At 61.3% G+C, this 461,373-nt stretch carries 422 protein-coding genes, 1 other RNA gene, 1 pseudogene and 1 riboswitch (1 of these 425 running past the window's edge); of the genes and pseudogenes, 161 read left to right on the top strand and 263 right to left on the bottom strand.

Annotation, left to right across the window (positions count from 1 at the left end; translation table 11 throughout):
* Window positions 1-191: 191 nt before the first annotated feature.
* Complete coding sequence (locus JOE32_RS23550; RefSeq protein WP_002554837.1) at window positions 192-401, top strand: cold-shock protein; 210 nt, start codon at window positions 192-194, stop codon at window positions 399-401.
* Between the two features lie 200 nt (window positions 402-601).
* Here JOE32_RS23550 and rpoS read toward each other — a convergent pair whose 3' ends face one another.
* The 8 genes from rpoS to JOE32_RS23510 all read right to left on the bottom strand — a co-directional run bounded on the left by rpoS (window position 602) and on the right by JOE32_RS23510 (window position 7,803).
* A complete protein-coding gene (gene rpoS / locus JOE32_RS23545) occupies window positions 602-1,606 on the bottom strand; it encodes an RNA polymerase sigma factor RpoS (protein WP_209989590.1) in 1,005 nt (334 codons plus the stop codon).
* Window positions 1,607-1,711: 105 nt separating this feature from the next.
* Window positions 1,712-2,548 (bottom strand): peptidoglycan DD-metalloendopeptidase family protein, encoded by an 837-nt coding sequence (locus JOE32_RS23540; RefSeq protein WP_209989587.1) that lies wholly within the window; start codon window positions 2,546-2,548, stop codon window positions 1,712-1,714.
* A gap of 210 nt (window positions 2,549-2,758) precedes the next feature.
* The gene (locus JOE32_RS23535; protein WP_173670290.1) at window positions 2,759-3,394 is read right to left on the bottom strand and encodes a protein-L-isoaspartate(D-aspartate) O-methyltransferase; all 636 of its coding nucleotides are present in this window, start codon (window positions 3,392-3,394) and stop codon (window positions 2,759-2,761) included.
* A gap of 41 nt (window positions 3,395-3,435) precedes the next feature.
* A complete protein-coding gene (gene surE / locus JOE32_RS23530; protein ID WP_057007803.1) occupies window positions 3,436-4,185 on the bottom strand; it encodes a 5'/3'-nucleotidase SurE in 750 nt (249 codons plus the stop codon).
* Window positions 4,173-5,231: a tRNA pseudouridine(13) synthase TruD gene (gene truD / locus JOE32_RS23525; RefSeq protein WP_209989582.1), complete on the bottom strand. Its 1,059-nt coding sequence runs from the start codon at window positions 5,229-5,231 to the stop codon at window positions 4,173-4,175. Before truD ends, surE begins: the two co-directional genes overlap by 13 nt.
* Entirely contained in the window at window positions 5,228-5,701 is a 474-nt protein-coding gene (gene ispF, locus JOE32_RS23520) for a 2-C-methyl-D-erythritol 2,4-cyclodiphosphate synthase (protein ID WP_209989580.1), read from the bottom strand. Before ispF ends, truD begins: the two co-directional genes overlap by 4 nt.
* Before the next feature lie 54 nt (window positions 5,702-5,755).
* Complete coding sequence (gene fghA / locus JOE32_RS23515) at window positions 5,756-6,601, bottom strand: S-formylglutathione hydrolase (RefSeq protein ID WP_209989577.1); 846 nt, start codon at window positions 6,599-6,601, stop codon at window positions 5,756-5,758.
* Window positions 6,602-6,690: 89 nt separating this feature from the next.
* Complete coding sequence (locus tag JOE32_RS23510; RefSeq protein WP_209989574.1) at window positions 6,691-7,803, bottom strand: S-(hydroxymethyl)glutathione dehydrogenase/class III alcohol dehydrogenase; 1,113 nt, start codon at window positions 7,801-7,803, stop codon at window positions 6,691-6,693.
* A 108-nt stretch (window positions 7,804-7,911) separates the two neighbouring features.
* Between JOE32_RS23510 and JOE32_RS23505 the strand changes: the two genes are divergently transcribed.
* On the top strand, window positions 7,912-8,808 hold the full coding sequence (locus tag JOE32_RS23505; RefSeq protein WP_209989569.1) for a LysR substrate-binding domain-containing protein: 897 nt from the start codon (window positions 7,912-7,914) through the stop codon (window positions 8,806-8,808).
* A gap of 416 nt (window positions 8,809-9,224) precedes the next feature.
* Here the strand turns inward: JOE32_RS23505 and ispD are convergent, their stop codons facing one another.
* The 23 genes from ispD to rpsB all read right to left on the bottom strand — a co-directional run bounded on the left by ispD (window position 9,225) and on the right by rpsB (window position 35,428).
* A complete protein-coding gene (gene ispD / locus JOE32_RS23500; protein ID WP_209989565.1) occupies window positions 9,225-9,932 on the bottom strand; it encodes a 2-C-methyl-D-erythritol 4-phosphate cytidylyltransferase in 708 nt (235 codons plus the stop codon).
* Window positions 9,929-10,207 (bottom strand): cell division protein FtsB, encoded by a 279-nt coding sequence (ftsB, locus tag JOE32_RS23495; RefSeq protein WP_003231201.1) that lies wholly within the window; start codon window positions 10,205-10,207, stop codon window positions 9,929-9,931. The genes ispD and ftsB overlap by 4 nt, the downstream gene beginning before the upstream one ends.
* Before the next feature lie 181 nt (window positions 10,208-10,388).
* Entirely contained in the window at window positions 10,389-11,678 is a 1,290-nt protein-coding gene (eno, locus tag JOE32_RS23490) for a phosphopyruvate hydratase (protein WP_057007796.1), read from the bottom strand.
* Window positions 11,679-11,835: 157 nt separating this feature from the next.
* The gene (gene kdsA, locus JOE32_RS23485; RefSeq protein ID WP_057007795.1) at window positions 11,836-12,681 is read right to left on the bottom strand and encodes a 3-deoxy-8-phosphooctulonate synthase; all 846 of its coding nucleotides are present in this window, start codon (window positions 12,679-12,681) and stop codon (window positions 11,836-11,838) included.
* 5 nt (window positions 12,682-12,686) lie between these two features.
* Window positions 12,687-14,318: a CTP synthase gene (locus JOE32_RS23480; protein WP_056857526.1), complete on the bottom strand. Its 1,632-nt coding sequence runs from the start codon at window positions 14,316-14,318 to the stop codon at window positions 12,687-12,689.
* A 273-nt stretch (window positions 14,319-14,591) separates the two neighbouring features.
* Complete coding sequence (tilS, locus tag JOE32_RS23475) at window positions 14,592-15,902, bottom strand: tRNA lysidine(34) synthetase TilS (protein WP_209989562.1); 1,311 nt, start codon at window positions 15,900-15,902, stop codon at window positions 14,592-14,594.
* A 177-nt stretch (window positions 15,903-16,079) separates the two neighbouring features.
* Window positions 16,080-17,027, bottom strand: a complete 948-nt coding sequence (locus JOE32_RS23470; RefSeq protein ID WP_003172288.1) for an acetyl-CoA carboxylase carboxyltransferase subunit alpha — start codon at window positions 17,025-17,027, stop codon at window positions 16,080-16,082.
* 152 nt (window positions 17,028-17,179) lie between these two features.
* Entirely contained in the window at window positions 17,180-20,701 is a 3,522-nt protein-coding gene (dnaE, locus tag JOE32_RS23465; protein WP_209989559.1) for a DNA polymerase III subunit alpha, read from the bottom strand.
* Between the two features lie 75 nt (window positions 20,702-20,776).
* A complete protein-coding gene (gene rnhB / locus JOE32_RS23460) occupies window positions 20,777-21,409 on the bottom strand; it encodes a ribonuclease HII (RefSeq protein ID WP_209989555.1) in 633 nt (210 codons plus the stop codon).
* The gene (gene lpxB / locus JOE32_RS23455; protein WP_209989552.1) at window positions 21,406-22,545 is read right to left on the bottom strand and encodes a lipid-A-disaccharide synthase; all 1,140 of its coding nucleotides are present in this window, start codon (window positions 22,543-22,545) and stop codon (window positions 21,406-21,408) included. The genes rnhB and lpxB overlap by 4 nt, the downstream gene beginning before the upstream one ends.
* Before the next feature lie 2 nt (window positions 22,546-22,547).
* Window positions 22,548-23,324 carry an acyl-ACP--UDP-N-acetylglucosamine O-acyltransferase gene (gene lpxA / locus JOE32_RS23450; RefSeq protein WP_209989550.1) on the bottom strand — a complete coding sequence of 259 codons (777 nt, stop codon included), beginning with the start codon at window positions 23,322-23,324 and terminating at the stop codon, window positions 22,548-22,550.
* Window positions 23,321-23,761, bottom strand: a complete 441-nt coding sequence (fabZ, locus tag JOE32_RS23445) for a 3-hydroxyacyl-ACP dehydratase FabZ (protein WP_057007789.1) — start codon at window positions 23,759-23,761, stop codon at window positions 23,321-23,323. Before fabZ ends, lpxA begins: the two co-directional genes overlap by 4 nt.
* Window positions 23,762-23,870: 109 nt before the next feature.
* Complete coding sequence (gene lpxD, locus JOE32_RS23440; RefSeq protein ID WP_209989546.1) at window positions 23,871-24,926, bottom strand: UDP-3-O-(3-hydroxymyristoyl)glucosamine N-acyltransferase; 1,056 nt, start codon at window positions 24,924-24,926, stop codon at window positions 23,871-23,873.
* A gap of 3 nt (window positions 24,927-24,929) precedes the next feature.
* Window positions 24,930-25,433: an OmpH family outer membrane protein gene (locus JOE32_RS23435; protein WP_003189173.1), complete on the bottom strand. Its 504-nt coding sequence runs from the start codon at window positions 25,431-25,433 to the stop codon at window positions 24,930-24,932.
* A 45-nt stretch (window positions 25,434-25,478) separates the two neighbouring features.
* A complete protein-coding gene (gene bamA / locus JOE32_RS23430) occupies window positions 25,479-27,866 on the bottom strand; it encodes an outer membrane protein assembly factor BamA (protein ID WP_209989542.1) in 2,388 nt (795 codons plus the stop codon).
* Between the two features lie 74 nt (window positions 27,867-27,940).
* The gene (rseP, locus tag JOE32_RS23425; RefSeq protein WP_209989540.1) at window positions 27,941-29,293 is read right to left on the bottom strand and encodes a sigma E protease regulator RseP; all 1,353 of its coding nucleotides are present in this window, start codon (window positions 29,291-29,293) and stop codon (window positions 27,941-27,943) included.
* A 53-nt stretch (window positions 29,294-29,346) separates the two neighbouring features.
* A complete protein-coding gene (ispC, locus tag JOE32_RS23420; RefSeq protein WP_209989537.1) occupies window positions 29,347-30,537 on the bottom strand; it encodes a 1-deoxy-D-xylulose-5-phosphate reductoisomerase in 1,191 nt (396 codons plus the stop codon).
* Window positions 30,534-31,340: a phosphatidate cytidylyltransferase gene (locus tag JOE32_RS23415; RefSeq protein ID WP_209989534.1), complete on the bottom strand. Its 807-nt coding sequence runs from the start codon at window positions 31,338-31,340 to the stop codon at window positions 30,534-30,536. The genes ispC and JOE32_RS23415 overlap by 4 nt, the downstream gene beginning before the upstream one ends.
* Complete coding sequence (uppS, locus tag JOE32_RS23410; RefSeq protein ID WP_209989532.1) at window positions 31,341-32,096, bottom strand: polyprenyl diphosphate synthase; 756 nt, start codon at window positions 32,094-32,096, stop codon at window positions 31,341-31,343.
* 17 nt (window positions 32,097-32,113) lie between these two features.
* On the bottom strand, window positions 32,114-32,671 hold the full coding sequence (gene frr / locus JOE32_RS23405; protein ID WP_003231233.1) for a ribosome recycling factor: 558 nt from the start codon (window positions 32,669-32,671) through the stop codon (window positions 32,114-32,116).
* Complete coding sequence (gene pyrH, locus JOE32_RS23400) at window positions 32,668-33,411, bottom strand: UMP kinase (protein ID WP_003189161.1); 744 nt, start codon at window positions 33,409-33,411, stop codon at window positions 32,668-32,670. Before pyrH ends, frr begins: the two co-directional genes overlap by 4 nt.
* Before the next feature lie 211 nt (window positions 33,412-33,622).
* Window positions 33,623-34,486 carry a translation elongation factor Ts gene (tsf, locus tag JOE32_RS23395; protein WP_209989530.1) on the bottom strand — a complete coding sequence of 288 codons (864 nt, stop codon included), beginning with the start codon at window positions 34,484-34,486 and terminating at the stop codon, window positions 33,623-33,625.
* 204 nt (window positions 34,487-34,690) lie between these two features.
* Window positions 34,691-35,428, bottom strand: a complete 738-nt coding sequence (gene rpsB, locus JOE32_RS23390) for a 30S ribosomal protein S2 (RefSeq protein ID WP_049709669.1) — start codon at window positions 35,426-35,428, stop codon at window positions 34,691-34,693.
* Window positions 35,429-35,815: 387 nt separating this feature from the next.
* Between rpsB and map the strand changes: the two genes are divergently transcribed.
* The 4 genes from map (at window position 35,816) to JOE32_RS23370 (ending at window position 41,575) form a co-directional block, all read left to right on the top strand.
* Window positions 35,816-36,598 carry a type I methionyl aminopeptidase gene (gene map / locus JOE32_RS23385; protein ID WP_209989528.1) on the top strand — a complete coding sequence of 261 codons (783 nt, stop codon included), beginning with the start codon at window positions 35,816-35,818 and terminating at the stop codon, window positions 36,596-36,598.
* A gap of 60 nt (window positions 36,599-36,658) precedes the next feature.
* Entirely contained in the window at window positions 36,659-39,361 is a 2,703-nt protein-coding gene (locus JOE32_RS23380) for a [protein-PII] uridylyltransferase (RefSeq protein ID WP_209989525.1), read from the top strand.
* A 162-nt stretch (window positions 39,362-39,523) separates the two neighbouring features.
* The gene (gene dapC, locus JOE32_RS23375) at window positions 39,524-40,723 is read left to right on the top strand and encodes a succinyldiaminopimelate transaminase (protein WP_209989522.1); all 1,200 of its coding nucleotides are present in this window, start codon (window positions 39,524-39,526) and stop codon (window positions 40,721-40,723) included.
* 108 nt (window positions 40,724-40,831) lie between these two features.
* A complete protein-coding gene (locus JOE32_RS23370) occupies window positions 40,832-41,575 on the top strand; it encodes a M12 family metallopeptidase (RefSeq protein WP_209989518.1) in 744 nt (247 codons plus the stop codon).
* 9 nt (window positions 41,576-41,584) lie between these two features.
* Here the strand turns inward: JOE32_RS23370 and JOE32_RS23365 are convergent, their stop codons facing one another.
* On the bottom strand, window positions 41,585-43,234 hold the full coding sequence (locus tag JOE32_RS23365; protein ID WP_209989514.1) for a Na+/H+ antiporter: 1,650 nt from the start codon (window positions 43,232-43,234) through the stop codon (window positions 41,585-41,587).
* 185 nt (window positions 43,235-43,419) lie between these two features.
* Here JOE32_RS23365 and JOE32_RS23360 point away from each other — a divergent pair, with 185 nt between their 5' ends.
* The 4 genes from JOE32_RS23360 (at window position 43,420) to JOE32_RS23345 (ending at window position 46,536) form a co-directional block, all read left to right on the top strand.
* Window positions 43,420-43,782, top strand: coding sequence for an ArsC family reductase (locus tag JOE32_RS23360; RefSeq protein WP_209989511.1), 363 nt, complete (start codon window positions 43,420-43,422; stop codon window positions 43,780-43,782).
* Window positions 43,783-43,813: 31 nt separating this feature from the next.
* Window positions 43,814-44,848, top strand: coding sequence for a 2,3,4,5-tetrahydropyridine-2,6-dicarboxylate N-succinyltransferase (gene dapD, locus JOE32_RS23355; RefSeq protein ID WP_209989508.1), 1,035 nt, complete (start codon window positions 43,814-43,816; stop codon window positions 44,846-44,848).
* A 69-nt stretch (window positions 44,849-44,917) separates the two neighbouring features.
* On the top strand, window positions 44,918-46,123 hold the full coding sequence (locus tag JOE32_RS23350) for a cysteine desulfurase (protein WP_209989506.1): 1,206 nt from the start codon (window positions 44,918-44,920) through the stop codon (window positions 46,121-46,123).
* Window positions 46,120-46,536 (top strand): SufE family protein, encoded by a 417-nt coding sequence (locus JOE32_RS23345; protein WP_209989503.1) that lies wholly within the window; start codon window positions 46,120-46,122, stop codon window positions 46,534-46,536. The genes JOE32_RS23350 and JOE32_RS23345 overlap by 4 nt, the downstream gene beginning before the upstream one ends.
* Window positions 46,537-47,321: 785 nt before the next feature.
* On the opposite strand, the gene tcdA is transcribed toward JOE32_RS23345, so the two are convergent.
* Window positions 47,322-48,125 (bottom strand): tRNA cyclic N6-threonylcarbamoyladenosine(37) synthase TcdA, encoded by an 804-nt coding sequence (gene tcdA, locus JOE32_RS23340; protein ID WP_209989500.1) that lies wholly within the window; start codon window positions 48,123-48,125, stop codon window positions 47,322-47,324.
* Window positions 48,126-48,342: 217 nt separating this feature from the next.
* On the opposite strand from tcdA, the gene JOE32_RS23335 reads away from it, so the two are divergent.
* From JOE32_RS23335 to JOE32_RS23320, 4 genes are all read left to right on the top strand, one after another.
* Window positions 48,343-50,934 carry a glycosyltransferase gene (locus tag JOE32_RS23335; protein WP_209989497.1) on the top strand — a complete coding sequence of 864 codons (2,592 nt, stop codon included), beginning with the start codon at window positions 48,343-48,345 and terminating at the stop codon, window positions 50,932-50,934.
* Window positions 50,935-51,190: 256 nt separating this feature from the next.
* Window positions 51,191-52,342 carry a succinyl-diaminopimelate desuccinylase gene (gene dapE / locus JOE32_RS23330; RefSeq protein ID WP_209989494.1) on the top strand — a complete coding sequence of 384 codons (1,152 nt, stop codon included), beginning with the start codon at window positions 51,191-51,193 and terminating at the stop codon, window positions 52,340-52,342.
* Window positions 52,342-53,151: a putative RNA methyltransferase gene (locus JOE32_RS23325; RefSeq protein ID WP_209989491.1), complete on the top strand. Its 810-nt coding sequence runs from the start codon at window positions 52,342-52,344 to the stop codon at window positions 53,149-53,151. The genes dapE and JOE32_RS23325 overlap by 1 nt, the downstream gene beginning before the upstream one ends.
* Before the next feature lie 55 nt (window positions 53,152-53,206).
* Entirely contained in the window at window positions 53,207-53,584 is a 378-nt protein-coding gene (locus JOE32_RS23320) for a hypothetical protein (protein ID WP_209989490.1), read from the top strand.
* A gap of 109 nt (window positions 53,585-53,693) precedes the next feature.
* Here JOE32_RS23320 and JOE32_RS23315 read toward each other — a convergent pair whose 3' ends face one another.
* On the bottom strand, window positions 53,694-53,903 hold the full coding sequence (locus JOE32_RS23315) for a cold-shock protein (protein WP_057007767.1): 210 nt from the start codon (window positions 53,901-53,903) through the stop codon (window positions 53,694-53,696).
* Window positions 53,904-54,086: 183 nt separating this feature from the next.
* On the opposite strand from JOE32_RS23315, the gene plsB reads away from it, so the two are divergent.
* Window positions 54,087-56,600, top strand: a complete 2,514-nt coding sequence (plsB, locus tag JOE32_RS23310) for a glycerol-3-phosphate 1-O-acyltransferase PlsB (RefSeq protein WP_209989485.1) — start codon at window positions 54,087-54,089, stop codon at window positions 56,598-56,600.
* Window positions 56,601-56,628: 28 nt separating this feature from the next.
* Window positions 56,629-57,318, top strand: a complete 690-nt coding sequence (locus tag JOE32_RS23305) for a DUF4197 domain-containing protein (protein ID WP_209989482.1) — start codon at window positions 56,629-56,631, stop codon at window positions 57,316-57,318.
* 83 nt (window positions 57,319-57,401) lie between these two features.
* On the opposite strand, the gene JOE32_RS23300 is transcribed toward JOE32_RS23305, so the two are convergent.
* From JOE32_RS23300 to JOE32_RS23290, 3 genes are all read right to left on the bottom strand, one after another.
* A complete protein-coding gene (locus JOE32_RS23300; protein ID WP_209989480.1) occupies window positions 57,402-57,629 on the bottom strand; it encodes a hypothetical protein in 228 nt (75 codons plus the stop codon).
* 117 nt (window positions 57,630-57,746) lie between these two features.
* The gene (locus JOE32_RS23295; RefSeq protein WP_209989476.1) at window positions 57,747-60,809 is read right to left on the bottom strand and encodes an efflux RND transporter permease subunit; all 3,063 of its coding nucleotides are present in this window, start codon (window positions 60,807-60,809) and stop codon (window positions 57,747-57,749) included.
* A 5-nt stretch (window positions 60,810-60,814) separates the two neighbouring features.
* Complete coding sequence (locus JOE32_RS23290) at window positions 60,815-61,915, bottom strand: efflux RND transporter periplasmic adaptor subunit (protein ID WP_209989474.1); 1,101 nt, start codon at window positions 61,913-61,915, stop codon at window positions 60,815-60,817.
* A gap of 92 nt (window positions 61,916-62,007) precedes the next feature.
* Here JOE32_RS23290 and JOE32_RS23285 point away from each other — a divergent pair, with 92 nt between their 5' ends.
* Window positions 62,008-62,661, top strand: a complete 654-nt coding sequence (locus JOE32_RS23285) for a TetR/AcrR family transcriptional regulator (protein WP_209989471.1) — start codon at window positions 62,008-62,010, stop codon at window positions 62,659-62,661.
* Between the two features lie 56 nt (window positions 62,662-62,717).
* On the opposite strand, the gene JOE32_RS23280 is transcribed toward JOE32_RS23285, so the two are convergent.
* The gene (locus JOE32_RS23280; RefSeq protein WP_209989468.1) at window positions 62,718-63,500 is read right to left on the bottom strand and encodes a class I SAM-dependent methyltransferase; all 783 of its coding nucleotides are present in this window, start codon (window positions 63,498-63,500) and stop codon (window positions 62,718-62,720) included.
* A 96-nt stretch (window positions 63,501-63,596) separates the two neighbouring features.
* Between JOE32_RS23280 and JOE32_RS23275 the strand changes: the two genes are divergently transcribed.
* On the top strand, window positions 63,597-64,217 hold the full coding sequence (locus JOE32_RS23275; RefSeq protein ID WP_209989464.1) for an energy transducer TonB: 621 nt from the start codon (window positions 63,597-63,599) through the stop codon (window positions 64,215-64,217).
* On the opposite strand, the gene JOE32_RS23270 is transcribed toward JOE32_RS23275, so the two are convergent.
* The 7 genes from JOE32_RS23270 to ppc form a co-directional block, all read right to left on the bottom strand.
* Window positions 64,214-64,888, bottom strand: coding sequence for an extensin family protein (locus JOE32_RS23270; RefSeq protein WP_209990714.1), 675 nt, complete (start codon window positions 64,886-64,888; stop codon window positions 64,214-64,216). The genes JOE32_RS23275 and JOE32_RS23270 overlap by 4 nt on opposite strands.
* Window positions 64,889-64,915: 27 nt before the next feature.
* The gene (locus JOE32_RS23265; protein ID WP_209989462.1) at window positions 64,916-65,743 is read right to left on the bottom strand and encodes an isocitrate lyase/phosphoenolpyruvate mutase family protein; all 828 of its coding nucleotides are present in this window, start codon (window positions 65,741-65,743) and stop codon (window positions 64,916-64,918) included.
* Between the two features lie 27 nt (window positions 65,744-65,770).
* Entirely contained in the window at window positions 65,771-66,631 is an 861-nt protein-coding gene (locus JOE32_RS23260) for a DUF72 domain-containing protein (RefSeq protein WP_209989459.1), read from the bottom strand.
* A complete protein-coding gene (locus JOE32_RS23255; RefSeq protein ID WP_209989456.1) occupies window positions 66,631-66,933 on the bottom strand; it encodes a hypothetical protein in 303 nt (100 codons plus the stop codon). The genes JOE32_RS23260 and JOE32_RS23255 overlap by 1 nt, the downstream gene beginning before the upstream one ends.
* Before the next feature lie 375 nt (window positions 66,934-67,308).
* Window positions 67,309-67,992: a tRNA (adenosine(37)-N6)-threonylcarbamoyltransferase complex dimerization subunit type 1 TsaB gene (gene tsaB / locus JOE32_RS23250; RefSeq protein WP_209989454.1), complete on the bottom strand. Its 684-nt coding sequence runs from the start codon at window positions 67,990-67,992 to the stop codon at window positions 67,309-67,311.
* An 87-nt stretch (window positions 67,993-68,079) separates the two neighbouring features.
* A complete protein-coding gene (gene adk / locus JOE32_RS23245) occupies window positions 68,080-68,727 on the bottom strand; it encodes an adenylate kinase (RefSeq protein ID WP_003231293.1) in 648 nt (215 codons plus the stop codon).
* Window positions 68,728-69,007: 280 nt separating this feature from the next.
* On the bottom strand, window positions 69,008-71,635 hold the full coding sequence (gene ppc / locus JOE32_RS23240) for a phosphoenolpyruvate carboxylase (RefSeq protein WP_209989451.1): 2,628 nt from the start codon (window positions 71,633-71,635) through the stop codon (window positions 69,008-69,010).
* A gap of 188 nt (window positions 71,636-71,823) precedes the next feature.
* Here ppc and JOE32_RS23235 point away from each other — a divergent pair, with 188 nt between their 5' ends.
* From JOE32_RS23235 to JOE32_RS23225, 3 genes are all read left to right on the top strand, one after another.
* Window positions 71,824-72,171: a pilin assembly protein gene (locus JOE32_RS23235; RefSeq protein ID WP_209989449.1), complete on the top strand. Its 348-nt coding sequence runs from the start codon at window positions 71,824-71,826 to the stop codon at window positions 72,169-72,171.
* Between the two features lie 269 nt (window positions 72,172-72,440).
* The gene (locus JOE32_RS23230; RefSeq protein ID WP_209989446.1) at window positions 72,441-72,866 is read left to right on the top strand and encodes a DUF4398 domain-containing protein; all 426 of its coding nucleotides are present in this window, start codon (window positions 72,441-72,443) and stop codon (window positions 72,864-72,866) included.
* A gap of 58 nt (window positions 72,867-72,924) precedes the next feature.
* Entirely contained in the window at window positions 72,925-73,710 is a 786-nt protein-coding gene (locus JOE32_RS23225; protein WP_209989443.1) for an OmpA family protein, read from the top strand.
* Between the two features lie 48 nt (window positions 73,711-73,758).
* Here JOE32_RS23225 and JOE32_RS23220 read toward each other — a convergent pair whose 3' ends face one another.
* The 16 genes from JOE32_RS23220 to JOE32_RS23145 all read right to left on the bottom strand — a co-directional run bounded on the left by JOE32_RS23220 (window position 73,759) and on the right by JOE32_RS23145 (window position 90,632).
* Window positions 73,759-74,067, bottom strand: coding sequence for a hypothetical protein (locus JOE32_RS23220; protein WP_209989440.1), 309 nt, complete (start codon window positions 74,065-74,067; stop codon window positions 73,759-73,761).
* A gap of 125 nt (window positions 74,068-74,192) precedes the next feature.
* A complete protein-coding gene (locus JOE32_RS23215; RefSeq protein WP_209989437.1) occupies window positions 74,193-74,519 on the bottom strand; it encodes a hypothetical protein in 327 nt (108 codons plus the stop codon).
* The gene (locus JOE32_RS23210) at window positions 74,516-75,421 is read right to left on the bottom strand and encodes an alpha/beta hydrolase (RefSeq protein ID WP_209989434.1); all 906 of its coding nucleotides are present in this window, start codon (window positions 75,419-75,421) and stop codon (window positions 74,516-74,518) included. Before JOE32_RS23210 ends, JOE32_RS23215 begins: the two co-directional genes overlap by 4 nt.
* A 51-nt stretch (window positions 75,422-75,472) precedes the next feature.
* A complete protein-coding gene (locus JOE32_RS23205; protein ID WP_209989431.1) occupies window positions 75,473-76,750 on the bottom strand; it encodes a flavohemoglobin expression-modulating QEGLA motif protein in 1,278 nt (425 codons plus the stop codon).
* Between the two features lie 21 nt (window positions 76,751-76,771).
* On the bottom strand, window positions 76,772-77,320 hold the full coding sequence (locus tag JOE32_RS23200) for a hypothetical protein (RefSeq protein ID WP_209989430.1): 549 nt from the start codon (window positions 77,318-77,320) through the stop codon (window positions 76,772-76,774).
* A 128-nt stretch (window positions 77,321-77,448) separates the two neighbouring features.
* The gene (locus JOE32_RS23195; RefSeq protein WP_209989427.1) at window positions 77,449-78,165 is read right to left on the bottom strand and encodes a TetR family transcriptional regulator; all 717 of its coding nucleotides are present in this window, start codon (window positions 78,163-78,165) and stop codon (window positions 77,449-77,451) included.
* Between the two features lie 107 nt (window positions 78,166-78,272).
* Window positions 78,273-79,775, bottom strand: coding sequence for a lysine--tRNA ligase (gene lysS / locus JOE32_RS23190; RefSeq protein ID WP_209989424.1), 1,503 nt, complete (start codon window positions 79,773-79,775; stop codon window positions 78,273-78,275).
* Between the two features lie 98 nt (window positions 79,776-79,873).
* Window positions 79,874-80,969, bottom strand: a protein-coding gene (gene prfB, locus JOE32_RS23185) for a peptide chain release factor 2 (RefSeq protein ID WP_139136795.1) whose coding sequence is annotated in 2 segments (ribosomal slippage) — window positions 79,874-80,896 and window positions 80,898-80,969 — 1,095 coding nt in all. Because the reading frame shifts where the segments join, the coding sequence is not laid out codon by codon here.
* A 208-nt stretch (window positions 80,970-81,177) separates the two neighbouring features.
* A complete protein-coding gene (locus JOE32_RS23180) occupies window positions 81,178-82,179 on the bottom strand; it encodes a diguanylate cyclase (RefSeq protein WP_057007744.1) in 1,002 nt (333 codons plus the stop codon).
* 51 nt (window positions 82,180-82,230) lie between these two features.
* The gene (locus JOE32_RS23175; protein WP_209989421.1) at window positions 82,231-83,241 is read right to left on the bottom strand and encodes a chemotaxis response regulator protein-glutamate methylesterase; all 1,011 of its coding nucleotides are present in this window, start codon (window positions 83,239-83,241) and stop codon (window positions 82,231-82,233) included.
* Window positions 83,238-85,529: a hybrid sensor histidine kinase/response regulator gene (locus JOE32_RS23170; protein ID WP_209989418.1), complete on the bottom strand. Its 2,292-nt coding sequence runs from the start codon at window positions 85,527-85,529 to the stop codon at window positions 83,238-83,240. Before JOE32_RS23170 ends, JOE32_RS23175 begins: the two co-directional genes overlap by 4 nt.
* Window positions 85,526-86,224 (bottom strand): chemotaxis protein CheW, encoded by a 699-nt coding sequence (locus tag JOE32_RS23165; RefSeq protein ID WP_209989415.1) that lies wholly within the window; start codon window positions 86,222-86,224, stop codon window positions 85,526-85,528. The genes JOE32_RS23170 and JOE32_RS23165 overlap by 4 nt, the downstream gene beginning before the upstream one ends.
* Entirely contained in the window at window positions 86,221-87,486 is a 1,266-nt protein-coding gene (locus tag JOE32_RS23160; protein WP_209989413.1) for a CheR family methyltransferase, read from the bottom strand. The genes JOE32_RS23165 and JOE32_RS23160 overlap by 4 nt, the downstream gene beginning before the upstream one ends.
* Window positions 87,483-87,995 carry a chemotaxis protein CheW gene (locus JOE32_RS23155; RefSeq protein ID WP_209989410.1) on the bottom strand — a complete coding sequence of 171 codons (513 nt, stop codon included), beginning with the start codon at window positions 87,993-87,995 and terminating at the stop codon, window positions 87,483-87,485. The genes JOE32_RS23160 and JOE32_RS23155 overlap by 4 nt, the downstream gene beginning before the upstream one ends.
* Window positions 87,995-89,617, bottom strand: a complete 1,623-nt coding sequence (locus JOE32_RS23150; RefSeq protein ID WP_209989408.1) for a methyl-accepting chemotaxis protein — start codon at window positions 89,615-89,617, stop codon at window positions 87,995-87,997. The genes JOE32_RS23155 and JOE32_RS23150 overlap by 1 nt, the downstream gene beginning before the upstream one ends.
* 307 nt (window positions 89,618-89,924) lie before the next feature.
* Window positions 89,925-90,632, bottom strand: a complete 708-nt coding sequence (locus JOE32_RS23145; protein WP_209989406.1) for a tellurite resistance TerB family protein — start codon at window positions 90,630-90,632, stop codon at window positions 89,925-89,927.
* 333 nt (window positions 90,633-90,965) lie between these two features.
* Here JOE32_RS23145 and JOE32_RS23140 point away from each other — a divergent pair, with 333 nt between their 5' ends.
* Entirely contained in the window at window positions 90,966-92,591 is a 1,626-nt protein-coding gene (locus JOE32_RS23140; protein WP_209989403.1) for a glucan biosynthesis protein D, read from the top strand.
* Between the two features lie 502 nt (window positions 92,592-93,093).
* Here JOE32_RS23140 and JOE32_RS23135 read toward each other — a convergent pair.
* The 4 genes from JOE32_RS23135 to JOE32_RS23120 form a co-directional block, all read right to left on the bottom strand.
* A complete protein-coding gene (locus JOE32_RS23135) occupies window positions 93,094-93,279 on the bottom strand; it encodes a hypothetical protein (RefSeq protein WP_209989400.1) in 186 nt (61 codons plus the stop codon).
* A gap of 272 nt (window positions 93,280-93,551) precedes the next feature.
* Window positions 93,552-94,658, bottom strand: a complete 1,107-nt coding sequence (locus tag JOE32_RS23130; protein ID WP_209989398.1) for an NADH:flavin oxidoreductase/NADH oxidase — start codon at window positions 94,656-94,658, stop codon at window positions 93,552-93,554.
* A gap of 124 nt (window positions 94,659-94,782) precedes the next feature.
* On the bottom strand, window positions 94,783-96,684 hold the full coding sequence (locus tag JOE32_RS23125) for a potassium transporter Kup (protein WP_209989395.1): 1,902 nt from the start codon (window positions 96,682-96,684) through the stop codon (window positions 94,783-94,785).
* Window positions 96,685-96,777: 93 nt separating this feature from the next.
* Window positions 96,778-97,056, bottom strand: a complete 279-nt coding sequence (locus tag JOE32_RS23120) for a hypothetical protein (protein WP_209989392.1) — start codon at window positions 97,054-97,056, stop codon at window positions 96,778-96,780.
* A gap of 195 nt (window positions 97,057-97,251) precedes the next feature.
* Between JOE32_RS23120 and JOE32_RS23115 the strand changes: the two genes are divergently transcribed.
* The 6 genes from JOE32_RS23115 (at window position 97,252) to tsaA (ending at window position 101,691) form a co-directional block, all read left to right on the top strand.
* Window positions 97,252-97,545: a helix-turn-helix domain-containing protein gene (locus tag JOE32_RS23115; protein WP_209989388.1), complete on the top strand. Its 294-nt coding sequence runs from the start codon at window positions 97,252-97,254 to the stop codon at window positions 97,543-97,545.
* Window positions 97,546-97,762: 217 nt separating this feature from the next.
* Entirely contained in the window at window positions 97,763-99,091 is a 1,329-nt protein-coding gene (gene rimO, locus JOE32_RS23110) for a 30S ribosomal protein S12 methylthiotransferase RimO (RefSeq protein ID WP_209990711.1), read from the top strand.
* Window positions 99,092-99,194: 103 nt separating this feature from the next.
* Entirely contained in the window at window positions 99,195-99,683 is a 489-nt protein-coding gene (locus JOE32_RS23105; protein WP_209989386.1) for a GNAT family N-acetyltransferase, read from the top strand.
* Between the two features lie 67 nt (window positions 99,684-99,750).
* Window positions 99,751-100,461 (top strand): rRNA pseudouridine synthase, encoded by a 711-nt coding sequence (locus tag JOE32_RS23100; protein ID WP_209989384.1) that lies wholly within the window; start codon window positions 99,751-99,753, stop codon window positions 100,459-100,461.
* Between the two features lie 69 nt (window positions 100,462-100,530).
* Window positions 100,531-100,992 (top strand): DUF1456 family protein, encoded by a 462-nt coding sequence (locus JOE32_RS23095; RefSeq protein WP_057007725.1) that lies wholly within the window; start codon window positions 100,531-100,533, stop codon window positions 100,990-100,992.
* A gap of 3 nt (window positions 100,993-100,995) precedes the next feature.
* Window positions 100,996-101,691, top strand: coding sequence for a tRNA (N6-threonylcarbamoyladenosine(37)-N6)-methyltransferase TrmO (tsaA, locus tag JOE32_RS23090; protein ID WP_209989380.1), 696 nt, complete (start codon window positions 100,996-100,998; stop codon window positions 101,689-101,691).
* Between the two features lie 136 nt (window positions 101,692-101,827).
* On the opposite strand, the gene fpr is transcribed toward tsaA, so the two are convergent.
* Entirely contained in the window at window positions 101,828-102,607 is a 780-nt protein-coding gene (fpr, locus tag JOE32_RS23085) for a ferredoxin-NADP reductase (RefSeq protein WP_003231344.1), read from the bottom strand.
* Window positions 102,608-102,732: 125 nt separating this feature from the next.
* On the opposite strand from fpr, the gene JOE32_RS23080 reads away from it, so the two are divergent.
* The gene (locus JOE32_RS23080; RefSeq protein ID WP_003231346.1) at window positions 102,733-103,659 is read left to right on the top strand and encodes a LysR family transcriptional regulator; all 927 of its coding nucleotides are present in this window, start codon (window positions 102,733-102,735) and stop codon (window positions 103,657-103,659) included.
* Window positions 103,660-103,662: 3 nt separating this feature from the next.
* On the opposite strand, the gene JOE32_RS23075 is transcribed toward JOE32_RS23080, so the two are convergent.
* From JOE32_RS23075 to JOE32_RS23065, 3 genes are all read right to left on the bottom strand, one after another.
* On the bottom strand, window positions 103,663-104,025 hold the full coding sequence (locus JOE32_RS23075; RefSeq protein WP_209989377.1) for a diacylglycerol kinase: 363 nt from the start codon (window positions 104,023-104,025) through the stop codon (window positions 103,663-103,665).
* 75 nt (window positions 104,026-104,100) lie between these two features.
* Window positions 104,101-104,751: a response regulator transcription factor ErdR gene (gene erdR / locus JOE32_RS23070; RefSeq protein WP_003231349.1), complete on the bottom strand. Its 651-nt coding sequence runs from the start codon at window positions 104,749-104,751 to the stop codon at window positions 104,101-104,103.
* Window positions 104,752-104,869: 118 nt separating this feature from the next.
* The gene (locus JOE32_RS23065) at window positions 104,870-105,595 is read right to left on the bottom strand and encodes a tRNA-uridine aminocarboxypropyltransferase (RefSeq protein WP_209989374.1); all 726 of its coding nucleotides are present in this window, start codon (window positions 105,593-105,595) and stop codon (window positions 104,870-104,872) included.
* Window positions 105,596-105,774: 179 nt separating this feature from the next.
* On the opposite strand from JOE32_RS23065, the gene JOE32_RS23060 reads away from it, so the two are divergent.
* Complete coding sequence (locus JOE32_RS23060; protein WP_057007719.1) at window positions 105,775-106,215, top strand: PA3611 family quorum-sensing-regulated virulence factor; 441 nt, start codon at window positions 105,775-105,777, stop codon at window positions 106,213-106,215.
* A gap of 209 nt (window positions 106,216-106,424) precedes the next feature.
* Entirely contained in the window at window positions 106,425-107,537 is a 1,113-nt protein-coding gene (locus tag JOE32_RS23055) for a TIGR00730 family Rossman fold protein (protein WP_209989371.1), read from the top strand.
* Between the two features lie 184 nt (window positions 107,538-107,721).
* Here JOE32_RS23055 and JOE32_RS23050 read toward each other — a convergent pair whose 3' ends face one another.
* The 26 genes from JOE32_RS23050 to JOE32_RS22930 all read right to left on the bottom strand — a co-directional run bounded on the left by JOE32_RS23050 (window position 107,722) and on the right by JOE32_RS22930 (window position 125,731).
* On the bottom strand, window positions 107,722-108,597 hold the full coding sequence (locus JOE32_RS23050) for a hypothetical protein (protein WP_209989369.1): 876 nt from the start codon (window positions 108,595-108,597) through the stop codon (window positions 107,722-107,724).
* A gap of 173 nt (window positions 108,598-108,770) precedes the next feature.
* Entirely contained in the window at window positions 108,771-109,238 is a 468-nt protein-coding gene (recX, locus tag JOE32_RS23045) for a recombination regulator RecX (protein WP_012722522.1), read from the bottom strand.
* A gap of 8 nt (window positions 109,239-109,246) precedes the next feature.
* Entirely contained in the window at window positions 109,247-110,305 is a 1,059-nt protein-coding gene (gene recA, locus JOE32_RS23040; RefSeq protein ID WP_003231359.1) for a recombinase RecA, read from the bottom strand.
* Between the two features lie 83 nt (window positions 110,306-110,388).
* Complete coding sequence (locus tag JOE32_RS23035; protein ID WP_209989366.1) at window positions 110,389-110,889, bottom strand: CinA family protein; 501 nt, start codon at window positions 110,887-110,889, stop codon at window positions 110,389-110,391.
* Between the two features lie 81 nt (window positions 110,890-110,970).
* The gene (locus JOE32_RS23030) at window positions 110,971-111,471 is read right to left on the bottom strand and encodes a lysis system i-spanin subunit Rz (protein ID WP_209989363.1); all 501 of its coding nucleotides are present in this window, start codon (window positions 111,469-111,471) and stop codon (window positions 110,971-110,973) included.
* Window positions 111,459-112,016: a glycoside hydrolase family 19 protein gene (locus JOE32_RS23025; RefSeq protein WP_209989360.1), complete on the bottom strand. Its 558-nt coding sequence runs from the start codon at window positions 112,014-112,016 to the stop codon at window positions 111,459-111,461. Before JOE32_RS23025 ends, JOE32_RS23030 begins: the two co-directional genes overlap by 13 nt.
* 20 nt (window positions 112,017-112,036) lie before the next feature.
* Window positions 112,037-113,047: a contractile injection system protein, VgrG/Pvc8 family gene (locus tag JOE32_RS23020; RefSeq protein WP_209989357.1), complete on the bottom strand. Its 1,011-nt coding sequence runs from the start codon at window positions 113,045-113,047 to the stop codon at window positions 112,037-112,039.
* A gap of 9 nt (window positions 113,048-113,056) precedes the next feature.
* Window positions 113,057-113,269, bottom strand: coding sequence for a tail protein X (locus JOE32_RS23015; protein ID WP_209989354.1), 213 nt, complete (start codon window positions 113,267-113,269; stop codon window positions 113,057-113,059).
* A complete protein-coding gene (locus tag JOE32_RS23010; RefSeq protein ID WP_209989351.1) occupies window positions 113,262-113,645 on the bottom strand; it encodes a phage tail protein in 384 nt (127 codons plus the stop codon). The genes JOE32_RS23015 and JOE32_RS23010 overlap by 8 nt, the downstream gene beginning before the upstream one ends.
* On the bottom strand, window positions 113,645-115,435 hold the full coding sequence (locus JOE32_RS23005; RefSeq protein WP_209989348.1) for a phage tail tape measure protein: 1,791 nt from the start codon (window positions 115,433-115,435) through the stop codon (window positions 113,645-113,647). The genes JOE32_RS23010 and JOE32_RS23005 overlap by 1 nt, the downstream gene beginning before the upstream one ends.
* 5 nt (window positions 115,436-115,440) lie before the next feature.
* Window positions 115,441-115,566 carry a hypothetical protein gene (locus JOE32_RS25155; RefSeq protein WP_015371366.1) on the bottom strand — a complete coding sequence of 42 codons (126 nt, stop codon included), beginning with the start codon at window positions 115,564-115,566 and terminating at the stop codon, window positions 115,441-115,443.
* Window positions 115,563-116,135: a phage tail assembly protein gene (locus tag JOE32_RS23000; protein ID WP_209989344.1), complete on the bottom strand. Its 573-nt coding sequence runs from the start codon at window positions 116,133-116,135 to the stop codon at window positions 115,563-115,565. The genes JOE32_RS25155 and JOE32_RS23000 overlap by 4 nt, the downstream gene beginning before the upstream one ends.
* A 182-nt stretch (window positions 116,136-116,317) precedes the next feature.
* Window positions 116,318-116,824, bottom strand: a complete 507-nt coding sequence (locus JOE32_RS22995; protein ID WP_209989341.1) for a phage major tail tube protein — start codon at window positions 116,822-116,824, stop codon at window positions 116,318-116,320.
* Entirely contained in the window at window positions 116,824-117,990 is a 1,167-nt protein-coding gene (locus tag JOE32_RS22990) for a phage tail protein (RefSeq protein ID WP_209989338.1), read from the bottom strand. Before JOE32_RS22990 ends, JOE32_RS22995 begins: the two co-directional genes overlap by 1 nt.
* A gap of 2 nt (window positions 117,991-117,992) precedes the next feature.
* Window positions 117,993-118,166 carry a hypothetical protein gene (locus tag JOE32_RS22985; RefSeq protein WP_169793791.1) on the bottom strand — a complete coding sequence of 58 codons (174 nt, stop codon included), beginning with the start codon at window positions 118,164-118,166 and terminating at the stop codon, window positions 117,993-117,995.
* 85 nt (window positions 118,167-118,251) lie between these two features.
* Window positions 118,252-118,509 carry a tail fiber assembly protein gene (locus tag JOE32_RS22980; RefSeq protein WP_245229099.1) on the bottom strand — a complete coding sequence of 86 codons (258 nt, stop codon included), beginning with the start codon at window positions 118,507-118,509 and terminating at the stop codon, window positions 118,252-118,254.
* 9 nt (window positions 118,510-118,518) lie between these two features.
* The gene (locus JOE32_RS22975; RefSeq protein WP_209989335.1) at window positions 118,519-119,139 is read right to left on the bottom strand and encodes a hypothetical protein; all 621 of its coding nucleotides are present in this window, start codon (window positions 119,137-119,139) and stop codon (window positions 118,519-118,521) included.
* Between the two features lie 25 nt (window positions 119,140-119,164).
* Entirely contained in the window at window positions 119,165-119,698 is a 534-nt protein-coding gene (locus tag JOE32_RS22970; protein WP_209989332.1) for a hypothetical protein, read from the bottom strand.
* Window positions 119,695-120,333: a phage tail protein I gene (locus tag JOE32_RS22965; RefSeq protein WP_209989329.1), complete on the bottom strand. Its 639-nt coding sequence runs from the start codon at window positions 120,331-120,333 to the stop codon at window positions 119,695-119,697. The genes JOE32_RS22970 and JOE32_RS22965 overlap by 4 nt, the downstream gene beginning before the upstream one ends.
* Window positions 120,330-121,325, bottom strand: coding sequence for a baseplate J/gp47 family protein (locus tag JOE32_RS22960; protein ID WP_209989326.1), 996 nt, complete (start codon window positions 121,323-121,325; stop codon window positions 120,330-120,332). Before JOE32_RS22960 ends, JOE32_RS22965 begins: the two co-directional genes overlap by 4 nt.
* Window positions 121,322-121,654, bottom strand: a complete 333-nt coding sequence (locus tag JOE32_RS22955; RefSeq protein WP_015371360.1) for a hypothetical protein — start codon at window positions 121,652-121,654, stop codon at window positions 121,322-121,324. The genes JOE32_RS22960 and JOE32_RS22955 overlap by 4 nt, the downstream gene beginning before the upstream one ends.
* 9 nt (window positions 121,655-121,663) lie before the next feature.
* A complete protein-coding gene (locus tag JOE32_RS22950; RefSeq protein ID WP_209989323.1) occupies window positions 121,664-122,275 on the bottom strand; it encodes a phage baseplate assembly protein V in 612 nt (203 codons plus the stop codon).
* A 3-nt stretch (window positions 122,276-122,278) separates the two neighbouring features.
* Window positions 122,279-122,794, bottom strand: a complete 516-nt coding sequence (locus JOE32_RS22945; protein WP_209989319.1) for a hypothetical protein — start codon at window positions 122,792-122,794, stop codon at window positions 122,279-122,281.
* Window positions 122,795-122,816: 22 nt separating this feature from the next.
* Complete coding sequence (locus JOE32_RS22940) at window positions 122,817-123,155, bottom strand: phage holin family protein (RefSeq protein WP_003231384.1); 339 nt, start codon at window positions 123,153-123,155, stop codon at window positions 122,817-122,819.
* A 588-nt stretch (window positions 123,156-123,743) separates the two neighbouring features.
* Complete coding sequence (locus JOE32_RS22935; RefSeq protein WP_209990705.1) at window positions 123,744-124,478, bottom strand: XRE family transcriptional regulator; 735 nt, start codon at window positions 124,476-124,478, stop codon at window positions 123,744-123,746.
* A gap of 311 nt (window positions 124,479-124,789) precedes the next feature.
* Window positions 124,790-125,731, bottom strand: a complete 942-nt coding sequence (locus tag JOE32_RS22930) for an alpha/beta hydrolase (RefSeq protein ID WP_209989316.1) — start codon at window positions 125,729-125,731, stop codon at window positions 124,790-124,792.
* A gap of 89 nt (window positions 125,732-125,820) precedes the next feature.
* Here JOE32_RS22930 and JOE32_RS22925 point away from each other — a divergent pair, with 89 nt between their 5' ends.
* The 3 genes from JOE32_RS22925 to fdxA all read left to right on the top strand — a co-directional run bounded on the left by JOE32_RS22925 (window position 125,821) and on the right by fdxA (window position 129,643).
* Complete coding sequence (locus JOE32_RS22925) at window positions 125,821-126,408, top strand: ABATE domain-containing protein (protein ID WP_245229098.1); 588 nt, start codon at window positions 125,821-125,823, stop codon at window positions 126,406-126,408.
* A 177-nt stretch (window positions 126,409-126,585) separates the two neighbouring features.
* Window positions 126,586-129,177: a DNA mismatch repair protein MutS gene (gene mutS, locus JOE32_RS22920; RefSeq protein ID WP_209989313.1), complete on the top strand. Its 2,592-nt coding sequence runs from the start codon at window positions 126,586-126,588 to the stop codon at window positions 129,175-129,177.
* A gap of 142 nt (window positions 129,178-129,319) precedes the next feature.
* A complete protein-coding gene (gene fdxA / locus JOE32_RS22915; protein WP_057007697.1) occupies window positions 129,320-129,643 on the top strand; it encodes a ferredoxin FdxA in 324 nt (107 codons plus the stop codon).
* Window positions 129,644-130,145: 502 nt separating this feature from the next.
* Here the strand turns inward: fdxA and apbC are convergent.
* The gene (gene apbC / locus JOE32_RS22910) at window positions 130,146-131,240 is read right to left on the bottom strand and encodes an iron-sulfur cluster carrier protein ApbC (RefSeq protein WP_209989310.1); all 1,095 of its coding nucleotides are present in this window, start codon (window positions 131,238-131,240) and stop codon (window positions 130,146-130,148) included.
* Window positions 131,241-131,412: 172 nt separating this feature from the next.
* On the opposite strand from apbC, the gene metG reads away from it, so the two are divergent.
* From metG to JOE32_RS22890, 4 genes and pseudogenes are all read left to right on the top strand, one after another.
* Entirely contained in the window at window positions 131,413-133,464 is a 2,052-nt protein-coding gene (gene metG / locus JOE32_RS22905) for a methionine--tRNA ligase (RefSeq protein ID WP_209989307.1), read from the top strand.
* Between the two features lie 19 nt (window positions 133,465-133,483).
* Window positions 133,484-134,263, top strand: a pseudogene (rsxB, locus tag JOE32_RS22900) (electron transport complex subunit RsxB); the annotation flags it as partial.
* Between the two features lie 27 nt (window positions 134,264-134,290).
* Complete coding sequence (gene nth / locus JOE32_RS22895) at window positions 134,291-134,929, top strand: endonuclease III (RefSeq protein WP_209989289.1); 639 nt, start codon at window positions 134,291-134,293, stop codon at window positions 134,927-134,929.
* 107 nt (window positions 134,930-135,036) lie between these two features.
* Window positions 135,037-135,219, top strand: a complete 183-nt coding sequence (locus JOE32_RS22890; protein ID WP_209989286.1) for a hypothetical protein — start codon at window positions 135,037-135,039, stop codon at window positions 135,217-135,219.
* A 72-nt stretch (window positions 135,220-135,291) separates the two neighbouring features.
* Here JOE32_RS22890 and JOE32_RS22885 read toward each other — a convergent pair whose 3' ends face one another.
* The 3 genes from JOE32_RS22885 to JOE32_RS22875 form a co-directional block, all read right to left on the bottom strand.
* The gene (locus JOE32_RS22885) at window positions 135,292-135,924 is read right to left on the bottom strand and encodes a response regulator transcription factor (protein WP_003231407.1); all 633 of its coding nucleotides are present in this window, start codon (window positions 135,922-135,924) and stop codon (window positions 135,292-135,294) included.
* A 615-nt stretch (window positions 135,925-136,539) separates the two neighbouring features.
* Window positions 136,540-137,757, bottom strand: a complete 1,218-nt coding sequence (locus JOE32_RS22880; protein WP_209989284.1) for an argininosuccinate synthase — start codon at window positions 137,755-137,757, stop codon at window positions 136,540-136,542.
* 129 nt (window positions 137,758-137,886) lie between these two features.
* Window positions 137,887-138,795, bottom strand: coding sequence for an OmpA family protein (locus tag JOE32_RS22875; protein ID WP_209989281.1), 909 nt, complete (start codon window positions 138,793-138,795; stop codon window positions 137,887-137,889).
* A 156-nt stretch (window positions 138,796-138,951) separates the two neighbouring features.
* On the opposite strand from JOE32_RS22875, the gene pyrC reads away from it, so the two are divergent.
* Window positions 138,952-139,998 carry a dihydroorotase gene (gene pyrC, locus JOE32_RS22870; protein WP_209989279.1) on the top strand — a complete coding sequence of 349 codons (1,047 nt, stop codon included), beginning with the start codon at window positions 138,952-138,954 and terminating at the stop codon, window positions 139,996-139,998.
* Window positions 139,995-140,666, top strand: coding sequence for a ribonuclease T (gene rnt / locus JOE32_RS22865; protein WP_003231417.1), 672 nt, complete (start codon window positions 139,995-139,997; stop codon window positions 140,664-140,666). The genes pyrC and rnt overlap by 4 nt, the downstream gene beginning before the upstream one ends.
* Window positions 140,667-140,764: 98 nt before the next feature.
* On the opposite strand, the gene JOE32_RS22860 is transcribed toward rnt, so the two are convergent.
* Window positions 140,765-141,367, bottom strand: a complete 603-nt coding sequence (locus JOE32_RS22860; protein ID WP_003231418.1) for a peroxiredoxin — start codon at window positions 141,365-141,367, stop codon at window positions 140,765-140,767.
* A gap of 243 nt (window positions 141,368-141,610) precedes the next feature.
* Between JOE32_RS22860 and JOE32_RS22855 the strand changes: the two genes are divergently transcribed.
* Window positions 141,611-141,829, top strand: a complete 219-nt coding sequence (locus tag JOE32_RS22855; RefSeq protein WP_209989275.1) for a bacterioferritin-associated ferredoxin — start codon at window positions 141,611-141,613, stop codon at window positions 141,827-141,829.
* Between the two features lie 201 nt (window positions 141,830-142,030).
* On the top strand, window positions 142,031-142,501 hold the full coding sequence (gene bfr / locus JOE32_RS22850; RefSeq protein WP_003231421.1) for a bacterioferritin: 471 nt from the start codon (window positions 142,031-142,033) through the stop codon (window positions 142,499-142,501).
* A gap of 68 nt (window positions 142,502-142,569) precedes the next feature.
* Here the strand turns inward: bfr and grxD are convergent, their stop codons facing one another.
* Window positions 142,570-142,908 carry a Grx4 family monothiol glutaredoxin gene (gene grxD / locus JOE32_RS22845; RefSeq protein ID WP_057007688.1) on the bottom strand — a complete coding sequence of 113 codons (339 nt, stop codon included), beginning with the start codon at window positions 142,906-142,908 and terminating at the stop codon, window positions 142,570-142,572.
* Window positions 142,909-142,994: 86 nt separating this feature from the next.
* A complete protein-coding gene (locus tag JOE32_RS22840; RefSeq protein ID WP_209989271.1) occupies window positions 142,995-145,103 on the bottom strand; it encodes a molybdopterin oxidoreductase family protein in 2,109 nt (702 codons plus the stop codon).
* A gap of 435 nt (window positions 145,104-145,538) precedes the next feature.
* On the opposite strand from JOE32_RS22840, the gene argF reads away from it, so the two are divergent.
* Both argF and JOE32_RS22830 read left to right on the top strand, forming a co-directional pair.
* Entirely contained in the window at window positions 145,539-146,459 is a 921-nt protein-coding gene (argF, locus tag JOE32_RS22835) for an ornithine carbamoyltransferase (protein WP_209989267.1), read from the top strand.
* Window positions 146,456-147,505, top strand: a complete 1,050-nt coding sequence (locus tag JOE32_RS22830) for an ABC transporter ATP-binding protein (RefSeq protein WP_209989263.1) — start codon at window positions 146,456-146,458, stop codon at window positions 147,503-147,505. Before argF ends, JOE32_RS22830 begins: the two co-directional genes overlap by 4 nt.
* 47 nt (window positions 147,506-147,552) lie before the next feature.
* On the opposite strand, the gene ybaK is transcribed toward JOE32_RS22830, so the two are convergent.
* Entirely contained in the window at window positions 147,553-148,023 is a 471-nt protein-coding gene (gene ybaK, locus JOE32_RS22825) for a Cys-tRNA(Pro) deacylase (protein ID WP_209989260.1), read from the bottom strand.
* Window positions 148,024-148,350: 327 nt separating this feature from the next.
* On the opposite strand from ybaK, the gene JOE32_RS22820 reads away from it, so the two are divergent.
* From JOE32_RS22820 to JOE32_RS22770, 11 genes are all read left to right on the top strand, one after another.
* Window positions 148,351-149,205, top strand: a complete 855-nt coding sequence (locus JOE32_RS22820; protein ID WP_209989257.1) for an MIP/aquaporin family protein — start codon at window positions 148,351-148,353, stop codon at window positions 149,203-149,205.
* A 75-nt stretch (window positions 149,206-149,280) separates the two neighbouring features.
* On the top strand, window positions 149,281-150,786 hold the full coding sequence (glpK, locus tag JOE32_RS22815; protein WP_003231438.1) for a glycerol kinase GlpK: 1,506 nt from the start codon (window positions 149,281-149,283) through the stop codon (window positions 150,784-150,786).
* Window positions 150,787-150,881: 95 nt separating this feature from the next.
* The gene (locus JOE32_RS22810; RefSeq protein ID WP_209989253.1) at window positions 150,882-151,637 is read left to right on the top strand and encodes a DeoR/GlpR family transcriptional regulator; all 756 of its coding nucleotides are present in this window, start codon (window positions 150,882-150,884) and stop codon (window positions 151,635-151,637) included.
* Window positions 151,638-151,924: 287 nt separating this feature from the next.
* Complete coding sequence (gene glpD / locus JOE32_RS22805) at window positions 151,925-153,460, top strand: glycerol-3-phosphate dehydrogenase (RefSeq protein WP_209989250.1); 1,536 nt, start codon at window positions 151,925-151,927, stop codon at window positions 153,458-153,460.
* Between the two features lie 285 nt (window positions 153,461-153,745).
* Window positions 153,746-154,672 carry a glutamate/aspartate ABC transporter substrate-binding protein gene (locus tag JOE32_RS22800; protein WP_209989246.1) on the top strand — a complete coding sequence of 309 codons (927 nt, stop codon included), beginning with the start codon at window positions 153,746-153,748 and terminating at the stop codon, window positions 154,670-154,672.
* Between the two features lie 195 nt (window positions 154,673-154,867).
* Entirely contained in the window at window positions 154,868-155,614 is a 747-nt protein-coding gene (locus tag JOE32_RS22795) for an amino acid ABC transporter permease (protein ID WP_053133475.1), read from the top strand.
* Window positions 155,614-156,285, top strand: coding sequence for an ABC transporter permease subunit (locus JOE32_RS22790; protein ID WP_053133478.1), 672 nt, complete (start codon window positions 155,614-155,616; stop codon window positions 156,283-156,285). The genes JOE32_RS22795 and JOE32_RS22790 overlap by 1 nt, the downstream gene beginning before the upstream one ends.
* Window positions 156,282-157,016 carry an amino acid ABC transporter ATP-binding protein gene (locus JOE32_RS22785; RefSeq protein WP_003208734.1) on the top strand — a complete coding sequence of 245 codons (735 nt, stop codon included), beginning with the start codon at window positions 156,282-156,284 and terminating at the stop codon, window positions 157,014-157,016. The genes JOE32_RS22790 and JOE32_RS22785 overlap by 4 nt, the downstream gene beginning before the upstream one ends.
* A gap of 171 nt (window positions 157,017-157,187) precedes the next feature.
* Window positions 157,188-159,089 (top strand): ATP-binding protein, encoded by a 1,902-nt coding sequence (locus JOE32_RS22780; RefSeq protein WP_209989243.1) that lies wholly within the window; start codon window positions 157,188-157,190, stop codon window positions 159,087-159,089.
* Window positions 159,086-160,423, top strand: a complete 1,338-nt coding sequence (locus tag JOE32_RS22775) for a sigma-54 dependent transcriptional regulator (RefSeq protein ID WP_209989240.1) — start codon at window positions 159,086-159,088, stop codon at window positions 160,421-160,423. The genes JOE32_RS22780 and JOE32_RS22775 overlap by 4 nt, the downstream gene beginning before the upstream one ends.
* Window positions 160,424-160,431: 8 nt before the next feature.
* Window positions 160,432-160,761: a GlpM family protein gene (locus tag JOE32_RS22770; RefSeq protein WP_173670288.1), complete on the top strand. Its 330-nt coding sequence runs from the start codon at window positions 160,432-160,434 to the stop codon at window positions 160,759-160,761.
* A 29-nt stretch (window positions 160,762-160,790) separates the two neighbouring features.
* Here the strand turns inward: JOE32_RS22770 and JOE32_RS22765 are convergent, their stop codons facing one another.
* The 6 genes from JOE32_RS22765 to JOE32_RS22740 form a co-directional block, all read right to left on the bottom strand.
* Complete coding sequence (locus JOE32_RS22765) at window positions 160,791-162,179, bottom strand: sigma-54 dependent transcriptional regulator (protein ID WP_209989236.1); 1,389 nt, start codon at window positions 162,177-162,179, stop codon at window positions 160,791-160,793.
* A complete protein-coding gene (locus tag JOE32_RS22760) occupies window positions 162,169-163,947 on the bottom strand; it encodes a HAMP domain-containing sensor histidine kinase (protein WP_209989229.1) in 1,779 nt (592 codons plus the stop codon). The genes JOE32_RS22765 and JOE32_RS22760 overlap by 11 nt, the downstream gene beginning before the upstream one ends.
* Window positions 163,947-165,071: a GNAT family N-acetyltransferase gene (locus JOE32_RS22755; protein ID WP_209989225.1), complete on the bottom strand. Its 1,125-nt coding sequence runs from the start codon at window positions 165,069-165,071 to the stop codon at window positions 163,947-163,949. The genes JOE32_RS22760 and JOE32_RS22755 overlap by 1 nt, the downstream gene beginning before the upstream one ends.
* A gap of 77 nt (window positions 165,072-165,148) precedes the next feature.
* Complete coding sequence (locus tag JOE32_RS22750; protein ID WP_209989222.1) at window positions 165,149-166,042, bottom strand: alpha/beta fold hydrolase; 894 nt, start codon at window positions 166,040-166,042, stop codon at window positions 165,149-165,151.
* A complete protein-coding gene (locus JOE32_RS22745) occupies window positions 166,039-167,433 on the bottom strand; it encodes an aminotransferase class III-fold pyridoxal phosphate-dependent enzyme (protein WP_209989219.1) in 1,395 nt (464 codons plus the stop codon). Before JOE32_RS22745 ends, JOE32_RS22750 begins: the two co-directional genes overlap by 4 nt.
* Window positions 167,426-168,127: an MtnX-like HAD-IB family phosphatase gene (locus JOE32_RS22740; protein WP_209989216.1), complete on the bottom strand. Its 702-nt coding sequence runs from the start codon at window positions 168,125-168,127 to the stop codon at window positions 167,426-167,428. The genes JOE32_RS22745 and JOE32_RS22740 overlap by 8 nt, the downstream gene beginning before the upstream one ends.
* Window positions 168,128-168,357: 230 nt before the next feature.
* On the opposite strand from JOE32_RS22740, the gene JOE32_RS22735 reads away from it, so the two are divergent.
* On the top strand, window positions 168,358-169,119 hold the full coding sequence (locus tag JOE32_RS22735; RefSeq protein ID WP_209989214.1) for a MipA/OmpV family protein: 762 nt from the start codon (window positions 168,358-168,360) through the stop codon (window positions 169,117-169,119).
* Between the two features lie 15 nt (window positions 169,120-169,134).
* Here JOE32_RS22735 and JOE32_RS22730 read toward each other — a convergent pair whose 3' ends face one another.
* Together JOE32_RS22730 and JOE32_RS22725 are read right to left on the bottom strand one after the other, a co-directional pair.
* Entirely contained in the window at window positions 169,135-169,788 is a 654-nt protein-coding gene (locus tag JOE32_RS22730; RefSeq protein WP_209989211.1) for a DsbA family oxidoreductase, read from the bottom strand.
* Window positions 169,789-169,842: 54 nt separating this feature from the next.
* The gene (locus tag JOE32_RS22725; protein WP_209989207.1) at window positions 169,843-170,862 is read right to left on the bottom strand and encodes an alpha/beta hydrolase; all 1,020 of its coding nucleotides are present in this window, start codon (window positions 170,860-170,862) and stop codon (window positions 169,843-169,845) included.
* 215 nt (window positions 170,863-171,077) lie between these two features.
* Between JOE32_RS22725 and JOE32_RS22720 the strand changes: the two genes are divergently transcribed.
* Together JOE32_RS22720 and metR are read left to right on the top strand one after the other, a co-directional pair.
* Window positions 171,078-176,678 (top strand): DUF6543 domain-containing protein, encoded by a 5,601-nt coding sequence (locus tag JOE32_RS22720; RefSeq protein WP_209989205.1) that lies wholly within the window; start codon window positions 171,078-171,080, stop codon window positions 176,676-176,678.
* An 84-nt stretch (window positions 176,679-176,762) separates the two neighbouring features.
* The gene (metR, locus tag JOE32_RS22715; protein ID WP_209989201.1) at window positions 176,763-177,680 is read left to right on the top strand and encodes a transcriptional regulator MetR; all 918 of its coding nucleotides are present in this window, start codon (window positions 176,763-176,765) and stop codon (window positions 177,678-177,680) included.
* Between the two features lie 130 nt (window positions 177,681-177,810).
* Here the strand turns inward: metR and JOE32_RS22710 are convergent, their stop codons facing one another.
* From JOE32_RS22710 to JOE32_RS22700, 3 genes are all read right to left on the bottom strand, one after another.
* The gene (locus JOE32_RS22710) at window positions 177,811-178,317 is read right to left on the bottom strand and encodes a GNAT family N-acetyltransferase (protein WP_209989198.1); all 507 of its coding nucleotides are present in this window, start codon (window positions 178,315-178,317) and stop codon (window positions 177,811-177,813) included.
* Entirely contained in the window at window positions 178,314-178,721 is a 408-nt protein-coding gene (locus JOE32_RS22705; RefSeq protein ID WP_209989196.1) for an NUDIX domain-containing protein, read from the bottom strand. The genes JOE32_RS22710 and JOE32_RS22705 overlap by 4 nt, the downstream gene beginning before the upstream one ends.
* Before the next feature lie 155 nt (window positions 178,722-178,876).
* Entirely contained in the window at window positions 178,877-180,208 is a 1,332-nt protein-coding gene (locus JOE32_RS22700; RefSeq protein WP_209989193.1) for an HD domain-containing phosphohydrolase, read from the bottom strand.
* A gap of 247 nt (window positions 180,209-180,455) precedes the next feature.
* On the opposite strand from JOE32_RS22700, the gene JOE32_RS22695 reads away from it, so the two are divergent.
* From JOE32_RS22695 to JOE32_RS22680, 4 genes are all read left to right on the top strand, one after another.
* On the top strand, window positions 180,456-181,589 hold the full coding sequence (locus JOE32_RS22695; RefSeq protein ID WP_209989190.1) for an OpgC domain-containing protein: 1,134 nt from the start codon (window positions 180,456-180,458) through the stop codon (window positions 181,587-181,589).
* 62 nt (window positions 181,590-181,651) lie between these two features.
* A complete protein-coding gene (locus JOE32_RS22690; RefSeq protein ID WP_209989187.1) occupies window positions 181,652-188,134 on the top strand; it encodes an NEL-type E3 ubiquitin ligase domain-containing protein in 6,483 nt (2,160 codons plus the stop codon).
* Between the two features lie 73 nt (window positions 188,135-188,207).
* Window positions 188,208-191,288: a transglycosylase domain-containing protein gene (locus tag JOE32_RS22685; RefSeq protein WP_209989181.1), complete on the top strand. Its 3,081-nt coding sequence runs from the start codon at window positions 188,208-188,210 to the stop codon at window positions 191,286-191,288.
* 139 nt (window positions 191,289-191,427) lie between these two features.
* On the top strand, window positions 191,428-196,434 hold the full coding sequence (locus JOE32_RS22680; RefSeq protein WP_209989178.1) for an NEL-type E3 ubiquitin ligase domain-containing protein: 5,007 nt from the start codon (window positions 191,428-191,430) through the stop codon (window positions 196,432-196,434).
* A 700-nt stretch (window positions 196,435-197,134) separates the two neighbouring features.
* Here JOE32_RS22680 and JOE32_RS22675 read toward each other — a convergent pair.
* The 16 genes from JOE32_RS22675 to JOE32_RS22600 form a co-directional block, all read right to left on the bottom strand.
* Window positions 197,135-197,371, bottom strand: a complete 237-nt coding sequence (locus tag JOE32_RS22675) for a DUF2875 family protein (RefSeq protein WP_245229097.1) — start codon at window positions 197,369-197,371, stop codon at window positions 197,135-197,137.
* A gap of 53 nt (window positions 197,372-197,424) precedes the next feature.
* Window positions 197,425-197,694, bottom strand: a complete 270-nt coding sequence (locus tag JOE32_RS22670; protein WP_209989176.1) for a PAAR domain-containing protein — start codon at window positions 197,692-197,694, stop codon at window positions 197,425-197,427.
* A complete protein-coding gene (locus JOE32_RS22665; RefSeq protein WP_209989173.1) occupies window positions 197,691-199,376 on the bottom strand; it encodes a DUF2875 family protein in 1,686 nt (561 codons plus the stop codon). Before JOE32_RS22665 ends, JOE32_RS22670 begins: the two co-directional genes overlap by 4 nt.
* Window positions 199,373-201,388, bottom strand: a complete 2,016-nt coding sequence (locus JOE32_RS22660) for a DUF3274 domain-containing protein (RefSeq protein ID WP_209989170.1) — start codon at window positions 201,386-201,388, stop codon at window positions 199,373-199,375. Before JOE32_RS22660 ends, JOE32_RS22665 begins: the two co-directional genes overlap by 4 nt.
* On the bottom strand, window positions 201,385-201,789 hold the full coding sequence (locus tag JOE32_RS22655; protein ID WP_209989166.1) for a contractile injection system protein, VgrG/Pvc8 family: 405 nt from the start codon (window positions 201,787-201,789) through the stop codon (window positions 201,385-201,387). Before JOE32_RS22655 ends, JOE32_RS22660 begins: the two co-directional genes overlap by 4 nt.
* 386 nt (window positions 201,790-202,175) lie before the next feature.
* Complete coding sequence (locus JOE32_RS22650) at window positions 202,176-202,847, bottom strand: molecular chaperone (protein ID WP_209990699.1); 672 nt, start codon at window positions 202,845-202,847, stop codon at window positions 202,176-202,178.
* 62 nt (window positions 202,848-202,909) lie between these two features.
* Complete coding sequence (locus JOE32_RS22645; protein WP_209989163.1) at window positions 202,910-203,872, bottom strand: fimbrial protein; 963 nt, start codon at window positions 203,870-203,872, stop codon at window positions 202,910-202,912.
* A 91-nt stretch (window positions 203,873-203,963) separates the two neighbouring features.
* Window positions 203,964-204,917, bottom strand: a complete 954-nt coding sequence (locus tag JOE32_RS22640) for a fimbrial protein (protein ID WP_209989160.1) — start codon at window positions 204,915-204,917, stop codon at window positions 203,964-203,966.
* Window positions 204,918-204,959: 42 nt separating this feature from the next.
* Window positions 204,960-205,496 carry a fimbrial protein gene (locus tag JOE32_RS22635; RefSeq protein WP_209989157.1) on the bottom strand — a complete coding sequence of 179 codons (537 nt, stop codon included), beginning with the start codon at window positions 205,494-205,496 and terminating at the stop codon, window positions 204,960-204,962.
* A gap of 10 nt (window positions 205,497-205,506) precedes the next feature.
* Entirely contained in the window at window positions 205,507-205,986 is a 480-nt protein-coding gene (locus JOE32_RS22630; RefSeq protein ID WP_209989154.1) for a fimbrial protein, read from the bottom strand.
* 23 nt (window positions 205,987-206,009) lie between these two features.
* Window positions 206,010-206,504, bottom strand: a complete 495-nt coding sequence (locus JOE32_RS22625; protein ID WP_209989150.1) for a fimbrial protein — start codon at window positions 206,502-206,504, stop codon at window positions 206,010-206,012.
* A 10-nt stretch (window positions 206,505-206,514) separates the two neighbouring features.
* A complete protein-coding gene (locus JOE32_RS22620) occupies window positions 206,515-207,087 on the bottom strand; it encodes a fimbrial protein (protein WP_209989145.1) in 573 nt (190 codons plus the stop codon).
* A gap of 21 nt (window positions 207,088-207,108) precedes the next feature.
* Window positions 207,109-207,864 carry a fimbria/pilus periplasmic chaperone gene (locus tag JOE32_RS22615; protein ID WP_209989142.1) on the bottom strand — a complete coding sequence of 252 codons (756 nt, stop codon included), beginning with the start codon at window positions 207,862-207,864 and terminating at the stop codon, window positions 207,109-207,111.
* Window positions 207,861-210,476 (bottom strand): outer membrane usher protein, encoded by a 2,616-nt coding sequence (locus JOE32_RS22610; protein ID WP_209989140.1) that lies wholly within the window; start codon window positions 210,474-210,476, stop codon window positions 207,861-207,863. Before JOE32_RS22610 ends, JOE32_RS22615 begins: the two co-directional genes overlap by 4 nt.
* 19 nt (window positions 210,477-210,495) lie before the next feature.
* On the bottom strand, window positions 210,496-211,047 hold the full coding sequence (locus tag JOE32_RS22605) for a fimbrial protein (protein WP_209989137.1): 552 nt from the start codon (window positions 211,045-211,047) through the stop codon (window positions 210,496-210,498).
* A 53-nt stretch (window positions 211,048-211,100) separates the two neighbouring features.
* Complete coding sequence (locus JOE32_RS22600) at window positions 211,101-211,619, bottom strand: fimbrial protein (RefSeq protein WP_209989134.1); 519 nt, start codon at window positions 211,617-211,619, stop codon at window positions 211,101-211,103.
* 476 nt (window positions 211,620-212,095) lie between these two features.
* On the opposite strand from JOE32_RS22600, the gene JOE32_RS22595 reads away from it, so the two are divergent.
* On the top strand, window positions 212,096-212,641 hold the full coding sequence (locus tag JOE32_RS22595; RefSeq protein ID WP_209989132.1) for a PadR family transcriptional regulator: 546 nt from the start codon (window positions 212,096-212,098) through the stop codon (window positions 212,639-212,641).
* Entirely contained in the window at window positions 212,638-213,405 is a 768-nt protein-coding gene (locus JOE32_RS22590) for a siderophore-interacting protein (protein ID WP_209989128.1), read from the top strand. The genes JOE32_RS22595 and JOE32_RS22590 overlap by 4 nt, the downstream gene beginning before the upstream one ends.
* Before the next feature lie 321 nt (window positions 213,406-213,726).
* On the opposite strand, the gene JOE32_RS22585 is transcribed toward JOE32_RS22590, so the two are convergent.
* Together JOE32_RS22585 and JOE32_RS22580 are read right to left on the bottom strand one after the other, a co-directional pair.
* A complete protein-coding gene (locus JOE32_RS22585; protein WP_209989125.1) occupies window positions 213,727-214,353 on the bottom strand; it encodes a Pr6Pr family membrane protein in 627 nt (208 codons plus the stop codon).
* A 4-nt stretch (window positions 214,354-214,357) separates the two neighbouring features.
* The gene (locus tag JOE32_RS22580; protein WP_015371321.1) at window positions 214,358-214,591 is read right to left on the bottom strand and encodes a VF530 family protein; all 234 of its coding nucleotides are present in this window, start codon (window positions 214,589-214,591) and stop codon (window positions 214,358-214,360) included.
* Window positions 214,592-214,732: 141 nt separating this feature from the next.
* Here JOE32_RS22580 and JOE32_RS22575 point away from each other — a divergent pair, with 141 nt between their 5' ends.
* Together JOE32_RS22575 and JOE32_RS22570 are read left to right on the top strand one after the other, a co-directional pair.
* On the top strand, window positions 214,733-216,751 hold the full coding sequence (locus JOE32_RS22575) for a TonB-dependent receptor (protein WP_209989120.1): 2,019 nt from the start codon (window positions 214,733-214,735) through the stop codon (window positions 216,749-216,751).
* Between the two features lie 457 nt (window positions 216,752-217,208).
* The gene (locus JOE32_RS22570) at window positions 217,209-219,626 is read left to right on the top strand and encodes a glucose/quinate/shikimate family membrane-bound PQQ-dependent dehydrogenase (protein ID WP_209989117.1); all 2,418 of its coding nucleotides are present in this window, start codon (window positions 217,209-217,211) and stop codon (window positions 219,624-219,626) included.
* A 287-nt stretch (window positions 219,627-219,913) separates the two neighbouring features.
* Here the strand turns inward: JOE32_RS22570 and JOE32_RS22565 are convergent, their stop codons facing one another.
* From JOE32_RS22565 to JOE32_RS22505, 13 genes are all read right to left on the bottom strand, one after another.
* Window positions 219,914-220,333 carry a group 1 truncated hemoglobin gene (locus JOE32_RS22565; protein WP_209989114.1) on the bottom strand — a complete coding sequence of 140 codons (420 nt, stop codon included), beginning with the start codon at window positions 220,331-220,333 and terminating at the stop codon, window positions 219,914-219,916.
* Complete coding sequence (locus tag JOE32_RS22560) at window positions 220,333-221,187, bottom strand: DUF3034 family protein (RefSeq protein WP_209989111.1); 855 nt, start codon at window positions 221,185-221,187, stop codon at window positions 220,333-220,335. Before JOE32_RS22560 ends, JOE32_RS22565 begins: the two co-directional genes overlap by 1 nt.
* Window positions 221,188-221,197: 10 nt before the next feature.
* Window positions 221,198-223,546: an EAL domain-containing protein gene (locus JOE32_RS22555; RefSeq protein ID WP_209989107.1), complete on the bottom strand. Its 2,349-nt coding sequence runs from the start codon at window positions 223,544-223,546 to the stop codon at window positions 221,198-221,200.
* Complete coding sequence (locus tag JOE32_RS22550) at window positions 223,530-224,207, bottom strand: methylamine utilization protein (protein ID WP_209989104.1); 678 nt, start codon at window positions 224,205-224,207, stop codon at window positions 223,530-223,532. The genes JOE32_RS22555 and JOE32_RS22550 overlap by 17 nt, the downstream gene beginning before the upstream one ends.
* A gap of 194 nt (window positions 224,208-224,401) precedes the next feature.
* A complete protein-coding gene (locus tag JOE32_RS22545) occupies window positions 224,402-226,738 on the bottom strand; it encodes a GGDEF domain-containing phosphodiesterase (protein WP_209989100.1) in 2,337 nt (778 codons plus the stop codon).
* A 784-nt stretch (window positions 226,739-227,522) separates the two neighbouring features.
* Window positions 227,523-228,698: an extracellular solute-binding protein gene (locus tag JOE32_RS22540; RefSeq protein WP_209989098.1), complete on the bottom strand. Its 1,176-nt coding sequence runs from the start codon at window positions 228,696-228,698 to the stop codon at window positions 227,523-227,525.
* Complete coding sequence (locus JOE32_RS22535; RefSeq protein ID WP_209989096.1) at window positions 228,695-229,669, bottom strand: GTP-binding protein; 975 nt, start codon at window positions 229,667-229,669, stop codon at window positions 228,695-228,697. Before JOE32_RS22535 ends, JOE32_RS22540 begins: the two co-directional genes overlap by 4 nt.
* Window positions 229,666-229,962 (bottom strand): hypothetical protein, encoded by a 297-nt coding sequence (locus JOE32_RS22530; protein WP_209989093.1) that lies wholly within the window; start codon window positions 229,960-229,962, stop codon window positions 229,666-229,668. The genes JOE32_RS22535 and JOE32_RS22530 overlap by 4 nt, the downstream gene beginning before the upstream one ends.
* A 13-nt stretch (window positions 229,963-229,975) precedes the next feature.
* On the bottom strand, window positions 229,976-230,725 hold the full coding sequence (locus JOE32_RS22525) for an SDR family NAD(P)-dependent oxidoreductase (RefSeq protein WP_209989090.1): 750 nt from the start codon (window positions 230,723-230,725) through the stop codon (window positions 229,976-229,978).
* Between the two features lie 77 nt (window positions 230,726-230,802).
* Window positions 230,803-231,564, bottom strand: coding sequence for an SDR family NAD(P)-dependent oxidoreductase (locus tag JOE32_RS22520; RefSeq protein ID WP_209989087.1), 762 nt, complete (start codon window positions 231,562-231,564; stop codon window positions 230,803-230,805).
* A 10-nt stretch (window positions 231,565-231,574) separates the two neighbouring features.
* On the bottom strand, window positions 231,575-232,915 hold the full coding sequence (locus JOE32_RS22515; RefSeq protein ID WP_209989080.1) for an MFS transporter: 1,341 nt from the start codon (window positions 232,913-232,915) through the stop codon (window positions 231,575-231,577).
* A gap of 27 nt (window positions 232,916-232,942) precedes the next feature.
* Window positions 232,943-233,821 carry a polysaccharide deacetylase gene (locus JOE32_RS22510; protein ID WP_046384579.1) on the bottom strand — a complete coding sequence of 293 codons (879 nt, stop codon included), beginning with the start codon at window positions 233,819-233,821 and terminating at the stop codon, window positions 232,943-232,945.
* 11 nt (window positions 233,822-233,832) lie between these two features.
* Window positions 233,833-235,155 carry an amidase gene (locus tag JOE32_RS22505; protein ID WP_209989076.1) on the bottom strand — a complete coding sequence of 441 codons (1,323 nt, stop codon included), beginning with the start codon at window positions 235,153-235,155 and terminating at the stop codon, window positions 233,833-233,835.
* Between the two features lie 312 nt (window positions 235,156-235,467).
* Here JOE32_RS22505 and JOE32_RS22500 point away from each other — a divergent pair, with 312 nt between their 5' ends.
* The 5 genes from JOE32_RS22500 (at window position 235,468) to cmoB (ending at window position 241,345) form a co-directional block, all read left to right on the top strand.
* Window positions 235,468-236,457 (top strand): GntR family transcriptional regulator, encoded by a 990-nt coding sequence (locus tag JOE32_RS22500; protein WP_209989073.1) that lies wholly within the window; start codon window positions 235,468-235,470, stop codon window positions 236,455-236,457.
* A 109-nt stretch (window positions 236,458-236,566) separates the two neighbouring features.
* Window positions 236,567-238,987 carry an endopeptidase La gene (gene lon / locus JOE32_RS22495; RefSeq protein WP_209989070.1) on the top strand — a complete coding sequence of 807 codons (2,421 nt, stop codon included), beginning with the start codon at window positions 236,567-236,569 and terminating at the stop codon, window positions 238,985-238,987.
* A gap of 190 nt (window positions 238,988-239,177) precedes the next feature.
* On the top strand, window positions 239,178-239,567 hold the full coding sequence (locus JOE32_RS22490) for a protease inhibitor I42 family protein (RefSeq protein ID WP_209989067.1): 390 nt from the start codon (window positions 239,178-239,180) through the stop codon (window positions 239,565-239,567).
* An 81-nt stretch (window positions 239,568-239,648) separates the two neighbouring features.
* On the top strand, window positions 239,649-240,392 hold the full coding sequence (gene cmoA, locus JOE32_RS22485; protein WP_209989065.1) for a carboxy-S-adenosyl-L-methionine synthase CmoA: 744 nt from the start codon (window positions 239,649-239,651) through the stop codon (window positions 240,390-240,392).
* Window positions 240,389-241,345 (top strand): tRNA 5-methoxyuridine(34)/uridine 5-oxyacetic acid(34) synthase CmoB, encoded by a 957-nt coding sequence (cmoB, locus tag JOE32_RS22480; RefSeq protein ID WP_209989062.1) that lies wholly within the window; start codon window positions 240,389-240,391, stop codon window positions 241,343-241,345. Before cmoA ends, cmoB begins: the two co-directional genes overlap by 4 nt.
* A 74-nt stretch (window positions 241,346-241,419) precedes the next feature.
* On the opposite strand, the gene tadA is transcribed toward cmoB, so the two are convergent.
* From tadA to lptF, 10 genes are all read right to left on the bottom strand, one after another.
* Window positions 241,420-241,920 (bottom strand): tRNA adenosine(34) deaminase TadA, encoded by a 501-nt coding sequence (tadA, locus tag JOE32_RS22475; RefSeq protein ID WP_209989060.1) that lies wholly within the window; start codon window positions 241,918-241,920, stop codon window positions 241,420-241,422.
* Window positions 241,920-243,296, bottom strand: a complete 1,377-nt coding sequence (locus JOE32_RS22470; protein WP_209989057.1) for a multicopper oxidase family protein — start codon at window positions 243,294-243,296, stop codon at window positions 241,920-241,922. Before JOE32_RS22470 ends, tadA begins: the two co-directional genes overlap by 1 nt.
* 234 nt (window positions 243,297-243,530) lie before the next feature.
* Entirely contained in the window at window positions 243,531-244,274 is a 744-nt protein-coding gene (gene pdxJ, locus JOE32_RS22465) for a pyridoxine 5'-phosphate synthase (protein ID WP_209989054.1), read from the bottom strand.
* Window positions 244,275-244,325: 51 nt separating this feature from the next.
* A complete protein-coding gene (gene recO, locus JOE32_RS22460; protein ID WP_209989052.1) occupies window positions 244,326-245,015 on the bottom strand; it encodes a DNA repair protein RecO in 690 nt (229 codons plus the stop codon).
* Window positions 245,016-245,233: 218 nt separating this feature from the next.
* On the bottom strand, window positions 245,234-246,136 hold the full coding sequence (era, locus tag JOE32_RS22455; protein ID WP_124422514.1) for a GTPase Era: 903 nt from the start codon (window positions 246,134-246,136) through the stop codon (window positions 245,234-245,236).
* Window positions 246,129-246,818 (bottom strand): ribonuclease III, encoded by a 690-nt coding sequence (rnc, locus tag JOE32_RS22450; protein WP_003188856.1) that lies wholly within the window; start codon window positions 246,816-246,818, stop codon window positions 246,129-246,131. The genes era and rnc overlap by 8 nt, the downstream gene beginning before the upstream one ends.
* A gap of 147 nt (window positions 246,819-246,965) precedes the next feature.
* Window positions 246,966-247,820 (bottom strand): signal peptidase I, encoded by an 855-nt coding sequence (gene lepB / locus JOE32_RS22445; protein ID WP_057006740.1) that lies wholly within the window; start codon window positions 247,818-247,820, stop codon window positions 246,966-246,968.
* A 5-nt stretch (window positions 247,821-247,825) separates the two neighbouring features.
* Entirely contained in the window at window positions 247,826-249,625 is a 1,800-nt protein-coding gene (gene lepA / locus JOE32_RS22440; RefSeq protein WP_057006741.1) for a translation elongation factor 4, read from the bottom strand.
* Window positions 249,626-249,771: 146 nt separating this feature from the next.
* Window positions 249,772-250,851 carry an LPS export ABC transporter permease LptG gene (gene lptG, locus JOE32_RS22435; RefSeq protein ID WP_209989049.1) on the bottom strand — a complete coding sequence of 360 codons (1,080 nt, stop codon included), beginning with the start codon at window positions 250,849-250,851 and terminating at the stop codon, window positions 249,772-249,774.
* Window positions 250,844-251,962, bottom strand: a complete 1,119-nt coding sequence (gene lptF, locus JOE32_RS22430) for an LPS export ABC transporter permease LptF (RefSeq protein ID WP_003234122.1) — start codon at window positions 251,960-251,962, stop codon at window positions 250,844-250,846. Before lptF ends, lptG begins: the two co-directional genes overlap by 8 nt.
* 286 nt (window positions 251,963-252,248) lie before the next feature.
* Between lptF and JOE32_RS22425 the strand changes: the two genes are divergently transcribed.
* The 6 genes from JOE32_RS22425 (at window position 252,249) to rlmF (ending at window position 259,768) form a co-directional block, all read left to right on the top strand.
* A complete protein-coding gene (locus JOE32_RS22425; RefSeq protein ID WP_209989047.1) occupies window positions 252,249-253,739 on the top strand; it encodes a leucyl aminopeptidase in 1,491 nt (496 codons plus the stop codon).
* Between the two features lie 54 nt (window positions 253,740-253,793).
* Complete coding sequence (locus tag JOE32_RS22420) at window positions 253,794-254,222, top strand: DNA polymerase III subunit chi (protein ID WP_209989043.1); 429 nt, start codon at window positions 253,794-253,796, stop codon at window positions 254,220-254,222.
* Between the two features lie 7 nt (window positions 254,223-254,229).
* Entirely contained in the window at window positions 254,230-254,577 is a 348-nt protein-coding gene (locus tag JOE32_RS22415; protein ID WP_057007053.1) for a hypothetical protein, read from the top strand.
* Between the two features lie 210 nt (window positions 254,578-254,787).
* A complete protein-coding gene (locus tag JOE32_RS22410; protein ID WP_209989041.1) occupies window positions 254,788-257,634 on the top strand; it encodes a valine--tRNA ligase in 2,847 nt (948 codons plus the stop codon).
* A gap of 271 nt (window positions 257,635-257,905) precedes the next feature.
* Complete coding sequence (locus tag JOE32_RS22405; RefSeq protein WP_209989039.1) at window positions 257,906-258,601, top strand: DUF3800 domain-containing protein; 696 nt, start codon at window positions 257,906-257,908, stop codon at window positions 258,599-258,601.
* A gap of 150 nt (window positions 258,602-258,751) precedes the next feature.
* Window positions 258,752-259,768, top strand: a complete 1,017-nt coding sequence (gene rlmF / locus JOE32_RS22400; RefSeq protein WP_209989037.1) for a 23S rRNA (adenine(1618)-N(6))-methyltransferase RlmF — start codon at window positions 258,752-258,754, stop codon at window positions 259,766-259,768.
* A gap of 68 nt (window positions 259,769-259,836) precedes the next feature.
* Here rlmF and JOE32_RS22395 read toward each other — a convergent pair whose 3' ends face one another.
* Entirely contained in the window at window positions 259,837-260,118 is a 282-nt protein-coding gene (locus JOE32_RS22395) for an HU family DNA-binding protein (protein ID WP_003188840.1), read from the bottom strand.
* Window positions 260,119-260,515: 397 nt separating this feature from the next.
* Here JOE32_RS22395 and yejK point away from each other — a divergent pair, with 397 nt between their 5' ends.
* Both yejK and JOE32_RS22385 read left to right on the top strand, forming a co-directional pair.
* Window positions 260,516-261,520 carry a nucleoid-associated protein YejK gene (yejK, locus tag JOE32_RS22390; protein ID WP_209989036.1) on the top strand — a complete coding sequence of 335 codons (1,005 nt, stop codon included), beginning with the start codon at window positions 260,516-260,518 and terminating at the stop codon, window positions 261,518-261,520.
* The gene (locus tag JOE32_RS22385; RefSeq protein WP_209989034.1) at window positions 261,520-261,870 is read left to right on the top strand and encodes a glutaredoxin family protein; all 351 of its coding nucleotides are present in this window, start codon (window positions 261,520-261,522) and stop codon (window positions 261,868-261,870) included. Before yejK ends, JOE32_RS22385 begins: the two co-directional genes overlap by 1 nt.
* Before the next feature lie 38 nt (window positions 261,871-261,908).
* Here JOE32_RS22385 and JOE32_RS22380 read toward each other — a convergent pair whose 3' ends face one another.
* From JOE32_RS22380 to JOE32_RS22350, 7 genes are all read right to left on the bottom strand, one after another.
* Complete coding sequence (locus JOE32_RS22380; RefSeq protein WP_209989032.1) at window positions 261,909-263,111, bottom strand: DUF2599 domain-containing protein; 1,203 nt, start codon at window positions 263,109-263,111, stop codon at window positions 261,909-261,911.
* Between the two features lie 60 nt (window positions 263,112-263,171).
* Window positions 263,172-264,416 carry a DUF2599 domain-containing protein gene (locus JOE32_RS22375; protein WP_209989029.1) on the bottom strand — a complete coding sequence of 415 codons (1,245 nt, stop codon included), beginning with the start codon at window positions 264,414-264,416 and terminating at the stop codon, window positions 263,172-263,174.
* Between the two features lie 188 nt (window positions 264,417-264,604).
* Window positions 264,605-265,582 carry a FecR family protein gene (locus tag JOE32_RS22370; protein ID WP_209989027.1) on the bottom strand — a complete coding sequence of 326 codons (978 nt, stop codon included), beginning with the start codon at window positions 265,580-265,582 and terminating at the stop codon, window positions 264,605-264,607.
* Window positions 265,579-266,157 carry an RNA polymerase sigma factor gene (locus JOE32_RS22365; protein ID WP_209989024.1) on the bottom strand — a complete coding sequence of 193 codons (579 nt, stop codon included), beginning with the start codon at window positions 266,155-266,157 and terminating at the stop codon, window positions 265,579-265,581. Before JOE32_RS22365 ends, JOE32_RS22370 begins: the two co-directional genes overlap by 4 nt.
* Window positions 266,158-266,166: 9 nt before the next feature.
* A complete protein-coding gene (locus JOE32_RS22360) occupies window positions 266,167-266,493 on the bottom strand; it encodes a DUF3325 domain-containing protein (protein ID WP_209989020.1) in 327 nt (108 codons plus the stop codon).
* Window position 266,494: 1 nt separating this feature from the next.
* Window positions 266,495-268,069, bottom strand: coding sequence for a PepSY-associated TM helix domain-containing protein (locus JOE32_RS22355; protein ID WP_209989017.1), 1,575 nt, complete (start codon window positions 268,067-268,069; stop codon window positions 266,495-266,497).
* On the bottom strand, window positions 268,066-268,368 hold the full coding sequence (locus tag JOE32_RS22350) for a DUF3649 domain-containing protein (RefSeq protein ID WP_209989015.1): 303 nt from the start codon (window positions 268,366-268,368) through the stop codon (window positions 268,066-268,068). Before JOE32_RS22350 ends, JOE32_RS22355 begins: the two co-directional genes overlap by 4 nt.
* 170 nt (window positions 268,369-268,538) lie before the next feature.
* Between JOE32_RS22350 and JOE32_RS22345 the strand changes: the two genes are divergently transcribed.
* The 3 genes from JOE32_RS22345 (at window position 268,539) to fecA (ending at window position 272,395) form a co-directional block, all read left to right on the top strand.
* The gene (locus JOE32_RS22345; RefSeq protein ID WP_209989011.1) at window positions 268,539-269,027 is read left to right on the top strand and encodes a sigma-70 family RNA polymerase sigma factor; all 489 of its coding nucleotides are present in this window, start codon (window positions 268,539-268,541) and stop codon (window positions 269,025-269,027) included.
* Window positions 269,024-269,965: a FecR domain-containing protein gene (locus JOE32_RS22340; RefSeq protein ID WP_209989008.1), complete on the top strand. Its 942-nt coding sequence runs from the start codon at window positions 269,024-269,026 to the stop codon at window positions 269,963-269,965. The genes JOE32_RS22345 and JOE32_RS22340 overlap by 4 nt, the downstream gene beginning before the upstream one ends.
* A 90-nt stretch (window positions 269,966-270,055) precedes the next feature.
* Window positions 270,056-272,395: a TonB-dependent Fe(3+) dicitrate receptor FecA gene (fecA, locus tag JOE32_RS22335; protein WP_209989005.1), complete on the top strand. Its 2,340-nt coding sequence runs from the start codon at window positions 270,056-270,058 to the stop codon at window positions 272,393-272,395.
* A gap of 63 nt (window positions 272,396-272,458) precedes the next feature.
* Here the strand turns inward: fecA and JOE32_RS22330 are convergent, their stop codons facing one another.
* Window positions 272,459-272,869 carry an HPF/RaiA family ribosome-associated protein gene (locus JOE32_RS22330; protein ID WP_057006756.1) on the bottom strand — a complete coding sequence of 137 codons (411 nt, stop codon included), beginning with the start codon at window positions 272,867-272,869 and terminating at the stop codon, window positions 272,459-272,461.
* Window positions 272,870-273,082: 213 nt separating this feature from the next.
* Window positions 273,083-274,030 (bottom strand): LysR substrate-binding domain-containing protein, encoded by a 948-nt coding sequence (locus JOE32_RS22325; protein ID WP_209989003.1) that lies wholly within the window; start codon window positions 274,028-274,030, stop codon window positions 273,083-273,085.
* 137 nt (window positions 274,031-274,167) lie between these two features.
* On the opposite strand from JOE32_RS22325, the gene JOE32_RS22320 reads away from it, so the two are divergent.
* Window positions 274,168-275,544 (top strand): L-serine ammonia-lyase, encoded by a 1,377-nt coding sequence (locus JOE32_RS22320; RefSeq protein WP_209989000.1) that lies wholly within the window; start codon window positions 274,168-274,170, stop codon window positions 275,542-275,544.
* A 337-nt stretch (window positions 275,545-275,881) separates the two neighbouring features.
* Window positions 275,882-276,199 carry a DUF3509 domain-containing protein gene (locus JOE32_RS22315; protein WP_209988997.1) on the top strand — a complete coding sequence of 106 codons (318 nt, stop codon included), beginning with the start codon at window positions 275,882-275,884 and terminating at the stop codon, window positions 276,197-276,199.
* On the opposite strand, the gene JOE32_RS22310 is transcribed toward JOE32_RS22315, so the two are convergent.
* From JOE32_RS22310 to JOE32_RS22300, 3 genes are all read right to left on the bottom strand, one after another.
* Complete coding sequence (locus JOE32_RS22310) at window positions 276,196-276,684, bottom strand: phosphate-starvation-inducible PsiE family protein (RefSeq protein WP_209988994.1); 489 nt, start codon at window positions 276,682-276,684, stop codon at window positions 276,196-276,198. The two genes, JOE32_RS22315 and JOE32_RS22310, sit on opposite strands and share 4 nt — an antisense overlap.
* 168 nt (window positions 276,685-276,852) lie before the next feature.
* Window positions 276,853-277,122 carry a type II toxin-antitoxin system RelE/ParE family toxin gene (locus JOE32_RS22305; protein ID WP_209988992.1) on the bottom strand — a complete coding sequence of 90 codons (270 nt, stop codon included), beginning with the start codon at window positions 277,120-277,122 and terminating at the stop codon, window positions 276,853-276,855.
* Window positions 277,112-277,300, bottom strand: a complete 189-nt coding sequence (locus JOE32_RS22300; RefSeq protein ID WP_209988990.1) for an antitoxin — start codon at window positions 277,298-277,300, stop codon at window positions 277,112-277,114. The genes JOE32_RS22305 and JOE32_RS22300 overlap by 11 nt, the downstream gene beginning before the upstream one ends.
* 316 nt (window positions 277,301-277,616) lie before the next feature.
* On the opposite strand from JOE32_RS22300, the gene JOE32_RS22295 reads away from it, so the two are divergent.
* Window positions 277,617-277,877: a YebG family protein gene (locus JOE32_RS22295; RefSeq protein WP_003171979.1), complete on the top strand. Its 261-nt coding sequence runs from the start codon at window positions 277,617-277,619 to the stop codon at window positions 277,875-277,877.
* Between the two features lie 53 nt (window positions 277,878-277,930).
* Here the strand turns inward: JOE32_RS22295 and JOE32_RS22290 are convergent, their stop codons facing one another.
* Complete coding sequence (locus tag JOE32_RS22290; protein ID WP_057006761.1) at window positions 277,931-278,950, bottom strand: Glu/Leu/Phe/Val dehydrogenase dimerization domain-containing protein; 1,020 nt, start codon at window positions 278,948-278,950, stop codon at window positions 277,931-277,933.
* Between the two features lie 186 nt (window positions 278,951-279,136).
* Here JOE32_RS22290 and JOE32_RS22285 point away from each other — a divergent pair, with 186 nt between their 5' ends.
* Window positions 279,137-279,940 (top strand): tetratricopeptide repeat protein, encoded by an 804-nt coding sequence (locus tag JOE32_RS22285; RefSeq protein WP_209988988.1) that lies wholly within the window; start codon window positions 279,137-279,139, stop codon window positions 279,938-279,940.
* 258 nt (window positions 279,941-280,198) lie between these two features.
* Here the strand turns inward: JOE32_RS22285 and maiA are convergent, their stop codons facing one another.
* The 3 genes from maiA to hmgA are packed head-to-tail and all read right to left on the bottom strand — an operon-like array spanning window position 280,199 to window position 283,419.
* Window positions 280,199-280,834 (bottom strand): maleylacetoacetate isomerase, encoded by a 636-nt coding sequence (gene maiA / locus JOE32_RS22280; RefSeq protein WP_209988985.1) that lies wholly within the window; start codon window positions 280,832-280,834, stop codon window positions 280,199-280,201.
* Window positions 280,835-280,846: 12 nt separating this feature from the next.
* Window positions 280,847-282,133: a fumarylacetoacetase gene (gene fahA / locus JOE32_RS22275; RefSeq protein ID WP_209988982.1), complete on the bottom strand. Its 1,287-nt coding sequence runs from the start codon at window positions 282,131-282,133 to the stop codon at window positions 280,847-280,849.
* A 2-nt stretch (window positions 282,134-282,135) separates the two neighbouring features.
* On the bottom strand, window positions 282,136-283,419 hold the full coding sequence (gene hmgA, locus JOE32_RS22270; protein ID WP_209988980.1) for a homogentisate 1,2-dioxygenase: 1,284 nt from the start codon (window positions 283,417-283,419) through the stop codon (window positions 282,136-282,138).
* 120 nt (window positions 283,420-283,539) lie between these two features.
* Between hmgA and JOE32_RS22265 the strand changes: the two genes are divergently transcribed.
* Entirely contained in the window at window positions 283,540-284,319 is a 780-nt protein-coding gene (locus tag JOE32_RS22265) for an IclR family transcriptional regulator (protein WP_209988976.1), read from the top strand.
* A 1-nt stretch (window position 284,320) separates the two neighbouring features.
* Here JOE32_RS22265 and dacB read toward each other — a convergent pair whose 3' ends face one another.
* From dacB to JOE32_RS22230, 7 genes are all read right to left on the bottom strand, one after another.
* The gene (gene dacB, locus JOE32_RS22260) at window positions 284,321-285,775 is read right to left on the bottom strand and encodes a D-alanyl-D-alanine carboxypeptidase/D-alanyl-D-alanine-endopeptidase (RefSeq protein ID WP_209988973.1); all 1,455 of its coding nucleotides are present in this window, start codon (window positions 285,773-285,775) and stop codon (window positions 284,321-284,323) included.
* A gap of 268 nt (window positions 285,776-286,043) precedes the next feature.
* On the bottom strand, window positions 286,044-288,458 hold the full coding sequence (locus JOE32_RS22255) for a TonB-dependent receptor (RefSeq protein ID WP_209988971.1): 2,415 nt from the start codon (window positions 288,456-288,458) through the stop codon (window positions 286,044-286,046).
* 110 nt (window positions 288,459-288,568) lie between these two features.
* Complete coding sequence (locus tag JOE32_RS22250; RefSeq protein ID WP_209988968.1) at window positions 288,569-289,498, bottom strand: glutathione S-transferase family protein; 930 nt, start codon at window positions 289,496-289,498, stop codon at window positions 288,569-288,571.
* A gap of 75 nt (window positions 289,499-289,573) precedes the next feature.
* Entirely contained in the window at window positions 289,574-289,849 is a 276-nt protein-coding gene (locus JOE32_RS22245) for a GIY-YIG nuclease family protein (protein WP_209988965.1), read from the bottom strand.
* Window positions 289,850-289,885: 36 nt separating this feature from the next.
* Window positions 289,886-290,356 (bottom strand): nuclear transport factor 2 family protein, encoded by a 471-nt coding sequence (locus JOE32_RS22240; protein WP_209988963.1) that lies wholly within the window; start codon window positions 290,354-290,356, stop codon window positions 289,886-289,888.
* A gap of 72 nt (window positions 290,357-290,428) precedes the next feature.
* Window positions 290,429-291,064 carry a response regulator transcription factor gene (locus JOE32_RS22235; RefSeq protein WP_209988959.1) on the bottom strand — a complete coding sequence of 212 codons (636 nt, stop codon included), beginning with the start codon at window positions 291,062-291,064 and terminating at the stop codon, window positions 290,429-290,431.
* 195 nt (window positions 291,065-291,259) lie between these two features.
* Complete coding sequence (locus JOE32_RS22230) at window positions 291,260-292,078, bottom strand: response regulator (RefSeq protein WP_209988955.1); 819 nt, start codon at window positions 292,076-292,078, stop codon at window positions 291,260-291,262.
* Window positions 292,079-292,435: 357 nt separating this feature from the next.
* Between JOE32_RS22230 and JOE32_RS22225 the strand changes: the two genes are divergently transcribed.
* The 9 genes from JOE32_RS22225 to JOE32_RS22185 all read left to right on the top strand — a co-directional run bounded on the left by JOE32_RS22225 (window position 292,436) and on the right by JOE32_RS22185 (window position 301,076).
* Window positions 292,436-293,065 (top strand): DUF1120 domain-containing protein, encoded by a 630-nt coding sequence (locus tag JOE32_RS22225; protein ID WP_209988952.1) that lies wholly within the window; start codon window positions 292,436-292,438, stop codon window positions 293,063-293,065.
* Between the two features lie 262 nt (window positions 293,066-293,327).
* On the top strand, window positions 293,328-293,939 hold the full coding sequence (locus JOE32_RS22220; RefSeq protein ID WP_209988949.1) for a DUF1120 domain-containing protein: 612 nt from the start codon (window positions 293,328-293,330) through the stop codon (window positions 293,937-293,939).
* Between the two features lie 36 nt (window positions 293,940-293,975).
* On the top strand, window positions 293,976-294,596 hold the full coding sequence (locus tag JOE32_RS22215; RefSeq protein WP_209988946.1) for a DUF1120 domain-containing protein: 621 nt from the start codon (window positions 293,976-293,978) through the stop codon (window positions 294,594-294,596).
* Between the two features lie 77 nt (window positions 294,597-294,673).
* On the top strand, window positions 294,674-295,300 hold the full coding sequence (locus tag JOE32_RS22210; RefSeq protein ID WP_209988943.1) for a DUF1120 domain-containing protein: 627 nt from the start codon (window positions 294,674-294,676) through the stop codon (window positions 295,298-295,300).
* Between the two features lie 2 nt (window positions 295,301-295,302).
* Window positions 295,303-296,049 carry a fimbria/pilus chaperone family protein gene (locus JOE32_RS22205; RefSeq protein ID WP_231423015.1) on the top strand — a complete coding sequence of 249 codons (747 nt, stop codon included), beginning with the start codon at window positions 295,303-295,305 and terminating at the stop codon, window positions 296,047-296,049.
* Between the two features lie 122 nt (window positions 296,050-296,171).
* Window positions 296,172-298,619 carry a fimbria/pilus outer membrane usher protein gene (locus tag JOE32_RS22200; RefSeq protein ID WP_209988940.1) on the top strand — a complete coding sequence of 816 codons (2,448 nt, stop codon included), beginning with the start codon at window positions 296,172-296,174 and terminating at the stop codon, window positions 298,617-298,619.
* A gap of 11 nt (window positions 298,620-298,630) precedes the next feature.
* Window positions 298,631-299,758 carry a DUF1120 domain-containing protein gene (locus tag JOE32_RS22195; protein WP_209988937.1) on the top strand — a complete coding sequence of 376 codons (1,128 nt, stop codon included), beginning with the start codon at window positions 298,631-298,633 and terminating at the stop codon, window positions 299,756-299,758.
* A gap of 10 nt (window positions 299,759-299,768) precedes the next feature.
* A complete protein-coding gene (locus tag JOE32_RS22190; protein ID WP_209988934.1) occupies window positions 299,769-300,413 on the top strand; it encodes a DUF1120 domain-containing protein in 645 nt (214 codons plus the stop codon).
* A gap of 45 nt (window positions 300,414-300,458) precedes the next feature.
* The gene (locus JOE32_RS22185) at window positions 300,459-301,076 is read left to right on the top strand and encodes a DUF1120 domain-containing protein (protein ID WP_209988931.1); all 618 of its coding nucleotides are present in this window, start codon (window positions 300,459-300,461) and stop codon (window positions 301,074-301,076) included.
* 3 nt (window positions 301,077-301,079) lie between these two features.
* Here JOE32_RS22185 and JOE32_RS22180 read toward each other — a convergent pair whose 3' ends face one another.
* Entirely contained in the window at window positions 301,080-302,345 is a 1,266-nt protein-coding gene (locus JOE32_RS22180; RefSeq protein WP_209988928.1) for a CynX/NimT family MFS transporter, read from the bottom strand.
* Window positions 302,335-302,994 (bottom strand): FadR/GntR family transcriptional regulator, encoded by a 660-nt coding sequence (locus tag JOE32_RS22175; protein WP_209988926.1) that lies wholly within the window; start codon window positions 302,992-302,994, stop codon window positions 302,335-302,337. Before JOE32_RS22175 ends, JOE32_RS22180 begins: the two co-directional genes overlap by 11 nt.
* Before the next feature lie 159 nt (window positions 302,995-303,153).
* Here JOE32_RS22175 and JOE32_RS22170 point away from each other — a divergent pair, with 159 nt between their 5' ends.
* Both JOE32_RS22170 and JOE32_RS22165 read left to right on the top strand, forming a co-directional pair.
* Entirely contained in the window at window positions 303,154-303,465 is a 312-nt protein-coding gene (locus JOE32_RS22170; RefSeq protein ID WP_209988923.1) for a type II toxin-antitoxin system MqsR family toxin, read from the top strand.
* Window positions 303,462-303,956, top strand: a complete 495-nt coding sequence (locus JOE32_RS22165; RefSeq protein ID WP_209988921.1) for a type II toxin-antitoxin system MqsA family antitoxin — start codon at window positions 303,462-303,464, stop codon at window positions 303,954-303,956. The genes JOE32_RS22170 and JOE32_RS22165 overlap by 4 nt, the downstream gene beginning before the upstream one ends.
* Window positions 303,957-304,007: 51 nt before the next feature.
* On the opposite strand, the gene JOE32_RS22160 is transcribed toward JOE32_RS22165, so the two are convergent.
* From JOE32_RS22160 to JOE32_RS22145, 4 genes are all read right to left on the bottom strand, one after another.
* On the bottom strand, window positions 304,008-304,772 hold the full coding sequence (locus tag JOE32_RS22160; RefSeq protein WP_065934436.1) for an amino acid ABC transporter ATP-binding protein: 765 nt from the start codon (window positions 304,770-304,772) through the stop codon (window positions 304,008-304,010).
* Window positions 304,773-304,783: 11 nt separating this feature from the next.
* Window positions 304,784-305,881 carry an amino acid ABC transporter permease gene (locus JOE32_RS22155; RefSeq protein WP_057006782.1) on the bottom strand — a complete coding sequence of 366 codons (1,098 nt, stop codon included), beginning with the start codon at window positions 305,879-305,881 and terminating at the stop codon, window positions 304,784-304,786.
* A gap of 10 nt (window positions 305,882-305,891) precedes the next feature.
* Window positions 305,892-307,073: an amino acid ABC transporter permease gene (locus tag JOE32_RS22150; protein ID WP_209988917.1), complete on the bottom strand. Its 1,182-nt coding sequence runs from the start codon at window positions 307,071-307,073 to the stop codon at window positions 305,892-305,894.
* A gap of 72 nt (window positions 307,074-307,145) precedes the next feature.
* On the bottom strand, window positions 307,146-308,177 hold the full coding sequence (locus JOE32_RS22145; RefSeq protein ID WP_053254520.1) for an amino acid ABC transporter substrate-binding protein: 1,032 nt from the start codon (window positions 308,175-308,177) through the stop codon (window positions 307,146-307,148).
* 346 nt (window positions 308,178-308,523) lie between these two features.
* Here JOE32_RS22145 and JOE32_RS22140 point away from each other — a divergent pair, with 346 nt between their 5' ends.
* Both JOE32_RS22140 and rhlB read left to right on the top strand, forming a co-directional pair.
* Complete coding sequence (locus tag JOE32_RS22140) at window positions 308,524-309,180, top strand: alpha/beta hydrolase (protein WP_209988914.1); 657 nt, start codon at window positions 308,524-308,526, stop codon at window positions 309,178-309,180.
* A 95-nt stretch (window positions 309,181-309,275) separates the two neighbouring features.
* The gene (gene rhlB / locus JOE32_RS22135) at window positions 309,276-310,721 is read left to right on the top strand and encodes an ATP-dependent RNA helicase RhlB (RefSeq protein WP_209990694.1); all 1,446 of its coding nucleotides are present in this window, start codon (window positions 309,276-309,278) and stop codon (window positions 310,719-310,721) included.
* Between the two features lie 149 nt (window positions 310,722-310,870).
* Here the strand turns inward: rhlB and moaE are convergent, their stop codons facing one another.
* The 6 genes from moaE to JOE32_RS22105 all read right to left on the bottom strand — a co-directional run bounded on the left by moaE (window position 310,871) and on the right by JOE32_RS22105 (window position 316,363).
* A complete protein-coding gene (gene moaE / locus JOE32_RS22130; RefSeq protein WP_209988911.1) occupies window positions 310,871-311,320 on the bottom strand; it encodes a molybdopterin synthase catalytic subunit MoaE in 450 nt (149 codons plus the stop codon).
* A 2-nt stretch (window positions 311,321-311,322) separates the two neighbouring features.
* A complete protein-coding gene (gene moaD / locus JOE32_RS22125) occupies window positions 311,323-311,565 on the bottom strand; it encodes a molybdopterin converting factor subunit 1 (RefSeq protein WP_209988908.1) in 243 nt (80 codons plus the stop codon).
* A complete protein-coding gene (moaC, locus tag JOE32_RS22120; RefSeq protein ID WP_209988905.1) occupies window positions 311,562-312,035 on the bottom strand; it encodes a cyclic pyranopterin monophosphate synthase MoaC in 474 nt (157 codons plus the stop codon). Before moaC ends, moaD begins: the two co-directional genes overlap by 4 nt.
* 116 nt (window positions 312,036-312,151) lie before the next feature.
* A complete protein-coding gene (locus JOE32_RS22115) occupies window positions 312,152-313,180 on the bottom strand; it encodes a sel1 repeat family protein (RefSeq protein ID WP_209988901.1) in 1,029 nt (342 codons plus the stop codon).
* A gap of 178 nt (window positions 313,181-313,358) precedes the next feature.
* Window positions 313,359-314,387, bottom strand: coding sequence for a DUF6396 domain-containing protein (locus tag JOE32_RS22110; protein ID WP_209988898.1), 1,029 nt, complete (start codon window positions 314,385-314,387; stop codon window positions 313,359-313,361).
* Window positions 314,388-314,389: 2 nt separating this feature from the next.
* On the bottom strand, window positions 314,390-316,363 hold the full coding sequence (locus JOE32_RS22105; RefSeq protein WP_209988895.1) for a phosphatidylserine/phosphatidylglycerophosphate/cardiolipin synthase family protein: 1,974 nt from the start codon (window positions 316,361-316,363) through the stop codon (window positions 314,390-314,392).
* Between the two features lie 494 nt (window positions 316,364-316,857).
* On the opposite strand from JOE32_RS22105, the gene JOE32_RS22100 reads away from it, so the two are divergent.
* On the top strand, window positions 316,858-317,835 hold the full coding sequence (locus JOE32_RS22100) for an IS5 family transposase (RefSeq protein ID WP_209981727.1): 978 nt from the start codon (window positions 316,858-316,860) through the stop codon (window positions 317,833-317,835).
* Between the two features lie 128 nt (window positions 317,836-317,963).
* Here JOE32_RS22100 and JOE32_RS22095 read toward each other — a convergent pair whose 3' ends face one another.
* From JOE32_RS22095 to JOE32_RS22075, 5 genes are all read right to left on the bottom strand, one after another.
* Window positions 317,964-320,426 carry a type VI secretion system Vgr family protein gene (locus JOE32_RS22095; RefSeq protein ID WP_209988892.1) on the bottom strand — a complete coding sequence of 821 codons (2,463 nt, stop codon included), beginning with the start codon at window positions 320,424-320,426 and terminating at the stop codon, window positions 317,964-317,966.
* 46 nt (window positions 320,427-320,472) lie between these two features.
* Window positions 320,473-321,555: a hypothetical protein gene (locus JOE32_RS22090; RefSeq protein WP_209988889.1), complete on the bottom strand. Its 1,083-nt coding sequence runs from the start codon at window positions 321,553-321,555 to the stop codon at window positions 320,473-320,475.
* Between the two features lie 10 nt (window positions 321,556-321,565).
* Window positions 321,566-321,805, bottom strand: coding sequence for a PAAR domain-containing protein (locus JOE32_RS22085; protein WP_245229384.1), 240 nt, complete (start codon window positions 321,803-321,805; stop codon window positions 321,566-321,568).
* A 753-nt stretch (window positions 321,806-322,558) separates the two neighbouring features.
* Window positions 322,559-323,953, bottom strand: a complete 1,395-nt coding sequence (locus JOE32_RS22080; RefSeq protein ID WP_209988883.1) for a PhoH family protein — start codon at window positions 323,951-323,953, stop codon at window positions 322,559-322,561.
* A gap of 347 nt (window positions 323,954-324,300) precedes the next feature.
* On the bottom strand, window positions 324,301-325,425 hold the full coding sequence (locus JOE32_RS22075; RefSeq protein WP_209988879.1) for a polysaccharide deacetylase family protein: 1,125 nt from the start codon (window positions 325,423-325,425) through the stop codon (window positions 324,301-324,303).
* 434 nt (window positions 325,426-325,859) lie between these two features.
* On the opposite strand from JOE32_RS22075, the gene yaaA reads away from it, so the two are divergent.
* From yaaA to JOE32_RS22010, 13 genes are all read left to right on the top strand, one after another.
* On the top strand, window positions 325,860-326,639 hold the full coding sequence (yaaA, locus tag JOE32_RS22070; protein WP_209988876.1) for a peroxide stress protein YaaA: 780 nt from the start codon (window positions 325,860-325,862) through the stop codon (window positions 326,637-326,639).
* A gap of 812 nt (window positions 326,640-327,451) precedes the next feature.
* Complete coding sequence (locus JOE32_RS22065; protein WP_209988873.1) at window positions 327,452-328,768, top strand: nucleotide sugar dehydrogenase; 1,317 nt, start codon at window positions 327,452-327,454, stop codon at window positions 328,766-328,768.
* A 77-nt stretch (window positions 328,769-328,845) separates the two neighbouring features.
* Window positions 328,846-330,327, top strand: coding sequence for a mannuronan synthase (alg8, locus tag JOE32_RS22060; protein ID WP_209988870.1), 1,482 nt, complete (start codon window positions 328,846-328,848; stop codon window positions 330,325-330,327).
* 36 nt (window positions 330,328-330,363) lie between these two features.
* Window positions 330,364-331,530: an alginate biosynthesis protein Alg44 gene (locus JOE32_RS22055; protein ID WP_209988867.1), complete on the top strand. Its 1,167-nt coding sequence runs from the start codon at window positions 330,364-330,366 to the stop codon at window positions 331,528-331,530.
* Between the two features lie 131 nt (window positions 331,531-331,661).
* Window positions 331,662-333,044, top strand: a complete 1,383-nt coding sequence (algK, locus tag JOE32_RS22050; RefSeq protein ID WP_209990691.1) for an alginate biosynthesis TPR repeat lipoprotein AlgK — start codon at window positions 331,662-331,664, stop codon at window positions 333,042-333,044.
* On the top strand, window positions 333,041-334,528 hold the full coding sequence (locus JOE32_RS22045; protein WP_209988848.1) for an alginate export family protein: 1,488 nt from the start codon (window positions 333,041-333,043) through the stop codon (window positions 334,526-334,528). The genes algK and JOE32_RS22045 overlap by 4 nt, the downstream gene beginning before the upstream one ends.
* Window positions 334,528-336,096: a mannuronan 5-epimerase AlgG gene (gene algG / locus JOE32_RS22040; protein ID WP_209988845.1), complete on the top strand. Its 1,569-nt coding sequence runs from the start codon at window positions 334,528-334,530 to the stop codon at window positions 336,094-336,096. The genes JOE32_RS22045 and algG overlap by 1 nt, the downstream gene beginning before the upstream one ends.
* A gap of 11 nt (window positions 336,097-336,107) precedes the next feature.
* Entirely contained in the window at window positions 336,108-337,556 is a 1,449-nt protein-coding gene (locus JOE32_RS22035; RefSeq protein ID WP_209988842.1) for an alginate O-acetyltransferase, read from the top strand.
* 8 nt (window positions 337,557-337,564) lie between these two features.
* Complete coding sequence (locus tag JOE32_RS22030) at window positions 337,565-338,674, top strand: mannuronate-specific alginate lyase (RefSeq protein WP_209988839.1); 1,110 nt, start codon at window positions 337,565-337,567, stop codon at window positions 338,672-338,674.
* A gap of 156 nt (window positions 338,675-338,830) precedes the next feature.
* Complete coding sequence (locus tag JOE32_RS22025; RefSeq protein WP_015371217.1) at window positions 338,831-340,363, top strand: MBOAT family protein; 1,533 nt, start codon at window positions 338,831-338,833, stop codon at window positions 340,361-340,363.
* 11 nt (window positions 340,364-340,374) lie between these two features.
* Window positions 340,375-341,553, top strand: coding sequence for an alginate O-acetyltransferase (locus JOE32_RS22020; RefSeq protein WP_209988835.1), 1,179 nt, complete (start codon window positions 340,375-340,377; stop codon window positions 341,551-341,553).
* Window positions 341,554-341,569: 16 nt separating this feature from the next.
* Window positions 341,570-342,226: an alginate O-acetyltransferase AlgF gene (locus JOE32_RS22015; RefSeq protein ID WP_209988831.1), complete on the top strand. Its 657-nt coding sequence runs from the start codon at window positions 341,570-341,572 to the stop codon at window positions 342,224-342,226.
* 49 nt (window positions 342,227-342,275) lie between these two features.
* Complete coding sequence (locus tag JOE32_RS22010; RefSeq protein ID WP_209988827.1) at window positions 342,276-343,727, top strand: mannose-1-phosphate guanylyltransferase/mannose-6-phosphate isomerase; 1,452 nt, start codon at window positions 342,276-342,278, stop codon at window positions 343,725-343,727.
* Between the two features lie 112 nt (window positions 343,728-343,839).
* Here JOE32_RS22010 and JOE32_RS22005 read toward each other — a convergent pair whose 3' ends face one another.
* Window positions 343,840-346,353: a DUF6543 domain-containing protein gene (locus JOE32_RS22005; RefSeq protein ID WP_209988824.1), complete on the bottom strand. Its 2,514-nt coding sequence runs from the start codon at window positions 346,351-346,353 to the stop codon at window positions 343,840-343,842.
* Window positions 346,354-346,956: 603 nt separating this feature from the next.
* Here JOE32_RS22005 and JOE32_RS22000 point away from each other — a divergent pair.
* From JOE32_RS22000 to JOE32_RS21970, 7 genes are all read left to right on the top strand, one after another.
* The gene (locus tag JOE32_RS22000) at window positions 346,957-347,421 is read left to right on the top strand and encodes a multidrug transporter (RefSeq protein WP_209988821.1); all 465 of its coding nucleotides are present in this window, start codon (window positions 346,957-346,959) and stop codon (window positions 347,419-347,421) included.
* 14 nt (window positions 347,422-347,435) lie between these two features.
* A complete protein-coding gene (locus JOE32_RS21995) occupies window positions 347,436-348,248 on the top strand; it encodes an SDR family oxidoreductase (protein ID WP_209988818.1) in 813 nt (270 codons plus the stop codon).
* Entirely contained in the window at window positions 348,249-348,650 is a 402-nt protein-coding gene (locus JOE32_RS21990; RefSeq protein ID WP_209988815.1) for a DUF4440 domain-containing protein, read from the top strand.
* 232 nt (window positions 348,651-348,882) lie between these two features.
* The gene (locus JOE32_RS21985) at window positions 348,883-350,256 is read left to right on the top strand and encodes a TolC family protein (protein ID WP_245229094.1); all 1,374 of its coding nucleotides are present in this window, start codon (window positions 348,883-348,885) and stop codon (window positions 350,254-350,256) included.
* Window positions 350,256-351,386, top strand: a complete 1,131-nt coding sequence (locus tag JOE32_RS21980; protein ID WP_209988811.1) for an ABC transporter permease — start codon at window positions 350,256-350,258, stop codon at window positions 351,384-351,386. The genes JOE32_RS21985 and JOE32_RS21980 overlap by 1 nt, the downstream gene beginning before the upstream one ends.
* A 7-nt stretch (window positions 351,387-351,393) precedes the next feature.
* On the top strand, window positions 351,394-352,146 hold the full coding sequence (locus tag JOE32_RS21975) for an ABC transporter ATP-binding protein (protein ID WP_209988808.1): 753 nt from the start codon (window positions 351,394-351,396) through the stop codon (window positions 352,144-352,146).
* Complete coding sequence (locus tag JOE32_RS21970; protein ID WP_209988805.1) at window positions 352,143-353,045, top strand: HlyD family efflux transporter periplasmic adaptor subunit; 903 nt, start codon at window positions 352,143-352,145, stop codon at window positions 353,043-353,045. Before JOE32_RS21975 ends, JOE32_RS21970 begins: the two co-directional genes overlap by 4 nt.
* 211 nt (window positions 353,046-353,256) lie before the next feature.
* Here JOE32_RS21970 and JOE32_RS21965 read toward each other — a convergent pair whose 3' ends face one another.
* The 4 genes from JOE32_RS21965 to JOE32_RS21950 are packed head-to-tail and all read right to left on the bottom strand — an operon-like array spanning window position 353,257 to window position 357,907.
* A complete protein-coding gene (locus tag JOE32_RS21965) occupies window positions 353,257-354,117 on the bottom strand; it encodes an HlyD family secretion protein (protein WP_209988802.1) in 861 nt (286 codons plus the stop codon).
* 10 nt (window positions 354,118-354,127) lie between these two features.
* Window positions 354,128-354,328, bottom strand: a complete 201-nt coding sequence (locus JOE32_RS21960) for a DUF1656 domain-containing protein (protein WP_209988799.1) — start codon at window positions 354,326-354,328, stop codon at window positions 354,128-354,130.
* On the bottom strand, window positions 354,318-356,453 hold the full coding sequence (locus tag JOE32_RS21955; protein WP_209988796.1) for an FUSC family protein: 2,136 nt from the start codon (window positions 356,451-356,453) through the stop codon (window positions 354,318-354,320). Before JOE32_RS21955 ends, JOE32_RS21960 begins: the two co-directional genes overlap by 11 nt.
* On the bottom strand, window positions 356,450-357,907 hold the full coding sequence (locus tag JOE32_RS21950) for an efflux transporter outer membrane subunit (protein WP_209988793.1): 1,458 nt from the start codon (window positions 357,905-357,907) through the stop codon (window positions 356,450-356,452). The genes JOE32_RS21955 and JOE32_RS21950 overlap by 4 nt, the downstream gene beginning before the upstream one ends.
* A gap of 181 nt (window positions 357,908-358,088) precedes the next feature.
* Between JOE32_RS21950 and JOE32_RS21945 the strand changes: the two genes are divergently transcribed.
* The 5 genes from JOE32_RS21945 to JOE32_RS21925 all read left to right on the top strand — a co-directional run bounded on the left by JOE32_RS21945 (window position 358,089) and on the right by JOE32_RS21925 (window position 362,693).
* Window positions 358,089-359,057, top strand: a complete 969-nt coding sequence (locus JOE32_RS21945; RefSeq protein ID WP_209988790.1) for a LysR family transcriptional regulator — start codon at window positions 358,089-358,091, stop codon at window positions 359,055-359,057.
* A 284-nt stretch (window positions 359,058-359,341) separates the two neighbouring features.
* Window positions 359,342-360,316 (top strand): D-glycerate dehydrogenase, encoded by a 975-nt coding sequence (locus JOE32_RS21940; RefSeq protein ID WP_209988787.1) that lies wholly within the window; start codon window positions 359,342-359,344, stop codon window positions 360,314-360,316.
* Between the two features lie 136 nt (window positions 360,317-360,452).
* Window positions 360,453-361,355, top strand: coding sequence for a chemotaxis protein (locus tag JOE32_RS21935; RefSeq protein WP_209988784.1), 903 nt, complete (start codon window positions 360,453-360,455; stop codon window positions 361,353-361,355).
* A gap of 3 nt (window positions 361,356-361,358) precedes the next feature.
* Window positions 361,359-361,841, top strand: a complete 483-nt coding sequence (locus JOE32_RS21930) for a GNAT family N-acetyltransferase (RefSeq protein ID WP_209988781.1) — start codon at window positions 361,359-361,361, stop codon at window positions 361,839-361,841.
* A 108-nt stretch (window positions 361,842-361,949) separates the two neighbouring features.
* Window positions 361,950-362,693 carry a YkgJ family cysteine cluster protein gene (locus tag JOE32_RS21925; RefSeq protein WP_209988778.1) on the top strand — a complete coding sequence of 248 codons (744 nt, stop codon included), beginning with the start codon at window positions 361,950-361,952 and terminating at the stop codon, window positions 362,691-362,693.
* 9 nt (window positions 362,694-362,702) lie between these two features.
* On the opposite strand, the gene JOE32_RS21920 is transcribed toward JOE32_RS21925, so the two are convergent.
* From JOE32_RS21920 to JOE32_RS21910, 3 genes are all read right to left on the bottom strand, one after another.
* Window positions 362,703-363,860: a transporter substrate-binding domain-containing protein gene (locus tag JOE32_RS21920; RefSeq protein WP_209988775.1), complete on the bottom strand. Its 1,158-nt coding sequence runs from the start codon at window positions 363,858-363,860 to the stop codon at window positions 362,703-362,705.
* Between the two features lie 201 nt (window positions 363,861-364,061).
* Window positions 364,062-364,889 carry a transporter substrate-binding domain-containing protein gene (locus tag JOE32_RS21915; protein WP_209988772.1) on the bottom strand — a complete coding sequence of 276 codons (828 nt, stop codon included), beginning with the start codon at window positions 364,887-364,889 and terminating at the stop codon, window positions 364,062-364,064.
* Window positions 364,890-365,022: 133 nt separating this feature from the next.
* On the bottom strand, window positions 365,023-365,256 hold the full coding sequence (locus JOE32_RS21910) for a hypothetical protein (RefSeq protein ID WP_209988770.1): 234 nt from the start codon (window positions 365,254-365,256) through the stop codon (window positions 365,023-365,025).
* Between the two features lie 212 nt (window positions 365,257-365,468).
* Here JOE32_RS21910 and JOE32_RS21905 point away from each other — a divergent pair, with 212 nt between their 5' ends.
* From JOE32_RS21905 to JOE32_RS21880, 6 genes are all read left to right on the top strand, one after another.
* A complete protein-coding gene (locus JOE32_RS21905) occupies window positions 365,469-366,635 on the top strand; it encodes an efflux RND transporter periplasmic adaptor subunit (RefSeq protein WP_209988767.1) in 1,167 nt (388 codons plus the stop codon).
* Window positions 366,632-369,718, top strand: coding sequence for a multidrug efflux RND transporter permease subunit (locus JOE32_RS21900; RefSeq protein WP_209988765.1), 3,087 nt, complete (start codon window positions 366,632-366,634; stop codon window positions 369,716-369,718). Before JOE32_RS21905 ends, JOE32_RS21900 begins: the two co-directional genes overlap by 4 nt.
* Before the next feature lie 9 nt (window positions 369,719-369,727).
* Window positions 369,728-370,405, top strand: a complete 678-nt coding sequence (locus tag JOE32_RS21895) for a heavy metal response regulator transcription factor (protein WP_004371973.1) — start codon at window positions 369,728-369,730, stop codon at window positions 370,403-370,405.
* Complete coding sequence (locus JOE32_RS21890; protein WP_209988763.1) at window positions 370,395-371,759, top strand: heavy metal sensor histidine kinase; 1,365 nt, start codon at window positions 370,395-370,397, stop codon at window positions 371,757-371,759. The genes JOE32_RS21895 and JOE32_RS21890 overlap by 11 nt, the downstream gene beginning before the upstream one ends.
* Window positions 371,760-371,865: 106 nt before the next feature.
* Complete coding sequence (locus tag JOE32_RS21885; protein ID WP_209988759.1) at window positions 371,866-373,182, top strand: OprD family porin; 1,317 nt, start codon at window positions 371,866-371,868, stop codon at window positions 373,180-373,182.
* A gap of 87 nt (window positions 373,183-373,269) precedes the next feature.
* Complete coding sequence (locus tag JOE32_RS21880; protein WP_209988758.1) at window positions 373,270-374,766, top strand: sensor domain-containing diguanylate cyclase; 1,497 nt, start codon at window positions 373,270-373,272, stop codon at window positions 374,764-374,766.
* A gap of 43 nt (window positions 374,767-374,809) precedes the next feature.
* Here JOE32_RS21880 and JOE32_RS21875 read toward each other — a convergent pair whose 3' ends face one another.
* The 20 genes from JOE32_RS21875 to rsmI all read right to left on the bottom strand — a co-directional run bounded on the left by JOE32_RS21875 (window position 374,810) and on the right by rsmI (window position 396,544).
* Window positions 374,810-375,820: a hypothetical protein gene (locus tag JOE32_RS21875; protein ID WP_231422987.1), complete on the bottom strand. Its 1,011-nt coding sequence runs from the start codon at window positions 375,818-375,820 to the stop codon at window positions 374,810-374,812.
* 152 nt (window positions 375,821-375,972) lie between these two features.
* Window positions 375,973-376,707: a hypothetical protein gene (locus JOE32_RS21870; RefSeq protein WP_245229093.1), complete on the bottom strand. Its 735-nt coding sequence runs from the start codon at window positions 376,705-376,707 to the stop codon at window positions 375,973-375,975.
* Window positions 376,708-376,966: 259 nt separating this feature from the next.
* On the bottom strand, window positions 376,967-377,878 hold the full coding sequence (lpxC, locus tag JOE32_RS21865; RefSeq protein WP_003171886.1) for a UDP-3-O-acyl-N-acetylglucosamine deacetylase: 912 nt from the start codon (window positions 377,876-377,878) through the stop codon (window positions 376,967-376,969).
* A gap of 112 nt (window positions 377,879-377,990) precedes the next feature.
* Window positions 377,991-379,187 carry a cell division protein FtsZ gene (gene ftsZ, locus JOE32_RS21860; RefSeq protein ID WP_057006829.1) on the bottom strand — a complete coding sequence of 399 codons (1,197 nt, stop codon included), beginning with the start codon at window positions 379,185-379,187 and terminating at the stop codon, window positions 377,991-377,993.
* A 132-nt stretch (window positions 379,188-379,319) separates the two neighbouring features.
* Window positions 379,320-380,582: a cell division protein FtsA gene (ftsA, locus tag JOE32_RS21855; RefSeq protein WP_057006830.1), complete on the bottom strand. Its 1,263-nt coding sequence runs from the start codon at window positions 380,580-380,582 to the stop codon at window positions 379,320-379,322.
* Between the two features lie 15 nt (window positions 380,583-380,597).
* Window positions 380,598-381,467 carry a cell division protein FtsQ/DivIB gene (locus JOE32_RS21850; protein ID WP_004371981.1) on the bottom strand — a complete coding sequence of 290 codons (870 nt, stop codon included), beginning with the start codon at window positions 381,465-381,467 and terminating at the stop codon, window positions 380,598-380,600.
* Between the two features lie 3 nt (window positions 381,468-381,470).
* A complete protein-coding gene (locus JOE32_RS21845) occupies window positions 381,471-382,427 on the bottom strand; it encodes a D-alanine--D-alanine ligase (protein ID WP_209988757.1) in 957 nt (318 codons plus the stop codon).
* Entirely contained in the window at window positions 382,424-383,848 is a 1,425-nt protein-coding gene (murC, locus tag JOE32_RS21840; RefSeq protein WP_209990680.1) for a UDP-N-acetylmuramate--L-alanine ligase, read from the bottom strand. Before murC ends, JOE32_RS21845 begins: the two co-directional genes overlap by 4 nt.
* 13 nt (window positions 383,849-383,861) lie before the next feature.
* On the bottom strand, window positions 383,862-384,932 hold the full coding sequence (gene murG, locus JOE32_RS21835; RefSeq protein WP_209988756.1) for an undecaprenyldiphospho-muramoylpentapeptide beta-N-acetylglucosaminyltransferase: 1,071 nt from the start codon (window positions 384,930-384,932) through the stop codon (window positions 383,862-383,864).
* A complete protein-coding gene (gene ftsW / locus JOE32_RS21830) occupies window positions 384,922-386,133 on the bottom strand; it encodes a putative lipid II flippase FtsW (protein WP_209990683.1) in 1,212 nt (403 codons plus the stop codon). The genes murG and ftsW overlap by 11 nt, the downstream gene beginning before the upstream one ends.
* Before the next feature lie 8 nt (window positions 386,134-386,141).
* Complete coding sequence (gene murD, locus JOE32_RS21825; RefSeq protein ID WP_209988755.1) at window positions 386,142-387,488, bottom strand: UDP-N-acetylmuramoyl-L-alanine--D-glutamate ligase; 1,347 nt, start codon at window positions 387,486-387,488, stop codon at window positions 386,142-386,144.
* A gap of 6 nt (window positions 387,489-387,494) precedes the next feature.
* The gene (gene mraY, locus JOE32_RS21820) at window positions 387,495-388,577 is read right to left on the bottom strand and encodes a phospho-N-acetylmuramoyl-pentapeptide-transferase (protein ID WP_004371987.1); all 1,083 of its coding nucleotides are present in this window, start codon (window positions 388,575-388,577) and stop codon (window positions 387,495-387,497) included.
* Window positions 388,577-389,947, bottom strand: coding sequence for a UDP-N-acetylmuramoyl-tripeptide--D-alanyl-D-alanine ligase (gene murF / locus JOE32_RS21815; RefSeq protein WP_209988753.1), 1,371 nt, complete (start codon window positions 389,945-389,947; stop codon window positions 388,577-388,579). The genes mraY and murF overlap by 1 nt, the downstream gene beginning before the upstream one ends.
* Window positions 389,940-391,403, bottom strand: a complete 1,464-nt coding sequence (locus JOE32_RS21810) for a UDP-N-acetylmuramoyl-L-alanyl-D-glutamate--2,6-diaminopimelate ligase (protein ID WP_209988751.1) — start codon at window positions 391,401-391,403, stop codon at window positions 389,940-389,942. The genes murF and JOE32_RS21810 overlap by 8 nt, the downstream gene beginning before the upstream one ends.
* A complete protein-coding gene (locus JOE32_RS21805) occupies window positions 391,403-393,145 on the bottom strand; it encodes a penicillin-binding protein 2 (protein ID WP_209990678.1) in 1,743 nt (580 codons plus the stop codon). Before JOE32_RS21805 ends, JOE32_RS21810 begins: the two co-directional genes overlap by 1 nt.
* The gene (gene ftsL / locus JOE32_RS21800) at window positions 393,145-393,438 is read right to left on the bottom strand and encodes a cell division protein FtsL (RefSeq protein WP_004371991.1); all 294 of its coding nucleotides are present in this window, start codon (window positions 393,436-393,438) and stop codon (window positions 393,145-393,147) included. The genes JOE32_RS21805 and ftsL overlap by 1 nt, the downstream gene beginning before the upstream one ends.
* Window positions 393,435-394,376, bottom strand: a complete 942-nt coding sequence (rsmH, locus tag JOE32_RS21795; protein WP_209990675.1) for a 16S rRNA (cytosine(1402)-N(4))-methyltransferase RsmH — start codon at window positions 394,374-394,376, stop codon at window positions 393,435-393,437. The genes ftsL and rsmH overlap by 4 nt, the downstream gene beginning before the upstream one ends.
* A gap of 2 nt (window positions 394,377-394,378) precedes the next feature.
* Window positions 394,379-394,834 (bottom strand): division/cell wall cluster transcriptional repressor MraZ, encoded by a 456-nt coding sequence (mraZ, locus tag JOE32_RS21790; protein WP_004371993.1) that lies wholly within the window; start codon window positions 394,832-394,834, stop codon window positions 394,379-394,381.
* Window positions 394,835-395,188: 354 nt separating this feature from the next.
* Window positions 395,189-395,542: RNase P RNA component class A (rnpB, locus tag JOE32_RS21785), an RNA gene on the bottom strand.
* 96 nt (window positions 395,543-395,638) lie between these two features.
* Window positions 395,639-396,544, bottom strand: coding sequence for a 16S rRNA (cytidine(1402)-2'-O)-methyltransferase (gene rsmI, locus JOE32_RS21780; protein ID WP_209990670.1), 906 nt, complete (start codon window positions 396,542-396,544; stop codon window positions 395,639-395,641).
* Window positions 396,545-396,719: 175 nt separating this feature from the next.
* On the opposite strand from rsmI, the gene JOE32_RS21775 reads away from it, so the two are divergent.
* The 4 genes from JOE32_RS21775 (at window position 396,720) to JOE32_RS21760 (ending at window position 400,166) form a co-directional block, all read left to right on the top strand.
* Window positions 396,720-398,531, top strand: coding sequence for a penicillin-binding protein activator (locus JOE32_RS21775; RefSeq protein ID WP_209988749.1), 1,812 nt, complete (start codon window positions 396,720-396,722; stop codon window positions 398,529-398,531).
* Entirely contained in the window at window positions 398,531-398,902 is a 372-nt protein-coding gene (locus JOE32_RS21770; protein WP_209988748.1) for a YraN family protein, read from the top strand. The genes JOE32_RS21775 and JOE32_RS21770 overlap by 1 nt, the downstream gene beginning before the upstream one ends.
* A 92-nt stretch (window positions 398,903-398,994) precedes the next feature.
* The gene (locus JOE32_RS21765; protein WP_007904374.1) at window positions 398,995-399,588 is read left to right on the top strand and encodes a phosphoheptose isomerase; all 594 of its coding nucleotides are present in this window, start codon (window positions 398,995-398,997) and stop codon (window positions 399,586-399,588) included.
* Window positions 399,585-400,166 carry a BON domain-containing protein gene (locus JOE32_RS21760; protein ID WP_004371998.1) on the top strand — a complete coding sequence of 194 codons (582 nt, stop codon included), beginning with the start codon at window positions 399,585-399,587 and terminating at the stop codon, window positions 400,164-400,166. Before JOE32_RS21765 ends, JOE32_RS21760 begins: the two co-directional genes overlap by 4 nt.
* 69 nt (window positions 400,167-400,235) lie before the next feature.
* Here the strand turns inward: JOE32_RS21760 and JOE32_RS21755 are convergent, their stop codons facing one another.
* The 6 genes from JOE32_RS21755 to JOE32_RS21730 form a co-directional block, all read right to left on the bottom strand.
* Window positions 400,236-401,009, bottom strand: coding sequence for an OmpA family protein (locus JOE32_RS21755; RefSeq protein WP_209988747.1), 774 nt, complete (start codon window positions 401,007-401,009; stop codon window positions 400,236-400,238).
* 276 nt (window positions 401,010-401,285) lie between these two features.
* Window positions 401,286-404,015: a LuxR C-terminal-related transcriptional regulator gene (locus JOE32_RS21750; protein ID WP_209988745.1), complete on the bottom strand. Its 2,730-nt coding sequence runs from the start codon at window positions 404,013-404,015 to the stop codon at window positions 401,286-401,288.
* A 223-nt stretch (window positions 404,016-404,238) separates the two neighbouring features.
* The gene (locus JOE32_RS21745) at window positions 404,239-405,603 is read right to left on the bottom strand and encodes a DUF1329 domain-containing protein (protein WP_209988739.1); all 1,365 of its coding nucleotides are present in this window, start codon (window positions 405,601-405,603) and stop codon (window positions 404,239-404,241) included.
* A 44-nt stretch (window positions 405,604-405,647) separates the two neighbouring features.
* A complete protein-coding gene (locus JOE32_RS21740) occupies window positions 405,648-407,507 on the bottom strand; it encodes a DUF1302 domain-containing protein (protein WP_209988735.1) in 1,860 nt (619 codons plus the stop codon).
* Between the two features lie 331 nt (window positions 407,508-407,838).
* On the bottom strand, window positions 407,839-409,521 hold the full coding sequence (locus tag JOE32_RS21735) for a fatty acid--CoA ligase (protein WP_209988733.1): 1,683 nt from the start codon (window positions 409,519-409,521) through the stop codon (window positions 407,839-407,841).
* Window positions 409,522-409,666: 145 nt separating this feature from the next.
* Window positions 409,667-410,299 (bottom strand): LysE family transporter, encoded by a 633-nt coding sequence (locus JOE32_RS21730; RefSeq protein WP_209988730.1) that lies wholly within the window; start codon window positions 410,297-410,299, stop codon window positions 409,667-409,669.
* An 88-nt stretch (window positions 410,300-410,387) separates the two neighbouring features.
* Here JOE32_RS21730 and JOE32_RS21725 point away from each other — a divergent pair, with 88 nt between their 5' ends.
* From JOE32_RS21725 to JOE32_RS21715, 3 genes are all read left to right on the top strand, one after another.
* Window positions 410,388-411,350 carry a 2-hydroxyacid dehydrogenase gene (locus JOE32_RS21725; protein ID WP_209988728.1) on the top strand — a complete coding sequence of 321 codons (963 nt, stop codon included), beginning with the start codon at window positions 410,388-410,390 and terminating at the stop codon, window positions 411,348-411,350.
* 31 nt (window positions 411,351-411,381) lie between these two features.
* Window positions 411,382-412,380: a class I SAM-dependent methyltransferase gene (locus JOE32_RS21720; protein WP_209988725.1), complete on the top strand. Its 999-nt coding sequence runs from the start codon at window positions 411,382-411,384 to the stop codon at window positions 412,378-412,380.
* Between the two features lie 51 nt (window positions 412,381-412,431).
* Window positions 412,432-412,550: riboswitch (yybP-ykoY riboswitch) on the top strand.
* Between the two features lie 88 nt (window positions 412,551-412,638).
* A complete protein-coding gene (locus JOE32_RS21715) occupies window positions 412,639-413,223 on the top strand; it encodes a TMEM165/GDT1 family protein (RefSeq protein ID WP_004372026.1) in 585 nt (194 codons plus the stop codon).
* 121 nt (window positions 413,224-413,344) lie between these two features.
* Here JOE32_RS21715 and JOE32_RS21710 read toward each other — a convergent pair whose 3' ends face one another.
* The 4 genes from JOE32_RS21710 to JOE32_RS21695 all read right to left on the bottom strand — a co-directional run bounded on the left by JOE32_RS21710 (window position 413,345) and on the right by JOE32_RS21695 (window position 415,402).
* Window positions 413,345-414,163 (bottom strand): M48 family metallopeptidase, encoded by an 819-nt coding sequence (locus tag JOE32_RS21710; protein WP_209988721.1) that lies wholly within the window; start codon window positions 414,161-414,163, stop codon window positions 413,345-413,347.
* 126 nt (window positions 414,164-414,289) lie between these two features.
* Window positions 414,290-414,910: an SOS response-associated peptidase gene (locus JOE32_RS21705; protein ID WP_209988718.1), complete on the bottom strand. Its 621-nt coding sequence runs from the start codon at window positions 414,908-414,910 to the stop codon at window positions 414,290-414,292.
* A 37-nt stretch (window positions 414,911-414,947) separates the two neighbouring features.
* Entirely contained in the window at window positions 414,948-415,208 is a 261-nt protein-coding gene (locus JOE32_RS21700; RefSeq protein WP_209988716.1) for a DUF2007 domain-containing protein, read from the bottom strand.
* A gap of 11 nt (window positions 415,209-415,219) precedes the next feature.
* Window positions 415,220-415,402 carry a CPXCG motif-containing cysteine-rich protein gene (locus tag JOE32_RS21695; RefSeq protein WP_209988713.1) on the bottom strand — a complete coding sequence of 61 codons (183 nt, stop codon included), beginning with the start codon at window positions 415,400-415,402 and terminating at the stop codon, window positions 415,220-415,222.
* Between the two features lie 134 nt (window positions 415,403-415,536).
* On the opposite strand from JOE32_RS21695, the gene JOE32_RS21690 reads away from it, so the two are divergent.
* Entirely contained in the window at window positions 415,537-416,700 is a 1,164-nt protein-coding gene (locus tag JOE32_RS21690) for a 1-acyl-sn-glycerol-3-phosphate acyltransferase (protein ID WP_209988710.1), read from the top strand.
* A 31-nt stretch (window positions 416,701-416,731) separates the two neighbouring features.
* Here JOE32_RS21690 and JOE32_RS21685 read toward each other — a convergent pair whose 3' ends face one another.
* Window positions 416,732-416,989, bottom strand: a complete 258-nt coding sequence (locus tag JOE32_RS21685; RefSeq protein WP_209988707.1) for a hypothetical protein — start codon at window positions 416,987-416,989, stop codon at window positions 416,732-416,734.
* A gap of 179 nt (window positions 416,990-417,168) precedes the next feature.
* On the opposite strand from JOE32_RS21685, the gene JOE32_RS21680 reads away from it, so the two are divergent.
* Complete coding sequence (locus tag JOE32_RS21680) at window positions 417,169-417,378, top strand: hypothetical protein (RefSeq protein ID WP_209988705.1); 210 nt, start codon at window positions 417,169-417,171, stop codon at window positions 417,376-417,378.
* 60 nt (window positions 417,379-417,438) lie between these two features.
* On the opposite strand, the gene JOE32_RS21675 is transcribed toward JOE32_RS21680, so the two are convergent.
* Window positions 417,439-418,026, bottom strand: a complete 588-nt coding sequence (locus tag JOE32_RS21675) for a YajG family lipoprotein (RefSeq protein WP_209988702.1) — start codon at window positions 418,024-418,026, stop codon at window positions 417,439-417,441.
* 181 nt (window positions 418,027-418,207) lie between these two features.
* Here JOE32_RS21675 and JOE32_RS21670 point away from each other — a divergent pair, with 181 nt between their 5' ends.
* Entirely contained in the window at window positions 418,208-418,441 is a 234-nt protein-coding gene (locus JOE32_RS21670; RefSeq protein WP_209988699.1) for a hypothetical protein, read from the top strand.
* A gap of 727 nt (window positions 418,442-419,168) precedes the next feature.
* Window positions 419,169-420,677 carry a malate dehydrogenase (quinone) gene (mqo, locus tag JOE32_RS21665; RefSeq protein WP_209988695.1) on the top strand — a complete coding sequence of 503 codons (1,509 nt, stop codon included), beginning with the start codon at window positions 419,169-419,171 and terminating at the stop codon, window positions 420,675-420,677.
* Window positions 420,678-420,733: 56 nt separating this feature from the next.
* Here the strand turns inward: mqo and JOE32_RS21660 are convergent, their stop codons facing one another.
* The 3 genes from JOE32_RS21660 to JOE32_RS21650 form a co-directional block, all read right to left on the bottom strand.
* Window positions 420,734-421,021 (bottom strand): PA4642 family protein, encoded by a 288-nt coding sequence (locus JOE32_RS21660; RefSeq protein ID WP_209988692.1) that lies wholly within the window; start codon window positions 421,019-421,021, stop codon window positions 420,734-420,736.
* A 64-nt stretch (window positions 421,022-421,085) separates the two neighbouring features.
* Window positions 421,086-421,553, bottom strand: a complete 468-nt coding sequence (locus JOE32_RS21655; RefSeq protein WP_209988690.1) for a WbuC family cupin fold metalloprotein — start codon at window positions 421,551-421,553, stop codon at window positions 421,086-421,088.
* A gap of 3 nt (window positions 421,554-421,556) precedes the next feature.
* Window positions 421,557-422,114: a hypoxanthine-guanine phosphoribosyltransferase gene (locus JOE32_RS21650; protein ID WP_209988687.1), complete on the bottom strand. Its 558-nt coding sequence runs from the start codon at window positions 422,112-422,114 to the stop codon at window positions 421,557-421,559.
* A 165-nt stretch (window positions 422,115-422,279) separates the two neighbouring features.
* On the opposite strand from JOE32_RS21650, the gene upp reads away from it, so the two are divergent.
* Together upp and JOE32_RS21640 are read left to right on the top strand one after the other, a co-directional pair.
* Complete coding sequence (gene upp, locus JOE32_RS21645; protein WP_004372055.1) at window positions 422,280-422,918, top strand: uracil phosphoribosyltransferase; 639 nt, start codon at window positions 422,280-422,282, stop codon at window positions 422,916-422,918.
* A gap of 2 nt (window positions 422,919-422,920) precedes the next feature.
* A complete protein-coding gene (locus tag JOE32_RS21640) occupies window positions 422,921-424,195 on the top strand; it encodes a uracil-xanthine permease family protein (RefSeq protein ID WP_004372057.1) in 1,275 nt (424 codons plus the stop codon).
* 125 nt (window positions 424,196-424,320) lie between these two features.
* On the opposite strand, the gene hisC is transcribed toward JOE32_RS21640, so the two are convergent.
* The 10 genes from hisC to JOE32_RS21590 all read right to left on the bottom strand — a co-directional run bounded on the left by hisC (window position 424,321) and on the right by JOE32_RS21590 (window position 432,438).
* Complete coding sequence (gene hisC / locus JOE32_RS21635; RefSeq protein WP_209988684.1) at window positions 424,321-425,373, bottom strand: histidinol-phosphate transaminase; 1,053 nt, start codon at window positions 425,371-425,373, stop codon at window positions 424,321-424,323.
* 3 nt (window positions 425,374-425,376) lie between these two features.
* On the bottom strand, window positions 425,377-426,696 hold the full coding sequence (gene hisD, locus JOE32_RS21630) for a histidinol dehydrogenase (RefSeq protein ID WP_057006862.1): 1,320 nt from the start codon (window positions 426,694-426,696) through the stop codon (window positions 425,377-425,379).
* Between the two features lie 127 nt (window positions 426,697-426,823).
* Window positions 426,824-427,459, bottom strand: coding sequence for an ATP phosphoribosyltransferase (hisG, locus tag JOE32_RS21625; protein ID WP_003188599.1), 636 nt, complete (start codon window positions 427,457-427,459; stop codon window positions 426,824-426,826).
* Between the two features lie 301 nt (window positions 427,460-427,760).
* The gene (murA, locus tag JOE32_RS21620; protein ID WP_209988678.1) at window positions 427,761-429,026 is read right to left on the bottom strand and encodes a UDP-N-acetylglucosamine 1-carboxyvinyltransferase; all 1,266 of its coding nucleotides are present in this window, start codon (window positions 429,024-429,026) and stop codon (window positions 427,761-427,763) included.
* Between the two features lie 23 nt (window positions 429,027-429,049).
* Window positions 429,050-429,289, bottom strand: a complete 240-nt coding sequence (locus tag JOE32_RS21615) for a BolA family protein (protein WP_209988675.1) — start codon at window positions 429,287-429,289, stop codon at window positions 429,050-429,052.
* 114 nt (window positions 429,290-429,403) lie between these two features.
* Complete coding sequence (locus JOE32_RS21610; RefSeq protein WP_209988673.1) at window positions 429,404-429,709, bottom strand: STAS domain-containing protein; 306 nt, start codon at window positions 429,707-429,709, stop codon at window positions 429,404-429,406.
* The gene (locus JOE32_RS21605) at window positions 429,706-430,353 is read right to left on the bottom strand and encodes an ABC transporter substrate-binding protein (protein WP_209988670.1); all 648 of its coding nucleotides are present in this window, start codon (window positions 430,351-430,353) and stop codon (window positions 429,706-429,708) included. The genes JOE32_RS21610 and JOE32_RS21605 overlap by 4 nt, the downstream gene beginning before the upstream one ends.
* Before the next feature lie 11 nt (window positions 430,354-430,364).
* Window positions 430,365-430,832, bottom strand: coding sequence for an outer membrane lipid asymmetry maintenance protein MlaD (mlaD, locus tag JOE32_RS21600; protein ID WP_003171814.1), 468 nt, complete (start codon window positions 430,830-430,832; stop codon window positions 430,365-430,367).
* Window positions 430,832-431,629: a lipid asymmetry maintenance ABC transporter permease subunit MlaE gene (gene mlaE, locus JOE32_RS21595; RefSeq protein WP_005784853.1), complete on the bottom strand. Its 798-nt coding sequence runs from the start codon at window positions 431,627-431,629 to the stop codon at window positions 430,832-430,834. Before mlaE ends, mlaD begins: the two co-directional genes overlap by 1 nt.
* A complete protein-coding gene (locus tag JOE32_RS21590) occupies window positions 431,629-432,438 on the bottom strand; it encodes an ATP-binding cassette domain-containing protein (RefSeq protein ID WP_003216128.1) in 810 nt (269 codons plus the stop codon). Before JOE32_RS21590 ends, mlaE begins: the two co-directional genes overlap by 1 nt.
* 305 nt (window positions 432,439-432,743) lie before the next feature.
* Between JOE32_RS21590 and JOE32_RS21585 the strand changes: the two genes are divergently transcribed.
* The 10 genes from JOE32_RS21585 to JOE32_RS21540 all read left to right on the top strand — a co-directional run bounded on the left by JOE32_RS21585 (window position 432,744) and on the right by JOE32_RS21540 (window position 439,743).
* The gene (locus JOE32_RS21585) at window positions 432,744-433,718 is read left to right on the top strand and encodes a KpsF/GutQ family sugar-phosphate isomerase (protein WP_209988666.1); all 975 of its coding nucleotides are present in this window, start codon (window positions 432,744-432,746) and stop codon (window positions 433,716-433,718) included.
* Window positions 433,719-434,243 (top strand): HAD family hydrolase, encoded by a 525-nt coding sequence (locus tag JOE32_RS21580; RefSeq protein WP_057006865.1) that lies wholly within the window; start codon window positions 433,719-433,721, stop codon window positions 434,241-434,243.
* Between the two features lie 8 nt (window positions 434,244-434,251).
* Complete coding sequence (lptC, locus tag JOE32_RS21575) at window positions 434,252-434,824, top strand: LPS export ABC transporter periplasmic protein LptC (protein ID WP_004372088.1); 573 nt, start codon at window positions 434,252-434,254, stop codon at window positions 434,822-434,824.
* A complete protein-coding gene (gene lptA, locus JOE32_RS21570) occupies window positions 434,811-435,344 on the top strand; it encodes a lipopolysaccharide transport periplasmic protein LptA (protein WP_032870591.1) in 534 nt (177 codons plus the stop codon). The genes lptC and lptA overlap by 14 nt, the downstream gene beginning before the upstream one ends.
* Window positions 435,344-436,069 (top strand): LPS export ABC transporter ATP-binding protein, encoded by a 726-nt coding sequence (gene lptB / locus JOE32_RS21565; RefSeq protein ID WP_004372092.1) that lies wholly within the window; start codon window positions 435,344-435,346, stop codon window positions 436,067-436,069. The genes lptA and lptB overlap by 1 nt, the downstream gene beginning before the upstream one ends.
* A 184-nt stretch (window positions 436,070-436,253) precedes the next feature.
* Window positions 436,254-437,747 (top strand): RNA polymerase factor sigma-54, encoded by a 1,494-nt coding sequence (locus tag JOE32_RS21560; RefSeq protein WP_209988663.1) that lies wholly within the window; start codon window positions 436,254-436,256, stop codon window positions 437,745-437,747.
* A 76-nt stretch (window positions 437,748-437,823) separates the two neighbouring features.
* Entirely contained in the window at window positions 437,824-438,129 is a 306-nt protein-coding gene (raiA, locus tag JOE32_RS21555) for a ribosome-associated translation inhibitor RaiA (RefSeq protein WP_003171804.1), read from the top strand.
* A 9-nt stretch (window positions 438,130-438,138) separates the two neighbouring features.
* The gene (gene ptsN, locus JOE32_RS21550) at window positions 438,139-438,594 is read left to right on the top strand and encodes a PTS IIA-like nitrogen regulatory protein PtsN (RefSeq protein WP_209988660.1); all 456 of its coding nucleotides are present in this window, start codon (window positions 438,139-438,141) and stop codon (window positions 438,592-438,594) included.
* 2 nt (window positions 438,595-438,596) lie between these two features.
* The gene (rapZ, locus tag JOE32_RS21545) at window positions 438,597-439,454 is read left to right on the top strand and encodes an RNase adapter RapZ (RefSeq protein ID WP_209988657.1); all 858 of its coding nucleotides are present in this window, start codon (window positions 438,597-438,599) and stop codon (window positions 439,452-439,454) included.
* 16 nt (window positions 439,455-439,470) lie between these two features.
* A complete protein-coding gene (locus tag JOE32_RS21540; RefSeq protein WP_209988654.1) occupies window positions 439,471-439,743 on the top strand; it encodes an HPr family phosphocarrier protein in 273 nt (90 codons plus the stop codon).
* 25 nt (window positions 439,744-439,768) lie between these two features.
* Here the strand turns inward: JOE32_RS21540 and JOE32_RS21535 are convergent, their stop codons facing one another.
* The 6 genes from JOE32_RS21535 to pmbA form a co-directional block, all read right to left on the bottom strand.
* On the bottom strand, window positions 439,769-440,662 hold the full coding sequence (locus tag JOE32_RS21535) for a ZIP family metal transporter (RefSeq protein WP_209988650.1): 894 nt from the start codon (window positions 440,660-440,662) through the stop codon (window positions 439,769-439,771).
* A 33-nt stretch (window positions 440,663-440,695) separates the two neighbouring features.
* Window positions 440,696-441,307, bottom strand: a complete 612-nt coding sequence (locus JOE32_RS21530) for a superoxide dismutase (RefSeq protein ID WP_209988648.1) — start codon at window positions 441,305-441,307, stop codon at window positions 440,696-440,698.
* A gap of 1 nt (window position 441,308) precedes the next feature.
* On the bottom strand, window positions 441,309-441,737 hold the full coding sequence (locus JOE32_RS21525; protein WP_209988645.1) for a hypothetical protein: 429 nt from the start codon (window positions 441,735-441,737) through the stop codon (window positions 441,309-441,311).
* Between the two features lie 26 nt (window positions 441,738-441,763).
* The gene (locus tag JOE32_RS21520) at window positions 441,764-443,140 is read right to left on the bottom strand and encodes a class II fumarate hydratase (RefSeq protein WP_209988642.1); all 1,377 of its coding nucleotides are present in this window, start codon (window positions 443,138-443,140) and stop codon (window positions 441,764-441,766) included.
* The gene (locus JOE32_RS21515) at window positions 443,133-443,528 is read right to left on the bottom strand and encodes a FagA protein (RefSeq protein WP_209988639.1); all 396 of its coding nucleotides are present in this window, start codon (window positions 443,526-443,528) and stop codon (window positions 443,133-443,135) included. The genes JOE32_RS21520 and JOE32_RS21515 overlap by 8 nt, the downstream gene beginning before the upstream one ends.
* A 150-nt stretch (window positions 443,529-443,678) precedes the next feature.
* The gene (gene pmbA / locus JOE32_RS21510; RefSeq protein ID WP_209988636.1) at window positions 443,679-445,025 is read right to left on the bottom strand and encodes a metalloprotease PmbA; all 1,347 of its coding nucleotides are present in this window, start codon (window positions 445,023-445,025) and stop codon (window positions 443,679-443,681) included.
* Between the two features lie 108 nt (window positions 445,026-445,133).
* On the opposite strand from pmbA, the gene yjgA reads away from it, so the two are divergent.
* On the top strand, window positions 445,134-445,655 hold the full coding sequence (yjgA, locus tag JOE32_RS21505; RefSeq protein WP_004372117.1) for a ribosome biogenesis factor YjgA: 522 nt from the start codon (window positions 445,134-445,136) through the stop codon (window positions 445,653-445,655).
* A 45-nt stretch (window positions 445,656-445,700) separates the two neighbouring features.
* On the opposite strand, the gene tldD is transcribed toward yjgA, so the two are convergent.
* The 8 genes from tldD to mreB all read right to left on the bottom strand — a co-directional run bounded on the left by tldD (window position 445,701) and on the right by mreB (window position 456,879).
* Window positions 445,701-447,143, bottom strand: coding sequence for a metalloprotease TldD (gene tldD / locus JOE32_RS21500; RefSeq protein WP_209988633.1), 1,443 nt, complete (start codon window positions 447,141-447,143; stop codon window positions 445,701-445,703).
* Window positions 447,144-447,159: 16 nt separating this feature from the next.
* Window positions 447,160-448,008 (bottom strand): carbon-nitrogen hydrolase family protein, encoded by an 849-nt coding sequence (locus tag JOE32_RS21495; protein WP_209988630.1) that lies wholly within the window; start codon window positions 448,006-448,008, stop codon window positions 447,160-447,162.
* Window positions 448,009-448,054: 46 nt separating this feature from the next.
* On the bottom strand, window positions 448,055-451,870 hold the full coding sequence (locus JOE32_RS21490; protein WP_209988628.1) for a YhdP family protein: 3,816 nt from the start codon (window positions 451,868-451,870) through the stop codon (window positions 448,055-448,057).
* Between the two features lie 76 nt (window positions 451,871-451,946).
* Complete coding sequence (rng, locus tag JOE32_RS21485) at window positions 451,947-453,404, bottom strand: ribonuclease G (RefSeq protein ID WP_209988625.1); 1,458 nt, start codon at window positions 453,402-453,404, stop codon at window positions 451,947-451,949.
* Between the two features lie 70 nt (window positions 453,405-453,474).
* Entirely contained in the window at window positions 453,475-454,071 is a 597-nt protein-coding gene (locus tag JOE32_RS21480; protein ID WP_209988621.1) for a nucleoside triphosphate pyrophosphatase, read from the bottom strand.
* A 51-nt stretch (window positions 454,072-454,122) separates the two neighbouring features.
* A complete protein-coding gene (mreD, locus tag JOE32_RS21475) occupies window positions 454,123-454,611 on the bottom strand; it encodes a rod shape-determining protein MreD (protein WP_209988618.1) in 489 nt (162 codons plus the stop codon).
* The gene (gene mreC / locus JOE32_RS21470) at window positions 454,611-455,702 is read right to left on the bottom strand and encodes a rod shape-determining protein MreC (RefSeq protein ID WP_209990667.1); all 1,092 of its coding nucleotides are present in this window, start codon (window positions 455,700-455,702) and stop codon (window positions 454,611-454,613) included. Before mreC ends, mreD begins: the two co-directional genes overlap by 1 nt.
* Window positions 455,703-455,841: 139 nt before the next feature.
* On the bottom strand, window positions 455,842-456,879 hold the full coding sequence (gene mreB, locus JOE32_RS21465; RefSeq protein ID WP_002555108.1) for a rod shape-determining protein MreB: 1,038 nt from the start codon (window positions 456,877-456,879) through the stop codon (window positions 455,842-455,844).
* 210 nt (window positions 456,880-457,089) lie between these two features.
* Between mreB and gatC the strand changes: the two genes are divergently transcribed.
* From gatC to JOE32_RS21440, 5 genes are all read left to right on the top strand, one after another.
* The gene (gene gatC / locus JOE32_RS21460; protein WP_057006884.1) at window positions 457,090-457,377 is read left to right on the top strand and encodes an Asp-tRNA(Asn)/Glu-tRNA(Gln) amidotransferase subunit GatC; all 288 of its coding nucleotides are present in this window, start codon (window positions 457,090-457,092) and stop codon (window positions 457,375-457,377) included.
* Between the two features lie 16 nt (window positions 457,378-457,393).
* Window positions 457,394-458,845, top strand: a complete 1,452-nt coding sequence (gatA, locus tag JOE32_RS21455; RefSeq protein WP_209988615.1) for an Asp-tRNA(Asn)/Glu-tRNA(Gln) amidotransferase subunit GatA — start codon at window positions 457,394-457,396, stop codon at window positions 458,843-458,845.
* 10 nt (window positions 458,846-458,855) lie between these two features.
* Window positions 458,856-460,301 carry an Asp-tRNA(Asn)/Glu-tRNA(Gln) amidotransferase subunit GatB gene (gatB, locus tag JOE32_RS21450; protein WP_209988612.1) on the top strand — a complete coding sequence of 482 codons (1,446 nt, stop codon included), beginning with the start codon at window positions 458,856-458,858 and terminating at the stop codon, window positions 460,299-460,301.
* Window positions 460,302-460,494: 193 nt separating this feature from the next.
* Entirely contained in the window at window positions 460,495-460,866 is a 372-nt protein-coding gene (locus tag JOE32_RS21445) for a septal ring lytic transglycosylase RlpA family protein (protein WP_209988609.1), read from the top strand.
* A gap of 58 nt (window positions 460,867-460,924) precedes the next feature.
* On the top strand, window positions 460,925-461,373 hold the start of the coding sequence (locus JOE32_RS21440) for a calcium/sodium antiporter (RefSeq protein WP_209990664.1). The gene runs 598 nt beyond the window's last position; only the first 449 of its 1,047 coding nucleotides appear in the window; its start codon is at window positions 460,925-460,927; the stop codon falls past the right edge of the window.

Raw genomic sequence — 461,373 nt, 5'->3', positions numbered from 1 at the left:
GGAAATACCATTGGCACGTCCCGGAAAAACGGTTAAGGTGGCGTCACTGTGTTGCTTGTGTCACTGAGAATCTCTACACGATATGTTGAATTTCGATCCAACCATCTCCAAGAATTTTTCCTGCTCTTTGCACTCAGTCTCGGCCAGGGCTTTTCCTGAGTCGCAGTTAACTTTGTTCAAGGAGTTACACCATGTCTAATCGCCAAACTGGTACCGTTAAGTGGTTCAACGATGAAAAAGGCTTCGGCTTCATCACTCCACAATCCGGTGACGACCTGTTCGTTCACTTCAAAGCTATCCAATCCGACGGCTTCAAAAGCCTGAAAGAAGGCCAACAGGTTTCTTTCATCGCTACCCGCGGTCAGAAAGGCATGCAAGCTGAAGAAGTTCAAGTTATCTAACTTGTACTGACTCAGTCGAAAAGACCCCGCCCTTAAAAGCGGGGTTTTTTTATGCCCGGAATTTGGCCTTTGCGCCATGGAATGCCGCGCACAAAAATGGGAGGGGGCTTGCTCCCGATAGCGGTGGCACAGTCGCTACAATCGGTGACTGTTTCACTGCAATCGGGAGCAAGCTCCCTCCCACATTTTGTACTGCGTTACTACTGGAACAACGACTCGCTCGACAAGCCATTCTTCTCCAGGATCTCGCGCAAGCGCTTGAGACCCTCCACCTGGATCTGCCGCACCCGCTCGCGCGTCAGGCCGATCTCCAGGCCTACGTCTTCCAGGGTGCTGCTCTCATGGCCACGCAGGCCAAAGCGGCGAATCACCACCTCGCGCTGCTTGTCCGTAAGCTCGGACAGCCACTGGTCAATGCTTTGCGAAAGGTCATCATCCTGCAACAGCTCGCAGGGGTCTGTCGGACGATCATCGGTCAGGGTGTCCAGCAGAGTTTTATCCGAGTCCGGCCCCAGCGAGACATCGACCGAAGACACCCGCTCGTTAAGGCCCAGCATGCGCTTGACCTCCGCGACTGGCTTCTCCAGCAGGTTGGCGATTTCTTCGGGCGAAGGTTCATGATCGAGTTTTTGTGTCAGCTCACGTGCCGCCCGCAGGTAGACGTTGAGCTCTTTGACCACATGGATCGGCAGACGAATTGTACGGGTCTGATTCATGATCGCCCGTTCGATGGTCTGGCGGATCCACCAGGTGGCATAGGTGGAAAACCGAAAGCCTCGCTCAGGGTCGAACTTTTCCACCGCGCGAATCAGGCCGAGGTTGCCCTCCTCGATCAGGTCCAGCAAGGACAGCCCACGATTGACATAACGTCGGGCGATTTTCACCACCAGCCGCAGGTTGCTTTCAATCATGCGTTTGCGCCCGGCCGGATCACCCTTTTGCGACAACCGCGCAAAATGGACTTCTTCTTCGGGGGTCAACAGAGGGGAAAAACCGATTTCATTGAGGTACAGCTGCGTCGCATCAAGCGCCCGCGTGTAGTCAATGTATTTGTGTTGCTTTAATGCGGAAGCGTTCTTGGATTTGGTACGAACTGAAGGTGTTGCAGGTCCCTCATTCGACATCGATTCCATAGCGATATCGGTCTCCATAAGGAGAACCTCATCGTCGATGTCCAACTCCGGCGCTTCTTTACTGAGAGCCATTGTTATAGTCCTTTGGTGAGTTCGACCTCAAGCTCAAGCGGCGCCTTTATCCTTGGCAACGCTGGAGCCTGCTCCTTCTACGTGAGGGAACAGGCTGGTAACACATCAACGACGGGGTAGGAATTGCAGCGGATCGACGGGCTTCCCTTGACGGCGAATCTCAAAATGCAGTTTCACCCGGTCTGTCCCCGTTGACCCCATTTCAGCAATCGTCTGTCCGACCTTGACCTGCTGCCCCTCCCGAACCAACAGCCTGCGGTTGTGACCGTAAGCACTGACGTAGGTGTCACTGTGCTTGATGATGACCAGCTCGCCGTAGCCCCGTAAACCACTCCCGGCGTAAACCACTGTCCCATCAGACGCAGCTAAAACAGGCTGTCCCAAATCCCCGGCGATATCAATGCCTTTATTCAAACTGCCGTTTGAAGAGAATTTTCCAATTAACACGCCGTTTGAAGGCCATCCCCAGCCCTTCGGCGCAGGGCCCGCAGGGGGCAGCGGCGCGGGTGCGGGCCTGTTTGCGACAGTCGGTGCCGCGGTGCCGGCAGGCCGAGTGGTAATAGTGGTCTTGCTTGAGGAGGATGACGAAGAGCCGCTGCTTGTCACCACGGACACGGGCGCGGAACCGCTACGGCCGTCGAAGCGAATCGTCTGTCCCGGATGGATGGTATAGGGCACGGGAATATTGTTGCGAGCTGCGAGTGCCTTGTAGTCCCAACCATAACGAAAGGCGATCGAGAACATCGTATCGCCCTTGCGCACCACATATTGCCCGGTGGTGACCGTAGGTTTCTGCGGCACCGCCTTGGTACGGTCAACGACCCGTGCGCCGCCGCTTGGCGTGCTGGAGCAGGCTGCCAGTAACGAACTCAAGACAAGGCCAAGCACCAGTCGCTGAAAGCTAGTTTTACTCATACGCTGCGCAAGACCTGTGAGACTCACCCGCCGCTCCCTTTAATGGTGGCTGAACATGAATGCCTGTATCAGGCTTGAAAGATGCCGCAAGTATAACTGGGCATTGGCTTTTTACCGGTACACGGCGCAAACGAAAGACTCATCGTGTTGACCACCAACGCTTGATCATCGTGATTCGATAGACCCCGCTGTAAGACACATCCCACGCAACGGAATTCACTGCCCGCCCATAAATGATCAGGCCAGCGGCCCATTGAGCAACGGCACGAAGCGTACCGCCCCAAGCACATGTCGGGAGAAGCCGTCGTCCTCACGGATAATCAGCATCAATTGCTGCACTTCACCAGCCCCCACCGGGATCACCAGGCGTCCACCGGGGGCCAGTTGATCAAGCAATGCCTGCGGGACATCCGTGGCCACAGCCGTAACGATAATGCCGTTATACGGCGCCAATGCTGGCCAGCCTTCCCAGCCATCGCCCCAGCGAAACACCACGTTGCGCAGGTTCAACTCAACCAGGCGCTCCTTGGCACGGTCCTGCAACACCTTGATGCGCTCCACCGAGAACACCCGCTCCACCAACTGCGACAGCACGGCAGTCTGGTAGCCCGAACCGGTGCCGATCTCCAGCACTTTGTCCAGTGGGCCCGCCGCCAGCAACAGCTCGCTCATGCGCGCAACCATGTAAGGCTGGGAAATGGTCTGGTTATGGCCGATCGGCAACGCGGTGTCTTCGTAGGCGCGATGCGCCAGGGCTTCATCGACAAACAGATGGCGAGGCGTGCGCCGAATCACTTCCAGCACTTGGGCGTTTGACAGGCCCTCTTCATACAGGCGCTGGATCAAACGCTCGCGGGTGCGCTGGGAGGTCATCCCGATGCCGCGACGCAGCAGGTCGTCCTGTTCACGAGCCATCAGCGCAGCCCCTCCAGCCAGCCATCGAGACGACTGAAGGCATCACTGAAGGTGCGATCAAATTGCAACGGGGTAATCGAAACATAACCTTGCATCACCGCATGAAAGTCCGTGCCTTCGCCACCGTCTTCGGCATCGCCGGCTGCGGCAATCCAGTAGCCTTCCTTGCCACGCGGATCAACCACCTTCAGCGGTGCCGCTGCGCGGGCCCGATGGCCCAGACGCGTGAGCCGGATACCGCGGATATGGTCGAGGGGCAAGTTGGGAATATTGACGTTGAGCACTGTGCGCGGCGGCAAATCGAGGGAAGCATGCGCCTCGACCAGCTTGCGCGCGAAATGGGCGGCCGTGGGCAGGTTGTCCAGCTGGCGCGACGCCAGAGAGAACGCGAACGAGGTTCGCCCGAGGAAACGCCCTTCAAGCGCCGCGCCGACAGTGCCGGAATACAGCACGTCATCACCCAGGTTGGCGCCGAGGTTGATGCCCGACACGATCAGGTCCGGCTGCGGCTGCAGCAGGCTGTTGATCGCCAGGTGCACGCAATCGGTGGGCGTACCGTTCACGCTGATGAAACCATTGGCGAGGACGTGCGGGTGCAGCGGACGGTCAAGTGTCAGCGAACAGCTGGCACCACTTTTGTCCTGGTCGGGGGCAACCACCACGCACTCGGCGTAATCCGCCAGCGCAGCATGAAGCGCGGCGAGGCCGGGTGCGGTGGCACCGTCATCGTTTGATATCAGAATACGCATGGGCTGTCCGTCTGCCCCACCGGCACCAGATCAACAAGCTCGCGCACCAAGACAGTGGCGAAGCATCCGGCCGGCAGGACGAATTCCAATTGCAGAATGTCAGGCCGGGGATAATGCCACGTCAACCCGCCAATGGGCAGCCGCAGAATGCGACGTTCCTGGCTCATTCCGGCATTCACCAGCCAATCACGCAGGTCAGCTTCGACGGCGGCGACAGATTGCTCCAGCGCAAAGGTAAGACCTTTCGCCGGAGAGTCGCCCTCGCCCCATTGTGGGCCGGTGGGGTGCAGGTCCAGGATCGCCAGGCGCGGGTCGTTGCATTCAGCCTCCCCCGCCGGGAAAAAACTGCGGCTGTCGGTAAATGCCAGCAGGTCGCCGACCTGTGCACGCTGCCAGGAACCGTCCGCCACGCGGGCGGCCAGCACTTTATTGAAGAGGAAACTGCGCGCAGTGGAGAGCAACCGCGAACGCACCGCGCGCTGCTCCGGCAAGGCTTTGCGCGCAGCCCATTCGCGGGCATCCACGACGTTGCCGCCGTTATGACCAAAGCGCTGCGTGCCGAAATAATTGGGAATACCGTGCTGGGCAATCAGTTGCAGGCGCGCGTCGATGGCGGCGGTATCACCGGCCAGTTGCGTCAGGCGCAGGGTAAAGCCATTGGCCGAATGAGCACCGCGCTGCAATTTGCGCTTGTGGCGTTTCATTTCCAGGATCCTGAGGGTGTCGTCTTGCGCACCGCTCATGTCCGGGTCGGCCTTGCCGGGCAGCTGCACGCTGAACCATTGGCGGGTCAACGCCTGGCGATCCTTGAGCCCGGCGTAACTGACCGTGCGCAGCGGCACACCCGCCGCCTTGGCGATGCGCCGGGCCGCCTCTTCGGTATTAAGGCCGCGTTTTTCCACCCACAACCACAGGTGTTCGCCGTCGCCACTCAGTGGAATGTCCAGCACCTCATCGACCTGGAAGTCCTCGGCGGTCGCCTTCAGGACCGCGCTGCCCAGCGCCTCGCCATAAGCCCGCGGGCCCAGCAATTGCAGTTCATTCATGCGCGCAGCAACAAGGCGACAGAGTGCACCGCAATGCCCTCTTCACGACCGGTAAACCCGAGCTTTTCGGTGGTGGTGGCTTTCACGTTCACTTGATCCAGTTCTATTTGCAGGTCGGCGGCGATCAGCGCGCGCATCGATTCGATATGGGGCGCCATTTTCGGAGCCTGGGCCACGATGGTGTTATCGACGTTGCCGACCTTCCAGCCCCTGGCGTGGATGAGTCCGACCACATGGCGCAGCAACACACGACTGTCCGCGCCCTTGAACGTCGGGTCGGTGTCCGGAAAGTGCTTGCCGATATCGCCCAGTGCCGCCGCGCCGAGCAAGGCATCGCTCAAGGCATGCAATACAACATCGCCGTCGGAATGGGCCAGCAACCCGTGGTGATGTGCAATGCGCACGCCGCCCAGGGTGATGAACTCGCCTTCGGCGAAACGGTGCACATCGTAGCCGTGGCCAATACGCATAAAAAAACGCCCCGATTTAATTCAGGGCGTGATTCTACCTACTTTTGCCGCAGATTAACCGAGCAAAGCGCGTCCGTGATGGCGCAAATGATCTTCGATGAAACTGGCAATAAAGAAGTAGCTGTGGTCGTAACCCGGTTGCAGGCGCAGTTGCAGCGGATGGTTGGCCGCCCTGGCCGCCTGCTGCAGGGCTTCGGGCTTGAGCTGCTCGGCGAGGAAATCGTCGCGATCACCCTGGTCCACCAACAACGGCAGCTTTTCCGAGGCCTCGCTGATCAGCACGCAAGCATCCCACTCGCGCCACTTGGCGCGCTCTTCGCCCAGGTAACGGGAGAAGGCTTTCTGGCCCCAGGGGCAATCCATCGGGTTGTTGATCGGCGAAAACGCCGACACCGACAGGTAGCGACCGGGATTGCGCAGTGCACACACCAACGCCCCGTGGCCGCCCATGGAGTGGCCGCTGATGCCGCGTTTGTCCGAAGCCGGGAAATGCGCTTCAACCAACGCCGGCAACTCCTGCACCACGTAGTCATGCATCCGGTAATGCGTGGCCCAGGGTTGCTGGGTGGCATTCAGGTAGAAACCGGCGCCCAGGCCGAAATCCCAGGCATTCTCCGGGTCGTCCGGCACACCCGGCCCACGCGGGCTGGTGTCGGGCGCCACGATGATCAAGCCCAGCTCGGCAGCCATGCGCTGGGCGCCGGCCTTCTGCATGAAGTTCTCGTCGGTGCAGGTCAGGCCGGACAGCCAGTACAGCACCGGCAGCTTGCCACCCTGCTCCGCCTGCGGCGGCAGGTAGACGGCGAAGGTCATGTCGCAATCGAGCACAGCCGAATGATGCTTGTAGCGTTTATGCCAGCCGCCGAAGCTTTTCTGGCAGGACAGGTTTTCCAGACTCATGGGAGTTCTCCCAACTGCAAGCCGCAAGTCTCAAGCGGCAAGCAGGCGTACACCCACTTGCAGCTTGTAGCTTGTAGCTTGCCGCTGCTTCAAAAATGAATGACGGTACGAATGCTCTTGCCTTCATGCATCAGGTCAAACGCTTTGTTGATGTCTTCCAGGCCCATGGTATGGGTGATGAAGGTGTCCAGCGGGATTTCGCCGGTCTGGGCCATTTCCACATAGCTTGGCAATTCGCTGCGCCCGCGCACGCCGCCGAACGCCGAACCGCGCCAGACGCGACCGGTCACCAGTTGGAAGGGGCGCGTGGCGATTTCCTGGCCCGCACCCGCCACACCGATGATCACCGACTCGCCCCAGCCTTTGTGGCAGCACTCGAGGGCAGCGCGCATCAGTTGTACGTTGCCGATGCACTCGAAAGAGAAGTCCACGCCGCCATCGGTCAAGTCGACAATCACGTCCTGGATCGGGCGATCGTAGTCTTTCGGGTTGACGCACTCGGTGGCACCCAGTTGCTTGGCGATTTCGAACTTGGCCGGGTTGATGTCAATGGCAATGATGCGCCCGGCCTTGGCCTTGGCCGCGCCAATGACTGCCGACAAGCCAATGCCGCCCAGGCCGAAAATGGCCACGGTATCGCCTGGCTTGACCTTGGCGGTGTTGAGCACAGCACCGATGCCGGTGGTGACGCCGCAGCCCAGCAGGCAGACTTTTTCCAGCGGCGCTTCTTTAGGAATTTTCGCGACGGAGATTTCCGGCAGCACGGTGTACTCGGAAAAAGTCGACGTGCCCATGTAGTGGAAAATCTGCTGACCCTTGTAGGAAAAACGTGTGGTGCCGTCGGGCATCAGGCCTTTGCCCTGAGTGGAGCGGATGGCCTGGCACAGGTTGGTCTTGCCCGACTTGCAGAATTTGCACTGGCCGCATTCCGGTGTGTACAGCGGGATCACGTGATCGCCCACGGCCACCGACGTCACGCCTTCGCCGATTGCTTCAACCACCGCACCGCCTTCATGGCCGAGGATCGACGGGAAGATGCCTTCCGGGTCGGCGCCCGACAAGGTGTAGGCGTCGGTGTGGCACACGCCGGAGGCGACCACCCGCAACAGCACTTCACCCGCCTTGGGCATGGCGACATCCACTTCAACGATCTCCAGGGGCTTGTTGGCTTCGAAGGCTACGGCGGCGCGGGACTTGATCATCCGGGTTTCTCCAGGGAATTTAAAACTGAGACGGTGAGTGTAAATCAGCGCCCTTTGATTAATAATCCGGACAAAAGCAAAACTTTATTGCTGTACAGGGATAATCAAATGCTGGAGAACCGCTGGGAAGGCATCGATGAGTTCGTGGCGGTGGCCGAGTGCAGCCAGTTCACGGCGGCGGCCGAGCGGCTGGGGGTGTCCTCGTCCCATATCAGCCGGCAAGTGGCGCGCCTGGAAGAGCGCCTGCAAACGCGGTTGCTGTACCGCAGTACGCGCAAGGTGACGCTGACTGAAGCCGGCCAGACCTTCCTGCAGCATTGCCAGCGCCTGCAGGACGGCCGCGAGGAAGCCCTGCGCGCGGTCGGCGATCTGGCCAGCGAACCCAAGGGCATGCTGCGCATGACCTGCGCCGTGGCCTACGGCGAGCGGTTTATCGTGCCGCTGGTGACGCGCTTCATGGCGCTGTATCCGCAGTTACGCGTGGATATCGAACTGAGCAACCGGCAGTTGGACCTGGTACATGAAGGCCTGGACCTGGCGATCCGCCTTGGCCGCCTGCAGGACTCGCGGATGGTCGCCAGCCGCCTGGCGCCACGGCGTATGTATGTGTGCGCGTCGCCGTCCTACCTCGCGCGGTATGGTCGGCCACACAGCTTGTCGGAGTTGAGTCGGCATAACTGCCTGATCGGCAGTTCGGATATCTGGCAACTGGCCCAGGACGGGCGCGAATTTTCCCAACGGGTCCAGGGAAACTGGCGCTGCAACAGTGGGCAGGCGGTGCTGGACGCAGCGTTGCAGGGCGTTGGGTTGTGCCAGTTGCCGGATTACTACGTGCTGGAGCACTTGCACAGTGGCGCGCTGGTGTCGCTGCTTGAGGCGCATCAGCCGCCGAATACGGCGGTGTGGGGGCTGTATCCGCAGCAGCGGCATTTGTCGCCCAAGGTGCGCAAGCTGGTGGATTTTTTGAAGGAGGGGTTGGCGGGGAGGCCGGAGTACAGCCAGTGAGTCTGCGTTGACTACACCGGCCTCATCGCAGGCAAGCCAGCGCTTATCAAACACAAAATAACGTATTGATTTTAAAGCTGAAGTTTCAGGCAGCCACACGCCTGTGGCGAGCGGGCTTGCCCCGCGTTGGGGTGCGAAGCGCCCCCAATCAAGCAAAACGCGGTGTACCTGATACGGCTCAGCGCCTGGTTTTGGGGCTGCTGCGCAGCCCAACGCAGGACAAGCCTGCTCGCCACAGGGAATCTGCGCTTAACTGAACGGCATTGGGGCTTGCCACAGAGGCGCCAGTTTGCTGCGCGACAGCGCTAAGTCGAAGACGTGGCGGAGCCTCCCACAGTTGACCGAGGTGTCTGCAATGACTGCGATCAAGTGTGGAAGCTGGCTTGCCTGCGATGAAGGCGACTCGGTTTAACTGACTATCTACGATTGGCCCACCGCAACCTGAGCCACTCCAGATCTTCCGGCCGAGTCACCTTGATATTGTCCGAACGCCCCTCAATCAATCGCGGCGCCTGCCCTGACCATTCCATGGCCGAGGCTTCATCGGTAATCACCGCATCCGCCACCAGACTGTCAGCCAGGGCACGATGCAAAGCGCCCAGGCGGAACATCTGCGGTGTGTACGCCTGCCAGATCAGGCTGCGATCAACGGTTTCAACCACACGGCCGCGCTTGTCTGCACGCTTGAGCGTGTCGCGCGCCGGCACCGCCAGCAGGCCGCCCACCGGGTCGTCCGCCAGTTCGGCCAATAGCGTGTCGAGGTCGTCGCGGCTCAAATTCGGCCTTGCCGCATCGTGCACCAGCACCCAATCCTCATCGCCGGCCCCCAGGGCATTGAGCTGCAGCAACGCGTTGAGCACCGAGCCCGAGCGCTCCGAGCCGCCGTCCGCACGCTGGATACGCGGGTCGGCAGCACAGGCCAGGCCAGGCCAGTAAGGATCATCAGGAGCAAGACTGACCACCAGGCCCTTGAGCATCGGGTGATCGAGAAAACAGCCGAGGCTGTGTTCGAGAATAGTGCGTCCGCCCAGTTGCAAGTATTGCTTGGGACGGTCCGCAGCCATACGGGCACCAACGCCCGCAGCGGGAATCACGGCCCAGAAGGCCGGCAAACGCTGAGTCATTGGGCCAACTGGTAGAGGGTCTCGCCCTCCTTGACCATGCCCAATTCATGACGAGCCCGTTCTTCAACGGTCTCCGTGCCTTTTTTCAACTCAAGCACTTCGGCATCGAGGACGCGATTGCGCTCCAGCAGGATTTCGTTTTCGGCGTGCTGTGCAGCAATTTGCTCAGTCAGGTCTTTTACCTGCGCAAAGCTGCCATTACCCACCCATAGGCGGTACTGCAGGCCAGCCAGCAACAAGAGCAAGACGAGGAACAACCAATTGGGACTGCGCATCGAATATCGGGTATCCAGTGAAAAAAGACCGCCATGCAAAACTTTTGCAGCAACTGACAGCACGAAGCCTGGAAAAACCAGGCTTGTGCTAGATGGCCAACAGATTAACGTCGAAATTCACTTTGTCGTGAGTTTTCCGACGCAGTCCGTCGACTTTTTTACATTTTTAACCGGTTAACGGTCAGCCGCGAAACTCGCCACGACCGTTGTACTTGGCTTTACCCGCCAGTTGCTCTTCGATACGCAGCAATTGGTTGTACTTGGAAACACGGTCGGAACGGCACAGGGAGCCGGTCTTGATCTGGCCTGCCGAGGTGCCCACGGCCAGGTCGGCAATGGTCGAATCTTCGGTTTCGCCGGAGCGATGGGAGATCACGGCGGTGTAGCCCGCAGCCTTGGCCATCTGGATGGCTTCCAGGGTTTCGGTCAGGGTGCCGATCTGGTTGAACTTGATCAGGATCGAGTTGGCGATCTTCTTGTCGATGCCCTCTTTCAGGATCTTGGTGTTGGTCACGAACAAATCGTCGCCCACCAGTTGGACTTTCTCGCCGATCTTGTCGGTGAGGATCTTCCAGCCGTCCCAGTCGGACTCGTCCAGGCCGTCTTCGATCGAGATGATCGGGTAGCGCTGGGTCAGGCCCTTGAGGTATTCAGCAAAACCTTCGGAGTTGAACACCTGGCCTTCACCGGACAGGTTGTACTTGCCGTCTTCATAGAATTCGCTGGCGGCGCAGTCCAGGGCCAGGGTCACGTCGGTGCCCAGGGTGTAGCCGGCGTTGGCCACGGCTTCGGAGATCACTTTGAGTGCATCTTCGTTGGACGCCAGGTTCGGCGCGAAACCACCTTCGTCACCCACTGCGGTGCTCAGGCCACGGGCTTTGAGCACGGCCTTGAGGTGGTGAAAAATTTCGGTGCCCATGCGCAGGCCTTCGGAGAAGGTCTTGGCGCCAACCGGCTGCACCATGAATTCCTGGATGTCGACGTTGTTATCGGCGTGCTCGCCACCGTTGATGATGTTCATCATCGGCACCGGCATGGAGTACACACCCGGCGTGCCGTTCAGGTTGGCGATGTGGGCGTACAACGGCAGGTCCTGGTCCTGGGCAGCAGCCTTGGCAGCGGCCAGGGATACAGCGAGGATGGCGTTGGCGCCCAGGCTGCCTTTGTTCTCGGTGCCGTCGAGCTGGATCATCGCGTGGTCCAGGGCTTTCTGGTCCAGCGGGTCCTTGCCCAGCAGCAGGTCACGGATCGGGCCATTGATGTTGGCTACCGCCTTGAGTACACCCTTGCCCAGGTAACGGCTCTTGTCGCCATCGCGCAGTTCCAGCGCTTCGCGCGAACCGGTAGAAGCACCGGACGGCGCGCAGGCGCTACCGATGATGCCGTTATCGAGAAGCACGTCGGCTTCGACGGTGGGGTTGCCACGGGAGTCGAGAACTTCACGACCTTTGATGTCGACGATTTTTGCCATTGTTGTGAACACTCCAAAGTTGACGAAAACGACGCAGCTGAAGGAAATCTTTTGACCGACCGCAAGGGTGGAACAACAGGGCAGGCTTGCAGACGACAAGGCTCAGGCACGCATGCCTGAGCATAAAGCGTGGGAAAGTCTACCGGAGAAATGCCGCTTACGCGGTTTCTACCGTCGCAAATCCCTTGACCAGTTCGTCCAGTTGCTTGAGCTGAGCCAGGAACGGCTCCAGCTTGTCCAGGCGCAGGGCGCAGGGGCCGTCGCACTTGGCGTTGTCCGGATCCGGGTGGGCTTCCAGGAACAGGCCCGCCAGCGACTGGCTGATGCCAGCCTTGGCCAGGTCCAGCACCTGGGCACGACGCCCGCCAGCGGAATCGGCGCGACCACCGGGCATTTGCAGTGCGTGGGTGACGTCGAAAAATACCGGGTATTCGAACTGTTTCATGATGCCAAAACCGAGCATGTCCACCACGAGGTTGTTGTAGCCGAAGCTCGAACCGCGCTCGCAGAGAATCAACTGGTCGTTACCTGCTTCGACGCATTTGTTCAGGATGTGTTTCATTTCCTGGGGCGCGAGGAACTGGGCTTTCTTGATATTGATCACGGCGCCGGTCCTGGCCATCGCCACCACCAGGTCGGTCTGGCGCGACAGGAAAGCCGGCAACTGGATGATGTCGCACACCTCGGCGACCACGGCGGCCTGTTCAGGCTCGTGGACGTCGGTGATGATCGGCACGCCGAAGGCTTGCTTGATGTCCTGGAAGATCCGCATGCCTTCTTCAAGGCCCGGGCCGCGATAGGAGGTCACGGACGAGCGGTTGGCCTTGTCGAAGCTGGCCTTGAACACGTAAGGGATACCCAGTTTCTGGGTAACCTTGACGTACTCTTCACAGACCTGCATCGCCATGTCGCGGCTTTCCAGCACGTTCATGCCGCCGAACAGCACCATGGGCTTGTCGTTGGCAATTTCGATATCGCCTACGCGAATGATCTTCTGGGCCATCAGGGTTACGCCTTCTTCTGATGTTGCGTCAGTGCGGCTTTGACGAAACCGCTGAACAATGGATGACCATCGCGCGGTGTCGAGGTGAACTCGGGGTGGAACTGGCATGCCACGAACCATGGATGATCCGGCGCCTCGACCACTTCGACCAGCTTGCCGTCACCGGAACGACCGGAGATTTTCAGGCCGGCCTCTTTGATCTGCGGCAGCAGGTTGTTGTTCACTTCGTAGCGGTGACGGTGACGTTCGACGATCACGTCCTTGCCGTAGCAGTCGTGAACCAGCGAACCCGGCTCCAGCAGGCAGTCCTGTGCGCCAAGGCGCATGGTGCCGCCCAGGTCGGAGGTTTCGGTACGGGTTTCAACGGCGCCGGTGGCGTCTTCCCACTCGGTGATCAAGCCTACGACCGGGTGGCCGCTGGTGTGATCGAACTCGGTGGAGTTGGCGTCTTTCCAGCCCAGCACGTTACGGGCGAACTCGATAACGGCCACTTGCATGCCCAGGCAGATGCCCAGGTACGGCACTTTGTTTTCACGGGCGTATTGAACGGCAGTGATCTTGCCTTCCACGCCACGCAGGCCGAAACCGCCGGGTACGAGGATCGCGTCAACACCTTCGAGCAACGCGGTGCCCTGGTTCTCGATGTCTTCGGAGTCGATGTAGCGCAGGTTGACCTTGGTACGGTTGCTGATACCGGCGTGGCTCATCGCTTCGATCAGCGACTTGTACGCGTCCAGCAGTTCCATGTACTTGCCGACCATGGCGATGGTGACTTCGTGCTCAGGGTTGAGCTTGGCGTCGACTACCGCTTCCCATTCGGAGAGGTCGGCGCTGCCGCACTGCAGGCCGAAGCGCTCGACGACAAAATCATCCAGGCCTTGCGCATGCAGGATGCCCGGGATCTTGTAGATGGTGTCGGCGTCTTCCAGGCCAATCACCGCTCGTTCTTCAACGTTGGTGAATTGCGCGATCTTGCGACGCGAGGAGATGTCGATCGGGTGATCGGAGCGGCAGATCAGTACGTCCGGCTGCAGGCCGATGGAACGCAGTTCCTTGACGGAATGCTGGGTCGGCTTGGTTTTGGTCTCGCCGGCGGTGGCGATGTACGGCACCAGGGTAAGGTGCATCAGCATCGCGCGCTTGGCGCCGATTTCGAAACGCAGCTGACGGATGGCTTCGAGGAACGGCTGGGATTCGATGTCACCCACGGTGCCGCCGATCTCGACCATCGCCACGTCGGCATCGCCTGCACCCTTGATGATGCGGCGCTTGATTTCGTCGGTGATGTGCGGGATCACCTGGATGGTTGCACCCAGGTAGTCACCACGGCGCTCTTTGCGCAGCACGTGCTCGTAGACACGGCCGGTGGTGAAGTTGTTGTTCTGGGTCATGGTCGTGCGGATGAACCGCTCGTAGTGGCCCAGGTCCAGGTCGGTTTCGGCGCCGTCGTGAGTGACGAACACCTCACCGTGCTGGAACGGGCTCATGGTGCCCGGGTCGACGTTGATGTACGGGTCCAGCTTGAGCATGGTGACCTTAAGTCCCCGCGCCTCCAGGATGGCCGCCAATGAAGCGGAGGCAATGCCTTTCCCCAATGAAGAAACAACACCGCCCGTGACGAATATGTAGCGCGTCATGAAAAACCCTAGAAGTCTGCGTTAAAGCGGTCCGAGCCGCCGGGGAAAGCGAAGGAAGGCCGAAGCCCCCGATCACCTGCATTAATCACAGTGCACCTTTCAAAAAAACCGCCGCGTGGTGACAGACCAGCAATGGAACACCGGTACGTTGATCGCTACACATTTTTTGGAATCGCCCAGCAAAGACTGCTTGGTAATCGGCAACTGCTGCGATTCAGGCGAATCCACAGAAGTTGTATCAAGAAGGGAGCGTAGTCTACCGGAAAGGCTCTATCAGCTCAAACCTTGATCGCAGCTCTGTGGCACCCAATGCAATTGCCAGCCACCCGGCGGCATGGCCCATAACCCTGCAAGGCATGGGGCAGCCAACAATCGCTCGCCCTGATACAGCAGCGGCAATCTGCCACGGACGAAGCCCGGCAACCCACTCTCATTAAGCAGACGCTTCAAGTCGCGCCGCCCGCGACCTGGCACTTCGATGATTTCGCCGCCTTGGCGATAACCGATCACCAGCGGACCGTCAGGGGCTTTGCCGATAAATTTCAGCTGACCATTGCCGGGTAACTCTAGTGGGTTTTGCGGATCGGGCCAGCTCACCGACGCATCGGAAAATTCCGACCACGTGGCGGGCAACCACCAGATGCGCTCGCCGCAACGGTGCAATTCGCCGTCCGCCAGGCGCCATATGGGCTGAGCGTCGGCCTTGGCATCGCGCAGGGAATACCAACTGGCCCAGTGGTCGCTGTCGGGTAAACGGGTCAGTGGGTTCAGCCAGTGGCGCAGAGCGTTGCGTTGTCGGGCGTCGGAAAGCTCGCGCAATGGCGCAATGGCCAATGACGGTAGCGGGAGCCACGGAAACGCCGAAGGCTGTTCGCAGGCGTGCAGGTCCGAGACGGCCAACTCGTCGAGCAGGCCCTGGGCTTCGCTCAAGTGCTCGGCGGTGCGGGCCAGGCTTGTTACGGCCTGGGGCCACCGTTCAGTCAACGCCGGGAGCACACGATGGCGCAGGTAATTGCGCGAGAACCGAGGATCGGCGTTCGAGGGGTCTTCGATCCACTTCAATTGGTGCTCATGGGCGTAGGCTTCCAATTCAACACGCGCAGCATCCAGCAACGGCCGCACCAAGTGCCCACTCGCCAACGCGCGACGGGCGGGCATTGCCGCCAACCCGCGCACCCCGGCCCCACGCAGCAGGCGGAACAACAGGGTTTCGGCCTGATCATCGCGATGCTGGCCTGTCAGGATCACCTCCCCTGCCCCGACCAGCTCGGCAAACGCTTGATAACGCGCATCACGCGCGGCGCGCTCAAGGCTTGCGCTTGGCAGGACCTGCACGCGCATCACCCGCAACGGTACGCCCAGGCCGTCACACACTGCCTGACAATGCTCGGGCCAGGCGTCGGACGCCGTTTGCAGGCCGTGGTGGACATGCACAGCACGCAGGGGAGGAGTGTTTGCCAGAGTGGCCAGGAGATGCAGCAGGACGGTGGAATCAAGCCCGCCGGAAAAAGCGACATGCCAGACCGGCGCGTTGCGCCAGGGGGCCAGGGTTTGCAGGAGCTTGGCGGGTAGCGTTGGCTTCATCAAAAATACCGGCGCAGAACTGGAGTACGGTAGCCAAGCATACACAAAGCAAATGTGGGAGCGGGCTTGCTCGCGAAGGCGGTGTGTCAGTCAATGAACATGTCGACTGATATACCGCGTTCGCGAGCAAGCCCGCTCCCACATTAGTACTGCATTGTCTGCCGGATCAGTGCTTGATCAGAGACCGTAGCTCATCAAACGCTCATAACGACGAGCCAGCAGCGCTTCGTTATCCAGCTTCTTGAGCATCGCCAGTTGCGAACCCAATTCAGCACGGATGGTCGCGGCGGCCGCAGCCGGGTCGCGGTGCGCGCCACCCAATGGCTCGGCGATGACCTTGTCGACGATACCCAGGCCCTTGAGGCGATCGGCAGTAATGCCCATGGCTTCCGCGGCGTCCGGCGCCTTTTCGGCGGTTTTCCACAGGATCGAGGCGCAACCTTCCGGCGAGATCACCGCGTAGGTCGAATATTGCAGCATGTTCAGTTGGTCGCACACGCCAATCGCCAGTGCACCGCCGGAGCCACCTTCACCAATCACCGTGGCGATGATCGGGGTTTTCAGGCGGGACATGACGCGCAGGTTCCAGGCAATCGCTTCGCTCTGGTTGCGCTCTTCAGCGTCGATGCCAGGGTAAGCGCCCGGCGTGTCGATGAAGGTCAGGATCGGCATTTTGAAGCGTTCGGCCATTTCCATCAGGCGGCAGGCCTTGCGGTAGCCTTCCGGACGCGGCATGCCGAAGTTGCGGCGCACTTTCTCGCGCACTTCACGGCCTTTCTGGTGACCGATCACCATCACCGGCTGGTCGTCCAGGCGCGCAATGCCGCCCACGATAGCGGCGTCGTCGGAGAAGTGACGGTCGCCATGCAGTTCGTCGAACTCGGTGAAGATGTGCTGGATGTAATCCAGGGTGTACGGACGTCGCGGGTGGCGAGCCAGGCGCGCGATCTGCCAGCTGGTCAGCTTGCCGAAGATGTCTTCGGTGAGCGTGCTGCTCTTGTCTTGCAGGCGAGCGATTTCATCGCCGATGTTCAGCGAATTGTCATTGCCGACCAGGCGCAGTTCTTCGATCTTGGCTTGCAGGTCAGCGATCGGCTGTTCGAAATCAAGAAAATTCGGGTTCATAAGCGTCCGTCTTGGGTCGACGGCCAGGGCATGCCTGGCCAGCCGGTTGTCTGTTCGCGCCCTACCTTAAGGGAGAGGCGCGTCCAGGTCGAGATTAAATGTTTCGTCGAGTTCAGGCGTTTCTCTTGATGAAAAAGAAAACTGCCTGGCCGTCAACGGTATTGGAGGAAGACGTTGTCACGGCCGAACTGGTCACGCAATGCTTGAATCAAGCCATCGGCAGGGTCAATTCGCCAGGTCTCGCCGAATTGCAGCATGGCCTTGGCGTCATTGCCGGTGTACTCCATGGTCACCGGGCAGGCACCACGATGGCGTTTGAGCAGATCCCCCAGCCAGCGTAGCTGGTCGCCCTTGAGCGCTTCGGTTTTCACCTTCAAACGCAGGCTTTCAGCCAGGTTGGTGCGCGCGTCCTCCATGCTCATCACCCGCTTGATGCGCAGGCGCAGGCCGCCGGAGAAGTCGTCGTTGCTGACCTCCCCTTCCACCACCACCATGGCGTCGGTCTGCAACAGCGACTGGGCGGAGTGGAACGCGTCGGCAAACAGCGACGCTTCGATCCGGCCCGAGCGGTCGTCGAGGGTGATGAAGCCCATCTTGTCGCCCTTTTTGTTTTTCATCACGCGCAGCGCGATGATCATGCCGGCCACGGTCTGGGTGTCGCGCGCCGGCTTCAGGTCGATGATGCGCTGGCGGGCGAAACGACGGATCTCGCCTTCGTATTCGTCGATCGGGTGACCGGTGAGGTACAGGCCCAGGGTGTCTTTTTCACCCTTGAGGCGTTCCTTGAGGGTCAGATCCTTGGCCTTGCGGTGGTTGGCGTATACATCCGCATCTTCTTCGACGAACAGCCCGCCAAACAGGTCGGCGTGGCCGCTGTCATGGGTGCGGGCGGTCTGCTCGGCGGCCTTGATCGCCTCTTCCATGGCGGTCAGCAGCACCGCACGATTACGGTCGATATTGGCCTGATACGCCTTGGGCTCATCATGGAAGTAAGGGCCCAGGCGGTCGAGGGCGCCGCTGCGGATCAGGCCGTCCAGGGTGCGCTTGTTGATGCGCTTGAGGTCGACACGCGCGCAGAAATCGAACAGGTCGGTGAACGGCCCATCCTGGCGTGCTTCGGTGATCGCCTCAACCGGGCCTTCGCCCACCCCTTTGATCGCGCCCAGGCCATAGATGATGCGGCCTTCGTCGTTCACCGTGAACTTGAACTCCGAGGCGTTCACGTCCGGCGCGTCGAGGCGCAGCTTCATGGTGCGCACTTCCTCGATCAAGGTCACGACCTTGTCGGTGTTGTGCATGTCCGCCGAGAGTACGGCGGCCATGAACGGCGCCGGGTAGTGAGCCTTGAGCCAGGCGGTCTGGTACGACACCAGCCCGTAGGCGGCGGAGTGGGATTTGTTGAAGCCGTAACCGGCGAATTTTTCCACCAGATCGAAGATGTTACCGGCCAGGTCTGCGTCGATATTGTTGGTCGCGCAACCCTCAATGAAACCGCCGCGCTGCTTGGCCATTTCCTCGGGTTTCTTTTTACCCATGGCGCGACGCAACATGTCCGCGCCGCCAAGGGTGTAGCCGGCCATGACCTGGGCAATCTGCATCACCTGTTCCTGATACAGGATGATGCCGTAGGTCGGTGCCAATACCGGCTTGAGGCCTTCGTACTGGTAGTCGGAGTGCGGGTAGGCCAGCTCGGCGCGGCCGTGCTTGCGGTTGATAAAGTCATCAACCATGCCCGATTGCAGCGGGCCCGGACGGAACAGGGCCACCAGTGCGATCAGGTCTTCCAGGCAGTCGGGCTTGAGCTTTTTGATCAGCTCCTTCATGCCGCGCGACTCGAGCTGGAACACGGCGGTGGTTTCCGCTTTTTGCAGCAACTGGTAAGTCGGCTTGTCGTCCAGCGGAATAAACGCGATATCCAGCGGTGCTTCGTCGACCTTGGCGCGCTCGCGGTTGATGGTCTTGAGCGCCCAGTCGATGATCGTCAGGGTCCGCAGGCCGAGGAAGTCGAACTTCACCAGGCCGGCCGCCTCTACGTCATCCTTGTCGAACTGGGTTACCAGGCCGTCGCCTTCTTCGTCGCAATAAATAGGCGAAAAGTCAGTGAGCTTCGTAGGTGCGATCACCACACCGCCGGCGTGCTTACCGACGTTACGCACCACGCCTTCCAGCTTGCGTGCCATGTCCCAGATTTCGGCAGCTTCTTCATCGACCTTGATGAAGTCGCGCAGGATTTCTTCCTGCTCGTAGGCTTTTTCCAGGGTCATGCCGACTTCGAACGGGATCATCTTCGACAGGCGATCGGCCAGGCCGTAGGACTTGCCCTGCACTCGCGCCACGTCACGGATGACCGCTTTCGCCGCCATGGAACCAAACGTGATGATCTGGCTGACCGCGTTGCGGCCGTACTTTTCGGCCACGTATTCGATTACGCGGTCGCGACCGTCCATGCAGAAGTCGACGTCGAAGTCGGGCATGGAGACCCGTTCCGGGTTCAGGAAGCGTTCGAACAGCAGGTCATATTCCAGCGGGTCGAGGTCGGTGATCTTCTGCACATAAGCCACCAGCGAACCGGCACCCGACCCCCGGCCCGGGCCTACCGGCACGCCGTTGCTTTTGGCCCACTGGATAAAGTCCATTACGATCAGAAAGTAACCGGGGAAACCCATCTGGATGATGATATCCAGCTCGAAATTCAGCCGATCCACATAGACCTGACGCTTGGCCTCGTAGTCCTCGGTGGTGTCCCTGGGCAGCAGCACGCTAAGGCGCTCTTCCAGGCCATCGAACGACACCTTGCGGAAATACTCATCGATGGTCATACCATCGGGAATCGGGAAGTTGGGCAGGAAGTGCTTGCCCAGCTTCACTTCGATATTGCAGCGCTTGGCGATCTCGACGGAGTTTTCCAGGGCCTCGGGGAGGTCGCTGAACAGCTCGGCCATCTCATCGGCGCTTTTGAGGTATTGCTCTTCGCTGTAGTTTTTCGAGCGGCGCGGGTCGTCAAGGGCGCGGCCTTCACCGATGCACACGCGGGTTTCGTGGGCTTCGAAATCTTCCTTCTTGATAAAGCGTACATCGTTGGTCGCCACCAGCGGCGCGCCCAGCTTGTCGGCCAGGGCCACGGCGGCGTGCAGGTGTTCTTCATCGTTGGGGCGGTTGGTGCGCTGCACTTCCAGGTAGAAGCGATCAGGAAAAACCTGCATCCATTCGCGCGCCAGCACTTCGGCTTCCTGGGGATTGCCGCCCAGCAGCGCGATGCCAATCTCACCCTCTTTAGCCGCCGAGAGCATGATCACGCCCTCGCTGGCCTGCGCCACCCATTCGCGCTCGATGATGATCGAACCGTTGCGCTGCCCGTCGATAAAACCACGGGAAATCAGTTCGGTGAGGTTGCGATAACCCACGCCGTTCATCGCCAGCAGGCTGATGCGGCTCAGCGGGTTATCCGGGTCCTTGTTGGACAGCCACAGGTCGACGCCGCAGATCGGCTTGATCCCGGCGCCCATGGCGTTTTTGTAGAACTTGACCAGGGAACACATGTTGTTCTGATCGGTAACCGCTACTGCGGGCATGTTCATGCCCACCAGCGTCTTGACCAACGGCTTGATGCGTACCAGGCCGTCGACCAGCGAGTATTCAGTGTGCAGGCGCAGGTGAACGAATGAAGCCGGCATAGTGATCCTGTCCAAACATGGAAACAACAAGGCCCGGGATTGTACCGGGCCTTGGCAAAAACATCAGCTTTGGGACTAAACCTCGATCAGGCTCGCGCGCAGCTCATAGGCCTGGCGCACCGGGGCGAACGAGCGTCGATGGATCGGGGTGGGCCCCAGCCGGGCCAGCGCTTCCAGATGAACGGGCGTCGGGTAGCCCTTATGCCCCCCCATGCCATAGCCGGGATAGATCAACTCGAACGCAGCCATCTCGCGATCACGGCTGACCTTGGCCAGGATCGAGGCCGCCGCAATCGCCGGTACCTTGCTGTCGCCCTTGACCACCGCTTCGGACGGCATCGCCAGTCTGGGGCAACGGTTGCCGTCGATCATCGCCATTTTCGGCGTGATATGCAGGCCTTCCACCGCGCGCTGCATGGCGAGCATGGTGGCGTGCAGAATGTTCAACCTGTCGATTTCTTCGACCTCGGCGCGGGCGATATGCCAGCTCAGCGCCTTTTCACAGATCTCGTCGTAGAGCTTTTCACGGCGTGCTTCGGTGAGTTTTTTCGAGTCATTCAGGCCCAGGATCGGCCGGTTCGGGTCGAGAATCACGGCGGCCGTCACGACTGCGCCACACAGCGGGCCGCGCCCTACTTCGTCGACACCGGCCACCAACTCGTCGGCGTGCGCAACCAGGCTGAAATCCAGGCCCATTTGCTTGCTCATAAGGCCTCCTGTGTATGACCGATCAAGTTCAACACGGCATCGGCCGCCTGGTTCGAGGCATCCCGGCGCAGGGTGCGGTGGATGTCGTCGAAACCACGGGTCTGCTCTTCGCCGCCGTCGATCAAGGGTAGTAGGGTTTGCGCGAGGGCGGCAGGCGTTGCGTCGTCCTGCAACAGCTCCGGCACCAGCAGACGTTGGGCCAGCAGGTTGGGCAGGGAGATGTAGGGGCTCTTGACCATGCGCTTGAGAATCCAGAACGTCAGCGGCGCCAGGCGATAGGCCACGACCATCGGGCGCTTGTACAGCAAGGCCTCCAGAGTCGCGGTGCCCGAGGCGATGAGCACCGCGTCGCAGGCAGCCAGGGCCAGGTGCGACTGGCCATCGAGCAAGGTCAGCGGCAGGTTGCGCCCGTCGAGCAGCGTCTCGATCTGCGCACGCCGTTGCGGGCTGGCGCAGGGCAGCACGAAGCGAATACCCGGCCTCATGGCCAGCAGGCGCTCGGCGGCGTCAAAAAACAATGCGCCCAGGCGCCCGACTTCGCCACCCCGGCTGCCCGGCATCAGCGCAACCAACGGGCCATCAGGCAATCCGAGCTCGGCACGCGCCGCAGCGCGGTCAGCCTGCAAGGGGATCGCATCGGCCAGCGTATGGCCGACAAACCGTACCGGCACGCCCTGCTCTTGGTAAAACCTGGCCTCGAAGGGCAGCAGGGTGAGCATCAGGTCGCAGCCCTCGCGGATTTTCAGCACGCGCTTCTGCCGCCATGCCCATACGGACGGGCTGACGTAATGCACGGTCTTGATCCCGGCCTGACGCAGCTTGAGCTCGATATTAAGGGTGAAATCCGGCGCGTCGACGCCGATAAAGACGTCGGGCTTTTCTTCGATCAGCGTCTGAATCAGCAGCTTGCGCCGTGCCAGCAGTTCACGCAGACGGCCCAGTACCTCAACCAGTCCCATGACCGACAAGCGTTCCATGGGGAAGTAGGACGTGAGGCCCTCGGCCTGCATGAGAGGCCCACCGACGCCGATGAATTCGACTGCCGGGTGGCGGGCCTTCAGAGCCCGCATCAGGCCTGCGCCCAGAATATCGCCGGAAGCTTCTCCGGCCACCAGCGCGATACGCACAGTGGCCATGATCAGCGGGTGATGCCGCGAGTCGACGCCTGGATCGAGTCACGGAACACCGCGACTTCCGGGAACAGCGTTGCCGGCTCGGTCAATTCAGTCAGCGCCTGTTCAACCGTGAGGCCCTGGCGGTAGACCGTCTTGTAGGCGCGGCGCAAGGCGTGGATGGCGTCATCGCTGAAACCACGGCGGCGCATGCCTTCGAAATTCATGCTGCGGGCTTCGGCCGGGTTGCCGAAGACCGTGACAAATGCCGGTACATCCTTGCCGATGGCGGTGCCCATGCCGGAAAAGCTGTGGGCGCCAATATGGCAATACTGATGCACCAGCGTGAAACCCGACAGGATCGCCCAGTCGTCAACGTGCACATGGCCGGCCAACGCGGTGTTGTTGACCAGGATGCAATGGTTGCCGATGACACTGTCGTGTCCGATATGCGCGTACGCCATCACCAGGTTGTGATCACCCAGCGTGGTTTCGGCACGATCCTGTACGGTGCCACGGTGAATGGTCACGCCTTCACGAATGATGTTGTGATCACCGATTACCAGGCGTGTTTCCTCACCCTTGTACTTCATGTCCGGGGTGTCTTCACCTACCGACGAAAACTGGTAGATGCGATTGTGTTTGCCAATACGGGTCGGCCCCTTGAGGATCACGTGCGGCCCGATGACAGTACCCTCGCCGATTTCCACACCTGCGCCGACGATCGACCAAGGGCCAACCTCTACGCCTGCGGCCAGAACGGCCGACGGATCGATGATTGCGCGAGGGTCAATCAAACTCATAGTTTGCGTTCCGCACAGATGATTTCGGCGGAGCACACCGCCTTGCCATCCACCGAAGCCTGGCACTCGAACTTCCAGATCTGGCGCTTGCAGCTGATGAACCTGGCTTCCAGGATCAACTGGTCACCCGGGGTGACCGGGTTGCGAAAACGCAGCTTGTCGGAACCCACGAAATAGTAAAGCGTGCCGTCGGCAGGCTTGAGGTCGAGCATTTTGAAACCAAGGATACCGGCAGCCTGGGCCATCGCTTCGATGATCAACACGCCTGGCATGATGGGATGCGCAGGAAAGTGACCGTTGAAGAACGGCTCGTTGATGCTGACATTCTTGTAGGCACGAATGCGCTTTTCCTCAATGTTCAGGTCCACTACGCGGTCCACCAGCAGGAACGGGTAACGGTGAGGCAGGTATTCGCGAATCTCGTTGATGTCCATCATTTCGGGGGGAAGCCTGTAATAAATTGGGGGCGGGCGGACTAAAGGCACGCCCCGCTGGCAAATCAAGGAGGCAGTCTAGCGGCTGTGCACACTTGATATGGAAATGGTATCAGCCTTGTGATGAAGCATTACCGTCAGGGGTCACGTCCCCAACACGCTTTTCCAGCTGTTTGAGACGTCGAGCCATGTCGTCGAGCTGCCGCAAGCGTGCTGCACTCTTGCGCCATTCAGCCGAGGGCTGCATGGCGGTACCGGAAGAATAGGAACCGGGCTCGGTAATCGAGTGGGTGACCATGGTCATGCCGGTGATGAAGACGTTGTCGCAAATATCGATGTGCCCCACCAGCCCGACGCCACCGGCGAGCATGCAATGCTTGCCGATTTTGGTACTGCCGGAAATGCCCACGCATGCCGCCATGGCGGTGTGGTCGCCAATCTGCACGTTGTGAGCGATATGGATCTGGTTGTCGAGCTTCACGCCGTTGCCTATGACCGTATCGGCCAAGGCTCCACGATCGACGGCAGTATTCACGCCGATTTCCACGTCATCGCCGATCAATACGCCGCCGACGTGGGCAACCTTGTGCCAAATACCTTTGGAATTGGCAAAACCAAAACCTTCACCACCGATCACAGCGCCCGACTGCAGAACCACCCGCTCACCGATACGCACGTCGTGGTAAAGGGTCACGCGAGGAGCAAGCCAGCCATCGACACCGATTTCACAACGCGCGCCGATAAAGCAATGAGCGCCGACCGTTACACCCGCGCCAATACGTGCGCCGTTCTCGATCACCGCAAAGGCGCCAATGCTGGCCGAGGGATCAACCTGGGCATCATCGGCGATCACCGCAGAAGGATGAATACCAGCGCTGGCCTTGGATTTTGGAGCGAACAGGTGCGACGCCCGGGCAAAAGCCAGGTAAGGGTCAGCCACCACCAGCGCGTCCCCAGTAAACCCTTCGGCATCGACGGCCGTAAGCAACACGGCGCCGGCTTGGCAGTCGACCAGATACTTACGGTATTGGGGCTTCGCCAGGAAGCTCAACTGAGCTGGGCCAGCCTCCTGCAAGGTGGCTAGCCCAGTGATTTCTTTCTCCGGGGAGCCACACAAGGTGGCGCCCAGGAACTCGGCCAACTCGCCGAGCCTGATAGTCGCGGTCATGGCTTACTTCAGCTGGTTCATGCGCTCGATCACCTGACGGGTGATGTCGTATTGAGGTTTGACGTCAATCACGGCGCCGCGCTCGAACACCAGGTCAAAGGCACCTTTCTTGATGACTTCTTCCACAGCGCTGTCCAGTTTCGGCTTGAGCTGCTTGAGCATTTCGCGGTCGGCAACAGCCTTGGCTTCGTTCAGTTCCTTGGACTGGAACTGGTAGTCACGGGCCTTTTGCTTGAATTCAAGCTCCAGGCGCTCGCGCTCGCCCTGCTGCATCTTGTCGCCACCGGCGACCAGACGATCCTGAATGCCCTTGGCGCTGCTTTCCAGAGTCTTGAGCTTGGTCAGTTGCGGACCGAATTTCTTCTCGGCATCCACGGCGTAACGCTTGGCCGCGTCGGATTCGAGCAAGGCCATCTGATAGTTCAGCACGGCGATTTTCATTTCGGCGAAGGCCGGGGTGGTTACCAGCACGGTGGCCAGCAGGACCAATTGAGTCAACTTACGCACGATGTACTCCTACAGAATCCGTTGTCGTTATCTTGGGTCAGACGCTTAGAACGTCTGGCCGAGGGAGAATTGGAAAATCTGGGTTTCAGCGTTATCCGGTTTCTTGATCGGCATGGCCAGAGCAAAGCTCAACGGACCCAGCGCGGTCACCCAGGTGACACCCACACCCACGGAGCTCGCCAGATTGCTGAGGCTCACGTCGTTACACTGGGTATTGGACTTCACGCCGCTCGGGTTGGTGATCTGGTCACACTTGGAATCGAACACGTTACCCACGTCCCAGAAGACCGAAGTACGCAGAGACCGCTGGTCTTTAACGAACGGCAGTGGGAACAGGACTTCCGCGCCACCCTGTATCAGCACGTTACCACCGAACGGCAGTGGGTCGTTGTCCGAGTCCACCTGGGTGCCCTGGTTACCAGTAAACGCCTGACCACGGCTCGGCGTACCACGAGGACCCAAGGTACTGTCCTTGAAGCCACGTACCGAGTTGAAACCACCTGCGTAGTAGTTCTCATAGAACGGCAGGCCATTGGTTGAACCGTAACCGTCGCCATAGCCCAGCTCGGTATGCAGGCGCAGGGTGTAGTTATCGGTCAACGGCTGGAACAACTGGCCGCGGTAATCGAGCTTGAAGAACGACAGGTCGCTGCCCGGCGTGGTGACTTCGGCAGTCAGGCTTTGGGAATGGCCACGGGTCGCCAGTACCCCTTTGTTCAGGGTCGATTCGGACCAACCGGCAGACGCCTTGAAGTTCAGGAACTTGTCGCCTTCACGACGGGTGAAGTCAAAGATCTCATCCACGGTGTAAACACCGGTCTTGATCTCATCCTGCTGCGCGGTGAGGCCGAAGGTCAGACGCGAGGTCTCACTGATCGGATAACCGATGTTGACGCCAGCACCCAGGCTGTCGATCGCGTAGCTTGCCACGTCGACATCGAGGTCTTTGTAGTCGGTGGTGCGGTAGAAGGCGTTGTAACCCAGGCTGACACCGTCAGCCGTCCAGTAGGGGTCGGTATAACCGAAGTTATAGCGGCTCTGGTATTCGCTTCGGGTCAGGCCGATGGACACACGGTTACCGGTACCGAGGAAGTTGTTCTGAGTGATCGAGCCACCGAGGATCAGGCCGGCACTCTGTGCAAAGCCGACGCTGGCGGTGATCGAACCCGAAGCTTGCTCCTCAACGGCGTAGTTCACGTCAACCTGGTCGTCCACACCCGGTACGGCCGGGGTCTCGACGTTGACCTCCTTGAAGAAGCCCAGGCGCTCAAGACGGGTCTTGGACTGGTCGATGAGGTAAGTCGACGCCCAGCCACCTTCCATCTGGCGCATTTCGCGGCGCAGCACTTCGTCGGCGGACTTGGTGTTGCCACGGAAGTTGATGCGGTTGACGTAGGCACGCTTGCCGGGATCGACCACGAAGGTGATGTCCACGGTGTGGTCTTCGTCATGGGGAGTCGGCACACCGTTGACGTTGGCGAAGGTGTAGCCTTCGTTGCCCAGACGACGAGTGATCAGCTCGGACGTGGTGGTCATCAGCTTGCGCGAGAACACCTGGTCTTTCTGCACCAGCAAGAGGGACTTGACCTGGTCTTCAGGGACTTTCAGGTCGCCGCTCAGCTTGACGTCACGAACCTTGTACTTCTCACCTTCATTGACGTTGACGGTGATGTACACATGTTTCTTGTCCGGGGTGATGGACACCTGGGTCGAAGCGATATCCATGTTGATATAGCCACGATCCAGGTAGAAGGAACGCAGGCGTTCCAGGTCACCGGAGAGTTTTTCACGGGCGTACTTGTCATCGTTCTTGAAGAACGACAGCCAGTTGGTGGTCTTGAGCTCGAACAGGCCGACCAGTTCGTCATCATCGAACTTGGTGTTGCCCACCACGTTGATGTGCTGAATGGCGGCCACGGTGCCTTCGTTGATGTTGACCTTGAGGCCCACACGGTTACGCGGCTGCGGCACCACTTCGGTCTCGACCGTGGCCGAGTAACGACCCTGGGCAACGTACTGGCGTTGCAGTTCGTTACGCACACCTTCGAGCGTGGCACGCTGGAAGATCTCGCCCTCGGCCAGGCCCGATTGCTTGAGGCCCTTCATCAGGTCTTCAGTGGAGATCGCCTTGTTGCCTTCGATCTCGATACTGGCGACGGAAGGTCGCTCGACGACGGTGATGACCAGGACGTTACCTTCGCGACCCAGTTGGATGTCTTGAAAGAAACCGGTTTTGAACAGCGCACGAGTGGATTCCACCAGGCGACGATCATCCGCCTGTTCCCCGACGTTCAACGGCAAGGCACCAAAGACGCTACCTGCGGAAACCCGCTGGAGGCCGTTGACGCGAATATCGGAGATAGTGAAGGACTCGGCGTGAACTTCGGCGATCATCAATACGGTGAGAACCGCAGTTAGCAGCAGACGTTTCATGAAGTCCTTTCTTATTCCAACTGGCAATAAACAAACTGCCGCAAAATGCGGCAGATTCGCAATTCAGCGAAGCGTTACAGACGACCCAGATCGTTGACCAGGGCTAACAACATCACCCCGACCACCAAACTGATACCGATCTGTATCCCCCAACCCTGCACCCGATCCGACAAGGGGCGACCACGCACCCACTCGACCAGATAAAACAACAGATGCCCCCCATCCAGTACAGGGATGGGCAACAAATTCAGAACTCCAAGGCTGATACTCAGATAAGCCAGGAAATTCAGGAAATCCGCGACACCCGACTGGGCAGAAGCGCCCGCCACTTTAGCAATGGTTATCGGTCCACTCAAGTTTTTTACCGAGAGCTCGCCGAACAACATTTTCTTGAGGGACTCCAGGGTCAGCACACTCATGGTCCAGGTGCGTTTCGCGCCCTCGCCAATCGCATCCAACGGCCCGAAGCTGACCTCGCGCACCATCGACGGCGGCCACTCCGGGCTTTTCACTCCGGCACCCAGGTAACCCCCGGCCGCCTTGGCTTCGCCACGAACCGACAAGGTCACGGGGACGTCGATTTGCGCGGCATCACGCTCGACTTTCAGCACAATTTTGCTGTCAGGACGTACACGCACCAGATCGACCACTTGCTGCCAGTCATTCAGCGGCTGGCCATCGAGCGCCAGCAGGCGGTCGCCGGTTTTCAGACCTGCGGCCTGGGCCGGGCCTTTCGGATCCAGCTCGGCGAGCACCGGAGGCAACGATGGACGCCACGGCCGGATACCCAGGGATTTGATCGGATCAGGCTCGTCAGCGCCCCTGAGCCAATGGTCCAGCGCCAATGCACGCGGGGTTTCGGCGCTGGAATCCTGCTCGCGCACCACCACATTGACGGTGCCGCTCTCACCCAGGCGGCGCACCAGCTGCAAATTGACCGCACCCCAACCCGTGGTCGGCTCGCCATCAATGGAAACTATCTCTTGCCCCGCCGTCAGACCGGCCTTGGCTGCGATGCTCTGCGCCTCGACCGCGCCAATGACCGGACGCACCTGCTGGCTGCCCAGCATGGCCAATACCCAGAAGAACACCATGGCCAGCAGGAAGTTGGCGATCGGGCCTGCGGCAACAATGGCGATACGCTGACGAACGGTCTTGCGATTGAAGGACTGGTCCAACTGATCAGCCGGCACTTCGCCTTCGCGCTCATCGAGCATCTTGACGTAACCACCCAGCGGGATGGCTGCGATCACGAATTCGGTGCCCTGGCGGTCGTGCCAACGCACCAGCGGCATACCGAAGCCGACGGAAAAGCGCAGCACCTTCACGCCACAACGGCGTGCCACCCAGAAGTGGCCGAATTCGTGGAAGGTAACCAGCACACCCAGAGCAACCAGGGTGCCGACAATCATGTAGAGCGCACTCATCTAATTTCTCCGCATTCCAATCCAGTGCCCGCAGGCTCAAACATGCCCACCGACTAACGCGCGTTGCGGTTCAGCCATTGCTCGGCCAGGGCCCGGGCCTTTGTATCAGCCTCGAACACCGCCGCCAACTCATTCACGGCCACTACCGGCTCAAGGTTCAGGACGTCGTCGATGATACTCGCGATCTGCGGAAAGCGGATGCGCCGTTCGAGAAACGCCGCCACGGCCACTTCATTGGCCGCATTGAGCATCGCCGGGGCGCTATTGCCTGCGTCTGCCGCCTGGCGCGCCAGGCGCAGGCACGGAAAACGCTGCTCGTCCGGCGCTTCGAAGTCCAGGCGGGCAATGGCAAACAAGTCCAGGGGTGCGACCCCCGAATCAATCCGCTCCGGCCACGCCAGGGCATTGGCGATGGGCGTACGCATGTCGGGATTGCCCAACTGCGCCAGCACCGAACCGTCCACATAGTCGACCAGGGAATGAATCACACTTTGCGGGTGGATCACCACCTCGACTTGCTCCGGCCGCGCATCGAACAGCCAGCACGCCTCGATCAGTTCCAGGCCCTTGTTCATCATGCTGGCCGAGTCGACGGAAATCTTGCGGCCCATGGACCAGTTCGGATGGGCGCACGCCTGCTCCGGCGACACATGCTCCAGCTGCGCCAGCGGGGTTTGCCGGAAGGGCCCACCGGAGGCGGTCAACAGAATCCGACGCACGCCCAGCTGATTGAGGCCACGGGCGAAATCACCGGGCATGCACTGGAAAATAGCGTTATGTTCGCTGTCCAGAGGCAGCAGCACGGCGCCGCTCTTGCGCACCGCCTGCATAAAGAGCGCGCCGGACATTACCAGCGCCTCTTTATTGGCCAGCAGAATTTTCTTGCCGGCATCGACTGCAGCCAACGTCGGACGCAGTCCGGCGGCACCGACGATGGCAGCCACCACCGTGTCGACTTCGGCGTCCGCTGACACCTGGCACAACCCCTCCTCGCCCACCAGCACCCGAGTGGCCAGCCCGGCAGCGCGCAGATCATCCTGCAAGCCGCGCGCAGCCGCCGCCTCAGGCACCACGGCAAAGCGCGGCACATGGCGCACGCACAGCGCCAGCAATTCCTTCACACGCGTGAAGCCCGTAAGGGCGAACACCTGATAGCGCTCAGGATGCCGCGCAATCACATCCAGGGTGCTCAGCCCTATCGAACCCGTAGCACCCAGCACCGTTACCTGTTGCGCACGACTCACGAAGCGATCATCCACAACAGCACGGCAAAGATCGGAATGGCAGCGGTGAGACTGTCGATACGGTCCAGCACGCCGCCGTGGCCCGGCAGCAGGTTGCTGCTGTCCTTTATCCCGGCCTGGCGCTTGAACATGCTTTCGGTGAGGTCACCCACCACCGAAATAAACACCACGATCGCTGTGCCCACCAGACCCAGGAGAATTTCCTTCAGTGACCAGTCGCGCACAATCCCGACTACCAGCGTGATCAGCAGCGTCAACGCGAGCCCGCCGTACACGCCCTCCCAGCTTTTACCGGGACTGACGGCCGGAGCGAGCTTGCGCTTGCCGAAGGCACGGCCGGAAAAGTACGCGCCAATGTCCGCCCCCCAGACCAGCACCATCACCGCCAGGATCAATTGGTTACCAATCGGGAAACGCTTGATCTCCACCAGCCCTTGCCAGGCCGGCAGCAGAATCAGCAGGCCGATCACCAATTTGCAGGCAACGCTGGACCAGTGGCCGCTGGTGCGCGGATAAGTCAGCACGAGGAATGTCGCCATCGCCCACCACAGCACCGCCGCACCCAACACCCAGGGCGCGATGTCCGGCAGGATGTACATCAGGAACAGCAGCACCGCCACCACCGCGGCGTAGACCACACGTGGCAGTTGGCTGGTGAAGCCCGCCAGACGCGCCCATTCCCAGGCACCCAGCGTCACGACCAGACCGATAAACAGTGCAAAGCCGGAACCGTCGAGCAGGAAAAACCCGCACAGCGCGATAGGCAGCAGGATGAGTGCCGTGATGATTCGTTGTTTAAGCATTTAAACCCGGGCTCCAGCTTCGATCTGCTCGCTCGTTTTACCGAAGCGACGCTGACGGGAAGCGAAATCAGCCAGCGCATTGCGCATGGCATCGTGTTTGAAGTCCGGCCAGAACAGGTCGGAGAAATACAGCTCGGTATAAGCCAGCTGCCACAACAGGAAATTGCTGATGCGGTGCTCGCCACCGGTGCGAATGCACAAGTCCGGCAACGGCAGATCGCCGGTCACCAGGCAGGTCTGCAACAGTTCGGGCGAGATGTCTTCCGGTTGCAAGTGACCGGCCTGCACTTCTCTGGCCAGTCGCTGCGCAGCCTGGGCGATATCCCACTGACCGCCATAGTTGGCGGCGATCTGCAGCACAAAACGGTCGGCGCCGGCAGTAATCGCCTCGGCTTCGCGCATGGCGGTCTGCAGTTCAGGATGAAAGCGCGAGCGGTCGCCAATAATACGCAGGCTGATCTTGTTGTCATTGAGGCGCTTGGCTTCGCGACGCAGAGCCTTGAAGAACAGGTCCATCAAGGCACTGACTTCGTCGGCCGGGCGCTGCCAGTTCTCACTGGAGAAGGCAAACAGCGTGAGCACCTCGACCTTGGCCTCGGCACACACCTCAATCACTGCCCGTACCGCGTCGACACCCGCTTTATGCCCGGCAACACCCGGCATAAAGCGCTTCTTCGCCCAGCGATTATTCCCATCCATGATGATCGCGACATGGCGCGGCACCACGGAGGGCACAGTCTGCTTGGTCTTTTCCATGAAGGCGTCCTGACCCCTTATACGGCCATCAGGTCCTTTTCTTTCTCGTCGGTAGCCTTGGTGATCTGCGCCTCGGCATCCTTGGTCAGCTTGTCGATATCGGCGACGGCACGACGTTCTTCGTCTTCGCTGATTTCCTTGTCCTTGACCAGCTTCTTCAGGTCACCCAGGGCATCGCGACGGATGTTACGCACGGCAACGCGCGCATCTTCTGCCGCGCTACGCGCCTGCTTGGTGAAGCCCTTGCGGGTCTCTTCGGTCAGCGCCGGCATGGAGATCAGCAGCAACTCGCCCAGGTTGGTCGGGTTGAGGTTCAGGCCGGCGCTCTGGATGGCCTTGTCGACGGCGCCGAGCATATTGCGCTCAAACGCCACGACCTGCAGGGTGCGCGAGTCCTTTACGGTGATGTTGGCCACCTGAGTGATGGAGGTGTCTGCGCCGTAGTACGGCACCATCACGCTGCCCAGAATGCTTGGGTGAGCCTTGCCTGTACGAATCTGACCAAATGCATGGTTCAGGGAGTCCAGGGATTTCTGCATACGCTCTTGAGCGTCTTTCTTGATTTCATTGATCATTGTTGGCCTTCCTCGATCAGAGTCCCTTCCGCGCCGCCGTGTACGATGTTCAGCAGGGCGCCGGGCTTGTTCATGTTAAATACGCGCAGCGGCATTTTGTGGTCGCGGCACAGGCAAATAGCCGTCAGGTCCATCACGCCCAGCTTGCGATCCAGCACTTCATCGTAGGTCAGATGATCGAACTTCTCGGCATGCGGGTCTTTGAATGGGTCTGCGGTGTACACACCGTCCACCTTGGTGGCTTTGAGCACCACGTCGGCATCGATTTCGATGGCACGCAGGCACGCCGCCGAATCGGTGGTGAAGAACGGGTTACCGGTGCCGGCGGCAAAGATCACCACCTCTTTGGAATTGAGATGGCGCATGGCTTTGCGGCGATCATAGTGATCGGTCACGCCCACCATGGAAATAGCCGACATCACGATGGCCGAGATATTGGCTCGCTCCAGCGCGTCACGCATGGCCAGGGCGTTCATCACAGTGGCCAGCATGCCCATGTGGTCACCGGTCACACGGTCCATGCCGGCCGCACTCAGCGCGGCACCGCGAAACAGGTTGCCGCCGCCGATCACGAGGCCGACCTGCACACCAATGCCAACCAACTGGCCGACTTCCAGCGCCATGCGGTCGAGCACTTTGGGATCGATCCCGAACTCTTCCGAGCCCATCAGGGCCTCGCCGCTGAGCTTGAGTAGAATGCGTTTATAGCGAGCCTGATAACCACTGCCCTGCTGAGCCATTGCGAATCTCTCCTGCGGCGTATTTTTTAAAAATTCTTGGCGAGCCGTTTACGGCTTGCGTTCACTCTAGCTGGACGCTGTCACAGCGCCATCGGAACACGGCTTTGTAAGCCAGTTCCGAAGGGAAGCCAAATTAAATCGGCCTGCCCATTTGAAAAGAGGCTGCGCGCGTGAGCGGGCAGCCTCTTTCGGGCGACAGTTGAAACCTGTCTTATTGCTTGGCGGCAGCCAGCTGGGCAGCAACTTCTTCAGCGAAGTTGTCGACCGGCTTCTCGATGCCTTCGCCTACCTTGAAGTAAGTGAAGGAAACGATTTCGGCACCGGCTTTCTTGGCCAGCTCGCCAACCTTGATTTCAGGGTTCTTGACGAACGCCTGCTCAACCAGGCTCGCTTCGGCCAGGAACTTGCTGATACGGCCTTTGACCATGTTCTCAACAATGTTTTCTGGCTTGCCTTTGATTTTTTCTTCGTTCAGCTGCAGGAACACAGCTTTTTCACGCTCGATGGCTTCAGCAGAAACTTCCGAAGGCAGCAGGAACTCAGGGTTGCTGGCCGCTACGTGCATAGCGATGTCCTTGGCCAGCTCAACGCTGCCGCCTTTGAGCACAACGGCAACACCGATCTTGTTACCGTGCAGGTAACCACCGACAACATCACCTTCAACGCGAACCAGGCGACGGATGTTGACGTTTTCGCCAACCTTGCCGACCAGTACCAGGCGATCCGCTTCCTGAGCTTCGATCAGCGGAGCGACGTCAGTCAGTTTGTCGGCGAACGCTTTTTCAACGCTGGCGGCAACAAACGCCTTGAAGTCATCCTGCAGGGCCAGGAAGTCGGTCTGCGAGTTCACTTCCAGCAGCACGGCAGATTTGCCGTCTTCCTTCAGAGCGATCGCGCCTTCAGCGGCCACGTTGCCTGCTTTCTTGGCAGCCTTGATGGCGCCGGAAGCACGCATGTCATCAATGGCTTTTTCGATGTCGCCGTCAGCCTTTTCCAGGGCTTTCTTGCAATCCATCATGCCTTCGCCAGTACGCTCACGCAGTTCTTTAACCAACGCTGCAGTAATTGCTGCCATTTTCAAATTCCTCTTGGATAGGTTTTCAACCATTCCACCCGATCGAACGGGGGATCAATTCTTCCCGAATCACCGTCGCAGGCCGCTGCACGTTACAGTTGCACTGTTGCGCTGCCACAAGTGGGCGCCGACAAACGGTTTCCGAGGGGGCAAAAAGGGGGCCAAGCCCCCTTTTTGCTTACTGAGTCAACGCCAGGGCGTCAATTACTCAGCTGCGGCTACCGGAGCTTCTTCAACGAACTGCTCGGCGCCACCAGCAACGTGGTTGCGACCACGGATAACAGCGTCGGCCATCGAACCCATGTACAGCTGGATAGCGCGGATTGCGTCATCGTTGCCCGGGATGATGTAGTCAACGCCTTCCGGGCTGCTGTTGGTATCGACAACGCCGATAACCGGGATGCCCAGCTTGTTGGCTTCGGTGATCGCGATGCGCTCGTGATCAACGTCGATCACGAACAGTGCGTCAGGCAGGCCGCCCATGTCCTTGATACCACCCAGGGAACGATCGAGCTTTTCCAGATCGCGAGTGCGCATCAGCGCCTCTTTCTTGGTCAGCTTGGCGAAAGTACCGTCTTCGGCTTGCACTTCAAGGTCACGCAGACGCTTGATGGAAGCACGGATGGTTTTGAAGTTGGTCAGCATGCCGCCCAACCAGCGGTGATCGACGTACGGCGAACCGCAACGTGCTGCTTCTTCAGCAACGATCTTGCCGGCGGAACGCTTGGTGCCGACGAACAGAATCTTGTTTTTGCCCTGGGCCAGGCGCTCTACGAAGGTCAGTGCTTCGTTGAACATCGGCAGGGTTTTTTCAAGGTTGATAATGTGAATCTTGTTACGCGCGCCGAAAATGTACTTGCCCATTTTCGGGTTCCAGTAACGGGTCTGGTGACCGAAGTGCACACCGGCCTTCAGCATATCGCGCATGTTGACTTGGGACATGATAGTTCCTTAATAAGTCGGGTTTGGCCTCCACGTATCCCAATGACCAACCAGCGGCATCAAGGCCTCCGGCACCCAGGTCATCGTGTCGACACGTGTGTGGATTTAAGCTCTGCGGGGTATCCCCGGAAAGCGGCGCATTTTATACCACGGCGAAGACGAAAACGGAACTCGAAATCACATCCGGCCTGCGCAACCCGACTGTAACCCTTTGAATAGCGCCAATTTAGCCCCACCTTATAGACAGAAGCGATCATCAGGGGCTCATGATTTGCCGCCCGCGTCTGATAGAATCGCGTTTTTTGCGGCTTGTGCGAATTCTGTAACCTTTTATCGCACGCCCTTGAACCGTATTGATTTCAGCGCGTTGCGCTAGAGAGAGTCCGTATGACCGTTAGTTTGAAAACCGCCGAAGACATCGCCGGCATGCGCATCGCCGGCAAGCTGGCTGCGGATGTGCTGGAAATGATCGCCGAACACGTCAAGCCCGGCGTCACCACCGAAACCCTGAACCAGATCTGCCACGATTACATCGTCAATGTACAGGGCGCCATCCCCGCACCGCTCAACTACAAGGGTTTCCCCAAGTCGATCTGCACCTCGGTCAACCACGTGGTGTGCCATGGCATCCCGGGCGACAAACCGCTGAAGGACGGCGACACCCTGAACATCGACGTCACGGTGATCAAGGACCGCTACTTCGGCGACACCAGCCGCATGTTCCATGTCGGCAACGTGCCGGTCTGGGCCGAACGCCTGTCCCAGGTGACCCAGGAATGCATGTACAAGGCCATCGAGATCGTCAAACCCGGCTGCCGCCTGGGCGACATCGGTGAAGTGATCCAGAAGCACGCCGAAAAGAACGGCTTCTCGGTGGTCCGTGAATTCTGCGGCCACGGCATCGGCACCGTGTTCCATGAAGAGCCGCAGATCCTGCACTACGGCCGTGCCGGCACCGGCATGGAGCTCAAAGCGGGCATGACTTTCACCATCGAACCGATGATCAACCAGGGCAAGGCCGACACCAAGGTGCTGGGCGACGGCTGGACGGCCATCACCAAGGACCGCAAGCTTTCGGCCCAGTGGGAACACACCTTGCTCGTCACCGAGACCGGCTACGAGATCTTCACCCTGCGCGCCGACGACACGATTGCACGCGTCTCGCCATAAGGCTTGCGCTGGTTTTCCCACGTTGCGTGCGACTCAATAGATAGAAAGGAAAGCCGATCGATGCCCCAGGTGGATCCCGAACTCTTCGACCGTGGCCAGTTCCAGGCCGAACTGGCCCTGAAGGCGAGCCCCATCGCCGCGTTCAAGAAGGCCATCCGCCACGCCCGCGAAGTGCTCGATGCGCGCTTTCGCAGCGGTCGGGACATTCGTCGACTGATCGAGGATCGCGCCTGGTTCGTCGACAACATCCTGCAAAAGGCCTGGGAGCAGTTCAGCTGGAGCCGCGAGGCGGATATCGCCCTGGTGGCAGTCGGCGGTTACGGGCGCGGCGAACTGCACCCCTACTCCGACATCGACCTGCTGATCCTGCTGGACAGCGACGACCATGAGATCTTTCGCGATTCCATAGAGCGCTTTCTCACCCTGCTGTGGGATATCGGCCTGGAAGTCGGTCAGAGCGTGCGCTCGGTGGCCGAATGCGCCGAAGAGGCCCGGGCCGACCTGACCGTCATCACCAACCTGATGGAAAGCCGCACCATCGCCGGCCCCGAGCGCCTGCGCCAGCGCATGCTGGAAGTCACCAGCACCGCGCACATGTGGCCGAGCAAGGAGTTCTTCCTGGCCAAGCGCACCGAGCAGAAAGCCCGGCACCACAAGTACAACGACACCGAATACAACCTCGAGCCCAACGTCAAAGGCTCGCCGGGCGGGCTGCGGGATATCCAGACGATTTTGTGGGTAGCGCGGCGCCAGTACGGCACCCTGAACCTGCGCGCCCTGGCCGGCGAAGGCTTCCTGGTCGAAAGCGAAAACGCCCTGCTGGCGTCGTCCCAGGAGTTTTTGTGGAAGGTGCGCTACGCGCTGCACATGCTCGCCGGGCGCTCGGAAGACCGCCTGCTGTTCGACCACCAGCGCTCCATCGCCACCCTGCTCGGCTTCGAGGGCGAAGACGCAAAGACCAGCATCGAAAGCTTCATGCAGCAGTATTACCGGGTGGTGATGAGCATTGCTCAACTCAGCGACCTGATCATCCAGCACTTCGAAGAAGTGATCCTCGCGCCCGAGGATGAGGCGCCGCCGCAGCCCATCAACTCGCGCTTCCAGTTGCACGACGGCTACATCGAGGCGCGCAACGACAACGTGTTCAGCCGCACCCCGTTCGCCATGCTCGAAATCTTCGTGCTGATGGCCCAGCAGCCGGAGATCAAAGGCGTGCGCGCCGACACGATTCGCTTGTTGCGGGAAAACCGTCACCTGATCGATGACGAGTTTCGCAACGACATTCGCAACACCAGCCTGTTTATCGAACTGTTCAAGTGCAGGATCGGCATCCATCGCAACCTGCGGCGGATGAACCGCTACGGCATCCTCGGGCGCTACCTGCCGGAGTTCGGCTTTATCGTCGGGCAGATGCAGCACGACCTGTTCCACATCTACACCGTCGACGCCCACACCCTCAACCTGATCAAGCATCTGCGCAAGTTGCAGTACACCCAGGTGTCGGAGAAGTTTCCGCTGGCCAGCAAGCTCATGGCCAAGCTGCCCAAGCCGGAACTGATCTACCTCGCCGGCCTGTACCACGATATCGGCAAGGGCCGGCATGGCGATCACTCGGAAATCGGCGCGGTCGACGCCGAAGCATTCTGCCAGCGCCACCAGTTGCCGCTGTGGGACAGCCGCCTGATCGTGTGGCTGGTGCAGAACCACCTGGTGATGTCGACCACCGCTCAGCGCAAGGACTTGTCCGACCCGCAGGTGATCCACGACTTCGCGCAGATCGTCGGCGATGAAACCCACCTCGACTACCTGTACGTGCTGACTGTTTCCGACATCAACGCCACCAATCCGACGCTGTGGAATTCCTGGCGCGCCAGCCTGTTGCGCCAGCTGTACACCGAGACCAAGCGCGCCCTGCGCCGCGGCCTGGAAAACCCGGTGGACCGCGAAGAGCAGATCCGTCGCACCCAGAGCGCGGCCCTGGACATTCTGGTGCGCGGCGGCAACGACCCGGACGACGTCGAGCAACTGTGGTCGCAACTGGGCGACGATTACTTCCTGCGTCACACCGCCGGCGATGTGGCCTGGCACACCGACGCGATCCTGCAGCAGCCGGCCGATGGTGGCCCGCTGGTGCTGATCAAGGAAACCACCCAGCGCGAATTCGAGGGCGGCACGCAGATCTTCATCTATGCGCCCGACCAACACGACTTCTTCGCGGTAACCGTGGCGGCCATGGACCAGCTCAACCTGAACATCCATGACGCCCGGGTGATCACTTCCAGCAGCCAGTTCACCCTCGACACCTACATCGTGCTCGACACCGAGGGCGAGTCCATCGGCGACAACCCGGCGCGGGTGAAGAAGATCCGCGATGGCCTGACCGACGCCCTGCGCAACCCGGACGATTACCCGACCATTATCCAGCGCCGGGTGCCGCGCCAGCTCAAGCATTTTGCCTTTGCGCCCCAGGTCACCATCTCCAACGATGCGCAGCGCCCGGTCACCGTACTGGAACTCAGCGCGCCCGACCGCCCCGGCCTGCTGGCGCGCATCGGCGGGATTTTCCTGGAGTTCGATCTGTCACTGCAAAATGCCAAGATTGCAACGCTCGGCGAGCGCGTGGAAGACGTGTTCTTTATTACCGACGCCGACAACCAGCCGCTGTCCGACCCCGAACTGTGCCTGCGCCTGCAGGCGGCGATCGTGCAGCAATTGAGCGTGACCCAGGAGCCCGGCGTTGAGCTGACCCGCCTGACTATTTGAGCCATGCCGGGATTATGTGGGAGGGGTCTTGCTCCCGATAGCAGTGGATCAGATAAAAATCAGCTGACTGACACACCGTAATCGGGAGCAAGCCCCCTCCCACAGTGGATGTTCCCCGGCAACCAGACCGCGTGCCGACAACTGAATTTGACGAGACTTGCAATGAACAACGCCCTGAACCAGCTGCAGCCCTACCCGTTCGAGAAACTGCGCGCGCTGCTCGGCAGCGTCACGCCAAACCCGGACAAGCGCCCGATTGCCCTGTCCATCGGCGAACCCAAGCACACCTCTCCCTCCTTCGTGGCCGAGGCGCTGAGCAACAACCTCGACCAGATGGCGGTGTACCCGACCACCCTGGGCATCCCGGCACTGCGCGAAGCCATTGGTGCCTGGTGCGAACGTCGCTTCAATGTGCCCAAGGGCTGGCTGGACCCGGCGCGCAATATTCTGCCGGTCAACGGCACCCGTGAGGCGCTGTTCGCCTTTACCCAGACCGTGGTCAATCGCAGCGACGATGCGCTGGTGGTGAGCCCGAACCCGTTCTACCAGATCTACGAAGGCGCCGCGTTCCTCGCTGGAGCCAAGCCGCATTACCTGCCGTGCCTGGATCAAAACGGCTTCAACCCGGATTTCGACGCGGTGTCACCGGACATCTGGAAGCGCTGCCAGATCCTCTTCCTGTGCTCCCCAGGCAACCCGACCGGCGCACTCATCCCGGTCGACACCCTGAAAAAACTTATCGCCCTGGCCGACGAGTACGACTTCGTCATCGCCGCCGACGAGTGCTACAGCGAACTCTACTTCGACGAGCACACCCCGCCACCGGGCCTGCTCAGCGCCTGCGTCGAGCTGGGTCGCCAGGATTTCAAGCGCTGCGTGGTGTTCCACAGCCTGTCCAAACGCTCCAACCTGCCGGGCCTGCGTTCCGGGTTCGTGGCGGGCGATGCCGACATCCTCAAGGCCTTCCTGCTGTACCGCACCTACCACGGCTGCGCGATGCCGGTGCAGACCCAACTCGCCAGCATTGCGGCCTGGCAGGATGAGGCCCACGTGCAGGCCAACCGTGATCTGTATCGCGAGAAATTCGACGCGGTGCTGGCCATCCTCAAGCCGGTGCTGGACGTACAACACCCGGACGGAGGCTTTTACCTGTGGCCGAATGTGCAGGGGGACGACGCCGCGTTCTGCCGCGACCTGTTTGTGCAAGAGCATGTGACCGTGGTGCCGGGCTCATACCTGTCGCGGGAAGCGGACGGCGTAAACCCTGGCGCCGGTCGCGTACGCCTGGCGCTGGTGGCACCGCTGGCAGAGTGCGTGGAAGCAGCGGAGCGGATTCGCGATTTCATTCAGCGCGCCCGGTAATCCCTTTCAAATCCCGCGCTGTGCAATGCAGTGCGGGGTCAATTTTCCCTGGGAACCAATTGAACCCTGCCTTCCACTACTCGGTACCTTATTCCGAGCGTAGAAAGCATGAGTTTCCCTATTCAAATATCGACCTTTACTCCTCACCCATCTGACATGCATAGAGAAGCTTCAGCCTCCGAACATGTATCTCGAACCAAAAGAGGCATTGCGGACACGGGTAAGAGATGGCCTGACGGCATTGTTAATATCGCATTGGACCTGAGAGACAACAGAAGTAAGGCACTGGTAATCGACGCACTCAGGGAATGGGCTCATCACACCCCCGCACTGCAGTTCAACGTTGTCGACGGCAAGGAAGGGGACATTCGAATCAGCGATGACGAGGGTTTGCAGGGTAATTGGTCGGAGATCGGTACCGACGCAGAAAACACGCCGTTGGACGAGCCGACGATGCACCTGGACAGGAATGACGACTCGGCAGTCTTTCGCACGACGGCCTTGCATGAAATCGGGCATGCCCTGGGAATGGAGCACGAACACCAACACCCGGCTAACACGATCAACTGGGACAAGGACTACGTCTATAAGTCCATGAGTGACAGCGAAGGCTGGGATGCAGATACGGTTGAGATCAACATGTTTAGTACTCATACCGGACCCGATCTACTCCTGTCCCCCTACGACGACCGATCAATCATGCACTACCACATTAATGTCGGCGAAACTATCGATGGAAAAGCAGTGCCGCCAAACTACTCATTATCCAAGGGAGACCAGGCAATCATTCGCACGCTTTATACGCCCAGCCGCTTTAAAGGCAGCGACGCCAATTCAACTGCCTACCGGTAGACGTTGCAGCTATCCAGGCCTGACTGTCCCCAGATTCGCTTCACTCATATCCAGTTCCGCCAACACCTCCCTCAACACGTCATCACCAATCTGGTGAAGACGGCTCAGGCGGTACAATTCAAGGCGCTGCGCACGCAGGGCCTTGAGGCGCAGCTTGCGTTCAAGCTGGTCCATTTGCAGCGCCAAAGCCTGGGCTTCGGCGGAGTCGTTGAACACTTCCAATTGATGGCGATACTCCGACATCAACCGCGCCCGCAACTCGGTCGCCAGGGCTGCCTTGGCGGCATCCGCAGGGTCCGCTTCGGCGGATTCCTCGGCTTCAAGGGCATGGATCGCCGCCACAGCAGTTTTCTTCCAGGCCTCGCGCACTTCGTTGTGGCGTTTTTCATCCGGGCTCTTTTCGATACCCCGCAACAGCAGGGGCAAGGCAATGCAGGCTGCGACCAGCGACAACAGAATCACCCCGGCCGCGATGAAGATCAGCAGGTCGCGCTCGGGAAAATCCTGACCCGGCGCCAGCAGCAAGGGCACCGACATGACACCGGCCAGGGTCACGGCGCCGCGCACGCCGCCAAAGGTCAACAGCCAGCACGAGCGCGCGGTCGGCACCTGGGTCAGCTCACCTTTCCCACGTATACGTCGAAGCAGGACTGACAGGCGCCAGATGCTTTGCACCCAGATAAAGCGCAACACCACCAGCACCAGGAAGATCGCAATCACGTCCAGACAGCGGTACAACAGGGTTGGCCACACGGTCGGCTCATGGCTGACAACAGCCTTGATGATGTCCGGCAGTTGCAGACCCAACAGTAGAAATATCAGACCGTTGAAGGCGAATTCCAGCAACGACCAGACGCTGCGATTGAGCAGGCGCGTACTGGTCTGGCGCGGCAGCAGGTCAAGCCAACTTTGCATCATGCCCGCCGCCACCGCCGAGAGGATGCCTGACGCGCCCAGGCGCTCGGCCAATACGTACGCGGCAAATGGCAGCAGCAACATGAACACCACGTGGGTGGCCGGATCGTCCCAGCCGCGCGCGATCATCCAGGCGCGCAGACGGCCGACCAGCCAGCTCAACGCCACACCCACTGCCAGGCCGCCCACCGCCACCAACACAAACGTCAGACTGGCGTCTGCGAGGGAAAACACCCCGGTCAACGCCGCCGCCAGGGCGAATTTGAAGGTCACCAGGCCCGACGCGTCATTCATCAGCGCCTCGCCCTGCAGCATGTGCATAAGCGGCTTGGGCAGGCGATTCTGGGAAATGGCCGACACGGCTACCGCGTCCGTTGGTGATAACACCGCCGCCAACGCGAAGGCCGCCGGAAGCGGGATCGCAGGCAACAGCCAATGAATGAAATAGCCCGCGCCCACCACGGTGAACAGCACCAGCCCCACGGCCAGCGTCAGGATCGGTCCGCGCAAGCGCCACAACTCGCGCTTGGGCATGCGCCAGCCATCGGAGAATAACAGCGGCGGCAAAAACAGAAACAGGAACAGCTCCGGGTCCAGCGCCACATGCAGCCCCAGCGTCGGCCAGGCCAGCAATGCGCCGGCGGCAATCTGCACCAGGGGCAACGGCAGGGGGATGACACGTCCGACGAGACGCGAAACGCTGACCAGCATCAGCAGGATAAGCACGGTGTAAGCGGTTTGCATAAAGCGGGGTTCCCGGACAATCGACTTGCAATGACACACATCAGGCAACAATTGGCAGTTGAAGTGCCATATTAGCTGCCTATGCTGCGCTGGCTTGTGCACAAAAGTCCTACAGCACCCAAATCCGCTGGGCATGGCATAATCCGCGATCGTTCGGTTTCATTAGTCCAAAAGGGGGCAATTCCTTGACCGATTCAAGCAAAACGTTGCACCTTTTCGGCATCAAAGCTTGCGACACCATGAAAAAGGCGCGCACCTGGCTCGACGAGCACGGCGTCACCTATCAGTTCCACGATTACAAAACGGCCGGTATCGACCGCGAACATTTGACCCAATGGTGCAATGAGCACGGTTGGCAAGTGGTGTTGAACCGTGCGGGCACCACCTTTCGCAAACTCGAAGACGAACGCAAAGCCGATCTCGATCAGTCGAAAGCCATTGAATTGATGCTCGCACAACCCTCGATGATCAAGCGCCCGGTGCTCGATCTCGGAGACAGAACCCTGATTGGCTTCAAGCCAGAAAGTTATTCGGCGGCCCTCAAGTAGGCCAGCCTTCCATTTTTGTAGAGGTAACAGCATGTCCCATTCCCTGTTCAGCCTGGGCTTCGGCGTTGGCACTCAGAACCGCCAGGGTGCCTGGCTGGAAGTGTTTTACGCACAACCCCTGCTCAACCCGTCGGCCGAAATCGTCGCGGCCATCGCGCCAATCCTCGGTTACACCGAAGGCAACCAGGCCATCACCTTCACCGTGTCCCAGGCTCTGCAACTGGCCGACGCGCTTAAAAGCGTCGACACTGCACAGGCCGCGCTGCTGAGCCGCCTGGCCGAGAGCCACACGCCGCTGGTCGCCACACTGCTCGCCGAAGACGCCGCGCTCACGTCCACGCCCGAGGCGTACCTCAAGCTGCACCTGCTGTCCCACCGCCTGGTCAAGCCCCACGGCCTGAGCCTGGCCGGTGTGTTCCCGCAGTTGCCGAACGTGGCGTGGACCAGCCAGGGCGCGATCGACATCAATGAACTGGCGGAGCGCCAGCTGGAAGCGCGCCTGCGTGGCGATCTGCTGGAAGTGTTCTCGGTGGACAAGTTCCCGAAAATGACCGATTACGTGGTCCCGGCCGGCGTGCGTATCGCCGACGCCGCACGTATCCGTCTGGGCGCGTATGTGGGCGAAGGCACCACGGTGATGCACGAAGGTTTCGTCAACTTCAATGCCGGCACCGAAGGCCCGGGCATGATCGAAGGGCGTGTCTCGGCTGGCGTGTTCGTCGGCAAGGGCTCGGACCTGGGCGGCGGTTGCTCCACCATGGGCACGCTCTCGGGCGGCGGCAATATCGTGATCAAGGTCGGTGAAGGCTGCCTGGTCGGCGCCAACGCCGGTATCGGTATTCCACTGGGCGACCGCAACACCGTGGAATCGGGTCTGTACGTGACCGCCGGCACCAAGGTGGCACTGCTGGACGAGCAGAACCAACTGGTCAAGGTGGTCAAGGCGCGCGAACTGGCCGGCCAGCCTGACCTGCTGTTCCGCCGTAATTCCGAGACCGGTGCCGTGGAGTGCAAAACCCACAAATCGGCCATCGAACTGAACGAAGCGCTGCACGCTCACAACTAAGCAGCCACTCGATGCCACTGGCGGGCCGCGCCCTCGGGGTGCGGTTCGCTTATACGAGTCTTGACCACCATGCTTGTGCCCTCCCCCTGGCGCGCCGATTTCCCGGCCATTGCCACCCTGCAACGGCAGGACCAGACCTATCTGGACAATGCCGCCACCACACAAAAACCCCAGGCCTTGCTGGATGCGATCAGCCATTACTACACCAATGGCGCCGCCAATGTGCACCGTGCCCAGCATCTGCCGGGGGCCCATGCCACCCAGGCGTTCGAAGACAGCCGTCTGAAGGTCGCGCAGTGGCTCAACGCAGGCGACAGCGGGCAAATCGTGTTCACCCATGGCGCCACCTCGGCGCTGAACCTTTTGGCGTATGGCCTTGAGCACTTGTTCAATGCAGGCGATGAGCTGGTCATCAGCGCCCTGGAGCATCACGCCAACCTTTTACCGTGGCAGCAGCTGGCCAAACGCCGCGCGCTGAAACTGGTGGTATTGCCGCTCGATACAGCCGGTGTGATCGACCTCGACGCCGCCGCCGAACTGATTGGCCCGCGTACGCGGCTGCTGGCTGTGAGCCAGTTGTCCAATGTGCTCGGCACCTGGCAACCCCTGCAACACTTGCTGGCACTGGCCCGCGCGCAAGGTGCCCTGAGCGTGGTCGACGGCGCCCAGGGCATTGTGCATGGTCGCCACGACGTGCAAACCCTGGGCTGCGATTTCTATGTATTTTCCAGCCACAAGCTCTACGGCCCGGACGGCGTCGGCGTGCTGTTCGGCCGCAACGAAGCCCTGCATCACCTGCGTCACTGGCAGTTCGGTGGCGAGATGGTGCAGCAGGCCGAGTACCACGCCGCGAGCTTTCGCCCCGCGCCGCTGGGCTTCGAGGCCGGCACGCCGCCGATTGCCGGCGTGATCGGCCTGGGCGCCAGCCTGGACTACCTGAGTTCCCTGGACCCGCACGCCATCGTCGCCCATGAAGCGGCCCTGCATGACTACCTGCTGCGCGGCCTGCAAGCGCGCAACGGCGTGCGCGTACTGGGCGCGCCTCAGGCAGCACTGGCCAGCTTCGTGGTCGAAGGCGCGCACAACGCCGACCTGGCTCACCTGCTGACCGAACAGGGCATCGCCATCCGTGCAGGCCATCACTGTGCGATGCCGTTGCTCAAGGCCATGCAATTGTCCGGGGCGATCCGCGTGTCGCTGGCGCTGTACAACGACTCGGATGACCTGGAGCGATTCTTCGCGGCGCTGGATCAGGCCCTGGATATGTTGCGATGAGCCAATTGCCGGTGGATGCGGTGGCCGCGCTGCAGGCGTTCCAGGCCGTGGGCAACTGGGAGCAGCGCGCGCGGATGCTGATGCAATGGGGCGAACGGCTGCCGATACTGGCGGAGCAAGACAAGGTCGAGGCCAACCTGGTGCAGGGCTGCGAAAGCCTGGTGTGGTTGGTGGGTCGCTTGCAGGACGGGCACTGGCAGTTTACCGCCAGCAGCGAGGCGCGGATGATTCGTGGGTTGGTGGCGCTGTTACTGGCGCGGGTTAATGGGCTTTCTGCGGCTGAGCTGCAGGTGGTGGATTTGCCTGATTGGTTCAATCAACTGGGGTTGTCTCGGCAGTTGTCGCCTTCGCGTAGTAATGGGTTGAATGCGGTTTTGCAGCGTATGCGGGCGTTGAGTTGTATGCAGAGTTGAGGGGGACATAACCGGGGGGACATATCCGTTGCTGCGGTAACGGCTACTTAGGGTTCCGCTTTTACAGCGGGTCACTTTTGGAAAAGAGCCCCAAAAGTAACCAAAAGGGCTCTTGCCCCAACACTCGGTGCCTCGCCTAGGCTCGGCATGCCCTCACTCCGGCTTTGGAGCGTGGGCCGCCGCGATGGGCCATCCTTGGCCCAGCGCGGCTAACCCGGCGTCCTGCCGGGTTACCCACGCTCCAAAGCCTGCGTTCGGCCAGCGTGTTTGACGGGGCGCCACAGATCAAAAGCAAAAGCGCGGCGGCCTTAGAGCCGACCGGGGTTGGCTGCCGAACGCTGTTCAAAATGTGGGAGGGGGCTTGCTCCCGATGGCTGAGTGTCAGTCAGCTTATGTGTAGCTGACCCACTGCCATCGGGAGCAAGCCCCCTCCCACATTTGGATCTCCATTTGTCTGATGGATATCACACTGCTTTTGCTTTGCTTTGCTTTGCTTTTGATCTTGATCTCAAGCGCCCCGTTAACCACGCTGGCCGCACGCAGGCTTGAATCCGTGGGTAACCCGGCAGGACGCCGGGTTAGCCGCACTGGGCCAGGGATGGCCCATTGCGGCGGCCCACGGATTCAAGCCTGCGTGCGGGCACACCGAGCCTGAGCGAGGTGCCGAGTGGTGGGGCAAAGCGTTTTTGGTTACTTTTTGCGCTCTTCAAAAAGTGACCCGCCGTAAGGGCGGAACCCATATCAGTCGTTACCGCAGCAACGGATATGTACACCCTTACACCTGCTTAAGACCTACGCTCCGACGGCCTGCGCCCCCCCGCCACAATCTTATCCACCGCCTTGGTCGCCGCCACCATCCCAAACGTCGCAGTCACCATCATCACCGCACCAAACCCACCCGCGCAGTCCAGCTTCACCCCATCGCCGACAAAACTCTTCTGCAAACAGATGCTGCCATCCGGCTTCGGATAGCGCAGTTGCTCACTGGAAAACACACAAGGCACGCTGTAATGACGCGTCACCGTGCGCGAGAACCCGTAGTCACGACGCAGGGTCGAGCGTACTTTCGAGGCCAGCGGGTCGTTGAACGTGCGGTTCAGGTCGCACACCTGAATCAGCGTCGGATCAATTTGCCCACCCGCGCCGCCGGTGGTGATGATCTGGATCTTGCGGCGCTTGCACCAGGCAATCAGCGCGGCCTTGGCGTTGACCGCGTCGATGCAGTCGATCACGCAGTCGATATTCGGCGTGATGTATTCAGCCATGGTGTCGCGGGTCACGAAATCGGCCACTGCATGCACCGTGCACGCCGGGTTGATGCTGCGCAGGCGCTCGGCCATGACCTCGACCTTGGGTTTGCCCACGGTGCTGTCCAGCGCGTGCAACTGGCGGTTGCTGTTGCTGACGCAGACATCGTCCAGGTCAAACAGCGAAATCTCACCCACCCCGCAACGGGCCATGGCTTCCGCCGCCCAGGAGCCAACGCCGCCGACGCCGACGATCGCCACATGGGCCGCTTTCAAGCGTTCCAGGCCTTCAATGCCATACAAGCGAGCGACGCCTGCAAACCGTGGATCTTCTGTGCTCATGACCATTACCCCAAAAACCGGCGCGCAGTATGGGCTACGCAGCGGCAAGTTTTAAGCAACAACTGACCGGTGAAGAACTTAGTGGGCGTTTCGCTGCCCAAAGTCAGGTTTTTCTCGGCTTGCTGTACGCTCAGGGAAAGGCCGGTGTAGGATGCGCGCCGTTCGGCGTTAGCCGACGCCTCTTTTCGTTCCACACCCTTTGGAACCCGAAATCGCCATGTCATCGCGTAAATTTGGACTCAACCTGGTGGTGGTGCTGGCAATTGCCGCGCTGTTCACCGGTTTCTGGGCGCTGATCAACCGCCCGGTCACCACTCCCAACTGGCCTGAACAGATCTCGGGGTTCTCCTACTCGCCGTTCCAGCAAGGCCAGTACCCGCAGAAAAACCAGTACCCGAGCGACGACCAGATGCGTCGCGATCTCGAAATCATGAGCAAGCTGACGGACAACATCCGTACCTACTCGGTCGACGGCACCCTGGGCGATATCCCCAAGCTGGCCGAAGAGTTCGGCCTGCGCGTGACCCTGGGCATCTGGATCAGCCCGGACCTGGAACGCAACGAGCGTGAAATCCAGCGCGCCATCGAAATCGCCAACAGCTCGCGCAGCGTGGTGCGCGTGGTAGTGGGCAACGAAGCGCTGTTCCGTGAAGAAATCACCCCCGAAGCGCTGATCGTGCTGCTGGACCGGGTGCGCGCCGCGGTGAAAGTGCCGGTGACCACCTCCGAGCAATGGCACATCTGGGAAAAGAACCCGCAACTGGCCAGGCACGTCGACCTGATCGCCGCGCACATCCTGCCGTTCTGGGAATTCATTCCGATGGACAAGGCCGGCCAGTACGTACTCGACCGCGCCCGCGACCTGAAGAAACTGTTCCCGAAAAAACCGCTGCTGCTGTCCGAAGTCGGCTGGCCGAGCAACGGGCGCATGCGTGGCGGCAATGAATCGTCCCCGGCCGACCAGGCGATCTACCTGCGCACACTGGTCAACAAGCTTAATCGCCAGGGCTTTAACTATTTCGTGATCGAGGCGTTCGACCAGCCCTGGAAGGTCAGCGACGAAGGCTCGGCAGGCGCCTACTGGGGCGTGTTCAACGCGGCGCGCCAGCAGAAATTCAACTTTGAAGGGCCGGTGGTCGCGATCCCGCAATGGCGGGTGCTGGCGATCGGCTCGGTGGTGCTGGCCCTGCTCTCGCTGACCCTGCTGATGATCGATGGCTCGGCGCTGCGTCAGCGCGGTCGTACCTTCCTGACCTTTATTGCGTTCTTGTGCGGGTCGGTGCTGGTGTGGATCGGCTACGACTACAGCCAGCAGTACAGCACCTGGTTCAGCCTGACCGTCGGATTCCTGCTGGCACTGGGTGCCATGGGCGTGTTCATCGTATTACTGACCGAGGCCCACGAATTGGCCGAAGCGGTGTGGACGCACAAGCGTCGACGTGAATTCCTGCCGGTGGAAGGTGATTCGGATTACCGCCCGAAAGTATCGATCCATGTGCCGTGCTACAACGAGCCGCCGGAGATGGTCAAACAGACCCTCGACGCCCTGGCCGCCCTCGATTACCCGGACTACGAAGTCCTGATCATCGATAACAACACCAAGGACCCCGCGGTGTGGGAACCGGTGCGCGATTACTGTGAAACCCTCGGCCCGCGCTTCAAGTTTTTCCACGTCTCGCCCCTGGCCGGCTTCAAGGGCGGCGCGCTGAACTACCTGATCCCGCACACCGCCGTGGACGCCGAAGTAATCGCGGTGATCGACTCGGACTACTGCGTGTCGCCCAACTGGCTCAAGCACATGGTGCCGCACTTCGCCGACCCGAAAATCGCCGTGGTGCAATCGCCACAGGATTACCGCGACCAGAACGAAAGCACCTTCAAGAAGCTCTGCTACGCCGAATACAAGGGCTTCTTCCACATTGGCATGGTCACCCGCAACGACCGTGACGCGATCATCCAGCACGGCACCATGACCATGACCCGTCGCTCGGTGCTCGAAGAACTCGGCTGGGCCGACTGGTGCATCTGCGAAGACGCCGAACTGGGCCTGCGGGTATTCGAGAAAGGCCTCTCGGCGGCGTATTACCACGACAGCTACGGCAAGGGCCTGATGCCCGACACCTTCATCGACTTCAAGAAGCAGCGTTTTCGCTGGGCCTATGGCGCGATCCAGATCATCAAGCGCCACACCGCGAGCCTCTTGCGCGGCAAGGGCACCGAGCTGACCCGTGGTCAGCGCTACCACTTCCTCGCGGGCTGGCTGCCGTGGGTGGCGGACGGCATGAACATCTTCTTCACCGTCGGCGCGCTGTTGTGGTCGGCGGCGATGATCATCGTGCCGACGCGGGTCGACCCGCCGTTGCTGATTTTCGCGATTCCGCCGTTGGCGCTGTTCGTGTTCAAGGTGGGCAAGATCATCTTCCTGTACCGCCGCGCCGTCGGCGTGAACCTCAAGGACGCGTTCTGTGCGGCCCTGGCCGGGCTGGCGTTGTCGCACACCATCGCCAAGGCGGTGCTGTATGGCTTTTTCACCACCAGCATTCCGTTCTTCCGTACGCCGAAAAACGCCGATAACCACGGCTTTTGGGTGGCAATTTCCGAAGCGCGCGAAGAGATGTTCATCATGCTGCTGTTGTGGGGCGCGGCGCTGGGGATCTACCTGGTGCAGGGCCTGCCAAGCAATGACATGCGTTTCTGGGTGGTGATGCTGCTGGTGCAGTCGCTGCCGTACGTGGCTGCGCTGATCATGGCGTTCCTGTCGTCACTGCCCAAACCGGCAGCGGCGCCCGAGCCTGTGCCTGCGGCGTAAAAACTTGCGCAATGCACTAAACGGCGGCCTCTGGTCGCCGTTTTGCTATAAGATAACGGCCGTTTTGTTGGATCAGGCAAGCACCGATTGCCTTATGTGGGAGGGGCTTGCTCCCGATGGCTGCAAGTCAGTGACATCATTTTGGCTGACTCACTGCAATCGGGAGCAAGCCCCCTCCCACATTGGATCTGCGCCGTTTCAAGTTCTGTATTCCACATTCGTCCTGCGCCCATTACACGCTTCCCGGAGTTTTCCCATGACGGCCCATGCCGACCTTTCGCCGACCCTTCAACTTGCCATCGACCTGATCCGTCGCCCCTCGGTAACGCCGATCGACGCCGATTGCCAGAAGCTGATGATGCAGCGCCTGGGCGACGCCGGTTTTGCCCTGGAGCCGATGCGCATCGAGGACGTGGACAACTTCTGGGCCACCCACGGCCAGCATGAAGGCCCGGTGCTGTGCTTTGCCGGCCACACCGACGTGGTGCCGACCGGCCCGCTGCAGGCCTGGCAGAACGACCCGTTCGACGCGCTGATCGACGAACACGGCATGCTCTGCGGGCGTGGCGCGGCAGACATGAAAGGCAGCCTGGCGGCCATGCTGGTGGCGGCAGAGCGGTTTGTGCAGGACTACCCGGACCACCGTGGTTCGGTTGCCTTCCTGATCACCAGCGATGAAGAAGGCCCGGCGCACCACGGCACCAAGGCCGTGATCGAACGCCTGGCCGCGCGCAACGAACGCCTGGACTGGTGCATCGTCGGCGAACCGTCGAGCACCACCCAGGTGGGCGACGTGGTCAAGAACGGCCGTCGCGGCTCCCTCGGCGCAACCCTCACCGTACGCGGCGTGCAGGGCCATGTGGCTTACCCGCACCTGGCAAAGAACCCGATTCACCTGGCCGCGCCGGCCCTGGCGGAACTGGCTGCCGAGCACTGGGACGATGGCAACACGTTCTTCCCGCCGACCAGCTTCCAGATCTCCAACCTCAATTCCGGCACCGGCGCCACCAACGTGATCCCCGGCGACCTGACGGCGGTGTTCAACTTCCGCTTCTCCACTGAATCCACCGTGGAAGGCCTGCAACAGCGCGTTGCGCAGATTCTCGACAAGCACGGCCTGGACTGGCACGTGGAGTGGGCGCTGTCCGGCCTGCCGTTTCTGACCGAACCAGGCGCGCTGCTCGATGCGGTATCGGCCAGCATCAAGGCGATTACCGGTCGCGAAACCCAGGCATCGACCAGCGGCGGTACGTCGGACGGACGCTTCATCGCGACCCTCGGCACCCAGGTGGTCGAGTTGGGCCCGGTGAATGCGACGATCCATCAGGTCAACGAACGCATCCTGGCCAGCGACCTTGATGTGCTCACCGAGATCTACTACCAGACCCTGATCAAGTTGCTCGCCTGATGCTCGCCTGCCCCCTCTGCAGCGCCCCGCTCAACCCAGTGGACAACGGCGTGGCGTGCCCGGCCGGGCACCGTTTCGACCGCGCGCGTCAGGGTTACCTGAACCTGCTGCCGGTGCAGCACAAGAACAGCCGCGACCCGGGCGACAACCTGGCGATGGTCGAGGCGCGTCGCGACTTTCTCAACGCCGGCCACTATGCGCCGGTGGCCAGGCGCCTGGCTGAACTGGCCGCCGAACGCGCACCGCAGCGCTGGGTCGACATCGGCTGCGGCGAGGGTTACTACACTGCGCAGATCGCCGAAGCCCTGCCGAATGCCGACGGTTATGCACTGGATATCTCCCGGGAAGCGGTCAAACGCGCGTGCAAGCGCAACCCCGCCGTCACTTGGTTGATCGCCAGCATGGCCCGTGTGCCATTGGCGTCAGACAGTTGCCAGTTCCTCGCCAGCGTGTTCAGCCCGCTGGACTGGGAAGAGGCCAAGCGCCTGCTCAGCCCCGGCGGCGGCCTGATGAAGGTCGGCCCTACCAGCGGCCACCTGATGGAGCTGCGCGAACGCCTGTACGACGAAGTGCGCGAGTACACCGATGACAAGCACCTGGCCCTGGTGCCGGACGGCATGAGCCTGGCACACAGCGAAACTCTCGAGTTCAGCCTGAGCCTGGCCGAGCCCGGGGACCGCGCCAACCTGCTGGCGATGACGCCCCACGGCTGGCGCGCCAGCGCCGAGCGCCGTGCCCGGGTGATCGAAGCGGCCGAGCCGCTGCTGGTCACCGTGTCGATGCGCTACGATTATTTCGTGCTTCAATAACGACTTTTTCAGCACCCGCGAATGGATTTTTAAAATCCCGCAACGAGGAACATCCATGCGCCAACCCGATATCGAGATTTACCTGAAGGACGCCGACGTCGACCACAAGGCCATCGCCGCCTGGCTGGGCGCTGCCCTGGGCGCCTGCTCGGACTGGGTCCAGAAAGGCCAGACCTACAAGTGCACGGCCGGCAACGTGCCCGTCACCTGGCTGCCCAAAGCCGTCGGCAAATGGAACAGCCTGTACCTGGAAAGCGACCAGACTCCCTGGGACGACGACATCGCCTGCGCCCGCGCCGCCTTTGCCGCGCTGAACGTCGAAGTGCGCTGCGCGCCGGGCACGTGGGTCGAGGAGGAAGGTGAGGAAAGCGCCGACACCTGGATTCGCATCAGCGCCGACGGTGAAGAGCAGATCACCTGGAAAACCGCCTGACCGTGTGGGAGGGGGCTTGCTCCCGATAGCGGTGGGTCAGCCAGCTTATGTGTAGCTGACTCACTGCAATCGGGAGCAAGCCCCCTCCCACATGGGTTCATTGGTGGACTTACAGGCCGACCACATCCTCAGCCTGCAAGCCCTTCTCGCCGCTCACCAGGGCGTACTCCACCTGCTGGCCCTCGGCCAACGAGCGGTGGCCTTCACCGCGAATGGCGCGGTAGTGCACGAACACATCCTTGCCATCTTCACGCTGTATAAAGCCATAACCCTTTGCATCGTTGAACCACTTCACATTGCCGGTTTCGCGCGTCGTCATCCGTCTTGCTCCCACATGCATTTTTATTGTTGAGTTGTCCGCATTGAACTGCCGAGTATAAGACAGGCTCAAAAACCATCAACTCAAGTTTACATCGCTGCTTTTTTGCCGATTTTCGGCGAATACGGCACACTACCCACCCGAGCGCCTGCTCGGTTTTTTTCCACTTCAAGCAGCTCGCCTATGACCCGCTCCCCGTTCCGCCGTCTGGTGTTCGGCACCTTGCGCCGACTGTTGTACCTCTGGGTTCGCTCGGAGACGATCAACCAGTCGTCCCTGACCCTCAACCTCGACCGCAGCCGGCCGGTGTTCTATGTCCTGCAATCGCCTTCCCTCACCGAACTGGCCGTGGTCGATGCCGAGTGCACCAAGGCCGGCCTGCCGCGCCCAGTGCTGCCGGTAGCGGTAGGCCCGTTGATGGAAGCTGCTGCGTTCTTCTACCTCACGCCGGAGCCGGACTGGCTGGGCCGCCAGGACAAGCGCGGGGCGCCGCCTACCCTGACGCGGCTGGTCAACACCCTCAGCGAACACGCCGAAGAGAATGCACAAATCATTCCGGTCAGCGTGTTCTGGGGCCAGTCCCCCGAGAGCGAGTCCAGCCCGTGGAAGCTGCTGTTTGCCGACAGCTGGGCTGTCACCGGGCGCCTGCGCCGCCTGTTGAGCATCCTGATCCTGGGCCGCAAGACCCGTGTGCAATTCTCCGCGCCAATCAACCTGCGCGAATTGATCGAGCACAATAAAGGCCACGAACGCACCGTGCGCATGGCCCAGCGCATCCTGCGCGTGCACTTTCGTAACCTGAAGACGGCGGTCATCGGTCCCGACCTGTCCCACCGGCGCAACCTGGTGAAAGGCCTGGTGAACATGCCCCTGGTGCGCCAGGCCATCCTGGATGAGGCCGAACGGGAAAAGATCGCCCCGGAAAAAGCCAAGGCCCTGGCCCTGCGCTACGGCAACGAGATCGCCTCGGACTACACCTACACCGCGATCCGCTTCCTCGAAGTGGTGCTGAGCTGGTTCTGGAACAAGATCTACGACGGCATCAAGGTCAACAATATCGAAGGTGTGCAACAGGTCGCCCAGGGCTACGAGGTGATCTACGTGCCTTGCCACCGCAGCCATATCGACTACCTGCTGCTGTCGTACCTGCTGTTCAAGAACGGCCTGACCCCACCGCACATCGCCGCCGGGATCAACCTGAACATGCCGGTGATCGGCAGCCTGCTGCGCCGTGGCGGTGCGTTTTTCATGCGCCGCACCTTCAAGGGCAACCCGCTGTACACCTCGGTGTTCAACGAATACCTGCACACCCTGTTCACCAAGGGTTTCCCGGTGGAGTATTTCGTTGAAGGCGGGCGTTCGCGCACCGGGCGCATGCTGCAGCCCAAGACCGGCATGCTGGCGATCACCCTGCGCAGCTTCCTGCGCTCTTCGCGCATGCCAATCGTGTTCGTGCCGGTGTACATCGGCTATGAACGCGTGCTCGAAGGCCGCACTTACCTCGGCGAACTGCGCGGCGCGAGCAAGAAGAAAGAGTCGATCTTCGATATTTTCAAAGTGGTCGGCGCGCTCAAGCAGCGCTTTGGCCAGGTCGCGGTCAACTTCGGCGAGCCGATCAAGCTGGCCGAGTTCCTCGACAGCGAGCAGCCGGACTGGCGCTCCCAGGAACTGGGCCCGAACTACAAGCCGGCGTGGCTGCATGAAACCACGCACCGCCTGGGCGAACAGGTGGCGCGCCACCTCAACGAAGCGGCGGCGGTCAACCCGGTGAACCTAGTGGCCCTGGCCTTGCTCTCGACCACACGCCTGGCCCTGGACGAACAGGCCATGGCCCGCCAGCTCGACCTGTACCTGGCGCTGTTGCGCCGCGTGCCCTACTCGCCGCACACCACCTTGCCCGAAGGTGACGGCCTGGCGCTGATCAAGCACGTCAAGGACATGGACCTGCTGTCGGAACAAAGCGATGCCCTGGGCAAGATTCTTTACCTGGACGAGCAGAACGCCGTCCTGATGACCTACTACCGCAACAACGTGCTGCACATCTTCGCCCTGCCGGCGCTGCTGGCGAGCTTCTTCCAGAGCAGCTCGCGCATGAGCCGCGAGCAGATGCTGCGCTACACCCACGCGCTGTACCCGTACCTGCAATCGGAGCTGTTTATCCGCTGGTCCCTGGAAGACCTCGACGCGGTGGTCGACCAATGGCTGCAAGCGTTTGTCGAACAGGGCCTGTTGCGCTTCGAAAACGAGGTGTACTTGCGTCCGGCGCCGAGTTCGCGGCATTTCGTGCTGCTGACATTGCTGTCCAAGAGCATCGCCCAGACCCTGCAACGCTTCTATATGGCAATCTCGCTGCTGCTCAACAGCGGCCAGAGCAGCATCAGCGCCGAAGAGCTGGAAGACCTGTGCACGATCATGGCCCAGCGCCTGTCGATCCTGCATGGCCTCAATGCCCCGGAATTCTTCGACAAGAGCCTTTTCCGACATTTCATCCAGACACTGCTGGAGCAAGATGTGCTGCGCCGCGACGAAGCCGGCAAATTGAGCTATCACGATTTGCTCGGCGAGCTGGCCGAAGGCGCCGCCAAACGCGTATTGCCCGCCGACATTCGCCTGTCGATCCGTCAGGTGGCGCTGCACCGTGTCGATGGCGCGGCCGAAGCGCCGGCCGAACCTGCACAAAGCCACCCGATTGAATGATCAACCTCTGAACATAAGGAAGCCTTTCATGCTCCGTAACACGCTCCGCCTGACTGCCCTGTGTGCCGGCCTGCTGCTCGGTGCCAACGCCATGGCCCTGGACCTTGGCAGCCTGTCCCAGGGCGACGCCAGTGGCGGCCTCAAGGATGCGCTGACCCAGGGCGCGCAGATTGCCGTGAAGCAACTGGGTACCCCCGGCGGTTTCAGCAACAACCCTGAGGTAAAAATCGGCCTGCCGGGCAAGCTCGGTAAAGTCGCCGACAAACTCAAGCTGTTCGGCATGGGTGAACAGGTCACCCAGTTGGAAACCAGCATGAACAAGGCCGCCGAAACCGCCGTGACCCAGGCTCAGCCGATCCTGGTCAACGCCGTGAAAAACATGAGCGTGACCGACGCCAAGGGCATTCTCAGCGGCGGTCAGGACTCGGCCACGCAGTACCTGAACAAGAGCAGCCGCGAGCAGATTCGCGCCAGGTTCCTGCCAATAGTCAAAGCAGCGACCGACAAGGTCGGCGTGGCCCAGCAGTACAACGCCCTGGCCGGCAAGGCGGCGGCTTTTGGCGCGGTGGATGCCAAGAGCGCGAATGTCGAAAGCTACGTGACGGAGCAGGCGCTGGACGGTTTGTTCAAGATGATTGCGCAGCAGGAAGAAACCATTCGCAAGAATCCGGCAGCAGCGGCGACGAGCCTGGCCAGGAAAGTCTTTGGTGCGCTCTGAGCCTGACTGACGCATGAAAAAGCCCTGACAGTGTCAGGGCTTTTTTTTGCTCAACCGAGTGCCGGGCTTGCTTGTCAGCACACTCAGTAACTTATGCGGCCTTGGGACGAGAAATTACCACTTTGAGAAAACGACATGCCCGAGTTTTCGTTGGCATTGTTGTTTTCATTGTTGATCGTGATATTGATGTCCAGCTTGTTACCCTCCCTGTCTTTGCTTTTATCTTTGTCCTGGTCCTGGCCTTGTCCATTCCCCCCTAACATCGAATTCATCATCTGCATCGGCAGCATCATCAGTATTGGCAAGATCATAAATATTCCTTTCTAGCTGAATTCACATCGGAACCCAAAGCGTCGCATTGTGTGTGCGACGGCACCTACCGGTCGGGTAATCCTTGTGTGGTATCCAGAGAGAAATGGTTCCGGAGGCTACGCGTCCTTCCTTACTCGAAACCACGCCGCATACAGCGCCGGCAGGAACAACAGCGTCAACGCCGTCGCCACAATCAGCCCGCCCATGATCGCGACCGCCATCGGCCCGAAGAACACACTGCGCGACAGGGGAATCATCGCCAGCACTGCCGCCAGCGCCGTCAGCACAATCGGACGAAAGCGCCGCACCGTGGCTTCGATGATCGCCTGCCAGGGCGCAAGGCCGGCCTTGATGTCCTGTTCGATCTGATCCACCAGAATCACCGAGTTGCGCATGATCATGCCCGACAGGGCGATGGTGCCGAGCATGGCCACAAAGCCGAAAGGTTGGCGGAATACCAGCAGGAACAGCGTCACGCCGATCAGGCCCAACGGTGCGGTGAGAAACACCATGGCGGTGCGTGAGAAGCTGCGCAGTTGCAGCATCAGCAACGTCAGCACCACCACGATAAACAAGGGCACGCCGGCCTTCACCGAGTTCTGTCCACGGGCGGCATCTTCGACGGTGCCACCCACCTCGAGCAGGTAGCCATCCGGCAACTCGGCGCGCACCTCCGCAAGGGTCGGCAGGATCTGCTGGACCAGGGTCGCTGGCTGTTCCTTGCCGTAGATATCGGCGCGCACCGTCACCGTCGGCAGGCGATTACGGTGCCAGATGATGCCCTCCTCGAAGCCATATTCGAGGGTGGCGATCTGCGACAGCGCCACACTCTTGCCGTTGTCGGTGGGCACCGCCAGGCTGGGCAGCAGCGACAACTGCGTACGCTCCTGGACGGTGCCGCGCAGCAGGATTTCGATCAACTCGTTGTCCTCGCGGTATTGGCTGACGCTGGCGCCGGTCAACGAGCGCTGGAGGAATCGCGACAGGTTCGCGGTGCTCACGCCGAGGGCGCGCGCACGGTCCTGATCGATATTGAGGTAGACGATCTTGCTCGGTTCTTCCCAGTCCAGGTGCACATTGACCACATGGGCGTTTTCGCGAACCCTGGCCGCCACTTTCCGCGCAAGGGCGCGCACTTCGTCGATGTGCTCGCCGGTCACCCGGAACTGCACCGGGTAGCCCACGGGCGGGCCGTTCTCCAGGCGCGTGACGCGGGAACGCAGGTCGGGAAATTGTTCGTTGAGGGTTTCGATCAGCCAGGTGCGCAGGTCTTCGCGCGCCTCAATGGTGCTGGCGAGCACCACCACCTGCGCAAAGCTGGTGGCTGGCAGTTGCTGGTCCAGCGGCAGGTAGAACCGCGGCGAACCGGTGCCCACGTAGGCCACATAGTTATCGACCCCCACATGCTCCTTGAGCAAACCTTCAAGGCGCTTGACCTGGTCGGCAGTGTTGCTCAGGGACGCGCCTTCGGCCAGCTTCAGGTCGACCATCAACTCCAGGCGACCGGAGGCCGGAAAGAACTGCTGCGGCACAAAGCGAAACAACACCACCGAGCCGATAAACAGCAACAGGGTCAGCACGATCACGGTTTTACGTCGGCGTACGCACCATTCCACCACACGTCTGACACGTTGATAGAACGGGGTGCCGTAGGGATCGGGCCCACTGGCGCCATGCTTGGCCGCATGAATCTTCGCCAGGTCCGGCAGAAGTTTTTCCCCCAGGAACGGCACAAACACCACCGCTGCCACCCATGAAGCGAGTAGCGCAATGGTCACTACCTGGAAGATCGAGCGGGTGTATTCGCCGGTACTCGATTGTGCGGTGGCAATCGGCAGGAAGCCTGCTGCCGTGATCAGCGTGCCGGTGAGCATCGGGAAGGCGGTGCTGGTCCAGGCGAAACTGGCGGCCTTGAAGCGGTCGTAGCCCTGCTCCATTTTGATCGCCATCATTTCCACGGCGATGATCGCGTCGTCCACCAGCAGGCCCAGCGCCAGCACCAGGGCGCCGAGGGAGATCTTGTGCAGGCCGATGCCGAGGTAATACATGCTGGCGAAGGTCATGGCCAGCACCAGCGGAATCGCCAGGGCCACCACCATGCCGGTGCGTATTCCCAGGGAGAAGAAACTCACCAGCAGCACAATGGCCAATGCTTCGGCGAGCACCTGGACGAATTCGCCGACACTGGTTTTCACTGCTGCCGGCTGATCCGACACCTTGCGCAGCTCCATCCCGGCCGGAAGGTTCTTTTGCAGCCGTGCGAACTCGCCTTCAAGGGCCTTGCCCAGCACCAAAATGTCGCCACCGTCGCGCATCGCCACGGCCAGGCCGATGGCATCGGCGCCCATGAAGCGCATGCGCGGTGAAGGCGGATCAGTGAAGCCACGCTGAATCTCGGCCACATCGCTGATACGCAGGGTTCGCTCGCCAACGCGAATCGGGAAGTCGCGAATCTGTTCCACGCTTTTGAAGTTGCCCGACACACGCAGTTGCACGCGCTCGGTCGGGGTTTCGAAGAAGCCGGCGGTGGAGACGGCGTTCTGTTCCTGCAACGCCTGCTGCACCGCCGCCAGGGGCAGGCCGAGGGTGGCGAGCTTGAGGTTGGACAGTTCGATCCAGATTTTCTCGTCCTGCAGGCCGAGCAACTCGACCTTGCCCACATCCGCTACGCGCTGCAGTTGGATCTGGATACGGTCGGCGTAGTCCTTGAGCACGGCGTAGTCGAAGCCATCACCGGTCAGCGCGTAGATATTGCCGAAGGTGGTGCCGAACTCGTCATTGAAAAACGGCCCCTGGATATCCGGCGGCAGGGTCTGGCGAATGTCGCTGATCTTCTTGCGCACCTGGTACCACAACTCGGGGATCTGCGCCGAGTGCATGGCGTCGCGGGCAATGAAGGTGACCTGGGATTCTCCAGGCCGGGAGAACGACACGATGCGCTCGTAATCGCCGGTCTCCATGAGTTTTTTCTCGATGCGCTCGGTGACCTGGCGCGAGACTTCCTCGGCCGTGGCGCCTGGCCAGTTGGTCTTGATCACCATGGCCTTGAACGTAAACGGCGGATCCTCGCTTTGCCCCAGCTTGGTATAGGACAACGTACCGACTACTGCCAGCAGGATCATCAGGAACAACACGATCTGGCGATTACGCAACGCCCATGCGGAAAGATTGAAACCCATGGGGACTACTCCTTGGCCGCCAGATTCACCACACGGTTGGCACGATCTACCGGGCGCACCTGCTGGCCTTCGTGGAGCACATGCACGCCGGCGGCAATCACCCAATCCGTGGGGTGCAAACCTTCCAGCACCGGTACGCTGTGTTCACCGAAGGCACCGATACGCACCGGGGTGCGCTCCAGGGTACTGTCCGGGCGCACACGCCACACGTAGGACGCCCCATTCTCCGCACTGAGGGCAGACAGCGGCACCGACAGCGCAATAACGCCATCGGCCTGTATGAATACGCGCGCGCTCTGGCCCAGCACGGCGGGGACTTTGCCGCCCGTGAACGCAACGCGTGCGGCAAAGGTGCGTGATTTGGGATCGGCCGCCGGCGACAGCTCGCGAATATGCCCGGTAAAGCGCTGGTCCGGCTGGTTCCACAGCTCCACCGACACTGGCTGACCGATTTTGAAACGGGCAAAGCCCTGCTCCGGCAGGCTGATCGCCACTTCCCGTTCGCCATCGGTGGCCAGGGTGAACACGGTCTGCCCGGCGGACACCACCTGGCCGACTTCCACCGCGCGCCGGGCCACCACGCCATCCTGCGGCGCGCGCAGCACGGCGTAACCGGCCTGGTTGCCGGCCACGGTGAACTCAGCCTTGATCTGTCTGAGCCGTGCTTCACCTGCCCGGTAGAGGTTTTCGGCGTTGTCGTACTGCGAGCGACTGACCATCTGCCGGTCCATCAGCGTTTTGTAGCGATCCCGCTCGGCGCGCACCAGGTTCAGGTTGGCCTCGGCGGCGGCCACCTGGGCGCGCGCGGCGTCCAGCTGCAGGCGCACATCCTGCGGATCAAGCTCGGCCAGAGGCTGGTTGGCCCTGACCCGCTCGCCCTCCTCCACCCGGCGCTGGCTGACCTTGCCGCCGATGCGAAAGGCCAGGTCCGGTTCATAGCGGGCACGCACCTCACCGGTGTAGCTGTCCATCGCCTGTGCCGAAGGCTGCGGTTGCACCACCATGGCCGGGCGGACGCTGGTTTGGACCGCTTCTTCGTGGCCGCAGGCGGCCAGCAGGAAGACCAGACTGACAGGCAACGCAAGGGGCAGGAAAGTGCTGCGCATGCTGAAGGACCTTTCGCAAATGGAGCGCGGAATAATTATACTGGCCGGTATGTTATTAATACCAAACTCACCAGTCCAGTATTAAAGGTAAAATGTCCTACAATCGCGCCAACACCAATAGCCCTGGGCGTCCCAAGGACATGGCAAAACGCCAGGCAATCCTCGAAGCAGCGAAGGTGCTGTTTTTGAGCAATGGCTACGCCAGCACCAGCATGGACGCCGTGGCCCTTGAGGCCGGCGTGTCGAAACTCACCGTGTACAGCCACTTCACCGACAAGGAAACCTTGTTCACCGCCGCCGTGGTTGCCACCTGCGAGGAACAACTGCCGGTGATGTACTTCGAGCTGCCCGCCGGCATCCCCGTGGAGACGGTGCTGCTGAACATCGCGCGGGGCTTTCATCGGTTGATCAACAGTGAAGAGTCAGTGAACCTGCATCGCCTGATGATGACCACGGGCAATCAGGACGTGAAACTCTCGCAGATCTTCTTCGAGGCGGGCCCGATGCGCATGTTGCAAGGCATGGAGCGTCTGCTGGGCAAGATCGACCAGAGCGGCGCATTGAGCATCGACAAACCGTTTACGGCGGCCGAACACTTCTTCTGCCTGCTCAAGGGCACGGCGAACTTTCGCCTGCTGTATGGCTGCGGCGGGCAGCTGAGTGAGCACGCCGCCGAAGCCCATGTGCAGGATGTGGTGGGGTTGTTCATGCGGGCTTATGGGAGAGGGGCAGCTGTAAGTGGTTAGCTGCAAGCTAAAAGCAACCGTGCTTGCAGCTCGCAGCTTGCAGCTTGCAGCTGCTCTTAAGGCCTAATCGCTTTTTTAGGATAGATGTCATACCGGCTGGACTTGCCATCCAGCGCATGACTGGGCTTGGGCCCGTCAATGCAGGGTGCCTTGCGCGGGCGTTTGACCACCACGCGGTGGCTGGCCAGGGCCAGGGCGGCCGCGAGCAAGGCCGGGGCGTCCGGGTCATCGCCCACCAGAGGCCGGAACAGGCGCATTTCCTTCTTCACCAGCGCCGTTTTCTCACGGTGCGGGAACATCGGGTCGAGGTAGATAACCTGGGGCGGTTCGCCCTGCCAGTTGAGCATCAGGTCGATGGCGTTGCCCTTGAGCAACTGCATGCGCGCGACAATCGGCGCGACTTCAAAATCATCCGCGCCGCGTGCGAGGCCGTCTTCGAGCAAGGCGCCGATCAGCGGCTGGCGCTCGATCAGGCGCATCTCGCAACCCAGGCTTGCCAGCACGAAAGCGTCCTTGCCCAGGCCTGCGGTGGCATCGAGTACCCGTGGCCGTACGCCTTGAGCAATCCCCACCGCCTTGGCGATCATCTGCCCGCTGCCGCCGCCGTATAGCCGCCGATGGGCAGCGCCGCCTTCAACAAAGTCAACACGCACCGGCCCCGGCGCGTCAGGCCCCAGCTGTTGCAGTTGCAGGCCGTGCTCACCCACTTGCAGGGAAAAATCCGCCGCTTCGAGCTGCACCGGCAAGCCGAGCAGCGCCGCCCACTGCTCGGCGCGCGCCTGAAATCCGTCGGCCAAGGCTTCGACACGAATGCGGCTGGCCGCTGGTTGTTCGCTCATCAATCGCTACGCTCAAAAATATTAAGGATCGGCCAATAACGGCCGATAAAACCAACAGTCAGGTATTTTGCCAGAGCTGAGCGTCGACCGAGAAAAATGTCAGACATTCTCCCCTTAACCATCGGTGTACTGCCGACCCACAACCACTACGGACTGCGCAATACTCAAGCGCTGGCCGGGGTGAGTCATGTGTGGCAGGACTTCTTCGCCCGCGCGCTGGCCGAACAGTTAGGCGGGACGGCGGATGCGCAGGCGGCTCAGGCTCCAGCCGTGGCGGACCCGGCGGTTGAGCCCAGCGCCGGCGCCGACGTGCTGTCGCAGATTCTCACCCAGCGCGAATGCAACGTCACCGACACCCCGATCGCCCCGCCTGAACCGCTGTTCTTACCGATTGCCGAATTCGAGACCGACCTGCTGCCACCGGCCGCGACGCCGTTCCCTGAAGAAGAACTCGTCGCTCAACAGCGTCAGCAGAACTTCGAAAGCGGCTGGGTGCGCCCTCTGGTGCTGACCGCCGGCCAGCAGCCACCCGCGCCAGGCCCAGCGCCGCAACCGCGCGCGCTGCACCTGCCGATTGCCGAATTCGAACTGGACCTGCTGCCTGCGCCTGCCGAGCCGTACCCAGCCGAAGCGCTGGTGGCGCAGCAAAAGGCCCTGGACTTCGACGCCTACTGGGCACGCCCGCTGGTGGCGCACAACTTGCGCCTGGCCGCCTAACGACACACCCACCCACGTCCCATGTCCAGGTGGAAATGATTGCGGTGTGCCGCGTTGTAGTCCGGACTCAACACCACGTTGAAATCATCACAGGCGCTGTCGCGCACATGGCGCAGGAATCGCGCACTGTCGCCCTCCCCCGGCCAATCCTTGAGCACACTGATGCGGCGCCCGTCCGCCAGGCGAAAGCCTGCGATATCCACTGCATTGGCCGACGCATGCTGGCTGAGTCGCCCGTCGGCGCGGTTATAGACATTACGGCAGGCGAAGCTGCCCAGGTGATCGACACGCGTCACCGCCTGGCCAAACACGGCCTGGGCGGCCGGTTGCAGGCTGTGGCGTTCGAACAGGGCAAACGCCACCGCCAGCGGGCAACTGGCGAGAAAGCTGCTGCTCAAGGTCACCTGCGCGCCCTGCACGCGCAATACATTGCGCAACGGGCACGCAACATCGGCCGGCGAATCCGCCTGATGGCTGACGCGCAAGCCCGAGGTCTGCAGCACCTGGTCGCACAGGGCGGGGTCATCCTGTAGACGCCCCAGCTTGAAGCGCGTCAACAGGTTGGGCGTGTCGCGCACATCCAGCGGCGCCCAGGGATTCCATTGATTCGGCAAGGGCAGCCAGCCGCGCCAGGCACCCAGTGCGACGGCGCCCGCGAGCAACAACAGCATGGCGGTGACGCTTAGGCCGCGCACCGCTTACTCCTTGAAGAATTGGCTGGCCTGGCTGTAGGACATCGAGCGTTCGGTAAAGGAAAAAGTGCCCAACCCACACACCTCCTGCGCCGCCCGATAAAACTCGCCATACGCCGCCAGCGCCATGGCCGACCCTACGCTGATGCGCTTGACGCCCATGTCGCTCAACTGCGCCACGCTGAGTTTGAGGCCACCGGACATCAACACATTCACCGGCTTGGGGGCGACGGCCTTGACCACCGCCAGCACCTCTTCGGCACTGCGCAGGCCCGGTGCGTAGAGCACGTCGGCACCGGCCTCGGAATAGGCCTGCAGCCGGCGCAGGGTGCCAGGCAAATCCAGGCGACCGTGCAGGAGGTTCTCCGCGCGGGCCGTCAGCATGAACGGGAACGGCAGGCTGCGTGCTGCGGCCACTGCGGCCTCCACACGCTCGACCGACAGGTCAAAGGCGTAGATCGGGTCGGCGGCAATACCTGTGGCATCTTCGATGGAGCCGCCGACAATACCCACAGCCGCGGCCCGCAGGATGGTCCGGGCGCAGCCTTCAGGGGTGTCGCTGAAGCCGTTTTCCAGATCGGCTGCCACCGGCAACGCCGTGGCCTTGGCAATCATCCCGGCGTTGACCAGCGTGTCCTCCAACGACAACGCCCCTTCGGCATCCGGGCGACCCAGGCTGAAGGCATAACCGGCGCTGGTGGTGGCCAGGGCTTCAAAGCCGAGATGGGCAAGCATGATGGCGGAACCCGCGTCCCACGGGTTGGGCATCACGAATGCGCGATCACGGGTGTGCAGGGCCTGGAAGGTTTCGGCGCGAAGGGTTTGGGCATCCATGACTGACTCCTGGCGGGAAAGGGAGCCCTAGAGTAACCCCAGTTGCTCCGCTGCGGGCTCGCGATGCAAGGTCGGCAACGCCGGCAGGCCCGGCAGACGCGCCATCAGTCTGGCGTGAAACCGCAACGCCAGCTGCGCCGCGAGACGGTTGTCGGAGGTGTGCAGGAACACGTACGGCGTGCGGCCTTCTTCAATCCAGACGGCGACCTTTTCCACCCAGGGCGTCAGGAACGGGTCGTTGGCCTCCAGCTCCGGATGGCCGATAAAGCGCACCTGTGGCCATTGCGTCAGCGCTGCCGGGCGCGTTGGCACCTTGGGCTTTTTCGATTGGGCATGCAGCACCGCAGGCGTTGTGGCGGTGCAACTGAACAGCGCGCGCGGATCGAGGCAGATGCGCTCCACGCCACGGTCGCGCAACAGGCGGTTGAGGCTGCGCTCGGCGTCGCCCTTGGCGAAAAACTCCTGATGACGCACCTCGACCGCCAGCGGGCGTTCCAATCCGTCGATAAACCCGGCCAGCTCGCCCAGGCGTTGCGGCGAAAACGTTGCGGGTAATTGCAGCCACAGCGGCGACACACGCTCGCCGAGCGGGCTCATCAGGCCGACGAAACTTTCCGCCGCCGGCAGCTGTTCGCGCAGGTCGGCGCTGTGGCTGATGTCACCGGGGAACTTGGCGGTGAAGCGAAAATCATCCGGCATGATCTCGGCCCAGCGCTGCACCGTGGCGGCCGAGGGTCGAGCATAAAAGGTGGTGTTGCCTTCAACGGCGTTGAAGACCTGTGAATACAGCGCCAGGTAATCGCTGGAGCGCGCATCGACCGGATACAGGTACTCGCGCCAGGCGTTTTCACTCCAGGACGGGCAACCGATGTAGTAAGGCAGACGCATCAGATATGGACGTCGAGACCCAGCACTTCCATATCCCATTCGACAAAACCGGCGGTGGTCAGGTAGCTGGCCAGGGCAGTGGCGACGCTTTTGCTCATGGAGCGGGGGAAGACCATGTCTTGCTGACGGGCCGGCAGGCCGCTGATACGCGCACCTGCGCCACTTTGGGCATGGGCGGGTGCTTCAGCGTGGACTTCGATGAAGTCAGGCGAATCCTCGACGGCATCGTCCACCCGAACGTTCGCCTTACGCGGCTTGCGCTTGATGGGGTAGGACTGTGAGGAAAAGCCGTCTATACGCATGGATGCGAGCTCGCTATCAATGATGGCACTTTACTGGCGCTTTCCGTGGCGCGCAAATGCTCTGGTGATAACTAGAACACATATTTTGAAAAATGTTTCAAAGCAGGGGTAGATTCTGACGATTGGCGCAGAATTTGGAGTCCACGCCCTCTTCAACCGTGCCCTGTGGGGAGCAGGCTTGCCCTAATGCCGTTCAGTTAAGCGCAGATTCCCTGTGGCGAGCAGGCTTGTCCTGCGTTGGCTGCGCAGCAGCCCCAAAGCCAGGCGCTGAGCCGTATCAGGTACACCGCGTTTTGCTCGATTGGGGGCGCTTCGCACCCCAACGCGGGGCAAGCCCGCACGCCACAGGGGCCTGATCACTTGAATTTGAGTGAATCAGAGACCCCGCTCGGCCTTGGTCTGGGCGACTTTATCGCGCAAATAAACCGGGGCGGCCTGATCGGCCGGGATCGCCTCGCCACGCTCGAACGCGAAGCGCGCCAGGGTCAACAGGTCTTCGGCATGGGGCAACAGCGTGGCGTCCTGGCCCACAAGCGGCACATTGATGCGCTCGCCGTACCCCCAACCGGTGCCTGCACCGAACCAGTCACCGCTGGCATCATCAGGCAACCGCGAGGATTCGGGCGACTGCACGGCCTCAACACCCACCAGGCGCATTTCACCCGCCGTCTCGCGGTAGCAGCCCCAATACACTTCGTCCATGCGCGCATCAATCGCTGCCGCTACCTGCGTCGCACCGTGCTCTCGCAGCGCCCGCTGGGCCAGCACGGCGAGGTTGGACACCGGCAACACCGGGCGCTCCAGCGCAAATGCGAGGCCCTGCACCACGCCGATGGCGATACGTACGCCGGTAAACGCGCCAGGGCCGCGGCCGAAGGCGATGGCATCGACGGCAGACAAGGCGATGCCGGCGTCTTCAAGCAGTTGCTTGATCATCGGCAGCAGCTTTTGCGCGTGCAGGCGCGGGATCACCTCGTAGTGGCTGGTTACCTTGCCATCGTGCAGCAAGGCAACGGAGCAAGCTTCGGTCGCGGTGTCCAGGGCCAGCAGGGTGCTCATCGGTGTGGGTATCCAGGTCGGAAAAAAGTGCGCCAGTATAAACAACAACGGCCCGCAAGCGGGCCGTTGTAGACAATCGAGGAGCGATCAGCTCAGTGCCTGCAGCACCTTGGCGGTAATCGCTTCCACGGAACCGACGCCAGGAATATGGCTGTATTTCGGCTTGCCGTGTGCAGCGGACAGTTTCTGATAGAAGTCCACCAGCGGCTTGGTCTGGGAATGGTAGACCGACAGGCGATGGCGCACGGTTTCTTCAGTGTCGTCCTTGCGCTGCACCAGGTCTTCACCGGTGATATCGTCCTTGCCTGCCACTTTTGGTGGGTTGTAGACGATGTGGTAAACGCGGCCCGAGCCTTCGTGAACGCGACGACCGGCGATACGCTGGACGATTTCTTCATCTTCAACCGCGATTTCAACCACGGCATCCAGCTCGACGCCGGCCTTCACCAGGGCTTCAGCCTGGGGAATGGTGCGAGGAAAACCGTCGAACAGGAAACCATTCTTGCAATCGTCCTGGCTGATGCGTTCCTTGACCAGGTTGATGATCAGGTCATCGGAGACCAGCCCGCCGCTGTCCATCACGCTCTTGGCGATCAGGCCCAGTTCGGTACCGGCCTTGACGGCCGCGCGCAGCATGTCGCCGGTGGAGATTTGTGGAATGCCGAATTTTTCAGTGATGAACTTTGCCTGAGTACCTTTACCGGCCCCGGGAGCTCCCAGCAGAATGACGCGCATCGATGTGCTCCTCAATTTTTTATAGAGATGACGCTCGGATTCGCCACGTGGGGCCAATCTCGTAAAAATAGGGTTCGAGGCCGACCAAACGGCCAAAGGCTGATCAAGATACACAGCGGGCCTTAACCACACAAGCCGCCGAAAGTCGCAGTCAATCACGCTGTGCGTGCGCTGCCGGCTGGGTGTGCCTGAGTACGACCCAAGCGCCTGAACAACGACCGCCCTGTTTTGGGCGGTCGCGCTTGTTCAACCGCAAGCCGTTGAGAACACGCAAAAAACCTTAGCCGGTGTTGCGCAAACCGGCGGCAATACCGGCCACGGACACCAGCAGCGCCTGTTCCAGAGGGCTGTCCTGTGCCGCTTCCTGCGCGCGGGAACGGGCCAGCAGTTCGGCCTGCAACAGGTGCAAGGGGTCCAGGTAGGTATTGCGCAGGCGGATGAACTCAAGGGTGTCCGGGCTATGGGCCAGCAGTTGCGACTGCCCCGTCAGGCCCAGTACCACCTCGCACGCCTGCGACAATAGGTCGCGTAAATGCTCGCCCAGGGGTAACAGGTCCGGTTGCACCAGGCGCTCGTCGTACAAACGGGCGATATCGGCGTCGGCCTTGGCCAGCACCATCTCCAGCATATCGATGCGGGTGCGGAAGAACGGCCATTGCTCGCGCATCTGCCCCAGCAGATCGCCCTCACCGCGCGCCAACGCCTTGCTCAACGCCGCTTCCCAGCCCAGCCAGGCGGGCAGCATCAGGCGCGTCTGGGTCCAGCCGAAAATCCACGGAATCGCACGCAGGCTCTCGATGCCGCCGGCACGGCGCTTGGCCGGGCGGCTGCCGAGGGGCAAGCGGCCGAGTTCCTGCTCCGGGGTGGACTGGCGGAAGTACTCGACGAACTGCGGATTTTCCCGCACCACCGCGCGGTAGGCGCTGACGCCGTCGGCCGCCAATTCATCCATCAGATGGCGCCAGGCCGGTTCGGGCGGCGGCGGCGGCAACAGCGTCGCCTCCAGCACGGCGGCCAGATACAGGTTGAGGTTCTGCTCGGCGATATCCGGCAGGCCGAACTTGAAACGGATCATCTCGCCCTGTTCGGTGGTACGGAAACGCCCCGCCACCGAGCCGGGTGGCTGCGACAGGATCGCCGCGTGAGCCGGGCCACCGCCACGTCCCACGGTGCCGCCGCGGCCGTGGAACAACAGCAGTTCCACCTGTTGCTCGCGGCAGATATCCACCAGACGCTCCTGCGCCCGGTATTGCGCCCACGCGGCGGCGGTGGTGCCGGCGTCCTTGGCCGAATCCGAATAGCCGATCATCACTTCCTGCGGGCCATGCAGGCGCGCGCGATAGCCCGGCAAGAGCAGCAGTTGCTCGATCACAGGCCCTGCGTTATCCAGGTCGGCCAGGGTTTCGAACAGCGGCACCACGCGCATCGGCCGTTGCACGCCCGACTCTTTAAGCAGCAATTGCACGGCCAGCACATCCGACGCCGCGCCCGCCATGGAGATGACATACGAACCCAGCGACGCCTCAGGTGCGGCGGCAATTTCCTTACAGGTGTTGAGCACCTCGTCGGTATCGGCCGAAGGCTTGAAATAAGCCGGCAGCAGCGGCCGACGGTTGGCCAGTTCCTGCATCAGAAAGCGGATGCGCGCGTCTTCGTCCCACTCTTCATAGCGACCCAGGCCAAGGTAATCGGTGATCTCGCTCATGGCCGCGCAGTGGCGCGTGGAATCCTGGCGTACATCCAGCCGCACCAGGAACAGGCCGAACGTCACCGCGCGGCGCAGGCAATCGAGCAGCGGACCGTCAGCGATCACGCCCATGCCGCACTCATGCAGCGACTGGTAGCACAGCTGCAGCGGCTCCAGCAGGTCACGGTTGTCCTGCAACACCTGCGCCGGCGCTGGGGTGCTGCTGCTCAGCGCGGAATGTGCCCACTGGCGTGTGGCGCGCAGGCGCTCGCGCAGTTGCTTGAGCACGGCGCGATAAGGCTCCACGCTGTCGCCGACCCTGGCCTGCAATGCGGCGCTGGCCTTTTGCATCGACAGCTCGGCCGCCAATTGATCGACATCGCGCAGGTACAGATCAGCAGCCATCCAGCGCGCCAGCAGCAGGACCTCGCGGGTGACCGGTGCGGTCACGTTGGGGTTGCCATCGCGGTCGCCGCCCATCCACGAGGCAAAACGAATCGGCGCCGCCTCCAGGGGCAGGTGCAGGCCGGTGGCGGCATGCAGGGCCTGATCGGCCTTGCGCAGGTAATTGGGAATGGCGTGCCACAGCGAATGCTCGATCACCGCAAAGCCCCATTTGGCTTCATCCACCGGCGTGGGCCGGGTGCGGCGGATTTCTTCGGTGTGCCAGGCCTCGGCAATCAGGCGTTGCAGGCGCTCGCGGATCTGCTCGCGCTCGGCAGTGGTGAGGTCGCGGTGATCCTGCAGCGCCAGTTGCGCGGCAATCGCGTCGTATTTCTGGATCAGGGTACGCCGGGCCACTTCGGTGGGGTGAGCGGTGAGGACCAGCTCAATCTCCAGGCGCCCGAGTTGGCGGGCCAGGGATTCATCGCTGTGGCCTTCGGCCTGCAGGCGCGCCAACAGCTCAGGCAACACGCGGGACTCGAACGGCGCGGGTTGCGACTCGTCGCGTCGGTGAATCAACTGGTACTGCTCGGCGATATTGGCCAGGTTAAGGAACTGGTTGAAGGCACGGGCCACGGGCAGCAGCTCGTCTTCCTGCAGCTGATTCAGCCGGCTGCTCAGCTCATCGCCTGCGCCACGCCGGTCAGCCTTGGCGCCTTTGCGAATCTGCTCGATCTTGTCGAGAAAGGCATCGCCGTACTGCTCTCGAATGGTATTGCCCAACAATTCACCCAGCAGGTGAACATCCTCACGCAAGCGTGCATCGATATCACTCATCAGCCACTCTCCAGCCAGAATTTGCGGGACGCGCAGGTTTTCCAGAGTGCCGCTCGCGCCGGTTTCTGACAAGACACTTTAAACCTTGGCGCTCGCCGCGAGTCTCAAGCCATGAGTCGACGGGTTTATTCACGCCGCCGGCTGGACGCCCATCACCGCCTGCAGACACAGGCTTTATTGAGGTTGCCATGAAAATTCGAGATCTGGCCCAGCATTGGGAAGAAACCGCCACGGGTCGATTGACCAAGACCGAGTACGCTATTCACCTGGACGTGGAGGCTGCGGCAAGGCTCTCGGCCATCGCTGAAATGTACCCCAAGCGCCAAACCGAAGAATTGCTCGGCGAACTGATTGGCGCAGCCCTTGAAGAGCTGGAAGCGAGCTTTCCCTACGTCAAGGGCCAACACGTGGTGGCGACTGACGAGGAAGGCGATCCGTTATACGAAGACGTCGGCCCCACGCCACGCTTTCTCGAATTGTCGCGTCGCTTTCTGCATGATTTATCCGCCGACGACGATCAATCGAAGCACTCCTGAACTCGAATAACCCCCTGTATTCCGGGCCTCAAGCAGGCTCGGCGTACCACTGCGCGCCGTCAAAGTTCCAAATTTCAAACGCTGACCATTCAGTCAGATATTTTTTTAGGCAAATCGCCATCTCCGCTGAACTTTTGAAAAAAGCCTCCGGTCACAACCAGTAAGCCATCACTTGGAACGGTCGTTTTAAAGGGCACGTCGATTTTTCACCGTCGGCCCCTACCGCTGAACCAGTGAACCGGATTTTGATATTTTTCAGGAGTTATCCAATGGAGTTGAAGACGATGAAGACCAGCACTGCCAAATCCTCGTTTAACCATCTGCGCGGGCTGAAGTTGGCCGCGCTGGCAATCGGCACCAGCTTCGTTCTGGCGGGCTGCGCCGGCAACCCTCCGACCGAGCAGTACGCGGTGACCCAGTCCGCGGTGAACAGCGCTGTCAGCGCTGGCGGCACCGAGTTCGCGGCCGTTGAAATGAAAGCGGCCCAGGACAAGCTCAAAGAAGCTGAAATCGCCATGCACGACAAGAACTACGACAAGGCGCGTCAGTTGGCTGAGCAAGCCGAGTGGGATGCCCGCGTTGCCGAGCGTAAGGCTCAGGCCGCCAAAGCCGACCAGGCTGTGAAAGATTCCCAGAAGGCGGTTGACGATCTGCGCCGCGAAGGCATGCGCCCGGCCGTTATCCAGCAGAAGTAAGCCATTGCTACTGATGACTGCATCGCACCTGATATCGAATTGAAAGGACGACACGATTATGCGTAAACAAATGATGATCCCTGCCCTGCTGGCGATGAGCGTTGCTCTGGCGGCTTGCTCCACCCCGCCGAACGCGAACCTGGAAAACGCACGGACCAACTTCACGGCCCTGCAAACCAACCCGCAAGCGACCAAGCTGGCCGCGCTTGAAACCAAAGACGCCAGTGAATGGCTGGACAAGGCTGACAAGGCCTACCGCGACAAGGAAGACGAGAAGAAAGTCGACCAACTGGCGTACCTGACCAACCAGCGCGTTGAAGTGGCCAAAGACACCATTTCCCTGCGTGAGTCCGAAGCCAAGCTGAAAAACGCTGGCGACGACCGTGCCCGTGCTCTGCTGGACGCGCGTGATGCGCAGATCAAACAGCTGCAGAACAGCCTGAACGCCAAGCAAACCGACCGTGGCACCCTGGTGACCTTCGGTGACGTGCTGTTCGCCACCAACAAGTCCGATCTGAAATCCACTGGCCTGGTCAACATCACCAAGCTGGCGCAGTTCCTGCGCGATAATCCGGACCGCAAAGTAATCGTCGAAGGCTACACCGACAGCACCGGTTCCGATTCGTACAACCAGAGCCTGTCCGAGCGCCGCGCGGCTTCCGTACAGCGTGCACTGGCCCAGCAAGGCGTGGACATCTCGCGCATCGTGACCCAGGGTTATGGCAAGGAATACCCGGTTGCCGATAACGGCAGCGCCTCGGGCCGCGCCATGAACCGTCGCGTTGAAGTGACCATCTCCAACGACAACCAGCCGGTCAAGCCACGTTCTTCCATGGCTAACTGATCGATTGACGCTGCAAAAAAAACCCACCTTTCGGTGGGTTTTTTTCGATCAGACTTCGACCTTACGACCGCTGTCACTCTCCGGCATCATCGCCTCCATGCCTTGGCGACCGGCCATCATTTTATCAAGCGCCTCCTGGTCCATCTGGCCGCCTTCACCGCCCCCAGCGCCACCGCCCTGCGCGCCACCCATGGCCTTGGACAGAATCTCCATGAGCATTTTCATCGGATCCTGTTTTGCCTGGCCGTCCTGCGCGCCTTGGGCACCTTGCTGGCCGCCCTGGCCCAGCTTTTCTGCGCCCTGGGCCATTTCCATCATCTTGGCGATTGCGCCAATTCCGCCCATTCCACCAATCATGTTTACACTCCCGGAATCGATATACGTAAGTTGTCTGCCAGCAACACTGACATGTCACTCAGTGGCGTCTTACGCAATACCGTTCCAGATATTTCTGGAATCGGGCGATTTAGGTGAGGGGCACGCTACTCGCGCACTGTGGGTGTTTCCTGGCCCATGCAGCGAACAGCCTGCTTTTTGTCGTTAACCAGCACGCCACTCAAACCTTTGTGTTCGGTATCAAACATCACCAGCACACCCTCGACACACTGCGCCACCTGGGCAGCCGGGGTCAGTGACACCTTATAGTCCTCGCCCGGTACGGTTTTGAGCAGGGTAAAGTCGCTGAGCAGCAACGCGTCTTCGGGTTTGGCGAAATGCAGGTAGCCGTAATACCACAGGCAGCCGACCGTACCGATGAGGGTGCCGATGCCGGTGAGGATCAGCGGGATCAGGTTGCGCTCTTCGCTCATTGCGGAGTCTCTGACGAATCGACTTGGGGAGCGGGGTAGTTCGGAATTTCCCCCAGGCGGCGCAGGCCATTGAAGTGCTGCGGGTCATCCAGATAACGCAGCATTACGGTTTGCCAGGTCTTGTCGGCAAAGGTCTGCACGTGGCCGCCACGGGTCAGTTGCAACACCCTCGGCGGCGGCGCGGCTTGATACAGGCGGATGCCGTTGGCGACCGGCACAATCGGGTCGTCCAGGCTGTGAAACAACAGTTTGGGCACACCGGTAAGACGGGGCATGGCCGTGATCGCACTGTCGGCATCCGGCACCAGCCACGACAGTGGCACCTGCAACGGCCAGGTCAACCAAGACGTGCTCAGGGCGAATTGCCCTACGGCACGATAACTGGCAGGCACGCCATCCAGCACCAGCGCCTTGAGTTGGGACTGGCGCTGTGGATGCTCTGCCAGGTAGTGCACCGCGAGCGCACCGCCAAGGCTCTGACCGAGGACGATCAGCGGCTGCCCCTGGGCTTCGGGGGCCCGGTCGAGCCAGTTGAAGGCGGCATCCACATCCTGATAGACCGCCGGCAACGAGGGCTTGCCCTGCGACAGCCCGTAGCCGCGATAGTCCAGCAGCAGCACCTGATAGCCCTGCTCAGGCAACCACCAACTGCCGCCCAGGTGCCAGGCCAGGTTGCCGCCATTGCCATGCAGGTGCAGCACCGTGCCTTTGAGCGGCACACCCGCCTTGGCCGGCAGCCACCAGGCGTGCAGCTTCATGCCGTCGGCGGTGGTAAGGGTGACATCACGGTACTGCAGATGGGCTTTCTCCGGCGTGAACGGCAGACCGGGTTCGGGGTAGAACAGCAGGGAACTACAGCCGCTCAATGTGAGCAGCAGGCACAGGATGCCGAGGATTCTCATCCGTTGAAACCTCTTGATTTGGCTGAAATTACCGTTTGCTCCAGGGTGCGGTCACAGGATATTGGAGTAATCCGCTTCGATCCGGTCCAGGCTCAGGTGGTTGAGGAAGTTGGAAAAACACATCCACGCCGCGAGCGCGTTCATGTCGCGAAACTGCTCGGGCAGGTACTTGGGTGGCACCACCAGGCCCTCGTCGACCAGTTGGCGCAGGGTGCGCATGTCTTCCAGGGTGGTCTTGCCGCAGAACAGCAGCGGCACCTGCTCCAGCTTGCCTTTGCGCACGGCAAGCTGGATGTAGTTGTAGACCATGATGAAGCCCTTGAGGTAGGACAGGTCCTTGGTGAACGGCAGCCCGTTCGGCACCGAGCCACGAAACACCCGGCTGGCGTTGCCATAGCTTTCGGCAATCTCGAAACCTTGCTCGCGGAAAAACTCGAACACCTGCAGAAAGTCCGCGCCCTCCTCCACCATATGAATGGCACGGGTGCGGTTGGTGAGCTTGCGCAGGCGACTGGGGTAGGAGGCAAACGTGATGATCTCCATCAAAATCGCCAGGCCCTCCTGGGTCACGGTGGACGACGGCGGCCCCTTGGACAGGAAGGTGCAGATCGGCTGGTTCTGGCCGTTGAGGGTAGTGCCCACGTGCACCAGCCCTTCATGCACTTCCAGGGCACGTACGTCGCGGTCGTTGAACATCGCGTCGGCGCGGATCTTGATGTAGTCGGCGCCCGCTGCGGCGTCGGCGACGATGCCATCGGACTCGAACACGCGAATGGTCTCTTCGGCCTCGCCAAACACTTTATTCAAGCGGGTTTGCAGCAGCGCCACGGCGTCCTTGGCGGTGAGGGTCTTGGCTTCGTCCTTGAGGTCGCCGCGGCCGTCGATATTGTTCAGGTAGTCGGAGAGCATCAGGCCCAGGTCGGCCAGGGTCGGGTCGCCGGCGTGGAAGGCGTCGGAGGCCGCGCCGTAGAGTTCCTGGGAGATCAGGCCGAAGTCCTCGGTGCCGCGCGCTTCCAGCATGCGCACCACCATGCGGTATTCGCGGCACATGCGGCGCATGATCTGCCCCACCGGGCTGAACTGGCCGAGGCGACGGGTGATGTCACGCTCGATGTTCTGGAACTCAAGCTTGACCGCGCTGGAATCGAACGCCAATGGCCGGTTCAGGTAATAGTCGCGATCAACGGCGGGCATCTCCCTGCCCTTGGCCTTGAGGAATCCCTGGCGAATGTTCTCGTCCCACTTCACGGCATCGAGCACGCGAATCGGTGTTTGCGCCAGCACAATGCGGTCGGACAAGGTGCGTATCGTCTGCTGGTAATCGTCCACCCGGTGCTTCCTCTTTAAACGTTATTTGCCCGCGCGCCGGTAGCGTACGGCTTGCACGAATACATCGGCGTTGGCCGGGTCATCCAGGTAGGCGAAGACCTGTTCCATGGGACTGTCGATCAGCACGCCGTCGCCTTCGACGGTTTGCACGGCAGTGCCTTGCAGCGTCTTCTGTTCCATCGCTTGATGAATCTGCTCAAGGTCGAGGTTGTAGACCACTAATTCGTGCTTTTCGTCGAATTCGAAACCCGCCAGGATGAAATGCCCGCCCAGCTTGGCCGGCAGCGGCGCCGACAGGTACCAGCGCCCGCCATGGCGCGACACGCTGAACAGGTATTCATCACGCTGCCCCGGCTTGGCTGAAGGATAGCTCACGGCTTTGTAACGCTGTTCACCGGCGCGGGTAATCTGCAGGTTCAGCGGCTCGCCCCAGGCGTTTCTGCTGACCCATTTGCCCAGCAACTCGTTGGGCGCCGCTTCGCGTGTGGGCAGCGGGTTTTTGAAGGTCACCAGGCAACCGCTGAGCAGCAGGAACGACAGGACGATGACCGCGACACGCCAGGCTTTCATTGCGTACTCCATGAAGGATGGGAGCTGGCTTGCCTGCGATAGCATCACCGCGGTGTGCCTGAACGACCCGGGAGTCTGCATCACAGGCAAGCCAGCGCCCACATAAAGCGGATCGCACACAGGCATGGCTACACCGAGGCCAACACCAAATGCATGTAACGCTTGAGGATCTCAAGCATCTCGTCACTGGTCAGCGGCTCTGCGCCGCCCAACAGGCCCTGATATTCCATCCGACTGATAATCGCCGTCAACACTTTGGCATCCTGCTGCGGCTCGCGCGAGCCCAATACCTGGAAAAACTGCCCGGTGCCCTGCAACAGAATCTGCTGGTGGGAGCGCACCAGTTCGGCCAGTCGCGGATTCAGCAGCGCTTCCTGGCGAAACGCCTGCTCGGCCATCAGGTAGTCGCGCCGATTGCTCAACTGGCGCTGCACGTAGTCCGCCGTCAGCCGCGCAATGTCATCGGCCAACTGCGAACGCGATGCCGGGCTGCCGTCGCCGTAAGCGACCATCTCGCGCAGCAGGCCTTCGTTGCGCACCCACAGCTTGCCCATGAACGCGGCGCTGCGTTCGACGTATTGGGCGAAGGTATCGGTGAGCAAGTCATCGATGTCCTTGAAATAGTAGGTGGTGGCTGACAACGGCACACCAGCCTCCGCCGCCACGGCGCGATGGCGCACGGCACGTACGCCGTCACGCACGACGATGCGCATGGCCGCATCGAGAATCTCCTGCCGGCGCTGTTCGCTGCCTCGACGACTGGCCTTGCGGCCCTGGTACTGGACACTTTCAGCCACGGCAGCAGCAATGCCGGCGGCGCCTTCTTGAGCCATTACGCGGTTCACCACACACATCCTTGGATTTGATTAAAACCTGGCGCTGTTTGCTTGACGCTTATAAACGCCACATAAAAAAGCCGCCTTATAAAAGGCGGCTCAGGATTTCACTTCGGTCAGGCTTGCGGCCGCATGTGCGGGAACAGAATCACATCGCGGATCGACGGCGAGTTGGTCAACAGCATCACCAGACGGTCGATGCCGATACCTTCACCGGCAGTGGGCGGCATGCCGTATTCCAGGGCACGCACGAAGTCGGCGTCGTAGTGCATGGCTTCGTCGTCACCGGCGTCCTTGTCGGCCACCTGGGCCATGAACCGCTCGGCTTGGTCTTCTGCGTCGTTGAGCTCGGAGTAGGCGTTGGCGATTTCGCGGCCGCCGATGAACAGCTCGAAACGGTCGGTGACGTTCGGGTTGTCGTCGTTGCGACGCGCCAGTGGCGACACTTCGAACGGGTACTGGGTAATGAAGTGCGGCTGCTCCAGCTTGTGCTCCACCAGCTCTTCGAAAATCATCACCTGCAGCTTGCCCAGGCCTTCGAAACCCAGCACCTTGGCGCCGGCTTTCTTGGCGATGGCGCGGGCCTTGTCGATATCGTTGAGGTCGTCAGCGGTCAGCTCGGGGTTGTACTTGAGGATCGAGTCGAACACCGACAGCCGCACGAACGGCTCACCAAAGTGGAACAGCTTGTCGCCGTACGGCACGTCGGTTGTCCCGAGAACAAGCTGCGCCAGCTCGCGGAACAACTCCTCGGTGAGGTCCATGTTGTCTTCGTAGTCGGCGTACGCCTGGTAGAACTCCAACATGGTGAATTCAGGGTTGTGACGGGTCGAGACGCCTTCGTTACGGAAGTTGCGGTTGATCTCGAAGACCTTTTCAAAGCCCCCCACCACCAGGCGCTTGAGGTACAGCTCCGGCGCAATACGCAGGAACATTGGCAGGTCGAGCGCGTTGTGGTGAGTCTCGAACGGCTTGGCTGCGGCGCCCCCGGGGATGGTCTGCAGCATCGGCGTTTCCACTTCGAGGAAGTCACGCTTGGCGAGAAAACTGCGGATGTGGGCGATCACCTGCGAGCGCACGCGGAAGGTCTGGCGCACGTCTTCGTTGACGATCAGGTCAACGTAGCGCTGGCGGTAGCGCTGCTCGGTGTCGGTGAGGCCGTGGTGCTTGTCCGGCAGCGGGCGCAGGGATTTGGTCAGCAGGCGCACGCTGGTCATTTCGACGTACAGGTCGCCCTTGCCGGAACGGGCCAGGGTGCCTTCGGCGGCAATGATGTCGCCCATGTCCCAGGTTTTCACCGAGGCCAGGGTTTCTTCAGGCAGGGTCTTGCGGTTGACGTAGACCTGGATACGCCCGGTCATGTCCTGGATCACCATGAACGAGCCACGGTTGAGCATGATGCGACCTGCCACCTTGACCGGAATCGCAGCCTCTGCCAGCTCTTCCTTGGTCTTGTCCACGTACTGCTTCTGCAAGGCATCGCAGTAGTTGTCGCGGCGGAAGTCGTTGGGGAAGGCATTGCCCTTGGCGCGCTCGGCAGCAAGCTTTTCCTTGCGCAGGGCGATCAGGGAGTTTTCTTCCTGTTGCAGGGCTTGCGGGTCGAGTTGTTGGTCGCTCATGTCTTTAAAAATTCCATCACAGGTTCGTTGCCCTCAGGCCTGCGGCCTGGGGATCGCGGGGCAAGGACCAGGCGTCCCCCCCGCTCCCACATAGGGTGTTACAGGCCGGATTTCAGGCTGGCTTCCAGGTATTCGTCGATGTCGCCGTCGAGCACCTTGTCGCAGTCGCTGCGTTCGATGTTGGTACGCAGATCCTTGATCCGCGACGCATCGAGTACATAAGAGCGGATCTGATGACCCCAGCCGATATCCGACTTGGTGTCTTCCAGCGCCTGGGACGCGGCGTTGCGCTTCTGCATTTCCTGCTCGTACAACCTGGCCCGCAGCATTTTCATGGCGGTGTCCTTGTTGGCGTGCTGGGAACGCTCGTTCTGGCAGCTGACCACGGTGTTGGTCGGTACGTGGGTAATCCGTACGGCCGAGTCGGTGGTGTTTACGTGCTGACCACCGGCACCGGAGGAGCGGTAGGTATCGATGCGCAGGTCGGCCGGGTTGATCTCGATTTCCACCTTGTCATCGATCTCCGGCGAGACGAACACCGCCGAGAACGAGGTATGACGGCGGTTGCCGGAGTCGAACGGGCTCTTGCGCACCAGGCGGTGCACGCCGATCTCGGTACGCAACCAGCCAAAGGCGTATTCACCCTTGATGTGCACGGTGGCGCCCTTGATACCGGCGACTTCCCCGGCGGACAGCTCCATGATGGTCGCGTCGAAACCGCGCTTGTCGGCCCAGCGCAGGTACATGCGCAACAGGATGTTGGCCCAGTCCTGGGCCTCGGTGCCGCCGGACCCGGCCTGAATGTCCAGGTAGGCGTTGTTCGGGTCCATTTCATGGCTGAACATGCGACGGAATTCAAGCTTGGCGAGGTTTTCCTCGAGACGGGCCAACTCGGCGACGACATCGCCCACTGCGCCTTCATCGTCTTCTTCGACGGCCATGTCCAGCAGGTCACGGCAATCGCCCAGGCCGGTGTTCAGCTCGTCGAGGGTGTCGACGATCTGCGCCAGCGCCGAGCGCTCGCGGCCCAGTTCCTGGGCGTATTCAGGTTTGTTCCAGACAGCAGGATCTTCAAGCTCGCGGTTGACTTCGGTCAGACGCTCATGCTTTTGATCGTAGTCAAAGATACCCCCGAATAGTTTCGGAGCGCTCGGACAGGTCCTTGATGGTGTTCAGGATCGGGTTGATTTCCATGGCGGGCAGCACTCGTTGGCGAACTTTTGAAAGCCAGCGAGTATAACGGCAAACAGGCGCAAACGGCAGCCCGCTTGGCGAAAAGGCCGGGCCAAAAGTGGGAGGGGGCTTGCTCCCGATGGCAGCGTGTCAGTCGCCCACCGCGTGGCTGATACACCGCTATCGGGAACAAGTCCCCTCTCACACGTTGATTTGCGGCGCACTCAGATCATTCGATCCCCACCTGATTACGCCCATTATGCTTGGCCATGTACAACCCTTTGTCCGCCGCCATGATCAACTGCCGGCAATCGGTGCCCTGCACCGGCGTGAGGGTCGACAGGCCGATGCTGATGGTCAGGCTCGAACCTTCAGTGGGCGCGATGTGCGGGATTTTCAGCGCGGCGACGGCCATGCGCAGCTTTTCGGCCACCAGCCGTGCGCCGCCCGGCGAGGTATTGGGCAGCACCAGGGCGAACTCTTCACCGCCGTAACGCGCCGGCAGGTCCGAGGGGCGGCTGCTGGCGTCGCGGATGGCGGCGGCGACCTTGCGCAGGGCCTCGTCGCCCTCGACATGGCCGAAGCTGTCGTTGTAGGTCTTGAAGAAGTCCACGTCGATCATCAGCAGCGAGAGCTGGGTCTGGTCGCGCATGGCGCGGCGCCATTCCAGTTCCAGGTATTCGTCGAAGTGCCGGCGATTGGACAACCCGGTGAGGCCGTCGGAGTTCATCAGGCGTTGCAGCACCAGATTGGTGTCCAGCAGCTGTTGCTGGCTGACGCGCAGCGCGCGATAGGCGGCATCGCGCTGCAACAGGGTCATGTAGGAGCGTGAGTGATAGCGAATGCGCGCCACCAGCTCGATGTTATCCGGCAGCTTGACCAGGTAATCGTTGGCACCGGCAGCAAACGCGGCGCTCTTGATCAGCGGATCTTCCTTGGTGGAAAGCACGATGATCGGGATGTTCGCGGTGGCCGGGTGGTTGCGGTATTCGCGCACCAGAGTCAAACCGTCCAGGCCCGGCATCACTAGGTCCTGCAGGATCACCGTGGGTTTGATGCGGATCGCCTGGGCAATCGCCTGGTGCGGGTCGGCGCAGAAGTGGAAGTCGATGTTCTCCTCATGGGCCAGGCCGCGACGCACGGCTTCGCCGATCATGGCCTGGTCGTCGACCAGCAACACCATGGCGGCATTTTCGTCGGTCTTGATGTCGTCGATCTGTAAGTCATTCATGTGCAGTCACCTGAATTACCACCTGCAGGCCGGCGTTGACTGGGGCATTGATCATTTTGCAAAAACCTCCAGCAACCGGGGCGCAATCCTGTCCAGTGGGCGAATTTCAACAGCGGCTTCAATCGCCGCCGCCGCTTTGGGCATGCCATACACCGCCGAACTCTGCTGGTCCTGGGCGATGGTCAAATAGCCTTGTTCACGCATTGATTTAAGTCCCTGTGCCCCGTCGCGCCCCATACCGGTCAGCAACACGCCGACGGCATCGCCATTCCAGTGGCTGGCCACGCTTTCAAAAAATACATCGATGGACGGCCGGTAGATCTCGTTCACCGGCTCTGCGGTATAGGCCAGCGTGCCGTTCTTCAACAGACGAATATGGTGGTTGGTGCCGGCCAGCAGCACCACACCGCTTTGTGGCGGCTCGCCTTCACGGGCCAGGCGCACCGGCAGGCCGGAGGAGCTGCTCAGCCACTCGGCCATGCCCGCGGCGAATACCTGATCGACATGCTGCACCAGCACGATGGCGGCGGGAAAGTCCCGCGGCAACCCTTTGAGCAGGCTTTCCAGGGCAGCCGGGCCGCCAGCCGAGGAGCCGATCGCTACCAGGCTGTGGGGCTTGCCCATGGTGCGCTGGGGTGCGGTTTCGGCGCGCACGCGGCTGCCACGCTGGCCGATCAGCCAGCCGATATTGAGGATCTTGCGCAGCAACGGCGCGGCCGCATCCCTGGGGTTGCCTACGCCCAGCGAGGGGGTGTCCACCACGTCCAGGGCGCCATGGCCCATGGCTTCGAACACCCGGCTCATGTTGGCCTGGCGGTCGACGGTCACCAGCAGAATCGCGCACGGGTTATCGGCCATGATCTGCCGGGTGGCTTCCACACCGTCCATCACCGGCATGATCAGGTCCATCAGGATCAGGTCCGGGGTCAGTTCGGCGCAGCGTTGCACCGCCTGCAGGCCATTGCCGGCCACCCACACCACCTGGTGCGCAGGCTCGAAATTCAGGGCGCGGCGCAGGGCTTCGACGGCGAGCGGCATGTCGTTGACGATGGCAATCTTCATGCCCGCGCGCCTCCGATCAGTTCAACCACGGCGTCAAGCAGGGCGTCATCATGGAAGCTGGCCTTGGCCAGATAATAGTCGGCGCCGGCGTCGAGTCCTCGCCGCCGGTCTTCTTCGCGGTCCTTGTAGGACACCACCATCACCGGCAACGATTGCAGGCGCGTGTCTCGGCGCAGGAGTGTGACCAATTCGATACCGTCCATACGAGGCATATCAATGTCTGTGATCAGCAGGTCGAAGTCTTCGGAGCGCAAGGCGTTCCACCCGTCCATGCCGTCGACCGCCACGGCCACTTCATAGCCGCGATTGAGCAGCAGTTTGCGTTGCAGCTCACGCACGGTGAGCGAGTCGTCCACCACCAGCACGCGCTTGCGCGGCGCTTCGGTGGCCTGCTGGCTGCGCCGGGCGATGCGTTCCAGGCGGCCGGTGTTGAGCAGTTTGTCCACCGAGCGCAGCATGTCCTCCACATCGACAATCAGCACCACCGAGCCATCGTCGAGCAAAGCGCCGGCGGAAATATCCTGAACCTTGCCAAGGCGGTCATCCAGCGGCAGCACCACCAGCGTGCGCTCACCGATAAAGCGCTCCACGGCAATCCCGTACACCGCGTCGCGCTCGCGGATCACCACGACTTTAAGCGTTTCGTCATTGTTCTGCCCTGGCGGGCGCTGCAACAACTGGCTGGCGGCGACCAGGCCGACATGCCGGCCCTCATGCCAGAAATGCTGGCGGCCTTCCAACTGCACAATGTCGTCGGGGGCCAGGTCGCACATGCGTTCGATATGGGCCAGCGGGAAGGCGTAAGCCTCTTCGCCGACTTCGACCACCAGGCTGCGCACCACCGACAGGGTCAACGGCACTTCCAGGTGGAAGCGGCTGCCCTGCCCCGCCGTTTGCTCCAGCACCACCGCGCCGCGCAGTTGCCGCACCATATGCTGCACCGCATCCAGGCCAACTCCGCGCCCGGACACTTCGGTGACCTTGTCGCGCAGGCTGAAGCCCGGCAGGAAGAGGAACGTCAGCAGCTCCTCCTCGCTCAGACGCAGGGCGGTTTCCAGCGGCGACAGGTGCCGATCGACGATGCTGCCGCGCAGGCGCTCCAGGTCGACGCCATTGCCGTCGTCGCTCAGTTCCAGCACCAGCAAGCCGGCCTGATGGGAGGCGCGCAGACGGATCAGGCCTTCGGCAGGCTTGCCGGCGAGCACGCGCTGCTCGGGCATTTCAATGCCATGGTCGACGGCATTGCGCAATAAATGGGTGAGCGGCGCTTCGAGTTTTTCCAGCACGTCGCGGTCGACCTGGGTCTTTTCGCCCTCGATCTCCAGGCGCACCCGCTTGCCCAGGGTACGGCCAAGGTCGCGGACCATGCGTGCCTGCCCCGCCAATACATCGGCAAATGGGCGCATGCGGCAGGCCAGCGCGGTGTCATAAAGCACCTGCGCACGCTGCCCGGCCTGCCAGCCGAACTCGTCCAGCTCGGCGGTTTTTTCCGCCAGCAGGGCCTGGGCTTCGCTCAGCAGGCGACGGGTATCGGCCAGGGCTTCCTGGGCTTCGAGGTTCAGATTCAGGGTCTTGAGCTGGCCGTCCAGGGAGTCCAGCGCGCGCACGCCCTGGCTTTGAATGCGCTTGAGGCGTTGCAGGCTGGCCAGATACGGCTTGAGCCGCTGGGTTTCCACCAGGGATTTGCTGGACAGGTCCAGCAGGCTGTTCAGGCGCTCGGCGGTGACGCGCAGCACGCGTTCGCCGCCTTCGGTCATGCGCTTGCCCGGACGCGCGGGCTCGCTGGCAGCAGGCGGCGCAGGTTCGGGCTCAGGCTCGGGCTCGAGCGGCAAGGTTTCCATGACAGGCGTCGGAGCCGGCGCTGGCTCGGCTGGCGCTGCGATCTTTGCCGTGGGCTGCGACGGATCCAGCAAGCGCTCCATCAGCGCCACATAGGCTGCGATATCGGCAGGCGAGACGTCGTTGCCCGGCGTGGCGATGCGCATCAGCAGGTCGGTGCCCTGCAGCAGCGCGTCGATGTGCTCAGGTTGCAGGTACAGGCGTGCTTCCTGGGCACTGACCAGGCAGTCTTCCATTACGTGGGCCACACTGACCCCGGCGTCCACCCCGACGATGCGCGCCGCGCCCTTGAGCGAGTGCGCGGCGCGCATGCAGGCTTCGAGCTGGTCGGCCTGGGTGGGATTGCGTTCCAGGGCCAGCAGGCCGGCACTCAGCACCTGGGTTTGCGCATCGGCTTCCAGGCTGAACAGTTCCAGCAGCGAGGCGTCGCGCATCTGGTCGGGGGTCATGTGAGGCTCCGGGTCACGGCGGACAACAATTGTGCCTCGTCCAGCCAGCGCAGGCTGCGGCCCTTCCACTGCAGAACACCCTGGGTGAAGCGCCCACTGGCCTGGGTGCCGGAGGCCGATGCCGCTTTCAGGGTGCGCTCATCGACCGCGTGAATGCCGTCGACTTCGTCCACCGGCACCACCACCGGGCCATCCTGCGCGGCGATGATCAGCATGCGCGGCATGATCCGCCCGCCTGTCGCCCCGGTGCTGGTGGCATCCAGTCCAAGCAGTTCGACCAACGACAGACACGCCACCAGCGCCCCACGCACATTGGCCACGCCGAGCAACGCACGGGAACGCTGGTGCGGCAGGGAATGGATCGGCTGCAGCGGCGCCACCTCCACCAGACAGCGGGTGGCGATGCCCAGCCACTCCTCGCCGAGCCGGAACATCAGCAGCGAACGGGTGACGATGTCCTCATCGACCTCGGCCGCCGCCGGGCGGCGGTCGTCCTGTTGCAGGGCGTAACGGTCCAGCAACCGCGTGGCGGCGGCCGAATACACCGAGCAGTTGCGACAGTGAATATGCTCCGCCAGCAGCGGGCAGGACTTGTCGCCATGAATGCCGATGCGGTTCCAGCAATCGTCGATGGCCTGGGTGTCGGCCAGGGTCAGGTCCAGGCCGGCGGTGTCGAGCGCCTTGGTGCTACTCATCGTTTGGACTCACTGTCAGCTCGCTCGCTGCGCGCGGCACGTGCCTGCAGGCGACGCGCGCCCGCACTGTCGCCCTGGGACTCGAGCAGCGCGGCCAGGTGCATCAGGGCCTGCGGGTGCTGGGGTTCCAGGTACAAGGCTTTTCGGTAATAACCCTGGGCTTCCAGGGCGCTGCCGGCCACATCGCTGAGCAGCCCCAGCCAGTAAAATACCTGGGCGGCCGGCGGGTGGTTGCTCAAATAGCGTTCGCAGGCGGCGCGGGCTTCGGCGCTCTTGCCGGCGTTGGCCAGGGTGGCGATCTGGCTGAGCAAGTCGGCCGTGTCGGAGGGCGGCGCCTTGATCGGCACCACCTGGGCGCTGGCCGTGCTGAACGGTCGCGGCTTGACCGGCAGCGGCATCGGTGCCGCGCTGCGCGCAAGCACGGGATTGGGCATGGGTACAAACACCGGCGCCGGCTTGACCGGTTCCGCGTGGCGGCTGAAGGCAAACGACTGCGGCACGCCAATCGAACGCATGCCGTGGCGCCCCAGCAGGCTGCCCTCGGCCGGGCCGATGAACAGCACGCCGTCCAGGTGGGTCAAGCCCTTGAGCACATCGAACACCTGCTGTTGCGTCGGCTGGTCAAAGTAGATCAGCAGGTTGCGGCAGAACACGAAATCGTAGGCCGATTCATTGGCGAGCAGCGCCGGGTCAAGCAGGTTGCCGACCTGCAGGCGCACCTGTTCGCGCACGCGGTCGGCGATGTGATACCCCTCGGCCTGTTCGCTGAAGTGGCGGTCGCGAAAGTCGATGTCGCCGCCGCGAAACGAATTCTTGCCGTACACGCCGCGCCGGGCGCGCTCCACCGACAGCGGGCTGACGTCCATGCCCTGCACCTTGAACTGGTGCGGCGCAAGGCCGGCATCGAGCAGGGCCATGGCGATCGAATAGGGCTCCTCGCCCGTGGAGCATGGCAGGCTCAGAATGCGCAAGGCGCGCAGTTGCTTGAGCTCGTCCAGACGCGCCTTGGCCAGCCGCGCGAGGGTTGCGAAGGATTCGGGGTAGCGAAAGAACCAGGTCTCGGGAACGATCACCGCTTCGATCAGCGCCTGCTGTTCGTCGTGGGAGCGTTGCAGGTGCTGCCAGTAATCATCCGCTGTCTGCGCCTGCACCGCCTGGCTGCGCTGGCGCACGGCACGCTCGATAATGGCTTCGCCCACCGAAGCGACGTCCAGGCCGATGCGTTCTTTCAAATAGGCAAAAAAGCGCGGGTCGTTGCTCATAGGCTCAACTCGGCAGAGAACAGCAAGGCACGCACGTCTTCGGTGAGCAGGTCATTGACGCCGATCCATTGCGTCAAGCCCGCCGCATCTTCGCGCACTGGCCCAAGGTACGGCGCCTGGCGATTGTCCAGGCCATAAGGCTGGAATTCGGCGGGGTCGCAGCGCAGGGTGTCGGTGGCCTGTTCGAGAATCAGCCCCAGCCGGCGCGGTTCGGCCCAGGATTGCGGCTGGTAGTTGACCAGCACCAGCCGCGTGCTCGTGCGGGCCTGAGCGGCGGTGCCAAAGGTCAGCGCACTCAGGTCGATGACCGGCACCAGCGCGCCGCGATGAGCAAAAATCCCCGACACCCAGGCGGGCGCGTGGGCGATGGGCTTGAGTGGCAGGCGCGGCAGCACTTCGGCCACTTCAGTGGCCTTGAGGGCAAAGCGTTCACTGCCGATGTGGAACAGCAGGAACAACGCCTTTTTCGCTGCCGTAACGGCGCCGCGTTTAGCCGCGAGGTCGCTCATCAGACTTTGAAACGCGACACGCCGCTGCGCAGACCCACCGCAACCTGGCTCAGTTCATCAATGGCAAAGCTGGCCTGACGCAGGGACTCCACGGTCTGGCTGCTGGCATCACCGAGCTGCACCAGCGCGTGGTTGATCTGTTCGGCGCCGGTGGCCTGGGCCTGCATGCCTTCGTTGACCATCAACACCCGTGGCGCCAGCGCCTGCACCTGATGGATGATCTGCGAAAGCTGCTCGCCCACCTGCTGCACTTCGAACATGCCGCGGCGCACTTCCTCGGAGAACTTGTCCATACCCATCACCCCGGCCGACACCGCCGACTGGATCTCGCGCACCATCTGCTCGATGTCGTAGGTGGCCACGGCAGTCTGGTCGGCCAACCGTCGCACTTCGGTGGCCACTACGGCAAAGCCGCGCCCGTATTCGCCGGCCTTCTCGGCCTCGATGGCGGCATTGAGCGAGAGCAGGTTGGTCTGGTCGGCGACCTTGACGATGGTCACCACCACTTGGTTGATGTTGCCGGCCTTTTCGTTGAGGATCGCCAGCTTGGCGTTCACCAGGTCGGCGGCGCCCATCACCGAGTGCATGGTTTCTTCCATGCGCGCCAGGCCCTGCTGGCCGGACCCGGCCGCCACCGAAGCCTGATCGGCGGCGGTGGAGACTTCGGTCATGGTGCGCACCAGGTCCTTGGACGTGGCGGCGATTTCCCGCGACGTCGCGCCGATCTCGGTGGTCGTGGCGGCGGTTTCGGTGGCGGTGGCCTGCTGCTGCTTGGAGGTGGCGGCAATCTCGGTGACCGAGGTGGTGACCTGCACCGAGGAGCGCTGGGCCTGGGACACCAGGGCGGTCAGTTCAGTCATCATGTCGTTGAAGCCGGTTTCCACGGCGTTGAATTCGTCCTTGCGCTCCAGGTTCAGGCGTTTGCTGAGGTCGCCCGTGCGCATGGTTTCGAGGATGTCGACGATGCGCTTCATCGGCGCCATGATCGCGCGCATCAGCAGCAGGCCACACAGGCCGGCAGCGAGGACGGCGATGATCAGCGACACCACCATGCTGATCTTGGCCGACAGCACGGCCTCATCAATGGCCGCCGTGGCGCGGTCGGACACGTTCTTGTTTTCAGTGATGATGTCGTTGAGCTTCATGCGCCCTTCGGTCCAGATCGGCGTCAATTGCTCTTCGAGCAATACGCTGGCACCGGGCAGGTCGTTGGCTTCAACGCGTTCCAGCACCTGGGCCAGAACCTTGTTGTAATTGATGTGCGCGGCCTTGAAGTTGTCGAACTCCATGCGATCGGCCTGGTCATGCACGGTTTTTTCATAGTTGGCCATCTGCTGCTCAATTCGCGCTTCGAAGGACTTGTAGTCATTCTTGTCGGAATTGGTGAGGGTCTTTTCCTCGCGCAGGCCGATGATGTCGATGGTCTGTAAATAGCTGTCGACCCACGCGCTGCGGATCATGGAGCTTAAGTAGACCCCTGGCACCGCATCATCCCTGACGGCTTCCTGACTGACTTCGATCTTCAGCAACCGTGAGTAGGACACCACGACCATCAGCAACATGATCGCAATAATGACCGCAAAGCTCGCCAAAATCCGTTGGCGCAACGTCCAGTTCTTCACAGTAATTCCTCGAAGGGCCATTCAAATGGAGGGGAGTATAGCTGAGCGGAATGTGCGAGGGGGGTTGCTTGCGAGGGCGGTGTGTTTGTATCAAAACGACTGACTGACGGGTTCAGGCAACCCCATCCCTGTGGCGAGCAGGCTTGTCCTGCGTTGGGCTGCGCAGCAGCCCCAAAGCCAGGCGCTGAGCCGTATCAGGCACACCGCGTTCTGCTCGATTGGGGGCGCTTCGCACCCCAACGCGGGGCAAGCCCGCTTGCCACAAGAAGCGGGGCCTCCCCTACCTTGATTTGCGTACCGCCTGTGGTTACTGAGCCAGAAGCACCTGTTTCTCCAGTTCGGCCTTCAGGCCGGGCTCCAGCCGGAGTTGGCGGGCCAGTTCGTCGAGGTATGACTTTTCCATGAAGTTTTCCTCGTCCACCAGCATCACGCTGGCGATGTACATCTCGGCGGCCATTTCCGGGGTGCCTGCGGCGCGGGCCACATCGGCGGGGTCCAGGGGTTTGTTGAGTTCGGCGTGCAGCCAGCTTTGCAGCTCGCGGTCGTTGTCCAGCTTGGTGAACTCGCCTTCGATCAGCGCGCGCTCGCGCTCGTCGACGTGTCCGTCGGCCTTGGCGGCGGCGACCAGCGCCTTGAGGATGCCCTGGCTGTGCTGCTCGACCTGGGCCGGCGGTAGGCGGTCGATGGTTCGCGGTTCGCTTTGGGGCGCGCTGGCCTGCTGCGCCTGCCAGTTGCCGTACGCCTTGTAGGCGATGACGCCCAGGGCGGCCAGACCGCCGTAGGTGAGCGCCTTACCGCCGAATTTGCGCGCTTTTTTGTTGCCCATCAGCAGGCCCATAGCGCCCGCCGCCAGAGCGCCACCCCCTGCGCCGCCGAGCAGGCTGCCCAGGCCGCCACTGCCGAGCAGGCCATCCAGCGCGCCTTTCTCATCCGATTTGCGCGGGTCACCAGCCTTTTTTTGCAACATGTCCTGACCAGATTTAAGCAACTGATCGAGCAATCCACGGGTATTCATAAATAGCCTCCAGGCACTTGGGTACATAGGACAAACAGACCTCAGCGTAAAACCAAGTGCAAAATTTACTGCTCGCTAGAGTGCTTCCAGATGTAACACCGCCTGTGTAGTTTGAAGTGCGCAGCCACCCCTTCGCTGGTTTGGAAATGTCTTGTCGCACATGCAGAGCCACTACCGTGCCACCAATCAATTTTCCTTGCCCATCGAACCGCTTAAGCTATCCGACGTCTGTTTAATGTCCGTTGCGTTTGGCCGAAGGCATGTCCGAACCGTTATTTCTGATCCATTACGTGCCAGGAACGGCGCGGGATTTGCTCACGACAGGTTGTCTCTATGCATCGCAGGAATTTGCTCAAAGCGTCCATGGCCATTGCGGCTTACACCGGTTTGTCGGCCAGTGGCCTGCTGGCCGCGCAGGCCTGGGCCGGTAACCGTGCCGCCGATGGCAAGGCCGTGGCATTCGATTTTGAAACGCTTAAGGCCCAGGCCAAACAGCTCGCCGGCGCAGCCTACAAAGACACGCGGCAGGTGCTGCCACCTACGCTGGCGAACATGACCCCGCAAAATTTCAACGCGATTGGCTACGACGGCAATCATTCGCTGTGGAAGGAGTTGAACGGCCAGCTGGATGTGCAGTTCTTCCACGTCGGCATGGGTTTCAAGACGCCGGTGCGCATGCACAGCGTCGACCCCAGGACCCGCGAAGCCCGTGAGGTGCATTTCCGCCCGTCGCTGTTCAACTATGAAAAGACCACGGTAGACACCAAGCAACTGACCGGCGACCTGGGTTTCTCCGGCTTCAAGCTGTTCAAGGCGCCGGAGCTGGACCGCCATGACGTGTTGTCATTTTTGGGCGCCAGCTATTTCCGAGCGGTGGACTCCACCGGCCAGTACGGCCTGTCAGCGCGCGGCCTGGCGATTGATACCTACGCGAAAAAACGCGAGGAATTTCCCGACTTCACGCAGTTCTGGTTCGAGACCCCGGAAAAGAACGCCACGCGCTTTGTGGTGTACGCCCTGCTCGATTCACCGAGCGCCACCGGTGCCTATCGCTTCGATATCGACTGCCAGGCCAACCAGGTGGTGATGGCGATCGACGCGCATATCAACGCGCGTACCGCCATCGAACAACTGGGCATCGCGGCGATGACCAGCATGTTCAGCTGCGGCACCCATGAGCGGCGCATGTGCGACACCATCCACCCGCAAATCCACGATTCGGACCGCCTGGCGATGTGGCGCGGTAATGGCGAGTGGGTGTGCCGCCCGTTGAACAACCCGGCCAAGTTGCAGTTCAACGCGTTTGCCGACACTGACCCAAAAGGCTTCGGCCTGGTGCAGACCGACCATGAGTTCGCCAGCTATCAGGACACCGTGGACTGGTACAGCAAGCGCCCAAGCCTGTGGGTGGAACCGACCACCGCCTGGGGCGAGGGCTCGATCGACCTGCTGGAAATCCCTACCACCGGCGAGACCCTGGACAATATCGTGGCCTTCTGGACCCCGAAAAAACCCGTGGCTGCCGGCGACTCCCTCAATTACGGCTACAAGTTGTACTGGAGTGCCCTGCCCCCGGTCAGCACGCCGCTGGCGCAGGTCGACGCGACCCGTTCCGGCATGGGCGGCTTTACCGAAGGCTGGGCACCCGGCGAGCATTACCCCGAAGTCTGGGCGCGCCGCTTTGCCGTGGACTTCAAGGGCGGCGGCCTGGACCGCCTGCCCGCCGGCACCGGCATCGAGCCGGTGGTGACTTGCTCACACGGTGAGGTCAAGGATTTCAGCGTGCTGGTGCTCGACAACATCAAGGGCTATCGCATCCTGTTCGACTGGTACCCCACCAGCGACAGCGTGGAACCCGTCGAGCTGCGCCTGTTTATCCGGACCCAGGACCGCACCTTGAGTGAAACCTGGCTGTACCAGTACTTCCCGCCAGCGCCGGATAAGCGCAAGTACACGTGAGGCGCCGGTTATAAATATGGGAACAGGTTTGCCCGCGATAGCGATGAGTCAGTCGTTCATGTAGCAACTGGCCTGCCGTCATCGCGGGCAAGCCCGCTCCCACAGTTGATCGCGTTCACACGCCCCGATACCGGTCGGCTCTAAGGCCGCCACGCTTTTGCTTTTGATCTGGAGCGCCCCGTCAAACACGCTGGCCGAACGCAGGCTTTGGAGCATGGGTAACCCGGCAGGACGCCGGGTTAGCCGCGCTGGGCCAAGGATGGCCCATCGCGGCGGCCCACGCTCCAAAGCCTGCGTTCGGGCACACCGAGCCTGAGCGAGGTGCCGAGTGTTGGGGCGAAGCGTTTTGGGTTACTTTTTGCGCTCTTCAAAAAGTGACCCGCTGTAAGAGCGGAACCTCCAGCAGCCGTTACCGCAGAAACGGATAGGTACACCGAAAAATCGTCATCGCGGGCAAGTCGAATCGTCGCACCGCCGCTCCCATCGTTGATTTTCGCTGGTTTTAAAACCGCGACACACTCTTCATCGCCCCCACCAGGTACCGCATCGCCACCTGATCGTCCTCGGTCAGGGCGCGATATTGCGCCAGCAATTCAGCCTCGTCCGAACTCAACCTGCGACTACGCAGGGACATCCTGCGGGTCAGAAAACACGCCACCACACCCGCTACACCATAGGACTTGGCCATGGACTGTTTCTCCTGATAACGATCAAATGCTCCTTGCGCCCATTCTTTGCCTGCGATAAAGCGCAATACCTTCGCGGGCAAACCGACTGACTTCCTGGGCCAGAACCAGACGTACCCTAAGCGTAGAAACAATCTCGTCCGGTGTGGGATTTTTTTAGAGTATTCACTTAAAAAATTGCTTCGGTAACAAATACCTACAGCCTTTTCCCACACAGATGGACAAAGAAAAACCCACCGGACCCGGGTGGGTTTTTGGTGCAGCCTGCGCAGGATCAATCGCGCAGATCGGACTCGTGGATTGGCTGGTCGCGATGGGTCGCACGCTGATACTGCGCCGGCCAGGTTGCCTTGCGTCCGCCCAGGTCGTCATCGGCATGCAGGGGCCAGTACGGATCGCGCAGCAGTTCACGGGCGAGGAAGATCAGGTCCGCCTGGCAGGTGCGCAGGATATGCTCGGCCTGCGCCGGCTCGGTGATCATGCCGACGGTGCCGGTGGCAATCCCGGACTCCTTGCGCACGCGCTCGGCAAAACGCGTCTGGTAGCCGGGGCCGGTGGGGATTTCGGCGTTGGCGGCGGTGCCACCGGAGGAGACGTCGATCAGGTCCACGCCCAGGTCCTTCAGGCGGCGCGCCAGTTCCACGGTTTCATCGGGGTTCCAGCCGTCTTCCACCCAGTCGGTGGCCGACACACGCACAAACAGCGGCAGCTCCTGCGGCCAGACATCGCGTACCGCGCGGGTCACTTCGAGCACCAGGCGGATGCGGTTTTCGAAGGAGCCGCCGTACTGGTCCCGGCGCTGGTTGCTGATGGGCGAGAGGAATTGGTGCAGCAGGTAGCCGTGGGCAGCGTGGATTTCCACCACCTGGAACCCCGCCGTCAACGCGCGCCTGGCGGCCGCCACGAAGTCGGCAATCACTTGCTGGATCTGCCCTTCGTCCAGCGGCGTGGGCTGGGTGTGCTGTGGGTCGAATGCCATCGGCGAGGGCCCCACCGGCACCCAACCGCCGTCTTCCGGCTTGACGCTGCCATGCTTGCCGATCCACGGACGGTGCGTGCTGGCCTTGCGTCCGGCGTGGCCCAGCTGGATGCCGGCTACCGCGCCCTGGGCCGCGATGAAACGGGTGATGCGCTGCAGCGGCGCGATCTGTGCGTCGTTCCACAAACCCAAGTCCTGGGCGGTGATACGGCCATCGGCGGTCACGGCGGTGGATTCGGTAAAGATCAGCCCGGCGCCGCCCACCGCACGGCTGCCGAGGTGGACCAGATGCCAGTCGTTGGCCAAGCCATCGGCGCTGGAGTACTGGCACATCGGCGAGACCACGATGCGATTGAGCAGGGTCAGTTGGCGCAGGGTATAGGGTTCGAGCAGTTGACTCATGGCGCACCTCTTCCGGGTTCTGTGGGCACATCAACGGTGCCTGGAGCCTAGTCGACAACCGTCGATCACACAGGGTTCAGAAGGAAAGACGGGAGCCGATTACCGGCTCCCGGGGCGCTGCGGTCTACATTTCGACCTGGGTGCCCAGCTCGATCACCCGGTTTACCGGGAGCTTGAAGAAGCGCAGGTTGCCGTTGGCGTTCTTCAACATGAAGGCGAACAGCGCTTCGCGCCAACGCGCCATGCCCTTGATGCGCGAGGCGATCACGGTTTCGCGGCTGAGGAAATACGTGGTGCGCATCGGGCTGAAATCCAGCTCTTCCAGATGGCACAACTTCAGCGCCTGGGGCACATCCGGCTCGTCGGTAAAGCCAAAGTGCAGGATCACCCGGAAGAAGCCCTCACCGTAGGCATCCACCTCGAAGCGCCGGGCGGTGGGTACGCGCGGAATGTCTTCGTAGACCACCGTCAGCAGCACCACTTGCTCATGCAGCACCTGGTTGTGCAGCAGGTTGTGCAGCAGCGCATGGGGCGTTGCGTCGGGCCGCGCGGTAAGGAACACCGCCGTGCCCTGCACGCGGTGAGGCGGCTGCACGCGGATGCTGTTGATAAAGATCGGCAGCGGCAGGCCGCCCTCGTCGAGGCGTTCCACCAGCAGTTGCTTGCCGCGCTTCCACGTCGTCATCAACACGAACAGCACGATCCCCGCCAGCACCGGGAACGCGCCACCCTGGATGATCTTCGGCACGTTGGCGGCAAAGTACAGCCCGTCCACCAACAGGCAGCAGAGCAACACCGGCACGGCCAGAATCGGTGGCCATTTCCACAGCAGCAGCATCACGGCCGACACCAGGATGGTGGTCATCAGCATGGTGCCGGTCACTGCCACGCCGTAGGCCGAGGCCAGCGCGTTGGAGGACTCGAAGCCCAGCACCAGCAGGATCACACCGACCATCAGCGACCAGTTCACCGCGCCGATGTAGATCTGGCCCTGCTCGGCGCTGGACGTGTGCTGGATGTGCATGCGCGGGATGTAACCCAGTTGGATCGCCTGGCGCGTCAACGAGAACGCCCCGGAAATGACCGCCTGGGATGCAATCACCGTGGCCAGGGTGGACAGCACCACCAGCGGGATCAGCGCCCAGCTTGGCGCCAGCAGGTAAAACGGGTTGCGCGCGGCTTCAGGGTCGCCCAGCAGCATGGCGCCCTGACCGAAATAATTGAGCACCAGCGCCGGCAGCACCAGGATGAACCAGGCGCGGGCGATGGGCTTGCGCCCGAAGTGGCCCATGTCGGCGTACAACGCCTCGGCGCCGGTCAACGCCAGTACCACTGCACCCAGAATCGCCACACCGATGCCGGGGTGAGCCTCGAAGAAACGCACGGCCCACATCGGGTTCAGCGCGCTGAGCACTTCGGGGTGCAGGGTGATGCCATACACGCCAAGGCCGCCGAGTACCAGAAACCAGGTGACCATCACCGGCCCGAACAGCTTGCCGATACGGTCGGTGCCGTGCTTCTGGATCAGGAACAGCGCGACCAGCACCACCAGCGCGATGGGCACCACCCACTTATCCACGCCATCGAAGGCCAGCTCCAGGCCTTCCACGGCCGACAGCACCGAGATCGCCGGGGTGATCATGCTGTCGCCATAAAACAGCGCCGCACCGCACAGGCCGCACACCACGAGGAAACTGCGCAGTCTCCTGCGCTCCCCCGCCGCACGTCGCGCCAGCGCGGTCAGGGCCATGATGCCGCCCTCGCCCTGGTTGTCGGCGCGCAGCACGAACAGCATGTATTTGATCGACACGACCCAGATCAGCGACCAGAAAATCAGCGCCAGAATCCCCAACACACCATCATGGTTGACCTGCACCCCATAACCGCCGGTGAATACTTCTTTGAGGGTATAGAGCGGGCTGGTCCCGATATCGCCGTAAACCACCCCAACCGCCGCCACCAGCATGCCTATCGGCTTGGCGTTTGAATGCTCGGCACCCGCCGCCTGACTACTTGCCTGACCCATCAACCACTCCTGCCCTTTGACCTGCGGCCATTTATAAACAACGCACCTGAGCGGACCCTAGCATGCGCCGTTTAACTTCTCGTAACAGACGTTTTATTGACTCACGGGGCTGGCCCGTGAGTAAAGGCGCGAAGCATAGCGCATGCGCTGGTTAGATTTCGCTGTTCGAAGGCATTGGGCAGCCAGTTCGCTCCCGTTGGTAGTAAATAGCGCAAACATCACGGCGCTCGAGCAAAGCTCCATGATCATAATGAGAAATTCCCCATGGCCCCTTGCGCCTTCACTCAGGAAACGGATGCCGAATTGCAGGGCACTAGTCGCCACCATCGCCTCTACGCCAATGACGGATAGCACGTTAAAGATGATATTCATTGAGTCCCCCGTCTTCACGGAAGACCTTGGCGAGCTTTTGAGCGATGAAAGCTAGGGCGGGGTACGGGTGATCGACTTCCACTTAATAGCGGCTTATCAGATCAGGCTGATTCTGATCTACCGTAAGGGGATCAAAGATGATCTTTCTCCAGCGGAAAAGAGAGTACTTGCACAATTAAACAGAGGGTGGAAGTGATGGAAAAGAATCTATTCAACCGCCTGGTCGAAAGCATGACCCAGATGGACGAGATTGGCCGTGGCGAACGTCCGCCATCCCGTGAGTTTCACGTGGACGCCGTGAAAGTCAAAATGATCCGTAAGGCTACCGGGCTTTCTCAGGCGCGCTTTGCCAAAGCGATTGATGTCGCAGTGGGAACTCTGCAGAACTGGGAGCAAGGTCGGCGGGAGCCAGAAGGCCCCGCACGGGCGCTCCTGCGCGCCATACACAATGACCCTGGGCACGTGTTGGCGGCTCTTGAGCAACGCTAGAGGTTGACGTGAGTTTCTTGCTGGGGCGCAGATCGGCGCCCTTTTTCTTTACAGGCGCAGCACTCGTCGCATTTCCCCGCATAAAGCTGGTCAAGCGCGCCGCCCATCGCTAGAATTGCGCACTTTTTGATCAGAGGCACACCCAGTGCCCGGCAACCGCCTTGTCGTGCCCGACCGGCGGCGTCATTCAATACCGAGGTTAGACATGTCCACCACCATCGCAAAAGCCAACCCCAAGGTTGGCTTTGTTTCCCTGGGTTGCCCGAAGGCTCTGGTCGACTCCGAACGCATCCTGACGCAACTGCGCATGGAAGGCTACGACGTGGTGTCCACCTATCAGGACGCTGACGTGGTGGTGGTCAACACCTGCGGTTTCATCGATTCGGCCAAGGCGGAGTCGCTGGAAGTGATTGGCGAGGCCATCAAGGAAAACGGCAAGGTCATCGTGACCGGCTGCATGGGTGTGGAAGAAGGCAACATCCGCAACGTGCACCCCAGCGTTCTGGCCGTAACCGGTCCGCAGCAGTACGAGCAGGTGGTCAACGCCGTGCACCAGGTGGTGCCGCCGCGTCAGGACCACAACCCGCTGATCGACCTGGTGCCGCCCCAAGGCATCAAGCTGACGCCGCGTCACTATGCGTACCTGAAGATTTCCGAAGGCTGCAACCACAGCTGCAGCTTCTGCATCATTCCGTCGATGCGCGGCAAGCTGGTCAGCCGTCCGGTGGGCGATGTCCTCGACGAGGCCCAGCGCCTTGTCAAATCCGGCGTCAAAGAGCTGTTGGTGATCTCCCAGGACACCAGCGCGTACGGCGTCGATGTGAAATACCGCACCGGTTTCTGGAACGGCGCGCCGGTGAAAACCCGCATGACCGAACTGTGCGAAGCCCTCAGCAGCCTGGGTGTGTGGGTGCGCCTGCACTATGTCTACCCGTACCCGCACGTGGATGAACTGATCCCATTGATGGCCGCCGGCAAGATCCTGCCGTACCTGGACATTCCGTTCCAGCACGCAAGCCCCAAGGTGCTCAAGGCGATGAAACGCCCGGCGTTCGAAGACAAGACCCTGGCGCGCATCAAGAACTGGCGCGAGATCTGCCCGGATCTGATCATCCGGTCGACCTTCATCGTCGGCTTCCCCGGCGAAACCGAAGAAGACTTCCAGTACCTGCTGGACTGGCTGACCGAAGCGCAACTGGACCGCGTCGGCTGCTTCCAGTATTCCCCGGTGGAAGGCGCTCCGGCCAACCTGCTGGACCTGGCCGTGGTGCCGGACGACGTCAAGCAGGACCGTTGGGAGCGCTTCATGGCGCACCAGCAGGCGATCAGTTCGGCGCGCCTGCAGTTGCGCATCGGCAAGGAAATCGAAGTGCTGATCGACGAAGTCGACGAACAAGGCGCCGTTGGCCGCTGCTTCTTCGATGCACCGGAAATCGACGGTAACGTGTTTATCGACGATGCCAGCGGCTTGAAGCCGGGCGACAAGGTCTGGTGCACCGTGACCGATGCCGACGAATACGACCTGTGGGCCGAAAAGCGCGACTGAATCTGCAAAGAAATACAAAAGCCCCGCCTCTGGACAAGAGGCGGGGCTTTTTTGGGTCTATTGTTTTGCCCATCAGAGCAGAGCGAGGCAAGGAGCAGCAGACATGCGCGAGCATTCGGTCATCCATACACCCAACACCGGCGACTACACAGAGTTGACGCGCATCTGGGAAGACTCGGTGCGGGCCACCCACGATTTCCTGCCGGACAGTTACATTGCGCTACTGAAAAACCTGGTGCTCACCCGCTACCTCGATGCGGTGATGCTGGTGTGCACCAAGGACACGCGCCAGCGCATCACCGGGTTCGCCGGGGTGGCGGCAGGCAAGGTCGAAATGCTGTTTATCGACCCGCTGCACCGAGGCCAGGGCCTGGGTCGCCAATTGCTGCGCTATGCAATCGAGCATTTGAATGCCGAGGCGCTTGATGTGAATGAGCAAAACCCCAAGGCACTGGGGTTTTACCTCAAGCAGGGTTTTGAAGTGGTCGGACGCACGGCCCATGACGGCCTGGGCCAGCCCTATCCGTTGCTGCACCTGCGTTTGCGTCAGCCACCCATGGCAAGCCCGCTCGCACATTTTCAAGCGCGCTGAAATGGGGCCGGGATTAACCGGCGCCAGGCAGGTACAATAGGCGCCCCTTTTTGTTACGGCCCTTGTCATGACTGACCCCATACGCCTCTCCAAACGCCTTATCGAACTGGTCGGTTGCTCCCGTCGGGAGGCTGAGCTGTTTATCGAAGGCGGATGGGTCTCGGTGGACGGTGAAGTGATCGACGAGCCGCAGTTCAAGGTCACCACGCAGAAGGTCGAACTGGACCCGGAGGCCAAGGCCACCGTGCCGGAGCCGGTGACCATTCTGCTGCACGCCCCGGCCGGCGTGGATGCCGAGACGGCGATGGCCTCGATCAGCGCCGAGACGCTGTCCGAAGAACACCGTTTCAGCAAGCGCCCGCTCAAGGGCCACTTCCTGCGCCTGACCGCCAGTGCTGACCTGCAAGCCAAGGCCAGCGGCCTGCTGGTGTTCACCCAGGACTGGAAGATCCTGCGCAAGCTGACCGCCGATGCCGCCAAGATCGAGCAGGAGTATGTGGTGGAGGTCGAAGGCGACATGGTTGCCCACGGCCTCAACCGCCTGAACCACGGCCTGACGTACAAGGGCAAGGAACTGCCGCCGGTCAAGGCCAGTTGGCAGAACGAAAACCGCCTGCGCTTTGCGATGAAAAATCCGCAACCGGGCGTGATCGCGCTGTTCTGCGAAGCCGTTGGCCTGAAGGTTGTCGCCATTCGCCGCATCCGTATCGGCGGCGTGTCCATCGGCAAGGTGCCGGTGGGCCAATGGCGCTATCTGTCCGGCAAAGAGAAGTTCTAAACGCCGCTCCCCTTTTCTCGACACCGCCTATTGGGCGGTGTCCTCAGTTGAATATCAGGATTGCCCACCATGATTCACAACGACGTACTGCGCAGCGTGCGCTACATGCTCGACATCAGCGACAACAAGATGGTCGAGATCATCAAGATCGGCGGCATGGACGTGACCAAGGAAGACCTGCTGACCTACCTCAAAAAAGATGAGGAAGAAGGCTTTGTGTTCTGCCCGGACGAAGTCATGGCGCACTTCCTCGATGGTTTGGTGATCTTCAAGCGTGGCAAGGACGAAAGCCGTCCGCCGCAGCCGATCGAAACGCCGGTGACCAATAACATCATCCTCAAGAAGCTGCGCGTGGCCTTCGAACTGAAAGAAGACGACATGCACGCCATCCTCAAGGCCGCCGAGTTTCCGGTGTCCAAGCCGGAGCTGAGCGCACTGTTTCGCAAGTTCGGCCACACCAACTATCGCCCGTGCGGCGACCAGTTGCTGCGTAACTTCCTCAAGGGCCTGACGCTGCGGGTTCGTGCGTAAGCCATGACCTACAACGTCTCGCCTGTCGGCTTCGTGCGCTCCTGTTTCAAGGAGAAGTTCGCCATTCCGCGCCAACCGCAATTGGCGCCTGCCGCGCGGGGCGTGCTGGAACTGGTGGCGCCGTTCGACAAGGGTGAGGCGGTGCAGGGCCTGGAGCAGGTCAGCCATGTGTGGCTGCTGTTTGTGTTCCATCAAGCGCTGGAAGACAAGCCGCGCCTCAAAGTGCGCCCGCCGCGCCTGGGCGGCAACACGTCGATGGGTGTATTCGCCACCCGCGCCACCCATCGGCCCAATGGCATCGGCCAGTCGGTGGTGAAGCTGGACAAAGTGGAAGCGGGCCGCCTGTGGATTTCCGGGATCGATCTGCTCGACGGCACGCCGGTGCTGGATATCAAACCGTACGTGCCGTATGCCGACATCATCGACACTGCCACCAACGACGTTGCCAGCGCTGCGCCGCAACTGATCGGCGTGCAGTGGCTCAAGGCTGCGTTGCAACAGGCGCAAGGCCATGCCCAGCGCCTGGAAGAGCCGCTGGTGGAACTGATCGAGCAGTGCCTGGCGCAAGACCCGAGGCCGGCGTATCAGGTGCCAACGTCAGAGCGCGAATATGGGGCGCAGTTCTGGGATGTGGATGTGCGTTGGCACTACCCGGAGCCCGGGATGATTTGCGTGCTGGAAGTGCTGCCGGCTCAATAGCACGCAAACCAGATGTGGGAGGGGGCTTGCTCCCGATAGCGGAGTGTCAGTCACTGTCTCGGGTGACTGATACTCGGCAATCGGGAGCAAGCCCCCTCCCACATTTTTTTGGAGCTGTGTTGTTACTGGCTCGGTATTACTTTTCGACGAAGGCGCGTTCGATCAGGTAATCACCCGGCTCACGCATGCGTGGCGAGACCTTCAGGCCGAAGCTGTTCAGCACTTCGCTGGTTTCGTCCAACATGCTCGGGCTGCCGCACAACATGGCGCGGTCGTCCTCGGGGTTGATTGGCGGCAGGCCGATGTCGGTGAACAGCTTGCCGCTGCGCATCAGGTCGGTCAGGCGGCCTTCGTTTTCGAACGGCTCGCGGGTCACGGTCGGGTAGTAGATCAACTTGTCACGCAGGGCCTCGCCGAAGAATTCGTTTTGCGGCAGGTGCTCGGTGATGAATTCGCGGTAGGCGACTTCGTTGACGTAACGCACGCCGTGGCACAGGATCACTTTTTCGAAACGCTCGTAGGTTTCCGGGTCCTGAATCACGCTCATGAAGGGCGCCAGGCCGGTACCGGTGCTGAGCAGGTACAGGTGTTTGCCCGGCTTTAGATCGTCAAGCACCAGGGTGCCCGTCGGTTTCTTGCTGATGATGATCTCGTCGCCTTCCTTCAAGTGCTGCAACTGGGAAGTCAGCGGGCCATCCGGCACCTTGATGCTGAAGAACTCCAGATGCTCTTCCCAGTTCGGGCTGGCAATCGAGTAAGCGCGCATGAGCGGGCGGCCGTTGGGCTGTTGCAGGCCGATCATCACGAACTGACCGTTCTCGAAGCGCAGGCCCGGATCGCGGGTGCACTTGAAGCTGAACAGAGTGTCGTTCCAGTGATGAACACTGAGGACACGCTCGTGGTTCATGTTGCTCATGTACGGGGGACTCCTGGAAATGGGTCTGCGCCAAAGATGTGGATGCGCAATTGCACAGCATTCTAATGGCGGCGACAATATCTGTTAACTGGATTATTAAGATAAGGGTTATCGGTTATATCGATATGCGATTTACTCTCCGTCAACTGCAAGTCTTCGTCGCCGTCGCCCAGCAGGAAAGCGTCTCGCGCGCTGCTGGCCTTCTGGCCTTATCGCAATCCGCCGCCAGCACCTCGATCACCGAGCTGGAGCGTCAATCCAGCTGCCAATTGTTCGACCGCGCCGGCAAACGCCTGAGCCTCAACGCCCTCGGCCATCAGCTCTTGCCCCAGGCAGTGGCGCTGCTGGACCAGGCCAAGGAGATCGAGGACCTGCTCAACGGCAAATCCGGCTTCGGCTCCCTGGCGGTCGGCGCGACCCTGACCATCGGCAATTACCTGGCTACCTTGCTGATCGGCAGCTTCATGCAGCAGCATCCCGAAAGTCAGGTGAAGCTGCATGTGCAGAATACGGCCAACATCGTGCATCAGGTGGCGCACTACGAGATTGACCTGGGTCTGATCGAAGGCGACTGCAGCCACCCGGATATCGAAGTGCAAACCTGGGTGGAAGATGAGCTGGTGGTGTTTTGCGCGCCGCAACATCACCTGGCTAAACGCGGCACGGCCAGTCTGGACGAGCTGACCCGTGAAGCGTGGATTCTGCGGGAACAAGGCTCGGGCACGCGCCTGACCTTCGACCAAGCCATGCGCCATCACCGCAGCACGCTGAATATCCGCCTGGAGCTGGAGCACACAGAGGCGATCAAACGCGCGGTGGAATCGGGTTTGGGGATTGGCTGCATCTCACGCCTGGCGCTGCGCGACGCCTTCCGCCGCGGCAGCCTGGTGCCGGTGGAAACACCGGACCTGGACCTGGCCCGGCAGTTCTACTTCATCTGGCATAAACAGAAATACCAGACCTCGGCGATGCGCGAGTTTCTGGAGCTGTGCCGCGCCTTCACCGCAGGTGTCCAGCGCAGCGACGAGATCGTGCTGCCGAGTATTGCCTGAGGATCAGACGAGGATCACGGCCCACACCAGCGCGATCATGGTCAGCGCCACAAACTGCGCGGCGCTGCCCATGTCCTTGGCGTTCTTCGACAGAGGATGGAGGTCCAGGGAGATACGGTCGATGGCCGCTTCCACCGCTGAATTGAGCAGCTCGACGATCAACGCCAGCAGGCACACTGCGATCATCAGCGCCCGCTCGACCCGGCTGACACTCAGGAAAAAGCTCAGCGGCACCAGGACGACGTTGAGCAGCACCAACTGACGAAAGGCCGCCTCGCCGGTGAAGGCTGCGCGCAGGCCATCCAGTGAATAGCCCCCAGCGTTGAAGATACGTTTGATACCGGTTTGACCCTTGAAAGGCGACATAGATGTAGGCAACTGAACCAAAGAAGTGGGGAAACTAGATCACGCAAAGTCAAAAAAGCGTGAAGCGGTAACAGCTTAGTGCTGCGAAATTGACTCAAGTTGTTGCAAGAGCAACGCCGCCTGGGTTCGCGTACGCACCCCAAGCTTGCGAAAGATTGCCGTGACGTGGGCCTTGATGGTCGCTTCCGACACGCTCAGCTCATAGGCAATCTGCTTGTTCAGAAGCCCTTCGCAAACCATGGTCAATACGCGGAACTGCTGGGGCGTCAGGCTCGCCAGGCCATCACGGGCCGCCTTGGCTTCGTCGGACACGTTGATCTCTTCAAACGCCTGCGGCGGCCACGACACATCACCGTCCAATACCGTACGCACAGCCTGCTGAATATCTTCCATCGCGCTGGACTTGGGGATGAAACCGCTGGCGCCGAACTCCTTGGAGCGCACCACCACATCAGCGTCTTCCTGGGCCGAGACCATCACCACTGGGATCTGAGGATACTGCCCACGCAGCAGCACCAGCCCGGAAAATCCGTAGGCACCCGGCATGTTCAGGTCGAGCAGCACCAGGTCCCAGTCGGCTTTTTCGGTGAGGCGCGCTTCCAGTTCGGCAATGCTGGCCACTTCGACCAGGCGAACATCCGGACCCAGGCCCAGAGTGACGGCCTGATGCAGCGCACTGCGAAACAGCGGATGGTCATCGGCTATCAGGATTTCGTATGTGGCCATTGATTAAATGATCCTGTTTTTATGGGGCCCCTGATCGGCGCCCAGCTTGCTCAGCGCTGCCTGAAGGGTCAAGCACTACGCTGTGGGCATTTTAGCGGGTTGTGGCGTTACCTTGCCATCATGGCTTTGCCGTCGGGACAAAGGGCGCAAGGCGCGTGTGGACGTTGTCGGTCGGGTCCAGTGGCAACTGGAATTTGGCGGCCAGGTAATGGGTGCTGAACACGTCGAGGTAGGCGTCGAGTACTTCGCTGGCGGCCAGGTCGTCGGCCAGCTCCAGGCACAGGGCTGCAACTTCGGCCGTGCAGAAATGATCATCACGCTTGGAGCGCCGCAGCTTGTAGCGCGACAGCTGGTCCGGCGCCAGGCTCAGCACCGGCAGATGCTCCAGGTAGGGGCTCTTGCGAAACATCTTGCGCGCCTCGCTCCAGGTGCCGTCCAGCAGGATGAACAACGGGCGCTTGCCCTCCTCCACGCGAACTTCACTGACCACCCGCTCAGGCGTTACAAACTCACCGGGAAACACGATGTAGGGTTGCCACTGCGGGTCGGCCAACAAGGTGAGCAAACCCGGATCAACCTCGGTGCGCGACCAGGCGAATGCGCGGGTGTCGTGAATGACATCCGCAATCAGCCAGCCGGTGTTGCTGGGTTTCATCGGTTCGACATCGTGCATCAACAGGCACATGGCCGACCGGGCGTGGACCGCTGGTCGCCAGGCGCACAGGCAATACTCGGGAATCACACGGCAGTTGGGGCAACGTTCGGCGCGCGAACCACGGTTGAGGAAGGGGCGCACGGCTCGCGCCAGGCGCTCGGTGCGCAGGCGGAAAACGGCGTGGCTCATCGGGTGCGCCGTAAAATCGGGTCAATCGACACGGGAAAAACTCGTGGCAGGTAAAAGTGGCCGCAGTTTACCAGCGATACGCCTGGCTGTAGTGGCCAGGGCTCACCTATAATCTCGCGCCACTGAACGCACAGCCCTGTGGCGGGTCTATGCACCAGTAACCGAATCAGGAGAGTTTCATGCTGCGTTCCATGCTGCGCCTTGCTGCCCCGTCCATCGCCCTCGCGCTGGTGCTGCCTGTTGGCGCCCAGGCGGCCTCACTGCTGGAGGCCCAAATGAACAGGAAGCTGCAAAGCGTCGCGGCCGAAAGTAACAAGGACCTGCCCCGGGAAATCGACGAAAAAACCCTGGAAGTGGCCTACACCGTTGAAGGCATGCAACTGATCGATCACCTCAGCGTTCTGCCTGACCGCGCCGAACAGATGCGCGCCAACCCCAAGGCTGTGTATTTCCAGCTGGGCCAGAGCGTATGCCTGAATCCGGGTTACCGCGAACTGATGGCCAAGGGCGCGGTAATGCGCTACGAAATTACCGAGAACAAGACCAACCGCCCTGTGGCGTCGGTCAAGTTCGTGGAAGCGGATTGCCCGGCACCGACTGCCGCGAAAAAGAAAAAGTAAGCCCTGCTTGATCCTCTCGTGCCCAGGACCCTGGGCGCGTGACACCCCCGCGTCAGTTTCTCCCGTACAGCCAGACACTTGCTTGACCGCCAATAAGCGGTTGCCAGCCAAGGGTTTTTCGGCCCATGATCAAGCCATCCCATCCTTTCGCTCGCAGCAGTTTCACTGCTGTTCTGTAATATTTTTCAGGGCAAAAAAGGAGAAGTTGAATGCCTTATGAATCGAATGAGCTTCTATTACGTCACTTTGAAGAAAACGGGACTGATCTCACGCAGCAGGTCGACGCGCAGCTCCAACTGATCGCTCCCAACAGTCAGAATATCCCTTTGTATCGCGACATGATTCTTACCGTCCTGCGCATGGCCCAGGACGATCGGGACCGCTGGAATGCCAAAATCACCCTGCGCGCCATCCGCGAGCTGGACCATGCCTTTCGTGTACTGGAGCAGTTCAAGGGCCGGCGCAAGGTAACCGTGTTCGGCTCAGCCCGGACGCCGATGGAAAGTCCGTTGTACGCACTTGCAAGGGAAGTCGGCGCCGCCCTTGCACGCTCGGACCTGATGGTCATCACCGGTGGCGGTGGCGGCATCATGGCTGCGGCGCATGAAGGTGCAGGCCTGGAGCACAGCCTGGGGTTCAACATTACCCTGCCGTTTGAACAGCACGCCAACCCGACCATCGATGGCACCGATAACCTACTGTCCTTCCATTTCTTTTTTACCCGCAAACTGTTCTTCGTCAAGGAAGCCGATGCGTTGGTGCTGTGCCCCGGCGGTTTCGGCACGCTGGATGAAGCGCTGGAAGTATTGACGCTGATCCAGACCGGCAAAAGCCCACTGGTACCCGTGGTGTTGCTGGATGCGCCGGGAGGCGGGTTCTGGCAAGGCGCTTTGGACTTTATCCGCAGCCAACTGGAAGCCAACCGCTATATCCTGCCCACCGACCTCAAGCTGGTGCGGTTGGTGTACAGCGCAGAAGAAGCAGTGGAAGAAATCAACCAGTTCTATGCCAACTTCCATTCCACACGCTGGCTGAAGCGCGAGTTTGTGCTGCGCATGCATCACGCCCTCAGCGAGCGTGCAATGGCTCACCTGCAGGATGAGTTCGCCAGCCTGCGCTTGAGCGGAGAATTCCAGCAACGGGCCTACACCGGCGAAGATCACGATGAACCGGAGTTCAGCCACCTGACGCGACTGGTGTTCAACTTCAATGGTCGCGATCAAGGCCGTTTGCGTGAGCTGGTGGATTACATCAACTTGCCGGAGAACTGGGCAGAGGCCCAGGGGAAAGCGCAGCAGCGAGTGGCGCCGGAACCAGCTTGATTTTTGAGCAAAAAAAAAGGCCCACTATTTTCATAGTGGGCCTTTTCTGCACAGTGCTTTAAATTTTGCAAAATGCGTTCAATGTGGGAGGGGGCTTGCTCCCGATAGCGATAGTTCAGTCTCCGTTGTACTGACTGAAACACTGCTTTCGGGAGCAAGCCCCCTCCCACATTTTTTACACGCATTATTTGATGGCGGAATTATCAACGGTCTTGATGAACGCGCCATTCAAATCACGGTAGATATTGAGCTGCGCATTATCGGATTTACGAGTTGCCAGTACATTAATGTCATTTACCGAATCACCGTTCACATCAGACTGGACGGAAACAGCGATGGGTGTCAGCGTGTTACCCGCTGAAAATGGAATATAGGTAACCGCACCGTTCGATGTAATGACTTTTACCCCTACAACACCAGAGTCCGCATCTGCATAGAGGTTGTAGGTGTCACCGTTAAGCGTGTCGGTATCATAAAGCACATTGTTGCCTACCGGCTCGGCAGCACTTGTAATCATGATGGCATCGACATCGGCGCCATCGGTGCCCGGGATTACACTGGTGCTGTTGCTGGTGTCGACCACCTTCACATAAGGATAAGCAAGCACCTTATCGACTTGTCCGTCGATATTGAAACCTGCCCAAGAGCCTGAACCACCGGATGCCTGGGAGACAATCGTGGGTGTCAGCCTGGTGTACGACACGCCATTGGCTGAGACGTACACATCAAATGAATCCCACCAGCCAGCCTCATACACGTAGATGTCGACAGCTGAAGTGCCATCAGCCTTGAGCGCATTGGGACCCACTTTAAATACTGCGCTGCCACTCTTTCCCAGGGACAGGTACTTACCATCCGGCGTGCCCACTGCATTACTTTGAATAGCGCCGTCACCAGATGCCCCACTTCCAGGACTATAGTCAACGACTGACGTGACGAATCCCACAGCAGTTCCAGGAGACTCTGCATAGGTAGAGTATTTTTCGGCATGGGCTGCGGCAGACAATAGGCACATAAGCGCGATGATGATCTTCTTCATACTGATTCCTTTCTGTTTCATGGGGACTCCTTTATGGCGGATCAAAGCGAAGCTCCGATTTTTGTGACTCAACGAATTTCTGGAACAAAAAAAAGCCCACTATTTTCATAGTGGGCTTTTTCTGCACCGCGCTCTAACTACAAGCACGTTCAAGGTACGAAGAGACTTAACCCTCCCACCTACTTATATGCTGTTCAATCGTCCATATCCCGGCCGCTTAACAAACGACTGATCATCTCCATCGAAAAACCGCGATAACTCAAAAAACGCCCTTGCTTCGCGCGCTCCCTGGCATCAATTGGCAGATGGCCAGAAAACTTGCGACGCCAGGTGTCTTCCAGCTGCGCTTGCCAACTGATACCGCACTCGCGCAGGGCAAGGTCGATATCGGCACGTTGCAGACCACGCTGGCTCAGCTCTTCGCGGATTCGCGCAGGGCCATAACCGGAGCGGGCTCGATAGGACACGAAACTTTCGAGATAACGGGATTCCGACAGCAGACCTTCTTCCGTCAAACGGTCCAGGGCTGTTTCGATCATTTCGGGCTCTGCGCCGCGCTGACGCAATTTACGCGTCAGCTCGACCCGACCATGCTCGCGGCGAGCGAGCAGGTCCATTGCAGTGCGCCGAACGGCGACGAGTGTATCCAATACAACGGTCATCGTTTGCTTCAGATATCAGTGTCAGCTTCTTCCACTTCTTCAACCGGCTCACGGTTGGCGGCAGCCTTCACATCCGGCGCTGCGGTAAGCAGCTTGTCGCGAATCTGCTTCTCAAGCGTGGCCGCGATATCCGGGTTCTCTGCCAGGAACTTGGCCGAGTTGGCCTTGCCTTGGCCGATCTTGCTGCCGTTGTAGGCATACCAGGCACCGGACTTCTCGACGAAACCGTGCAGCACGCCCAGGTCGATCATCTCGCCGTTCAGGTAGATACCCTTGCCGTAAAGAATCTGGAACTCAGCCTGACGGAACGGCGGAGCGACCTTGTTCTTCACGACTTTAACGCGGGTTTCGCTACCGACTACTTCGTCACCTTCTTTCACCGCGCCAGTACGGCGGATATCCAGACGGACCGACGCGTAGAACTTCAGCGCGTTACCACCGGTGGTGGTTTCCGGGCTGCCGAACATCACGCCGATTTTCATACGGATCTGGTTGATGAAGATAACCAGACAGTTGGCGTTCTTGATGTTACCGGTGATTTTACGCAGCGCCTGGGACATCAGACGGGCTTGCAGGCCCACGTGCATGTCGCCCATTTCGCCTTCGATTTCAGCCTTGGGTACCAGGGCTGCCACGGAGTCGACCACGATCACGTCGATGGCGTTGGAGCGCACCAGCATGTCGGTGATTTCCAGGGCCTGCTCGCCAGTGTCCGGCTGGGAAACCAGCAGGTCGTCGACGTTGACGCCCAGCTTGCCGGCGTACTCGGGGTCGAGGGCGTGCTCGGCGTCGACGAATGCGCAGGTCGCGCCCATCTTTTGTGCCTGGGCAATCACCGATAGGGTCAGAGTGGTTTTACCGGAAGATTCAGGACCGTAGATTTCGACGATACGGCCTTTTGGCAGACCGCCAATGCCGAGCGCGATGTCCAGACCCAGAGAGCCAGTGGAAATAGCCGGGATCGCCTGACGGTCGTGATCGCCCATACGCATTACGGCACCCTTGCCGAATTGACGTTCGATCTGACCCAGGGCCGCAGCCAAGGCTTTCTTCTTGTTGTCGTCCATTAAAGTCCTCACGTAATCAATAAGGCCTGGCGGCCAACACCTGTATAAGTAGACAGTATTGTTCCACAAAGATCAGAGATCGCCTACCCCTGATTTTCCATTTCTGCTGCAGCTCGTCGCAACAAGCCCTCCAGCGCGGCTTTTACCGTTTGTCGGCGGACCTCATCCCGGTTGCCGGGAAAGTGCGCCAACTGCGCCGACACCTCATCACCCACCCCCCACGCCAGCCAGACGGTGCCCACCGGTTTGTCCGGCGAACCGCCATCCGGGCCGGCCACGCCACTGACTGCCACGGCAAAGCGCGACAGGCTTTTCTCCTGCGCACCACGCACCATCGCTTCCACTACCTGCTGGCTGACCGCCCCAACCTTAGCGAACAACGGCTCCGGCACATTCAATTGCCGAGTCTTCTGCCGATTGGAATAGGTGACATAACCCGCCTCGAACCAGGCCGAGCTGCCGGGGATTCGCGTGATGGCCTCTGCGATGCCGCCGCCCGTACACGACTCGGCCGTGGTGACATGGGCATTGAGCACCTGCAAACGGCGGCCAAGTTCAGCGGCAAGCTGGGTGATTTCGTTCACGGTCGTCTCCGGGAGTGGGCGGGCGTTCGCCTACCCTACAGGAGCCAATCAACCATGCAAGTTGCAGCGTGCATCAAGACGCTAACGCACAATGGCTCGCACATAGGCCTGGCACGCACGCAAGGCGATCAGGGCGTTATCACCGTCGTCGGTGATGCCGATAATTCGCTGAGCATGCGCCGGGTCAAGTCGGGCTCGCGGGGCTGCATGAACCACGCTGCCGGTGGCGGTGGGGGCAGGCACTGCACTGCAACTGATGGCGTCGGCGGGGTCGAGAAGGACTGACAGCCGCACATCAGCAGTGGCCAGGCGGTCACGCAGAGCAGTCTGGTTACGTTGGGCATCGCTCAACTCCTGTGCATGTTGTTTGTCGCTGGCGCTGAGCTGTTGCTCAAGGGCCAGGCGTTTATCCTGTTCTGCCTGTTGCTGGCGCAACGCCGCCTGGCTTTGCTGGCTGAGCGCCTGTGTATGGGCTGCCGACTGGCGCTCAAGCTGCGCCCCCAAGCGCCAGGCCTGCACCTGCCACACCACGGCAATCAACAGGCCGAAACCGATCAGTCGATACACCGCTAGAAAGCGCATAACACCGCCTTCGCCTGTTCCCATAATTGCAAACGATCCTCCAGGCCATTAAGTCCGCCATTGATGCGCCGCGTGATGGTGGTGAACTGGTCTATATCTGCCAGCTCGTTCAGGCCATTGCTCTGCCAGAACCACGCCGCAGACGCACAGGCCCACTGCGGCTGCTCCAGCAGTTCAGGTTGTTGCAGCAGACGGTCATCACCGAACAATGCCTGGCTGCAGGCGAGGTAGTTGCGCCGCCCGGTGACCTGGATCAGTCCCCTGCCCCGATACTTCTGGCCGTCGCCATCGGCTTGGGGCGTATTGCCCAGGCGCGCGGCCAGGGTACCGGTGTCGTATTTGCTGAGGTATTGATCACTGCCCAGTTCGCGCACATAGCGCAGTTGGCCGGACTCGTGGCCGATCTGTGCGAGGAACGCCGCCCAGCGTTTTGCGGTATTGATCTCATAAAGGACGCTGGCGTCATTCAACGCCGTTAAAAAAAAGCCCGCTCTGGGGCGGGACAGGGGCATGACATTAATAAGCTGCGCGAGTGATATCACCATGGTTGTTACTCTGGAAAAGTCTAGGCCGACAAACCGCCGGCAATGATGGAACTGCGATACCCCGTGGCCGGGTCCCCCACGTGCGTCACCTTATTGATCGACCAGCGCCCCTGCATGTAAGACGGCCAGGATTCATCCAGCAGCAACAGACCTTCGGCAGCCAGCAGCGGATTACCGGGACAATCGATCATCAATGTCAGGCCCTCGCGGCCGACCCGACGCAATTCCGCTTCAGCAACGGACTGCGCTTCGGCCTGGTTCTGATAGCGCTGGCGCAGTGTCTTGAACGGCGCGACGCCAACCTGGGCCACACGTTGCTTGCCCGCTGCGGCATCCCACCAGGCAGCGCGACTGCCCATGTACTTCGAGCGCGATTTTTCGTCGAGCGTGGCGGTGATGAAGGCCGGTTCACCGGGGCGATTGTCGCGGGTCACCGATAACGTGACGTCCGGCAACAGTTGACCGGAAAGCGTTTTGACCCGCCCGGCTTCCGCCAGCACATACAGCTCGTTGATCGGCTTGGTCACCGCACGATAACGCTTGGCCAAACGGGTGATGAATGCCATGTCGCTTTCGTTGGACTGATCGACGTGGGCAATCGCAATCCCGTCCAGCTCGGGCGCCACGCGCGGTGAGTAGCCGTGGCGACTGACCAGTTGGCGAAACAGTGCGCCCAGGGTGGTCGGCCCGTAACTGGCAGAGCGACGCTGACGATAGCCACTGGCATCCTGCACGCTGAAAGGTGCAGCAGTAGCGACGATCATCAAGCGCATGGGAAACAGCACCGGCGTTCTTTGGGTAATCACGAACTCGCCTTTTTCCACCAGTCCTGACTCCTGATAACCGACTCGCAGGCCGATCTTGCCGCTCAGGCTGGGCAAGCCCTCCAGGCCCTCGATATTGAGGGTCAGTTCCAGCCGATCGGCCTCAATGCCCGCCGCATCAGTGTGACTCCAATGCATCAAGCGTTGATTGAGCAGCGCCGCATTGGCGCCGTAAAACTCAACGCTGGGGGTAAATCCCTGTGCCATGTCGCCTCCTTAATCCCAGGCCGAAACGGGACGCACGGCAGAAGGCCGCGACGCCAGCTCAGGCACAATCACCCACACGCCTGCCGGCAGCACGGAACCGTATTCGGCAAGCTCGGGGTTCAGGCGCCAAAGCGTTTCCTCCGCGCTATCGTCGCAACGGCCCAGCTCCCGGTAGAGCAGCAGGTTGACCGAATCCCCGGCAATACTTCGCACTCTACGCATTGACGAATTCCTCCAGTTCAAGGGTCCAGGTCATGACCATGGCGGTGCCGTCATCGATCACGTTGCTTTGGGCTTCCGTCACCGAATTGATCCGCCACAGGCCCCAATTGCGGCCGATACCGTCGACCAACGGCAGCGGCCCGCGGGCATTCTGCAAGGCGCGCAATTCGTCCAGTCGCTGCATGCCCACGGCGTACATCGCGATACCGCCGAAGGTCAGTTTTTCCAGCTTCTGGCCGTTCTGTCGCGACTGCGGCTTGCTGGCGATAATCGCCAAGTCCTGCCAGCCGCCATCGCTGGCGCGGGACAACGTGGAATAGGCGAACCCTCGTGACAGTCCGAAAATAAAGTCGCCGAGCACCATTTGTTGTCGCATCAATCACCTCCTGATGGATCGGCCAGTGCCGCATTACGTCGGATGCCCAGGGTGTCGGTCACCATCGGCAGGCATTGGAACTGCAGGGCCTGGATCACCTGGTTGACTACCTGCTGGGCATCTGCCGGGTTCACGCCGGTGATCTGGATGCTCGGCGAGAGGGTGACCTGGACGTTATCCGTGCTTGCGCGGGTGAGTTCCTTGCTCAGCGTATTGGGCGCAGGCAGACGATCGCTTGAGCCAAACACTTTGTCCCCGAGCCAGGCGCCCGCTTCACTGCCGAGCAAGCCGCCAATGACGCCGCCGATGGCGGTACCGACACCCGGAAAGACCAGGGTGCCAAGCGCGGCGCCAGCGGAAGCGCCAGCCCAGGCGCCACCGGCAGTACTCAAACCAGCGCCGACGGCATTGACGTCACCATTGCGTACGCCCTGCACCACATCGATGGCCGTGTCGACGTACTTCAATGGGCCCAGGCGACGGGCAGCGCCGGACTCAAGCCTGGCCAGCGTGCCGGACAGACCTGCCGCCAGGCCTTTTTCGCTGCTGCGAGCCAACGGCCGGATGGCTGCCGGCGCAACCGGGGCGGCAAACGAGTTGCCGGGAACCTGGGTCGACGGCGGGGTCACACGGGCCGCGCCGAACGCCACTGGCGGTTGGCCCATTGCACTGAGTGCTGGGCCAGGCCTGATTACCGGCGCTGGAGGCAATGGTTGGAGCTGCGCGGATTGCTGGGAGCCGGCTGTCCGGGATGGGCGTTGCACCGATTGCCGCGGGCCGGCGGCAAGGGGCTGGCGCGCAACCGGTTGGCCCGGCCTGGGAAGCCCGACGCGCCGCTTCTTGTTCGCGGCGGGTTTGGCCTTGTCTTTCCTGCGTACCGTATCGCCAACACTCTCGGGCATCTGCGCCGCAGATCCGCCCAACGCACCCGGCGCGCCGAGGGACAATGGAGCGGCGCAGCAACAATGCGCGTCCTTGCCCTTTTCGCCATCAAAACCGCCGTCCTTGAACAGCTTGCCAATGCCGGGGAGCCTGCCGAGTGTGGCATCGACCACATTGCCTGCAACCCGGCTTTTAATCGTTTCTCCCAATCCTGAAAGGACTTCGGAAATCACCGGCGTCACCGTGGTCGATACCACGGCCTGCGCCGTTTTGACCGCGCTGGCCAAAGCCGGTGAACCTTCAACAGCGCTATTGGCGCTCTGCGTCAGGCCGGTCCTGGCCTTCAACCACAGCGCTTCGCCCCACACCGGTGCGGCGTCCAGGGTGGTGGAAAAGCGTTTTTCGCTTTCACTGGACGCCTCACGCAGCACGCTGATCGACTGTTCCGAGCGGGCTGTTTTATCAAGCGTCAGGTTGCTGCCTGAATGCTGCAGCGCACTGGCCAGATCGATGATCTGCGCGCTGCCCAGCGTCAGGGCCTCGCGGGTTTGCCGCTGATCCACAGACGTGCTCGAAGTGGACTCAGACAGCGTTGTTGATTCTGTCCGCTCATCCCGGCGCACAGGCTGCCGATCAAGGGTTCTCAACGATGACAAGACGCTGTCGAGCGAGTCCACACCCTCGCGCAAGGTGCCCAGCGACTGCGCCAGTTCATCAAGCTTCAGATTCGCGTTGGTCAGCGCAGCCACTGTTTCGGACAGCGCAGGCAAGCCCGCCAGTTGGCCTGAACTGTCAGCTGACAGCGGGCCTGGACTGGCAATATCGGCATCATTGGCCCCCTCTGCGCGACCGAAAACGCCCTGGCCATCCCTGGCCAAGGCATAGGCGAGCGAATAGGTATTCTGCATCCCGCTTACTCCTGTTTGACGCCAAGGCGAGTGATCGCGATGTCGTAGCGGCGCAACGCTTTTGCGGCATCCCAATCGAGGATGTCTGCTTCATTTACCGAGTAAACCAGCGGTACCACATCAAGGATCACTTCGATGTCGCGCTGCGAAAGAAGTCCGCCGGTTGATTTAAAAAATCGTCGATGCGCTCCTGCAATTGCGTCCAGTCGGGCACGGTCAAGTCGCCCAGGTCAGGGATCATCAGGCCGGTGCAGTGAGCGGTGATGAACTCGGCGCGCTCTTTGTTGGTGGCGAGTTTCTTCATCACCTTGGTGGCACGCAGCGCGGGCATTTCCAGGGGCAGTTCGGTCAGTGTGCGGCCGGCGGCATTTAGCGGCAGCAGCAACTGGACGGGTTGGTCGTGGCGACTTTCTTCGTGCGTTTGCAGGAAGAACGACGCCGGGCGAGTCGACATTTCATGCACGTATTGCGCAATGCTCACATAATCCGGGCGCTTGAGTTGGTCGAGCTCTTTTTCCGACAGGCCGGTGGCGAGTTTCGCCAGTTCGAAAAACTGGTCGTCCTCGTCATCACCGGCCCGGGCCAGCGCGTCTTTCTGCGCGGCGTAGAACAGCGGTTTGAGTTGCACCTGCTCGATCGCAGCGCCGGTGTCGGCGGTGATCGGGGACAGCAGGCGATGCAGCGGTGGCATCCAGGCCATGGGGCTATTCCTTGATGAAAGTGGGATAAAAGCAGCGCAACCGTGAAGCCGGGCGCGGTCAATGTGGGAGCCGGGCTTGCCCGCGATGCAGGCGACTCGGTGTATTTGCTGAATCGAGGGGATGCCATCGTAGGCAAGCCAGCTCCCACATAAACCGTGCGCGCTTCAGGTTGCCGGAATGTTTAGGGCATCAGTACGGCGCGGCGGGCGTCGCCGAGAATGTCGACGCCATTGAGTACGAATTTCTGGGTGCGTACGTCGATGTCGATCACCGAAATGCCGTTATCCAAACGGTTGTAGGTGCGGCACGACAGCTCCAACGTGGTGAGCGCCTTTTCGCCCATTTTCAGCTTGGCTTCGCCCAGGGATTTCAACTTGCCGCCGACTGTGTGGTAGGTGAAATAGGTCTTGCCGTCCTGATCCTGACCGGCCTCACGCACGTTCAGCAGGATGTCGTCGCCCGTGCGTACGCCTAGGGCCAGCATGATTTCCGGGCCGGCCCCCTGCAGGATCAAGGTGGCATTGAGCACCTTGCCGCTCTTGGCCATTTCTTCAGCAATGAAGCGGCCACCGGACATGGCTTCCATATCGAATTCGATCTTCGGCGGGGTGAATTCCTCAACGGTCGCGGACAATGGCAGGCCTTGAAGGGTGGCCGCAATGGCCTGTCTGACTCGGTTGGTAAACATTAGAGAACGTCCTCCAGGAACTGCTCGATGATTTCATCGCGGGCGTTGAGTTGATAAACCATGTGTTCGTTCGGCGCGTAGCGGCCGTAGTCGATGACGATGAACCAGGTGCCGTTCTTGTACTTCTCGACGCTGTTCAATTCCGGGTGCAGGTACACGCTGCCGCCGGGGATGGTTTCGTCGGCGACCAGGGTTTGCAGCCAGTCGTTGATGCGCTTGACCTCCTGGTCCATGAAGGACTTGGTGAGGTTCTTGGCCATGGCTTTCTGCCCGGCCTTGACCAGCTTGCGGCTGATGGCGTCTTCCAGGCCGACGTAGCTGATGAACTTGCCGGTGAGGGAACGGTTACCCAGCAGCGAGAAGCCGCCGAGGATGGTGCGGGCGTAGTAGCTCACGCCATAGCGGTTGAGCAGGTCGCCTTCGGTGGAGGTGTCGAGGATGTTGTACTCGACCACGCGGGAAACGTCCTCAGCGAAGGTCACCTGATTGCCCGGGCTTTCCCACTGCTTGACCTTGGCCAGTGCGGCGATGGCCAGGGACGACGGCGACAGGAACACGTTTTTCTTCGCCGCCTTGGAGTACACCGACGGCATGTTGTGTACCAGCAGGCAGCGGTCGAAGCCGAGGTCGGCACCGCCCAGTTCACCGCTGTAGGTCACTTGATCGGCAACACTGGCGTCTTTGCCATCAAGCACCACACGGGCCTTGATGCGCTTGCCGAAGGCAGCAAACTCGCTGGCCACGGCCTTGGTGCCGGTGAAGCCCGGGGCGCCGATGATGGTCAGGTCTTCAGGGACGCTGCTCAGGGCCGCCAGGCCCAGCTTGCGACCGGTGACGGGTTCGTTGCCGCCAATCACGTTGTTGAGGGTGTCGGCCGGGGTTGCGCCCTCCTCCACGATCACCACGTAGACCGGCACCTTCACCACTTTGAGGATCTGGTACACCGCTTGAAACAGCGTGCCCGACTCAGTACCGGTGGGGTCCAGCAGCGCCTGGGTGGTGAAGCTGTTGATACGGAACGGCGCGTTTTTCGGGATCGACCCGTGGGCATTCGGCGCGGTGCCGACCAGACCGATTACGTTATCGCCCAGGCCACCCATGGCCTCGGGGGATTCGGTGGCGTTGACGGTGATGCCGTTGTGCTCGAAGTTCAAAACCTCAGCCATGATTATTCAGCCTTCTTGGGGGTGGAGTTGAGGACGCTGGTCAGTTCCAGACGGCCGGCGGTGCGCAGCGCGGATGCTTCGACGTCCAGCAGTTCCAGTTCCTCGCCAGCGGTAGACCAGTGGCCACCTCCGATGGGGAATGGGATGAGGACGGTGTAGGTTTGGCGGGTGGGCATGGTGAAATTCTCCAGATGGAAAACGCCAAAGCCCCTACGGGAGGGGCTTTGGGAGGCGAAAAAAAACCGCTTTCGCGGCAGCAAGTTATTTCAGGAAGGATGGAAAAACCGGCCATACAATCGTTGAGGGATCATTCCCTTGTTCAGGTATGTTTCGCAGTTGCTCGCGATAGGTCTTCACTTCTTCACGCTGTGCATCCGTCGCGGGGAAATCCGGCAACTGCGTAAAGTCAGTGGCGCGGAGGAAATGATTCCGTCGCTCGCGGATGGCCGCCCATTCAATCTCCGGCAACGGCTTCGCAAGTTGCGGTGCGACAGTCTCAATATCAGTATTTACAGCCATATCAAATCCTCAACTAAAAACTACAGTTTCGGCCAACGACAACTTGGTCTTTAGATCACCTACGGCAAATAGCCGACCATTACCTACGCGCATGGTGTCTATGCGAATAGTCGTGTAGTAAATATTTGGCACCAGAATCCTCAACATCACATTGCCATTTGCATCCACATAAATGGCCGGTGTCATATTGCCAAAGGTGGATACGCTTTGCAGCGATCTACTGGGCTGATAGCAATAACCAACCAACGTTTCGTCAATTATTCTGCCAGTACCGTAGCTATATCCCTGCACGTTGAACCAGAACATTTCAGAGTCCCGATTCACATTCAGAGGTATCTTGAAGTGAATATAAACTTTTTCACTGCTACCCAGATCAGTGGACACAAAGTCCCCCTGCGCCGTGGTTGCGTAGACGCCACCGGTTCCATACACATGACCTTGCAGAAGATTACGGCGGATCGTTCCCAGCGCCGTAGGATCGCCCTCGACATCTTTCAGGTTTCGCCACTCGTTGAATTGGGCCAACGCGGTTGCCATGGTCGAGTTGATAACGCCGATTTTGCCATTGACCGCGGTGGTCAAGTTGTTCGCCGCCGTCACCAGCGATGTGATAGTCGTTTCTAGACTCACGATTTAAACTCCTTAACTGATAGACCTAAAGACTAGATTCCAGCGACATCACACGGAATAACAATTCAGTATGACGAGCCATATTGTCGATATTCGCCGTCGCAAGGACCGCAATATCTTCGCCCAATAAAATATTGAGATTGTCACTCCCCACCACAATCGTCACGCTGTCCGCCGGCAACGGCGAAACATCCAACGTAAACTTTTGCAGCACCCGCGCCGCCGCCGCTTTATACGTCAGCAACTTCCCGGCCACGGCATACACCGCCAGCAAGGTTCCACTGGCGAGATAAAATCCGAACTCGCCAATCTCATACTCGCCGTCGCCGTCAAACAGCGCGGCCATCCTGAGCTGGTGGTCGCCCAGGTCTTCGTAATCCACAATGGCGACCCGCTGGCGCTCATCGCGCAGGGCAACTTCAGTGCCGTCGGGGGTGTAGCGGCCGGTGCCGGCGCCGATGTGGGTGATTTCGCCTTTCAAGCCCTGGTTCTTTGCCTGCAGCACTTCATCCAATCCCTTGGAGGTGAAGCGCACCAGGCGCGTGATGTCATCTGTCATGGCTGCGCCCTGAGGTCGTAGTCGTTAATGGTGTAGTGCCGGGCGAGCCCGGTACTGTTAAGCCGGGCAGTCAGCGCCAATTCCGGCAACGCGCCGTCCAGATAAAACTCCCCGTCGCTTAACGGGGCATCGAGAACCTGTGTGAGCGCAAGCTGACCTTCGGTCTCGTGAACAATGGTGATCGTGGCCTGGTCCCGCTCGCTTTTCGCGGCGTTGACGCGGCGGATCAGCCGATTGTGATCACCACTGGACCAACTGCGCCCGATGATCGCCTGCACGTCGAAGGTATACGGCGTACCGATGGGGTGTTGCTGAAACCAGGCACTGATGTCGGGGGTAAAACCCAGTGACTCCACCGCATGGCTCAAGGCCTTGGGGGTGCCAGCCTGACGCTGGATCTGCCAGGACAGGGCCACGGTGAGTCGCTTTTCTGACTCGCTGGCATCGGCATCCCATTCGCTGACACCGCGATCGGCAGCCAGATAAGGAAGAAACTCGCTCGGAGTGTGCAGCGGGTTCATCAGCGCCGGAAACGGCGGCATGACCCGGTCGAGCAATACCCCGAACCCTAAATCCAGCGCCTTTTCCAGCGGTGAACTGTTGGCCGGCAACAAACTCGCTTTGAGTTCACTCATAGCGTGCGCACCTCCACCTCGACACCCGTGCAATAAGGGGCCTCGAACGCCGAGCTGACAATCGGCTCCAGCGGTTCAAGGATCTGCAATTGCGCCGCGCCAGCACTGTGGATGGCATAGTCGATCCAGCTCGGGTCCACCCGCCCTTCCAGGCGATGGCAGGACTCGGCGTACTCTTGCAGCAGCTTTTGCGCGGCGACCTGGGTGAGTCCGGAATCCGGTCCGGCGTTGATCTTCGCGACCACGCGGATTTTGTACGGCAGGATGTGTGCGCCTTGCACACTGACCAAATCGGTTTCCGGACGTACATCCGGCCGTGCGAAATGCCGTCGCACGCCGTCCAGCAAGTCGGCAGACGGTGTGCCATCGCCCTCCCGCGCCAGTACGGTAACCATGACCTCGCCTGGTGCGGTTCGCCGTCCATTGCCGTCCTTGACCCGCACCGCATAACCGTCCGGGTCGAAGGTATACGTGACCGTGACCACGCCCGGTGTCGCGCTCTGCACATTCACCGCCGGCCGTTCGCCGAGGGTGAACACTTCGCGGCGGTACTGCATGCGTGAGCCGGCGGCCGGGGCGTGGGGAGCGAGGTAGTAGCGCAGCCTGGCGTCGTCGTCGCTTTCCAGGGTCGGCGGCACCGGCGGGAAAGCGGCCGGGTCGCCGGGGTCCAGCACCTGGCGTTCCAGGCCCATATCGGCCAGGCGTGCATCCAGGTTGCTGCCGGTGGCCCACCACGCCAGCATCTGCTTGATGCGGGCGTTGTATTTGCGCTCATGGGTTTGCAGACGCACGCAAAAGGCTTCCAGGGCCAGGGTCAGCAGTTCGCTTTCGTTGTCGAGGCTGACCTTGAGTTTGGCCGCGCTTTGCGGCGCGCGGGTGGCAACATAATCCACCACGAACGCCTTGAATTCGGCCAGCAAGGGTTCGAACTCATCCACCGCAATGATGGCCGGTTCCGCCAGCTGGTTCTGGCCTGGGATCAGCATGCTCATGTCACGACCTCGAAGGTTTGTTGGCGGTTTTTCCAGGTGCCCGAGAAGCGCAGCAACAAGCCGGCACCCTGGCGAGTGGCGACGATGACCTGGGGTTGAAAGTCGCCGATGCCGTTCTGGGCGTTGTAGAACGCCTGGGCGGCGTGGCTCTGCGCAAGAATCAGCAGGTCATCGCCAAGGTTCTGGCCCAGCAGTTGCGGCACCCGCGAGCCGTACAACGGACGCTTCTGGCGAGTGCCCAAGGGAGTGGTGAGCGCTCGGGTGGCGCGCTGCACGAATTGCAGCCAGTCATCGACGGCTGCCCCGCTGTTTCGGTCGATACCGATCATGGGATGTCCTTATCGGGGGCTGATGAGGCGCCCTTGGTGGTCCACCACCGGGCCACTGAAATGCGCACCACTGGCGTCAAGCAACAACGCGGTGCCGCCGATTTGCAGCGCGATGCCCTGGGCGCTGAGGATCAGGCTGGCGGCGCCGACTCGGGCCTCGATCTGTTCGCGCGAACCGGTAAAGGTGGTCGGGCCGTTGACCCAGTTGAACGTGTGGCTGGCGTCGTCGTAGTCGCTCTGCGTACCGTCCTGATGGCGGCGCCGGGTTAACGACGCAACGCTGGAGACTGGCGGAAACAGACTGCTGTTGAGGCCGAACAAGGCCACGGACTGCGCACCTCCTTCGCCGCCGCCGTAGTTGAGCAACAGGCACTGCTCACCCACCGATGGAATGCGCGTTTCGGTTTGCGCACCGGCGCTGGGATTGAAAAAGCGGATAGCCGGCGTGAGCAGATCGCCATGGCTGACCTTGCAGGTATTGGCGGCAGCATCGACCTGATGGCAAATGCCGATTCGGCAGAAACTGTCGGCACGTCGATACAGGTCTTCGAGTTGGGCTTCCATTTCTGCCAGACGCTCGACAATCGGCCCCAGTTGCATGCGTAAGAGCGCGTCGAACATGAGTTACTCCGCCAGTGGCTTGTATTGGTCAGGGTCGTTGATGTTGGTGACTTCCCAGGTGCGGGCAAACAAGGGTTGGCCTGTAGGGTCGTTGAGCAACACCGGTCCGATGTAGAGGGTTTGGGTGAAGGAAACAGTCCAGGTGTCGTAGTCCGTTCCTGCACCGGTCCGCGAAGACGGAGTGGCAACGATGTTCGTCGGCAAATCACACTGCGCCTGGGGCAGGCCCCAGCGGTTGTCCAGCACCAAGTCCATCAGTTGACTGGCCAGGTCGCAGGCATCGAACGGCAAGGCACCCGCAGCAACCATGGCCTTGAGTGAAATGGCCAGGGCGTGCGCCTTGCGCCCTTCGGGCGAGCGGATGCCGGGGCCATTGCCCTCGACCGTGACCAGCACGCCGGTGTTTACACCGCCCTCCTGAAAGTCCTGATGGCTGCCGATTTTCAGGTCGGGAAAGGCAACATGCAGCGCCTGGCCGATGGCTTGTGGCAATTGGGATGGTTTTTCGATGAACGTCATGTCAGTGGCTTCCTTGCAGCAATTAACGCGGATCCTGGCGCGGGCCTTCATTGATCCCGATACGTTTGGCCGCCCAGCGCTCGTAGAGCCCGATGGCGGCGTCGGCGCCGGCCATGGCGGTCAGGCATCCAATGGCGCCAGCCGTCCAGATCGACATGCCGGCGGCGTAACACAGCATCAGGGCTGAAACGCCGCAGACCATGCAGGCCCCGGAGCGCAGCGCCAGGCGCCGAATCAGCGACCAGCCACGGGCGCCTTCCTTGTCGGCACGCCACATTTCGCCGGACACGCCGCCGATCACCGCCAATATGATGACCAGCCAGATAGGCATTTCCGCTAACGCCTGTTGTTCGTTTGTCATGTCACGCCTCCTGGCTGAGCACTGGATAGTCCGTTTTTCATTCGTATATAGTTCGATGGGTAGGCATTCCAAAAAGCCCGGTCGCCCGGGCTTTTCAGTAATGCTGTCCGCGGACTTTCGGCGCTACTGGCGCGGTACGGTCCTTTCCTCACTGTTTTTCCGACCACGATCCCTGTCTGCCGGATAACTGCTTCTGGTGCTTTACGCTGCACACCCGGGTCAGTTGCCAACCCTCTGAACCGTTAAGGCCGGTTCATCGCTGCCTGTTTTTGAAGCGGTACCCCTAAAGAGCGTCGGCATCCTTGCCGGTGTTGCCTGGCTTCCCTGCCATCGCTTCGATGGCATCCTTGCCGATGTTGCGTGCCTTCCTTGTCTTCCCTGGCGGCATCCTTGCCGCCTCCACCAGACCTTATTGGCTGGCTTGAGGTGAAGAATATGCATGTATGCATATACAGTCAATGCATAAATGCATTTATTTTTCTGATGAAATGCATGAACGCATTTTCAGCCAGGACGGCCTGGGGCTTGAGGCGTTTTGCAGGCGAAAAAAAACCTGCTCGTTGGCAGGTTTTGTCTTACTGAGGAAGGTTAGCGAGCGTACATGCCCCACCAGAACACATGACCGAGGATGCTGATCTGCTCGTCCTGTATGTCCTGGAAGCTATAGTCCTCGTCCGGGTGCTCATCGCGATTGAAGCTGCGCAGGCGAATCCCGGAAGGCAGGCGATAGAGCTGTTTAACCCGTAATTGCCCGTTGTGATTGATTGCATACAGGTCGCCGTCAACGATATCGCCAATGCCACTCTTGCCTGCATTCACCCCGACCGTGGCGCCATCACGCAACACCGGCAACATGCTGTTGCCACGCACCGTCACACACTTGGCCTGGTCGAATTGCACACCGTTATGCCGCAGGCTGCGCTTGCCGAACCGCAGGCTGGCCTTCTCGCTTTCCTCGATGACGAATCTTCCTGATCCAGCAGCCAATTCAACCTCACGCAGAAAGGGGATCGACACCTCGTCGTCATTCACGGGGGTGTCGTCGTCCCACAGGCTTATGTCCTTGAGTTCCGAATGCATCGGGTCGCGTTCTTCGTCCCGCTGAGCGCCTACGGCCGCGCGTCCGCGCAACTGATCGGTGCTGACGCGAAAGTACTCGGCAATGCGAGAAATGTGCTTGTCCGACGGGTCAACGATCTTGCCGCTGAGGATCCGGGACAGGGTGGATTGAGGCACACCAGTACGCCGGTGAAGCTCCGTGGGGGAGATCCGGTCGCGGTCCAGCAGCTCTTTAAGGACGATTGAAACATTGCGTTTTTGCATAACGGCAGATAGTGCCGAGAGATTCAGCGCTTGGCAAATGCTGATTTGCATATTTTATGCGTTGTGGCCGAATCCTGATCCCGCATTCCGATAATGCGGCGCGTGAAAGCGGTTATCGTCACTTTGATGTGCTAATCAAAAAGCATCTGACGTCGAAAACGCTCACAGATCAGAAATGCCCCAGGGCCAGAGACCGCGAATATCCATTCTCAGCCTCGCCGGTTACCGCAGTTATTGTGCTCGGTCTGGAAGTGAATACAGCTTCCAAACCGAGCGCGATTCCTGTGCTTGGCCAGGCATGCACATCGCTGCTAACGAACGTTTTTATCCAGAAACTCACGAATCACCGGAATGATTTCCCGGCCGTGGGTTTCCAGCGCGAAGTGCCCCGTGTCGTAAAAACGAATATCCGCCTTGGGCAGATCGCGCTTCCACGCCTGTGCCCCGGCCGGCAGGAAGAACGGATCGTTTTTCCCCCACACCGCCAGCAGCGGTGGCTGGTACTCGCGAAAGTACGCCTGGAACGCGGGGTACATGGCCACGTTCGAGGCGTAATCCAGCAACAGGTCCAACTGAATGTCCGCATTGCCCGGCTTCGTGACCTGCAGCCCTTCCAGGGTGTAGCTGTCCGGCGACACCGTGCTTTTGTCGGCCACCCCTTCAAGGTATTGCCACTTGATGGAAGCCGGTGTCGGGAAGTCGTGCAGCGCGTCGCGGTTCTGTTGCGTCGGTGCGTGCCAGTACTTCTGGATAGGCGCCCAGCTGTCGCCCAAACCTTCCTCATACGCGTTGCCGTTCTGCGAAATGATCGCCGTGACTCGCTCCGGATGGGCGACCGCAAGACGCCATCCGACCGGCGCGCCGTAGTCGTGAACCATGAGCGCGTACTTCTGGAGCTTGAGCTGTTCGGTGAACTGGCCAACGGTCTTCGCCAGTTGACTGAATGTGTAGGGGTAATCGCCGCGCGCGGGCGCTTCGGTGAAGCCGAACGCCGGTAGGTCCGGCGCAATCACGTGATAGCGGTCGGCGAGTTCGGGAAGCAGGTCGCGAAACATGAACGATGAGGCGGCGAAACCGTGAAGCAACAGCACCGTCGGTGCGCTGGGATTGCCTGCCTCGCGGTAGAACACTTTCACATCACCTACTTGCTCGTAGCGGTAATGAACCTGGCGCGTTGCATCGGCGGCTTGCGCGCCGCCTGCCAACAGGGAAGCCGCGAGCGCGGCAGCGGCAATGGGTTTGGACGATGTCATGACGATTTCCTTGTAACCGTTAAATTTGAGGCTTGAAGGTTACGTACGATTTTGGTAACCTGTCAAACATATTTTATGAGTTACAAAAAATGATGACCTCGACCCCTACCGCCTCCGGCGCTCTCTTCCTGGCTGACAACCTCGCCCTCGACTTCATCAACAGTGAGTACGGCGTGGGCGAGCAACAGCATGACTGCCTCAGCGATGATCAAAGCGTGACGAATTGGCTCAAGATGGCAGGGCTGTTGCCGGAGAACGCTCAACTGCAAGCGCCCCAGGGCCTGCTCGCCGAAGCACGCCAACTGCGTGAAGCTGCAAGGGCGCTGGTGAACGCTGCAATGAATGGCGTTGCGGTGGATCTCGGTGTGATCAACCAGGTGCTTGAGGCTGGTCGCCCGTTCAGCAGGCTGGAATGGGAGAGCCAGGCGCAGGGATATCGGCTGGGCGTTCACCGAACGGACAACAGCCCGGAAAGCTTGCTGTGGCCGATAGCCGATGCGTTGGTGAATGTGGTGACGGGCGACAAGTTTGAATTCGTACGCCAGTGCGAGGCGCATGACTGCATTCTGCTCTTCCATGACTTGAGCAAATCCCACCGTCGCCGCTGGTGCAGCATGGCGACCTGCGGCAATCGCATGAAAGTGGCGGCGTTCCGGTCGAGGAAAAAACCTGACTAAGCGCCAAAAAGGGCGCGGCGCATTTGAATAAGTGCATCGTCCTCCTTTTGTGTTTTACCTGGCCGTTTGCAACCTGCGAACCCCCGACCTCGCGTGTTAACCTTGCGCCCATCGCAATAAATGCTGGGCCAAGCGCCCCTTTGCCCCACCACTTTCAACGAATTTGCCTACTATCCAATGAGTAAAAACAGCTCCGATCTGTCTTCCCACACCCCGATGATGCAGCAGTACTGGCGCCTGAAAAACCAGCACCCTGATCAGTTGATGTTCTATCGCATGGGCGACTTCTACGAAATCTTCTACGAAGACGCGAAGAAGGCCGCCAAGCTGCTGGACATCACTCTGACAGCGCGAGGGCAATCGGCGGGGCAGTCGATTCCGATGTGCGGGATTCCTTACCATTCGTTGGAAGGCTATCTGGTCAAGCTGGTCAAGCTGGGCGAGTCGGTGGTGATCTGTGAGCAGATCGGCGATCCGGCCACCAGCAAAGGGCCGGTGGAACGTCAAGTGGTGCGCATCATTACGCCGGGCACGGTGAGTGATGAGGCGCTGCTGGATGAGCGGCGCGATAACCTGATCGCGGCGGTGCTGGGTGACGAGCGTCTGTTCGGGCTTTCGGTGCTGGATATCACCAGCGGCAATTTCAGCGTGCTGGAGATCAAGGGCTGGGAGAATCTGCTGGCGGAGCTTGAGCGCATCAATCCGGTGGAATTGCTGATCCCGGATGACTGGCCCAAAGACCTGCCGGCGGAAAAGCGCCGTGGGACCAAGCGTCGCGCGCCGTGGGATTTTGAGCGTGACTCGGCGCTGAAAAGCCTGTGCCAGCAATTCTCGGTGCAGGACCTTAAAGGCTTCGGCTGTGAAACCCTGACCCTCGCCATTGGCGCGGCCGGTTGCCTGCTCAGCTATGCCAGGGAAACCCAGCGCACCGCCCTGCCGCACTTGCGCAGTCTGCGTCATGAGCGGCTGGACGATACCGTGGTGCTGGACGGCGCCAGCCGTCGCAATCTGGAGCTGGACACCAACCTCAGCGGCGGACGTGACAACACCCTGCAATCGGTGGTCGACCGTTGCCAGACCGCCATGGGCAGCCGCTTGCTGACCCGCTGGCTGAACCGTCCGCTGCGGGATTTGCGCGTGCTGCAAGCGCGGCAGACGTCCATCACCTGCCTGCTGGACGGCTATCGCTTTGAAAAGCTGCAGCCGCAACTCAAGGAAATCGGTGATATCGAGCGCATCCTCGCGCGCATCGGCTTGCGTAATGCGCGGCCCCGTGACCTGGCGCGACTGCGTGATGCCTTGAGCGCGCTGCCGCAGTTGCAAGAGGCGATGACCGAACTGGACACGCCGCACCTGCAACAGTTGGCGGTGACGGCCGGTACGTACCCGGATCTGGCCGCGCTGCTGGAAAAGGCCATTATCGACAACCCGCCCGCCATCATCCGTGACGGAGGGGTGCTCAAGACCGGCTACGACAGCGAGCTGGACGAGCTGCAATCCTTGAGCGAAAACGCCGGTCAGTTCCTGATCGATCTGGAAGCCCGCGAAAAAGCGCGAACGGGCCTGGCCAACCTGAAAGTCGGCTACAACCGTGTGCACGGCTACTTTATCGAGTTGCCAAGCAAGCAGGCCGAGTCGGCCCCCATCGACTATCAGCGTCGCCAGACCCTTAAAGGGGCCGAGCGCTTTATCACGCCTGAGCTCAAGGCGTTCGAAGACAAGGCGCTGTCGGCCAAGAGCCGCGCCCTTGCGCGGGAAAAAATGCTCTATGAGGCCCTGCTCGAAGACCTGATCAGCCGCCTGGCGCCCCTGCAGGACACCGCGGCCGCCCTGGCGGAGCTGGATGTGCTGAGCAATCTGGCCGAGCGTGCGCTGAACCTGGACTTGAACTGCCCGCGTTTTGTCAGCGAACCGTGCATGCGCATCGTGCAGGGTCGCCATCCGGTGGTGGAGCAGGTATTGACTACCCCGTTCGTGGCCAACGACCTGGCGCTGGATGACGATACCCGCATGTTGGTGATCACCGGTCCCAACATGGGTGGTAAATCCACTTACATGCGTCAGACCGCTTTGATTGTATTACTGGCGCATATCGGCAGCTTCGTGCCGGCGGCGAGCTGTGAATTGTCGCTGGTGGACCGCATTTTCACGCGGATCGGTTCCAGCGATGACCTGGCCGGTGGCCGTTCGACCTTCATGGTGGAGATGAGCGAAACCGCCAACATCCTGCACAACGCCACCGAGCGCAGCCTGGTGCTGATGGACGAAGTCGGACGCGGCACCAGCACCTTCGACGGCCTGTCCCTGGCCTGGGCGGCTGCCGAGCGCCTGGCGCACCTGCGTGCCTATACGCTGTTTGCCACCCACTATTTCGAACTGACGGTACTGCCGGAAAACGAGCCGCTGGTGGCCAACGTGCACCTTAACGCCACTGAGCACAACGAGCGTATCGTGTTCCTGCACCATGTGCTGCCAGGCCCGGCCAGCCAGAGCTACGGCCTGGCCGTGGCACAACTGGCCGGCGTGCCGGGCGACGTAATCACCCGCGCCCGCGAGCACCTCAGCCGTCTGGAAACCACGGCGCTGCCCCACGAAAACGTGGTTGCCAGCCCCGCCAAGGCCAGCAGGAAACCCGCCGCGCCGCATCAGAGCGATATGTTCGCCAGTTTGCCCCACCCGGTGCTGGACGAACTGGCCAAACTCGATATCGATGACCTGACGCCGCGCAAAGCGCTCGAAATGTTATATGCACTGAAGACTCGGATATAACGCAGACGCTTGCAAGCTGGTAGACTCTCGCGCGGTTTGGGATGCTGCAGGCTCTTAGCCTGGCCTGCAGACTATCGCTCCCGAACCTCGCGAGCCCCGCCACAAGGGGTTTCGCTGCCGCCGCCTGAGGAGAGAATTAGAAATGACCTTCGTCGTCACCGACAACTGCATCAAGTGCAAGTACACCGACTGCGTAGAAGTGTGTCCGGTGGACTGCTTCTACGAAGGCCCGAACTTCCTGGTCATCCACCCGGACGAGTGCATTGACTGCGCCCTGTGTGAGCCTGAATGCCCGGCCGTCGCGATTTTCTCCGAGGATGAAATTCCGGCAGGTATGGAAAACTTCATTCAATTGAATGTCGAGCTGGCGGAGATCTGGCCAAACATCACCGAAAAGAAAGACTCGCTGCCGGACGCGGCCGAGTGGGACGGCAAGACAGGCAAGATCGAATTCCTGGAGCGCTGAAACGCGCCACCGCCCCAATAAAAAAGGCCCTTTGCGGGCCTTTTTTGCATTCCAGGGCAGCTATTTAACGGGCAGGTATTTCACTTTTCTGCAGGCGAAAAAAAGGGGCGGTATGACCCGCCCACATTTCTTCCCTGTCCCTGTATTCCTTTTTCATCGTCCTGATGAATCGCATCCTGCGACGTTCCTTCAAACCACCGTTCCTTGATGGCCGTGTCATTCCGTGGACACAGGGCTGATGTTAAAGAGTTCCAAGGGATGTTCAACCGGATACTACGGAGCTCCTGACAGGTGCTGGAGTCCAAGACTCTATAAATAATTGTTGTTTTTCAAAAGGATAGAAAAATCTCGCAGCGATTCAAGGCAGACATGGCGAGCAAAAAAACCAAACACTTACGGAAAAGTAAGCCAATGCTTACATCAGCGATTGCGTAAAAGCGCAAGGACACGCTTGAAGCGTAGTTTTGCAGGCGCGAGCACGCTCGCCCCTGCAGCGTGAGGATCAGTCGTCGCTGACCGTAATGGTCGGCATTGCCGGCGCTGCCGCTTCCTGCAATACGATGCGCGCCCCGACATGACGCGCCAGTTCCTGATAAACCATCGCGATCTGGCCATCGGGTTCTGCTGCCACGGTGGGTTTGCCGCCGTCGGCCTGCTCGCGAATGCTCATCGACAGCGGCAACGAGGCCAGCAGCTCGACGTCATATTGGCTCGCCAGCTTTTCACCACCGCCTTCGCCAAACAGATGCTCGGCATGCCCGCAGTTGGAACAGATGTGCACGGCCATGTTTTCCACCACGCCCAGTACCGGAATGTTGACCTTGCGGAACATCTCCACGCCCTTCCTGGCGTCAAGCAACGCCAGGTCCTGGGGGGTGGTGACGATGACCGAGCCGGCCACCGGAACTTTCTGCGCCAGGGTCAACTGGATATCACCCGTGCCGGGTGGCATGTCGATCACCAGGTAGTCCAGGTCGCCCCAGGCGGTCTGGGTGACCAATTGCAATAACGCACCCGACACCATCGGCCCGCGCCACACCATCGGCGTGTTGTCATCGGTGAGAAAGGCCATGGACATGACTTCCACACCCAGAGACTCGATCGGCACGAACCATTTCTGGTCCTTGACCTTCGGCCGCGTGCCTTCGGCGATACCGAACATCACGCCCTGGCTGGGGCCGTAGATATCCGCGTCGAGAATGCCCACCCGCGCGCCCTCACGTGCCAGGGCCAGGGCCAGGTTGGCGGCCGTGGTCGATTTGCCTACGCCGCCCTTGCCGGACGCCACGGCGATCACGTTCTTCACGTTGGCCAGGCCAGGGATCTGCGCCTGGGCCTTGTGCGGCGCGATCACGCATTGAATGTCGACCGTGGCTGTGCGCACGCCGTCCAGGCCTTCGATGGCCATCTGCAGCATCTGCGCCCAGCCGCGCTTGAACAGGCCTGCGGCATAGCCCAGTTCCAACTCAACGGTTACCTGGTCACCCTGGACCTCGATGGCGCGTACGCAACCGGCACTCACCGGATCCTGGTTCAAATAGGGGTCGGTGTACTGGCGAAGAACGGCTTCCACCGCTGCGCGATTGACGGCGCTCATGGGCTACTCCCGAAAAAGGACTGACTGAAACAGGCGGCTATCCTAACCGTTCCGCTCGCTCAACGGCATGCTTTCGGCTGTGCGCAAGAGACTGAAACAGCGCCACGGGGTGAAATAAATCGCCCGGCGCTTTATAGTGGCCGACCTCCGTTTCATCAAGTAGCCGAGCCCCATGTCCGAGCCACGCAAGATCCTCGTCACCAGCGCCCTGCCCTATGCCAATGGTTCCATCCATCTTGGCCATATGCTTGAGTACATCCAGACCGATATGTGGGTGCGCTTCCAGAAGCATCGCGGCAACCAATGCATTTATGTCTGCGCCGACGACGCCCATGGTTCGGCCATCATGCTTCGCGCCGAAAAGGAAGGGATCACCCCGGAACAACTGATCGCCAACGTGCAGGCTGAACACAGCGCCGACTTTGCCGAGTTCCTGGTGGATTTCGACAACTTCCACTCGACCCACTCCGAAGAGAACCGTGAGCTGTCGAGCCAGATCTACACGCGACTGCGTGATGCCGGGCACATTGATACGCGCTCGATCACCCAGTATTTCGACCCGGAAAAGAAAATGTTCCTGGCCGACCGCTTCATCAAGGGCACCTGCCCGAAATGCGGCACCGATGACCAGTACGGCGATAACTGCGAGAAGTGCGGCGCCACCTACGCCCCCACCGACCTGAAGAATCCGAAGTCGGCCATCTCCGGCGCCACGCCGGTGCTTAAGGACTCGCAGCACTTCTTCTTCAAGCTTCCGGATTTCCAGGAGATGCTGCAGACCTGGACCCGCAGCGGCACCCTGCAGGATGCCGTCGCCAACAAGATCGCCGAATGGCTGGATGCCGGCCTGCAACAGTGGGACATTTCCCGCGATGCGCCGTATTTCGGCTTCGAGATTCCGGGCGAGCCGGGCAAGTATTTCTACGTGTGGCTGGACGCGCCAATCGGCTACATGGCCAGCTTCAAGAACCTGTGCGACCGTACGCCGGACCTGGACTTCGATGCCTTCTGGGCCAAAGACTCCACCGCCGAGCTGTACCACTTCATCGGCAAGGACATCGTCAACTTCCACGCCCTGTTCTGGCCGGCGATGCTCGAAGGCTCGGGTTATCGCAAGCCGACCGGCATTGCCGTACACGGCTACCTGACCGTCAATGGCCAGAAGATGTCCAAGTCCCGTGGCACCTTTATCAAGGCGCGCACCTACCTGGACCACCTGTCGCCGGAATACCTGCGCTACTACTACGCCTCCAAGTTGGGCCGTGGCGTCGACGACCTCGACTTGAACCTTGAGGACTTCGTACAGAAGGTCAACTCCGACCTGGTAGGCAAAGTCGTCAACATTGCCAGCCGTTGCGCCGGGTTCATCCACAAGGGCAACGCCGGTCTCATGGTGGCGGACAACGCCGCGCCGGAGCTGACCGAGGCTTTCCTGGCCGCTGCGCCAGGTATCGCCGACGCCTATGAAGCCCGTGACTTCGCCCGCGCCATGCGCGAGATCATGGGCCTGGCCGACCGCGCCAACGCGTGGATCGCCGACAAGGCGCCATGGTCGCTGAACAAGCAGGAAGGCAAAGAGGCTGAAGTACAGGCAATCTGCGCCACCGGCGTCAATCTGTTCCGCCAGTTGGTGATCTTCCTCAAACCGGTGCTGCCGTTGCTGGCGGCCGATGCCGAGGCGTTCCTCAACGTCGCGCCGTTGACCTGGAACGATCACGCCACACTGCTGGGTAATCATCAATTGAATGCGTTCAAACCCCTGATGACCCGCATCGACCCGGTGAAAGTCCAGGCCATGACCGACGCCTCGAAAGAAGACCTGATCGCCAGCCAGACCGACACGGGTGCATCTGCCTCCGCCGGCAACGGCGAACTGGCCAAGGACCCGTTGTCACCGGAAATCGACTTCGACGCCTTTGACGCTGTGGACCTGCGTGTGGCACTGATTCTCAAGGCCGAAGCCGTGGAAGGTGCCGATAAACTGCTGCGTCTGACACTGGACCTGGGTGGCGAGCAGCGCAACGTGTTCTCCGGCATCAAGAGCGCGTACCCGGACCCGTCCAAGCTCGATGGGCGCCTGACCATGATGGTCGCCAACCTCAAGCCGCGCAAAATGAAGTTCGGCATCTCCGAAGGCATGGTGATGGCCGCCGGCCCTGGTGGTGAGGAAATCTACCTGCTGAGCCCGGACAGCGGCGCCAAGCCGGGACAGCGCATCAAGTAGTAATGACAGGTTTCAATGCATGAGCCTGATTCAACGTATCGACGCGCTGTTACCGCAGACCCAATGCGGCAAGTGCGGGCACCCGGGCTGCAGGCCTTACGCCGAGGGCATCGCTCTGGGGGAGGCGATCAACAAGTGCCCGCCCGGCGGACAGGAGACGATCGTCGGGCTTGCACACCTGCTGAATGTGCCGGTGCTGGATCTGGACACGGCCCGTGGCGAAGCCCCGGCACAGGTTGCCTATATCCGCGAAGCCGAGTGCATCGGGTGCACCAAATGCATTCAGGCGTGCCCGGTGGATGCCATTGTCGGCGCCGCAAAGCTGATGCACAGCGTGATCATCGATGAATGCACAGGCTGCGACCTGTGCGTGGCGCCCTGCCCGGTCGATTGCATCGACATGCGTCCCCTGACTACTGCCCTGCCGATTGTCGGCGACCTCGCGGCCAACGATCATCAACGCCATCTGCGCAGCATCAAGCGCGACCGGGCGCGGCGTCGCTTTGAACAACGCAACGCACGCCTGAAGCGGGAGGACACACACAGGATTGCCGAGCGCCTGGCGCGGGTCCAGCCGCCACTCCCTCCCCCCCCAAAACCAATCGATGCCGCCGAGGCTGCCGTCAAGAAAGCCAAAGTCGGCGTCGCGATGAGTCGCGCACAGCTGCATAAATCCCTGAAGGCGTTCGGTCACCCGCCGACCTTTGAACAGCAGTCACAACTGATCATCCTGCAGCAGCACTTCGAGGCGGCGGAACGCACGCTGGCCGCACTGCTTGAACCCACCTCAACATCACGCTGACCGCCAGCAAGGAACACCCGCCCGATGAACGCCGCCAAACGCCTGGAAATTTTCCGCAGGCTTCACGAAGACAACCCGGAACCCAAGACCGAACTGGCCTACTCATCGCCATTCGAGTTGCTGATTGCGGTGATTCTCTCGGCGCAGTCCACGGACGTCGGCGTCAACAAGGCCACGGCCAGGCTGTATCCCGTCGCAAACACGCCAGCAGCGATCCATGCGCTGGGTGTTGAAGGTTTGTCCGAATACATCAAGACCATCGGCCTGTACAACAGCAAGGCAAAAAATGTGATTGCGACCTGCCGGATGCTGATGGAGCTGCATGGCGGTGAAGTGCCACAAACCCGCGAGGCCCTGGAAGCCCTCCCCGGCGTGGGACGCAAGACTGCCAACGTGGTGCTGAACACCGCGTTCCGGCAACTGACCATGGCGGTGGATACGCATATTTTTCGCGTCAGCAACCGCACCGGTATTGCCCGCGGAAAAAACGTGGTGGAAGTGGAAAAGCAGCTGATGAAATTTGTGCCAAGGCAATATCTGCTCGATTCCCATCATTGGCTGATCCTGCACGGGCGCTATGTCTGCCAGGCACGCAAGCCACGCTGCGGCAGCTGTCGCATCGAAGACCTGTGTGAATACAAGGAAAAAACCTCCGATGATTGAGCGATCATTGGTTTTATTGATTCGACGATTGAAAAAATCTTTTTTACCCGCCCGTGAATTATCGTTATAAGGAGCGCCAACGGCAGTCTTAGCCCGGAGTTAACCTTATGAGCGCTGGCGAAGAACAACTGGAAATGAGCGACGACCTCGTTGAGTCGGATGACGACGTGGTAGAGACGCCTGTGGTTGAGGTGGCCAAGACCAATTTGAGCAAACGCCGCACCATCGACAATCTCCTTGAAGAGCGACGTTTGAAAAAACAGTTGGCCGACTATGACTTCGACCTCTGATACAACCGAAAACGGCCAGAAGCCTCCCTTACGGAGGCTTTTTTCTGCCGGTATAGCGGGGCAATGCGTGCCTCAGACCAGCCCGTTGCGCTGGGCCAGTTCGATCAGGTCCACCAGTGAGCGCGCGTTGAGCTTGAGCAGCAGGCGCGTCTTGTAGGTACTGACGGTCTTGTTGCTGAGGAACATGCCGTCTGCAATTTCCTTGTTGGTCTTGCCGCGAGCCAATTGCTGCAACACCATCATCTCGCGCCCGGACAGGCGCTCGACCATGTCCGCCTCACTGGCGTTGCCGATGGTGGAGCGCACCGAGTTCAATGCCTGGTTCGGGAAGTAGCTGTAGCCGGAAAGCACCGCTTTGATGGCACTCAGCAGCTCGGTCAGGTCCTGCTGCTTGCACACGTAACCCGCCGCCCCGGCCTGCATGCAGCGCATGGAGAAATGGCCAGGCGCCTGCGAGGTGAGCACCAGCACCTTGAACGGCGATGGCTGTTTGCTGGAAGACAGTCGGCAAATAACTTCCAGCCCGTCGAGCTGGGGAATTCCAATATCCAATATGACAATGTCCGGCATATGCTCCCGCGCAAGTTGCAACGCATCGACACCGTTATCGGTCTCTGCAACGACCTCATAACCATGACGTTCCATGAGCATACGCACAGCAAGACGAATCACGGGATGATCATCCACGATCAGCACTTTATTCATAAGAAAGTCCAATTTCGCTGTTCGAATTATTCAGAGCAAACACAATAGCCTAGTCGTTTCCTAGTTGGCATAGTGTTCCCCCCCGAGCAACAGTAAGCAGAGACCCAAGCCACAACGATATCGGAATCAGCCTACAAAAAAACAACAATGAGGGTGCATTCGACTTTATGCAGCCTTTCAGAACTTTCCGTTCCCCTACATATTTTGAGTGAAATACGCACCGATTAAAGGGTCGGCCGTAAACGTGGCGCACGCGACTTTCAGGAAATGCCCCTTGCTTGTGGCATTCACGAGATCGCACAGGTGAAAACACTCCCTCTGATTCAGTTCCATTCAACATAGGTGTCCACACCTTAAAATTCCTACAGAAATTTCAGCGCATTACATTCACGCTGTACTTCTTTGAGTGATTTTTCTGTAAGAAACAGTTCCTGCTCAGGTGTAAACAATTCATTCGTCCCTGTGAAGTTTCAGAACAGGAGGCGTAAATCAGGGGTGGCGTGTTTAATAGCAAACAATCTTAAACATAAGTAAACAGGATGTTCGCTCTACATTAATTCCGGGCAAAAAAAGGCCCCTTGAATAAGGGGCCTTTTTTCAGATCACCTGGAACACTCAGAACAGCTTGCGACCTTTATTGGCCGCGATGCGCATGCGCAGTGCGTTCAACTTGATGAAGCCCGCCGCGTCCGCCTGGTTATAGGCGCCGCCGTCTTCTTCAAAGGTGGCGATATTGGCGTCGAACAGCGACTCCTCGGACTTGCGACCCGTGACGATCACGTTGCCCTTGTACAGCTTCAGACGCACCACGCCATTCACGTGGGCCTGGGAGGCGTCGATCATCTGTTGCAGCATCAAACGCTCAGGACTCCACCAGTAGCCGGTGTAGATCAGGCTGGCGTACTTGGGCATCAGTTCGTCTTTGAGGTGAGCCACTTCGCGGTCCAGGGTGATGGACTCGATAGCGCGGTGGGCACGCAGCATGATGGTGCCGCCGGGTGTCTCGTAGCAGCCACGGGACTTCATGCCCACGTAACGGTTCTCGACGATATCGAGACGGCCGATACCGTGCTCGCCGCCGATGCGGTTGAGGGTCGCCAGCACGGTGGCCGGGGTCATCTCGACGCCGTCCAGCGCGACGATGTCGCCGTTGCGGTAGGTCAGTTCCAGGTATTGCGGCTTGTCGGGAGCGTTCTCCGGGGAGACGGTCCACTTCCACATGTCTTCTTCGTGCTCGGTCCAGGTGTCTTCCAGCACGCCGCCTTCATAGGAGATATGTAGCAGGTTGGCGTCCATCGAGTACGGGGACTTCTTCTTGCCGTGGCGCTCGATCGGGATTGCGTGCTTTTCAGCGTAATCCATCAGCTTTTCACGGGAAAGCAGGTCCCATTCACGCCACGGTGCAATCACTTTCACGCCTGGCTTGAGGGCGTAGGCGCCCAATTCGAAACGCACCTGGTCGTTGCCCTTGCCGGTCGCACCATGGGAAATGGCGTCGGCGCCGGTTTCGTTGGCGATTTCGATCAGGCGCTTGGCAATCAGCGGACGTGCGATGGAGGTACCCAGCAGGTACTCGCCTTCGTAGACGGTGTTGGCGCGAAACATCGGGAAGACGAAATCGCGGACGAACTCTTCGCGCAGGTCGTCAATGTAGATCTCTTTCACGCCCATGGCTTGCGCCTTGGCACGTGCCGGTTCGACCTCTTCGCCCTGACCCAGGTCAGCGGTGAAGGTCACCACTTCACAGTTATAAGTATCCTGCAGCCACTTGAGGATCACCGAAGTGTCCAGGCCGCCGGAATACGCGAGAACGACCTTGTTTACGTCGGCCATGCCATCACTCCACGGGGTTGTACGGAAAGGCGACGATTCTACCGATCAAAACCGTGAATTTACAGGGGCGCGACAGCAAATGAAGATAAAGCGACAGATTATGTCGACGGCGCGACCGAGGGTCGCACCTTATGAAGTGTGTGCCGGATTGCCTGGAGCGGTAGCCTGCGGTGCCGGTTTTTCGGGGGCCGCCACGCGTTCAAGCTGAATGTTCACACGACGGTTGCGCGCACGGTTGGCCGCGTTGGTGTTGGGCGCCAGCGGATAGCTTTCACCGTGGAATCGCAGGGTGATCTGCGACTCCGGGATGCCATTGGCCTTGAAGTAGTCCATCACCGCCAGGGCACGGCGGCGCGATACGTCGCGGTTGGTCAGGCGATTGCCGCTGTTGTCGGAGTGACCGTTCAACTCCACATGGTTAACCGTGGGATCGGCTTTCAGGTACGCAAGAATCACCGACAGCTTCTGCCTGGCAGCAGAGTCCAGTTCAACGCCACCGCCAGGGAAGCCGACTTCGGTCTGTTTGACCTGGTCGTAATTCATCGGCAACAGCTTGGCGGTGCACACCTGATAGTCGTTGTAGGCCTTGTTGAATTTCACTGGCAACAGGCGAACCTCCGAGTAGCCGCCCTCGCGCCCGTAATGGCGCACAGTGGGGCTGCGCCCTTCCAGCAGGCCAGTGAACAGGCGCCCGGCCTGGGCCTGGGAACTGTTAAACAGCACATCGCCACTGCCGACCCGCACCGCGCCCAGATTGATATCGCCGCGCCCCGGCTGCCACGGTGCAGCGGCCGCCAGCAGCGTCGCCGAGCCTGCGCCGAGTGCACCGTTATAGGCTTTGAGGCGAAACGTCGCCTGCTCGCCGGCACGGCGCACGAACTCACCCGAGCCGAAATCGGTGATCGGCTGGGTCAGGCGGCACTCGAACTGATCGCCTTCCACCTTCCACTCAATGTTCTCCAGACGTGTCTGGAACGTGAGGGCCATTGCAGGCAGGCTGGCGAACACACTGAGCAGGGCTAGATAATGCTGGCGCACGGGCGGCTCCACTGGTTTCTACAACACATCAAGGCGTCATACGTCGTTAAGGCATACCCCCAGCTATCGGTCGCATCCTGCAAAACTTGATAGCGAGTGCCTGCAACAGTCTTTTCCGGTAGCATTCCCACCAGATTGACCCGCCTGGAATTCCCAATGTCCGACCGCCTGACCCTGCTGCGTCCCGACGACTGGCATATTCATCTTCGCGATGGTGCTGCGTTACCCCACACCGTGGCCGATGTCGCGCGCACGTTTGGCCGCGCCATCATCATGCCCAACCTGGTACCTCCGGTGCGCAATGCCGCGCAAGCCGACGCCTATCGCCAGCGCATCCTCGCTGCACGACCGGCCGGCAGCCACTTCGAACCGTTGATGGTGCTCTACCTCACCGACCGCACCCAGCCTGAAGAAATTCGCGAAGCCCGTGCGAGCGGTTTTGTGTACGCCGCCAAGCTGTATCCGGCGGGCGCCACCACCAACTCCGACTCCGGCGTGACCAGCATCGACAAGATTCTGCCGGCCATCGAAGCCATGGCAGAGGTCGGCATGCCATTGTTGATCCACGGTGAAGTCACCCGTGGCGACGTGGATGTGTTCGACCGCGAGAAGATCTTCATCGACGAGCACATGCGTCGCGTGGTCGAGCTGTTCCCGACCCTCAAGGTAGTGTTCGAGCACATCACCACCGCTGATGCCGTGCAGTTCGTCACCGAAGCCTCGGAAAACGTCGGCGCGACCATCACCGCCCATCACCTGCTGTACAACCGCAACCACATGCTGGTGGGCGGGATTCGACCGCACTTCTATTGCCTGCCGATCCTCAAGCGCAACACCCATCAGGTCGCCTTGCTGGACGCCGCCACCAGTGGCAGCCCGAAGTTCTTCCTCGGCACCGACTCGGCGCCCCACGCCCAGCATGCCAAGGAAGCCGCCTGCGGCTGCGCCGGTTGCTACACCGCATTTGCTGCCATCGAGCTGTACGCCGAAGCTTTCGAACAACGCAATGCGCTGGACAAGCTCGAAGCGTTCGCCAGCCTCAATGGCCCGCGCTTTTACGGCCTGCCGGCCAATACCGACCGCATCACCCTGGTCCGCGAAGACTGGACCGCCCCTGCCAGCCTGCCGTTTGGCGAGCTGACCGTAATCCCGCTGCGCGCCGGTGAAACACTGCGCTGGCGCCTGCTGGAGGAAAGCAAGTGAGTGAAGACCATTACGACGACGAACACGAGCACAGCGGTGGCGGCTCCCGCCATCCGATGGCCGAGCGGTTTCGCGGCTATCTGCCGGTTGTCATCGACGTAGAGACTGGTGGCTTCAACTGCGCCACCGACGCCTTACTGGAAATTGCCGCCACCACCATCGGCATGGATGAGCAGGGTTTCGTGTTTGCCGAACACACGCATTTCTTCCGCGTCGAGCCGTTCGAAGGCGCGAACATCGAAGCGGCCGCCCTGGAGTTCACCGGAATCAAGCTCGACCATCCGCTGCGCATGGCGGTCAGTGAAGAAGCGGCGCTGACCGATATCTTCCGTGGCGTACGCAAGGCATTGAAAGCCAATGGCTGCAAACGCGCGATTCTGGTTGGCCACAACAGCAGCTTCGACCTGGGCTTCCTCAACGCCGCCGTGGCGCGCCTGGACATGAAGCGTAACCCGTTTCACCCCTTCTCCAGCTTCGACACCGCCACCCTCGCCGGCCTGGCCTATGGTCAAACGGTATTGGCCAAGGCCTGCCAGGCCGCCGGTATCGACTTTGACGGCCGCGAGGCTCACTCGGCGCGCTACGACACCGAGAAGACCGCCGAGCTGTTCTGCGGCATCGTTAACCGCTGGAAGCAGATGGGCGGCTGGGAAGACTTCGGCGACTGAGACGGGTGGCAGCAAGCCCACTCCCGAAAAAGCCTTTTCCATGCATGCATAAAAAAACCGGCCCTCACAGGCCGGTTTTTTTGTACCTCGAATTCGGCTTACAGCTTGCCGGCGTTCTCGGTCAGGTAAGCCGCAACACCTTCGGTGGAAGCGGTCATGCCCTTGTCGCCTTTTTTCCAGTTGGCAGGGCAGACTTCACCGTGCTCTTCGTGGAACTGCAGCGCGTCGACCAGGCGGATCAGCTCTTCCATGTTACGCCCCAGCGGCAGATCGTTGATGATCTGCGAGCGCACAACGCCCTTGTCGTCGATCAGGAACGCGCCACGGAACGCCACGCCGCCTTCGGATTCAACGTCGTAGGCCTTGGCAATCTCGTGCTTCATGTCGGCAGCCATGGTGTATTTGACTTTGCCGATGCCGCCATCGTTGATGGCCGTGTTGCGCCACGCGTTGTGGGTGAAATGGGAGTCGATGGACACGGCAACCACTTCAACGTTGCGCGCCTTGAAATCGTCCATGCGGTGGTCCAGAGCGATCAGCTCGGACGGGCAGACGAAGGTGAAGTCCAACGGGTAGAAGAACACCAGGCCGTATTTGCCTTTGATGGCTTCAGACAGCTTGAAGCTGTCTACGATTTCGCCATTGCCGAGCACGGCAGGTACGTCGAAATCCGGGGCTTGTTTGCCGACGAGTACGCTCATTGGGTATCTCCTGATGTTAAGGGTGAAGATTGAAGTAACAGGACCGGCCTTGAGTCTGCCGCGTTCAAGCGACAGAGCTGTGACGCAGTCACGCTTCGTGAAGATCGAGCATCATACACTGAAAAAACCGTTCGTCAGCGCGGGCGCCGCGCCGGGAAATCCCCTGTGAATGTACTTTGACAATCATTCTCGTTAACATTAAGATCCAACGCATTCAAGCCTCACACCGCGATGGTTCTCCCTATGTATGTGTGCCTTTGTACTGGCGTCACCGACGGACAAATCCGCGAAGCAATCTATGAAGGTTGCTGCAGCTACAAGGAAGTGCGCGAAACCACCGGCGTTGCCAGCCAGTGTGGTAAATGTGCCTGCCTCGCCAAGCAAGTGGTACGGGAAACGCTGACCCAACTGCAGACAGCGCAAAGCGCGCCCCCCTACTCAGCAGAATTTACACACGCTTAAATAGGCGTGTTTTAAAGAACCGGACCCGAAGTCCGGTTTTTTTATGCCTGTAATTCAATTAGTTAGCGCCAAGACGCGGAACACAAACATTCTTATTCCGATTAATTTTCATTTATTATTCAATAACTTAGGTTTGACACTAAGGTTTCCGCCGCTCAAACTCTGCCTTATACACAGCTATTACAGGGCAGGACCCCAGTCATGAAAGGCGACATCTCAGTCATCCAGCAACTCAACAAAATCCTTGCCAATGAACTGGTCGCGATCAATCAGTACTTTCTGCATGCCCGCATGTACGACGATTGGGGCCTGGAAAAGCTCGGCAAGCGCGAATACAAAGAGTCGATCAAGGCCATGAAGGACGCCGATGCGCTGATCAAGCGCATCCTGTTCCTGGAAGGTCTGCCGAACGTGCAGGACCTGGGCAAGCTGAACATCGGCGAACACACCCAGGAAATGCTCAACAGCGACCTGGGCTTTGAGCGCAAGAGCCACAGCGACCTCAAGGCCGCCATTGCCCACTGTGAAACCCACGGTGACTTCGGCAGCCGTGAGCTTCTGGAAGACATTCTGGAAGACCAGGAAGAGCACATCGACTGGCTGGAGACCCAACTGGGCCTGATCGTCAAAGTCAGCCTGGAGAATTACCTGCAGTCGCAGATGGGCGAATAACCCACACCACGCAGGTACAAAAAAGCCCCGCTCTCTTTCGAGAAGCGGGGCTTTTTATTGCGGGCCAATCAAGCGTCGGTCTTGGCCGCCGCATTGGCTGCTGCATCTTTGACCAGCGCCTGCAACGAACCGTCCGCTGCCATTTCAGTGATGATGTCACTGCCGCCGACCAGTTCGCCAGCTACCCACAGTTGCGGGAAGGTAGGCCAGTTGGCGTACTTGGGCAGGTTGGCGCGGATTTCAGGATTCTGCAGGATATCCACGTAGGCGAACTTCTCGCCGCACGCCATGATGGCCTGGGATGCCTTCGCGGAGAAACCGCACTGAGGCGCGTTCGGTGCACCTTTCATGTAAAGCAGGATGGTGTTGTTGGCAATCTGCTCTTTGATCGTTTCGATGATATCCATGGAACACCTCGGCTGGAACTTTGCGACTCACAGGTCGGCACGGTGGCGCATTGTAACGCAAAATCCCGGCACAATGCTCAGGCTCCTTATGCGGCCGCTACCTGCACCGGCACTCCGTTCAATGCGGCATTGCCGGACAATTCATCCAACTGCCGTTCGTCAGTCAAGTCATTGGCACTCGCTCCCGGCTGGCTGCTGGCGATTGTCATCCGCACGCCTGGGCGGCCATGGCCCCAACCGTGGGGCAGGCTGACCACCCCAGGCATCATCTCCAGACTGGCGAGCACTTCAACTTCGATCATGCCGATGCGCGAACTGACGCGCACGCGCTGGCCATCAGTCAACTGCCGGCTCGCCAGGTCCTCGGGGTGCATGTGCAACTGGTGCCGTGGCTTGCCCTTCACCAGCCGGTGATAGTTATGCATCCACGAATTGTTGCTGCGCACATGGCGACGGCCGATCAGCAGCAGCTCGTCAGCCACAGGCGCCGGTTGTGCCGCAAAGCGCACGAGGTCGGCAAGGATCACCGCCGGTGCTGCCTGCACCTTGCCATCCGCGGTTTTCAAGCGCGCGGCAAGGTTGGCCGACAGTGGCCCCAGGTCCAGTCCATGGGGATGGTCCGCCAGCATCGCCACCGACAGCCTGTGACCGGAGGCATCACCATAAGTCCCGGCGCGCAGGCCGGCATCGATCATCTGCGCCGGCGCCACCGTCGGCTTGAGCACCACGCCGGTCTGCGCGGCAAAGGCCTTGGCCAAACCGACAAAAATCTCCCAGTCATGCAGAGCGCCCGCCGGCTTGGGCAGGATCGCGCGATTGAAACGGGTGACGTTGCGCACCGCGAACATATTGAACGTGGTGTCGTAGTGATCATTCTCCAGCGCCGAAGTGGACGGCAGAATCAGGTCGGCATAGCGCGTGGTCTCGTTGATATACAGGTCGACACTGACCATGAACTCCAGCCCCTCCAGCGCCTGCTCCAACTGGCGGCCATTGGGCGTGGACAGCACCGGGTTGCCCGCCACCGTCACCAGCGCGCGGACTTGCCCTTCGCCTGCAGTAAGCATCTCTTCCGCCAGGGCCGACACGGGTAATTCACCACCGTACTCCGGACGCCCGGACACGCGGCTCTGCCAGCGATTGAAATGCCCGCCACCAGTGGACGCCACCAGGTCCACGGCCGGCGTGGTGCACAGCGCGCCGCCCACCCGGTCGAGATTGCCGGTCACCAGGTTGATCAACTGCACCAGCCAATGACACAGCGTGCCAAACGCCTGGGTCGACACCCCCATGCGCCCATAGCACACCGCTTTGTCCGCGGCGGCAAAATCACGCGCCAACTGACGGATCTGTTCAGCGGGCACGGCACACTGGCTGCTCATGGCCTCGGCGGTAAACCCGGCAATGGCGCGGCGCACCTCCTCAAGGCCGGCTACCGGCAAATGGCTGGTACGGGTCAGGTTCTCGGTAAACAGGGTGTTGAGCAGGCCGAACAGCAGCGCCGCGTCACCGCCAGGCCGCACGAACAGATGCTGGTCCGCTATCGCCGCCGTCTCGCTGCGCCGAGGGTCGACCACCACCACTTTGCCGCCCCGGGCCTGGATGGCCTTGAGGCGTTTTTCCACATCCGGCACGGTCATGATGCTGCCGTTGGAGGCCAACGGATTGCCACCGAGGATCAGCATGAAATCGGTGTGGTCGATGTCCGGGATCGGCAGCAACAGGCCGTGGCCGTACATCAGGTGGCTGGTGAGGTGATGGGGCAGTTGATCCACTGAGGTCGCGGAAAACCGATTGCGCGTCTTCAACAGCCCCAGGAAATAGTTACTGTGGGTCATCAGCCCATAATTGTGCACGCTCGGGTTGCCCTGGTAGACCGCCACCGCGTTCTGGCCATGACGCGCCTGAATGCCTGACAGACGTTCAGCCACCAGCGCGAAGGCATCTTCCCACGGGATCGGTTGCCATTGGCTGCCGACGCGCAGCATGGGCTGATGCAGGCGGTCCGGGTCATTCTGGATATCCTGCAACGCCACGGCCTTGGGGCAGATGTGCCCACGGCTGAAGCTGTCCTCGGCGTCGCCCTTGATGGACGTGATCGCCAGGCTGCCGTCGTCGGCCTGGGTGGTTTCCAGGGTCAGACCGCAAATGGCTTCACACAGATGGCAGGCACGGTGGTGGAGAGTCTTGGTCATGGCCAGTCTCTTTATAGGGGCTTTGGGGCAACTATGGGCCGCCGGGAACCTTGGCACCAGTAACCTTCGCGGCATGAATCGACTGGCATCAGGCCAGGCCATGGCCGAGAGCGTGAGCAAATGTTTCAACGGTGCACGCATCGTCGCAGAAAACCGACGCAGCCTGGCCTGGCCCCGCCGCCGCGCATTGCAAAAGGTTACGGCGCCAGTGTACAAATGGCCCGCTGCTGTCAGGAAGTTGTTTTCAAACGCGCATTGACGCCCCGCTGAACACCCTTAAAAACCGTAGCCCTATTGGTAAGACGCGACATTTAATTATAAGATCGCGCCTTCCCCTATTTCGTCGCCCCGTGCGGCTTTCGCCGCAGGTCTCGCCCGTTGTCACAATAAACAAGGCTTTGAGTATCTGCGGTCTGTTGCAAAAGGTAGTTAATGATGAGCGCTAGGCACTTTCTCTCCCTGATGGATTGCACGCCCGAAGAGCTGGTCGGCGTGATCCGTCGAGGCATTGAGCTTAAAGACCTGCGTAACCGCGGCGTACTGTTCGAGCCTTTGAAAAACCGCGTGCTCGGCATGATTTTCGAGAAGTCATCGACCCGCACCCGCGTGTCGTTCGAAGCCGGCATGATTCAACTGGGTGGCCAGGCCATCTTTTTGTCATCGCGCGATACGCAACTGGGCCGAGGCGAGACCGTCGCCGATAGCGCCATCGTCATGTCGAGCATGCTCGACGCCGTGATGATCCGTACCTTTGCCCACAGTACCGTGACCGAATTTTCCGCCAACTCGCGGGTGCCGGTGATCAACGGCCTGTCCGACGACCTGCACCCCTGCCAGTTGCTGGCCGACATGCAAACCTTTCTTGAGCATCGTGGCTCGATCCAGGGCAAGACCGTGGCCTGGATCGGCGATGGCAACAACATGTGCAACAGCTATATAGAAGCGGCGATCCAGTTCGACTTCCAGCTGCGTGTTGCCTGCCCTGAAGGCTACGAGCCTGACGCGCGCTTCCTCGAACTAGCCGGAAGCCGCGTCACCCTCGTGCGCGACCCGCGTGAAGCCGTGGCCGGCGCGCATCTGGTGAGCACCGACGTGTGGACCTCCATGGGTCAGGAAGAAGAAACCGCCAAGCGCCTGGCCCGGTTCGCGCCGTACCAGGTCACCCGCGCCCTGCTCGATCTGGCCGCGCCCGATGTGCTGTTCATGCATTGCCTGCCGGCGCACCGTGGCGAGGAAATCAGCCTCGACCTGCTCGACGATCAGCGCTCGGTGGCGTGGGACCAGGCCGAAAACCGCCTGCACGCGCAAAAGGCCCTGCTCGAATTTCTTGTGCCGCCGTCGTACCACCACGCATGAGCCAGCCCCTACTGCTGAACCTGCGCAATCTGGCATGCGGTTATCACGATCAACGGGTGGTGCAGAACCTCAATCTGCACCTCAATGCCGGCGATATCGGTTGCCTGCTCGGGTCCTCGGGTTGCGGCAAGACCACCACGCTGCGAGCGATTGCTGGGTTCGAACCGGTGCACGAAGGTGAGATCAGCCTGGCCGGTGAAGTCATCTCCAGCGCCGGTTTCACCCTGGCACCGGAGAAACGTCGTATCGGCATGGTGTTTCAGGACTACGCCCTGTTTCCCCACCTCAGCGTGGCCGACAACATTGCGTTCGGCATTCGCAAGCACCCGCACAAAGACCGCGTGGTTGCCGAACTGCTGGAACTGGTCAACCTGAAGAACCTGGGCAAGCGCTTCCCCCACGAACTCTCCGGCGGCCAGCAACAACGCGTCGCCCTCGCCCGCGCCCTGGCGCCGGAGCCGCAACTGCTGTTGCTCGATGAGCCCTTCTCCAACCTCGATGGCGAACTGCGGCGCAAGCTCAGCCATGAAGTGCGCGAGATTCTCAAGGCACGCGGCACCAGTGCGATCCTGGTCACCCATGATCAGGAAGAAGCGTTTGCCGTGAGCGATCAGGTGGGCGTGTTCAAGGAAGGCCGGCTGGAGCAGTGGGATACGCCTTACAACCTTTATCACGAACCGCAGACCCCTTACGTCGCCAGCTTTATCGGCCAGGGTTACTTCATCCGTGGCCAATTGAGCTCGCCGGAGTCCGTGCACACCGAACTGGGTGAGCTGCGCGGCAACCGCGCCTACACCTGGCCTGCGGGGGGAGCGGTGGAGGTGTTGCTGCGTCCGGACGATATCGTCCATGCGCCGGACAGCGCCCTCAAAGCGCGGATTATCGGCAAGACTTTCCTCGGCGCCTCGACGCTCTACCGTCTGCAGTTGCCGACCGGTGCGCAGCTGGAATCGATTTTCCCCAGCCATGCGGACCATCAGGTGGGCGTGGATGTAGGCATTCGGGTTGCGGCAGAACATCTGGTGCTGTTTCAGGCAGCACGCTGAAAGTGCAAGGGAGCTTGCTCCCACCTTGGATTTTCAGTGCCCCGACATCATATTCTGCCAATCGGGGCGAAGGTGGCCTGAGTGTTTTCAGCCAGCGCCGAAGCTGTCAATTCCACTTCCAGCCCTCGCCTCCCCGCACTCACAAAAATCGTCCCGAGCGGCTGCGCCGTCACATCGATAAACGTGCGTAAGCGCTTTTTCTGCCCCAACGGACTGATCCCCCCCAGCAAATAGCCAGTAGCGCGCTGCGCCGCCGCCGGGTCAGCCATTTCGACTTTTTTCGCGCCCGCCGCTTGCGCCAGGGCCTTGAGGTCAAGGCTTCCGACGACCGGCACCACCGCCACCAGCAACTCACCCTTTTCAGTGCTGGCCAGCAGGGTCTTGAACACCCGCGCCGGGTCGAGGCCCAATTTTTCTGCGGCCTCCAGACCATATGACGCCGACTTGGGATCGTGCTCGTAACTGTGGATGCGATGTTCGGCGCGAACTTTCTTCAGCAGGTCCAATGCGGGGGTCATGATGTCTCCGGTCAGGCAAACAGATGGCCGATGTTAAGCCAAGCCCACGTAAAACGCTCTAGCGTGGGCCACGCTTGCCCTAATAAATGCTGTCACAAGCATGATCATTCATCAGACCAATAGTTGGAAAATGACTGACAGTTCACTTTCGACCTTTGACAGCCGTCATTCTTGTCTATATTTTTTCGTTTCCGAATGCTGTAGGAATGGTTTCCGCAGTATTCAAGCAGTAAGCCGTGGCGCGGATGGGGATCCTCGTCATTGGTGAAAATCGCGCAAGGCCCAACGAGGCCGTACGCCAGACAAGAACAACAAATGAGGTTTTCCATGACAACTGCTCTTCAACAGCCTTCACTTTCGAGCCAATGCATGGCCGAATTCCTCGGCACCGCGCTGCTCATCTTCTTCGGTACCGGTTGCGTTGCTGCGCTCAAGGTCGCAGGTGCCAGCTTCGGTTTATGGGAAATCAGCATCATCTGGGGCATCGGCGTCAGCATGGCGATCTACCTCACCGCCGGTATTTCCGGGGCCCACCTCAACCCGGCGGTCAGCATCGCCCTGTGCCTGTTTGCCGATTTCGAAAAGCGCAAACTGCCTTTCTATATCCTCGCCCAAGTCGCCGGCGCCTTCTGTTCCGCGGCGCTGGTGTACACGCTCTACAGCAACCTGTTTTTCGATTACGAACAAACCCACCATCTGGTGCGCGGCACCCAAGCCAGCCTGGAATTGGCCTCGGTGTTCTCCACCTACCCCCATGCCCTGTTGAGCACGGCCCAGGCGTTCCTGGTGGAGATGGTCATCACCGCCATCCTGATGGGCGTGATCATGGCCCTGACCGACGACAACAACGGGCTGCCACGCGGCCCCCTCGCCCCCCTGCTGATCGGCCTGCTGATTGCGGTGATCGGCAGCGCCATGGGCCCGCTGACCGGCTTTGCGATGAACCCGGCGCGGGATTTCGGGCCCAAGCTGATGACCTTTTTCGCCGGCTGGGGTGAAATAGCCTTCACCGGCGGTCGCGACATTCCCTATTTCCTGGTGCCGATTTTCGCGCCGATTGTCGGCGCATGCCTGGGTGCTGCGGCCTACCGCGGGCTGATCGCCCGTCACCTGCCGAGCGCCGTCCCTGCTGTAGCTGAAACACCTGACACGGCTGTCAACGGCAACACGCGTATTTCCTGAAAGCGCCGGCCTGGTCCCTGCCCTTTGCGGCCCAGGCTGACTTCCGACTTCCCTTTTTCGTACAAGGCAATCGACATGACCGACATTCAGAATAAGAACTACATCATTGCCCTCGACCAGGGCACCACCAGTTCGCGAGCGATCATCTTCGATCGTGACGCCAACGTGGTGTGCACCGCCCAGCGCGAGTTCACCCAGCATTACCCGCAAGCCGGCTGGGTTGAGCATGACCCGATGGAAATTTTTGCCACCCAGAGCGCGGTGATGGTCGAAGCCCTGGCACAGGCCGGCCTGCACCATGACCAGGTCGCCGCCATCGGTATCACCAACCAGCGTGAAACCACCGTGGTGTGGGACAAGAACACCGGCCGCCCGATCTACAACGCGATCGTCTGGCAGTGCCGCCGCAGCACCGAGATCTGCCAGCAGCTCAAGCGCGACGGCCACGAGCAATACATCAACGACGCCACCGGCCTGGTCACCGACCCGTACTTCTCCGGCACCAAGCTCAAGTGGATCCTCGACAACGTTGAAGGCAGCCGCGAGCGTGCGCGCAACGGCGAACTGCTGTTCGGCACCATCGACAGCTGGCTGATCTGGAAATTTACCGGCGGCAAAACCCACGTCACCGACTACACCAACGCCTCGCGCACCATGCTCTTCAACATCCACACCCTGGAGTGGGACGCGAAGATGCTGGAGATTCTCGACGTACCGCGCGAGATGCTGCCGGAAGTGAAATCGTCGTCGGAAATCTATGGCCGCACCAAAAGCGGCATCGCCATCGGCGGCATCGCCGGTGACCAGCAAGCGGCGCTGTTCGGCCAGATGTGTGTGGAGCCCGGCCAGGCCAAGAACACCTACGGCACCGGCTGCTTCCTGCTGATGAACACCGGCGACAAGGCGGTCAAATCCAAGCACGGCATGCTCACCACCATCGCCTGCGGCCCGCGTGGCGAAGTGGCTTACGCCCTCGAAGGCGCTGTGTTCAACGGCGGCTCGACCGTGCAATGGCTGCGTGATGAACTGAAAATCATCGCCGACGCCACCGACACCGAATACTTTGCCGGCAAGGTCAAGGACAGCAACGGCGTGTACCTGGTGCCCGCCTTCACCGGCCTGGGCGCGCCGTACTGGGACCCGTATGCCCGTGGCGCACTGTTCGGCCTGACCCGTGGCGTACGCGTGGACCACATCATTCGTGCAGCCCTCGAGTCGATTGCCTACCAGACCCGCGACGTGCTCGACGCCATGCAGCAGGACTCGGGCGAACGCCTCAAGGCCCTGCGCGTGGACGGTGGCGCAGTGGCCAACAACTTCCTGATGCAGTTCCAGGCCGACATCCTCGGCACCCAGGTGGAGCGCCCGCAAATGCGTGAAACCACGGCTCTGGGCGCCGCTTACCTGGCGGGCCTGGCCTGCGGTTTCTGGAGCAGCCTGGACGAACTGCGCGGCAAGGCGGTGATCGAGCGCGAATTCGAACCGCAACTGGATGAAGCCGCCAAAGAGAAACTCTACGCCGGCTGGCAGAAAGCGGTAAGCCGCACCCGCGACTGGGAGCCGCACGAAGGCGCCGAATAAGTCAGGCGCCGGTCCCTCTTGGGGTTGTAACTGGCAGGGAGCGGATTCCTGCGTCATCATGGGCCACTTTTGTATGGCAGCCCAAAGGACGCCCCATGAATCTGCCTCCCCGCCAGCAACAAATCCTCGAACTGGTCCGCGAACGCGGCTATGTCAGTATCGAGGAAATGGCGCAGTTGTTCGTTGTCACCCCGCAAACCATCCGCCGCGATATCAACCAACTGGCGGATGCCAACCTGTTGCGCCGCTACCACGGCGGCGCAGCCTATGATTCCAGCGTCGAAAACACCGCCTATGCTATGCGGGCCGACCAGATGCGCGACGAGAAACTGCGCATCGGCGAAGCCATCGCCGCGCAAATCCCCGATCATGCCTCGCTGTTCATCAACATCGGCACTACCACCGAATCCATCGCCCGTGCACTGCTCAATCACAACCACCTGAAAATCATCACCAACAACCTCAATGTCGCCACCATGCTCAGCGCCAAGGACGACTTTGACGTGCTGTTGACCGGCGGCAACGTGCGCCGTGACGGCGGCGTAGTGGGCCAGGCCAGTGTGGATTTCATCAACCAGTTCAAGGTCGACTTCGCCCTGGTGGGTATCAGTGGGATTGACGAAGACGGCAGCCTGCTGGACTTCGATTACCAGGAAGTGCGGGTGTCGCAGGCGATCATCGCCAATGCACGCAAGGTAATCCTGGCGGCGGACTCCAGCAAGTTCGGGCGCAATGCCATGATTCGCCTGGGGCCGATCAGCCTGGTGGACTGTCTAGTGACCGATCAGCAGCCGGTGCCGGCGTTGGTGCAGTTGTTAAATGAGCACAAGGTCAGGCTGGAAGTGGTGTAGCGCCAGGACCGCCGCCATCGGCAGCAAGCGCCCTCCCACACTTGACCTGTTTCCAATAGAAGGAATGCGGTCAACATGGGGAGGGGGCTTGCTCCCGATGACAATCCGACAGTTACCTTTTTGTTAAGCCCTTCCCCAGGCGAATGTTCACAAATTTTCCCTTCCCCGTCCTTCGATGAGTTTTTTCAATCGAAGTCGACTGGCTGTGCCCGCGTTTATCAGCTACCATTTTCGCAAATGAACATTAATGTTCGAATTCCAATACGAAAAGATTGCGAGGCCAGCCGATGAACCCTTCTACCTTGCCTGCTCCACCCCTTGCCGAAGTCTATGACGTTGCCGTAATCGGTGGCGGGATCAATGGCGTCGGGATCGCAGCAGACGCAGCCGGGCGCGGTTTGTCGGTATTCCTTTGCGAAAAGGACGACCTGGCCAGCCACACCTCTTCGGCCAGCAGCAAACTGATTCATGGTGGCCTGCGCTACCTTGAACACTATGAGTTCCGTCTGGTGCGCGAAGCGCTGGCCGAACGTGAAGTACTGCTGGCCAAGGCGCCGCACATCGTCAAGCAGATGCGCTTCGTGCTACCGCACCGCCCGCACCTGCGCCCGGCGTGGATGATTCGTGCCGGCCTGTTCCTGTACGACCACCTGGGCAAGCGCGAGAAGCTCGCCGGATCCAAGAGTCTCACCTTCGGCGCCGACAGCCCGCTGAAAAGCGAAATCACCAAAGGCTTCGAATATTCCGATTGCTGGGTCGACGACGCCCGCCTGGTGGTACTCAACGCCATGGCCGCACGGGAGAAAGGTGCGCATATCCACACCCAGACCCGTTGTGTCAGCGCACACCGCAGCCAGGGTGTGTGGGAAATGAACATGGAGCGCGCCGACGGCAGCCTGTTCTCGATTCGCGCCAGGGCGCTGGTGAATGCCGCTGGCCCATGGGTCGCCAAGTTCATCCGCGACGACCTCAAGCTGGATTCGCCGTACGGCATCCGCCTGATCCAGGGCAGCCATCTGATCGTGCCCAAGCTCTATGAAGGCGCCCACGCACACATCTTGCAGAACGAAGACCAGCGCATCGTCTTCACTATTCCGTACCTGAACGACCTGACCATCATCGGCACCACCGACCGTGAATACACCGGCGATCCGGCCAAGGTGGCAGTGACCGAAGGCGAAACCGACTACATGCTCAAGGTGGTCAACGCGCACTTCAAGAAACAACTGAGCCGCGACGACATCGTCCACACCTACTCCGGCGTGCGTCCGCTGTGCAACGACGAATCGGACAACCCATCGGCCATCACCCGCGATTACACCCTGTCGCTGTCCGGCGGCACCGGTGAGGCGCCGATTTTGTCGGTGTTCGGCGGCAAGCTGACCACCTATCGCAAGCTGGCTGAGTCGGCCATGGCCCAGTTAGCACCTTATTTCGCGCAGATGCGCCCAAGCTGGACCGCCACCGCCAGCCTGCCGGGCGGTGAGGACATGACCACGCCGCAAGCCCTGGCAGACGCCATTCTTAATAAATTCGACTGGGTGCCAGGCGAAATCGCCCGCCGTTGGTCCGTGACCTACGGCAGCCGCACCTGGCGTCTGCTGGAAGGCGTGCAGTCGCTGGCAGACCTGGGCGAACACCTGGGTGGCGGCCTGTATACCCGCGAAGTCGATTACCTGTGTGCAGAAGAATGGGCGACCCAGCCACAGGATGTACTGTGGCGCCGCACCAAACTTGGCCTGTTCACCACCCCGGAAGAACAGGAAAAGCTGCAGCGTTATCTGTCCAAGGTCGAGCAAAACCGCAAGATCGAAGCCGCCTGACCTGTATGGGAGCGAGCCTGCTCGCTCCCATACCATTCGGTTTTCCGAACACCATCTCCCTCCCCCATTCGGTTTGCCGTACTCACACTTGGCAAATCCGCTGTCACATAAAGTTAATTCCTATACAAATCAGCGCATTAATCTTTTAACCGCTGACTGGCACGACTCATGCTCTACACTTCCAAACGATTGCCCAGGGCCTCCCAGCAGCCGTTATGGGCATTCGCCGTACAAGAGAGCCGCCTATCCGGCTTCATAAAAAAAACAAATGTCGAGGAAGTAATGATGCGCATCGTTCCCCATATCCTGGGCGCAGCTATCGCTGCTGCTCTGATCAGCACTCCAGTGTTCGCCGCCGAACTCACCGGCACGCTGAAGAAAATCAACGACTCCGGCACCATCACACTCGCGCACCGCGACAGCTCAATTCCGTTTTCCTACATCGCAGATGGCTCGGGCAAACCTGTGGGCTACTCCCACGACATTCAGCTGGCTATCGTTGAAGCCCTGAAAAAAGACCTGAACAAACCCGACCTGAAGGCCAAGTACAACCTGGTCACCTCGCAAACCCGTATTCCGCTGATCCAGAACGGCACCGCGGACCTGGAATGCGGCTCCACCACCAATAACGCCGAACGCGCCCAGCAAGTCGACTTCACCACCAACATCTTCGAAATCGGCACTCGCTTGCTGGTCAAGAAAGACAAGGATGGCAAGCCGTCCTACGGTGATTTCGCCGACCTCAAAGGCAAGAACGTCGTGACCACCGCCGGCACCACGTCCGAGCGCATCATCAAAGCGATGAACGCCGACAAGCAGATGGGCATGAACGTCATCTCCGCCAAGGACCACGGCGAATCCTTCCAGATGCTCGAAAGCGGCCGCGCCGTAGCGTTCATGATGGACGACGCGCTGCTGGCCGGTGAAGAAGCCAAGGCCAAGAAGCCGGACGACTGGGTCATCACCGGTACGCCGCAATCCTTCGAAGCCTATGCCTGCATGGTTCGCAAGGACGACCCGGCCTTCAAGAAAGCCGTGGATGACGCCATCGTCGGCCTGTTCAAATCCGGCGAGATCAACAAAATCTACAGCAAGTGGTTCGAAAGCCCGATCCCACCCAAAGGCCTGAACCTGAACTTCCCGATGAGCGAAAAGGTTAAAGAGCTGATCGCCAACCCAAGCGACAAGCCGGCGCCCGACGTAAAAATCTGACACTGAACTAACCTTATCGCCTGAGGGAGTTCACCCTCCCTCAGGCATCTGTTACTACCTGCTGGCAGTATTTTTGGAACACTCGACCTGGCGGTTTCCGAGCCGATCGCGTGTGCCTGGCGTTCAACGTCGGGCGGGAATGGACTTTCCCCAAGCGGGTGCTTGTACATCGATCGATTTCGAGGGGAGACCCTAATGAATTACAACTGGGACTGGGGCGTGTTCTTCAAGTCCACCGGCGTTGGCAGCGAGACCTATCTCGACTGGTACATCGCAGGCCTGGGCTGGACCATTGCCATCGCCGTCGTGGCATGGATTATCGCCTTGCTGCTGGGGTCCATTCTGGGCGTCATGCGCACTGTGCCAAATCGCCTCGTGGCGGGCATCGCGACCTGCTACGTCGAGCTGTTTCGCAACGTGCCGCTGCTGGTTCAGCTGTTCATCTGGTATTTCCTGATACCCGACCTGCTGCCGCAAAACCTGCAGGACTGGTACAAACAGGACCTCAACCCGACCACCTCGGCCTACCTCAGCGTCGTCGTGTGCCTGGGCCTGTTCACCGCCGCCCGTGTGTGTGAACAAGTACGCACCGGTATCCAGGCGCTGCCACGCGGCCAGGAATCCGCGGCCCGCGCCATGGGCTTCAAGCTGCCGCAGATCTACTGGAACGTGCTGCTGCCGCAGGCCTACCGCATCATCATTCCGCCGCTTACCTCCGAATTCCTCAACGTCTTCAAGAACTCCTCCGTGGCGTCCCTGATCGGCCTGATGGAACTGCTGGCGCAAACCAAACAGACCGCCGAATTCTCGGCCAACCTGTTTGAAGCCTTCACCCTGGCCACGCTGATCTACTTCACCCTGAACATGAGCCTGATGCTGCTGATGCGCGTTGTCGAGAAGAAAGTCGCCGTGCCCGGCCTGATCTCCGTGGGGGGCAAATAATGGAACTTGATTTCAGCGGTATCATCCCCGCCATACCGGGCCTGTGGAACGGCATGCTCATGACCTTGCAGTTGATGGTCATGGGCGTCATCGGCGGCATCGCGCTGGGTACGGTGCTGGCGCTGATGCGCCTGTCGTCGAGCAAACTGCTGTCGCGTGTGGCCGGCGCCTACGTGAACTACTTCCGCTCGATCCCGCTGCTGCTGGTGATCACCTGGTTTTACCTGGCGGTGCCGTTCGTGCTGCGCTGGATCACCGGCGAAGACACACCGATTGGCGCATTCACCTCCTGCGTCGTGGCCTTCATGATGTTCGAAGCCGCGTACTTCTGCGAAATCGTGCGGGCCGGCGTGCAGTCGATCCCCAAGGGCCAGATGGCCGCCGCACAAGCGATGGGCATGACCTACGGCCAGACGATGCGCCTGATCATCCTGCCCCAGGCGTTCCGCAAGATGACCCCGTTGCTGCTGCAACAGTCGATCATCCTGTTCCAGGACACCTCGCTGGTCTACACCGTGGGCCTGGTGGACTTCCTCAACTCCGCCCGCTCCAACGGCGACATCATCGGCCGCTCCAATGAGTTCCTGATCTTCGCCGGTGTCGTCTACTTCATCATCAGCTTTTCCGCCTCGCTGCTGGTCAAGCGTCTGCAAAAAAGGTTTGCCGTATGATCTCTATCAAGAACATCAACAAGTGGTATGGCGACTTCCAGGTGCTGACCGATTGCAGCACCGAGGTTAAAAAAGGCGAAGTGATCGTGGTGTGCGGGCCGTCCGGCTCGGGCAAATCGACGCTGATCAAATGCGTGAACGCACTGGAACCGTTCCAGAAAGGCGACGTGGTCGTCGACGGCACCTCCATTGCCGACCCTAAGACCAACCTGCCCAAACTGCGCTCGCGGGTAGGCATGGTGTTCCAGCACTTCGAGCTGTTCCCGCACCTGACCATCACCGAAAACCTGACCATCGCGCAGATCAAGGTACTGGGCCGCAGCAAGGAAGAGGCCACCAAAAAGGGCCTGCAACTGCTTGAGCGGGTCGGCCTCTCGGCACACGCCCACAAACACCCGGGCCAGTTGTCCGGCGGGCAACAGCAACGTGTGGCGATTGCCCGCGCACTGGCCATGGACCCGATCGTCATGCTGTTCGACGAACCGACCTCGGCCCTTGACCCGGAAATGGTCAACGAAGTGCTCGACGTGATGGTGCAACTGGCGCAGGAAGGCATGACCATGATGTGCGTGACCCACGAAATGGGTTTCGCGCGCAAAGTGGCCGACCGCGTGATCTTCATGGACGCCGGCAAGATCATCGAAGACTGCCCGAAAGAGGAATTCTTCGGCGACATCAGCGCCCGCTCCGAACGCGCGCAGCACTTCCTCGAGAAAATCCTGCAGCACTAAGTACTCCACGGCTCCCACTGTAGAAACCGGGCCAATGTGGGAGGGGGCTTGCCCCCGATAGCGGTGGATCAGTGACAGATGTATCGACTGACAGACTGCTATCGGGAGCAAGCCCCCTCCCACACCGAACCTCACAGGCTGGCAAGCGCTGGTTGACCCAAGGCATCTGTGATGAAATGCGACCCCAACCAATTTCGCGCCGCACCGCCATCACTTGCCGTGAAACCTCGTCTGATACGCCAACTGTTCCTGCCGCCACTGGTCATCGCCCTGATGATCGGCCTGGGTTTCATCGGCTTCTGGATCAGTGAGTACTATGGCATCCGCACCCTCAGCGACACCGGCGAGCGCCAGCTTGAGCTGCACGCACGCACGGTCGAGAGCGAATTGGGCAAATATACCTACCTGCCCAGCCTGCTGGAGCTGGAATCCAGCGTGTCCAAACTGCTGGCCGAGCCCAATCAGGAAACCCGCAAGACCGTCAACGATTACCTCGAAGGCCTGAACCGACGCAGTCGCAGTCGGGCCATCTACGTGATGGACACCACCGGCCGTGTGCTGGCCACCAGTAACTGGCGCGATGCCGACAGTTATCAGGGTGAAGACCTGTCCTTTCGCGCCTACTTCCAGAATGCCGTGCGCGGCCAGCCCGGGCGCTTCTACGGCATCGGCAGCACCAATGGCGAACCCGGCTACTACCTGGCCCACGGCCTGGAAGAGCACGGCAAGATCATTGGCGTGGCCGTGGTCAAGGTACGTCTCGAAGCCCTGGAAGAACGCTGGCAGCGCGCGCGCCTCGAAGCGTTCGTCAGCGACGAGAACGGCATCATCATCCTCTCCAGCGACCCGGCCCGGCGCCTCAAGGCCGTGCGCCCGCTGAGCGATGACACCCGCGACCGCCTGGCCCACAGCCTGCAATATTACTGGGCGACGCTGAACGAACTCGAACCCCTGGCCCGCGAACGCCTCAACGAGGTCAGCGAAAAACTGACCTTCCCGGCCAACAGCGAAGTGGTCAACGACGCCCACGAGGTGAGCTACCTGGCGCAAACCCGCCCGCTCCTCGATACGCCGTGGAACTTCACCCTGCTCACCCCGCTCAACGACCTGCGCCGCGCCGCGATCAACCAGGGCATTCTGGTGGCGGTTGCGTTCGGGCTGGTGGCATTCCTGCTGATCGCCTGGAACGAGCGACGCAAAGTGATCGCCACCCGCCTCGCCGCGCGCGAAGCCTTGCAGGAAGCCAACAGCCAGTTGGAACGGCGGATCGCCGAGCGCACCACCGACCTGCGCGCCAGCAACGAACGGCTCAAGGGCCAGATTCGCGAGCGCCGCCAGGCCGAAGAAACCCTGCGCCGCGCCCAGGATGAACTGGTACAGGCCGGCAAGCTGGCGGCCATCGGCCAGATGTCCACCAGCATCGCCCACGAACTGAACCAGCCCCTGGCCGCGCTGCGCACCTTGTCCGGCAACACCGTGCGCTTCCTTGAGCGAGGCGCGCTGGACACCGCCAGCGCCAACCTCAAGACCATCAACGAGCTGATCGACCGCATGGGCCGCATCACCGCCAGCCTGCGCTCGTTTGCCCGGCGTGGCGATGACCAGAGCCAGGCCAGCCTCAGCAAGGCGGTGGACGCTGCATTCCAGGTGCTCGGCGCGCGCCTGGACAGCCTGCCGCTGAGCGTGCACCGTGACTTCGCCGCCGTGCAGTTGCAGATCGACCAGACGCGCCTGGAGCAGATCCTGGTCAACCTGATCGGCAACGCGCTGGATGCCATGCAAGCCCAGCCGATGCCCGAACTGTGGCTCGAAGGCAGCAGCAGCGACGGCAAATACCGCCTGCGGGTGCGCGACAACGGCCACGGCGTCGACGCCGAGGCGCGCAAGCATTTGTTCGAACCGTTCTTCACCACCAAACCCGGCGAGCAGGGCCTTGGCCTTGGCCTGACCCTGTCGGCCAGCCTCGCGGCGGCCACCGGCGGCAACCTTGCCGTGGAACACCCGGCCACTGGTGGCACGGCCTTTGTCCTGAGCCTGCCGCTGGCGGGCACTCAACCCACTGAGTCGACATGAATATCACGCCCCAAGACCTCACCGTGCTGATCGTCGAAGACGACCCCCATGTGCTGCTCGGCTGCCAACAGGCGCTGGCGCTGGAAGACATTGCCAGTGTCGGCGTGGGCAGCGCCGAAGAGGCGCTCAAGCACGTCGGCGAGCACTTCGCCGGCATCGTCATCAGCGACATTCGCTTGCCGGGCATCGATGGGCTGGAACTGCTCACCCGCCTCAAGGCGCTGGATAAAAGCCTGCCGGTGGTGTTGATCACCGGGCACGGCGACATCGCCATGGCGGTCGGCGCCATGCGCAATGGCGCCTACGACTTCATGGAGAAACCCTTCTCCCCCGAACGCCTGGTCGATGTCGCCCGCCGCGCCCTGGAGCAGCGCGCTCTGGCGCGGGAGGTCTGGGCACTGCGTCGCCAACTGGCCGAGCGCGACTCGCTGGAAGGCCGCATCATCGGGCGTTCGCCGGCCATGCAGAACCTGCGCGAACTGATTGCCAATGTCGCCGACACCTCGGCCAACGTGCTGATCGAAGGCGAGACCGGCACCGGCAAGGAACTGGTCGCGCGTTGCCTGCATGACTTCAGCCGCCGCCATTCCCATCAGTTCGTCGCGCTCAACTGCGGCGGCCTGCCGGAGAATCTGTTCGAAAGCGAGATCTTCGGCCACGAAGCCAATGCCTTCACCGGCGCGGGCAAACGCCGCATCGGCAAGATCGAACACGCCCACGAAGGCACGCTGTTCCTCGATGAAGTGGAAAGCATGCCGATCAACCTGCAGATCAAGTTGCTGCGGGTGTTGCAGGAACGCACCCTCGAACGCCTGGGCTCGAACCAGAGCGTGGCGGTGGACTGCCGGGTGATCGCCGCCACCAAGTCCGACCTCGACGAACTGAGCCGCGCCAGCCTGTTCCGCAGCGACCTGTATTACCGGCTCAACGTGGTCACCCTGGAACTGCCGCCGCTGCGCGAGCGTCGCGAAGACATCCTGCAACTGTTCGAACACTTTTTGCAGCAGTCATCCCTGCGCTTCGACCGCAGCGTGCCTGACCTCGACAATCAGACCCTGTCGAGCCTGATGAGCCACGACTGGCCGGGCAATGTGCGCGAACTGCGCAACGTCGCCGAACGCTTCGCCCTGGGCCTGCCGGCCTTCAAAAAGTCCGGCGCGGGCGGCAGCAACCATGGGCTGGCCTTCACCGAAGCGGTGGAGGCCTTCGAGCGCAACCTGCTCGCCGATGCCCTGCAGCGCAGCGGCGGCAACCTGACCCAGGCCAGCCAGGAACTGGGGATGGCCAAGACCACGCTGTTCGACAAAGTCAAAAAATACGGGTTGAGCCACTGATGGACCTACTGTTGAAGGCCGCCCTGGGCGCGGCGGTGGTGTTGATACTCGCCGCGCTGGCCAAGACCCGAAACTATTACATCGCAGGCCTGGTGCCACTGTTCCCGACCTTTGCGCTGATCGCCCACTACATCGTCGGCAAGGGCCGGTCGGTGGACGACTTGAAGACCACCATCCTGTTCGGGATGTGGTCGATCATTCCGTATTTTGTGTATTTGGCGACGCTGTATGTGATGGTCGACCGAATGCGGCTGGAGGCGTCACTGGCTGTCGCCACCGTCGCCTGGCTGATGGCGGCAACGCTGCTGGTGAGCGTATGGGTCAGGGTTCACACCTGACACACTGCCGCTCCCACAGAAAATCCCTCTCAGCGCACTATTTTGTCCACTTGAATCCCCAGCTTCTTCAGCCGATACCAGAAGCTCCTTTCGGAAATCCCGATCTTCGCCGCGGCTGCGGCCTGCACGCCGTTGCTCTCCTGCAGCGCCGCCAGAATGTAGCCCTTCTCCACCTCCGCCAGCGCCGCATCCAGATCCTGGGGCACGTCCGGGGCGTCGCTGCGCAGCACCGTCTCGGCGGGCCTTGAGGCATACAGGTAACCCGGCAGGTCGATATCTTCGATCACAGGCGACGCCGCCACGATCGTCGCCCGCTCGACACAGTTCTGCAGCTCACGAATATTGCCCGGCCAGTGATACGCCGCCATCGCCTGCAACGCTTCGGGGCTGAAGCCGGTGATACGTTTGCCGGCCGTCGCGCTGATGGTGTGGGCAAAGTGGCGGGCCAGCGGCACGATGTCTTCTGCGCGGTCGCGCAGCGCCGGCAGCGGAATCGGGAAGACGTTGAGGCGGTAATACAGGTCTTCGCGAAACTCTTTCCTGGCCACCGCCTCCAGCAGGTTTTTATTGGTGGCGGCAATCACCCGCACATCCACCTTGCGCTCGCGCGGATCGCCCACCGGCTCGATCACCCGCTCCTGCAAGGCACGCAGGATCTTGGCCTGCAACGCCAGGGGCATGTCGCCCACTTCGTCGAGAAACAGCGTGCCCTTGTCGGCCTGCATGAACCGCCCAACCCGGTCCGCCACGGCGCCGGTGAAGGCGCCCTTGCGGTGGCCGAACATCTCGCTTTCCAGCAGGCCTTCGGGAATGGCCGCGCAATTGACTGCCACGAAGGGCTTGTCCGCACGGCTGCCATGCTTGTGGATGGCGCGGGCGACCATTTCCTTGCCGGTGCCGCTTTCGCCGGTCAGCAGGATGGTCGCGGTGCTGTCGCGCACCGAATCCACCGCTTGCAGCACCTGGCGAAACGCCGGGCTGTCGCCCACCAGGCTGTCGAACTGGGCGTGTTCGTCCAGCTCGGCGCGCAGGCGTGCGTTGTCGCGAGTGATGTCGCGAAACTGCAGGGCCTTGGCCACGGTGATATCCAGCTCGTCGATATCGAACGGCTTGGCGATGTAGTCGTAGGCGCCGTTGCGCATCGACTGCACGGCATTTTTGACGGTGCTGTAGGCAGTCATCACGATCACCGGCACCTGCGGGTAGCGCACACGGATTTCGGCCAGCAGCGCCGGCCCGTCCATGCCCGGCATGCGCCAGTCACTGATCACCAGGTCAATGTCTTCCTGTTCCAATACCTTGAGCGCGTGCAGGCCGTTGCCCGCAGTGAACACCTGGATGCCGCTCTGGCTGAGGGCGGATGACAGCAGGTCACAGAGCTTGGGCTCGTCGTCGACCACCAATACGTTATGCGTCATGACCTTCCTCATCGTCGCCGTCGTCTTCACCGTCAGCCGGAATGTACAGGCTGAAGGTGGCGCCGGCATCTTTCTCGCTGGTGCACTCGATGCTGCCGTCGTGACTTTCCATGATCGAATAGACTTTGGCCAGGCCCAGGCCCGTGCCCGACGCCTTGGTGGTGACAAAGGGTGTGAAGATGCGCTCGATCATCTCCGCCGCAATGCCCTGGCCGGTGTCGGCGATGCTGATCACCGTATTGCTGCCCTGGCTGCGAATGCCCAGCGTCAGGCGGCCTCCGTCGGGCATCGCGTCGATGGCGTTGAGGATCAGATTGAGGCAGGCCTGCTTGAGCTGCTTGGCATCGGCATACAGGGTCGCACCGGGCGCCTGGTCGTCGATGCGCGCATCAATGTTGTGGGTGGTCAGTTCCGGGCTGCAAAAACCGAGGATTTCCTCCACCAGCGGGCGTGCCGCCTGCTGCACCCGCAGCGGCGGGTTGGGCTTGGCGAAATCGAGAAACTCGGTAATCAACTCGTTGATACGGCTGACTTCGTTGATCACGTATTCCAGGTGGCGCTTGTCGCTGTCCGGCAGGTCGACGCGGCGGTGCAGCAGTTGGGTGGCGGTCTTGATGATGCCCAGCGGGTTGCGGATTTCGTGGGCCAGGCCCATGGCAACCTCGCCCAGGGCATGCAGCCGGTCGCGCCGGCGCAACTGGGCTTCGAGGTGATGCAGCTCGCCCAGGCGCTCGGTCATGTGGTTGAAGGTGCTGCTCAATTGCGCCAGTTCGTCACCGCCGCTGGCCCGCACCCGGTGCTGATAATCCCCCGCGATCACGGCATCGACGCCCTCGGACAGGTCGCGCAGCGGCCGGGTCAGGCGCCGCGACACCAGCACACCGGCAGCCAGCGACAGCGCCGAACTCAGCAGGAAAATCAGCACGAACAAATTGCTCTGATTGACCAGCCCCACCAGGCTGGTGTGGCGCAGCAAGCCGCTGAAGATCACGCCCTGCAGTTCGCCGGCATCATTGAAGATCGGCCAGTACAAACCGCTGTAGTTGCTGGTGAACTGCTCGCTCGGCTGGCGGCTGGCACGCATGGCCGTTTCGATATTTGCCGGGATGCGCAACGGATGATCGTCGAAACGCTGGGTCGAGAATATTTCCGAAAAACCCTCGGGGTTGGCCAGGTACAGGCGCAGGTCGAGGGAATGCACGTCGGCCACGCTGGTGAGGAAACTGCTGTCCAGGTAGGTGGCCACCAGCAGCTGGTAGTCCACGCCATCGCGGTTGGTTTCGAAGGTCGACACCACCAGGCCGGTCATCACGCCGGCCACCTTGACGGTTTGCAGGACCGCTTTGCTGGTGAGGTTGATCTGCTTGACCACGTCTTCGGACGCGGTACTGAACACCACCTTCTGATCGCTGCTGCGGATCAGCGCGACCACATCGATATCGGTGGCATCGGCGATGTCGGCGGTCAGCCGGTCGTGCCGCGCCGCCTGCGGGCTCGACGGCGGGCTGGTGTAGCGCAGGAACAGCTTGGCCATGCGCGCGTTGTCGTGGAGGATATCGCCAATCTCGTCCTTGACGATCTTGGTCGACTCCTGCAGCCAGATGCGCACGTTGCTGTCGAAAATCTGCGACAGCGTGGTCGCGGCCAGTTCGGCGGCGATCATCGTTGGAATAACGCTGACCAGCCAGAACGCCAACACCAGCTTGCGCTGGACACTCCAGCGCGAAATGGCAAATGGACGGGCTTTCTGGCGGGTCTTGTTGATCATCAGGTTTCGCTTATCACGGCAGCCATGGCAGGGTCGGAACGGTCCGGTCGAAGAAACGCTTTCACCAGGTTGAGCAGCACGTTGACCACCCGGTTGCGATGGCGAAAGAACAAATGCCTGCCCTGGAACTCGCAACCCAGGCGCAGTTTACTGGCATAGCCTTCCTGACCGCACTCATAGAGCGGGATCCGGTGCGCAATACAATAGTCGACATTGGTCAGCCAACTGCGAAAGTACAGGTTGTACTCGCGACCGAACGCGCTGTCATGCCCGAAAAACTTGTCGATCAGCCGATGCTCGTCCACCAGGATCAGATTGAACGCCACCAGGTGTTCGCCCACCCAATACAGCACACACACCGCACGCCCCTGCATCCGTTCGAGCAGCCCGGTGAAGTAGCTGGCCGGCAGGCGCTCGAATTGCAGGTCGGAGCGGCTGAGCGTGGCATCGTACAGGCGCATGACCTCGGGCAGCACATCATCGATGTTACGCCGCCACTCCAGGCGCGGCCCCGGCGCCCGCAGCTTGCGGCGCAGGTCCTTGCGGGTCGACTTGCACAACGAACCGAGGTAGGCGTCCACCGAGCCGTAGGGCACCTTCAACACGCCGCCGGGCAGGCCCGGCATGCTTTTGAAACCTGCGCTGCGGCAACTCGCGGCCCACTGCGAGTCCTGTGAGGCAACGTCCTTGACTGCCACCAGGCTGATACCGAATTCACTGGCATCCTGGCGCGCGGCCTTGATCAACTGCTTGAGCAACAGCGGGCGCCTTGCCGGCGGCACGCGGCTGGCAATGCCTGCATCACAGTGCTCGGCCATCGGCGAACCGATGGCGTACAGCGGCAGTTGCAAAACACCCGGCCACAGTCGCTCCAGGCGTTCGGTAAAACGCTTGCCGGCGCCCGATACCGTGGTGTCGAGGCGATAACGGGTGATGAATGCGGCCGCCACCGCCACCAGCGTGCCGTCCTCATAGACCGCCAGGTAGCGCCATGTGAAATCGGCGATGGCGGCGTTCTCCACCACCACGTAATAGTCCCAATCCTCCAGCGCACCCGGAAAACAGTCGTTCCAGGCACTGCGCTGGATGGCCCGGATGGTCGAGAAGGCTTGCGTGGTGATCACGGATTTCCCTTATTTGTGTACTGAGCACCGAACCCATGTGGGCGCTGGCTTGCCTGTGATACAGGCCCCTCGGTGGATCAGGCAGACCGCCGTGATGCAATCGCAGGCAAGCCAGCTCCCCCATTGACCACGGTGGTGTTTATCGTCGTGTGTTGCTCAACGAACCGGGCACTCAACTCGATCACCCGCCGGTATTGCAGGTCGACGGTGATCATGTGGTAGCAGTTGTCCAGCAGGATCTTGGTCACCGGGCCGCCGAGGTGACGCTCCACGTAGTCGGCGTTCCAGCGGCTGGTGATGTCGTCCTCGATGGAATGCAGCACCAGCGCCGGCACCTTGACCTCGCGCATGCGTTTTTTGACCACGGCGTTCATGCGGTGCAGCTCGCGCACCGTGATGCCCTCCATGGTCAACAGGCCAGCCTCGCTGCTCTCCCCTTCTTTCATCTGGCGTTCAACAACGGCCCGCAGGCGCTCGTTCTTGATGCCGTACGGCGGCTTCTCTTCGAAGCGGCAGACATGCACGCCGAACGGAATCTTCATCAGCAACGGCGACAGAAACGCCAGCTTGCTGATGCTCCAGCCGTCGTACTTCAGGGTCGTGGAATACATCAACAGGCCGGCCACCTGCCCTGGGTGCTCGGCGGCCACGTACATCGACATCACCGCGCCCATGGACAGGCCGCCGACAAACACCTGCGCATGCCGCTGTCTGATCTGTACGAAAGCCTTGCGCACACCTTCGTACCAGTCACGCCAGCCGGTGGCCTGCAGGTCGCTGTTGTCACCGCAGTGCCCGGCCAGGGTCGGCACGTACACCGTGCAATGACCGGCCTTGACCAGGCCCTTGGCGACCTGGCGCAATTCCGTCGGGGTGCCGGTCAGGCCGTGGATCAACAGGATCCCGACCGGACCTTCACCGAGAACGAAGCCGGCAGTACCTTCGCCGAGGTCGATCCCTGCACCGTTCACCGCTGGGTTGCCCGCACCAGCAGTTGCTCGAGCAGCTTGAGGCCCAGGTCGATTTCCGGGTAGCTGATTTCCAGCGACGGTGCCAGGGTGATCACGTTCTTGTAGTAGCCGCCCACGTCGAGAATCAAACCGAGTTTGCGGCCGTCCACCACCATGTCGCCCTTCATGCCTTCCTCGACCATGTAGTCCAGGGTCGCCTTGTCCGGGGTGAAGCCATCCGGGCCGCAGATTTCGCAGCGCAGCGCCAGGCCCAGGCCGTCGACGTCGCCGATGATCGGGAAACGCTTCTGCAAGTCCTGCAAGCCTTCGAGGAAGTATTTGCCCTTGTTCATGACCATGGCGCCGTAGTCGACTTCATTGGTCATCTTGAACATTTCCAGACCCACCGCCGTGCCCAGCGGGTTGGAGGCGAAGGTGGAGTGCGTGGAGCCCGGCGGGAAGATCTTCGGGTTGATCAACTCTTCACGGGCCCAGATGCCGCCCAGCGGGTTGAGGCCGTTGGTCAGCGCCTTGCCGAACACGATCACGTCCGGCTGCACGTCGAAGTGCTCGATGGACCACAGTTTGCCGGTGCGGTAGAAGCCCATCTGGATTTCGTCGGACACCATGAGGATGCCGTGCTGATCCAGCACATGCTTGAGCTCGCGGTAGAAGTTCATCGGCGGGATTACGTAGCCGCCGGTGCCCTGGATCGGCTCGACGTAGAACGCGGCGTATTCGCACTGGTTGGTTTTCGGGTCCCAGACCCCGTTGTATTCGGTCTCGAACAAACGCGCGAATTGCTGCACGCAGTGGCTGCCGTACTCTTCCTTGGTCATGCCCTTGGGGCCACGGAAGTGGTAAGGGAACGGGATGAAGTTGGCGCGTTCGCCAAAATGACCGTAGCGTCGACGGTAGCGGAAGCTGGAGGTGATCGACGAGGCGCCGAGGGTGCGCCCGTGGTAGCCGCCTTCGAAGGCGAACATCAGGCTTTTGCCGTTGGAGGCGTTACGCACCACTTTCAACGAGTCTTCGATGGACTGCGAGCCACCGACATTGAAGTGCACGCGACCGTCGAGGCCGAACTTCTTCTTGGCGTCGACCGCGATCATTTCCGACAGCTCGATCTTGCCCTTGTGCAGGTACTGGCTGGCGATTTGCGGCAGGGTGTCGATCTGTTGCTTCAACGCGTTGTTCAGGCGTGGGTTGGCGTAGCCGAAGTTCACTGCCGAGTACCACATCTGCAGGTCGAGGTAGGCCTGGTCTTCGGTGTCCCACACGTAGGAGCCTTCGCAACGGCTGAAGATGCGCGGCGGCTCGATGTAGTGAACGGTGTCGCCGTAGGAGCAGTACTTGGCTTCTTTATCCAGAAGAATCTGGTCTTCGGCGGTGGCGATACGGATATCAGACATGGTGGAAGAGTTCCTGGTTGTCGGCAGCAGTAAAGGAGGTGGCGTTGGCCGCGATGCCCTGGGGCAATTGCGCGAGCAAGGCGGGCATTTCGGCAAAAGTGTCGAAACGCGCATGGGGAATGTGGTGGGCGACGCAGTAGTCGGCGAGGCTGCCTTTGGCAAACACGAAGTCGGCGGTGGCGGCCACGCACATGTCCGACTTGCCGTCGCCGATCACCAGCACGCGCTTGTTGCCCGGCGTGGACTTGCACTTGCAGTTGCCGGAGGCGGCACGGCAGGCGTCGCTTGCATAAGGAAAGTCGATGCGCCAGCTGTTCTGGTCGACCTGGCGCAGGCGGTTGGCGAGGATCGGCAGCAAGGTCACGTAGTTGCGCGACAGGATGCGGGCGATGCCCTGCTCGATGCCGTCGCTGACCACTTCGAGGGTCGCGCCCAGGCCCATGACGTGATCGACGAAATCCGGGAAGTCCGGGTCGATCTCGACACTGTCGAAGTACGCCAGCAGCTCGGCGGGCGTGGCCTTGATCAGCGCCAGTTGGCGGCTCAGGCATTCGCGTGAACCGATGTGTCCGTCCAGCCATTCCTGTTCGATGGTTTCCCACTCGGGCCCGGCGAAGCGTTGGAGGACGTTGTCGATGACGTCGGTGGGGGTGATGGTCCCGTCGAAGTCACACACGATATGCCAGTGAATCATCTGCGTCGTACCTTGTGAGAGCGCGCTCTGTGCGCTTGCACCAGGGATAGAGCAGGGAGTGTGCCAAGTGGATAAAACCCAACGGAACCGGGCTTTCGGCGGATTCTGGCGAGGGTTTTGTACCCGGCAAGCTACAATTTTTGTAGCTTGCTACAAACAAGATGAGTGCTTGCGCCGGAGCAGCCCTTCGCGCGTGAATGCGCGCATGTTCCGATCAAGGAGTGCGCACCATGCGCCAGGTTACGACGGCTGTACTGGCCGGTTTATCGTGGGTGTTTTCCAGCGCGGTGCTGGCCGCCGGCATCAGCGGTGAAGTCGGCGCGGGCCTCGCCTATCAGCCCCACGACCCGAGCGGCAACCACTACGAAGCGCGCCCCATCCCCTACTTCGACCTGGACTGGGGCACACTCAGCCTGGACACCGATGACGGCCTGACCTGGCGCGCACTCAACAGCCAGGGCATCAGCGCCGGCCCCTATATCAATTACCTGCAGGGCCGGGAAAGCAATGGACCGTTGCGCGGCCTGCGCGATGTGCCGGACATGGCCGAAATCGGCGGCTTCGTCCAGTACGCCCCGGCCGATTTCTGGCGCGTGTATGCGCAAGTGGGCCAGGCCGTCGGCGGCGGTCACGAACAGGGTGGCGTGCTCGGCAAGCTCGGCGGCGAGCTGGGCTACCCGCTGGGCGGCGTCATCGGCAGCACCGGCCTGATGGCGCACTTTGCCGACGCGCGTCAGACCCAGACCTTTTTCGGCGTGGATGCCAGGGAGTCGGCCGCTTCCGGGATCCGCGCCTATAACGCCAGCGCGGGGTTCCAGAACCTCACGCTGACCCAGAGCTTCGAATTCCCCCTGGCCGCACACTGGTCGCTGCTGACCAGCGCCAGCTGGGTGCACCTGGTCGGCTCGGCGGCCAACAGCAGCCTCGTCAAGCAAGCCGGTCATGTCGACCAGGGCCAGTTGCAGACGGCGATCAGCTATAAATTCGACTGACCGCCGCCCAAAGGCTCAGCCCTTGGCTTCCTGAATGATCTGGCGAATCGCCCCGACGAAGGCTTCGGCCGGCTGGCCGCCGCTGACGGCGTACTGGTCGTTGAACACGATGGTCGGCACCGAGGTCACGCCACGGGAGATCCACAGCTGCTCCTGCTCGCGCACCTCGGCGGCGTACTCGTCGCTGGCGAGAATCTCGGCGGCGCGCTGCACGTCCAGGCCGACGCTCTCGGCGATGATCGCCAGGATGGCGTGGTCGGACGGGTCCTGGCCATCGCTGAAGTAGGCCTTGAACAGCGCCTCCTTGAGGTTGTACTGCAAGCCTTCAAGGCCGGCCCAATGCAGCAGGCGGTGGGCGTCGAAGGTGTTGTAGATACGGCTCTGGCCATCGGTGCGAAAGGCAAAACCCAACGCGGCGCCCATGTCGCGGATACGCGCGCGGTTAGCCTGGGACTCTTCGGCACTGGAGCCGTATTTTTCAGTGATGTGTTCGACGATGTTCTGCCCGATGGCAGGCATGTTCGGATTGAGTTCGAACGGCTGGAAATGGATCTCGGCCTGCACCTCGGTGCCGAGCTGGTCCAGTGCTTCGGTCAGGCCGCGCAGGCCGATGATGCACCAGGGGCAGGACACGTCACTGACGAAATCGATTTTCAGGGGAGTACTCATGGCAGGCAACCTCGCTGGCAAAATGTGCCGGAAAGGCTGCACGATACACCAATGTCACAACACCTTCGAAGGCGCCACCGCATCGATCTGCGCCCAGTGCGCCGCATCCTCGCGGTGGGCTTGCAGGTACGGCAGCACCGCCGCCAGCAACGGCGCCTTGAACGCTTCCTGGAAACGATGGGCCAGGCCTGGAATCAGCTTCAACTGGCTGCCCTGGATATGCGCGGCCAGGTGGATGCCGTGCATCACCGGCAACAGCGGGTCGGCGGTGCCGTGCACCACCAGCGTTGGCACGCGCAGCTGGTTGAGCAACGGCACGCGGCTCGGTTCGGCGAGGATCGCCATGATCTGGCGCTTCACGCCGTCCGGGTTGAAGGCACGGTCGTAGGACAGCGCCGCCTGATGCAGCAACACCTGGCGATCGTCCTTCACGTTCGGGCTGCCCAGGGCTGCAAGCAGATCCGCCTGCTGCTCCAGCGCCACTTCGCGGTTGGGCGCGCTGCGCCGCGCCAGCAATTGCACCAGGGCCGCGTTCGGCGCCGGCAGGCCTTCGGCGCCGGAGCTGGTCATGATCAGCGTGAGGCTTTCCACCCGTTGCGGCGCCATGGCCGCCAGGTGCTGGGCGATCATGCCGCCCATGCTCGCGCCGAGTACGTGAAATTGCTGGACCTGCAAGGCGTCCATCAGGCCCAGGGCGTCATCGGCCATGTCGGTCAGCGTATAAGGCGCCGACACTGGCAGGCCGAGCTTGTAGCGCAGCACCTCGAAGGTCAGGTTGGCGTTGGCCGGCGCCTGGCGCCAGGTGGACAGGCCGACGTCACGGTTGTCATAACGGATCACCCGAAAGCCTTGCTCGCACAAGGCGACCACCACTTCGTCAGGCCAGTGGATCAACTGCCCGCCCAGGCCCATCACCAGCAGCAAGGCAGGGTCGGACGCACGGCCGATGCTCTGGTAGGCAATGCTCACCTGCGCCAGGTCGACAGTTTGGGTCGGGACATTGACATCGCATCGAGACGCCGCAAAAGACGGCAGGCCGAATAAAAGAGCGGCCAGTAAAAGCAACACACGCATGGAAAACACCGAAACGCAGAACCCCAGTAGAGCGCGAGTCTGATGAAGTTTGTTCAAGCGCGCTGCCACAGTTGCATGACAGTTTGATGAAGAGTGCCCAGCGGTCATTTACGCCGGATGCCAGACAGGAATACCGCCTGACGCATCGCAAATTCCCGTGCAATGGCGACTTTGCAAGAGGAGCAGCCCGCTCCTCACGACGAGGCCCGCTGATCATGCCCCACGAACATCCCCCAATTACCCCGGCAACGGACCTGGATGACTTCAACTACACCTCCCACCTGGGACGTCTGTGGGTTGACGAAAGCCTGTTGCTCTCAGCCCTCCAACACTGGGCAGACTGCCGTCAGGCAATGCTCGATCTCATGCGCGCCATTCCGTCCCCGCAACGTCTGGTGGCGCAACTGATCCTGGAAAAACTGGACCTGGACGGCGACACCGTTGGCCTGCGCAGCACGGATAAACCCTTCATCAACGTGAACAACGCGCTTGCCTTGCTGCAACAGCGCCCTGAGGTGCCGGCCTCCATTAACCAGGACTTCATTGTGGTGGGCCTGCGCAGCACGCATCCCTTGTTTGCGTTGACGGCGAGCGAAATGCTTGAGCGCCTGGACTCGCTGGACCTGCGGGGTTTCATCACCCATGGCTGGAAACGCTACTGGGATGACCGTGCGCCACACACGCCGGTGTCGCGACGCACACGCGCCAACCAGCTGTATAAAGGCCACTTCGAAGCCGCTGCCCAAGTGGCATTCGCCCTCGGACAACTGAATACCGAGCAACTCAAACCGGCTCTGGCCAAACTGGCCTTGCCCGAGGACTCCGACAGGGCCGTCTACGCCGAGCGATTGCGCTTCAAGTGGGCCGACGGCCATTGCGTCCCTCTGCACGCGGCACTGGTGCTGACCATCGACACCGTCCCCCTCACCGCACAGTTGCTGTACACGCCCTTCAGGCAACCGGTGTTGCAGATTTTCAAGGAACGCAACGCGCTGGAAAGCTGGATGCTGGCCGAACAAGGCCAACTGATTGCATCGGACCGCCCGACACCAGCGTCGGAGATCGACTATGCGCTGATCGACAACCCCTTTACCGACGCGATGGATGCCTGGCTCGCCGACGCCGAGGCGCGCCTGCTGGCAGCGCTGACCCAAAACAGCGGCACGGACTTCGCCACACAAGGTGCGAACGCGTTGCACGCCATTGATTTGACTTACCGACAGCTGCGCGACGACGGGCTCTTCCCGGCGCCGCCTGATTCACCGGTCACGGCAGAGGCCGACGAAGAGCGCGGCGTCGAACCCACACCCTTCGGTTTACTCAGCGCCGACCTGCCGCTGGCGACACGCCTGGCCACGCTCAAGCAGCAGCGCCTGGCCCTGGAAACCGTACTTGACCCAGGGCAGGCCGACCCCCTGCACAGGCTCAAGCCCCACATTGATGACTTGAGCGCGGCACAAAATTCGGCCGACAGCGCACTGGCCACACTGCTGGAAAACAAGACCGGCCTGCAGTTGCAGACCCTGCACAAAACCGCCTCACGCGCCAAAAGCGAACTCTACGCCGCGCGCGTCAAAGGCCTGCGCGCTGAAGCCGAGATACAACGTTTGCTCAAGCAGATCAGCCAGGACGAATACCTGAGGCTGCAGGCGGTCCTGAACCAACCCGACCGCCAGGATCGCACCCTGCCGGTTGCGGCTTGCCGCCTGCTCGTGAGCAAGCGCAGCAGCAACGGTGAATATGGCGAGACCGTGGTGCAAAGCCAGGAGCTGCAAGGCCCGCTGGCGATCATCAATGCGGCTGACCTGCAAGATCCGTCAAGCGACCACGGCGTGCTGCTCTGGTGGCCGGGCCGGTCAGGCGGGCTGCAACGCTTCGCTTCGCGAGAGGCGCTGCACACCGCGCTGTTCAACATACAAACGGATGATGCCGAGCTGAGCCTGCAACTGACCGAGGTGCTGCGCGAGGCGCTCGACTACGGTCTGCAGTCGCAGACACATCAATGCTCACAAAAGGCCGCGTTGTTGATGGAAACCGACGCCGACCCGACCGTGCTGCACGCACGCGCGGCCGAGCTGCAGGCACTGCCGGAAAAATGCAGGCTCGAATGGCAGGTGCACCGCCATGACGCGCGCGACCTTGCCTATGCGCAACTGGTCGAACAACAGCGCAGCGTCACGCTGGCCGAACAGCGGCCGCAATGGGTCAGTGAACTGTCCGACGCCCAGGCAGCCGAGGTCAAGCCAATGATCAACGCCAGTGTGGACGCATTGCGCCGATCGCAAGTGCTGGTGCAACGCGACCTGCCGTCCGCCAGCCGCTTCAGCCAGGGCCAGGTCGACCAGCGTCTGCGCGAGGATTTCTCGCTGCTCAAGCCCTTCACACTCACCCTTGACCTTCCGGTGACGGTTGAAAAGCAACCGCTGCTGGGTTCAGGCGCTCCCGGCTCGTTTTCACCGCGCACCGTGAACAAGGCCAGTACCGCACGCAGCACGCTGACGTTGCACGAACTCGCCCTGTTCACCGTTGACGACACACTCAAGGACCGCCTGGAGTTCATGAAGGTCGAGGTGCTCAACGACGATGAGGCCGAGCGCCAGCGACTGCTGATGGGCATCACCGCCCCCTACGTCAAACGGATCATCGCGGAACTGGACGTCGCGCAAAAATATGAAGACCTGATCACCCGCACTTTCCTGGGCACGCCTGCCGCCCCCAGCTTCAGTGACGCCTACCAGCAGGAAACCCTGCTGGAAAACTGGCGGTTGCTGCTCAAACTGCAACGCAGCATTGCCAAGGTCCGCGGGCACCTCAAGGACGACGCGCTGCAGATCCTCGACATCGCCATCGACGCCAGCACCGACCAGGCCTGGCGCCAGGGCAATCGCCGGATCGTCATCAAACCGGCACTCCTTACAGTGGGAGGCAGCGACACAGAGGGTCTCAGTTCAACGCTCTTGGGCGTGACCTTTATCGAGGAATTGATCAGCGGCGTTACCCTGTTGTACTTGCCCGACCGCGTCGATGGTCAGTTTTTCTACCGTTTCGACACCCTGGAAGCGGCTCGAAAAGCGCTGTTCAACGGGTGCTTTCGCGAAGAAATGCACCAGTACGTGGCGGGGCGTGCACTGGGTGGTAAAACCGAGCAACACGCTCACCGCATCAAGCAGGCGCTGCTCGAGCACTACGACGCCATCATCGGTGTGGGCGTCGCCTGGCCAGCCTCCACCTCTCTTTCGAAAAACCTGCTCAATATCCATATGGGGCAACTGCTGGAAGCTCATCGCAACACCTCACGCTCCAACAGCGCACAGCGTCTGCGCGAATCGGCGGGCAAAGGTGCGCAGGCGATGTATTTCATAAAACTGGCCATGGGATTCGTGCCGTTTGTCGGCACGGCTATAGGCCTGTATGACGCGTGGGTGCAAGCCAACATGGCTGTCGCGGCGTTCCTGCGCGGCGATGTTCAGGAGGGTATCGACGCCCTGGCATCCAGCCTGCAAGCGCTGATCGACGCCGGCGTCGACCTGGGCACAGGGCTGGGTGTCGCCCCCGGTGCGACCCGCCCCGAGGTTCGCCTGCATCAGTTGATTCGGATCGGCCGCAGCGGGGCCCACCTGTCGCCGCCGTCATTGCGCAAGTCGTCAACCCTCGTCGAACGCTTCGCCGGCTACGAGTACGAACAACCACTATCCCTGCACGGCCTGCAACCGCACAGCGAAGGGATCTACCGCAACGTCTACCGGCACGCACGAGGGGATTTCATGCTCAGCCAGGGCCGTGTGTTTGAGGTCGAACTGGATCAAAGCCTGCACACGTTGCGCTTGAAAGGGACGCGCACCAAAACCTACAAACAGCCCATCGTGCTCGATGAGGCCGGCGACTGGAACACCCACGGCGCGGTGTACGGCACGCTGGTCAACGGTGGACTCGCCGGCGGCGGTGGTGTGCTCGGGCACCTGGCGGACCGCCTCGATCCCGTCTGGCCTGTGGCGATTCGCGAGCGCCTGCCCCTCTGGTGGACCGATCGCGCATGGCGCCAGCAACTGCGTCTGCAAGATGAAGTAATGACCCTTGGCCAACGTGTCAGCACCCAGATCAACAAAACAAAACGCCTGGAACTGCTGTACCTGAACGCTGAGGTCCAGGGCAAATCCGCCGCTCTGACGGACCTGCGCCAGTCCCTGCGAGAATCAATCGAGCTTGCCCTGCGGCATGACAGCAGCCTCGATCAACTGCCTCGGCCCGCCAGTCGTGTGGCCATTACCTTTCATCAGGCGGTGCGCCGCGCGAATGCTGCAAGCATCGTCAGAAATAACATCCAGCTTGCCAATTATGCGAGAAGGGAAATGCTGACCCGGATCGAGCAGTTCTCCGCGCTGACCATCGAACGAATCGAGATTGGCTACCTGATCGATCACGCCAGGCGACGTAAAGCCATCAGCCTCGAGATTCGCGATGCGCTCGATGATGTGGAGCGTTGCGCACACATGGCCAACACCTGGCATCAGAAAATCATGCACGACCGTAACTTCAAGTTCACCGAGACTGACCCCCGCATTCTGAGTGCTTACAAGGCGTTGGACACAGACCTCACAGAGCTTAATCACAATTTCGGCGCGGACTATCGACGTTACGCCAAAATCAGTTTCAGTCTGGAATGCTTCAATCGTTATGACGGCATCAGCGAGTTGTCCTGGTTCTATCTATTCCAACGGTCCCTCAAGAGCCATGCCGGTGTCTCGCGTGCGCTCAACCTTCACTTCCTCCTGGACCGTTCGCCCGCCACTCGCAGTGAACGCCTGGCCATACTTAAGGCCTGTATTCAGGACTACCAGAACTTCAGCCGCGATCTGAAAACCTGGAACCTGGGCTACCCACAGCACTTCGATCAGCCTCGCCTGAGTACACTTCTCGATGACGTGGAAAAAATGATCGAGCTTGCTCGCAACGACATCGGCATCACGCCCAGCCGTGCCCGAGACCCAGGACTCAAGGTCTTTACCACCGACGAAAACCGATTGCAGGTGGGTACCGAAACAATCAACCCACAGACCAGCGCCCGCCAATACATCGTCGAAGCACCTACCGGCCACGTCGAAACCTGGCACGTGGACCCGCACTCCAATCGCGCCCGCCTAGCCGTGACTGAGCGATCGGCGCCGGTTCCCGAACTCAATCCTGCGCGCTCCACCCTGGTGAATGACGCGCAGTCCCGGCTCAGCGCCGTGGACCACTACCAAAGCAAGGTCCAGAGCTATGCGCAACAGAACATGAGCCCGCTTAACCTGGAGCACATGCTTGTCAGCGAAGCTGCAGAGTTGACCGTGCGCGCCAATCGGATCGGACGTGTATCCCCAGACGAACCCATCATCGGCCAATTGCGCAGCAAGGCTGCTGAGTTGACCGTGGCCGGGCGACACCTGCGCGTCCAGCAATCGATGAGCAGTAAACAGCCTACCGGCGGCTTCCTCGATTACCTGCTTTCGCCCCAACAGGGTGATCGGCAAACGATCCGCCTGAGCAAACTGGGAGCGCGTATCGCCAACGGAAAACGCCAGGACAATCGCAGCGATTTTCTCCAGGAGTACGCCGTGCATGACCTAACCCGGCCCGGTGAGCCGGTGCTGTGGTACGTCCATGCGCATTACGACTCGGCCACAACACCCTTCGATAGCGTCGTCAAAGCGCACGTGAAACTGCCGGAGCAACGGCGACTGGGCCTGGAATGGCAAAAACAGCAGCCCGGCCATACGCCGATCTGGCGCGGCGACGTCAGCCGTGCTGTATTTATCGAACAATTCAAAGATCTGTGAGCCACGGCACGGTCGACACCCATGGGAACATGAGACAAACTCACTCTATGTGTGTTTGTCTCAAATTACCTTCATGGAAAGCCCGTGCTCGAAATCCGTCATCTCAAGACCCTGCACGCCCTGCGTGAAGCCGACAGCCTGGTCGAAGCCGCCGAACGCCTGCACCTGACGCAGTCGGCGCTGTCGCACCAGTTCAAGGAATTGGAGGAGCGCCTGGGCATGCAATTGTTCGTGCGCAAGACCAAGCCGCTGCGCTTTACCAGCGCCGGCCTGCGCCTGCTGCAATTGGCTGACGCCACCCTGCCGCTGCTGCGCGGCGCCGAGCGAGATATTGCACGGTTGGCCGGTGGCACCGCCGGGCGCTTGCACATGGCGATCGAGTGCCACAGCTGCTTTCAGTGGCTGATGCCGACCATCGACCAGTTTCGCGATGCGTGGCCGGAGGTCGAGCTGGACCTGGCCTCGGGCTTCGCCTTCGCGCCGCTGCCGGCGCTGGCCCGCGGTGACCTCGACCTGGTGGTGACGTCCGACCCGCTGGAGCTGCCGGGCATCACCTATGTGCCGCTGTTCACCTACGAAGCCATGCTGGCGGTGGCCAACCAGCACGCGTTGGCCGGCAAGTCGTACATCGTGCCCGAAGACCTGCTCAGCGAAACCCTGATCACCTACCCGGTGGAGCGCGATCGCCTGGACATCTTCACGCGCTTTCTGGAGCCCGCCGACGTGGAGCCTGCGCAAGTGCGCACCTCGGAGCTGACGGTGATGATGATGCAACTGGTCGCCAGCGGCCGAGGCGTGTGCGGCATGCCCCATTGGGCGCTGCATGAATACAGCTCGCGCGGTTATGTGAAAGCCAAGCGCCTGGGCGAGAAAGGCTTGTTTGCCACGCTGTATGCGGGGGTGCGCACCGACATGCTGGACGCGCCGTATATGCGCGATTTTCTGCTGACAGCCAAAGACACGTCGTTTTCCACGCTGGATGGCGTGAGTGCCGTGCGCTGAACATCACAATGAAACCAGGCGAGCGCTGGCTTGCCTGCGATGACGGTGTGCCAGCCACTCCATCCTCCACTGACAGACCGCTATCGCAGGCAAGCCCGCTCCCACATTGAGCGGTGTGATAACCACGGCCTCACTCGGCCTTGAGTTCACGCCACATGTGAATCTTGTCGAAATACTCCACGCCCACCCGCACCGCCAGCGGCTCCAGGCCGTACTGGATAAAGCCGCAGCGCCGGTACAACGCAAACGCAGCGTCATTGCCGGCGGTGACGGTCAACTGGATCACTTTGAGACGAGGATGCCGGCGCGCTTCAGCCAGCGCCGCCTCCACCAGCCGACGGCCCAGGCCCTGCTGCTGATACGCCTCGATCACGTACATGCCAAACAAGGTCACCTTGTGCCGCGCCTTTTCCCGAGGCTCGAACGCCAGGCCGACAATGCCTGCAAGCAGGTCCCCGGCAAACGCGCCGAGCAGCCGGTCCAGCGGGTTGTCGAGGCGTTTTTCCCACCAGCTCAGGGGCATCGCCGCACGCTCGGCGACGCTGGAGGTAAACGCCTGGGGATAGGCGTCATACGCTTGCAGCATCAATGCGCGATAGGCTTCGGCGTCATGAGCCTGCAGCGGGCGCAGGATCATGCGCTGAGCGCGGCGCGATAAAACGGCAGGATCAGGTCACGGGTCAACGGCGCCAGCTGCAGGCCACCATCGCCAGCCGGGTCAATCCAGCGGATTTCTTCGATTTCTGCGGCGGGCGTCACGGCCACATCGATGTTTACCCGGAACAGCTCGGCTTCGACGGTGAAGCCTGGCTCGTTGGCAGCGGGTGCCGAGAAGTGGCCAAGGTAGACGGCGGCGTCCGGCTCGATGCGCAGGTTCAACTCTTCGAACAGCTCACGGGCCAGGGCCTGCACAGGTTGTTCGCCAGCGTCGATCTTGCCGCCCGGTTGCATGAAGGCCTGGGTGCCGCGCTTGCGCACCAGCAGGGTCTGGCCGTCATTCCCGATCAAGAGGGCGGCGGCGATGCGAAGGGTTGAGGTCATGGACAGGCTGCCTTGAATGCAAAGGCGCAAGGATCACATGGCCCAAGGTTACACCGCAAATCCATGCGGGAGAGGGCTTGCTCCCGACGGCGGTATGGCAGTCAGCTTACCTGGAACTGACCCGCCGTCATCGGGCGCAAGCCCCCTCCCACACTTCAATTGGCTTGAGCCTTGATGAACACGCTGTACCGCGCGCCTTCCATCGTCTCGAACGCAATCAACTTGTCCACCAACGGCAAATTCAGCGACTTGCCCGCATTGAGCAGCAACATGCCGTTGTCTGCATTCAGGTTGCGCGCCAGCACCATGCCCTCTTCCAGCTCGCGGGTGCCCAGCACCTTGACGTTGGGATCGCCCAGGGTCACGTCATTGAGGTAGGTGGCGCAGACCCGCACGAAGTCTTCCACCAGATTGGGGTCGTAGAGCCGCCCGGCGTATTTGCGGATGTACAGCAACGCTTCGTCACTGTTCATCTGGCGCTCCAGGATCAGGCCCTTTTGCAGCTCGATAAAGTCCACCGCCAGCTTGAGCAAACGCGAACCCGCAGGAATAGCATCGCCCTTGAGGTGGTCGGGAAACCCGCTGCCGTCCCAGCGTTCCTGGTGATGGCGGATCAGCCGTGCGGCGTCTTTCATCGGCTCCAGGGTCATCAGCAGCGATTCGCTCTGGCTCGGATAGGCACGATAGCGTTCGCGGTCGGTGCTGTGCAGCAGGTCCGAGGGCGCGGCGGTCATGCTGTCGCTCCAGCTCAGCTTGCCGATGTTGTAGAGCGCGGCGGCCATGGTCAGGTCGCGGTTGCTGGCGCTATCGACGCCGTGGGACACACACCAGGTGCGCACCAGTTCGATGATTTGCCGGTTGGTCTGCTTGGCGCGCGGCAGGCGCAGGTTGGCCAGCAGCGAAAACACCTCGGTGCCGGTGGCGTAACTGTGCTTGAGCTCTTCATAGGCCAGGTCGAGCATGTCGGCGGTTTGCTGCAACTCACTGGTGCGCGCTGCCACGCGTTTTTCCAGGGACACGTTGAGCTGCTTGAGTTCATCGTTCTGCCGCTGGATCAACTGTTCAAGACGCGCGCGCTCACGCTCTGACTGCTGGTGGGCCAGGGATTGGCGCAGGGCCAGCAGCAGTTCCTCATCCTTCCAGGGTTTGCTCAGGTAGCGGTAGATCTCGCCTTCGTTGATGGCTTTGACGATCAGGGTCAGGTCGGTTTCGCCGGTCAACAGGATGCGCACGGTGTGCGGGTATGCCTGATGGATATGCGCCAGCAGCGAGGCGCCGTCCATGTCCGGCAGGCGCGCGGCGCTCATCACCAGGTCGACGGGATGACTGGCCAGAATGGCCAACGCCTCAGCGGCACAGGTCGCGCTGTGCAGCGCAACAGGCTCCAGGCGCAGCAACTGCGTGAGGCGCTGCAACACATCGGGGTGGGCATCGATCAACAGCACCACCGGGCGCTCGGCCTCGGTGAACGTAACGGACTCTCCCATGGAATACCTCGGTTCGTCGGTGTGCGCTCCTTACGGTCTGGGCAACTGCCTCCTGGCGGACAGTGAAGAGTTTAGTTGGGTTTTCATGAACTGAACCGAACGAGGCGGAGCGTTTGAGACATTCAGTAATATCCAGACTTTGCAATTGCTTACAAATACCGCCAACCTGCGCCCGCCCGACGCACGGCCTGCACCACCCTGCGCGCGCCTGTCCCTACTAAACAATTTGTTCATAGAGCCCGCTGCCATGCTGAACGGACGCGACCCGCGCATCGATTTCTTTCGGGGCCTGGCGTTGATCTTCATTTTCTGGGATCACGTCCCCCACAATCCCCTCGGTCAAATCACCTTGCGCAACTTCGGCTTCAGCGACGCCGCCGAAGTGTTTGTGTTTCTGGCCGGTTACGCCTCGGTGCTGGCGTACGGCAAGGTGCTGCAGCGCGAGGGGTACTGGATCGCCGCGTTGAAAATCCTGCGGCGCACCTGGGTGCTGTACGTGGTGCATATCTTTTTGCTGGCGATGCTGATGGGCATCGTGTTTTTTGCCAACAGCCATGTGGAAACCCGCGACCTCGTGGCGGAGATGGGCCTGACGCATTTCGTCACCCACCCGCAACAGGCGCTCACCGATGAATTGCTGCTGCGCTTCAAGCCCAACCTGATGGACCCGTTGCCGCTGTACATCGTGCTGCTGGCCGGGCTGGCGGTGGCGTTGCCCCTGATGATGCGCATGACCTGGGCGGTGATGGCAGTGTCGGCCACGGTGTACCTGATGGCGCCCTGGATGGGCTGGAACCTGCGGGCGATTGCCGACGGCGTGTGGTACTTCAACCCGGTGACCTGGCAGCTGTTGTTCGTGTTGGGCGGTGCAGCGGCGATTCACGCCAGCCGACCGCGTCCGGTGCACACACGACCGCTTGCCAGGCAACCGCTGTTCGTACTGGCGGCGCTTTACACGCTGATCGCCGGCGTGATCACGCTGGCCTGGCGCTGGCCCGAGATCCACGATGCGTGGATGCCAAGCGCCCTGAGCGACCTGTTGTACCCGATCAGCAAGACCGACCTTTCACCCGTGCGCCTGCTGCATTTCCTCGCGCTTGCCTACGTCACCGCCAAGCTGCTGCCGGGACGTGGCTGGACGCAAAACTGGCTGGCCCGGCAAACGTGCCGCATGGGCCGTTATTCGCTGGAGGTGTTCTGCCTCGGCGTGCTGCTGGCGCCGTTGGCCGACATGGTCAACGCGCTGACCGGAGATACCGCGACCCTGCAAATTGGCACCGCGTTGGCGGGGGTCGCGCTGATGGCGGCACTGGCCGCATGGCTGGAATTCAATAAACGCCTGAATCAACCGGAGCAAGGTCGCGAACCGCTAAATACATAGCCCCGGCAACCAAAAACGACGTGCTCCCATTAGCCTTCAACTCAATGCGAAGGCGAGCACACGTGACCACCTACAACCTCCTCAACGACCTGTCCGGCAATCTGCAATCGAGCACAGAATGGGGCCAGCAACAGGCGCTGGAACTGATCCAGCGCAACGTGGTACAGGCCATGCACACGCTGAGCGCACAAGAGCAGGCCGACTACCTCACATTGCTGCGCGAAGCACAACAGGCGCTTGCCGACCTCGAAGCCAAGAAGGCCGCGCTGATTTCGGCCTTCAAGACCGAAGGCATGACGCAGTTGCGCGCCAGACTCGATGGCCGCGATCCCGAGCAACTGCACTTCGAAACCGACTACCTGCAAAAACGCGAGCAACCCTTCCCCCTGGACCCGCCGGTGCGTGTACCGGAATCGCGGCCGCGCCGCGCCTATGACGAATGGCGCCATACACTGCACACCAAACGTGTCACGTTGTGGGAAGCCGCCTGCCTGAACTTCGGCTTCACCCATTCCGTCATACAGGACTCAGGCTATAGCCTGGTGGAGTCGAGCAGAATTATCGGCCCCGGTAAGCCGCTCGACGCCCTGGCATTCATCAACATTGCCCGCGAACTGAACCTCGGGGGCCAGTTGCAAGTGCGCCTGCAGACGGCCCTGGCCGTCAATGGCAATCTGCGCAGTCTGTTCGTTAGCGCGACCCGGGCCATGTTGCGCTTCGAGCTGCTGGAATCATGGCGTACCCGGGCCGCCACCGGCCTTGCGCAATCAATGTACGACACCCTGCGCAACGCCCTCGAACCGGACGGCCCGCCGCTGGATTTCGACACTCTGAACCTCAACGGCGCGCCCACCCCCATCGTGGCCGTGCCCTTCGTACCCTGGGAAACCTCGATCCCGTTGCCACTGCTGGTGATCCGCGTCGCCAGCCTCGGGGTGGTGTCATATTTCCCCCTGCGCCCCGGTGGCGCGTTCCGTTATCACGCGGATGCCAAGGGCGCGAACAGCAGCCTTCGCCAGCAACTCAAGACCAGTCATCAGCAACAGGACCTGGGCTGGTTTTCCCGGCAGTTGCCCCTGATCGGTATGTCGGTGTTCAAGCCACTGCTGACCCAGGAGCCGCGCCCCGAGGGCATGAGCTGGCTGGCCTCAAAGCTGTATGACGGGTTCCACGAGGTCTTCCCGGAACGTACGCTGGACAGCGTGCGCTTCTCCGCCGACGCCAAGACCGGGCGCACATTGTCACTGGTGAACACATTGGTCGGGCGGCATATCCAGCGCTATCAGACCGACCTGTCCAGCCTCGCCACCACCCGCTCGGAAGCCGACTGGAAGGCGCTCAAGGATGGCGTCGCAGCGGTCGCCGGGGAGATCCTGCAACTATTGCTGACCCCCATGCCCGGCGGTGTCACCGGGATGAACCGGATCATGCAACTGGCGGTGATGGGCAGCATGACCTACAGCCTTGGCCAGGGCCTGGATGCGGCGGTCAAAGGCGAAGCCGGCAGCTTCGCCTCGGCGCTGTCGGATGTCGCCGATCTGGCCATCAGCGGCCGATTGATCGGCGTGGCCGGACGCGCCCATCGACGGCGGATGCTCAACTACCTCGACAGCCTGGGCAACCCGCGCAAGGTCACGCGCGCCGACGGGGTCGATGAGTTGTGGCGGCCCCACGCCCAGCCCTATGCCCATGCGTCGCAGCACCTGCTCGACGGCCGCGAAGCGGACGCGCTGGGCCTTTATCACGTGCAAGACCGCACCTATGCCAAGCTGCACCATGCCGACCAGACCCGGGTGGTCGAGGTCAGCCACGACGCAAACACCATGCGCTATGTGCTCAGGCACACCAACGGCGGCCTATACACGCCGCCGATCATTTTCGAGCCGGCCTTGCAGGCGTGGGTCTTCGACCTGAATAACACCCACACCCTCTCCGACCCCCAACTGCTGCAACGCATGCTGCCCAATGGCTCGGACATCATTGCGGTTGCCGATCTGGAACTGATGCTGCGCAGCACAGCCACCACCCGCACGACCCTGGACGCCGTGTGGAGTGCGCAGCCTGCCCCGCTCAACCTGATCGAAGGGGTGCGGCGCATGCAGGCCGACCAGGCGATTCGGCAGATCGCCGAGCGATTCAATGAACCGGGCTACCTGCCACCCCACGCCGACGGCCTGGTGTTCAGCCTGTTGACACAATTACCCAACTGGCCGGCCGACACCCTGCTCAGCGTGCGCGACGAACAAGGCAGGGTGATGGAAACCTACAGCCCGTCGGCCAAGCTCTCCGCCAAACCGCACAGCGTAAATCTCACCCGGCAGGAAGACGGCCGCTACGCCGATGTCGACAACCAGCGTCTGCCGCCCGGTACGCTTGACCCGCTGCTGCGCCTGATCATACGGCAACAGCCCGCCACCTCGACCCTGGGCAAGGACGCTGTGATTACCCATACCGAAGGCCAGCGTATCCAGGCCGTGCGCCAGCAGGTGGCGACGTTGGCCGGCCACGAACGCACGACCCTGTTCAGCACCGTGGTCAACTACGACGGTTACGAAAAAACCGACCTGGTCCCCCCCGCCGAGGCCCGCCGCTTCTTGCCGCTCAAGGCCTCGCCACGGCTGGTGGCGCCTGCCCCCTTGCTGAAAAAACTGCGCGACCTCAACCGCCCGCTCGCTCCCACAACCCTTGAGCGCCTGCTGGAACAGCAACCCCTCACGGCCCGTCAGCAAACCGCCTACTTGCAACACGGCACCCTGCCGGTCGAGTTGCGCGACCTGATAGACCAACAGCGCACCGTGCTGCGCATCGACGCGGTGATTGACGGCCTGTACCACCCACGCGACTACGCCGAAGACACTGACCAGTGGGCGAGGGAATTTGCCGCGGCGCTGATTCGCAACACTCTCAAACGCCCATTCGTCATTACCGAAGCAGGGGGCCAAACCCCCTATATCTCCACCGGGCCCGACGACCTGACCGTCGAATTGCGTCACTACGGCGCCGGCGACTACCGGGCCTACGACATGCGCAACGGCGGCGAGATTCCGGTGGCGCCCGTCGTCGACAGTTTCTACCTGTCCATCGGCTCGGTGCTGCAACCCCATGAACGCCAACTGCTGGGGATGACCAGTGCTAGCGATGCCAAGGGTTTGCGCAAGACACTGGGCGACTACATGGGCGCCCAGCGCAGCCCCGACAGATTCGTCAGCCTGGTCGACCGCTCGTTGGTGCAATACGAACAACAACCGAAGCTGCCGCCGGACATGAAGCCCGCGACCAACGGCGTCTTCGAGTTCAACACCCGGGTCTACCTGCCCTTGCTGGGCGCGCTGTATCAGATCATGTTCGATAAAAACCTGTTCAAGTGGCGCCTGGTCCATCCGAAAAAATCCGGTGTCAACACCCCCACCCTCGAGCAGAACGGCGAGGGTGCCTGGCGCCTGTCGAGCGACAACCCCATGACCTGGGACGACCACAGCCTGCTCTATCGCCTGGGCAATCAGCAGTACTTATTCACCCAGGAAATCGCCGGCAAAATCATGGCGTTGACCGACACGTCCCCCGAAGCCCTGCGTCAGGTTCACTGCACCGCAAAGCCCGCGCCCCCACTACTGGCCGACACCTGCAAACGCTTCAAGATCGATCACGAAATCCAACTGTTCATCGAAGCAATGCGCACCGACCCGACCGCCGCGCCTGCGCGCCCCGAGCTGCAATTACTGGTGCTGACCGCGATCAAAGGCTGGCCGGCCGACCATGTGCTTCAAATTGTCGACAACGAGCAGCGCGTGCTCAAACAATACCCGGACAGCAATCTGCCAAACGTCCAGGCCGTCAAGGTGACGGATCAGGCTTACAACAGCGGCAAGCTGCTTCCAACCGTGCTCGAGCACGACAAAGTGTGCGAAGGCCTGCTGGGCGAAACGCCCACTTCCGACGACGAACGTCTGTTCAAGCTGGTGGAAAAAATCCTCTCGTTCACCGAGCAGGAACGCGCAAAACTGCTCAATTCAATCTATGCACGCAGCGAACGCGATGGCTCCGAGCAAGTGCAGCGCCTCAAGGCCAAGTACCCGAGCCTGCCTGCCAGCACCGCCAAGGTCATCCTGGGTCACGCGACGTCTCGGGAACTCAAGCAACTGCATGAAAAAAACCAGGTGGGCCTGCGGCTCTCGGAACAGGCTCGCCTGTCGAGCCACGACCTGCGGTTGAACCGGGCCTTCGAAGGCCTCTACCTGCCCTCCTGCGCCAACGCGGACAGCGACAAAATCGCCTTGAACCTGCTCAAATCCCTGCCGGACTGGCCAAAAAACCTGCGTGTCGATATTCATCAAGACACCTACCAGGGGCCATTGCTGGAAAGCGCGGGGCACCTGGACGGTACATCGCGCCGTCGGCTGGCCCGCAGCAACCGTGCGTATCAAGCCTATGACGCTCAAGGTGGCACGCTGGGCAGTGCGTCGAACTCACTGCTGGAGGCGTTGGCACATCTTCTGTCTGACAGCGAAAAGGCGTCCCTGGGCATCACCGAGCAGGGTGACGTGTCAGTCTGGCGCGAGCAGATCGTCGCCCTGGCCCTCGGCCGCCGCATTGAAATCAAAGGCTGGCTGGACCTGCCCCACCTGCAGCCCTGGATGCAGCCACCCCTGCACGTCGACCGCTCGTTTCTGGCGTACCCGATATGGGGATTGCGCTGGCTTTCCGGCGGTAATGGCGCACCCGACCTGATCTCCAGGGCCCGCGAGCTGTACCCCAGCCTGAGCAGGCGCGAAGCCCGGGCCGTTATCCACTCGATGAACCTGAGCGAACCCGCCGCGCTGATCGAACTGGACAGGCGCAAGGCCGAATACGACGCCATGGACACCGAATTGAGGCGCTGGGCGCAAGCCCCTCAATCGGACAATGGCCCCAACGACCTTCTCGAACTGCAAAGGGAAAACCGCCTGTTCACGGCCGAACTGCTTCGCCAGGCCTGGCGGCGCGATGGCCGGCATACCTACGTGCACGACCTGTTCTTAATACCCTCGCTGGAGCTGCGGATAGACCATGGTGGGCTGCCTCCCGCCTTGTTCCTGGCAGGGTTGACCGGCTTCGCCCACATTGAGCACCTGGCACTCCTGGGCAGCGCGTTTCCCGACAGCGCCGACCTCTTTCTGCAAAAGTTTCCGGGGCTCAAATCACTGCACATCCGGTGCGGCATGACCGAACTGCCCACCGCCATCACCGACATGACTCAACTCATCTCACTGGACCTGTCCTACAACCAGTTGGTGCTGAACGAAGAATCGTCGGCACGCCTGGCCAACATGACCCGCCTGCGATACCTCGACTTGAGCCACAACAGGCTCGCCATTGCGCCCAACGTCAGCCGGCTCAGTGAGCTGCGAAAACTCAACCTGCGTAATACCCGGATTACCCAGTGGCCTTCCGGCACCTGGCAACTGACTCAGCTGTGGTCCCTGTTCCTGGAAGACAACCTGATCAGCAGCGTTCCCGAGCAGGTGTTCACGGGCCCGCGGTCAATGACCGAAGGCGAGACCTTCCTGCATGGCAACCCGCTGTCCGACACCGCCCGCCGGCGAATTCGCTACGCCGTGGCTCCCAGGCCCATCAACGTGGACGCGCCGCAGGCTACGCTGCACAACACGCCGGAGTCTGACGACATCAACCTGTGGCTCACCGGCGTCCCCGCCACCGACATAACCGAACGCAGCTGGTTGTGGGAGCAGTTGCGCGCCAATGAAGAAGTACGCGCCGACGATGTGTTCCAGGTACTCCGGGACCTGCCAGAGACGTTCGCCTACAAGGCCTCGACCGACGCCAGGCAAGCGCTCACCACTCGGGTCTGGACCTTGCTGCAGGCCATGGGCGATTCCACCGAATTGCGCAACAACGTGTGCCTGAACACCTATGGGGCCGGGACGTGCGGTGACAGTGCACTGCTGGCCTTTACCAATATGGAACTGGAACATCGGATCCACCAGTCCAAGTCACTGAGCCGCACCTACGAAAGCGACCGGGCGTTGATCGCCTTGTCCACCGGGCGCTTCTACCTGAACCACCTGGACCATATTTCCGACAAGTTCATTCATGCCCGAGAACTGGCTGGCCAAGAGGTTGACCCGGCTGAGGTCACGATTTTTTTCCGCGCGCGCCTGGCCAAGGAGTTCAACCTGCCCTTTTACCCACTGGAGTTGCTGTACACCGTTGAAAGCTACGTGACCCCCGCAGTGCTTGAAGACGCACGCACTCAACTGCAACGTCTGGGCAAAAGCCCGGCCTTGCAGGAATGGCTGCTGATGGAAGCGTTCTGGATAGAGTACTTGACCAAGAGTCACCCGGAGCCCTTTGCTACCGTGAAAGAGACCATCGAATACAAAGTGCAGTTATTGGAAAAACAACTGCCATCTAAGCAGTCGGACGAATACCTGGAGCGACGTCAGTCACTGGTTGACCTGGAGAACGACGAACACAACCGCCTGGTGCGCCAGCTCACCTTGGCCACACAGGCCGCATTGCGACGTGTGAGCCAAGCGTCCGAGTAATTTTTCACACAGCGCCGCCAGCGACTACGCTTCATTCAGGTCCAATCAATCGGCGTGAAGGGATCAATCGACTATGGGCGCTTTATGGCAAACCGATTCGAACAAAGCTGCGGTAGACACCGACAGCGCGGATCAGCCGCCCTTGCCACAAGGCCCCCGCTCGCGAGCGCAATGGTGGCGGCTGATGTGGCTGGTGGTGGTGATCGCGCTGGTGGCGATGGGGTGGTCCGCGAGCAACGAAATGCGCACCTCGCGCTTGCAAGCCGAGCACTTGAGCCCGTTTGCCGCGTCGCTGGATTACCGCGTGGAGCCCGGTGCCAGCGACGCGATCATCTACCCCGGCGCCGGCCCTTTCGATCAGCGCCTGGGCTACAGCGCGCTCGATGAATTCCTGCCACGCCTGCTCAAGCGCAACTACCTGATCGCGGCGCAGGCGCGCTTCTCCCCGGCCTTGATGGCTTACGCCCAGCGCGGGCTGTACGTGCCCTACGCCGAAAAAGTCCAGGCCGGTCTGAGCCTCACCGATTGCCACGCTGAGCCGCTGTACAGTTTTACTTACCCGCAACAGCTGTATGCCAGCTTCGCCGCGATCCCCCCGCAGGTCGTGCAAAGCCTTTTGTTTATCGAAGACCGCGACTTGCTCGATCCCCAACACCCCACGGCCAACCCGGCCGTGGACTGGCCGCGCTTCGCCAGGGCTGCCGGGTCGCAGATGGCCCGGCTCCTGCATCTGCCTGGGCAAACGGCCGGCGGCAGCACCCTCGCCACCCAGTTGGAAAAGTACCGCCATTCGCCCGACGGCCTGACCCTGTCGGGCGGCGAGAAAATCCGCCAGATGATTTCCGCCAGCGTCAGGGCCTATCAACCGGGGCCGGACACCCTGGCCAGCCGTCAGAACATCGTGCGCGACTACCTCAACACCGTGCCGCTCTCGGCTGTGCCGGGGCACGGCGAAGTGCATGGCATGGCCGAAGGTTTGCGGGTGTGGTTCGGCGCCGACTTCAATCAGGTCAATGCGCTGCTGGCTGACGATGCACCGCAGGACCTCGCGCCAAAAGGCCTGGCCCTGCGCCAGGTGCTGTCGCTGATGATCGCCCAGCGGCGGCCCTCGCACTATCTGAACAAGGGCCGTGACGAACTGGCGCAATTGACCGACAGCCATATCCGCCTGTTGGCCCAAAGCAAGGTGATCGACCCGGCGCTGGCCGCGGCCGCACTCGCCAGGCATGTCACCTACCGCGACTGGCAACAGCAGCCGACGCTGCAGCCGGTGGACACCAACAAGGCCATCACCGTCGCGCGCAGCCGCCTCGCCAGCCTGCTCGACCGCCCGCTGTATGACCTGGACCGCCTCGACCTGGCCGCCAGCAGCACCCTGCAATACGACCTGCAAACCCAGGCCACCGACTACCTCAAGCGCCTGGCCGATCCGACCTTCGCCGGGCAGATCGGCCTGCTCGGCCCGCGCCTGCTCACCGCGCAAAGCACGCCCCAGGTGCGTTACAGCTTTACCTTGTTCGAACTGACCCCAGGCGGTGCGCGCGTGCGGGTGCAAACGGACAACACCGACCAGCCGTTCGACATCAATCAGAGCAGCAAACTGGAACTGGGCTCTACCGCCAAACTGCGGGTGCTGACCACCTACCTGCAGATCATCAGCGAGTTGCACGGGCGCTACGCCGCGCAACCCGCCGAGGCGCTGAAAAAAATAGCGGTGACCGAACAGGATGCGTTGTCGCGCTGGGCCCTGGATTACCTGATACGCAACCCCGAGCGCAGGTTGTCGAAGATGCTCGACGCGGCCCTCGACCGCACCTATTCGGCCAATCCCGGCGAGGCGTTTTTTACCGGTGGCGGCCTGCACCGCTTTCACAACTTTCGCAACGAGGATAACGGCCGCAACCCGACCTTGCGCGATGCGTTGCGCGAGTCGATCAACCTGCCATTCATTCGCCTGATGCGTGATGTGGTGCGCTACGTCACCTACGCCAATGAGAGCACCAGCGTGCAATTGCTCAAGGACGACAGCGACCCGCGCCGCCAGGAATACCTGGCCAGATTCGCCGACCGTGAAGGCAGCGCGTTTCTGCTCAAGTTCTGGAAAAAATACCGCAACAAGGACACCCAGGCGCGGCTCGACACGTTCATCGACAGCCTGCACCCCACCGCTATCCGCCTGGCCGCCGTGCACCGTTACCTGCTGCCCCGGGCCAGTCAGGAGAACTTCAACAGCTTCGTGCGCGCGCACCTCAAAATCGCTGACACGCTCAGCGACCAACGCCTGGCCACGCTCTACCAGAGCTACGGTCCCGGCGCCTACGACCTGCCGGACCAGGGCTACATTGCCAAGGTGCATCCGCTGGACCTGTGGCTGCTCGGCTATCTGTTCAACCACCCCGAGGCGACCTTCACCGAGGTGATCAAGGCCAGCGAGTTCGAGCGCCAGGAAGTCTACAGCTGGCTGTTCAAGAGCCGTCACCAGAGCGCCCGCGACAGCCGTATTCGCACCATGCTGGAGATCGAAGCCTTCCTCGACATCCACCAGCGCTGGCAGGCCGTGGGCTACCCGTTCGATCACCTGGTGCCGTCGCTGGCCACCGCCATCGGCAGTTCCGGCGACCGCCCCGCCGCCCTCGCCGACCTGATGGGCATCATCCTCAACGACGGCGTGCGCCTGCCCGTGGTACGTATCGACCAACTGACCTTTGCCGCTGGCACCCCTTACGAAACACACCTGGTCAGCGACCCTGACCGCGCGCGGCGGGTACTGCCCAGTGAAGTCGCCACGGCGTTGCGCGGCGCGCTCTCGCAAGTGGTGGATGCTGGCACGGCCAAGCGCGTGGCCGGCAGTTTCAAACTGGCGGACGGCACGCCACTGTCGATGGGCGGCAAGACCGGCACCGGCGATAACCGCATCCAGGCCATGGGCGCCGGCGGGCGCCTGATCAGCTCAAAATCCGTCAATCGCACCGCGACCTTCGTGTTCTACATCGGCGAGCATCACTTCGGCACACTCACCGCGTTCGTGCCCGGCGCATCGGCCGAGCATTTCACCTTCACCTCAGCCTTGCCGGTGCAGGTACTCAAGGGCATGGCACCGATCCTCACACCGTACCTGCAACCCGGCGCGAACACGCTGTGTGTGGCGCGCTAAAAAAAGGGTGGCATCCCGGTAGTTTTCAGCGCTGAAATGTTGACCGTTAGGCACGCCTAACCGACTAATTTTTAAGCTTATTTCAGGCGTATCGAGTGAATAGACTCAGGTGCTCAACTGGTCTATTCAGGTTCACATCATGCCTACTGATTTATCCGCAGCCCCGTTCCAGGGCCGCCATGTCGAGCTGATCCAAAACGCACTGCCCGCGTGGATAAAAAACACTAATCCGGCCCGTATCCAAACCCTCCAGCGCGATGGCCTCGGAACGCCGGTGCCCTACCCCAGGGCCTCGCCTGCACAGCATCAAGCGCTCAAGACCGCCGTTGCCGAGCATTGGCAGGCCCAGACGGCGCTGGATAAACGCCTCGGCCCGCTGAACGACCTGCGCGCCTTTGCCGAGTCGTTGCTCAAGGGCGCGTTGCTGCCCCACTACGGCGAAGTGGATGTGCGCAACACCTCGCTGCGCGTCTATGTGGACGCGCCTGTGGCCTGGTGGTCAATCAACCTCAAGGGCGGTGTACACAGCAAGACCCTGTCATTGCTGGACATGGCCCTGCATAACTTCGCCGCCGACGACCGCTTCGTCGACCATGCCTTCATGGGGCCGGAAGATGCCCGGGGCCAGCGCCAGATCCTCTCGATCCGGCATCAGAGCACCGCGCAAAAACTCACGGTCGATAACTTCAAGGCGATCTGCCGCGCGTTGGATATCGGCGCGAGTTACCAGGCCGAACTAAGGACTGTTCTGGGCTTCGATCAACCGGCAGTGGCCAGCGTGGTGCGCGCTGAAGTGGTCAGCCAGCTCAAGGCGGACCTGCGCAGCAGCGCGCACCTGGGCCTGCACAGCGATCATTTGCCGGCCGATACGCATCACGCGCTGCTGGGCTTTATCGACAACCCGGCCAACCTAACACTCGATGGCCAGCGTTTGCGCTGCTACTCGCTGAGCGTGGCCGGCAGCCCATTGGCCGGGGTCATGCTGTTCACCAGCAACCCGGAGCAGCGCCAAGCCCACGGGCGCGTCATCGCCTGGGTGCCCCAGGACCCCGAACACCCGCTCAAGCAATACGCCTCGCCCAAGGCCTTTGTCGAAACGCTGACGCGGCAGTTACGCAGCGGGCCCGACTACCCGGTATTTTTCAGCCAATTCGTGGCACATGCCGAGCGCGGTGCCTTCTTCGCGCAGGTGAAAGCAGGTAGCAACCTGAAGTTCAGCCTGCTGGACATCACCCAGGACACCGCCCACCGCGCGGACGACCCGAAGAAGGACAATCCCTGGCACTACCTGTACCGGGTCAAGCTGAACAAGATCGTCAATGACGCCCGCGAACTGGCGGTGTCTACTGCCTACGTCGACCGGCTGGCGCGCTGGGCGTGGTGGGACAACCTGGAGAAAATCCTCTCGGATGTGCTCAACGCGGCGCTGTTCGTGGCCACGCCCTTTGTGCCGGTGCTGGGCCAGATGATGCTGGTCTACAGCGTGTATCAACTCTGCGACGAGGCATTCGAAGGCCTGCTCGATTGGGCCCAGGGCCGGGGCGCGGAGGCTGCCGAACACCTGTTGGGGGTGGCGGAAAGCCTGGTGCAGTTCGCGGTGTTCGCCGGTGCCGGCAAGGTCGGCGAAGTGATCCGCCCGAAACTCTCGGCGTTTGTCGAGGGCATGCATCCGGTGCCATCGACCGGGGGCGAGCTCAAGCTGTGGAACCCGGACCTCGCACCCTACGCCCACCCCGCAGACAGCTCGACAGAGGGGCTGCGCGCCTTGCAGGACCGTCACTACAGGGTGCGCCACGACGCCGAGGCGAATGAGCATCGCATCGTGCACCCCACACGCCCGGACGCCTACCAGCCGCGCGTCGTGTTCAATGCCGACGGCGCCTTCGTGCATGAAGGCGAGCAGCCGCAACGCTGGGACAGCCAAACGCTGATGCGGCGCCTGGGGCCACGGGTCAAGGGCTTCAGCGACCAGCAACTGGAAGACCTGCGCATCGCCAGCGGCACCGATGAAGGCACCCTGCGCGGCCTGTACCGCTACAACGAACCGACGCCGCCGCTGTTGGCCGCCAGCCTGGAGCGTCTTGAAGCTCAGGTGTTTCCCGAGGCCGTCAGCCGTAAGGTGCGTGCCGGTGAACCACTGCCCAACGGGCCATCGTCGGACTGGTTCCCACAACTCATCACCGAACTGCCAGGTTGGCCCCGGGACAAGGCGCTCAGCGTGTACCTGGACGGCAACCCGTCCGGCGCCGCCCTGACCTTCGGCAATGCCGAAGCTACCGAGGCCGATACGCTGACGCTCAGCCAATCCCAGGCGCTGTCCGGCAACTTGCCGGATCGGGTACTGGCCTACCTCGATGAAGACGCAGTCGGCACCTTGCTCGCTGGCGACATTGCGCCACAGCATCAGGTGCAAGCCTTACGTGATCAACTCGCCGACCGGGTGCTACACAATGCTCCCGAGATCACCGACAAAATCTATCAAAGCTGGCAACTCACCGACGACCCGAGCCTTGTTACCTTGCGCGACCCCTTCGACTACCTGGATTCCAATACCGCGCGCACCCTGCTCGCCAGCGCCACCCCGCCCGAGCGCGAAGCACTCAGCCAGCAGCAATTGCCGCTGCGCCTGCGCAATCAGGCACGGGAACTGGCGTTTGCCAACGAATCGGCGCGGGCCTACCAAGGGTTTGACCAGCCCGCACCATTGCCACTGGCGTCCGAGCGCCTGGCGCTCAATGCCCTTAAGGTCCACAGCGACACGTTTGGCAAGATGCGCCTGGAAATTCGCGAGCAGTCGGCCACTGGCAAGGTGCTCTGTGCAGTCGGACCGCTGTCGGCCGAGACGCGCATATTGGTGCGCAATGCACGGGGTTATCTCTTCGTCGATCCCGCCAACCCGCAAGCCGCCACGCGCACCTCGCTGTACCGGGCGATCCTGCAGGCGCTGCCATCCGAGCAGCGCAATGCGCTGGGCTTTGAGCTGGGCGAAGGGCGCGCGCTCAAACAATGGATCAAGCAGCGTGTGGCCTCCCTGGCCGAGCGCCGTGTAGTCCTCGCCGAACCGCCGGTGCCCGTTGTCCAGACGCGCGAAACCGGTGAGTTACTCGGTGGTCCCGTGCTCAGTCGCTGCACCGGCGCAACCGCGCAAACCCGACTTGAGCACGCACGGCAGACCTTGCAATTGCTGTTCCCGAACATGACCGAGGAACGCGTGAGCCTGTTCCTGGAGGAGGTTCCGGAGTTTGACCTGAGCGACACGCTCAAAGCCCTTGAAGCAGAAAAGCAGTTGCTGCATGTCGAGCTGCAAAACTGGAAAGACACCTTCACGCTTAACATCGACAGCCTGAACGCGGACCTCAATATTCGTACGTCCAAGAAGCTGGTTGCGCAACTGCTCGAGCGCTGCTGGGCTGATCGGTTCGCCGACTACACCGACGGTTGGGGCCATGTGCAAAAAGGCGCCGTGCTGCGTTTCAACCACCTGCCCTTGCCGCCCAGGCTGCCCACCCTGAGTGCCAGTTTCGAACACGTCACGGTGTTGGAGGCCACCCACTGCGAATTCGGCGATGCCCACAGTGACTTCCTCAAACATCTGCCCTCGTTGCGTGGGCTCAACCTGGCGAACAACCGTCTTACGCGGGTGCCCAAGGCGTTGCGAAACATGCGTTTCCTGCGCGACCTGAAACTCTCTGGCAATCGCATGGCGCTAAACGACGACGAGCTCGCACAGTTGAAAACCATGAAGCACCTCAAAAGCCTGGACCTGAGCAACAACCCTTTGCAACAGGCACCGGACATCAGCAGGATGCCCGGACTGCGCATGCTGGCCCTCTCCAACACACAGGTGGACAACTGGCCCAGTGGGCTGTTTGCGCATCCGCGCGGCGATGAGTTCATCCTTGAACTGCACGGCACGCGCATCAACCACCTGCCCGAGGTTGCAGAGGGCTCGGCCCAGGCCAGGCTCGTGGCGCGCACACGCCTGGACCGGCGCACCCTCAACGAGGAGTCACGCGAGCGTTACGAAACCTACCGCAATGACGCAGGCCTTGACCCCAACCGCACCTATGAGCCGCGTGGTTCCAACGCGTTCTGGCTCGAAGGCATGGAGGCCTCCAAACGCAGCGAGTCGCAAGCCTTATGGACAGCATTGGAGCGCGAGCACGGCTCTCAGGGTTTTTTCGAAGTGATCGAGGCGTTGCAGCTCGAGCGTCAATTCGAAAACGACGGTGACCAGCGCCGCTACACCGCTAATCGCCCGCTGCTCACCCAACAGGTTTGGCGCGTGCTGCTGGCGGCCCATGAGGACAGCCCGTTACGTGAGCGACTGTTCAAGATGGCCAGCTTCCCCGGCTTGTGCCCGGATGCCGGGGCGCAGATTTTCAACGAGATGGGGGTCGAGGTGATGGTCAGCGAAATCTACCGTAACGCGCCCACCAGCGCCGAACTCGAAGCGCAACTGGTCACCCTGGCCAAAGGCAGCGCGCGCCTGAAGCACCTGACAAAGGTCGTTGGTCAGGACATCGCCTGGCGCTTGAAGCCAAAGGATCAGGGCGGCCTGGGCCAGCGATTCAGCTCGGATGTACGCGCCGGAGTGCCCGGCAAGATCGATGAAGTGGACGTTCACCTGGCGTATCAGACTTCACTGGCTGATCGCCTCGACCTGCCCTGGCTGAGTGATCACATGCTCTACCGGGTAACCGCCAATGTCAGCCCGGAACGGATCGAGCAGGCGTTTACCTCGGTGATGGCCCTGGGCGAAGGCGACGGCCTGGTCAATCAGATGCTGCTCGAACCCTGGTGGGAGCAGCACTTGCGTGATGCCTACGACAGCCAATGCAGCGACAACGAGCGCGAGTATGGCGAGCGCTTTCTGGCGCTCGATGACTTGCAGACCGAGCAGGCACAATGGGCCGGCGCCGACACCCTGGAGGCCTCCGAACGCGATCGCCTGCGCGAGCGCCTCAAAACCCTGGCCGACGCGGTGCAGGCCCCCGAAAGCGTGGTATTGACCGATGCCCCCATAAACGACGATCTGTACAACCGCTTGCTCAACGACCTGGGCTACAACCAACAGGAATGGATGCGCCGCCTGACCCGCGCCGCGTTGACTGCGGCTGCCGATCGTACCAATCGTTCGCAATAGCGCCCAATTGCAGCCGGCTTGTGGAGAGGGGTCAAGCCCTACGCAGCCCCCCTGTGGGAGCGGCGGTGCGACGATTCGACTTGCCCGCGAAGCGGTGGGTCTTCAACATCAATGTTTGCTGGGCCGACGCCATCGGGAGCAAGCCCCCTCCCACATTTTGTACAGCGTTCGCAAACCATTCCGGTCGGCTCTCAGGCCGCCGCGCTTTTGCTTTTGATCTGGAGCGCCCCGTCAAACACGCTGGCCGAACGCAGGTTTTGGAGCGTGGGTAACCCGGCAGGACGCCGGGTTAGCCGCGCAGGGCCAAGGATGGCCCATCGCGGCGGCCCACGCTCCAAAGCCTGCGTTCGGGCACACCGAGCCTAGGCGAGGTGCCGAGTGTTGGGGCAGGAGCGTTTTGCTTACTTTTGCGCTTTTCAAAAGTGAGCCGCCGTAAGGGCGGAACCCTAAGTCGCCGTTACCGCACAAATCGATATGTACACCGAAAAGTCGCACCGCTCGTTGCTTCGAGCATCACGCGGGCTTAACTGACGGCATTAGGGCAAGCCCGCTCGCCACAAGGGGGTGCGGGTTTGCTATAAGCATTGCGGCGAAGATCAAATGTAGGAGCGGTGATGCGACTTGCCCGCGAAGGCGAATTTTCGGTGTGCATGTCCGTTTCTGCGGTAACGGCTACCGGCGGTTCCGCCCCTACGGCGGATCACTTTTGGAACTGCCAAATTTCGGATTGGCCATCTTGATATATTCCAAGACCTACTCCACGTATTTCCAACGCATAGGTCCGCGCTCGAGTGGCCTGCTGTTCAGCGTCTCTGGCTTCCATCCTGTTTTGATAATCAGCAATTTCCGCTTTCTCACCAGCGATGGCATTGCCCCACCAGTGAATGCTGAAGATCAATAACAACGGGCCGACAATAGCGGCGATGCCCCAGGCCATTACGGGTTTCATATCGCGAAGAACCCTATTGGTTTCCAATATTCTGCTCGCATCTACACCACCCGCACATTCAGCGCATGGCTCGCCACGCCATGACAGCCGCAGGCCAGCCGATGCCCTTGCAGTACCACCGGTATTGCGTTCATGCGTCGATGGGGATGCCCCTCGATAAACGCAAACAGGCCCCCGTGTAACGGGCAGGAGGCTTTGTCACCTTTGACTGCCGGGGTTTTGCCGTTGAGCGTATGGGTGCCGGCCAGTTGGCACGACACCACGCTGCCGCCGCTGCTGGTGGGGTCGCCGAAGCAGATGGGATAGCTCATGTTTTGGGTGCCCCGCCTGTTGGGGAACCGAACTTGAAGGGGTCGGCGCCACGGTACTGTTGGTTCTTCGCCTTCTGCGCATCACTGGGTGGGCTGATCATTTGCACGGTCAGGCTGCCATCGCTGCCGGCGTAGACCACGGCGCTGGCGCCGCCGTCGAGGTAGCTGGCGATGGTGGCCAGGTTGATTTGCACCAGGGCGCCACTCACGCCCGTATTGCCCAGGCGCCGGCCGATGTCATAACCCTCCTCAACGTTGCCCACTTCCAGGCCATGGCCGTCGGTATTGAGGCTGTGCAAGGCGTTGGTCAGGGCGATTTCTGCTTCGAGGTTGTCGGTGGTGTCGTAGAACACGCGCACCGGTTTTTGTCCGTCAGGCAGGGTGTCCAGAGCTTTGAGCCAGCCAGCTTGCAGGGCTTTGACTTGCAGGGCAGGTTTGAGGCGTTTGCCGCTTTCGTCCTGCAGAGGGACCTTGATGGGACGGTGCAGGTAGCCCAGCATTGGCGCGGTATCGAATTCCTTGAGCTGATGGTCGGCCCAACGGATGGGCAGCCAAGGGGAAGGCTCGAAATAACCGGGGCCGCGGTTGCTGATGGTTTTCCAGAAGGTGGGGAGCTGGGACTGCCAGTAGGCGGTGGACATGGTGCCAGGGGCCAAGGGGTCCTTGGCGCCTTTGGCGCGTTCCGCGTTCTCGTATATGTCGATGAACTTGGGCGATTGCTTCCAGTAAAAGTCCCAGAGCTTGCCCATGTCGGTATTTTTATTTTGATTGTCCTCAGGCTCGTGAGTGGCGAATGGGCGTATGTAACGGTCCACGCGATCCGAGCGAGTGACAAGAAGTCCGGTCATGCTTTCGTAGATGGTGGGTACGACTTGGGCGCTTTGCAGTCCGGGAGTTCCCGCTACACGTAAGCCGTTTCGAGTCACGTCGCCGTCTTCACTGACCATCAACGCTTGTGGGACTTTAGGGTTGTCATCAAAGAACTTGAACAGTCGCTCGACCATGCCCTGCGCGTGAGTTGTATTCTCGGCGTCTTGCCACAGGAAAAGTGTGACGCCCAAGGTGGCCGCATTGCGACCGTTGAGGATGCTGTCCGCTGCGCCTGTGTCTGAGGGTTGTTTGGGTGGGCCTATGGAGAACGCTGGGATGGGCCAGTAGGCTACCGATTCGCTTGCTGAATGTTTGAAAGCAATACGTATTTTGATATCTCTACTGATCTCTCGTGCGTCTAGGGAGTCTGTGTAGTCCTTAGGATTTTGAGAGTAAATGGAGACGAAATTATTCCTCTTCTTTTCGATGAACTGCCAAATTTCGGATTGGCCATCTTGATATATTCCAAGACCTACTCCACGTATTTCCAACGCATAGGTCCGCGCTCGAGTGGCCCGCTGTTCAGCGTCTCTGGCTTCCATCCTGTTTTGATAAGCAGCAATTTCCGCTTTCTCACCAGCAATGGCATTGCCCCACCAGTGAATGCTGAATATCAATAACAGCGGGCCGACAATCGCGGCAATACCCCAGGCCATTACGGGTTTCATATCGCGAAGTGCCATGTTGAGTTCCTGTGCTTTGATTTGAACAATCCAGATAAACCCAACCCAAACCACGAGCAGCACGCAAGCGATCCAGAGATAAGGCTTTAGGTTGGGTAAAGTTCGAGTGGACTGCTGTTGATCCTTCATTGGCCAGCTCCTTTTTTTGCAGAGCCAACTACCAGAGAAGGTGGCGTTAGTGATACCAGGTCGGTAGAAGGGAAAATTCCATCTTGGTAATAACGAAGACTGGCCTTAACCGATGTTTGAGCCTCCTCACTCAATCGCGCCCACCCAGGCAGCTTGCTGATTATCGCAAATTGTTTTTTGTCTATCCTCCAATCCGCAATCGCCACCAACACCTCCCGCATAACCGGATCGTCAAGGCAATGAGCCTGACCCACCGCAATATCCATCGCTGTCACCCAGCGCTGATTTTCGGGGCTGCGTAAAATCGCAGAGTGATAACTGTTGGGCTCCAATTCAGGTTTATCCCTCAGTCGGGCACGAATCTCGTTTGCGGTCTCTTCCCTGAGGAGGATGTATAGCGACCCGTCCATGCGCGCGTTCGGGATTTTAACTTGACTCATGCGCGCGTGATCGCCGGTCTCCTTTCCCTCGTTCCATCGGCTGGCTTCCTGCTCCAGATCGAACGCTGTCGTACGTTCATCGATCTTTAGCCGATTGAATTGTGCATGGGGGTTGCCCAGCGCGGACTCGATAGCGACATCGTCCGGTTTGTCCAGGCCTGCCGTGTTGCGGGTTCCAGGTACGGCCTCACCACCGAACATTTGCGGTATGTGCAGGGGGTTTAGAGGTTCGCCATTGATCAGGCGCTCTTCGCGCTCCGCAGTGCCCGTTCGCGAGATAACCCCAACGAACTGGTCGTCCCCTGAGTAACGGGGTTCGCCCCCTGCGCGGAGAAAGTCTGGTTGAGGGGCTTTCCCTATCGTGAACGGTTCACCGTCGCGTTCACGTTTTGTCCACATTCGTTGATAAAAACGTAAAAACTGCAGGGCCATCATGGCGGGCCGACCGAAATCCGGCACAACGTCTGGTACGCCAAAAGTACCGATACCCTTCACCGTGTCGAGGGCGACCGTGGTGTCATCGGGGCAGAAGTACAGATAGACCTTGCCGCGATTGTCCCGCTCGGGAAAAACCGTGAGGTTGCCGACTTTGTTTTTGCGGGTGCCCTGGGTCGGTGACCATTTGGGGCCCGTGCGACCGCCATAGGTTTTAGTCTCTCGCAGGGCAGACAGTGGTGGCTGCGCGTGAGGCGTTCCGGTAATGGCAGTGACGATGCCGATCAGCGTGGCGAGGGTGTCATGGCCTTTGGGGGTGGCGCCGGGCATCAGGCTGTACGGCGAGTCCACCATGATGACGGTGTCGGCGCATCGCTGGGCTTTATCGATCAACAAGGCTTGGGCCAGCAGGGTGATCAAGGTGCCTTGACTGTGACCCATGATGGTGATGGTTTCATCGGGCGAGACGCGTCGAATTTCGCTGATCAGCATGGCCAACCGGGTTGCTGCGAGTACGTAATAACGCCGATGAGGCCCCCGGCCCATGTACTGAGTTTTTTTCAGGGTGAGTTGGGCACCATGGCGCATCCAATTGTTGAACCCTTCCCTGTACATTTCCAGCAAGTTATTGGTGGCGTTGGCGAAGAAACCGCCACCCTTGGCGAAGTGTCGGTCCAGACGGTTTTCGAACGCGTCCTGGTATTGATCGCGCAGCTTGGTGGGGTCGTTGTTTTTATCCCGCTTTATCTCGCCTGGCTCGGCGCGGTAGCCCCAGTAGAACGGGATCATCAGGCTGCGGATTTTTGGGTCGGTAGTATCACGCCGATATAGATAGGTGTCTGGGTCGTCGAGGATGGTTTTCTGGTCAGTGCTCAGTTCTTCAGGCGGCGCATCTTTAGCCGCGCCGTATACAGCCCCATACCTTCCCGCCTTCAAATCCGGCCGATCCAACCGCTCATTCACCCCCTGACACAACCCCGTCTCCACTGACTCATAAGACGCCCCCGGGTCATTCACCCCATGCAGAAAAATCACCACCCCTGGCAGGTCGGCGGGGACTTCCATTTTGCGGTCGGTGCTGAAGTTGGGTATCAGCCGGGTCACGCTTTCTGCCACGGTGTATTGATCACCACTCATTGGCTGCCTCCTTTCGGGTCGCGTTTCGCGGCGATTCGCGCCTGGTGCATGGCCTCGCGTTCGACGCGCTCGGTCAGGCCGCTGGCGTCGGTGAGGCCTTGCACGGTGCTGCCGTCTTCCAGCTTTATCTGGTAGGCGTGGTCGACTGCCATTCTGTGGCCATGGATATAGCGCACGCCGCCGTCGGCCAGTTCGATTTCGAGGTGGGCGGGTTGGCCGATCAGGGATTTGAGTTCGCGCCGGACGTCCTGACAGATCAGCGACAGCTCAAAGCTGAACAGCGTGGAGAGTGCTTCACTCCCGCTGAAGTGCTCCAGCAGCAGTGTCTGCTCCTCGTTGACGGCGGTGATGAGCTTGATCAGGCGTCGGTTTTGAGTTGCGAAAACTTGGGTCAGATTCATCAGTGTTGTAACTTCCTGTAAAACGGCAAATGCTCATTTTTCGACCTCCATGTCTAAGTGGCGGAAACTCTAACCGCCGATGCGCTGTGCAAACAAATGGAAACGCTGATGAGTGGTGGTAGACAAGGAGAAAAATTGTATCACCGTGTAGCCCGCTATTTGCTTTTGCCTGAACGGCATTAGGGCTTGCCCCGCGTTGGGGTGCGAAGCGCCCCCAATCAAGCACAACGCGGTGTACCTGATTCGGCTCAGCGCCTGTTTTTTGGGGCCGCTGCGCAGCCCAACGCAGGACAAGCCTGCTCGCCACAAGGAATCTGCGCTTAATTGAACGGCATAAGGCTTGCCCGCTCGCCAGCGCGGTTTGCCATGGACTCACCGCCAAAAGGTCAGCCTTTGATTTCGATGGCTTTTCTCACCTTGCCTTCAATCAGGATGAAGCGGTATTCGCGCCCTGGCTCCTTGTCAAACACGAAGGAGCGCCCCGCCATGACGTGGTGCTTGAGGGGGCGGCGGCAATCGTGGGGGTTACCGGCAATGCAGTCCTTGAACTCATCGATCACCACCACGCTGTTGCCCTGGATGCGCAGTGAATAGCGCGCAATGCCGATCAGCACCCGAACGCTCGACGCCAGGCTGTATGTGTAGGCCTGGCGCTCTTGCTCGCTGATGACAAATTCATCTTCGGTCTGCGGCAACACAGGTACAAAACGCACGCGAAAGTATCGCTCCTTATGGCGATTGCCCATGAACAGCAAACGCGTGCTCTGGCTACCGTTGGCCGGGATGATCAGCCGCGCGGGGCTGGCAGCCAGGCCATCTGTGGCGCTGGCATCGGCGCGGCTGTTGAGCGGCACTTCGCGGTAGCTGCCATCGGCGTCGTAAATCAGTTCCAGAATATTGACCTTGACGAAGGCGGTGGAAGTCCCGTCATTCAACACCTGCTTGAGATAGCTGCTTTGTCCGGCATCCAGGCAGTCGTAGACCCCTCCCACATGGATCTGCGGGCTGGCCTGGGTAACAACAGGGCGCCGCCGAGCATCCAGAGAAGTGTCATCGATGCAAACCCTTAAGGTGGAAGGGGGGAGCACCTGCTCCCCCCCGATGGATCTGCGCTGTTATCTCAAGGCACGCCCATGACCAGCACACCAGTGCCGCTGGTGGCGCCGGCGGTCGGCACGGAACCGTTGCGCCGCACCAGGGCGAAGGTCACATCGTCACCACCGACGCTGTTGGTGATATGGGTCAGGAACGAGCCGTTCACCGGGACTGCACTGCCAGCACGGACCATGGCGGTGCCCACGTTCGGGTTGCTCATCAGCAACAGGCGCGAATCGAACGAAGAGGAAGTGCCCTTGTAGGTAATGGTGATGGGCGAGTTCACTCCGCCGTCCGGGCAGGCGTAGGTGAGCCTGCGGTTGCTGACAATGGTGGTGGACAGCGGATCGGTCCCGATGGCGCGCTGCGGGACGTTGCCGAAGTTGATCTCGATCGGGGCGTTGTTGTTGATGGTGCAGGTGGACGGCGAGATGTCGAAGTTGTTGGCCGCGGTGTAGAGGACGCTCAATTGCGGCTGACTGGAATCCCAATTGTTCGAACTGGTGAGACGCAACATGCCGAGGTTATCACCGACGCGCACGTTGATCGGGTTGGCCGGAAAGTTACGCACCAGAATATAAGGGCTGACGTTGATCGGATACGTCTGTTTGTCATTGGGCAGGGTCGCGACCAGGATGCCCGATGGGACCGGGGAGTTAAAGAACCCGCCGTTGATACGCAGTCCCGTGCCATGGCCGGTGAACTTGGGACCGGGGGTCCACGGCGCGCCCGATGAATTGCCCGTCCGCCAATAGTCCTGGCCCCAGGCGGGACCCTGTCCAGGGGAGTATCGGCATTCCAGCCGTGCGCCTTCGAGCAGGATGCGCGTGCGGTCGGCGCTGAGGGTGACCGCCACCGGAACCTGCATGTTCGGGTTACCCGTAAACCAGGCGCCGCCATTGATCCGACAATCGACGGCCTGTGCGGTCGTGCTGATGCCCACCAGGAGCAGAAGCACGAGGGCGCTTTTGAGTGTTTTCATTTTCATTTCTCGTTGCTTACTCAACCCGGTACGGTCAGCGCAAACATTTCGCTTGCTGAGCCTGCCAGGAAGAGACGGGGTTATGAGTTCAAGTGCTTCAGGGCACGCCCATCACCAGCACACCACTGCCGCTGATGGCGCCCGCTGTGGGTATCGAGCCGTCGCGGCGCACCAGCGAGAACGTGACGTCATCGCCGCCGACACTGTTGGTGATGCGCGTGTGAAACAAGCCGTTGACCGGGACGGGAGTCCCCGCGTGGACCATGGCAGTGCCAACGTCCGGGTTGCTCATCAGCAGCAGGCGCGAATCGAACGACGAGCGGGTGCCCCGGTAAGTAATGGTGATGGGCGAGTTGATCCCACCGTCCGGACAGGAATAGGTCAACCGGCGGTTGCTGACAGTGGTGCTTGTCAACGGATCGGTACCGATCGAGCGCTGGTGCACGGTCCCGAAATCGACCGTAATCGCGTTGTTATTGTTGATGGTGCAGGTTGACGGCGAGACCTCGAAATTGTTGGCGGCGCTGTAAGTCACGGTAAGTAGCGCCACCTGGGAGTCGTAATTGTTTGTTGCGGTGAGACGCAACAGGCCGAGGTTGTCCCCGATGCGAACATTGATCGGGTTGGTCGGGCTGTTGTGCATCACGATATAGGGCGTGATGTTGATCGGATAACCCACACCGTTGTTAGGCATCGTGGCCAGATGAATACCGCTCGGAACCGGCGTGTTGTAGAACGACGCATTGATGCGTAATCCGGTTCCTTCTCCGGCAAATTTGGGCCCGGGCGACCAGGGCGTGCCTGCCACACTGCCCGAGCGCCAGTAGTCCTGGCCCCATGCCGGGCCACCAGGGGTAAAGCGGCATTCGAGCCTGGCGCCTTCCATCAGGATCCGCGTGCGGTCGGAGCTCAGAGTAACCGTCACGGGCACCTGCAGGTCGGGGTTGCCGTTGACCCAGGGTCCGCCATTGACCCGGCAATCCACAGCCTGCGCGGTGGTCGTAACGCCAATCAGTGCCAGGAGCACAATGACTGCGTGCATCTGCTTCATCTTGATCTCTCTTTATTCTTCGACCCAGGCAGGCCGCGGGAGCTAGGGGTAGTCCAGGGTAAACGTGGACGTCACGGTGTACGCGCCATGCCCGATGGTCTGGTCGCTGATAGCCTTGGGCTCACCCTGCACGTAGGCCTTCAGTTCGATCACATTGGCGCCGTTGGTCAGCACCTGTTCGTCGCTGGTGGCGTTCAATGGCAGTGGCTTGCTGGCCGGTGTCTCAAGGCCCACGCCGATACCCGACGCCCCGCTGCCACTGTCCAGTGCAAGCAACCCGGGCAGCTCGCGGTTTTCCCGGCCGCCGAAGGTGATGGTGACCGTGTTGCCGACGCTGGTGTCGCAGTCCTCCAGGTGCAGCCTGAAGCCCTTCCCCACCGAACGCGTGTTGAGGTAGAGGTACTTGCTGGTCAGGTCCCAGAGTTCCAGGGAGATCGCCTCGTCGCCGGGGCGGATCGTGCAGGCCTCTTCCACCAGGTTGCCCTTGAAGCTGAGGTTGTCTGCTGCCTGCGCCGTGGGCAACAGGCCGCACGCGAGCAGCAGCGCCAGCCCAGCCTTTTCAACAATTGGATGTCGCATAGACCCACTCCTACTCGTATTCGGCCAACAGCGTGGCCACCGCCGTAAACCTGGCGGGTGCCAGAATCGCGCCGGGCTGCTGTACCGGGACGACTTCAAGAGTCGGCGGCGATGACAGGCTGATGTCCATCGGCGCATTCAGCGCAAACGGCTGGTTGTTCTGGAACACCCGAATACCCAGGGCCGGCACATTGGTCTGCACCGCCGCCGTATCAAACCCGGTGGGTGTGCCCTTGATGCTCAAGCGCAGTTCCCAGGGCAGCGTGTCAGTGCCGCAACTGATGGTGTAGCCGAGCCCGCGGCGGTATTTCACGCCGTCGATGCGCTTGATCCCGACATCGCCAAAATCGACCTCAATGGTGTTGCCCGCATCGATGGTGCATGGCGGCGGCTCGTTGAGCGTTCCGCTGAACGTCAAGTTGGCCGAGGCGCCATTGCACAGGCCGACAGTGCACAGGGCGAGCAAGGCTCGCGGCGGCCAACCAGTCATGGATCGTTTTTCTTTTTGCGTACTCATTGGTAATCCACCACCAGTGTGGCGGCGGCATCGAATGCGCCGCCCGTGAGTCGGCTGCCCGCGCGTTTGACAGGCACCGCCTGCACCTGCGGGAAGTTGGGGTGGGTGAAATTCACCCGGGTATTCAACGGCCAGTCGCCGCCATTGACGAACAGCTTGACCCCAAGATCCGCCTTGCGGGTCGAGAGCACGCGTGTGTCGAACGCGGCCCCGGAGCCCTTGAGTTCCAGGGTCAGCGCATTGCTGAACGGCGAGTCGCAGGTGACGGTGTACGGCACGTTGCGCCGGTAATTCACGCCGTCCACCCGTGAGGTTTGCAGGTCATTGCCGAACGGCACATCCAGCGTGCCGCCGCCATTGATCACGCACGGCGGCGGCGCGATGATCGTTGCGCGGATGATCAGGTTGGTGTCGGCTTGCACACCCTGGCTGACTGCCCACAGCAGGCAGCCTCCCGCCAGCATGGCGCCAGCGCCGGTTAACTTAGCCATTGTTCTGCCCTTACTCATAATTGAGCCTGAAATCCACTACAGCCCTGAACGCGCCGCTGCTCAACGGCGCAGCGGTTCGCGTTGGCCGAACCTGCCAGGTGCGCGTGCTGTTACCCATCGGCAGTAACAAGGGTTCACCCCGTTGCCCCAATTGCACATCGCGGCCCAGCGCATCGGTCAATTGCAGGCCCATTCCGCTGATGCCCTGCACCTTGACCAGGCGTGGATCATCGGCATCGGCGGGCGCAACGAACGCCACCGACACCACCGGTTGAAAAGCGCTCCAGGTCAGGTTGCCGGTTCGTTCACTGCGGATGCTGCCTTCGCGGCGCTGGCAATCCAGGAACCGCAGTTGAAAGGCCTTGGCGGGCGCTTGATCGCCAGGCCGCTGCAACTGGCTGGTCGACACCGCGCCCAGGTCGACCGTCTGGTGCATCGAGCTCATCTCCAGACTGCAAGGGGCCTCGTGCATGGACCCGAGAATGTTCAACATCCCGTGCATGCCCTCGACATCCTCGGCCTGCGCGCCTCCCGCAAAGGCCAGTAACAGCCCGCCCAGCACCTTGATACGTTGCGACTTCATGACGTTCTCCAGCGGCAGGCATTACTGAGTGGGCGTTGACGCTTGCACGTCGACCGTGCACGTGTTGCCGGTGCAGGTGAAGGCCAGCACCGGGCGGCCGCCGTAGTCATTCACATAGGCCAGGTAAGGCGCATTGCCCAGCGACTGAGCCGTCGGCCCCAGGGTCAGTGCGCCTTTTGGCGGCACCATCAGCGGCTCGAAACCGGGCAGGGTTTTACCCTCCTTGGTGCTGCGTGCATCCACCAGCGTCACGTAATACGGCGTCGGGTTGTTGACCTTGTAATGCTCGCCTTCGCGGGTCAGGGTCAGCTTTTGCTGCCAGGGGTTGGACAAGTCCTGCTGGCTGGGCGTGATCGCTTGCGGCCGGTAGAACAGCTTGATCCGGGTCTGCAGGGCGATCTGCAGGGTGTTGGCCTTTTCGCTGCGTGGCGGAATCTCGCGCAGGTTGAAGTAGTAGACCGTCTCGCGGTCCTGCGGCAGCAATTTGGCCGCCGGCAGCGCCTGCACTTTCACCTGGCTCTGCTTGCCCGGTTCCAGGCGTTGCACCGGTGGCAGCACGATCAGCGGCGAGGTGATCTTGTTACCGCGCTCATCTTCGATCCAGCCCTGGGCCAGGTAGGGCAGCTGGGTATTATTGTTGGTGATATTGACGCTGGTGGCCTCCTTGCCGCCGTCGAAAATCACGCGGGTGCGGTCCAGGCCAACGGCGGCGAAGGCGCTGTTGCTCAAGGCCAGTAACGCCAGGGCCAGCAGGGTGAAACGCGTAGTGAGCATCATGTGGCGGTGTTCTCCATGTCGAGGTGCTTCCCGGGCAGCGCGGCTGGCTCGGGCGAGGATTGTTCAGCGGCTACCGGGCGGCAGCCGAGTGGCAGGGCATCGGTCAAACCATCGTCGGGCAGGACGTCGGGCAGCGTGAGGATGCAGCGCTCGCGTCCGCCCCAACTGACGATCATCAACTCCCCGAGCTGGATGCCGCTGAGGTAGACATTGCCGTCGTCATTGACGATGCCGGTGTCCTGCTGCTTGACGTTTTTTACCGTGGCGCCGAACGGCGGTGCGCTGCCATCGGCCAGGCGTAACACTGCCATCGCCTTGGCTCCGGCAATCACGTCCAGGGATCGGTAGCCGATGGCCCCTTCGGTAAGCGTCAGTTGAGTGACCGACTGCATGGCTTCGACGTTGCTCGGCAAGCGTTCGAGATCGACACTCACCGCCGTGCGCTGATAGCTGCTGATATCGGAAATCACTGCTTTGCCGAACGCATTGCTGCGCGTCGGCGAGCCGTAGCCGCGCACCGGTACATCGGGCACACCACCGGTGTCGACCATCAGCCGCGTGCCGCCGGTGCTGCCGGTACGGTGCAGCGCAGCGCCCTGTGCCGTGAGCGTGCCACCGCCGCGAGCCGATACGCTGAGGGTGCGGTAATCGCCTTCCTGCGTGCTGGCGCTGAGGTCGATGTCGGCCTGATCGCCCGTGTGGCTCAGGTACGCACTGGCCGAACGGTTGCTGGCACTCAACTGGTAGCTGTTGCGCTCGTCGAGGCGGTCGCTGTAGCGCGATGAAAAGGTGTTGCTGCCACCCGCCCGGCTGGAATCCAGCGACAGGGTGCCGGTGCGCCCCAGCGGCAGGCTCACCGTGAGCGCCATGCCGTTGTCCTGGTGCTGGTATTCCTGGCTGCGGTACAGGTTCAGCGACAGGCTCATGTTCTTGACGCTGCCCACGTTGAAGTAGCGCGACAGCGACAGGTTCCAGCGCTGGGTGTCCGGCCGGCTCCAGTAGGTCTGCTTGTTGTAGCTGGCATAGACCGTAGCGCCAAGATCACGAAACTGCTTGTTGACCGTGACCGTGTACAGCGCCTTGCTGCCGCCGATCGGCTTCCAGCTCTCGACGTATTCACCGTGTTCGTTGAGTGTGCCGCGTCCGCCTGCGCGCTCGCCGTTCAACCCGTAATGGCGGGCGTCCAGGTATTCGCTCATGCTCAGGAAGTTCTTCTCGGAGAAGCGGTAACCGGCGAACGTCACCTGGCTGTCGTACTCCTCGAAGTTCTTGGAATATTGCAGGCGGTAGGATTTGCCCGTCAGCGTATCGCCCCAGAGTTGGGTGTGAGACTGCGTGACGTCCACCGACACAGCGCCGAAGGCCAGCAGGTCGCGACCGGCCCCGACGGACAGCGCGCGATAATTGTTGTCCGTCATGCCGCCGCCAAACAGCGACCAGCCGTTGCTGACGCCCCAGGAGAATTCCCCGGTGCCGAACATGTTGCCGTCAGAGCCGTAATGAAGGTTGGTCGGTCGCCCGGCCGCCAGCTTGTACCGCACCTGCCCGGGCCGCGTCAGGTAAGGCACGCCGGCGGTATCGACCTTGAAGTTGTGCACAGAACCGTCCTGCTCTTCAACCCGCACATCCAGCGAACCCGTCACCGCATCGTGAAGATCCTGGATACGAAACGGGCCGGCGGCCACCAGGGTTTCATAGAGCACGCGGCCCTTCTGGCTGATGATGACCTTGGCATTGGTCTTGGCCACCCCGACCACTTCGGGGGCATAACCGCGCAGGTTTGGCGGCAACTGACTCTGATCCGAATTGAGCGACGCCCCGGTAAAGCGGAAGCTGTCGAACAGGTCCGAATACAGGTAGTCCTCGCCCACCACCAGGCGCGCCTTCAGTGCAGGAATGGCGCGATACGCGTAGAAACGACTCCACTCCAGCGTCTGATTGCCATACGCGCCTTCGTTGGCGCGCTCGACCCGACCCTGCCAATCGGCGCGCACGCGCCAGGCCCCGGCATTGGCGCCGACGGTACCGTTGCCACTCAGGTTGTTTCGGGTGCCGTCGTTTCTCCGGTAGTTGGACTGTGCCGTCAGGTTGTAGTCCACCAACAGCCCTGGAACGCCTTCGTCCCAACGCGCGGGCGGGTCCCAGTTGATGGTGCTGTACTCAAGGTAGGCATGGGGCAAACTGATGCTCAGCGTGGAGGTGGCCAGGTCGCCACTGACTTCCATACCGGGCAGGCTTTGCGGATCCAGGCACTCGCCGCCTTTCCACCAGGTGAACTTGGCCACTGCGGCCGCTTTGAGGCCCAACTGCTCGACAAGGCTTGCGGATAAACAGGCCTGGCTTCCCTTCGGATCATCATCCGGTGCATGGAACGTCACCGATTGCTCAGGAATAGACTGGCCATTCAACTGCACGACCATCGGGTAGGTACCCGGCAGGATAAACCCGCTGCGTGCAAACCGAGACAAGTCGATATTGGTGCGATCACTCAGATCAAGAACGTCGGTATTGAACTCGATGTCCCCAGCCCCGAGCGCTGTTCCTGCCAGTGTCATCAACCCGCCAAAGAGACTGGGGCGAAGCGTATTTCTGACCTTCGACGTATTCCACATGCAAGCAACCCATCATTCTTCAAAAGTATTCCAACTTGAACCGCACAGCGGCACGATGAGGCCCGACAACTATCGGGCGCCCGTTACCCACCAGACGAAGCGTGAAGTGCAGGGTCATGTCGCCCTCAACCAAGGGTTTGCGCGGCATGGCTTCACCTGGAACGCTGCCGTGGCCGTCCGCATCGGTGATATCCAGCGCAACGCCCTGGGATTCGCCAAACAACGCAAAGGAGCGCCCGTCCATGTCGCTGGCACCGTCGAACATCACACGCAGGTGCTCCCAATCCGGCAGGCTCCCGCCGGGGCGGAATGGATCGGGGCGACTCAACGAACAATTGACCAGGCGCAGCTCGAAGGGATGAGGGTCCCCCTGCGTATTGCGTAACAGGCGACCGACAGGCTCAGGCGGCATTTCAATGGTTTGATCACGACTGGCCAGTTCCAGCCCGCAGGCCGAGTCCATCACCTGCCCCCCCAATGTGACGATCCCTTCGCCCTGGGACGCTGCGATGCCAAGGCTGGTGAAACTCATCAGGGAGCAGGCGACAGCGAGACTTATGAATGTTTTCACCTTTATCTCCCGCCAGATTCCCCCGCCGCACCCGGTGCGGCGGGGGAACAGACTTACTGGTAAGCCAGGGTGAAGTTGGTGACGGCGCTGAAATCACCCGGAATGATCGGGTCGGTGGCGGCGCCTTTCACGTAGGCACCGAATTCCAGGGTGTTGTCACCCGTGCTGATGATCTGCGGCGCAGTAGGCTTGCCCAGCTCAACCAGGCTGCCGCCGTGGCTCATCATGATGCCCACGCCGCCGGCGCTGCCGACGGTACCGATCGCACCCGGTACGACAGTCGACGGTGCTGCGGTGAAGGTGGTGGTTACGGTGTTGTCGGTGAGGCCGGACAAGTCGCAGCCTTCGAGTTTGATCAGGACTTGCCGAGGGTTGGATTGACCTCCCGACTGCAACTGATGCTTGGCGATGGCGCCCAGCGGAATGGTTTGATCGACGGACTCAGGCTTGATGGAGCAGGCGCCCGAATGCACTGAACCGGTGAACGTTACTGTTCCGTCAGCCGCCTGAACAGACGCCGAACCTGCCAACAAACCGATAGCCAACAGCGCGGTTTTCATTTTGGTTTTCATATTGCACATATCCATCTAATAAAAATGCCAGTAAGAGAGCCCGGCCCCGCTGCCCGCGAACTACGGGCGTTGAGGACCAGTGACACGGAAAGGCTTCCGTGTTTTTCCAACAAGTTGCATTGACAACAGGACGCTCGATTAGCGCCGGAGAAGTATCCCGAGTTACTTGTGCGAAGTAAGCAGGCGCTTTCGCTTACTCGAGTAGTCGAAAGTCAATACAACTTATGGGAAAAAACTGGCACTTTGCCAAAACTTTGAATTCGACTGTAAGAAATGGACTACTTGAAGTTTTCGAGAACTATTAGTGTCTATCAGCGACTGTAAGAACGGTATTACAAGTTGCACTAAGATGAACTAAACAACGCGTATCCAGATATGAACGCGCCTAGAAGGCTGCGTGACCGTCCGTCAGCACGGCTTGCTTCCGCTTCAAGATATATCTTAAGTTGTATCTAACCATGACGGAGAGCAGACACATGAAAGAGCATCATCATCATCCCCACCACGACAGCCGCGACGGCTTTGAAAGACGTCCTGGCCGCGAACGCGGGGGCCGAGGCCCGCGCGTGTTTGCACCGGGTGACCTGAAATTGCTGCTGCCGGCGCTGATCGCCGAGCAGCCGTGCCACGGCTACGACCTGATCCGCCGCATCGAGGGCCTGTTCGACGGTGCCTACAGCCCGAGCCCCGGCGTGATCTACCCGACCCTGACCTTTCTCGAAGAGAGCGAATTGATCAGCGGCGACGCCGATGGCGGGAAAAAACGCTACACAATCACCGACGCCGGTCGTCTCTTCATAAGCGAGCAGGCGGTGGCCCTGGACGGGGTGCGCATGCGCATCGACGTGAGCAAGCGCTCGCTGCGTGGCCAGGACCGCCCGCCGCAGATCCATGAGGCGGTGCACAACGTGCGTCATGCCCTGCACTCACACCACGGGCGCTGGAGCCCGGAAGAAATCGAACGTGTCGCGGCGCTGCTCAATCGCACCGCGCAAGCCATTGCCGACGGGAAGGACCAATGAATACCCAAGCCATCCATCGCGTGACCCATGAAATCAAACGCCGTCGCCTCGAGGTGCTGCGCGTGGTCGACATCACCCCGCGCATGCGCCGCATCACCCTCGGCGGGCCCGAGCTGGCGGGTTTCGTAAGCCTGGGCAGCGACGATCACATCAAACTGCTGTTTGCGCAGAACGCCGCCGAACAGGCCGCACTGGAAAGCCCGACGTTCAGCGTCAAGGGCGACGGCCCGCAACCGGCCATGCGCGACTACACGCCACGGCGCATTGACCTGGACATTGGTGAATTGGATATCGACTTCGTACTGCACGGCGATGGCCCTGCGTCCACCTGGGCCGAGCAGGTCAAGGTCGGCCAGCACCTGCATATCGGCGGGCCACGGGGTTCGATGATCGTGCCGGATATCTTCGACAGCTACCTGCTGATCGGCGATGAAACTGCGCTGCCGGCCATTGGCCGACGCCTTGAAGAACTGCCGGCCGGGCGCCAGGTGCTGGCGGTGATTGAAATCGAGAATGAAGCGGAGCAGCAGGCCCTGCAGAGTGCGGCGGACGTACGAGTGATCTGGGTCATACGTGGCCGCGATGACTTGTTGGATACGGTGCAGCAGCTGACGCTGCCGGATGGCTCGCTGTACTGCTTCGTCGCCACGGAATCCAGACTATCGCGCCAGCTGCGCCGCGTGCTGCTGGACACACATCAGGTCAACGAAGAGTTCCTCAAGGCCGCCGGCTACTGGCGCGCGGAAGGCAGCGACGAAACCTGAGCCAGCCCCTGTGAAAGACTCGACATGTCATTGTGTGGCGAGCGGACTGGCCCTAGTGCCGTTCAGTTAAGGAAATTTTGTGGGCTTATTGTGGCGAGCGGGCTTGCCCCGCGTTGGGGTGCGAAGCGCCCCCAATCGAGCAAAACGCGGTGTACCTGATACGGCTCAGCGCCTGGCTTTGGGGCTGCTGCGCAGCCCAACGCAGGACAAGCCTGCTCGCCACGGGGGAGCTGCGCTTAACTGAACGGCATTAGGGCTTGCCACAACAAGCCCGCGCATCACAACACGCTGGTTGCCTGAGATAGCGCCTGCTGCTGCCCATCAGTTCGCGCAAGTCTTCGCATACTTGCCCAGCCCCACCATGACCAGCGCGACCAACACAAACCCCAGCAGAATGCCTGCGGCATTCACAAACACCTGTGGATAACCCAGCGTGCCCACGTCGATGAACGGGTACTGATACTGTCCCAGCAAATCCCCGCGCAGCAGCACATAGCCGAAGTACACCAGCGGGTAGATCACCCACCCCGCAATGTGCTTGAAACGCAATGAGTCCTTGGGCACGCAGCGCCACCAGTAGATGAAGAACAGCAGCGGCATCACGTCGTGCAGCAGTTCATCGGCAATGAACTGAAAGCCTTGCGGGCTCCATAAATGCCGCAATAGCAGGTTGTAAGCCAGGCTCACGAAGACGATGCTCACGGCGACTCCACTGCTGACCCTGGGCGCCAGGAAAAAACCTTTGGCGGCGCCACTCCGAGGTACCAGCGCATAGCTCAGCACCACCACCGCCAGGGTATTGGTGAGCACCGTGAAGAAACTGAAAAAATTGACCAGCCCACCCAACAGGCTGGCGCCGGTCTCCCAGCGCGAATGGAAAATCAGGTACTGCTGAATCGCCAGCCCTACCCACCCGGCCAACGCCGCCGCCGCAATGAAACGCTTCATCGGCTCAATCCAGCGGGCGTTTGGTGCGCATCAGTTTGACGTACAACCCTTCGACTTTCTCCCGCGCCCAAGGCGTTTTACGCAGGAACGTCAGGCTCGACTTGATGCTCGGGTCACTCTTGAAACAGCGCACATCGATGCGTTCGGCAAGGCCCGACCATTCGTAGTGTTCCACCAGGGTAGTGAGGACGTGTTGCAGGGTCACGCCGTGCAGAGGGTCGTTGTGTGTTGCGGTCATGCGGGGCCTATCAGGGAAATGATCACGAGGGTGTACACCTTACCACCGCGCCGATCCAGGTAAAAAAGTTCCCCTTCCCGGCGAAAAAAGAGATGTTATATTGTAACTACAAATATCAAACGTTTTACCAAGGAATGTACGATGTCTCTCTGCTCTTTGTGGCGCCTGACCCCACTCGCTGCCGCCCTGTTGATCTGCTCCGAAGCACACGCCCTCGAACTGCAACCCCAGGTCATCACCGGCAACCCGCTGGGCAGCCAACAGCTCGCCTCGCCCACCACCGTGCTCGAAGGCGACGATTTGACCCTGCAACAAAAAGGCAGCCTTGGCGAAACCCTGAACAAGCAGCCGGGCGTATCGTCTTCGTACTTCGGCCCGGGCGCCAGTCGGCCGATCATCCGCGGCCAGGACGGCGACCGCATTCGCATCCTGCGCAACGGCGTGGGCGCGCTGGATGCCTCGTCGCTGTCCTACGACCACGCGGTGCCGCTGGACCCGGTCAATGTCGAGCGCGTGGAAATCGTGCGCGGCCCGGCGGCGCTGTTGTATGGCGGCAGCGCCATCGGCGGCGTGGTCAACACCTTCGACAATCGCATCCCCACCGAAGCCATCGAAGGCATCCACGGTGCCGGCGAGTTGCGCTACGGCGGCGCCGACACCACCCGCAGCAGCGCAGGCAAACTGGAAGCCGGCAACGGCGCCTTCGCGCTGCACCTGGACGCCAACGCACGGGAATTCGACGATTTGAAGATCCCCGGTTTCGCACGCAGCCGACACGCGCCGGTCAGCGAGGACGGCCCTGGCAAAGACGGGCGACTGGGCAACAGCGACGGGCGCCAGGACGGCGGTGCCGTGGGCGCCTCCTACACCTGGGACGACGGGTATGCCGGGCTGTCCTACAGCACTTACGACGCCAATTACGGCTCGCCGGCCGAACAGGCGGTGCGTATCCGCATGCAGCAGGACCACTACGCTTTCGCCTCCGAGATCCGCAACCTGCAAGGCCCGTTTACCTCGGTAAAACTCGACGCGGGCTACACCGACTACGAGCACCGCGAAATCGAGGGCGGCGAGACCGGCACGATCTTCAAGAACAAGGGCTACGAGGCCCGCGTCGAAGCGCGCCACCAGCCCATCGGCCCGCTCGACGGCGTGGTCGGCGCCCAGATAACGCGCAACGAGTTCTCGGCATTGGGCGAAGAAGCCTTCGTGCCACAGACCGACACCAATGCCGCCGCGCTGTTTATTCTCGAAGAGCTGCAGGCCACCGAGCGCCTGAAACTCAGCCTCGGCGGGCGCCTGGAACACACCAGCGTCGACCCCGATGCCAAGGGCAACGCCCGCTTTGCCGCAGCCGACAACCGCAATGATTTCACCGCCGGCAGCCTGTCGTCGGGCGCGGTGTACACGCTGACCCCCATCTGGTCGGTGGCCGCTACCCTGGGCTACACCGAGCGCGCGCCGACCTTCTACGAGCTGTACGCCAACGGCGCGCACGTCGCCACCGGCACCTATGAACTGGGCGACGCCAACCTGAAGAAAGAAAAAGCGGTGTCCAGCGACCTCGCCCTGCGCTTCGACAACGGCACCCACAAGGGCAGCTTCGGTGTGTTCTACAGCCACTTCTCCAATTACATCGGCCTGCTGGGCACCGGTCGCACTTTGAACGACGAAGGCGAAGCCGACCCGAGCGGCATTCCCGAGTACACCTACTCCGGCGTGCGTGCCCGTTTCGCCGGCTTCGAAGCCCAGGATCACTGGAAGCTCGGCGAAAGCGCCTACGGCAAGTTCGCTCTGGAACTGTCGGGCGATTACACCCGAGCCACCAACCTCGACACCGGCGAAGCCCTGCCGCGCATTGCGCCATTACGCATGAGCAGCGGCCTGCTGTGGGAACTGGACCGCTGGCAGGCACGCATCGACGTGGAACATGCCGCCGGCCAGGGCCGCGTGCCGGACAACGAAAGCGGCACCGACGGCTATACCACCCTGGGCGCCAGCGCCGGTTACCGCTTCAACATGGGCGGCAGCCAATGGCTGGCGTTCGTCAACGGTGAAAACCTGACCAACCAGACCGTGCGCTACGCCAGCTCGATCCTGCGCGACATCGCCCCGGCGCCGGGGCGCAGCGTGCAGGTCGGCGTGCGCACCACCTTCTAACGCCCGCACCGCAGGTCCCCCTGCAGGAGGGGGTTGCTCCCGATAGCGGTGGGTCAGTGACATATATATCAACTGGCCCAACGCTATCGGGAGCAAGCCCCCTCCCACATGAGCCTGCTATCCCCTTCAGTTTTTGCCGCGACATTCAGTCACTGTTACCAAATCTGAAATGATGCATCTTGCGATTTACGCTTTCTCAAAACGCCCCGCCGCATTATCCTTCGCAACAATCTGAAACGCTTCACCTCCCGGTCGTCCCCTTTCGCCGAAAGCCCCCAGGCATAAAGACAGCGCTGTCTTAAACCGGCCTGCGTCTGGGGAATCTATCGTCCGGCTGTGGATAAGCCTCGCGTTCCCCAGAAATAGAAAAAAACCCTGAACCAAGCCCGCGTCGAATCGTCATCTACAGTGAAGCGCGGGGTTACATAATTATTCCAACGTGACGGAGAAACACACTATGAGCACTGATGGTGCTTCGAGCCCAAGCCGCCTGCTGCCCAGGCTGCTTGGCGTCTTGCTGCTGATCATGGGCCTGGCCTTGCTGGCCGGCGGCGTCAAGCTGAGCATGCTCGGCGGATCGCTGTACTACCTGCTGGCCGGTATCGGCCTCACCCTCACCGGCGTCCTGCTGCTGGCCACCCGCCGCGCAGCGCTGGGCCTGTACGCGCTGGTGCTGTTCGCCAGCACCGTGTGGGCATTGTGGGAAGTCGGCCTGGACTGGTGGCAGTTGGTGCCGCGTCTGGCGCTGCTGTTCGCCCTGGGCCTGGTCATGCTGCTGCCGTGGTTTCGCCGTCCGTTGCTGCGTGGTCAACCTGCGCCACTGGGCACTGGCGCGCTGAGCGTGGCCGTGGTGCTGGCGGGTGCCGCCGCACTGGCCAGCCAGTTCACCACGCCAGGTGTAATGGTCAAGAAAGGCCAGCTCGACCGCGACGCGGTGCCGGGCATGACCAACGCCGCGCCCGCCCAGGCCGACGGCGACTGGAACTCCTACGGCCGTTCGGCCTTCGGTGATCGCTACTCGCCACTGGCGCAGATCACCCCGGCCAACGCGCACAAGCTGGTACCGGCGTGGACCTTCCGCACCGGCGACATCCCGGGCGCCGGTGACCCGGGCGAGACCACCGCGGAAAATACCCCGCTCAAGGTCAACGGCATGCTCTACGTGTGCACCCCGCACAGCCAGGTCATTGCCCTGGACCCGGACACCGGCAAGGAAATCTGGCGCTTCGATCCGAAGATCAGCAGCCAGGGCGCCGAGAACTTCAAGGGGTGGGCGCACATGACCTGCCGTGGCGTGTCGTATCACGATGACGCCGCCTACGCCTCCGAGCAAAGCCCCACCGGCAGCGCCAGCCCGGCCGCCGCGCCGACTGCCTGCCCGAAACGCATCTTCGTACCGACTGCCGACACCCGCCTGATCGCCCTCAACGCCGACACCGGCAAGATGTGTGAAGACTTCGGCGACAAAGGCCAGATCGACCTGCGCGCCAACATCGGCAGCTTTGCGCCAGGCGGTTACTACTCCACTTCGCCACCGGCGGTCACCAAAAACCTCGTAGTGATCGGCGGCCACGTCACCGACAACGTTTCGACCGACGAGCCAAGCGGCGTGATCCGCGCGTTTGACGTACACACCGGCAAGCTGGTGTGGAACTGGGACAGCGGTAACCCGGACGACACCACCCCGTTGGCCGAAGGCCAGACCTACACGCGCAACTCGCCGAACATGTGGTCCATGTTCGCCGTGGATGAAAAACTCGGCATGCTCTACCTGCCGATGGGCAACCAGATGCCCGACCAGTACGGCGGCGACCGTACCGACGAATCCGAGAAATACGCCTCCGGCCTCACCGCCCTGGACATCGACAGCGGCCACGTGAAGTGGAGCTTCCAGTTCACTCACCACGACCTGTGGGACATGGACGTGGGCGGCCAGCCGTCGCTGATCGACGTCAAGACCGAAGCCGGCGTCAAGCAGGCCGTGATGGCGTCGACCAAGCAAGGCAGCATCTACGTGCTGGACCGCGCGACCGGCCAGCCGGTGGTGCCGATCCACGAAGTGGCGGTGCCGCAAGGCGCAGTGGCGGGTGATCGCACCTCCCCTACCCAGCCCAAATCCGAGCTGAACTTCATGCCGCCGCCGCTCAAAGAGCGCGACATGTGGGGCGTAACCCCGTTCGACCAGATGCTGTGCCGCATCGATTTCAAATCCATGCGCTACGACGGCCCGTTCACCCCGCCATCGCTGCAGGGCTCGATCGTGTACCCGGGTAACTTCGGCGTGTTCGACTGGGGCGGCATTTCGGTTGACCCGGTGCGTCAGATCGCGTTTGTGAACCCGAGCTACATGGCGTTCAAATCCAAACTGATCCCGGCCGCCGAGATCGCCAAACAAGGCCCGCGCGTCAGCGAAACCGAAGGCGTGCAGCCGAACAAGGGCGCGCCGTACGGCGTGATCCTCGAAGCACTGCTGTCGCCACTGGGCCTGCCGTGCCAGGCACCGGCGTGGGGTTATGTGGCGGCGGTCGACCTGACCAACCACCAGACCATCTGGATGCACAAGAACGGCACCGTGCGTGACAGCTCGCCGATTCCGATCCCGCTGACCATGGGCGTACCGAGCCTGGGCGGGACCTTCACCACTGCCGGCGGCGTCGCGTTCCTCAGCGGCACCCTCGACCAGTACCTGCGTGCCTACGACGTGAAAAACGGCAAGCAACTGTGGGAAGGTCGCCTGCCAGCCGGCGCGCAGACCACACCGATGACCTACACCGGCAAGGACGGCAAGCAATACGTGCTGGTCATGGCCGGCGGCCACGGCTCCCTGGGCACCAAGCAGGGCGACTACGTGATGGCGTTCAAACTGCCTGATTAAGCGGCACGGGCGATCATAAAAAGGCGGCTACCCTCAACAGGTAGCCGCCTTTTTCATGGGCATAAACATTCAATGTGAGAAGTTTCAGGCACAACCCCATCCCTGTGGCGAGCGGGCTTGCCCCGCGTTGGGCTGCGCAGCAGCCCTAAAACCATGCGCTGCGCCGTGTCAGCTACATCGGCACCTCCTTTATTGGGGGCGCTTCGCGCCCCAACGCGGGGCAAGCCCGCTCGCCACAACAAGCGGGCTTGCCACAGCGTCTCCAGTTTGCTGTGCGACGGCGCGGGCTAGTGCTCGATCACTTCACCGCGCAACGCCGCCAACCGCGCAATCAGGCGGTTCTGCACCGGTACGGCGATGCCTTCCTTATCCATCGCCGCAATCAAATCCTCCACCAGCGCATTGAAGTCACTGCGGGTCACGTTCTGGCCCTTGTGAGTCTCGGCCATGCTGTCCCCGGTGTAGGTGCACGGCCCGCCCGCCTCCACGCAGAATTTCTCGATCAGTTTGTTGCGCAACCGCTGGATATCGACGCGCCGGAAGTGCTCGACGATGCGCGGATCACGGGCCACGTTGAGCAGCATGCCTTCCACAATCCGCGTAATGCCGGGCATCGCGCCCAGGTCGCGGTACAGGCTGTCATCCCTGGGCGGCTGCTGGGCACAGGCGCTGAGCAGTACGGCCAGCACAACCGATAGAAAGCGCATCAGAAACTCCCCTGCACTGACAGATAGGTGCCGTTCTGGTCAGCCAGCGTGGCGATTTCGCCGAGGCGCGCGTACGCCAGCACCACCGACACATGCTTGTTGGGAAAGTAGCCGACAAACAGATCCGCCCAGTCGCTTTCGCCGGCAAATGACAGGTTGTCCGGTTTTTCCCGGTATTCCACGCCGACCGCCCAGCGCGGGTTGAACAGCACCGCCACCGAGCCCTCCTTCAGCAGGCTGCGACGGTCGCGGCGGTCGCCGCCAAAACCGAGCAGGCCGGTTTCATTGGCGCGGCTGTAGCGCAGGCTGCCGTTGACCAGCACGTTGTAACCAAAGGCCGCGCCCATCAACAAACGGCTGGCGGCGAGGTAGCCTTCCACATCGCTGTCGCGCCTGGCGCCGACCAGGCGAGGAATATCGAAAGTGTTCTGGTGTTTGTATTCCAGGCCCAGTGACACCTGGGGCAAACGGTCGTAAATCACGTCGCCGAACAACCGCACCTTCATCCCCAGCACATCCTGGCCAAGGTGGTCATCCGGCAGGTTGAGCCGGTGCACCAGGGTGCCGAGGTCAAAGCGTTGCCGGGCGAAAGACAGCTCGACACGGTTGTCATAGGCCAGCGCCAGCCCGGCCACGTCCAGGCGATAATCCGGCAGGTTGACCGTGGTGGCGAATGCCGTGGCGCCCCACTCGTGCTGTTCGCCATAACCGGCAAGTACCGCCCACGGCGTGATGCCGCCGCCGGCCGCGCCTTCGAGGCTGCTGGCACCGCCGGTGGCGATCAGGCGGCCGTTATCGGCCAGGGCGGTTTGCACAGTCAGGGCGGCCAGGCAGCCGATCAGGAAAGGACGCACGTCGGCCTACTCAATGAACCAGGGAAGTTTGCGCACTGAGCGGCAACGCCACCCAGGCTTCGAAAGCATCGGCGCTCAAGGGCCGGCTGATCAGGAAGCCCTGGGCCGTGTCGCACTGCCAGCGCTCCAGCAGGCGCAGGCTGTGGGCATACTCGACGCCCTCGGCGACCACCTTGAGGCCCAGGTTGTGGCTCATCTCGATGGTGGAACGCACGATCACCGCGTCCTCACTGGTTTCATCGAGGTTGCGCACGAACGACTGGTCGATCTTCAGCTCCTGCACCGGCAGGCGCTTGAGGTGGGCCAGCGATGAATAACCGGTGCCGAAGTCATCCACCGACAGGCTGATACCGCAGTCGCGCAGCAGGTGCAGGACTTTCAGGGCCTTTTCCGGCTCGCGCATGACCGCGCTCTCGGTGATCTCGAACACCAATTGTTCGGCCGGCAAGCCATAGCGCCGCAGCAGCGCCGAGACGCGGTGCGCCAGTTCGTCGCCCTGCAAGTCTTCTGCCGAGATGTTCAGCGACAGTTGCAGGTACAGGCCGCGCCGGTTCCATTCGCAGAGCTGGCGGATGCCCTCCTCGATCACCCACTGGGTCAGCAACCGTATGCTGCCGGAGCGCTCGGCCAGGGGGATGAATTCCGCTGGCGAGATCATGCCGAACTGCGGGTGCTGCCAACGCAGCAAGGCTTCGGCCTGGCGCACTTGGCCCTGGCGAATGTCCAGCTTGGGCTGATAGTGCAACAGCAATTGACCCTGGCCGGGCGCATGCCGCAGGTCGCGGATCAGGGTGATCTGGCGGCGATGGGCAAGGTCACTGCCCTGCTTGTAAACCTGCAGACGCCCGGGGATTTTCGCGGCGTCCGCCATGGCAATCGCGGCGCGTTCGAGCAAGGTGTGTGCGGTTTCGCCATCGGCCGGGTAGGTCGCGATGCCAAGGCGACAGTCCAGCGCCAGGTCATGGCCGTTGATGCTTTGGGGGCGCAGCAGCAATTGTTGAAGTTTGTCGGCCATGCCCACCGCCTCGTCGCTGCCGGCGCCTTCGAGCAACAGCAAAAACTCGTCGGCGATCAGGTGCGCCAGCGTATCGCCGGGGCGCAGCACCGCTTGCAGGCGCCGGCCGACGGTGAGCAACAATTGGTCCACCGCGTCCGGCCCGGCGGCTTCGCTGGCGGCACGCAGGTTATCGATGCCCAGGTGAATCAGCGCAATCGGCCGCTGCTGGGCAATCGCGCTGCCCAGGCGCTCCATCGCCAGCGCACGGTTCGGCAGGCCGGTGAGGCGATCATGCAGCGCGTTGTGCGCCAGTTGCTGCTCGCGTTCGGCGATGCCTTTTTGCATGGCATTGAGCGCGCCGGCCAGCAAACCCAGTTCGTCGCTGCGGGTCAGGGTCACCGGCGTGAGGTAGTGGCCCTGACCGATGCGCTCGGCCGCCGACGCCAGCGCCTGCACCGGCCGCGACACCGTGCGCGCCAGCAGCAATGCGCCGATCAACGAAGCCAGCAGGGCCACCAGCGCAATGCCGAGGATCTTTTCATCGAGCGGCACGAACGCCTGCATTGCCGCATCCAAGGGGCTTTGCAGCAGCGCCAGCACTTTGCCGTCGTCGTCGCTGGCCAGCACCAGCGACTGGCTGAGGAAGCTGTGTTCCAGATGATCAGTGGTCGACACGCCCCGGCGGCTCGAATCACCCTCCATCAGGTCCAGGATGCTGTCGCGCAGCGCCTGCGGCTGGGTGCTGACCAACTCGCCGGGCACGCCTTTGTCGATTGCCAGGAACGACACTTCCAGGTTGCTCAACGAGCGCAACTCATCGGCAAACGTGCCGTCCATGCTGAAGCCCATCACCACCCGCGCAATCGGCAGCGGTGCCAGCACCGACGCTTCAACCAGCAGGTGCGGCCGGCCTTGCAGCGGCACGATGAGCGTGGCCTGGTGCTTGCTTCTGGCTTCGCGCAGTGCCTGGTCGTAGCGGAAGGTCGAGCCTTCAGGCACTTCGCTCAAGGTGCTGGACAGCACTTTGCCGTCCATGCCGAGCAGGATCATGTCGCTGGCATTGATGCGCTTGCCATGGTTAAGCAGCACCGAGCGCATCGTCGCCGAGTCGCCACTGGCCACCGCATCGCGAAAGCCGAAGTCGGTGGCCAGCAGTTGCACAGCATCGGCCAGGCGTCGGCTGCGCGCATCCAGCAGGCGCTCGAACACTCGCGAGCCTACCTCCAATTGGGTCATGGCCTGACCTCGCACCGCTGAGCGGGTGGCGACTTTTACACTGAAATACAGCGCACCGATCACCACCAGCGACAGCAGGATCAGCACCGTGGCGACCCGCGCCTGGAAACTACTGCGCAGTTTCATGGGCGGCTCGATGGAAGGCATCGCCAAACGCCGATGGCGTGGGCGGAAGATCGGCGGACACTGGTTCCAGGGCCAGCACCACGCTGTGGCTCAGGCCCGTAGCGGGAATGTGCAGGGTGCCGCCGTCCAACGGCTGCATGGCCTTGAGTTGCGGGTGCCACAGGGTGGCGTGGTAGTCGCCGGGCGGCAGTTGCTCCAGGCGCACTCGGCCCTGAGCGTCACTGACACCGAACACCGGGTCGTCGGTGACGTAGATGTAGCCGAGCATCCAGTCATGGATATTGCAGCCCAGCACCACCACGCCGGCCTTGTCGAACAGCAGCGGTTCGCTCGGCGTGCCTTCATAAAGCCGCAACTCGAACCGCTTGGCGGCCGAGAAGGAATACACCTGATGACGGATGTTGTCGCTGTTGGGGAAGCGCACCTGGGTGCCCGTGTGCACGGCCAGCACATGAGGCGCGAAACGCTGGCCGCGCTGGTCCATGTCGGCCTTGAGCAGCCCCGTCGGCGCATGGGCCGGGCCCTGCAGGGTGACCACTGCATCCGCCACCGGGCTGCCATCGGCCTGATGCATGACCACCTCGAGCGTGGCCGCCGAGACGGGGCCAGCCGCCGCCAGTAACAGCGCCGCGCGAGATAGCAGTTGAACAACTCGACCCATGGGAGATCCGCGAATTAAGGAGAAAAGCGGCCAGCCTTGGCAAAAATTGGAACCAATGGCAACTATGATGCCGCAAACAAGGCAAATGGCCACCATTGAACAGCGTCGCACGCCTGACCGTCGGTCGGTAAAAAACCTATGCAATCGGTCAGGCTCATTGAGGTTATCGCCTGCCTGCGCAAAAACTGTAGGGATCAGACCGGCACGCTTTGCTGACCCATCCACTGCTCGAACGCCATCGCCTCCAACGGTCGGCTGATCAGGTAACCCTGGGCGGTGTCGCAGTTCCACAGCTTGAGCAACCTGAGGCTGGGCTCGAATTCCACCCCTTCGGCCACCACCCTGAGCCCCAGGTTATGGCTCATTTCAATGGTGGACCGCACGATCACGCCGTCACCGGTGGCGCTGTCGAGGTGGCGCACGAAAGACTGGTCGATCTTCAACTCCTGCACCGGCAGACGCTGCAACTGCGCCAGCGACGAGTAACCGGTGCCGAAGTCATCCACCGACAGGCTGATGCCGCAATCGCGCAGTTGCTCCAGCACAGTGAGGGCCTGCTGCGGGTTGTGCATGATCGCGCTTTCGGTGATCTCGAAAATCAGTTGCCGGGCCGGCACGCCGTATTGCGCCAGTAACCCGGTGACACGCAGGGCCAGGTCATCGTCGGCCAGGTCATCCACGGAAATGTTCACCGACAGTTGGATCAGCAGCCCGCGCTGCGCCCAGTCGGCGATCTGGCGGATGGCCTCTTCGATCACCCAGGCGGTGAGCAGGCCCATGCTGCCGGTGCGCTCGGCCAGGGGAATGAATTCGGCCGGCGAGACCAGGCCCAGCGTCGGGTGCTGCCAGCGCAGCAAGGCTTCGGCCTGGCACACATGGCCGAGCCGGAGATCGAGTTTGGGCTGGTAGCAGAGCAGCAATTGGCCTTCGACGGGGGCGCGGCGCAAGTCGCGGATCAGCGTGATCTGCCGCTGGTGGGCCAGGTCGCGGTCCTGCTGATAGATCTGCAGGTGGCCGGGCAGGCTCGCCGCATCATGCCGGGCGATGGCGGCGCGGCTGATCAGCTCTTCCACCTGCTGGCCATCGGCGGGGTAGGCGGCGATGCCGATGCTCACTTCATGGCGCACCTCGTCATCACCGATGCGCCGAGGCTCGGTGAGCAACGCATGCAGGCGGTCGGCGCGGGCCACGGCGCGGTCGACCTGGGTATTTTCCAGCAACAACAGAAACTCGCTGCCGGCGATGCGCGCCGCCGTGTCGCTGGTCAGCAGGCTCATGGACAGGCAGCGGCTGGCTTCACGCAGCATTTCCTCGACGCCCTCCGGCCCGAAGCCCTCATTGATCACCCGGTAGTTTTCAATCCCCAGGTACAGCAATACCACCGGCCGCCGCGCGCTGATCGCACTGCCCAGGCGCTCCATCGCCAGCGCGCGATTGGGCAGGCCGGTGAGCGGATCATGCAGCGCGTTGTGCGCCAATTGCCGCTCGCGCATGGCGATGCCGCTTTGCATGGCGTTGAACGCCCGGGCCAGCAAGCCGAACTCATCCTGGCCGCGCACCCGCACGGGCGTGCGGTAGTCCCCGGCGCCGATGCGCGCGGCGGCGTCCACCAGGGCACTGAGCGGGCGCGATACCCGCCGCGCGAGGAACAACGCCCCGGCCAGCGACACCAGCAGCACCGCCAGGGCGATACCGAGAAACTGCCGGTCGAGTGGTTCAAAGGACTCCAGCGCCTGGTCCAGCGGAGTTTGCAGCAGCACGCGCACCTCACCGCTGTCGCCGGTGTTGGCCAGGGCCAGCACCTGGCTGAGCACACGCTCGCCATAAAACCGGGTGATCTGTGGTTCGGGGTTGAGGGGCGCCTCACGCAGCAGACTGACAACGCCGGCCTGCCAGCCCTCGGGCTGGGTGCTGAACAGCGGGCCGGGTTGACCGCCATGCACGCTGATAAACGACACATCCAGGTTGCTCATGGAGCGCAGTTCACTGGCGAACTGCGTGTCCATGGGGAAACCCATGACCACACGGGCGATGGGCAACGGGGCGTACACGTCTTTCTGCACCAGCAGGTAGGGACGCCCGTCCATCGCCACGATCAGCATCTGCAATCCCTTGCGCCGCGCCTGGCGCAGAACGCCGTCAACGGGAAACGGCTGGCCGCGCGTGAACACCGGCAAAGTGCTGACCACCACCTTGCCGTCGAGCCCCAGCACAAATACTTCGCTCGCACTGATCCCAGTGCCGTGCCGACGCAACGCCGCGAGAATCGCCTCGCTGTTGCCCTCGGCCACGGCCTGTTTGAACGGGGCATCGGTGGTCAGCCAGTCCAGACCGTAGTGCAGGCGACGGCCGCGCAGGTCGAGCAGGCGTTCGAATACCTCGCTGCCGGTTTTCATCTGGACATGCGCCTGGTTTTCCACAGCACGGGTGGTGGCGGCCTTGACAGCGAAATAGGTGGCGGCGACGACGATCAGCAGCAACAGCGCCAGGACCGCGGCGATGCGGGTCTGGAAAGTGTGACGCCAGGTCATGGCGGAGCTTTCGGGAGAGGCTCGCCGTTCTTGACCGCGGGTGGCTGTCGGTATGTGCATTCCTTGCGGCCTGGTGATGGGGTGTCAGGAATATATCTATTTTGGTGGAGTGATTGGTTTTAGCAGATTGCTGAGAGGGGTGGCGGGTTTTTGGCGTTTTGGTTGGGTGAATATCCGTTTTTTTGGTCACGGCGGCTGACGGTCCCGCCCTTACGGCGGGTCACTGTTGGAAAAGAGCCGAGATCCAAATGTGGGAGCGGGCTTGCCCCGCGCTGGGGTGCGCAGCAGCCCCAAACCATGTTCTGTGTAGTGTCAGGTACACCAAGTTTTCTTTGATTAGGGGCGCTTCGCCCCCCAACGCGGGGCAAGCCCTAATGCCGTTCAGTTAAGCGCAGATTCCCTGTGGCGAGCAGGCTTGTCCTGCGTTGGGCTGCGCAGCAGCCCCAAAACCAGACGCTGAGCCGTATCAGGTACACCGCGTTTTGCTTGATTGGGGGCGCTTCGCACCCCAACGCGGGGCAAGCCCGCTCGCCACAATAAGCCCACAAGAGCCCTCTTGATCGTTCCCACGCGTGGGAACGATCAAAATTTCCTTAACTGAACGGCATTAGGGCAAGCCCGCTCGCCACAGAGGTCCCAGTTTGCTGCACGACAGCGCTAAGTCGAAGACGTGGCGGAGCTTCCCACATTTTACGGCGTACGGCAGACAACCCCGGTCGGCTCCAAGGCCGCCGCGCTGCGGAACCCATACCCGCCATCACCCAAATAACCGATATACCCCCAATCAAGCCAACCGAGCCCGCATCACATCCCCCCACCGCCGCACCAGATAATTATGCTCATCCATCACCGAATTCCACACCGCAATATGCCCCATACGCTGCTCATACGCCCCCCCATCACGCACCTCCCCCACCTCGATCAGGGGCAGCCCGTCACTCCCCAGCAACTCCTCGCGCGCGGGCTTGCCGGCATACCAGTAATCCCATTCCGCCGCGCTCAAATGATCACGGCTGCGCGCCGGATTGCCAATGTAATAACCCTGCCGTGCCATCACTGCCCCCGGCCAGCCGGACAACCACCAATTGAGGTACGCATACGCCGCATCCAGCACCGGCCCCTGGGCGTGGCGCGACAGCGACAAACCGCCGAACCACCCGCGATAGCCTTCACGCGGCACCGCCAGCCGGTATTTCACGCCGGCGCGATGCAGGCGCATCAGGGTCGGCGACCACAGGCTCTGGATATCCACATTCGGGCTGAGCATCAGTTGCGCCGCCTCTTCATCGTCAGACCAGAACGCCGCGAAGTGCCCTGCCTTCTGTTTGCGCACGAGGATGTCAGCCAGCACATCGATCTCTTCAATGCTCATATTGCCGATGTCCTTGAAGCGCGCCAGGCCCGCGCCCTGCATCGCCAGCGCCGCGTCCAGCGCGCCGATGGCGGCATCGCTTTGCAGCGCGGTGCGCGCGCCCCACGCCGGGTCGAGCAACCAGCCCCAACTTTCATTGCCGTGACTGAACCCTTCGGGCACGCGCTCGGGGCGGTAGGCAAAACTGTCGGCGTTATGGGTCAGGGGGAGCATGCTGATACGCTCGGTCACGCTGCTGCCCAGGCTGCCATCGTGCTGCACGAACAGGCGCTCGCTGGGTACGCTGCCGCTGCCGAGGCGATCGTTGGGCGACAGCCGACCGCGCTTGGGCAAGTCGTTGATCTCGTGCCACAGCGCGATGCGCCGCGTATCGATAGGCTGGATCGCCCGCGCCGGCCACACGAAGTCGACGTTGTGGAACCACTGGTCATACAGGTCGTAGCTGTCGGGCTGCATCACCGCGATACGCTGGGCCTGGGCGACGTCGTGCACCTGATACACCAGGCGAATACCCAGCTCCTGCTCCGCCCTCACTCGCAGACATTCGAGCAGGGTCACCGACGTGCCGAGCACGCGCAGGGTGATCATGCCGCGAAACGCCGCGAGAACACGTCGAAGGAGCGCCGCAGTTGCGCAGGGTCGAGGCCGCGCAGGATGAACACCAGCCGCGACTGGCGGTCGCTGCCCGGCCACGCGGGCAGGTGCACCGGGGCATGCAGGCAGTGCTGCACGCCATGAATGACGATGGGGGCCGAGCTTGCGTTCACGTTGAGCAGTCCTTTGACGCGGAGGATTCGTTCGCCGTGGCATCTTAGCAGCATCGATAACCACACCCCGAAACCGACCCAGTCGAGCGGCTGTTCAAACGTGAGGCAGCACACTTGCGCGTCGCCGTGGGTGACGGTGGTGGCCTGATGCAGTTGCCAGCGGCGCACTTCCAGCGCCGGTTCAGCGCTGCGCAGACCTTCGCCGAGCAGCAACTGGTCGCCGCTGTGGATCGTGTGGGTGTCGAGGATCGGCGTGCCGGCATTGAGCGCCTGCAGGTGCGCGCGCAAAGGCGCGCAGTCGTCCACCAGGTCGGTCTTGCTCAGCAGCAGACGGTCGGCCGCCGCCACCTGGGCCAGCCATTCCGGGTGCAGGCGTTCCTGCAGGGCGGCGTGGCTGGCGTCGACCAGGGTGATCACCAAACCAATATGAAAACGCCCGCGCAGTTGCACGTCGTTGTTCAGGGTGGCGAGGATCGGCGCCGGGTCGGCCAGGCCCGTGGTTTCCAGGATCACCCGTTTGAACGGCGGAATGTCCCCGCGCTCGCGACGTTGCAGCAGGCCCAGCAGCGCGTCTTTCAACTCGCCGCGAATCGAGCAGCACACGCAGCCACTGGGCAGCAGCACGGTGTCCGGCGCGACTTCCTCCACCAACAGATGGTCGATGCCCACATCGCCGAATTCGTTGATCAGCAACGCGGTGTCGCCGAGGCTTTCACCTTGCAGCAGGCGCGTGAGCAAGGTGGTCTTGCCGCTGCCGAGAAAGCCGGTGATGACGTTAAGGGCGATGCTCATGCTGACTCCAGATGGTCGAGCAGGCGTGGATCAAGCGGGTCCAGCGGTCGTCCGAGCATGGCCTCGGCCGCTTGCCACAATTGATCCAGACCGCTCGCCAATGCCTGTTTGCCGGTGGCCCCCAGCAGCAGGTACGACGCGCCCTGGAAGTCTTCGACCTTGAGCCGGAACACCGCCAGTACCTGGTTGATCGCCGCGATCCGGCGCAGGCGTTCGCGGCGCCGGGGCACTTCGTCGCCCAGGGGGTCGCTCCAGTGCAGGTCTTCGCCGAGCAATCCGCAGAGTCCGCACATGGTTACACCCCGCTCATGGCATGACATCGCCGGAGTTCGGCCCGAGGGTCTGGCCGACGAACAGATTGCCACCCGGCTCGCTGGCCAGCAGCACAGCGGTGGGCGCCACTTCGTCGGCCAGGCCGAAGCGCCCCAGCGGCAGCTCGGCGGCCTTGGCGCGTTTCCAGTCGGCGCTGATGCCACCCACCAGCGGCGTTTCAATCGGCCCCGGGGCGATGGCATTGACCAGCACGTTGTCCTTGGCCACTTCCAGCGCCAGGGACTTGGTGAAGCCGATCACCCCGGCCTTGGCTGCCGCGTAGTGGGTCAACTCGGCACCGCCCTTGATGCCCAGCTGCGAAGCGACGTTGATGATCCGCCCCCAACGCTGCGCAAGCATGTGCGGCAAGGCGCGCTGGCTGGCGATGAACACACTGGTGAGGTCGACACGCAGCATGTCGTTCCACTGCTCGATGGACAGGTCGACGCAGCGCGCCTGGGTGAGCATGCCGGCGTTGTTGACCAGAATATCGATGCCACCGAAATGCTCGACGCAGCGGTCGACGCTGGCCTGAGCGCCTTCGACGGTGCCCACATCGACCACGCACTCGACCACTTCGGCGCCGAGGTTGCGGCAGGTGATCGCGGTTTCAGCGAGGCTCGCGGCGTTACGGTCGGCCAGCAGCAGACGAGCGCCTGCGGCAGCATAAGCGCGCGCGATGGCGGCCCCAATGCCGCTGCCGGCGCCAGTGATGACGGCGCGGCGATTAGACAGAGCGAGCATGTAAATTCTCCTCAAACAAACACAGGTCCCCTGTGGGAGGGGCTTGCTCCCTCCCACACTTGGATTGAGTACATCCCTCAGTCGGGCCAGCGCACGGTTAAACCGCCGTCGATGACGATGCTTTGCCCGGTCAGGTAACTCGACGCCTCACTGGTGAGAAACTGCACCAGCGACGCCACTTCATCCGCGCGCCCGACCCGCCCCAGCGGAATCGCCCGCGCCGCCCGGGCCAAACCCTCCGGCCCCAGCGAGTTCTTCGCGTCCAGCGACTGCGGCGTCTCGATCAGCCCCGGAATCACCGCATTGCAGCGAATGCCCAGCGGCGCCAATTCCACCGCCAGCGACCGACACAACCCCGGCACCCCCGCCTTGGCCGCGGCGTAATGGCTGTGTTCCTGCCAGCCATACACCCCGCCGGCAATCGAAGAAATCGCCACCAGCGCGCCGCCTTCCTGCATGTGGCGGGTTGCCGCGCGAAAGGTGCGCATCACCCCTGTCAGGTCGACATTGAGCATCTCGTCCCACAGCGTATCGGTCATTTCCAGCAACGGTGCGCGACGCAGCAGGCCGGCATTGGCCACCGCGTAATCGAGGCGGCCGAAATGCTGCACCGCCTGCTCGGCCAGGGCATCGACCGAGGCGGTGTCGCCCACGTCCAACGCCAGCATCAGGCACTCGCCGCCGGCCTCCTCCACCTGCGACACGGTCATGCACGGGTCGTGCGGGTCGGCCGGGTAATACCCGCCGACCACCGCAACGCCATGGCGCGCATAGGCCACCGCGAGCGCCTGGCCGATGCCGCTGGCGGCACCGGTAATCACAGCCACTTTGCGACTCATCGATCACTCCTTACTGAACGGTTTCCGGGCGCACATGGCGTGCGGCAAACATCAGCACACCGGACAAAAAGCACGGCACGGCGCCGAACCACAGTGCGGCGGTCTGCCAGTCGCTGCCGGCGGACAACACCTGCGTGGCGCCAAACCCTGCGACCACTGCACCAATGGGGCCCATCGCGTGGATGATTGCGCCGCCGGTGGCGCGGATGCTGGTGGGGAAACTTTCACTGATAAAGAACAGCGCCGCCGAATACGGTCCGATCAGGAAGAACAGACCCAGACTGTACAGCCCGACCACCATCGCCATATTGCTCGGACCAAACAGCATGCCGGCGAACGACAGCCCGCCGAGCATCCAGCCCAGGCCGATGACGTTGCGGCGGCCGATCCGGTCGCCCATCCAGCCGTGGCTGAGGTAGCCGCAGTAGCCCACCAGGTTGGACAGCACGAGGATGATCAGCGAGTTCTCGAACGAGATGTGGTGCACGCTGACAATCACCGAGGTGCCCAGCACGCTGAACACCTGGATCGCCGCCCAGTTGAGCAGCAAGGCGGCGCCGATCACCAGAGTGGCGCGACGGGCCGGGCCCCGGAAAGCCGCTTTCAAGCCGGCCTTGCTGTGTTCGTCATAGTCCACGCCGTAGGTCACCGCGACGTTTTGCGCCTCGGTCACCTGGCCGCTTTTGCGCAATTGGCTGATGCGCTGGTGAATCTGGAACTGCGGACTCTCCTTGAGTTTGCGCGCCATGATCGCAATGACGACGGCCGGGATGGCCGCGAAGACGAAGCAGCCCTGCCAGCCGATGATCGGCAGCAACAGCGCGGTCAATCCCGCCGCGATCAACGCCCCCACCGGCCAGCCGCCCTGCACCAGGCTGTAGATGAAGCCACGGCGCTTGGTCAGCCGTGGATCCTGCGAGGCGCCATACAGCTCGCTCAGGTAGGTAGCGTTGACGGTTTCCTCGGCATAGCCCAGGCCGCCCAGCGAACGGATCAGGATCAGCGGCGACTTGCCCCACGCCCCGCCGATGGCGGTGAGCGCCGAGCACAAGGCCGAGCCGGCCACGGTGAAGATGATGCCTTTGCGCCGGCCCAGCTTGTCGACCACCGGGCCAATGGCAAAGGCCACCACCGCCGTGCCCACTGCGACCCAGGTCGCGATCTGCGCCTGCTCCACTTCACCCCAGCCAAAGTGCCGGCCGATCTCCGGCAGCAAGGTGCCGAACAGGATGAAGTCATACACCGCAAACACCCAGGCGAAAAACGCGATCCAGGTGGCGAAACGTACTTCCTGGGACGACAGTTGCCGGGGTTTCCAGCCAGTCAGGTCAAGCTTGTTGTAGATGGACATGGGTCGCGCCTCAAGGGTGGGGTGAAATCAGGTTCGGGGTTGGCGGCGGATAAAGTCGTCGGCGATTTCGTCGAAGGTGACGAAGCGCACGCCGGCATGGCTCTGGATGTGTTCGATCAGGCGCTCGAGCATCAACAGCACTTGTGGGCGACCGGACACGTCGGGGTGGATGGTCATGGTGAACACCGCGTGTTCGTGTTCGCGGTACACCCAGTCGAACTGGTCGCGCCACATTTCTTCGAGGTGACGCGGGTTGACGAAGCCGTGGCTGTTGGGGGCTTTTTTGATGAACATCATCGGTGGCAGGTCGTCGAGGTACCAGTTGGCGGGGATCTCCACCAGGTCGGTTTCTTCGCCGCGCACCAAGGGCTTCATCCAGGTGTCGGGGTGCTGGCTGTAGTCGATCTTGGTCCAGCTGTCGCCCTTGCGCACGTAGTACGGATGGAAGTCGTTGTGCATCAGGCTGTGGTCGTACTTGATGCCTTTTTTCAGCAGCAGCTCGTTGGTCACCTTGCTGAATTCCCACCACGGCGCCACGTAGCCGGTCGGGCGTTTGCCGGTGACCTGGGTGATCAACTCGATGGATTTATCCAGCACGATCTCTTCCTGCTCGGCGGTCATCGCGATGGGGTTTTCGTGGCTGTAGCCGTGCACGCCGATTTCATGGCCGGCGTCGGCCACCGCTTTCATTTGCGCGGGAAAGGTTTCCATCGAGTGGCCGGGGATGAACCAGGTGGTGCGCAGGCCGTAGCGCTCGAACAGCTTGAGCAGGCGCGGCGCGCCGATTTCACCGGCGAACAGGCCGCGGGAGATGTCGTCCGGCGAGTCTTCACCGCCGTAGGAACCGAGCCAGCCGGCGACGGCATCAACGTCGACGCCAAATGCACAGAGGATGTCTTTAGCCATGGTGTGTCTCCTTAAATATTCAGTACGAATTCAACGGATAACGCGGCGCGCAACAGGCGAGCGTCTTCGCCGCTGGGGGCGCTGAGCAGCAGCCCGGTGGGCAGGCCCTGGGCATCGCGGCCGCTGGGCACGTTTACGCCGGGCATGTCGAGCAGGCTGCCGGGCATGGTCAGGCGCAAGGTGGCGAGGTTGGTGCTGACGAACAACGCGTCATCGGCTTCCAGCGCGGCCAACGGCGGCGCGACATGGGCCACGGTGGGGGTGATGAGGATGGCGCCGTCGAGGTCGTCGAGCAGTTGCTGTTGCAGCTGGCGGCGCGCGTCGGTCAGGTGGATCAATTGGCTGGCCGGCAATGCCCGCGCAGCTTCAAGGCGCCAGCGTACGCGAGGATCGAGGCGTTCGGCATCGGGGCTGTCGAGCAGCGCCTGGTGCAGGGCGAAGGCTTCGAAGGCGCCGAGCCAGCCGTGGTGTTTGATCAGGTCCAGCGTTGCCTGGAAGGGCGGGCATTCGCGCTCTTCGATCAGCGCCCCCCGGGCCTTGAGTTGCTCCATGGCGCGCAGCAGGTTGTTGCCCACGGCCGGTTCGACGTCCTGTTGCGCCAGCACAAAGCGCTGGCCCTTGAGGCTGCGGGCACTGTGCTGCTGAGTGCGACCATGCAGCAGGTCGTCGAGGGTCAGTGCATCGCGCACACTGCGGGTGAGCGGGCCGAGGCTGTCGAGGGTGTGCGCCAGCGGGAACACGCCGTCGCGGCTGTAGCGCCGGCTGCTGCTGCGGTAACCCACCAGACCGTTGAGGGCGGCGGGAATGCGAATCGAGCCTGCGGTGTCGGTGCCCATGGCGATGGGCACGATACCGGCGGCGACGGCCACGCCCGAACCGGACGATGAACCGCCGGGAATGCGCGGCTGATCAAGGCCATGGGGATTGTGCGGCGTACCGAAATGCGGGTTCAGGCCCAGCCCCGAATACGCCAGTTCGCTGAGGTTGGTCTTGCCCAGGCTGACCATCCCCGCGCGGCATAACAGGCCGACCACTGGCGCATCGAGCAGAGCGGCCGGCGCATCGCGGCGGTAGGCGGCGCCCGCCGTGGTGACGCTGCCGGCGACGTCGAACAGGTCCTTCCAGGCCAGCGGCACGCCATCGAGCCGGCTCAAGGGCTGCCCGGCACGCCAGCGCGCGGCGGCGGCTTCGGCTTCGCGGCGGGCGCGCTCGGTGCTCAGGCTGATAAACACCGAGGGTGAACGGGCGGCTTTTTCGAGCGCCTGTTCGAGGGCTTGCACCGGGTCGTTACGGCCGCTGGCGAAATCCTCGGCCATTGAGGTGGCGTCTGACATCGGGATCAACCTCATAAAACGTACATATTAATAAAATGTACATTTTATAAAGGCAGCTTTCGTGCCAGTCTCTGCATCGGCCTTTGCGCTTTCACAGCATAGCTGCGGGCTAGAGGGTGTGCGGAGCGATAAAAATACTGGCGCAGCCCGCCCCAAGGGTCTTGAATGAAATGATGTACCTTTTAGTAAAAAGTACATTTTTGTGCAGAAAGGTAACACCAGCCCCAAAACAGCGCCGCCGACGTGACGCAGAGTGACAACTGCATCTATGAGAGAATCCGTCGCCCCGTCCTACAAGGTCCCGAGAAACCGATGAAAGCAGTGTCCACCCCGGCCTCCCGTTACGCGATGATTCACCAGGTATTGCGTGACTCGATCGTCAACGGCACCGCGCGTCATGGCCTGGTATTGCTCGAAGCGCCGCTGGCTGAACTGTTCGGCACCAGCCGCGTACCGGTGCGCAAGGCACTGGACCTGCTGCACGCCGAAGGGCTGATCTGCCGCTTCAACGGCCGGGGTTACCTGATCAACCCCGACGACCTGGCGATAGAGCCGCTGCGCCTGCCCCTGAGCCATGCGCACCTGGGCCTCAACGGCGAGGCCGAGTTGGTGGACACACGGCCGCTGGGCGAGCGCATCGTCGAGGACATCGGCGCGGCGCTGTCCACCTGCATCGCCTTCGGCCATTACCGCCTGGATGAACAGGCCGCCGCCGAGCACTTCAAGGTCAGCCGCGCGGTGGTGCGCGAAGCCTTGATGCGCCTGCGCGACCGTGGCCTGGTGGAAAAGGAGCCGTACTCCCAGTGGCTGGCGGGCCCGCTGACCGCGCGCGAAGTCACCGAAGACTACGAACTGCGCGCGTGCCTCGAGCCCGAGGCGTTGCGCCAGAGCGCGCCGAACCTCGACCGCGAGGAACTGCAGGCGATGCTGCAACGGGTGCTGGCAGCACAGGACAACCCTCAATGCAGCCTGCAGGCCATCGAGCAGATCGAGGAGGACTTGCACCAGCGCTGCCTGGCCGGCCTGCAGAACCGCAAGATGGCCGCGCTGATTCGCCAGGGCCAGAGCCCGATGATCATCAGCCGGATTTTCCATCGCCTGCTCGGCATCGGCGCCGACCCGGCGATGCTGGCCGAACATCGCCTGATCCTGGAATTGTTGCTGCACGGCGCCGTGGATGCGGCCGCGTTGAACCTGCGCGAGCACCTGCAACGGGCCAGCCAGCGCATGTTGCAGCGTTTGAAAGTGTTGTCGGTACTGCCGGAACAGCCGATTCCGGCCTACCTGCACAAAATCAGCTGACGGCGTCACGCCGGTTATTTTATGCAATATGTTGCTATCGCCGCCGCGCCATTGAAACCCTCGCTGCCCCGCCCCATCTAAGCACCATACTTCCTTATGCAGGTGCCCCATGAGCGACCAGCAAGATTCCCCTGATTACGACATCAACGATTACGCCGATCCCGAAAACGCTGAATCCGCTTCGTCCAACACCGGGCTGGCGCTGCCTGGGCAAAACCTGCCGGACAAGGTCTACATCATCCCGATCCACAACCGCCCGTTCTTCCCGGCGCAAGTGCTGCCGGTGATCGTCAACGAAGAGCCATGGGCCGAAACCCTGGAACTGGTGAGCAAATCCGATCACCACTCCCTGGCCCTGTTCTTCATGGAAACCCCGCCGGAAGACCCGCGCCACTTCGACACCTCGGCCCTGCCGCTGTACGGCACGCTGGTCAAGGTGCACCACGCCAGCCGCGAGAACGGCAAGCTGCAATTCGTCGCCCAGGGCCTGACCCGCGTGCGCATCAAGACCTGGCTCAAGCACCATCGCCCGCCCTATCTGGTGGAAGTCGAATACCCGCACCAGCCGAGCGAGCCGACCGATGAGGTCAAGGCTTACGGCATGGCGCTGATCAATGCGATCAAGGAACTGCTGCCGCTCAACCCGCTGTACAGCGAAGAACTGAAGAACTACCTCAACCGCTTCAGCCCCAACGACCCATCGCCGCTCACCGACTTTGCCGCCGCGCTCACGTCGGCCACCGGTAACGAGTTGCAGGAAGTGCTGGACTGCGTGCCCATGCTCAAGCGCATGGAAAAAGTGCTGCCGATGCTGCGCAAAGAGGTGGAAGTGGCGCGCCTGCAGAAGGAGCTCTCCGCCGAGGTGAACCGCAAGATCGGCGAGCACCAGCGCGAATTCTTCCTCAAGGAACAGCTCAAGGTCATCCAGCAGGAGTTGGGCCTGACCAAGGACGACCGCAGCGCGGACGTCGAGCAATTCGAGCAGCGTCTGGAGGGCAAGGTGTTGCCCACCCAGGCCAAAAAACGCATCGATGAAGAATTGAACAAACTGTCGATCCTGGAAACCGGCTCGCCGGAATACGCGGTCACGCGCAACTACCTCGACTGGGCCACCTCGGTACCGTGGGGCGTGTACGGCAAGGACAAGCTCGACCTCAAGCACGCGCGCAAGGTGCTGGACAAACACCACGCCGGGCTGGACGACATCAAGAGCCGCATCCTCGAGTTCCTCGCGGTGGGTGCTTATAAAGGCGAGGTTGCCGGCTCCATCGTGCTGCTGGTGGGCCCACCGGGCGTGGGCAAGACCAGCGTCGGCAAGTCCATCGCCGAGTCCCTGGGCCGGCCGTTCTACCGCTTCAGCGTCGGCGGCATGCGCGACGAGGCCGAGATCAAGGGCCACCGCCGCACCTACATCGGCGCCCTGCCGGGCAAGCTGGTGCAGGCGCTCAAGGATGTGGAAGTGATGAACCCGGTGATCATGCTCGACGAGATCGACAAGATGGGTCAGAGCTTCCAGGGCGACCCGGCCTCGGCGCTGCTGGAAACCCTCGACCCGGAACAGAACGTCGAATTCCTCGACCATTACCTCGACCTGCGCCTGGACCTGTCCAAAGTGCTGTTCGTGTGCACCGCCAACACCCTGGATTCGATTCCCGGCCCGTTGCTCGACCGCATGGAAGTGATTCGCCTGTCGGGCTATATCACCGAAGAAAAAGTCGCCATCGCCAAGCGCCACCTGTGGCCCAAGCAGCTGGAAAAAGCCGGCGTAGCGAAAAACAGCCTGACCATCAGCGACGGCGCCTTGCGTGCGTTGATCGACGGCTACGCCCGCGAAGCCGGGGTGCGCCAGTTGGAGAAGCAACTGGGCAAACTGGTGCGCAAGGCGGTGGTCAAGTTGCTGGATGCGCCGGACTCGGTGATCAAGATCGGCAACAAGGACCTGGAAAGCTCACTGGGCATGCCGGTGTTTCGCAATGAGCAAGTGCTGTCCGGCACCGGTGTGATTACCGGCCTGGCCTGGACCAGCATGGGTGGCGCGACCCTGCCGATCGAGGCGACGCGTATCCACACGCTCAATCGCGGTTTCAAGCTCACCGGGCAGTTGGGCGAGGTGATGAAGGAGTCCGCTGAAATTGCCTACAGCTACATCAGCTCCAACCTGAAATCGTTTGGCGGTGACCCGAAGTTCTTCGACGAAGCCTTCGTGCACTTGCACGTGCCGGAAGGCGCCACGCCAAAAGACGGCCCGAGCGCGGGCGTGACCATGGCCAGTGCGCTGCTGTCGCTGGCACGCAACCAGGCGCCGAAAAAAGGCGTGGCCATGACCGGCGAACTGACGCTGACCGGGCACGTGCTGCCGATTGGCGGAGTACGCGAGAAAGTGATTGCGGCGCGGCGCCAGAAAATCCATGAGCTGATCCTGCCCGAGCCCAACCGTGGCAGTTTTGAAGAGCTGCCGGAGTACCTGAAGGAAGGCATGACGGTGCACTTTGCCAAGCGCTTTGCGGATGTGGCCAAAGTACTGTTCTGATCGTTATGCAGTGCCGGTAAGGGCCTCATCGGGAGCAAGCCCCTTTCCACATTTGAAGGTATTCACACTTCAAAATGTGGGAGGGGGCTTGCTCCCGATAGCGCCATCCGCCACACCACACACCTCGCCTGTCACACCTCGCGCCATCTTCGGTTATGCTCGCCCTTCGTCGTGTACAACCGGAGCCCCCATGACCGTTGCCCGCCTGTTTCTCCCCTTGAGCCTTGCCTTGTTGTCCGCGTGCGCCAGCGCGCCGAAGCAAAACATCACCGTGGACGACCAGAGCGCCTGCCCGCTGCAGCTCAAATCCGGTCAGAACCTGATCCTCACTCTGCCGAGCAACCCCACCACCGGCTACCGCTGGGCCATTCAGGACTCGGCCGGCGGCGTGTTGCGCGCGCTGAGCCCCGAGGTCTACAGCAGCAGCGAATCCGGCGTGATTGGCGGCGGCGGCCAGTCCACGTGGCGGTTCCAGGCGTTCACCGCCGGGCAGGGCCGTTTGCGCCTCACCTCCCAGCAACCGTGGGAGCCGGAAGCCGAACCGGTCGACACCTTCGACTGCGCCATTACGGTGAACTAGGGCACCCCATCAGACAACCCGCGCACCGAAGGGCCAAGTTGGCTAAAATGCCGGCCCTTCCCTTTCGTCGCCGGAACAACCGTGAGCAAAGAACCCGATCGCCTATTCGCCCAGCCCTTGCCCCAGGTGCCGGACTTCGCCTTTAACGAGGACGTGGTGCGGGTGTTCCCGGACATGATCAAGCGCTCGGTGCCGGGTTACCCGACCATCGTCGAAAACCTCGGCGTACTCGCGGCGCAGTTCGCCCAGCCGAGCAGCGTGCTCTACGACCTCGGCTCATCCCTCGGCGCCGTCACCCAGGCCCTGCGCCGCCATGTGCGCACGGACGGCTGCCGGGTGATCGCGGTGGATAACTCGGCGGCGATGGTCGAGCGTTGCCGTGAATACCTCAATGGCCAGGACTCGATGTTCCAGGAGCTGCTGCCGGTAGAGGTGATCGAAGGCGATATCCTTGCCTTGCAGTTCCAGCCGGCGTCGGTGGTGGCCCTGAATTTCACCCTGCAATTCATCGCTCCGGACGAGCGCCTGGCTTTGCTCTCGCGCATTCGCCAGGCGCTGGTGCCGGGCGGCGCGCTGATTCTTTCGGAAAAGCTGCGCTTCAATGACGCGCAGGAACACGCACTGCTCACCGACCTGCATATCGCGTTCAAGCGCGCCAACGGCTACAGCGAACTGGAAATCGCCCAGAAGCGCAGCGCCATCGAAAACGTCATGAAGCCCGACAGCCTCGAAGAACACCGCGAACGCCTGCTGGCGGCCGGGTTCTCGAGCGTGGTGCCGTGGTTTCAGTGTCTTAACTTTGCCTCGTTGATTGCCTTGCCATGATTGATCTGTCCCCCCTCGCCCGCCATCTGGTTGGCACGCCCCTGGCCGTGTGGGCCCAGGGCCTGCAAGCGCAGCTCGATAGCAAGATGGAAAAAGGTCACGGCGATCTGGAGCGCTGGCAAAGCGCGCTGGATGCGCTGCCGGCCATTCAGCCAAGCACCGTCGACCTGCTGAACGGCCTGACGCTGGACACCGATTGCGACGATCAGACCCGCGCGCAGATGCACACCGCCCTGATGGGTCTGAGCCCGTGGCGCAAAGGCCCGCTCCACCTGTTCGGCGTGCACGTGGACACCGAATGGCGCTCGGACTGGAAGTGGTCGCGGGTGGCGCCGCACCTGAACCTTACGGGCAAGCGCATCCTGGATGTGGGCTGCGGCAACGGCTACTACATGTGGCGCATGCTCGGCGCCGGTGCCGACAGCGTGATCGGCGTGGACCCCAACTGGCTGTTTTTCTGCCAGTTCCAGGCGGTGCAACGCTACCTGTCCGAACCCAGGGCCTGGCACCTGCCGTTCCCGTTCGAAGACTTGCCGGCGAACCTCGAAGGCTTCGATACGGTGTTTTCCATGGGCGTGTTCTATCACCGGCGTTCGCCCATCGAGCACCTGCTGGCGTTGAAGGACACCCTGGTCAAGGGCGGCGAACTGGTGCTGGAAACCCTGGTGGTGGAAGGCGACCAGCAACAGGTGCTGGTGCCCGAAGACCGCTACGCACAGATGCGCAACGTGTGGTTCCTGCCCTCGGTGCCGGCCCTGATGCTATGGCTGCGCCGCGCCGGGTTCAGCGAAGTGCGCTGCGTGGACGTGAGCGTGACCACGGTGGAGGAACAGCGCGGTACCGAGTGGATGAAGTATCAGTCGCTGAGTGATTTTCTTGATCCGCAAGATCACAGCAAGACTATCGAAGGGCTGCCGGCACCGATGCGGGCGGTGATCATTGCCAGGAAATAAACCACAACGTCCCTGACTAAACGAAGATCACCCGTGGGAGCTGGCTTGCCTGCTCCCTCATTGGTTTCCCGGTGTCAGCTAGAAGAGGGTTTGGCTCGGCGGGCTTTGAAGAATTCGCTCAGAACGGCTCCGCATTCCTCGGCCAGCACCCCACCTTCAAACAACACCCGATGGTTGAGAAAGTCCTGGGTAAAAAACTGTCCCTGACTCTGCACAATCCCGGCCTTGGGCTCCAGCGCGCCATACACCACCCGCGCAACCCGCGCATGCACGATCAAGCCTGCGCACATGCTGCACGGTTCCAGGGTCACATACAGCGTGCTGCCCACCAGCCGGTAGTTGCTGATGGCCTGGGCTGCCGCGCGAATCGCGACCATCTCGGCGTGGGCGCTGGGGTCGTTGCCGCTGATGGGGCAATTGAAGCCTCGGCCGATGATTTCGCCGTTTTGCACCAGCACCGCGCCCACCGGCACTTCGCCGAGTGCCGCGCCCTGGGCGGCAAGGGTCAGGGCTTCGCGCATGAAGTGCTGGTCGCGGCTGCGATCGATGATCGCTGCAGGACGAATCTGGCGCATCACGCCACCTCGATGGCGGCCATCAGGCCGGTTTCCATGTGGTCGATCACATGACAATGGAACATCCACACCCCGGGGTTATCCGCCACCAAGGCCACGCGGGCGCGTTCGTTCTTGCCCAGCAGGTAGGTGTCGGTAAAGTACGGCACCACCTTGTGGCGGTTCGAGGCGATCACCTTGAAGCTCATGCCGTGCAAGTGGATCGGGTGCTGGTACTGGGTCATGTTCTTCAGTTCAAAAATGTAACTCTTGCCTTTTTCCAGCCTGGCAATCGGGCGGTCGGCGCAGGTCTTGTCGGTGATGTCCCACGCCTTGCCGTTGATCTGCCACAGGCTCGGCGGCTTGCCGTCATCCACCGACACCGTGCCCACCCATTCAAAATTGAAGTTGAGTTTCTCCGCAGTGGCCAGGTCCGGCTCGCTGATCGGGTTGGCCGGCAACGCGGGCGGCCATTGGCCGGGCGCGTCGGTATTGGCCACCGAGCGGAAAGTGCCCAGGCGCACCGGCCCGTTACGGATCGACAGTTCTTCACCCGCCGGCGGCGCCTTGATTGCCAGGCAAATGCGCATGCCAGGCCCCAGCCAGTATTCCTTGCCGAGCGGGCGCGGTTCGATGGGGTTGCCGTCCAGCGCGTAGATCTGCGCGTCGACGTCCGGGATGTTGATGCGATAGGTCAGGGTGTTGTCGAGGTTGAGCAGGCGCACGCGGGTGATCTGCCCGGCCGGCAGGTCGATCACCGCCTGGGACACGCCGTTGATGGTCGACAGACGCCCCGCCGTACCGCCGCGCGCCGCTTCGCGTGGAATGCTGAACGCGACGAATGCGCCGTCTTCGTCCACATGCCAGCTTTTCAGGCTGAGGGTGCGTTCGTGCTTGAAGCCGGTGGGTTCGCGTTCCTCGATGATCAACGGGCCGACCAGGCCACGGCCGAGCTCTTCGCTGCTGTTCACATGGGGGTGGTACCAGTAGCTGCCGGCATCGGGCACGCGGAATTTGTAGTCGAAGTATTCGCCGGGCAATACCGGCAGCTGCGAGACGTAGGGCACGCCGTCCATCTCCAGCGGCAAGCGGATGCCATGCCAGTGGATGGTGGTGGCCACCGGCAGGTGATTGATGAAGCGCACCCGCAGCCATTCGCCCTGACGCACCCGCAGCTCGGTGCCGGGCGCCGAAGGGCCGAACGCCCAGGCCTGGGTGAGGTGACCGGGGACCAGCTCCACATCCAGGGGCGCAGCGATCAACTCGTAATCGTGCCCCGCCTCGGACTCGGCGACCTTCCCCAGCCAGTAGCGATAGCCGCCCCCGGCGCCGACGCCTACAACGGCCAGGCCCGCAAGACCACCCAGGATTTGTCGACGGGAAAAGGATCGGGACACAACAACCTCGCGTATCAGCCGCAGGCGCAGGGCCTGCAAAGGGCGGATACGATACACCTGCAAGGGCTAAACAGTAAGGCTTCGCATTGCCACACCGTTGATTGCTGAAGCCTGATGGCGATCAAAATGTGGGAGGGGGCTTGCTCCCGATGGCGGTGGGTCAGGCAGGGATTGGCTGGCTGACACACTGCTATCGGGAGCAAGCCCCCTCCCACACTGGACTTTCTGCGTTCTTCAGGCCCTGGAGGCGGCGAGGATCAGCGCCTTCATCTCGGCCACCGCGCCTTTGAAACCGACGAACAGCGCATGGGCCACCAGCGCGTGGCCGATGTTCAGTTCGTTGATGCCCTTGATCGCGGCCACCGCCTGCACGTTGTGGTAATGCAGGCCATGGCCGGCGTTGACGATCAGGCCTTGATCGAGGCCGCACTTCACGCCGTCGATGACGCGCTGCAGCTCGTCGGCGACTTCGGTGGGCGTGGTGGCGTCGGCGTAACGGCCGGTGTGCAGTTCGATGGCCGGCGCACCGACACGGCGCGAGGCTTCGATCTGGCGCTCGTCGGCGTCGATGAACAGCGAGACTTCGCTGCCGATCTGCGACAGGCGCTCCACGGCGGCCTTGATCCGCGCTTCCTGGCCGGCCACATCGAGGCCGCCTTCGGTGGTGAGTTCCTGGCGGGTTTCCGGTACCAGGCAGATGTGCGCCGGGCGGATGCGCTCGGCGAACGCCATCATCGCTTCGGTGACGCCCATTTCGAAATTCATGCGGGTTTGCAGCACATCCTTGAGCAGCAGCACATCACGTTCCTGAATATGACGACGGTCTTCGCGCAGGTGCACGGTGATGCCATCGGCGCCTGCTTCTTCGGCGTCCAGCGCGGCCTTGACCGGGTCCGGGTAGCGGGTGCCCCGGGCCTGACGCAGGGTGGCGACATGGTCGATATTGACGCCAAGAAGAATGCGATTGCTGGTGCTCACGGAAGCGCTCCTGAAAAGGGAAAGAATCGGTGCACAGCATACACGGGGATGTCAGGGCTTTCGAAACAACTCGCGACTGACCAGCGGCTTGCCCCCCAGGTGCACCGCGAGGGCTTGGCGCATCAGGCGCTTGGCAGCGGACAGCGCGCCGGGCGCGGTCCAGTCCGCCTCGCTCATGGCCAGCAACTCGGCGCCCTGGAACAGCCCCGGCTGCAGCAAATAGACGCGCTCCAGGCCGGCGTCGACCTGCAGGCGGTACATGCCATCGACGGCGACGGGCTCGCCGTGCACGTCGTTGCTCAGTTCGAAGCCGTAGCCCAGATCGTCCAGCAGGCGCCATTCGAATGCGCGCAACAACGGCTCCAGCGGGCGGCCTTCGGCGAGGGCGAGCAAGGTGGCGGCGTAGTGATCGAACACGCCGGGGTGCGGGTCTTCGGCGGGTAGCAGGCGGATCAACAGTTCATTGAGGTAGAGGCCACTGAACAGCGCATCGCCATTGAGCCAGGCGGAGGTGCCGACGCTTTCCAGGCGGCCGACGTTCTTCAGCTCGCCCTTGCCGCGAAATTCCACGTCCAGCGCCACGAACGGCCGGGCCAGTGTGCCGGCCTTGCCGCGCGCGCTGCGCAACACCGCGCGCAGGCGACCTTGTGGCGTGAGGAAATCCACCAGGGCGCTGGTCTCGCGGTAGGCGCGGCTGTGCAGCACGTAGGCGAGTTGGCTGGGAGGTGGGGATTGGGACATGAGACGGGAAATCTCTGAAGAGCAATCGATGTGCCGAATGAACACTTATTGTGGCGAGCAGGCTCGCCCTGCGTTGGGCTGCAGAGCAGCCCCTATAAGATCAACCCGATTCTACGGACAGACCTCAGTTGCAGGTTTTGGGGCTGTTTCGCAACCCAACGCAGGGCAAGCCTGCTCGCCACAGCAAGCCCTCCCACATTTTTGGTCCAGCGGTGTTCTTACAGGTCGCCGTAGCCGAGGGAGCGCAGCGCGCGCTCGTCATCGGACCAGCCACCCTTCACCTTCACCCACAGGTTGAGCATGATCTTGGAGTCGAACAGCAGCTCCATGTCCTTGCGCGCTTCGGTGCCGATACGCTTGATGCGCTCGCCCTTGTCGCCAATGATGATTTTCTTCTGGCCGTCACGCTCGACGAGAATCAGCGCGTGGATGTGCAAGGTCTTGCCCTGCTGCTTGAACTCTTCGATTTCCACGGTGATCTGGTACGGCAGCTCGGCGCCCATCTGGCGCATGATTTTTTCGCGCACCAGTTCAGCGGCGAGAAAGCGGCTGCTGCGGTCGGTGATCTGGTCTTCCGGGAAGAAGTGTTCGTTTTCCGGCAGGTAGCCGGCGATCACGCGCTCCAGGGCTTCGAGGTTGTGGCCGTGCTGGGCCGAGATCGGCATGATCTGCGCGTTCGGCAGTTGCTCCTGCAACCAGGTCAGGTGCGGCATCAGCTCGGCTTTGTCTTCAATGCGGTCGGTCTTGTTCAGCGCCACGATCAACGGGCCGGTGACGTACTGCACGCGCTCCAGGACCATCTGGTCTTCGTCGGTCCACTTGGTGCGGTCGACGACGAAGATCACCACGTCGACGTCTTTCAACGCCGCCGAGGCGGTCTTGTTCATGTAGCGGTTGAGGGCTTTCTCGCCACCCTTGTGCATGCCCGGAGTGTCGACGTACACCGCCTGCACATGGCCTTCGGTCTTGATGCCGAGCATGTTGTGCCGGGTGGTCTGCGGCTTGCGCGAGGTGATCGCAAGCTTCTGGCCGAGGATATGGTTGAGCAACGTGGACTTGCCCACGTTGGGGCGGCCGACGATGGCAACATAGCCACAGCGTGTTGCGGTTGAATCAGTCATGGCCATTCTCCACGCCCAGGGCAATCAGTGCTGCAGCGGCCGCTACCTGTTCGGCAATACGACGGCTCACACCCTGACCTCGGCTTTTTTCGTTCAATAAGGTGATTTCACATTCCACGAAGAACACGCGGCAATGGGGCTCACCCTGGATATCCACCACTTCGTAGCGTGGCAGTTCGCACCCGCGCGACTGCAGGTATTCCTGCAGGCGGGTCTTGGGATCCTTGTTGGTGTCGACCAGGGTCAGGCTCTCGATCTCCGAGGCCAGCCAGGCGACCACCCGCTCTTTGGCGGTCTCCATGCCTGCATCCAGGTAGATCGCGCCGATCAGGGCTTCGAGGGCATCGGCCAGGATCGACTCACGACGAAAGCCGCCGCTCTTCAATTCACCAGACCCCAGGCGCAGGTACTCGCCCAGGCCGAAGCCACGGGCCAGCACGGCCAGGGTCTCGCCTTTCACCAGCCGTGCACGCAGGCGTGACAACTGGCCTTCGCGGGCCTGGGGGAAGCGCTCGAACAACGCCTCACCGGCGGCGAAATTGAGGATGGCATCACCGAGGAATTCCAGGCGCTCGTTATTGCGCCCTGCAAAGCTGCGGTGTGTGAGGGCAAGGACCATCAATTCCTGATCCTTGAAGGTGTAGCCGAGCTGGCGCTCGAGACGACTCAGAGAAACGGTCACGGTTTATCCATATCTAGTTGGTGGCACCGGCGGCCATCGACGATTGACGCAGTGTTCAAATTCAAATCCTGATAGTTGCCGCGTGAGGCCGGACATTGTCCAGGCCCCAGAAAAGCATTCGGCGCTGTGTTCACAGCGCCGCCTGTATTACTTGATCAGCCCGACCCGCGAGAAGTTCGGCAGGTGGCTGAGCTTGGGTTCCGGCCAGCTCATCCAGACCGCGAAGGCCTTGCCGACGATATTCTGGTCGGGGACCATGCCCAGCAGCTCCTTGGGAATGCTGGGATCATCCCAGTAGCGGCTGTCGTTGGAGTTGTCGCGGTTGTCGCCCATCATGAAGTAGTGCCCGGCCGGCACTTTCCACTCGCCATCGGGCGTGGCGCGGTAGCGGCTCATTTCCTTGCGGATCTGGTGCTCCACCGCACCGAGCTTTTCCTGATACAGCTCGGCGCTGCCCAGGGTGTTCGGCTCGGCGCCCAGCAGCTTCTCGGCCACCGATTCACCGTTGATGAACAGGCGCTTGTCGCTGGTGTAGCGAATCACGTCGCCCGGCAGGCCGACCACGCGCTTGATGTAGTTGACGTTCGGATCGCTCGGGTAGCGGAACACCATCACGTCGCCGCGCTGCGGGTCACCGACTTCGATGACTTTCTTGTCGACCACCGGCAGGCGAATTCCGTAGGAAAATTTGTTCACCAGGATGAAGTCGCCCACGTCCAGGGTAGGTTTCATCGATCCCGAAGGAATCTGGAACGGCTCCACCAGGAACGAACGCAGCACCAGCACGATGAACAGCACCGGGAAGAACGACTTGCCGTATTCAACCAGCAGCGGTTCCTTGTTCAGCTTCTCGACCACCACCGCATCAGGCTGGCTGACGCTGCCCTGATACGACGCAATAGCCGCGCGCCGACGTGGCGCGAAGAACACCAGATCGAGCAACGCGAGGAGGCCGCAGACGGCGACGGCAATGACCAGCAACAGCGGGAAATTTAGTGACATAGGACCTAACTATCCAACCTGAGCACCGCAAGGAAGGCTTCTTGTGGAATTTCCACATTGCCCACTTGCTTCATGCGTTTTTTACCGGCCTTTTGCTTCTCAAGCAGCTTGCGCTTACGGCTTACGTCACCGCCGTAGCATTTGGCCAATACGTTCTTTCTGAGAGCCTTGACGGAGGTTCGCGCAATGATCTGCCCGCCGATGGCGGCCTGGATCGCGACGTCGAACATCTGACGCGGAATCAGTTCTTTCATTTTTTCGGTCAACTGGCGACCTTTGTAGTGCGCGTTGTCCTTGTGCACGATCAGCGCAAGGGCGTCCACTTTGTCGCCGTTGATCAGTACATCCAGTTTCACCAGATTGGCCGATTGGTAGCGGTCGAAATGGTAATCCAGCGAAGCATAGCCGCGACTGGTGGATTTGAGACGGTCGAAGAAGTCCAGGACCACTTCGTTCATCGGCAAATCGTAGGTCACTTGCACCTGGGTACCGAGGAACAGCATGTCGTGCTGCACGCCACGCTTTTCGATACACAGGGTAATCACGTTGCCCAGGTGTTCCTGGGGCACCAGGATATTGGCGCGCACGATCGGTTCGCGCATGTCTTCGATGGAAGACAGGTCTGGAAGCTTGGAGGGGTTGTCGACGTAAATCGTTTCACCGGTTTTCAGCAACAACTCGAAAATAACGGTTGGCGCGGTGGTGATCAGGTCGAGGTCGTATTCGCGCTCCAGGCGCTCCTGGATGATCTCCATGTGCAGCATGCCGAGGAACCCGCAGCGGAAGCCGAAGCCCAGGGCGTCGGAGCTTTCCGGGGTGTACTGCAACGACGAGTCGTTGAGGGTCAGCTTTTGCAGGGCCTCGCGGAAGTCTTCGAAGTCGTCGGAGCTGACCGGGAACAGGCCGGCGTAGACCTGCGGCTGGATACGCTTGAAGCCCGGCAGCATGTCGACGTCAGGCGTGGAGCTGAGGGTCAGGGTGTCACCCACCGGCGCACCGTGGATGTCCTTGATACCGGCGATGATGAAGCCTACTTCACCGGCTTTCAGATCCGTGGTCGCGGTATGTTTGGGGTTGAACACACCGACGCTGTCCACCAGGTGGATCTTGCCGGTGGACTTGACCAGGATCTTGTCGCCCTTCTTCACACGGCCGTGGCGCACGCGTACCAGGGAGACAACGCCCAGGTAGTTGTCGAACCAGGAGTCGATGATCAACGCTTGCAGCGGATCTTCGTAGTTGCCGGTGGGGGCCGGAATGGTCTTGACCAGGCGCTCGAGCACCTCGTCCACGCCCAGGCCGGTCTTGGCGCTGCACTCGACGGCGTCGGTGGCGTCGATGCCGATGATTTTTTCGATTTCTTCCTTGACGCGGTCCGGATCGGCCTGGGGCAGGTCGATCTTGTTCAGCACCGGCATTACTTCAAGGCCCTGCTCGATGGCGGTGTAGCAGTTGGCCACGGACTGGGCTTCCACGCCCTGGCCCGCATCCACTACCAGCAACGCACCTTCGCAGGCGGCCAACGAGCGGCTGACTTCGTAGGTGAAGTCAACGTGGCCGGGAGTGTCAATGAAGTTGAGCTGGTACCGGATACCGTCTTTGGCGGTGTAGTACAGGGTGACGCTGTGGGCCTTGATGGTGATCCCGCGCTCGCGTTCGAGGTCCATGGAATCCAGAACCTGGGCTTCCATTTCACGCTCGGCAAGGCCACCGCACATCTGGATGAATCGATCGGCCAGCGTCGACTTGCCATGGTCAATGTGGGCGATGATGGAGAAATTGCGGATATGACTCAAATCACTCACGGATCAACACTCAAAAAGGCTGCAGGCAGATTGCCCGCTGAAAAATAGCCGGGAATTGTACCTGATGCTCGGGCCAGACGTCATCTTTGCTGTCCAGAACGCGAAAGGCCCCGTCAATACGGGGCCTTTCGCTTGCCGGGGCATTCTTACCCGGCGCGGCGCAGCAGCCAGAACCCGGCCAGGGCGCAGATGGCGGTGGGCACCAGCACCGCAAACAGCGGCGAGAAACCGAACACCAGGCTCGACGGCCCGAGCAGATCCTGGGCAATGCGGAAGGTAAAGCCCACCAGCACACCGGTGAAGACGCGCTGGCCGAGGGTGACCGAGCGCAACGGGCCGAAGATGAACGAAATAGCCATCAGCACCAGCGCGGCGGTGACCACCGGCTGCAACACCTTGACCCAGAATGCCAGCCAGTAGCGGCCGTTGTTCAGGCCCTGGTCCTTGAGGTAATGGATATAGCTCCACAACCCGGAGATCGGCAGGCTTTCCGGGATCATCACCACGGTATTGAGCAGCTCCGGCTTGAGGGCGATGTCCCATTGCTCGGTCGGCACGTTGATCACTTCGGTGCTGGCCTTGGTGCCCTGGCCCGCGTTGCGGAAATAGGTGGTGGTGACGTCGGTCAGTTGCCACTGATTGGCGCTGTACTGCGCACGCTTGGCGAAACTGGACGACAACATGTGGCGCTCTTTGTCGAACGTGTAGCGCGTCACCCCGATCAACAGGCCGCCCGGTTGCACGGCGTTGATGTGGATGAACTCTTCACCCTGGCGGTGCCACAGGCCGTGCTTGGCGCTTTGCGCATCCCCCGAACCCTGGGCCAGGGCGCGATTGGCCTGGGCGGTGGTTTCGGCCGGCGGCGCGACGTATTCACCGATCAGCACGCTGCACGCCATCAGCAGCAGCATGGGTTTCATCACCGCCCAGACGATACGGCCGACGGAAACCCCGGCAGCGCGCATGATGGTCAGTTCGCTGTTGCTGGCCAGGCTGCCCAGGCCAATCAGGCAACCGATCAGCGCGGCCATCGGCATCATGTCGTAGAGACGGCGTGGCGCGGTGAGGGCCACGTAGCTCAGCACGTCGGTCACCGTGTAGGTGTCGCTGACGTTGCTGACCTCATCAATAAAGGCAAACAGCGACGCCAGGCCGAGGATGATGCCCAATACCGCCAGGATGGCGACCAGTACACTTTTGCCAATGTAGCGATCGAGCTTAACCACGCGCCATCTCCTTCTGGCCACGACGGCTCTTCATTTTCAAGCGGATAGGTTCCCAGTACAGCAGCCCCAGGCCGATCACCAGGAAGATCCCGTGCACCCACCACAGGCCAAGGGTCGGCGACAGCTTGCCCTTCTCCAGGGAGCCACGCGCGGAAATCAGGATGGTGAGGTAGGCCATGTACAGCAGGATCGCCGGCAGCAGTTTGAGGAAGCGGCCCTGGCGCGGGTTGACGCGCGACAGCGGCACGGCCATCAGCGTCACGATAAACACCAGCAGCGGCAGGGAAATGCGCCATTGCAGCTCGGCGATGGAGCGCAGTTCGGTGCTGCCGAACAGCTCCTGGGTGGGGATCGCGTCGCGGTCGGTGACTTCGTCGCTGACATCCGGCCGCGCGAGCATCACGCCGTAGGTGTCGTACTTGATGGCGCGGTAGTCGGCCTGGCCGGGGCTGCCGTCATAGCGATAGCCGTTTTCCAGGATCAGGTAGCGGCTGCCGTCGGGCCGCACTTCCTGGCGCCCGGCATCGGCGACCAGCACGGAGATGCCGCGGTCCTTCTTGTCCTGGCCCAGGCGTTTTTCGGAGATGAACACCCCGCCGAGGTTGGCGCGGTCGTCGGTCAGGGTTTCGGTGTAGGTGACCCGGGTGCCGTCGTTGAGCGCCTGGAAGCGGCCAGGTTCCAGGGTATCGAACTCGGTCATGGCGTCCTGCTTGTTCAGCACCAGCTGAAATTGCATGGCGCCCTGGGGCGCCAGGCTCAGGCTCAGCCAGGCCACGATCAGCGCGACGCCGGCTGCCGGAATCATGGTCATGGCCAGCAGGCGTTGCTGGCTCATGCCGGTCGCCGACAGCACGGTCATTTCGCTCTCAAGGTACAGTCGGCCATAAGCCAGCAGGATCCCGAGAAACAGGCCCAGCGGCAGGATCAACTGCAAAAAACCCGGCAGGCGAAAGCCCATGATCAGGAACAGCGAACCGGGGTCGAGGGCGCCGGAAGCCGCCTGGGCCAGGTATTTGACGAAACGACCACTCATGATGATGACCAGCAATACCGCACTCACGGCACTCAGGGTCAGCAGGACTTCGCGGGATAGATAACGGAAGACGATCAAACCAGACACTCCAGGGTTGTCAGGCTAAGGCGGCCAAACAAGCAAGCATACCGAGCGACCCGTTTGCACGGGCCGGCTAAAAAGATGGCGCATTATCCTGTGATTGACCGCGCCTGTCACGGAGCAACCTCATGCGCGAGCACAAAGCGTGCGCCGAGGGTTGTCAGGCTTCGCCTGCGAGGTTCAAACTGCGGCCCTTGTCGCGGGCGGTTTTTTACACAGCTGCCTCGCTTTAAGCCTGGCTATACAGACGCCAGGCTCACCGACCTTTATAAGGGACCCGAACATGGAACTGGTTGTAAAAAGCGTTAGCCCCGAAACGTTGAAGACCGCCACCCTCGTGGTCGCCATCGGCGAAGGCCGCAAGCTGGGCGTCGCCGCCAGCCAACTCGACGAATTGAGCGGCGGCGCCATCAGCGCGATCCTCAAGCGCGGCGACCTGGCCGGCAAAGTGGGCCAGTGCCTGCTGCTGCAAAGCCTGCCCAACCTCAAGGCCGACCGCGTATTGCTGGTGGGCGTGGGCAAGGACGCCGAACTGGGCGACCGTCCGTTCCGCAAGATCATCAGCACCCTGCTCACCACCCTCAAGGGCCTGGGCGGCACCGAGGCCGTGCTGGCACTCGATGAAATCGTCGTCAAGGGCCGTGACAGCTATGGCAAGACCCGCCTGCTGGCCGAAAGCCTGGTGGACGGCGGCTACGTGTTCGATCAATTCAAGAGCCAGAAAGCCGAACCGCGCGCGCTCAAGAAAATCACCCTGCTGACCATCAAGGCCGCCCAGGCCGAAGTGCAGCGCGCCGTGACCCACGCCACCGCGATTGCCAACGGCATGTCGTTCACCCGTGACCTGGGCAACCTGCCGCCGAACATCTGCCACCCGACGTACCTGGGCGAACAGGCCAAGGCACTGGGCAAGGAGTTCAAGGGGCTGAAGGTTGAAGTGCTGGACGAGAAAAAGATCAAGGAACTGGGCATGGGCTCGTTCTACGCCGTGGGTCAGGGCAGCGAGCAGCCTCCACGCTTGATCGTGATGCAATACAACGGCGGCAAGAAATCCGAGAAGCCCTACGCCCTGGTAGGTAAAGGCATCACGTTCGACACCGGCGGCATCAGCCTCAAGCCTGGCCTGGGCATGGATGAGATGAAGTACGACATGGGTGGCGCCGCGAGCGTGTTCGGCACCCTGCGTGCCGTGCTGGAACTCAAGCTGCCGATCAACCTGGTGTGCATCCTGGCCTGCGCCGAGAACATGCCGAGCGGCGGCGCGACCCGTCCGGGCGATATCGTCACTACCCTGAGCGGCCAGACCGTCGAGATCCTCAACACCGACGCCGAAGGCCGCCTGGTGCTGTGCGACGCCCTCACCTACGCCGAGCGCTTCAAGCCACAGGCCGTGATCGACATCGCCACCCTGACCGGCGCCTGCGTGGTCGCCCTGGGCGCCCACACTTCGGGCCTGCTGGGCAATAACGATGAGCTGATCGAGCAACTGCTCAGCGCCGGTCAGGCAGCCGACGACCGCGCCTGGCAATTGCCGCTGTTCGACGAGTACCAGGAGCAGCTGGACAGCCCGTTCGCCGACATCGCCAACATCGGTGGCCCGAAAGCCGGCACCATCACGGCCGCCTGCTTCCTGTCGCGCTTTGCCAAGAACTTCAACTGGGCCCACCTGGACATCGCCGGCACCGCCTGGACCAGCGGCGGCAAGGACAAGGGCGCCACCGGCCGTCCGGTGCCCCTGCTGACCCAATACCTGCTGGATCGCGCCAAGGCCTGAAACTGAAGACGCCGGGGCGGTGATCATTTCGCCGTCCCGGCCTCAGGAACCGCAATGACCCAAGTCGACTTCTATATATTGCCCAGCGCCGACCCGCTCGCGCGCCTGGACTTTGCCTGCAAACTCACCGAAAAAGCCTGGCGCATGGGCCACCGCATCTACCTGCATTGCAGCGATGCCGGCCAGCGCGATGAGCTGGATGCGCGCCTGTGGCGCTTCAAGGGCGAAAGCTTCGTGCCCCACGGCCCCGCAGAATCCGAGCCCGACGGCCGTGTGGTGCTGGGGTTGGGCGACGGCTGCGGCGATCACCAGGACCTGCTGATTAACCTGGACCTGAAAGTACCGGCCTTTGCCAGGGCATTCGCCCGCGTGGCGGAGGTGGTGGTGGAAGATCCGGCTGTTCGTCAGGCCGCGCGGGAGAGTTTTCGTTTCTATCGCGAACAGGGCTATCCTCTGCAGGATCACCGGCTACAACGACTTTGAGTAGATGATGGACACGCCAAACCCGATTAAAAAAGACGACCATTTACTGGACGACCTCGAGTCGATCCGTCAACTGCTGGGTGATGACGACCTGCAGCCGCCGTTGCTGACCGAAGCGGTCATGGACGAGGCACAGATTGCCATGGCGTTCGACACGCCAACGCCGCAACCCGCTGCCGCCACAGCGGAAAAACCGCAGGACGCCTTGTTGCTGCACCTGGACAACGAACTGCGGGCCGCTGCGCAATTGATCATGCAGGACGTGATCGACGACTTCGCACCGCACATCGAAACCGAGATCAAGCGCCGGCTGGATGCGCGAATGGAGCGGTTGCTCAGCCAATACCAGTCCTGAGCTTCACCCATATCCCGTGTGGGAGGGGGCTTGCTCCCGATAGCGGTGTGTCAGTCATCAATTCATAGCTGATCCGCCATTATCGGGAGCAAGCCCCCTCCCACAGTTGATCGCGTATCCCTTAAGCCTGTCTTCGTCTCGCCCTCTCCCCTATCCCCCGTTATACTTGCCGGCTTTCCTGAATAAATGCCAACTAGGGTCCCGCCGCGCATGGATAAGACCTATCAGCCCCACGCTATTGAAACTTCCTGGTACAACACCTGGGAGTCCGAGAACTATTTCGCCCCACAAGGTGCGGGCGACCCCTACACCATCATGATTCCGCCACCGAACGTCACTGGCAGCCTGCACATGGGCCATGGCTTCAACAATGCGATCATGGATGCGTTGATCCGTTTCCGCCGCATGCAGGGTCGAGACACCCTGTGGCAGCCGGGCACCGACCACGCCGGCATCGCCACGCAGATGCTGGTGGAGCGTCAACTGGAAGCCACCGGCCAAAGCCGTCATGACCTGGGCCGCGAGAAATTCCTGGAAAAGATCTGGGAATGGAAGGACCAGTCCGGCGGCAATATCAGCCGTCAGATCCGCCGCCTGGGTTCGTCCGTCGACTGGAGCCGCGAGCGGTTCACCATGGACGACGGCCTGTCGGAGGCCGTTAAAGAAGCCTTCGTGCGCCTGCATGAAGACGGCCTGATCTACCGCGGCAAGCGCCTGGTCAATTGGGACACCAAGCTGCACACGGCAATCTCCGATCTTGAAGTGGAAAACCACGACGAGAAAGGCTTCCTGTGGAACCTCAAGTACCCGCTGGCCGACGGCGCCAAAACCGCCGAAGGCAACGACTACCTGATCGTCGCCACTACCCGTCCGGAAACCATGCTCGGCGATGCCGCCGTCGCGGTTAACCCGAATGACGAGCGCTACCAGGCGCTGATCGGCAAATTCGTCGAGCTGCCGCTGGTCGGCCGCCGCATTCCGATCATCGCGGACGACTACTGCGACCCCGAATTCGGCACCGGCTGCGTGAAGATCACCCCGGCCCACGACTTCAACGACTATGAAGTCGGCAAGCGCCACAACCTGCCGCTGCTGAACATCTTCGATAAAAACGCCGCCGTATTGCCAGCCTGCCAGGTGTTCAACCTGGACGGCACACTCAACGACAGCATCGACGGCAAAATCCCGGCCGCATACGCAGGCCTGGACCGCTTTGAAGCGCGCAAGCAGATCGTCGCCGCGTTCGATGCCGCCGGCTTGCTGGTCAGCGTCGACGACCACGGCCTGAAAGTGCCGAAGGGCGACCGTTCCGGCACCGTCATCGAGCCGTGGTTGACCGACCAGTGGTACGTGTCCACCAAGCCGTTGGCCGAGCCTGCCATTGCTGCTGTCGAAGACGGCCGCATCCAGTTCGTGCCCAAGCAGTACGAAAACATGTACTTCTCTTGGATGCGCGACATTCAGGATTGGTGCATCAGCCGTCAGCTGTGGTGGGGCCACCGTATTCCGGCCTGGTACGACGAGTCGGGCAAGGTCTATGTCGGCCGCGACGAAGCCGAAGTGCGTGCCAAGCACAACCTCGGAGCCGACATTGCGCTGCAACAGGACAACGACGTACTGGACACCTGGTTCAGCTCGGGCCTGTGGACGTTCTCGACACTCGGCTGGCCGCAGCAGACTGAATTCCTCAAGAAATTCCACTCCACCGACGTGCTGGTCACTGGTTTCGATATCATTTTCTTCTGGGTTGCCCGGATGATCATGCTGACCATGCACCTGGTGAAGAACGAGGACGGCACGCCGCAGGTACCGTTCAAGACCGTGTACGTGCACGGCCTGGTGCGTGATGGCCAGGGCCAGAAGATGTCCAAGTCCAAGGGTAACGTCCTGGACCCGCTGGACATCATCGACGGCATCGACCTGGAAACCCTGGTGCAGAAACGCACCTCGGGCCTGATGCAGCCGAAACTGGCGAAGAAGATCGAGAAGCAGACCCGCGACGAGTTCGCCGATGGTATTGCCAGCTATGGCACCGACGCCCTGCGCTTTACCTTCTGCTCGCTGGCGTCCACCGGTCGCGACATCAAGTTCGACATGGGCCGCGTCGAAGGCTATCGCAACTTCTGCAACAAGATCTGGAACGCCGCGCGCTACGTGCTGGACAAAGGCGAGGACTGCGGCCAGAACGGCGAAGCCTATGAGCTGAGCCTGGCCGATCGCTGGATCATCTCGCAGTTGCAGCGCACCGAAGCCGAAGTAACCCGCCAGCTCGACCAGTTCCGTTTCGACCTGGCCGCGCAGGCCTTGTACGAGTTCATCTGGAACCAGTATTGCGACTGGTACCTGGAGCTGTCCAAGCCGGTGCTGTGGGACGAAAACGCGCCGGTCGAACGCCAGCGCGGCACCCGTCGCACCCTGGTGCGCGTGCTGGAAGTGGCGCTGCGCCTGGCGCATCCGTTCATGCCGTTCATCACCGAAGAAATCTGGCAGCGCCTGGCGCCGCTGGCCGGTATCGACGGCAAAACCATCATGCTGCAGCCGTGGCCGGTGGCCAATGAAGCCCGCATCGATGAAGCCGCCGAAAGCGATATCGAATGGCTCAAGACGCTGATGCTCGGCACGCGCAACATCCGCGCCGAAATGAACATCGGGCCGGGCAAGCCACTCGCCGTGTTCGTCAAGAACGCCAGCGCCGAGGATCAGCGTCGTCTCGATGAGAACGATGCGCTGCTCAAGAAACTGGCGAAGCTGGAGTCGATCACCGTGCTGGCTGATGGCGCCGAAGCACCGCTGTCTGCCACCGCACTGGTGGGCGACATGGAAGTGCTGGTGCCGATGGCCGGGCTGATCGACAAGGGCGCGGAACTGGCCCGTCTCGACAAGGAAATGCTGCGCCTGCAAGGCGAAGTGCAACGGGTGGGCGGCAAGCTGTCCAACGCGGCATTCGTCGACAAGGCGCCGGCTGAAGTGATCGACAAGGAACGCGCCAAGCTGGCCGAGGCTGAACAGGCCCTAGGCAAGCTGGCGGAGCAGCATGCGCGGATTTCCAGCCTGTAGTAGGACACGCAATTGCGTGTTACGGAGGCGGGAGGCCAGAACGGCCTCCCTTTTTTGGGAAAATCACGCTGCATCGCTCTATTTGTCAACAAAAACCAACATGATGCCTGGAGCGGTGGTCGTTTAACGGGGGTAGAGCTTTGGAAGTGAGAGTTAGATTGACACCGCTAGAAAGCCTCTATAGAATCCGCCCCGGTGCAAGTAAAGCCTAGGGTTTCCGCGACGCTTCAATAGTATCGTAAGCGCTCTGTAAGAGCGTCGGACTTAGGGTTTGCACCACCTCATTCCTGAAAAAACCGCTTCCATGACTAAAAATTTCATATATTTAGATGAAAGCGGTGACCTGGGCTGGAAATTCGACCTTCCGTATCGACGTGGCGGCTCCAGCCGCCATTTAACGATTGCCTCCTTGATAATTGACGAACATAAACGTCACCTCCCTAAACGGCTGATAAAAAAGCTGTACCAGAAGTTCAACTGGCCTACTTCAGAAGAAAAGAAGTGGTCCATGATGAATGCACTTGAGCGAAGTGCCTTCGCAGAAGCTGCCAAACAACTAGCGAACGCACACCCTGGAGTAATCAGATATTCCTCCATCACGGTTTTCAAAGCCAATGTTCAGGCGCATATAAGAGCGGATGAAAATAAGCTCTATAACTATATGATCGGTTTGTCTCTTCTTGCCGAAATGGGAGCGACTGACGAAGTCGAATTTGTTCCAGACCCAAGAAGCATTAAGGTGGAAAGTGGAAACAGTCTTCACGACTATCTCCAGACCAAGCTTTGGTTTGACTGTCAAAAGACGACAGTACTTTTGACTCGTCCATGCGACAGCTCTTGCAGTACCAATGTGCAGTTTTCAGACATGCTTTCTGGCATTGTCCAGTCTCATTTTGAAGACGGAAACTCGGCTGCCTGGGCGATTCTTAAATCTCACATCTCCGTGAAAACGCTTTATTTCCCGTAATCCTGCGTTTTTTTTCAGACCGTAAAAGTTGACGGGGCGAGCAGGAATGCCCCCCCCATCCAACGCTCAGTTATGCATCAGCCGCTAAATCTCGATAGATGTGTGACAATACCTGCCACTTTTGACGCAACCCCAGAATCGACGCCGCCAATGACCGCCCCCACTACGCCCAAACCTCCGCGCAAGAAGCCCAAAACCGCCGCCACGGCCAAGCCCGTCGCACCGCGCAAAGAGGCTACCCTGCACCCGCGCAACCGCCACACGGGCCGTTACGACTTCCCGGCGTTGATCAAGACCACGCCGGAACTGGCGCAATTCGTGATCATCAACCCGTATGGCAAGGAAAGCATCGACTTCGCCAGCCCCGACGCGGTGCGCGTTTTCAATCGGGCGTTGCTCAAGTCGTTCTATGGCATCCAGCATTGGGATATACCGGCCGACTACCTGTGCCCGCCGGTGCCGGGGCGCGCCGACTACGTGCACTTCCTCGCCGACCTGCTGGCCAGCGGCAATGAAGGCAAGATCCCGCGTGGTTCGATCGTCAAGGTGCTGGATATCGGCATGGGCGCCAACTGCGTCTACCCGCTGATTGGCTATATGGAATACCGCTGGAACTTCCTCGGCTCCGAGGTGGACCCTACCGCCGTCGCAGCGGCCAAGGCCATCGTGCAGTCCAACGACCTCAGCAAGGTTATCCAGTTGCGCCTGCAACCCAACCCGAAGCAGATCCTGCTGGGCCTGCTGGAGCCGGGCGAGCGTTTTGACCTGACCATGTGCAACCCGCCGTTCCACGCGTCCATGGATGAAGCCACCAAGGGCAGTGAACGCAAATGGCGTGCCCTGGGCAGGGCCGATCCGAAGCGCAAGCTGCCGGTGCTGAACTTCGGTGGCCAGTCGGCCGAGCTGTGGTGTGAAGGCGGCGAAGCGCGCTTCGTGACGCAGTTGATCGCCGAGAGCGCGCATTTTGCGCACAAGGTGCTGTGGTTCAGCACCCTGGTGTCAAAAGCCTCCAACCTGCCGGCCATCGAAACCGCCCTGAAAAAAGCCGGCGTGCTGGAGAGCCAGGTGGTGGAAATGTCACAGGGGCAAAAGCAGAGCCGGTTCGTGGCCTGGACTTTTCAGACCAAAAACGAACAGCAGCTGTGGCGCCAGCGCTGGGTGCGCTAGGACTGAATCGCAGGCAACAAAAAACCGTGCCCGGATCGCTCCGGAGCACGGTTTTTTTTTGCTGCGTCTTACTTGTTAACAGCGTCGGTCAGGCCTTTGGCCACAACCAGCTTGATAACTTTTTTGGCAGCGATTTCGATGGCAGCGCCAGTCGAAGGGTTACGGCCAGTACGGGCAGGACGCTCGGTCACTTTCAGTTTGCCAACGCCTGGCAGAGTGATTTCGCCGCCGTTTTCCAGCTGATCGGCAACAACCTGGCTCAGTTGGTCCAGCAGAGCGCGCACGGTGGTTTTCGGTGCGTCTACTGCTTCAGCCAGGTCAGCGATCAGTTGGTCTTTAGTAATAGCCATTGTGGTGTTCCTTCCCTATCAAATTCATATGGATTGCAGAGTGCAGTGTCAGCCATCGAGCCCTGCCATCTAGGCCTGGCACCCCTGGCTTATAACCGTCGGAGATCGGGGTTATAGATGCTCTAAACAGGGATTGGTTCGACCTGACAGATGCTGAATGCACGCTTAACGCCGAGACTTGGCGCAAGACCGGGCAAAACTAGCACAGAGACGGGGAAATATCCGCCTCTACCTACCCATTTGGTCAGCTTTATCGCTCTAAACCGTGAAAAAAAGGCATATGGCCCGTAAGCGAGCGCGCAAAACACCTTCCAGGCGCCCCCCGACCAATGGGTGCGGTACACTGGACGACTTTTTGGGGAGGCCCACCGCTCCCCCTCAACCAGCCGAGAAGCCTATGCCGATCCGTCATTGCATCGTCCACCTGATCGACAAAAAACCCGACGGCACACCTGCAGTTCTTCACGCGCGCGACTCGGAGCTGTCCGAATCGGCCGCCATCGAGAACATGCTGGCCGACCTCAACGAGAGCTACAACGCCAAGCAGGGCAAGGCCTGGGGGTTTTTCCATGCTGAGTCCGGCGCGCATCCGTTCAGCGGCTGGTTGAAAGAGTATTTCGACGGCGGCCAGGATTTCACCACCTTCAGCCGCACAGCGGTCGAGCATCTGCAAAAGCTGATGGAAGAGTCCAACCTCTCCACCGGCGGCCATGTGCTGTTTGCCCACTACCAACAGGGCATGACCGACTACCTGGCGATCGCCCTGCTCCACCACAGCGAAGGCGTTGCGGTGACCGACGAGCTGGACGTAACCCCGTCGCGCCATCTGGACCTTGGCCAGTTGCACCTGGCGGCGCGCATCAACGTGTCCGAGTGGCAGAACAACAAACAGTCCAGGCAGTACATCTCGTTCATCAAGGGCAAGAACGGCAAGAAGGTCTCGGAATACTTCCGCGACTTCATCGGCTGCCAGGAAGGCGTCGACGGCCCCGGCGAAACCCGCACCCTGCTCAAGGCGTTCAGCGACTTCGTTGAGAGCGAAGACCTGCCGGACGAGTCCGCCCGCGAAAAGACCAAGACCCTGGTGGACTACGCCAGCAGCCAGGCCAAGCTTGGCGAGCCCATGGGCCTGGAAGAACTGTCGGGCCTGATCGACGAGGATAGGCCCAAAGCGTTCTACGACCACATCCGCAACAAGGATTACGGCCTGTCGCCGGAGATTCCGGCCGATAAGCGCACCCTTAACCAGTTCCGCCGCTTCACCGGCCGCGCCGAAGGCCTCTCGATCAGCTTTGAAGCGCACCTGCTGGGCGACAAGATCGAGTACGACGAAGCCGCAGGCACGCTGATCATCAAGGGCTTGCCGACCCAACTGACCGACCAGCTCAAGCACCGCAACTGATGCTCGGCGGGGTCTTTAAAAAAGTCCTGCTGGTGTTGCTGGTCGTGGTGGTGATCCAGAACTGGGGCAAGATCGAGCGGCTGTTCAACCCGTCGCAGGTGGTGTCGGAGCAGGTACGCACGTCGGCGCGCGTGGTGCTTTATTCCACGCAATGGTGTGGCTACTGCAAGCAGATCCGCCGCTTCCTGGACAAGAAAGGCATTGCGTACCAGGCCTTCGATATAGAGAAGGACGCCCAGGCCCGCACGGCGTACGAAGCGCTGGGTGGCGGCGGCATTCCGTTTGTGGACGTGAACGGGACGTTGATTCGGGATTACAACCCGGACGCGATAATGGCGGCGTTGGAGTGAAAGCCTTGGGCATCTGTGAGATGCCCAAGGCCTGCATCTTAAGGATTGCAGCCTGCCGCCTCCGCTGCGGCCTCTGACGTATCTTTTCGGTAAGGCTCGAGATTCCACGGCGATTTATCGCGGGCGATCACGTAATGACAGACCAACTGCCGGCGCATCCCGCCACCGTCGTTATTTTTCCACTGCGGGTCATTGCCGAATTTTCTCTGCAGTTCCGCCAATACGGCGTCGGTTCTGTCTGCCTTGGCGTCCTTGCCTAATTGCGTTGGCGTGATTGACAGACTCCACTCATCCTTGCCGGTGCCTGGGTCGTGCCTTTTGACCCATTCGGCCGACTGAATGTACTCGGCAGCAGGTGTGGAAGAGCACTTCTGATCACCCGGCAGATAGTCGAATGTGGCGTCCTGGGATAAAGACTGTGGCAACGTCATCTTGATGATCGGCAGACAGGTTCCGGTAGCGTCCCTGTAATCATTTTGATCAAACTGCGCATCGGCCAGGCCATCCTTCAGGTAAAACAATGCCTGGATAGGCAGGGTCTCGGGCTTGGTCGAATCCCAGGTGGCGAGGCGGAATTCATTCTGCTGATCGAAGGTATCCGAATCCTTGCCGGTCGCCTCAATAAAAGCTTCGAAGGACTGGGTGCCTTTTTCATTTGCGTCATCACGCACGTTAAAGGCGCACTGGTTCACATTACTGAGACGGTCTTTCTTGTGTTTGGCGAGCCACTGGTTCGCGTTCACGATACCTTGCTCGTGACAAATCCGGCTGTCGGAAGTTGCGCTGGTACTGACGCCACAACCTTGCCTGTCGCGTGTGTCAGTACCGCCATCCTCGGGAAATGCACAGAGTACGTGTACCGGCGTTTTATCCGGCGGCGTCAACAATGGAGGAAAAATAATATTGCCATTATTCTCGTCGCGCACCAGCCGTTTAAACTTGGCATCCCGCCGAAGATAGGAATATGACCACCCTCCACTGGCCTTGGCTTTTGGACTGGGATCCCAAAACTTATAATCAGGAGAAGGTATGGTAGCTCTAAAAATAACACCATTGCAGGTGAATCCAGGTGCGGAATATCGAGTACAAGACATTCGGGTGTCATGATAGCGAGTCCGCAAATCAGCCGCGACTTTTTGCCCTATCGCATCACCGGCGGCATCCGCCATTATAAGTCCGGACCACGCAACCGTTACAACAGCGCTCGAAAAAATAGCAACACTTATCCGTTTGGTTTTCATAATAACCTCTTGCAGCTCGATTAATAAAATACATACAGCAAGGGTAAAAATTATTGAGTTCTATACAGGATTACATTGGGCAGCCACCGCAGCCTCATGCGACACATTGGGTCTGAACGGTTCAAGATTATAAGTAGTGTTATTTCGATAAGTTGTCAGCAAGCACGCCAGTTGACGCCGAACGCCGCCTTTATTCTCGGCAAGCCACTGATTATCACGTCCGTACTTGGCCACTACTTCGGCGTAGAACTTGTCCAGCTGATTGGCTTGACTCAGCCTGCCGCAATCCGTTGGCGTTAGTTGCAATGTCCAGCGATCAGCCTTCGCACCGGGGTCATATCGGTTTACCCATTGAGCCTTGTCTATAAATCGACGGCACAGCACGGTGTCCAATCGAGCCTGGTCTGCCGGGTTATAGGAGAAGGTCGCCTCCTGAGCCGGGGTCATCGGAAGCGTCATTCGGATAATGGGCAGGAAATGCCCGGAGTCTTCGTAGAGAGCGATCTGGTCTCTCTGCGCATCAACCTTGCCTGCGTCGGAGGCGGCGCCGGTCACCGTATTATTACTGATCCAGAAAAGTGCCCAGATGGGTAGACGACTCCCATCGCTTTGCGGCCAGGAGGCGATCCGCACCTCATTGTTACTGAAAAGAATCGCAGCGAAATGCTCACTTAATACTTCTTCAAACGCATGGGCTTTTACAAACTGCATGAACGCATTGGCGCCAGCAGGCTCGGTGGCCGGCCTGAGATCAAAACCACATTGGCGATGCTTTGATCGTTTATTCAACATGTAGTCGTCACGCCACGCCGCAGCCGTTGTAATACCCAACTCCTGACAACTACGTTCTATTTCTGCCGTTTTGATAAAGTCTCCACAACCCGCCTGCGCCCGCATGTGCGTGCCCGCATCCATGGGAAATGCGCAAAGCACCTGAAGCTGAATATAATCATCGGGAGCCGTGACGATCGGCCGCATCAAGTAGCCATGACGATGGTCCGAGGCCAATTGGCGAAACTTTGCATCTTTGCGCAGCCAGGAAAAAGACGTTGCTTCTTTAGAGGCCGGCCCAGGATTCCAGAATCTGAACGCCGACGAATAAATGGTGCCGCGGATGGTGACGCCGGAACACAGGATGGACGGGCGCTTCTCTGATCCACAATCGACAGCGGTATTATTATAAGCCGCGACAATCTCCGATGCGGTCGCTGCGCCGGTTTCGTCATGCGTCAAATATTTCGCATGCGCGGAGCTGCCAAAACACAACACACAAACAATAACAGGCAAGTTCAACAAGTGCTTCATGACGTGCACCTTCAATAGGGGCTGAAGAAACCTTCAGCCCATGAAAACGCACAAACAAAAAGCCTTCTACTGTCATAATTAACAGGCGACGATATTGATTGGTAATAAATACCATAACGAAAATATCATTTAATCGTTGCGAACTGGAGAGGTTGACAGTGTCATTGAGTGTGTTTTTGTTGTAGCACTCAACGCACGATAATCACTTTTCCCAGGAGATTGTGCTGTTCAAACCCCAGCACAGTTTGCAGCGCATTCAACACAGCCTGCGGGTCCTTGCTTGGGAAGCTGCCACTCACTCGCCGGGCACCCATCGCGTCATCCAGCAACAGGATGCGTCCAGGGTAATAACGGCCCAGGTCCTTGATGACATCGGCCAGCGGCGTCTTGTAGTAATTGAGCCAACCATCGCGCCAGGCCAGGCGCGCTTCGCTGTCGACCGTCAGCAGGGGCTGGGCGATACCATCGGCGTAGGCCATTTGCTGGCCTGCGGTGAGAATTTGCTGTGAGCCCAGCTGTGATGCGGCAACACCCACCCGGCCTGACAACACTGTCACCTCGGCACCGGTCGGTTGCAGGCGCACTGCGAACTGCGTGCCCAGCACCCGCGCATCACCACTGCCTGCCTCCACCACGAAGGGTTCGCCGGTGTGGGTCACGCTGAAAAACCCGGCACCGCGACGCAGCTGGATGAACCGTTCGCCGTGGTTGAAATCGACGGCAATCGCGCTGTCGGCATCCAGCGTGACCCTCGATTGGTCGGCCAGCGTGAAGGTCTTTACCTCTCCCGGCGCGGTCACGTAATCAGCGCCGATGTCGTCGATCCAATGCGACGGCTGCCAGCCGACGCCCAGCGACACCATCATCCACAAACAGGCGGCCACGGCCAGCGCACCGAACCGGCGCACCCGCCGCGAGCGCTTCGAAGTATTCATCGCGTTCAGGTAGCCCTGTAACACCAACGCTTCTTCGCTGGCCAATGTTCGCGCCGGCGCTTCGCTCAGTTCCCACAGCACCTGGGCCTGGGAATAGGCCTGGACATGGGCAGGGTCAGCACGCAGCCAGCGGGTGAAAAGAGCCTGATCGCCACTGCCGGGCTGGTCATGCAACCGGCCAAGCCATTCGAGTGCAGCCCTTTCCTGGGCGGGCGTCGGGGTGACGTTCACGGGGCTTTCCCTGGCGTGCGTGGAGGCGGTGGCTCGCGAAGACTGGCCTTGCAGGCTTCGAGGGCGCGCATCATATGTTTTTCCACGGCACTTTGGGACAGCCCCATGGCCTTGGCGATCTGCGCGTATTTGCGCCCGTGGATGCGATTGAGCAGGAAAATCTGCCGGGTGCGCTCCGGCAGGCTGCGCAGGGCGGCTTCGACGTGGCGCAGGTCGTTGCCCGCCTCCAGCGCGGCCTCGGGGTCGGCGCCGTGATTGTCCTGTTGCTCCGGCAGCCAGCCTTCACGGCTACGCACACGGGCGCCTTCGCTGCGCAGGTGGTCAATGGCGATATTGCCGGCGCAGCGCAGCAGGTAGGTGCTGAGTTCTTCGACCTGCACCAGCGGTCGGCGCCAGAAGCGCAGGAATAAATCCTGCACCAGGTCGGCCGCTGTCGCGCGGCAACCGACGCGCCGGCTCACCAGGGCTTCCATCTGCGAACGCTGGGACAAAAACACCTGCAGAAAATACGCACGGCCGCACATCGCATCAACGGGCGGGCTGTCTTCGGAATCCGGTGGCGTGCTGATGATCATGGCGTGGGCTCAGAGGGTCACAAACGCCGCAACGGGGCTGGCCAACAACCCAGCACCCGCCAGGCTCAAGGCCAGCCTTGGCCAGTACGGCAACAGCAGCACCAGCAGCAGTGCGCTGAGCATCAGCACCGCGCACCACTCCACCAGGCCCTGGCTCCAGCCGGCAGCGGCGACGGCCGGCCAGATCGAGCCGGGCAACAGCAGCCAGCCGCTCACGCGCAAACCGACACGGCGACGTGGCGTTGGCTTGCTGTGCAGCAGCTCGCCGTGGTGCCGGTCGGTGGACAGGCACAGCGCAGTGAATCCGGCGTAGCACAACAGCACCGCGAGCAGCATGTCAGTGAGCCTCCTGCTTGAGGTTCAGCCGATGGGCGCGTTCGGCCTTGGGCCGAGGCGCCGTGCGGTGCCGCATCTTCCACGCAGCCCAGGCCAGGAAGGCTCCGCTGCCCAGGCATGTCAGGTCGAAGCCGGCCATGGCCCAGTCGCCCCTGGCCAGTGACACACCCAAGTGCTGATCGGTGGTGAGGGCGTTCAACAGCGGCACGGCCGCAAACAACAGCGCAGCGCAGCTCAGTTGCTCGACCCAGCCCTGGCGCCCGCGGCGCAGCGCGGCATGCAACAGACTCAGGCCCCAGGCAATAAAGAACGCCTGCACCTCCCGGTCGGAACGCTCGGCAAAGCTCGCCGGCAACAGGCGGTTGGCCCAGAAGAATGCGCCGATGGCGATCAACAGCCCGGACATGCTGGCGATGTTCAGCATCTCCACCAGTCGCAATTCAAACGGCATGACGCCGGTCCTGGCGTGCTTGAGCTGGCGCTTGCCCAGCCACATCACCAGCCCGGTGCCGATCATCGCCGTGCCGGCCAGGCCACAGATGAAGTACAGCCAGCGCAGCATCGGGCCAGCGAAATGGCCGATGTGCAGGCCATAGAACGTGCCGCTGACCAGCGTCGGCAACGACTGCCCGCCGCCCACCCGCAGCAACTCACCCGTGGCGCCGTTAAACGACACCACGCTGCCAAAATCCTGCGCCACACGGTCGGAGCCTGAACGGAATATGTTCACCGACGCGTTCACATCGCCCGGGTTGTTCACCGCCAGCCGGCCGACCTGCCCGCCCGCCCATTGCGCGCGAGCCTGCGTGTACATCGGCACCAGCGACTGCAACGGCGCCGGCTGCCCGAGGGCCGGCGCGTTGTCGGTGGCGGGGAACAGCTCGCTGAAGAACGCGCGGCTGTCGTCGCCGTAGGACGCCATGATGGGCGCCGGCATGACCATGCTCATGAAGATCACCAGGCTGCTGTAGGTGATCATCAAGTGAAATGGCAGCACCAGCACTCCCACCGCGTTATGCCCGTCAAGCCACGAACGCTGGCCCTTGCGCGGGCGGAAGGTGAAGAAGTCCTTGAAGATTTTTTTGTGGGTGATGATGCCGGTGATCAGCGCCACGAACATCACCATGGCCGCGAGGGTCGACAGCCAGCGGCCCCATGGATAAGGCATTTGCAGCTGGAAATGGAAACGGTAGAAGAACTCGCCGCCTTTGCTGTCGCGGGCTTGAACGGCCTGGCCGCTGACCGGGTCAACGACCTTCTGGACGAAATTGCCGCGCTTGCCGGGGTCGAGCTTGTCTTGCCACATCACCGACAGGCCGGGATCGCGGCTGTTGGGCAAGGTGATGAACCAGCGCGCGGCGTCGGGCGCCTGCTGCTGCAGGTAGGCCTGGGCGACGTTGAGGCTGCGCGCATCGTCCAGCGGATGCGCCTGCACCTCGGGCTGCATCCAGTGGGTAATCTCGTCCTTGAAATAGGCCAGGGTGCCTGTCAGAAAAATCGCAAACAACAGCCAGCCAAAGATCAATCCGGCCCAGGTGTGCAACCATGCCATGGCCTGACGAAAGCCCTCTTTCATGTGCGCACCATCCACAAACCCACGCCCGCCAGGGTGGCAAACGCCGCCGTCGGCAGCATCACGCCAAACCAGGCCCGCCAGGCGCTGCGGCAGGCAAAGCACCAGAGCACCGCGAGCAGGTAGAACACGAATGAGCTCATCATGCCGGTCACCACCGCATCGGCACGTGACGTCGGCAGCCACAGCGCCAGGCAAACAGCGGCCAGAGACGCCATCAGGTAGCCGCCGACCACGGCCGCCAGCACGCGTGAGGTGACGGCGAGGCGGTAGGAGACGGGCAGTGTGGTTTTGCTTTTCATCGCGGCGGCGCCAGATTATTCAGTTGGCGATATTAATGATAAATATTCTCATAAGCAAAACCGAACGGATGAATCACCTGCTCTGGCGCATTGCCGAACCCACTCGCGCGCCCTACAATGCGAACAATTCTTGTTCTCTAAAGCTTGCTCATGCTTGCGGAGTGTTTGCGTTGAGCCCGTCCACCACCGTCGAAGTCTTGTATCAGGACCATCACCACTGGCTCAACGGCTGGTTGCGACGCAAGCTCGGCTGCCCGGAAAGTGCTGCAGACCTGGCGCAGGACACCTTCATGCGCGTGCTCACCGCGCCGCCAACACCCACACTGATCGAGCCCCGCGCGTTCCTCACCACCGTCGCCAAGCGGGTGTTGTTCAACTTCTACCGCCGCCAGGACCTGGAGCGCGCCTATCTTGACGCCCTCGCGCAGATGCCGGAACAGGTCGCGCCGTCGGAAGAAGAACGCGCGATCATCCTGCAAACCCTGCTGGAACTTGACCAGTTGCTGGACGGCCTGCCAACGCCCGTCAAACGTGCATTCCTGCTGGCCCAGCTCGACGGCCTGACCTACGCGCAGATCGGCGCCGAACTGGGTATCTCCCTCGCCACCGTCAAACGCCACCTGAACAAAGCGGCCATGCGCTGCTACTTTGCCCTATGAATTTCTCGACCCAGGTGGCCGAACAAGCCGTGCACTGGCTGATGGAAATGCAGCAAGGCGCGCTCAACCCGCGCCAGCAGGCAGCCTGGCAACAGTGGCTGAATGCCCACAGCGAACACCAGCGCGCCTGGGACCACATCCAGCGTGTCAACCAGCGTCTGCGCGGCATGCCTTCGCCTCTGGCACACGCGGCGTTGAACGCGCCCACATCCAGCAGCCGGCGTCAGGCGCTTAAATTGCTGTTGATCCTCGGCGCCGGCTCGGCGGCGGCCTGGGGCCTGCGCCAGCAACATATGCTGCCGCCGCTGAGCGCCGATTACCGCAGCCCGGTGGGTCAGCGCCGCACGGTGCAACTGGCGGACGGCAGTCAGCTCAAACTCAACACCGGCAGTGCAGTGGATGTGCACTTCGATGGTCAACAGCGGCTGATCCGCCTGCTCGAGGGGGAAATCCTGCTGACCGTCCGCGCCGACGACACACCGCTGCGCGTACTGACCGGCCAGGGCCTGCTCAGCAGCCAGGCAGCGCGGTTGAACGTGCGTCAGTTCAATGACCATACGCAACTGGCGGTCTTCGACGGCCATGTCGAGGTGATGCCCAACCGCTACAGCGGCCTGCCGTTGACAGTGGACGCCGCGCGGCAGGTCAATTTCACCCGCAAGGGTTGGGACACGCCACGGCCCACCGACGCCAACAGCGGCGCCTGGGCCGACGGCATGCTGATGGCCGCGCACATGCGCCTGGAGGATTTCCTCGCCGAGCTGGGCCGCTACCGGCGCGGCCAGCTCCATTGCGACCCGCAGGTGGCCAACTTGCTGATCTCCGGCAGTTACCCGCTGGACGACAGCGAGCGCATTCTCGACCAGCTGGAAGTCAGCCTGCCGGTAAAAGTGCGGCGGTTTACCCGCTATTGGGTCACCGTGCAGGCGCGCGCCTGAAAATACTTTTCTACCGAGTGAGCCGTTTTCCATACCTCGCGTGACAGAGAAGGAAAGCCCCCTTGATCCGTCTTCTCAGGACCGCGTCCCATGCCCCAGCAACCCTCCCTGCTCGCCCGCACCCTGCGCCACTTGTTACTGGGCGCCAGCCTCAGTTTCACCCTGCTGCCGCCCGTCATGGCGGCCGATGCCAAGCCTTATCACATCGCCCCCAGCTCGCTGGAAACAGCCCTGAACCAGTTTGGCCGCGAAGCCGGCGTGCTGCTTTCCTTCGGTTCCCAAGTGACGGCCGGCATGCAGAGCCGTGGATTGTCGGGCAATTACAGCGCCGCCGAAGGCCTGCAGAAACTGCTGGAAGGCACCGGCCTGCAAGCCCGCGCTGAGGGCAACAACGCCTTCAGCCTGCAACCGGCAGACGCCCCGGCCACGCTGGAGCTGGCCACCTCCAGCGTGGTTGGCGACTGGCTCGGCGATGCTGCGCAGACCAACGTCTTCGAACACCCCGGCGCCCGCGATGTGATCCGCCGCGAGGAATTCGAACGCCAGGGCGCCACCCAGGCCAAAGATGTGCTCAACCGCATCCCCGGCGTCAACGCCCCGGACAACAACGGCACCGGCAGTCATGACATGGCGCTGAACTTCGGCATTCGCGGCCTCAACCCACGCCTGGCATCGCGCTCCACCGTGCTGATGGACGGTATTCCGGTGCCGTTCGCGCCCTATGGCCAGCCGCAGCTGTCTTTCGCGCCGATCAGCATGGGCAACATGGACGCCGTCGACGTGGTGCGCGGCGGTGGTGCAGTGCGTTACGGCCCGCAGAACGTGGGCGGCGTGGTCAACTTCGTGACCCGCGCGATCCCGGATGCGCCCACCGTCAAGGGCGGCCTGCAGACCGAAACCAGCCCGTCCTCCAGCCACGACGGCTTCAAGACCACCGGCAACCTGCTTGCTGGCGGCACCGCCGACAACGGCCTGGGTGGCGCCCTGTTGTATTCGGGCACCCGCGGCGGCGACTGGCGCGAAAACAGCGACACGCGTATCGACGACCTGATCCTCAAGGGTAAATACCAACTGGACGATGCCAACAGCTTCAACGCCATGGCGCAGTACTACGAAGGCCAGGCCGACATGCCCGGCGGTCTGAACGTGGCCGACTACAAGGCCGATCCGTACCAGTCCACCCGCGCCTACGACAAATTCTGGGGTCGCCGCACGATGTTCAACGTCGGCTACCGCTACGAGCAGGACCGCCGCGAATTCACCATCAACAGCTTCTTCACCAAGACCCTGCGCAGCGGTTACCTGGACCAGGGCAGCTTCCTTTCCCTGTCGCCGCGCGAATACTGGGTACGCGGTATCGAGACCCGCTTCGCCCAGGGCTTCGACCTCGGCCCCACCAGCCATGAAGTGGGTGTGGGCTACCGCTACATCAACGAAGCCGGTCATGAGCTGCGCTACCGCACGCCGATCTCGGCCAACAACCAGCAGATGCCCACCACCAACAGTCGCAACGACCGCGATACCCGTGGCGGCACCGAAGCCAATGCGTTCTTTATCGATGACCGGATCGATATCGGCAAATGGACCATCACCCCGGGCATTCGCTACGAGATGATCGAGTCGCAGCAGACCAACAACCTCAGCAACGTCAAGTACAAGGGCGACTACAACACCGCGCTGCCGGCGCTGAACGTGCTCTATCACCTTACCGACGAGTGGAACCTCTACGCCAACACCGAAGGTTCGTTCGGCAGCGTGCAATACAGCCAGATGCCCAACCGCGTGAGCAGCGGCGAAGTGAAACCGGAGAAGGCCCGCACCTGGGAACTGGGTACGCGCTATGACAACGGCAACCTGCGCGCGGAAATCGGCGCGTTCCTGATCAACTTCGACAACCAGTACGAAAGCAACCAGACCAACGATTCGGTGATCGCTCGCGGCGAGACGCGTCATCAGGGCGTCGAGTCGAGCATCAACTACGCCCTCGACGGCTTGAGCCCGGCGCTGGCAGGCTTTGATGTATACGCCAGCTACGCCTACGTCGACGCCACCATCCGCGAAGACGGTCCGAACAAGGGCAACCGCGTGCCCTTCTCGTCCAAACACAAAGGCACCCTGGGCGTGGGCTACACCGAAGGCCACTGGAAGCTCAACCTGGACAGCAGCTATCAGAGCAGCCAGTTCGCCGACAACGCCAACACCCGCGCCGAAAGCGCCGACGGTGCCAACGGGCGCATCCCCGGCTACATGCTGTTCAGCAGCCGCGCGGCCTATGATTTCGGCCCGCAACTGTCGGATTTGAACGTGGCGGTGGGCGTCAAGAACATCTTCAACAAGCAGTACTACACGCGCTCGTTTGACGATAACAACAAGGGCAAATACGTCGGCGAGCCGCGCACGGTGTACGTACAAACCTCCATCGCGTTCTGATCGACGCTTGAACGAAAACGGGCCTGCATCTGCAGGCCCGTTTTATCAGGGGGTGAAAAACCGTCAGCTGTTGATCGCGGCGTTTTCGTTTTCCAGGAATTCCTGTTCCAGCGCATCTTCATTCACTTTATTGATCGGCTGGTTTTTCGCGGCAGCGCGGGGCTTGCCTTGCAGTTTGCCGAACAAGTGCTCCAGCGCGTGATCGAGCTTGGTGGCTGCACCGTCGATTGCCTGTTCCAGGGTATCGGCCTTGTGCAGGACCGACAGCGGCTGATGGCCCTTTGGCCGTGCTTCCAGGCGGCAACTTAAATCGTGGGGACCGGGCTTGTCGCCGTTCTCATCGCGCAGGTAAACCTCAACGCGGGTCAGGTCTTCTTCATAACGTTCGAGCGTGCTTTCGATGGTAGTACGTACCCACTCCTCCAGTCGGATGCTGCTTTCAATATGGTTATCGCTATTGACTTGGATTTGCATAGTTCTTCCCTTATTTCAGCTAGCTCGCCAGAGATCACAAACTGCAACACCGGGGTGGTGAAACCATGACCTCCTGCTTACACAATTGAGCACCCGCTGAAACAATTCAACCCCTTTTCAAAGATAAATCCTACATTACAAATTAACCCTGACGACAAGCAGAAACGCTGTTAGGGTGGGGAGTTGGTTACATCTTCTTACGACCACATTTCCTCATGATTGCCCCTCCCCCAACGGGTGCAATGCGCGAAAATTCCCTGCTTCCTCCACCAGCCAATCATGCACCGCGCGCACGCCCGGATGATTCAGCGCGCCCGGCGCGTACAGCAGCACATAGCGTTTATGGTTGGGCACAGCCAGACCGAATGGCACGATCAAGGTGCCGCGTTCCAGCTCATCGTTGAGCAAAGTGCGCCGCGCAATGGCCACGCCCATGCCGGCGATGGCGGCCTCGATGGTCAGGTGGTTGCGGTTGAACGTGTGCCCACGGCGCACATCGGCGTGGTGATAGCCGATTTCATTCAGGTAGAACTCCCACTCCGCGTACTCATAACTCCCACGCCAGGCGGTAATGTCGTGCAGCAACGGAAAGTGCACCAGGTCCGCCGGCCCGTGCAGCGGCGGGCGGCCACGCAGCAGGCTGGGGGCGCACACCGGAAAAATCTGCTCATCCAGCAGGGCTGTGGATAACAGCCCGGGGTAGCTGCCGTCATTCAGGTCAATGGCCAGATCGAAATCCCCTTCATGCAGGGCGACGCTGCTGTCTTCGGCAACCAGACGCAGTTGGATGTCGGGGAAACGCTGCTGCAGCCGTGGCAGGCGCGGCGTCAGCCATTTGCCGAGAAACGACGGGATCGAGCGCAGCCGCAGGGTACCGCTGATCATGCCCGCATCCAGCCGCTGCAGTTCGGCGTCGATGCTGCCGTACGCCTCCCCCACCGTGGCGGCCAGCCGCTGCCCTTCAGCGCTGAGCTCCACGCCCCGAGCCCGCCGATGAAACAGCCGAAAGCCCAGGCGCTCCTCCAACTGACGAATTTGCTGGCTCACTGCGCCTGGCGTGATGTGCAACTCCTCTGCGCAGCGGGTAAATGACAAGTGCCTCGCAGCGCAGGAAAACACGTGCAGCCACATATAGGTCTGGCCATGAAGGGGACGTGGCATAGGGTTTAGTCCTGCTAAAGGGTTTCTTAGGATAATTCGTTGGTCAGCACCAATCCACACGCTCAGTATCACGCCAATTGCGCTCGTCCCACAAAAGATGGCAGCGATTTTTGTTCCATTGCTTGTAAGGGTTTAGCATGGCTATCAGTGTTTTTGATCTATTCAAGGTGGGCATCGGTCCCTCCAGCTCCCATACCGTCGGCCCGATGCGGGCGGCGGCGACCTTTGCCCAGGCGCTGATCGACCAGCAGGTGCTGGCCGCAACACGCCGCGTCGAAGTGCGCTTATACGGTTCGCTGTCCGCGACCGGCGTAGGTCATGCCACCGACCGCGCCTGCGTCATGGGCCTGATGGGCGAATGGCCGGATCAGGTCGATCCCACTTCGATCAACCCGCGTATCCAGCAATTGCGCGAGTCCGGCCGGCTGTTGCTGGCAGGCCAACAGGCAATCGCCTTCGACTGGCACACCGACCTCCTGCTGCTGGACAAAAGCCTGCCCTACCACCCCAACGCCATGTCCCTGCACGCCTACGGTGACAACGGGCTGTTGAGCGAACAAACCTACTACTCGGTCGGCGGCGGCTTCATCATCGACGCGGCTGAAGCGGACTCGGGTATTGCGCCGACCAGCGATGTTGAATTGCCCTACGACTTTTCCAGCGCCGTTGAACTGCTGGCTTTGTGCAATAAACACGGCCTGCGGGTTTCCGAATTGATGATGGCCAACGAGCGCGCCTGGCGCAGTGACGAACAGATCCGCAGCGGCCTGCTGCATATCTGGTCGGTGATGCGCGAGTGCGTGGAGCAAGGCCTGCGCGATGAGGGCATTCTGCCCGGCGGCCTGGATGTACCGCGCCGTGCGGCAAAACTGCATCGCAGCCTGCTGGAGATCGGCAAGCCCAACGTCATCACCTCGACGTTATCGGCCATGGAGTGGGTCAACCTGTTCGCCCTCGCCGTCAACGAAGAAAACGCCGCCGGCGGGCGCATGGTCACTGCGCCGACCAATGGCGCGGCGGGTATCATCCCGGCGGTGCTGCACTACTACATGAAGTTCAACCCCGACGCGTCTGACGATGATGTGGTGAATTTCTTCCTGGCCGCCGCCGCCGTCGGCATCCTGTGCAAGAAAAACGCCTCGATCTCCGGTGCCGAAGTCGGCTGCCAGGGCGAAGTGGGCTCGGCCTGCGCCATGGCCGCCGCAGGCCTGGCCGACATCCTCGGCGCCACGCCCGAGCAACTGGAAAACGCCGCCGAAATCGGCCTGGAACACAACCTCGGCCTCACCTGCGACCCGGTCGGCGGCCTGGTGCAAGTGCCGTGCATCGAGCGCAATGCCATCGCGGCGGTCAAGGCCATCAACGCCACGCAAATGGCCTTGCGCGGAGACGGCAAGCATTTCATCTCGCTGGACCGGGTGATTCGCACCATGCGCGACACCGGTGCCGACATGCACGACAAATACAAGGAAACCTCGCGCGGCGGCCTGGCGGTCAACTGGGTGGAATGCTGAGTGCGCTGCAAGCGACCGTTTTATCGGCGCTGCCCTGAAACAGGTCACCCGTCCCCCCACCCCACCGACCCCATGTGGGGAGGGGGCTTGCTCCCGATAGCGGTACATCAACCAAGTATCCATTGGCTGACACACCACTATCGGGAGCAAGCCCCCTCCCACAGTTGCATCTCCTTGTAACAGGGACCGTTGTACGGCACGCCCTTTGCTGTACAGCTATTGAGGAAAACGGACCTTGTGAACCCTCAGCGACGGAGTGACCGGTGGTCAGGCAATGCGAACCAATCCCGACACCGGTCGTCAATGACTGCATGTTCTTATCAGGCGGTAACGCACCATGGACAATCCTTTTCAGATCATCACCGACACCTTCAGCCCTCAATACCGCGTCAACCTTAGCATCCAGCGGCTGGACGGCAGCATCATGCTCACCCTCTCCAACGAGGATGGCGTGGTGGCCAAACGCATGATCAGCGCCGAACAGCGCAAAGACCCGAAACGGCTCAAGCGCCTGGTGCAGAGCATCCAGTTCGGCATTGCCATCGAGCAGGGCCACAGCGCCATGGATATCCTGGCGGTGATGACCGATGGCGACAGCCACAACATACTGCAGCCACCGCCCCCCCGTAACCAGCCCTTCAGCGCCGGGCTCTAGAGCTCGCCCTTCTCGGTTTCCAGGCTCGCCTCGCCTTTGCGACGCGGGCCTTCGATCTTCATCGACGGGAAGGCCGACGAGGCGTAGCGCACTACCAGAATCGCGAACGCCAGTAACAGAATGCCGCCACACAGGTAGATGATGCCCAGGTCCGGCGGGTTGTGGTGCGACACGTTGGAAATCAGCAGGCGCGTCAGCGCGGTGATCGCCACGTAGATCAGGAAGCGTACCGGCATGTGATTGGTCTTGAAATAAATCCCGACCATCGCGCCCAGTTCCAGATAGATGAACAACAGCAGGATGTCATCAATCTTGATGTGCCCGTTCTCCAGCATCCCCAGAAACTCCATCACCGCTGCCCACGCGGTCACCGCACCAATGGCGAACAGCGCCAGATAGTGGAAGGTTTCGACAAACAGATTGCCCAGCGACTCGGCCAGCCCGTGTACCTGCCGGCGCAGCCTTTCGGCCCAGTTGATTTTCACGATGGTGCTTCCTTAGGTCGACTCGACCGGATAATGCGGGATGGACGTGACGGTTGTTCTGCATGCAGAAAAAAGGCCAGTGCTGGGAAGTGAGAGGGCGGCGGGGTGCGACGGGGCACGTCTGGGAATTGGAAAAGTGAATATTACGCTCATCCGAGAAGCAGTCGCTCATGGATACCGTTGGCGCGCGTGTAAAACCGAAAGGATCCGGATGTGGTCCGTCACTTTGTATACGACCAGATAATTGGGATGTACCACCATCTCACGCGTGCCGTTGATTCTTCCGGGACGGTAGAGATGTGGCCTACGAGAAAGAGCCAGTATAGAAGCCTCGATTGATCGCATAAGCTCCAGCGCTGCTACAGGATTGCGATCACTCAGATAATCAATAATTTGACGAAACTCCACCCGCGCCGCGGGTAGCCACTCAATCAGCATCGCCTTTCTTGAGTTTAGACTCGATGAGCGATTTCATTTCAGCCATTACCTCGTCGTGAGGAATACCGGGGCTTTTGTCATCAAGCGCAGCTTGTACCCTGGCGCGAAACCAGCGGTTGTAGCCATCGGACTGCTCTTCGGTGTCTGCGTGGGTACCAGAGGAAAAGGAAGTGTCCATTGAAGGCTCCGTTGTCGATGAGGAAGGAGTCTAGCCGCTGGCCCTTTTACTGTCGTGCTCCAAGCGATGAAGTGAGTAACAGGAAAAATCCAGGCTTGTGCGACGGTTTTTTTTGGCCGCCCCACTAGCGTGCGAACAGTCTGTTAGAGGCATCAGGGTGGCGGGACGCGACGAGGCACAGATTGATCAAGAGAGGCTATTTCCGACTACATTAAAAACCTGCTATCCAAACCGCTGCGTTTGGCTTATGCTTTTCGCTGTATATAAATACAGTAGTCGCAAAAGACATCTATCGTGAAGGCATGTGAGGTGGTGAATGGCCGTCGAAGTGGTATACCGCAGCAGCCGAGATCTGGAGCGTTTGTTCATGGATAAAGCCGAAGCTGACCGTCATGACAAAATGCTTGAACTCGCTGAGTTGCTGGCAGAAGTGTTGCAAAAAGCCGTGCCGTCCCTCAGCGAGCAGCAGGTGGAGGAAGCCGGGATCTACATGGCGAAAAATCGCGATGTGTTTGCCAAGGCGTTCAAGAGCCAGCCGGACGCGTTGTCCGAGTTGCTCAACGCAGCGGCGGAATAAGCCCGAATTGAACAGGCCCTGAATCCTTGATTCAGGGCCTTTTTAATGCCCGGTCAGCGGTAGAGCAGGCGCTCGGCCAGTTCGTCGGCCACGCGTGCGGGTGAGCGTTTTTCGGCCTGGGCGTGGGCGAAAATTTCGGTCAGGCGCGTGCCGATGTTGGAAAGGTGCGCGGTGATGGTCGGCAATTGCGCGCCGCTGTGCTTGAGGGCGACGTAGATCAGTCCGCCGGAGTTGATCACGTAGTCCGGGGCGTAGAGGATGCCGCGCCCTTCCAGTTGGTCGGCGATCTGCAGGTTGGTCAGTTGTGCACTGGCAGAACCGGCCACGGCGGCGCAGCGCAGTTGGGCAACGCTCTGGCGGTTGAGCACGGCACCGACGCCGCAGGGCGCGAGGATATCGCAGGGCGTGCTGAGCAAGGCATCGTTGGCGATAGGGTGCGCGCCGAGCTGTTCCATGGCCAGTTGCACCTTGCCGTGGTCGATGTCGCTGACCAGCAGTTCGGCACCGGCGGCGTGCAGTTGTTCGGCCAGCGCGTAACCCACGTTGCCCAGGCCCTGGATCGCCACGCGCAAGCCTTCGAGGTTGTCGCTGCCCAGGCGGGCCATGGCCGTGGTGCGAATGCCGGCGAACACGCCCATGGCCGCATGGGGCGAAGGATCGCCGGCAGCGCTGGTGCTGGTAACGAAACGGGTGTGCTGGGCGATGCAGTCCATATCGGCCACCGAGGTCCCGCTGTCGGTGGCGGTGATGTAGCGACCGCCCAACTGCTCGATGCAGCGGCCAAAGGCTTCAAACAGTGCCGCGCGGTCTTCCACATGGGCAGGCCGCAGGATCACCGCCGTTGCGCCGCCCACCGGCAGCCCGGCCAGGGCCGCCTTGTAGCTCATGCCCTGGGCCAGGCGCGCAGCATCCGCCACGGCGCTTTCGTCATCGGGGTAGGCAAGGTAGCGACAACCGCCCAGCGCAGGACCGAGGCGGCTGTTATGAATAGCGATGATCGCCTTCAGCCCGGTCACCGGGTCGATGCTCAGGTGCAGCGATTCAAGGCGGGTGTCATGCATGAGAGCAAACATCGTCAAGCTCCCGGATCACGTCTGGTCGTGGGCCAAGTATAGGCTCGCGGTAAAAATCCGCTGAAGCGTGCTGGAATAAGCAGGCGGAATTGGTAGGCGTTCCGATATAAGCAGGTAGGATATTTCTCAAGACACTGGACGTACATTCGCAGCAAGGCTAAAACGGGGCATCTGCCGGAGATTGCAATGACTCCCCGCCAAGCCTTTTTCGCCTGCCTGCAACGCTCGCCGCCTGCGCTGTTTGAAGCCGCGCTGTGGATTGCCGCCGAGCACGACCCGGCCGTGCAGCCGGCGGCGATCCTGCGTGACGTTGCCTTGCTGCAGCAACAGGTCAGCCTGGCCATGCCGATATTGCCGATGGATGAACTCGGCCAGCCGCTGCTGCGACGCATGAATGACCTGGGCTTTGCTCAGGACGACTTCACCCCGCTGCGCCCCGCCGCGGCCTTGATGGACAAGGTGCTGCAACGCAAGCGCGGGCAACCGCTGGCCATGGGCCTGATCGCACTGGAACTGGCGCGGCGCCTGGAAATCCCCCTGCAGGGCGTGAACTTCCCAGGTCACTTTCTGCTGCGTGTGCCCGGTGCCGATCATCTGCTCGACCCCTGCGGCGGTCGACGCCTCTACCCCAACGACTGCCGCGAACTGCTGCAACGTCAATACGGCCCCAACCTCACGCTGAAATCCGAGCACCTGCACACCGCCGAGCCGCGTTCGATCCTGCAACGGCTGTCACGTAACCTGCGGCAGTTGCACCTGTCCAACGATGATTACCTGGCCGCGCTGGTCGACGCCGAGCGCGTGCTGGAACTGGGCAACGCCAGCGCCGCCGACTACCTGGCGCGGGCCAGTCTGTACCAGCGCCTGGACTGTCCCAGCGCCGAGCGGTTTGACCTGGAACATGCGCTGCTGCTCAGCGAAGACCCGATCCAGCGCCTGCGCCTGGCCGAACGGCTGGGTCATCTGCCCCCCAACTCGGTCGTGCACTGAACACGTGCACTCCTAATGGCGATAGGGCCTGTTGTGGCGAACCGGCTTGTCGTGGCGAACCGGCTTGTTGTGGCGAGCGGGCTTGCCCCGCGTTGGGGGGCGAAGCCGCCCCAAAACCAGGCGCTGAGCCGTATCAGGCACACCGCGTGTTTCTTGATTGGGGGCGCTTCGCACCCCAACGCGGGGCAAGCCCGCTCGCCACAACAAGCCCGCTCACCACAACGAGTTCGCTCGTCGCGGAACCTCTCGCCTCCTGAACTAAGGCGCGTCAGCTTGACTGCCGGGATGTGCCCGGATAAACGCCGGATGCTGCGCCGCCAACGCCGCTACCCGCTGAATTCGTGGATACGCCGCCAACGACACCTTGAAGCGCTGCGCGGCATACACCTGCGGAATCAAAAACACATCCGCCAGCCCCGGCTGCTCGCCCAGGCAATACCCCTCATCGTCAATCAACTGCTCGACTGCGGCCAAGCCCTGGCTAATCCAGTGACCGATCCATTCCAGCAACTGCGCCTCATCGTGTCCCCACTGGCGCAGCAGGTTCTGGGTACTGGAGTTGTGCAACGGGTGAATATCACAGCCAATAATCGACGCCACCGCACGTTCGTGGGCACGGGTCGCCAGATCCCTGGACAGCAGCGGCACCAGTGGATAACGCTCCTCCAGGTACTCAATGATCGCCGGTGACTGAATCAACAGTTCGCCGTCATCCGTGCGCAACGCCGGAACGCGCCCTTGCGGGTTGATCGCAAGGTACTCGGGCTGATGATTCGCGCCGCCCGGCGGCACCAGCAGGTTGACCGGCACCGCGCTGAACGCCAGGCCTTTCAGCGCCAACGCAATACGCACCCGGTACGACGAGGTGGAACGGTAGTAGGTATAGAGTTGCATCGCCCTGCCCTCTCAGCGCGCCGCGATGACAGTACCCCGGCAGTCACCGAATCCGATGGACGCAAACCCGTCACGGCGGCAGCGTGCGCGCAGGATGATTTCATCGCCGTCCTCAAGGAATTTGCGCACCTCGCCGTTGGGCAATTCGACCACCCGTTTACCGCCTTCGGTCATCTCCAGCAAGCTGCCGAACTGTCCTGCTTCGGGCCCGGACAGGGTGCCCGAACCGAACAGGTCACCGGCCTGCAACTGGCAACCGTTGACGCTGTGATGCGCCACCAACTGCGCGACGGTCCAGTACATGTGCAGGCTGTTGCTCAGGGCCAGACGGTGCGCCGGCAGATTCTGCTCGCGCATGGCCTGCGTGAGCAGCAGCACCTCGAGTTCGATATCCAGGGCGCCGGCAGCTTGATCGCGGGTGTCCAGCAGGTAGGACAGCGGTTGCGGATCACCTTCGGGTCGTGCCGGCTGCGCCTTGCGAAACGGTTCCAGCGCTTCCACCGTCACCACCCAGGGCGACAGGGTGGTGATAAAGCTCTTCGACAAGAACGGCCCCAGCGGCTGGTATTCCCAGGCCTGGATATCGCGCGCCGACCAATCGTTGAGCAAACAGAAACCGGCGATATGCTCGGCCGCATCGCCGATGGCAATCGCGTCGCCCATGGCATTGCCCTGGCCAATCCAGATGCCCAGCTCCAGCTCGTAATCGAGTCGCGCACAGGGGCCGAAAACCGGTTCGGTGTGGCCGGCCGGCAAGGTCTGGCCCTTGGGGCGACGCACCTCGGTGCCCGACGGGCGAATGGTTGACGCACGGCCGTGATAGCCGATAGGCACGTACTTGTAATTGGGCAGCAGCGGGCTGTCGGGGCGGAACAGTTTGCCGACGTTCTGTGCATGCTCGATGCCGACATAGAAGTCGGTGTAGTCGTTGATTCTGGCCGGCACGTGCATCTGGCAGTCGGCGGCGCGATGCAGCACCTGGGCCTCACGCGCCTGCAGTGAGCCGCCTTCGGCCAGCAGCTCCAGCAGGCGTTCACGCAGCGCCACGCGCGGGCCACGGCCGAGTTCGAAGAAGGCGTTCAACTGGCCGCCAGCGGTGGCCTCGACGGCGCGGCGCGCCTGACCCTCGAACGCATCCAGGGCGGCGTGCAGGTCGAGAATGCAGTCACCAATCGCCACGCCACTGCGCGGGGCAGAACCGTTGACGCTGAACACGCCCAAGGGCAGGTTCTGCAACGGGAAATCAGGATGACCGTTGGCGGAGGCGACCCAACTGCGGGTGAGGGTTGGCTGCGTCATGGTTATCTCCGATTCGGGTTGAAGGTGGCGGGCAGCGAGGCCCAGCAGGCGTCATAGGAAGGTTGCAATTGCGCGCACTCAAGGGCGAACCGAGTGGGCCGCAGCACCTGGCTGGTCTCGAACATGAACGCCATGGTGTTATCGATCTTGTGCGGCGCAAGGTCAGCGTTGATCGCTTTGGTGCAGGTCTCGCCGTCCGGGCCGTGGGCGCTCATGCAACTGTGCAGCGACGCGCCGCCGGGCAGGAAGCCTTCGGCCTTGGCGTCGTACGCACCCTGGATCAGGCCCATGTATTCGTTCATCAGGTTGCGGTGGAACCACGGCGGGCGGAACGTCTTTTCGGCCACCATCCAGCGCGGCGGGAAGATCACGAAGTCGAGGTTGGCCAGGCCGTGGGTGCTGGTGGGCGAGGTCAGGACGGTAAAGATCGACGGGTCAGGATGATCGAAACTCACGGTGCCCAGGGTATTGAAACGGCGCAGGTCATATTTGTACGGCACGTTGTTGCCGTGCCAGGCCACCACGTTCAGCGGCGAATGGTCGAGCTCGCAGGCCCAGAGTTCGCCGAGGAACTTCTGCACCAGCGTTGTAGGTTTTTTCAGGTCTTCGTAGTGCGCCACCGGGCTGAGAAAGTCGCGCGGGTTGGCCAGACCGTTGCTGCCGATCGGGCCGAGGTCCGGCAGGCGCAGTGGCGCGCCGTGGTTTTCGGCAACGTAGCCGCGGGCCTGTGCATCAAGCAGTTCGATGCGGAATTTGAGGCCGCGCGGCAGCACGACAATTTCCAGCGGCTCCACGTCCAGCACGCCGAGTTCGGTGGCGATGCGCAGGCGGCCCTGCTCGGGAACGATCAGCAGTTCGCCGTCGGCGTTGAAGAACACACGCTCCATCGAACGGTTGGCACGGTAGGTATGAATGCTGATGCCTGACGGTTTTTCCGACGCCGCGTTGGCAACCATCCCCACCAGCCCGTCGATAAAGTCCGTCGGCTCATCCGGAATATCCAGGGGGTTCCAACGCAGCCGGTTAGGCGTCACCGCGCCCAGCGGCCCGCCGGCCAACTGCCGTTCCAGCTTGACGAACGCCGGGTGATTGGCCGACGGCTGAATGCGGTACAGCCAGGTGCGCCGGGCTTCACTGCGCGCCACGGTAAAGGCGGTGCCGGAGAACAGTTCGGTGTACAGCCCGTAGGGCGCTTTTTGCGGGGAGTTCTGGCCGACGGGCAAGGCCCCGGGCAAGGCTTCGCTGGCAAATTGATTGCCGAAGCCCGACAGGTAGTCCAGGTGCATGGATCGTCCTCTGCAAGGAAGTTGTTTTTATCGTAATCCAGTTACGCACAACGTAATTTGATCACCGTCGAGCGTCAAGCTATAAAGACGCCCACTCATCTCTCGGATTCTCGCCCTTCCATGGAAAAGCCCCGCGACACCGGTAAACAGAAAGTCCGCTCGGCCGAAGTGGGCACCGATATCCTCAAGGCCCTCGCCGAGCTGTCACCGGCCACTTCGCTGTCGCGCCTGGCCGAGCATGTGCAGATGCCGGCCAGCAAGGTGCACCGCTATCTCCAGGCATTGATCGCCTCGGGGTTTGCCGAACAGAACGCCGCCACCAACCATTACGGCCTGGGCCGCGAAGCCCTGCGCGTGGGCCTCGCCGCGCTGGGCAGCATGGATGTGCTCAAGGTAGGCGCCCTGCCCCTGGCCGAACTGCGCGATGACTTGAATGAAACCTGCTTCCTGGCGGTGTGGGGCAACCAGGGCGCGACCGTGGTGCAGATCGAACCGGCGGTGCGCGCGGTTACGGTGGTGACGCAGTTGGGCTCGGTGCTGCCACTGCTCGGCTCGTCCACCGGACTGGTGTTCAGCGCCTACCTGCCCGCGCGGGAAACCGTGGACTTGCGTGCGCGCGAAATCCAGGCCGGCATCGCCCACGTACTGGCGGACGATCAGGCTTACGCCAGCACCTGCGCGCAGATCCGCAGCCGCGGCCTGCATTTTGTACATGGTTTGCTGATGCCCGGCGTGGATGCGCTGTCGGCGCCGGTGTTCAACGCGGTCGGGCAGGTGGCGGCGGTGATGACCGTGGTCGGCCCCACTTCGGTGTTCCACGCCGATGAACACGGCCCGGCGGCGCAGCGCCTGCTGGCGGCGACCCGGGCCGTGAGTTGGCGGATGGGCTACCAGCCGTGAATCAGTCGTGCCACTGGCTCAGCGCGACGGCCAGGCGATTTTCCAGGGCGCGAATTGGCGCCGCATCGCTGACGTAGTTATTGCTGATCATCGAGAACACCAGACGCCGCCCGCCGGCGTCGGTGATGTAGCCACTCAGTGACGACACCCCGGCCATCGAGCCGGTCTTGGCGTGCAGGTTGTTTGCGGCGGCGGTGCCCCGCAGGCGATAACGCAGGCTGCCGCCGGTGAGGCGATCGGCATTGCCGGCAATCGGCAACGCGTTATACCAGGCGTCGAACCAGGGCTGTTTTGCCGTCGCCAGCAGCACGTCCGTGAGGTTCTGCGAAGACACCAGATTACGCCGCGACAACCCCGAACCATCGACCTGACTCAAGGTTGCCGGGTCCATGCCCTGGCGTCTCATGAACGCCGCCACTGCCGCCACGCCGGCCTGCGCGGTGCCGGCATCGGCGGTCTTGCGCCCCATGGCCTTGAGCAGCGCTTCAGACATATTGTTGTTCGAGAGTTTGAGCAGCGGCGTGATCAGTTCCTGCAGCGGTGCCGAGTGGTGCTCGGCCAACAGCAACGCGGTGGTCGGGCTGGCGCCACCGATCGCCCGCCGGCCCATCACCTGAATGCCCTGCTGCGCCAGCGCCTGTTCAAACAGATTGGCCACCAGTTGCGTCGGCTCCCACACACTGACCCACTGCCGGCTCTGCTTGCCCGGCGCCAGCGCGCCGCTCAGTTGCAGCAGGTTGGTGCCGTGCTGGCGGGTAATGCCGTAGCTGTTGCCCGGCCCGCTGACGGCGCGATTGCTCAGTTGCACGTAATCGGTGGCGGGGCTGATCTCCACGCTCACCGGCTGCCCGAGCGTCACGGGTGCCTTGGCGGTGACCAGCAAGGTGCCCGCATCAAAATCAGCATTTGGCGACACGGTCAGCGCCGAAATCTGCGCGCCGTAGTAGGTGGATTCGTCGTCCTGGGCCCAGTCGACGCCCAGGCGCTCGGCGTCAAACCAAGTGTCGTCGACCACCAGATCACCCTGCACCTGGCGCACACCGAGGCTCGCCAATTGCGCGGCCAAGGCCTGGTAATCAGCGAATTGCAGGGTGGGATCGCCCAGGCCACGCAGGTACAGGTTGCCCGTCAGGCGATCACCCTGCTGCGCGCCGTTGCTCAACAATTGCGTGGCAAAGCGGTACTGCGGCCCCAACACATCCATCGCCGCCGCCGTGGTGAGCAGCTTGAGATTGGACGCGGGAATCAGCCGTGTACGCGGGTTGTGCTGGTACAGCGTGCTGCCGCTGCGGGCGTCGCGCACCATCAGCGACACGGTGGCGCCATTGAGCGCAGGATCCGCCAGCAGGGGGTCCAGCGAGGCCATGGACGTCTGCGAGACGCTCGCGCAGCCGCCCAGTAAAAGGCTCAGGCCCGCCAGCAGCGTGAGAGGATGTAACCATCGTCCAAAATGCATCGCCAGGGTGTATCCGCAAAAAAAGTTGCGGCAACGCTACCAGCTCGCCTCCCTTGTGGCGAGCGGGCTTGTCCTGCGTTGGGGTGCGAAGCGGCCCCAATCGAGCAAAACGCGGTGTACCTGATATGGCTCAGCGTCTGGCTTTGGGGCTGCTGCGCAGCCCAACGCAGGACAAGCCTGCTCGCCACAGGGGAGCTGCGCTTAACTGAACGGCTCGCTCGCCACAACAGCCCCCCATCAGCCCTTTTCGCAGCAAACCCGCCCAGCGCTAGAACTCCAGCGTACTGGACACCGACACCTGCCGCGCATCGCCCATCGACACAAACAGACGGCTCGCCGCCGAGGTGTAGTAGGTGCGATCAAACAGGTTCTTCACGTTGAACTGGAACTTGACCTTCTGCCCCTCGATCCGCGTGTCGTAGGTGGCAAACGCGTCGGCCACGGTGTAGCCCGGCAGGTTGAAGCTGTTGTTCGCGTCGCCTTCGCGCTGGCCCACATAGCGTGCGCCGGCGCCCACGCGCAGGTCATCGCCGCCCACCAGGCTGCCGACGTCGTACACCGCCGACAGTGAGCCGGTGTGCTTGGCCACGTTCTGCAGGCGCTTGCCTTCCAGGGCCGGGTCTTTGGTGACTTCGGCGTCGGTGTAGGCATAGCTGCCGATCAGGCTCCAGTTGTCGCTGAGCTGGCCGGTGGCATCCAGCTCCAGGCCGCGCGAGCGTACTTCGCCGGCGACGCTGTAGACCGTGTCCAGCCCGGTGCCCACCGACACCAGCACATTGCGCTTGTTGATATCGAACAACGCGGCGCTGGCGGTGATGCGCCCCGGTATATCCAGCTTGGCGCCCAGCTCCCAGGCTTTGGACTCTTCCGGCGTGAGGCTGCCGCTCAGGGTGCTGCCATCGGCCAGCGCCGCGATGGTGGAGTTGGGTTTGAACGACTCGGTGTAGCTGCCGTAGAACGACAGTTCATCGGTGTAGCGATACACCAGGCCGGCACGCGGCACCCACTTCTGACCGTTGCCGTCGGTGTTGGCCTTGAACGGCACGCCTTTGCCGGCGTACTGGTCGTACATCTGGTAACGCGCGCCGCCCACCAGAATCCACTGGTCGGTCAGGTGGATCGCGTCCTGGAAGAACAGCGAGTCGCTGCGCAGCAGGTCGGTCTGGGCGCTGTCCGGGGCACTGACGGTAGAGCCCGCCACTTCGTTGCCGTACACCGGGTTCAGGTAGCTGAAGACACCGCGCGGTTTCTGCCGAATCAAATCGGCGCGGTAGACCTTGCGGTACTCGTCATCCAGGCCGAACACCAGGTCATGTTGCAGCCCGCCGGCCTGCACCTTGCCTTCCAGGCTTGCCGTGGTGAAACGGTCGGTGGTGATCGCGCCCTGGGTGCCGTCCATGCTGCGGGTCAGGGTGCCGTTGGCGTTCACTGCACTGACACGCACCTGGCTGGCGTCGTAGGTCTCGCGGTTCCAGCTGTAGCCGAAGTGAGCCTTCCAGTCGTCGTTAAGATCATGGTCGACTTCCAGACGGTACAGGTCGGAGCGACCTTCCATGTTGTTGAACGGCTCGTCCAGGCGACGGGTTGCAGGGATGTTCAACGGGTGGTTGGTCTTGGGGTCGATGGCGGTGCCACGGTCGAACGGCGAGAGAAATTCGCGATGCTCGTAGGCAAACACCACCTTGGTGGTCTCGCCATACCAGGCCAGGGACGGTGCCACCAGTGTCTCGCGGTGGGTGCCGAAATTGCGCCAGTAATCCTCGTCTTCGTGGTCGACGATCAGCCGATACGCCAGCCCGCTGTCACCGATGGGGCCTGTGGTGTCGAGGCTGCCGCCGCTGCCGTTCTTGCCGTCGCCGAAGGTCGAGCCGCGCGCGGTGAGGGACGTGGACTGCACCTGTTCAGGCTTTTTGCTGACGATATTGACCACGCCGCCCGGGTCCTGAATGCCGTACAACAGCGACGACGGACCTTTGAGCACTTCGACGCGATCGGCCGTGGCATTCAGCGCACGGCCCTGCACCACGGGCATGCCGTCCTGCATGATCGAGCCGTTGCGGTTGTCGCCGAAGCCACGCAGCATCACCGCGTCCTGGGTGCTGCCGAGGGTATTGGCCTGGGTGATGCCGCTGATATTGGCCAGGGCGTCGTCAAGGTTGCGCGGGGTCTGGTCGCGCAACACCTGGGCGGGCACCACGTTGACGGTCTGCGGGGTTTCCAGCAGCAAGCCCTGGGAGCGCATCACCGAGCTGGTGGGCGGCGGCTGATAGCTGGTGCTGTCCTGGGCAAGGCCGGCACCGCTGATGGTGGTGGCGCCGAGGTTGACTGCCCCGCTGGTGGGTACAGGTTCGAGGGCCAGGGTACGGGCGTCGATCTGGCGGAAGGTAAAGCCGGAGTTGCCCAACAGTCGTTGCAGGGCGTCGGTGGCGCTCATCTGCCCATTGATCGACGGCGCGTTGAGGCCGTAGGGCGCCTCGTCGGTGTAGATCACACTGATCCCGGTCACCCGGCTGAAATCGCTCAGCGCCTGGGGCAGCGGCTTGGCTGCCAGGGCAAAATTGAACCGGGCACTGTGCTGCTCCTGCGCCTGCGCGACGCACAGGGGCAGCAACGCCAGCCCCGAGACCGCCAATACCGAGGCTCCCAGCCACTGTTTAACCCAACCGCCCGCCATCGATTTCATGCTCAAAGGAACCCGTGTAGAAAAGCCGTTAATGCGAATAGCTCGCAGTTTCAAGCACTACACGGATGGGCCGGCGGTTTACCTCACATTTTGTTTGCAAATATTTTCGATTATTGCGCCTGAATGCGAAAACCCCAGCGCGGGAAGTGCACATGCACGGTGCCTGCGCGTTCGTCGGTGCGGCGCAGGATCAGCGCTTCGCGCCCGGCAAACAGCAGCTCGCCCGCAACAGGATCAACGCCGTAGTCGATTGCGCTGACAGTGACTGCCTGCCCGGGGTGGAAGCCATTCAAGTCCTCGAACACCTCGTCCGGCAACGCGGCCGGCGTGGCATTACGGGAAATCTCCAGCGCCTGTTCGGCACTCATTTCACTGGCGCTGCCGTGACCGAACGCCAGCACCCGCGCCAACCACGCGGTCACCGCCGGATACGCATCCACCAGCGGCGCAGTCACCGGCGTGGCCGTGAGAAACCACAAACAATGAGCCAGGGCAAAGTCGGCAATCGAGGGTTCGCCGAACAGAAAATGTCCGGCCTTAAGCTGCTGCTCCAGGCGCGCCATGATCGCCGGCCACTGATGCTTGGCCAGCTCCACCGGCAACCTGCTCGCCGTGCCGCCGCTGAACAGTGCGGCGCGGTCGGCAAGAAAGCCCTTGACCGCGTCCGGGGACAATTTGCCGAAGCGCACCGCCACCGATTCCGGCTGGAATACCAGGCTCACGGCGTGGGCGAATACCACGCTGTCGGCCCAGGTGGCGAAGGTCTGGGTGATCATTTCCTGGCCCGGCGGGAACAGCGCAGGACTGGCTTTTTCCTGCTCCAGACGGCGCGCGATCAGCGCGGTATCGCAATAGATATCCGCGCCCACCTGCAACACCGGGGTCTTGCGATAACCGCCGGTCAAGGCGGTCAGGTCCGGCTTGGGCATCACCGGCGAAATATGCACGGAATGCCACGACAAGCCTTTGAAGCCCAGCAGCAGCCGAGCTTTTTCTGCGAAAGGTGACGTTGAGTAGTGATGCAGGATGAGCTCAGACATGTGGCGTTCCACTTGGCGAATGAACCCGCAGCTTAACGCGCCAAGTGCTCAGGTGGCGTGATGAGACGCTATCAGTCAGATCAATGCACCACTACGGGCCAGGCACTCCTTGGCGCTTTTTTTCAATTTCTTGATCAACCGTTCCTGACGCAACGCCTCGCCCTTCGTCGCGCATTGCTCGGTGTACACCAGCGCCACAGCCGGGCTGGACAGGAAGAACCGCGCGCCCTTGCCGCTCTGGTGCATGGAAAAACGGCGTTGCGGATCGTTGCTGATGCCGCAATAGAGGGAGCCATTGGCGGCACGCACCAGATAAACGTACCAGGGCTTGGCTTCAGTCGGAGGGGTCACGGGGCGATTCGGCACAATGGGAAAGCGCCAAGCTTATCAACGCCCGGCCTGGAATGCCTGCAAGCCTTTGCGCGCCTGGGCCCGCACGGCGTTTTTCAGCGCCGGCGACCAGCCCAGCAGCCAGCCCTTGAGGCCCAGCGCCTGGCGCGACCAACGCCACAGGTCAAAGTGGTCATGGTGCTCGCAGATCTTGCCATCGCGAAACACGAACCGCGCGCCGATATCGTTGACCACCGTGTTGCCGGTCGCACTGAACAGGTAAGTCGCCACCCAATGCGCGCTGCCGGTGCTGTCATCGCTGCGCACATGGTCGAAGGTCAGGGAAAAACTCTTGGCGCGCGTGGTGAGCATGCGCCACATATCATCGGCATCACGCCCGCGCAGTTCGCCGAACGCCGGGTCGCTGAACACCACGTCTTCGGTGTAGCAGGCGGCCATGGCTTCGGCATCCAGCCGTTGGAAGGCCTCGTAAAAACGGGTGATCAACGCGGTGTGGGCATCACTCATGTGCAGCTCCGTGAATCGTTTTTGTAGGAGCGCACAATAGTCTGCACGGCAATGGAAAGCCACGGGCATTCACTAAGGCACCATCCCTGCATCCCGCGCGTAAGCAAACAAGTCCACATCGGTAGAGATACACAAGCGGTGCATGGCAGTGCTTTTCTGTTTACTGATGGTGGAAATACTGCGATTGACCCGCGCCGCGATCTGGCTGACGGTCATGCCGCTGGCGAGCATCCTGACCACTTCCTGTTCCTTGCCCGACAGCTGCGGTGCCTGCGTGGGCTGGGCCAGGCCCGCCAGGTCGAGCTGCGCACGCAGGGACTCACTGATAAAGTTGCGCCCTTGCACTACGGTTTGCAGGGCCTGGGGCAATTCACGCGCCGACGCACTTTTGGCCACCACCGCCCGCGCACCGTGGGACAGCGCTGTGCGCAAGGTCGCAACGTTGGCGAACATGGTCACCACGATCACCGGCACCTTGGGAAACTGGCGGTGCAACAAGCCCAGCAGGCCGTAGCCATCCGCTTGCTGGTCGCCCGGCATGGCGAAGTCCGTCACGATCACATCACAGGGGGTCTTGGCCACCAGCGCCAGCAGTTCGTCCGGGCCATTGGCCTCGCCCACGACTTTACATTTACCACTCGCCTCTATCACGACTTTTTGCCCGACTCGGACGATAGGGTGATCGTCAGCAATAATTATGCGAAGCATCGGTTTTTCCCATGACGGCAATTAGTTAGTAGCAAAATATCCCGACTGGCTGTAGGCAACAACCGTCAATAACTGCGTGAAATTGGCCCCACCCAATGATTTAAGTGCCATCAGTTGTTACCCACAGAAATAAAAGAAATTACATACAGAAAAGTATTACGACTCAGAAGGATGTATTCCTACAGCAACTAAGGATTAGAGACTTCCCAAGTACTGTAGGTAATGTTCCACATCCCAAAAAAAATCCTGCAGAGCCACTGCATTGTCCGAAACACCCGATTGATTGACCCGTTCAATCAAATGCACGGCCCGTGGTTCAAGGCCGGTGTTGCCCAGAAACGCGACGCTGCCCATCAAACGGTGCAGCCGTTGACTGGTCAACGTCCCATCCAGACAGGCCAGGGCGTGCTTCAGAATGAAGAGATCATCGCGGGCTTCCTGGATCAGGCTGACTAACAGCGGCTGGGTCATTTCCCAGGAACCGAACATGGCGACCAGACTGGCGCGCGTGGGTCGCCTGCCGTGCACAGACAAAGAGAAAGGCTCGACTGCGCCCACCCGTACCTGGGGCGCGGCCAACCAATAGCGCAACACCTCACGGAGTTTGGCCAGGCCGATCGGCTTGACCAGCCAGCCATCCATGCCACAGGCCAGGCAGCGCTGGATATCCCCGGGCCCCAGGCTCGCGGTAAAGGCCAGCACGCAACAGGCTGGGCTGCGCGCCGCACGCTCGCGACGGCGCAGTTCACGCGTCATTGCGTAGCCGTCCATCACCGGCATGCAACAGTCGGTGATGACCACGTCATAGTGCAGCGCCTCCAACGCCTTCAACGCCTGACGACCATCACTGCAACAGAGATGCGAGACGCCAAGCTTTTCCAACAGAGAACCGAGCAACAGGCGGTAGGTGCCGTGATCGTCCACCACCAACACGCGAGCGCCACTTTCACGCCACTCGCAGGCAGCGTCGGGGTCTGCCTGGCATGAACTTCCTTCTGGAAACGTGCCCGACATAAAGCCCTCTTCACGAGAGCGAACTGCCCAGCCGGCATGACGGTGGTCACACGCGAACCTTTCGCCCAAAGACGATGCCCTGAACCTCAACGATGAGATTCAAATAAATGCGCTTCGAGCTTTGAACATATCCGGACGAATGCACATCAGCGATACAACAAGTACGAAAACTCCAGTAGGCGCTTCCCATCTGATAAAGCGATCCGACATTGCCGACCGTGGCTGTACGACATTCGCTCAGTCTCGCATTAGTTGCATTTCCCCACGGAGCCCCTCTGGCTAAATTCCCCGGCGCCTCATCAAGGGGGACAACGCTGACCTACCCCACTTAAAAAACAGACACCGGAGCCGCACCCCATGAAAAAGCCTTTAGCCGCCTGCTCGGCCATTCTTCTCACTGGATGCCTGAGCAACGCCTTCGCCGCCAGCAGCGTCGACCTGAGCGTCAGTGGCGTGATCACACCGAGCGCGTGCACGCCCGGGCTGTCCAGCAACGGCAACATTGACCTGGGCAAGATTTCGGCCGGAGACCTCAAGCAGGACACCAACACCGTGCTGCCCAGACGCACGCTGCGGATGAGCATCGATTGCGACGCCAGCACCTTGTTCGCCCTGCAAGGCACCGACAATCGCGCCTCGTCCTCAACGGCCTCGACGGGCTACGGCCTGGGCCTGATCGACAACACGCAAAAAATCGGGCGTTACTACTTGCTGATGGCCAATTCCGTCGCGGACACCGCGGTCGTCGCGGCCATGGAATCATTCGACGGCGGCGTGACGTGGATGGAACTTGACGATGCCATATGGCAACGCAACAACCTCGCAGCCTTCGGGGCCGGTTTGAACGGTCCGTGGGTGCCGATTCCGATCAAGGCGCTGACGACTGACCTGGTGGTCGCGCCGATGATTGCCCCGGCCAAAGACCTCAACCTGGCCAATGAAGTGCAAATCGACGGCTCTGCCACGCTGACCATCCAGTACCTCTGACGTGCAACACGCTTGAAGAGGGCAACGTCGCGCTCCACTGCAGGGTCGCCACACCACAACCGGCGGCGATGCCCTCAACAACAGGCCTCAATTCCATTGCCACCGTGTCATTCGTATTAGTTGTATTTCCGTTCCGCCGGCCCGGCGCTAAATTTACTCCCACGCGCCCTTCAGCGCTTTAACGACGGCCCTGGGCAACTGCACCACCAGGGTGGTTTGGCTTTCCCCCAGGATTTTTCTTAGAACCCAAGGACGTGTACCTATGGACAGAACCACCCTCGCCTTCCTGCTTGCGGCCTGTGCGCCAGGCGCCTTCGCCGCCAGCACTACCGACTTGAGCGTCTCCGGGGCGATTGTGCCCAGTTCCTGCACGCCCACCCTCACCAATGGTGGCTTGATCGACCACGGCAAGATGACCGCCAAGGACCTCAAGCAGACCCAGCCCACGCTGCTGGCCCCGGCTGAGTTGCGCCTGGAAGTGCACTGCGAGGGTGAAACGTTTTTTACCCTGACCACCATCGATAACCGCGCGGGCACCTCGGCCATCAACCGGCAAGACCACGGCCTGGGCCTGACCCCCAAAGACGAGAAGCTCGGCAGCGTGACGTTCACCCTGTTCGATCCGGTGGCCGATGAAAACGCGGTCAACGTGATCGTCTCGCGCAATGGCGGCAGCAGTTGGTCAGCGTCCAATTACCTGGGCCACGATGGGCTGACGTCGTTCGCGGCCATCGGCACCAACACCCCTATCGCCATCAAGGAACTGAACGCTCGGCTGCGGGCGTTCTCGATCATCGTGCCGGCCAATGCGCTCACGCTAATCGACGAAGTACCCGTCGATGGCCAGGCCACGTTGCAGCTCAAGTACCTGTAAATCCGTTTACCCCCTTCCCCCTGTAGGAGTACCACCATGAAGCCCCTCAATACCCTTTTCGCCGCCTTGTTGCTGACCACTGCCGGCAGTGCAGTGGCGGCCTCCAGCGTTGACCTGACTGTACGCGGGCTGATCACCCCGAGTGCATGCGAGCCAAGCCTGCCGAATGGTGGCAATGTGGATATTGGCAAGATTTCCGCGAAAGATCTGAAGGCCGACAGTTATACCGCTCTGCCCTTCCAGTCGCTGCAACTGACCGTGAGGTGCGATGCGGCAACCCTGATGGCCCTGGAGCCGAAGGACAATCGCGCAGGCTCGGAGTACGAAAACGACACGGGGTTATTCGGTCTGGGCATGACCAACGACAGCGAGAAACTCGGCGGGATGGAGCTGACGCTCTTGAATGCAACCGCCGATGGCGTCGCTTCCCGAGTTATCACATCGTTCAACAACGGCACCAGTTGGACACCGATGCACATGTTTCAAAAGGGCGCCCTTCTTTCGGTCACCGCAAGCGACGTGAACACGCCCACGCCGGTTAGCCAGATGACCGCTGACATGATTATCCGCCCGGTGATAGCCCCCGCCAATGGCCTGACCCTGAACAACGAAGTGGCCATCGACGGCTCTGTCACCCTGACCGTCAAGTACCTCTAACGCCCGGTCCGCCATGCCTGCACGGCGTGGCGCGATTGCCACGGATGTCTCCTTAAATCACGGTTTCAAACCTGACCATGAACATGCTCTCGCGCCGTCTGCTGACGCTGTGCCTCTGCCTTCCCGCCACACCTGCGCTGTGTGCGTCGTCCACCGAGATGACATTAACCGGCGTCATCACGCCCAGCGCCTGCGCACCGTCCCTGTCCTCCGACGGCGTTGTCGATCACGGACGGGTGCCGGCGCGCTCACTCAACCACTACGAATTCACCGCGCTGCCCACGCGCAACCTTGACCTGCACGTGAGCTGCAATCAGCCAGTGCTGTTTGTGCTGGTGGGTGTGGATAACCGCGCCGCGTCGTCTGTAGGGCCGGGATTTTATTACGGCCTGGGCCACAACATTCATGCGCCAAGTGAGCGCCTGGGATCGGTCTCGTTGGCGATTCGCGAAGCGTACGGCGACAGCCTGCGCGTGCTGGTCCTGGCGTCAAGCAACCAGGGCGAGACCTGGTTTCCGGAAGACAATGCGTATCCAGACAATTACATGGGCTTCGCCACGCCCGGCACGCTGATCCCTGAACCCCATCGCAGGATCGACGCCACCTTGCAGATCGACACGTCGATCAACGCCGCCGCCTTTCTGACTCTCGACCAGGACGTGCCGCTGGACGGCTCCATCGTGCTCGACCTGAGGTACCTCTAGCCATGTTTCCCGCCCCGCGTTTTGCCCTGCTCTCACGGCTGTTCAACCTTGTTCGCTACACCGGCCTGTACCTGGCCGCCGTGGCCCTGACCTTGTGGGGGCCGACCCTGGTGCTGGCCGACGGCATGGTGCCGGATACCTCGGTGGTGATCGTCAATGAAGCCGATGGCGAAGCCTCGGTGTCGGTCACCAACACCGACTCAAAGCTGGCGCTGCTGCATGTGACCCTCGAAGACATTCCGGAAGACACCGCAACGCTGCTGTTTGTCACACCACCGCTGACGCGGGTTGAGCCGTCCAAAAGCCAGCTGATCCGTTTCATCCTGCAATCACCGACGCCACTGACCACGCAACGCTTGAAACGCGTGATCTTCGAAGGCATGCCCCAGGGCCGTGCCGCCGCCGAGGCCGGCCATGCCCGCGTGGGCGTAACGGTGCGCCAGAACCTGCCGGTGATCCTGCATCCCAAGGGCTTGGCCCCCAACCGCACGCCCTGGACCGGCCTGACCTGGAGCCTGCAAAACAACCAGTTGAGCGTGCATAACCCGACGCCCTACGTGGTGCGCCTGGCCCAGGAGCTGAGGCTGTTACCGGGCAACGGTTCGGCACTGTTGCCACGCACCTATGTGTTGCCGGGCGAAACCCTGACGGTCACCGCCAGCCAGACCCGGGCCAGCACCGTGCAATTGCAGCCGGCCACCGTCTACGGGTTTGCCGTGGGGCCTTACGAAGCACCGATCACCCTTTGATCACAGCGCCGCAGGACGGGTTGCGGCGCCCTGACGACGAAGTGGCCTCCCATTGAAGGCCACCAGGAGTGTGCCCGAGTCAGGGAGTGGCGCGGCGCATCTCTCTAATACGAGTACACCTTGTGAGCACAGTTAAGACTGATCGTGACGGCAAAGCCATGCCCGGCGTTTCACCGCGTACACTGCGCCGACTGCTGGCAGGTCTGGCGCTGAGCCTGGGCACCACGCTGCCGAACGGCGATAGCCTGGCCGACGAAAGCGCCGGTTCGTTCGACCCACAAACCCTGTCCCAGCGCGGCATCGACCCGCAGCTTGCCAACCTGCTGCTACAGGCGCCCCGATTCGCGTCCGGGCGTCATGCCCTCAACCTCAACGTCAATGGCCAGCGGCGCGGGCGCGTGGAGGTGGTGTTTGATGACCGCGGCGCGCTGTGCTTTAACCAGGCGCTGTTGGACGCGGGCAATTTGCGCGCGCCGGACGCCAACGCCGAGTGCCACGGTTTTCTCGACGCCTACCCGCAAACCGTCATCGAGCAAGACCCGGCCAGCCTCAGCCTGTCGCTGGTGGTGCCCACGGACGCATTGCGTCCGGCGGAGCAGGACGTGTCCGGCTACCAGACCGGCGGGTTTGCCGGGCTGCTCAACTACGACCTCACCGGTCTGTATAACGAGTATGGCGAAGACAACAGCCGCTTCGGCTCGGCCAACACCGAGGTGGGCTTCAATGCCGGTGACTGGATCGTGCGCAGCCGCCAGGTGCGCACTTGGCAGGACAAGGTCTCGCGCACCACGCACCTGGACGCCTACGCCCAACGCACCTTCGCCGAACAACAGGCGGTGTTCCAGGCCGGACAGCTCACCCTGTACAACCCGGTGCTGGCCGGCGCGCAGATTACCGGCGCCCAGGTGCTGAACGAAACCGCACTGCAGGACCAGAACCAGGGCGCAACGATCACCGGCATCGCCAACAGTCCGGCCCAGGTGGAGGTGCGCCAGAACGGCACGCTGATTCATTCCACCGTGGTGCCCGCCGGGCCGTTTTCGCTGACTGACGTGCGACGCCTGAACGGGCGCTCCGATGTGGAAGTCACGATCAGGGAAACCACGGGGCAAGAGCGACGCTTCACGGTGCCGGCCGCCATGCTCGGCCTGGGACTGCCGGCACCGGGCTATTCGGTGGCCGCCGGTCGGGTGCGCAAGGTCGGCCGAGGTGAAGGCGCCGAGCCGTGGGTGCTAAGCGGCGGCTGGAGCGGCGCGCTGCACCCGCAGGTCAGCATTGGCGCCGGCGTGCTGGCCGCTGAAGACTACCGCGCCAGCGGCCTGAACCTGGGGTGGTTGCCCTGGCAGGACGGCCAGTTTCAGGTCTCGGCCCAGTTCGCCCAGGCCAGCCGCCAAGGCAACGAACGCGGCGTGCAAAGCGATTTTTCGTGGTCCCAACGCGTGTCCGAAAGCTGGTCGATCACCACGGCCGGCTCCTGGCGCAGCCTGGGCTACCGCGACCTGGAAGACTCCACCTACACCACCACGACCCGCGAACAACAACGTACGCGCTACCGCGACCAGCAAAGCGCCACAGCGTCCTGGTCGCACCCGATGCTCGGCGCGTTCAGCGCCGGGGTCTCGCGCTCCTCCAACTTCACCGGCGACAACAGCAGCCGGGCATTGGCGTCGTGGGGTAGCCGTGTTGGTCGGGTGTCGGTGTCGGCCAGTGCCGAGTGGCAAGTCGGCGGGCGCCAGCAGAGCGATGACAGCGTGTACCTGAACATCAGCGTGCCCCTGGGCGAAAACCGCAGGGGTCGCGCCTGGACCCGTAATGCCGGCGGCGAACAGCGTACAGGCGCCGGACTCAGCGAACAGCTCAACGACCAACTGAGCTACCGCGTGGGCGTGGAGCGCGACAGCCGCGACCGTGAGGTGGAATCGTCCCTCGGCGTCTCGGCGCTGCCCTATTACAGCCAACTGGACTTCAACTACACCCGCAACAATGCCGAGCGTTCCAGCTATCAGGGCGGCGCGCGCGGTGGCGTGGTGCTGCACGGCGACGGCCTGACCTTCTCGCCCTACCCCGTGCGCGAGACCTTTGCAGTGATGTCGGTGGGCGACATGGCCGGTATCCAGGTCAGCACCCCCAGCGGCCCGGTGTGGACCGACTGGCAAGGCCAGGCCGTGGTGCCGCAACTGAGTCCGTATGGGCGCAGCCCGGTGGAAGTGCAAACCCGTTCGCTGCCGCGCAATGCCGATATCAGCAACGGCCTGGCGGTGCTGTCCGCCGGGCGTGGTGCGGTGGATAAAGTCGAGTTCGGCGTCGCCCTGACGCGCCGCGCGCTGCTCAACGTCAGCACTGCCGATGGCCGACCGCTCGCACGGGGCGCAGCCGTGAGTACGGACGACGGCGAGTTCGTGACCCTGGTGCAGGAAGGCAGCCAGGTGTTCCTGCCCGACGTGCTCAACCGCCGTGCGCTGTGGATCAGCGAGCCGGGCCAGGCCCGCTGCCGCCTCGAATTCGAGCTGCCCGAACGCGGCAATCCCGACGCGTATTACGAAACCGCACCGGCGCGGTGCCAACCATGAGGACCTTAACCATGGGTTTGAAACCTGCCTTGCTCGCCCTCGCCTTGCTGCCGGGCGCCTGCGCCTTCGGCGCGGATGAGTGCCAGTTGAACCTGAGCGAATCGCTGGTGGATTTCGGCCTGATGAATCGCGCCGTCGCATTGACGCCAAAGGCCGACCGTTTATTGGGCGAACGGCGCTTGAGCCTGACCTTCAATTGCCCGAACACCACCGACATGAGCCTGTTCTATCGCGCCATGGGCGCAGGCATCGAGCGCTTCGCGTTCACCGCGCGCGGCAGCTACGGGTTGCAGGTGGGCGATGCACTGCTCGATGGTCGGGCGGTAGACCTGGGCTTGCTCGCCGGCAGCGGCCAGTCCCCGATCAGCACCGCGACAAGCCTGCGCTGGCGGCCGGAACACGGCATCGTACCGATGCGCGCCGGCGTGCCGGTGAGCGGGCGCAGCTTGTCAGTGCAGATTCACGTCAGCGCCTGGGCCAGCGCAGACGCATCGCGGGTCAACGATGCGGTGACATGGGACGAAAGCGGCGTGTTCGATGCCATCAATGGCGGCCGCTCGCAGGAACTGCGCCTGCAGGCACGCTTTGCGCCGGCAGCCTGTACGCCGAGCCTGTCCGGCGGCGGCACGGTGGACTTCGGCAAACTGTCGGTGATGGACCTGAACATGCACAAGGAGACCACGCTGCCCGCACGTCCCTTGATCGTCAGCGTGGCGTGCGATGCGCCCAGCGCCTTCACCCTGCGCCTGGGGGACAACCGCGTCGGCTCAGCAACGGGGCCGGCCGACGACACCCTCTTCGGCCTTGGCCTGGACGCCCGGCAAAACAGAATTGGCCGCTATCGCCTGATATTCGATCCCGCACGCACCACCGCCGACAGTTGGCCACAGCTGTATCGCACCGATTCGGCCACGGGCACCTCGGCCTGGAGCAGCGCCAGCGCCAGCCCGCTTTCGATAAGCGCCAGCCGTTACCTGGGCTTCAGCGCGAGCGTCGGCAGTACCAGCGGCCCTTTGCCAATTCAACAACTCAGCGCCACCGCGAGCCTGGAAGCGGTGATCGCACCGCTGAGTTCCCTGGACCTGGCCAGCGAGGTGCGGCTGGACGGCGCGGCCACCCTCGAAATTCACTATCCCTAGGAGCACCGCCATGAAACCCCTGCTGATGCCACTTATTGCATTACCCCTGCTGACGGGCGCGGCGCACGCCGCATCGACCGTTGACCTGACCGTCACGGGCCTGATCACGCCGATGGCCTGCACGCCACTGTTATCCAGCGGCGGCCTGATCGACTTCGGCAAGATTTCCCGCAATGACCTCAATCTCACCAAAGGCACCCGCCTGCCCCTTAAATACTTGACGCTGACAGTAAACTGCAACGCCCCCGGCCGTTTCGCCCTGCGCATGCGCGACAACCGCGACGGCACGGCCCACGTCAACAGCGAAATTTTCTACGGCCTGGGACTGGACACCAGCGGCAACAAGATCGGTGTGTATTCGGTGAGTTTCGACCCGAAACAAACCGTCGTCGACGACCTGGCGGTGGCGTACGGCACCGAGTCCACCACCGGCGGCGTGGCCTGGCGCACCGCCAACCTCAACCCCATCGATATTGGCTCGCGCAGCCTGTTGGGATTCACCGACGTGATGGGCAGCGTTGCCGGCCCCTCGGCCATCCGAAGCCTGACCAGCACGCTGACGCTTGAAGCCACGATCAACGCCCGGCAGAACCTTGATCTCAGTGTGGAAACGCTGATGGACGGCTCGGCCACCCTGGAAGTTGTGTACCTGTAAACAAACACACGACACCCACCCTTTCCCTGAAAAAAGGAACACTTCATGAAGCGCCTGAACATGTTTTTTGCCGCGTCCGTAATGGCGAGCGCGGGCCACGCGGTCGCAGCGTCCAGCGTCGACCTTGGCGTTCGCGGCCTGATCACACCCAGTGCCTGCACCCCGAGCCTGTCCGGTGGCGGCGTGATCGATCACGGTAAAATCTCCATTAAAGACCTGAACCTGACCGAACCGACCCTCATCGCAAGCCACCTGCTGACCCTGGGCGTGAACTGTGAGGCCGCCACCACGCTCGCCTTGCACTCGATCGACAATCGCGTCGGTTCGAGCGTTTTTGACGACCGATACGGGTTGGGTTTCATCGCGGGCGGTCAGCGGCTGGGCCATTACACACTGGGCCTGGCCAATGCGATCGCCGACAACGTGGCGGTGCAGACAATCGGCTCCGATAACCAGGGCGACACCTGGTACAAGCACGATTTCATGAAACCCGGCCGCTACACCTCGATCGCCACGCAGGACGATGCCTCCCAGGTATTACCGGCCAAAGACCTGGTGGTCGACCTGCGCGTCGACACCATCATCTATCGCGCCGACAACCTGAACGTGGACTATGAGCTGCCGATCGACGGCTCAGCCACGCTGGAAGTCAAATACCTGTAGCCCTCAGCGCCGCGCGCGGCCGGCACCCACGTACAGCGCGCGGCCAGCGCCAAGGCCGGCGATGATGGCGGCCACCCCGATCACGCCGAACGCCCAGCCGACCGCGCTCCAGCCGCCGCTCCAGTCGTGGATCAAACCCACGGCCAGCGGCCCCATCGACGCCAGGGTGTAGCCGAAACCCTGGGCCATGCCCGAGAGGCTGGCCGCCACGTGTGCGTCCCGCGAACGCAGCACAATCAGGGTCAGCGCCAGGCTGAACGTGCCACCCTGCCCCAGGCCGAGCAAAACCGCCCAACCCCAGAGGCCGTCGATCGGCGCGTACAGGCAGCCGAACAAGCCACCGAGCGTCATTAGCATCACCACCACAATCGCCAGGCGCTGATCCTTGCCACGCGTGGCCAGCCACGGCGCGGTCAGTGCGCTGAGCAGTTGCAAGACGATGGATCCAGACAGCGCCAACCCCGCGTCCGTCGCATTCAGGCCCCGGTCGATCAGAATCGATGGCATCCAGCCAAACACGATATATGACAGCGACGATTGCAGCCCCATGTACAGGGTCACTTGCCAGGCCAGCGGATCGCGCAACAGACCTTTGACCCGCGAAGCCACAGGGTGAGCGGTGTGTTTGTGCCGGGCCTGGGGCAACCAGAACAACGCCGCGATAAGCGCCGGCAGCATCCAGAAGCCCAGGCCAAGCGACCAGCTGTCGGCAAAGTAATGGCTCAACGGCACCGTCGCCCCCGCCGCCAGCGCCGCCCCCAGGGACAGGGCCATGGTGTACACACCGGTCATGGCACCGGCCTGCCTGGCGAAGTCGCGCTTGACGATACCCGGCAACAACACGCCGATGATGCCGATGCTGGCACCGGCGATCAGGCTGCCGCTAAACAGGCCCGCCTCACCAAACGCGCTGCGCAGCGTAATACCAGCGGCCAGCATCAGCAAAATCCCCAGCACCACACGCTCGGCGCCAAAGCGCCGTGCCAGGATCGGCGCCAGCGGTGCGAACAGGCCCAGGCACAGCACCGGCAAGGTGGTCAGCAACCCGGCCCTGGCTGCCGATAATCCAAGGCTGTCGGACACCTGGCTGAGCAGCGGAGCCAGGCTCGATAACGCCGGACGCAGATTCAGCGCCACCAGGATCAACCCCAGCAACAGCAACCAAGGCCGCGTGACGACCGGATGCCTGTGCTGCACCACCTCGTCGTCGATTTCAGCGTCGATCAACAGTTCTTCGAGTTCGGTCGCAGGTTTGGTTTTACGGTTCATTGATCAACTGCCGGCAGAGGGATTTGGCGCGCTGCGGATCTTGCTGTTCCACCGCATCGAGCAGTTCGGTGTGCAGGTCGAACACCGCCTGGCGACGTGGCGTGATGTTCAGGGTCTGGCGCAACTGCGCGCCGACGATCGCGGAAAAGTATTGGTACAGCTCGCTCAACGCGGTGTTGTGCGCGGCATCCACCAAGTATTGGTGGAAGACCAGGTCGGCGCTGATATAGGCCTCCAGGTCGCCGTGGTACAGCGCGGCGCTGGCCTCGAGTGCCACCCGCAAGACCTTGAGGTCGTGCTCGGTACGGCGCAGGGCTGCAAGGCCGATCGCTTGCACTTCCAGAATCTGCCGCGTCTCTTGCGCTTGCTCCAGGGAGCAATGGGACAGCACACGCATCGTGCCCAGTGGGTCGCTCATCGAACGCAGGTAACTGCCGTCACCCTGGCGAATTTCGATCAACCCGGAAAACGCCAATACACGCATCGCCTCGCGCACGGTGTTGCGGCTGATGCCCAGCTCGGCGGACAACTCCGGCTCGGTGGGCAGGCGCTCGCCGATGGCCCATTTGCCTTCGGTGATACGCCAGCGCAGTTGCTCCAAGGCCTGGTCGACCAGGGAGCGTTTGATCAGGGGGGCGATGTCTGTCATGGATTTCGTGCTTTCGTCCAATCATAGGATGAATTTTCCTACAACCTATTCGGAGTTGCCTACAAAGGCAAGGCACTAGGGTTCTGAAGCAGGAAAAGGAGCAGTATTTTCGATTGGTAAAATTACCCTTATAGGGTAATTATTGGACTCAGGTGTCTTATGGAAAAGTACACACCTCATTACGATTTGGCGGTGATAAAGGCGGATGTGAGGCGGCTTGGCAGGAAAGCGTTTACCCGCACGGCAGAGGAGTGCGGTGAGGCTCTTGGCTATAGCATCGAAGACATGCAGGCCGTCATTTATGAGTTACAGAACTGGATGTTGTACAAGTCGATGACCACTTATGGAGACCATCGAGTCTGGCAGGACGTGTACCACACTCACTCAACAGGCACGCAGATTTACATCAAGGTCACGTACCGAACAAACGGTAGACCTCCGGTAGTCTCTTTCAAGGAGAAAAATCCATGAAAAAAGCAGAGCTGTGCTACATCTGCGGCGCCCCCGACGCATTGCACCACTTCGAGGGTCGCAGCGAAACCATCAGCATCAAGGGCATGGAACGTCGGATCGACAATCTATCAGGCTGGGAATGCAAGGTCTGCGGCGACGGATTCTGGGACCAGGACAACGACAGCGCAGACCGCTACGGCCAAGCAAAGGATGAGTTGATCCTCGCCGCTCGGCAAATGATCGGCGCCGAGATGAAACGCATCCGCCGCAAACTGCACCTGACACAAAAGGAAGCGGTGGAGTTGCTGTCCGGCGGCGGTCACAACGCATTCTCTCGCTACGAACGTGGCGAGTTGCTTGCCCCCAAACCGTTGGTACTGCTGATGCGGCTTCTGGATCGTCACCCGCACTTGCTTGCGGATGCGAAGATCCTGGCAGACGGCGCTGATCTGCGTGGCGCCTTCACCTACACCGTGAACGACGACGCAGAAGCACTCAAGGCGTCCTAGCCCCAAAAAACAAACCCGGCGCCAGGCCGGGTTTATTCATTCACGCTTCGATCAATGCAAAATCTGGCTCAAGAACAACCTGGTCCGATCATTCTGCGGATTGTCGAAGAAGTCATTCGGCGCCGCCTGCTCAACGATTTCGCCCTTGTCCATGAAGATCACACGGTTGGCCACAGTGCGCGCAAAACCCATTTCGTGGGTCACGCACAACATGGTCATGCCGTCTTCGGCCAGGCCGATCATGGTGTCCAAAACCTCTTTCACCATCTCGGGATCAAGCGCTGAAGTCGGTTCGTCGAACAGCATGATCTTGGGTTTCATGCACAGCGCGCGGGCAATCGCCACACGCTGTTGCTGGCCGCCGGAGAGTTGCCCCGGAAACTTGTGCGCCTGCTCCGGAATGCGCACGCGCTCCAGGTAGTGCATGGCGATTTCCTCGGCCTTGCGCTTGGGCATCTTGCGCACCCACATCGGCGCCAGCGTGCAGTTCTGCAGGATGGTCAGGTGCGGGAACAGGTTGAAGTGCTGGAACACCATGCCGACTTCACGGCGGATCGCTTCGATCTGCTTGAGGTCGTTGGTCAGCTCCACGCCATCGACCACGATGCGGCCCTGCTGGTGCTCTTCCAGACGGTTGAGGCAGCGGATGGTGGTGGACTTGCCCGACCCCGACGGGCCGCACAGCACGATTCGCTCGCCCTGCTTGACGTTGAGGTTGATGTCTTTCAACACGTGGAACTGGCCGTACCACTTGTTGACGCCCTGCATCTGGATAATGCCTTCAGGGCTCACAGGCTGTTTGATCGCTTCGCTCATCACATCAACTCCTAACGCTTGTGGCCTGTGTCGAGCTTGTGTTCCAAATGAATGGAATAGCGCGACATACCAAAACAGAAAATCCAGAACACCAGGGCAGCGAACACGTAGCCTTCAGTGGCCATACCCAACCATTTCGGGTCGGCGGCAGCTTGCTTGACGCTGTTGAGCAGGTCGAACAGGCCGATGATGATCACAAGGCTAGTGTCCTTGAACAACGCAATAAACGTGTTGACGATACCCGGGATCACCATCTTCAGGGCTTGCGGCAGAATCACCAGGCCCATGCTGCGCCAGTAGCCCAGGCCCATTGCCGCAGCCGCTTCGTACTGACCTTTAGGAATGGCTTGCAGACCGCCGCGCACCACTTCGGCCACGTAGGCCGACTGGAACAGGATCACGCCGATCAACGCCCGCAGCAGTTTGTCGATGCCCATGCCTTCGGGCAAAAACAACGGCAGCATCACCGAGGACATGAACAGCACGGTGATCAACGGCACGCCACGCCAGAATTCGATGAAGGTCACGCAGACCACCCGAATCGCCGGCATGTTCGAGCGCCGTCCCAGCGCCAGCACGATGCCCAGCGGCAAGGCGCCGGCGATGCCGACCGTGGCGATCACCAGGGTCAGCATCAGGCCGCCCCATTGGCTGGTCGCCACGTTGGTCAGGCCGAAGGCGCCGCCGTGCAGCAGGAAGAACGCGATGATCGGGTACAGCACCAGAAAGCCCAGGCCGTAGATCGCCTTGCGCGGGAAGCGCGAGATGAACAACGGCGCCACGCCAACGATGGCCAGCCACACGGTGAGATCCACGCGCCAGCGCAGGTCGCCCGGGTAGTAGCCGTACATGAACTGCCCGAAGCGCTGTTGGATGAACACCCAGCAGGCGCCCTCCTTGGTGCAGTCGGCGCGGGTGGTGCCAACCCAGTTGGCGTCGAGGATGGCCCAGCTGAGGATCGGCGGGACCACCAAATAAATCAGGTAAAACGCCAACAGGGTCAGCAGGGTGTTGAGCCAGCTGGAGAACAGGTTGGCGCGCATCCATGCCATCGGCCCGAAGACTTTGTTCGGCGGCGGCATATCAGGTTTGAACGTATGCGAACTCATGCAGGTTTCCTCACCGCTCGATCAGCGCAATGCGCTTGTTGTACCAGTTCATCAGCAGGGAAATGCTGATGCTGATCGCCAGGTACACGCTCATGGTGATGGCAATGACTTCAATCGCCTGGCCGGTCTGGTTGAGCACCGTGCCGGCAAACAGTGAAACCATTTCCGGGTAACCGATACCGGCGGCCAGTGACGAGTTTTTCGCCAGGTTCAGGTATTGGCTGGTCAGCGGCGGAATGATCACCCGCAGCGCCTGCGGGATGATCACCTTGCGCAGCGTCGGCCCGGGGCGCAGGCCCAGGGAGCGCGCGGCTTCGGTCTGGCCATGGCTGACGGACTTGATGCCCGAACGCACGATCTCGGCAATGAACGCCGCCGTATAGACCGTCAGCGCCAACGTCAGCGCCAGCAGTTCGGGGATCAATACCCAGCCGCCAACGAAGTTGAAGCCTTGCAGTTTGGGCATTTCCCAGTGCAGCGGCGCGCCGAAGATCAAGGCGCACAACGCCGGGATCACGATGAACAGTGCAAGACCGGCCCAGAACTTGTGGAACGGTACGCCCGTGGCCTCGAAGCGCTTGTTAGCCCAGCGCGTCATCAGCACGATGGCGACGATGGCGAGTACCACACTGATCACGAACGGCCAGAACCCATCGGCGGCCAGCGCTGCCGGCATGTTCAGGCCACGGCTGCTGACGAAGAAGGTATCGCCGAAGTTGTGACTGGCGCGCGGCCCCGGCATGGTCAGGAACACCGCGAAGTACCAGAACAGAATCTGCAGCAATGGCGGGATGTTGCGGAACACTTCCACATACACGGTCGCCAGCTTGTTGATCATCCAGTTGGGCGACAGGCGCGCCACGCCGATGATGAAGCCGAGCAGGGTCGCCAGGACCACACCGATCACGGTGACCAGCAAGGTGTTGAGCAAGCCGATCACAAACACCCGGGCATAGCTGTCCGATTCGGTGTAGTCGATCAGGTGCTGCGCGATGCCGAAGCCGGCACTGCGCTCAAGAAAGTCGAACCCCGAGGTGATGCCCCGGTGCTGAAGGTTGGTTTGCGTATTGTTGAAGAGGTACCAGCCCAGCGAGACCACCGCCACAATCGTGATGATCTGGAAGAGCCACGCACGCACTTTGGGATCGCTGAAGCTGAGCTTCTGCTTGGGTGCGCCGATTTGATTTTGCATGAAGTGCCCCGAAAAGAATGGAACAGAACATCACCCGGCGGTTGGCCCACCGGGTGACAGAACCATCAGCGATCAGCGCACAGGGGGTGCGTACTGGATGCCGCCGTTGTTCCACAGTGCGTTCAGGCCGCGGTCGATTTCCAGCGGGGTGCTCTTGCCCAGGTTGCGCTCGAACACTTCACCGTAGTTACCGACTTGCTTGACGATCTGCACGACCCAGTCTTTCTTCACTTTCAGGTCTTTGCCGTATTCGCCGTCGGCACCGAGCAGACGTGCAACGTCCGGGTTCTTGGTGGACTTGGCTTCGGCTTCAACGTTTTTCGAGGTGATGCCGGCTTCTTCAGCGTTGAGCATGGCGTAGCCAACCCAGCGCACGATGGCCAGCCACTCGTCGTCGCCGTTACGCACGACCGGGCCCAGCGGTTCTTTGGAAATGGTTTCCGGCAGCACCACGTAGTCCTTCGGCGAAGCCAACTTGCTGCGCTGGGCGAACAGTTGGGACTTGTCGGAGGTCAGCACGTCGCAACGTCCGGATTCCAGCGACTTGGCGCTTTCATCGGAGGTGTCGAAGGTGATCGGGGTGTATTTGAGGTTGTTGCCACGGAAGTAGTCGGAAACGTTCAGCTCGGTGGTGGTACCGGCCTGGATGCAGATGGTTGCACCGTCCAGTTCCTTGGCACTTTTAACGCCCAGCTTGTTGTTTACCAGAAAGCCGATGCCGTCGTAGTAAGTGATGAAGCCCGGGAATTTCAGGCCCATGCCCGCATCGCGAGAGCTGGTCATGGTGGTGTTGCGCGACAGAATGTCGACTTCGCCCGATTGCAGCGCGGTGAAACGCTCTTTGGCATTCAACTGGCTGAACTTGACCTTGGTCGCGTCGCCAAAGACGGCAGCGGCTACGGCGCGGCACACGTCAGCGTCGATCCCGAGGATCTTGCCGCTGGCATCCGGTACCGAGAAACCCGGCAGGCCGTCACTCACGCCACATTGCACAAAGCCTTTCTTCTGCACGGCGTCCAGGGTGGCACCAGCTTGGGCAAAACCACTGACACCCAATACAGCGGCCGCAGTGACGATGGCCAGGGTGGATTTCAATACCTTCATTCAAACCTCCAGTTTTGCTCTTGTTGTGTCGGAGCTCGAACCCCACCGCACCCTTTTGAGGCGACTTTGACCCGTGTTGGCTTTTTTTGGGGTCAAACGGTTTGAGGCTGTCGCTATAAGTCCAGTTGCTATCCCACAAGCGGCGTCACTGATAGTGTTACCGACGTGGAAGAGACCTGACATCGCTCTGTGCATAGCAAGCGCCGTACCAGAGTGACGACTGAGTCGATTCAGCACAGGGTCAAGAGCAAAAGATTCAACCTTGCGACACTTTGTTAACAGATCAACCCGCTACGCACCGTTCCGACGCACCCAATCGGAGCGCCCGCACATTTATGGAGCAGACATGACCGACCCCTTGATTCTTCAGCCCGCCAAGCCCGCAGACGCCTGCGTTATCTGGCTGCATGGCCTGGGCGCTGATCGCTACGACTTCATGCCGGTGGCCGAAGCGCTGCAGGAAACCCTGCTGTCGACCCGCTTCGTGCTGCCCCAGGCGCCGACCCGCGCGGTGACCATCAATGGCGGTTACGCGATGCCCAGTTGGTACGACATCAAGGCCATGAGCCCGGCACGCTCGATCAGCCTGGAAGAGCTGTACGCGTCCACGCAGAGGGTCACGGACCTCATCGAAGCGCAGAAGAGAACCGGAATAGACGCCTCGCGGATTTTTCTAGCAGGCTTTTCCCAGGGCGGCGCAGTGGTATTTCATACCGCGTATCTGAACTGGCAGGGGCCGTTGGGTGGCGTGATCGCCCTCTCCACCTATGCGCCTACCTTCGACGACGAGCTGCACTTGTCCGCCAGCCAACAGCGCATTCCGGCGCTGTGCCTGCATGGCCAGTACGACGAGGTGGTACAGAACGCCATGGGCCGCAGCGCCTTCGAGCATTTGAAGAGCCGTGGTGTCACCGTGACATGGCAGGAATACCCAATGGGCCACGAAGTGTTACCTCAGGAGATTCACGACATCGGTGCCTGGTTGCTCGCGCGACTGAGCTGAACCCGGCCTTTATGTAGCCGTATGACAGACGCACTACGCCGCGCCCGATTCTTGCATTACACTGGCCGGCGTACATTCCTTAACCCATTAATGAGATCACCGTGCTCAAAGCACTCAAGAAGATGTTCGGCAAAAGCGAGGCTGAGCCGCTCGCGCCAGTTGCCAGTGCGCCTGTTCCTGCCGCCCCTCGGCGCACGGACGCTCATCAGCCAGGACGCAGCGCGCCGATTGCCCAACCGCCTGAACCTGCCGCAGCGGTGGAACCCGTCGCCGCTCCCAGGCCACCTCGCGAACGTGCGCCCAAGCCCAAACCGGTAGTCATCCCCTGGAAACTCGAAGACTTCGTCGTCGAGCCTCAGGAAGGCAAGACCCGCTTCCACGATTTCAAGCTCGCCCCGGAACTGATGCACGCCATCCAGGACCTGGGCTTCCCGTACTGCACGCCGATCCAGGCGCAGGTGCTGGGCTTCACCCTCGCCGGCAAGGACGCCATCGGCCGCGCCCAGACCGGCACCGGCAAGACCGCCGCGTTTCTCATCTCGATCATCACCCAACTGCTGCAGACGCCACCGCCCAAAGAGCGCTATATGGGTGAACCGCGCGCACTGATCATCGCCCCCACCCGCGAGCTGGTGGTGCAGATCGCCAAGGACGCCGCCGACCTGACCAAGTACACCGGCCTCAACGTCATGACGTTCGTGGGCGGCATGGACTTCGACAAGCAACTCAAGCACCTCGAAGCCCGCCACTGCGACATCCTCGTGGCCACGCCGGGCCGCCTGCTCGACTTCAACCAGCGCGGCGACGTGCACCTGGACATGGTCGAAGTGATGGTGCTGGACGAAGCCGACCGCATGCTCGACATGGGCTTCATCCCGCAAGTGCGTCAGATCATTCGCCAGACCCCGCCAAAAGACGAACGTCAGACCCTGCTGTTCTCCGCGACCTTCACCGAAGACGTGATGAACCTCGCCAAGCAGTGGACCACTGACCCGTCCATCGTCGAGATCGAAGCGCTGAACGTCGCCAGCGAAAACGTCGAACAGCACATCTACGCCGTGGCCGGTGCCGACAAGTACAAGCTGCTCTACAACCTGATCAACGACAACGGTTGGGAGCGCGTGATGGTGTTCGCCAACCGCAAGGACGAAGTGCGCCGCATCGAGGAGCGCCTGGTGCGCGATGGCGTCAACGCCGCGCAACTGTCGGGCGATGTGCCGCAACACAAGCGCATCAAGACCCTCGAAGGCTTCCGCGAAGGCAAGATTCGCGTGCTGGTGGCCACCGACGTGGCCGGACGCGGGATTCACATTGACGGCATCAGCCACGTGATCAACTTCACCCTGCCGGAAGTGCCGGACGACTACGTGCACCGCATCGGCCGGACCGGTCGTGCGGGTGCCGCTGGCGTGTCGATCAGCTTTGCCGGGGAAGATGACTCGTATCAGTTGCCGTCGATCGAGACGCTGCTGGGGCGCAAGATCAGCTGTGAAACGCCGTCGACGCATCTATTGCGGGCTGTGGATCGCAAACGCCCATAAGGGCTAAAACGCGGTCAACAATGTGGGAGGGGGCTTGCTCCCGATAGCAGGTTGTCAGTCAATGATGTTGTGACTGATCCACCGCTATCGGGAGCAAGCCCCCTCCCACATTTTGATCTCTGCTGGTGTTGAGATATGTGTCCGGCTGGCTATTTCCAGCGATCCGCTGCCGCGTGATCACTGCTGCGCCCTTCCACCCAACGCGCCCCGTCCGGCGTATTTTCCTTCTTCCAGAACGGCGCCCGGGTCTTCAGGTAATCCATCACAAACGCACAGGCATCAAACGCAGCCTGGCGATGCGCACTGGCGGCCGCGACGAACACAATCGGCTCGCCCGGCTCCAGCACGCCAATGCGGTGCAGCACTTCCAGCTTGAGCAACGGCCAGCGCTGCTCGGCCTCCACGCCGATTTTCGCCAGGGCCTTTTCGGTCATGCCGGGATAGTGCTCGAGAAACATCCCCGACACATCGCGCCCGTCATTGAAGTCGCGCACATAGCCGACAAAACTGACCACCGCGCCCACACCGGCATTGGCCGCGTGCATCGCATTGACCTCGGCGCCCGGGTCAAAGGCGCCGGCCTGCACACGAATCGCCATGTTCAGCCTCCGGTCACGGGCGGGAAAAACGCGATTTCATCACCGGCCTGCACCGGTTCATTGAGATCGCACAATTCCTCGTTGCGCGCGCACATCAAGCTGCTCTCGTTGAGCACTGCAAATTCAGGGTCGCTCGCCAACGCCAGGCGCACTGCATCGACGGTGGCGAAATCGCCCTCCATCTCCAGCGAATCAAAGCCCACCGCTTCGGCGTAGCGCGCAAAAAACAGCACATTGATGCTCATTGCTCATCCGCCTTGAAATGCCCGCTCTTGCCGCCGTGCTTTTCCAGCAGACGCACGCTTTCGATGGTCATGCCACGGTCCACGGCCTTGCACATGTCGTAGATCGTCAGCGCGGCAACACTGGCGGCGGTCAGGGCTTCCATCTCCACGCCAGTCTGGCCGGAGAGTTTGCAGCGCGCCACGATGCACACGGTATCCACGCCTTCGGCGCTGAGTTCGACCTTGACGCCGGTGAGCATCAGCGGGTGGCACAGAGGGATCAGATCACTGGTTTTTTTTGCCGCCTGGATCCCGGCGATGCGGGCCACGGCGAACACGTCGCCCTTGGGGTGGGCGCCGTCGACAATCATTTGCAGGGTGGCCGGCAACATGCGCACCCGCGCTTGGGCCACCGCCTCACGGAACGTCACGGACTTGTCGGTGACGTCGACCATATGGGCGCGACCTTGGGAATCGAGATGAGTCAGCACAGCGTTACTCCTGAACAGGAGCAGGGATTGTAAACCCGAGGCTCAAGCCGGTGCACGTCTGATTGTCCGGGCCTTGCCAAGATGATGAAGACGACGCTCATCTGCCGCAATTGCGTTTATTTGATTGTGATCAGAGGCAGGCCGGTTTCCGAGTCCAGGCCTTTCTCTTGACTCAATGCGCGAATCATTTCTTCCGACGGTTTTTCGGGTGGTGGCGTTGAGTCCCGTTTTTTCTGCCATTCGAATGTGCCGTCCCAATCCGGTAGCTTCGCTGGAGGCAGGGGGACGATATTGTCGATATCGGGAACGGTGGCACCAAGGGATTCGTAGCGATCCAAAAACTGACTGATTTTTTCGTACCGACGAGCACGTTCTGAATCTTTCGATAATGCGAAGTAATTTAGTCTGTCTTTCGGGTCTGATGTTGAAAACCCCTCACTCAAAAAACTGGCACTGGTGCTATCGCCATTACGAGTGCCAGCCTGAAACCCCTTAATCGCTTCCGGGTAGTCACCTCGGACTTTATAAAAAAGACCGTAATTAAGTGCACTTTTGGCGTGCCCTTGATTCATTGCGCAACGCCTCATGGCAATAACGACAGGTTCTGCGGATTCAATCTCCTCAAGTAATGTTGAAACGTAAAACTGTGCGTCAGGGTTGCCCATATCTGCCGCTCTACGAAAATAGGCATGTGCTCTACTCGCATCTTGCTTGACGCCATAGCCGGCCTCTAAATAATGACCCATGTCATAGTATCCGCCGGGGATGCCCTGGGATATGAGATTTTCGACAATATCGATCACTTCTTTTTCGGGATTTTCGCTTGTGATGAGACCTTGCGATATTAAGGCATGCAAGTTTGTGGCTGCTTTGTAATTACCGTCAGCATAAGCAAGTCGATAAAGTCTGCCAATGCCTGCGTAGTTTTTTTCGCCTGGGCTCGACGCCAGAAATCTACCATAACGATAGAGGCTTAGTGCTCTTTCACTAATAGCCGGCAGGTGAGCATTTTCGTTTATACAAACGAAGACAAGCTTGTTCAAGCTTTGATTAATATCACTTACTGACACGTGCAAATCCCTCTCCTTTTCGCACCCGACGAGATTAACCATTAAAAAAAATAAAATAATAATTCTGACGATCATTGATACTCCCTATAGTACATTTTTTTAGCCCGACTATAATGAGGCGCAGTTTTTGCACCAGAACGTCTTTCTATCTGGTACCTCCAAAGGGTCTGCAATGTGCTGGCTTTGCTCACAACTGAATTCCGAGCATTCTCCTCAGGGCACTGGCAAGACAAGCCTGTATCAGCAGTGATCGTTATTGAGCCCCTTGTAGCGACAGTCCTGTTTGAGGATCGAGACTTTTCTCTTGGCTCAATGCACGTATTATTTTTTCCGATGGCTTTTCTGGAGGTAAAGTTGAATCCCGCTTTTTCTTCCATTCGAATGTGCCGTCCCAGTCTGGTAGTTTGGCAGGAGGCAGCGGGACAATGTTGTCTATTTCCAGGACGGTGGCCCCGAGCGATTCATAAGTGGTTAAAAACTCGTTGATGACTTCGTAGCGCTTTGAGCGCTCAACATCCACCTTTTGCCCTATATAATACAATCGCTTGCTTGGATCGGATGTCAGAAATCCGTTTCGCAGAAATGAAGCGCTTGACGCATTACCAAAACGCACGCCTTCTTGAAATCCGACCAACGCAGAGGCGTAGTCACCAACAGCTCGCATGTAGCCAACGTAATCCAAAGCTGCTTCGGCGTGTCCTTGCTGTAGCGCACACTTTCTCATTTCCAGCGCGACGCCACCTGCTCCCTTAATACTCCCAAGCAGTTTAGAAACATAAAACTGGGCGTCTGGATTACCCATATCTGCAGATTTTCGAAAGTACGCATTTGCACGGCTGCTGTCCTGCTGAACTCCGTAGCCTAACTCGAGGTAATGCGCCATATCGTAGTACCCTCCTGGAATACCATCAGCAATCATTTTCTCTACAATATCTATTGTCTCTTTTTCAGGGTGTTGACTACTTATAAGACCTTGAGAAATAAGCGAGTGTAAATTTGTCGACGCTTTGTAGTTGCCTGCCTCGCTCGACAGCCTGTAATATCTTGCAATCTCAGAGTAATTCTTGGGTCCAGCACTGTGAGCGAGATACGCTCCATAGTTATAGAGCACTTCCGCCTCACGGCTGATCGGAGGGAGAGTTTCAGACTCATGCCGACAAACAAAAGAAATATTTTTATAGGCGCTACTTATTTCGCCTTCCGTTATATGCATTGATTTCTCCTCGTCGCACGCACTCAGATTCAATATAAAAACAATTAATAAAGCTTTGCGAAAAAACATAGTCAGTCCTTGTAGGTGCGCGCAGCGCTGTCTCGTCTAAACTCTGTTAGGGAAGCGATGGGCGATGCTTTTGAACCGTCTATGGCGCCTTGTATAGATGCCTCTCTAATCCAGGCATTTGAGCGCGCTATTTCCGACCATTTATCGAAAGCCTTTCCAACTTGATCCTGCTGACCCTCTCCATTCGTATGAATACCCCACAAATGTTTTCTCAGGGGCTTAGATACAGCCGGATTCTCGATACATATATTTAACTCGCTATCGACCTCCATGCTCCGATTATTTATATTACTAGACCCCAGGGTAGTAAAAACATCATCGATAATCATCAATTTGCTGTGAATATAAACATCAATCCAGTTTCCCGGCTGAGAGTCGGGCGCCACTAGTGTACAGACAAGGACTTTTAGCCCTGAAATATCCTCAACGACTATCGACTTGGAACTTTCCTCAGGCAGTTTGGCCTTCAGCGCTCTGTATTCCTCTTCGGATGTTTGTAGCTCTCGTCTTTGCGCCTCCCAAAGCTTAGTATTGGAAGCGTTATACGAAGTCCCATAAGTACCTTCGATGATAGTAATCTTGCTTCTCGCAGAATCGTAGCGATCCTTGGCTTGCTTAACTTGAGTTTGCAGTTCGTCATTACGCTCCAATCGGGCTACGCTGGGAATAATATCGGGGCGACCTAGTTGCTTTAGCATTCTGTAGGTATTTACTGTACCGTCCCCCATACCCTCTTGTGTAGAGTTGGTGACTACAAATAGATAGATTGGGCCATCAACATCTAAGCGTCGCCCCGCGTTGAACTGAATTCGAACAGCCTCTTTGATTTTTTCAGCCAATGGCGGCCAGCGAAAGTATTGATTTTCTATGTACAGATATTTGGTTACGTTTAAGGGCGTTTGCAGATAAAGCTTCTTTATGTCTCGCACACCTCTCTGCGTCTGCGTTCGCAAGACCTGAGCCAGCATAGGTGGGCCGAAACCGGTACGAACTTTAAGGGCCTTTGCGATAGGTTTTCTCGGTGTTAAAAGATCGACATTCGTCTCCTTCAACCAAGCCTCTGCGAAATTCTGATTCAAATATTCCAACGGCGGCCCGGTAACACGACTGGAAATATCCTGCCGTGGGGTTTGGCCATTACGCCCAAACTGCGCGTGCATCTTCGCAGCGCTATGGTCGTCCTTATCCCAATAGGCATCCAACATATTGTGACCCATGACGAAGCCAACGGCCTCAGTCGGGGTTTCGTAGTCGATCAGCACCATCTTCTGATGGTGTGTTGGAACCGCCGCCATAGAACCCGCCGTAACGGCCTTGTTGTACAATGAACGGCCACTGTCAGCACTCCTCATCGCCACTTGCCAAGCAATCTCCACTCGGTCAATGAGGCCCAAATCACGTGCTACAAACTCAATATTAGTGAAGGCTTCTTTACCTGCGCTGAAAAGCTCGGCCAATAAATTACTGCCACCACGCGAAAGTAGACCAAGGGGCGTTTTGCGTTCTACCCAAGAATGTTTTTGAATTTGTGCACTTGTCGCGCGTTTTTGCCATTCCCAATCAAACTCGCGTTGCTCGTCATTTCTCCCGCCAGACATGAATGATGCGGCATTGCGACCGGGTGTCATATTTTCCGAAAAAGCAGCCGTTACGTGCGCACTGTCTGACCAGCACAAAACGCGCACCTTGACCCCTTGATTCGCTTTTAAACAAAGCAATTGGCCAATACACAAGGTGCTGGTATCTCCCCGTTTGAAATACATCGACGGCTGAAAGCCCCAACAGATGATTTCTACACTGTGCTTAGCAGCCATGATTGCGTCGTACAAAGCACCAAAGGCGCGCTCACCATTGACCAACGGCTCAAACGTGGCAGCTACTGGAGGGTATTCAGTGTTTTCCACGAACCACCGCAAGTTGAGGTTGCATGAGCTGGTCTTGCTGGTCGCGATGGGAGTAGTAATGGGTACACTCATGCTCAAGCCTTCGTATCTGGGGTGGTCAACTGGGTGTAAGACTCTCGGAACTCGCTCCGACTACCCGGAGGGGTAATGTCTGGGTGTGGTTGGCTTTGATGGCGATGTAAACCTTGGTTAGCGAGTTCGGCGTTGCGTGGTTCGCCGACGTAGTCGCCGTTTACTGGAACCTCGTAGCTAGCGCCATTGGCCAGCTCAACCCGGTAGCGACTGGTCGTAACGTGGTGATCCACTGCAATGCTACCTGTCTCGTCCATCACCCCTTGGCCAGCAACGGCCCCGTCTGCGAAGATCTTATAAGGCATGCCCGCCCACGCCTGGTAGCCGGCCGCGTTACTTTGACCGGCAACAAAGCTGAGTTTCTGTGTGACAGAGTCTCTCGGCCATGCGGGGTTGTCGCGGTTGAGTTGGGCAGGACCGCTAAGGAAACTCTGAAAAAGACTTTCAGATTTGGTGAAATAGCCGTCTGATCCGAATACGACGGTTGAGCCCCGATGAAACAGATGTCCTTCGCCGATGCCGAGTACGCCGGCAAACGTAAGCAGACCCGCCGCGAGCGTTTCCTGATCGAGATGGATCAGGTCGTGCCCTGGAAGGGTCTGATTGCCTTGATCGAGCCGTATTATCCGAAAGGCGAAGGTGGTCGTCCGGCGTATCCGTTGATGGCGATGTTGCGAGTTCATCTGATGCAGAACTGGTTCGGCTACAGCGATCCGGCGATGGAAGAAGCGCTGTACGAGACCACTATCCTGCGCCAGTTTTCGGGACTGCATCTGGATCGGATTCCCGATGAAACCACGATCCTCAACTTCCGGCGCTTGTTGGAGAAACATGAATTGGCCGGCGGGATTTTGCAGGTCATCAACGGTTATCTGGGCGACCGTGGCCTGATGTTGCGCCACGGTACGGTGGTCGATGCGACGATCATTCATGCGCCGAGTTCGACCAAGAATAAAGACGGCAAACGCGACCCCGAAATGCATCAGACGAAGAAGGGGAACATGTATTTCTTCGGGATGAAAGCGCATATCGGCGTCGATGCCGAGTCGGGTTTGGTGCATAGCCTGGTGGGCACGGCGGCCAATGTGGCGGACGTGACGCAGGTCGATCAGTTGCTGCATGGCGAGGAATCATACGTATCTGGCGATGCCGGTTACACCGGCGTGGACAAGCGTCCTGAGCATCAGAATCGCAAGATGATCTGGTCGATTGCCGCCCGGCCCAGCAGCTATAAAAAACACGCGAAAAAGAGTTTGATCGGGCGCCTGCGGCGCACAATCGAATATGCGAAAGCACAAGTGCGGGCGAAGGTTGAGCATCCATTCCGAGTGATCAAGCGTCAGTTTGGCTATACGAAAGTGCGCTTTCGCGGCCTGATGAAAAACACCGCGCAACAGGCCACGCTATTTGCCCTGTCGAACCTGTGGATGATGCGAAAACGACTGCTGGTCGCGGGAGAGGTGCGCCTGTAATGCGGGAAAAGCGCCTTGAAAAGGCGTCGCTCAAGGGTGAAACGATGAGTTAAGAACAGGAAAGGTCTGATTTCTGACCAGCCAGCGTTTTTTGAATCTCTACCAACGAGGGCATCAAAAATCGCTGACTACTTCAGACCTTCCCTAAAGGACTTTTTCACTCCCTTGACGTCCACCGTTCCGGGGGCATGGATCTCGATATTGCCGCCTTTAATGCGAATATAGGCTCCTCCGCTTGTCAAAAGAATTTCATCTTGAGCCGCAATCTCTACCGTGCGAGCGGTCGACGTTATGCGCACACTATCTTTGGCGGTTAGTTCGATGCTGTCGGTTTGCGCTTGTATCTCAATTTTTCCTTTAGCGGCGAAGAGTTTTGCACCTGCTGCCTGGGCGAACAAACTTATGCTATGAGCAACACTGGCGAGTAAGGACTGGCTGCTGGCCAGGTTTATATCCGCGCCCGTCGAGATACTTAGCTGTTTACCGCTGTGCAGGTGGGTATTTTCTGGCGTGGAGGTTACGATGTCAGCCGGTGCCGATACGATCAGTAATGGTTTGCGGTAACCAGCAGTCTGGCCGTGACCACCGCTACGAATCGCGGCATCGGTATCACCGCCATTACGGGGGGGCTTTGAGGTGTCGGTGGCTACTTCGCCAGTACTACCGTAATTAAACCGGGTGTCTGCATTTAGTTGGGTAAGGCTATCTACCGCGCCTTTCATGGGTAAGGCGTTATGCTGACTGGCGATATCCGACAAGGTCTTGAACCTTTGCTCTGCGTTGCTTAACTGCTGCTGCGCTTCATCAGTGTCGACCTGTCCGCCTTGAGCCTTGGTTCGTGGCCAAGTGCTTAGATACAGACCTTTTTGCGCGCGTAACGCACCATAGGCATCCGTTCGCAATTCGAAGCCCGCACCACGCATAGCGCCCCGGTTATTACCTTGTTGATCAATCAGGTATCCAAGATTCAACTGGCTATGCTCATGACTGCTGTGGATTTGGGTACGCACTTGGCCCGTAGAGTCATCCATCACCCACTGGTTGTAACCACGTCCGCCGATTTCCTGGCTTTTATAACCGCTCATTAACCCATTCGTATGCCAAGCCGGCTTGTGCCCACCGTAAACTTGGCCCAACACCAGCGGACGGTCGATATCATTATCCAAAAAGGTGATCAGCACCTCCTCTCCACCGCGTGGGACATTAACGCTACCCCAGTCTTGTCCGCTGCTTGCCTGCATCATGCGCAGCCAGCACGAGCCCAGTTCACCATCCTTAACAAGGCGGTCCCAATGAAAGCGCACGCAGATGCGGTTTAGATTATCTGTAAAGACCTCGCGACCTGAGGGGGTTACCACTACGGCTGTCTGAGGTCCTGGGTTTGCTGGTTTGGGATGTTCGAAGGGACTGCGGTAGGGTACATCGAGACGCTGGGCTTCGAAGCGATTCATGTAGAGCGCATTGTTAGTTTGCTGAGCGCAGGGCTGATCCTCAACACTATCGAGAAGGGCTTTCAGGCTTCCTGGCGGGTCTCGGCGCACGGCGCCCACAGGCAGGTTACTCCGGGCAAAGAACTCAACCCCAATGATCAGAAACTGTCGTTCCTGAAGTTGCTTGCGCTCGTACAAAGGGTGTTGGCTCAACTCGAAACCGTAACCGGGTAGCATTTCACGCACGCCGCCCTGCCCATGAATGCGCTTGGCAGCGGACTCGTCCTGCTCAATTTGTACACGGCCCAACCACTCTCCTCGCTCAAGGCTCTGCCAAGCATATTGCCCGCGGTACTGGTAACGCTCCAAAGCAGTGGGTGTCGATGCAGACTCTAATGCCCGCACTTGGGTTATCTGTGTTCGAGCGTGGCTGCGATAATCGTTACTGCTCCATTGCACCAAACCGTTGAGCAACCGTGCGCCGGAACTCCATTGTGTAATGCTGTCCTGGTTGTCGGCAGCTTGCTGTGTGTGGAACCTAAGAGTGGCAGGGTCCATCATTGGTAACGCAACAAGGTTGTCAGTGAACACTATGCAGTGCTTGTCTGGAGAGTGTTCGACATACCAGAATATGCCCTCCTGCTCGCACCACCTTTGCACGAAGTTGGCATCTGACTCGTTGAATTGGGTCACATACGATAACGGCGGGTAATCCTGCGACAACTCAAAGCGGTAAGCATTCTGTGCTTGGGCGTAGTTTTTGAAAACATCGATCAGGATCTCTGGCAGCGCCAGCTCTTGCCAAATACGACAGTCGGTGCGGTATTCCAGCAAGCTGAACCAAGGCGAGAAAACGAGTTGCCAATCTTCTAAGCCACCGTCGCTCCCCAAGTAGCGTACACTTTCGACCCAGCCATGACGTGGACTCAAACTACCGTCGGCAAGTTTAATGCTCAATAGCAGGGCTTGGCCGATAAGTTGATCAGGATTAAATTCGGTCGCTTGACTGATAACATCCACTGTATAGCGAGGTGATCGTCCCAGCCGTTCAACGCCATGGGCTCGTAACGCGAATAGGTCCTGACCTTTTGGCGCGGTCACTTGCAGTAGACGTTCAGTTTGATCCATCGTCGCTCCAAATATAGCGGTGAAGCTTTCCATGATTGAATCCACCTTGAAACTCCTGTTCTAAAATTGATTCAGTGCTTCAGCCAATCAGCCAGCCCTGAGTCAAGTCAGATTGGCGGCGCTCCAGCACCCATGCAGCACTGCCCGGCTCGGCACTGGCCACCAACCAAGCCAAACCAATTTGCACCCACTGTTCCGCAGCGATGCCGATACGACCACTGATGGCATTGAGGCGTACTTGCACTTCCAGATCGAGGTTTGGCAGCGAGCTTTGGGCAAATGCGTATAGCTGCTGCAAACGCTGATCGGCCAGCTCCCCATCACCTATCAGAACGCTCAAACGCGCAGTTTCAATGCCACTGCGCTCGATGAGCAAGCTAAGGATCTGCTGCAACGCTTCGATGTCTTGGCGTGATTGACTGGCGCGCGGAGGGTGTTGCACAAGCTCAGGGGCGTATAGTTTCAGATTATCGTTGCTGTCAGGCCGGTACGCGTTCGACTGCCTTTGTAACAGCACGGCGCTGACAGCTTCGCCCACCATTTCGCCTTCGGCGCAGGCCAGCATTTGTTCATTACATGCCCAACTGTCGAGGCTGAGGCATAGCAGACATTCGGCTCCAGCGCTGTTGGTCAGTATCTGCGGCAACCACTGCGAGGGGGGCTGGCTTTGTACATCGAATCCATATCCAGGTAGCTGGTCACGGGGCCACATGTTTATCGCTTGTGCAAACCAGTCTAAGGGGGTGATCGATGTAGGGGCAAAAAGCACAATTTGGGTAGTTTCCCAGTCTATGCTGGTATAGAACGATTTACTCCATTTAGCGAATACAGTGCTCAGGATTTCCCCCGCACGGCCAGCGCAGTCAACGGCGGGAAATCTGATCCCGGGCGTTTCCAAGCGACGTATTGGGCGACGCAAACCGCGCGCATCGAGTAAGCGCGGGTCATGGTCGAAGTCTGCGCGCATTCGGGCCAATTTATTTGCTGGCAGCGGGGTGTCAAATACTCCACCGGGCAGCCATACCCACGCGTTGAGAATGATCACTCCGTCAGAAGTGTATTCACCAATGGGCACCTGAGCTTTGATCAAGCGCTGCTGCTCAAGTTTGGCCACACGCTGTTCGGATAGGCGATCGTATATATTTCTACGGTACGGTTGCATCTCTATTCCTTTAAAGATCGCAGGTGTCAGTCTGCGTTGCGATCAGGGTTGCTCCACAAGAAATAAGATCGCCTTCGCGCGCTACCGGACGTCCTTCCACCAGTAGAGTTTCGTCACCACTGACAATTGTGCCGATGCCATGAGGGCAGGATACCCGATCGCCAAGCCGTGCTACGGCTAAGCCGTTGATGGTGGTTTCGAGGGAGCCTTCAAGTACGCGGCCTCCGTCTGAGGTCGGATCATTGATCAAGATTAGAGGACGCAAGAGATAACTTCCTTGTTACTAAGTGAACGGGTTCGCGCTCTGTGCGACGGCAATACGTTTAACCAAGCCACGTGCGTGAAGGCGAATACTCGTAGTCAGTCAACGTAAAGTCAACATGAATCATCCAACGTTTCGACAGGGCAAATAGCATGACGGTCACGGCAGCCAATGTGGCGAACGTCATGCAGGTCACCAACCTGCAAATGGCGAAAAAAAACTAATCTGCGCCGACACGGGTTATACGGAGTCTAGAAACGCGAAAAGCAGGTGAGAGGTGAAGCCACTTGCCATGACTGCAGCCGTTTAAACAGTACTGACGACTCTATAGCGGAAAAAATTCCGGCTATTCAAAACATCCTTGAGCAACATCAAGCCAATCCAGCGCTAACAACCAATTTAAAAAATAGCCACCACACGCAAGAACTTTCTTACACCCTAGTCCTAGGATGTTATACGAAAACTCCTCATTGTTTGTTTTGGTATTAATTTCAGTGGCAAGTGCTTTTAAAGCTTAGTCAGTTATTTTTAACTTAAAACAACGGCGTCATGAGCCGTTTTGACTTGGCGAGTCATCGGCACGCTGGTAGGTACGCTGTTTTTAATGCCGTCGGCGTACACCCTGTGTTCCAAGGCGAATAAACCGGCGATTGACTGGAAACTGTTCGAACAATCGGCCCGACCAGTGAACAAAAACGGGCGCCCCCCCAGGGACGCCCGTTTTTTTCTCAGAACCAACAGTCAGAGATGCGACTCTGCGTATTCAGCCAGAATCGAGCGTGGTACCCCTTGCAGCGCAATGTGCACGCCGTTCGGGAAGTCCTTGAAGCGTTCCGTCAGGTAAGTCAGCCCGGAGCTGGTCGCGGACAGGTAAGGGGTGTCGATCTGCGCCAGGTTGCCCAGGCACACCACTTTGGAACCGGCGCCGGCACGGGTGATGATGGTTTTCATCTGGTGCGGCGTGAGGTTCTGGCATTCATCGATCAGGATCAGGCTCTGCTGGAAGCTGCGACCTCGAATGTAATTGAGGGATTTGAACTGCAACGGCACTTTGCTGAGGATGTAGTCGACGCTGCCATGGGTGTTTTCATCATCCATGTGCAAGGCTTCGAGGTTGTCGGTGATCGCCCCCAGCCACGGCTCCATTTTCTCCGCCTCGGTGCCGGGCAAAAAGCCGATCTCCTGGTCCAGGCCCTGCACACTGCGGGTCGCGATAATGCGGCGATAGCGCTTGGTGACCATGGTCTGCTCGATGGCGGCCGCCAGGGCGAGGATGGTTTTCCCCGAGCCTGCGGCGCCGGTCAGGTTGACCAGGTGAATGTCCGGGTCGAGCAACGCATACAGCGCCAGGCTCTGGTAGATGTCACGCGGTTTCAGGCCCCAGGCTTCCTGGTGCAACAGGGGCTCCTGATGCAGGTCGAGGATCAGCAGCTTGTCGACCTGGATCTCTTTGATCCAGCCTACAAAACCCTGTTCGTCGATGATGAACTCGTTGATGTGCACGGATGGCAGATTGTCGATCAACTGCACCTGGTGCCAGGTGCGGCCATGGTCCTGACGGGTCTCGACCTTGGCCACCAGGTCCCAGAACGAGCCCGGCACCGTGTGATACCCGCGCGAGAGCATCGACACGTCGTCGACCAGTTGGTCGGTGCTGTAATCCTCGGCCGCGATCCCGCAGGCGCGGGCCTTGAGGCGCATGTTGATGTCTTTGGTCACCAGCACCAGGCGCAGGTCCTTGTCGCGCGCGTGCAGGTCGATCAATTGGTTGATGATCTTGTTGTCGTTGAGGTTTTCCGGCAGCAGGCTGTTGGGCTCGCCGCGCTTGCTCATCAGGATCGACAGCAGGCCCTTGGGTCCGCTTTTGCCACGCTGGATCGGCACGCCTACTTCAACGTCTTCGGGCGAAGCCTCGCCCAGCGTCTTGTCGATCAAGCGAATGGCCTGGCGGCATTCGGCGGCCACGCTGTGGTGCCCGCTTTTGAGTTTGTCGAGTTCCTCAAGCACGATCATGGGGATGGCAACGTGGTGTTCTTCGAAGTTGAGCAGTGCGTTTGGATCGTGGATCAATACGTTGGTATCAAGCACATAAAGGATTGGCTGGTCGGAAGAAGGGTTACGTCCATGATCATCCATACTCGGTCACCTTTGTGGGAGCCATTCGACGCAATACCTGAGCGGTGCTGCGCCTCGATTCGACCACCGCGCACACCTGAGTGACGTCAAGTGCATTGCCCACAGGAGGAGTCTTGGAAGACGCCACCTGTGTTGCAGGGTTCGGCGGTCTGACTTCGTAATACCGCAAAACCCATGACAGAAAAAAGCACTTTGACGCTTTTTTGAAGTTTATTTTTCAGGATGACGAATAGCACTAGCCGAGTGCCATCTACCCCGCTAAAGTCGGAAGTCCGCCTGCCTTGAAATACTTCGAAAATTCACCGCAAAAACGCCTCATACCCAACAGGGCCGGGCACTTGCGCTTTTCAGCGAAACGCCTCCCGACAGTCCTGCCATCCCAGCCCGCTCTGCGCCGTTTCATGCAACAACATCGGCAATGCCAACCGCGCCCGGTCCTGGGTGTCGTGGAATACGATCACGCCTTTGCGCCATAACAGCATCAGAGTGAGCACCCGCTGCGCCGACTCATCGGCCTTGAGTTTGCCCGGCTCGTCCTGGGAGTCGATATCCCACAACGCCACCTGCAAGCCCTGGGACTGGAAAAAGCCCTGGCTGTCGGCACGGCGCTGCCCATACGGCGGCCGGAACTGCGGCACATAGTTTTCCGGCATCAGGTTCTGCGCCAGCGCGGCGCTGCGGGTGATGGAGCTTTGCCAGTCGACCCAGTGACTGTGGGAACGGTACTGCCAACCCTGAGTCCCCACACACTGCCCCTGATACAACGCCTGCACGTCACTGGCCGAACTGCGCTCCACACGGGTTTGCAGGCTGCTGCCGAGCACGAAGAAGGTCGCGTTCATTTTCTGTTTGCGCAGGTAATCGGTGAGCCAGTCGGTATTGCCGCCGACCGCTGCCGGGCCGCCGTCGAAGGTGAGCAGGAACAGGCGGTCATTGAATTCGTCGCCGTTGCGTTCATGGTCGCCGAAGCGCGCAACTTCGCTGCTGATCTGCGGGAACAGGGCCGCCTTGCGCAGTAATTCGTCCAGGTAGCGCTCATGGAAGGCATGGCTCGGTGCGGCCCAGCCTATATAGAAGGAGTCTTCGCTGAGCTGCAGCTTGCCGGCCTGCTCGCGCAGGTCGTCCATGCTCTCCACCAGGTAACAGAACGAGGCATCTTCCTCGCAGCTCTGCTGGGCGAAGGTGTAGTTGGCCAGCAGGCGTTTCCACAGTTGGCGGCGCAGATCGTCGATGGCGGCCAGGTTGATGATCTTCAAGCCCAGGCGCTGTTTGAGCGCGGGTTCATCGAGGGACTCGCTGGCCAACAGGCTGCGGGAGAACATCAGGATTTCGGCGCGTGAAGCTACGTCGAACAGCGCCGGGCTGCCGAGCTTTTCGGGCCAGGTGCCGCGGTCCAGGCTGGCGACGTCAGCGGGGGCGGCTTGGGCGTTCAGGCATAGCAGATATGCAGATAATAAGAGTGCTAATCGCACAGGGGGACTCCCTTCCGGAATTGTTGGGCACTATAGCTGATCGACTCGTGGGATTGGGGTGAGTGCCCACCACTCGGTGCCTCGCTTAGGCTCGGCATGCCCAAACGCAGTCTTGACGGGGCGCTTGAGATCAAGCTCAAAAGCCAGAGCCAAGCAGATCAAAAGCAGTGTGATATCCATTAGACAAATGAAGATCCAAATGTGGGAGGGGCTTGCTCCCGATGAGGGTGGGTCAGTCAGCTTATTGGTAGCTGACCCACTGCTATCGGGAGCAAGCCCCCTCCCACATTTTGCACAGCGCTCGGCAAACCATTCCGGTCGGCTATTGGGCGCGCCGCAAGGGCGGAACCCCTATCAGCCATTACCGCAGCAACGGATATACCCCCAATCCCCGCAACCCCCTACAATCCCCCAACGACTAAAGGAGCCAACCCATGCTGACGGTCATTTCCCCCGCCAAAACCCTAGACTTCGAATCCCCCCCGGCTACCCAGCGATTCACCCAACCGCAATACCTCGACCACTCCCAGGAACTGATCGAACAACTGCGCCAACTGACCCCAGCGCAAATCAGCGAGTTGATGCACGTTTCCGACAAGATCGGCGGCCTCAACGCCGCGCGCTTCGGCAGCTGGACGCCCTCCTTCACCCCCGAAAACGCCAAGCAGGCGCTGCTCGCGTTCAAGGGCGACGTCTACACCGGCCTCAACGCCGACACCCTCAGCGACGACGATTTCAGCTACGCCCAGGACCACCTGCGCATGCTCTCGGGCCTCTACGGCCTGCTGCGCCCGCTCGACCTGATGATGCCGTACCGCCTGGAAATGGGCACCAAACTCGCCAACGCCCGTGGCAAGGACCTGTACGCCTTCTGGGGCACGCGCATCAGCGAATGGCTCAACGAAGCGCTGGCCGCACAAGGCGATGACGTGCTGCTCAACCTGGCTTCCAACGAATACTTCTCGGCGGTCAAGCGTCCGGCCCTGAAGGCGCGGATCATCAACACCGAGTTCAAGGACCTGAAGAACGGCCAGTACAAGATCATCAGCTTCTACGCGAAAAAAGCCCGGGGCATGATGAGCCGCTTTGTCATCGAAGAACGCATCAACGATCCGGCCAGGCTCAAGGAGTTTGACGTGCAGGGCTATCGCTTCAATGCAGAGCAGTCCAAACCGGACAAGCTGGTGTTCCTGCGCGATCACGCACCGCAATAGCGCCTGATCGATACTGACATCCAAAGGTGGGAGCACGCAGCCTCCCACCTTTCTACCTGCCTCTCACGCCACGAAATGGCGTTTTATTGGCGTCAAAAAAAATTCACATGAAATCCTGAAAAATCTTTCACTCGACATTCGGCGATTTTTTTCGTAGTGGCACCACTTTTCCAAAACACTAGTGGCACAAAACTATCTTTGCGCACCATGTCCCCATGACTACTGGCTTAAATAGCAAGTGCTATCAATATAATACCAGTGCCATCTTTTCTAATATTTCAAGAAATTTCCAGAAACAGGATGAGCGGCCAGGAACTTCACCTCAAAGCACTGCTCATACCACCGGTAACGAAATTCTATGTTTCTGTAGGAGATGACTTACATGGCAGACCAACGGAAGTAGCGAAGTTGTCACATCAACTTTCGCTCAGGGGTCACAACACCAACCCACTAGTTAAGAGCGGCGATAAGGATGCATTGCCACACACTATAAGGCCAAGGCCGAGCTTCCCCTGATGGGTCAGTGAGACTACCCAAGCTATTGATAATTAAAGGCTTATAGCCACTATCAAGGCTTTGCGGCACTGGCGCCACGTCCTTCTCCCAGGAAGGCTGGCTGCATTTGAGGGCAGGCCCCAATAATAAGGCCACGTTGCGCACAACTTGAGTGCAATCGTTAGTCACTCGTTATTCAACATGCCTGCATGCGGCAAGTCGGCGTCTATTCGCCTAACTTTCGCGGCATTAATGACGCTTGCAAACATGAACTCCGGCCATCTAATGGCACTGATTTAAATACAGAGGTAATTGCGATGCGCATCAGCATATTTGGTTTGGGTTACGTTGGCGCAGTCTGTGCCGGTTGCCTGTCTGCCCGTGGCCACGATGTGGTTGGCGTAGACATTTCCAAGGACAAGATCGACCTGATCAACGCTGGCAAATCGCCTATCGTTGAACCCGGTCTGGGCGAGCTGTTGAGCCAGGGTATCGAAACCGGCCGACTGCGTGGCACTACCGACTTCGCCGAAGCGATTCGTGACACCGACCTGTCGATGATCTGCGTCGGTACGCCAAGCAAGAAGAACGGCGACCTGGAACTGGACTACATCGAAGCCGTGTGCCGCGAAATCGGTTTTGTGCTGCGTGACAAGGCCACCCGTCATACCGTGGTAGTGCGCAGCACCGTGCTGCCAGGCACCGTGGCCAACGTGGTCATCCCGATTCTCGAAGACTGCTCGGGCAAAAAGGCCGGCGTCGACTTCGGCGTCGCGGTCAACCCGGAATTCCTGCGTGAATCCACTGCCATCGCCGACTACGACCTGCCGCCGATGACCGTTATCGGCGAGTTCGACAAAGCCTCCGGCGACGTCCTGCAGTCGCTGTACGAAGAACTCGACGCACCGATCATCCGCAAGGACATCGCCGTTGCCGAGATGATCAAGTACACCTGCAACGTGTGGCACGCCACCAAAGTGACCTTCGCCAACGAGATCGGCAACATTGCCAAGGCCGTCGGCGTCGACGGTCGCGAAGTGATGGAAGTGGTCTGCCAGGACAAGACCCTCAACCTGTCCCAGTACTACATGCGCCCTGGCTTCGCGTTCGGCGGCTCGTGCCTGCCAAAGGACGTGCGCGCCCTGACCTACCGCGCAGGTTCGCTGGATGTGGAAGCGCCGCTGCTCAACTCGCTGATGCGCAGCAACGAGTCCCAGGTGCAGAACGCCTTCGACATCGTCTCCAGCCACGACAAGCGCAAAATCGCCCTGCTGGGCCTGAGCTTCAAGGCCGGCACCGATGACCTGCGCGAAAGCCCGCTGGTGGAACTGGCCGAAATGCTGATCGGCAAGGGCTATGACCTGAGCATCTACGACAGCAACGTCGAGTACGCCCGTGTCCACGGCGCAAACAAGGACTACATCGAGGGCAAGATCCCCCACGTGTCGTCCCTGCTCAACGCCGACTTCGACGATGTGATCAACAACTCCGACGTGATCATCCTCGGCAACCGTGACGAGAAATTCCGCGCCCTGGCGCATAACGCACCGCACGGCAAGCAAGTGGTCGACCTGGTGGGCTTCATGTCCAAGGCCACCAGCGTCAGCGGCCGCACCGAAGGCATTTGCTGGTAACAGCAACGGCGAGTTTCAAGCTGCAGGCGCACTCGGCGCCTGCGGCTTGAAGCCTTCTTCACCTTCGGATGACGCTTATGTCCAAGTTAAAACATGTACTCCTGCAATCGGCTGGCTGGCTGTTCTTTCTCAGCCTGCTGATGGGACTCGCCCTGCTGCTGCCGGCGAGCACGTTCGACTCCGAGTCGAAGAATTTTATTTTCCTGATTGGCGCCGTGGGTATCTGGCGCTATTCGATGGGTGCGACGCATTTCTTTCGCGGCATGCTGTTCCTGTACGTGGTGTACCCGCACCTGCGCCGCAAAGTGCGCAAGCTGGGCAAGGCTGCCGACCCGTCCCATGTGTTTCTCATGGTCACCAGTTTTCGTATCGATGCGCTGACCACCGCGCAGGTCTACAGCTCGGTGATCCGCGAAGCCATCGAATGCGGCTTCCCCACCACCGTGGTCTGCTCGCTGGTGGAAATGTCCGATGAGCTGCTGGTGAAAAGCCTGTGGGAGAAGATGAACCCACCCGAGCACGTGAAGCTCGACTTCGTGCGCATCGCCGGCACCGGCAAGCGTGACGGCCTGGCCTTTGGTTTTCGCGCCATCTCCCGCCACCTGCCGGATGACCGCGCCGTGGTAGCCGTGATCGATGGCGACACCGTGCTGGCCGAAGGCGTGGTGCGCAAGACCGTGCCGTGGTTCCAGCTGTTCGGCAACGTCGGCGGCCTGACCACCAACGAGTTCTGCGAAGTGCGCGGCGGCTACATCATGAGCGAGTGGCACAAGCTGCGCTTCGCCCAGCGCCACATCAACATGTGCTCCATGGCCCTGTCCAAGCGCGTGCTGACCATGACCGGACGCATGTCAGTGTTCCGTGCCAGCGTGGTCACCGACCCGGGCTTTATCGCCGACGTGGAAAGCGACTCGCTGCAACACTGGCGCCTGGGCCGCTTCAAGTTCCTCACCGGTGATGACAAGTCCAGCTGGTTCAGCCTGATGCGCCTGGGCTACGACACCTTCTACGTGCCGGACGCCGCGATCAACACCGTGGAACACCCGCCGGAAAAGAGCTTTATCAAGGCCAGCCGCAAGCTGATGTTCCGCTGGTATGGCAACAACCTGCGCCAGAACTCCCGTGCCCTGGGCCTGGGTGTGCGTCGGTTGGGCGTGTTCACCAGCATCGTGCTGTTCGACCAGCGCGTGTCGATGTGGACCTCCCTGCTCGGCCTGACCGTGGCGATCATTGCCACTTTCAAGTACGGCGGCGCCTTCATCCTCGCGTACCTGCTGTGGATCGGCATCACCCGCCTGATTCTGACCCTGCTGCTGTCGTGCTCCGGTCACACCATCGGCCCGGCTTACCCGGTCATTCTCTATTACAACCAGATCATGGGCGCGCTGGTGAAGATCTACGTGTTCTTCCGCCTTGATCAACAGTCCTGGACCCGCCAGGACACCAAACTGACCCGCGATTTGGCCAGCTTTCAACGTTGGTTCAACACCTGGTCGTCTCGGACCATGACCTTCTCCGCCGGCAGCATTTTCGTCGCCGTGCTCTTGATGATGGTCTGACCCTGCCAAGCCTGAATTAACCTAGGAATTACACCGATGAATAGCCAAGTAAACGCCAACGTTGTCCACGAGTCCGAAGCCCAGCGCCAACATGCCCGGGTCAAAATCCCGGCCAAGCTGCGCTTTTTCAACACCGACCGCACCCAGACCGAAGCACGGGTGATCGACCTGTCCGCCGGCGGCCTGGCGTTCACCGCCACCCAGCCGTTGACCGTGGGTGAAGTGCACAAGGGCCGCCTGCAATTTGTGATCGATAACCTCGGCCTGGCGATGGACGTGGAGCTGCAGATCCGCTCCTACGACCGCCAGACCGGCCGCACCGGTTGCCAGTTCCAGAACCTCGACGCCCAGGATATTTCCACCCTGCGCCACTTGATCACCTCGCACCTGTCCGGCGACATCGTGACCATGGGCGACGTGCTCGCCACCCTGCAGCGTGACAACTTCACCAAGGCGCGCAAGGTCAAGGACGGCGGCAGCGGCATGACCGCGTTCGGTCGCCTGCGCGCCGTGGTGTTCAGCGCCGGTATCTTCATCGTCGGCCTGGCCGCGTTCGGGTTTGTCTTCAAATCGGTGTACGGCATGTACTTTGTCAGCCACGCCCAGGCCGGCCTGGTCAGCGTGCCCGGCATGAACGTGACCATGCCGCGCGACGGCACCGTGCAGAGCCTGCTCAAAGGTGACGCGATTGCCGCCAAAGGCGCACCGCTGGCCACCTTCAGCACCAGCATGCTCGACGTCCTCAAGGGACATCTGGACGAAGACCAGCTGCAACCGGCCAAGGTTGAAGAGCTGTTCGGCAAGCAAATGACCGGCACCCTGACCTCGCCGTGCGATTGCGTGGTTGCCCAGCAAATGGTCGCCGACGGCCAATACGCCAGCAAAGGCGATGTGATCTTCCAACTGGTGCCACGCGGCGCCCAGGCCAACGTCGAAGCGCGCTTCACCTATCGCCAGTTCGGCGACGTGCGCCCAGGCACGCCGGTGAGTTTCCAGGTGGCCGATGAAGAACAGGTGCGTACCGGCACCATCGTCAGCAGCACCAGCCTGAACAGCGCCGACCTGTCCTCCGACATCCGCGTGCAGATCAAGCCCGATGCACCGCTGGACAGCGCCTACGCCGGCCGCCCGGTGGAAGTCACCAGCGACCGTGGCCCGTCGCTGAACTGGCTGATCGACAAAGCCATGGCTCACGGTCTGTAAGCGAGGACATGCCTGTGAAGCCTATTTCAAGCACAACACAATCGCTGTGGGAGCGGGCTTGCTCGCGATGGGATCAGCGCGGTTTGCCTGATTCACCGAGTCGCCTGCACCGGGGGCAAGCCCCCTCCCACATGGGTTCGGTGGCGTTGCTGGCGGTTGCGGTGAGCCTGGCCGGTTGTGCCGGCCTGCCCGACCAGCGCCTGGCCAATGAAGCCCTCAAGCGCGGCGACACCGCCACCGCCCAGCAGAACTACCAGCAGCTGGCGGAGCTGGGTTACAGCGAGGCCCAAGTGGGCCTGGCCGATATCCAGGTCGGTACCCGTGACCCCGAGCAAATCAAACAGGCCGAAGCCACCTACCGCGCCGCCGCCGACACCTCGCCGCGCGCCCAGGCCCGCCTCGGTCGCCTGCTGGTGGCCAAGCCGGGCAGCACCGAAGCCGAGCACCATGAAGCCGAAGGCCTGCTGAAAAAAGCCTTTGCCAATGGCGAAGGCAACACGCTGATCCCGCTGGCGATGCTGTACCTGCAATACCCGCACAGTTTCCCGAACGTGAACGCGCAGCAACAGATCACCAAGTGGCAAGCCGCCGGTTACCCGGAAGCCGGCCTGGCCCAGGTGCTGCTGTATCGCACCCAGGACACCTACGACCAGCATCTGGCTGACGTCGAGCGCATCTGCAAGGCCGCGCTCAACACCACCGATATCTGCTATGTCGAGCTGGCCACCGTGTACCAGAAACAGGCCGCGCCGGAAAAACAGGCCGAACTGCTCAAGCAACTGGAAGCCGGCTACAGCCGTGGCACCGTCACTGCGCAGCGCGTCGACAGCGTCGCCCGCGTGCTTGGCGATGCCACCCTCGGCACCCCGGATGAAAAAACCGCCCAGGCCTTGCTGGAAAAAATCGCCCCCGGCTACCCGGCCTCCTGGGTCAGCCTGGCGCAACTGCTCTACGACTTCCCGGAACTGGGCGATGTCGACCAGATGATGCAGTACCTGGACAACGGCCGCGCGGCCGACCAGCCGCGCGCCGAACTGCTGCTGGGCAAGCTCTACTACGAAGGCAAGTGGGTGCCGGCAGACGCCAAGGCCGCCGAAGCGCATTTCGAAAAAGCCGTGGGCAGGGAAGTCGCTGCCGACTACTACCTCGGCCAGATCTACCGCCGTGGCTACCTGGGCAAGGTTTACCCGCAGAAGGCCCTGGACCACCTGCTGACCGCTGCGCGCAACGGCCAGAACAGCGCCGACTTCGCCATCGCCCAACTGTTTTCCCAAGGCAAAGGCACCAAGCCCGACCCATTGAACGCCTATGTCTTCAGCCAGCTGGCCAAGGCCCAGGACACCCCGGAAGCCAATGAGTTGGCCACCCAGCTCGAAGCACCGCTGACGCCTGAGCAACGCACCGAAGGCCAACGCCTGGTGCAACAGGAATTGGCCGCCCGCGGCACCCTGGCCCAGAGCACGCTGCAATTGCACGCCCTGGATGAAGAAGACGACGGCGAGGAATCCCTATGAAGCTCAACCCATTCGTCAAGGCCGGAATCGGCCTGACCTTCGCCCTGCTGTGGTCGTGCCCGACCCTGGCCGCGCTCACCGAAGCGAAGAACTTCGGCCTGGAAGTCAAAGTCACCGGCCAGTCCGAGGACGACCGCGACCTGGGCACCCAGAAAGGCGGCGACGTCAACGGTATCGGTATCGACCTGCGCCCGTGGATCTACGGTGAAAGCGGCAACTGGAGCGCTTACGCCATGGGCCAGGCCGTGGCCTCCAGCGACATCATCGAAACCGACACCCTGCAACAGTCGGCCGATGACGAGAACCAGCAAACCAGCAACAGCGACCGCAAGACCAAAAAGAATTACCTGGCAATGCGCGAATTCTGGGTGGCGTACGGCGGCTTCACGCCCTACCCCGGCGAGCTTCTCAAGTTCGGTCGCCAGCGCCTGCGCAATGACGACGGTCAATGGCGCGACACCAACATCGAAGCGCTGAACTGGACCTTCGACACCACCCTGCTCAAGGCCAATGTGGGCGCCGCCGAACGCTTCAGCGAATACCGCACCGACCTCAAGGAACTGTCCCCGGTCGACAAGGACCGCCAGCACCTCTACGCCGACGCCGCCTACCAGTGGACGCCGGGCCAGTGGATCGGCCTGCGCGGGCACCACACCCATGACAACGGCAAGCTCGACTTCCCGGAACCGGGCGTGGCCACCGACTCGCTGGACAAGCGCGAAAACGGCGACCTGACCTGGCTCGGCATCGAAGCCAACAGCGACGCCTATAACTGGCGCAACACCAACACCGTCAACTACTGGGCCAGCGTCACCGGCATGAAAGGCGACCGCGACACGGTCAACGCGCTGAACGCCGACGGCAGCCGCCCTGCCACCGCCAAGCGCAGCGACAACATCAGCGGCTGGGCCACCGACCTGGGCGTGCGTCTGCGCCTGGACCCGCAGTGGCAAGTGGGCGCGGCGTACTCCCGTGCCAGCGCCGAGTACGAGCAGAACGGCCTGCAAAGCAACCGTTCGAACTGGACCGGCACCCAGTCCCGCGTGCACCGCTTCGGCGAAGCGTTTCGCGGCGAGATGAACAACATGCAGTCCATGAGCCTGTTCGGTTCCTGGCAACTGCGTGAGGACTACGACGCCAGCCTGGTGTACCACAAGTTCTGGCGCGTGGACGGCAACAAGCCGGTGGGCAGCAACGGCATCGACGCGGTGCAGAACAACACCGATGACGTGACCGGCGCGATCCTCTCCAGTACCTCGCTGCCGCTTGAAGACGGCAAGAAAGACCTGGGCCAGGAGATGGACCTCGTCGTCACCAAATACTTCAAGAAAGGCCTGCTGCCGGCCGCGCTCAGCCAGTCGATTGACGAGCCGTCGGCGCTGGTGCGCTTTCGCGCCGGCGTGTTCAAGCCGGGCGACGCCTATGGCAGCCAGGTCGACTCGTACATGCATCGCGCCTTTGTCGACGTGATCTGGAAGTTCTGATGGGAGCCTGTGCAATGAATGCTCAAAGCCTACTCGTCGCGGCAATGCTGATGGCCAGCGCCACGGCCTTTGCCGACACGGCGGCCAAGGCGCCGACCATCGCCAAGGAACTGCAACAGGCCAAGACCTACACCATTTCCAGCCCGCCCACCGCGCCGCTGGAAATGGCCAAGCCGGCGCTGCCCGACCTCTCGGGCTACACCGCGGCGGCGATGGAAAAGAAGATCGTGCGCAGCACGCCGGGCAAGGTCAGCATCCGTCGCATGATGCAGGAAGACGCGCTCAAGGACTTTATCGGCGGTGATAACAAGATGGCCGAATGGGTGGTGCGCCAGCACGGCATTCCCCAGGCGATCTTTGTCGACGACGGCTACATGAACCTCAAGGACCTGTTGGCCAAAGTGCCCAAACAGTACTTGAGCGAAACGTCGCCGGGAGTGTTCCTGGCCAAGCTGCCAATCGTGGTGGGCCGCAAGGGCATCCTCGAAATCGACGGGAAAACCCAGGAGCTGCGCCTGTCCCAGCAAGCCGGTTCGTTCCTGATCAACGACGGCCAGCTGTTTGTGCGCGACACCAAAATTACCGGTTGGGATGAAAAAGCCAACGGCCCGGCGCTGTTCAAGTCGCCCAACGAATTCCGCCCGTTCCTGCTGGCCTGGGGCGGTACCCAGACCTATATCGCCAACAGCAAGATGGCCAGCTTCGGCTACGCCAACAGCAAGTCGTACGGGGTGAGTATTTCCCAGTACACGCCAAACATGGCCAAGGTGCTCAAGCGCCCTGAGCCGACTGGCTGGATCATCGATTCAGAGTTCTCGGACATGTGGTACGGCTTCTACTGCTACGAGACCACGGGCTTTGTGATCAAGGGCAATACCTACAAGGACAACATCGTCTACGGCATTGACCCCCACGACCGGTCCCACGGCCTGATCATCGCGGACAACACCGTGTACGGCACGAAGAAGAAGCACGGCATCATCATTTCCCGCGAAGTGAACGACAGCTTCATCTTCAACAACCGCAGCTACGACAACAAGCTCTCGGGCCTGGTGATCGACCGTAACAGCGTCAACAACCTGATCGCCGATAACGAGATCTACCGCAACCACACCGACGGCATCACCCTCTATGAGAGCGGCGACAACCTGCTGTGGGGCAACAAGGTGATCAGCAACCGTCGTCACGGCATCCGCGTGCGTAACAGCGTGAACATCAAGCTGTACGAAAACACTTCGATGGCCAACGGGCTGACCGGCGTGTACGGCCACATCAAGGACCTGACCGACACCGACCGCGACATCGCCCTCGACCCGTTCGACGCCAAGGTCTCGCTGATCGTGGTCGGCGGTGAACTGGCCGGTAACGGCAGCGGGCCGCTGTCGATCGACTCGCCGTTGAGCATCGAGCTGTACCGCGTGTCGATGCTGGCACCGACCAAAACCAGTGGCATCAGCTTCTCCGGGATTCTCGGTGAACGCCAGGAAGAAATTCTCGACCTGCTGGTGCGCCAGCAGAAAGCCGTGCTGATCGACCCTGTCGAACGCCAGACCGAAATGCTGGACTGAGGATGACCCTTATGCACCCACACATGATCAAACTGCTGAGCCTTTCGGGTCTGACCCTCGGCCTGCTGGCGGCCAGCCAGGGCGTGCGCGCCGACGAAGTGAAGGCACCGACCTTCACCGCCGAACCGTGCTGCAGCCTGTGCCCGGCCGCCCATGACGCGAAGAACTACACCACGCGCTACCAGCAGAACTTCACCACCCTGGTGCAAGCCCAGGGCGACTGGCTGTTCCGTACCCAGGAAGACCTGCGCACCGAATTCGACACCAGCCCCGCCGGCTACAAGCGTCTGCAACAGCTGCACGATGCGTTCAAGGCCAAGGGCGTGGAACTGGTGCTGGTGTACCAGCCGACCCGTGGCCTGGTGAACCGCAACAAGCTCAACCCGGCGGAAAAAGCCTCTTTCGATTTCGACAAGGCACTGGGCAACTACAAAACCATGCTCGGCCGCTTCGCCAAAATGGGCTACGTGGTGCCGGACCTGTCGCCCTTGACCAACGAGCAACTGCCGGATGAATTGCCGGCCCACGATTTCTACTTCCGCGGCGACCAGCACTGGACCCCGTACGGCGCCCAGCGCACCGCGAAGATCGTCGGCGCCAAGGTGCGCTCACTGCCGGAATTTGCCGATATTCCTCGCCAGGAATTCGAAACCAAGCGTTCCGGGCGCATGGGCAAGACCGGCACCCTGCACAACATGGCCGGCCAGCTGTGCGGCACCAGCTACGCGATCCAGTACATGGACCAGTTCACCACCGAGCCCAAGGGCGAAGCGGGCGACGGCGACCTGTTCAGCGATTCGGGCAACCCGCAGATCACCCTGGTGGGCACCAGCCACAGCGGCAAGAACTACAACTTCGCCGGCTTCCTCCAACAGGAAATCGGCGCCGACATCCTCAATGTCGCCTTCCCCGGCGGTGGCCTGGAAGGCTCGATGATCCAGTACCTGGGCAGCGAAGAATTCCAGAAAACCCCGCCGAAAATCCTTATCTGGGAATTCTCGCCGCTGTATCGCCTGGACCAGGAAACCATCTACCGCCAGATGATGGCGCTGCTCGACAACGGCTGCGAAGGCAAGCCTACGCAGATGAGTGCCAGCACCACGCTCAAACCCGGCAAGAACGAACTGATGGTCAACAGTTCGAACAAAGACCTGCGTAACGTGAACCACCAGGTCGATATCCGCTTCGCCGATCCGTCGGTGAAAACCTTGCAAGCCACCCTCTGGTACATGAACGGGCGCCACGAGGACATCAAGATCGAGAAACCCGAAACATCCGATACAGACGGGCGTTTCGCCTTTGAACTGCGCACCGATGAAGACTGGGCCTCGCAGAACCTGCTGGCCGTGGAAGTGCAGGGCCCCGAAGCGGGCGCTGCCGCGCAGAAAGTCGAAGCGAAAATTTGCACACGCAACGTATTTCCAGGCGGCGGTCAACAGACCGCCCAACTCGGAAAGTGAGGTTACCTATGCAAAAGTTATTGATTCCATCGTTGCTCGGCCTGGCGATCTTTGCCGGCGCCGCCAACGCCGCCGCGCCGCTGCGTCCGCCCCAGGGCTATTTCGCCCCGATCGAAGCGTTCAAGACCGGCGACTTCAAGGAAAACTGCGACACCATGCCCACGCCCTACACCGGGCCATTGCAGTTTCGCAGCAAATACGAAGGCTCCGACAAGGCACGTTCCACGCTGAACCTGCAGTCGGAAAAAGCCTTTCGCGACAGCACCGCCGACATCACCAAGCTGGAAAAAGACACCAGCAAGCGGGTGATGCAGTTCATGCGCGACGGCCGTCCGCAGCAGCTTGAATGCACACTGAACTGGTTGGTGTCGTGGGCCAAGGCCGACGCCTTGATGTCCAAGGACTTCAACCACACCGGCAAGTCCATGCGCAAATGGGCACTGGGCAGCATGGCCTCGGCCTATGTGCGCCTGAAGTTCTCCGACTCGCACCCGCTGGCCAATCACCAGCAGGAATCGCAGTTGATCGAAGCCTGGTTCAACAAACTCGCCGACCAGGTGGTGAGCGACTGGGACAACCTGCCGCTGGAAAAAACCAACAACCATTCCTACTGGGCCGCCTGGTCGGTGATGGCCACGTCCGTCGCCACCAACCGTCGCGACCTGTTTGACTGGGCCGTGAAGGAATACAAGGTCGGCGTGAACCAGGTCGACGACCAGGGCTTTTTGCCGAATGAATTGAAGCGCCAGCAACGCGCCCTGTCGTACCACAACTATGCCCTGCCGCCGCTGTCGATGATCGCCAGTTTCGCGCTGGTGAATGGTGTGGACCTGCGCCAGGAAAACAACAGCGCGCTCAAGCGCCTGGGCGACAAAGTGCTGGCCGGGGTCAAGGACCCGGAGATCTTCGAGCAGAAGAACGGCAAAGAGCAGGACATGAAGGACCTGAAACAGGACATGAAATTCGCCTGGCTCGAACCCTTCTGCACCCTCTACACCTGCGCCCCGGACGTGATCGAACGCAAGCACGGCATGCAACCGTTCAAGACCTTCCGCCTGGGCGGTGACCTGACCAAGGTCTACGACCCGGCGCATGAAAAAGGCAACAAAGGTTCCTGAGCAAACTCGGTTAGAAATGTGGGAGGGGGCAAGCCCCCTCCCACAGTTTGAGCCGGTTTTGTCAGTAGGAATGTTGTACCGCCCTCCCCGTCTTTTCGTGGGGGGGTTTGGGGGGGCTGCGGCCCTTGACTGTTGGTTAAACATGGAGAGATCGGGATGGTTTTCTCGTCCAATGTGTTCCTGTTTCTGTTCTTGCCGATCTTTCTCGGCTTGTACTACTTGAGCGGGCAACGCTATCGCAACCTGCTGCTGCTGATTGCCAGCTATGTGTTCTACGCCTGGTGGCGAGTGGACTTCCTGGCGCTGTTCGCCGCCGTCACGCTGTGGAATTACTGGATCGGCCTGAAGGTCGGTGCGGCGGGCGTGCGCACCAAGCCGGCCCAACGCTGGCTGCTGCTGGGCGTGGCGGTCGACCTGTGCATTCTCGGCTACTTCAAGTACGCCAACTTCGGCGTCGACAGCATCAACGTGATGATGAAGTCGGCGGGCCTGGAGCCGTTCATCCTCACCCACGTGCTGTTGCCGATCGGCATCTCGTTCTACATCTTCGAGTCCATCAGCTACATCATCGACGTGTATCGCGGCGACACCCCGGCCACGCGCAACCTCATCGACTTTGCCGCGTTCGTGGCGATCTTCCCGCACTTGATCGCCGGCCCCGTGCTGCGTTTTCGCGACCTGGCCGACCAGTTCAACAACCGCACGCACACCCTCGATAAATTCTCCGAGGGCTGCACGCGGTTCATGCAGGGTTTCATCAAGAAGGTATTCATTGCCGACACCCTCGCGGTGGTGGCCGACCATTGCTTCGCCCTGCAAAACCCCACCACGGGCGATGCCTGGCTCGGCGCGCTGGCCTACACCGCGCAGCTGTACTTCGACTTCTCCGGCTACAGCGACATGGCCATCGGCCTGGGCTTGATGATGGGTTTTCGCTTCATGGAAAACTTCAAGCAGCCGTACATCAGCCAGTCGATCACCGAGTTCTGGCGGCGCTGGCACATCAGCCTCTCCACCTGGCTGCGTGACTACCTCTACATCACCCTGGGTGGCAACCGCAAAGGCACACTGACCACCTACCGCAACCTGTTCCTGACCATGCTGCTCGGTGGCCTGTGGCACGGCGCGAACATCACCTACATCGTGTGGGGCGCCTGGCACGGCATGTGGCTGGCGATTGAAAAAGCCATTGGCCTGAACACCGCGCCGCGCAGCTTCAACGTGGTGCGCTGGGCCTTCACCTTCCTGCTGGTGGTGATGGGCTGGGTGATCTTCCGCGCCGAAAACCTGCACGTGGCCGGGCGTATGTACGGCGCCATGTTCAGCTTTGGCGAGTGGTCGCTGTCGGAACTCAACCGTTCCAGCCTCACCGGCCTGCAAGTGGCAACCCTGGTGGTGGCCTACGCCACCCTGGCGTTCTTCGGCCTGCGCGACTTCTACACCAACCGCCCTGCGGATAAAGCCAAACCGGCCGACCCGAGCCTGATCAAGGCGGTACCGGGCGACAACCCCGGCAGCATCCATCAGCCCGGTTTCAGCGTGGGTCGCGATGCGGCCGTGCAACCGGCCTACTGGACCGCTGACTGGCCACGCTACGCCATGCGCGCGGCGGTGCTGCTGCTGTTCGTGGCGTCGATTCTGAAACTGTCGGCGCAGAGTTTCTCGCCGTTCCTTTACTTCCAATTCTGAGGGAGCCGACCATGACCCGTTCATTACGCGTCCTCTATATAAGCCTGTTCCTGGCGCTGCTGCTGGCCCTGGGCGCCTGGTCGCTGCGCAGCTTCATGGGCTTTAGCACCAACGCCGACGCGACCGTGCTCAACGGTCGCTGGACCAAGGCCGTCGAGACCCATTACGACAAAGAGTTCCCGATCAAACGCCTGGGCACCAACCTGTGGGCAGCGCTGGACTACAAGCTGTTCAACGAAGGCCGCACCGGCGTGGTACTGGGTCGCGATCACTGGCTGTACAGCGATGAGGAATTCAACGCCATCGCCAACCAGGACCAGAACCTGCAAGACAACTACGCGCTGGTCGAGGGCGTACGCCAGCAGCTCAAGGCCCGTGGCATCCAGCTGGTGATGGCGATTGTGCCGGCCAAGGTGCGCCTGTACCCGGAGCACCTGGATGAGGTGAAACCGGCGAGCATCCACGCCAACCTGTACCAGGACTTCCACGCCCGTGTCGCCGCCGACAAGATCGTCGCGCCGGACCTGCTGGGGCCGCTGCAACAGGCCAAGCTGGCTGGCACGCAAGTGTTCCTGCGCACCGACACCCACTGGACTCCGGACGGCGCGGAAATCGCGGCCAGGCAGTTGGCCAAAACCATCTCCGAGAAAACGCCGTTGAGCGGCGAGCCGCAGCGCTTTGTCACGGAGGCGGAAAAAACCGAGCCGCACAAAGGTGACCTGCGCCTGTTCCTGCCCCTGGACCCGCTGTTCGAAAACCTGATGCCGCCCAAGGAGCCCCTGCAAAAGCGCGTGACGCACCTGGCTGAAGACAAAGGCGACGACGCCCTGTTTGCCGACAGCGAGACCCCGGTGGCACTGGTGGGCACCAGCTACAGCGCCAACCCCAACTGGAACTTCGTCGGCGCGCTCAAGCAGGCCCTGCACAGCGACGTCATCAACTACTCCGAAGACGGCCACGGCCCGATCCTGCCGATGCTCAGCTACCTGAAAAGCGATGACTTCAAGAACAACCCGCCGCAAGTGCTGATCTGGGAATTTCCTGAACGTTATCTGCCTGTGAACAACGAAATCGGCGACGCCGACCCCGACTGGGTTGCGCAGCTCAAACAAGCCGGTATGCGCCAGCAAGACATGGCGTTGAACAACACCCTTAAAAAATCCGAGACGCCCGACCGGGCGCAAAACTGAAAGAGAGGTAACTCACATGACTTTCACTACAACTGCGCGCCATCTCGCCAAGTCCCTGGCCATCGCTGCCGGCGTAAGCTTCGTATCGATGTCCGCCTTCGCCGGTGGTGACGCCGCCCTGTACGGCCCCACCGCGCCAAAAGGCTCGAGCTTTGTGCGCATCTACAACGCCAGCAACCAGGAAGTCAGTGCCACCGTGGGCAACACCAACCTCAGTGAGGTTGCGCCACTGGCCAGCAGCGACTTCAGCTTCATGCCCGGCGGTGACTACAGCGCCAAGGTCGGCAGCCAGACCGTGCCGGTCAAACTGGCCGCCGATCACTACTACACCCTGGTCAACAGCGGCAGCGGCCAGCCGCAGCTGATCGAAGAGCCGCCCTTCAAGAACAAACAGAAATCCCTGGTGCGCGTGCAGAACCTCAGCGACAAGGCCCTGACCCTGAAAACCGCCGACGGCAAGACCGATGTGGTCAAGTCGGTGGCCGCCAAGGGCCGTGGCGAGCGTGAAATCAACCCGGTGAAGGTAAGCCTGGCGTTGTATGACGGTGACAAGAAAGTCGGCGATGTGAAGCCGGTTGCGTTGGAACGTGGTGAAGCGGCGGTGCTGTATGTCACCGGCACAGGTTCGAGCCTGTCGCCAGTGTGGGTGAAACGCCCGGTATCGACCCGCTGATTAGCTTTTGAAATTGACTCTGACTCAATCGATTCAAGGAGAAATACCGATGATTCCAGTAATCCTTTCCGGTGGCAGCGGCTCACGTCTTTGGCCGCTTTCGCGCAAACAGTTCCCAAAACAGTTCCTGGCCCTGACCGGTGAGCACACCCTGTTCCAGCAAACCCTGGAGCGCCTGGTGTTCGAAGGCATGGACGCGCCGATTGTGGTGTGCAACAAGGACCACCGTTTCATCGTCAACGAGCAGTTGAGCGCCCGCAAGCTCGAGTGCCAGCGCATCCTGATGGAACCCTTCGGCCGCAACACCGCGCCAGCCGTGGCGCTGACCGCGATGATGCTGGTCAACGAAGGCCGTGACGACCTGATGCTGGTGCTGCCGGCCGACCACGTGATCGACGACCAGAAAGCCCTGCAACGCGCCCTGGCCCTGGCCACCGTGGCCGCCGAGCGCGGCGAGATGGTGCTGTTCGGTGTCCCGGCCACCCGCCCGGAAACCGGTTATGGCTATATCAAGTCGGCCAACGACTCGCTGCTGCCCGAAGGCGTCAGCCGTGTTGAGCAGTTCGTGGAAAAACCAAACGAGAAGCGCGCCGTCGAGTTCGTCAAAAGCGGCGGCTATTTCTGGAACAGCGGCATGTTCCTGTTCCGCGCCAGCCGCTTCCTCGAAGAGTTGAAAAAGCACGATCCGGACATCTACGACACCTGCCTGCTGACCCTGGAGCGCAGCGAGCAGACCGCCGACACCGTGACCTTCGACGAGGCCACCTTCGCCTGCTGCCCGGACAACTCCATCGACTACGCCGTGATGGAAAAAACCCAGCGCGCCTGCGTGGTGCCGCTGAGCGCCGGCTGGAGCGACGTGGGCTGCTGGGCCTCGCTGTGGGCGGTCAACGAAAAGGACGCCAACGGCAACGTGAGCAAGGGCGACGTGGTGATCCAGGACAGCCGTAACTGCATGGTGCACGGCAACGGCAAGCTGGTGTCGGTGATCGGTCTGGACAATATCGTCGTGGTGGAAACCAAGGACGCGATGATGATTGCCCACAAGGACAAGGTCCAGGGCGTCAAGCAGATGGTCAACACCCTCAACGAGCAGGGCCGCAGCGAAACCCAGAACCACTGCGAAGTCTATCGTCCGTGGGGCTCCTACGACTCGGTGGACATGGGCGGGCGCTTCCAGGTCAAGCACATCTCGGTCAAGCCGGGCGCGTGCCTGTCGCTGCAGATGCACCACCACCGCGCCGAACACTGGATCGTGGTGAGCGGCACCGCCGAGGTCACCTGTGACGAGAACGTGTTCCTGCTCTGCGAGAACCAGTCCACCTACATCCCGATCGCCTCGGTGCACCGTCTGCGCAACCCGGGCAAGATCCCGCTGGAGATCATCGAAGTGCAATCGGGCAGCTACCTGGGCGAAGACGACATCGAGCGCTTCGAAGACATCTACGGCCGCTCGACGCCGATTGAACGTGGCGTGTCGGTGAAAACTATCGCGCAGTAACACGGTCGTAGAACAAGCCCCCACCCGGCCCACTGCGTCCCCTATCCGCAGTGGGCCGGGTGGGGGCTTTTTTTTGGATTGCTGGCGACTGTGAAGGCCCCTGCGCTTTTGCCTAGCCAGGATTAGGCGGCATATAGGGTGTCTCACCACGAGAGATGACTCGATTGGTCAGCCCCGAGCCAGGGCCGGTCCTGTACTGCAATGGGATGTCGAACTTGGTGTCCACATAGAAGATATGTGGGTAATCCGGGTCGCTCAACAGCACCAGGCCTGAGGTGTTGACCTCGAAATAGTTGGTCATTTTATCCAGCGTGTTGCCATATTTTCGCCGCCCGAAAATCAGCCGGGATATCTGCTCCGTTGGCCTGTCTTCAGGGGCCAGGTCCGTAAAGTAGTGCCTGCCCTGCCCTCGGGGCAGAGGGGTTCCGTTCAAATGCGTGGAGGATGGCTCGAAGGCGCGTTGCGCGGCGAACGAAGCCTGACGGTCTTGCGACGTATATTTGTAGAACACGTTCTTTCCTTTGACGGGCGGCTCCAGCTCAGCCTTTTCACCGGGAAAGGCTTCAGCCAACCTGGGCCGCTTGAACGTGGATTGCCCGGTCTGGCCGTCGCTGGACGTTGCTGAAGCCGAGGTCCCAGTCGCGTCTCGCGGGCGCTTGCTCGGTAACTGCTGCCCTTCCCTGCCACCGCCGAGCATTCTGTTCATACGCCACTGGCCGTTGCCTGTCGGCTCCAGCAGCATCACCCTGGCTCTGGTCACCGGATTGATAACCCAGACAGGCCCTCCGGATTTGTAGACACGACTGATTTCGAAAACCCCGCGTTCACCCCCGCCTTCGCCGTAGCGCACATAATGCTGCTCCCCGACCTGGTAAGTACCGTCGCCCTTGATCGTGCAGCCCTCCAACAGGGCATCGGGCAACGCGTGTTCGCTGAAGTCAGGTAACCCGATATCGGCCTCGCTGAACTCCGGCACGATCACGGGAGGCCCTTCCTGGGGAAGCGTAAAGGGGTCGTCGACTTTCGCCCCGCCACTGATCGAAAACAGGGTGTTGAGCATGCCGTCGATCACCTTGGCGTTTCCAACCGCACGCTCTGCCTGTGTATCGCCAGAAACAGTTTTTTCGCCCCCCACTGCAGCTTCCGCAAGGCCTGTGAATACGGCCGCCGCAGCAGCAGGCGCGCCCAGAGGCGCCAATCTGGCCAACAATTGGGCAGCAACCGACAGGTCGTTAAGCCAGGTGTCGCGGGTGACTTCACTGTCGGATTTGATGGCAACATCCGCGTCGCTGTACATACGCTCGGCTGTCAGTTGCGCCATGTGGCTGAAAATATCGTCCTTGATGGCGAAATTGCTGCGGTCAATGACGGTACCTTCCAGATTATCGCTGGCGCCCGTACCGAGATGTTCCAGGGACACGTCGACGCCTTCCTTTGGGCGGCTGGGAATCAGCGCGATCAGCTCGGTCAGCGGGTTCACGGCGTAAAGCAGGTTCAGCCAAAAGGTATCGGCCCCCCTGTCCTGCCGATTTTCTAATGAGAAGTGCGATTCCAGAGCTTTTCGCGTTGATGCAGAACGGGCTTGGTCGGCGACCCACTGGTCCATTTTCTCCAGTGAGGCGAATGTAAGAAATGCGGGCCTGGCGCCCGGTATATAGAGGATCTGCCTGCCGTTGAGGCGGCCCTTCAAGTACTCGCGCGGGCCTGTGTCGGGCAGAGTGAAACGCAAAATATCAGTGGACTTGAATCCATTGATATCGAAGGCATGGACGTCCACGCTGCCGCTGACCGGAAACGGGGCCTTCAACTGTTCGACGCCCAGAGGCTGGTTTTCATCCACAGGCACGCCGCCTATCGCTTCCATCAGCCTGCGAAAATCATTACGGGAGAACTGATGCTCAGGGACCTGCAATGCCCGCTCGGCAGGCAGACTGTTCAATTGGGTTTTCAGTTGCTGACGCGCCTGGTAGATGAATTCGCCTTTCAGGACTGTTCGGTAGTCATCGGCATGATCTTTCCAGAAACGGGTAATTTTTTCGGTGACCTTCGCCTGCAAATCGTACTTCCAGACGCCGCGCATAAAATCCGACGGGGCCAGCGGAATTTGATTATGCGCGCCGTACCCTGATTTTTGACTCTGGCCGGGGCCGTCTTTATACAACCCGGCCTCCAGGTCCAGATTGCCCGGAACCCAATCATGCTCGGAAAAGTTGTTCAATACTGCGTCGGTCAAGCTGATTGAGGAGGCTGGCTCCTCATCCAGATGTTCCCAACCGGATGCGGTCGAGGCCGATTGCGAACCATGAAAACGGTTCAGGTAGGTCTTGTCGGCATCCACATGCAAGCCGGTCAGGTCGAACACAATTGCTTCAGCGCATCGCCTGGCTTCGGCGCGCACATCCGGGAGTGCAGCCGCCGCACTCATTGCAAGCTTGCTGAACTTGTCTTTCTCGAGCGAGGCCCTGGCGGCTTGCCCGGTATCGACCACAGGGGCATTTGAGCGTGCAGTCAACGGGACAGAACGGACAGGCTCTTGCGGCATAGACCGCACCGCCACCGGCTCTGGCGGATAGGCAGGCTCAATGGGAGCTGTCTGATGTTGCGAACGCTGAGGAGCGGTGATCATTGGCGGGGGCTCATATACGTTGACAGACCATCTGGTCTGGGAATTATCCGAAAGGACGTCATGACCTGAGTGTCAATCCGAGCAAAAAAACGCGAACACACTCCGTTAGGATTAATGTCTATTGCAGAACATTGCGCCCGTCATCCGCAGCGAGTTGGACACCGCTTTTTTTGGGACGTGTGGTGGCATCCCCATCAAACATGCACGCGAACGCACCAGCGACGTATCAGGCATTGCCCGTGTACTCACACTGGCTGTTCAGTCAGTAAGCGTTCGCGAGCAAGTCGCACCGCCGCTTCCACAGAGCATCTGCACTTGACTGAACGGCATCAGGGCTTGCCCCGCATTGGGCTGCGCAGCAGCCCCAAAACCATGTTCTGCGTAGTGTCACGTACACCGCGTTTTCTTTGATTGGGGGCGCTCCGCGCCCCAACGCGGGGCAAGCCCGCTCGCCACGGGGATGTGGCTGCCTGAAACTTCAGGTTTTAAAATCAATAAGTTTGATAAGCGCTGGCTTGCCTGCGATGGCGTGCGAAAGCACACCGGATAGTCAACCCGCCTCCCCCACAGTAGGATGGTCCATCCATTCGCGAGGCGGTTTCCATGTTCTTCGGCGTTCTCCTGATCATCACCTGGCTGATCCTGCTGCTGCGCTACCCGGCCAAAGCCTTGCCGGTGTCCCTGGCCGCCGCCGCAGGCCTGGGTCTGGTCGCGGTGTGGGTGGTGTGGCTGGACAACCGCGAAGCCTCGCAACTGGCGCGCCTTGAACTGCGCATCGTCTACGCACCCCAGGAATGCCCCGCCGACCGCCCACTGAAACTGACCCTGAACAACGGCAACGACGTACCCCTCACCGAACTGCGCTGGCGCGTCGCCGCCTACGCACCGGGCGACAGCGTGAACCTGGCCGACAACGTCTACGCCGCTCCGCGCTATCGCGGCCCCGGCGAACTGCAGGCCGGCGCCACCTGGGACGACTGCCTGCCCACCCCGCCACTGCGCCCCGGTTACCGCGCGCAAACCCTGGAATTTCGTGCCGAGCACCTGCAAGGCAGTTTCTCGGACTGACAAAGGATTGACCCATGCCCAACGTACTCATCACCGGCTGCTCCAGCGGCATCGGCCGCGCCCTGGCCGACGCGTTTAAAAGCGCAGGCTTCGACGTGTGGGCCAGCGCCCGCCGCGCGGACGATGTCGCCGCCCTCGCTGCCGCAGGCTTGCGGGCCGTGCAACTGGACGTCAACGACAGCGCCGCCCTGCAGCACCTGGCCGAGCAACTGGGCGAGCTGGATGTGCTGGTCAACAACGCCGGCTACGGCGGCATGGGGCCGCTGCTCGACGGCGGCACCGAAGCCATGCAGCGCCAGTTCGAGACCAATGTGTTTTCCATTGTCGGCGTGACCCAGGCGCTGTTCCCCGCCCTGCGGCGCAGCAAGGGCCTGGTGGTGAACATCGGCAGCGTCTCCGGTGTGCTGGTCACCCCGTTTGCCGGCGCCTACTGCGCCTCCAAAGCCGCCGTGCACGCCCTGAGCGATGCCCTGCGCATGGAACTGGCACCGTTCGGCATCCGTGTGATGGAAGTGCAACCCGGCGCGATCAATACCCAATTTGCGAAAAACGCCGGCGCCCAGGCCGAACAGTTGATCAACGAACAATCACCCTGGTGGCCCCTGCGCGAAAGCATCCGCGCCCGCACCCAGGCCTCACAGGACAAGCCGACACCCGCCGGCGTATTCGCGGCGCATGTGCTCCAGGCCGCGCAGCGGCAACAGCCCCCGCGCCTGCTGCGCTCGGGCAATGGCAGCCGGGTGTTGCCGTTGATGGCGGCGTTGTTGCCCAGGGGCTTATTGGAAAAAGCATTGAAGAAACGCTTTGGCTTGAATGGGAGTTTATAAATGATCGACTACAGCGACTTTTTCGAAGAAGTGATTCAGACCCACATCGAGATCGAGCAATGGTTCGCCGGTGTCGCGCCGCAGGGCACGCTGCAACAGTTGCTGGCGCGCTTCTCGCCGGAGTTCACTATGATTGCGCCGTCCACCGGTACGCGCATGAATGCGGCCGGGGTCAATTATCTGTTTACGCGGCTCGGCGGGCAGCGGCCGGGGTTGAAGATCACCTTGAGCGAGCTGACCGGCATTGACCGGCACGCACGCGGGGCCATCGTCAGTTACCGCGAGCATCAGGTCGATGACAGCGGCACCCAGACAGACCGCCGGGCCACGGTGGTGTTCGAGAAGCTGGCCAGCGGCGCCCTGCTGTGGCGCCATTTGCACGAGACCTACTGCCAGGCCTGATCGGCCACTTCCCCAAGGCTGGCCCGCGCGCGCGGTCGCCAGCCCGCTCATTGCGCTGCAATACAATTTCGCTACAGAACTGAACGGGCGCTATGGGTACAGTCGCGTCCTGAATCCAGACTCAGCATCCTCAGACCCCTCTCGCGTTTGTCGTTGATCGTAGTCCGCCTCGATCCAATCACGCCCTTGGGTGACCCCTATCAAGTTTCCTAGCAGATCGCGCTCGTGTCGCATGCTATGCACCCTGTCCCTGGTGTTGATCGCCGGCTGTTCGGTAGCCCCCCTGCCGGCCTTGAAACCGTCCACGCCGCAGGCCTGGCGCAACACCCCGCCAGACCTGGCGCCGCGCAAGCCCGACGTCAATCAGTGGTGGCGCGCCTTCAACGACCCCGAACTCGATGCCCTGGTGGTGCGTGCCCTGCACAACAATCTGGAGGCGGGCGCGGCCATCGAGCGGTTGCGTGCCACCCGCGTGCTCAGCCGCAGCGCGCAGGCACCTTACCTGCCGTCGCTGGGCGTGAAGACCCATGATGCGATCAGCCCTGACACCAGCACCTCGTACTTTCTGATCGGCTTCGATGCACAGTGGGAGTTGCCCCTGTTCGGTGCCCGGCAGAGTGCCGAGCGCCTGGCCCAGGGCCATGAAACGCTGCTGCAGGCCGAGGTGCGCAGCGTGCAAGTGTCACTGGTGGCCGAACTCACGCGGCAGTGGCTGGAGCTGCGTTCGGCGCAACAGGCGCAGCTCAGCCTGACCCGCCAGCGCGACACCCAGCGGGAAAAACTGGCGCTGCTGCGGGTGCGCGAGCACCTGGCCCTGGCCTCGCCCGCCGAAGTGGCCGCCGCTGAAGTGGAACTGGCGCAGGCCGAGATGAGCCTGAGCACGCCGCGTCAGTTGATCAACCGCCACGCGCAACAGTTGGCGCTGCTGGCGGGCCAATCCGAACCTGAACCGCGCTGGCTGCAACCGCGACCGCTGCCCACCCTTGGCCCGTGGCAACTCGACAACCTGCCGGCGGACCTGCTGCGCACACGCCCGGAAATCGCCAGCGCCGAAGCCCAGGTGCTGGTCGCCGCCGGTGAGCTGGGCATGAGCCGCGCCGACATGTACCCACGCCTGAGCCTGGGCGCCTCGTTGCAGTGGTCGGTGAACATCGCCAGCAACCGCAAACGCACGCCCAGCGGCAACGGCATTTTCTCGGCCGGACCGGGCATCAGCATTCCGCTGTTCGACTGGGGCCAACGCGCCAGCGCCGCTCGCGCCAGCGACCACCTGCTGCAGGCCGCCCTGCTGGATTATCGCCAGGCCGTCCTGCAAGGCGTCACTCAGGTGGAAATGGCGCTGGGGGACCTGGAACAGACACGCTTGCGTGAACAGGCATCCCGCCAGGCACAGGCAGCGACGCAAGCACGCCTGCACGCCTTGCGACAGCGCACGCAGCTGGGGTTGATGAGCACGCTGGAGCTGGCGGGCGCCGAGGTGCAGGCGCAGCAGGCCCGGCAACAGGCCGACGCTGCCAGCACTGAACGGGGTATCGCCTACATCGCGCTGTACAAGGCGCTTGGTGGCGCGCCGTTGCCGGCCGGCGCAATCAAGGAAACGGACTGATGGTTGCGCTCGCCCGCCTGACCCTGATCCATGAATGGCGCCGCTTCCTGCCGGCAATCATTGCCGTGGGCTTCGCCGGGTTGCTGCAATTGCTGCAGGCCGCGCTCGTGCTGGGCATCTTTGGCAGCGCCAGCGTTTATATCACCGGATCCACGGCCGACCTGTGGGTCGGTTACCCCGGCACCCAGAGCGTCAACCTCGGCAGGCCCATCGACGCCGGCGTAGAGATGCGCTTGCGCATGGACGCCGATGTGGTGCGGGTGGAACCGTTTCGCTGGGTCGACGCCGATTGGCGCGGCGCACGGGACACCGGCGGCGTGTCGGTGTTTGTGTCGGGTATCGACGCGGGCCCGCAAGGCCTGATGTTTGAACGCGTGCTATCGACCGATCTGCGCGCACGCCTGGACGAACCCGGCGCCGTGATCGTCGACCGCGCCGACCTCGACAGCCTGGGCGTCAACCTGGGGGACGCCGCAACCATCAACGGCCATCGCGTGCGCGTGGTCGGCATCGCCAGCGGCCTGCGCGCGCTGGGCGGGGTGAACGTGCTGGCGTCGCTGACCACCGCGCGACAACTCGACACCACCGCTCCCGCAGACCGCATTACCTACCTGGTGGCCAAGGTGCGCGACCCGGCTCAGGCCGAGGCGGTTGCCACACGCCTGGGCGACGGCGCCGCGTTCGGCAGCTACGCGGTGTGGACGGCACAACAGTTCGCCCAGCGCTCGCAGTGGTACTGGATGTTCGACACGGGCGCCGGGGCCGGCGTGCTGTTTCTGGCGGCCATCGTATTTCTGGTGGGCGCCGTGATCACCAGCCAGACGCTGGTGGCTGCGGTCGTCGGCTCGATCCGCGAATACGCCACCTTGAACGCCCTCGGCGTCGGCGTCACGGCCTTGCGCAAAGTGGTGATGGAGCAGGCGTTCTGGGTCGGAGCCCTGGGCCTGCTCGGCAGTTCGCTGCTGGCCGGGCTGTTCTTCGTGCTGGCCGGCTACTACAACGTGCCACTGCAGCTCTCACCCATCGCAGCCCTGGCGTGCCTGCTGCTGAGCATGACCCTGGCCCTGGTGTCAGGCCTGGCGGCCATCCGCACTTTACGTCACGCCGACCCGGCGAGCCTTTTGAGATGACCCGCCCATGCGCATCCTGACCTCGGCAGCCCCTATCACCCTGCACGCCAGCGGGATCAGCAAATCCTTCACCTCGGGACGGCTGGTGACCCCCGTGCTGCACGACATCACCCTGGCGATACGCCCCGGCGAACTGACCCTGATCTCCGGCCCGTCCGGCTGCGGCAAAAGCACCCTGCTCGCGATTCTCAGCGGCCTGCAGCGGCCCGACCGCGGCAGCGCCAGCGCACTCGGGCACGACTTGGCCAGCCTCGACGCACGCGCCCTGGAGCAGTTTCGCCTACGGCACACCGGCTTTGTGTTCCAGGGCTTCAACCTGTTTCCGGCGTTGACCGCGCTGCAGCAGGTGGCGCTGCCGTTGGGCTACCTCGGGCTGCCGGCCAGGGAAATCCAGCAACGCGCCATCGAAGCGCTGGAAGAGGTCGGCCTGGGTGCGCGCCTGAAACTGCGCCCGGCCGAATTGTCCGGCGGCGAAAAGCAGCGCGTTGCGATTGCGCGGGCAGTGGCCAAGGCGCCCGAGTTGTTGTTCGCCGACGAACCGACCAGTGCGCTGGACGCCGCCAATGGCCACATCGTGATCGACATCCTGCACCGCATCGCCCGCACCCGGGGCACCACGGTGCTGTGCGTCAGTCACGACCCGCGGTTGATCAGCAATGCCGACCGGGTGTTGACCATTGAAGACGGCCGCATCCTCAACGACACCCCTTCTCCCTTCCAGCCGGCGACGATCGCCGGTGCCCAGGAACCCAGCGCATGAACCCACGTCTGTTTCGCCCCTGGCTGTTGTTGAGCAGCGCACTGCTGGCGCTGAGTGCCTGCTCCCGTGAAGACGTCCCGGCCAAGCCCGCTGCGGCGCCCCCGACCTATCTCGCGGTGGCGCGCGGCCGCATCGACGTGGAGGGCGGCCTGCTCAGGCTGGGCGTCACCCGTGACGGCGTGGTGGCCGAGGTCAAGGTCAATGAAGGCGAGTCCGTCAAGCAGGGCCAACTGCTCGCCACGCTGGACAGTGAGGCCGCGCAACTGGCGGTGGCTGCCGCGTTGGGGGAGCAACAGCAGGTGGAGGTCCAGGCCAGGCAACTGGCCAGGCAACTCACGTTCGCCGAGCAGACGGCCACGCGCCTGAGCACGGCCGCTGCCGCCGGTGCTGGCGATAGCCAGAGCGCCGACGAGGCCCGCGAGAGCGCCGCGCGGTTACGCGACGCGCTTGAAAAGAATCAGGGCGACGCCCAGGCAGCCGCAAGAAAACTGACGGCGGCCCGCTACGAACTGACCCGGCGCAGCCTGCGTGCGCCCATCGACGCCGAAGTGGTCCGCCGCCTGATCCAGCCTGGCGCCGCCGTCTCCGCACAATCGGGCGCAGCATTCGTGTTGCTGCCCAACCAGCCACGCATCGTGCGCGCCGAGCTGAATGAGTCATTCACCGGCGTGGTGGTCCCGGGGATGAAGGCCGAGGTCACCGCCGACAGCGTCAACGGCTCCACGCCGCGGACCGCCCACGTGGTGCGCATCAGCTCAGTGCTGGGCAGCAGCACCCTGGAAGACGACCCCCAGGTCAGAGCCAATATGCGCACGGTCGAATGCATACTCGCGTTCGACCAACCACCGCCGGCATCGCTGCGGGTGGGGCAGCGCATGCTGGTGCGGTTTGGGCCTTAGCTATCGGCAAAGGCTGCCCTGTGGCAGACGGGCACTGTGGCGAGCAGGCTTGCCCTGCGTTGGGCTGCGCAGCAGCCCCAAAACCAGGCGCTGAGGCGTATCAGGTACACCGCATTTGCTGGATTGGGGGCGCTTCGCACCCCAACGCGGGGCAAGCCCGCTCGCCACAAAAGACCGCCGTCACAGCTTGCTCGCCACAGTTCGCCAAGGTTCAGTGCCGCACTGGCGTCACGATCACGGTGCAGGTGATCCCGGCCGCCAACACAACACCCTCCGGCACTTGATCGATATGAATGCGCACCGGCACGCGCTGGGCCAGTCTCACCCAGTTGAAGGTCGGATTCACATCCGCAATCAGCTGCCGGCTCTCGGGGTTGTCGCGGTCGTAGATGCCGCGCGAAATGCTTTCCACATGGCCTTTCAAGGTCTCGCCGCTCATCAATTGCATATCGGCGCTGTCGCCCACCTTCACATGGGGCAACTTGGTTTCTTCAAAGAAGCCGTAGACCCAGAACGAGTTCATGTCCACCACGGCCATTTTGGCTTCGCCGATACGTGCATAGTCGCCGCGGTGCACGTTGAGGTTGGTGACGTAGCCGTCGACCGCCGCGAGCACCCGGGTGCGTTTGAGGTTGAGTTCGGCGGCCTCCAGTTGCGCCAGGGCGTGCTGGTAATCGGCCAGGGCCGCGTCGGCGATGTTGCTGGCGTCGTCGCGATTTTCCCTGGAGATCACCAGCGCGTCGAGGTCGGCGCGGCGGTGGGCGTTGACCTTGCGCATGTCCCAGGTGGCTTTGCGGGAGGCCACCAGGGACTGCGCCTGCTTGACCGCAATGCGGTAATGCTCGGGGTCGATCTGCATCAGCAGGTCACCTTTTTTGACCAGCTGGTTATCGCGCACGGGCACCTCGATCACCTCGCCGGTCACGTCGGCCGCGACGTTGATGATGTCGGCACGCACGCGGCCGTCGCGGGTCCAGGGTGTGTCCATGTAGTGCACCCACAGCGTGCGGCCAATCCAGATCGCCAGCGCCAATACCAGCAAGGTGGCGAGCAGGCTGAAAAACTTTTTCATCGGGGCATTCTCAACGGTAGATGCAGAGCGCCAAGGCGCCGAACAGGCAGACGAACAGGCTCAGGCGCAGCAACGCCGGGTGCCAGAAGAAACGGTACAGATCAAACCCCGCCATACAGCGATCCAGCGCCCAGGCAAGGCCCGCCGCGATCAGGAACATCAGGGTGATGCTTGGCATGTAGAGGCCGTGGAACGCGATTTCACGAGGCATGCAGCGGTCCTTGCGGGTCGAGCAACGAGGTGCGGATAAAGTGCAGGTAGCTTTTGATCCGGCGCAGGGCCGAGGTGTCGAAGTGCGGGGCGAAGGGTTCGTCGGTGGCCTGCACGCGGCTGATCGCGTGGTCGACGGCGATCAACCCGCGCTCCAGATTGCCGGCGTTGGGTTGCAGGAACAGGCGCATCAGCGCACGGCCCATCACGCGGATGGCCTGGCGCCAGGGTTGGGACTCGGCGTAGGCCGGGTGCACCGGCAGCATCGCCTGCTCGTTGCGCAACTCAATGATCGCGTGGCCGACTTCCTGCACCAGCAGCATCCAGCGCAGCAGGTCGCGTTGCACCTGCGGCTGCGCGACGGCGAGGCCGTAGGCCTGGTGCAGCAGGTCACGGGTGCGGCTTTCAAACCGTGCGGCCAGGCCCTTGAGTTTGCCACCGATGGCATACACCACTTGCTCGCGCAGGTCCTGTTCGAGGCGGCGCCACAGCCAGCGGCTGTTCGGCGGCAGGATGATCGCCCCGGCCGCCGCGCACACCAGCATGCCGATCACCATGGCCAGGTAATCGTTGATAAAGGTGTAGGGGTTGTAGACCGTGAGGTTGTCCGGCACCGAGCCGGTGCTGAAGAAAATCAGCAGGCCAAGGCCCACCCCGGCGTACTGCGGGCGTGAGGCGAGGAAGGCACCCAATACGATCACCGGCGCAAGCACCACGCACAGCAGCGGGAAACCGTCGATCCAGGGGAAGATGAAGAACATTTCGACAAACCCCACCAGCGCGCCGATCAAGGTGCCGCAGGCCATCTGGAACGCCATGCGTTTGGGGTTGGGCGTGGCGGCGGAAAGGCCGACCGTCGCAGCGGCGATCAGCGTCATGGTAGCTCCGCTGGGCCAGGCGGTGGCCACCCAGTAACTGCCCAGAACAATCAGGATAAACGCCGCGCGAATGCCCGAAGCGGCGCAGGCCAGCCAGTTGGTTTTTGGGCTGTAGGGTTCGTTCCCTTGTTCGCGCGCATGGCGATGATCGGCCAGGGACGCGTGGGTTTGCGCGTAGTTGTGCAGGTCGTCGACAAAGCGATAGAGCAGCTCGCAGGCGGTATGGAAGTCCAGTTGCTCGGCGTCGCCTGGGCTGCCCTGCTCAAAGCGCGCACGCAGGCTGCGCAGCGCAGTGGGCAGGTCTTGCCGATAGGCGCGCAGTTGCTCGGCAAGGCGTGCGGCGTCGGCACTGGTGAGGGCGCGGCCCGAGAAACCATCGAGGTGTTCTGCGAGGTCCTGCAGGCCCGGTTTGATTGCATCCACCGCATGATCGGCGCCGCCCGCCCGCAGTCGCGCGAGCAACTGATGCAGGGCGTTGAAGCGCGTGGTCAGGCTCATGAATTCGCTGTTGAGGCGGTTGAGCCGACCGTTGCGCCGACGCATGTGCGGGTCTTCGAACACCGTGACGCTGCGCAGCCCTTCCAGGCCCACAGCCTCGGCGATAAAACGCACGTTGGCGGTTTCGAACCCATCGCGTTGGTAGCGCCCACGCAGGCCGTCGGTGACAAACAGCGCGAACATGCCAAAACGCTGATACAGCGCATTGCGCATCGCGGCGCTGGCGGTTTGCGGCAGGATCGCGGCGCTGACCAGCGTGGAGCAGAGGATCCCCAGGGAAATTTCCAGCACGCGCCACACTGCCGCCATGAAGGCGCTGTCCGGGTGCGCCAGCGCTGGCAGGCCGACCATCGCCGCCGTGTAGCCGGCCAGCACAAAACCATAAGCGCGAAAGTTGCGGTTGCGCGTCGCGCCCGCCGTGCACAGGCCAACCCAGATCGCCAGCGCGCCGAGGAACAGTTCGGTGTGCTGCGCAAACAGCGCGATCAGCAACACCATCACCGCCGAGCCGGCCAGGGTGCCGAGCAAGCGATAGAAACTCTTGGCGAACACCTGGCCGCTCTGCGGCTGCATCACGATAAACACGGTGATCATGGCCGTGCGTGGCTGCGGCAATTCCAGGCGCATGGCCAGCCATAGCGTGAGGAACGCGGCGATCAGCACCTTGAAGATAGATACCCAGGTCACGCCGTCGCTGCGCGCCCAGTCGAAGAAACCACGGCGCCATTCAAGGGACTGCAGGTATTTCATTGCGGCGCGTCCTGCCCGGCGTCGAGGCCACCGCCCAGTGCCGTCACCAACTCGGCATGGGCACTCAGGCGTGCGGCCTGCACCTGCTGCTCGACCCGCTGCTGGCGAAACAGCAGGGTCTGCGCGTTCAGCACATTGAGGTAGTCGGTGAGGCCACGTTGGTAGGCGATGGTCGCGATGTCATAGGTGTTCTGCGCTGACGCCACCGATTGCGCGGCGAAAGAGGCTTGCTTGTCCATGGATTCGCGGCGGATCAATTGGTCGCTGATGCCCTTGAGTGCATTGACCAGGGTCTGGTTGTAGTGCGCTACGGCGATGTCATACCCGGCACTGGCTTCTCCCAGCTCGGCACGCAACCGCCCGCCGTCGAAGATCGGCAAGGTGATCGCCGGCCCGAGGGTGTAGTTGAATGTGTGGCCGGCCAGAAAGGCCAGCAAGCCGCCGCCGGTGGCCATGTAGCCAAGGCCGCCGACCAGGTCGACATTGGGGTAGAAACCGGCCTGCGCGACATCAATGCCACGTGCCTGCGCCGCGACCTGCCAGCGACTGGCGACCACGTCCGGGCGCTGACCGAGCAACTGCGCAGGCAGGCGCGATGGCAACTTCAGCGGCGCGGCGAGTGACAGCGTCGGGCGCTGCAACTGCGCGCCCTCGCCGGGTCCTTTACCGGCAAGCGCCGCCAGCTGGTTGCGGCCGAGGGCGATTTCTTCGTCGAGAGCGTCCAGTTGGCGACGGGTTTCCGGTAATGGGGTTTCAGCCTGGCTAACCTCGAGATGCGTGCCGATACCCGCGTCCAGACGCTTATTGGCCAGGTCGAGAATTTGCTGTTGCTGGGCCAGCGTGGCCGCCACGCTATCGCGGTTGGCGTAATGCAACGACCACTGGATATAGGCGCGCACCACGTTGTTTTGCAGCTCGAGTTGAGCCTGGCGCGCCTCGGCCGCGCGCATATGGGCCAGGTCGACGGCACGCTCGGTGGCATTGCTTTCGCGGCCCCACAGGTCAAGGGCGTAGCTCAGGCCCAGGGATGAAGTGTTGTCCCAGGTGGTCGCCCCGCTCAGCTCGCCAGGGCCATAGAACTGATCCGTCGGCCAATGGTGGCGCTTGAGGGTGGTGTCGCTGTTGATCTGCAGGGATTCGGCCGACTCGGCAATGCCGGCCAGCGCACGTGCCTGACGCACTCTGGCGGCGGCCATGGCCATGCTCGGGCTGCTGTGGGTGGCAAGCTCGACCCAGCGGTTGAGCTGAGGATCGCCGTAGGCCTGCCACCATTGCGCGGTGGGCCAGTGCGCGTCTCGGGCGGCGTGCTGGATCGCCTCATCGGTGGCCAGGTCATTGGCGTTCAAGGACTGGCCTTGGGGGGCGATGCCTGCGGTTCCGATACAGCCGCTGATTGCTAACGATAAAGCCCAAACACTGAGAGTCTTCAGCTCTCTGCTGATGCGACGCGGCACGGCAAGCGAATTCCTGAGGTGGGGTGCGGGAGAGGCGGCGCAATTCTAGGCGGGGCGTTGGAGGAGGATAAGCTGGCATTCCTGTGAATCTTTGTTACCGTTCACGCGATAATCCGTTGGTAGGGATCACTGGACGGGGCCACTTTCTGTCACAATTTGTCATCTCCCCTGAGAACTCTCCATGGACACTTTGCAAAACATGCGCGCGTTCAGTTGCGTGGCCGAAGCCGGCAGCTTCACCGCCGCCGCCGTGCAACTGGACACCACCACCGCCAACGTCTCGCGCGCGGTCTCCAACCTTGAGGCCCACCTGCAAACCCGCTTGCTCAACCGCACCACCCGCCGCATCGCCCTCACCGAAGCCGGCAAACGCTACCTGCTGCGCTGCGAACAGATCCTGGCCTATGTCGAGGAAGCCGAGGCCGAAGCCAGCGATGCCCATGCGCGCCCCGCCGGGCAATTGAAAGTGCACACCATGACCGGTATCGGCCAGCATTTCGTGATTGACGCCATCGCCCGCTACCGCCGCACGCACCCCGACGTGACCTTCGACCTGACCCTGGCCAACCGCGTGCCCGACCTGCTGGACGAGGGCTACGACGTGTCCATCGTGCTGGCCAGCGAACTGCCGGACTCGGGCTTCGTCTCCCAGCGCCTGGGCATCACCTACAGCATCGCCTGCGCTTCGCCGGACTACGTCAAGGCCAAGGGCTGCGCCCATCGCCCCCATGACCTGCTCAACCACGCCTGCCTGCGCCTGGTCAGCCCGGTGATCCAGTTGGACAAATGGATCTTCAACGGCCCCGAAGGCCAGGAAAGCGTGGCGATCAACAGTTCGCCGTTTCTGGTGAACTCCGCCGACGCAATGAAAACCGCGATCACCAGCGGCATGGGCATCGGCCTGCTGCCGGTGTATGCGGCCATCGAGGGCCTGCGCAACGGCACGCTGGTGCGGGTGATGCCCAACTACCGTTCCCAGGAGCTGAACCTGTACGCCATCTACCCGTCGCGCCAGTACCTGGATGCGAAGATCAAGACCTGGGTGGAATACCTGCGCGGTTCGTTGCCGGAGATTCTGGCGGCGCATCAGGCGGAGCTGGTGGCGTATGAGCTGAGTGGCAGCCTCAGCGGGGCGCGGCTGGCTAACTGAGCTGTCCGCTATTTCAGGTGACCAGATCGCTATGGCTTAAGGGCTTGTCGTGGCGAGCAGGCTTGTCCTGCGTTGGGCTGCGCAGCAGCCCCAAAGCCAGGCGCTGAGCCGTGTCAGGTACACCGCGTTTTGCTCGCCACAATAAGCCCACACATGTTCCTTGACTGAACGGCACTAGGGCTTGCCACAACAAAGCCCGCTCGTGCTGGCTGCGCGGCCTGACAATTGTCAGTGGGGATGTTAGCGTGCCTGGCATTCTTCCGTAGTCGATGAGCCCGCCTGCCATGAAAAAGACTGTCCTCGCCTTCAGCCGTATCACCGCGCCCATGATCGAACGCCTGCAACAGGATTTCGAGGTGATCGCGCCCAATCCCAAGCTCGGCGACATCAACGCGCAGTTCAATGAAGCCCTGCCCCATGTCCACGGTCTGATCGGCGTGGGGCGCAAGCTGGGCCGCGAGCAGTTGCAGGGCGCGAGCAAACTGGAGGTGGTGTCCAGCGTGTCGGTGGGCTACGACAACTATGACGTGGCGTATTTCAATGAGCGCGGGATCATGCTCACCAACACCCCGGATGTGCTGACCGAAAGCACTGCTGACCTCGCTTTTGCGCTGCTGATGAGCAGCGCACGCCGGGTGGCCGAGCTGGACGCCTGGACCAAGGCCGGGCAGTGGAAAGCCAGCGTTGGCGCACCGCTGTTTGGCTGCGATGTGCACGGCAAGACCCTGGGTATCGTCGGCATGGGCAATATCGGCGCCGCCGTGGCGCGGCGCGGGCGCTTGGGTTTCAACATGCCGATCCTGTACAGCGGCAACAGCCGCAAGACCGCCCTCGAGCAGGAGCTGGGTGCGCAGTTTCGCAGCCTGGAGCAACTGCTGGCCGAGGCGGACTTTGTCTGCCTGGTAGTGCCGTTGAGCGACAAGACGCGTCATCTGATCAGCACCCGGGAGCTGGCGCTGATGAAGTCCAGTGCCATCCTGATCAACATTTCCCGAGGCCCGGTGGTGGATGAGCCGGCGTTGATCCAGGCCTTGCAGAACCAGACCATTCGCGGCGCCGGGCTGGATGTGTACGAGCAGGAACCGCTGGCCGAGTCGCCGCTGTTCCAGTTGAGCAATGCGGTGACGCTGCCGCACATTGGCTCGGCGACCGATGAAACCCGCGAAGCCATGGCCAACCGCGCCCTCGACAACCTGCGCAGCGCCCTGCTGGGCCAGCGCCCGCAGGATCTGGTGAACCCGCAGGTGTGGAAGGGCTGACAGCACACACAGTGTGGGAGGAGGCTTGCTCCCTCCCACATTGGGTCGCCACATGAACGAAAAATCGGTTAAAGGCTGGCTTTTTCAAGTCGATAAAGGTTCATAGACTGTCTTCCCTGATCCACAGAAGGTTTTTATGCCCACCACCAAAGCCCGCGCAGACTCACTCTCGCTTCTGCTCTTTACCTTGCGCAGCGGCAAGCTGATGGCGATCAACCTACTCAAGGTCAGCGAAATCATCCCCTGCCCGCCGCTGACCAAGCTGCCGGAGTCGCACCCGCACGTCAAAGGCATCGCCACCCTGCGCGGTAACTCGCTGGCAGTGATCGACCTGAGCCGGGCGCTGGGTGAAATGCCCCTGGCGGACCCCGACGGTGGCTGCCTGATCGTCACCGATGTGAGCCGTTCCAAGCAGGGCCTGCATGTGCAGGCAGTGAGCAAGATCGTGCATTGCCTGACCACCGACATCCGCCCGCCGCCCTACGGCTCGGGCGGTAACCGTGCGTTTATCACCGGGGTGACTCAGGTGGAAGGCGGCCTGGTGCAGGTGCTGGATATCGAGAAGGTGATCCACGGCATCGCGCCGGCACCGATTGAAGCGGCGCCTACCGACTTGACCATGGACGAAGCCGAAGTACTCGGCAACGCCCGCATTCTGGTGGTGGACGACAGCCAGGTGGCCCTGCAGCAATCGGTGCACACCCTGCGCAACCTCGGCCTGACCTGCCACACCGCGCGCAGCGCCAAGGAAGCCATCGATGTGCTGCTGGAGCTGCAAGGCACCGTCGAGCAGATCAATGTGGTGGTGTCCGACATCGAAATGTCGGAAATGGACGGCTACGCCCTCACCCGCACCCTGCGTGAAACGCCGGACTTCCAGAACCTCTACGTGCTGCTGCACACCTCCCTGGACAGCGCGATGAACAGCGAAAAAGCCCGCCTGGCCGGCGCCGACGCGGTGCTGACCAAGTTCTCCTCGCCCGAGCTGACCAAGTGCCTGGTGGTGGCCGCACAGACCGTGGCGCAAAAAGGCCTGTAAAGGGTGACCGAGTATTACCAGTTGCTGCGGCGCGACCTCATGGGCAACTTGCCCGCGCCGCAGTGGCCGCCGGCTATGCGGCTGGAGCCTTACCGCGACGAGCTGGCGCCGGCAATTCATGCGCTGTTGCGCCTGACCGAAGACCAGGGCGGTGGTCGTGTCGCCAGCCTGGCGCAATGGCGCCAGTCGTTTTTCACCGATGCCGAGTTCGATCCTGCGTTGTGCCTGGTGGTCAGTCGCGCGAATTCCGTCCTCGGCGTGGCGCAATGCTGGACCAGCGCGTTTATCAAGAACCTGTCCGTACACCCTTGCGCCCAGGGCCAGGGGCTCGGCAGGGCCTTGTTGCTGCATGCTTTTGCAGTGTTCAAGCAGCGCGGCGAACCCTGTGTCGACCTCAAGGTACGCGAAAGCAACCTGCGCGCTCGACAGCTGTATGAAAGCGTCGGCATGAGATTCGTCCTGCGCGACCTGGTGCCTGACGCCTGACAACCACTGGCGCATAACTTGCTTCCAGAGAGTCTGAACGCTGGGTAGCGGTAAAAAACCGCCGCCGTTCAAGAGCGCCCTCTGACCTTGCCTGGTGACAGATACGCCATGAACACTCACTTTTCCTGCGTCGGTTGCGGCAAGTGCTGCACTGACCATCACGTGCCCCTCACCCTCGCCGAGGCCCGCCAGTGGGCGGCCGATGGCGGCAATGTCATCATCCTGGTGGAAGCTTTTCTCGGCAATGGCCTGGGCCTTCCGACAGACCAGCGCGAGCATGCCGAGCGCCGTTCGGTGGTGGTGCCCAGCGGCACGGCCGAGGCGTTCGTGGCGATCACCTTCGCCGCCTACAACGCCGGACGCTGCCGGAATCTTGACGAAGACAACCGCTGCGGCATCTATGAACGTCGTCCATTGGTGTGCCGTATCTACCCGATGGAGATCAACCCGCACATCCCGCTCAACCCCGGTGCCAAGGACTGCCCGCCGGAATCCTGGGAACAGGGCCCTGCACTGATCGTTGGCGGTGAACTGGTAGACGGGGAATTGGCCGAGCTGATCAAGCGTTCACGCCAGGCCGACCGCGATGACGTGCAGACCAAGGAGGCGGTGTGCGCGCTGCTGGGCATCTGCACCACCGCCCTGAAAGGGGATGGATTTACCGCGTACCTGCCGGATATGAACGCCTTTGCCCAGGCGATCGAATTGGCGATGCAACAGCCGGCAGAGAACAACGAGTGGGTGTTTCATGTGTCGGCAATGGACATTGCCGAACAGATGCTCGATTCCGGCGCCCGGATTGCCACACAAGTGCCGGCCAATTACGCCTTTATTTCATTGCGCGCGTCCTAGCGCGCCAGCTCACAGCCCGGCCAGGCATTCGATTTCTATGCGGGCATCGTCCAACAGCTTGCCGGCGGCGAACGTGGTACGCGCCGGCAGGCGATCGGACGGGAAATAGCGGGTGTAGACGCTGTTCATCGCCGAAAAATCGTTGATGTCGGCAAGAATCACCGTGCACTTGGCCACCCTGTCCATTCCCAAGCCTCTGCTCTTGAGGGTATTGCGCAGGGTCTCAAGGGCCTGGGCCGTTTCTGCGCGAATGCCACCGCGCACGAGCTTGCCGCTTTCATCCTGCCCCAGCACCCCGGAGAGGTAGAGGGTTTGCCCCAGTTGCACGGTTTGCGAAAACGGCAGACCAGCGCCTGCCGGTACGTAAACCATCGTGGCCTGCTGTGGCCTGGCGGCCGCCGGCGCCAGGTACGACTGGGTGATCGCCGCGTATTTGCCGTTGTCTTTCAAGTTTTGCAGGGCACGGTTGAGGGCTTCCGTCAAAGCGGGGTCAGTCTTGCGTGTGGCAATCGCAACACCGCCGCCGAGCATTTCATCGACAATGCTGGGGCCCGCGAAGGCAAACGCATGGCCTTTCGGGGTGTTCAACAAGGCTTCGGTGATTTCGATGGTGTTCTGCAAGGTCGCGTCCAACTCGCCTTTGAACAGGCTGGCGATCAACTCACCATTGAGGTTGAAGCTGCGTACCACCACGCCCTGGGGCGCCCAGCGTGCCTGGGCGAAGGCTTCCCGGCTGGTGGCGGCCAATACGCCGACACGCTTGCCCTTGAGCGATTGCGCATCGGGCAACAGATTGGCCCCGGTACGCGCTACCAGGCGGCTTTCCAATGGATAAAGCAGGTGGGTGAAGTCGAGGGTTTCGCGCCGCGCCGGGGTCGGCGTCATCGGCATGATTGCATCGAAGCGCCCGCTCTGCAGCGCCGCAATATTGGTGGCATAGGGCTGATCGACCCACACGCAGCGTGCGTTGAGTTCGGCACACAGCGCATTGCCCAATTCGATATCCAGGCCCTTGAGCTCGCCTCGCTCATCCCGGTACTCGAACGGTTTCACATCGGCTTCGACGCCAAAACGTATTTCGCTCCACGAAGCTGCAGGCGGCGGGGGAACCGCACATCCGCTCCCGGCAAACAATGCCAGGCTAAGCGCCAGTATTCGTCTAGTCATACAAACTGTCCTGCGCAAAGAGGGTGGGAGGCGTCGCGGCTCAACCACTCAGGCCCGAACGCACTCAACTTTCCAGAAGATCACTTTCCAGCAGACACTTTTTAGCAGGCCCCCGACAATGTCCAAGCGCGACGTGTCCGTTTACCGCGTAGGGAATTTCCCAGAGACCCCGAAAGGCATGGGTCCATCGTCACAGATCACTCAGCCATCACCCTGGGGAGCGAGCGCATCAAGGCGGTAAGGCTGGACGATCCGCTGGTACTCGCCGTTGTGCATCAACTGCTCAAGCGCGCCGTTGAGATCGCGCCGCAACGCGCTATCGGACTTGCGCACCGCGATCGCTACGCTGTTGCCAAGGAGGCTCGACGAGACAACCGGGCCGAGAAAGCCGAAATCCTGGCCAACAGCGGTGTCGAGCAGCACCTCGCGAATTTCCACGGTGCCTTGCAATGTAGCGTCGATATCCCCCGCCACCAGCGCGCGAATCAGTTGATCGTTGAGCCAGTAACTCTTGACCCTGACCCCCTTGGGGGCCCACTCGGCCAAGGCGAAGGCCTCGCGATTGCTGCCCAGCAAGACGCCCACGCACTTGCCCTTGAGCGCGCGCGCGGAGGGCGTCAGGCCGGAGTTTTTGCGCGCAACCAGGCGCGTGGTGAACGGATAGAGGTCGTCGGTGAAGCTCACCTGTCGGCGACGCTGCGGTGTCGGGGCGATGCCCATGATCGCGTCGAATTGCCTGGCCTCAAGGCCCGAGAAATTTTCTGACAACACCTGGTCGACCCAGGTGCACCGCACATTGAGCTGCTGGCACAAGGCACTGCCCAGTTCGATATGCAGCCCTACCAACTGGTCCTGCCGATTACGGCTTTGGAAGGGCGGAAATTGTGCGACGACGGCAAAACGGATTTCGTTTCGCGGCGAATCATCCGCCAGGGCGAAGGGAAAAATACCCGTCGATAGCGCTAAGGCAAACACTACGCAGGTGCGTATCTGGGCCACGGGAACGTCCTTTTCCAGAGAGATCGGCATGGGTAACGGCCCCTTTCAGGTGGGGCCATGGGCAAATGCCGTGCAAGCTTTCAAGAAACGGACGTGGACCTACAAGCGGAAATATCAGCCAGCTTTGTAGGCAAAGGCCGATAAAGTGCTCAGCCGAATATTCTCAACGTTTACCCATTGACCGACGCGTACCCGGTGGCGCCATGCCCGGCGACTTGGTGTGACCGTTTTTGGCACCGTTCTTGTACCAGGGCTGGGCAGTCTGCTTGGCGCCGGCCAGTTCACCCGGTTTGAACGGGAATTTGAACGGCGCAATCCCGGTTTTTTCAACGCCGTCAGCGCTGGCCGGATCGACGAGATTAGTCGCTTCAACAGGGGGTTGTGTCGGGGAAGTCATGGGGCGCTCCGGGCGTGCAAAAAATGATGCGAGGCCGGCTTGCGGGCCACGTTGGCGCGCAGTATACCTGCGCGGTTCAGATGTTTAAGCACGTCCGTACGAATGGTCGGTGTTTACTGACAGCGCTGTCAGTTAGCAGTCACCGTGCTGACCCGATTGCCCGGCTATAAAGAACGCTCACGTCTCCCTCCTTGCCCCGGCGCGCCTACCTGATGCCCAATCAACGCAAAACCGCTCTTATCGTCGGCCTCCTCGCGGTGCTGGCCGTGACCGCCTGGGCCCTGACCCGCCCGGCCAAAACCCGGCTGGCAGCGCCCAGCGCCATACCCGTAAGGGTAGTGACCGTGGCGCAGCAGGACGTTCCGCGCTTTGTCAGCGGCATCGGCACGGTGCTGTCGTTGCACAGCGTGGTCATTCGGCCCCAGGTGGACGGCATTCTTACCCAATTGCTGGTCAAGGAAGGCCAACGGGTCAAGGCCGGCGACCTGCTGGCCACCCTCGACGACCGCTCGATCCGCGCCAGCCTCGCCCAGGCCAGGGCGCAATTGGGCGAGAACCAGGCTCAGTTGCAAGTGGCGTTGATCAACCTCAAGCGTTACAAGGAACTGAGCGTCGATAACGGCGTGTCGAAGCAGACCTATGACCAGCAACAGGCCCTGGTCAACCAGCTCAGGGCCACTGCGCAAGGCAACCAGGCGGCGATTGATGCGGCGCAGGTGCAGCTTTCCTACACGCAAATTCGTTCGCCGGTCAGCGGTCGCGTGGGGATTCGTACCGTCGACGAAGGAAACTTGCTGCGCACAAGCGACACTCAGGGATTGTTCTCGGTCACCCAGATCGACCCGATTGCCGTCGAGTTCTCCCTGCCGCAACAGATGCTGCCGACCCTGCAGGCCCTGATCGCTGCCCCCGACAAAGCCAGCGTCGACGCGTATCTGGGCGCCGACACCGACGGCCAGACCGGTGACCTGCTCGGCGCCGGCCACTTGAGCCTGATCGACAACCAGATCAGCTCCACCACCGGCACCCTGCGCGCCAAGGCCGAGTTCAATAACGCCACGCAACGCCTGTGGCCGGGTCAACTGGTGACCATCAAGATCCAGACCGCCCTCGACAAAAATGCCCTGGTGGTGCCGCCTACCGTGGTGCAACGCGGGCTGGACACGCACTTTGTGTACCGGGTCAACGCGGGCAAGGTTGAAGCGGTGCCCGTGCAAGTGACCTATCAGAACAGCGACCTCAACATCATCAAGGGCGTGCAGGCCGGCGACGTGCTGGTGAGCGACGGGCAATCGCGGCTCAAGGCCGGCGCCCAGGTGGACGTCCTCAAGGAGCCGCCGCAGGTGATCCAGACCGTCGATGCCAAGGTGCAGCCATGAAGTCGCCCTCGGCCTGGTGCGTCGACCACCCGGTCGCCACCCTGCTGCTGACTTTCGCCCTGGTGCTGCTCGGGATCATTGCCTTCCCGCGCCTGGCCATCGCCCCACTGCCGGAGGCGGAATTTCCGACGATCCAGGTCACCGCGCAACTGCCCGGCGCCAGCCCCGACACCATGGCCTCATCGGTGGCAACGCCACTGGAGGTGCAGTTCAGCGCCATCCCCGGCATGACCCAGATGACCTCCAGCAGCGCACTGGGCTCAAGCCTGCTGACCCTGCAGTTCACCCTCAGCAAGAGCATCGACACCGCCGCGCAGGAAGTGCAGGCGGCAATCAATACTGCGGCCGGCAAGTTGCCCCGTGACATGCCCAACCTGCCGACCTGGAAGAAGGTCAACCCGGCCGACAGCCCGGTGCTGATCCTCAGCGTCAGCTCCAGCAGCATGCCCGGCACCGAGCTGAGCGACTACGTGGAAACCCTGCTGGCGCGTCAGATCAGCCAGATCGACGGGGTCGGCCAGATCAATATCACCGGCCAGCAACGCCCGGCGATTCGTGTGCAGGCCTCGCCGGACAAACTCGCTGCCATCGGCCTGACCCTGGCCGACGTGCGCCTGGCCATCCAGCAGTCCAGCCTCAACCTGGCCAAGGGCGCGATCTACGGCAAGGACAGCGTGTCGACCCTGTCGACCAACGACCAGCTGTTTCAACCCGAGGACTACGCCCAACTAATTGTGTCCTACCGAAACGGTGCACCGGTTCAACTGCGCGACATCGCCAACGTTGTCAACGGTTCGGAAAACGCCTACGTGCAGGCCTGGTCCGGCGATACGCCCGGCGTCAACCTGGTGATCTCGCGCCAGCCCGGCGCCAACATCGTCGAGACCGTGGACCGCATCCAGGCCGAGTTGCCGCGCCTGGAGGCGATGTTGCCGGCGTCGGTGCAGGTCAGCGTGTTGACCGACCGCACCCGGACCATTCGCGCCTCGCTGCATGAAGTGGAAGTAACGCTGCTGATCGCCATCCTGCTGGTGGTGGCGGTGATGGCGCTGTTCCTGCGCCAGCTGTCGGCCACACTGATTGTGTCCAGCGTGCTGGGGGTGTCGCTGATCGCCAGTTTCGCCTTGATGTACCTGATGGGTTTCAGCCTGAACAACCTGACGCTGGTGGCGATCGTGATCGCCGTGGGCTTTGTGGTGGACGATGCAATCGTGGTGGTGGAGAACATCCACCGTCACCTCGAGGCCGGACTGGGCCAGCGTGAAGCGGCGATCAAGGGCGCCGGCGAGATCGGCTTTACCGTGGTGTCCATCAGTTTTTCGCTGGTGGCGGCGTTTATTCCGCTGTTGTTCATGGGCGGTGTGGTCGGGCGGCTGTTCAAGGAGTTCGCGCTGACGGCGACCTCGACCATCCTGATTTCGGTGGTGGTCTCGCTGACGCTGGCGCCCACCCTCGCCGCGCTGTTCATGCGCGCGCCCACGCACCCGGCCCACGACAAACCGGGCTTCAGCGAACGCCTGCTGGCCGGTTACGCGCGCAACCTGCGCCGCGCACTGGCCCATCAGCGCAGCATGGCGGCACTCTTTCTGGTGACGCTGGCGCTGGCCGTGATCGGCTACGTGTTTATCCCCAAAGGCTTTTTCCCGGTGCAGGACACCGGCTTTGTGCTCGGCACCAGCGAAGCAGCGGCCGACGTGTCGTACCCGGACATGGTCGCCAAGCACAAGGCCCTGGCCGAGATCGTCAAGGACGACCCGGCGGTGCTGGCGTTTTCCCATTCGGTGGGCGTTACCGGCAGCAACCAGACCATCGCCAACGGCCGCTTCTGGATCGCCTTGAAGGACCGCGGCGAGCGCGATGTGTCCGCCAGCCAGTTCATCGACCGTATCCGCGCGAAACTGGCGAAGGTGCCGGGCATCGTCCTGTACCTGCGCGCGGGGCAGGACATCAACCTCAGCTCCGGCCCCAGTCGCGCCCAGTACCAGTACGTGCTCAAGAGCAACGACGGTGCGACGCTGAACACCTGGACCCAGCGGCTCACCGAAAAACTGCGTGGCAATCCGGCGTTTCGCGACCTGTCCAACGACCTGCAACTGGGCGGCAGCATCACCCACATCAGCATCGACCGCCAGGCCGCCGCGCGCTTCGGCCTCACCGCCACCGATGTCGACCAGGCGCTGTACGACGCGTTCGGCCAGCGCCAGATCAACGAGTTCCAGACCGAGACCAACCAGTACCAGGTGGTGCTGGAGCTGGACACTCGGCAACGCGGCAAGGCCGAAAGCCTCCACTACTTTTACCTGCGCTCGCCACTGACCAATGAAATGGTGCCGCTGTCGGCGCTGGCCAAGGTCGACGCGCCCACGGTCGGGCCGTTGTCGATCAGCCATGACGGCATGTTCCCGGCCGCCAACCTGTCGTTCAACCTCGCGCCCGGCGTGGCCCTGGGCGACGCGGTGATCATGCTTGAGCAGGCCAAGAATGAAATCGGTATGCCGACCACGATCATCGGCAACTTCCAGGGCGCGGCCCAGGCGTTCCAGAGTTCGCTGGCCAGCCAGCCCTGGCTGATCCTCGCGGCGCTGGTGGCGGTGTACATCATCCTGGGGGTGCTGTACGAAAGCTTCGTGCACCCACTGACGATTATTTCCACCTTGCCATCAGCCGGGCTGGGGGCGCTGATCATGCTGACGTTGATGGGCCAGGATTTTTCGATCATGGCGCTGATCGGCCTGGTGCTGCTGATCGGTATCGTCAAGAAAAACGGCATCCTGATGATCGATTTCGCCCTGGAGGCACAACGCGTGCGTGGCCTGCCGCCCCACGAAGCGATTTACGAGGCCTGTGTCACGCGGTTCCGGCCGATCATCATGACTACGCTCGCCGCCCTGCTCGGCGCCGTGCCGTTGATGCTGGGTGCCGGCCCCGGTGCCGAGTTGCGCCAGCCACTGGGCATCGCGGTGGTCGGCGGGTTGCTGGTGAGCCAGGCACTGACGCTGTTCACCACGCCGGTCATATACTTGTACCTCGAGAAGTTTTTCCACCGGCCCAAACCAGCTGCCGAGCTGGCGACCACACGCTGAGGCGGTGTCATGCGCGTCCTGATTATCGAAGATGAAGAAAAAACCGCGGACTACCTGCACCGCGGCCTCACCGAGCAAGGCTACACGGTGGACGTGGCGCGCGAGGGCGTCGAGGGTTTGCACCTGGCGCTGGAGAACGATTACGCGGTGATCGTGCTCGACGTGATGCTGCCCGGCCTCGACGGCTTCGGCGTGCTGCGGGCGTTGCGCGCGCGCAAGCAGACACCGGTAATCATGCTGACTGCCCGCGAACGTGTGGAAGACCGCATTCGCGGCCTGCGTGAAGGCGCCGACGATTACCTGGGCAAGCCGTTTTCCTTCCTCGAACTGGTGGCGCGCCTGCAGGCGCTGACCCGGCGCAGCGGCGGCCACGAGCCGGTGCAGGTGACGGTCGCCGACCTGTGGATCGACCTGATCAGCCGCAAGGCCAGCCGCAACGGCGTGCGCCTGGACCTTACCGCCAAAGAGTTTTCGCTGCTCAGCGTGCTGGCCCGGCGCCAGGGTGAAATCCTCTCCAAGACGGCGATTGCCGAAATGGTCTGGGACATCAATTTCGACAGCGACGCCAACGTGGTCGAAGTGGCGATCAAGCGCCTGCGCGCCAAGCTCGACGGGCCGTTCGAGCACAAACTGCTGCACACCATTCGTGGCATGGGCTATGTGCTGGAGAACCGCAGTGTCGGTTAACTCGATTGCCGTGCGTCTGAGCGGCCTGTTCACCCTGGTGGCGGCGCTGATTTTTCTGTTGATTGGCGGCGTGCTGTATCAGCAGGTGGATCGCGGCCTGGGCCTGTTGCCAGGGGCGGAGCTGGACGCGCGTTACAGCGTGCTGGAGTCCTCGGTCAATCGCTTCGGCACGCCGGAGCACTGGGTGAAGATCCGCGCCAAGCTCAAGCTGCTCGGTGAAGAAGACAAGCGCATCCGCTTTTGGGTGGTCAGCAGTGACCCCAACTACGAGTACGGCGAACCGGACGCGCAGATTCGCGCATTCGCCGCAGGCCCCGTCGGCAAGCGCGATTTGCGCCTGCCGGGCCATGCCTACCCGTTCAAAGTGCTGGTGAGCCAGTTCGCCGCCCGGGACCAGCGCCCGCCGCTGCGTTTCATGATTGCCATCGACACCGAGAACTTTCGCGCCACCCAGCACCACCTGCTGGTGGCATTGGTCAGCCTGGCGCTGGCCGGCGTGGTGCTGGCCTCGCTGCTGGGTTTCTGGGTGGCGCGTATCGGCCTCAAGCCGCTGGAAAGGCTCTCGGGCGAAGCGCGCAAGCTGGCGCCGCCCAAACTTTCCGGACGCCTGCAACTGTCGCCGCTGCCGCCGGAGCTGAGTCAGTTCGTCAACTCGTTCAACGCCACCCTCGACCGCGTCGAACAGGCCTATTCACGCCTGGAATCGTTCAATGCCGACGTGGCCCACGAGCTGCGCTCACCGCTGACCAACCTGATCGGCCAGACCCAGGTGGCCCTTACACGCGGCCGCTCGGCCGAGCATTACTTCGAGGTGCTGCAATCGAACCTGGAAGAGCTCGAGCGTCTGCGTTCGATCATCAACGACATGCTGTTCCTGGCCAGCGCCGACCAGGGCAGCAAGGCCACCAAACTGATCGAAAGCTCCCTGGCCAATGAAGTTGCGACCACGCTCGACTACCTGGACTTCATCCTCGAAGACGCCCAGGTGCAGGTGCGGGTACAGGGCGACGCCCAGGTGCAGATTGAAAAAGCCCACCTGCGCCGTGCACTGATCAACCTGCTGAGTAATGCGGTGCAACACACCACGCCGGGACAGGTCATTGAGGTCAATATCGATGTGCAACAGGATCACGTGGTGATTGGCGTGACCAACCCCGGCGAGGCGATTGCCGACGAGCATCTGCCACGGCTGTTCGAGCGTTTCTATCGGGTGGACGCGTCGCGCAGCAACAGCGGGGCCAATCACGGGCTGGGGCTGGCCATCGTCAAGGCGATTGCGTTGATGCACGGCGGCGATGTGTTCGTGCGCAGCGAAAGTGGTGCGAATACCTTCGGCATCACCCTGCCCCTCTAAGCACTGTTGCGGTTTGGGCAACAGTCATTATCTTGTTACACTCCTCGCTTCCAAAAGCCGCTGCTCTTCAGCGGTTTTTTTTTGCCATCCATTCAGGAGCCCACCGGTGCAGACCTCGCTCACCCCGTTATTCCTCGCCATTGCAGCAACGATCAGCCCCCTTGCCCACGCAGCCGATACCACTCCCGCCGACGGCTTCGTCGAAGGCTCCAGCCTCACGCTCAATGCCCGCAACTACTACATGAACCGCGACCGTCGCGACATTCATACCGACGACAGCAAGGAGTGGGGCCAGGGCTTTCTCGGCACGTTCGAATCAGGTTATACCCAGGGCCCCGTGGGTTTTGGCCTCGACGCCCATGCCATGCTCGGCCTCAAGCTGGACGGCGGTGGTGGCACCGACGGTTCCAGCATCCTTCCCTACGGCGGCGGCAACGGCAAGGCGCCCGGCGCGTTCTCGACCGCTGGCGGCACCCTGAAAATGCGCGCGTTCGATACGGAGCTCAAGGCCGGCGACCTGTTCCTCAACAACCCGGTGATCGCCGGCGGCATGACCCGTATGCTGCCCCAGACCTTCCGTGGCGTCAGCCTGACCAACCACAGCATCGACGGCTGGCTGCTCGAAGGCGGCCAGGCCAGTTTCACCAAGCCCTACAACCAGAGCGGCCACCGACGCATCGGCACCAGTTACGGCGCGCTGCCGCTGAACACCGACAGCCAGCACCTGAACTGGGCGGGCGTATCGTTCAGCGCCATTCCCAGCGTAACCAGCAACCTCTACGCCTCCGAACTCAAGGACGTATGGCAGCAGTACTACTACGACCTGGACTACACCTATGTGGTGAACGAGATGATCAGTCTCAATCCCGGCCTGCACTACTACCACACTCAGGACACCGGACAGTCGCTGCTGGGGGCTATCGACAACAACACCTACAGCCTGCACTTCACCGTCGCCGCCGGCCATCACAGCGTCACTGCCGCGTACCAGCGGGTCAACGGCAACACCCCGTTCGACTACATTGCCCAGGGCGACAGCGTGTTCCTCGACAACTCCCAGCAGTACTCGGACTTCAACGGCCCCAACGAACGCTCGTGGAAACTCAAGTACGCCTATAACTTCGGTGGCCTGGGCCTGCCCGGCCTGACCTCGGCCGTGTCCTACATCAGCGGCCAGACCGACCTGACCAGCGTCGACCCGCAGAGCCGTGGCTACAGCGCGTGGTACAGCGCCGACGGCAAGGATGCCAGGCACTGGGAACGGGATATCGATTTGAAGTATGTGGTGCAGAGCGGCAAGGCCAAGGACCTCGCCGTGCGTCTGCAATGGGCTACCCACCGGGGTAGCAACGGCTACTCGGCGGTGGACCGGGACGTGGATGAGTACCGCATGATTCTCGACTATCCATTCGAAGTGTTCTGACGCGCCAAATCTTTCTTTTTAGCAGAGCATTCACTTTTTATCGGGTAGAACTAAACTGCCAGCATCTGCGCTGCTGAAGTCTGCCCGATGAATAAACGCTCTGGTCGCACCCCGCCTGCTCGCCCGGAACTGTTGCTGATGTTGGGCAGCGGTCTTACCGTCGCGCTGATTATGATCATCGTCACGGGGCTGTTGATCCGTGAGCATGCCAGCACGCTGCTGGCGGCCACGCGCTCGACCACCAACATTGCCCAGTTGATCAACGCCGATGTGCTGCGCAACGTCGAGCTGTACGACCTGGCCCTCACCGGATTGATCGAGGCCAGGCAGCGCGAAGACTTGTCCGGGGTAGCCGCGGACATTCGCCATCGGCTGCAGTTTGATCTGTCTACTGCCGCGCCTTACAAGGGCGAAGTGCTGTTACTGGACGCCAAGGGCGACGTGATCGCGGACTCCTCGACCCTCAAGCCCACGCCGCGTAATTTTGCCAAACGTGATTATTTCCAGGCGCACGCCAGCGACGCAAAGACCGGCTTGTTCATCAGCCGCCCTTTCAGGATTCACTGCAACTGCGACCAGGTCTGGCGCATGGCATTCAGCCGGCGTGTGTCGGGGCCCAACGGTGAGTTCGCCGGCGTCGCGGTGGCGACCATGCGCCTGGCCTACTTCGACCAGTTGTTCAGCAGCCTGACCATCGGCAACGGCAGCAGCATCAACCTGTTGAGCAGCAAAGGCGTCCTGTTGGCCCAACAGCCGCTGATGGAGCGCGACATGATCGACAAGGACCTGAGCGACCGTCCCAACTTCAAGCGAATACTGCGTGAGGGCATGGGCAGTTTCCAGGCGATTTCCGCCATCAGCGGCAAGGAGCGCCTGTACACCTTCACCAGTGTCGGCGCGCTGCCACTGATCGTGGTGGTGGCGCTGTCCAGCGAGGATGTCTTCGCCCAATGGCACCGCGCGGCGCTGCTGACCGGCGGGGCCACCGGCATATTGTGCATTGGCGTGCTGTGGCTGAGCTGGATGCTGCGCCGCGAACTGCGACGTCGGCATCGCGCCGAACGCGTGCTGTCGGAACTGGCCGCCACCGATGCGCTGACCGGTCTGCCCAACCGTCGCATTCTCGATGAGCGTCTGCGCCTGGAATGGGACCGCGCCCAGCGCTCAACCGAGTCGCTTACGCTGCTGATGATCGATGTGGACCACTTCAAGGCCTTCAATGACCGGCATGGCCATAACGGCGGCGACGAGGCACTGCGCAACGTGGCCCAGGTGATCGGCAGCAACATTCGTCGCCCGGCCGATCTGGCGGCGCGCTATGGCGGGGAAGAGTTTGCAGTGGTGCTGCCGCATACCGACGCCAAGGGCGCCTGGGTGATTGCCGAGCATATCCGCAGCGGCGTGGAGCATTTGCCCAGGGTGGCCGAAGATGGCCGCCCCATCACCGTGAGCATCGGCATGAGCACCTGGAACAAGCGCAGTCGAACCTCCCTGGAGGCGTTGCTGCTCAGTGCGGATCAGGCGTTGTATGAAGCCAAGCACACGGGCCGCAACCGGATTGTGGATGCTGCAGCCCTGGGTTGAAAAACGCCTGCCTTTGGCACAGGCGTTTTCTGAGTGCCGGCGTTTAAACCGTATAGCTGGCGTCGGCAGAGAACCTGACATAGGGTTGAGCTGCAACGGAAGCGCTGAGACTGACCGGCCAATCGCGGGGTAACAACGACACGCCGACGCTAAGGTCCCCGTCCACCCGCACTCCGGGTGACACGGACACTTCAGTTTTGGGGGGCGTCTTGCTCGCAAGGTCAGTGCTGAACGTCACTTTGTACTTGACCGTAACACCCGGTGAGACCCTGGCCCCCGCATTGACCGTAATAGGACCGGCCTGGGCGTTCGCGTTGACGGACGTTCGCGGCAGGAAGCTGTAACTGTTGGAGATGGACACCGTTTTATCAAAGTTCTGCGTTATCGTCGGCCTTCCAGCAGGTGTCATTTCGAACTTGACGCCTGGACCGCCGAGCTTGAACTCTTGCTGCGTCTGATGCGTAAAAGCCTGATCCACCCCAGCGCCAGCGCCAAATCCCGAGGCTGAAACACGGCCCTGCACCCCACCATTAAGCCCAATACGCTGGGTAGTTGTCAGTGCGGGATTGAGATTGGCGCTTACGTTAAATGAAAGGTCCGGATTCAGATTGAAGCTGGCCTGCGGAGCATTGAACGTAAACCACTTGGAAGCACTGCCGCCGCCCCTCACGCCAATCCCCGTCCCCAGGATATTGGGAATGCCAGCCGTTAAATCGGCGTTCAGTTCGAGCTGCATCTTGGGCGTTACGCTGACATTGAGGCCGCCCGCATCGTTTGGACGCAAGACGATTTCGGGTAGAAACTTCGCCGTCGCGCTTGCACCCACGCTCGGGCCGCCAGGCAACGGAGTGATTCTGGCCGCAATGGTGGCAGACGTAGCGGGCACAAAAGTGACGGTGGGAATGGGTTGAAACTTGGCCTCGCCTCCAAACACATTGGCGGTATAAGGGGCAGTGAAGGCCCGCGAAGGGTGTTGTTGTTTATTCACCTCACTATTGTTTTGTGGCTGTGGGGTAGGCGAACGATACGGAGAATTTGCAGAAATCTGGTTCATGGCTAATACACTCGCTTTATTGGTGTGTGCAGCCCCTGATGAATTGACGATTATCTATTCGAATGTCGTAATTCGACGGGTCTACGCAAACTATGTGGGACACAGCGAAGTAACAGTTCCTACAAATACTGCGTAGGTAGTTTCAACAAATGTCACGAGGAAGACGTGCTTGCACCCGAGATCGATACCGTTCTGTCGAAATTGCTGGATATTCTTGGCTGGCCGGTGGAACTCAACTGAAACTGAACGCCCGGTCCACCGACTTTTAACTGCTGGGCAAGACTGTGTGAAAAACGCTGATCCGCACCGACACTGACAGCGCCCGCACCAAAGTTCGCGCCAGCATTCACGCTTAATGTTTGCTCACTGCCAAACGTGGGATGTAAATCGGCCTTGGCTTTGAATACGCCCGTCGGTTCGAGATTGGCCCTGAATTGCGGAGCACCAAACGTAAACTTCTGTGCGCCACCCAGCCCCCCATTCACGCCCAGTCCAGTATTAAAGATATTCGTCAGGCCTGCACGGACGGCTCCGCTTAATTCCACTTCCAGCCGTGGAGCGAAGCCCACAGTGACGCCGCCAGTGTCTGTCGGGCTGATCCTGATCAACGGATCGAATCGAATGGTCTTGCTGGCGCCCGCGCTGACAAGACCAGGAATCAGGTTGGCTGTCGCATTGAGCGTGAGATAAGTCTTAGGGCGAAAAACAAGCGTGGGGATTGGCTGAAACGAGGCCTGGCCACCGAAAACATTCGCGGTATAGGCGGCAGTCAAAGCGCGCGGTGCCTGGATGGCGTCGGAATTTATTTGCTGTTTTCCTATATCGCCCTCAATGCGTGACCGAATATTAGCGGGACGACAAATTTGAGCTGCAGACACGCCATTCATAAACAACCTCTTTAGTTGTTACTAATAGTTTATTTTCCATATCGACCTTTATCCAACATTCACACTCCATTAATAGCTCATCCCTACTTGCATATTGGATTATTCGACGATCTGATATTTAACTTGTGGTACGTATAGCTGTATCAGTTCCCACAAAAAAAATGACTGCTTTCAAAAAAATATCATCTGCGCCGAATTTTCAGCAAAAAAAAGGCCACCCGAAGGCAGCCTTTAAAAACTAAAGAAAGAGAGTTGTTACTTACACCGCCGCAACGGGACGCATGTAAGAGATCGGTGCGGTGCTGGCATCTTCGAAGGTCACGACTTCCCAGGCGTCTGTCTGCTCAATCAACTTGCGCAGCAGCTGGTTATTAAGGGCGTGGCCCGACTTGAAGCCTTTGAACTCGCCTATCAGGCTATTGCCCAGCAGGTAGAGGTCACCGATTGCATCGAGGATCTTGTGCTTCACGAATTCGTCTTCGTAGCGAAGGCCGTCTTCGTTCAGTACACCGTCCGCGTCGACCACAATGGCATTTTCAACGCTGCCGCCGAGTGCGAGGTTGTGCTTGCGCAGGTACTCGATGTCACTCATGAAACCAAAGGTACGGGCGCGGCTGACTTCTTTTACGAACGAAGTGCTGGAAAAATCCACGCTTGCACTTTGTGTGCGGTCACGGAATACCGGGTGATCGAAATCGATCTCAAAGCTCACTTTAAAGCCTTCGAACGGGACGAAGGTGGCGCGCTTGTCGCCGTCTTCTACTGTCACTTCCCGCAGAATGCGAATGAACTTCTTGGCTGCGTCCTGTTCTTCCAGGCCGGCAGATTGAATCAGGAATACGAAGGGTCCAGCGCTGCCATCCATGATCGGGACTTCGGACGCGGAGAGCTCGACGTAGGCGTTATCGATGCCCAGACCGGCCATGGCCGAGAGCAAGTGCTCCACCGTGTCCACCTTGACGTCACCGTTGACCAACGTGGTCGACATGGTTGTTTCGCCAACGTTTTCCGCGCGCGCAGGTATCTGCACGACAGGGTCCAGGTCGGCACGCACAAACACGATGCCGGTGTCGACAGGTGCAGGCTTGAGGGTCAGGTAGACCTTTTCCCCGGAGTGCAGACCTACACCTGTGGCACGAATAATATTCTTCAGAGTGCGTTGTTTAATCATGGCTTGGACCGCTTCAGCGCAAATTGCGAACTGGTATCAACAAAGGCTGGCGATAATAGCAGACCAGACCTTTGCTGAACACCAATCACCTTCATAGCCCTGATACATTCCATTAATCGGCCTGACGACGCAGGAATGCCGGGATGTCCAGGTAATCCAGATCATCTTGCGGATTCGGGCTACGGGACGCAGCAGCACCGGCCTGAGCCTGGTTGCGCATCACGGTCGGACGGTCCAGGTCACGGTAATTCACCGACGGCAGTTCCTGGCGCGCAGGCGCTGGAGCGGCAGCCGACTGGCTCGCCTGGCTGCTGTGCAGGGTGTTGTCGATGACCTTCACAGGCTTCTCGATTTTCGCACCCAGGCCGGTGGCAACCACGGTTACGTGCAGCTCGTCGCGCATGTCCGGATCGATAACGGTACCGACCTTGACCATGGCGTGCTCGGACGCGAAGGCTTCGATGATGCTACCCACGTCGGAGTACTCACCCAGGGACAGGTCAGGGCCGGCAGTGATATTCACCAGGATGCCGCGTGCACCTTGCAGGTTCACGTCTTCGAGCAGCGGGTTGCGGATGGCCGCTTCGGTGGCTTCACGCGCACGGTTCGGACCGCTGGCGCAGCCAGTGCCCATCATCGCCATGCCCATTTCGCTCATGACGGTACGTACGTCGGCAAAGTCGACGTTGATCATGCCTGGACGCTTGATGATGTCGGAAATACCGCGCACGGCACCGGCCAGTACATCGTCAGCCTTGGCGAACGCGGACAGCAGGCTTGCGTCCTTGCCCAGGATGGTCAGCAGCTTCTCGTTGGGGATGGTGATCAACGAGTCGACGCTTTCAGACAGCAGACGGATACCTTCGTCGGCGATCTGCATGCGCTTGCGGCCTTCGAACGGGAACGGACGCGTTACCACGGCAACGGTCAGAATGCCCATTTCCTTGGCCACTTCGGCAATGATCGGCGCAGCACCGGTACCGGTACCGCCGCCCATGCCGGTGGTGATGAACACCATGTTGGTGCCTTGCAGCACTTCGGCAATACGCTCGCGGTCTTCCAGGGCGGCCTGACGGCCGACTTCCGGATTGGCGCCAGCGCCGAGGCCCTTGGTCACGGCTGTGCCCAATTGCAGGATGGTCCGCGCGCCGATGCTTTTCAGCGCCTGGGCATCAGTGTTGGCGCAGATGAATTCAACGCCTTCAATGTTGCTCTTGACCATATGGTTGACAGCGTTACCGCCGCCACCGCCGACACCGATTACTTTGATAACCGGGCTAGCGGGGATGTTGTCTACGAGTTCGAACATGTTCCCTCTCCTTTCATTTTCTCTAGTTTTTTCGCCTACTGCTTTACATCAGCTACAAGTTGCAAGCCATGAGCTTGCAAGCTTGAAGCGTGTTACTTGAAGCTTAAAACTTGTCGCTTGAAGCTAACTTCGTCAGAAGTTTCCTTTGACCCAAGCCTGCAAGCGCTCGAACAACGGTGCTTTCGCTTCGTCGTCGCTGCGGTAGCTGTCGCGGATACTCGGGCCCGACATGGAGATGCCGTCGGTCTGCTTTTGCAGCCCGTACAACAGCAAGCCCACACCGGTGGAATAAATCGGGTTGCGCACAACATCGCCGAGGCCTTTGACGCCATGGGGCACGCCCAGGCGCACCGGCATGTGGAAGATTTCCTCGGCCAGTTCGACCGCGCCTTCCATCTTCGAGGTGCCACCGGTCAGCACGATGCCGGCCGGGATCAGATCTTCGTAGCCGCTGCGGCGCAGTTCAGCCTGAATCAGGGTGAACAGCTCGTCGTAGCGCGGCTCGACCACTTCGGCCAGGGCCTGGCGCGACAGCTCACGCGGTGGACGGTCGCCCACGCTCGGCACCTTGATGGTCTCGCCGGCGCCGGCCAGTTTGGCCAGAGCGCAGGCGTAGCGAATCTTGATTTCTTCGGCGTACTGGGTCGGTGTACGCAACGCCATCGCGATGTCGTTGGTGACCTGATCGCCCGCAATCGGGATCACGGCGGTGTGACGGATCGCACCCTCGGTGAAGATTGCAATGTCAGTGGTGCCGCCGCCGATATCGACGAGGCACACGCCCAGTTCTTTCTCGTCGTCGGTGAGTACCGAATACGCCGAAGCCAGTTGCTCCAGAATGATGTCGTCGATTTCCAGGCCGCAGCGACGCACACATTTTTCAATGTTCTGTGCGGCGTTGACGGCGCAGGTCACCACGTGGACCTTGGCTTCCAGACGCACGCCCGACATGCCCAGGGGCTCACGCACGCCTTCCTGGTTATCGATCACGTAGTCCTGCGGCAGGGTGTGCAGCACACGCTGGTCCGCCGGGATCGCCACGGCCTGGGCAGCGTCGAGTACGCGCTCAAGGTCGGCGGCGCTGACCTCACGGTCGCGGATCGCCACGATGCCGTGGGAGTTCAGGCTGCGGATATGGTTGCCGGCCACGCCGACGAACGCCGAGTGAATTCGGCAACCGGCCATCAGCTGCGCTTCTTCGATGGCGCGCTGGATCGACTGCACGGTGGACTCGATGTTCACCACCACGCCCTTCTTCAGGCCCCGGGACGGATGCGTGCCAATACCGACGATCTCGATCACGCCGTCTTCACCGACCTCACCGACCAGCGCCACCACCTTGGAGGTGCCGATATCGAGACCGACGATCATTTTGCCGCTTTGCACGTTTGCCATGGGTCCTGCCTCTTCTTAATTCTTCGCGACAGCGGGTTTGTCTGTCGTCGGCGCAGCCGGTTCACGCCAGCCGACGGCAAGGCCGTTGGCGTAACGCAGGTCGACGCTCGCAATGTTCGTAATCTGTTCTTTCAAGGTCTTGTCGTAGATGGCAATGAAACGGCGCATCTTCTCCACCAAGCGGTCGCGTCCCAGCAACAACTCGATACCCGGGCCGGAACTGCCTGCCCCGGTGGTCAAAAACCAGCTGCCCCGCTCACGCAGTTCCAGGCGTGCAATGGAGAAGCCCAGCGGCCGCAGCATCTGGCTCAAGGCCTGGTACTGCTGCATCACTTGCTGTTGCGCCCGCTGCGGCCCGAACAGCTGCGGCAGATGCTCATAGTTGGCCAGCTCACGCGGGGTAAACGCCTGGCCCTGGTTGTTCAGCAGCGCCTCGTTGCCCCAACGCGCCACCGGCAATTGTTCTTCCAGGCGGATCGTCACCTGGTCCGGCCAGACGCGGCGCACCTCGGCGTGGGCGATCCACGGCATCTGCTCCAGCTCCGAGCGCATCCCGGCCAGGTCGATGGTAAAGAAGCTCGCCGCCAGGTACGGGCCGATGCGCTGCTGTACCGCCTGCTGGCTGATGTAGCTCAAGTCACCCTGCACGCTGATTTTGGTGATCGGCCGGTCGGCATACGGCAGCAGCCGCTGTGCACCTTCATAAGTGCCAAAGCCAAGCACCACCAGCAGCACCGGCCAGAACAGCGCCTTGAGGAAGCCAAAATTGGCTTTCGGCAGGCGCGCCGACATCGGCTCTTTAGCCACCATGCGGCTGGCACCCCGTGGCACAGGCTTGCGGCTCGGTGCTTGGGAGGGCTGATGACGAAGCGATGCGCCTTTCATGTCTTAGCCTCTTGGCTCAATACTTTCGGCAAGGATCGCCAGCACCAACTGCTGGAAATCCAGACCGGCGGCACGGGCTGCCATGGGGACCAGGCTGTGGTCGGTCATGCCCGGCGCCGTGTTGACTTCCAGGAACCAGAAGTTGCCCTGGTCATCCTGCATCACGTCTGCCCGCGCCCAACCGGCGATACCCAGCGCCTCACAGGCTTTGGCCGTGAGGTCCATCAATTGCTGTTCTTTGTCTGCGTCAAGGCCGCACGGGATCCGGTACTGGGTATCGGAAGCCACATACTTGGCGTCGTAGTCGTAAAAGGTGTGGGGCGTGCCCAATGCGATGGGCGGCAATACCTGGCCACGCAGGGTGGCGATGGTGTACTCGGGACCCTGGATCCACTGTTCAACCATCACTTGCGAATCGTAGGTACTGGCCGCTTTCCATGCGTCGATCAATTCGGCGGCCGAGTTCACTTTGGCCATGCCGATACTGGAGCCTTCATGGGCTGGTTTGACGATCAAAGGCAGGCCCAGTTCCTTGGCTGCAGAAATACAATCGTCTTCGCTGCGCAGCACTCGGTGACGCGGCGTCGGAATGCCCAGGCTGTGCCACACCTGCTTGGTACGCAGCTTGTCCATCGCCAGTGCCGACGCGAGGATCCCGCTGCCGGTGTAAGGGATGCCGGCGCACTCCAGCAGGCCCTGCATGCTGCCGTCTTCACCGCCACGGCCGTGCAGGATGATGAAGGCACGGTCGATCTTTTCGGCCTGCAGACGCGCGAGAAAATCATCGCCGACGTCGATGCCGAACGCATTCACACCGGCGCTCTGCAGCGCCTGGAGTACCGCGTTGCCGGACTTGAGCGACACTTCACGCTCGGCGCTCCTGCCGCCGAACAACACAGCCACGCGGCCGAAGTCGGCAGGCGTGATGGTGGAGAACAGGGAGGCGTAGTCGGTGATCATTTCGACGCCCCCTTGGCGGACGCAAACAGCGGGCTCGCGAGCAATTTCGGGGCAAGGCCACCGATGTCACCGGCACCCTGGCACAGCAGAATGTCGCCGGCACGCAGCAGCGGCTTGACGATCGGCGCCAGGTCCACGCCACGCTCGATGTAGATCGGGTCCAACTGCCCACGCTGGCGGATGCTGTTGCACAGTTTGCGGCTGTCGGCACCCGGGATCGGCTCTTCACCGGCCGGGTAGACTTCCATCAACAGCAGCACGTTGGCGTCGGCCAATACATTGACGAAATCGTCATACAGGTCGCGGGTGCGGCTGTAGCGATGCGGCTGGTAGACCATCACCAGGCGGCGCTCCGGCCAGCCACCGCGCACGGCCTTGATCACGGCTGCCACTTCGGTGGGGTGGTGACCGTAGTCATCCACCAGCATCACGTCGCCGCCTTCCACCGGCAGTTGGCCGTAGACCTGGAAGCGGCGGCCCACGCCGGCAAAGCGCGACAGGCCTTCGACGATGGCTTCATCGCTGACGCCCTCATCGGAGGCGATGCAGATGGTTGCCAGGGAGTTGAGCACGTTGTGGTTGCCCGGCATGTTGACCGAGACATCCAACGGCTCGCGGTCGGGACGCAGTACGGTGAAGTAGGTCTGCATGCCTTCCTGGCGCACGTTGATCGCACGCACGTCGGCATCTTCACTAAAGCCATAGGTCACGGTCGGACGTTTCACCTGCGGCAGGATTTCACGCACCACCGGATCATCCAGGCACAGCACCGCTAGCCCGTAGAACGGCAGGTTGTGCAGGAACTCGACGAAGGTTTTCTTCAACTTGTTGAAGTCACCGTCGTAGGTGGCCATGTGGTCTTCGTCGATATTGGTGACCACGGCGACCATCGGTTGCAAGTGCAGGAAGCTCGCATCGCTTTCATCGGCTTCGGCGATCAGGTAGCGGCTGGTGCCGAGCTGGGCATTGGTGCCGGCTGCATTCAGGCGGCCACCGATAACGAAGGTCGGGTCCAGGCCACCGGCAGCGAACACCGAGGCGATCAGGCTGGTGGTGGTGGTCTTGCCATGGGTGCCGGCCACGGCGATGCCGTGACGATAGCGCATCAACTCGGCAAGCATCTCGGCACGCGGCACCACCGGGATGCGGCGCTCAAGGGCAGTGGCCACTTCCGGGTTGGACGTGTTCACGGCGCTGGACACCACCAGTACGTCAGCCTCGGCAGCGTTCTCGGCACGGTGGCCGATGAAGATCTGCGCGCCGAAGGTTTTCAGGCGATCAGTCACCGGCGACTCTTTCAAGTCCGAGCCGGACACCTGGTAGCCCAGGTTCAGCAACACTTCGGCAATACCACACATGCCCACACCGCCGATGCCGACGAAGTGGATACGACGGATGCGGCGCATTTCGGGTTGCGGCATGGCTTTCTGATTCTCAACCACGGGCCACCTCCAGGCAGATATCGACCACGGTGCGGGTTGCGTCAGGTTTGGCCAGGCGGCTTGCGGTGCTCGCCATGCTGTTGAGTCGTTCCGGTTGCATCAAAACCTCGGTCAGGCGTGCGGCCAAATCGGCGGCGCCAGTCGTTCTTTGCGGCAGCAGGAAGGCAGCGCCCTCCCCGGCCAAATATTCGGCGTTGCGGGTCTGGTGATCGTCGATGGCATGGGGCAAAGGCACCAGCAACGACGGCAGACCGGCGGCGGCCAGTTCACTGACGGTCAGCGCACCAGCGCGGCAGACCACCAGGTCGGCCCAGCCATAGGCATGGGCCATGTCTTTGATGAAGGGCTGCACATCAGCCTCCACACCCGCTTCGCGATAACGCTGGGCGGTGACTTCATCGTGATGTTTGCCGGCCTGATGAAACACTTCGGGACGCAGGTCCACGGGCAGTTGCGCCAGCGCTTCAGGCAGCAATTTGTTCAGCGGTTCAGCGCCCAGGCTGCCGCCAAGGATCAACAGATGCGGCTTGCGCCCTGCGAGTGCCTGACGGGCAATGCCCATGAACAGTTCGGTGCGCACCGGGTTGCCGGTGGTGCGTAACTTGTCCGAGGCACCAAAGGTCTTCGGGAAGGCCTCGCACACACGCGCCGCCAGCGGCACCAGCAGGCGATTGGCGGTGCCGGCGACGGCATTTTGTTCGTGCACGATCACCGGCACGCCGGCGAGTTTTGCCGCCACGCCGCCGGGGCCGGTCACATAACCGCCAAAACCGAGCACGCACACCGGCTGCAATTGACGGATGACCTTGCGTGCCTGCCACACCGCCTTGAGCAAGACGAACGGCGCTTTGAGCAGGGACAATTTGCCCTTGCCGCGCAGGCCGGTGACATTGATCAGGTGCAACGGCAAGCCGGCATTGGGCACCAGTTCGTTTTCGATGCCACGCGGTGTGCCGAGCCAGTGCACGCTGTAGCCACGGCTCTGGAACTCACGCGCACACGCCAGGGCCGGGAACACGTGGCCCCCGGTGCCGCCCGCCATGATCAGCACATTAGCGCCCATGGGTCGGCTCCTCGGCGAAGTCGCTTTCGCTGAACTCCATCTCTTCGCTGCCCAGGTGGGTTCGACTCTCCCACTCGATGCGCAGCAACAGGCCCAGGCACGCGCAGCAAATCACCAACGAACTGCCGCCGTAACTGAGGAACGGCAAGGTCAGGCCCTTGGTCGGCAGCAGGCCGACGTTCACGCCGATGTTGATCAGGAACTGGCCGATCCACAGGAACGACAGGCCGTACGCCACATAAGCGGCGAAATACTGTTTGGCCTTCTCGGCCCACAAGCCGATGTACATGCCGCGAACGCAGACGAACACGAACAGCGCGACGGTGCACAGCGAACCGACCACGCCGAGCTCTTCGGCGAGTACCGAGAACACGAAGTCGGTGTGGGCTTCCGGCAGGTAGAACTGTTTCTGCACACTGTTGCCCAGGCCCACGCCCAGCCACTCGCCGCGACCGAAGGCAATCAGCGCCTGGGTCAACTGGTAGCCGGAACCGAACTGATCGGACCAGGGATCGGTAAAGGTAATCAGACGGGCCATCCGGTAGGGTTGCGCCTGCACCAGCACGGTAACCGCAGCCACCGCCAGCACCACCATCAAGGTGAAGCGGAACAGACCGACGCCGCCAAGAAACAGCATCGCCGCCGCCGCGCCCATCATCACCACGGTGGCGCCGAAGTCGGGTTCCATCAGCAACAGGCCGGCCATCGGCAGCAGCACGATGAACGGCTTGAAGAAGCCCATCCAGCTTTCGCGCACCTCTTTCTGGCGACGCACCAGGTAGCCGGCGAGGTAGATCACCACGAACACCTTGGCGATTTCCGACGGTTGCACGTTGAACGCGCCGAAGCCGATCCAGCGCATCGAACCGTTCACCTCGCGCCCGATGCCGGGCAGGATCACCATGATCAGCAGGCCAAACGCGCCGATCAGCATCAGCCAGCCCAGGCGTTGCCAGGTGGCGATGGGGATCATCATGGTGACGATGCACGCGCCGAGGCCGATCACCAGGTACACCAGGTGACGGATCATCATGTACAGCGTGTTGCCCGACTGCACGGCGGCCACTTCGGACGACGCCGAGGTGATCATCACCAGGCCCAGGCCCAGCAGCGCGAGGCAGCCGGCGAGCATCGGGAAATCGAGGTCGATGCCGCGCCCGGTGATGATCGGCGACGGGTACGGCTTGATGATGTTTTTCAGGTTGAGGCTCATGCCAAAGCCTCCACGGCGCGGGCGAACAACTGGCCGCGCTCTTCATAGTTCTTGAACATGTCGAAACTGGCGCACGCCGGCGACAGCAGCACCGCATCGCCCGGTTGGGCCAGCGCCTTGCACCGGGCAATCGCGTCGTCCAGGGAGGCGGCACGTACGTGCGGTACATCGTTGCCGAGGGCAGCGGCGATCAGGTCCGAATCCCGACCCATCAACACCACGGCGCGGCAATGGGCGGCGACCGGCGCCTTGAGGTCCTTGAAGTCGGCGCCCTTGCCGTCGCCACCGGCGATCAGCACCAGCTTGCCATCGATGTCGGCGCCCAGGCCTTCGATGGCCGCCAGTGCCGCACCGACGTTAGTGGCCTTGGAATCGTTGTAATAGCCGACGCCGTCGAGGTCGCGCACCCATTGGCAGCGATGCTCGAGACCGCCGAAGGTGCGCAGGCTCGACAGCATGGCGTCGAACGGCAGGCCCACGGCATGCCCCAGCGCCAGGGCCGCGAGGGCGTTGGACTGGTTATGGGCGCCACGGATTTTCAGCTCGCGCACCGGCATCAGGTTCTGGAATTCGAAGGCCAGGTATTTCTCGCCGTTCTCTTCACGAATGCCGAAGCCCTTGAAGTCGGGTTTGCCCAGGCCGAAGGTCCAGCACGGCAGGCCTTCGCCCATCAGTGGACGGCTCAGGGCATCCTGGCGGTTGACCACCACTTGCCGTGCACCGCGGAAGATCCGGTGCTTGGCCAGGTGATAGGCCGGCAGGCCGCTGTAGCGGTCCATGTGGTCTTCACTCACGTTCAACACAGTGGCGACTTCGGCGCCCAGGTCGTGGGTGGTTTCCAGCTGGAAGCTCGACAGTTCCATTACGTACAGCTCGACGTCGTCGCTGAGCAAATCCAGCGCCGGCACGCCAAGGTTGCCGCCTACCGCCACGCGCTTGCCGGCCGCAGCGGCCATTTCGCCCACCAGGGTGGTCACGGTGCTTTTTGCGTTGGAACCGCTGATGGCCACGATCGGCGCTTTGGCGTTACGCGCAAACAGGTCGATATCGCCGGACAGCTTCACACCACGTGCCGCCGCCGCTTGCAGGGCGGGGGTCGCCAGGGCCAGGCCGGGGCTCACGTAGAGCTCATCGGCGCGGCACAGGAACTCGACGTCCAGTTCGCCACAACGCACTTCCACATGCGGGTAGTCACGGCGCAGCGTGACCAGCTCCGGTGGATTTTCCCGCGTGTCGGCCACGGCAAACGACGTGCCCCGGTTCGCCAGCAAGCGAACCAGGGACATGCCGCTCTTGCCGAGGCCGACAATGATGCGGAAGTGGTCTGAAGCGATCAGGGACACTCGTTTCTACCTCAGTTTCAGGGTGGCAAGGCCGACCAGGACCAGAATCACGGTGATGATCCAGAAACGGACGATCACGCGTGGCTCGGGCCAGCCCTTGAGTTCAAAGTGGTGGTGAATCGGCGCCATGCGAAACACGCGGCGCCCGGTCAACTTGAAGGACGCCACCTGGATGACCACCGACAGGGTTTCCATCACGAACACACCGCCCATGATGAACAGCACGATTTCCTGGCGCACGATCACGGCGATGGTGCCCAGAGCGGCGCCCAGCGCCAGTGCGCCGACATCGCCCATGAAGACCTGCGCCGGGTAGGTGTTGAACCAGAGGAACCCCAGGCCCGCGCCGATCAGCGCGCCACAGAATACGATCAGCTCACCCGCGCCCGGTACGTAGGGAATCAGCAGGTACTCAGCGAATTTCACGTTGCCCGACAGGTAGCAGAAGATGCCGAGCGCGCCGCCCACCATCACCGTCGGCATGATCGCCAGACCGTCGAGGCCGTCGGTCAGGTTGACCGCGTTGCTGGAGCCGACGATCACGAAGTAGGTCAGCACCACGAAGCCAATGCCCAACGGGATGCTGGCGTCCTTGAGCATCGGGATGATCAGGGTGGTTTCCACGGCGCTTGGCGCAGTGGTGTACAGGAAGATCGCCGCGGCCAGGCCGAACACCGACTGCCAGAAGTACTTCCAGCGGCTCGGCAGGCCCTTGGAGTTTTTCTCGATCACCTTGCGGTAGTCATCGACCCAGCCGATGGCACCAAACAACAGGGTCACCAGCAGCACCACCCACACGTAGCGGTTGTGCAGGTCGGCCCAGAGCAAGGTGCTGATGCCGATGGACGACAGAATCAACGCGCCGCCCATGGTGGGCGTGCCGGATTTGGACAGGTGCGACTGCGGGCCGTCATTGCGCACCGATTGACCAATTTGCAGGTTCTGCAGGGTGCGGATCATCCACGGCCCCAGGAACAGCGACAAGCACAACGCGGTCAGCACACCGAGAATCCCGCGCAGGGTCAGGTACTGAAAGACCGCGAAGCCTTTGTGAAACTGTTGCAGATACTCAGCCAGCAGCAGCAGCATTAATGTTTCTCCGTACTGGAACCGCACAAGGCTGCGACGACGTTTTCCATCACCGCGCTGCGCGATCCCTTGATCAAAAGGGTTGTCTGTGGGTCTTGTTCAGCCGCCGTCAGCGCCTGGATCAACTCGCCCTGAGTCGTGAAATGCTGCGCGCCGGCACCAAAGGCTGCGACGGCGTGGGCCATATTCGGGCCCACGGCGTAGAGCGCGTCGACCTTGCCGGCGGCATACGCGCCGACTTCGCGATGGCCTTGCTCGGCCCAGTCGCCCAGCTCGCCGATATCCCCCAGCACCAGCACCTTGCGCCCGGCAAAGCCGTTGAGCAGGTCGACCGCCGCATTGATGGAAGACGGGTTGGCGTTGTAGGTGTCATCGATCACGCGCATGCCGTTGCCGGCCAATTGCGCGACCGTGCGGCCCTTGACCGGCTGCACCGCGCCCAGGCCGCTGGCAATACCGGCCAGCGAGACGCCCAGGGCATGGGCGGCGGCAGCGGCAGCCAGGGCGTTGGCGACGTTATGGTTGCCCAGCAGATTCAGTTGCACCTGCGCGCTGCCTTGTGGCGTGTGCAAGGTGAAGGACGGGCAGCCACGCGCATCGGCGGCGATGCTGGAGGCGTGAAAATCCGCTGCGGCGTTGAGCACCGCAAACGTCAGCACCTTGCGACCGTCGGCGCGGATGCGCCAGGTCTCGAAGGCCTTGTCGTCGAGGTTCAACACGGCCGTACCCGACGCGTCCAGGCCTTCAAGGATTTCACCCTTGGCCTCGACGATTTTTTCCGGGCCGCCGAACTCACCGACGTGGGCGGTGCCGGCGTTGTTGATCACGGCAACGTGGGGCTTGGTCAGCGCCACGGTGTAGGCGATTTCGCCGACGCGCGAGGCGCCCAGCTCGATCACGGCGGCGGTATGTTCCGGGGCCAGTTCGAGCAGGGTCAGGGGTGCGCCGAAATCATTGTTCAGGTTGCCACGGGTGGCGAGCACCGGGCCGCGCGTACGCAGCACGCCGGCGAGCAATTCCTTGACCGTGGTCTTGCCGCTGGAGCCGGTGATGGCCGCCACGGGTTTATCGAATGCGGCACGGTTCAGCGCACCCAACTGGCCCAGGGCCAGACGGGTGTCGGCGACCAGCAGTTGCGGCAAGGCAGCGTCAGTCACTTCGTGCTCGACCAGAGCGCCAACGGCACCTTTGGCGGCCACGTCGTTCAGGTAGTCGTGGCCGTCGAAACGCGGGCCGGTCAGGGCCACGAACAGTTGCCCGGGGGTGATGTTACGGCTGTCGATACTGACGCCGTCGAAACGGCAGTCGCCGGACAGTACACGGGCCGACAGGGCCTGGGCCAGTTCGCGGAACGTCATGGCTTTAAGCATGGGCGGCCTCCCAGGCAGTCAGCGCGCGATCAGCCTCGACCAGATCGGAGAAGGCATGGCGCTCGCCGTTGATTTCCTGATAGTCCTCATGACCTTTGCCGGCCAGTACCACCACGTCGTCCGCGCTGGCGCTGGCGATCAGTTGGGCAATGGCGGCGCCACGACCGGCGATGAACGTCACGTTCGCGGGGTCTTTGAAGCCTTGGCGAATGTCATCGAAAATCCGCGCGGGGTCTTCGCTGCGCGGGTTGTCATCGGTCACCAGCACGCCGTCCGCCAGGCGCTCGACAATGCCGGCCATCAGCGGGCGCTTGCCGCGATCACGGTCACCGCCACAGCCGAACAGGCACAGCAGCTTGCCTTTGGCATGCGGGCGCAGGGCCAACAGGACTTTTTCCAGCGCATCGGGAGTGTGCGCGTAATCGACCACCACCAGCGGCTGCGTGCCGCCGCCCAGGCGCTGCATGCGTCCGGCCGGGCCTTCAAGCATTGGCAGCACGTTGAGAATTTCGTCGAGGGCGTAATCCAGTCCGAGCAAGGCGCCGACAGCGGCGAGTACGTTGCTCAGGTTGAAACGGCCGAGCAAGGTGCTGCGCAGGTGGTGCTCGCCTTGCGGCGTCACCAGGGTGGCGCGCACACCTTCGTCGTTGAATTGGGCCTGACGGCAATACAGGTACGCGCTGGAATCTTCCAGGCTGTAGGTGATCAGGCGCGCTTCGCTGTGCTGCGCAGCCAGTTGCCGGCCGAAGTCATCGTCCAGGTTGATCACCCGGCACTTGAGGTCGTTCCAGGCAAACAGCCTGGCCTTGGCGGCACCGTACGCTTGCATGGTGCCGTGGTAGTCAAGATGGTCGCGGGACAGGTTGGTCATCACGGCCACATCAAAGGCCAGCGCGGTAACGCGACCCTGGTCGAGGCCGTGGGACGACACTTCCATGGCGACGGCCCTGGCCCCGGCCTTTTTCAGGTCGGCCAGGGTTGCCTGCACGGCAATCGGGTTCGGCGTGGTGTGCAGACCGCTTTGCAGCGCGCCATAAAAGCCGGTGCCCAGGGTGCCGACGATGCCGCAATGCTGACCCAGCAGGTCAAGGGCCTGGGCGACCAGTTGGGTCACGCTGGTCTTGCCGTTGGTGCCGGTGACGCCCACCAGATTGAGGTGACGACTTGGCTCACCGTAAAACCGCCCGGCGATATCCGACAGTTGTCGGGCCAGGCCCTTGACCGGAATCAGCGGCACGTCGGTGATCGGCAGCACGGTGGCGCCTTCCACTTCATAGGCAACAGCTGCGGCGCCACGCTGCAAGGCATCGGCAATATGTTCACGACCATCGAACTTGCCACCCGGCACGGCCAGGAACAGGTCACCGGCACGGACATTACGGCTGTCCAGGGTCAGCTCGCGAATCAGCAGATCGCGGCCGGCGTGGGCAAAAATCTTGTTCAGGCTAAGAGACATCAGCCACGCCCTCCATTGGCTTTGACAGCGGCGGCCGGAGGTGCGGCGTTGGCTTGCTGGGTCGGCGGCAGGTTGTCCGGGGTGATGTTCATCAGGCGCAGGGTGCCGGACATCACTTTGCTGAACACCGGCGCCGAGACCAGACCACCGAAATAGCCAGCCTTGCTCGGCTCATCGATCACTACGACGATGGCGTAGCGAGGGTCACTCATCGGACCGAAGCCGGCGAACAGCGAGCGGTAGGAGTTCTCGGCGTAACCCTTGGTGCCCACCGACGTTTTACGCGCGGTACCGGACTTGCCGGCCACGTGATACGCCGGCACCTGGGCGCGGAATACACCGCGCGGCGCTTCGATCACCTGTTGCAGCATGCCCTGCATGGTCTTGGCAACTTTCTCCGGAATCACCTGGGTGGCTTTCGGTGCCTCATCGACGTGGATCAGGCTCAACGGAACCATGCGGCCGTTATTGGCCAATACAGAGAAAGCGTGAGCCAATTGGATCGCGGTCACCGACAGGCCGTAGCCGTAGGACAGCGTGGCGGTCTCGGCTTTTTTCCAGTCACGGTAGTTCGGCAGGTTGCCGACGCGCTCACCGGGGAAATCGAGGCCGGTGGGTTGGCCCAGGCCGATCTTCTGTGCCAGGTGATAGATGGTTTCGCCACCGATATCGAAGGCGACCTTGCTCATGCCGACGTTACTGGAGTTGATCAGGATACCGGTCAGGTCCAGCACCGGGCCTTCGGTGCGAGATACGTCGCGAATGGTGTATTTGCCCAACTGCAATGTGCCCGGGTACACCTCGACCTTGTCGCTGGGTTTCCAGCGTCCGGTTTCCAGGGCGGCACTCATGGAGATGGCTTTCATGGTCGAACCCGGCTCGAACACGTCGATCATCGCGCGGTTGCGCATCATCGCCGGTTGCAGGTTGCGACGGTTGTTGGGGTTGTAGGTGGGCTGGTTGACCATGGCGAGGATCTCGCCGGTCTTCACGTCCATGATCACCAGGCTGCCGGCCTTGGCGCCATTCTCGATGATCGCGTTGCGCAGCTCGCGGTTGGCCAGGTATTGCAGGCGCAGGTCAATCGACAACGCCAGCGGCTTGCCGGCCTTGGCGTTCTTGGTGACCTGGACGTCCTTGATCAGCCGACCGCGACGGTCCTTGATGACCTGGCGCTTGCCGGGCACGCCCGCCAGCCACTCATCGTAGGCCAGCTCGACGCCTTCGCGGCCGTGGTCGTCGATGTCGGTAAAGCCGACCATGTGCGCGGTGGTTTCACCGGCCGGGTAGAAACGACGAAATTCCTCGATGCCGTAGACACCGGGGACCTTAAGATCGAGCACCTGCTGGCCCTGCTCGGGCGTGAGGCCGCGCACCAGATAGATGAATTCCTTATTGGCCTGGGCTTCAAGCCGTTCGGCCAGGGCTTTTGGGTCCTGCCCCAGGGCGGTGGCCAGTTGCGGCCACCGGTCCTTGGCTACCTGCAATTCCTTGGCGTTGGCCCACAGGGTGGTCACCGGCGTACTCACGGCCAGCGGCTCGCCGTTACGGTCGGTGATCAGCCCACGGTGCGCTGGAATCGGGATATGCCGCAGGCTGCGAGCGTCGCCCTGGCCGATCAGGAAGTCACGGTCGACCACCTGCAGGTCGATGATTCGCCAGGCGATGGCGCCCACCATCAAGGCCAGCAGGCCGAGCATCAGGCGAAAGCGCCATGGGTAGAGTGCACCCTCGAGCTTCATCATGGCGCCACCATGCGCACGTCAGCCGCGCCGGGGATGTGCATTTTCAATTGTTCGGTGGCCAGCACTTCGATACGGCTGTGGGCCGTCCAGGTGCTTTGTTCCAGGATCAAGCGACCCCATTCGGCCTGCGCCTTGTCACGCACGCTCAGCTCCCCGTAGAGGGTATTGAGCAATTGACGGTTGTAGTGCGCGCTGTAGGACACCGCAATGGCGGACACCAGCACGCCGACAAACAGCAGCAACATAAAGAAGCTGCCGCCCGGCAGGGGTTTGGCGAAAAGCTTGCTCACCGCAACTTCTCCGCGACGCGCATAACGGCGCTACGGGAACGTGGGTTGGCCTTGAGTTCGGCTTCGGAGGCGAACTGCGCTTTGCCATGGACTTTGATTTTCGGCACAAAGGCTTCGAACCGCACCGGCAGGTTGCGCGGCAGGTTGTCGGACTCGCCCTTGACCAGGCGGCGCATGAACAGTTTGACGATGCGGTCTTCCAGGGAGTGGAAGCTGATCACCACCAGGCGACCGCCCACTTCCAGCGCTTCCAGAGCGGCTTCGAGGCCGGCTTCCAGATCGCCCAATTCGTTGTTGACGTGAATACGCAAGCCCTGGAACGCACGGGTCGCCGGGTTCTTGCCCTTTTCCCACGCGGGGTTGGCGACTTTCAGCACTTCGGCGAGGTCTGCGGTGCGCTCGAACGGCTGGATCTCCCGACGCTCGACCACGGCACGCGCCATGCGGCCGGCGAAGCGTTCTTCACCGTATTCCTTGAATACGCGGGCGATTTCTTCCACCGGGGCAGTGGCGATGAACTGCGCAGCGCTGACGCCACGGGTAGGGTCCATGCGCATGTCGAGCGGGCCGTCATTCATGAAGCTGAAGCCGCGCTCCGGATCGTCGAGCTGCGGCGAAGACACGCCCAGGTCGAGCAAAACCCCGGCCACCTTGCCCGCCATGCCGCGCTCGGCCACTTCGGCACCCAGCTCGGCAAAGCTGCGCTGCACAACGACAAAGCGGCCGTCTTCGGCCGCTAGCGCTTGCCCGGTGGCAATCGCTTGAGGGTCTTTGTCGAACCCGAGGAGTTTGCCATCGGGCCCGAGCTGGCTGAGTATCAGGCGGCTATGCCCGCCCCTGCCGAACGTGCCGTCCAGATAGCAGCCATCCGCGCGTACGGCGAGAGCCTCAACGGCTTCGTCAAGCAGTACGGTGATGTGGTTAAAGCCGCTATCAATAGTCACAGGATCAGATCACGCAGTTCGTCGGGCATGGCACCCGGTTGTTGAATAGCCGCCAGGTCAGCTGCGGAAACAGCATCCCAGGCATCTTCGTCCCACAATTGGAACTTGTTCAGTTGGCCGACCAGCATTGCGCGCTTGTCGAGCCTGGCGTATTCGCGCAAACGCGGAGGCACCAGGAAACGACCACTGCCATCGAGCTCGAGGTCGACGGCATTACCAATCAGCAAACGCTGCAGACGGCGGTTTTCTTCACGCAATGAAGGCAGGGCACGCAGCTTGGTTTCGATCAGCTCCCACTCATCGAGCGGGTAAACACACAAACAAGGGTCAACAGCGTCAATCGTGATGATTAACTGCCCTGAACTTCGCGAAATCAGCTCGTCACGATACCGGCTCGGCATAGCGAGACGGCCTTTTGCATCGAGACTGATTGCATTAGCTCCGCGAAACACAGGTGCGTTTCTCCAAATTTTAGCGTTTTACGTTCAAAAAACCCACTTTGTGCCACTTTCCGCCACTTGCGCACACTATAGGAATGCGCCCACCACACCGTCAAGGCGCGAATACGCGGAAAAGCCTTACAGAACGGAGATTTAGGAGCGTTAAAGGAGGAGAAATCAGAGTTCGACGGTGTTTTTGGCTAATCAAGCGTAAGTAGCTCAAAGAACTAGAGCCAAAAGTTAAAGTGATTTATTAAGAGTAAGATTTTTTTGGTATTACGAAGACGCATCTGCCAATGATTTGGCAGGGAGGGATTCTTGCGTTACTACCGGTTTTCTGCCCTGGAGTCGGACAGAAGGAAAAAGGTGGAGAGTCGATCTGTAAGCCGGGTTCTGTCTTGAACAGTCATTCGTCTACGATGGCCATCACTGGACATCTTTAGCAACCTACCCGGTCCCAGCGCGGGCCACGCCTTGGGACCCTATTTGGTCTTGCTCCAAGTGGGGTTTACCTAGCCACGAACTGTTGCCAGTCGTGCGGTGCGCTCTTACCGCACCTTTTCACCCTTACCGGCACCGAAGTGCTTAGGCGGTTATTTTCTGTGGCACTTTCCGTAGGCTCACGCCTCCCAGGCATTACCTGGCACTTCGCCCTATGGAGCCCGGACTTTCCTCCCCCCCCTAATTTTCATAGAGGGCAGCGACTGTCCAATCGACTCTCCGCCGAGAAGGTTAACGGCCCGGCGGCCTCAGGACAAGTATTAAAAGTGCAGCAATGCCATCACGTTCTGACGAAATGCCGGCTACCCCCCGGAACTATTCGGCTTTCTGTTTATCCAGCGCCACCTGATACAGAACATTCTTGCGCAGCCCGGTAATATCGGCTGCCAAAGCTGCCGCCCGCTTGAGCGGCATCTCCTTGAGCAGGAGGTCGAGGATGCGCATGGCTTCACTGCCGACAGCATCCTCGCTCTCCGGTGCGGTCCACCCCGCGACCAGAACCACGCACTCGCCGCGCTGCTGGTTGCTGTCGCCCTCAACGAAGGCGCGCAGCTCTTCGAGCGGCAAGCCCTTGAGGGTTTCGAACGTCTTGGTCAGTTCCCGCGCCAGCAGCGCCAGGCGATCACCGCCGAATACCAGCTCCATATCCTGCAGGCATTCAAGGATGCGGTGCGGCGCCTCATAGAAAATCAACGTGCGCGGCTCTTCCCTTACCGCCTGAAGACGCGCCCGACGCCCTACCGTCTTGGCCGGCAGGAAACCCTCGAAGATGAAGCGGTCCGATGGCAGGCCTGCGGCAGATAATGCAGCAATCAGCGCGCACGCTCCGGGAACAGGCACTACAGTAATACCAGCGGCACGCGCCTGACGAACCAGGTGGTAACCCGGATCGGAAATCAGAGGCGTGCCCGCGTCGGAGATCAGTGCAACATCATCCCCAGCCAGCAGTCGGGTGATAAAACGGCTGCCCTCTTCCCGTTCGTTGTGTTCGTGGCACGCCGCCAAAGGCGTGCTGATACCAAAGTGCTGCATCAACCGCTGGGAGTGCCGCGTGTCTTCTGCCGCGATCAATTTAACCTCGCGCAGGATTTTCAGCGCCCGGGAACTGATGTCGTCCAGGTTGCCAATAGGCGTCGCCACCACAAAAAGCGAGCCGGCAGTGGAATTCAAAGGACCTGGAGCAGTCAAAACGCACACCTCGATGTTTGGCAAAAGCCGCATTGTAGCGCGTAGATGCCTTGAGAATGTGCCATCACGGCCTGCCCGTACTCGACAGCGGGTGGTCATGAACACCTTTTGCACGACCTTATTCAACGCTTTAACGCCACTAACATCGCGCCTGGGCCAGTGCTTGGGTACACTTCCACGCTAATTTGATCGGTATCAGGACACTTACATGATCGCTTGCCTGCGGCTGCTCTCCGCCCTCTGCCTCGCCGCCTTATTGGCCGCGTGTGCCAGCTCGCCCTCGTCCAGCCTTGGCGACCTTCCACGGACCCCGGACGCCAGTATCGAGCAACTGCTCGAACAGGCGACTACCGCCAAAACGCCCGAACAGGCTGCGCTGCTGCGCCTGAGCGCGGCCGACCTGGCCTACAGGCAGAACAACCCCGGCCGCTCGGCGCAGATTCTTGCGCAGGTGCCCCTGGATGCCCTCAAACCGGCACCGCAAGTCTTTGCCAGCACCCTGGCGGCCGAACTGGCGATGGCGCGCAACCAGCCAAAGGCTGCGTTGGCCGCGCTGAACCATCCAAGCCTGCAAAACCTGAATCAACTGCCCGCAGAGCAACAGGTGCGTACCGGCACCGTGCATGCACGTGCCTATGAAGCCGATGGCCAGACCCTGGCTGCTGCGCGCGAGCGCGTGGCAATAGCGCCATTGCTCAAAGGCGATGCCGCCAGCAGCAACCACGACGCGATCTGGGCCCTGATTGCCGCACTGCCGGCAGAGCAACTGCAAGCCAGTGGCAATCCGACGCTGGACGGCTGGATCAGCCTGGCCAAGGCGGTCAAGGGTGCTGGCACCCTGGAGCAACAACAGGCGGCAATCGACACCTGGCGCGCACAGAACCCTGGCCACCCAGCCGCCGTGCAGTTGCCGACGCCACTGACCAAGCTCAAGGAACTGGCCAGCCAGCCCCTGAACAAGATCGCCGTGCTGCTGCCCCAGGATGGCCCGCTGGCCGCCGTCGGCAAGGCGCTGCGTGAAGGCTTCATGGCTGCGCACTACCAGGCTGAACAGGCCGGGCAAAAAGCGCCGGTGATCGAGTTCTACGACAGTTCGCGCTTGACCTCCCTTGATGATTTCTATGCCAAGGCTCAGGCCGCCGGCGTGCAATTGGTGGTCGGTCCGCTGGAGAAGCCGCTGGTCAAGCAGCTCAGCGCGCGCCCTCAATTGCCAATCACCACCCTGGCGCTGAACTACAGCGAAGCCGATCAAAGCCCGGCGCAGTTGTTCCAGTTTGGTCTGGCGGCTGAGGACGAAGCCCGCGAAGTGTCGCGCCGCGCCCGCGCCGACGGCCTGCACCGCGCCGCTGCGATGGTGCCTCGCGGCGAATGGGGCGAGCGTGTCTACAAGGCCTTCCGTCAGGATTGGGAAGCCAATGGCGGCACCGTGTTGGGCGTCGAGTACGTCGATCAACCGGTCGCCCTCGCCCAGCAGATCGCCGAACTGTTCCAGTTGCGCAAAAGCGAAGGCCGCGCCAAGAGCCTGCAGAACACTGTAGGCACTGACGTCGCAGCCCAGCCTTCGCGTCGTCAGGACATCGAGTTCATTTTCCTGGCTGTGCCGCCGCAACTGGCCCAGCAGATCAAGCCGACCCTGAACTTCCAGTACGCCGGCGATGTGCCGGTGTATGCCACGTCCCACGTGTTCAGCGCCAGCGGTGACAAAAACCAGTACCTGGACATGACCAACGTGATGTTCTGCGAAACACCATGGCTGCTCAACACCACTGACCCGCTGCGCAACCAGGTGGCGGCACAATGGCCGCAAGCCAATGGCAGCCTTGGCCGTCTGTACGCGATGGGCGTCGATGCCTACCGCCTGGCGCCGCGCCTGGGCCAGCTCAAGGCACTGCCGGACAGCCGCATTGACGGCCTGTCGGGCAGCCTGGGCATCAGCACCAACCAACGCGTCGACCGTCAACTGCCATGGGCGAAGTTCGTCGGTGGCGAGGTCCAGCGCCTTCCCGATACCCCACGCTGATGCCCGAGCGGTCCAGCGCACAAAGCGGCAAGGATGCCGAACTGCAAGCTCTGAATTACCTGCAGCAACAGGGTCTGCGCCTGCTGGCGCAGAACTGGTTGTGTAAACGCGGAGAGCTTGATCTGGTCATGCTTGACGGCGATACAGTAGTATTCGTCGAAGTCCGCTACAGAAAACACGCACAATGGGGTGGCGCGCTCGCCAGTATCGACGGGCGCAAACGTCAGAAGCTGATACTCGCCGCGCAGTTTTTCCTGCTCAAGGAGCATCGCTGGTCAGACGCCCCCTGCCGTTTCGACGTGGTTGCCATAGAAAGCACACGGTCTGGCAAGGCTGATCTGAACTGGATCAAAAGTGCCTTCGACAGCTGATTCGCCCGGCATCTTCACCCCACATTTTTGCTCTTTGCTTTGCGGGCTGCACATTTCTGTGCCAAACAGCCGCGCTACTTAAGGTCACACAGATGGACATGCAATCCCGAATTCGCCAGCTTTTCCAGGCCAGCATCGACACCAAGCAACAGGCGATGGACGTACTTGCACCGCACATCGAGCAAGCCAGTCAGGTCATGGTCAACGCCTTGCTCAACGAGGGCAAAATGCTTTCGTGCGGCAACGGCGGTTCGGCCGGCGATGCCCAGCATTTCTCTTCCGAGCTGCTCAACCGCTTCGAGCGTGAGCGCCCGAGCCTGCCGGCCATTGCCTTGACCACCGATTCGTCGACGATCACCTCGATCGCCAACGACTACAGCTACAACGAAATCTTCTCCAAGCAGATCCGTGCTCTGGGCCAACCGGGTGATGTGCTGCTGGCGATTTCCACCAGCGGCAACTCGGCGAACATTATTCAGGCGATCCAGGCCGCACATGATCGCGAAATGATTGTCGTAGCATTGACCGGACGCGACGGCGGCGGCATGGCCTCGCTACTGCTGCCCGAAGACGTGGAGATTCGCGTCCCGGCCAATGTCACCGCACGTATTCAAGAAGTCCACCTGTTGGCGATCCACTGCCTGTGCGATCTGATCGACAGTCAACTGTTCGGGAGTGAAGAATGACCGTTAAACGACTCAGCCTGGTGACTATTGCGCTGTGCCTCGGCATCAGCGGTTGCAGCACGGCCATCACCGCGACAAGGGATACCCCCATCCAGGACGACAGGGGCACGCGTACCTTCGGCAGCACCATTGATGACTCGCTGATCGAAACCAAGGTCAAGGTCAATGTGGCCAAAGCCGCGACCGACCTGGGCAATGGCGCCTCGCGCATTGTGGTGACCAGCTTCAACGGCGTTGTACTGCTGGCAGGACAAACGCCGCGCGCCGACCTCAAGGCCCAGGCCGAACAGGCCGCCTCGGCGGTGCAGCGGGTCAAGAAAGTGCACAATGAACTGCAGGTCATGGACCCGATCACGCTGCTGGCCATCAGCAACGACGCCCTGCTGACCACCAAGATCAAGGCGCAGATGCTCACCGACAATGCGGTGCCAGGCTCGCGGATCAAAGTGGTCACCGACAACGGCATCGTTTACCTGATGGGTCTGTTGACCCAGGCGGAAGCGACCCGCGCGTCCAACCTGGTACAGGGCGTGTCCGGCGTACAGAAGATCGTGAAAGTGTTCGAATACATCGACTGATATGAACCCGCCGCCATAAAAAAGGGCGCCGTGCATTGACTGCACGGCGCCCTTTTTAGTGGCCAGCGTTTATTGGTACTGCTGGTACGGATTGCCCTGGAACTGGTTGTTTTGTTGTGGCGCCTGCTGCTGACCGGCAGGTTGGCCGTATTGCTGACCTGGGATCGGGCCGAGGTTGACCTCGACGCGACGGTTTTGCGCCCGGCCATTCACGTCGGCGTTGCTGGCAATCGGGTTATCCGGGCCGGCACCGCGTGCGCTCAGGTTGGTCGGGCTGACGCCCTGGGAGGTCAGGTAGTTGGCTACGCTCTGGGCGCGACGCTGGGACAGGTCCATGTTCAACTGGCGACTGCCGGTACTGTCGGTGTAGCCGACGATCTGGATCGTGTTCTGGCTGAACTGCTTGAGCGAGTTGGCCAGATTGTTCAGCGGCTGATAGAAGCTGCTGGCGATCGCGTCCGAGTTGGTGGCGAAGGTGATATTGCCCGGCATGATCAGCTTGATCTGGTCACCCTGGCGCTGCACTTCAACCCCGGTGTTGGCCATGCTTTCACGCAGTTTCTTTTCCTGCTGGTCGGCGTAGTAGCCATAACCGGCAGCGCCGGCACCGGCAACCGCCGCACCGATCAGCGCGCCCTTGCCACGATGGTTGTGGTCAATGGCGGCACCGGCCAGGGCACCGGCCAAGGCACCAAGGCCGCCGTATTTGGCGGTCTTGCTCATACCGCCCTCGGAACCACTGCTGGCCTGCCCCTGATTGCCGCTGTAGGGATTGGGAGAGGCGCAGCCGGACAAAAGGGCTACGGCGGTGGCGACAACAAGCAGACGACGCGGAGTGAACATGAAGAGAGCTCCTACTTTTGCATTCTGTGATGCAGAGGACATTGGCAACTGGCCTGTGCCGAGTTTGGATCGCGACAAATGGTAAAGATTCCGTTGCGGCTCACCGAGGTGCATCGAGGGCAACCCGTTCTTGTCGCTTTACAGACCGTAGCAGACCCAGGCTGAACGCGGCCTGCGGTTTTGCTGCAACGCTGCGCGCAAGGCGATACCGTTTTCGGACGAATGTCGCCAGAATAATTGCGCGATGAAACCGGTTGTCCCCCTCCCCCTTTTCCGCTAACCAATCAATCTTAACGCCTGCGCCCGCGCCACGGCCTGCGTCCTGCGCTCCACCCCCAGCTTGCTGTTGATATGGCTCGCATGGGTCTTGACCGTGTGCAGGGAAATAAACAGCCGGTTGCTGATCTCCTGGTTCGAGCAGCCCTGGGCGATCAATTGCAGCACCGCCAACTCTCGGCTGCTCAGGGTTTCATGAGCAGGCGTGGCGTCTGGCGCCAGCGTTGCCGGCAGCAGCGCCAGCAAGCTCTGATTGAGTACGCCGTGGGCGTCTTTGCCCAGTTGCTCGCGCATCCACTCCGGGTACGCGTCCAGCAGTCGCTGGAATGGCAGCAGCGCGCCGCCCGCCCCCGCTTCGAGCGCACGCGACAGTACCGGCCGCGCCTTGACTTCCTGGCCGCAGTCGAGCAGCAATTGCGCCTGCTGGGTCAGCGCCAGCAGGGCGATCATCTGCCGCCCGCTGTCGTGGGCGTGTTGCGCCAGATCGTCGAGACGTTGCAGTGCGGCATCGGGTTGATGGCGGATCGCATCGAGGGTGGCCTGCTGCAGCTCGATATGCTGCGCCAGGTGCGGATGAAATTCCGGCGCAGCGGCCGCCTGCTCGCCGCTGTAGGTTTGCGCGAGCCGCGCCAGCCAGGCTTCGGCCAGGTCAGTGCGGCCCTGGGCCAGCCACAGTTCGCATTTGATCAGGGTGATCATTGCCAGGTAGTAGATCGGCGGCACGTCCCAGATATGCATCAGGCGCTCGGCCTCGGCCAGCTCGGCAAAGGCCTTGGCGAAATCCGCGCGGCGCCCTTCGAAACTGGCGATCACACAATGACCGATCAGTACGCTGATATCGCGGCACGCCCGCGCCTCGGTCAGGCCGGCGCGCAGGCGCGCGATACCGGCGTCGGGCTGATTACGCATCAGCAGTAGATACCCTTCGTACAACGACAGCCGCGCGCGCACCGCATACAACCGTTGCGGCGCAAGGCCGTTCAAGCGCTGCAGCCCCTGGTGCACTTCATCAAGGGCCCGCAGGACCTCGCCGCGCGCCTGCAATACCCGCGCGCGGTCGTAATGGGCCAACGCCTCGAACAACGGGTTGCCGACGCGTTGCGCCAGCTCCAGGGACTCACGGTTCAGACCACGGGCACGCCACAGATCGGCGTCGACGATGGCCAGGTTGGACAGCGTCGACAGGCACATCAGACGCTGGCCATAACGCCGCTGCGGAAGGCTTTCCAACGCTTCACTGCAATAACGCTGGGTCAACTCGCGGTCGCCCCGACCCCGAGCGATGATCCCGCTCAGCGCCAGCCACTGCGCCAGCATCGACCTTTGCGCCGTGGCCGACGGCGCCGGCAGAAAGCGGCTGAGGTAGCTGGACAATTCTTCCGCCGCATCCAACTGGCAGGCCAGGCCCAATGCCCAGCTGTACAGCACGATCAGGCGCGGCGTGCTGATCAGCAGGCTGTCGGGCAGGTCCATTTTCCAGCGCAGCAACATGCCGATATTCTGCTCGGCCAATAGCTGTTCTTCGGACAGGTTCTGCACCAGATTGGCCGCTACATCCAGATGGCCCGCGCGCAGCGCCTGCTCCACGGCCTCGTCGATCAAGCCCTGGGCATTGAACCAGCGACAGGCACGCAGGTGCAGGCTCGCCGCCGGCAGCACGGCGGCACTGGCACGCCGGGTGCGCAACAGGTCGGAGAACAAATGGTGATAGCGGTACCAGTGGCCCTGATCGTCAAGCGGGACGAGAAACACCTGGTGCGATTGCAGGTAGCGCAGGATTTCCGCGCTGTCGTGGGCTTCGCGCACGGCGTCGCACAGTTCGCTGCAGAAGCGTTCCTGGGGGGCGGTATCGAACAAAAAGGCCTGCACTTCAGGCGGCAGGCAGTCGATCACCTCTTCGAGCAGGTAGTCGCGGATCAGCCCCTCGCCGCCGTGCAGACTCTGCGGCAACGCCTCTTCGCTGCCGGCTTCGGACGCCGCCAGCAGCCAGAAACGCAGGCCGGCCACCCAGCCTTCGCTGCGGCGAATCAGGTTCTCCAGCGCCTCGCCGCGCAGTGAGCTGCTGTGGTGGTCCAGTACTGCCAGGGATTCGGCATGGGTCAGGCGCAGATCCTGCTCGTTGAGCTCCAGCAAGTGCCGGGACAAACGCAATCGCGCCAGGTGCCAGTCGGGACGCTGGCGACTGGTGACCAACACCACCAGGCCCTCGGGCAAGTGGTTGAGGAAAAACTGCAGGCAGCGGTCCAGCACCGGGCCCTGGGCCAGATGGTAGTCATCCAGCACCAGCAACAGCGGCGCACCGGTGGACAGGTGCAGTGCAAGCTCATCGAGCAGGCCGTCGAGCCATTCTTCGAAGGCGAAGGGCTGATGACGCTGGCGCATTTTCAGCAGGCCAAGGGACTGGGCGCCAATGTGCGGGAAATAGTGCTGCAAACCTTCGAGTAGCCGTTCGAGGAATCGGCCCGGGTCACTGTCCCTCGCGCTCAATCCCAGCCACAGGCTCTGCCAATGGGGCGGCAACGCCTGGCAGAACTCCACCGCCAACGAACTCTTGCCAAACCCCGCAGGCGCGCTGACCAGCAGCAACCGCCCTTCGAGTCCCGCGCTCAGCCGTTCGCACAAGCGGGGTCGCGGCACGTAGCCGTCAGGCAGCGGAGGCCTGTAAAAGCGACCTTCCAGAGGCGGCATGACCGCATTGGCAGGCCCCTGGATTCGGGACAGATCAGTCATCGCCGGGCTCTTGTAGAAGGCTGTTGTCGGCATTGCAGATGTCCGCAGACTAGCGGTAAAAGCGCCTGCCTTGTATATCTTTGCAACATTTGCCTTAAAAAGAACTGCGACAAGAAATGTGAAAGGGGCTTGCTCCCAATGGCGGCGGATCAGTCAACCGATGTACCGACTGATCCAACGCCATCGGGAGCAAGCCCCCTCCCACAGTGGTTACCGTTACCGCTTAGCGAACACCATCCTGACGCAGAGCCGCCGGAGTGAAGTCGCTGGTGGTGGCGGTGAAGCCGAAGTCATAGGCCTGTTTCTCTTCGTTCTTCATGCCCAGCGCGAGGTAGCGGCCGGACTGCAGGTCGTAGAGGGTTTCCAGGGCGTACCACGGCACTTGCTTGTCGTAGTAGTTCTCGGCATGGGCCTCGGCGACGCGCCACAGTTGGCCACGCCCGTCGTAATGGTCGATCACCGCAGCCTGCCAGGTGTCTTCGTCGATGAAGAAGTCACGCTTGGCATAGATGTGGCGCTGGCCTTCCTTCAGGGTGGCGACCACGTGCCAGACACGGCGCAGTTCATAACGCGTCAGGTCCTGGTTGATGTGGCCGGCCTTGATGATGTCGGCGTACTTGAGCTTGGGGTCGTCGATCTTGTAGCTGTTGGAGGCGATGTAGATTTCTTTCTTGCCTTCCAGCTTCCAGTCGTAGCGATCCGGTGCGCCGTTGTACATGTCGAGGTTGTCGGAGGTACGCAGGCCGTCGGCGGCAGTGCCCGGCCCGTCATAGGACACTTGCGGCGCCCGGCGCACGCGGCGCTGACCGGCGTTATAGACCCACGCCGAACGCGGCTCCTTCACCTGGTCCAGGGTTTCGTGCACCAACAGCACGCCACCGGCCAGACGCGCCGGCGCGGTCACTTGCTGCTTGAAGTAGAACAACACGTTGCCCGGGTTTTTCGGGTCGAAGTCCTTCATCTTGTCGCGGAACACGAACTGGTCGCGGAAGTACACCAGGCTGTAGGAACCGTTGGTTTGCGGCGTAGCCTGGGTGACCAGACGCGTCACGCTGCCACCGCGATAGCGGGTGATGTGGTTCCAGATCACCTCAACGCCGGTCTTCGGAATCGGGAACGGCACGGCCGTTGAGAAGTTTTCCAGGCCGTTGCCGCCGGACACCAGGTTGGTGGTGGTAGCGTTCTTCTTGATCGCGGCGAACACATCAGCCGGCACGGTGGCGCCACGATGGGTCGGGTAAACCGGCATTTTGAAGGTTTCCGGGTAGCGCTTGAACATCGCGTATTGCCCCGGCGCCAGCTTGTCCTTGTACTGCTCGACGTTCTGCGCGGTGATGGTGAATTGTGGTTGCTCACTGGCGTAGGGGTTGGCCAGGAAACCACGGGCATCGACCGCACCGGCGTTGGTTGGCATGGGCGACCATTTCGGAATGGTGCCGGCTGCGTTACCGGCCATTTCGGCGCCCATTGGCGTCAGGCTTGTGCCCAGCTTGGCGGCTTCATCCGCCGAGACGGCCGCCATGACGTGGCTCGCCATGATCGACAGCCCCAGCACCCCGATGTGCAACAGACTTTTGCTTATTTTCATGTTGTTGTTCTTCCTGAAAATGCATGCCGCTTGGAAAAGTGTGCTTAGAAGTTGGCGCCGAAGCTCAAGGCCACGAAGTCGCGGTCGTCCACGGTGCTGAACTTGCCACCAAAGAAGTTGGTGTAGGCCAGGCTCGCGGTGTAGGTGTTCTGGTACTCGGCATCCAGGCCCAGGCTGACCGCCTTGCGGCCTTCTTCAAAGTTGCCGCCAGGGCCCGGGGAGTAACCCTTGACGTCATGGGACCAGGCCACGTTCGGCTTGAGGTTGACCCCGGCGAACACATCCGGGTATTCCCAGATGGCGCGTGCGCGGTAGCCCCACGAGGTGGCGGTGGTGTAGCCGTCGTTGCTGCAGTTGGTGTTCAGGCCGGCCGCATTGGGCAGACCGGCGCCGTTGGCGGTGGAAGCGTTGAGCGCATTGCAGAAGCCGCCCGGCAAGGTGCCCGGGCCGAAGACCGGATCACGGCCATAACGGGCCTGGGACTTGCTCTCCAGCCCGCCCACATGGGTTACACCGATTTCACCGACGGTGGTCAGGCGGCTGGCGCCCATCACTTGGTCGAAGAAGTGCGTGAAGGTGGTCTGGAACTGCGTCACTTCCTTGCGGTTGTAACCGTGCAGGTCCTGGCCCGGGCTGCCCTTGAGCACGGACGCATTGCCAAAGCCCGGAATCGGCGTGACGCCGGCGAACAGAATGTCGGTGGTGCTCAGTTGCACCGGTGCATTCGGACGGTAGCTCAGCTCACCGCTCCAGGCGGTGCCGGTAGGCAGCGTGGTGGAGAAGCTCAGGCCGTAGAGACGGATATCTTCCGGGTATTCGACGAAGTAGTTGGAACTGCCCGCCACGATCAGCGGACGCAGTGCCGCCAGCGGCCCCAGTGGTCGAGTGAACGCCGACGCCGGCGCGCCCTGGGCGCTGAAGATCGGCGCACGGCTGTGGTAGTTCATGAAGTACGCGCCGAACTCGGTGTCCAGCGGTTCGAAGTTGTAGTGCATGGCCATGCCGAACTGGCCGCTGTCGCGCGCATCACGGTCCGGCCCACGGCGCACCAGCACGCCCTCGCCGTTGACGTCCACGCCCAGCGCATTCAGGGTCGGCAATGCTGCGCCCGGAATGGTCGAGCGCTTGTTCAGCACGCGCAGGTTATTGCTGCAGCCGTCGGAAATCACGTCAGGCTGGGAGAAGAAGGTGCCGCAGTTATCGGTAACGGTCTGGTCCCACTCCAGTTGGTAAAACGCCTCGGCCGACAGGTTGTCGGTGAGTGTCTGGGACACATAGAACATGTTGACCGGGATCAGGCCTTCCTTGATCTCGGCACCCGGACGACGGAACGCAGACACGTCGATCGGGTTGATGGAGTTGATGCCGCCGCCGATGAAGGTACTTTCACCCCAGCTCACCACCTGCTTGCCGAACCGCACGTTACCCGGCTGATCGGCAATGCTGTAGTTGTGGTAGATGAACGCATCGAGAATCTGCCCGCCCGAGGACTTGGCGCCCTCTTTGCGGTTGTTGTCACTGATGTCCTTGAATGGCCGGCTTTCGTCTTTGAGCTCAAAGTCATACCAGTATTTGCCACGCACAAACACGCCGGTATCGCCGTATTTCAGTTCCAGGTCGTGAATGCCCTTGAAGATCTTCGAGAAGGTCTCGCCGCGCTTGAAGTTCAGGTGGCCGTCATCGGACGTTTGGGACAAACCCCGGCCGCCGTTATTGGCGCCGATCAGGTCACGATTGGCCTTGGCAGTGGACCAACTGGCGCCCACGGACAGCGACGAGTCAAAGCTCCCTTCGATTTCACCGATATTGAAACTGACGCCGAATGCAGGCCCGGCGAGCGTAGAGGCGAGACTGACGGCCAGGGGCAGTTTTGCCCGGCGCCAGAACTGGTTTACTGAGGTCATCGACGCTACTCCATGTGCATTATTGTTATGGCAGTGAGTTTTTTCGTTGATGCGTGTAACGGCCGGAATACAACGATTCCAATGCCGCCCGGCAACCAGGCCCCCATGGCCTGAAGTGCAACATCCTTGAAAAACTCTGTGAGTGACTATAGCCAGCAGGGCATACCGCTTGATCCCTCTAAAGTGTGATTTGCATCACCAACCCGTCTGCCACAGTCCTTTCGCCACGTCGGCGAAGGCCGACGCGGGAAGGATGGCTGAAAATCGGCAAATCACAAGTAAAGCCGCAAGATAGAGCATTGCCGTGCCCGAACGGGCACGGCGAACGCACTCAGAGGGTGGACAGGAACGTGCTGTTGTTGGCCTGCCATTCGATGATGTCGACGCGGATACGTTTTTTGTCGAGTTTGCCGACGCTGGTCTTGGGAATTTCCGTAACAACGGCGATCTGGCTCGGAATCGCCCACTTGCTCAGGTGGCCCAATTCCACGAACGGCTTGAGGTGTTCCTTGAGTTCGCGCGCGCCAATCTCATGGCCATCGCGCACCACCAGCAACGCAAACGGGCGCTCGCCCCACTGTGGATCGGCGATGCCCACCACGGCAACTTCGCGCACCGCCGGGTGACGGCTGACCAGGTCTTCGAGGGCCAGGGACGAGACCCACTCGCCGCCGGTCTTGATCACATCCTTGATGCGGTCGCGAATATCGATCACGCCAAACGCATCCAGGGTGGCCACGTCGCCGGTGTGCATCCAGCCGCCGGCCCACAGCTCGGCGCCCTTTTGCGGCTCGTTGAAATAGCCTTCACTGAGCCACGGCGCACGCAGCACCAGTTCGCCCTGGGACTCGCCATCGGCGGGCAGAAAGTTGCCATCGGCGTCGACAATCGCCGCATCCACCAGTGGCCCCGGCACACCGGCCTTGATGCGATAGGTGGTGCGTTCATCTTCGCTGCCGGCCATCAACTCATCGTTGAGGTGGGCGCAGGACACCAGCGGCCCGGTCTCGGACATGCCATAGGCGGCAGTCAGCTGAATGCCCCGCGCCTTGGCCGCTTCATACAGGGTGCGGTTGAGGGCGCTGCCGCCGATGACGATTTTCCAGCCGCCAAAGTCCACGTCCTGGGCAGCCTTGGCGTTGAGCAGCATTTGCAGAATGGTCGGCACACAATGGGAGAAGGTAACGCGCTCCTTGTGCCATAACTCCACCAGGTATTCCGGGTCGTAGCGGCCGGGGTACACCTGCTTCAAACCGAGCATGGTCGCCACGTATGGCAGGCCCCACGCATGCACATGGAACATCGGTGTGATCGGCATGTACACGTCGCTGGTGCCCAGCAGGCGCACGCTGTCGACGCTGCCCATGATGGTCGCCACGCCAATGGTGTGCAGCACCAGTTGGCGATGGGTGAAGTACACACCCTTGGGATTGCCGGTGGTGCCGGTGGTGTAGAAGGTGGTAGCGACCGAGTGTTCGTCGAAATCCTCGAAGGTGTACGTGGGGCTGGCAGCGGCCAGCAGGGTTTCGTACTCGCCTACCAGGTTGGGCAACTCGGCGGTGTGGGCGTCGCCGTCGGTGAGCAGCAGGGTCTTGTCCACCGTGGTGAGCTGCCCGGCGATGGCCTGGTAGAGCTCGACGAACTCGCTGTTGACCAGCACAAAGCGGTCCTCGGCATGGTTCATGGTGTAGAGGATCTGTTCCGGCGACAGGCGCACATTGATGGTATGCACCACCGCGCCGATCATCGGGATGGCGAACATGCATTCCAGGTAGCGGTGGCTGTCCCAGTCCATCACCGCGACGGTGTCACCGGCCTTGACCCCGGCCTCAGTGAGCACATTGGCCAGCCGCGCGACGCGCTCGATCAGCGTCGGGTAGGTGTAGCGCAGTTTGTCGCGGTAGATGATTTCCCGGGTCTTTTCGTAGCGGGTGCCGGACATCAACAGGCGTTTGATCAACAACGGGTATTGGTAAGCGCCTTCGGCGGGTGGGATAACACGGGTCTGCAACATACGAATCCCTTTTTATGACTGCACGGTCTTGGCTTGAAGACTTGCACTGTAGAGACCTTGTGTTTCAACCAAATCAGCCAAAGGAATGATTTGCAGAGCGCTGCAAATGCTAGCTTTGCGCCAGCAGTTGAGGCGCTCAAGCGGGTTATTTCACGCTGGTAAACGCCAATTTCACCCCAATCGCAATCAACACCGCCCCCATCGTCCGATCAAACCAGTGGCCCATCCGCGCAAACCCCGCGCGCACGCGCTGCTGACTGAACAGCATCGCCACCAGGCAGAACCACAACGCGGTCGCCACGGCCAGGTACACGCCGTAACCGGCCTGGATCGCCAACGGTGTGTGCGGGTTGATCACCACGGTGAACAACGAGAGGAAAAACAACGTGGCCTTGGGGTTCAAGCCATTGGTCACGAACCCTGCGGTAAACGCTCCACGCGGCGTGCGCTCGCCCACTTCTCGGTGCAACTCGCCCTCGGCCGGCGGTTTGGCCGGCTGTGCGCGTAGGGCCTTGAAGCCGATGTACAGCAGGTAGGCCGCCGCCGCCCATTTCAGCGCGTTGAACAGCACGATGGATTGGGACACGATCAAGCCAATGCCCAGCAGCGAGTAACCCACGTGCAGGAAAATAGCCGAACCGACGCCCAGCGCAGTCCAGGTCCCGGCGCGACGGCCGTGGGTCACGCTTTCGCGCACCACCACAGCGAAATCCGGGCCGGGGCTGGCCACTGCCAACAGGTGAATCAGAGCCACGGTCAAAAACTCGGCGAGGTACATGTTCGCTCCCTTTACGTAACGGATTATTTCATCTGATAGTCTCGGCAGAGTACGCCTTCGAACTTCGTCGCAAAAGGTACAGTTGAGCATGAACAATCGCCGCGCCGTCTTCCTCGATCATCCTTCCCTCGACCTGGGCGACCTCGACCTCAGCGGTTTGCAGGCCTGCTTCAGCGACCTGCAGCTGTTCGAGCAAACCACCGCGCAGAATCTGATCGAGCGCCTGCAGGGTGCCCAGGTCGCCATCAGCAACAAGGTCGCGCTCGACGCCAACACGCTGGCCGCCTGCCCCGAGCTCAAGCTGATCCTCGTAGCGGCCACCGGCACCAACAACGTTGACCTTGCGGCCGCCCGCGCCCACGGCATCACCGTGAGCAACTGCCAGGGCTACGGCACGCCGTCGGTGGCGCAGCACACGCTGATGCTGCTGCTCAACCTGGCCACGCGCCTGCAGGACTATCAGCGCGACGTGGCCGCCGGCAAATGGCAGGCGGCCACGCAGTTTTGCCTGCTGGACCATCCGATTGTCGAGCTGCAAGGCAAAACCCTCGGCCTGCTCGGCCATGGCGAACTGGGCGGCGCCGTTGCGCAACTGGCCGAAGCCTTTGGCATGCGCGTGCTGCTGGGCGCCATTCCTGGCCGCCCTGCCCGAGCCGATCGGGTGCCGCTGGATGAGTTGCTGGCGCAGGTCGACGCGCTGACCCTGCACTGCCCGCTCAACGAGCACACCCGCAACATGATCGGCGCTCGCGAGCTGGCGCTGCTCAAGCCCGGCGCGTTGGTGGTCAACACAGCGCGCGGCGGTTTGATCAATGAACAGGCGCTGGCCGACGCGTTGCGCAGCGGCCATCTGGGCGGTGCCGCCACGGATGTGCTGAGCGTGGAGCCGCCGGCCAATGGCAACCCGCTGCTGGCCGGCGATATTCCTCGGTTGATCGTCACGCCGCATAACGCCTGGGGCAGCCGCGAGGCGCGCCAGCGCATCGTCGGACAACTGGCGGAAAACGCCCGAGGCTTTTTCGACGGCGCCCCGCTGCGGGTCGTCAGTTGATAGACTGCGCCCTTTTTTCAAGGAGCAGACCATGGATCCGCGCAGTGAAGTGCTGCTTCGCCAGCCCGAACTTTTTCAAGGCAACCTGCTGCTGGTCGGTTTGCCGGCTGACGACTTGCTCGGTCGTCTGCCCAATGCCCACGGCTGGTGCTGGCACGCCGGTGACCAGGCGGCGCTCGACGCACGCTTCCCGGAGCGCAGCGCGTTTGGCGTGAATGTACCCGAGCGCGCGTTCGACGCGGCGGTGATCTTCCTGCCCAAGTCCAAGGACCTCACCGATTACCTGCTCAATGCGGTGGCCGCACGCCTGCCCGGCGCCGAGCTGTTTCTGGTGGGAGAGAAAAAAGGCGGTATCGAAAGTGCCGCCAAGCAGCTGGCCCCATTCGGCAAACCGCGCAAGCTGGACAATGCGCGGCATTGCCAACTGTGGCAAATCACCGTAGTCAACGCACCGCAGAGCGTAGAACTGGAAAGCCTGGCACAGGTGTTCGAGGTGCCGCTGGCCGAGGGCCCGCTGAAGGTGGTCAGCCTGCCAGGCGTGTTCAGCCACGGGCGCCTTGATCGCGGCACCGAGTTGCTGTTGGCGCATCTGGACAAGCTGCCGAGCGGCCATCTGCTGGACTTCGGTTGCGGCGCTGGTGTGCTGGGGGCGGCGGTCAAGCGTCGCTACCCGCACAACAGCGTGACGATGCTGGATGTCGACGCCTTCGCCACCGCCAGCAGCCGCCTGACCCTGGCAGCCAACGGCCTGGAAGCCGAGGTGCTGACCGGCAACGGTATCGACGCCGCGCCGATGGGTTTGAATGCGATCCTGAGCAACCCGCCGTTTCACGTCGGCGTGCACACCGATTATTTCGCCACCGAGAACTTGCTGCGAAAAGCGGCAAAACACCTGGCAAAAGGTGGCGAACTTCGCCTGGTCGCCAATAGCTTCCTGAAGTATCAGCCGCTGATCGAAGAGCACCTGGGCATCTGTGCGGTGAAGGCCGAGGGTAACGGTTTTCGCATTTACCGCGCCAAGCGTCCCTAACGGGCGTTTGAAAAAGAAGGCTTGCCGAATGTGTCCTGGCTAGGCAGAATCCGCTCCGTCCTAGGGGAGTAGTCTCCCACGAGTTCAATCTCGTCCGGCATACGTCAACATACTTGGTCAACAGACCATGGCGTATGCGACCCAGGAGTCCGCACAGACGGACCGGGGTTTGACAAGACCTATGACACGCACACCTTACCCGGGGCGGGAAGGCTGTTCGTGTCATAGCCGTGTCGACCCGCCCCTGGAACCTACCTGATGCTGGATTCTCTGCTCGTCCCCACCGCAATCGTTGCCTTGGCCGAAATTGGCGACAAGACGCAACTGCTCGCGCTCATCCTTGCCGCACGCTTTCGCAAACCCTGGCCGATCATCGCCGGCATCGTCGCCGCGACCCTGGCCAACCATGCGGCCGCCGGTGCCGTAGGCGCCTGGTTTGGCAGCTTTTTCTCGGACGCGGTGCTGCACTGGATTCTCGCCGCAAGCTTCTGTGCCACGGCCTTGTGGACGCTGGTACCGGACAAACTCGACGATGACGAGGCCAGCACCACGCGCAAGTTCGGACCGTTTCTGACCACGCTGATTGCGTTCTTCCTCGCGGAGATCGGTGACAAGACGCAGATCGCCACGGTGATGCTGGCGGCGCAGTACCCGGAGCTGTGGCTGGTGATTATCGGCACGACCCTGGGCATGTTGATTGCCAACGTACCGGTGGTGCTGGCGGGGAATTTTGCCGCGGAGAAACTGCCACTGACCCTGATTCGCCGGTTGGCAGCGACGGCGTTTTTCATCCTGGCGATTGTGGCGGTGTACAAGGCCATGCAAAGCAGCGGGTGGATCTAGCGCCAAATGTGGGAGGGGGCTTGCTCCCGATTGCGGTGCTTCAGCCAGGTATGCCTTGGCTGATCCACTGCTACCGGGAGCAAGCCCCCTCCCACACTCAGGTCTTCATCAGCTTGGAATATCAGGATTTTTTGGCCTGTTGGTACAGCGGCATCACTTTCGGAATGGCCGCCTGCAGCGAGGCGATCCGGCTATCGGAGGCCGGGTGAGTGCTCATGAACTCGGGCGGTGAGCCTTCGGAAGCCTTGGCCATCTTGTTCCACAGCGTGATCGCCGCGTTCGGGTTGTAGCCGGCGCGGGCCGACAGCTCCAGGCCGATCAGGTCGGCTTCGTTTTCATTGCTGCGGCTGTTGGGCAAGGTCATGCCGTAGTTGGCCACGGTATCGGCCAGCGCCAGGCTGTCCTGGCCCAGGCCGAATATCGCACCGGCGCCTTGCTTGGCCATCTGGATGCCATAGGCCTTGGACATGGCTTCACGGCCATGCTCGCGCAAGGCGTGGGCAATTTCATGGCCCATCACTGCGGCCAGTTCGTCATCGGTGAGCTTGAGATTGTCGATCAATGCGCTGTACACGAAGATTTTGCCGCCAGGCCCGCAGTTGGCGTTCATCTCGTCGCTCTTGATCAGGTTCACTTCCCACTTCCACTGCGCCGCATCCGGACGGAAGGTGGGCGCCTGGGCGATCAGCCGATTGGCAATCGCCTGCACGCGTTTGGCGTTGGCACTGGTTTTGTCCACCAGGCCTTTGCCACTGGCTTCGCCCAACGTCTGCTGGTAGGACTGGGCATACATCTGGTCGACTTCCTGACTCGACAGCATGCTGAACATGTATTGCTTGCGCTCAACCCCAACGGCGCCGCCGCTGGTGGTGTTGACCGACTGACACCCGGCCAGCAGCATGGCCGCCGCCAATACACTTACTGCCAATGACTTTTTCATGCGAGACGCTCCCTGAAAACATGGCGCGTATCGTAGGCCCTCGTGTGTATCCGCGCCAGATACACACGACGTTTAACTGCTGTATTTCCGATACATCCCACAAGAGTGTACCGACGGCAGCAACTGTCAGGCCGGGGTCAGGCACTCCGGGCCGTTGAGCTTGGGATCGTTGACCATATTGGCCAGGACCCTTTCGCGCAACGCGGTGGGCTCACTGGCCAGCAGCGCCTGCAATACGTGCAACGGGGTCTCGGGATCGAGCCACGCCGCCTGGCCCGCAGCATCCAGGATCAGCGGCCGGCGCTGGCTTTGCGCGGCCTGGGTGACCACCGCAGTGCTCAGCCACACCTGTTCCTGCACCGGGTAGGCTTCCCAGATCGCCGCGAAAAACAGCGTCGAGCCCTCCCCCGGCGTCAACCAGTACGGGCGTTTGCGCTGGGTACCGCGCCATTCGTAAAAACCGTTGGCCGGCAGCAGGCAGCGACGCTGGCGAAACGCCTCGCGGAACATCGGTTGCTCCGCCAGGGTTTCGGCGCGCGCATGGGCCGGTGTGCGGGAAAGATCAGTCAGCCACGGCGGGGTCAGGCCCCAGCGGGCACGCGCCAGGGTGCGCTGGCCTTCGCTCTGGCGCTGGATCAGCACTGAGTCATTCGGGGAAATGTTCCACTGGGCCTGCTGGTCCGCCGGAAAGCCCGGCAGGGCGGCAAAGCCGGGATTCCAGCGAAACAGGGCATAACGTCCACACATGGGGCAACACGACTCTTGGGGTAAACCGACCGACAGCCTAACAGACCAGCACGTCGGGAAAGCTGTCGGGTTCATCACCGGGCAGGGGCTGCGCGCCGATATAGGCGGTGATCAGCTCACGGGCATAGGCAGCGTGATCATTATCGACCTCCAGCCCCAGCAGGCCGAAAATCGGCAACTCGCCAGTGCCCCCGAGCAGATGGCGCCCCACCAGATGTGCCTCGATGCCCTCGCTGGCGAGCATCTGTTGCAGCAACTCGCCTTCCATGAGGTTTTCCGGTTCGTAGATTCGCTGCATGGGCGTGCCTGCTATTCGTTCTCGGCGTGGACTTCAAGCATCCATTCATGGCCATCCGTTTGCAGGATGAAATTGATCGGTCGGCAACAGACCGGGCAATCCTCGATATAGCACTGATCGCCACCGGAAAGATCCAGCACCGCCTCCGCCGGCTCACCACAATAAGGACAATCATACGGTTCAGTTTCCAGCATCGCAGTCTCCCAGGTGACTTGTGCGTATAATCGCCGGTCTATTGACAGGGCTATTGATCGGCCGGGCCAACTTACCCGCGCCGCACCCTGGTATTTCCTCTACTTACCTTAGCCGTTTCCAACAAGAGAGCATGATGGGCGAATTCGATACCATCCGACCTTACAACGACAGCGAAGTCCCGGCAGTGCTGGCACGTCTGTTCAGCGACAAGGCCTTTCTGGACATCCTGACCCACTTCCGCTTCCCCCGCTTCGCCGGCACCCTGGGCTGGCTGCTCAAGCCGATGATTGCCCGCAAGCTGCGCCGTGAATTCGCCGGCGTCACCACCGTGGCCACGCTGCAGGACAAGGTCGAGTACTACGTCGACCACACCATCGACCGCGCGACCGACGGCGTGACCTACACCGGCGTCGAACAGCTCAAGTCCGGCACCGCGTACCTGTTCCTGGCCAACCACCGCGATATCGTGATGGACCCGGCGTTCGTCAACTATGCCGTGTACCACGCCGGTCTGCCGACGCCACGCATCGCCATCGGTGACAATCTGCTGCAAAAGCCGTTTGTCAGCGACCTGATGCGCCTGAACAAGAGCTTCATCGTGCACCGCTCGATCACCGGGCGAAAGGAAAAGATGGCGGCGTATCATTTGCTGTCGGCCTACATCAATCATTCGATCCGCAATGACTGCCAGTCCATCTGGATCGCCCAGGCCGAAGGCCGCGCCAAGGACGGGGATGATCGCACCGAATCGGCGATCCTCAAGATGTTCCACGTGAGCCGCAAGGATGAGCCGTTTGCCGAGGTCATCCAGTCGTTGAACCTGACGCCGGTATCCATCAGCTACGAGTACGACCCCTGCGATACCGCGAAGGCGCGCGAGCTGTATATCCGCGCCACCACCGGCACCTACAGCAAGGCGCCGGGCGAGGACGATGTGAGCATCGCGCTGGGTATCACCGGCTACAAGGGCCGCGTGCACATCAACTTCGCACCGCCGATCACCGAGCGCTTCGAGGACACCAAGCTGCTGGCCGTGGAAATGGACCGGCAGATTCTCGGCGGTTATCGGTTGTTCCCGGTGCATTACCTGGCGTATGCGCAGTGGGCCGATGCAGACCCGCAGTTGCAGGTGCCAACCGCGGCTGAAGTCTTCCCGGCCGATGAGCTGGCCAAGGCGAAAACGGAATGGGAAAGGCGTTTGAATGAGTGCCCAGCGGAACACCGGCCCTACCTGGTGACGCAGTACGCAACGCCGGTGCGCAACCAGTACCGCGTCAAAGCCGGAATCCCTCTGTAAGCACCTTCACACAGGGGGTATTGCAGTGATCTTAAAAATGGGTGCTGAGCCAGGACAGGACCAGCGCCAGCCCGAGACCTGCAAACCCTATACGGTAAGCCAGGCGATGCGCCCGCTCGATGCGCACATCCAGAAACAGCATGGGTTGGTCGATCGCGCGCTCTTCGCTCTGGGCGGTGAGGTCGGCCATTGCGCGCTGCTCGCAAAAACGCGCAACGAACAGCAGCGCCGCCGCGAGGCCGGCCAGCAATAGAGCCATGACATTGATCAACAGTGCGGGCAGCGCCATCGCAAACCTCGGTGAACCCATACGCTGATATCCATTCGGACACACCTGAACGGTAGTGGCGCCCTGCGCCTGTAACGATCCCGTCCACTTGCGATTAATGTATCGAGTAATTTACAGCGTCACCTGAACGTCACCTTAACAAGCCATTCTGTTGCCCTTCGAACGCCCGGGAGCTTGTCATGTTGCATGCGCAGAACCAGGACCGGTTGTATCTGGTCGCCCAAAGTGATGAACAGGAGGCGCTGATCGGCAGCCTGGCGTTCAACGTTCAGGACCGCCACTGGCTGGTGTATTGCGCCCTGGGCGGGCATCAACATGCGGATTGGCCGGAGATGGATCTGCTCACGGGCGTGAGCATGCTGGACTTCCACGTCGACAGCGCCGCGTGAAGAAACGCCCGGCGAAAAAAAACCGGGCTCAGCGATGAGCCCGGTTTTTTTGTGAACGGCTTACTGCTGCGAGCTGAGCAACTGGCCGATGCTGGGGTCCTTGAACAGGCGGGTCAGCGCGTCGCTGAGCACGTCACTGACCAGCTTGGTGTTGGTTTCCTGGTTCGGCGACATGCCGAAGCGCTGGTTGAGCGACGCCGCGTAACGGCCGCTGTAGCGACGGGTACCGGCGCTGACATCGGACTTGAACGTGGCACCGATGGAGGCTTCAGTCACGTACAGGCCTTCCTTGGGCGACTGGTATTTCAGTTCGGCCAGGGTAACGGTCAGTTGGGGGGCACCCGGCGAAGTGGTCGGCGTGAACCCCAGCAGGCGCACGGCGGCTTCAGCCTGGGCCTGCAGCTTGGGCAGCACGTCCTGGCCGGTCACCGAAATCAATGCGGTCTCCGGGTACAGGCCGCCGCGCGAGCCCAGGGTTGGCGATGGACGACCGTCCACCACACGCACCGACACCGGCTGACCATGCCCCACCGGCGCCAGCTGCGTGGTGATCTTGGGTTGCGGGCTGAGTTGTTGCGGGCTGTTGGCGCAGCCAACCAGGGTCAAACTGGTCACAGTGATCAAACCGAACAACAGGCGTTGCAACATACTCATTTCTCCAGGACTAGATGCAAACAGGCCGCCAGTATAACGGTGCACGCGCGCCACTCACCAGCGATCCTGAACGGCAGCTGAAGCCACGGCGAAATTACAATTTCGCATAAATTCGTCATTCCAGTGTCATGGCAGACTGGCAACCTTCAAGCATGTAACACAACCGGTACACGCCATGCGCCTGCTCAAATCGTTGTTCATGTCACACACCCGCCATCGCCAGTTCGCGCTGCTCGACGCCAGGGGCCATTGCCTGGCCTTCAAGCAATGCAGCCTGCCACCTGTCGGCGAGGGCTGGGTGGAAGTCACCGAGACACGCCTGTGCTGGATGCACCGTCCACTGCCCGCCAGCGCTCGGGTTCGGCCGGGGGTCGCGCACGCACATCCGCGCCAGGCGTTGGCCTCCTGACCACAAGCCTAATAAAAGTCATAAAACACGCCCATTTCTGCGGCGTTCTTCGCTACAATCTCCCCCCGATTATAAGGACGTCTCCTGATCGGGCCTCGCAGCACCGTTAATGCCTCGGCATTAACCCAAGAATCGCCCACAGAGAGCCGCCCACACAGATCGAGTGAAGCTGGCGCGCTTGCTGTTTTCCTTGCAGACCACCCGCCTTTACCGCATCTGCCAGAGCTGCCATTGCGCTCGGCCACTTGAGTTGTTTGCCCGTTTTGCCGCGTGTCGGCAAAGGTGTTTCGGGCCAGGTGCCAGGCTGAGGCAGCCCTTTTTTGAGGTTCACGTCTTCAAAAGAGCGTGAAAAAACGGGTTTTCACAACTTCACAAGAGTGTGGCGAGCAAATGAATAGTTTGGCGTTTGTACAAGCACCATCAGCGTCTGGAACAGCCCAACCCCCCAGGACCGAGTACGCCTCAATAACCGGAGCTTGAGCCTGTCCGCGACGGATTGATTGCACGAATCGCACGCTTTGACCATAAGTCGAATTGCCACAGGCGCCCATGAATGCGTTCATAGGCAGATCAGCCCGGCAGCAAGCGTGCGCTGGAAGTTGCAAGGAATTGCGAAACGGACATGGCGATCCTGGCCATGGGTAACCTGGGGCAACACGTGAACCGCCCCGTCACTCCTGGCAGCCATGCCGTCAATTTGGTGCTGCAGATTTTGGAGACGCGTTAAATGGCGCATAACGAAGCAGTCGACGTAGTACTGGTAGGGGCCGGCATCATGAGTGCCACCCTGGCCGTGCTGCTCAAAGAGCTCGACCCCGGCCTCAAGCTGGAAGTCGTTGAGCTGATGGACTCGGGTGCCGCGGAGAGTTCCAACCCGTGGAACAACGCCGGTACCGGCCACGCCGGCCTGTGTGAGCTGAACTACACGCCGCAGGCTGCCGATGGTTCCATCGACATCAAGAAAGCCGTGCATATCAACACCCAGTTCGAGGTGTCGAAGCAGTTCTGGGCGTACCTGACCAAAAAGGGCACCTTTGGCTCGGCCAGATCCTTTATCAGCCCGGTGCCGCACCTGAGCTTCGTGCAGGGTGAAAGCGGCGTGTCGTTTCTCAGGAAGCGTTTTGAAACCCTCGTGCAGCATCATGCGTTTTCGGACATGCATTACACCGAAGACCGTGGCGAAATGGCCGAGTGGATGCCGCTGATGATGCCCGGCCGCCCGCTGGATGAAAAAATCGCGGCCACCCGTGTGATGAACGGCACCGACGTCAACTTCGGTGCCCTGACCAACCAGTTGCTCGGTCACCTCACCAGTACACCTGAGGCCCAGGTCAAGTACTGCAAGCGGGTCACCGGCCTCAAGCGCAACGGTGCCGGCTGGACGGTGAGCATCAAGGACGTGAACAGCGGCGAAAGCCGCGAAGTCGACGCCAGGTTCGTGTTCCTCGGCGCCGGTGGTGCGGCCCTGCCGCTGCTGCAAGCGTCGGGCATCGACGAAAGCAAAGGCTTCGGCGGTTTCCCGGTCAGCGGCCAGTGGCTGCGTTGCGACAACCCGGACGTGGTCAAGCATCACCAGGCCAAGGTGTACAGCCAGGCGGCGGTGGGCTCGCCACCGATGTCCGTGCCACACCTGGACACCCGGGTAGTGGATGGCAAGAAATCCCTGCTGTTCGGGCCATACGCCGGCTTTACCACCAAGTTTCTCAAGTACGGTTCATTCCTCGACCTGCCGATGTCGATTCGCGCCGGCAACATCGGCCCGATGCTGGCCGTGGCGCGCGACAACATGGACCTGACCAAGTACCTGGTCAGCGAAGTGCGCCAGTCCATGGAACAGCGCCTGGAATCCCTGCGCCGCTTCTATCCGCAAGCCAAAGCTGAAGACTGGCGCCTGGAAGTGGCCGGCCAACGGGTGCAGATCATCAAGAAAGACCCGAAGAAAGGCGGCGTGCTGCAATTTGGCACCGAGCTGGTCGCAGCCAAAGACGGCTCGCTGGCGGCACTGCTGGGTGCGTCTCCGGGAGCTTCAGTGACGGTTTCGATCATGCTGGAACTGATTGAGCGTTGCTTCCCGGAAAAAGCTGCCGGCGAATGGGCGGCCAAGCTGCACGAGATCTTCCCCGCACGTGAGAAAGTGCTGGAAACCGATGCCGAGCTGTATCGCAGGATCAACACGCAGAACAACATCAGCCTGGAGCTGGTTGAACAAGGCGACGAGGCTGAAAGCTACGCTTGAGGTCTGAACGCAATAAAAAACGCCCCTCGCAGGGGCGTTTTTTTTGGCCGGGGTCATCAGCCGCGGGCTTTTTCGATCAGCTCGATGTACTCGGGCGCGTGGCGCTGGTCCTTGATCACGTCGACGAAGGTCTGACCATGCTCGTCCTTGCCATCCAGATCCAGGCCGGCGGCCTTGAAAAAGCCTAGGAAGCGCTCGAAATCATCGATACGCAGGCCACGGTAGGCCTTGATCAGCTTGTGCAGAGACGGTGAAGTCGCGTCAACCGGCTCGAAATCCAGGAACAACTTGATCTGGTCGTCGCCGATCTCGTCACCAATCACCTGTTTCTTATCTTTACGCATTACCGACTCCAGCCTGCAGACATTTTCACGGGGTCTGAAGTCTACCTTTGGAGCGATGAAGCGCCTAGTCGAACTGGGCCAGCATCCACGCTTGATAAGCCGCCACTTCGGCATCGCCTTCACGCGGCGCCCAACTGGCCAGCTCACCTTCGCCCACCGGACGATACGGTCCGGCCTTGCATTCGAACATCACCGTGTCGGGCTCCAGCACCACCAGCCCGTGGAGAACCCCCGGCGGCAAGTCAACACCTGCGCACTCGCCACCGGCCTGCATCACCCGCCTGGCGATCACCTCACCGGTGTCGTTGAAGATCAGCAAACCCAGGCGCCCCTTGAGCACCAGCAGGGTTTCCGCCTTATCGGCGCTCAAATGCCGATGGGGCGGCACGTAGGTGCTGGGCTGCAGGCCGACGGCCATGCGATGGCACGGCTCTTCCATCTGGTGAAAGTTGTGATGGTGCCGGCCACGTGGGCTGGCGCCCGCCTTCTCGGCCAATTCGGCATACAGCGTCTGATCAAGAAAGCGGGTCATGACTTACATCCCTTTGACGGCGTAGATGCCATTGGCGTTGCGCCAGTAACCTTTGTAGTCCATGCCGTAACCGAAGATGTAGCGGTCGATGCAGGGCAGGCCGACGTAATCGGCTTTCAGGTCCGGGCGTGCCTTGCGGTCGTGGTCTTTGTCGATCAGCACGGCGGTGTGCACTTTACGCGCACCGGCGTGTTTGCAGAAGTCGATGATTGCACCCAGGGTGTGACCCTCATCGAGGATGTCGTCGATGATCAGCACATCGCGGTCGATGAACGACACTTCTGGCTTGGCCTTCCAGAACAGGTCGCCGCCGCTGGTTTCATTGCGATAGCGGGTGGCGTGCAGGTAGGACACCTCCAGCGGGAACTGCAGATGGGTCAGCAGCTTGCCGGCGAAGATCAGGCCGCCGTTCATCACGCAGAACACTACCGGGTTGCTATCGGCCAGTTCGCGACTGATATGCGCGCCAACCTTGGCGATCGCCTCTTCGACTTGCGCTTCGCTGTACAGGCAGTCAGCCTCGCGCATGATTTGACGGATATGCTCGAGATCAGCGGACATGGCGCTCTCCAAGGGGGTGCTGTGGCAAGAAAAGCGGGCAAAGGTACGCATGTGAGCGGCAACGTTCAAGCCTTTATGGACTAACGTACTTGATTGTCTATAGGACATCATCCTCGGATAGATTAATCTAGGCCGGTTTTTTTGCCCGCCGCCGGAGCCTTTCCCATGCCCACTCGCGAGATCCGCCACCCGCTGATCCAGCACAAGCTCGGCCTTATGCGCCGCGCCGACATCAGCACGAAGAACTTCCGTGAGCTTGCTCAGGAAGTCGGAGCGTTGCTGACTTACGAAGCCACCAAGGATTTGCCCCTGGAAACCTACGAGATCCCCGGTTGGGCCGGTCCCGTCCAGGTGGAGAAAATTGCCGGTAAGAAAATCACCGTAGTGCCGATCCTGCGCGCCGGTATCGGCATGCTCGAAGGCGTGCTCAGCCTGATCCCGGGCGCCAAGGTCAGTGCCGTGGGCGTGGCCCGCAATGAAGAAACCCTGCAGGCCCACACCTACCTGGAAAAACTCGTCCCGGAAATCGACGAGCGCCTGGCGATGATCATCGATCCGATGCTCGCCACCGGCAGCTCCATGGTTGCCACCATCGACCTATTGAAAAAGGCCGGCTGCAAGGACATTCGCGCCATGGTGCTGGTTGCCGCGCCCGAAGGCATCGCCGCCGTCGAGAAAGCCCACCCGGACGTGCAGATCTACACCGCGTCCATCGACGAGCGCCTGAATGAACACGGCTACATCATCCCGGGCCTGGGCGATGCCGGTGACAAGATCTTCGGCACCAAGCAGAAGGACGCGTGAACATGCAGGATGAATTCAACGACCCGCTTTGGCGCCAGATCCTGTCCGGCGCACAGATGCTCTTCGTGGCATTTGGCGCGCTGGTGTTGATGCCACTGATCACCGGCCTTGATCCAAACGTTGCGCTGTTCACCGCAGGCCTGGGCACGCTGTTGTTCCAGGTGGTCACCGGGCGACAGGTGCCGGTGTTCCTGGCATCGAGCTTTGCGTTTATCACGCCGATCATTCTCGCCAAGGGCCAGTTCGGGCTCGCGGCGACCATGGGCGGGGTGATGGCGGCCGGTTTCGTGTATACCTTTCTCGGCCTGGCGGTGAAGATCAAAGGCACCGGCTTTATCGATCGCCTGCTGCCGCCGGTGGTGATTGGCCCGGTGATTATCTCCATCGGCCTGGCCATGGCACCGATTGCGGCGAACATGGCGATGGGCAAGTCCGGCGACGGCGCCGAGCTGATTCATTACCAGACGGCGATGATGATCTCGATGCCGGCGCTGCTGACCACGTTGATCGTTGCAGTGTTCGGTAAGGGCATTTTCCGCCTGGTGCCGATCATTTCCGGCGTGCTGGTGGGCTTTGCCATGGCCTTCTACTTTGGTGTGGTCGACACGGCCAAAATCGCCGCCGCGCCCTGGTTCGCCCTGCCACACTTCACCGCGCCGGAGTTCAACTGGCAGGCGATCCTGTTTATCGTCCCGGTGGCCCTGGCCCCGGCGATCGAACATATTGGCGGTGTGATTGCGGTGGGCAGCGTGACCGGTCGCGACTACCTGAAAAAGCCCGGCCTGCATCGCACCCTGCTGGGTGACGGCATTGCCACCACGGCCGCCGGCCTGTTTGGCGGCCCGCCGAACACCACCTACGCCGAAGTGACCGGCGCGGTGATGCTGACCAAAAATTACAACCCGAAGATCATGACCTGGGCGGCAGTATTCGCTATCAGCCTGGCGTTTATCGGCAAGTTCGGCGCACTGCTGCAGAGCATTCCGGTGCCGGTGATGGGCGGGATCCTGTGCCTGCTGTTCGGCTCGATTGCCGCCGTGGGCATGAACACGCTGATCCGCCATCGGATCGACCTGGGCGAGGCGCGCAATCTGGTGATTGTGTCAGTGACCCTGGTGTTCGGCATTGGCGGCGTGCTGGTTGGCACCGGCACCGGCCCGGATGACTTCGGCCTCAAGGGTATCGCCCTGTGTGCGGTGGTGGCGATTGGTTTGAACCTGCTGCTGCCGGGCAATGATGGCTGGAAGCACAAAAAGCCGGATGAGCCGCTGCTCTAATTAACACCGCAAAACCAAATGTGGGAGGGGGCTTGCTCCCGATAGCGGAGTGTCAGTCGATGCATACTTGACTGGAACACCGCCATCGGGAGCAAGCCCCCTCCCACATTGTATTTCAGCGCCTGTCAGAGCTCGCCAAGCCCGTCGATCAACGCCTGGTTCTGCTCAGGCGTACCGATGCTGATCCGCAGGAACTGGGCAATCCGCGCCTGCTTGAAGTGCCGCACGATCACCCCTTGCTCACGCAGTTTCGCAGCCAAGCCCGCAGCATCATGGTGTGGGTGACGGGCAAAGATGAAGTTGGCCGCCGACGGCAGCACTTCAAAGCCCTTCCCTTCCAGTTGCGTCACCAGCGTCTCACGGCTGTCGATCACCAGCTGACAGGTCTTGGCGAAGTACTCGCGGTCCTCGAACGCCGCCGCCGCGCCGGCAATCGCCAGGCGATCCAGCGGGTAGGAGTTGAAGCTGTTCTTGACCCGCTCCAGCGCTTCGATCAAATCAGGGTGGCCCACGGCCAGGCCCACACGCAAACCGGCGAGTGAGCGCGATTTGGACAGGGTCTGAGTGACCAACAGATTCGGGTAGCGATCCACCAGACTGATGGCGGTGTCGCCGCCAAAATCGATATAGGCTTCATCGACCACTACCACCGAGTCGGGGTTGGCCTTGAGGATCTGCTCCACGGCGTCCAGCGCCAGCACGCAGCCGGTCGGGGCATTCGGGTTGGGGAAGATGATCCCGCCGTTGGGCCTGGCGTAGTCCGCCGCACGAATCTGGAACTGCTCGTCCAGCGGCACCGGTGCGGAGGTGATGCCGTAGAGACCGCAGTACACCGGATAGAAGCTGTAGCTGATATCCGGGAACAACAACGGCAGGTCGTGCTGGAACAGACCATGGAAGATGTGCGCCAGCACCTCATCGGAGCCGTTGCCGAGGAACACCTTGCCGGTATCGATCCCGTAATGGTTGGCCACGGCCTGCTTGAGCAGGTCGCTGTTGGGATCCGGGTACAGGCGCAGGTTGTCGTTCAACTCGGCCCGCATTGCTGCCAGCGCCTTGGGCGATGGGCCGTAGGGGTTTTCATTGGTGTTGAGCTTGACCAGTTTGGTCAGCTTGGGCTGCTCGCCAGGCACGTAAGGCACCAGGTCCTTGACGAAGGGGCTCCAGAATTTGCTCATGTTTCATTTCCCCTCTTCAAGGATGCGGTATTCGGCGCTGCGTGCGTGGGCGCTGAGGGACTCACCACGGGCCAGCACCGAGGCGGTCTTGCCCAGTTCGGAAGCGCCTTGTGGCGAGCAGAAAATGATCGACGAACGTTTCTGGAAGTCGTACACCCCCAGCGGCGACGAGAAACGCGCTGTGCCGGAGGTGGGCAGCACGTGGTTGGGACCTGCGCAGTAGTCGCCCAGCGCTTCGCTGGTGTGGCGGCCCATGAAGATCGCACCGGCGTGGCGAATAGACGGCAGCCAGGCTTGCGGATCGGCCACGGACAGCTCCAGGTGCTCCGGCGCGATGCGGTTGGCCACCTCGATGGCTTGCTCCATGTCGCGCACCAGGATCAGTGCGCCGCGACCATTGATCGACTTCTCGATGATCTCGGCGCGGTCCATGGTCGGCAGCAGCTTGTCGATGCTGGCGGCGACCTTGTCGAGGAACTCGGCGTCCGGGCAGACCAGAATCGCCTGGGCGTCTTCGTCGTGCTCGGCCTGGGAGAACAGGTCCATGGCGATCCAGTCAGGGTCGGTCTGGCCGTCGCACACCACCAGGATTTCCGAGGGGCCGGCGATCATGTCGATACCAACCTGACCGAACACATGGCGCTTGGCGGTGGCCACATAGATGTTGCCGGGGCCGACCACCTTGTCCACCTTCGGCACGCTCTCGGTGCCATAGGCCAGGGCTGCAACTGCCTGGGCGCCGCCGATGGTAAATACGCGGTCAACGCCGGCGATGCAGGCCGCCGCCAGCACCAGCTCATTGATTTCGCCGCGCGGAGTCGGCACCACCATGACCACTTCGGTCACGCCCGCCACCTTGGCCGGAATCGCGTTCATCAATACCGACGAGGGGTACGAGGCTTTACCGCCCGGCACGTACAGACCCGCACGGTCCAGTGGCGTGACCTTCTGGCCAAGCACGGTACCGTCGGCCTCGGTGTAGCTCCAGGAATCCTGTTTCTGCTTTTCGTGATAGCTGCGCACCCGCGCCGCCGCCACTTCCAGGGCTTCGCGCTGCGGGCCGGTGATGCGCGTCAGTGCGAGCTCCAGGCGCTCGCGCGGCAGGATCAGGTCAGCCATGGATTTGACGTCCAGGCCATCGAACTGGCGGGTGAAGTCCACCAGCGCCGCATCACCGCGCTCGCGCACGGCCTTGATGATGTCGAGCACTCGCCCGTTGACCGAGTCGTCGGACACGCTTTCCCAGCTCAGCAGATGATCCAGATGATGGGCGAAATCCGGGTCGGCAGCGTTGAGTCGGGCAATTGCAGTGGACGTGGTCATAGCGAGGGCCTCATAGGATTGGCAAAAATGCTCAGGCGCCGAACGTTAGCAGTCGATCCGCTTGGGCACCTGAGAATTCTGGCTATGAGGCGGATAGACGGGCGCGACCTAAGGCCGCGCGGGTGAGTCAACCGCGGTGTCGCGACTCCACTGCCTTGCGCAGGGTGTCGATCAACGCCTGGATACGGGCATGCTGCATCTTCATCGATGCTTTGTTGACGATCAGCCGGGAGCTGATATCGGCAATGAAATCCTGGGGTTCAAGCCCGTTGGCACGCAGGGTGTTGCCGGTGTCGACCACGTCGATGATCTTGTCGGCCAGGCCGATCAGCGGCGCCAGCTCCATCGAGCCATAGAGCTTGATGATATCGACTTGGCGGCCTTGTTCGGCGTAGTAACGCTTGGCAACGTTGACGAACTTGGTGGCCACCCGCAAGCGACCTTTAGGCTCGACATCACCGACACGGCCGGCGGTCATCAGCTTGCACAGGGCAATACGCAGGTCCAGCGGCTCGTACAGGCCCTGGCCGCCGTATTCCATCAGCACGTCCTTGCCGGCGACGCCGAGGTCGGCCGCGCCATGCTCGACGTAGGTCGGCACATCGGTAGCCCGCACGATCAACAGGCGCACGTCGTCCTGGGTCGTGGGGATGATCAGCTTGCGGCTCTTGTCCGGATTCTCGGTCGGCACGATGCCCGCTTCAGCCAGCAGGGGCAACGTGTCGTCAAGGATGCGGCCCTTGGACAGTGCGATGGTCAACATGGGAACGTCAGTCCTTCATCAGGCAATTGCGGTCTGGTCGCAAACGGCGCCAGACACAGATCGAGGCCGTGACAGCCTCGACTTGAAACAAATTCAGCACACCGCTCACTTAACGGCAAGCACCTCACTGTGGCGAGCGGGCTTGCAACGCGCTGGGTTGCGTAGCGATCGCAAAAAGCGGGACTGCTGCGCAGTCCAACGCGGGGCAAGCCCGCTCGCCACAAAAGCCCGCTTGCCACAAAAGCCCGCTTGCCGCAGGAGCCCACTTGCCGCAACAGCGGCGGTGTTTACGGCGCCAGGACTAGCCCGGTACGCGGCGGATCTTCGCGCCGAGCATCTGCAGTTTTTCTTCGATGCACTCGTAACCACGGTCGATGTGGTAGATGCGGTCGATGAGGGTGTCGCCGTCAGCGCACAGCGCCGAGATCACCAGACTGGCCGACGCCCGCAGGTCGGTAGCCATCACTGGCGCGCCCTTGAGCTTGTCGATACCGGTGACGATGGCGGTATTGCCTTCAACCTGGATCTTGGCGCCCATGCGGTGCAGTTCGTACACGTGCATGAAACGGTTTTCGAAGATGGTCTCGATCACCGCACCGGTGCCTTCGGCGATTGCGTTCAGGGAGATGAACTGCGCCTGCATGTCGGTCGGGAACGCCGGGTACGGAGCAGTGCGCACGTTAACGGCCTTTGGCCGCTTGCCGTGCATGTTCAGCTCGATCCAGTCTTCACCGGTGGTGATTTCAGCACCGGCTTCCTTGAGTTTTTCCAGAACGGCTTCAAGGATGGTCGGATCGGTGTCCTTGACCTTGACGCGGCCACCGGTAACGGCGGCGGCAACCAGGTAAGTGCCCGTCTCGATACGGTCCGGCATCACTTTGTAGGTGGCCGAGTGCAGACGCTTTACACCTTCGATGGTGATGGTGTCGGTGCCGGCGCCGCTGATATTGGCACCCATCGCGATCAGGAAGTTGGCCAGGTCGACCACTTCCGGCTCGCGCGCGGCGTTTTGCAGGACGCTGCGGCCGTTGGCCAGGGCCGCGGCCATCATGATGTTCTCGGTGCCGGTGACGCTGACGGTATCGAAGAAGAAATTGGCGCCACGCAGGCCGCCTTCTGGCGCCTTGGCCTTGATGTAGCCGCCTTCAACGTCGATGACCGCGCCCATGGCTTCAAGGCCACGGATGTGCAGGTCGACCGGACGCGAGCCAATGGCGCAACCGCCAGGCAGGGCCACTTCAGCCTCGCCGAAACGGGCAACCATGGGGCCCAGCACCAGGATCGACGCACGCATGGTCTTGACCAGTTCGTACGGGGCGATCAGAGTCTTGATGGTGCGCGGGTCGATTTCGACCGAGAGCTTCTCGTCGATTACCGGCTCGATGCCCATGCGACCGAACAGCTCGATCATGGTGGTGATGTCGTGCAGGTGCGGCAGGTTGGCCACGGTGACCGGGCCATCACACAGCAGGGTCGCTGCCAGGATCGGCAAGGCGGAGTTTTTCGCACCGGAGATGCGGATCTCGCCATCAAGGCGGGCACCGCCGGTAATAATCAATTTATCCATAAGAATCTCGACGCCTTGGGGGCTCAGGTGCGCTCGGCCCAGGCCGCGCGGCTGAAAAATTTCATAGTGACCGCATGGATGCTGCCATCGGTGATCCATGGGTTCAAATGGGCATAGATCTGCTGCTGACGCTTGACCGGGCTCAATGCCGCCAGTTCATCGCTAATCACGTTCAGCTGGAAATTGCAGCCTTCGCCTTCAACTTCTACGGTCATTCCCGGCAGCTTTCCTTCGAGAAAGCTCTTAACTTCTAGGGCCTGCATGTTCAACCTCTATCGGCGCCCAGTGCGCACGGGTCGCACATCATACAAAAAAGCCCCGCGCCTGCGAACCCCGCATAGCAGGACTCTGACGGGGGGCTCCTGTAATAACGTGTATTAAGGATGCGCCAGCAGCTCGGTCAGACCGGAAACCTCGGCGATCTCACGCATGTCCTCGGGCAGCGCACGAATGCTGAGCGGCTTGTTGGCCGCTTCGGCATCACGCATGAAGCACAGCAACAAGGACAAACCCACGCTGCTGGACTTGGTCACCGCCGAGCAATCTAGCACCAGCGCAGGTGCGCTGCTGGCCTGGATCAGCGCCTGGCCCTGCTTGCGCAGGTCAGGCCCGGTACGGTAATCCAGCACGCCACTGAGGAACAGCTCGCCGGCAGCGCCGATACGAACAGCCGACTCGGTCATTGCGCAGACTTCCCGGCTTCTTTGTCGGAGGTTTCCTTGGCCTTGGCCACTTCACCGGCCCAACCATTGATGGTCTTGTCCAGGTCGTTGCCATTGCGCTGCATCGCGTCGGCGAACTGGTCACGGAACAGTTTGCCGATGTTGATGCCGTTGATGATCACGTTGCGCAGCTTCCACTCGCCCTTGACCTTCTCCAGCGTGTACTGCACAGGGTACACCGCGCCATTGTTGCCTTTGACGCTCATGTTGACGCTGGTGCGGTCACCCGATTCGTCGCCGGCCGGGGCCACGGTAATGCCCTGGTTGTTGTACTCGAGCAAGGCGTTGCCGTAGAACTGGAACAGCCCGCGCTTGAAGTTTTCCTGGAAAGTCTGCATCTGCGCCGGCGTGGCCTTGCGCGAATACTTCACCGTCATGATGCTGCGGGAGATGCCTTCGGCATCCACGACCGGGCCCACGATGGTGTCGAGCGCGTTGTAGAACTGGCTCGGGTCCTGTTTGTACTTTTCTTTGTTGGCCGTCAGGTCAGCCAACATCTTGTTGGTCGTGTCCTGCACCAGGTCGTGGGCAGAACCTGCCGCGTTTGCCATCAGCGGCAACGCTGCAAGCAGTACCAGCAGGCCACGTCGCAAGGTAGAGATCATGAACAGATTCCTCATTTGGCGTCTTTATTGACCGTGTTGAGCAGGAACTTACCAATCAGGTCCTCAAGCACCAGCGACGACTGCGTGTCGTGGATGGTCGAACCATCCTTGAGCAGGGCTGTTTCCCCACCCACGCTGACACCGATGTACTTCTCACCGAGCAAACCCGCAGTGAGGATAGATGCTGTGGAGTCAGTCGGCAGGTTATCCACCTTCTTGTCCAGTTGCATCGTCACTCGCCCGGTGAAGCTGTCGCGATCCAGATCGATTGCCGTGACCTTGCCGATGGTGACACCGGCCATGGTCACTTTAGCTCTGACAGTCAAACCGGCGATATTGTCGAAGTACGCGTAAAGTTTATAGGTATCGGCGGTGGGGCTGGCCGAAAGACCGCTGACCCGCAGGGCCAGCAACAGTAAAGCCAGGATGCCAGCCAGCAAGAAAAGGCCGACACCGATTTCCACAGTGCGGTTTTGCATCAGAAGTCTCCAAACATCAAGGCGGTCAAAATGAAGTCAAGGCCCAGTACCGCCAGCGAGGCGTACACAACGGTCTTGGTGGTGGCACGGCTGATCCCCTCTGAAGTGGGCTCACAGTCATAGCCTTGGAATACGGCGATCCAGGTCACGACAAACGCGAAGACAATGCTCTTTATGATGCCGTTGAGCACATCACCCGTGAAGGTCACGCTGTTTTGCATGTTGGCCCAGTAGGAACCGTCATAGACGCCCAGCCAGTCCACGGCAACCCAAGAGCCGCCCCAGATGCCCACCACGCTGAAAATCATCGCCAGCAGCGGCAGGGAAATGAAGCCGGCCCACAGGCGTGGGGCAACGATGTACTTGAGCGGGTCCACACCGATCATTTCCAGGCTGGACAACTGCTCGGTGGATTTCATGTTGCCGATTTCGGCGGTCAGTGCAGAACCTGCGCGCCCGGCGAACAGCAGCGCGGTCACCACCGGCCCCAGCTCACGCAGCAGCGTCAGGGCAACCATCTGGCCTACCGCCTGTTCCGAGCCATAGCTCGAAAGGATGTTGAAGCCTTGCAGCGCCAGCACCATGCCGATGAAAACCCCGGACACCACGATGATCACCAGCGACATCACGCCCACAGCGTGCAATTGCTTAAGCAGCAGGCCAAAGCCACCGCCGATGCCACCGCGCCCCAGCAGGGCGTGGAACAGGAAAATGGTCGAACGACCCAGCACTTCGATGATATCGATGCCGGACCGACCGAAAAGGCGAACCTTCTCGATAAGAGATGTCTTGCGCATCAACGCTTCCCCAGAAGGTCTGAGCGGTAATCCGCTGCCGGAAAATGAAAGGGCACCGGACCATCGGGATCACCGGTCATGAATTGGCGAATGCGCGGGTTGTCGGCGTTCATCAGCTCTTCGGGCGTGCCCTGCCCCAGCACCTGGCCATCGCCGACGACATACAGGTAGTCGGCGATGCTCGCTGTTTCGGCCAGGTCGTGGGAGACCACGATACTGGTGATTCCCAGCGCATCGTTGAGCAGACGGATCAGGCGCACCAGGACACCCATGGCGATCGGGTCCTGGCCCACGAAGGGCTCGTCGTACATGAGGATCTGCGGATCCAGGGCAATGGCTCGCGCCAGCGCGACACGGCGCTTCATGCCGCCGGACAGTTCGTCCGGCATCAGGTCGATGGCTCCGCGAAGGCCGACGGCCTGCAGTTTCAACAACACGATGTCACGAATCATCTCGTCGGACAGCTGGGTATGCACCCGCAACGGGAAGGCCACGTTCTCGAACACGTCCAGGTCTGTGAACAGCGCGCCGCTCTGGAACAGCACACCCATGTGCTTGCGCGCGTCGAACAGATCACTGCGCGACAGCGTCGGCAGGTTCTGGCCATTGACCCACACTTCGCCGGCGCTGGGCCGCAACTGCATGCCCATCAGACGCAACAGGGTGGTCTTGCCGCAACCGGAAGGCCCCATGATGCCCGTGACCTTGCCGCGGGGAATGCGAATATCGACGTTATTGAAGATGCTGCGCGTCCCGCGCTTGAAGGAAAGGCCCTTCAGCTCGACCGCGTAGGCGTTATCGGCACTCATCTAAACTCCTTGGGATGCGGACTCACACTCAGACACCACGTGAACGACAAACGTTTACACGCTTGCGCAATATAAATAGCCGCGTGTGCTGGGCGGGCCGAACAAGCGGCGAACTATATCACCGCTGGTGCAGAGCCCCCAAGGCCGGAACATCGCTCGTTCAGAATCAGGACAGCGAAAAAACCGCGAGGATGTAACCGAGTGTAAATTTGCGCCTATCGAATAAACCCTGACGATCTAGCGTGAGGGAATTGTTCATTACCGCTATAATCGCCGACTTTTCGTCAGGCTATACGACTTCAGACATGAGCCAATCCAGCGACCTCATTCAATCCGCACAACGTACGATCCGCCTGGAGCTTGAAGCCGTAGAAGGCTTGCTGGCCCATATCGACGCTGATTTTGTACGCGCCTGCGAGCTGATTCTGGCCAGCAAGGGCCGCGTTGTGGTGGTCGGCATGGGCAAATCCGGCCATGTCGGCAATAAGATTGCCGCCACCCTGGCGAGCACCGGTACCACCGCTTTTTTCGTGCACCCGGCTGAAGCCAGTCATGGCGACATGGGCATGATCACCCGCGACGACGTGATCCTGGCCCTGTCCAACTCCGGTACCACCAACGAAATCGTGACCCTGCTGCCGCTGATCAAGCGCCTGGGCATCCAGATGATCAGTGTCACCGGCAACCCGGAGTCGACGCTGGCCAAGGCCGCCGACGTCAATCTGAACGTACATGTGACCCACGAAGCGTGCCCGCTTAACCTGGCGCCGACCTCCTCCACCACCGCCACCCTGGTGATGGGCGATGCGCTCGCCGTGGCGCTGCTCGAAGCGCGCGGGTTCACCGCTGAAGACTTCGCGTTTTCCCACCCCGGTGGTGCCCTGGGCCGCCGCCTGCTGCTCAAGGTGGAACATGTGATGCATTCGGGCGATGAACTGCCTCACGTCCAGCGCGGCACCCTGCTCAAGGATGCGCTGATGGAAATGACGCGCAAGGGCCTGGGCATGACCGTTATTCTGGAAGCGGACGGGCGACTGGCCGGCGTGTTCACGGACGGCGACCTGCGTCGCACCCTGGACCGCACCATCGATATCCACACGGCCACCATTGATGCGGTGATGACGCCCCACGGCAAGACGGCACGCCCCGAGATGCTGGCAGCCGAAGCGCTGAAGATCATGGAAGACCACAAGATCGGCGCGCTGGTGGTGGTCAATGCCGACGACCGCCCGATTGGCGCCCTGAACATGCACGACTTGCTGCGTGCGGGAGTGATGTAAATGAGCGACGACCTGCTGCAACGCGGCAAACACATCAAATTGGCGATTTTCGACGTGGACGGCGTATTGACTGATGGCCGCCTTTACTTCCTCGAAGATGGCAGCGAATTCAAGACGTTCAACACCCTCGATGGCCAGGGCATCAAGATGTTGATGGCCGCAGGCGTGCAAACGGCCATTATCAGTGGTCGAAAAACACCCGTTGTGGAACGCCGCGCACAAAACCTGGGTATTCCTCACCTGTATCAGGGCCGTGAGGATAAACTGGTGGTGCTCGACGAGCTTCTTGGCCAACTCAACCTAAGCTATGAGCAGGTCGCCTACCTGGGTGACGACTTGCCGGACCTGCCGGTGATTCGCCGCGTGGGCCTGGGCATGGCCGTCGCCAATGCTGCTGCGTTCGTGCGTGAACACGCCCATGGCGTCACGACCGCCCGCGGCGGCGAAGGCGCCGCCCGCGAGTTCTGCGAGCTGATCCTGCGTGCCCAGGGCCGCCTTGAAGCGGCCCACGCCGCCTACCTATAGAGCGTTTTATGCTGAGCAAAAAGATTCGCAACTTCCTGTTATTCGGGGTCATTGCCGCGCTGTTCCTCGCGGTAGGCTACTGGAATATCAGCCCGGAGCGCTTTCTCGACCAGCCTGTTGCGCAGGTTGACGAAGGGGTTATCGACTATTACGCAACCAACGCCTACAGCGTGCAGTTTCTGCCCGATGGCAAGGTGCAGTACGAGATGACATCGGACAAGGTCGAGCATTTGAAGGCTTCCGAAGTCACGCTGCTGACCAACCCGGACCTGAATCTGTACCGTGGCACCGAGTTCCCGTGGCACGTGACCAGCAAGCGTGGCGAGGTCAACCCGGACGGCACCGAGGTGGAACTGATCGACTCGGTGCGCGTCGCACGAACTGACGCGCAGAACCGCGACACCATCATTACCAGCAGTCGCATGACCGTATTCCCACAAAGGCAATATGCGCAGACCGAGCAAGACGTTAGAATCGACGGCGCTGGCGGTGTATCGACTGGCAAGGGAATGAAAGCGTATTTGAAAGAAAGCAGGATACACCTGCTATCGAACGTAAGAGGACAGTATGAGGCTCGTTAAAACTCTCCCTATTTTGCTCGGTCTGGGCGCAGCACTGGGAAGCGTGAGCGCCTGGGCTCTGCCGAACGATAGCCAGCAACCGATCCACATCTCGGCTGACGATGCTCAGCTCGATGACAAGCAAGGCGTCGCAACCTACACCGGCGGCGTCATCATCACCCAGGGCTCGATGAAGATCACCGGCAACACGGTGACCCTCACCCGCACCCCGGCTGGCGACATCGACGTGGTGACGTCGGTGGGTAACCTGGCCTACTTCGAGCAGAAGCAGGCCCCTGCCGATACCGGCCCGATGAAGGGCTACGGCAAGACCATCCAGTATCACGCCCAGCAGAATCGCATCGTGCTGATCGACCAGGCCAAGGTGCTGAGCCCCGATGGCAACTCCACGGAAGGTGAAAAAATCACCTATGACACCGTGAAGCAGATCGCCAACGCCGGTCGCGCCAATGGCTCCAAGGTCACTGCACCCCGTCCGCGAATCGACATGGTTATCCAGCCGAAGAAGAAGGCCGAGTAATGGCAACCCTGAAAGCCCAGCATCTGGCCAAGGCCTACAAAAGCCGTCAGGTCGTGCGCGACGTCAGCCTGTCGATCGACAGCGGCCAGATCGTCGGCTTGCTCGGCCCCAACGGCGCCGGCAAGACCACCTGCTTCTACATGATCGTGGGCCTCGTCCAGGCCGACCAGGGGCGTGTGCTGATCGACGACCTCGACGTCAGCCACCAGCCCATGCACGGTCGTGCACGCGCCGGTATCGGCTATCTGCCACAGGAAGCGTCGATTTTCCGCAAGCTGTCGGTTGCCGACAACATCATGGCGATCCTCGAGACCCGCAAGGAACTCGACCGCGACGGCCGCCGTCAGGAGCTGGAAAGCCTGCTGCAGGAATTCCACATCAACCACATTCGCGACAACCTCGGCATGAGTCTGTCCGGTGGTGAGCGTCGCCGCGTGGAAATCGCCCGCGCCCTGGCGACGGCACCCAAGTTCATCCTGCTGGACGAACCGTTTGCCGGCGTCGACCCGATTTCGGTCGGCGACATCAAGCAGATCATCCATCATCTCAAGGCCAAGGGTATCGGTGTGCTGATCACCGACCACAACGTCCGTGAGACCCTCGATATCTGCGAGACCGCCTATATCGTCAACGATGGCCAACTGATCGCCGAAGGCGATTCGGCGACTATCCTGGCCAACGAACTGGTCAAGGAAGTGTACCTGGGTCACGAGTTCCGCCTGTAGACACGGTGGTATCAGGGCGTTCGCCGACGAGCGCGCGAGTCAATGAAAACCTCAGTATTTTTATTGTCATCGCGCTCTAGGCAAAGCACCTGATATCAGGCATATAATTTGCTTATGTTTGGCGCTCGCGCGCCCTGTCGTGGATGGCGCATTGCGCCGGCGAATAAGGTGTTAAGCCCCTGCCATGAAACCATCGCTAGTCCTGAGAATGGGCCAGCAGCTGACGATGACACCGCAGCTGCAACAGGCCATCCGCCTGCTCCAATTGTCGACCCTGGACCTGCAACAGGAAATCCAGGAGGCCCTGGAGTCCAATCCGATGCTCGAACGCCAGGAAGAAGGCGACGACTTCGATAATGCAGACCCACTGGCCGACAACATCGAGCAAAAACCCAACCCGGACGTGCAGGAACCCTCCTATCAGGAAACTGCCCCCACGGTGGACAACCTCGAGGAAGGCGACTGGAACGAACGCATTCCCAACGAACTGCCCGTGGACACCGCCTGGGAAGACGTCTACCAGACCAGCGCGAGCAGCTTGCCCAGCAATGATGATGACGAGTGGGACTTCACCACCCGCACCTCCGTCGGCGAGAGCTTGCAAAGCCACCTGCTGTGGCAGTTGAACCTGGCGCCGATGTCCGACACTGATCGCCTGATCGCCGTCACCCTGATCGACTGCATCAACAACCAGGGCTATCTGGACGAGACGCTCGACGAAATTCTGGAGGCTTTCGACCCCGAACTGGATATCGAGCTGGACGAGATTGAAGCCGTCCTGCACCGTATCCAGCAGTTTGAGCCCGCCGGTATCGGTGCGCGCAACCTCAGTGAATGCCTGCTGCTGCAATTGCGTCAATTGCCCGCCAGGACGCCATGGCTCGCTGAAGCCCAGCGCCTGGTTACCGACTACATCGACCTGTTGGGCAGCCGTGACTACAGCCAGCTGATGCGTCGCATGAAGCTCAAGGAAGATGAACTGCGCCAGGTCATCGAGCTGGTGCAGAGCCTCAACCCGAGGCCGGGCTCGCAGATCGAATCCAGCGAAGCCGAATACGTGGTCCCCGACGTGATCGTCCGCAAGGACAACGAGCGCTGGCTGGTGGAGTTGAACCAGGAATCCGTGCCGCGCCTGCGGGTCAACCCGCAGTACGCCGGCTTTGTGCGCCGCGCCGACACCAGTGCCGACAACACCTTCATGCGCAACCAGTTGCAGGAAGCCCGCTGGTTCATCAAGAGCCTGCAAAGCCGCAACGAAACCCTGATGAAAGTGGCCACCCAGATCGTCGAGCATCAGCGCGGCTTCCTGGAGTACGGCGACGAAGCGATGAAACCGCTGGTGCTGCACGATATCGCGGAAGCGGTGGGCATGCACGAATCGACGATTTCGCGGGTCACCACACAGAAATTCATGCATACCCCGCGGGGTATATATGAGCTGAAATACTTTTTCTCCAGCCACGTCAGCACCTCCGAAGGCGGCGAATGCTCGTCCACGGCGATTCGCGCAATCATCAAAAAACTGGTTGCCGCGGAAAATCAGAAAAAGCCATTGAGTGACAGTAAGATCGCTGGTTTACTGGAGGCACAAGGCATTCAGGTCGCCCGTCGAACCGTCGCCAAGTATCGCGAATCCCTTGGGATTGCGCCTTCCAGCGAGCGTAAGCGGTTGATGTGACGGGCGGGCCACAGCGTTCCAGTGGCAGGCGCTTTTCGCCTGTCGCTTTATGCACTGGCAACGAAGGAGAAGCTGTATGCAAGTCAACATCAGTGGACACCAGCTGGAAGTCACCAAGCCCCTGCGTGAATACACCGAGAGCAAGCTGAACAAGCTTGCGGGGCATTTCGACAAGATCACCAATGTGCAGGTCATCATGGAGGTCGACAAGCTCAAGCAGAAAATCGAAGCCACCCTGCACGTACCGAATGCCAAGCTCGTCGCCAATGCGGAACACGAAGACATGTACGCGGCGATTGACTCGCTCTACGACAAGCTCGACCGCCAACTCATAAAGCATAAGGAAAAGAATCTGCACCTGATGCAAGGTACAGGTCGTTAACTCCCCCCCATGATCCGACTTGAAACCATCCTGACCCCCGGCCGTTCCCTGGTGAACGCGCCGGGAGGCAGTAAGAAAAAAGCCCTCGAACACATTGCCAACCTGATCAGCCGGGAAGTGCCCGAGCTGGATGAGCAGGTCGTGTTCAAGGCCCTGATCGACCGTGAAAAACTGGGTTCCACCGGTTTTGGCAACGGCATCGCGATTCCTCACTGCCGACTCAAAGGCTGCGACACACCGGTCAGCGCCTTGCTGCACCTGGAAAGACCCATTGATTTCGATGCCATCGACGGCGCTCCGGTCGACCTGCTCTTCGTTTTGCTGGTCCCGGAAGCGGCCACCGATGCTCACCTGGAACTGCTTCGGCAGATCGCCAGCATGCTCGACCGCAAGGAAGTACGTCATAAACTGCGCAACGCCAGCAGCAATGAGGCGTTGTATCTGGTTGTGCTGGACGAGCAATAACCATGCGCCTGATCATTGTCAGTGGCCGCTCCGGCTCGGGTAAAAGCACCGCACTCAATGTGCTTGAAGACAGCGGTTTTTATTGCATCGATAATTTGCCCGCCGGCCTGCTGCCGGAACTGGCCGAACGCGCGCTTATCCATACCGAATTGGCGCAACCGCTGGTCGCCGTTTCGATTGATGCACGCAACCTGCCCAGCCACCTCTCGCGGTTCCCTGAACTGCTCGAAGAAGTGCGCGGCAAGCATATTCATTGTGATGTGCTGTACCTGGACGCCGACGAAGAGACGCTGCTCAAGCGTTTCTCCGAAACCCGCCGGCGCCACCCGCTGAGCAGCCCGAACCGCTCGCTGGCCGAGGCCATCGAAGACGAGACCACGCTGCTGGGGCCGATCATTGATCTGGCCGACCTCAAGATCAACACCACCAACCTGAACCTGTACCAGCTGCGCGACGCCATCAAGCTGCGTCTGCTCAATCAGCCTGAGCCCGGCACGGCCTTTCTGGTCGAGTCATTTGGCTTCAAACGCGGCATGCCGGTGGATGCCGACCTGGTGTTCGACGTGCGCTGCCTGCCCAATCCTTACTGGAAGCCAGAGTTGCGCGAACAATCCGGTCTGGATCAGCCGGTGATCGATTACCTGGCCGCGCAACCGGATGTGGAGGATATGTTCCAGGACATCTCCACCTACCTGCTCAAATGGCTGCCGCGCTTTGCCGCGAGCAATCGCGCTTATGTCACCATAGCCATCGGCTGCACCGGCGGTCACCACCGCTCCGTCTACCTGACCGAACGTCTTGGCCTGGTGCTGCAGCAAACCCTCAAGAACGTTCAGGTCCGCCACCGCGACCTAAGCTGAAAGGAACACCTCCGCGATGCCCGCTCTGGAAATTCAAATTATCAACAAGCTGGGCCTCCACGCCCGGGCTTCGGCCAAATTCGTCGGCGTTGCCGGGAAGTTTCCTTGCCAGATCCGCGCCGGGCGTACACCGGAGTCGATGGTCGATGGCAAAAGCATCATGGCAATCATGATGCTGGCTGCGAGCAAGGGCACCACGATTCATCTGAAAACCGAAGGTGAGCAGGAGGAGGAAGCGATGGCAGCCTTGGTGGAGTTGATCAACAACAAGTTTGACGAAGGTGAATAACCTCCAACCTGAGTAGCAGCGCGGCCTAACCCAGGGCAGTGTCCATCACCATCATCAAGCAAAACCCCAGGCACAACCCAAGGCTGGCAAGCTTGTCGTGACCATTGCGCCGCGACTCGGGGATCACTTCGTGAGTCACCACCAGCAGCATCGCGCCCGCAGCCAATGCCAGGCCCAATGGCAACAGCACTTCTGCAAGGGTGACCAGCCAGGCACAGAGCACGGCGAACACCGGCTCCACCAGGCCTGAAGCGGCGCCGATCAGGAACGCCTTGACCCGCGACATACCTGCTCCCGCCAGTACCAGCGCGATCACCAGTCCTTCCGGCACATCCTGCAGCGCGATGCCCATCGCCAGGCTGTCGGCATCCGGCATGCCGCCGCCGGCGGACACCCCCACCGCCATACCTTCCGGAATGTTGTGGGCGATGATGGCAAATACAAACAACCAGATTCGAGGCGGGATGACCGGTTTATCCGGTGTGCCCACCAACATCTCCGGACTGGTGCCGGAAACCTTGCGATCCACCAGATACAGCCCGAATGCGCCCAGCATGATGCCGAAACTGATCAGGCCACTGGCGGCCCAAGGCGAAAGCCCCAGGCTTTCGGCGGCGGAAATACCCGGCACCACCAGCGAAAAGGCGGTCGCAGCCAGCATCACCCCCGCCCCGAAGCCCAATAGCGTATCGCTCAACGCCACCGGCATGCGCCGGATTACCAGTACGGGCACCGCGCCCAAAGCTGTGCCGAGCGCGCAGAGCGCACCGCCCTGCAGGGCACGCAGGATGCGCGGTTCCAGGTCCAGCCAGGCCAGCCCGTGGGCCACCAGCAATGCAGTGCCTGCCAGCAGCAGCAGCGAGCCAAATGCATAGCGAAACAATCGCACGCTGCTGATCGCCAGTGTTCCAGTACCCATAGTCGGCCTTAGGTCTTGTTATGGAGATAAATATCAGGCCACGGCGGCCTGATAGCGTGCAGACACTTCGGGCCAGTTGATAACGCTGTAGAAGGCGTTGATGTATTCCGGGCGGCGGTTCTGGTACAGCAGGTAATACGCATGCTCCCAAACGTCCAGACCCAGGATCGGGGTATTGCCGTTCATCAGCGGGCTGTCCTGATTACCGCTGCTTTCCACCACCAGGGTCTTTTGCGGAGTAACGCTCAGCCAGGCCCAACCGCTGCCGAAGCGGGTCAGCGCGGCTTTGGTGAATGCTTCCTTGAAGCTTTCGAAGCCGCCCAATTGCTGATCAATCGCCTTGCCCAGTGCGCCTTCGGGCTTGCCGCCACCTTTGGGCGACATGACGGCCCAGAACAACGAGTGGTTGGCATGGCCCCCGCCCTGATTGATCACCGCAGCGCGCAACTTCTCGGGCAACTGCTGGACGCTGGACACCAGCTTTTCAATCGGCCAGTCGGCAAACTCAGTACCATCAACCGCAGCGTTCAAGTTGTTGATGTAGGTCTGATGGTGCCTGGTGTAGTGGATTTCCATGGTTTGCGCATCGATGTGCGGTTCCAGGGCATCGTAGGCGTAGGGCAAGGCAGGCAAGGTGTAACTCATATCAATGTGCTCCGTATTGAGACGGGGTCGGTTGCACCGCGGCACCGCCCAGCAGGCGATGAGTGCGTGGGTATTCACCGTGATCGCTGATGAAATTCAGCAGTTCGACGTAGGTTTTGCTGCTTTGGCGCAATGCCGCCTCACGCAGTTGCGGCGGCAGACGCGGGTCCTGCATGGTCTGCAACAGGCGCTGATGGACCGCGCAGAGGTATTCGGCGCTTTCCTCAGGCTGGTTCAGGCGCAGGTGCAGGTCCGCCAGGTTGTGATGGGAAATGACGCAGGCCGCCACCGCTTCGTCGGCATCCGCCCAGCGTTCGAACAACACTTGCGCCAGGGCCAGGGCTTGCAGGTAGGCCTCGCGAGCGTCAACCAGTTCACCGGCCATAAAACAGCGATTGGCCCGTTCGATCGTGCGTTTCCAGTGCTCCATGGTGAGCCTCCAAAGCAGGTCGGTGATTACACGCCGCCGGCCGTGAGCTTTTCCGGGTCCAGCAGGACCTCTAGTTGGCTACGCGGCAAGTCAGTGTGTTCAAGGGCGACATCGATCACCGGGCGACCCTGCTGATAGGCCTTTTTGGCGATTTCAGCCGCCTTCTGGTAACCAATGATCGGGTTGAGTGCCGTCACCAGGATCGGGTTGCGCGACAACGCTTCCTTGAGCCGGGCTTCGTTGACCTTGAAGCCGGCAATCGCCTTGTCCGCCAGCAGACGGCTGGAATTGCCCAGCAGTTCGAGGCTGCTGAGCAGGTTCTGGGCGATGATCGGCAGCATCACGTTGAGTTCGAAGTTGCCCGACTGGCCGGCGATGGTGATCACCGTGTCATTGCCGATCACCTGCGCGGCGACCATGGCGGTCGCCTCGGGGATTACCGGGTTGACCTTGCCGGGCATGATCGACGAACCCGGCTGCAAAGCCTGCAGTTCGATTTCGCCCAGGCCGGCCAATGGGCCCGAGTTCATCCAGCGCAGGTCATTGGCGATTTTCATCAGTGACACGGCGGTCGCCTTCAGTTGGCCCGACACCGCAACGGCGGTGTCCTGGGAGCCGATCAGCGCGAACAGGTTCTTGCCCGGGGTGAATTTCACGCCGGTCAGGCTGCTCAGTTGCTGACTGAAGCGCGCGGCGAATTCGGGATGTGCGTTGATGCCCGTGCCCACGGCGGTGCCGCCCTGGGCCAGGGCCTGCAGACTGGGCAGCAGGTCCTGCAGATGCCCGATGTTGGCCTTGAGCTGCTGCGCCCAGCCGTTGAGCACCTGACTCATGCGTACCGGCATGGCGTCCATCAGATGGGTGCGGCCGGTCTTGATGAACGGATGCACCTGCTCGGCTTTCTGCTCGATAACCTGCACCAGATGCAGCAGCGCCGGTAACGTTTGCTCATGCAACACCATTGCTGCGCTGACGTGAATGGTGGTGGGGATGATGTCGTTGCTGCTTTGCCCGCAGTTGACGTGATCGTTGGGGTTGACCCCCTCGCCCAGCAGGCGGCTGGCGAGGGTGGCGATCACTTCGTTGGCGTTCATGTTGGAGCTGGTGCCGGAACCGGTCTGGAAGATATCCACCGGGAAGTGGCGCATGAAGTCGCCTTCGAGCAAACCCTGGGCGGCGTCGACGATAGCCTTGCCCTGCCCTTCGCTGATCTGTTTGAGCTCGACATTGGCCTTGGCGGCGGCGGCCTTGGCCAGGATCAGCGCGCGAATGAAGGGCGCCGGCATGCGCTGATGGCTGATCGGGAAGTTGTCCACGGCGCGCTGGGTCTGGGCGCCGTACAGAGCCTCGGCCGGTACGTGCAGTTCGCCCATGCTGTCGCGTTCGATACGGGTGTTACTCATCGGAGGATCCTTGCACCAGGTCAGAAACAGAAAGGGAGGGCTGCAATTGGCACGTCGCCAATTGCCAGGCAAACGCCTGCCAGCGCTTGAGGCGACAGGCACAGCTGGAAAGTTTTTCCAGGTCGCGCAGCGGGCGCCAGGCCTGATCCAGGCACAGCGATCGCCAGTGCCACGGCAGGGCAATATCGCTGGCGGTGTCGATCAGCAAGCGGAATGAGGTTTCAGCAATTGTCCACGGGTGAGTCGCCGTACAGCACGCGAGGTAACGACCCTCGTTGAGGTAATGCTCGATCAGGCGCGGCTCGTTGGGATCGAGGCCGCAGCGAATCTGACGGCTCATCCAGCGCCAGCTTTCGAGGTAGGGATCTTCATGCAGGACGCGACTCATAACCCACTCTCATTCGGTAATGATATTTATTATTAAATGATAATCAAAATCAACGCAATGGCGGCAGCGTGATCCGTCGACAATCCAGGCATAAAAAAAACGCGCTATCCGTGTGGAATAGCGCGCTTTTTATTTGAGACGAAAGGGGGGTCAGCTGCCCGCCACTGTCATCCGCTCGATCAGTACCGAACCTGTGCGAATGTTGCTGCGCAGTTCCAGATCATTCCCGACCGCTACGATCTGCTTGAACATATCGCGCATGTTGCCAGCGATGGTGACTTCCTGGACCGCGAACTGAATCTCGCCGTTCTCCACCCAGAAACCCGCGGCGCCGCGCGAGTAATCCCCGGTGACCATGTTCAGGCCGTGCCCCATCAGTTCGGTTACCAGCAGGCCACGTCCCATACGACGCAACAGCGCGGCCTGGTCTTCATCGCCATGGCTCACGAACAGGTTATGCACGCCGCCAGCGTTGGCGGTGCTGGGCAGGCCGAGCTTGCGACCGGCGTAGGTACCCAGCACATAGGACACCAACTCACCCTGCTCGACGAACGGCTTGGCGTAAGTGGCCAGGCCATCACCGTCGAACGATGAACTGCCCATCGCGCGCATCAGGTGCGGACGCTCATCGATGGTCATCCACTCCGGAAACAGCGTCTGACCGATAGCCCCCTCAAGGAAAGAGGATTTGCGGTACAGGTTGCCACCGGAAATCGCCCCCAGGAAACTGCCGAACAAGCCCCCGGCCAGCTCTGCGGAAAACAGCACCGGCACTTCACAGGTTGGCACCGGACGCGCACCGAGGCGGCTCGCGGCGCGCTGTGCTGCGCGCTGGCCGATGCTGACCGGGTCGGCCAGCAACTCGCCCTGGCGATTTACGTCGTACCAGTAGTCACGCTGCATCTGGCCATTGGCTTCGGCAATCATGACGCAACTCAAACTGTGACGAGTCGACGCATAACCACCGATAAACCCATGGCTGTTGCCATACACACGGCAACCCTGGTGAGTGCTCAACGTGGTGCCATCGGCGTTCTTGATGCGGGCATCTGCGTCGAACGCCGCAGCCTCACACGTCAGTGCCTGTTCGATCGCCTGCTCAGGCGTGATGTCCCAGGCGTGGAACAGATCGAAGTCCTGCACGTCCCTGGCCATCAGCGCCTTGTCGGCCAGGCCCGAGCTTTCGTCCTCGGACGTGTGCCTGGCAATCGCCAGAGCGGCGGCGACGGTTTCGCGTATCGCGTCCGGGCCGCTGGCCGAGGTGCTCGCCGAGCCTTTGCGCTGACCGACGTACAGGGTGATGCCAAACCCCTGGTCACGGTTGAACTCGACAGTTTCCACTTCCCGCTGACGCACCGAAGTCGACAGCCCCTGCTCCAGCGACACCGCCACTTCACAGGCACCGGCCCCCTGGCGCTTGGCCTCGGCAAGGATCTGCTCGACTTGTTCCTGCAGTGCCGGTAACGCTTGCGGACCGACGCTTTGGGCTGCACTCATGGTTTTCTCCACTCAAAATCTGCTTTCGGTTAAGGCCATCGAGCGACCGGGCCGGACAAGCGGCCCCCGACTGGTTATCATGGCGGCGTTTCTTTGCGGACTGCCACCATGGTTGATTCTTACGACGACTCCCTCGATGGGGAGAAAAGCAAAACCCAGGTCAAACGCGAGCTGCATGCGCTGGTTGACCTCGGCGAGCGCCTTACAACGCTCAAGAAAGATTTGATTGCCAAACTGCCACTGACCGACGAAATGCGCCGGGCGCTGGCCGATGCGCCCAAGCACAGCGCGAATATCGCGCGTAAACGGCACATCATGTTTATCGGCAAATTGATGCGCGATCAGGACATTGACGCCATCCTGGCCCTGCTTGATCAAACCGATGCCTCCACTCGCCAGTACAACGAACGCTTCCACAACCTGGAACGTTGGCGTGACCGCCTGATTGCGGGCGATGACGCCGTGCTGGAGAAATTCGTGCTGGACTACCCGGACGCGGACCGCCAGCAACTGCGCTCCCTGATCCGTCAGGCCCAGCACGAGCAGGCGCATAACAAGGCGCCAGCCACCAGCCGTAAAATCTTCAAGTACATCCGTGAGCTGGACGAGACTCAACGCGGCCTGCGCTGATCCTCTTCCCCGGGTGGCGGTCTGCGCCACCCGAAGCTCCATCTCTTACGACCCCGTGCCACCCACGGTGATCGCATCAATCTTCAGCGTTGGCTGGCCGACACCCACCGGCACCGACTGCCCATCCTTGCCGCATGTGCCCACGCCGCTGTCCAGCGACAGGTCATTACCGACCATCGACACCTTGCTCATCGCTTCCGGACCGTTGCCAATCAAGGTCGCCCCTTTGACCGGCGCGGTGATCTTGCCGTCTTCGATCAGGTACGCCTCGCTGGTGGAAAACACGAACTTGCCGCTGGTGATATCAACCTGGCCGCCGCCGAGGTTGGCGCAGTAGATCCCGCGCTTGACCGACGCAATGATTTCCGCCGGGTCGCTTTCGCCGCCGAGCATGTAGGTGTTGGTCATGCGCGGCATCGGCAGGTGAGCGTAGGACTCGCGACGACCGTTACCGGTACGCGCCACGCCCATCAGGCGGGCATTGAGCTTGTCCTGCATGTAGCCCTTGAGCACGCCGTTCTCGATCAGGGTGGTGCACTCGGTCGGCGTGCCTTCATCGTCCACCGTCAACGAGCCACGACGGCCGGCCAGCGTGCCGTCATCAACAATCGTGCACAGTTTGGACGCAACCATTTCGCCCATGCGCCCGCTATAGGCCGAACTGCCCTTGCGGTTGAAGTCACCTTCCAGGCCATGGCCCACCGCTTCGTGAAGCAGCACACCGGACCAACCGGACCCCAGCACCACCGGCAACGTGCCCGCAGGCGCCGGAATGGCTTCCAGATTGACCAGCGCCTGGCGCAGCGCTTCGCGGGCGTACCCCATGGCGCGGTCGTCGGCGAGGAAATACCGGTAGTCGGTGCGCCCGCCGCCGCCATGCCCTCCGCGTTCGCGGCGGCCGTTCTGTTCGACGATCACGCTGACATTGAAACGCACCAGTGGGCGCACATCCGCTGCCAGGCTGCCGTCAGTGGACGCCACCAGGATGCGCTCCCACACCCCGGCCATGCTTACGGTGACTCGCTGGATTCGCGGGTCCAGCGCACGGGTGGCGGCGTCGATGCGCTTGAGCAGCTCGACCTTTTCCGCACGGCTGATCACTTCGAGCGGGTTATCCGGGCCGTACAACTGGGCGACATCCTGGGTGCTGAACGCCTGCACTGTGCCATTCTGGCCGGCGCGGGAGATCGAACGCGCGGCACGCGCAGCCTGGCCCAGCGCTTCGAGGGTGATCGCGTTGCTGTAGGCAAACCCGGTCTTTTCGCCCGATTGCGCACGCACGCCCACGCCCTGGTCGAGGTTGAAACTGCCTTCCTTGACGATGCCGTCTTCCAGCGACCAGGACTCGGAAATCTGCCCCTGAAAATACAGGTCGGCCGCATCGATACCTGGCCCGGCCAGGTCACCGAGCACGGTTTGCAAGCTTTCGATGGTCACGCCACCGGGTGCCAGGAGGTGTTCACTGACTGAGGACAACAACTCGCTCATAGGTTTGGCCTTAAATTCATCGTTCTGAAGCAGGTCGCTGCGCGCCCTGCGAGAAAAAGCGCCGGTGATTCACCACCGGCATGCGCGCCCGTATCGACGCCTGTTCCGTGCTGTCGCGTGCGGCCAGCAACACCGCTTCGCCTTGGTCCTGTTGCGCCAGCACGCGACCCCAAGGGTCAACGATGGCGGCATGTCCGTGAGTGTCCCTTGGGCCCGGGTGCACGCCGCCCTGAGCCGCCGCCAGCACATAGCACTGGGTTTCGATGGCCCGCGCGCGGATCAGCACGTCCCAATGCGCAGCGCCGGTGACCGCCGTAAAGGCCGAGGGCGCGCTGATCAGCTCAGCGCCCGCCGCACGCAACTCGCTGTACAACTCCGGGAAGCGCAGGTCGTAACACACCGTCAGGCCCAGTCGCCCGACGGGGGTGTCCGCCACTATTACAGTGCTGCCAAAAGCATAGTCGTCGGATTCACGATAGCGACCCCGGGCATCCGCCACGTCGACGTCGAACAGGTGCAGTTTGTCGTAACGGGCAACCACCTCACCGCGATCATCGATCAGCAGCGAGCAGGCAGTGGACTTGGCATTCGGCTGATCCCTGGGCGGCAACGGCAATGTGCCGGCCACTATCCATAAGGTGAGGTCGCGGGCGGCCTGTTTCAACCATGGCAGGATCGGGCCTTCGCCCAAGGCTTCGGCTCGGCCGATATCGGCCACGTCGCGGCGGCCCATGGCGGCGAAGTTTTCCGGCAGCACCGCCAGCCGGGCACCGCCTTGGGCGGCCTGCTCCAGCAGGCGCCGGGCCTCGGCCAGGTTGGCCAGCACGTCGCTCTGGCTGACCATCTGAATTACCGCAAACGTCATGGCCGATACTCCATAAAAGAATAGCCACAGGCTACTCCATCAAGTCTCACTTGGCCTTTTCGAAAGGCTTGTCGAAGGTAATCTTCGGATCCTTCCACGGCCCTTGCACGGTGTATTGCACGCTGGCGAAGCGCGAAACGCGGTCACCGATCAGCTTGTCGATCAGAAACAGCGCACCACCGATGGCTGGCGCGCCGACAATCAGTGCCGCAATCGGCAGGTTGTTGGTCACCGGCAGGGTCACCAGCAGCTTGGCATCCACGCGGTCGGCCACCAGGTCCAGGGTGCCATTGAGTTCAAGGTTGGTCGAAGGCCCGGTCATGGTGATCGGCTCTCGCGTTACAAACACGCCATCACTGGCCGCCAGCAGGCCTTTGACCCGGTCATAGCTCAAGCCCTTGCCGAGCAGGTCGGAGAAGTCCAGGCGCAGGCGACGACCGATGGAGTTGAAGTTGAGCAGCCCAAACACGCGCAACGCCTGGGCACCGCCCTCGACTTCGACAAATTGACCCTGGCGGAAATCGGCATCGAGCATGCCGGAGAAGCGCTTTGGCCCGACCCACGCCGGCGAACCCGGCCAGCGGCCGTCCACATCGAGGTGAAACTCCTGACTGGTCACGGTAGGCGCAAAGCCCCAGCCCTTGAGCACATCGGCGATATTCTTGCCGTCCAGGCGCCCTTTGTACCAACTGCTGCTGTCGCCGGCCGTGCCTTCCCAACCGCCCGCGCCCTTGAGCTGCAAGCCCTTGAGGCCCAGGTCCAGGCTGTTGAAGGCCAGGCCCTTGGCCGTCGGCCGAATTTTCAGCGACCACGCCCCGATCAGGTCCGGGCCCTGGAACAACTGCTCGATGTTGATATCCAGCGCGGGAATGTCCTTGGGGTCGATGTCGGCCAGCGGGTCCGGCGCGTTTTCATCCGCCTGCACGGTCGGGTCAACCGCAGGCAGTTTTACGTACTGCAGGTTGATCGCGATGGGCGCGCCCTTCGCATCCGGCAGGTTCACCGAGCCTTTGGCCTGCTGGCTGTCGAGTTGCAGGCCCCAGGCCGCCGGTTTGCGGTCCAGCAGCAGGCTGACCTGATCGAACTGCTTGCCAAAGCCTGTCAGCTTGCCGACCTTGAAATCCGCGCCACTGAGCAGTTGCTTGGCGCTGCCACCCGGGTCATTACCGGCGTAACGGCCAACCAGTTTCTTCCACGGATCGATATCCAGCTCCGACAGCACGCCGCGAATGCGCAGGCCTTTCGCACCCGGCAGCACTGCATCGCCATCACCGAGGAACAACTCGCCGCGCCCCTCGTTGAAGTTGTCCGGTGGTGCGGCAAAGGTGAAGTTCGCCAGCTCCCCGTAATCAAACCAGTAACGCCGTTCGGCGCCCTGCAGGGTCATGCGGAACGTGCTGTCTCGGCCCTGGCTCGCTGGCATGCCAAACGGCGCCGGCAGATCCACCGCCACACCCTTGAGGTCGGAATTGACCATCAACTGACTGTCTGCGCCATTAAGGATGACTTGTAACTGGTAGGGGATATCGCCGGATACGGGCAGCGGCTGGGTAACGTTCAGCCAGTCAGTCAGCCGCTTGACCGTGACCTGACCCTTGGCGACCACGCGGGTGCTGATAGCACCCGGCCTGCCTTCGGCGAAGATCTGCGCGCTGATGGGCCGATCGAACGCCTGGGCGCTGATTTGATCGCCGCTCAAGCCCTTGGCACTGTCGAAACGGAAATTCCCCTTCAGTTGGTTGAGGTCCAGGGTCGGATCGGCCAACTGCAGGCGGGCCTTGTCGGTCTGGAAGTCCACCACGATCTTCGGCTCGGTGCCTTTGGCCAGCGGCACATCCAGGTCCAGCTTGCCTTGCAGATCGCCCTCGCCTTTCCATCCGGCAAAGGTCGACGCCGTACCAATCGGCGCTTCCTGCAAAATTTTCAGGCCATCGCCCAGGCCGCCGGAAAAACCACCGGTCAACAGCAGGTGGCTGTCCTTGCCCGCAGGGGCATGGGGAATATTGACGTAGACGTCCTTGACCTTTGTGTCGAGCAACTGGCCCTTGCTGGCCAGAATGCGCACGCCGCTTTCCTCGACGAACACTTCGCCGTTGACCTTGCTCACATGAGGCCAGCCCGGCTGGAACGCCAGCTCGGCGTCATGCACCTTGAAGAACAGACTGATGTTGCGCGAAGCCGGCAACGCGTTATGGTTCAACGACCCCTGATACTGGAAGAAACCCTGGTCGACCGCGCCTTTGAGAATCGCAGTGCGCAGCCACTCATCCAGAGCCGGGCTCAGCACCGCCGGCAAGTACTTGGGCGTAAAGCGCCCATCGCCATCGACCATGCCCACCCGCAGGTCCATGTAGTCTTCCTGGCTATGATCGAAATGCAGGCGAATCAGGAAGTCGGCGGCCACCTTGCCTTCTTCGCCCAGCACCTTGATATACGGGGCGATCAGGGTGAAGCCTTGTTTATCCAGCTTCCAGGTCAGCCGCGCATTGGCCTGGATGTATTGCCAGGGCTTGGCGAAGATCGGGTCCAGGTGCAGGGAAAAATCCTTGCTGTCCATGCGCAACTCGCCCTGGCCCAGGTCGCCGCTGATGCTGCCGGACACGTTGCGCGCCGCCGGCGCGCCGGAATAGGCATCGAAACCCACGCGCTCAAGATTGGCGGCGAAGCTGAGTTTCTGGTCGGTGCTGTCCTCCGGGCGGAAATCCACCAGCACATTGCGCAGCAGGCCGGTGGCCTTGAGGTGTGCGATGGTTTTGGCGAAGCCTTCAGGCAGCGGCGCCAGGGCATTCAACAGGGGAGTAATCGGGGTCAGGTCCACGCGATCGGCCTGCAACTTCCAGGTTTCCGGAGCCTTGTCGGTCGCCAGCGCCTGCTGCAATTGCAGGCGCGATTCCCAGCGGTTGTCGCCGAGGTTCATCGCCAGCGAGTCAAACAGCACCTTAAGGCCTGTGTCACTGCGCTGCAGGTACGCCGTCAGGGCAAAGTTCTCGATATGCACCGGCTTGCGCCCGGCATAACTGCCTTTTATCTCGGGAGCGTTGAGACGCGCCGCAGCGCTTTGCACGGTGCCCTTGGCCCAGGTCAGCCAAAATTCTCCGCCGGACTTGAACTCGCTGAGTGTCCATTGCTGAGTGAGGCGGGCGGGAATCCACTTGGCCCAATCGCTCTGGGGCAGGCTCAGGTAAGCCTGGACTTCGCCGTCCTGCCATTGGCTGGCACGGATGCGCGTGCGCAGGTTGAGGGCCAGCGGCTGGCCATCGGGCAGGGTCAGGCGCGCATCTAGGCGTTGGCGATCGGTGCCGGTGTGCAGGCTCAGGCCAACGTAGGTGAGGGTCGCCGGCGCCTGATCGAAGGGTTGCAGGGTGACCTGGCTGTCGAGCACCGACACCCGCTTGACCCGCTGCATGCGCTCGAGCAACTGCTGCGGGTCCAGCGGCTGGTCGTCCGGCAGCGGCAAGCCCTGCAGGGCCCAGTGGCCATCCTTGTCTTCCTTGACGCTCAATTGCAGGCCGCTGACTTGCAGGTGGGCAAGGCGCACTTCACGGGCAATCAGGCTGGCCCAGATATCCGGCACCACTTCGACCTGGTCCAGGCGCAAGGCGCTGTTGCCCTCGCCGACCATCACATCGTGAGCCAGCAACACGGGAGCAAAGCCGCTCCAGCGCCCTTCCAGGCTGCCGATACGCAGGGGCATGCCCACCGCCGACTGGGCCTTGGCCTCGATCTCGGCACGGTATTCGGCCACCAACGGGGTCAATTCACGCCCCAGGCTCACGTACACCGCCGCCAAGACCAGCAGCAGCGCGCACAGGCCCAGGCCCCAGCGGGTCAAAGCGGCAAAAAAGCGTATCAGACGCTCCATGTCAGGCGACCCTCAACTCGGTGGGCGGACGGCAGATCAAGGTCTGCCGGGCTCGAAGAAAACAAGCGATTGGGGATCAGAGCAGCACCACGTCGTATTGTTCCTGGGAATACATGGTTTCGACCTGGAAGCGAATCGTGCGCCCGATAAACACCTCCAGCTCAGCGACGTTGCCGGACTCTTCGTCCAGCAGCCGATCGACCACTTTCTGGTTAGCCAGCACTCTATAACCTTCAGCCTGGTAGGCCCGTGCCTCGCGCAGGATTTCCCGGAAAATCTCGTAGCAAACCGTTTCCGGGGTTTTCAATTTTCCGCGCCCCTGGCAACTGCTGCAGGGTTCGCACAACACCTGTTCGAGACTTTCGCGGGTGCGTTTGCGGGTCATCTGCACCAGGCCCAGCACGGTGATGCCGATGATGTTGGTCTTGGCGTGATCACGCTCCAATTGCTTCTCAAGGGTGCGCAACACCTGGCGTTGGTGCTCTTCATCTTCCATGTCGATGAAGTCGATGATGATGATCCCGCCCAGGTTGCGCAGGCGCAGTTGGCGGGCAATCGCGGTGGCCGCTTCAAGGTTGGTCTTGAAGATGGTCTCTTCCAGGTTGCGATGGCCGACAAATGCCCCCGTGTTGACGTCGATGGTGGTCATGGCTTCCGCCGGGTCCACCACCAGATAGCCGCCGGACTTGAGCGGCACCTTGCGCTCAAGGGCTTTCTGGATCTCGTCTTCGACGCCATACAGGTCGAAGATTGGCCGCTCGCCAGGGTAATGCTCCAGGCGGTCGGCAATTTCCGGCATCAGTTCGGCGACAAATTGGGTGGTGCGCTGGAAGGTTTCGCGCGAGTCGATGCGAATTTTTTCGATTTTCGGGCTGACCAGGTCGCGCAGGGTACGCAGCGCCAGGCCGAGGTCTTCATAGATGACGCTGGGCGCGCCAATGGTCTTGATCTGCTCGCCGATCTGGTCCCACAGACGCCGCAGGTAGCGGATGTCCATGAGGATCTCATCGGCACCGGCGCCCTCGGCGGCGGTGCGCAGGATGAAGCCGCCGGCTTCTTTGATGCCTTCGGCCGCCACGCAGTCGCTGACCACTTTTTTCAGACGTTCGCGCTCGCCTTCGTCTTCGATCTTCAAGGAAATGCCGACATGGGCGGTACGCGGCATGTACACCAGATAACGCGAAGGAATCGACAGCTGTGTCGTCAGCCGCGCGCCTTTGGAGCCGATGGGGTCCTTGGTGACTTGCACCACCAGGCTCTGCCCTTCATGCACCAAGGCACTGATGCTCTCCACCGCGGGCCCTTCGCGCAGAGAAATCTCCGACGCGTGAATAAATGCCGCACGGTCCAGGCCGATGTCGATAAACGCCGCCTGCATCCCCGGCAGCACGCGCACCACCTTGCCTTTATAGATGTTGCCGACGATCCCGCGCTTCTGGGTGCGCTCGACATGCACTTCTTGCAGAACACCGTTCTCTACCACTGCCACGCGCGATTCCATCGGCGTGATATTGATCAGAATCTCTTCACTCATGGCTGGGTCTCGTTCTGGCGTTTTCACAATAGTGACCGATCGCTCAAGGCTTGGCGCTGCAATACGGCGTTCAGCGCACGGTAAGGTTTTGCCAACAGGGTATGCCGAATCGGCTAAGCAGTTGCGCGGTTTCGCACACCGGCAGCCCGACCACGGCGGAATAGCTGCCATTGAGCCCGGCAACAAACACCGACCCCAGCCCCTGGATAGCATAGCCACCCGCCTTGTCCCGGGGTTCGCCACTGTGCCAGTAGGCGGTCGCCTCTTCGACGCCAATCTCGCGAAAACGTACACGGCTGCTGACGCATAGGGTTTCGCAGCGCTGACCCTCCGTCAGGGCAACGGCGGTGAGCACCTCGTGTTCATTTCCCGCGAGGGCCATCAACATCGCCAGGGCATCGGCCTGGTCCACGGGTTTGCCGAGAATCCGGCCATCGACAATCACCGCCGTGTCAGCGCCCAGCACACAGGCATTGAGGGGTGTTTCAAGCACGGCGAAACCCGCCGTTGCCTTGCCGCGCGCAAGACGCTCGACGTAGGAAACGGGTGATTCATTGGTAAGAGGTGTTTCGTCAATGGTGGCGCTGACCACAGTGAAGGGCACACCGATCTGGGTCAGCAGTTCACGCCGTCGGGGAGAACCCGAGGCCAGATAAAGCGAATTCATTGCAGACTCTCCCTGTGGGGTTCGATAACCAGGCAGAGCCTCGCAATCCATTCAATTGATTTTGTAGCGGCGACGCAGACCACGCAGGCCAAAACTGACCCAGGGCCACAACAGCGCACTGACCAGGGCCGGCAATACCAGCGCCAGCGTTGGCTGGCGGTTGCCGGTCAAGGCGCTGAGCCAGAGTTGCACCAACTGCGCCAGGCCGAAGATCACCAGAATCACCAGGCACTGCTGCCACATCGGGAACATGCGCAAACGCTGCTGCAACGACAGCACCAGAAAAGTAATCAGGGTCAGGATCAGCGCGTTCTGGCCAAGCAAGGTGCCATAGAGCACATCTTCCGCCAAGCCCAGGAACATCGCAGTGACCATGCCCACCCTGTGCGGCAGGTGCAACGCCCAGAACGCCATCAGCAAGGCCAGCCACAACGGGCGCAGGATCTCCATGAACTGCGGCAGCGGCGATACGCTGAGCAGCAAGCCGACGGCGAACGTCAGCCACACCACCCAACCATTGCGCGAATGAGTACTGGCCATTATTCCTCCCTCTGTCGCGTAGTGGTCGCAGCGCCGGCAGGCGGCTTCGCGGCAGGCGTGGTGCTGGCTGCCGGTTTGGCCGGACGAGTGCTGTGCGTGGCGGGCTTGGCGGGTGTCGCCACAGGCGCCGCTGCAGGAAGATTTGCCGGCGCCGGTGGCCCTACAAAGGCCGGTTTGGGCACGATGGCGGGCGTGACCGGCAGGGTGCCGTTGCGCTTGTCTTCCGCTTCCTGGGCCTGCGCGGCATCGTTGGCGCGCTCTTCCGGGGTGCGGTTATCGCTGAACACCAGCAGCAGGTAACGGCTGCGGTTCAGGGCGGCAGTCGGCACGGCACGCACAATGGCGAACGGCTGACCGGAATCGTGGATCACTTCCTTGACCGTCGCCACCGGGTAACCCGCCGGGAACCGCTGGCCAAGACCGGAGCTGACCAGCAGGTCGCCCTCCTTGATATCGGCGGTGTCAGCCACGTGACGCAACTCCAGGCGCTCGGGATTGCCGGTGCCGCTGGCAATCGCACGCAGGCCGTTGCGGTTGACCTGCACCGGAATACTGTGGGTGGTGTCGGTGAGCAACAGGACGCGGGAGGTGTAGGGCATCAACTCGACCACCTGCCCCATCAGGCCACGGGCATCGAGCACCGGCTGGCCGAGCACCACACCGTCGCGCTCACCCTTGTTGATGATGATGCGATGGGTGAAGGGGTTGGGGTCCATGCCGATCAGCTCGGCCACTTCGACCTTCTCGTTGACCAACGCGGAAGAATTGAGCAACTCGCGCAGCCGAACGTTCTGCTCGGTGAGGGCCGCCAGCTTTTGCATGCGTCCCTGCAGCAGCAGGTTTTCAGTCTTGAGTTTTTCGTTTTCGGCGACAAGCTCGGTGCGGCTGCCGAACTGGCTTGCCACCCCCTGATAAAGCCGTTGCGGCAGGTCGGTGATCCAGTAGGTCTGCATCAACACCAGCGACATTTGACTGCGCACGGGCTTGAGCAGCGCAAAGCGGGCGTCGACCACCATCAGCGCGACCGAAAGCACGACCAGCACCAGCAAGCGCACGCCCAATGAGGGGCCTTTGGCGAAAAGCGGTTTAATAGGCCGCTCCTCCCGGGCAAATGTTCTCTTTATTCATACGGCATCAAACCGGCCTGGATGCAGATTGAAGAAGATAAACGCCGACAGGCAGCACTGCAAAGTGCTGCCTGCGGGCGAAGCATGGCGCAACCAGCCGATCTTATTCGCTGGAGAGCAGGTCCATGGTGTGTTTATCCATCATTTCCAGTGCACGACCACCGCCACGGGCAACGCAGGTCAGCGGGTCTTCGGCGACGATCACCGGCAGGCCGGTTTCCTGGGCCAGCAGCTTGTCGAGGTCACGCAGCAAGGCGCCACCACCGGTCAGTACCAGGCCGCGCTCGGCGATATCGGAAGCCAGCTCCGGTGGCGATTGCTCCAGCGCACTTTTCACTGCCTGAACGATGGTGGCCAGGGACTCTTGCAGAGCTTCCAGCACTTCATTGGAGTTCAGGGTGAAGGCGCGTGGCACGCCTTCGGCCAGGTTGCGACCGCGAACATCGACTTCGCGCACTTCGCCGCCTGGGTAGGCCGTACCGATTTCCTGCTTGATACGCTCGGCGGTGGATTCGCCGATCAGGCTGCCGTAGTTACGACGCACATAAGTGATGATCGCTTCGTCGAAGCGGTCGCCGCCCACGCGCACGGATTCGGCATATACCACACCGTTCAGGGAGATGAGGGCGATTTCGGTGGTACCGCCACCGATATCCACCACCATCGAACCGCGTGCTTCCTCCACCGGCAGGCCGGCACCGATTGCAGCGGCCATCGGCTCTTCGATCAGGAACACTTCGCGGGCGCCGGCACCCAGGGCCGATTCACGGATGGCACGACGCTCCACCTGCGTGGATTTGCACGGAACGCAGATCAGCACACGAGGGCTGGGCTGCAGGAAACTGTTTTCGTGAACCTTGTTGATGAAGTACTGCAGCATCTTCTCGCAGACGCTGAAGTCGGCAATCACGCCGTCCTTCATCGGACGAATGGCAGCAATATTGCCAGGTGTTCGGCCGAGCATGCGCTTGGCCTCGGTGCCGACGGCAACGACACTTTTCTGATTACCATGGGTCCGAATGGCCACAACTGATGGCTCATTCAGAACGATACCGCGCTCGCGCACGTAAATAAGGGTGTTGGCAGTGCCCAGGTCAATGGAAAGATCGCTGGAAAACATGCCACGCAGTTTCTTGAACATGGGGAAAGGACCCTAGGCAACGCGTGGGTAAAAAAGTGCGGCAAACTCTAACAACGACAGGGATTTTGGGCAAGGCGCCAATGTGCTAAATTGGCCGACTTTCTGTGCACCAACCCCCACAATCGCGGCCTTATGACCGTAGAAATGCGGTAGTGTTCCGACAATCTAACACACGGATGCCCTCCGTTCTGTTTTCCACTGGAGAAACCCATGGCGCTTGAACGCTCCGACGTGGAAAAAATCGCGCATCTGGCCTCGCTTGGCCTGAATGACGCCGATCTTCCACAGACCACCGCAGCCCTGAACAGCATTCTCGGGCTGGTCGACCAAATGCAGGCCGTCAATACCGACGGCATCGAGCCCCTGGCTCACCCGCTGGAAGCCAGCCAGCGCCTGCGCGCAGACGTCGTGACCGAACGCGATAATCGCGAGGCCTACCAGTCCATCGCGCCAGCGGTCGAAAACGGCCTGTATCTGGTTCCGAAAGTCATCGACTAAAGGGAAAGAGCCTTTCATGCATCACATGACTCTGGCCGAGATCGCCCGCGGTCTCGCCGAAAAAAAGTTTTCTTCTGAAGAATTGACCAAAACCCTGCTGGCGCGCATCGCCGAGCTCGACCCCAAGGTCAACAGCTTCATCAGCCTCACCGAGGAACTGGCCCTGAGCCAGGCCAAGGCTGCCGACGTGCGTCGCGCCAACGGTGAAAACGGCGCACTGCTGGGCGCTCCAATCGCCCACAAAGACCTGTTCTGCACCCAGGGCATACGCACCAGTTGCGGCTCGAAGATGCTCGACAACTTTAAAGCCCCCTACGACGCCACTGTGGTGTCCAAACTCGCCGCCGCCGGGGCCGTGACCCTGGGCAAGACCAACATGGACGAATTCGCCATGGGTTCGGCCAACGAGTCGAGCTACTACGGGGCAGTGAAAAACCCGTGGAACCTGGAACACGTGCCCGGCGGCTCGTCCGGTGGTTCGGCCGCTGCCGTTGCCGCGCGCCTGCTGCCGGCCGCCACGGCCACCGACACCGGCGGTTCGATCCGCCAGCCCGCCGCCTTCACCAACCTTACCGGCCTGAAGCCGACCTACGGTCGCGTGTCGCGCTGGGGCATGATCGCCTACGCGTCGAGTCTCGATCAGGGCGGCCCGTTGGCCCGCACTGCAGAAGACTGCGCAATATTGTTGCAAGGTATGGCCGGCTTCGATGCACAAGACTCCACCAGCATCGATGAACCGGTGCCGGACTACAGCGCCAGCCTCAACACCTCGCTCAAGGGCCTGCGCATCGGCGTGCCGAAGGAATACTTCAGCGCCGGCCTCGACCCGCGTATCGCCGATCTTGTGCACAACAGCGTCAAGACGCTGGAAGGCCTCGGCGCCGTGATCAAGGAAATCAGCCTGCCGAACAACCAGCATGCGATTCCCGCCTACTACGTGATCGCGCCGGCCGAAGCGTCCTCCAACCTGTCGCGCTTCGACGGCGTGCGCTTCGGCTACCGCTGCGAAAACCCCAAAGATCTTTCCGATTTGTACAAACGCTCCCGTGGCGAAGGCTTCGGCGCCGAAGTACAGCGGCGCATCATGGTCGGCGCCTACGCGCTGTCGGCCGGCTACTACGACGCGTACTACCTCAAGGCGCAAAAAATCCGTCGCCTGATCAAGAACGACTTCATGGCGGCCTTTGAAGAAGTCGACGTGATCCTCGGCCCTACCACGCCGAACCCGGCGTGGAAGATCGGTGCCAAGACCGGCGATCCGATTGCCGAGTACCTCGAAGACCTCTACACCATCACCGCCAACCTCGCAGGCCTGCCGGGCTTGTCCATGCCGGCCGGTTTCGTTGACGGTCTGCCGGTGGGCGTGCAATTGCTCGCGCCGTATTTCCAGGAAGGCCGCCTGCTCAATGTGGCGCACCAGTACCAGTTGAACACTGACTGGCACACTCGCACCCCAACCGGCTTCTGAGGAGAACACTATGCAATGGGAAGTCGTGATCGGGCTGGAGATTCATACCCAGCTCGCCACCCAATCGAAGATTTTCTCCGGCAGCGCCACCACGTTCGGCGCAGGGCCTAATACCCAGGCCAGCCTCGTCGACCTGGGCATGCCTGGCGTGCTGCCGGTGCTGAACCAGGAAGCGGTGCGCATGGCGGTAATGTTCGGCCTGGCGATTGACGCCGAAATCGGCCAGCACAACGTGTTCGCGCGCAAGAACTACTTCTACCCGGACCTGCCCAAGGGCTACCAGATCAGCCAGATGGAATTGCCGATCGTCGGCAAGGGCTACCTGGACATCCCGCTGGAAGACGGCACCATCAAGCGCGTCGGCGTGACCCGTGCGCACCTGGAAGAAGATGCCGGCAAGAGCTTGCATGAAGAATTCAACGGCGCCACCGGCATCGACCTGAACCGCGCTGGCACGCCGTTGCTGGAGATCGTGTCCGAGCCGGACATGCGCAGTGCCAAGGAAGCGGTGGCCTACGTCAAGACCATCCATGCACTGGTGCGCTACCTGGGCATTTGCGACGGCAACATGGCCGAAGGCTCCCTGCGTTGCGACTGCAACGTGTCGGTGCGTCCTAAAGGCCAGGTTGAGTACGGCACGCGCTGCGAGATCAAGAACGTCAACTCGTTCCGCTTCATCGAAAAGGCGATCAACACCGAAGTGCGTCGCCAGATCGAACTGATCGAAGACGGCGGCAAGGTCATCCAGCAAACCCGCCTGTACGACCCGAACAAAGACGAGACCCGCGCCATGCGCAGCAAGGAGGAAGCCAACGACTACCGTTACTTCCCCGACCCGGACCTGTTGCCGGTAGTGCTTGAGGATTCGTTCCTCAACGACATCCGCGCCACCCTGCCGGAATTGCCACCGCAAAAACGCGAGCGCTTCCAGGCGCAGTTCGGCCTGTCGGTCTACGATGCCAGCGTGCTGGCGTCGAGCCGCGAGCAGGCCGACTACTTTGAAAAGGTCGTGAGCATTGCCGGTGACGCCAAGCTTGCGGCCAACTGGGTCATGGTCGAGCTGGGCAGCCTGCTGAACAAACAAGGCCTGGAAATCGACGAAGCGCCGGTCTCGGCCGCGCAACTGGGCGGCATGCTGCTGCGCATCAAGGACAACACCATCTCCGGCAAGATTGCCAAGACGGTGTTCGAAGCGATGGCGGCAGGCGAAGGCAACGCTGACGAGATCATCGAGAAGCGCGGCCTCAAGCAAGTCACCGACAGCGGCGCCATCTCCGCCGTGCTCGATGAAATGCTCGCGGCCAATGCCGAACAGGTCGAACAATACCGCGCGGCCGATGAAGCCAAGCGCGGCAAGATGTTCGGCTTCTTTGTCGGCCAGGCGATGAAAGCGTCAAAAGGCAAGGCCAACCCGCAACAGGTGAACGAGCTGCTCAAAAGCAAGCTCGAAGGCTGATAGCGGTGACGGGGCCGGGCGGATTTCACACCCCACCCGGACCCTTTGTGGAATCGGCCCCATGTGGGAGGGGGCTTGCTCCCGATAGCGGTGTATCAGCTTGCACACCTGTGTCTGACACACCGCTATCGGGAGCAAGCCCCTCCCACATCAGCCCTCTTTTTCCACAGTTGATACGGGGGTAACGTCGAACATGAAGCGTCTACTCGGTCTCCTGGCCCTGTCTTCCCTGCTGGGCGGTTGCGCCAGCGGTCTCATCGACCCCAATGGCTACGATGAAACCGGCACCGCCTCCTATTACGGCGCCAAACACCATGGCAACCGCACCGCCAGCGGTGAACCCTTCAACCAGAACGCCCTGACTGCCGCCCATCGGCGCCTGCCCTTCGGCACGCAGGTCAAGGTGACCAATCTCGACAATAACCGCTCGGTGATCGTGCGCATCAATGATCGCGGTCCGCATTCACGTGGGCGCCTGATCGACCTTTCACGCCAGGCGGCCGCACAATTGGGCATGCTGAGCCGCGGCACTGCGCCGGTTCGCGTGCAGGCCATGAGCAACTGAAGAAGGAGCACAGGCCATTTTCGCACTAAAAGCCCTCTCGCCCTGGAGCCTGCTCGAACTGTTCAGCGGCCTGCTACTGCTGATCGTCGGCGCCGAAGTCCTGGTGCGCGCCGCCGTGCGCCTGGCCGCCAGCCTCAAGGTGCGACCGCTGATCATCGGCCTGACCATCGTCGCCTTCGGCAGCAGCGCGCCGCAGATGACCGTCAGCCTGCAGGCCACCCTCGCTGGCAATACCGATATCGCCGTGGGCAGCGTTATCGGCAGCAGCATCTTCAACGTCCTCGTCACCCTGGGCCTCGCGGCCCTGATCATTCCGCTGCGGGTGTCGCGCCAGTTGGTACGCCTGGACATCCCGGTGATGATCATCGCCGCGCTGCTGGTGTTTACCCTGGCGGCCAATGAGGAACTGACACCCCTCGACGGCCTGCTATTGCTGATCGCGCTGCTGGCCTACCTCGGCGTGCTGCATTACCAGACGCGCCATTCACGGCGCCCGCGCACTCTCGA

It is taken from the genome of Pseudomonas sp. PvP025 (assembly GCF_017832155.1).
Classification (GTDB): domain Bacteria; phylum Pseudomonadota; class Gammaproteobacteria; order Pseudomonadales; family Pseudomonadaceae; genus Aquipseudomonas.
The sequence above is the reverse complement of the archived record's forward strand: the minus strand, read 5'-3'. Positions and strand labels throughout refer to the sequence as shown.

Bases quoted from the DNA above. Each gene is read 5' to 3' on its own strand.
- JOE32_RS23550 (WP_002554837.1), top strand. From the start codon at position 192: ATGTCTAATCGCCAAACTGGTACCGTTAAGTGGTTCAACGATGAAAAA.
- rpoS (WP_209989590.1), bottom strand. From the start codon at position 1,606: ATGGCTCTCAGTAAAGAAGCGCCGGAGTTGGACATCGACGATGAGGTT.
- JOE32_RS23535 (WP_173670290.1), bottom strand. From the start codon at position 3,394: ATGACCTCCCAGCGCACCCGCGAGCGTTTGATCCAGCGCCTGTATGAA.
- surE (WP_057007803.1), bottom strand. From the start codon at position 4,185: ATGCGTATTCTGATATCAAACGATGACGGTGCCACCGCACCCGGCCTC.
- truD (WP_209989582.1), bottom strand. From the start codon at position 5,231: ATGAATGAACTGCAATTGCTGGGCCCGCGGGCTTATGGCGAGGCGCTG.
- ispF (WP_209989580.1), bottom strand. From the start codon at position 5,701: ATGCGTATTGGCCACGGCTACGATGTGCACCGTTTCGCCGAAGGCGAG.
- fghA (WP_209989577.1), bottom strand. From the start codon at position 6,601: ATGAGTCTGGAAAACCTGTCCTGCCAGAAAAGCTTCGGCGGCTGGCAT.
- JOE32_RS23510 (WP_209989574.1), bottom strand. From the start codon at position 7,803: ATGATCAAGTCCCGCGCCGCCGTAGCCTTCGAAGCCAACAAGCCCCTG.
- JOE32_RS23505 (WP_209989569.1), top strand. From the start codon at position 7,912: ATGCTGGAGAACCGCTGGGAAGGCATCGATGAGTTCGTGGCGGTGGCC.
- ispD (WP_209989565.1), bottom strand. From the start codon at position 9,932: ATGACTCAGCGTTTGCCGGCCTTCTGGGCCGTGATTCCCGCTGCGGGC.
- ftsB (WP_003231201.1), bottom strand. From the start codon at position 10,207: ATGCGCAGTCCCAATTGGTTGTTCCTCGTCTTGCTCTTGTTGCTGGCT.
- eno (WP_057007796.1), bottom strand. From the start codon at position 11,678: ATGGCAAAAATCGTCGACATCAAAGGTCGTGAAGTTCTCGACTCCCGT.
- kdsA (WP_057007795.1), bottom strand. From the start codon at position 12,681: ATGGCCCAGAAGATCATTCGCGTAGGCGATATCGAAATTGCCAACGAC.
- JOE32_RS23480 (WP_056857526.1), bottom strand. From the start codon at position 14,318: ATGACGCGCTACATATTCGTCACGGGCGGTGTTGTTTCTTCATTGGGG.
- tilS (WP_209989562.1), bottom strand. From the start codon at position 15,902: ATGAAGCCAACGCTACCCGCCAAGCTCCTGCAAACCCTGGCCCCCTGG.
- JOE32_RS23470 (WP_003172288.1), bottom strand. From the start codon at position 17,027: ATGAACCCGAATTTTCTTGATTTCGAACAGCCGATCGCTGACCTGCAA.
- dnaE (WP_209989559.1), bottom strand. From the start codon at position 20,701: ATGCCGGCTTCATTCGTTCACCTGCGCCTGCACACTGAATACTCGCTG.
- rnhB (WP_209989555.1), bottom strand. From the start codon at position 21,409: ATGAGCAAGCAAATGGGCCTGGATTTCAGCCTGGTTGCGCACGCCGAC.
- lpxB (WP_209989552.1), bottom strand. From the start codon at position 22,545: ATGGCCACTGTGCGTATCGCGCTGGTGGCCGGAGAAGCTTCCGGCGAT.
- lpxA (WP_209989550.1), bottom strand. From the start codon at position 23,324: ATGAGTTTGATTGACCCTCGCGCAATCATCGATCCGTCGGCCGTTCTG.
- fabZ (WP_057007789.1), bottom strand. From the start codon at position 23,761: ATGATGGACATCAACGAGATTCGCGAATACCTGCCTCACCGTTACCCG.
- lpxD (WP_209989546.1), bottom strand. From the start codon at position 24,926: ATGACCGCGACTATCAGGCTCGGCGAGTTGGCCGAGTTCCTGGGCGCC.
- bamA (WP_209989542.1), bottom strand. From the start codon at position 27,866: ATGAAACGTCTGCTGCTAACTGCGGTTCTCACCGTATTGATGATCGCC.
- rseP (WP_209989540.1), bottom strand. From the start codon at position 29,293: ATGAGTGCGCTCTACATGATTGTCGGCACCCTGGTTGCTCTGGGTGTG.
- JOE32_RS23415 (WP_209989534.1), bottom strand. From the start codon at position 31,340: ATGCTTAAACAACGAATCATCACGGCACTCATCCTGCTGCCTATCGCG.
- uppS (WP_209989532.1), bottom strand. From the start codon at position 32,096: ATGGAAAAGACCAAGCAGACTGTGCCCTCCGTGGTGCCGCGCCATGTC.
- frr (WP_003231233.1), bottom strand. From the start codon at position 32,671: ATGATCAATGAAATCAAGAAAGACGCTCAAGAGCGTATGCAGAAATCC.
- pyrH (WP_003189161.1), bottom strand. From the start codon at position 33,411: ATGGCTCAGCAGGGCAGTGGTTATCAGGCTCGCTATAAACGCATTCTA.
- tsf (WP_209989530.1), bottom strand. From the start codon at position 34,486: ATGGCAGCAATTACTGCAGCGTTGGTTAAAGAACTGCGTGAGCGTACT.
- rpsB (WP_049709669.1), bottom strand. From the start codon at position 35,428: ATGTCCCAAGTCAACATGCGCGATATGCTGAAGGCCGGTGTGCACTTC.
- map (WP_209989528.1), top strand. From the start codon at position 35,816: ATGACCGTTAGTTTGAAAACCGCCGAAGACATCGCCGGCATGCGCATC.
- JOE32_RS23380 (WP_209989525.1), top strand. From the start codon at position 36,659: ATGCCCCAGGTGGATCCCGAACTCTTCGACCGTGGCCAGTTCCAGGCC.
- dapC (WP_209989522.1), top strand. From the start codon at position 39,524: ATGAACAACGCCCTGAACCAGCTGCAGCCCTACCCGTTCGAGAAACTG.
- JOE32_RS23370 (WP_209989518.1), top strand. From the start codon at position 40,832: ATGAGTTTCCCTATTCAAATATCGACCTTTACTCCTCACCCATCTGAC.
- JOE32_RS23365 (WP_209989514.1), bottom strand. From the start codon at position 43,234: ATGCAAACCGCTTACACCGTGCTTATCCTGCTGATGCTGGTCAGCGTT.
- dapD (WP_209989508.1), top strand. From the start codon at position 43,814: ATGTCCCATTCCCTGTTCAGCCTGGGCTTCGGCGTTGGCACTCAGAAC.
- JOE32_RS23350 (WP_209989506.1), top strand. From the start codon at position 44,918: ATGCTTGTGCCCTCCCCCTGGCGCGCCGATTTCCCGGCCATTGCCACC.
- JOE32_RS23345 (WP_209989503.1), top strand. From the start codon at position 46,120: ATGAGCCAATTGCCGGTGGATGCGGTGGCCGCGCTGCAGGCGTTCCAG.
- tcdA (WP_209989500.1), bottom strand. From the start codon at position 48,125: ATGAGCACAGAAGATCCACGGTTTGCAGGCGTCGCTCGCTTGTATGGC.
- JOE32_RS23335 (WP_209989497.1), top strand. From the start codon at position 48,343: ATGTCATCGCGTAAATTTGGACTCAACCTGGTGGTGGTGCTGGCAATT.
- dapE (WP_209989494.1), top strand. From the start codon at position 51,191: ATGACGGCCCATGCCGACCTTTCGCCGACCCTTCAACTTGCCATCGAC.
- JOE32_RS23325 (WP_209989491.1), top strand. From the start codon at position 52,342: ATGCTCGCCTGCCCCCTCTGCAGCGCCCCGCTCAACCCAGTGGACAAC.
- JOE32_RS23320 (WP_209989490.1), top strand. From the start codon at position 53,207: ATGCGCCAACCCGATATCGAGATTTACCTGAAGGACGCCGACGTCGAC.
- JOE32_RS23315 (WP_057007767.1), bottom strand. From the start codon at position 53,903: ATGACGACGCGCGAAACCGGCAATGTGAAGTGGTTCAACGATGCAAAG.
- plsB (WP_209989485.1), top strand. From the start codon at position 54,087: ATGACCCGCTCCCCGTTCCGCCGTCTGGTGTTCGGCACCTTGCGCCGA.
- JOE32_RS23305 (WP_209989482.1), top strand. From the start codon at position 56,629: ATGCTCCGTAACACGCTCCGCCTGACTGCCCTGTGTGCCGGCCTGCTG.
- JOE32_RS23300 (WP_209989480.1), bottom strand. From the start codon at position 57,629: ATGATCTTGCCAATACTGATGATGCTGCCGATGCAGATGATGAATTCG.
- JOE32_RS23295 (WP_209989476.1), bottom strand. From the start codon at position 60,809: ATGGGTTTCAATCTTTCCGCATGGGCGTTGCGTAATCGCCAGATCGTG.
- JOE32_RS23290 (WP_209989474.1), bottom strand. From the start codon at position 61,915: ATGCGCAGCACTTTCCTGCCCCTTGCGTTGCCTGTCAGTCTGGTCTTC.
- JOE32_RS23285 (WP_209989471.1), top strand. From the start codon at position 62,008: ATGTCCTACAATCGCGCCAACACCAATAGCCCTGGGCGTCCCAAGGAC.
- JOE32_RS23280 (WP_209989468.1), bottom strand. From the start codon at position 63,500: ATGAGCGAACAACCAGCGGCCAGCCGCATTCGTGTCGAAGCCTTGGCC.
- JOE32_RS23275 (WP_209989464.1), top strand. From the start codon at position 63,597: ATGTCAGACATTCTCCCCTTAACCATCGGTGTACTGCCGACCCACAAC.
- JOE32_RS23270 (WP_209990714.1), bottom strand. From the start codon at position 64,888: ATGCTGTTGTTGCTCGCGGGCGCCGTCGCACTGGGTGCCTGGCGCGGC.
- JOE32_RS23265 (WP_209989462.1), bottom strand. From the start codon at position 65,743: ATGGATGCCCAAACCCTTCGCGCCGAAACCTTCCAGGCCCTGCACACC.
- JOE32_RS23260 (WP_209989459.1), bottom strand. From the start codon at position 66,631: ATGCGTCTGCCTTACTACATCGGTTGCCCGTCCTGGAGTGAAAACGCC.
- JOE32_RS23255 (WP_209989456.1), bottom strand. From the start codon at position 66,933: ATGCGTATAGACGGCTTTTCCTCACAGTCCTACCCCATCAAGCGCAAG.
- tsaB (WP_209989454.1), bottom strand. From the start codon at position 67,992: ATGAGCACCCTGCTGGCCCTGGACACCGCGACCGAAGCTTGCTCCGTT.
- adk (WP_003231293.1), bottom strand. From the start codon at position 68,727: ATGCGCGTCATTCTGCTGGGAGCTCCCGGGGCCGGTAAAGGTACTCAG.
- ppc (WP_209989451.1), bottom strand. From the start codon at position 71,635: ATGAGTGATATCGATGCACGCTTGCGTGAGGATGTTCACCTGCTGGGT.
- JOE32_RS23235 (WP_209989449.1), top strand. From the start codon at position 71,824: ATGAAAATTCGAGATCTGGCCCAGCATTGGGAAGAAACCGCCACGGGT.
- JOE32_RS23230 (WP_209989446.1), top strand. From the start codon at position 72,441: ATGGAGTTGAAGACGATGAAGACCAGCACTGCCAAATCCTCGTTTAAC.
- JOE32_RS23225 (WP_209989443.1), top strand. From the start codon at position 72,925: ATGCGTAAACAAATGATGATCCCTGCCCTGCTGGCGATGAGCGTTGCT.
- JOE32_RS23220 (WP_209989440.1), bottom strand. From the start codon at position 74,067: ATGATTGGTGGAATGGGCGGAATTGGCGCAATCGCCAAGATGATGGAA.
- JOE32_RS23215 (WP_209989437.1), bottom strand. From the start codon at position 74,519: ATGAGCGAAGAGCGCAACCTGATCCCGCTGATCCTCACCGGCATCGGC.
- JOE32_RS23210 (WP_209989434.1), bottom strand. From the start codon at position 75,421: ATGAGAATCCTCGGCATCCTGTGCCTGCTGCTCACATTGAGCGGCTGT.
- JOE32_RS23200 (WP_209989430.1), bottom strand. From the start codon at position 77,320: ATGAAAGCCTGGCGTGTCGCGGTCATCGTCCTGTCGTTCCTGCTGCTC.
- lysS (WP_209989424.1), bottom strand. From the start codon at position 79,775: ATGAGCGACCAACAACTCGACCCGCAAGCCCTGCAACAGGAAGAAAAC.
- JOE32_RS23180 (WP_057007744.1), bottom strand. From the start codon at position 82,179: ATGAATGACTTACAGATCGACGACATCAAGACCGACGAAAATGCCGCC.
- JOE32_RS23175 (WP_209989421.1), bottom strand. From the start codon at position 83,241: ATGAAGATTGCCATCGTCAACGACATGCCGCTCGCCGTCGAAGCCCTG.
- JOE32_RS23170 (WP_209989418.1), bottom strand. From the start codon at position 85,529: ATGACCCCCGACCAGATGCGCGACGCCTCGCTGCTGGAACTGTTCAGC.
- JOE32_RS23165 (WP_209989415.1), bottom strand. From the start codon at position 86,224: ATGAGTAGCACCAAGGCGCTCGACACCGCCGGCCTGGACCTGACCCTG.
- JOE32_RS23160 (WP_209989413.1), bottom strand. From the start codon at position 87,486: ATGAGCAACGACCCGCGCTTTTTTGCCTATTTGAAAGAACGCATCGGC.
- JOE32_RS23155 (WP_209989410.1), bottom strand. From the start codon at position 87,995: ATGAGCGACCTCGCGGCTAAACGCGGCGCCGTTACGGCAGCGAAAAAG.
- JOE32_RS23145 (WP_209989406.1), bottom strand. From the start codon at position 90,632: ATGAATACCCGTGGATTGCTCGATCAGTTGCTTAAATCTGGTCAGGAC.
- JOE32_RS23140 (WP_209989403.1), top strand. From the start codon at position 90,966: ATGCATCGCAGGAATTTGCTCAAAGCGTCCATGGCCATTGCGGCTTAC.
- JOE32_RS23135 (WP_209989400.1), bottom strand. From the start codon at position 93,279: ATGGCCAAGTCCTATGGTGTAGCGGGTGTGGTGGCGTGTTTTCTGACC.
- JOE32_RS23130 (WP_209989398.1), bottom strand. From the start codon at position 94,658: ATGAGTCAACTGCTCGAACCCTATACCCTGCGCCAACTGACCCTGCTC.
- JOE32_RS23125 (WP_209989395.1), bottom strand. From the start codon at position 96,684: ATGGGTCAGGCAAGTAGTCAGGCGGCGGGTGCCGAGCATTCAAACGCC.
- JOE32_RS23120 (WP_209989392.1), bottom strand. From the start codon at position 97,056: ATGAATATCATCTTTAACGTGCTATCCGTCATTGGCGTAGAGGCGATG.
- JOE32_RS23115 (WP_209989388.1), top strand. From the start codon at position 97,252: ATGGAAAAGAATCTATTCAACCGCCTGGTCGAAAGCATGACCCAGATG.
- JOE32_RS23105 (WP_209989386.1), top strand. From the start codon at position 99,195: ATGCGCGAGCATTCGGTCATCCATACACCCAACACCGGCGACTACACA.
- JOE32_RS23100 (WP_209989384.1), top strand. From the start codon at position 99,751: ATGACTGACCCCATACGCCTCTCCAAACGCCTTATCGAACTGGTCGGT.
- JOE32_RS23095 (WP_057007725.1), top strand. From the start codon at position 100,531: ATGATTCACAACGACGTACTGCGCAGCGTGCGCTACATGCTCGACATC.
- tsaA (WP_209989380.1), top strand. From the start codon at position 100,996: ATGACCTACAACGTCTCGCCTGTCGGCTTCGTGCGCTCCTGTTTCAAG.
- fpr (WP_003231344.1), bottom strand. From the start codon at position 102,607: ATGAGCAACATGAACCACGAGCGTGTCCTCAGTGTTCATCACTGGAAC.
- JOE32_RS23080 (WP_003231346.1), top strand. From the start codon at position 102,733: ATGCGATTTACTCTCCGTCAACTGCAAGTCTTCGTCGCCGTCGCCCAG.
- JOE32_RS23075 (WP_209989377.1), bottom strand. From the start codon at position 104,025: ATGTCGCCTTTCAAGGGTCAAACCGGTATCAAACGTATCTTCAACGCT.
- erdR (WP_003231349.1), bottom strand. From the start codon at position 104,751: ATGGCCACATACGAAATCCTGATAGCCGATGACCATCCGCTGTTTCGC.
- JOE32_RS23065 (WP_209989374.1), bottom strand. From the start codon at position 105,595: ATGAGCCACGCCGTTTTCCGCCTGCGCACCGAGCGCCTGGCGCGAGCC.
- JOE32_RS23060 (WP_057007719.1), top strand. From the start codon at position 105,775: ATGCTGCGTTCCATGCTGCGCCTTGCTGCCCCGTCCATCGCCCTCGCG.
- JOE32_RS23055 (WP_209989371.1), top strand. From the start codon at position 106,425: ATGCCTTATGAATCGAATGAGCTTCTATTACGTCACTTTGAAGAAAAC.
- JOE32_RS23050 (WP_209989369.1), bottom strand. From the start codon at position 108,597: ATGAAACAGAAAGGAATCAGTATGAAGAAGATCATCATCGCGCTTATG.
- recX (WP_012722522.1), bottom strand. From the start codon at position 109,238: ATGACCGTTGTATTGGATACACTCGTCGCCGTTCGGCGCACTGCAATG.
- recA (WP_003231359.1), bottom strand. From the start codon at position 110,305: ATGGACGACAACAAGAAGAAAGCCTTGGCTGCGGCCCTGGGTCAGATC.
- JOE32_RS23030 (WP_209989363.1), bottom strand. From the start codon at position 111,471: ATGCGCTTTCTAGCGGTGTATCGACTGATCGGTTTCGGCCTGTTGATT.
- JOE32_RS23025 (WP_209989360.1), bottom strand. From the start codon at position 112,016: ATGGTGATATCACTCGCGCAGCTTATTAATGTCATGCCCCTGTCCCGC.
- JOE32_RS23020 (WP_209989357.1), bottom strand. From the start codon at position 113,047: ATGGCACAGGGATTTACCCCCAGCGTTGAGTTTTACGGCGCCAATGCG.
- JOE32_RS23015 (WP_209989354.1), bottom strand. From the start codon at position 113,269: ATGCGTAGAGTGCGAAGTATTGCCGGGGATTCGGTCAACCTGCTGCTC.
- JOE32_RS23010 (WP_209989351.1), bottom strand. From the start codon at position 113,645: ATGCGACAACAAATGGTGCTCGGCGACTTTATTTTCGGACTGTCACGA.
- JOE32_RS23005 (WP_209989348.1), bottom strand. From the start codon at position 115,435: ATGCAGAATACCTATTCGCTCGCCTATGCCTTGGCCAGGGATGGCCAG.
- JOE32_RS23000 (WP_209989344.1), bottom strand. From the start codon at position 116,135: ATGGCCTGGATGCCACCGCTGCATCGCCTGCTGTCCCCGATCACCGCC.
- JOE32_RS22995 (WP_209989341.1), bottom strand. From the start codon at position 116,824: ATGTTTACCAACCGAGTCAGACAGGCCATTGCGGCCACCCTTCAAGGC.
- JOE32_RS22990 (WP_209989338.1), bottom strand. From the start codon at position 117,990: ATGGCTGAGGTTTTGAACTTCGAGCACAACGGCATCACCGTCAACGCC.
- JOE32_RS22985 (WP_169793791.1), bottom strand. From the start codon at position 118,166: ATGCCCACCCGCCAAACCTACACCGTCCTCATCCCATTCCCCATCGGA.
- JOE32_RS22980 (WP_245229099.1), bottom strand. From the start codon at position 118,509: ATGGCTGTAAATACTGATATTGAGACTGTCGCACCGCAACTTGCGAAG.
- JOE32_RS22970 (WP_209989332.1), bottom strand. From the start codon at position 119,698: ATGACAGATGACATCACGCGCCTGGTGCGCTTCACCTCCAAGGGATTG.
- JOE32_RS22965 (WP_209989329.1), bottom strand. From the start codon at position 120,333: ATGAGTGAACTCAAAGCGAGTTTGTTGCCGGCCAACAGTTCACCGCTG.
- JOE32_RS22960 (WP_209989326.1), bottom strand. From the start codon at position 121,325: ATGAGCATGCTGATCCCAGGCCAGAACCAGCTGGCGGAACCGGCCATC.
- JOE32_RS22955 (WP_015371360.1), bottom strand. From the start codon at position 121,654: ATGATCGGTATCGACCGAAACAGCGGGGCAGCCGTCGATGACTGGCTG.
- JOE32_RS22950 (WP_209989323.1), bottom strand. From the start codon at position 122,275: ATGTTCGACGCGCTCTTACGCATGCAACTGGGGCCGATTGTCGAGCGT.
- JOE32_RS22945 (WP_209989319.1), bottom strand. From the start codon at position 122,794: ATGACGTTCATCGAAAAACCATCCCAATTGCCACAAGCCATCGGCCAG.
- JOE32_RS22940 (WP_003231384.1), bottom strand. From the start codon at position 123,155: ATGACAAACGAACAACAGGCGTTAGCGGAAATGCCTATCTGGCTGGTC.
- JOE32_RS22935 (WP_209990705.1), bottom strand. From the start codon at position 124,478: ATGCAAAAACGCAATGTTTCAATCGTCCTTAAAGAGCTGCTGGACCGC.
- JOE32_RS22930 (WP_209989316.1), bottom strand. From the start codon at position 125,731: ATGACATCGTCCAAACCCATTGCCGCTGCCGCGCTCGCGGCTTCCCTG.
- JOE32_RS22925 (WP_245229098.1), top strand. From the start codon at position 125,821: ATGATGACCTCGACCCCTACCGCCTCCGGCGCTCTCTTCCTGGCTGAC.
- mutS (WP_209989313.1), top strand. From the start codon at position 126,586: ATGAGTAAAAACAGCTCCGATCTGTCTTCCCACACCCCGATGATGCAG.
- fdxA (WP_057007697.1), top strand. From the start codon at position 129,320: ATGACCTTCGTCGTCACCGACAACTGCATCAAGTGCAAGTACACCGAC.
- apbC (WP_209989310.1), bottom strand. From the start codon at position 131,240: ATGAGCGCCGTCAATCGCGCAGCGGTGGAAGCCGTTCTTCGCCAGTAC.
- metG (WP_209989307.1), top strand. From the start codon at position 131,413: ATGTCCGAGCCACGCAAGATCCTCGTCACCAGCGCCCTGCCCTATGCC.
- nth (WP_209989289.1), top strand. From the start codon at position 134,291: ATGAACGCCGCCAAACGCCTGGAAATTTTCCGCAGGCTTCACGAAGAC.
- JOE32_RS22890 (WP_209989286.1), top strand. From the start codon at position 135,037: ATGAGCGCTGGCGAAGAACAACTGGAAATGAGCGACGACCTCGTTGAG.
- JOE32_RS22885 (WP_003231407.1), bottom strand. From the start codon at position 135,924: ATGAATAAAGTGCTGATCGTGGATGATCATCCCGTGATTCGTCTTGCT.
- JOE32_RS22880 (WP_209989284.1), bottom strand. From the start codon at position 137,757: ATGGCCGACGTAAACAAGGTCGTTCTCGCGTATTCCGGCGGCCTGGAC.
- pyrC (WP_209989279.1), top strand. From the start codon at position 138,952: ATGTCCGACCGCCTGACCCTGCTGCGTCCCGACGACTGGCATATTCAT.
- JOE32_RS22860 (WP_003231418.1), bottom strand. From the start codon at position 141,367: ATGAGCGTACTCGTCGGCAAACAAGCCCCGGATTTCGACGTACCTGCC.
- JOE32_RS22855 (WP_209989275.1), top strand. From the start codon at position 141,611: ATGTATGTGTGCCTTTGTACTGGCGTCACCGACGGACAAATCCGCGAA.
- bfr (WP_003231421.1), top strand. From the start codon at position 142,031: ATGAAAGGCGACATCTCAGTCATCCAGCAACTCAACAAAATCCTTGCC.
- grxD (WP_057007688.1), bottom strand. From the start codon at position 142,908: ATGGATATCATCGAAACGATCAAAGAGCAGATTGCCAACAACACCATC.
- JOE32_RS22840 (WP_209989271.1), bottom strand. From the start codon at position 145,103: ATGACCAAGACTCTCCACCACCGTGCCTGCCATCTGTGTGAAGCCATT.
- argF (WP_209989267.1), top strand. From the start codon at position 145,539: ATGAGCGCTAGGCACTTTCTCTCCCTGATGGATTGCACGCCCGAAGAG.
- JOE32_RS22830 (WP_209989263.1), top strand. From the start codon at position 146,456: ATGAGCCAGCCCCTACTGCTGAACCTGCGCAATCTGGCATGCGGTTAT.
- ybaK (WP_209989260.1), bottom strand. From the start codon at position 148,023: ATGACCCCCGCATTGGACCTGCTGAAGAAAGTTCGCGCCGAACATCGC.
- JOE32_RS22820 (WP_209989257.1), top strand. From the start codon at position 148,351: ATGACAACTGCTCTTCAACAGCCTTCACTTTCGAGCCAATGCATGGCC.
- glpK (WP_003231438.1), top strand. From the start codon at position 149,281: ATGACCGACATTCAGAATAAGAACTACATCATTGCCCTCGACCAGGGC.
- JOE32_RS22810 (WP_209989253.1), top strand. From the start codon at position 150,882: ATGAATCTGCCTCCCCGCCAGCAACAAATCCTCGAACTGGTCCGCGAA.
- glpD (WP_209989250.1), top strand. From the start codon at position 151,925: ATGAACCCTTCTACCTTGCCTGCTCCACCCCTTGCCGAAGTCTATGAC.
- JOE32_RS22800 (WP_209989246.1), top strand. From the start codon at position 153,746: ATGCGCATCGTTCCCCATATCCTGGGCGCAGCTATCGCTGCTGCTCTG.
- JOE32_RS22795 (WP_053133475.1), top strand. From the start codon at position 154,868: ATGAATTACAACTGGGACTGGGGCGTGTTCTTCAAGTCCACCGGCGTT.
- JOE32_RS22790 (WP_053133478.1), top strand. From the start codon at position 155,614: ATGGAACTTGATTTCAGCGGTATCATCCCCGCCATACCGGGCCTGTGG.
- JOE32_RS22785 (WP_003208734.1), top strand. From the start codon at position 156,282: ATGATCTCTATCAAGAACATCAACAAGTGGTATGGCGACTTCCAGGTG.
- JOE32_RS22780 (WP_209989243.1), top strand. From the start codon at position 157,188: ATGAAATGCGACCCCAACCAATTTCGCGCCGCACCGCCATCACTTGCC.
- JOE32_RS22775 (WP_209989240.1), top strand. From the start codon at position 159,086: ATGAATATCACGCCCCAAGACCTCACCGTGCTGATCGTCGAAGACGAC.
- JOE32_RS22765 (WP_209989236.1), bottom strand. From the start codon at position 162,179: ATGACGCATAACGTATTGGTGGTCGACGACGAGCCCAAGCTCTGTGAC.
- JOE32_RS22760 (WP_209989229.1), bottom strand. From the start codon at position 163,947: ATGATCAACAAGACCCGCCAGAAAGCCCGTCCATTTGCCATTTCGCGC.
- JOE32_RS22745 (WP_209989219.1), bottom strand. From the start codon at position 167,433: ATGTCTGATATCCGTATCGCCACCGCCGAAGACCAGATTCTTCTGGAT.
- JOE32_RS22740 (WP_209989216.1), bottom strand. From the start codon at position 168,127: ATGATTCACTGGCATATCGTGTGTGACTTCGACGGGACCATCACCCCC.
- JOE32_RS22735 (WP_209989214.1), top strand. From the start codon at position 168,358: ATGCGCCAGGTTACGACGGCTGTACTGGCCGGTTTATCGTGGGTGTTT.
- JOE32_RS22730 (WP_209989211.1), bottom strand. From the start codon at position 169,788: ATGAGTACTCCCCTGAAAATCGATTTCGTCAGTGACGTGTCCTGCCCC.
- JOE32_RS22725 (WP_209989207.1), bottom strand. From the start codon at position 170,862: ATGCGTGTGTTGCTTTTACTGGCCGCTCTTTTATTCGGCCTGCCGTCT.
- JOE32_RS22720 (WP_209989205.1), top strand. From the start codon at position 171,078: ATGCCCCACGAACATCCCCCAATTACCCCGGCAACGGACCTGGATGAC.
- JOE32_RS22710 (WP_209989198.1), bottom strand. From the start codon at position 178,317: ATGATCCTGCGCCCGCTGCAGGCTCATGACGCCGAAGCCTATCGCGCA.
- JOE32_RS22705 (WP_209989196.1), bottom strand. From the start codon at position 178,721: ATGACCTCAACCCTTCGCATCGCCGCCGCCCTCTTGATCGGGAATGAC.
- JOE32_RS22700 (WP_209989193.1), bottom strand. From the start codon at position 180,208: ATGGGAGAGTCCGTTACGTTCACCGAGGCCGAGCGCCCGGTGGTGCTG.
- JOE32_RS22695 (WP_209989190.1), top strand. From the start codon at position 180,456: ATGCTGAACGGACGCGACCCGCGCATCGATTTCTTTCGGGGCCTGGCG.
- JOE32_RS22685 (WP_209989181.1), top strand. From the start codon at position 188,208: ATGGGCGCTTTATGGCAAACCGATTCGAACAAAGCTGCGGTAGACACC.
- JOE32_RS22680 (WP_209989178.1), top strand. From the start codon at position 191,428: ATGCCTACTGATTTATCCGCAGCCCCGTTCCAGGGCCGCCATGTCGAG.
- JOE32_RS22675 (WP_245229097.1), bottom strand. From the start codon at position 197,371: ATGGCCTGGGGCATCGCCGCTATTGTCGGCCCGTTGTTATTGATCTTC.
- JOE32_RS22670 (WP_209989176.1), bottom strand. From the start codon at position 197,694: ATGAGCTATCCCATCTGCTTCGGCGACCCCACCAGCAGCGGCGGCAGC.
- JOE32_RS22665 (WP_209989173.1), bottom strand. From the start codon at position 199,376: ATGAAGGATCAACAGCAGTCCACTCGAACTTTACCCAACCTAAAGCCT.
- JOE32_RS22660 (WP_209989170.1), bottom strand. From the start codon at position 201,388: ATGAGTGGTGATCAATACACCGTGGCAGAAAGCGTGACCCGGCTGATA.
- JOE32_RS22655 (WP_209989166.1), bottom strand. From the start codon at position 201,789: ATGAATCTGACCCAAGTTTTCGCAACTCAAAACCGACGCCTGATCAAG.
- JOE32_RS22645 (WP_209989163.1), bottom strand. From the start codon at position 203,872: ATGAAAATGAAAACACTCAAAAGCGCCCTCGTGCTTCTGCTCCTGGTG.
- JOE32_RS22640 (WP_209989160.1), bottom strand. From the start codon at position 204,917: ATGAAGCAGATGCACGCAGTCATTGTGCTCCTGGCACTGATTGGCGTT.
- JOE32_RS22635 (WP_209989157.1), bottom strand. From the start codon at position 205,496: ATGCGACATCCAATTGTTGAAAAGGCTGGGCTGGCGCTGCTGCTCGCG.
- JOE32_RS22630 (WP_209989154.1), bottom strand. From the start codon at position 205,986: ATGACTGGTTGGCCGCCGCGAGCCTTGCTCGCCCTGTGCACTGTCGGC.
- JOE32_RS22625 (WP_209989150.1), bottom strand. From the start codon at position 206,504: ATGGCTAAGTTAACCGGCGCTGGCGCCATGCTGGCGGGAGGCTGCCTG.
- JOE32_RS22620 (WP_209989145.1), bottom strand. From the start codon at position 207,087: ATGAAGTCGCAACGTATCAAGGTGCTGGGCGGGCTGTTACTGGCCTTT.
- JOE32_RS22615 (WP_209989142.1), bottom strand. From the start codon at position 207,864: ATGATGCTCACTACGCGTTTCACCCTGCTGGCCCTGGCGTTACTGGCC.
- JOE32_RS22610 (WP_209989140.1), bottom strand. From the start codon at position 210,476: ATGTGGAATACGTCGAAGGTCAGAAATACGCTTCGCCCCAGTCTCTTT.
- JOE32_RS22600 (WP_209989134.1), bottom strand. From the start codon at position 211,619: ATGAAAACCAAAATGAAAACCGCGCTGTTGGCTATCGGTTTGTTGGCA.
- JOE32_RS22595 (WP_209989132.1), top strand. From the start codon at position 212,096: ATGAAAGAGCATCATCATCATCCCCACCACGACAGCCGCGACGGCTTT.
- JOE32_RS22590 (WP_209989128.1), top strand. From the start codon at position 212,638: ATGAATACCCAAGCCATCCATCGCGTGACCCATGAAATCAAACGCCGT.
- JOE32_RS22585 (WP_209989125.1), bottom strand. From the start codon at position 214,353: ATGAAGCGTTTCATTGCGGCGGCGGCGTTGGCCGGGTGGGTAGGGCTG.
- JOE32_RS22580 (WP_015371321.1), bottom strand. From the start codon at position 214,591: ATGACCGCAACACACAACGACCCTCTGCACGGCGTGACCCTGCAACAC.
- JOE32_RS22575 (WP_209989120.1), top strand. From the start codon at position 214,733: ATGTCTCTCTGCTCTTTGTGGCGCCTGACCCCACTCGCTGCCGCCCTG.
- JOE32_RS22570 (WP_209989117.1), top strand. From the start codon at position 217,209: ATGAGCACTGATGGTGCTTCGAGCCCAAGCCGCCTGCTGCCCAGGCTG.
- JOE32_RS22565 (WP_209989114.1), bottom strand. From the start codon at position 220,333: ATGCGCTTTCTATCGGTTGTGCTGGCCGTACTGCTCAGCGCCTGTGCC.
- JOE32_RS22555 (WP_209989107.1), bottom strand. From the start codon at position 223,546: ATGAAACTGCGCAGTAGTTTCCAGGCGCGGGTCGCCACGGTGCTGATC.
- JOE32_RS22550 (WP_209989104.1), bottom strand. From the start codon at position 224,207: ATGGGTCGAGTTGTTCAACTGCTATCTCGCGCGGCGCTGTTACTGGCG.
- JOE32_RS22545 (WP_209989100.1), bottom strand. From the start codon at position 226,738: ATGACCTGGCGTCACACTTTCCAGACCCGCATCGCCGCGGTCCTGGCG.
- JOE32_RS22540 (WP_209989098.1), bottom strand. From the start codon at position 228,698: ATGATCACCCTGCGCGTGCTCGGCACGTCGGTGACCCTGCTCGAATGT.
- JOE32_RS22535 (WP_209989096.1), bottom strand. From the start codon at position 229,669: ATGAGCATCGCCCTTAACGTCATCACCGGCTTTCTCGGCAGCGGCAAG.
- JOE32_RS22530 (WP_209989093.1), bottom strand. From the start codon at position 229,962: ATGTGCGGACTCTGCGGATTGCTCGGCGAAGACCTGCACTGGAGCGAC.
- JOE32_RS22525 (WP_209989090.1), bottom strand. From the start codon at position 230,725: ATGCTCGCTCTGTCTAATCGCCGCGCCGTCATCACTGGCGCCGGCAGC.
- JOE32_RS22520 (WP_209989087.1), bottom strand. From the start codon at position 231,564: ATGAGTCGCAAAGTGGCTGTGATTACCGGTGCCGCCAGCGGCATCGGC.
- JOE32_RS22515 (WP_209989080.1), bottom strand. From the start codon at position 232,915: ATGTCCATCTACAACAAGCTTGACCTGACTGGCTGGAAACCCCGGCAA.
- JOE32_RS22510 (WP_046384579.1), bottom strand. From the start codon at position 233,821: ATGGCTAAAGACATCCTCTGTGCATTTGGCGTCGACGTTGATGCCGTC.
- JOE32_RS22505 (WP_209989076.1), bottom strand. From the start codon at position 235,155: ATGTCAGACGCCACCTCAATGGCCGAGGATTTCGCCAGCGGCCGTAAC.
- JOE32_RS22500 (WP_209989073.1), top strand. From the start codon at position 235,468: ATGAAAGCAGTGTCCACCCCGGCCTCCCGTTACGCGATGATTCACCAG.
- lon (WP_209989070.1), top strand. From the start codon at position 236,567: ATGAGCGACCAGCAAGATTCCCCTGATTACGACATCAACGATTACGCC.
- JOE32_RS22490 (WP_209989067.1), top strand. From the start codon at position 239,178: ATGACCGTTGCCCGCCTGTTTCTCCCCTTGAGCCTTGCCTTGTTGTCC.
- cmoB (WP_209989062.1), top strand. From the start codon at position 240,389: ATGATTGATCTGTCCCCCCTCGCCCGCCATCTGGTTGGCACGCCCCTG.
- tadA (WP_209989060.1), bottom strand. From the start codon at position 241,920: ATGCGCCAGATTCGTCCTGCAGCGATCATCGATCGCAGCCGCGACCAG.
- recO (WP_209989052.1), bottom strand. From the start codon at position 245,015: ATGTCCCAATCCCCACCTCCCAGCCAACTCGCCTACGTGCTGCACAGC.
- era (WP_124422514.1), bottom strand. From the start codon at position 246,136: ATGACTGATTCAACCGCAACACGCTGTGGCTATGTTGCCATCGTCGGC.
- lepB (WP_057006740.1), bottom strand. From the start codon at position 247,820: ATGTCACTAAATTTCCCGCTGTTGCTGGTCATTGCCGTCGCCGTCTGC.
- JOE32_RS22425 (WP_209989047.1), top strand. From the start codon at position 252,249: ATGGAACTGGTTGTAAAAAGCGTTAGCCCCGAAACGTTGAAGACCGCC.
- JOE32_RS22420 (WP_209989043.1), top strand. From the start codon at position 253,794: ATGACCCAAGTCGACTTCTATATATTGCCCAGCGCCGACCCGCTCGCG.
- JOE32_RS22415 (WP_057007053.1), top strand. From the start codon at position 254,230: ATGGACACGCCAAACCCGATTAAAAAAGACGACCATTTACTGGACGAC.
- JOE32_RS22410 (WP_209989041.1), top strand. From the start codon at position 254,788: ATGGATAAGACCTATCAGCCCCACGCTATTGAAACTTCCTGGTACAAC.
- rlmF (WP_209989037.1), top strand. From the start codon at position 258,752: ATGACCGCCCCCACTACGCCCAAACCTCCGCGCAAGAAGCCCAAAACC.
- JOE32_RS22395 (WP_003188840.1), bottom strand. From the start codon at position 260,118: ATGGCTATTACTAAAGACCAACTGATCGCTGACCTGGCTGAAGCAGTA.
- yejK (WP_209989036.1), top strand. From the start codon at position 260,516: ATGCCGATCCGTCATTGCATCGTCCACCTGATCGACAAAAAACCCGAC.
- JOE32_RS22385 (WP_209989034.1), top strand. From the start codon at position 261,520: ATGCTCGGCGGGGTCTTTAAAAAAGTCCTGCTGGTGTTGCTGGTCGTG.
- JOE32_RS22380 (WP_209989032.1), bottom strand. From the start codon at position 263,111: ATGAAAACCAAACGGATAAGTGTTGCTATTTTTTCGAGCGCTGTTGTA.
- JOE32_RS22375 (WP_209989029.1), bottom strand. From the start codon at position 264,416: ATGAAGCACTTGTTGAACTTGCCTGTTATTGTTTGTGTGTTGTGTTTT.
- JOE32_RS22365 (WP_209989024.1), bottom strand. From the start codon at position 266,157: ATGATCATCAGCACGCCACCGGATTCCGAAGACAGCCCGCCCGTTGAT.
- JOE32_RS22360 (WP_209989020.1), bottom strand. From the start codon at position 266,493: ATGCTGCTCGCGGTGCTGTTGTGCTACGCCGGATTCACTGCGCTGTGC.
- JOE32_RS22355 (WP_209989017.1), bottom strand. From the start codon at position 268,069: ATGAAAGAGGGCTTTCGTCAGGCCATGGCATGGTTGCACACCTGGGCC.
- JOE32_RS22350 (WP_209989015.1), bottom strand. From the start codon at position 268,368: ATGAAAAGCAAAACCACACTGCCCGTCTCCTACCGCCTCGCCGTCACC.
- JOE32_RS22340 (WP_209989008.1), top strand. From the start codon at position 269,024: ATGAATTTCTCGACCCAGGTGGCCGAACAAGCCGTGCACTGGCTGATG.
- fecA (WP_209989005.1), top strand. From the start codon at position 270,056: ATGCCCCAGCAACCCTCCCTGCTCGCCCGCACCCTGCGCCACTTGTTA.
- JOE32_RS22330 (WP_057006756.1), bottom strand. From the start codon at position 272,869: ATGCAAATCCAAGTCAATAGCGATAACCATATTGAAAGCAGCATCCGA.
- JOE32_RS22325 (WP_209989003.1), bottom strand. From the start codon at position 274,030: ATGCCACGTCCCCTTCATGGCCAGACCTATATGTGGCTGCACGTGTTT.
- JOE32_RS22320 (WP_209989000.1), top strand. From the start codon at position 274,168: ATGGCTATCAGTGTTTTTGATCTATTCAAGGTGGGCATCGGTCCCTCC.
- JOE32_RS22315 (WP_209988997.1), top strand. From the start codon at position 275,882: ATGGACAATCCTTTTCAGATCATCACCGACACCTTCAGCCCTCAATAC.
- JOE32_RS22305 (WP_209988992.1), bottom strand. From the start codon at position 277,122: ATGCTGATTGAGTGGCTACCCGCGGCGCGGGTGGAGTTTCGTCAAATT.
- JOE32_RS22300 (WP_209988990.1), bottom strand. From the start codon at position 277,300: ATGGACACTTCCTTTTCCTCTGGTACCCACGCAGACACCGAAGAGCAG.
- JOE32_RS22295 (WP_003171979.1), top strand. From the start codon at position 277,617: ATGGCCGTCGAAGTGGTATACCGCAGCAGCCGAGATCTGGAGCGTTTG.
- JOE32_RS22290 (WP_057006761.1), bottom strand. From the start codon at position 278,950: ATGTTTGCTCTCATGCATGACACCCGCCTTGAATCGCTGCACCTGAGC.
- JOE32_RS22285 (WP_209988988.1), top strand. From the start codon at position 279,137: ATGACTCCCCGCCAAGCCTTTTTCGCCTGCCTGCAACGCTCGCCGCCT.
- maiA (WP_209988985.1), bottom strand. From the start codon at position 280,834: ATGCAACTCTATACCTACTACCGTTCCACCTCGTCGTACCGGGTGCGT.
- fahA (WP_209988982.1), bottom strand. From the start codon at position 282,133: ATGACGCAGCCAACCCTCACCCGCAGTTGGGTCGCCTCCGCCAACGGT.
- hmgA (WP_209988980.1), bottom strand. From the start codon at position 283,419: ATGCACCTGGACTACCTGTCGGGCTTCGGCAATCAATTTGCCAGCGAA.
- JOE32_RS22265 (WP_209988976.1), top strand. From the start codon at position 283,540: ATGGAAAAGCCCCGCGACACCGGTAAACAGAAAGTCCGCTCGGCCGAA.
- dacB (WP_209988973.1), bottom strand. From the start codon at position 285,775: ATGCATTTTGGACGATGGTTACATCCTCTCACGCTGCTGGCGGGCCTG.
- JOE32_RS22255 (WP_209988971.1), bottom strand. From the start codon at position 288,458: ATGAAATCGATGGCGGGCGGTTGGGTTAAACAGTGGCTGGGAGCCTCG.
- JOE32_RS22250 (WP_209988968.1), bottom strand. From the start codon at position 289,498: ATGTCTGAGCTCATCCTGCATCACTACTCAACGTCACCTTTCGCAGAA.
- JOE32_RS22240 (WP_209988963.1), bottom strand. From the start codon at position 290,356: ATGAGTGATGCCCACACCGCGTTGATCACCCGTTTTTACGAGGCCTTC.
- JOE32_RS22235 (WP_209988959.1), bottom strand. From the start codon at position 291,064: ATGCTTCGCATAATTATTGCTGACGATCACCCTATCGTCCGAGTCGGG.
- JOE32_RS22230 (WP_209988955.1), bottom strand. From the start codon at position 292,078: ATGTCGGGCACGTTTCCAGAAGGAAGTTCATGCCAGGCAGACCCCGAC.
- JOE32_RS22225 (WP_209988952.1), top strand. From the start codon at position 292,436: ATGAAAAAGCCTTTAGCCGCCTGCTCGGCCATTCTTCTCACTGGATGC.
- JOE32_RS22220 (WP_209988949.1), top strand. From the start codon at position 293,328: ATGGACAGAACCACCCTCGCCTTCCTGCTTGCGGCCTGTGCGCCAGGC.
- JOE32_RS22215 (WP_209988946.1), top strand. From the start codon at position 293,976: ATGAAGCCCCTCAATACCCTTTTCGCCGCCTTGTTGCTGACCACTGCC.
- JOE32_RS22210 (WP_209988943.1), top strand. From the start codon at position 294,674: ATGAACATGCTCTCGCGCCGTCTGCTGACGCTGTGCCTCTGCCTTCCC.
- JOE32_RS22205 (WP_231423015.1), top strand. From the start codon at position 295,303: ATGTTTCCCGCCCCGCGTTTTGCCCTGCTCTCACGGCTGTTCAACCTT.
- JOE32_RS22195 (WP_209988937.1), top strand. From the start codon at position 298,631: ATGGGTTTGAAACCTGCCTTGCTCGCCCTCGCCTTGCTGCCGGGCGCC.
- JOE32_RS22190 (WP_209988934.1), top strand. From the start codon at position 299,769: ATGAAACCCCTGCTGATGCCACTTATTGCATTACCCCTGCTGACGGGC.
- JOE32_RS22185 (WP_209988931.1), top strand. From the start codon at position 300,459: ATGAAGCGCCTGAACATGTTTTTTGCCGCGTCCGTAATGGCGAGCGCG.
- JOE32_RS22180 (WP_209988928.1), bottom strand. From the start codon at position 302,345: ATGAACCGTAAAACCAAACCTGCGACCGAACTCGAAGAACTGTTGATC.
- JOE32_RS22175 (WP_209988926.1), bottom strand. From the start codon at position 302,994: ATGACAGACATCGCCCCCCTGATCAAACGCTCCCTGGTCGACCAGGCC.
- JOE32_RS22170 (WP_209988923.1), top strand. From the start codon at position 303,154: ATGGAAAAGTACACACCTCATTACGATTTGGCGGTGATAAAGGCGGAT.
- JOE32_RS22165 (WP_209988921.1), top strand. From the start codon at position 303,462: ATGAAAAAAGCAGAGCTGTGCTACATCTGCGGCGCCCCCGACGCATTG.
- JOE32_RS22160 (WP_065934436.1), bottom strand. From the start codon at position 304,772: ATGAGCGAAGCGATCAAACAGCCTGTGAGCCCTGAAGGCATTATCCAG.
- JOE32_RS22155 (WP_057006782.1), bottom strand. From the start codon at position 305,881: ATGAGTTCGCATACGTTCAAACCTGATATGCCGCCGCCGAACAAAGTC.
- JOE32_RS22150 (WP_209988917.1), bottom strand. From the start codon at position 307,073: ATGCAAAATCAAATCGGCGCACCCAAGCAGAAGCTCAGCTTCAGCGAT.
- JOE32_RS22145 (WP_053254520.1), bottom strand. From the start codon at position 308,177: ATGAAGGTATTGAAATCCACCCTGGCCATCGTCACTGCGGCCGCTGTA.
- JOE32_RS22140 (WP_209988914.1), top strand. From the start codon at position 308,524: ATGACCGACCCCTTGATTCTTCAGCCCGCCAAGCCCGCAGACGCCTGC.
- moaE (WP_209988911.1), bottom strand. From the start codon at position 311,320: ATGGCGATTCGTGTGCAGGCCGGCGCCTTTGACCCGGGCGCCGAGGTC.
- moaD (WP_209988908.1), bottom strand. From the start codon at position 311,565: ATGAGCATCAATGTGCTGTTTTTTGCGCGCTACGCCGAAGCGGTGGGC.
- JOE32_RS22115 (WP_209988901.1), bottom strand. From the start codon at position 313,180: ATGATCGTCAGAATTATTATTTTATTTTTTTTAATGGTTAATCTCGTC.
- JOE32_RS22110 (WP_209988898.1), bottom strand. From the start codon at position 314,387: ATGTTTTTTCGCAAAGCTTTATTAATTGTTTTTATATTGAATCTGAGT.
- JOE32_RS22105 (WP_209988895.1), bottom strand. From the start codon at position 316,363: ATGAGTGTACCCATTACTACTCCCATCGCGACCAGCAAGACCAGCTCA.
- JOE32_RS22100 (WP_209981727.1), top strand. From the start codon at position 316,858: ATGAAACAGATGTCCTTCGCCGATGCCGAGTACGCCGGCAAACGTAAG.
- JOE32_RS22095 (WP_209988892.1), bottom strand. From the start codon at position 320,426: ATGGAAAGCTTCACCGCTATATTTGGAGCGACGATGGATCAAACTGAA.
- JOE32_RS22090 (WP_209988889.1), bottom strand. From the start codon at position 321,555: ATGCAACCGTACCGTAGAAATATATACGATCGCCTATCCGAACAGCGT.
- JOE32_RS22080 (WP_209988883.1), bottom strand. From the start codon at position 323,953: ATGGATGATCATGGACGTAACCCTTCTTCCGACCAGCCAATCCTTTAT.
- yaaA (WP_209988876.1), top strand. From the start codon at position 325,860: ATGCTGACGGTCATTTCCCCCGCCAAAACCCTAGACTTCGAATCCCCC.
- JOE32_RS22065 (WP_209988873.1), top strand. From the start codon at position 327,452: ATGCGCATCAGCATATTTGGTTTGGGTTACGTTGGCGCAGTCTGTGCC.
- alg8 (WP_209988870.1), top strand. From the start codon at position 328,846: ATGTCCAAGTTAAAACATGTACTCCTGCAATCGGCTGGCTGGCTGTTC.
- JOE32_RS22055 (WP_209988867.1), top strand. From the start codon at position 330,364: ATGAATAGCCAAGTAAACGCCAACGTTGTCCACGAGTCCGAAGCCCAG.
- algK (WP_209990691.1), top strand. From the start codon at position 331,662: ATGGGTTCGGTGGCGTTGCTGGCGGTTGCGGTGAGCCTGGCCGGTTGT.
- JOE32_RS22045 (WP_209988848.1), top strand. From the start codon at position 333,041: ATGAAGCTCAACCCATTCGTCAAGGCCGGAATCGGCCTGACCTTCGCC.
- algG (WP_209988845.1), top strand. From the start codon at position 334,528: ATGGGAGCCTGTGCAATGAATGCTCAAAGCCTACTCGTCGCGGCAATG.
- JOE32_RS22035 (WP_209988842.1), top strand. From the start codon at position 336,108: ATGCACCCACACATGATCAAACTGCTGAGCCTTTCGGGTCTGACCCTC.
- JOE32_RS22030 (WP_209988839.1), top strand. From the start codon at position 337,565: ATGCAAAAGTTATTGATTCCATCGTTGCTCGGCCTGGCGATCTTTGCC.
- JOE32_RS22025 (WP_015371217.1), top strand. From the start codon at position 338,831: ATGGTTTTCTCGTCCAATGTGTTCCTGTTTCTGTTCTTGCCGATCTTT.
- JOE32_RS22020 (WP_209988835.1), top strand. From the start codon at position 340,375: ATGACCCGTTCATTACGCGTCCTCTATATAAGCCTGTTCCTGGCGCTG.
- JOE32_RS22015 (WP_209988831.1), top strand. From the start codon at position 341,570: ATGACTTTCACTACAACTGCGCGCCATCTCGCCAAGTCCCTGGCCATC.
- JOE32_RS22010 (WP_209988827.1), top strand. From the start codon at position 342,276: ATGATTCCAGTAATCCTTTCCGGTGGCAGCGGCTCACGTCTTTGGCCG.
- JOE32_RS22005 (WP_209988824.1), bottom strand. From the start codon at position 346,353: ATGATCACCGCTCCTCAGCGTTCGCAACATCAGACAGCTCCCATTGAG.
- JOE32_RS22000 (WP_209988821.1), top strand. From the start codon at position 346,957: ATGTTCTTCGGCGTTCTCCTGATCATCACCTGGCTGATCCTGCTGCTG.
- JOE32_RS21995 (WP_209988818.1), top strand. From the start codon at position 347,436: ATGCCCAACGTACTCATCACCGGCTGCTCCAGCGGCATCGGCCGCGCC.
- JOE32_RS21990 (WP_209988815.1), top strand. From the start codon at position 348,249: ATGATCGACTACAGCGACTTTTTCGAAGAAGTGATTCAGACCCACATC.
- JOE32_RS21985 (WP_245229094.1), top strand. From the start codon at position 348,883: ATGCTATGCACCCTGTCCCTGGTGTTGATCGCCGGCTGTTCGGTAGCC.
- JOE32_RS21980 (WP_209988811.1), top strand. From the start codon at position 350,256: ATGGTTGCGCTCGCCCGCCTGACCCTGATCCATGAATGGCGCCGCTTC.
- JOE32_RS21975 (WP_209988808.1), top strand. From the start codon at position 351,394: ATGCGCATCCTGACCTCGGCAGCCCCTATCACCCTGCACGCCAGCGGG.
- JOE32_RS21970 (WP_209988805.1), top strand. From the start codon at position 352,143: ATGAACCCACGTCTGTTTCGCCCCTGGCTGTTGTTGAGCAGCGCACTG.
- JOE32_RS21965 (WP_209988802.1), bottom strand. From the start codon at position 354,117: ATGAAAAAGTTTTTCAGCCTGCTCGCCACCTTGCTGGTATTGGCGCTG.
- JOE32_RS21960 (WP_209988799.1), bottom strand. From the start codon at position 354,328: ATGCCTCGTGAAATCGCGTTCCACGGCCTCTACATGCCAAGCATCACC.
- JOE32_RS21955 (WP_209988796.1), bottom strand. From the start codon at position 356,453: ATGAAATACCTGCAGTCCCTTGAATGGCGCCGTGGTTTCTTCGACTGG.
- JOE32_RS21945 (WP_209988790.1), top strand. From the start codon at position 358,089: ATGGACACTTTGCAAAACATGCGCGCGTTCAGTTGCGTGGCCGAAGCC.
- JOE32_RS21940 (WP_209988787.1), top strand. From the start codon at position 359,342: ATGAAAAAGACTGTCCTCGCCTTCAGCCGTATCACCGCGCCCATGATC.
- JOE32_RS21935 (WP_209988784.1), top strand. From the start codon at position 360,453: ATGCCCACCACCAAAGCCCGCGCAGACTCACTCTCGCTTCTGCTCTTT.
- JOE32_RS21925 (WP_209988778.1), top strand. From the start codon at position 361,950: ATGAACACTCACTTTTCCTGCGTCGGTTGCGGCAAGTGCTGCACTGAC.
- JOE32_RS21920 (WP_209988775.1), bottom strand. From the start codon at position 363,860: ATGACTAGACGAATACTGGCGCTTAGCCTGGCATTGTTTGCCGGGAGC.
- JOE32_RS21915 (WP_209988772.1), bottom strand. From the start codon at position 364,889: ATGCCGATCTCTCTGGAAAAGGACGTTCCCGTGGCCCAGATACGCACC.
- JOE32_RS21910 (WP_209988770.1), bottom strand. From the start codon at position 365,256: ATGACTTCCCCGACACAACCCCCTGTTGAAGCGACTAATCTCGTCGAT.
- JOE32_RS21905 (WP_209988767.1), top strand. From the start codon at position 365,469: ATGCCCAATCAACGCAAAACCGCTCTTATCGTCGGCCTCCTCGCGGTG.
- JOE32_RS21900 (WP_209988765.1), top strand. From the start codon at position 366,632: ATGAAGTCGCCCTCGGCCTGGTGCGTCGACCACCCGGTCGCCACCCTG.
- JOE32_RS21895 (WP_004371973.1), top strand. From the start codon at position 369,728: ATGCGCGTCCTGATTATCGAAGATGAAGAAAAAACCGCGGACTACCTG.
- JOE32_RS21880 (WP_209988758.1), top strand. From the start codon at position 373,270: ATGAATAAACGCTCTGGTCGCACCCCGCCTGCTCGCCCGGAACTGTTG.
- JOE32_RS21875 (WP_231422987.1), bottom strand. From the start codon at position 375,820: ATGAACCAGATTTCTGCAAATTCTCCGTATCGTTCGCCTACCCCACAG.
- JOE32_RS21870 (WP_245229093.1), bottom strand. From the start codon at position 376,707: ATGAATGGCGTGTCTGCAGCTCAAATTTGTCGTCCCGCTAATATTCGG.
- lpxC (WP_003171886.1), bottom strand. From the start codon at position 377,878: ATGATTAAACAACGCACTCTGAAGAATATTATTCGTGCCACAGGTGTA.
- ftsZ (WP_057006829.1), bottom strand. From the start codon at position 379,187: ATGTTCGAACTCGTAGACAACATCCCCGCTAGCCCGGTTATCAAAGTA.
- ftsA (WP_057006830.1), bottom strand. From the start codon at position 380,582: ATGGCAAACGTGCAAAGCGGCAAAATGATCGTCGGTCTCGATATCGGC.
- JOE32_RS21850 (WP_004371981.1), bottom strand. From the start codon at position 381,467: ATGAAAGGCGCATCGCTTCGTCATCAGCCCTCCCAAGCACCGAGCCGC.
- JOE32_RS21845 (WP_209988757.1), bottom strand. From the start codon at position 382,427: ATGATCACCGACTACGCCTCCCTGTTCTCCACCATCACGCCTGCCGAC.
- murC (WP_209990680.1), bottom strand. From the start codon at position 383,848: ATGCCGCAACCCGAAATGCGCCGCATCCGTCGTATCCACTTCGTCGGC.
- murG (WP_209988756.1), bottom strand. From the start codon at position 384,932: ATGGGCGCTAATGTGCTGATCATGGCGGGCGGCACCGGGGGCCACGTG.
- mraY (WP_004371987.1), bottom strand. From the start codon at position 388,577: ATGCTGCTGCTGCTGGCTGAGTATCTGCAACAGTTTCACAAAGGCTTC.
- murF (WP_209988753.1), bottom strand. From the start codon at position 389,947: ATGCTTAAAGCCATGACGTTCCGCGAACTGGCCCAGGCCCTGTCGGCC.
- JOE32_RS21810 (WP_209988751.1), bottom strand. From the start codon at position 391,403: ATGTCTCTTAGCCTGAACAAGATTTTTGCCCACGCCGGCCGCGATCTG.
- JOE32_RS21805 (WP_209990678.1), bottom strand. From the start codon at position 393,145: ATGAAGCTCGAGGGTGCACTCTACCCATGGCGCTTTCGCCTGATGCTC.
- rsmI (WP_209990670.1), bottom strand. From the start codon at position 396,544: ATGCGGCTTTTGCCAAACATCGAGGTGTGCGTTTTGACTGCTCCAGGT.
- JOE32_RS21775 (WP_209988749.1), top strand. From the start codon at position 396,720: ATGATCGCTTGCCTGCGGCTGCTCTCCGCCCTCTGCCTCGCCGCCTTA.
- JOE32_RS21770 (WP_209988748.1), top strand. From the start codon at position 398,531: ATGCCCGAGCGGTCCAGCGCACAAAGCGGCAAGGATGCCGAACTGCAA.
- JOE32_RS21765 (WP_007904374.1), top strand. From the start codon at position 398,995: ATGGACATGCAATCCCGAATTCGCCAGCTTTTCCAGGCCAGCATCGAC.
- JOE32_RS21760 (WP_004371998.1), top strand. From the start codon at position 399,585: ATGACCGTTAAACGACTCAGCCTGGTGACTATTGCGCTGTGCCTCGGC.
- JOE32_RS21755 (WP_209988747.1), bottom strand. From the start codon at position 401,009: ATGTTCACTCCGCGTCGTCTGCTTGTTGTCGCCACCGCCGTAGCCCTT.
- JOE32_RS21750 (WP_209988745.1), bottom strand. From the start codon at position 404,015: ATGACTGATCTGTCCCGAATCCAGGGGCCTGCCAATGCGGTCATGCCG.
- JOE32_RS21745 (WP_209988739.1), bottom strand. From the start codon at position 405,603: ATGAAAATAAGCAAAAGTCTGTTGCACATCGGGGTGCTGGGGCTGTCG.
- JOE32_RS21740 (WP_209988735.1), bottom strand. From the start codon at position 407,507: ATGACCTCAGTAAACCAGTTCTGGCGCCGGGCAAAACTGCCCCTGGCC.
- JOE32_RS21735 (WP_209988733.1), bottom strand. From the start codon at position 409,521: ATGTTGCAGACCCGTGTTATCCCACCCGCCGAAGGCGCTTACCAATAC.
- JOE32_RS21730 (WP_209988730.1), bottom strand. From the start codon at position 410,299: ATGTACCTCGCCGAGTTTTTGACCGTGGCTCTGATTCACCTGTTGGCA.
- JOE32_RS21725 (WP_209988728.1), top strand. From the start codon at position 410,388: ATGAACAATCGCCGCGCCGTCTTCCTCGATCATCCTTCCCTCGACCTG.
- JOE32_RS21720 (WP_209988725.1), top strand. From the start codon at position 411,382: ATGGATCCGCGCAGTGAAGTGCTGCTTCGCCAGCCCGAACTTTTTCAA.
- JOE32_RS21715 (WP_004372026.1), top strand. From the start codon at position 412,639: ATGCTGGATTCTCTGCTCGTCCCCACCGCAATCGTTGCCTTGGCCGAA.
- JOE32_RS21710 (WP_209988721.1), bottom strand. From the start codon at position 414,163: ATGAAAAAGTCATTGGCAGTAAGTGTATTGGCGGCGGCCATGCTGCTG.
- JOE32_RS21705 (WP_209988718.1), bottom strand. From the start codon at position 414,910: ATGTGTGGACGTTATGCCCTGTTTCGCTGGAATCCCGGCTTTGCCGCC.
- JOE32_RS21700 (WP_209988716.1), bottom strand. From the start codon at position 415,208: ATGCAGCGAATCTACGAACCGGAAAACCTCATGGAAGGCGAGTTGCTG.
- JOE32_RS21695 (WP_209988713.1), bottom strand. From the start codon at position 415,402: ATGCTGGAAACTGAACCGTATGATTGTCCTTATTGTGGTGAGCCGGCG.
- JOE32_RS21690 (WP_209988710.1), top strand. From the start codon at position 415,537: ATGGGCGAATTCGATACCATCCGACCTTACAACGACAGCGAAGTCCCG.
- JOE32_RS21685 (WP_209988707.1), bottom strand. From the start codon at position 416,989: ATGGCGCTGCCCGCACTGTTGATCAATGTCATGGCTCTATTGCTGGCC.
- JOE32_RS21680 (WP_209988705.1), top strand. From the start codon at position 417,169: ATGTTGCATGCGCAGAACCAGGACCGGTTGTATCTGGTCGCCCAAAGT.
- JOE32_RS21675 (WP_209988702.1), bottom strand. From the start codon at position 418,026: ATGTTGCAACGCCTGTTGTTCGGTTTGATCACTGTGACCAGTTTGACC.
- JOE32_RS21670 (WP_209988699.1), top strand. From the start codon at position 418,208: ATGCGCCTGCTCAAATCGTTGTTCATGTCACACACCCGCCATCGCCAG.
- mqo (WP_209988695.1), top strand. From the start codon at position 419,169: ATGGCGCATAACGAAGCAGTCGACGTAGTACTGGTAGGGGCCGGCATC.
- JOE32_RS21660 (WP_209988692.1), bottom strand. From the start codon at position 421,021: ATGCGTAAAGATAAGAAACAGGTGATTGGTGACGAGATCGGCGACGAC.
- JOE32_RS21655 (WP_209988690.1), bottom strand. From the start codon at position 421,553: ATGACCCGCTTTCTTGATCAGACGCTGTATGCCGAATTGGCCGAGAAG.
- JOE32_RS21650 (WP_209988687.1), bottom strand. From the start codon at position 422,114: ATGTCCGCTGATCTCGAGCATATCCGTCAAATCATGCGCGAGGCTGAC.
- upp (WP_004372055.1), top strand. From the start codon at position 422,280: ATGCCCACTCGCGAGATCCGCCACCCGCTGATCCAGCACAAGCTCGGC.
- JOE32_RS21640 (WP_004372057.1), top strand. From the start codon at position 422,921: ATGCAGGATGAATTCAACGACCCGCTTTGGCGCCAGATCCTGTCCGGC.
- hisC (WP_209988684.1), bottom strand. From the start codon at position 425,373: ATGAGCAAATTCTGGAGCCCCTTCGTCAAGGACCTGGTGCCTTACGTG.
- hisD (WP_057006862.1), bottom strand. From the start codon at position 426,696: ATGACCACGTCCACTGCAATTGCCCGACTCAACGCTGCCGACCCGGAT.
- hisG (WP_003188599.1), bottom strand. From the start codon at position 427,459: ATGTTGACCATCGCACTGTCCAAGGGCCGCATCCTTGACGACACGTTG.
- murA (WP_209988678.1), bottom strand. From the start codon at position 429,026: ATGGATAAATTGATTATTACCGGCGGTGCCCGCCTTGATGGCGAGATC.
- JOE32_RS21615 (WP_209988675.1), bottom strand. From the start codon at position 429,289: ATGCAGGCCCTAGAAGTTAAGAGCTTTCTCGAAGGAAAGCTGCCGGGA.
- JOE32_RS21610 (WP_209988673.1), bottom strand. From the start codon at position 429,709: ATGACCGAGTCGGCTGTTCGTATCGGCGCTGCCGGCGAGCTGTTCCTC.
- JOE32_RS21605 (WP_209988670.1), bottom strand. From the start codon at position 430,353: ATGATCTCTACCTTGCGACGTGGCCTGCTGGTACTGCTTGCAGCGTTG.
- mlaD (WP_003171814.1), bottom strand. From the start codon at position 430,832: ATGCAAAACCGCACTGTGGAAATCGGTGTCGGCCTTTTCTTGCTGGCT.
- mlaE (WP_005784853.1), bottom strand. From the start codon at position 431,629: ATGCGCAAGACATCTCTTATCGAGAAGGTTCGCCTTTTCGGTCGGTCC.
- JOE32_RS21590 (WP_003216128.1), bottom strand. From the start codon at position 432,438: ATGAGTGCCGATAACGCCTACGCGGTCGAGCTGAAGGGCCTTTCCTTC.
- JOE32_RS21585 (WP_209988666.1), top strand. From the start codon at position 432,744: ATGAGCCAATCCAGCGACCTCATTCAATCCGCACAACGTACGATCCGC.
- JOE32_RS21580 (WP_057006865.1), top strand. From the start codon at position 433,719: ATGAGCGACGACCTGCTGCAACGCGGCAAACACATCAAATTGGCGATT.
- lptC (WP_004372088.1), top strand. From the start codon at position 434,252: ATGCTGAGCAAAAAGATTCGCAACTTCCTGTTATTCGGGGTCATTGCC.
- lptA (WP_032870591.1), top strand. From the start codon at position 434,811: ATGAGGCTCGTTAAAACTCTCCCTATTTTGCTCGGTCTGGGCGCAGCA.
- lptB (WP_004372092.1), top strand. From the start codon at position 435,344: ATGGCAACCCTGAAAGCCCAGCATCTGGCCAAGGCCTACAAAAGCCGT.
- JOE32_RS21560 (WP_209988663.1), top strand. From the start codon at position 436,254: ATGAAACCATCGCTAGTCCTGAGAATGGGCCAGCAGCTGACGATGACA.
- raiA (WP_003171804.1), top strand. From the start codon at position 437,824: ATGCAAGTCAACATCAGTGGACACCAGCTGGAAGTCACCAAGCCCCTG.
- ptsN (WP_209988660.1), top strand. From the start codon at position 438,139: ATGATCCGACTTGAAACCATCCTGACCCCCGGCCGTTCCCTGGTGAAC.
- rapZ (WP_209988657.1), top strand. From the start codon at position 438,597: ATGCGCCTGATCATTGTCAGTGGCCGCTCCGGCTCGGGTAAAAGCACC.
- JOE32_RS21540 (WP_209988654.1), top strand. From the start codon at position 439,471: ATGCCCGCTCTGGAAATTCAAATTATCAACAAGCTGGGCCTCCACGCC.
- JOE32_RS21535 (WP_209988650.1), bottom strand. From the start codon at position 440,662: ATGGGTACTGGAACACTGGCGATCAGCAGCGTGCGATTGTTTCGCTAT.
- JOE32_RS21530 (WP_209988648.1), bottom strand. From the start codon at position 441,307: ATGAGTTACACCTTGCCTGCCTTGCCCTACGCCTACGATGCCCTGGAA.
- JOE32_RS21525 (WP_209988645.1), bottom strand. From the start codon at position 441,737: ATGGAGCACTGGAAACGCACGATCGAACGGGCCAATCGCTGTTTTATG.
- JOE32_RS21520 (WP_209988642.1), bottom strand. From the start codon at position 443,140: ATGAGTAACACCCGTATCGAACGCGACAGCATGGGCGAACTGCACGTA.
- JOE32_RS21515 (WP_209988639.1), bottom strand. From the start codon at position 443,528: ATGAGTCGCGTCCTGCATGAAGATCCCTACCTCGAAAGCTGGCGCTGG.
- pmbA (WP_209988636.1), bottom strand. From the start codon at position 445,025: ATGAGTGCAGCCCAAAGCGTCGGTCCGCAAGCGTTACCGGCACTGCAG.
- yjgA (WP_004372117.1), top strand. From the start codon at position 445,134: ATGGTTGATTCTTACGACGACTCCCTCGATGGGGAGAAAAGCAAAACC.
- tldD (WP_209988633.1), bottom strand. From the start codon at position 447,143: ATGAGCGAGTTGTTGTCCTCAGTCAGTGAACACCTCCTGGCACCCGGT.
- JOE32_RS21495 (WP_209988630.1), bottom strand. From the start codon at position 448,008: ATGACGTTTGCGGTAATTCAGATGGTCAGCCAGAGCGACGTGCTGGCC.
- JOE32_RS21490 (WP_209988628.1), bottom strand. From the start codon at position 451,870: ATGGAGCGTCTGATACGCTTTTTTGCCGCTTTGACCCGCTGGGGCCTG.
- rng (WP_209988625.1), bottom strand. From the start codon at position 453,404: ATGAGTGAAGAGATTCTGATCAATATCACGCCGATGGAATCGCGCGTG.
- JOE32_RS21480 (WP_209988621.1), bottom strand. From the start codon at position 454,071: ATGAATTCGCTTTATCTGGCCTCGGGTTCTCCCCGACGGCGTGAACTG.
- mreD (WP_209988618.1), bottom strand. From the start codon at position 454,611: ATGGCCAGTACTCATTCGCGCAATGGTTGGGTGGTGTGGCTGACGTTC.
- mreB (WP_002555108.1), bottom strand. From the start codon at position 456,879: ATGTTCAAGAAACTGCGTGGCATGTTTTCCAGCGATCTTTCCATTGAC.
- gatC (WP_057006884.1), top strand. From the start codon at position 457,090: ATGGCGCTTGAACGCTCCGACGTGGAAAAAATCGCGCATCTGGCCTCG.
- gatA (WP_209988615.1), top strand. From the start codon at position 457,394: ATGCATCACATGACTCTGGCCGAGATCGCCCGCGGTCTCGCCGAAAAA.
- gatB (WP_209988612.1), top strand. From the start codon at position 458,856: ATGCAATGGGAAGTCGTGATCGGGCTGGAGATTCATACCCAGCTCGCC.
- JOE32_RS21445 (WP_209988609.1), top strand. From the start codon at position 460,495: ATGAAGCGTCTACTCGGTCTCCTGGCCCTGTCTTCCCTGCTGGGCGGT.